This window comes from Rubrobacter tropicus, assembly GCF_011492945.1.
GTDB lineage: Bacteria > Actinomycetota > Rubrobacteria > Rubrobacterales > Rubrobacteraceae > Rubrobacter_D > Rubrobacter_D tropicus.
Map to the genome: position 1 here is coordinate 3,074,547 of NZ_CP045119.1, position 452,962 is coordinate 3,527,508.

The 452,962-nt window shown below is 66.9% G+C and carries 449 protein-coding genes, 2 tRNA genes and 6 pseudogenes (2 of these 457 only partly in view); 198 read left to right on the forward strand and 259 right to left on the reverse strand.

Annotation, left to right across the window (positions count from 1 at the left end):
• The 3 genes from GBA63_RS15495 to GBA63_RS15505 form a co-directional block, all read left to right on the forward strand.
• Positions 1-514, forward strand: the 3' portion of a protein-coding gene (locus tag GBA63_RS15495; RefSeq protein ID WP_166177494.1) for a FumA C-terminus/TtdB family hydratase beta subunit. The gene continues 56 nt to the left of window position 1, outside the view; only the last 514 of its 570 coding nucleotides appear in the window; the start codon falls outside the window, past its left edge; its stop codon occupies positions 512-514.
• A gap of 153 nt (positions 515-667) precedes the next feature.
• Positions 668-1,258 (forward strand): DedA family protein, encoded by a 591-nt coding sequence (locus GBA63_RS15500; protein WP_166177495.1) that lies wholly within the window; start codon positions 668-670, stop codon positions 1,256-1,258.
• A 22-nt stretch (positions 1,259-1,280) separates the two neighbouring features.
• The gene (locus GBA63_RS15505) at positions 1,281-2,171 is read left to right on the forward strand and encodes a YihY/virulence factor BrkB family protein (RefSeq protein WP_166177496.1); all 891 of its coding nucleotides are present in this window, start codon (positions 1,281-1,283) and stop codon (positions 2,169-2,171) included.
• Positions 2,172-2,193: 22 nt separating this feature from the next.
• Here GBA63_RS15505 and GBA63_RS15510 read toward each other — a convergent pair whose 3' ends face one another.
• From GBA63_RS15510 to GBA63_RS15550, 9 genes and pseudogenes are all read right to left on the reverse strand, one after another.
• The gene (locus GBA63_RS15510) at positions 2,194-3,588 is read right to left on the reverse strand and encodes a deoxyribodipyrimidine photo-lyase (protein WP_207956827.1); all 1,395 of its coding nucleotides are present in this window, start codon (positions 3,586-3,588) and stop codon (positions 2,194-2,196) included.
• A 184-nt stretch (positions 3,589-3,772) separates the two neighbouring features.
• Positions 3,773-4,189: a peptide-methionine (R)-S-oxide reductase MsrB gene (gene msrB, locus GBA63_RS15515; RefSeq protein ID WP_166177497.1), complete on the reverse strand. Its 417-nt coding sequence runs from the start codon at positions 4,187-4,189 to the stop codon at positions 3,773-3,775.
• A 150-nt stretch (positions 4,190-4,339) separates the two neighbouring features.
• Positions 4,340-4,795, reverse strand: a complete 456-nt coding sequence (locus GBA63_RS15520) for a DoxX family protein (RefSeq protein ID WP_166177498.1) — start codon at positions 4,793-4,795, stop codon at positions 4,340-4,342.
• Positions 4,796-5,001: 206 nt separating this feature from the next.
• The gene (locus tag GBA63_RS15525; protein ID WP_166177499.1) at positions 5,002-5,532 is read right to left on the reverse strand and encodes a macro domain-containing protein; all 531 of its coding nucleotides are present in this window, start codon (positions 5,530-5,532) and stop codon (positions 5,002-5,004) included.
• On the reverse strand, positions 5,529-6,686 hold the full coding sequence (gene nagA / locus GBA63_RS15530; protein ID WP_166177500.1) for an N-acetylglucosamine-6-phosphate deacetylase: 1,158 nt from the start codon (positions 6,684-6,686) through the stop codon (positions 5,529-5,531). The genes GBA63_RS15525 and nagA overlap by 4 nt, the downstream gene beginning before the upstream one ends.
• Before the next feature lie 141 nt (positions 6,687-6,827).
• Positions 6,828-8,033, reverse strand: a complete 1,206-nt coding sequence (locus GBA63_RS15535; protein ID WP_166177501.1) for an MFS transporter — start codon at positions 8,031-8,033, stop codon at positions 6,828-6,830.
• A gap of 553 nt (positions 8,034-8,586) precedes the next feature.
• Positions 8,587-9,402, reverse strand: a pseudogene (locus tag GBA63_RS24465) (ZIP family metal transporter).
• A gap of 302 nt (positions 9,403-9,704) precedes the next feature.
• Complete coding sequence (locus GBA63_RS15545; RefSeq protein WP_166177502.1) at positions 9,705-10,892, reverse strand: ZIP family metal transporter; 1,188 nt, start codon at positions 10,890-10,892, stop codon at positions 9,705-9,707.
• Between the two features lie 3 nt (positions 10,893-10,895).
• Positions 10,896-11,921, reverse strand: coding sequence for a multicopper oxidase domain-containing protein (locus GBA63_RS15550; protein ID WP_166177503.1), 1,026 nt, complete (start codon positions 11,919-11,921; stop codon positions 10,896-10,898).
• Between the two features lie 129 nt (positions 11,922-12,050).
• Between GBA63_RS15550 and GBA63_RS15555 the strand changes: the two genes are divergently transcribed.
• On the forward strand, positions 12,051-12,746 hold the full coding sequence (locus tag GBA63_RS15555) for a metal-dependent transcriptional regulator (RefSeq protein WP_166177504.1): 696 nt from the start codon (positions 12,051-12,053) through the stop codon (positions 12,744-12,746).
• A gap of 32 nt (positions 12,747-12,778) precedes the next feature.
• Here the strand turns inward: GBA63_RS15555 and GBA63_RS15560 are convergent, their stop codons facing one another.
• The 8 genes from GBA63_RS15560 to GBA63_RS15595 all read right to left on the reverse strand — a co-directional run bounded on the left by GBA63_RS15560 (position 12,779) and on the right by GBA63_RS15595 (position 21,073).
• Positions 12,779-13,579 (reverse strand): SDR family NAD(P)-dependent oxidoreductase, encoded by an 801-nt coding sequence (locus tag GBA63_RS15560; RefSeq protein WP_166177505.1) that lies wholly within the window; start codon positions 13,577-13,579, stop codon positions 12,779-12,781.
• Positions 13,580-13,657: 78 nt separating this feature from the next.
• Positions 13,658-14,023 (reverse strand): winged helix-turn-helix domain-containing protein, encoded by a 366-nt coding sequence (locus tag GBA63_RS15565; RefSeq protein ID WP_166177506.1) that lies wholly within the window; start codon positions 14,021-14,023, stop codon positions 13,658-13,660.
• Positions 14,007-14,597: a hypothetical protein gene (locus GBA63_RS15570; RefSeq protein WP_166177507.1), complete on the reverse strand. Its 591-nt coding sequence runs from the start codon at positions 14,595-14,597 to the stop codon at positions 14,007-14,009. Before GBA63_RS15570 ends, GBA63_RS15565 begins: the two co-directional genes overlap by 17 nt.
• A gap of 140 nt (positions 14,598-14,737) precedes the next feature.
• A complete protein-coding gene (locus GBA63_RS15575; protein ID WP_166177508.1) occupies positions 14,738-15,694 on the reverse strand; it encodes a 2-hydroxyacid dehydrogenase in 957 nt (318 codons plus the stop codon).
• A 128-nt stretch (positions 15,695-15,822) separates the two neighbouring features.
• On the reverse strand, positions 15,823-18,732 hold the full coding sequence (locus GBA63_RS15580) for an aconitate hydratase (protein ID WP_166177509.1): 2,910 nt from the start codon (positions 18,730-18,732) through the stop codon (positions 15,823-15,825).
• A 79-nt stretch (positions 18,733-18,811) separates the two neighbouring features.
• A complete protein-coding gene (gene vapC / locus GBA63_RS15585) occupies positions 18,812-19,216 on the reverse strand; it encodes a type II toxin-antitoxin system VapC family toxin (RefSeq protein WP_323127047.1) in 405 nt (134 codons plus the stop codon).
• On the reverse strand, positions 19,213-19,413 hold the full coding sequence (locus tag GBA63_RS15590) for a type II toxin-antitoxin system VapB family antitoxin (RefSeq protein ID WP_166177510.1): 201 nt from the start codon (positions 19,411-19,413) through the stop codon (positions 19,213-19,215). Before GBA63_RS15590 ends, vapC begins: the two co-directional genes overlap by 4 nt.
• A gap of 61 nt (positions 19,414-19,474) precedes the next feature.
• Positions 19,475-21,073 carry a glycosyltransferase family 117 protein gene (locus tag GBA63_RS15595; RefSeq protein ID WP_166177511.1) on the reverse strand — a complete coding sequence of 533 codons (1,599 nt, stop codon included), beginning with the start codon at positions 21,071-21,073 and terminating at the stop codon, positions 19,475-19,477.
• Between the two features lie 118 nt (positions 21,074-21,191).
• Between GBA63_RS15595 and GBA63_RS15600 the strand changes: the two genes are divergently transcribed.
• The gene (locus GBA63_RS15600) at positions 21,192-21,719 is read left to right on the forward strand and encodes a hypothetical protein (protein ID WP_166177512.1); all 528 of its coding nucleotides are present in this window, start codon (positions 21,192-21,194) and stop codon (positions 21,717-21,719) included.
• A 51-nt stretch (positions 21,720-21,770) separates the two neighbouring features.
• Here GBA63_RS15600 and GBA63_RS15605 read toward each other — a convergent pair whose 3' ends face one another.
• Positions 21,771-22,247 carry a GNAT family N-acetyltransferase gene (locus GBA63_RS15605; RefSeq protein ID WP_166177513.1) on the reverse strand — a complete coding sequence of 159 codons (477 nt, stop codon included), beginning with the start codon at positions 22,245-22,247 and terminating at the stop codon, positions 21,771-21,773.
• A gap of 193 nt (positions 22,248-22,440) precedes the next feature.
• Between GBA63_RS15605 and GBA63_RS15610 the strand changes: the two genes are divergently transcribed.
• Positions 22,441-23,607: a phosphopentomutase gene (locus tag GBA63_RS15610; protein WP_166177514.1), complete on the forward strand. Its 1,167-nt coding sequence runs from the start codon at positions 22,441-22,443 to the stop codon at positions 23,605-23,607.
• A gap of 27 nt (positions 23,608-23,634) precedes the next feature.
• Here the strand turns inward: GBA63_RS15610 and GBA63_RS15615 are convergent, their stop codons facing one another.
• The 3 genes from GBA63_RS15615 to GBA63_RS15625 form a co-directional block, all read right to left on the reverse strand.
• Entirely contained in the window at positions 23,635-24,924 is a 1,290-nt protein-coding gene (locus tag GBA63_RS15615; RefSeq protein ID WP_166177515.1) for a hypothetical protein, read from the reverse strand.
• Positions 24,917-25,510, reverse strand: coding sequence for an RNA polymerase sigma factor (locus tag GBA63_RS15620; RefSeq protein WP_166177516.1), 594 nt, complete (start codon positions 25,508-25,510; stop codon positions 24,917-24,919). Before GBA63_RS15620 ends, GBA63_RS15615 begins: the two co-directional genes overlap by 8 nt.
• Positions 25,511-25,620: 110 nt before the next feature.
• Entirely contained in the window at positions 25,621-26,454 is an 834-nt protein-coding gene (locus GBA63_RS15625) for an endonuclease/exonuclease/phosphatase family protein (protein WP_166177517.1), read from the reverse strand.
• Between the two features lie 164 nt (positions 26,455-26,618).
• Between GBA63_RS15625 and GBA63_RS15630 the strand changes: the two are divergent.
• The 13 genes and pseudogenes from GBA63_RS15630 to GBA63_RS15690 all read left to right on the forward strand — a co-directional run bounded on the left by GBA63_RS15630 (position 26,619) and on the right by GBA63_RS15690 (position 37,966).
• Positions 26,619-27,550, forward strand: a pseudogene (locus GBA63_RS15630) (ATP-dependent 6-phosphofructokinase).
• Between the two features lie 80 nt (positions 27,551-27,630).
• Entirely contained in the window at positions 27,631-28,899 is a 1,269-nt protein-coding gene (locus GBA63_RS15635) for a thymidine phosphorylase (protein WP_166177519.1), read from the forward strand.
• Between the two features lie 91 nt (positions 28,900-28,990).
• On the forward strand, positions 28,991-29,704 hold the full coding sequence (locus GBA63_RS15640; RefSeq protein ID WP_166177520.1) for a DeoD-type purine-nucleoside phosphorylase: 714 nt from the start codon (positions 28,991-28,993) through the stop codon (positions 29,702-29,704).
• Positions 29,705-29,766: 62 nt separating this feature from the next.
• On the forward strand, positions 29,767-31,056 hold the full coding sequence (locus GBA63_RS15645; protein WP_166177521.1) for a nitrogenase component 1: 1,290 nt from the start codon (positions 29,767-29,769) through the stop codon (positions 31,054-31,056).
• A 190-nt stretch (positions 31,057-31,246) separates the two neighbouring features.
• On the forward strand, positions 31,247-32,548 hold the full coding sequence (locus GBA63_RS15650; RefSeq protein WP_166177522.1) for a nitrogenase component 1: 1,302 nt from the start codon (positions 31,247-31,249) through the stop codon (positions 32,546-32,548).
• Between the two features lie 29 nt (positions 32,549-32,577).
• Positions 32,578-32,856, forward strand: coding sequence for a hypothetical protein (locus GBA63_RS15655; RefSeq protein WP_166177524.1), 279 nt, complete (start codon positions 32,578-32,580; stop codon positions 32,854-32,856).
• Positions 32,857-32,863: 7 nt separating this feature from the next.
• On the forward strand, positions 32,864-33,607 hold the full coding sequence (locus GBA63_RS15660; protein WP_166177526.1) for a class I SAM-dependent methyltransferase: 744 nt from the start codon (positions 32,864-32,866) through the stop codon (positions 33,605-33,607).
• A gap of 283 nt (positions 33,608-33,890) precedes the next feature.
• Positions 33,891-35,006 (forward strand): S1C family serine protease, encoded by a 1,116-nt coding sequence (locus GBA63_RS15665; protein WP_166177528.1) that lies wholly within the window; start codon positions 33,891-33,893, stop codon positions 35,004-35,006.
• Positions 35,003-35,254 carry a hypothetical protein gene (locus GBA63_RS15670; RefSeq protein ID WP_166177530.1) on the forward strand — a complete coding sequence of 84 codons (252 nt, stop codon included), beginning with the start codon at positions 35,003-35,005 and terminating at the stop codon, positions 35,252-35,254. Before GBA63_RS15665 ends, GBA63_RS15670 begins: the two co-directional genes overlap by 4 nt.
• A gap of 9 nt (positions 35,255-35,263) precedes the next feature.
• Positions 35,264-36,196, forward strand: coding sequence for a cation diffusion facilitator family transporter (locus tag GBA63_RS15675; RefSeq protein ID WP_166177532.1), 933 nt, complete (start codon positions 35,264-35,266; stop codon positions 36,194-36,196).
• Positions 36,197-36,205: 9 nt separating this feature from the next.
• Positions 36,206-36,598, forward strand: a complete 393-nt coding sequence (locus tag GBA63_RS15680; RefSeq protein WP_166177534.1) for a YkvA family protein — start codon at positions 36,206-36,208, stop codon at positions 36,596-36,598.
• 136 nt (positions 36,599-36,734) lie between these two features.
• Entirely contained in the window at positions 36,735-37,328 is a 594-nt protein-coding gene (locus tag GBA63_RS15685; RefSeq protein WP_166177536.1) for a DUF3105 domain-containing protein, read from the forward strand.
• Positions 37,329-37,330: 2 nt separating this feature from the next.
• Positions 37,331-37,966, forward strand: coding sequence for a DUF305 domain-containing protein (locus tag GBA63_RS15690; RefSeq protein ID WP_166177538.1), 636 nt, complete (start codon positions 37,331-37,333; stop codon positions 37,964-37,966).
• Positions 37,967-38,178: 212 nt separating this feature from the next.
• On the opposite strand, the gene GBA63_RS15695 is transcribed toward GBA63_RS15690, so the two are convergent.
• Both GBA63_RS15695 and GBA63_RS15700 read right to left on the reverse strand, forming a co-directional pair.
• Positions 38,179-38,832, reverse strand: coding sequence for a response regulator (locus GBA63_RS15695; protein ID WP_166177540.1), 654 nt, complete (start codon positions 38,830-38,832; stop codon positions 38,179-38,181).
• Entirely contained in the window at positions 38,829-40,328 is a 1,500-nt protein-coding gene (locus GBA63_RS15700) for an ATP-binding protein (protein ID WP_166177542.1), read from the reverse strand. The genes GBA63_RS15695 and GBA63_RS15700 overlap by 4 nt, the downstream gene beginning before the upstream one ends.
• A gap of 257 nt (positions 40,329-40,585) precedes the next feature.
• Between GBA63_RS15700 and GBA63_RS15705 the strand changes: the two genes are divergently transcribed.
• On the forward strand, positions 40,586-40,894 hold the full coding sequence (locus GBA63_RS15705; protein ID WP_166177544.1) for a hypothetical protein: 309 nt from the start codon (positions 40,586-40,588) through the stop codon (positions 40,892-40,894).
• 276 nt (positions 40,895-41,170) lie between these two features.
• Complete coding sequence (locus GBA63_RS15710) at positions 41,171-41,635, forward strand: RDD family protein (protein ID WP_166177546.1); 465 nt, start codon at positions 41,171-41,173, stop codon at positions 41,633-41,635.
• Between the two features lie 154 nt (positions 41,636-41,789).
• Here the strand turns inward: GBA63_RS15710 and GBA63_RS15715 are convergent, their stop codons facing one another.
• The 3 genes from GBA63_RS15715 to GBA63_RS15725 all read right to left on the reverse strand — a co-directional run bounded on the left by GBA63_RS15715 (position 41,790) and on the right by GBA63_RS15725 (position 46,307).
• Positions 41,790-42,047: a hypothetical protein gene (locus GBA63_RS15715; protein ID WP_166177548.1), complete on the reverse strand. Its 258-nt coding sequence runs from the start codon at positions 42,045-42,047 to the stop codon at positions 41,790-41,792.
• A 473-nt stretch (positions 42,048-42,520) separates the two neighbouring features.
• Positions 42,521-45,589 (reverse strand): ABC transporter permease, encoded by a 3,069-nt coding sequence (locus GBA63_RS15720; protein WP_166177550.1) that lies wholly within the window; start codon positions 45,587-45,589, stop codon positions 42,521-42,523.
• A 1-nt stretch (position 45,590) separates the two neighbouring features.
• The gene (locus GBA63_RS15725; RefSeq protein ID WP_228282137.1) at positions 45,591-46,307 is read right to left on the reverse strand and encodes an ABC transporter ATP-binding protein; all 717 of its coding nucleotides are present in this window, start codon (positions 46,305-46,307) and stop codon (positions 45,591-45,593) included.
• A 238-nt stretch (positions 46,308-46,545) separates the two neighbouring features.
• On the opposite strand from GBA63_RS15725, the gene GBA63_RS15730 reads away from it, so the two are divergent.
• Both GBA63_RS15730 and GBA63_RS15735 read left to right on the forward strand, forming a co-directional pair.
• Complete coding sequence (locus GBA63_RS15730) at positions 46,546-47,343, forward strand: HipA family kinase (RefSeq protein ID WP_166177554.1); 798 nt, start codon at positions 46,546-46,548, stop codon at positions 47,341-47,343.
• Positions 47,336-47,722: a DUF3037 domain-containing protein gene (locus GBA63_RS15735; protein WP_166177556.1), complete on the forward strand. Its 387-nt coding sequence runs from the start codon at positions 47,336-47,338 to the stop codon at positions 47,720-47,722. Before GBA63_RS15730 ends, GBA63_RS15735 begins: the two co-directional genes overlap by 8 nt.
• Positions 47,723-47,732: 10 nt before the next feature.
• Here the strand turns inward: GBA63_RS15735 and GBA63_RS15740 are convergent, their stop codons facing one another.
• The 5 genes from GBA63_RS15740 to GBA63_RS15760 form a co-directional block, all read right to left on the reverse strand.
• Complete coding sequence (locus GBA63_RS15740) at positions 47,733-48,596, reverse strand: alpha/beta fold hydrolase (RefSeq protein ID WP_166177558.1); 864 nt, start codon at positions 48,594-48,596, stop codon at positions 47,733-47,735.
• Positions 48,593-49,171: a GNAT family N-acetyltransferase gene (locus GBA63_RS15745; protein WP_166180262.1), complete on the reverse strand. Its 579-nt coding sequence runs from the start codon at positions 49,169-49,171 to the stop codon at positions 48,593-48,595. Before GBA63_RS15745 ends, GBA63_RS15740 begins: the two co-directional genes overlap by 4 nt.
• 56 nt (positions 49,172-49,227) lie before the next feature.
• Positions 49,228-49,764, reverse strand: coding sequence for a hypothetical protein (locus GBA63_RS15750; protein WP_166177560.1), 537 nt, complete (start codon positions 49,762-49,764; stop codon positions 49,228-49,230).
• Positions 49,761-50,045, reverse strand: coding sequence for a hypothetical protein (locus GBA63_RS15755; RefSeq protein ID WP_166177562.1), 285 nt, complete (start codon positions 50,043-50,045; stop codon positions 49,761-49,763). Before GBA63_RS15755 ends, GBA63_RS15750 begins: the two co-directional genes overlap by 4 nt.
• 195 nt (positions 50,046-50,240) lie before the next feature.
• Positions 50,241-50,738, reverse strand: coding sequence for a DUF4870 domain-containing protein (locus tag GBA63_RS15760; RefSeq protein ID WP_166177564.1), 498 nt, complete (start codon positions 50,736-50,738; stop codon positions 50,241-50,243).
• A gap of 138 nt (positions 50,739-50,876) precedes the next feature.
• Here GBA63_RS15760 and lspA point away from each other — a divergent pair, with 138 nt between their 5' ends.
• Positions 50,877-51,371 carry a signal peptidase II gene (gene lspA / locus GBA63_RS15765; RefSeq protein ID WP_166177566.1) on the forward strand — a complete coding sequence of 165 codons (495 nt, stop codon included), beginning with the start codon at positions 50,877-50,879 and terminating at the stop codon, positions 51,369-51,371.
• Positions 51,372-51,448: 77 nt separating this feature from the next.
• Here lspA and GBA63_RS15770 read toward each other — a convergent pair whose 3' ends face one another.
• Entirely contained in the window at positions 51,449-52,213 is a 765-nt protein-coding gene (locus GBA63_RS15770; RefSeq protein WP_228282598.1) for an aminoglycoside adenylyltransferase domain-containing protein, read from the reverse strand.
• Positions 52,214-52,659: 446 nt separating this feature from the next.
• Here GBA63_RS15770 and GBA63_RS15775 point away from each other — a divergent pair, with 446 nt between their 5' ends.
• A complete protein-coding gene (locus GBA63_RS15775; protein WP_166177570.1) occupies positions 52,660-53,862 on the forward strand; it encodes a low temperature requirement protein A in 1,203 nt (400 codons plus the stop codon).
• A gap of 191 nt (positions 53,863-54,053) precedes the next feature.
• Here the strand turns inward: GBA63_RS15775 and GBA63_RS15780 are convergent, their stop codons facing one another.
• The gene (locus tag GBA63_RS15780) at positions 54,054-54,650 is read right to left on the reverse strand and encodes a hypothetical protein (RefSeq protein ID WP_166177572.1); all 597 of its coding nucleotides are present in this window, start codon (positions 54,648-54,650) and stop codon (positions 54,054-54,056) included.
• A gap of 156 nt (positions 54,651-54,806) precedes the next feature.
• On the opposite strand from GBA63_RS15780, the gene GBA63_RS15785 reads away from it, so the two are divergent.
• A complete protein-coding gene (locus GBA63_RS15785) occupies positions 54,807-54,995 on the forward strand; it encodes a hypothetical protein (RefSeq protein ID WP_166177574.1) in 189 nt (62 codons plus the stop codon).
• A 209-nt stretch (positions 54,996-55,204) separates the two neighbouring features.
• On the opposite strand, the gene GBA63_RS23315 is transcribed toward GBA63_RS15785, so the two are convergent.
• The 4 genes from GBA63_RS23315 to GBA63_RS15805 all read right to left on the reverse strand — a co-directional run bounded on the left by GBA63_RS23315 (position 55,205) and on the right by GBA63_RS15805 (position 58,020).
• Positions 55,205-55,636 (reverse strand): hypothetical protein, encoded by a 432-nt coding sequence (locus GBA63_RS23315; RefSeq protein WP_207956831.1) that lies wholly within the window; start codon positions 55,634-55,636, stop codon positions 55,205-55,207.
• 38 nt (positions 55,637-55,674) lie between these two features.
• Positions 55,675-56,307: a thymidine kinase gene (locus tag GBA63_RS15795; protein WP_266096277.1), complete on the reverse strand. Its 633-nt coding sequence runs from the start codon at positions 56,305-56,307 to the stop codon at positions 55,675-55,677.
• A gap of 6 nt (positions 56,308-56,313) precedes the next feature.
• Positions 56,314-57,033 (reverse strand): TVP38/TMEM64 family protein, encoded by a 720-nt coding sequence (locus GBA63_RS15800; protein WP_207956832.1) that lies wholly within the window; start codon positions 57,031-57,033, stop codon positions 56,314-56,316.
• Between the two features lie 75 nt (positions 57,034-57,108).
• The gene (locus GBA63_RS15805; RefSeq protein WP_166177578.1) at positions 57,109-58,020 is read right to left on the reverse strand and encodes an HpcH/HpaI aldolase/citrate lyase family protein; all 912 of its coding nucleotides are present in this window, start codon (positions 58,018-58,020) and stop codon (positions 57,109-57,111) included.
• A gap of 152 nt (positions 58,021-58,172) precedes the next feature.
• Here GBA63_RS15805 and GBA63_RS15810 point away from each other — a divergent pair, with 152 nt between their 5' ends.
• A complete protein-coding gene (locus GBA63_RS15810) occupies positions 58,173-58,886 on the forward strand; it encodes a VC0807 family protein (RefSeq protein ID WP_166177580.1) in 714 nt (237 codons plus the stop codon).
• Positions 58,887-58,976: 90 nt separating this feature from the next.
• Here the strand turns inward: GBA63_RS15810 and GBA63_RS15815 are convergent, their stop codons facing one another.
• The 5 genes from GBA63_RS15815 to GBA63_RS15835 form a co-directional block, all read right to left on the reverse strand.
• Positions 58,977-60,398 (reverse strand): (Fe-S)-binding protein, encoded by a 1,422-nt coding sequence (locus GBA63_RS15815; RefSeq protein ID WP_207957245.1) that lies wholly within the window; start codon positions 60,396-60,398, stop codon positions 58,977-58,979.
• A gap of 89 nt (positions 60,399-60,487) precedes the next feature.
• Positions 60,488-61,753, reverse strand: a complete 1,266-nt coding sequence (locus tag GBA63_RS15820) for an FAD-binding oxidoreductase (RefSeq protein WP_166177582.1) — start codon at positions 61,751-61,753, stop codon at positions 60,488-60,490.
• Positions 61,753-63,207 (reverse strand): FAD-linked oxidase C-terminal domain-containing protein, encoded by a 1,455-nt coding sequence (locus GBA63_RS15825; RefSeq protein ID WP_166177584.1) that lies wholly within the window; start codon positions 63,205-63,207, stop codon positions 61,753-61,755. Before GBA63_RS15825 ends, GBA63_RS15820 begins: the two co-directional genes overlap by 1 nt.
• A gap of 21 nt (positions 63,208-63,228) precedes the next feature.
• Complete coding sequence (locus tag GBA63_RS15830) at positions 63,229-64,128, reverse strand: 2-hydroxy-3-oxopropionate reductase (RefSeq protein ID WP_166177586.1); 900 nt, start codon at positions 64,126-64,128, stop codon at positions 63,229-63,231.
• A gap of 25 nt (positions 64,129-64,153) precedes the next feature.
• A complete protein-coding gene (locus GBA63_RS15835; protein WP_166177587.1) occupies positions 64,154-64,969 on the reverse strand; it encodes a hydroxypyruvate isomerase family protein in 816 nt (271 codons plus the stop codon).
• 273 nt (positions 64,970-65,242) lie between these two features.
• Between GBA63_RS15835 and GBA63_RS15840 the strand changes: the two genes are divergently transcribed.
• From GBA63_RS15840 to GBA63_RS15855, 4 genes are read left to right on the forward strand one after another with little or no spacing between them, the layout of a single operon-like run.
• Positions 65,243-66,121, forward strand: coding sequence for an FAD binding domain-containing protein (locus tag GBA63_RS15840; protein ID WP_166177589.1), 879 nt, complete (start codon positions 65,243-65,245; stop codon positions 66,119-66,121).
• Positions 66,111-66,578 carry a (2Fe-2S)-binding protein gene (locus tag GBA63_RS15845; protein WP_166177591.1) on the forward strand — a complete coding sequence of 156 codons (468 nt, stop codon included), beginning with the start codon at positions 66,111-66,113 and terminating at the stop codon, positions 66,576-66,578. Before GBA63_RS15840 ends, GBA63_RS15845 begins: the two co-directional genes overlap by 11 nt.
• The gene (pucD, locus tag GBA63_RS15850) at positions 66,575-68,971 is read left to right on the forward strand and encodes a xanthine dehydrogenase subunit D (protein ID WP_166177593.1); all 2,397 of its coding nucleotides are present in this window, start codon (positions 66,575-66,577) and stop codon (positions 68,969-68,971) included. Before GBA63_RS15845 ends, pucD begins: the two co-directional genes overlap by 4 nt.
• A complete protein-coding gene (locus tag GBA63_RS15855) occupies positions 68,971-69,249 on the forward strand; it encodes a hypothetical protein (RefSeq protein ID WP_166177595.1) in 279 nt (92 codons plus the stop codon). Before pucD ends, GBA63_RS15855 begins: the two co-directional genes overlap by 1 nt.
• A 232-nt stretch (positions 69,250-69,481) precedes the next feature.
• On the opposite strand, the gene GBA63_RS15860 is transcribed toward GBA63_RS15855, so the two are convergent.
• Entirely contained in the window at positions 69,482-69,931 is a 450-nt protein-coding gene (locus GBA63_RS15860) for a 2'-5' RNA ligase family protein (RefSeq protein WP_166177597.1), read from the reverse strand.
• Positions 69,932-70,495: 564 nt separating this feature from the next.
• Here GBA63_RS15860 and GBA63_RS15865 point away from each other — a divergent pair.
• The 7 genes from GBA63_RS15865 to GBA63_RS15895 all read left to right on the forward strand — a co-directional run bounded on the left by GBA63_RS15865 (position 70,496) and on the right by GBA63_RS15895 (position 77,596).
• On the forward strand, positions 70,496-71,917 hold the full coding sequence (locus GBA63_RS15865) for an Nramp family divalent metal transporter (protein WP_166177599.1): 1,422 nt from the start codon (positions 70,496-70,498) through the stop codon (positions 71,915-71,917).
• Between the two features lie 31 nt (positions 71,918-71,948).
• Positions 71,949-72,470 (forward strand): 2-oxo-4-hydroxy-4-carboxy-5-ureidoimidazoline decarboxylase, encoded by a 522-nt coding sequence (uraD, locus tag GBA63_RS15870; protein ID WP_166177601.1) that lies wholly within the window; start codon positions 71,949-71,951, stop codon positions 72,468-72,470.
• The gene (gene pucL / locus GBA63_RS15875) at positions 72,467-73,324 is read left to right on the forward strand and encodes a factor-independent urate hydroxylase (protein ID WP_166177603.1); all 858 of its coding nucleotides are present in this window, start codon (positions 72,467-72,469) and stop codon (positions 73,322-73,324) included. Before uraD ends, pucL begins: the two co-directional genes overlap by 4 nt.
• Positions 73,321-73,674, forward strand: coding sequence for a hydroxyisourate hydrolase (gene uraH / locus GBA63_RS15880; protein ID WP_166177605.1), 354 nt, complete (start codon positions 73,321-73,323; stop codon positions 73,672-73,674). Before pucL ends, uraH begins: the two co-directional genes overlap by 4 nt.
• 66 nt (positions 73,675-73,740) lie before the next feature.
• Entirely contained in the window at positions 73,741-74,154 is a 414-nt protein-coding gene (locus GBA63_RS15885) for a DUF3830 family protein (RefSeq protein ID WP_166177607.1), read from the forward strand.
• Between the two features lie 158 nt (positions 74,155-74,312).
• Positions 74,313-75,599 carry a glycerate kinase type-2 family protein gene (locus GBA63_RS15890; RefSeq protein ID WP_166177609.1) on the forward strand — a complete coding sequence of 429 codons (1,287 nt, stop codon included), beginning with the start codon at positions 74,313-74,315 and terminating at the stop codon, positions 75,597-75,599.
• 323 nt (positions 75,600-75,922) lie between these two features.
• Entirely contained in the window at positions 75,923-77,596 is a 1,674-nt protein-coding gene (locus GBA63_RS15895) for an L-lactate permease (protein ID WP_207956833.1), read from the forward strand.
• A 64-nt stretch (positions 77,597-77,660) separates the two neighbouring features.
• Here the strand turns inward: GBA63_RS15895 and GBA63_RS15900 are convergent, their stop codons facing one another.
• From GBA63_RS15900 to GBA63_RS15965, 14 genes are all read right to left on the reverse strand, one after another.
• Positions 77,661-78,458: a potassium channel family protein gene (locus tag GBA63_RS15900; RefSeq protein ID WP_166177613.1), complete on the reverse strand. Its 798-nt coding sequence runs from the start codon at positions 78,456-78,458 to the stop codon at positions 77,661-77,663.
• A gap of 270 nt (positions 78,459-78,728) precedes the next feature.
• On the reverse strand, positions 78,729-79,445 hold the full coding sequence (locus GBA63_RS15905; protein WP_166180268.1) for a hypothetical protein: 717 nt from the start codon (positions 79,443-79,445) through the stop codon (positions 78,729-78,731).
• A gap of 34 nt (positions 79,446-79,479) precedes the next feature.
• Positions 79,480-80,037, reverse strand: a complete 558-nt coding sequence (locus tag GBA63_RS15910) for an HPP family protein (protein ID WP_228282139.1) — start codon at positions 80,035-80,037, stop codon at positions 79,480-79,482.
• Complete coding sequence (locus GBA63_RS15915; RefSeq protein WP_166177617.1) at positions 80,037-80,495, reverse strand: hypothetical protein; 459 nt, start codon at positions 80,493-80,495, stop codon at positions 80,037-80,039. The genes GBA63_RS15910 and GBA63_RS15915 overlap by 1 nt, the downstream gene beginning before the upstream one ends.
• A 1-nt stretch (position 80,496) precedes the next feature.
• Positions 80,497-82,914, reverse strand: a complete 2,418-nt coding sequence (locus tag GBA63_RS15920; RefSeq protein ID WP_166177619.1) for a molybdopterin oxidoreductase family protein — start codon at positions 82,912-82,914, stop codon at positions 80,497-80,499.
• A 324-nt stretch (positions 82,915-83,238) separates the two neighbouring features.
• The gene (locus GBA63_RS15925; RefSeq protein ID WP_166177620.1) at positions 83,239-83,631 is read right to left on the reverse strand and encodes a PAS domain-containing protein; all 393 of its coding nucleotides are present in this window, start codon (positions 83,629-83,631) and stop codon (positions 83,239-83,241) included.
• A 2-nt stretch (positions 83,632-83,633) separates the two neighbouring features.
• On the reverse strand, positions 83,634-83,996 hold the full coding sequence (locus GBA63_RS15930) for a helix-turn-helix transcriptional regulator (RefSeq protein ID WP_166177622.1): 363 nt from the start codon (positions 83,994-83,996) through the stop codon (positions 83,634-83,636).
• A complete protein-coding gene (locus tag GBA63_RS15935; protein WP_166177624.1) occupies positions 83,993-84,166 on the reverse strand; it encodes a hypothetical protein in 174 nt (57 codons plus the stop codon). Before GBA63_RS15935 ends, GBA63_RS15930 begins: the two co-directional genes overlap by 4 nt.
• Positions 84,167-84,591: 425 nt before the next feature.
• A complete protein-coding gene (locus GBA63_RS15940; protein ID WP_166177626.1) occupies positions 84,592-85,782 on the reverse strand; it encodes a zinc-dependent alcohol dehydrogenase in 1,191 nt (396 codons plus the stop codon).
• Positions 85,783-85,904: 122 nt separating this feature from the next.
• Positions 85,905-86,480 carry a type 1 glutamine amidotransferase domain-containing protein gene (locus tag GBA63_RS15945; protein WP_207956835.1) on the reverse strand — a complete coding sequence of 192 codons (576 nt, stop codon included), beginning with the start codon at positions 86,478-86,480 and terminating at the stop codon, positions 85,905-85,907.
• Positions 86,481-86,796: 316 nt separating this feature from the next.
• Entirely contained in the window at positions 86,797-87,243 is a 447-nt protein-coding gene (locus GBA63_RS15950; RefSeq protein WP_166177630.1) for a PPOX class F420-dependent oxidoreductase, read from the reverse strand.
• Between the two features lie 147 nt (positions 87,244-87,390).
• Positions 87,391-88,266, reverse strand: coding sequence for an aldo/keto reductase (locus GBA63_RS15955; protein ID WP_166177632.1), 876 nt, complete (start codon positions 88,264-88,266; stop codon positions 87,391-87,393).
• Between the two features lie 191 nt (positions 88,267-88,457).
• A complete protein-coding gene (locus GBA63_RS15960) occupies positions 88,458-88,694 on the reverse strand; it encodes a PRC-barrel domain-containing protein (protein WP_207956836.1) in 237 nt (78 codons plus the stop codon).
• Between the two features lie 74 nt (positions 88,695-88,768).
• Entirely contained in the window at positions 88,769-89,146 is a 378-nt protein-coding gene (locus tag GBA63_RS15965; RefSeq protein ID WP_166177636.1) for a hypothetical protein, read from the reverse strand.
• A 167-nt stretch (positions 89,147-89,313) separates the two neighbouring features.
• On the opposite strand from GBA63_RS15965, the gene GBA63_RS15970 reads away from it, so the two are divergent.
• A complete protein-coding gene (locus GBA63_RS15970; protein ID WP_166177638.1) occupies positions 89,314-89,604 on the forward strand; it encodes a hypothetical protein in 291 nt (96 codons plus the stop codon).
• A complete protein-coding gene (locus tag GBA63_RS15975; RefSeq protein WP_166177640.1) occupies positions 89,601-90,311 on the forward strand; it encodes a glycosyltransferase in 711 nt (236 codons plus the stop codon). Before GBA63_RS15970 ends, GBA63_RS15975 begins: the two co-directional genes overlap by 4 nt.
• Before the next feature lie 311 nt (positions 90,312-90,622).
• Here GBA63_RS15975 and GBA63_RS15980 read toward each other — a convergent pair whose 3' ends face one another.
• Entirely contained in the window at positions 90,623-91,591 is a 969-nt protein-coding gene (locus tag GBA63_RS15980) for a chemotaxis protein CheB (RefSeq protein WP_166177642.1), read from the reverse strand.
• Positions 91,592-91,785: 194 nt separating this feature from the next.
• On the opposite strand from GBA63_RS15980, the gene GBA63_RS15985 reads away from it, so the two are divergent.
• The 3 genes from GBA63_RS15985 (at position 91,786) to GBA63_RS15995 (ending at position 98,834) form a co-directional block, all read left to right on the forward strand.
• Positions 91,786-94,350: a CheR family methyltransferase gene (locus GBA63_RS15985; RefSeq protein WP_166177644.1), complete on the forward strand. Its 2,565-nt coding sequence runs from the start codon at positions 91,786-91,788 to the stop codon at positions 94,348-94,350.
• 63 nt (positions 94,351-94,413) lie between these two features.
• Positions 94,414-98,160 (forward strand): PAS domain S-box protein, encoded by a 3,747-nt coding sequence (locus GBA63_RS15990; protein ID WP_166177646.1) that lies wholly within the window; start codon positions 94,414-94,416, stop codon positions 98,158-98,160.
• Positions 98,157-98,834, forward strand: coding sequence for a response regulator (locus GBA63_RS15995; RefSeq protein WP_166177648.1), 678 nt, complete (start codon positions 98,157-98,159; stop codon positions 98,832-98,834). Before GBA63_RS15990 ends, GBA63_RS15995 begins: the two co-directional genes overlap by 4 nt.
• Positions 98,835-99,087: 253 nt before the next feature.
• Here the strand turns inward: GBA63_RS15995 and GBA63_RS16000 are convergent, their stop codons facing one another.
• Both GBA63_RS16000 and GBA63_RS16005 read right to left on the reverse strand, forming a co-directional pair.
• Positions 99,088-100,215, reverse strand: a complete 1,128-nt coding sequence (locus GBA63_RS16000; RefSeq protein WP_166177650.1) for an AI-2E family transporter — start codon at positions 100,213-100,215, stop codon at positions 99,088-99,090.
• Between the two features lie 82 nt (positions 100,216-100,297).
• Positions 100,298-101,059 (reverse strand): helix-turn-helix domain-containing protein, encoded by a 762-nt coding sequence (locus tag GBA63_RS16005; protein WP_166177652.1) that lies wholly within the window; start codon positions 101,057-101,059, stop codon positions 100,298-100,300.
• Between the two features lie 200 nt (positions 101,060-101,259).
• Here GBA63_RS16005 and GBA63_RS16010 point away from each other — a divergent pair, with 200 nt between their 5' ends.
• The 14 genes from GBA63_RS16010 to GBA63_RS16075 all read left to right on the forward strand — a co-directional run bounded on the left by GBA63_RS16010 (position 101,260) and on the right by GBA63_RS16075 (position 111,968).
• The gene (locus GBA63_RS16010; RefSeq protein ID WP_166177654.1) at positions 101,260-101,541 is read left to right on the forward strand and encodes a hypothetical protein; all 282 of its coding nucleotides are present in this window, start codon (positions 101,260-101,262) and stop codon (positions 101,539-101,541) included.
• A 277-nt stretch (positions 101,542-101,818) separates the two neighbouring features.
• The gene (locus tag GBA63_RS16015; RefSeq protein WP_166177656.1) at positions 101,819-102,352 is read left to right on the forward strand and encodes a hypothetical protein; all 534 of its coding nucleotides are present in this window, start codon (positions 101,819-101,821) and stop codon (positions 102,350-102,352) included.
• A gap of 9 nt (positions 102,353-102,361) precedes the next feature.
• Complete coding sequence (locus GBA63_RS16020) at positions 102,362-102,760, forward strand: phage holin family protein (RefSeq protein ID WP_166177658.1); 399 nt, start codon at positions 102,362-102,364, stop codon at positions 102,758-102,760.
• Positions 102,736-103,692, forward strand: a complete 957-nt coding sequence (locus tag GBA63_RS16025; RefSeq protein WP_166177660.1) for a DUF3618 domain-containing protein — start codon at positions 102,736-102,738, stop codon at positions 103,690-103,692. The genes GBA63_RS16020 and GBA63_RS16025 overlap by 25 nt, the downstream gene beginning before the upstream one ends.
• A 276-nt stretch (positions 103,693-103,968) precedes the next feature.
• Positions 103,969-104,523, forward strand: coding sequence for a hypothetical protein (locus GBA63_RS16030; RefSeq protein WP_166177662.1), 555 nt, complete (start codon positions 103,969-103,971; stop codon positions 104,521-104,523).
• Between the two features lie 187 nt (positions 104,524-104,710).
• Positions 104,711-105,388, forward strand: coding sequence for an AIM24 family protein (locus GBA63_RS16035; RefSeq protein WP_166177664.1), 678 nt, complete (start codon positions 104,711-104,713; stop codon positions 105,386-105,388).
• 36 nt (positions 105,389-105,424) lie between these two features.
• Positions 105,425-106,348, forward strand: coding sequence for a diacylglycerol/lipid kinase family protein (locus GBA63_RS16040; protein WP_166177666.1), 924 nt, complete (start codon positions 105,425-105,427; stop codon positions 106,346-106,348).
• Between the two features lie 161 nt (positions 106,349-106,509).
• Entirely contained in the window at positions 106,510-107,244 is a 735-nt protein-coding gene (locus GBA63_RS16045) for a Crp/Fnr family transcriptional regulator (protein WP_166177669.1), read from the forward strand.
• A 308-nt stretch (positions 107,245-107,552) separates the two neighbouring features.
• Positions 107,553-107,978, forward strand: coding sequence for a hypothetical protein (locus GBA63_RS16050; RefSeq protein ID WP_166177671.1), 426 nt, complete (start codon positions 107,553-107,555; stop codon positions 107,976-107,978).
• 324 nt (positions 107,979-108,302) lie between these two features.
• Positions 108,303-108,641, forward strand: a complete 339-nt coding sequence (locus GBA63_RS16055; protein ID WP_166177673.1) for a hypothetical protein — start codon at positions 108,303-108,305, stop codon at positions 108,639-108,641.
• 137 nt (positions 108,642-108,778) lie between these two features.
• Positions 108,779-109,513 carry a (Fe-S)-binding protein gene (locus GBA63_RS16060; protein ID WP_166177675.1) on the forward strand — a complete coding sequence of 245 codons (735 nt, stop codon included), beginning with the start codon at positions 108,779-108,781 and terminating at the stop codon, positions 109,511-109,513.
• Entirely contained in the window at positions 109,510-110,964 is a 1,455-nt protein-coding gene (locus tag GBA63_RS16065) for a LutB/LldF family L-lactate oxidation iron-sulfur protein (protein WP_166177677.1), read from the forward strand. The genes GBA63_RS16060 and GBA63_RS16065 overlap by 4 nt, the downstream gene beginning before the upstream one ends.
• Positions 110,964-111,620 carry a LutC/YkgG family protein gene (locus GBA63_RS16070; RefSeq protein ID WP_166177679.1) on the forward strand — a complete coding sequence of 219 codons (657 nt, stop codon included), beginning with the start codon at positions 110,964-110,966 and terminating at the stop codon, positions 111,618-111,620. Before GBA63_RS16065 ends, GBA63_RS16070 begins: the two co-directional genes overlap by 1 nt.
• Before the next feature lie 12 nt (positions 111,621-111,632).
• A complete protein-coding gene (locus GBA63_RS16075) occupies positions 111,633-111,968 on the forward strand; it encodes a DUF1330 domain-containing protein (RefSeq protein WP_166177681.1) in 336 nt (111 codons plus the stop codon).
• Here the strand turns inward: GBA63_RS16075 and GBA63_RS16080 are convergent.
• Positions 111,965-112,564 carry a DoxX family protein gene (locus tag GBA63_RS16080; protein ID WP_166177683.1) on the reverse strand — a complete coding sequence of 200 codons (600 nt, stop codon included), beginning with the start codon at positions 112,562-112,564 and terminating at the stop codon, positions 111,965-111,967. The genes GBA63_RS16075 and GBA63_RS16080 overlap by 4 nt on opposite strands.
• A gap of 136 nt (positions 112,565-112,700) precedes the next feature.
• Between GBA63_RS16080 and gltX the strand changes: the two genes are divergently transcribed.
• Both gltX and GBA63_RS16090 read left to right on the forward strand, forming a co-directional pair.
• Positions 112,701-114,185, forward strand: coding sequence for a glutamate--tRNA ligase (gene gltX / locus GBA63_RS16085; RefSeq protein WP_166177685.1), 1,485 nt, complete (start codon positions 112,701-112,703; stop codon positions 114,183-114,185).
• A gap of 146 nt (positions 114,186-114,331) precedes the next feature.
• Positions 114,332-114,404, forward strand: a tRNA-Glu gene (locus tag GBA63_RS16090).
• A 39-nt stretch (positions 114,405-114,443) separates the two neighbouring features.
• Here the strand turns inward: GBA63_RS16090 and GBA63_RS16095 are convergent.
• Positions 114,444-114,986, reverse strand: a complete 543-nt coding sequence (locus GBA63_RS16095) for a hypothetical protein (RefSeq protein ID WP_166177687.1) — start codon at positions 114,984-114,986, stop codon at positions 114,444-114,446.
• A 55-nt stretch (positions 114,987-115,041) separates the two neighbouring features.
• On the reverse strand, positions 115,042-115,614 hold the full coding sequence (locus GBA63_RS16100) for a hypothetical protein (protein WP_166177689.1): 573 nt from the start codon (positions 115,612-115,614) through the stop codon (positions 115,042-115,044).
• Positions 115,615-115,633: 19 nt separating this feature from the next.
• Between GBA63_RS16100 and GBA63_RS16105 the strand changes: the two genes are divergently transcribed.
• The gene (locus GBA63_RS16105; RefSeq protein WP_166177691.1) at positions 115,634-116,437 is read left to right on the forward strand and encodes a hypothetical protein; all 804 of its coding nucleotides are present in this window, start codon (positions 115,634-115,636) and stop codon (positions 116,435-116,437) included.
• Here the strand turns inward: GBA63_RS16105 and GBA63_RS16110 are convergent.
• On the reverse strand, positions 116,412-116,993 hold the full coding sequence (locus GBA63_RS16110; RefSeq protein WP_166177693.1) for a YIP1 family protein: 582 nt from the start codon (positions 116,991-116,993) through the stop codon (positions 116,412-116,414). The two genes, GBA63_RS16105 and GBA63_RS16110, sit on opposite strands and share 26 nt — an antisense overlap.
• A 91-nt stretch (positions 116,994-117,084) precedes the next feature.
• Here GBA63_RS16110 and GBA63_RS16115 point away from each other — a divergent pair, with 91 nt between their 5' ends.
• The gene (locus tag GBA63_RS16115) at positions 117,085-117,618 is read left to right on the forward strand and encodes a hypothetical protein (RefSeq protein ID WP_166177695.1); all 534 of its coding nucleotides are present in this window, start codon (positions 117,085-117,087) and stop codon (positions 117,616-117,618) included.
• A 160-nt stretch (positions 117,619-117,778) separates the two neighbouring features.
• Here the strand turns inward: GBA63_RS16115 and GBA63_RS16120 are convergent, their stop codons facing one another.
• Complete coding sequence (locus GBA63_RS16120; protein ID WP_228282140.1) at positions 117,779-118,003, reverse strand: NifU family protein; 225 nt, start codon at positions 118,001-118,003, stop codon at positions 117,779-117,781.
• A gap of 113 nt (positions 118,004-118,116) precedes the next feature.
• Here GBA63_RS16120 and GBA63_RS16125 point away from each other — a divergent pair, with 113 nt between their 5' ends.
• Complete coding sequence (locus GBA63_RS16125; RefSeq protein ID WP_166177722.1) at positions 118,117-119,277, forward strand: M24 family metallopeptidase; 1,161 nt, start codon at positions 118,117-118,119, stop codon at positions 119,275-119,277.
• 163 nt (positions 119,278-119,440) lie between these two features.
• A complete protein-coding gene (locus GBA63_RS16130; RefSeq protein ID WP_166177724.1) occupies positions 119,441-119,983 on the forward strand; it encodes a helix-turn-helix domain-containing protein in 543 nt (180 codons plus the stop codon).
• Positions 119,984-120,072: 89 nt separating this feature from the next.
• Here GBA63_RS16130 and GBA63_RS16135 read toward each other — a convergent pair whose 3' ends face one another.
• A complete protein-coding gene (locus GBA63_RS16135; protein ID WP_166177726.1) occupies positions 120,073-121,278 on the reverse strand; it encodes an MFS transporter in 1,206 nt (401 codons plus the stop codon).
• A gap of 213 nt (positions 121,279-121,491) precedes the next feature.
• Positions 121,492-122,109 (reverse strand): nucleoside deaminase, encoded by a 618-nt coding sequence (locus GBA63_RS16140; protein ID WP_166177728.1) that lies wholly within the window; start codon positions 122,107-122,109, stop codon positions 121,492-121,494.
• 120 nt (positions 122,110-122,229) lie between these two features.
• Between GBA63_RS16140 and GBA63_RS16145 the strand changes: the two genes are divergently transcribed.
• On the forward strand, positions 122,230-122,502 hold the full coding sequence (locus GBA63_RS16145) for a cupin domain-containing protein (protein ID WP_407690853.1): 273 nt from the start codon (positions 122,230-122,232) through the stop codon (positions 122,500-122,502).
• Between the two features lie 2 nt (positions 122,503-122,504).
• Complete coding sequence (locus GBA63_RS16150) at positions 122,505-122,867, forward strand: hypothetical protein (RefSeq protein ID WP_166177732.1); 363 nt, start codon at positions 122,505-122,507, stop codon at positions 122,865-122,867.
• Positions 122,868-123,040: 173 nt separating this feature from the next.
• Here GBA63_RS16150 and GBA63_RS16155 read toward each other — a convergent pair whose 3' ends face one another.
• The 4 genes from GBA63_RS16155 to GBA63_RS16170 form a co-directional block, all read right to left on the reverse strand.
• The gene (locus GBA63_RS16155) at positions 123,041-124,945 is read right to left on the reverse strand and encodes a gamma-glutamyltransferase family protein (protein WP_166177734.1); all 1,905 of its coding nucleotides are present in this window, start codon (positions 124,943-124,945) and stop codon (positions 123,041-123,043) included.
• A gap of 57 nt (positions 124,946-125,002) precedes the next feature.
• The gene (msrA, locus tag GBA63_RS16160; protein WP_207956838.1) at positions 125,003-125,566 is read right to left on the reverse strand and encodes a peptide-methionine (S)-S-oxide reductase MsrA; all 564 of its coding nucleotides are present in this window, start codon (positions 125,564-125,566) and stop codon (positions 125,003-125,005) included.
• 260 nt (positions 125,567-125,826) lie between these two features.
• Positions 125,827-126,345 carry a hypothetical protein gene (locus GBA63_RS16165; protein WP_166177738.1) on the reverse strand — a complete coding sequence of 173 codons (519 nt, stop codon included), beginning with the start codon at positions 126,343-126,345 and terminating at the stop codon, positions 125,827-125,829.
• 60 nt (positions 126,346-126,405) lie between these two features.
• On the reverse strand, positions 126,406-126,669 hold the full coding sequence (locus GBA63_RS16170) for a hypothetical protein (protein ID WP_166177740.1): 264 nt from the start codon (positions 126,667-126,669) through the stop codon (positions 126,406-126,408).
• A 169-nt stretch (positions 126,670-126,838) separates the two neighbouring features.
• Between GBA63_RS16170 and GBA63_RS16175 the strand changes: the two genes are divergently transcribed.
• The 4 genes from GBA63_RS16175 (at position 126,839) to GBA63_RS23320 (ending at position 129,450) form a co-directional block, all read left to right on the forward strand.
• Complete coding sequence (locus GBA63_RS16175) at positions 126,839-127,528, forward strand: response regulator transcription factor (RefSeq protein WP_166180270.1); 690 nt, start codon at positions 126,839-126,841, stop codon at positions 127,526-127,528.
• Positions 127,525-128,625 (forward strand): HAMP domain-containing sensor histidine kinase, encoded by a 1,101-nt coding sequence (locus GBA63_RS16180; RefSeq protein ID WP_166177742.1) that lies wholly within the window; start codon positions 127,525-127,527, stop codon positions 128,623-128,625. Before GBA63_RS16175 ends, GBA63_RS16180 begins: the two co-directional genes overlap by 4 nt.
• Before the next feature lie 95 nt (positions 128,626-128,720).
• Entirely contained in the window at positions 128,721-129,071 is a 351-nt protein-coding gene (locus tag GBA63_RS16185) for an SHOCT domain-containing protein (RefSeq protein ID WP_166172278.1), read from the forward strand.
• Between the two features lie 16 nt (positions 129,072-129,087).
• Positions 129,088-129,450 (forward strand): SHOCT domain-containing protein, encoded by a 363-nt coding sequence (locus tag GBA63_RS23320; RefSeq protein WP_207956839.1) that lies wholly within the window; start codon positions 129,088-129,090, stop codon positions 129,448-129,450.
• Between the two features lie 143 nt (positions 129,451-129,593).
• Here GBA63_RS23320 and GBA63_RS16195 read toward each other — a convergent pair whose 3' ends face one another.
• Positions 129,594-130,982 carry a tyrosine phenol-lyase gene (locus GBA63_RS16195; RefSeq protein ID WP_166180272.1) on the reverse strand — a complete coding sequence of 463 codons (1,389 nt, stop codon included), beginning with the start codon at positions 130,980-130,982 and terminating at the stop codon, positions 129,594-129,596.
• 85 nt (positions 130,983-131,067) lie between these two features.
• Here GBA63_RS16195 and GBA63_RS16200 point away from each other — a divergent pair, with 85 nt between their 5' ends.
• Positions 131,068-131,487 carry a PGPGW domain-containing protein gene (locus GBA63_RS16200; RefSeq protein WP_207956841.1) on the forward strand — a complete coding sequence of 140 codons (420 nt, stop codon included), beginning with the start codon at positions 131,068-131,070 and terminating at the stop codon, positions 131,485-131,487.
• 6 nt (positions 131,488-131,493) lie between these two features.
• On the opposite strand, the gene GBA63_RS16205 is transcribed toward GBA63_RS16200, so the two are convergent.
• Entirely contained in the window at positions 131,494-131,871 is a 378-nt protein-coding gene (locus GBA63_RS16205) for a PH domain-containing protein (RefSeq protein ID WP_166177744.1), read from the reverse strand.
• 195 nt (positions 131,872-132,066) lie between these two features.
• Here GBA63_RS16205 and GBA63_RS16210 point away from each other — a divergent pair, with 195 nt between their 5' ends.
• Entirely contained in the window at positions 132,067-133,590 is a 1,524-nt protein-coding gene (locus GBA63_RS16210; RefSeq protein ID WP_166177746.1) for an arylsulfotransferase family protein, read from the forward strand.
• 67 nt (positions 133,591-133,657) lie between these two features.
• Here the strand turns inward: GBA63_RS16210 and GBA63_RS16215 are convergent, their stop codons facing one another.
• A complete protein-coding gene (locus GBA63_RS16215; protein ID WP_166177748.1) occupies positions 133,658-134,029 on the reverse strand; it encodes a DoxX family protein in 372 nt (123 codons plus the stop codon).
• Positions 134,030-134,193: 164 nt separating this feature from the next.
• On the opposite strand from GBA63_RS16215, the gene GBA63_RS16220 reads away from it, so the two are divergent.
• The 3 genes from GBA63_RS16220 (at position 134,194) to GBA63_RS16230 (ending at position 137,620) form a co-directional block, all read left to right on the forward strand.
• Positions 134,194-134,775 (forward strand): YdeI/OmpD-associated family protein, encoded by a 582-nt coding sequence (locus GBA63_RS16220; protein ID WP_166177750.1) that lies wholly within the window; start codon positions 134,194-134,196, stop codon positions 134,773-134,775.
• A 154-nt stretch (positions 134,776-134,929) separates the two neighbouring features.
• Positions 134,930-136,711: a translational GTPase TypA gene (gene typA / locus GBA63_RS16225; protein ID WP_166177752.1), complete on the forward strand. Its 1,782-nt coding sequence runs from the start codon at positions 134,930-134,932 to the stop codon at positions 136,709-136,711.
• Between the two features lie 171 nt (positions 136,712-136,882).
• Positions 136,883-137,620, forward strand: coding sequence for an SDR family oxidoreductase (locus tag GBA63_RS16230; RefSeq protein ID WP_166177754.1), 738 nt, complete (start codon positions 136,883-136,885; stop codon positions 137,618-137,620).
• Positions 137,621-137,856: 236 nt separating this feature from the next.
• Here the strand turns inward: GBA63_RS16230 and GBA63_RS24470 are convergent, their stop codons facing one another.
• From GBA63_RS24470 to GBA63_RS16255, 5 genes are all read right to left on the reverse strand, one after another.
• Positions 137,857-138,075 carry a DUF4926 domain-containing protein gene (locus GBA63_RS24470; RefSeq protein ID WP_166177756.1) on the reverse strand — a complete coding sequence of 73 codons (219 nt, stop codon included), beginning with the start codon at positions 138,073-138,075 and terminating at the stop codon, positions 137,857-137,859.
• A gap of 46 nt (positions 138,076-138,121) precedes the next feature.
• Positions 138,122-138,442, reverse strand: a complete 321-nt coding sequence (locus GBA63_RS16240) for a type II toxin-antitoxin system HicB family antitoxin (protein WP_207956843.1) — start codon at positions 138,440-138,442, stop codon at positions 138,122-138,124.
• Positions 138,443-138,446: 4 nt separating this feature from the next.
• On the reverse strand, positions 138,447-138,713 hold the full coding sequence (locus tag GBA63_RS24475) for a type II toxin-antitoxin system HicA family toxin (protein WP_166177758.1): 267 nt from the start codon (positions 138,711-138,713) through the stop codon (positions 138,447-138,449).
• Between the two features lie 62 nt (positions 138,714-138,775).
• A complete protein-coding gene (locus tag GBA63_RS16250; RefSeq protein WP_166177760.1) occupies positions 138,776-142,339 on the reverse strand; it encodes a PAS domain S-box protein in 3,564 nt (1,187 codons plus the stop codon).
• Between the two features lie 104 nt (positions 142,340-142,443).
• Positions 142,444-143,853 carry a class II fumarate hydratase gene (locus GBA63_RS16255; RefSeq protein WP_166177762.1) on the reverse strand — a complete coding sequence of 470 codons (1,410 nt, stop codon included), beginning with the start codon at positions 143,851-143,853 and terminating at the stop codon, positions 142,444-142,446.
• A gap of 85 nt (positions 143,854-143,938) precedes the next feature.
• Between GBA63_RS16255 and GBA63_RS16260 the strand changes: the two genes are divergently transcribed.
• Genes GBA63_RS16260 through GBA63_RS16270 form a run of 3 tightly spaced genes read left to right on the forward strand, consistent with a single transcriptional unit; the run spans position 143,939 to position 145,747 of the window.
• Entirely contained in the window at positions 143,939-144,523 is a 585-nt protein-coding gene (locus GBA63_RS16260; protein WP_166177764.1) for a DUF1802 family protein, read from the forward strand.
• A gap of 10 nt (positions 144,524-144,533) precedes the next feature.
• Entirely contained in the window at positions 144,534-145,136 is a 603-nt protein-coding gene (locus GBA63_RS16265) for a tetratricopeptide repeat protein (protein WP_166177766.1), read from the forward strand.
• Complete coding sequence (locus tag GBA63_RS16270; protein ID WP_166177768.1) at positions 145,133-145,747, forward strand: tetratricopeptide repeat protein; 615 nt, start codon at positions 145,133-145,135, stop codon at positions 145,745-145,747. The genes GBA63_RS16265 and GBA63_RS16270 overlap by 4 nt, the downstream gene beginning before the upstream one ends.
• Positions 145,748-145,896: 149 nt before the next feature.
• Here GBA63_RS16270 and GBA63_RS16275 read toward each other — a convergent pair whose 3' ends face one another.
• The 3 genes from GBA63_RS16275 to GBA63_RS16285 all read right to left on the reverse strand — a co-directional run bounded on the left by GBA63_RS16275 (position 145,897) and on the right by GBA63_RS16285 (position 148,460).
• A complete protein-coding gene (locus GBA63_RS16275) occupies positions 145,897-146,796 on the reverse strand; it encodes a Rieske (2Fe-2S) protein (protein ID WP_166177770.1) in 900 nt (299 codons plus the stop codon).
• Positions 146,797-146,878: 82 nt separating this feature from the next.
• Positions 146,879-148,036: a glycosyltransferase family 87 protein gene (locus GBA63_RS16280; RefSeq protein WP_166177772.1), complete on the reverse strand. Its 1,158-nt coding sequence runs from the start codon at positions 148,034-148,036 to the stop codon at positions 146,879-146,881.
• A 334-nt stretch (positions 148,037-148,370) separates the two neighbouring features.
• Positions 148,371-148,460: transfer RNA gene (locus GBA63_RS16285), tRNA-Ser, on the reverse strand.
• A gap of 444 nt (positions 148,461-148,904) precedes the next feature.
• On the opposite strand from GBA63_RS16285, the gene GBA63_RS16290 reads away from it, so the two are divergent.
• Positions 148,905-149,858, forward strand: a complete 954-nt coding sequence (locus GBA63_RS16290) for a cation diffusion facilitator family transporter (protein ID WP_166180278.1) — start codon at positions 148,905-148,907, stop codon at positions 149,856-149,858.
• Between the two features lie 33 nt (positions 149,859-149,891).
• Here the strand turns inward: GBA63_RS16290 and GBA63_RS16295 are convergent, their stop codons facing one another.
• From GBA63_RS16295 to arsM, 10 genes are all read right to left on the reverse strand, one after another.
• A complete protein-coding gene (locus GBA63_RS16295; protein ID WP_207956845.1) occupies positions 149,892-152,204 on the reverse strand; it encodes a vitamin B12-dependent ribonucleotide reductase in 2,313 nt (770 codons plus the stop codon).
• A gap of 107 nt (positions 152,205-152,311) precedes the next feature.
• The gene (gene nrdR, locus GBA63_RS16300) at positions 152,312-152,776 is read right to left on the reverse strand and encodes a transcriptional regulator NrdR (protein ID WP_166177776.1); all 465 of its coding nucleotides are present in this window, start codon (positions 152,774-152,776) and stop codon (positions 152,312-152,314) included.
• A 334-nt stretch (positions 152,777-153,110) separates the two neighbouring features.
• Positions 153,111-153,608 (reverse strand): nucleoside deaminase, encoded by a 498-nt coding sequence (locus GBA63_RS16305; protein WP_228282143.1) that lies wholly within the window; start codon positions 153,606-153,608, stop codon positions 153,111-153,113.
• A gap of 84 nt (positions 153,609-153,692) precedes the next feature.
• A complete protein-coding gene (locus GBA63_RS16310; RefSeq protein WP_407690854.1) occupies positions 153,693-154,019 on the reverse strand; it encodes a YnfA family protein in 327 nt (108 codons plus the stop codon).
• 108 nt (positions 154,020-154,127) lie between these two features.
• On the reverse strand, positions 154,128-154,802 hold the full coding sequence (locus tag GBA63_RS16315; protein WP_207956846.1) for an MIP family channel protein: 675 nt from the start codon (positions 154,800-154,802) through the stop codon (positions 154,128-154,130).
• On the reverse strand, positions 154,799-155,155 hold the full coding sequence (locus GBA63_RS16320) for a DF family (seleno)protein (protein WP_166177782.1): 357 nt from the start codon (positions 155,153-155,155) through the stop codon (positions 154,799-154,801). Before GBA63_RS16320 ends, GBA63_RS16315 begins: the two co-directional genes overlap by 4 nt.
• On the reverse strand, positions 155,148-155,711 hold the full coding sequence (locus GBA63_RS16325) for an arsenate reductase ArsC (protein ID WP_166177784.1): 564 nt from the start codon (positions 155,709-155,711) through the stop codon (positions 155,148-155,150). Before GBA63_RS16325 ends, GBA63_RS16320 begins: the two co-directional genes overlap by 8 nt.
• The gene (locus GBA63_RS16330) at positions 155,708-156,151 is read right to left on the reverse strand and encodes an arsenate reductase ArsC (RefSeq protein WP_166177786.1); all 444 of its coding nucleotides are present in this window, start codon (positions 156,149-156,151) and stop codon (positions 155,708-155,710) included. Before GBA63_RS16330 ends, GBA63_RS16325 begins: the two co-directional genes overlap by 4 nt.
• Positions 156,144-156,557 (reverse strand): ArsR/SmtB family transcription factor, encoded by a 414-nt coding sequence (locus GBA63_RS16335; protein ID WP_207956847.1) that lies wholly within the window; start codon positions 156,555-156,557, stop codon positions 156,144-156,146. The genes GBA63_RS16330 and GBA63_RS16335 overlap by 8 nt, the downstream gene beginning before the upstream one ends.
• 3 nt (positions 156,558-156,560) lie before the next feature.
• The gene (arsM, locus tag GBA63_RS16340; protein WP_166177788.1) at positions 156,561-157,400 is read right to left on the reverse strand and encodes an arsenite methyltransferase; all 840 of its coding nucleotides are present in this window, start codon (positions 157,398-157,400) and stop codon (positions 156,561-156,563) included.
• 341 nt (positions 157,401-157,741) lie between these two features.
• Between arsM and GBA63_RS16345 the strand changes: the two genes are divergently transcribed.
• Positions 157,742-158,257, forward strand: coding sequence for a hypothetical protein (locus GBA63_RS16345; protein WP_166177790.1), 516 nt, complete (start codon positions 157,742-157,744; stop codon positions 158,255-158,257).
• A 524-nt stretch (positions 158,258-158,781) separates the two neighbouring features.
• Here the strand turns inward: GBA63_RS16345 and GBA63_RS16350 are convergent.
• Genes GBA63_RS16350 through argC form a run of 5 tightly spaced genes read right to left on the reverse strand, consistent with a single transcriptional unit; the run spans position 158,782 to position 162,701 of the window.
• Positions 158,782-160,008: an argininosuccinate synthase gene (locus GBA63_RS16350; RefSeq protein WP_166177792.1), complete on the reverse strand. Its 1,227-nt coding sequence runs from the start codon at positions 160,006-160,008 to the stop codon at positions 158,782-158,784.
• 23 nt (positions 160,009-160,031) lie between these two features.
• Complete coding sequence (locus tag GBA63_RS16355; protein ID WP_228282144.1) at positions 160,032-160,424, reverse strand: ACT domain-containing protein; 393 nt, start codon at positions 160,422-160,424, stop codon at positions 160,032-160,034.
• Positions 160,421-161,191, reverse strand: a complete 771-nt coding sequence (locus GBA63_RS16360; protein WP_166177794.1) for an MBL fold metallo-hydrolase — start codon at positions 161,189-161,191, stop codon at positions 160,421-160,423. Before GBA63_RS16360 ends, GBA63_RS16355 begins: the two co-directional genes overlap by 4 nt.
• A gap of 9 nt (positions 161,192-161,200) precedes the next feature.
• A complete protein-coding gene (locus tag GBA63_RS16365) occupies positions 161,201-161,680 on the reverse strand; it encodes an arginine repressor (RefSeq protein ID WP_166177796.1) in 480 nt (159 codons plus the stop codon).
• Positions 161,681-161,690: 10 nt separating this feature from the next.
• Positions 161,691-162,701, reverse strand: coding sequence for an N-acetyl-gamma-glutamyl-phosphate reductase (argC, locus tag GBA63_RS16370; RefSeq protein ID WP_166177798.1), 1,011 nt, complete (start codon positions 162,699-162,701; stop codon positions 161,691-161,693).
• A gap of 92 nt (positions 162,702-162,793) precedes the next feature.
• On the opposite strand from argC, the gene argJ reads away from it, so the two are divergent.
• From argJ to argF, 4 genes are read left to right on the forward strand one after another with little or no spacing between them, the layout of a single operon-like run.
• Positions 162,794-164,014 (forward strand): bifunctional glutamate N-acetyltransferase/amino-acid acetyltransferase ArgJ, encoded by a 1,221-nt coding sequence (gene argJ, locus GBA63_RS16375; protein ID WP_166177800.1) that lies wholly within the window; start codon positions 162,794-162,796, stop codon positions 164,012-164,014.
• Positions 164,011-164,787, forward strand: a complete 777-nt coding sequence (gene argB / locus GBA63_RS16380) for an acetylglutamate kinase (RefSeq protein WP_166177802.1) — start codon at positions 164,011-164,013, stop codon at positions 164,785-164,787. Before argJ ends, argB begins: the two co-directional genes overlap by 4 nt.
• Positions 164,775-165,968 (forward strand): aspartate aminotransferase family protein, encoded by a 1,194-nt coding sequence (locus tag GBA63_RS16385; protein ID WP_166177804.1) that lies wholly within the window; start codon positions 164,775-164,777, stop codon positions 165,966-165,968. Before argB ends, GBA63_RS16385 begins: the two co-directional genes overlap by 13 nt.
• A gap of 13 nt (positions 165,969-165,981) precedes the next feature.
• A complete protein-coding gene (argF, locus tag GBA63_RS16390) occupies positions 165,982-166,935 on the forward strand; it encodes an ornithine carbamoyltransferase (protein ID WP_207956848.1) in 954 nt (317 codons plus the stop codon).
• A gap of 54 nt (positions 166,936-166,989) precedes the next feature.
• Here argF and GBA63_RS16395 read toward each other — a convergent pair whose 3' ends face one another.
• The 5 genes from GBA63_RS16395 to GBA63_RS16410 form a co-directional block, all read right to left on the reverse strand.
• Positions 166,990-167,238, reverse strand: a complete 249-nt coding sequence (locus GBA63_RS16395) for a hypothetical protein (RefSeq protein ID WP_166177806.1) — start codon at positions 167,236-167,238, stop codon at positions 166,990-166,992.
• Positions 167,239-167,429: 191 nt separating this feature from the next.
• On the reverse strand, positions 167,430-168,239 hold the full coding sequence (locus GBA63_RS16400) for a fatty acid desaturase (protein ID WP_166177808.1): 810 nt from the start codon (positions 168,237-168,239) through the stop codon (positions 167,430-167,432).
• Between the two features lie 123 nt (positions 168,240-168,362).
• The gene (locus GBA63_RS16405; RefSeq protein ID WP_166177810.1) at positions 168,363-168,566 is read right to left on the reverse strand and encodes a cold-shock protein; all 204 of its coding nucleotides are present in this window, start codon (positions 168,564-168,566) and stop codon (positions 168,363-168,365) included.
• Positions 168,567-168,724: 158 nt separating this feature from the next.
• On the reverse strand, positions 168,725-169,069 hold the full coding sequence (locus GBA63_RS24060; protein WP_207956849.1) for an aminotransferase class V-fold PLP-dependent enzyme: 345 nt from the start codon (positions 169,067-169,069) through the stop codon (positions 168,725-168,727).
• Positions 169,047-169,958, reverse strand: a complete 912-nt coding sequence (locus tag GBA63_RS16410) for an aminotransferase class V-fold PLP-dependent enzyme (RefSeq protein WP_207956850.1) — start codon at positions 169,956-169,958, stop codon at positions 169,047-169,049. Before GBA63_RS16410 ends, GBA63_RS24060 begins: the two co-directional genes overlap by 23 nt.
• Before the next feature lie 213 nt (positions 169,959-170,171).
• Here GBA63_RS16410 and GBA63_RS16415 point away from each other — a divergent pair, with 213 nt between their 5' ends.
• Positions 170,172-171,506, forward strand: a complete 1,335-nt coding sequence (locus GBA63_RS16415) for an NAD-dependent malic enzyme (protein ID WP_166177812.1) — start codon at positions 170,172-170,174, stop codon at positions 171,504-171,506.
• Positions 171,507-171,551: 45 nt separating this feature from the next.
• Here GBA63_RS16415 and menE read toward each other — a convergent pair whose 3' ends face one another.
• The 4 genes from menE to menB all read right to left on the reverse strand — a co-directional run bounded on the left by menE (position 171,552) and on the right by menB (position 176,626).
• Positions 171,552-172,994 (reverse strand): o-succinylbenzoate--CoA ligase, encoded by a 1,443-nt coding sequence (menE, locus tag GBA63_RS16420; protein ID WP_166177814.1) that lies wholly within the window; start codon positions 172,992-172,994, stop codon positions 171,552-171,554.
• A 4-nt stretch (positions 172,995-172,998) separates the two neighbouring features.
• Positions 172,999-174,606, reverse strand: a complete 1,608-nt coding sequence (gene abc-f, locus GBA63_RS16425) for a ribosomal protection-like ABC-F family protein (RefSeq protein WP_166177816.1) — start codon at positions 174,604-174,606, stop codon at positions 172,999-173,001.
• 102 nt (positions 174,607-174,708) lie between these two features.
• Entirely contained in the window at positions 174,709-175,770 is a 1,062-nt protein-coding gene (gene menC / locus GBA63_RS16430) for an o-succinylbenzoate synthase (RefSeq protein WP_166177818.1), read from the reverse strand.
• A gap of 4 nt (positions 175,771-175,774) precedes the next feature.
• Positions 175,775-176,626: a 1,4-dihydroxy-2-naphthoyl-CoA synthase gene (menB, locus tag GBA63_RS16435; RefSeq protein WP_166177820.1), complete on the reverse strand. Its 852-nt coding sequence runs from the start codon at positions 176,624-176,626 to the stop codon at positions 175,775-175,777.
• A gap of 70 nt (positions 176,627-176,696) precedes the next feature.
• Here menB and GBA63_RS16440 point away from each other — a divergent pair, with 70 nt between their 5' ends.
• Positions 176,697-177,134, forward strand: a complete 438-nt coding sequence (locus tag GBA63_RS16440; RefSeq protein ID WP_166177822.1) for a helix-turn-helix domain-containing protein — start codon at positions 176,697-176,699, stop codon at positions 177,132-177,134.
• A gap of 75 nt (positions 177,135-177,209) precedes the next feature.
• Positions 177,210-177,629 (forward strand): VOC family protein, encoded by a 420-nt coding sequence (locus tag GBA63_RS16445; protein WP_166177824.1) that lies wholly within the window; start codon positions 177,210-177,212, stop codon positions 177,627-177,629.
• A 322-nt stretch (positions 177,630-177,951) separates the two neighbouring features.
• Here the strand turns inward: GBA63_RS16445 and menH are convergent, their stop codons facing one another.
• From menH to GBA63_RS16475, 6 genes are all read right to left on the reverse strand, one after another.
• The gene (menH, locus tag GBA63_RS16450) at positions 177,952-178,779 is read right to left on the reverse strand and encodes a 2-succinyl-6-hydroxy-2,4-cyclohexadiene-1-carboxylate synthase (RefSeq protein WP_166177826.1); all 828 of its coding nucleotides are present in this window, start codon (positions 178,777-178,779) and stop codon (positions 177,952-177,954) included.
• Positions 178,748-179,749 carry a GSCFA domain-containing protein gene (locus tag GBA63_RS16455; protein ID WP_166177828.1) on the reverse strand — a complete coding sequence of 334 codons (1,002 nt, stop codon included), beginning with the start codon at positions 179,747-179,749 and terminating at the stop codon, positions 178,748-178,750. The genes menH and GBA63_RS16455 overlap by 32 nt, the downstream gene beginning before the upstream one ends.
• 120 nt (positions 179,750-179,869) lie before the next feature.
• Complete coding sequence (gene menD / locus GBA63_RS16460; RefSeq protein WP_166177830.1) at positions 179,870-181,621, reverse strand: 2-succinyl-5-enolpyruvyl-6-hydroxy-3-cyclohexene-1-carboxylic-acid synthase; 1,752 nt, start codon at positions 181,619-181,621, stop codon at positions 179,870-179,872.
• Positions 181,579-183,009 (reverse strand): isochorismate synthase, encoded by a 1,431-nt coding sequence (locus GBA63_RS16465; protein ID WP_166177832.1) that lies wholly within the window; start codon positions 183,007-183,009, stop codon positions 181,579-181,581. Before GBA63_RS16465 ends, menD begins: the two co-directional genes overlap by 43 nt.
• Positions 183,010-183,103: 94 nt before the next feature.
• A complete protein-coding gene (gene xylB, locus GBA63_RS16470) occupies positions 183,104-184,552 on the reverse strand; it encodes a xylulokinase (protein ID WP_166177834.1) in 1,449 nt (482 codons plus the stop codon).
• Between the two features lie 285 nt (positions 184,553-184,837).
• On the reverse strand, positions 184,838-185,518 hold the full coding sequence (locus tag GBA63_RS16475) for a class E sortase (protein WP_166177836.1): 681 nt from the start codon (positions 185,516-185,518) through the stop codon (positions 184,838-184,840).
• Between the two features lie 358 nt (positions 185,519-185,876).
• Here GBA63_RS16475 and GBA63_RS16480 point away from each other — a divergent pair, with 358 nt between their 5' ends.
• Entirely contained in the window at positions 185,877-186,395 is a 519-nt protein-coding gene (locus tag GBA63_RS16480; RefSeq protein WP_166177838.1) for a hypothetical protein, read from the forward strand.
• 127 nt (positions 186,396-186,522) lie between these two features.
• Here the strand turns inward: GBA63_RS16480 and GBA63_RS16485 are convergent, their stop codons facing one another.
• The 6 genes and pseudogenes from GBA63_RS16485 to GBA63_RS16510 form a co-directional block, all read right to left on the reverse strand.
• Positions 186,523-186,711, reverse strand: coding sequence for a CsbD family protein (locus GBA63_RS16485; protein WP_207956851.1), 189 nt, complete (start codon positions 186,709-186,711; stop codon positions 186,523-186,525).
• Positions 186,712-186,770: 59 nt separating this feature from the next.
• Positions 186,771-189,190, reverse strand: a pseudogene (locus tag GBA63_RS24480) (xanthine dehydrogenase family protein molybdopterin-binding subunit).
• Positions 189,191-189,247: 57 nt separating this feature from the next.
• Entirely contained in the window at positions 189,248-189,484 is a 237-nt protein-coding gene (locus GBA63_RS16495) for an acetyl-CoA carboxylase (RefSeq protein ID WP_166177840.1), read from the reverse strand.
• A 27-nt stretch (positions 189,485-189,511) separates the two neighbouring features.
• Positions 189,512-190,285, reverse strand: coding sequence for a LamB/YcsF family protein (locus tag GBA63_RS16500; RefSeq protein ID WP_166177842.1), 774 nt, complete (start codon positions 190,283-190,285; stop codon positions 189,512-189,514).
• Positions 190,286-190,478: 193 nt separating this feature from the next.
• On the reverse strand, positions 190,479-191,453 hold the full coding sequence (locus GBA63_RS16505) for a 5-oxoprolinase subunit C family protein (protein ID WP_166177844.1): 975 nt from the start codon (positions 191,451-191,453) through the stop codon (positions 190,479-190,481).
• Positions 191,443-192,348 (reverse strand): 5-oxoprolinase subunit B family protein, encoded by a 906-nt coding sequence (locus GBA63_RS16510; protein WP_166177846.1) that lies wholly within the window; start codon positions 192,346-192,348, stop codon positions 191,443-191,445. Before GBA63_RS16510 ends, GBA63_RS16505 begins: the two co-directional genes overlap by 11 nt.
• A gap of 114 nt (positions 192,349-192,462) precedes the next feature.
• On the opposite strand from GBA63_RS16510, the gene GBA63_RS16515 reads away from it, so the two are divergent.
• From GBA63_RS16515 to GBA63_RS16530, 4 genes are all read left to right on the forward strand, one after another.
• The gene (locus GBA63_RS16515; RefSeq protein WP_207956854.1) at positions 192,463-193,005 is read left to right on the forward strand and encodes a biotin transporter BioY; all 543 of its coding nucleotides are present in this window, start codon (positions 192,463-192,465) and stop codon (positions 193,003-193,005) included.
• A gap of 120 nt (positions 193,006-193,125) precedes the next feature.
• Positions 193,126-194,463 carry an acetyl-CoA carboxylase biotin carboxylase subunit gene (gene accC, locus GBA63_RS16520; protein ID WP_166177848.1) on the forward strand — a complete coding sequence of 446 codons (1,338 nt, stop codon included), beginning with the start codon at positions 193,126-193,128 and terminating at the stop codon, positions 194,461-194,463.
• Between the two features lie 76 nt (positions 194,464-194,539).
• Positions 194,540-195,109, forward strand: a complete 570-nt coding sequence (locus GBA63_RS16525) for a Uma2 family endonuclease (protein WP_207956856.1) — start codon at positions 194,540-194,542, stop codon at positions 195,107-195,109.
• 10 nt (positions 195,110-195,119) lie between these two features.
• Positions 195,120-195,629 (forward strand): TspO/MBR family protein, encoded by a 510-nt coding sequence (locus tag GBA63_RS16530; RefSeq protein ID WP_166177852.1) that lies wholly within the window; start codon positions 195,120-195,122, stop codon positions 195,627-195,629.
• Positions 195,630-195,664: 35 nt separating this feature from the next.
• Here GBA63_RS16530 and gabT read toward each other — a convergent pair whose 3' ends face one another.
• From gabT to ald, 8 genes are all read right to left on the reverse strand, one after another.
• Entirely contained in the window at positions 195,665-197,005 is a 1,341-nt protein-coding gene (gabT, locus tag GBA63_RS16535; protein WP_166177854.1) for a 4-aminobutyrate--2-oxoglutarate transaminase, read from the reverse strand.
• A 62-nt stretch (positions 197,006-197,067) separates the two neighbouring features.
• Positions 197,068-198,528, reverse strand: coding sequence for an NAD-dependent succinate-semialdehyde dehydrogenase (locus GBA63_RS16540; protein ID WP_166177856.1), 1,461 nt, complete (start codon positions 198,526-198,528; stop codon positions 197,068-197,070).
• A 39-nt stretch (positions 198,529-198,567) separates the two neighbouring features.
• Positions 198,568-198,795, reverse strand: coding sequence for a hypothetical protein (locus GBA63_RS16545; protein ID WP_166177858.1), 228 nt, complete (start codon positions 198,793-198,795; stop codon positions 198,568-198,570).
• On the reverse strand, positions 198,792-199,307 hold the full coding sequence (gene fae, locus GBA63_RS16550) for a formaldehyde-activating enzyme (RefSeq protein ID WP_166177860.1): 516 nt from the start codon (positions 199,305-199,307) through the stop codon (positions 198,792-198,794). Before fae ends, GBA63_RS16545 begins: the two co-directional genes overlap by 4 nt.
• Positions 199,308-199,352: 45 nt before the next feature.
• On the reverse strand, positions 199,353-200,795 hold the full coding sequence (locus GBA63_RS16555) for a sodium:solute symporter (RefSeq protein WP_166177862.1): 1,443 nt from the start codon (positions 200,793-200,795) through the stop codon (positions 199,353-199,355).
• The gene (gene speB, locus GBA63_RS16560; protein WP_166177864.1) at positions 200,788-201,744 is read right to left on the reverse strand and encodes an agmatinase; all 957 of its coding nucleotides are present in this window, start codon (positions 201,742-201,744) and stop codon (positions 200,788-200,790) included. The genes GBA63_RS16555 and speB overlap by 8 nt, the downstream gene beginning before the upstream one ends.
• Positions 201,745-201,759: 15 nt before the next feature.
• A complete protein-coding gene (locus GBA63_RS16565) occupies positions 201,760-203,217 on the reverse strand; it encodes an amino acid permease (RefSeq protein ID WP_166177866.1) in 1,458 nt (485 codons plus the stop codon).
• Between the two features lie 93 nt (positions 203,218-203,310).
• Positions 203,311-204,441, reverse strand: coding sequence for an alanine dehydrogenase (gene ald, locus GBA63_RS16570; protein WP_166177868.1), 1,131 nt, complete (start codon positions 204,439-204,441; stop codon positions 203,311-203,313).
• 181 nt (positions 204,442-204,622) lie between these two features.
• On the opposite strand from ald, the gene GBA63_RS16575 reads away from it, so the two are divergent.
• Positions 204,623-205,438, forward strand: coding sequence for a MerR family transcriptional regulator (locus GBA63_RS16575; RefSeq protein ID WP_166177870.1), 816 nt, complete (start codon positions 204,623-204,625; stop codon positions 205,436-205,438).
• 235 nt (positions 205,439-205,673) lie between these two features.
• Positions 205,674-207,491 (forward strand): S9 family peptidase, encoded by a 1,818-nt coding sequence (locus tag GBA63_RS16580; protein ID WP_166177872.1) that lies wholly within the window; start codon positions 205,674-205,676, stop codon positions 207,489-207,491.
• A 229-nt stretch (positions 207,492-207,720) separates the two neighbouring features.
• On the opposite strand, the gene GBA63_RS16585 is transcribed toward GBA63_RS16580, so the two are convergent.
• The gene (locus tag GBA63_RS16585; RefSeq protein WP_166177874.1) at positions 207,721-208,260 is read right to left on the reverse strand and encodes a calcium-binding protein; all 540 of its coding nucleotides are present in this window, start codon (positions 208,258-208,260) and stop codon (positions 207,721-207,723) included.
• A 308-nt stretch (positions 208,261-208,568) separates the two neighbouring features.
• Here GBA63_RS16585 and GBA63_RS16590 point away from each other — a divergent pair, with 308 nt between their 5' ends.
• From GBA63_RS16590 to GBA63_RS16675, 18 genes are all read left to right on the forward strand, one after another.
• Positions 208,569-209,933: an aspartate aminotransferase family protein gene (locus GBA63_RS16590; protein WP_166177876.1), complete on the forward strand. Its 1,365-nt coding sequence runs from the start codon at positions 208,569-208,571 to the stop codon at positions 209,931-209,933.
• A 2-nt stretch (positions 209,934-209,935) separates the two neighbouring features.
• The gene (locus GBA63_RS16595; RefSeq protein ID WP_166177878.1) at positions 209,936-211,360 is read left to right on the forward strand and encodes an NAD(P)/FAD-dependent oxidoreductase; all 1,425 of its coding nucleotides are present in this window, start codon (positions 209,936-209,938) and stop codon (positions 211,358-211,360) included.
• A 118-nt stretch (positions 211,361-211,478) separates the two neighbouring features.
• A complete protein-coding gene (locus tag GBA63_RS16600) occupies positions 211,479-212,942 on the forward strand; it encodes a flavin monoamine oxidase family protein (protein ID WP_207956857.1) in 1,464 nt (487 codons plus the stop codon).
• 2 nt (positions 212,943-212,944) lie between these two features.
• Positions 212,945-214,072 carry an ABC transporter ATP-binding protein gene (locus tag GBA63_RS16605; RefSeq protein WP_228282145.1) on the forward strand — a complete coding sequence of 376 codons (1,128 nt, stop codon included), beginning with the start codon at positions 212,945-212,947 and terminating at the stop codon, positions 214,070-214,072.
• 2 nt (positions 214,073-214,074) lie between these two features.
• A complete protein-coding gene (locus GBA63_RS16610) occupies positions 214,075-215,178 on the forward strand; it encodes a polyamine ABC transporter substrate-binding protein (protein WP_166177880.1) in 1,104 nt (367 codons plus the stop codon).
• 1 nt (position 215,179) lies between these two features.
• On the forward strand, positions 215,180-216,046 hold the full coding sequence (locus GBA63_RS16615) for an ABC transporter permease (protein WP_166177882.1): 867 nt from the start codon (positions 215,180-215,182) through the stop codon (positions 216,044-216,046).
• A complete protein-coding gene (locus GBA63_RS16620; protein ID WP_166177884.1) occupies positions 216,047-216,877 on the forward strand; it encodes an ABC transporter permease in 831 nt (276 codons plus the stop codon).
• A 4-nt stretch (positions 216,878-216,881) separates the two neighbouring features.
• Positions 216,882-218,252 carry an aspartate aminotransferase family protein gene (locus GBA63_RS16625; protein ID WP_166177886.1) on the forward strand — a complete coding sequence of 457 codons (1,371 nt, stop codon included), beginning with the start codon at positions 216,882-216,884 and terminating at the stop codon, positions 218,250-218,252.
• Positions 218,236-219,786: an APC family permease gene (locus GBA63_RS16630; protein WP_166177888.1), complete on the forward strand. Its 1,551-nt coding sequence runs from the start codon at positions 218,236-218,238 to the stop codon at positions 219,784-219,786. The genes GBA63_RS16625 and GBA63_RS16630 overlap by 17 nt, the downstream gene beginning before the upstream one ends.
• The gene (locus GBA63_RS16635; RefSeq protein WP_166177890.1) at positions 219,787-220,218 is read left to right on the forward strand and encodes a universal stress protein; all 432 of its coding nucleotides are present in this window, start codon (positions 219,787-219,789) and stop codon (positions 220,216-220,218) included.
• Positions 220,219-220,345: 127 nt separating this feature from the next.
• A complete protein-coding gene (locus GBA63_RS16640; RefSeq protein WP_166177892.1) occupies positions 220,346-221,788 on the forward strand; it encodes an aldehyde dehydrogenase family protein in 1,443 nt (480 codons plus the stop codon).
• Position 221,789: 1 nt separating this feature from the next.
• A complete protein-coding gene (locus GBA63_RS16645) occupies positions 221,790-222,491 on the forward strand; it encodes an MBL fold metallo-hydrolase (RefSeq protein WP_166177894.1) in 702 nt (233 codons plus the stop codon).
• Complete coding sequence (locus GBA63_RS16650) at positions 222,479-223,075, forward strand: GNAT family N-acetyltransferase (protein WP_166177896.1); 597 nt, start codon at positions 222,479-222,481, stop codon at positions 223,073-223,075. The genes GBA63_RS16645 and GBA63_RS16650 overlap by 13 nt, the downstream gene beginning before the upstream one ends.
• Complete coding sequence (locus GBA63_RS16655) at positions 223,068-224,648, forward strand: phytoene desaturase family protein (protein WP_166177898.1); 1,581 nt, start codon at positions 223,068-223,070, stop codon at positions 224,646-224,648. The genes GBA63_RS16650 and GBA63_RS16655 overlap by 8 nt, the downstream gene beginning before the upstream one ends.
• A gap of 50 nt (positions 224,649-224,698) precedes the next feature.
• Positions 224,699-226,141 (forward strand): gamma-aminobutyraldehyde dehydrogenase, encoded by a 1,443-nt coding sequence (locus tag GBA63_RS16660; protein ID WP_166177900.1) that lies wholly within the window; start codon positions 224,699-224,701, stop codon positions 226,139-226,141.
• Between the two features lie 260 nt (positions 226,142-226,401).
• Positions 226,402-227,202 carry a hypothetical protein gene (locus GBA63_RS16665; RefSeq protein ID WP_166177901.1) on the forward strand — a complete coding sequence of 267 codons (801 nt, stop codon included), beginning with the start codon at positions 226,402-226,404 and terminating at the stop codon, positions 227,200-227,202.
• A gap of 215 nt (positions 227,203-227,417) precedes the next feature.
• Positions 227,418-227,897, forward strand: coding sequence for an NUDIX hydrolase (locus tag GBA63_RS16670; protein WP_166177902.1), 480 nt, complete (start codon positions 227,418-227,420; stop codon positions 227,895-227,897).
• 370 nt (positions 227,898-228,267) lie between these two features.
• Entirely contained in the window at positions 228,268-228,816 is a 549-nt protein-coding gene (locus GBA63_RS16675; protein WP_166177903.1) for a dihydrofolate reductase family protein, read from the forward strand.
• Between the two features lie 155 nt (positions 228,817-228,971).
• Here the strand turns inward: GBA63_RS16675 and GBA63_RS16680 are convergent, their stop codons facing one another.
• The 4 genes from GBA63_RS16680 to GBA63_RS16695 all read right to left on the reverse strand — a co-directional run bounded on the left by GBA63_RS16680 (position 228,972) and on the right by GBA63_RS16695 (position 233,819).
• The gene (locus GBA63_RS16680; RefSeq protein WP_166177904.1) at positions 228,972-229,778 is read right to left on the reverse strand and encodes a nitrilase-related carbon-nitrogen hydrolase; all 807 of its coding nucleotides are present in this window, start codon (positions 229,776-229,778) and stop codon (positions 228,972-228,974) included.
• Positions 229,775-230,896, reverse strand: a complete 1,122-nt coding sequence (locus tag GBA63_RS16685; protein WP_228282602.1) for an alcohol dehydrogenase catalytic domain-containing protein — start codon at positions 230,894-230,896, stop codon at positions 229,775-229,777. Before GBA63_RS16685 ends, GBA63_RS16680 begins: the two co-directional genes overlap by 4 nt.
• Positions 230,896-232,350: a purine-cytosine permease family protein gene (locus tag GBA63_RS16690; RefSeq protein ID WP_166177906.1), complete on the reverse strand. Its 1,455-nt coding sequence runs from the start codon at positions 232,348-232,350 to the stop codon at positions 230,896-230,898. The genes GBA63_RS16685 and GBA63_RS16690 overlap by 1 nt, the downstream gene beginning before the upstream one ends.
• A 77-nt stretch (positions 232,351-232,427) precedes the next feature.
• Positions 232,428-233,819, reverse strand: coding sequence for an amidase (locus GBA63_RS16695; protein ID WP_207956858.1), 1,392 nt, complete (start codon positions 233,817-233,819; stop codon positions 232,428-232,430).
• A 165-nt stretch (positions 233,820-233,984) separates the two neighbouring features.
• Here GBA63_RS16695 and GBA63_RS16700 point away from each other — a divergent pair, with 165 nt between their 5' ends.
• A complete protein-coding gene (locus tag GBA63_RS16700; protein WP_166177907.1) occupies positions 233,985-235,166 on the forward strand; it encodes an MFS transporter in 1,182 nt (393 codons plus the stop codon).
• A gap of 201 nt (positions 235,167-235,367) precedes the next feature.
• Here GBA63_RS16700 and GBA63_RS16705 read toward each other — a convergent pair whose 3' ends face one another.
• Positions 235,368-237,518, reverse strand: a complete 2,151-nt coding sequence (locus GBA63_RS16705; RefSeq protein ID WP_166177908.1) for a SpoIIE family protein phosphatase — start codon at positions 237,516-237,518, stop codon at positions 235,368-235,370.
• Between the two features lie 112 nt (positions 237,519-237,630).
• On the opposite strand from GBA63_RS16705, the gene GBA63_RS16710 reads away from it, so the two are divergent.
• Both GBA63_RS16710 and GBA63_RS16715 read left to right on the forward strand, forming a co-directional pair.
• Positions 237,631-238,260 carry a superoxide dismutase gene (locus GBA63_RS16710; RefSeq protein WP_166177909.1) on the forward strand — a complete coding sequence of 210 codons (630 nt, stop codon included), beginning with the start codon at positions 237,631-237,633 and terminating at the stop codon, positions 238,258-238,260.
• A gap of 162 nt (positions 238,261-238,422) precedes the next feature.
• Positions 238,423-239,799, forward strand: a complete 1,377-nt coding sequence (locus GBA63_RS16715; protein WP_166177910.1) for an FAD-dependent oxidoreductase — start codon at positions 238,423-238,425, stop codon at positions 239,797-239,799.
• Positions 239,800-239,900: 101 nt separating this feature from the next.
• Here the strand turns inward: GBA63_RS16715 and pruA are convergent, their stop codons facing one another.
• Positions 239,901-241,460: an L-glutamate gamma-semialdehyde dehydrogenase gene (gene pruA / locus GBA63_RS16720; protein WP_166177911.1), complete on the reverse strand. Its 1,560-nt coding sequence runs from the start codon at positions 241,458-241,460 to the stop codon at positions 239,901-239,903.
• A gap of 8 nt (positions 241,461-241,468) precedes the next feature.
• Positions 241,469-242,401 (reverse strand): proline dehydrogenase family protein, encoded by a 933-nt coding sequence (locus tag GBA63_RS16725; protein WP_207956859.1) that lies wholly within the window; start codon positions 242,399-242,401, stop codon positions 241,469-241,471.
• Between the two features lie 116 nt (positions 242,402-242,517).
• On the opposite strand from GBA63_RS16725, the gene GBA63_RS16730 reads away from it, so the two are divergent.
• The 5 genes from GBA63_RS16730 to GBA63_RS16750 all read left to right on the forward strand — a co-directional run bounded on the left by GBA63_RS16730 (position 242,518) and on the right by GBA63_RS16750 (position 248,503).
• Positions 242,518-244,113, forward strand: a complete 1,596-nt coding sequence (locus GBA63_RS16730) for an aldehyde dehydrogenase family protein (RefSeq protein ID WP_166177912.1) — start codon at positions 242,518-242,520, stop codon at positions 244,111-244,113.
• Positions 244,110-245,255, forward strand: a complete 1,146-nt coding sequence (gene solA, locus GBA63_RS16735) for an N-methyl-L-tryptophan oxidase (protein ID WP_266096325.1) — start codon at positions 244,110-244,112, stop codon at positions 245,253-245,255. The genes GBA63_RS16730 and solA overlap by 4 nt, the downstream gene beginning before the upstream one ends.
• Before the next feature lie 2 nt (positions 245,256-245,257).
• Positions 245,258-246,175: a delta(1)-pyrroline-2-carboxylate reductase family protein gene (locus GBA63_RS16740; protein WP_166177913.1), complete on the forward strand. Its 918-nt coding sequence runs from the start codon at positions 245,258-245,260 to the stop codon at positions 246,173-246,175.
• Between the two features lie 55 nt (positions 246,176-246,230).
• Positions 246,231-248,039 carry a TPM domain-containing protein gene (locus GBA63_RS16745; protein WP_166177914.1) on the forward strand — a complete coding sequence of 603 codons (1,809 nt, stop codon included), beginning with the start codon at positions 246,231-246,233 and terminating at the stop codon, positions 248,037-248,039.
• A gap of 83 nt (positions 248,040-248,122) precedes the next feature.
• Complete coding sequence (locus GBA63_RS16750) at positions 248,123-248,503, forward strand: ArsR/SmtB family transcription factor (protein WP_228282146.1); 381 nt, start codon at positions 248,123-248,125, stop codon at positions 248,501-248,503.
• A 122-nt stretch (positions 248,504-248,625) separates the two neighbouring features.
• Here GBA63_RS16750 and GBA63_RS16755 read toward each other — a convergent pair whose 3' ends face one another.
• Positions 248,626-249,102 (reverse strand): hypothetical protein, encoded by a 477-nt coding sequence (locus GBA63_RS16755; RefSeq protein WP_166177915.1) that lies wholly within the window; start codon positions 249,100-249,102, stop codon positions 248,626-248,628.
• 157 nt (positions 249,103-249,259) lie between these two features.
• Positions 249,260-249,580: a hypothetical protein gene (locus GBA63_RS16760; RefSeq protein WP_166177916.1), complete on the reverse strand. Its 321-nt coding sequence runs from the start codon at positions 249,578-249,580 to the stop codon at positions 249,260-249,262.
• A gap of 178 nt (positions 249,581-249,758) precedes the next feature.
• Between GBA63_RS16760 and GBA63_RS16765 the strand changes: the two genes are divergently transcribed.
• Positions 249,759-250,871, forward strand: coding sequence for a baeRF10 domain-containing protein (locus GBA63_RS16765; protein WP_166177917.1), 1,113 nt, complete (start codon positions 249,759-249,761; stop codon positions 250,869-250,871).
• Between the two features lie 283 nt (positions 250,872-251,154).
• Entirely contained in the window at positions 251,155-251,943 is a 789-nt protein-coding gene (locus GBA63_RS16770) for a sortase (protein WP_166177918.1), read from the forward strand.
• A 158-nt stretch (positions 251,944-252,101) separates the two neighbouring features.
• Here the strand turns inward: GBA63_RS16770 and GBA63_RS16775 are convergent, their stop codons facing one another.
• Positions 252,102-252,614: a SixA phosphatase family protein gene (locus GBA63_RS16775; RefSeq protein WP_166177919.1), complete on the reverse strand. Its 513-nt coding sequence runs from the start codon at positions 252,612-252,614 to the stop codon at positions 252,102-252,104.
• Positions 252,615-252,620: 6 nt separating this feature from the next.
• Positions 252,621-254,390, reverse strand: a complete 1,770-nt coding sequence (locus GBA63_RS16780; protein ID WP_166177920.1) for a CYTH and CHAD domain-containing protein — start codon at positions 254,388-254,390, stop codon at positions 252,621-252,623.
• A gap of 185 nt (positions 254,391-254,575) precedes the next feature.
• Between GBA63_RS16780 and GBA63_RS16785 the strand changes: the two genes are divergently transcribed.
• The 3 genes from GBA63_RS16785 (at position 254,576) to GBA63_RS16795 (ending at position 257,053) form a co-directional block, all read left to right on the forward strand.
• Positions 254,576-255,295 (forward strand): MgtC/SapB family protein, encoded by a 720-nt coding sequence (locus GBA63_RS16785; RefSeq protein WP_207956862.1) that lies wholly within the window; start codon positions 254,576-254,578, stop codon positions 255,293-255,295.
• Positions 255,296-255,680: 385 nt separating this feature from the next.
• Positions 255,681-256,010, forward strand: coding sequence for a cysteine hydrolase family protein (locus tag GBA63_RS23345; protein ID WP_207956863.1), 330 nt, complete (start codon positions 255,681-255,683; stop codon positions 256,008-256,010).
• Complete coding sequence (locus GBA63_RS16795) at positions 256,007-257,053, forward strand: alcohol dehydrogenase family protein (protein WP_166177921.1); 1,047 nt, start codon at positions 256,007-256,009, stop codon at positions 257,051-257,053. Before GBA63_RS23345 ends, GBA63_RS16795 begins: the two co-directional genes overlap by 4 nt.
• A gap of 57 nt (positions 257,054-257,110) precedes the next feature.
• Here the strand turns inward: GBA63_RS16795 and GBA63_RS16800 are convergent, their stop codons facing one another.
• Genes GBA63_RS16800 through GBA63_RS16810 form a run of 3 tightly spaced genes read right to left on the reverse strand, consistent with a single transcriptional unit; the run spans position 257,111 to position 260,580 of the window.
• On the reverse strand, positions 257,111-257,596 hold the full coding sequence (locus GBA63_RS16800) for a TspO/MBR family protein (protein WP_166177922.1): 486 nt from the start codon (positions 257,594-257,596) through the stop codon (positions 257,111-257,113).
• A gap of 27 nt (positions 257,597-257,623) precedes the next feature.
• Entirely contained in the window at positions 257,624-259,699 is a 2,076-nt protein-coding gene (ppk1, locus tag GBA63_RS16805; RefSeq protein ID WP_166177923.1) for a polyphosphate kinase 1, read from the reverse strand.
• A complete protein-coding gene (locus tag GBA63_RS16810) occupies positions 259,696-260,580 on the reverse strand; it encodes a Ppx/GppA phosphatase family protein (protein WP_166177924.1) in 885 nt (294 codons plus the stop codon). Before GBA63_RS16810 ends, ppk1 begins: the two co-directional genes overlap by 4 nt.
• 151 nt (positions 260,581-260,731) lie before the next feature.
• Between GBA63_RS16810 and GBA63_RS16815 the strand changes: the two genes are divergently transcribed.
• Complete coding sequence (locus GBA63_RS16815) at positions 260,732-261,124, forward strand: (2Fe-2S) ferredoxin domain-containing protein (protein WP_166177925.1); 393 nt, start codon at positions 260,732-260,734, stop codon at positions 261,122-261,124.
• Positions 261,125-261,132: 8 nt separating this feature from the next.
• Here GBA63_RS16815 and GBA63_RS16820 read toward each other — a convergent pair whose 3' ends face one another.
• Together GBA63_RS16820 and GBA63_RS16825 are read right to left on the reverse strand one after the other, a co-directional pair.
• Entirely contained in the window at positions 261,133-261,714 is a 582-nt protein-coding gene (locus GBA63_RS16820; protein ID WP_228282147.1) for a sortase, read from the reverse strand.
• 392 nt (positions 261,715-262,106) lie between these two features.
• Entirely contained in the window at positions 262,107-262,769 is a 663-nt protein-coding gene (locus GBA63_RS16825; protein ID WP_166177926.1) for a sortase, read from the reverse strand.
• 146 nt (positions 262,770-262,915) lie between these two features.
• On the opposite strand from GBA63_RS16825, the gene GBA63_RS16830 reads away from it, so the two are divergent.
• The 3 genes from GBA63_RS16830 to GBA63_RS16840 are packed head-to-tail and all read left to right on the forward strand — an operon-like array spanning position 262,916 to position 265,942.
• Positions 262,916-264,223, forward strand: coding sequence for an NAD(P) transhydrogenase subunit alpha (locus tag GBA63_RS16830; protein WP_166177928.1), 1,308 nt, complete (start codon positions 262,916-262,918; stop codon positions 264,221-264,223).
• Positions 264,224-264,532 carry an NAD(P) transhydrogenase subunit alpha gene (locus GBA63_RS16835; protein WP_166177930.1) on the forward strand — a complete coding sequence of 103 codons (309 nt, stop codon included), beginning with the start codon at positions 264,224-264,226 and terminating at the stop codon, positions 264,530-264,532.
• A gap of 3 nt (positions 264,533-264,535) precedes the next feature.
• The gene (locus GBA63_RS16840) at positions 264,536-265,942 is read left to right on the forward strand and encodes an NAD(P)(+) transhydrogenase (Re/Si-specific) subunit beta (RefSeq protein ID WP_166177932.1); all 1,407 of its coding nucleotides are present in this window, start codon (positions 264,536-264,538) and stop codon (positions 265,940-265,942) included.
• A gap of 69 nt (positions 265,943-266,011) precedes the next feature.
• Here GBA63_RS16840 and GBA63_RS16845 read toward each other — a convergent pair whose 3' ends face one another.
• The 4 genes from GBA63_RS16845 to GBA63_RS16860 all read right to left on the reverse strand — a co-directional run bounded on the left by GBA63_RS16845 (position 266,012) and on the right by GBA63_RS16860 (position 270,248).
• Entirely contained in the window at positions 266,012-267,070 is a 1,059-nt protein-coding gene (locus GBA63_RS16845) for a helix-turn-helix domain-containing protein (RefSeq protein WP_166177934.1), read from the reverse strand.
• 119 nt (positions 267,071-267,189) lie between these two features.
• Positions 267,190-268,614 (reverse strand): hypothetical protein, encoded by a 1,425-nt coding sequence (locus GBA63_RS16850; protein WP_166177936.1) that lies wholly within the window; start codon positions 268,612-268,614, stop codon positions 267,190-267,192.
• Between the two features lie 5 nt (positions 268,615-268,619).
• Complete coding sequence (locus tag GBA63_RS16855) at positions 268,620-268,973, reverse strand: cupredoxin domain-containing protein (RefSeq protein ID WP_166177938.1); 354 nt, start codon at positions 268,971-268,973, stop codon at positions 268,620-268,622.
• 366 nt (positions 268,974-269,339) lie between these two features.
• Positions 269,340-270,248: an MBL fold metallo-hydrolase gene (locus GBA63_RS16860; RefSeq protein WP_166177940.1), complete on the reverse strand. Its 909-nt coding sequence runs from the start codon at positions 270,246-270,248 to the stop codon at positions 269,340-269,342.
• A 93-nt stretch (positions 270,249-270,341) separates the two neighbouring features.
• Here GBA63_RS16860 and GBA63_RS16865 point away from each other — a divergent pair, with 93 nt between their 5' ends.
• The 7 genes from GBA63_RS16865 to GBA63_RS16895 all read left to right on the forward strand — a co-directional run bounded on the left by GBA63_RS16865 (position 270,342) and on the right by GBA63_RS16895 (position 276,084).
• Positions 270,342-271,550: a 2,3-bisphosphoglycerate-independent phosphoglycerate mutase gene (locus tag GBA63_RS16865; protein ID WP_207956864.1), complete on the forward strand. Its 1,209-nt coding sequence runs from the start codon at positions 270,342-270,344 to the stop codon at positions 271,548-271,550.
• Positions 271,551-271,775: 225 nt separating this feature from the next.
• On the forward strand, positions 271,776-272,489 hold the full coding sequence (locus GBA63_RS16870) for a uracil-DNA glycosylase (RefSeq protein ID WP_166177942.1): 714 nt from the start codon (positions 271,776-271,778) through the stop codon (positions 272,487-272,489).
• Positions 272,490-272,551: 62 nt separating this feature from the next.
• Complete coding sequence (locus tag GBA63_RS16875) at positions 272,552-272,989, forward strand: hypothetical protein (RefSeq protein WP_166177944.1); 438 nt, start codon at positions 272,552-272,554, stop codon at positions 272,987-272,989.
• A 136-nt stretch (positions 272,990-273,125) separates the two neighbouring features.
• Positions 273,126-273,689 (forward strand): HD domain-containing protein, encoded by a 564-nt coding sequence (locus GBA63_RS16880; protein ID WP_166177946.1) that lies wholly within the window; start codon positions 273,126-273,128, stop codon positions 273,687-273,689.
• Between the two features lie 5 nt (positions 273,690-273,694).
• A complete protein-coding gene (locus GBA63_RS16885) occupies positions 273,695-274,435 on the forward strand; it encodes a CPBP family intramembrane glutamic endopeptidase (RefSeq protein ID WP_166177948.1) in 741 nt (246 codons plus the stop codon).
• Positions 274,436-274,496: 61 nt separating this feature from the next.
• Complete coding sequence (locus tag GBA63_RS16890; protein WP_456115155.1) at positions 274,497-275,552, forward strand: D-alanine--D-alanine ligase family protein; 1,056 nt, start codon at positions 274,497-274,499, stop codon at positions 275,550-275,552.
• Between the two features lie 85 nt (positions 275,553-275,637).
• Positions 275,638-276,084, forward strand: coding sequence for a hypothetical protein (locus tag GBA63_RS16895; protein WP_166177950.1), 447 nt, complete (start codon positions 275,638-275,640; stop codon positions 276,082-276,084).
• Positions 276,085-276,489: 405 nt separating this feature from the next.
• On the opposite strand, the gene GBA63_RS16900 is transcribed toward GBA63_RS16895, so the two are convergent.
• The gene (locus tag GBA63_RS16900; RefSeq protein WP_166177952.1) at positions 276,490-277,122 is read right to left on the reverse strand and encodes a response regulator; all 633 of its coding nucleotides are present in this window, start codon (positions 277,120-277,122) and stop codon (positions 276,490-276,492) included.
• Positions 277,119-278,732 (reverse strand): sensor histidine kinase, encoded by a 1,614-nt coding sequence (locus GBA63_RS16905; protein ID WP_207956866.1) that lies wholly within the window; start codon positions 278,730-278,732, stop codon positions 277,119-277,121. The genes GBA63_RS16900 and GBA63_RS16905 overlap by 4 nt, the downstream gene beginning before the upstream one ends.
• Positions 278,733-278,996: 264 nt before the next feature.
• On the opposite strand from GBA63_RS16905, the gene GBA63_RS16910 reads away from it, so the two are divergent.
• Positions 278,997-280,016: a mechanosensitive ion channel family protein gene (locus GBA63_RS16910; protein WP_166177954.1), complete on the forward strand. Its 1,020-nt coding sequence runs from the start codon at positions 278,997-278,999 to the stop codon at positions 280,014-280,016.
• 155 nt (positions 280,017-280,171) lie between these two features.
• On the opposite strand, the gene GBA63_RS16915 is transcribed toward GBA63_RS16910, so the two are convergent.
• On the reverse strand, positions 280,172-280,807 hold the full coding sequence (locus tag GBA63_RS16915) for an LON peptidase substrate-binding domain-containing protein (protein ID WP_166177956.1): 636 nt from the start codon (positions 280,805-280,807) through the stop codon (positions 280,172-280,174).
• A gap of 73 nt (positions 280,808-280,880) precedes the next feature.
• On the opposite strand from GBA63_RS16915, the gene GBA63_RS16920 reads away from it, so the two are divergent.
• A complete protein-coding gene (locus tag GBA63_RS16920; protein ID WP_166177958.1) occupies positions 280,881-281,663 on the forward strand; it encodes an SDR family NAD(P)-dependent oxidoreductase in 783 nt (260 codons plus the stop codon).
• Positions 281,664-281,830: 167 nt separating this feature from the next.
• Here GBA63_RS16920 and GBA63_RS16925 read toward each other — a convergent pair whose 3' ends face one another.
• The 7 genes from GBA63_RS16925 to GBA63_RS16955 all read right to left on the reverse strand — a co-directional run bounded on the left by GBA63_RS16925 (position 281,831) and on the right by GBA63_RS16955 (position 287,453).
• Positions 281,831-281,983 (reverse strand): hypothetical protein, encoded by a 153-nt coding sequence (locus tag GBA63_RS16925; protein ID WP_166177960.1) that lies wholly within the window; start codon positions 281,981-281,983, stop codon positions 281,831-281,833.
• A complete protein-coding gene (locus GBA63_RS16930; protein ID WP_166177962.1) occupies positions 281,980-283,320 on the reverse strand; it encodes a cytochrome ubiquinol oxidase subunit I in 1,341 nt (446 codons plus the stop codon). The genes GBA63_RS16925 and GBA63_RS16930 overlap by 4 nt, the downstream gene beginning before the upstream one ends.
• 12 nt (positions 283,321-283,332) lie before the next feature.
• Positions 283,333-283,821, reverse strand: coding sequence for a cytochrome b family protein (locus tag GBA63_RS16935; RefSeq protein ID WP_166177964.1), 489 nt, complete (start codon positions 283,819-283,821; stop codon positions 283,333-283,335).
• Between the two features lie 70 nt (positions 283,822-283,891).
• A complete protein-coding gene (locus GBA63_RS16940; RefSeq protein WP_166177966.1) occupies positions 283,892-284,707 on the reverse strand; it encodes a cytochrome b in 816 nt (271 codons plus the stop codon).
• A gap of 18 nt (positions 284,708-284,725) precedes the next feature.
• A complete protein-coding gene (locus tag GBA63_RS16945) occupies positions 284,726-285,457 on the reverse strand; it encodes a QcrA and Rieske domain-containing protein (protein ID WP_207956867.1) in 732 nt (243 codons plus the stop codon).
• Between the two features lie 17 nt (positions 285,458-285,474).
• Positions 285,475-286,803, reverse strand: coding sequence for a cytochrome ubiquinol oxidase subunit I (locus tag GBA63_RS16950; RefSeq protein WP_166177968.1), 1,329 nt, complete (start codon positions 286,801-286,803; stop codon positions 285,475-285,477).
• A gap of 14 nt (positions 286,804-286,817) precedes the next feature.
• The gene (locus GBA63_RS16955; RefSeq protein WP_166177970.1) at positions 286,818-287,453 is read right to left on the reverse strand and encodes a hypothetical protein; all 636 of its coding nucleotides are present in this window, start codon (positions 287,451-287,453) and stop codon (positions 286,818-286,820) included.
• A gap of 189 nt (positions 287,454-287,642) precedes the next feature.
• On the opposite strand from GBA63_RS16955, the gene GBA63_RS16960 reads away from it, so the two are divergent.
• From GBA63_RS16960 to otsB, 11 genes are all read left to right on the forward strand, one after another.
• The gene (locus GBA63_RS16960) at positions 287,643-288,323 is read left to right on the forward strand and encodes a hypothetical protein (RefSeq protein WP_166177972.1); all 681 of its coding nucleotides are present in this window, start codon (positions 287,643-287,645) and stop codon (positions 288,321-288,323) included.
• 311 nt (positions 288,324-288,634) lie between these two features.
• Positions 288,635-290,002, forward strand: coding sequence for an NCS2 family permease (locus GBA63_RS16965; protein ID WP_207956868.1), 1,368 nt, complete (start codon positions 288,635-288,637; stop codon positions 290,000-290,002).
• 151 nt (positions 290,003-290,153) lie between these two features.
• Complete coding sequence (locus GBA63_RS16970; protein ID WP_166180313.1) at positions 290,154-290,414, forward strand: GlsB/YeaQ/YmgE family stress response membrane protein; 261 nt, start codon at positions 290,154-290,156, stop codon at positions 290,412-290,414.
• A 45-nt stretch (positions 290,415-290,459) separates the two neighbouring features.
• A complete protein-coding gene (locus GBA63_RS16975) occupies positions 290,460-290,936 on the forward strand; it encodes an Asp23/Gls24 family envelope stress response protein (RefSeq protein ID WP_166177976.1) in 477 nt (158 codons plus the stop codon).
• 30 nt (positions 290,937-290,966) lie between these two features.
• The gene (locus tag GBA63_RS16980) at positions 290,967-291,269 is read left to right on the forward strand and encodes a hypothetical protein (RefSeq protein WP_228282149.1); all 303 of its coding nucleotides are present in this window, start codon (positions 290,967-290,969) and stop codon (positions 291,267-291,269) included.
• Positions 291,256-291,828: a hypothetical protein gene (locus tag GBA63_RS16985; protein ID WP_166177978.1), complete on the forward strand. Its 573-nt coding sequence runs from the start codon at positions 291,256-291,258 to the stop codon at positions 291,826-291,828. The genes GBA63_RS16980 and GBA63_RS16985 overlap by 14 nt, the downstream gene beginning before the upstream one ends.
• On the forward strand, positions 291,825-292,385 hold the full coding sequence (locus GBA63_RS16990) for a hypothetical protein (protein ID WP_166177980.1): 561 nt from the start codon (positions 291,825-291,827) through the stop codon (positions 292,383-292,385). The genes GBA63_RS16985 and GBA63_RS16990 overlap by 4 nt, the downstream gene beginning before the upstream one ends.
• 17 nt (positions 292,386-292,402) lie before the next feature.
• Entirely contained in the window at positions 292,403-292,603 is a 201-nt protein-coding gene (locus tag GBA63_RS16995; protein WP_166177982.1) for a DUF2273 domain-containing protein, read from the forward strand.
• 71 nt (positions 292,604-292,674) lie between these two features.
• On the forward strand, positions 292,675-293,391 hold the full coding sequence (locus GBA63_RS17000; RefSeq protein ID WP_166177984.1) for a bacteriorhodopsin: 717 nt from the start codon (positions 292,675-292,677) through the stop codon (positions 293,389-293,391).
• Between the two features lie 106 nt (positions 293,392-293,497).
• Positions 293,498-294,343, forward strand: a complete 846-nt coding sequence (locus GBA63_RS17005) for a M15 family metallopeptidase (RefSeq protein ID WP_166177986.1) — start codon at positions 293,498-293,500, stop codon at positions 294,341-294,343.
• A 170-nt stretch (positions 294,344-294,513) separates the two neighbouring features.
• Positions 294,514-295,299: a trehalose-phosphatase gene (otsB, locus tag GBA63_RS17010; protein ID WP_166177988.1), complete on the forward strand. Its 786-nt coding sequence runs from the start codon at positions 294,514-294,516 to the stop codon at positions 295,297-295,299.
• A 20-nt stretch (positions 295,300-295,319) separates the two neighbouring features.
• Here the strand turns inward: otsB and GBA63_RS17015 are convergent, their stop codons facing one another.
• The 9 genes from GBA63_RS17015 to GBA63_RS17055 form a co-directional block, all read right to left on the reverse strand.
• Entirely contained in the window at positions 295,320-295,778 is a 459-nt protein-coding gene (locus tag GBA63_RS17015) for a hypothetical protein (RefSeq protein ID WP_166177990.1), read from the reverse strand.
• Between the two features lie 28 nt (positions 295,779-295,806).
• Positions 295,807-297,330, reverse strand: coding sequence for an alpha,alpha-trehalose-phosphate synthase (UDP-forming) (locus GBA63_RS17020; protein ID WP_166177992.1), 1,524 nt, complete (start codon positions 297,328-297,330; stop codon positions 295,807-295,809).
• A 202-nt stretch (positions 297,331-297,532) separates the two neighbouring features.
• Positions 297,533-298,783 carry a glycosyltransferase gene (locus GBA63_RS17025; RefSeq protein WP_166177994.1) on the reverse strand — a complete coding sequence of 417 codons (1,251 nt, stop codon included), beginning with the start codon at positions 298,781-298,783 and terminating at the stop codon, positions 297,533-297,535.
• A 141-nt stretch (positions 298,784-298,924) separates the two neighbouring features.
• On the reverse strand, positions 298,925-299,365 hold the full coding sequence (locus GBA63_RS17030; protein WP_166177996.1) for an ATP-binding protein: 441 nt from the start codon (positions 299,363-299,365) through the stop codon (positions 298,925-298,927).
• Between the two features lie 142 nt (positions 299,366-299,507).
• The gene (locus GBA63_RS17035) at positions 299,508-300,452 is read right to left on the reverse strand and encodes a slipin family protein (protein ID WP_207956870.1); all 945 of its coding nucleotides are present in this window, start codon (positions 300,450-300,452) and stop codon (positions 299,508-299,510) included.
• A gap of 217 nt (positions 300,453-300,669) precedes the next feature.
• Entirely contained in the window at positions 300,670-302,388 is a 1,719-nt protein-coding gene (locus GBA63_RS17040; RefSeq protein ID WP_166177998.1) for a C40 family peptidase, read from the reverse strand.
• A gap of 258 nt (positions 302,389-302,646) precedes the next feature.
• Positions 302,647-303,063, reverse strand: a complete 417-nt coding sequence (locus GBA63_RS17045) for a hypothetical protein (RefSeq protein ID WP_166178000.1) — start codon at positions 303,061-303,063, stop codon at positions 302,647-302,649.
• 76 nt (positions 303,064-303,139) lie between these two features.
• A complete protein-coding gene (locus tag GBA63_RS17050) occupies positions 303,140-303,649 on the reverse strand; it encodes a CDP-alcohol phosphatidyltransferase family protein (protein WP_166178002.1) in 510 nt (169 codons plus the stop codon).
• A gap of 101 nt (positions 303,650-303,750) precedes the next feature.
• Positions 303,751-304,929, reverse strand: coding sequence for an AI-2E family transporter (locus GBA63_RS17055; protein ID WP_166178004.1), 1,179 nt, complete (start codon positions 304,927-304,929; stop codon positions 303,751-303,753).
• A gap of 293 nt (positions 304,930-305,222) precedes the next feature.
• Here GBA63_RS17055 and GBA63_RS17060 point away from each other — a divergent pair, with 293 nt between their 5' ends.
• Both GBA63_RS17060 and GBA63_RS17065 read left to right on the forward strand, forming a co-directional pair.
• Positions 305,223-305,945: a hypothetical protein gene (locus GBA63_RS17060; RefSeq protein ID WP_166178006.1), complete on the forward strand. Its 723-nt coding sequence runs from the start codon at positions 305,223-305,225 to the stop codon at positions 305,943-305,945.
• Between the two features lie 40 nt (positions 305,946-305,985).
• Positions 305,986-306,624 (forward strand): site-2 protease family protein, encoded by a 639-nt coding sequence (locus GBA63_RS17065; RefSeq protein WP_166178008.1) that lies wholly within the window; start codon positions 305,986-305,988, stop codon positions 306,622-306,624.
• A 450-nt stretch (positions 306,625-307,074) separates the two neighbouring features.
• Here the strand turns inward: GBA63_RS17065 and GBA63_RS17070 are convergent, their stop codons facing one another.
• The 18 genes and pseudogenes from GBA63_RS17070 to GBA63_RS17150 form a co-directional block, all read right to left on the reverse strand.
• Positions 307,075-308,883 (reverse strand): ATP-binding protein, encoded by a 1,809-nt coding sequence (locus GBA63_RS17070; RefSeq protein WP_166178010.1) that lies wholly within the window; start codon positions 308,881-308,883, stop codon positions 307,075-307,077.
• Positions 308,870-309,568: a response regulator transcription factor gene (locus GBA63_RS17075; RefSeq protein WP_166178012.1), complete on the reverse strand. Its 699-nt coding sequence runs from the start codon at positions 309,566-309,568 to the stop codon at positions 308,870-308,872. The genes GBA63_RS17070 and GBA63_RS17075 overlap by 14 nt, the downstream gene beginning before the upstream one ends.
• Before the next feature lie 275 nt (positions 309,569-309,843).
• The gene (locus GBA63_RS17080; protein WP_166178014.1) at positions 309,844-311,475 is read right to left on the reverse strand and encodes a DEDD exonuclease domain-containing protein; all 1,632 of its coding nucleotides are present in this window, start codon (positions 311,473-311,475) and stop codon (positions 309,844-309,846) included.
• Positions 311,476-311,641: 166 nt separating this feature from the next.
• A complete protein-coding gene (locus tag GBA63_RS17085; protein WP_166178016.1) occupies positions 311,642-312,673 on the reverse strand; it encodes a helix-hairpin-helix domain-containing protein in 1,032 nt (343 codons plus the stop codon).
• A gap of 243 nt (positions 312,674-312,916) precedes the next feature.
• Positions 312,917-314,146 (reverse strand): molybdopterin molybdotransferase MoeA, encoded by a 1,230-nt coding sequence (locus GBA63_RS17090; RefSeq protein WP_166178018.1) that lies wholly within the window; start codon positions 314,144-314,146, stop codon positions 312,917-312,919.
• Positions 314,147-314,249: 103 nt separating this feature from the next.
• Positions 314,250-314,651: a RidA family protein gene (locus tag GBA63_RS17095; protein WP_407690855.1), complete on the reverse strand. Its 402-nt coding sequence runs from the start codon at positions 314,649-314,651 to the stop codon at positions 314,250-314,252.
• Positions 314,651-315,475, reverse strand: a complete 825-nt coding sequence (locus GBA63_RS17100) for a cyclase family protein (RefSeq protein ID WP_166178022.1) — start codon at positions 315,473-315,475, stop codon at positions 314,651-314,653. Before GBA63_RS17100 ends, GBA63_RS17095 begins: the two co-directional genes overlap by 1 nt.
• A 117-nt stretch (positions 315,476-315,592) precedes the next feature.
• Positions 315,593-316,843, reverse strand: a complete 1,251-nt coding sequence (locus GBA63_RS17105) for a nickel pincer cofactor-dependent isomerase, group 22 (protein WP_166178024.1) — start codon at positions 316,841-316,843, stop codon at positions 315,593-315,595.
• 1 nt (position 316,844) lies between these two features.
• Positions 316,845-317,843, reverse strand: coding sequence for a 4-hydroxythreonine-4-phosphate dehydrogenase PdxA (pdxA, locus tag GBA63_RS17110; protein WP_207956871.1), 999 nt, complete (start codon positions 317,841-317,843; stop codon positions 316,845-316,847).
• Positions 317,840-318,325, reverse strand: a complete 486-nt coding sequence (locus tag GBA63_RS23740; protein ID WP_228282608.1) for a nucleotide-binding domain containing protein — start codon at positions 318,323-318,325, stop codon at positions 317,840-317,842. The genes pdxA and GBA63_RS23740 overlap by 4 nt, the downstream gene beginning before the upstream one ends.
• Before the next feature lie 75 nt (positions 318,326-318,400).
• A pseudogene (locus GBA63_RS24075) lies at positions 318,401-318,808 on the reverse strand (four-carbon acid sugar kinase family protein); the annotation flags it as partial.
• A 29-nt stretch (positions 318,809-318,837) separates the two neighbouring features.
• A pseudogene (locus GBA63_RS24485) lies at positions 318,838-319,035 on the reverse strand (four-carbon acid sugar kinase family protein); the annotation flags it as partial.
• A gap of 60 nt (positions 319,036-319,095) precedes the next feature.
• Positions 319,096-319,632, reverse strand: coding sequence for a GrpB family protein (locus tag GBA63_RS17125; RefSeq protein WP_166178030.1), 537 nt, complete (start codon positions 319,630-319,632; stop codon positions 319,096-319,098).
• Between the two features lie 13 nt (positions 319,633-319,645).
• A complete protein-coding gene (locus tag GBA63_RS17130) occupies positions 319,646-320,671 on the reverse strand; it encodes an ABC transporter permease (RefSeq protein ID WP_166178032.1) in 1,026 nt (341 codons plus the stop codon).
• Positions 320,672-320,674: 3 nt separating this feature from the next.
• A complete protein-coding gene (locus tag GBA63_RS17135) occupies positions 320,675-322,201 on the reverse strand; it encodes a sugar ABC transporter ATP-binding protein (protein WP_207956872.1) in 1,527 nt (508 codons plus the stop codon).
• A gap of 89 nt (positions 322,202-322,290) precedes the next feature.
• Positions 322,291-323,295, reverse strand: a complete 1,005-nt coding sequence (locus tag GBA63_RS17140) for a sugar ABC transporter substrate-binding protein (RefSeq protein ID WP_166178034.1) — start codon at positions 323,293-323,295, stop codon at positions 322,291-322,293.
• Positions 323,296-323,400: 105 nt separating this feature from the next.
• A complete protein-coding gene (locus GBA63_RS17145; protein ID WP_207956873.1) occupies positions 323,401-324,168 on the reverse strand; it encodes an SDR family NAD(P)-dependent oxidoreductase in 768 nt (255 codons plus the stop codon).
• A gap of 35 nt (positions 324,169-324,203) precedes the next feature.
• The gene (locus GBA63_RS17150; protein WP_166178036.1) at positions 324,204-324,974 is read right to left on the reverse strand and encodes a DeoR/GlpR family DNA-binding transcription regulator; all 771 of its coding nucleotides are present in this window, start codon (positions 324,972-324,974) and stop codon (positions 324,204-324,206) included.
• Between the two features lie 239 nt (positions 324,975-325,213).
• Here GBA63_RS17150 and GBA63_RS17155 point away from each other — a divergent pair, with 239 nt between their 5' ends.
• Positions 325,214-326,809, forward strand: a complete 1,596-nt coding sequence (locus tag GBA63_RS17155; protein ID WP_228282150.1) for an Nramp family divalent metal transporter — start codon at positions 325,214-325,216, stop codon at positions 326,807-326,809.
• A 303-nt stretch (positions 326,810-327,112) separates the two neighbouring features.
• Here the strand turns inward: GBA63_RS17155 and GBA63_RS17160 are convergent, their stop codons facing one another.
• From GBA63_RS17160 to GBA63_RS17170, 3 genes are read right to left on the reverse strand one after another with little or no spacing between them, the layout of a single operon-like run.
• The gene (locus GBA63_RS17160; protein ID WP_166178038.1) at positions 327,113-327,781 is read right to left on the reverse strand and encodes a LutC/YkgG family protein; all 669 of its coding nucleotides are present in this window, start codon (positions 327,779-327,781) and stop codon (positions 327,113-327,115) included.
• 1 nt (position 327,782) lies between these two features.
• Complete coding sequence (locus tag GBA63_RS17165) at positions 327,783-329,252, reverse strand: LutB/LldF family L-lactate oxidation iron-sulfur protein (protein WP_166178040.1); 1,470 nt, start codon at positions 329,250-329,252, stop codon at positions 327,783-327,785.
• A gap of 2 nt (positions 329,253-329,254) precedes the next feature.
• Positions 329,255-329,986 (reverse strand): (Fe-S)-binding protein, encoded by a 732-nt coding sequence (locus tag GBA63_RS17170; RefSeq protein WP_166178042.1) that lies wholly within the window; start codon positions 329,984-329,986, stop codon positions 329,255-329,257.
• Between the two features lie 257 nt (positions 329,987-330,243).
• On the opposite strand from GBA63_RS17170, the gene GBA63_RS17175 reads away from it, so the two are divergent.
• Together GBA63_RS17175 and GBA63_RS17180 are read left to right on the forward strand one after the other, a co-directional pair.
• Positions 330,244-331,521, forward strand: a complete 1,278-nt coding sequence (locus tag GBA63_RS17175) for a nickel pincer cofactor-dependent isomerase, group 22 (protein ID WP_166178044.1) — start codon at positions 330,244-330,246, stop codon at positions 331,519-331,521.
• 265 nt (positions 331,522-331,786) lie between these two features.
• A complete protein-coding gene (locus GBA63_RS17180; protein WP_166178046.1) occupies positions 331,787-332,527 on the forward strand; it encodes a fatty acid desaturase family protein in 741 nt (246 codons plus the stop codon).
• Between the two features lie 148 nt (positions 332,528-332,675).
• On the opposite strand, the gene GBA63_RS17185 is transcribed toward GBA63_RS17180, so the two are convergent.
• The 16 genes from GBA63_RS17185 to GBA63_RS17260 all read right to left on the reverse strand — a co-directional run bounded on the left by GBA63_RS17185 (position 332,676) and on the right by GBA63_RS17260 (position 352,166).
• Positions 332,676-333,701 (reverse strand): sugar ABC transporter substrate-binding protein, encoded by a 1,026-nt coding sequence (locus GBA63_RS17185; protein ID WP_207956874.1) that lies wholly within the window; start codon positions 333,699-333,701, stop codon positions 332,676-332,678.
• A 23-nt stretch (positions 333,702-333,724) separates the two neighbouring features.
• Positions 333,725-334,726, reverse strand: a complete 1,002-nt coding sequence (locus tag GBA63_RS17190) for an ABC transporter permease (protein ID WP_166178048.1) — start codon at positions 334,724-334,726, stop codon at positions 333,725-333,727.
• Complete coding sequence (locus GBA63_RS17195) at positions 334,723-336,225, reverse strand: sugar ABC transporter ATP-binding protein (RefSeq protein WP_166178050.1); 1,503 nt, start codon at positions 336,223-336,225, stop codon at positions 334,723-334,725. The genes GBA63_RS17190 and GBA63_RS17195 overlap by 4 nt, the downstream gene beginning before the upstream one ends.
• A 335-nt stretch (positions 336,226-336,560) precedes the next feature.
• The gene (locus tag GBA63_RS17200) at positions 336,561-338,060 is read right to left on the reverse strand and encodes an FGGY-family carbohydrate kinase (RefSeq protein WP_166178052.1); all 1,500 of its coding nucleotides are present in this window, start codon (positions 338,058-338,060) and stop codon (positions 336,561-336,563) included.
• A complete protein-coding gene (locus GBA63_RS17205) occupies positions 338,057-339,490 on the reverse strand; it encodes an L-fucose/L-arabinose isomerase family protein (RefSeq protein ID WP_166178054.1) in 1,434 nt (477 codons plus the stop codon). Before GBA63_RS17205 ends, GBA63_RS17200 begins: the two co-directional genes overlap by 4 nt.
• A 56-nt stretch (positions 339,491-339,546) precedes the next feature.
• A complete protein-coding gene (locus GBA63_RS17210) occupies positions 339,547-340,629 on the reverse strand; it encodes a glycoside hydrolase family 172 protein (protein WP_166178056.1) in 1,083 nt (360 codons plus the stop codon).
• 17 nt (positions 340,630-340,646) lie between these two features.
• Complete coding sequence (locus GBA63_RS17215) at positions 340,647-341,378, reverse strand: carbohydrate ABC transporter permease (protein ID WP_166180329.1); 732 nt, start codon at positions 341,376-341,378, stop codon at positions 340,647-340,649.
• A gap of 88 nt (positions 341,379-341,466) precedes the next feature.
• Positions 341,467-342,393: a carbohydrate ABC transporter permease gene (locus GBA63_RS17220; RefSeq protein WP_166178057.1), complete on the reverse strand. Its 927-nt coding sequence runs from the start codon at positions 342,391-342,393 to the stop codon at positions 341,467-341,469.
• Positions 342,390-343,769 carry an ABC transporter substrate-binding protein gene (locus tag GBA63_RS17225; RefSeq protein WP_207956876.1) on the reverse strand — a complete coding sequence of 460 codons (1,380 nt, stop codon included), beginning with the start codon at positions 343,767-343,769 and terminating at the stop codon, positions 342,390-342,392. Before GBA63_RS17225 ends, GBA63_RS17220 begins: the two co-directional genes overlap by 4 nt.
• A 57-nt stretch (positions 343,770-343,826) precedes the next feature.
• Entirely contained in the window at positions 343,827-344,852 is a 1,026-nt protein-coding gene (locus GBA63_RS17230; protein WP_228282610.1) for a LacI family DNA-binding transcriptional regulator, read from the reverse strand.
• Positions 344,853-344,937: 85 nt separating this feature from the next.
• Complete coding sequence (locus GBA63_RS17235; RefSeq protein ID WP_166178061.1) at positions 344,938-345,657, reverse strand: FadR/GntR family transcriptional regulator; 720 nt, start codon at positions 345,655-345,657, stop codon at positions 344,938-344,940.
• A 3-nt stretch (positions 345,658-345,660) separates the two neighbouring features.
• Positions 345,661-347,703 carry an alpha-amylase family protein gene (locus tag GBA63_RS17240; RefSeq protein WP_166178063.1) on the reverse strand — a complete coding sequence of 681 codons (2,043 nt, stop codon included), beginning with the start codon at positions 347,701-347,703 and terminating at the stop codon, positions 345,661-345,663.
• Between the two features lie 2 nt (positions 347,704-347,705).
• On the reverse strand, positions 347,706-348,995 hold the full coding sequence (locus GBA63_RS17245; protein ID WP_207956877.1) for an alpha-L-fucosidase: 1,290 nt from the start codon (positions 348,993-348,995) through the stop codon (positions 347,706-347,708).
• Between the two features lie 37 nt (positions 348,996-349,032).
• Positions 349,033-349,905 carry a carbohydrate ABC transporter permease gene (locus tag GBA63_RS17250; RefSeq protein WP_166178065.1) on the reverse strand — a complete coding sequence of 291 codons (873 nt, stop codon included), beginning with the start codon at positions 349,903-349,905 and terminating at the stop codon, positions 349,033-349,035.
• 8 nt (positions 349,906-349,913) lie between these two features.
• Entirely contained in the window at positions 349,914-350,825 is a 912-nt protein-coding gene (locus tag GBA63_RS17255; protein ID WP_166178067.1) for a carbohydrate ABC transporter permease, read from the reverse strand.
• Positions 350,826-350,834: 9 nt separating this feature from the next.
• Positions 350,835-352,166 carry an ABC transporter substrate-binding protein gene (locus GBA63_RS17260; protein WP_166178069.1) on the reverse strand — a complete coding sequence of 444 codons (1,332 nt, stop codon included), beginning with the start codon at positions 352,164-352,166 and terminating at the stop codon, positions 350,835-350,837.
• A gap of 297 nt (positions 352,167-352,463) precedes the next feature.
• On the opposite strand from GBA63_RS17260, the gene GBA63_RS17265 reads away from it, so the two are divergent.
• The 4 genes from GBA63_RS17265 to GBA63_RS17280 all read left to right on the forward strand — a co-directional run bounded on the left by GBA63_RS17265 (position 352,464) and on the right by GBA63_RS17280 (position 356,627).
• Complete coding sequence (locus GBA63_RS17265; RefSeq protein ID WP_166178071.1) at positions 352,464-353,090, forward strand: SGNH/GDSL hydrolase family protein; 627 nt, start codon at positions 352,464-352,466, stop codon at positions 353,088-353,090.
• Positions 353,090-354,256, forward strand: a complete 1,167-nt coding sequence (locus GBA63_RS17270) for an extracellular solute-binding protein (protein WP_166178073.1) — start codon at positions 353,090-353,092, stop codon at positions 354,254-354,256. The genes GBA63_RS17265 and GBA63_RS17270 overlap by 1 nt, the downstream gene beginning before the upstream one ends.
• Before the next feature lie 34 nt (positions 354,257-354,290).
• The gene (locus GBA63_RS17275; protein WP_166178074.1) at positions 354,291-355,616 is read left to right on the forward strand and encodes an L-fuconate dehydratase; all 1,326 of its coding nucleotides are present in this window, start codon (positions 354,291-354,293) and stop codon (positions 355,614-355,616) included.
• 63 nt (positions 355,617-355,679) lie between these two features.
• A complete protein-coding gene (locus GBA63_RS17280) occupies positions 355,680-356,627 on the forward strand; it encodes an aldo/keto reductase (protein WP_166178076.1) in 948 nt (315 codons plus the stop codon).
• Between the two features lie 29 nt (positions 356,628-356,656).
• Here GBA63_RS17280 and GBA63_RS17285 read toward each other — a convergent pair whose 3' ends face one another.
• From GBA63_RS17285 to GBA63_RS17295, 3 genes are all read right to left on the reverse strand, one after another.
• Positions 356,657-357,088 (reverse strand): hypothetical protein, encoded by a 432-nt coding sequence (locus tag GBA63_RS17285; protein ID WP_166178078.1) that lies wholly within the window; start codon positions 357,086-357,088, stop codon positions 356,657-356,659.
• A gap of 193 nt (positions 357,089-357,281) precedes the next feature.
• A complete protein-coding gene (locus tag GBA63_RS17290; RefSeq protein WP_166178079.1) occupies positions 357,282-357,857 on the reverse strand; it encodes a hypothetical protein in 576 nt (191 codons plus the stop codon).
• Between the two features lie 70 nt (positions 357,858-357,927).
• On the reverse strand, positions 357,928-358,683 hold the full coding sequence (locus GBA63_RS17295; protein ID WP_166178081.1) for a 3-oxoacyl-ACP reductase family protein: 756 nt from the start codon (positions 358,681-358,683) through the stop codon (positions 357,928-357,930).
• A 67-nt stretch (positions 358,684-358,750) separates the two neighbouring features.
• Here GBA63_RS17295 and GBA63_RS17300 point away from each other — a divergent pair, with 67 nt between their 5' ends.
• The gene (locus GBA63_RS17300) at positions 358,751-359,236 is read left to right on the forward strand and encodes a hypothetical protein (protein ID WP_166178083.1); all 486 of its coding nucleotides are present in this window, start codon (positions 358,751-358,753) and stop codon (positions 359,234-359,236) included.
• Positions 359,237-359,356: 120 nt separating this feature from the next.
• Here the strand turns inward: GBA63_RS17300 and GBA63_RS17305 are convergent, their stop codons facing one another.
• The 7 genes from GBA63_RS17305 to GBA63_RS17335 form a co-directional block, all read right to left on the reverse strand.
• Positions 359,357-360,253, reverse strand: coding sequence for an NAD(P)-dependent oxidoreductase (locus GBA63_RS17305; protein ID WP_166178085.1), 897 nt, complete (start codon positions 360,251-360,253; stop codon positions 359,357-359,359).
• The gene (locus GBA63_RS17310; protein WP_166178087.1) at positions 360,250-361,680 is read right to left on the reverse strand and encodes a four-carbon acid sugar kinase family protein; all 1,431 of its coding nucleotides are present in this window, start codon (positions 361,678-361,680) and stop codon (positions 360,250-360,252) included. The genes GBA63_RS17305 and GBA63_RS17310 overlap by 4 nt, the downstream gene beginning before the upstream one ends.
• Positions 361,680-363,464 (reverse strand): IlvD/Edd family dehydratase, encoded by a 1,785-nt coding sequence (locus tag GBA63_RS17315; protein WP_207956878.1) that lies wholly within the window; start codon positions 363,462-363,464, stop codon positions 361,680-361,682. The genes GBA63_RS17310 and GBA63_RS17315 overlap by 1 nt, the downstream gene beginning before the upstream one ends.
• A 105-nt stretch (positions 363,465-363,569) precedes the next feature.
• Positions 363,570-364,325, reverse strand: coding sequence for an SDR family oxidoreductase (locus GBA63_RS17320; RefSeq protein ID WP_166178091.1), 756 nt, complete (start codon positions 364,323-364,325; stop codon positions 363,570-363,572).
• The gene (locus tag GBA63_RS17325; protein WP_166178093.1) at positions 364,326-365,354 is read right to left on the reverse strand and encodes an alcohol dehydrogenase catalytic domain-containing protein; all 1,029 of its coding nucleotides are present in this window, start codon (positions 365,352-365,354) and stop codon (positions 364,326-364,328) included.
• Positions 365,355-365,419: 65 nt separating this feature from the next.
• Positions 365,420-366,121, reverse strand: a complete 702-nt coding sequence (locus GBA63_RS17330; protein ID WP_207956879.1) for a cyclase family protein — start codon at positions 366,119-366,121, stop codon at positions 365,420-365,422.
• A 23-nt stretch (positions 366,122-366,144) separates the two neighbouring features.
• Positions 366,145-366,474, reverse strand: a complete 330-nt coding sequence (locus tag GBA63_RS17335) for a cupin domain-containing protein (RefSeq protein WP_166178095.1) — start codon at positions 366,472-366,474, stop codon at positions 366,145-366,147.
• Between the two features lie 98 nt (positions 366,475-366,572).
• Here GBA63_RS17335 and GBA63_RS17340 point away from each other — a divergent pair, with 98 nt between their 5' ends.
• From GBA63_RS17340 to GBA63_RS17355, 4 genes are read left to right on the forward strand one after another with little or no spacing between them, the layout of a single operon-like run.
• On the forward strand, positions 366,573-367,328 hold the full coding sequence (locus GBA63_RS17340) for an SDR family NAD(P)-dependent oxidoreductase (protein WP_166178097.1): 756 nt from the start codon (positions 366,573-366,575) through the stop codon (positions 367,326-367,328).
• Complete coding sequence (locus GBA63_RS17345; RefSeq protein WP_166178099.1) at positions 367,325-367,963, forward strand: class I SAM-dependent methyltransferase; 639 nt, start codon at positions 367,325-367,327, stop codon at positions 367,961-367,963. The genes GBA63_RS17340 and GBA63_RS17345 overlap by 4 nt, the downstream gene beginning before the upstream one ends.
• Complete coding sequence (locus GBA63_RS17350) at positions 367,963-368,460, forward strand: GNAT family N-acetyltransferase (RefSeq protein ID WP_166178101.1); 498 nt, start codon at positions 367,963-367,965, stop codon at positions 368,458-368,460. The genes GBA63_RS17345 and GBA63_RS17350 overlap by 1 nt, the downstream gene beginning before the upstream one ends.
• A 21-nt stretch (positions 368,461-368,481) precedes the next feature.
• The gene (locus GBA63_RS17355; protein WP_166178103.1) at positions 368,482-369,195 is read left to right on the forward strand and encodes an SDR family NAD(P)-dependent oxidoreductase; all 714 of its coding nucleotides are present in this window, start codon (positions 368,482-368,484) and stop codon (positions 369,193-369,195) included.
• Here GBA63_RS17355 and GBA63_RS17360 read toward each other — a convergent pair.
• Positions 369,192-369,938, reverse strand: coding sequence for a type 1 glutamine amidotransferase (locus GBA63_RS17360; protein WP_166178105.1), 747 nt, complete (start codon positions 369,936-369,938; stop codon positions 369,192-369,194). The two genes, GBA63_RS17355 and GBA63_RS17360, sit on opposite strands and share 4 nt — an antisense overlap.
• 174 nt (positions 369,939-370,112) lie before the next feature.
• The gene (locus tag GBA63_RS17365; protein ID WP_166178107.1) at positions 370,113-371,528 is read right to left on the reverse strand and encodes a MurT ligase domain-containing protein; all 1,416 of its coding nucleotides are present in this window, start codon (positions 371,526-371,528) and stop codon (positions 370,113-370,115) included.
• A gap of 117 nt (positions 371,529-371,645) precedes the next feature.
• On the opposite strand from GBA63_RS17365, the gene GBA63_RS17370 reads away from it, so the two are divergent.
• The 3 genes from GBA63_RS17370 (at position 371,646) to GBA63_RS17380 (ending at position 373,471) form a co-directional block, all read left to right on the forward strand.
• Entirely contained in the window at positions 371,646-372,617 is a 972-nt protein-coding gene (locus GBA63_RS17370; RefSeq protein ID WP_166178109.1) for a S1C family serine protease, read from the forward strand.
• A gap of 187 nt (positions 372,618-372,804) precedes the next feature.
• Positions 372,805-373,041 (forward strand): heavy-metal-associated domain-containing protein, encoded by a 237-nt coding sequence (locus GBA63_RS17375; RefSeq protein ID WP_207956880.1) that lies wholly within the window; start codon positions 372,805-372,807, stop codon positions 373,039-373,041.
• The gene (locus GBA63_RS17380) at positions 373,034-373,471 is read left to right on the forward strand and encodes a hypothetical protein (RefSeq protein ID WP_166178112.1); all 438 of its coding nucleotides are present in this window, start codon (positions 373,034-373,036) and stop codon (positions 373,469-373,471) included. The genes GBA63_RS17375 and GBA63_RS17380 overlap by 8 nt, the downstream gene beginning before the upstream one ends.
• Positions 373,472-373,568: 97 nt before the next feature.
• On the opposite strand, the gene GBA63_RS17385 is transcribed toward GBA63_RS17380, so the two are convergent.
• Positions 373,569-374,591: a sodium:calcium antiporter gene (locus tag GBA63_RS17385; protein WP_166178114.1), complete on the reverse strand. Its 1,023-nt coding sequence runs from the start codon at positions 374,589-374,591 to the stop codon at positions 373,569-373,571.
• 75 nt (positions 374,592-374,666) lie between these two features.
• Between GBA63_RS17385 and larB the strand changes: the two genes are divergently transcribed.
• Together larB and thpR are read left to right on the forward strand one after the other, a co-directional pair.
• On the forward strand, positions 374,667-375,440 hold the full coding sequence (gene larB / locus GBA63_RS17390) for a nickel pincer cofactor biosynthesis protein LarB (protein ID WP_166178116.1): 774 nt from the start codon (positions 374,667-374,669) through the stop codon (positions 375,438-375,440).
• Positions 375,441-375,451: 11 nt separating this feature from the next.
• Positions 375,452-375,982 carry an RNA 2',3'-cyclic phosphodiesterase gene (gene thpR / locus GBA63_RS17395; RefSeq protein ID WP_166178118.1) on the forward strand — a complete coding sequence of 177 codons (531 nt, stop codon included), beginning with the start codon at positions 375,452-375,454 and terminating at the stop codon, positions 375,980-375,982.
• Between the two features lie 327 nt (positions 375,983-376,309).
• Here thpR and GBA63_RS17400 read toward each other — a convergent pair whose 3' ends face one another.
• Positions 376,310-376,705: a hypothetical protein gene (locus GBA63_RS17400; protein ID WP_166178120.1), complete on the reverse strand. Its 396-nt coding sequence runs from the start codon at positions 376,703-376,705 to the stop codon at positions 376,310-376,312.
• 378 nt (positions 376,706-377,083) lie between these two features.
• Between GBA63_RS17400 and GBA63_RS17405 the strand changes: the two genes are divergently transcribed.
• From GBA63_RS17405 to GBA63_RS17415, 3 genes are all read left to right on the forward strand, one after another.
• Complete coding sequence (locus GBA63_RS17405; protein ID WP_166178122.1) at positions 377,084-377,980, forward strand: diacylglycerol/lipid kinase family protein; 897 nt, start codon at positions 377,084-377,086, stop codon at positions 377,978-377,980.
• A 4-nt stretch (positions 377,981-377,984) separates the two neighbouring features.
• The gene (locus GBA63_RS17410) at positions 377,985-378,311 is read left to right on the forward strand and encodes an SHOCT domain-containing protein (protein ID WP_166178123.1); all 327 of its coding nucleotides are present in this window, start codon (positions 377,985-377,987) and stop codon (positions 378,309-378,311) included.
• A 90-nt stretch (positions 378,312-378,401) separates the two neighbouring features.
• A complete protein-coding gene (locus GBA63_RS17415; RefSeq protein WP_166178125.1) occupies positions 378,402-379,286 on the forward strand; it encodes an ACP S-malonyltransferase in 885 nt (294 codons plus the stop codon).
• A 227-nt stretch (positions 379,287-379,513) separates the two neighbouring features.
• Here the strand turns inward: GBA63_RS17415 and GBA63_RS17420 are convergent, their stop codons facing one another.
• Complete coding sequence (locus GBA63_RS17420) at positions 379,514-380,632, reverse strand: proton-conducting membrane transporter (protein WP_166178127.1); 1,119 nt, start codon at positions 380,630-380,632, stop codon at positions 379,514-379,516.
• A 136-nt stretch (positions 380,633-380,768) separates the two neighbouring features.
• Between GBA63_RS17420 and GBA63_RS17425 the strand changes: the two genes are divergently transcribed.
• Positions 380,769-380,993 (forward strand): hypothetical protein, encoded by a 225-nt coding sequence (locus GBA63_RS17425; protein ID WP_166178129.1) that lies wholly within the window; start codon positions 380,769-380,771, stop codon positions 380,991-380,993.
• Positions 380,994-381,234: 241 nt separating this feature from the next.
• On the opposite strand, the gene GBA63_RS17430 is transcribed toward GBA63_RS17425, so the two are convergent.
• From GBA63_RS17430 to GBA63_RS17455, 6 genes are all read right to left on the reverse strand, one after another.
• Complete coding sequence (locus GBA63_RS17430; protein WP_166178131.1) at positions 381,235-383,202, reverse strand: polysaccharide biosynthesis protein; 1,968 nt, start codon at positions 383,200-383,202, stop codon at positions 381,235-381,237.
• A gap of 211 nt (positions 383,203-383,413) precedes the next feature.
• A complete protein-coding gene (locus GBA63_RS17435; RefSeq protein ID WP_166178133.1) occupies positions 383,414-384,394 on the reverse strand; it encodes a glycosyltransferase family 4 protein in 981 nt (326 codons plus the stop codon).
• A gap of 12 nt (positions 384,395-384,406) precedes the next feature.
• Complete coding sequence (locus GBA63_RS17440; protein WP_228282151.1) at positions 384,407-384,817, reverse strand: PIN domain-containing protein; 411 nt, start codon at positions 384,815-384,817, stop codon at positions 384,407-384,409.
• A 6-nt stretch (positions 384,818-384,823) separates the two neighbouring features.
• Positions 384,824-385,090: a hypothetical protein gene (locus GBA63_RS17445; RefSeq protein WP_166172281.1), complete on the reverse strand. Its 267-nt coding sequence runs from the start codon at positions 385,088-385,090 to the stop codon at positions 384,824-384,826.
• A 38-nt stretch (positions 385,091-385,128) separates the two neighbouring features.
• Positions 385,129-386,016 (reverse strand): NAD-dependent epimerase/dehydratase family protein, encoded by an 888-nt coding sequence (locus tag GBA63_RS17450; protein ID WP_166178137.1) that lies wholly within the window; start codon positions 386,014-386,016, stop codon positions 385,129-385,131.
• Between the two features lie 10 nt (positions 386,017-386,026).
• Positions 386,027-386,482, reverse strand: a complete 456-nt coding sequence (locus GBA63_RS17455; protein ID WP_166178139.1) for a hypothetical protein — start codon at positions 386,480-386,482, stop codon at positions 386,027-386,029.
• Positions 386,483-386,632: 150 nt separating this feature from the next.
• Here GBA63_RS17455 and GBA63_RS17460 point away from each other — a divergent pair, with 150 nt between their 5' ends.
• Positions 386,633-387,553, forward strand: a complete 921-nt coding sequence (locus GBA63_RS17460) for a hypothetical protein (RefSeq protein WP_166178141.1) — start codon at positions 386,633-386,635, stop codon at positions 387,551-387,553.
• A 320-nt stretch (positions 387,554-387,873) separates the two neighbouring features.
• Here GBA63_RS17460 and GBA63_RS17465 read toward each other — a convergent pair whose 3' ends face one another.
• The 10 genes from GBA63_RS17465 to GBA63_RS17510 form a co-directional block, all read right to left on the reverse strand.
• Positions 387,874-388,467, reverse strand: a complete 594-nt coding sequence (locus GBA63_RS17465; RefSeq protein ID WP_166178143.1) for a hypothetical protein — start codon at positions 388,465-388,467, stop codon at positions 387,874-387,876.
• A gap of 264 nt (positions 388,468-388,731) precedes the next feature.
• Entirely contained in the window at positions 388,732-389,724 is a 993-nt protein-coding gene (locus GBA63_RS17470) for a sulfotransferase (RefSeq protein ID WP_166178145.1), read from the reverse strand.
• 10 nt (positions 389,725-389,734) lie between these two features.
• Positions 389,735-390,724, reverse strand: coding sequence for a sulfotransferase (locus GBA63_RS17475; RefSeq protein ID WP_166178147.1), 990 nt, complete (start codon positions 390,722-390,724; stop codon positions 389,735-389,737).
• Positions 390,725-390,728: 4 nt separating this feature from the next.
• Positions 390,729-391,712 (reverse strand): sulfotransferase, encoded by a 984-nt coding sequence (locus tag GBA63_RS17480; protein WP_166178148.1) that lies wholly within the window; start codon positions 391,710-391,712, stop codon positions 390,729-390,731.
• Positions 391,713-391,747: 35 nt separating this feature from the next.
• Positions 391,748-392,776 carry a glycosyltransferase gene (locus GBA63_RS17485; protein ID WP_166178150.1) on the reverse strand — a complete coding sequence of 343 codons (1,029 nt, stop codon included), beginning with the start codon at positions 392,774-392,776 and terminating at the stop codon, positions 391,748-391,750.
• A complete protein-coding gene (locus tag GBA63_RS17490) occupies positions 392,773-393,930 on the reverse strand; it encodes a glycosyltransferase family 4 protein (protein ID WP_166178152.1) in 1,158 nt (385 codons plus the stop codon). The genes GBA63_RS17485 and GBA63_RS17490 overlap by 4 nt, the downstream gene beginning before the upstream one ends.
• A complete protein-coding gene (locus GBA63_RS17495) occupies positions 393,924-394,952 on the reverse strand; it encodes a class I SAM-dependent methyltransferase (RefSeq protein ID WP_166178154.1) in 1,029 nt (342 codons plus the stop codon). Before GBA63_RS17495 ends, GBA63_RS17490 begins: the two co-directional genes overlap by 7 nt.
• 6 nt (positions 394,953-394,958) lie before the next feature.
• Positions 394,959-395,387 carry a hypothetical protein gene (locus tag GBA63_RS17500; protein ID WP_166178156.1) on the reverse strand — a complete coding sequence of 143 codons (429 nt, stop codon included), beginning with the start codon at positions 395,385-395,387 and terminating at the stop codon, positions 394,959-394,961.
• Positions 395,380-396,186, reverse strand: coding sequence for a hypothetical protein (locus GBA63_RS17505; RefSeq protein WP_166178158.1), 807 nt, complete (start codon positions 396,184-396,186; stop codon positions 395,380-395,382). Before GBA63_RS17505 ends, GBA63_RS17500 begins: the two co-directional genes overlap by 8 nt.
• A 95-nt stretch (positions 396,187-396,281) precedes the next feature.
• Complete coding sequence (locus GBA63_RS17510) at positions 396,282-397,886, reverse strand: glycoside hydrolase family 99-like domain-containing protein (RefSeq protein ID WP_166178160.1); 1,605 nt, start codon at positions 397,884-397,886, stop codon at positions 396,282-396,284.
• 224 nt (positions 397,887-398,110) lie between these two features.
• Between GBA63_RS17510 and GBA63_RS17515 the strand changes: the two genes are divergently transcribed.
• Positions 398,111-398,947 (forward strand): sulfotransferase family protein, encoded by an 837-nt coding sequence (locus GBA63_RS17515; protein WP_166178162.1) that lies wholly within the window; start codon positions 398,111-398,113, stop codon positions 398,945-398,947.
• A 41-nt stretch (positions 398,948-398,988) separates the two neighbouring features.
• Here GBA63_RS17515 and GBA63_RS17520 read toward each other — a convergent pair whose 3' ends face one another.
• Positions 398,989-399,249 (reverse strand): hypothetical protein, encoded by a 261-nt coding sequence (locus GBA63_RS17520; RefSeq protein WP_166178164.1) that lies wholly within the window; start codon positions 399,247-399,249, stop codon positions 398,989-398,991.
• A gap of 301 nt (positions 399,250-399,550) precedes the next feature.
• Between GBA63_RS17520 and GBA63_RS17525 the strand changes: the two genes are divergently transcribed.
• From GBA63_RS17525 to GBA63_RS17535, 3 genes are all read left to right on the forward strand, one after another.
• The gene (locus GBA63_RS17525; RefSeq protein ID WP_228282152.1) at positions 399,551-402,142 is read left to right on the forward strand and encodes a sulfotransferase; all 2,592 of its coding nucleotides are present in this window, start codon (positions 399,551-399,553) and stop codon (positions 402,140-402,142) included.
• Positions 402,143-402,335: 193 nt separating this feature from the next.
• Positions 402,336-403,256, forward strand: coding sequence for a DUF1996 domain-containing protein (locus tag GBA63_RS17530; protein ID WP_166178168.1), 921 nt, complete (start codon positions 402,336-402,338; stop codon positions 403,254-403,256).
• Between the two features lie 230 nt (positions 403,257-403,486).
• Positions 403,487-404,323 carry a class I SAM-dependent methyltransferase gene (locus tag GBA63_RS17535; protein ID WP_166178170.1) on the forward strand — a complete coding sequence of 279 codons (837 nt, stop codon included), beginning with the start codon at positions 403,487-403,489 and terminating at the stop codon, positions 404,321-404,323.
• A gap of 178 nt (positions 404,324-404,501) precedes the next feature.
• Here GBA63_RS17535 and GBA63_RS17540 read toward each other — a convergent pair whose 3' ends face one another.
• The 9 genes from GBA63_RS17540 to GBA63_RS17580 form a co-directional block, all read right to left on the reverse strand.
• Positions 404,502-404,855, reverse strand: a complete 354-nt coding sequence (locus tag GBA63_RS17540) for a DUF5615 family PIN-like protein (RefSeq protein ID WP_166178172.1) — start codon at positions 404,853-404,855, stop codon at positions 404,502-404,504.
• Positions 404,852-405,298 (reverse strand): DUF433 domain-containing protein, encoded by a 447-nt coding sequence (locus GBA63_RS17545; RefSeq protein ID WP_166178174.1) that lies wholly within the window; start codon positions 405,296-405,298, stop codon positions 404,852-404,854. The genes GBA63_RS17540 and GBA63_RS17545 overlap by 4 nt, the downstream gene beginning before the upstream one ends.
• 83 nt (positions 405,299-405,381) lie before the next feature.
• Positions 405,382-407,511, reverse strand: coding sequence for a PQQ-dependent sugar dehydrogenase (locus tag GBA63_RS17550; protein ID WP_166178176.1), 2,130 nt, complete (start codon positions 407,509-407,511; stop codon positions 405,382-405,384).
• Between the two features lie 167 nt (positions 407,512-407,678).
• The gene (locus GBA63_RS17555; RefSeq protein ID WP_166178178.1) at positions 407,679-408,566 is read right to left on the reverse strand and encodes a sulfotransferase family protein; all 888 of its coding nucleotides are present in this window, start codon (positions 408,564-408,566) and stop codon (positions 407,679-407,681) included.
• Between the two features lie 207 nt (positions 408,567-408,773).
• Complete coding sequence (rfbD, locus tag GBA63_RS17560) at positions 408,774-409,613, reverse strand: dTDP-4-dehydrorhamnose reductase (RefSeq protein WP_228282612.1); 840 nt, start codon at positions 409,611-409,613, stop codon at positions 408,774-408,776.
• A 218-nt stretch (positions 409,614-409,831) separates the two neighbouring features.
• The gene (locus GBA63_RS17565) at positions 409,832-410,227 is read right to left on the reverse strand and encodes a calcium-binding protein (RefSeq protein WP_166178182.1); all 396 of its coding nucleotides are present in this window, start codon (positions 410,225-410,227) and stop codon (positions 409,832-409,834) included.
• 209 nt (positions 410,228-410,436) lie between these two features.
• Positions 410,437-411,780: a glycosyltransferase family 4 protein gene (locus GBA63_RS17570; RefSeq protein WP_166178184.1), complete on the reverse strand. Its 1,344-nt coding sequence runs from the start codon at positions 411,778-411,780 to the stop codon at positions 410,437-410,439.
• A gap of 249 nt (positions 411,781-412,029) precedes the next feature.
• Entirely contained in the window at positions 412,030-412,971 is a 942-nt protein-coding gene (locus GBA63_RS17575) for a glycosyltransferase family 2 protein (RefSeq protein WP_166178186.1), read from the reverse strand.
• The gene (locus tag GBA63_RS17580; RefSeq protein ID WP_166178188.1) at positions 412,968-413,969 is read right to left on the reverse strand and encodes a sulfotransferase family protein; all 1,002 of its coding nucleotides are present in this window, start codon (positions 413,967-413,969) and stop codon (positions 412,968-412,970) included. The genes GBA63_RS17575 and GBA63_RS17580 overlap by 4 nt, the downstream gene beginning before the upstream one ends.
• A 248-nt stretch (positions 413,970-414,217) precedes the next feature.
• Here GBA63_RS17580 and GBA63_RS17585 point away from each other — a divergent pair, with 248 nt between their 5' ends.
• The 6 genes from GBA63_RS17585 to GBA63_RS17610 all read left to right on the forward strand — a co-directional run bounded on the left by GBA63_RS17585 (position 414,218) and on the right by GBA63_RS17610 (position 421,210).
• Positions 414,218-415,714, forward strand: coding sequence for an N-acetylmuramoyl-L-alanine amidase (locus tag GBA63_RS17585; RefSeq protein ID WP_228282153.1), 1,497 nt, complete (start codon positions 414,218-414,220; stop codon positions 415,712-415,714).
• A 76-nt stretch (positions 415,715-415,790) separates the two neighbouring features.
• Positions 415,791-416,894 (forward strand): N-acetylmuramoyl-L-alanine amidase, encoded by a 1,104-nt coding sequence (locus tag GBA63_RS17590; protein WP_166178190.1) that lies wholly within the window; start codon positions 415,791-415,793, stop codon positions 416,892-416,894.
• A 290-nt stretch (positions 416,895-417,184) separates the two neighbouring features.
• Entirely contained in the window at positions 417,185-418,030 is an 846-nt protein-coding gene (locus tag GBA63_RS17595; RefSeq protein WP_166178192.1) for an ABC transporter permease, read from the forward strand.
• A complete protein-coding gene (locus GBA63_RS17600; protein ID WP_166178194.1) occupies positions 418,027-419,340 on the forward strand; it encodes an ABC transporter ATP-binding protein in 1,314 nt (437 codons plus the stop codon). The genes GBA63_RS17595 and GBA63_RS17600 overlap by 4 nt, the downstream gene beginning before the upstream one ends.
• Before the next feature lie 5 nt (positions 419,341-419,345).
• Positions 419,346-420,359 carry a glycosyltransferase family 2 protein gene (locus GBA63_RS17605; protein ID WP_166178196.1) on the forward strand — a complete coding sequence of 338 codons (1,014 nt, stop codon included), beginning with the start codon at positions 419,346-419,348 and terminating at the stop codon, positions 420,357-420,359.
• Complete coding sequence (locus tag GBA63_RS17610) at positions 420,356-421,210, forward strand: glycosyltransferase family 2 protein (protein WP_166178198.1); 855 nt, start codon at positions 420,356-420,358, stop codon at positions 421,208-421,210. The genes GBA63_RS17605 and GBA63_RS17610 overlap by 4 nt, the downstream gene beginning before the upstream one ends.
• Positions 421,211-421,356: 146 nt before the next feature.
• Here GBA63_RS17610 and GBA63_RS17615 read toward each other — a convergent pair whose 3' ends face one another.
• The 5 genes from GBA63_RS17615 to rfbB are packed head-to-tail and all read right to left on the reverse strand — an operon-like array spanning position 421,357 to position 425,130.
• Positions 421,357-422,214 carry an alpha/beta fold hydrolase gene (locus tag GBA63_RS17615; RefSeq protein ID WP_166178200.1) on the reverse strand — a complete coding sequence of 286 codons (858 nt, stop codon included), beginning with the start codon at positions 422,212-422,214 and terminating at the stop codon, positions 421,357-421,359.
• A 2-nt stretch (positions 422,215-422,216) separates the two neighbouring features.
• Positions 422,217-422,609: a PPOX class F420-dependent oxidoreductase gene (locus GBA63_RS17620; protein WP_166178202.1), complete on the reverse strand. Its 393-nt coding sequence runs from the start codon at positions 422,607-422,609 to the stop codon at positions 422,217-422,219.
• A 3-nt stretch (positions 422,610-422,612) separates the two neighbouring features.
• Complete coding sequence (gene rfbC, locus GBA63_RS17625) at positions 422,613-423,182, reverse strand: dTDP-4-dehydrorhamnose 3,5-epimerase (RefSeq protein WP_166178204.1); 570 nt, start codon at positions 423,180-423,182, stop codon at positions 422,613-422,615.
• Complete coding sequence (rfbA, locus tag GBA63_RS17630) at positions 423,179-424,060, reverse strand: glucose-1-phosphate thymidylyltransferase RfbA (RefSeq protein WP_166178206.1); 882 nt, start codon at positions 424,058-424,060, stop codon at positions 423,179-423,181. Before rfbA ends, rfbC begins: the two co-directional genes overlap by 4 nt.
• Positions 424,057-425,130, reverse strand: a complete 1,074-nt coding sequence (rfbB, locus tag GBA63_RS17635; protein WP_166178208.1) for a dTDP-glucose 4,6-dehydratase — start codon at positions 425,128-425,130, stop codon at positions 424,057-424,059. Before rfbB ends, rfbA begins: the two co-directional genes overlap by 4 nt.
• 211 nt (positions 425,131-425,341) lie before the next feature.
• Between rfbB and thrC the strand changes: the two genes are divergently transcribed.
• The gene (gene thrC / locus GBA63_RS17640; RefSeq protein WP_228282154.1) at positions 425,342-426,418 is read left to right on the forward strand and encodes a threonine synthase; all 1,077 of its coding nucleotides are present in this window, start codon (positions 425,342-425,344) and stop codon (positions 426,416-426,418) included.
• Positions 426,415-427,347 carry a homoserine kinase gene (thrB, locus tag GBA63_RS17645; RefSeq protein WP_166178210.1) on the forward strand — a complete coding sequence of 311 codons (933 nt, stop codon included), beginning with the start codon at positions 426,415-426,417 and terminating at the stop codon, positions 427,345-427,347. Before thrC ends, thrB begins: the two co-directional genes overlap by 4 nt.
• Before the next feature lie 155 nt (positions 427,348-427,502).
• Here the strand turns inward: thrB and GBA63_RS17650 are convergent, their stop codons facing one another.
• The 3 genes from GBA63_RS17650 to GBA63_RS17660 all read right to left on the reverse strand — a co-directional run bounded on the left by GBA63_RS17650 (position 427,503) and on the right by GBA63_RS17660 (position 429,849).
• Positions 427,503-428,399, reverse strand: a complete 897-nt coding sequence (locus GBA63_RS17650; RefSeq protein ID WP_166178212.1) for an SDR family oxidoreductase — start codon at positions 428,397-428,399, stop codon at positions 427,503-427,505.
• Positions 428,400-428,516: 117 nt separating this feature from the next.
• A complete protein-coding gene (locus GBA63_RS17655) occupies positions 428,517-429,257 on the reverse strand; it encodes an SDR family oxidoreductase (RefSeq protein ID WP_166180341.1) in 741 nt (246 codons plus the stop codon).
• 109 nt (positions 429,258-429,366) lie between these two features.
• Positions 429,367-429,849 carry a winged helix-turn-helix transcriptional regulator gene (locus GBA63_RS17660; RefSeq protein WP_166178214.1) on the reverse strand — a complete coding sequence of 161 codons (483 nt, stop codon included), beginning with the start codon at positions 429,847-429,849 and terminating at the stop codon, positions 429,367-429,369.
• 90 nt (positions 429,850-429,939) lie between these two features.
• On the opposite strand from GBA63_RS17660, the gene GBA63_RS17665 reads away from it, so the two are divergent.
• Complete coding sequence (locus GBA63_RS17665) at positions 429,940-430,647, forward strand: SDR family oxidoreductase (protein ID WP_166178216.1); 708 nt, start codon at positions 429,940-429,942, stop codon at positions 430,645-430,647.
• 123 nt (positions 430,648-430,770) lie between these two features.
• On the opposite strand, the gene GBA63_RS17670 is transcribed toward GBA63_RS17665, so the two are convergent.
• Positions 430,771-431,667 (reverse strand): helix-turn-helix domain-containing protein, encoded by an 897-nt coding sequence (locus GBA63_RS17670; RefSeq protein WP_166178218.1) that lies wholly within the window; start codon positions 431,665-431,667, stop codon positions 430,771-430,773.
• A gap of 551 nt (positions 431,668-432,218) precedes the next feature.
• Between GBA63_RS17670 and GBA63_RS17675 the strand changes: the two genes are divergently transcribed.
• From GBA63_RS17675 to cimA, 9 genes are all read left to right on the forward strand, one after another.
• Complete coding sequence (locus tag GBA63_RS17675) at positions 432,219-432,386, forward strand: hypothetical protein (RefSeq protein ID WP_166178220.1); 168 nt, start codon at positions 432,219-432,221, stop codon at positions 432,384-432,386.
• 74 nt (positions 432,387-432,460) lie between these two features.
• The gene (gene ilvB, locus GBA63_RS17680) at positions 432,461-434,164 is read left to right on the forward strand and encodes a biosynthetic-type acetolactate synthase large subunit (RefSeq protein WP_207956882.1); all 1,704 of its coding nucleotides are present in this window, start codon (positions 432,461-432,463) and stop codon (positions 434,162-434,164) included.
• Positions 434,154-434,774: a hypothetical protein gene (locus GBA63_RS23350; RefSeq protein WP_207956883.1), complete on the forward strand. Its 621-nt coding sequence runs from the start codon at positions 434,154-434,156 to the stop codon at positions 434,772-434,774. The genes ilvB and GBA63_RS23350 overlap by 11 nt, the downstream gene beginning before the upstream one ends.
• A 1-nt stretch (position 434,775) precedes the next feature.
• Entirely contained in the window at positions 434,776-435,798 is a 1,023-nt protein-coding gene (gene ilvC, locus GBA63_RS17690; RefSeq protein WP_166178222.1) for a ketol-acid reductoisomerase, read from the forward strand.
• Positions 435,798-436,754: a branched-chain amino acid transaminase gene (locus tag GBA63_RS17695; protein WP_166178224.1), complete on the forward strand. Its 957-nt coding sequence runs from the start codon at positions 435,798-435,800 to the stop codon at positions 436,752-436,754. Before ilvC ends, GBA63_RS17695 begins: the two co-directional genes overlap by 1 nt.
• Positions 436,755-436,934: 180 nt before the next feature.
• Complete coding sequence (locus GBA63_RS17700; RefSeq protein ID WP_166178226.1) at positions 436,935-438,476, forward strand: 2-isopropylmalate synthase; 1,542 nt, start codon at positions 436,935-436,937, stop codon at positions 438,474-438,476.
• Positions 438,452-439,258, forward strand: a complete 807-nt coding sequence (locus GBA63_RS17705; protein WP_166178228.1) for a hypothetical protein — start codon at positions 438,452-438,454, stop codon at positions 439,256-439,258. Before GBA63_RS17700 ends, GBA63_RS17705 begins: the two co-directional genes overlap by 25 nt.
• 10 nt (positions 439,259-439,268) lie before the next feature.
• On the forward strand, positions 439,269-440,336 hold the full coding sequence (leuB, locus tag GBA63_RS17710; RefSeq protein WP_166178230.1) for a 3-isopropylmalate dehydrogenase: 1,068 nt from the start codon (positions 439,269-439,271) through the stop codon (positions 440,334-440,336).
• Complete coding sequence (cimA, locus tag GBA63_RS17715) at positions 440,333-441,880, forward strand: citramalate synthase (RefSeq protein WP_166178232.1); 1,548 nt, start codon at positions 440,333-440,335, stop codon at positions 441,878-441,880. The genes leuB and cimA overlap by 4 nt, the downstream gene beginning before the upstream one ends.
• 54 nt (positions 441,881-441,934) lie before the next feature.
• Here the strand turns inward: cimA and GBA63_RS17720 are convergent, their stop codons facing one another.
• On the reverse strand, positions 441,935-442,969 hold the full coding sequence (locus GBA63_RS17720) for an LLM class flavin-dependent oxidoreductase (RefSeq protein ID WP_166178234.1): 1,035 nt from the start codon (positions 442,967-442,969) through the stop codon (positions 441,935-441,937).
• Between the two features lie 113 nt (positions 442,970-443,082).
• Here GBA63_RS17720 and GBA63_RS17725 point away from each other — a divergent pair, with 113 nt between their 5' ends.
• A complete protein-coding gene (locus GBA63_RS17725; protein WP_166178236.1) occupies positions 443,083-443,283 on the forward strand; it encodes a hypothetical protein in 201 nt (66 codons plus the stop codon).
• Positions 443,284-443,340: 57 nt separating this feature from the next.
• Here GBA63_RS17725 and GBA63_RS17730 read toward each other — a convergent pair whose 3' ends face one another.
• The 5 genes and pseudogenes from GBA63_RS17730 to GBA63_RS17745 form a co-directional block, all read right to left on the reverse strand.
• Positions 443,341-444,660: an SPFH domain-containing protein gene (locus tag GBA63_RS17730; RefSeq protein WP_207956884.1), complete on the reverse strand. Its 1,320-nt coding sequence runs from the start codon at positions 444,658-444,660 to the stop codon at positions 443,341-443,343.
• On the reverse strand, positions 444,660-446,303 hold the full coding sequence (locus GBA63_RS17735) for an SPFH domain-containing protein (protein ID WP_207956885.1): 1,644 nt from the start codon (positions 446,301-446,303) through the stop codon (positions 444,660-444,662). The genes GBA63_RS17730 and GBA63_RS17735 overlap by 1 nt, the downstream gene beginning before the upstream one ends.
• 99 nt (positions 446,304-446,402) lie before the next feature.
• On the reverse strand, positions 446,403-447,347 hold the full coding sequence (locus GBA63_RS23750) for a PA0069 family radical SAM protein (RefSeq protein ID WP_228282155.1): 945 nt from the start codon (positions 447,345-447,347) through the stop codon (positions 446,403-446,405).
• A 156-nt stretch (positions 447,348-447,503) separates the two neighbouring features.
• Positions 447,504-448,241, reverse strand: a pseudogene (locus tag GBA63_RS24490) (intein-containing Rv2578c family radical SAM protein); the annotation flags it as partial.
• A 273-nt stretch (positions 448,242-448,514) separates the two neighbouring features.
• A complete protein-coding gene (locus GBA63_RS17745) occupies positions 448,515-448,886 on the reverse strand; it encodes an MmcQ/YjbR family DNA-binding protein (protein ID WP_166178240.1) in 372 nt (123 codons plus the stop codon).
• A 253-nt stretch (positions 448,887-449,139) separates the two neighbouring features.
• Between GBA63_RS17745 and GBA63_RS17750 the strand changes: the two genes are divergently transcribed.
• The 3 genes from GBA63_RS17750 to GBA63_RS17760 all read left to right on the forward strand — a co-directional run.
• A complete protein-coding gene (locus tag GBA63_RS17750) occupies positions 449,140-451,425 on the forward strand; it encodes an ABC transporter permease subunit (protein WP_166178242.1) in 2,286 nt (761 codons plus the stop codon).
• Between the two features lie 182 nt (positions 451,426-451,607).
• The gene (trkA, locus tag GBA63_RS17755; protein ID WP_166178244.1) at positions 451,608-452,945 is read left to right on the forward strand and encodes a Trk system potassium transporter TrkA; all 1,338 of its coding nucleotides are present in this window, start codon (positions 451,608-451,610) and stop codon (positions 452,943-452,945) included.
• A protein-coding gene (locus GBA63_RS17760) for a TrkH family potassium uptake protein (protein ID WP_166178246.1) crosses the window boundary here: on the forward strand, positions 452,935-452,962 show its start. It continues 1,412 nt past the right edge of the window; the window shows 28 of its 1,440 coding nt (coding positions 1-28); it begins with the start codon at positions 452,935-452,937; its stop codon lies off the right edge, out of view. The genes trkA and GBA63_RS17760 overlap by 11 nt, the downstream gene beginning before the upstream one ends.

A 452,962-nucleotide genomic window follows, 5' to 3' on the forward strand; every position in this document is an offset into this window, starting at 1 on the left:
CCTCCAGACCGGCGACGTCGTCCTGCTCTCCGGCGTCCTGTTCACGGCCCGCGACGCGGCCCACGCGAGAATAAAAAAAGCCATCGAGAACGACGAACCACTGCCTTTCGACCCCGAAGGCCAGGTCGTCTACTTCACAGGCCCGGCGCCGGCGAGGCCCGGGCACGCGCTCGGACCGGCGGGGCCGACGACGGCCTCCAGGATGGACCCTTACTCCCCGCTCCTGATCGAGCGCGGGCTGAAGGGCATGGTCGGCAAGGGCCTCCGCTCCGAAGCGGTCCTGTCCTCCATGCGGGAGCACGGCTGCCTGTACTTCGGGGCCGTCGAAGGCACGGCGGCGCTCCTGGCAGACCGGGTGAAGGAGGCCGAGGTCGTCGCCTACGAGGACCTGGGGGCCGAGGCGGTCAGGCGGCTCGTGGTGGAAGACTTTCCCGTGGTCGTGGTCAACGACCTGCGCGGTGGGGATCTGTACCGGGAGGGCAGGGAGCGGTGGCGCAGGCGTAGGGCCAGGTAACAGCCGGGGTTTCCGTTAGGCCCCCGGGGAACACCGCGGGCCATAATCGTTCACGGACATGCATCGGATGGTGCATACTGAAGTCGTCCTGCGCGGGAAGTTGGTGGGTAAAGCGAGATGGGCAGTCTGCTCGCCGAACTTGCGAGATGGGTTATGGACGTCGTCCACTCTTTCGGGCACGTCGGCGTGTTCGTGGTGGTCTTGATGGGAAGCCTATACCTGCCCGTTCCGACGGAGTTGACCCTCCCGCTCTTCGGGTTCCTGGTGGGGCAGGGACGTCTCACGTTCGTTCCCGTGGTGCTGACGGCGACGGCGGCCAGGGTGTGCGCCGCGCTGGTCTTCTACTCTTTAGGGCTCCGAATCGGCGAGGCGCGCCTGCGGCGTCTGATCGGGCGGGCCGAGCGGACCAAGCTCGTGTTCGGGTCCGACCTCGACAAGGCGAGCGCGGCCTTCCAGCGCCACGGCGGAGCGGCGATCCTGATCGGCCACCTCATCCCCGGCGTGGGCGCCCTGATCTCGGTGCCCGCCGGCCTGAAGCGCATGCCCGTCCGGTGGCGATTCCTCGCCTTCACCCTGATCGGGTGCACCCTCTGGACCGCGACGCTGGTCGGCCTCGGCTGGACGCTCGGCAAGCGGTGGAGGGTGGTGGAAGTCTACGCCTCTTTCGTCGGGCTGGCGTTGCTGGCCGCCCTCGTCCTCGGGGTCCTGTGGTTTTTGTGGCGGCGGTGGAGGCTGCGGGGATGAGCGGCGACGGGCCGGCGGCCCCGTGGCGGCCGTGAGGGGCTTCCTATCGGATTTGAGGGACATCGTCGGGCCCGGCTTTCTGGCGCGGGTGCTCATCAAGGTGCGGGAGAACGACCTGCTGGGGCTCGCCGGACAGTTGACGTACTTCTTCCTGCTCTCCTTCTTCCCGTTCCTCATCTTCCTGGTGGCGCTCGCCGGGATCGTGCTCGACGACCCCGAGGCGGCGGTGAGGCGCCTGATCGGCGAGTCCGCGGGCTTCCTGCCCCGGGAGGCCGCCGAGCTTATCATCGCCTACCTGGACAGGACCCTGCGCGGCACGGGCTCCGGCGTCCTCGTCTTCGGCATCGTCACGACGCTCTGGATGGGCTCCGCGGCCTCGATCTCCATCACAAAGGCCGCCAATCGCGCCTACGGCCTCGCCGAAACGCGTCCCTTCTGGAAGCTGCGCGGCACCTCCATCCTGCTGGCTTTGGGTTTCACGCTCCTGATGGCGACGCTCTCGCTCGTCGCCTTCGGGGTGGAGACGTTCGTAAGGGCGCTCGGAGGGTCCTCGGGGTCCCTCCTGTCCGTCTGGGGCATCGCGCGCTGGGTAGTCGCCTTCGCGGTCGTAACCACCGCCCTGAGCGTCCTCTACTACCTGGCCCCCGACGCCCGCGTGCCCTTCAAGTGGATCACGCCCGGCGGGTTCGCCGCGACGGTCCTCATGTTCGCCGCGAGCGCGGCGCTTAGCTTCTACGCCTCGAGGCTCGGCAACTACGACCGGATCTACGGCCAACTGGGGGCGGTCATAGTCTTCATGCTCTGGCTCTACGCCATGGGCCTCATGGTGCTCGTCGGCGTCGAAATCAACGCCGTCCTCGCCCGCCGGGCCGAAGAGAAGAAAGGCGTCGAGCTGGTCCACAAAGAAGATTGAAGGAGCGGGGTGGATCGGGGACTTACGCCGGTCCTTCGGCCCGGTCTTGCTCGACCAGGCGCCGCACCTTCTCGACGTACTGGTCCGGCTTCGCTTTGCGCTCCAGGCCCCCACTCGACATGTAGCGGACCTTGCCGTAGACCTCGCGCTCGGTCCAGCCGCGGTCGTGCTGGCCGAAGACCCAGGCAACGTTGGCGAAGGAGTTGGGGTCGCGGCCGTCGAGGAAGTACTTGTTGTTGAGATACAGGGTGGTCCTGTAGGCGTGCTCGGGTGTGTTGGACCACTCCAGGATCTTCTTCCCCCAGTACATGCGCATGTAGTTGTGCATGTACCCCGTGTGGACCATCTCCTTCATGGCCGCGTTCCAGTACTCGTCGTGCGTCTCGGCGTTCTCTAGCTGCTTCGCCGTGTAGCTGTGCTCCCTATTGTCCTTCTTGTGGTTTTCGAGCGTCTCTTTCGCCCAGCCGGGCAGGTTCGCGTACGAGTCGTAGTCGTCGTTGTAGAAGACGAAGTTGAACGTCAGCTCGCGGCGCACGATGAGCTCTTCGAGGAACGAGTCGGTGTTCTTGCCGCCGCTCGCGTTCTTGGCCTCCAACGCCAGCCAGATCGGGGAGATGTGCCCGAAGTGCAGGTACTTGCTCATGTGCGAGACGTAATCGGTCTGGGGCTGGTTGCGGTTGGCGTCGTAGTCGGGGAGGCTCTTCTTCAAGAAGCGGCGGAAGATCTTCTTCGCCTCGGAGTTCCCGCCCCTGTAGAGGTGGCTCAGACGGCTCGCGTCCCGGTCCAGGTCCATCCCGTCCAAAATCCCGTCGATGTCCGACAGGTCGAGCCCGTCCTCTTGCATGTTGGAGGACTGCTTTTGGACCTTCGTGGGGTTCAGTTCCACGAGAAAGTCGTCCAGGTACTCGTGAATCTTGGGCCTCAAGGTCCGCGCGGCGTGCTCCTGCTTGCCCGAGGCCAGCTCGACGGGCACGACCACGTCCGTCTCGACCTGCACGAGGGGGCACCCCGCCTCCCCCGCCGCCCTCTCGCGCCACCTCTTCTGGGGGCGCATGTAGCCGCGGTCGGTGACGATGAGGGAGGCGTTTTCCCCTGCCTCCAGGGCCACTTCGTCGGGAGATCCCTTGCGGACCACGAACTTTATGCCGCGCCTGCCCAACGCCTCTTCCACGTCGGCGAGCCCCTCCAGCATGAAGGCGTAGTGCCTGAGGTTCGCCTCTGGATAGTCGTCGGTCAGGCCGAACACCACGAGCAGGCGCTGGTCCAGGTCGTTGGCCCGCTGCACCGCGTACTCGAGGGCGTGGTTGTGGTCGGCCCGCTGGGAAGACTGCATCCAGTACAGGACGTAATCCCCGTCCCGCGCTGCCTCTTCGTTCAGGTTCTGAATTCGCTCTTCCCGGACCTGACTCGTCGCCAAGGCTGCACCCCCCGATCTCTACCGCTCGTCCCCACGAGGATAGAGAAGACCCCCGAAGCCGACCGGATGAGAAATTACTGTTTGGCAACCCGAGAGACCGGCGCAAAGGACAACGCCCGCCGCGGGAAGCGACGGACGCCCGAGAAGCCGAAAGCTGATAGCTTACGGCTGATAGCCCAAAAAGCTACTTCTGGCCGGTCTCCGGGTCGAAGCGGAGGGCGGCGGAGTTTATGCAGTAGCGCAGGCCCGTCGGCTGCGGCCCGTCCTCGAAGACGTGGCCCTGGTGGGCGCCGCAGGTGGCGCAATGCACCTCGGTCCGGCGCATGAAGAGCATGCGGTCCTCCTCGGTCTCGACGTTGTCCGCGTCCACGGGCTCCCAGAAGCTCGGCCAGCCGGTCCCGGAGTCGTACTTGCTCTCAGAGGAGAAGAGGGGCGTCCCGCACGCGACGCAGCGGTAGATGCCCTCCTCCTTGTTGTCGTTGTACTCCCCACTGAACGGGCGCTCAGTCCCCTTCATGCGGGTGACCCTGTACTGCTCCGAGGTCAGCTCGTCCTGCCACTCTTCTTCGGTCTTTTGGATCTTTTTCGTAGAATCTGTCATGGACAGATTCTAGCACGCTCCGGCCTTCGGCCTCCGCTCGTCAGCGCGGCGCTGCGCGCCTTTCAGCACGCTCCCTGCGGTCGCTCTCAGCTTGTCAGCCAGAAAGCTGAAGTGCTGACAGGCTGAAATGCTGACAGGCTGACTTTTCGCTCACGCCCTGTCCGAAGCGGGCCCGTCTAGGCCGAGGATGCGGTCTATGGAGATGGGTCCGGGGCCCGCGAAGAGGATTACGAGGAAACCGGCGATAAGGGCCAGGTCGAGCTCGTACCCGACGCCGGGCTGGTCGGCCGGCGCGATGAGCCCCACGTCCAGCTTGACCAGCAGGATCGCGACGGTGAGGTTGATCGTCAGGAGCAGGGCGGCCAGGCGGGAGAAGAGCCCGAGGATGAGCAGGATGCCCCCGACGAGCTCCACGAACGTCACGACGTAGGCCATTAGCGTCGGCGCGGGTACGCCGAGTTGCTGGAGGAATGCACCGAAGTTCGCCGGCCCTCCCACGAGCTTCTGGAAGCCGTGGACGGCCATGATGGTGCCCACGATTATTCGCACGACGAGCGGGGCCAAACCCGCGAGCCCCGCGAAGGGCGACAACGCCAGCGTTCTCATCCAGTCCTCCCCTTCAGTAGTGTTCCGGGCACGCCTCCGCGGCTGAACCCCTCTGCCCCTTCTTACGCGAAGGAGGCTGGATCGGATGTTTCGGAGCGGCGGAGCCGGGTAGTTATGTTCGGCAAGCCCGGCGGCCCACAGAGTGAAAAATCTTTGTAATTTCCCCCTCCTAAGCCGTCGGGTTTTTAGCTTTCAGCCGTCAGCTCTCAGCTTCTCGTGGCGAGGGCCCGTTCGTGGGCTTCGAGGTCTTTCTGTCCGAAGAGGACGAAGCGGATCAGGCGCACGTTGCGGAGATCTCCCGCTTCGTCCCGGACGGTACGAAGGGCGACCTCGGCGGCTTCTTCGACGGGGTATCCGAAGATGCCGGTAGAGATGGCGGGAAAGGCGACCGAGGCGGCACCGTTCTCGTCGGCGAGGGCGAGGGAGTTGCGGTAGCAGGCGGCCAGAAGCTCTTCCTCGGGGCGGTCCTGGCCGTAGACGGGGCCCAGAGCGTGGATCACGAACCCGTTCGGCAGGCCGTGACCGCCCGTGATGACGGCCTCGCCGGGGCGTATCGGGCCGAGCGGGCGCGCCTCGGCGGCGAGCCCCGGCCCGGCGGCGCGGTGGATGGCGCCGGCCACGCCTCCCCCGGTCTCCAGGCGGGCGTTGGCCGCGTTGACCACGGCGTCGACGTCGGGCTGCTCCGTTATATCCCCGAGCACGCATTCGACGGTCACGGAACCGAACTTCCGCTTCATGCGCGCGCCCTGGAGTAAGCGAGACGGCCGCCGCGCCAGACGGCCTCGACGGAGAGGTCGGGGGCGAGCACGGTCACGTCTGCGTCGTAGCCGGGGACGAGGCGGCCCTTGCGGCGGCCCTCGCCGAGGAGCCTCGCGGGTGAGGTCGAGGCCATGCGGGCCGCCTCGGGGATCGTGCAGCCTGTGAAGGCGAGGATGTTGCGGAAGGCCTCCTCCATCGTAAGTACGCTGCCGGCTATGGCGCCGCTGCCGAGCTTCGGGACGCCGCCGTTGGAGTAGACGGTGCGGGTAGCGAGGCGGTATTCGCCAGCAGGGGCGCCGGCGGCGGCGATGGCGTCCGTCACCAGGTGGAGCCGGTCGGGGCCCAGCATGCGGAAGGCGAGGCCCACCATCTCCGGGTGGACGTGGTGACCGTCGGCGATGATGCCGCAGGAGACCCTCGGGTGGGCGAAGGCCGCTCCCGGCAGGCCGGGTTCGCGGTGGTGCATCGGGCTCGACGCGTTGAAGAGGTGGGTGACGCCGCCGACCCTCCCGTCGAAAGCGCCGTAGGCAAGTTCGAAGCGGGCGTCCGAATGGCCGGCGGAGACTACCGCCCCGCGCCCGGCGGCCTGGTCGATCAGATCTACCGCCCCCCGAAGTTCGGGGGCGAGCGTGACCATCCGGACGGGCCCGAGGTCGAGCAGCCGGGCGAGCAGGGCCGGGTCGGGCGGCACGACGTGGGCGGCGGCGTGTGCGCCCCTCTTCTGCAGGTTCAAAAACGGTCCTTCGAGGTGAACGCCGAGCACCTCCGCGCCCCCGTCGGAACCGCCCGTGTCCCGCCCGATGGCCGGCAACGCCTCCTCGTAAAGGGCCTCGGGGGAGGAGATCACGGTCGGCAGGTAGGCTGTGGTCCCGGTAGAGAGCAGGGCCCGGGAGAGCTCGGCGAGGCGCGTAGGCTCCGAGGCGACGTCCACGCCGAAGGCCCCGTTCACCTGGAGGTCCACGAAGCCGGGCAGGATCAGGGCGTCCGGGTACTCGTACACCTCGTCGGCGTCTTCGGCGAGGGTCCCCTCCCGGTCCACGTCCGCTACGGCCCCGTCGCCGAAGAGCACGGTGCCCTCGGGCCAGACCTCGTAGTCCGTCACCACCGGCCCCCGCAACGCGACGAGCGTCATCTCTCTCTCCCTTTCATCTCCCCACATCTTCAGTCCCAGCGCCCCGCGAATCAAGTGGAGCCCTCACGGCGCGTCCCGGACGCGCGTCCGGGACGCGCCAGAGAAAGTAGATGCCGCCGACCATGATCAGGGCGAGGGCCCCTATCGAGACCCTGTACGCGACGGCCCTCCCCGAACACGAAGAGCAGGGCCGACGTGAGCGCCGGCCCGAAGACCGCCGAGACTTTTCCGGCGAGCGAGAAGAGCCCGAAGAATTCCCGAGCTTCTCCGGGGCGAGAGCGCCACGAGCATCACGCGCCCCACGGTCCACATCCCGCCGAGCGCAACACCCACCACGGGCCCGGCCAGAAAGAGCATCCAGGCCCCGAGCGCCCCCGCGGCAAGCACGATGGCTACCAACCACAACACAAGCACCACCAGCAGCGTCTTTTTCGGCCCGTTCCTGTCGCACAGGAACCCGAAGACGGCCGAGCCGACCACGGCGAAGACCGTCGAGAAGAGCAAGAGGCGCGTCACCTGCGCGGTGTCCATCCCGAAGACCACCCGCCCGTAGAGCGCCATGTTTGCTATGGCGGTGTTGGCCGCGTCGGTGTAAAGGACGGTCGCGACGATGAACGTGCCCACCCCCGCGTAGGCGCGCAGGTTCCTCAAAGTCCCGACCACGTCCCTGTATGCCGCGCCGATGGAGACCGGCCGCCTGGCCCGCACGGCCGGGTCGGGCACGAGAAAGAAGGCCGGCAGGCTGAACGCGAGGTACAGGAAGGCGGTGGGAAGGAAGGCGTTCGAGTTCGCGCCTCTCCCGGTCTCCAGCCAGCCGCCGAAGACCCCGAGCGCCCGGCTCAGGGCCTCGCCGTTCTCGACGAAGAACGTCAGCACGACGAGGGCGAGGATGGTGCCGACGTACCCCGCCGCCGTCCCGTAGCCGCTGATACGCCCCTCCCCCCTTCCGGCGGAGACCGCGGGCAACAGCGCGTTGTAGAAGACGAGCGCCGACTGGTACGCAACGTCCGCCGCCACGAAGACCGCGATCCCGACGACCACCCCTCCCGCCACGTCCAGCGCCGCCGTAAACGCCACGGCGGCCACGGTCAGCGCGGCGAGGTAAGGCACCCTTCGTTGCCTGAAGTCGGCGACGGCCCCGAGCACCGGCGCCGAAAGGACCACCAGAAGGGCCGATACGGCCGTCGCGGCGTTGACCAGGCCCGCCGCGGAGAGAAAGGCCCCGCTTCCTACCCTCTCCTCAACCCAGAGCGGGAAGAATAGGGTGAGCACGGTGACGGAGAAGATGGTGTTGGCGAAGTCGTAGAGCACCCACGCCCACACCGCGGTTTTGGAGGCTACGAGCATCGGGCTTCAGGTTTCAGGTATCTTCGCACTCCACCTCTCCCCGATGACCGTTCCGCGGTGGCAGTATAGAGGTGTCGGACGCTCCCCGACGCCGCGCCCGTACCGCCGCGACTCGTCCAGGTCCTTGTGCGTGCTTGTTACTCATCGTAAGATCCGCGACTCCGGCCCAAAAGAGATGGCGGCCGGGTCCGGTCTCACCGGGCGGGCTCGGGGCCGGTGGGCGCTACCTGCCTGGTGGCTGGTTGCACTCGCAGCTCGGCGGGGTTCCCGTGGGGCACGTTCGCGGTGAACGCTCTGGGCTCCTTGCCGATCGGTCTGGTCTTCGGCCTCGCCCAGCGCGGCGCCCTCCCCCGCTTCAGCATTTCAGCCTGTCAGCCAGGTCGTCTGTGAGCGATACGTTCTCCGGCAACCCAAACGCTGCGTCACGCGCTGCCCGGTAGGGCCGCGAGCGGCAGGAAGCTGACTGGCTGAGAGCGAGGACTGCGAAGCAGTCCGATGCGTGCTGAAAGCGGAGGCGAAGCCGGAGCGGGCCGACGAGCCGCGAAGCGGCGGGCTATCCCAGCGCGACGTCGAGGGTCATCATGACGGCGAAGCCGACCATCAGGGACATGGCGGCGATGTCGGGGCTGCCGCGTTTGGCCTCGGGGATCAGCTCCTCGGCGACCACGAAGATCATGGCCCCGGCGGCGAAGGCGAGGGCGTAGGGCAAAACGGGCTGGGCCAGGAGCACGACCGAGGCCCCGATAACCGCGGCCACGGGTTCGACCACGCCCGAGAGCTGCCCGTAGAAGAAGCTTTTGCCCCGGCTCATCCCCTCGCGCCTGAGGGGCATGGAGACCGCGGTGCCCTCCGGAAAATTCTGCAGCCCGATGCCGATGGCGAGCGCTATGGCTCCCCCAGGGTGGCGCCCGGCACGCCCTGCGTGAGGCCCAGCCCCACCGCCCGAAGCTCACCCCACGGCCAGCCCCTCCGGGATGTTGTGGAGCGTTATCGCCGAGACGAGCAACACGCTCCGCCGCCAACTGGTGTGAGGACCCTCGGCCTCGGAGATCTTCATCCCAGGATGCAGGTGCGGCAGGGCCTTGTCCAGGAGCCGAAGGAAGACTCCACCGGCGAGGAACCCGATGATCGGCGGCACCCACACGGGCAGGGCCCCCCCCTCGGAGAGGTCTATGGCCGGCGCCAGTAGCGACCAGAAGCTGGCCGCGATCATGACGCCCGCCGCGAACCCGAGCATCGCATCCAACAACTTACGCGGTACTTTCTTCGTCCCGAAAACGAGCGCCGCACCCGCCGCCGTCATCCCCCACGTGAACAGGGTGGCCAGCAACGCCTGCAATACGGGCGGCAGATCCGCGAACACGCCCATCACGGGCCACCCCCCGTCCCGGCGCGACCGGACGGAACGTTCTCGATCCTATGTGTCGAATTGCTGTCGCTGTAATCGGCCGTCATATCCCCCAGGAAGTTGTTTAGTTCCACTTAAAACGAAACTCTACCCGGACTAAACCCGGGTTTCAATATAGCACGGCGCCTTCGGCGCCTCTCAGCACGCTGCGCCCTTCGGGCTACGCTTTCAGCACGCTCCCTCCGGTCGCTCTCAGCCGGTCAGCAAAACTTTTGCTGACCGGCTGAAACGCTGACAGGCTGCGGTTCGCGAAGCGAACCGCATCAGACGCTGACGAGAAGGGCGGTCGCGTACATGATCGCGACGCCCGCCGTGAGCCCGCCGAGGTTGGACGCCGAGAGCGCCGGCTTCCTGGACCTCTCGGAGTCTTTGAGAAGGAGCCGCGAGACTTCGTAGATGACCTGGAGTATGGCGCCGGCGCCGACGGCCAGGAACAGGGCCGCGGCCAGCGGCGAGTAGGCGAAGCCGGCGATCCAAGTCCCGAGGATGGCGGGCCCGCCGCCGAGCAACGCCAGCCCGATAAAGTGCGACAGGGAAGGCCTCTCCTTGAGGATCGGCGCGGCGATCCCGATCCCCTCGGTGATGTTGTGCAGCGTGAAGCCGATGACGAGGAAGGTGCCGAGGGCAACCTCGCCCAGCGCGAAAGCCGCCCCAATAGCCAATCCCTCGCCGAGGTTGTGCAGCCCGATCCCGCCCGCTATCCGGTAGGAGGTCGAGAGCCGGCTGCTCTCCCCGCCCCCGCGGCGGAAGAGCCGGCCGGAGCCGAGGAGCCCGAGAAGGGTGAGTGCCGTTACGGAGAGCACCATCGGGACCCCCGAGAAGAAACCGGGGAGGGTCCCGGCTGTCTCCACGGCGTCGAGCAGGGTGTCGAGCACCAGCCAGAACAGGAGCCCCACGGTAAGCGCGAGCACGAAGTTCATCCCCGACGATCCGAGCCGCCGCAGGAACGGGTACCACAGGAGGCCGAGGGAGACCGGAACGACGCCGACGTAGAAGCCGATCAGCGCGTAGCGCCAGAACGCGTCGCCCGTGAGGCCCGGCGTCAGGACCGCCAGCGGGACCTCCGCCTCGAAGGTGGTGCCGGTGGCGGAGATCATGCCTATCCCGTAGGCCTCGCCTTCGACCCACGTGTACGGGATGGTTATCTCGGCCGAACCGCGCGGCGGCACGGTGTTGCCTGGCGTCATCTCGAAGTCCCACAACGCCTCGTTGACCGTTACCTGCTCTACCGTGACCGGGTCGGGGCCGCCGTTGGTGACGTGGACCACGATCTCGTTCTCCGTCGGCAGGGCGACCCGCGTGGCGGTCAGGTCCTCGACGGGCGGCACGTCCTCGCGCCCGATGCCGGCGCCGTTTAGCGTGATCAGGGCGAGCAGCACGCCGAGGCCCAACAGCGGCAACAACCCGAGCAACACCCAGACCGGCCCGCGCCCTTTGTTTGTCTTCCCCACCGTCTACTCCTCAACCTCGAAGAGGCCCATCCAGCCGAGCTCGGCGAACTCGCTGACGTGGGCGTGGAACATGAACCGTCCGGGGAAGCCGTAGCGGAGTTCCATGATCCCGCGCTCCCCCTGCGCCAACATCTTGGTGTCCGTGAACTCAGACGGCTCCAGCTTCGTGCCCGTCGGATAGTAGTCGAAGAAGTTGGCGTGGGTGTGGAAGCTGTTTATAAAGTCGAACTCGAGCGCGTTGACCACGTAGATCCTGACGAGCTCGTCTTTTTTTATCTTTACGGGATGCTTCTGGTGGTGGAACGCGACGGTGTTGACCGCGTAAACCTCGTTGGCGCCGTCGAAGTTGGTGTCGAAGCCGTTTAGCACCATCACCATCTCGTCTGCCTCGGGACGCCCCTCTTTCGGATCTATGATGAAAGCACCGTACAACCCCTTCTCGATGTGCTTCTTGAGCGGCATGGTGTGGCAGTGGTAGAGGTGGCAGCCAAAGGGCTCGGCGTCGAACTCGTAGACGAACTCCTGCCCGGGGCCGACCATCTCGAACACCCCGTCCATGTTGGCCGGATGGAAGCCGTGGAAGTGGATGGTGTGCGGGTGGGCCCCCCGGTTCTTGAAGACGACCCGCAGGCGGTCCCCCTCCGTGGCCCTGAGCGTCGGCCCCGGAACCTGCCCGTTGTAGGCCCAGGCCGGGTACATCACGCCCGGGGCGACCTCTATATCGACCTCCTCGGCCGAGATCTCCCACTCCCTGACGGTCCTACCGCCCTCGCGGCGCTCCTGGCCGTAGTCGAAGTGGCGCAGGAACTTCATGGGATCGAACCTCGAAAGATCCACGTCCCCCGCCGTCCCGTTGCCGCCGTGGGACATCCCCGTCATTTCCGACCCCATCGCGTGCCCGGAGTGGTCCTGGCCCAGAGCCCGGCCAGCGTGCGCCCCCAGCAACCCGCCAGAGACACCCACAGCCCCCGCGACACCCGCGGCCCTCAGAAAGTCACGCCTCGAAACCGCGCCCTCTACCCTTCTCATCCGCCCTGCCCTCGATCCCAGATCACGCCTGCACAGAATTTTTAGTCTCGTCTAAATTAGCTGTGACTAATAATAAAATACGGGGATTCAAAACGCAAGGCTCGTGCTTTGGGATAGAATCACGTTTCGATGACTTATGGGGCCACCAAAACCTCCGTGCTCTCCGCGTCCGTTGGGGATTACCTCAAGGCCGTGTGGAGCCTTGGGGGTGCGGGGGCGGCTTCCACCAAGGAGATCTCGGTCCATCTTTCGGTTGCGCCGGCGTCTGTGACGAGCATGTTGGGCCGGTTGCAGGAGATGGGGTTGGTCAGGTACGAGCGGTATCGGGGGGCTTCGCTCACGGAGTTGGGGAGGGCCGAGGCGTTGCGGCTCGTCAGGCGGCACCGGCTGATCGAGACTTTTTTGTTGGAGCATCTCGGGTACGACTGGCAGGAGGTACACGAGGAGGCCGAAAGGCTGGAGCACGCCGTCTCGGACGGGTTCACGGAGAGGCTGGCTGAGCTTCTGGGGCATCCGGATCGGGACCCGCACGGCGACCCCATACCGACGCCCGAAGGCGCTTTGGCGGTGGACGATTCGTCCCCGTTGCGGGAGGCTGAGGCCGGGGGGTGGGTCCGCATCTACAAGGTCAGCGACGAGAGCACCGAGGCCCTAGACTACCTCGGGGAGCGCGGCCTCGTCCCCGGGCGTCTCCTGCACATTGAGGAGACGAGAGAGTTGGACGGCGTCGTGACCGTCAGGGACGAGGACGGGGGGACGTACGCCTTGGGAGATTCGCTCGCGCGGTCCGTCTTCATCCGGCGCGAGCCCCGTTTGTCGGCCTGACCTCGCCGCTTCTCACGCGCTGAACCCTGCCTCTACCGCCCGGGAGGCGGTTCCTGCTTACGCCTCCTCAAACCTTCCCACGAACCGTCCGCGAACCAGCCGCCGTCGACCGAAAGAGTGTGGCCGTTGACGAAACCGCTCTGCGCGGGGTCTGCCAGGAACGCGACCGCGCGGGCCACGTCCTCGGGCGTGGCGAAGCGGGCCATGGGGACGCGGCCTTCGATGTCCGCGTCCGTGTAGCCGCCGCCGGCCTGATCCTCATCATCCATCTCCGTCTTTACCCATCCAGGACAGACCGCGTTCACGCGAACGCCCCGCCCGCCCCACTCGGAGGCGAGCGTTCGGGTCAGGCCGATGAGGCCGTGCTTGCTCGCGTTGTACGCCGCCCTGTCCCCCACGCCGAGCAGCCCGGCCACGGATGCGACATTTACGATGCGGCCGGAGCCTCGATCCAGCATCGCCTTTCCGAACTCGCGGCACGTCAGGAACGGGCCGGTCAGGTTCACGGCCAGGGTACGGTTCCAGTCCGCGAGCGTCGTCTCCTCTGCCGGGACGATGGTGCTGATGCCCGCGTTGTTTACCAGGACGTCGACTCGGCCAAACTCGTCCATCGTGGTCTCGACCATCCGCCCGACCGCCGCCTCGTCCGAGACGTCGCCGGGGATGGAGAGGGCATCGGCGCCGGCGAACCGGAGTTCGCTGACCGTTTCGTCCGGCGCGTTCAGGTCGTTGGCGGCAACCCGGTAGCCGCGTTCGGCTAGCTCGGAGCAGATCCTGCGTCCGATGCCGCGGGCTGCTCCGGTTACGACGGCGACCGCTACTCTATGCTCCAATAAACGCTCCTTCTACTTGACGGCCCGAACCTCGATTCGCGAAGGGAAGCAGAGGGCGACACATCCTGCTTCCCTCCTCTATCGTCCTCCGTCCCGCGACCGAAAACCGTCGTCAGGTTTCGGCCCCTCATGCCACACCACCGCGCTTCCGCGCAGCTTCTCCAGCCTGGACCAGTGCTCGTCTATGGCGTTGCGGCCCTTCTTCGTCGCGGTGACGAACGTGTTTGGCGTCTTGCCGACGAACTGTTTGCGGATCTTGACCATCTCCGCGTTCTCCAGCTTGGAGAGGTGGCTAGAGAGGTTCCCCTTCGTCAGCCCGGTCAGGCGTTGCAAGAACAAGAAGTCCGCGCCGTTGGAGGCGGCGAGGGCCGTCATGACGGCAAGGCGGGCGGGCTCGTGGATCAGGCGGTCCAGGCCCGCCAGTTCCTCAAACGGCTCCGGCATCGGCCTCCTCCTTCGGTGCTCTCTTGAAGGTACGGACCAACAGCAGGTGGTCGAGCAAGAGCCCGACCGAGACAGAGAGACCCAGTCCGATTATGAACAGTCCTGGCGCAACGGCTCCAAAGGCGGAGAGCAAGCCCGTAGCCACCGCGAGCGCCGCGATGATGGGCCAGTACGCCGTACTTCCGTGGCGTTTTTCGCGCGGCCAGAACGCGCCGAGCACGTAAGCGGCGCCCACGATTCCTCCGACGGCAAGCACGAGAGATCCATCCAACCACATTTGCACGGAATCCATCGCGAAGACCAGGGCGACGAGCGCGGCCCAGAACACGTAATCCGTCGGACGCACTCGCGACCGCACGCGGCCGAACCTCCGCTCGTATAGACGACCCACTATCGACTCCGCGAAGAAAGCCGGGTAGATCACGACGACCGCCATAGCCATCGCCAGGAGATCTTTGTCGAGTTGGACGAGAAGGCCAAACGCCGTGACGCACAGGGCCAGCGGAAGACGCCGCAACCCCTGCAACCGCTCGTAGTTCTCCGTGACGAACCTGATCCTCCCCAAATCCTCCACCCCACTACCTCCAGCTTAAGTTTGTATTACAAACCTAGTTGCAATATAGACTGGTTGCCGGCACTTGTCAAGGAAGATGCGATAGCTGACGGCATCTCTTGCAGGCGACCCGCAAGAGGTTCGGGAGAGGGGGTGAGCAGTTACTGGTCGACGGGCGTCTTCGGTTTTTCCCCGGAGAGAACGGCGACGACGTTCTCGGCGGCGAGGACGGCCATCCCGTCGCGGGTCTCCCGGGAGCCGCTGCCGATGTGCGGGGCGAGCACGGCGTTTTCGAGTTCGAGTAGCTTCGGGTGGACCTTGGGTTCCTCTTCGTAGACGTCGAGGCCCGCGGCGAAGATGCGGCCTTCGGCGAGGGCGTCGGCCAGGGCTTCTTCGTCCACGACGGGGCCGCGGGAGGTGTTGACGAGTACGGCCGTGGGTTTCATCTTGCCGAGCTCTTCGGCGCCGATCAGGTGCCTGGTCTCGTCGGTCAGGGGGGTGTGGATGGAGACGAAGTCGGCTGTTTGGAGCAGCTCTTCGAGGTCCGTGTAGCGGGCGTCGAGCTCGTTTTCGGCGTCTTCTTTGCGGGAGCGGTTGTGGTAGATGATGTCCATGCCGAAGCCCTTGCCGCGACGGGCGACGGCCTGCCCGATGCGGCCCATGCCTACGATGCCGAGCTTCTTGCCCCACACGTCGACGCCGACGAAGAGCTTCGGCCCCCACCAGTGCCACTCGCCGGCGCGTAGGGTTCGTTCGGACTCGCCGAGGCGGCGGGCCGCGGCGAGGAGGAGCATAAAGGCCGTGTCGGCGGTCGTCTCGTCGAGGACGCCGGGGGTGTTGGTGACGGCTATGCCGCGCTCTTTGGCGGCGGCGACGTCTATGTTGTCGTAGCCGACAGCCATGTTGGCGATGACCTTGAGGCCTTCGCCTGCGGCGTCCATGAACTCGGCGTCGATCTTCTCCGTGACGTTGGAGAGGACACCGGCGACTCCTTCAGCGGCTTCGAGCAGTTCTTCGCGTTCGGGAGGGGCTTCCGAGAGGACGGTCAGGTCGAAACCTTCGAGGGGGCGGAGCCCGGCGGCCGGGATCTCCCGCGTTACGAGAACTTTATCCGGCACAGGCTCTGTCCCTCCCTACTCCTGCAACGGCCTGCGGAAACGTCGCTTCCACGTCACGGCCGTCCAACAACCCCGAAAGCTGAACGCTGATGGCTGAAAGCCGACAGCGCGGTTCGCAAAGCGAACCGCTACTCGTCCTCCTTGAGGAACTGCCGGAGCACGGTGTGCAGGATGCCGCCGTTCCTGAGGTACTCGACCTCTACCGGAGAATCCACGCGGGCCTTGACCTTGAACTCCTTTGTCTCGCCGTCGTCGGAGGTTGCCTTGACGGTCAATTCCTTACCGGGTTCGAGGTCGGCGAGGCCGCCAATGTCGAAGGACTCGTGGCCCGTGAGGCCTATAGAGTCAGCGTTCTCGCCTTCGGCGTACTGGACGGGGAGGACACCCATGCCTATGAGGTTGGAGCGGTGGATGCGCTCGAAGCTCTCGGCTATGACGGCCTTCACGCCGAGCAGGAAGGAGCCCTTGGCGGCCCAGTCGCGCGAGGAGCCCGAGCCGTACTCCTTGCCGGCGAGGACTATCAGGGGGACGCCCTCTTCGGCGTACTGGAGGCTCGCCTCGTAGATCGTGGTCTCCCCGCCGTCGGGCAGGTGGACGGTGTAGCCGCCCTCCTTCTCGACCAGCTGGTTGCGCAGGCGGATGTTGCCGAAGGTGCCCCGCACCATGACCTCGTGGTTGCCGCGGCGGGAACCAAACGAGTTGAAGTTCCGCGGGTCGACGCCCTTCTCTATGAGGTACTTGCCCGCTGGCATCTTGGACGGTATGGCCCCAGCGGGCGAGATGTGGTCGGTCGTAACGGAGTCGCCGACCCGGACGAGCACGCGGGCCCCCTCGATGTCTTCGACGTCCGCGGCGTCTGGGTCGAGGTCCTTGAAGAAGCTAGGCTCCTGGATATACGTCGAGTCGGGGTCCCACTCGTAGAGGTCGCCCTCGGGGACGTCTACCCCGTTCCACTGCTCGTTGCCCGTGTAGACGTCCGCGTACTGCTCGCGGTAGATGCTCGGGTCGAGCGCGTTCTCGATCTCGCGGGCGACCTCCTCCTGCGAGGGCCAGATGTCCTTCAAGTAGACCGGGTTACCGTCGGAGTCCTCCCCGAGCGGGTCCTGCGAGAGGTCTATATCGACCGTCCCGGCCAGGGCGTAGGCGACGACGAGCGGCGGGGATGCCAGGTAGTTTGCCCGAACGTCGGGGTTGATGCGCCCCTCGAAGTTACGGTTGCCCGAGAGGACCGCCGCGACGACGAGGTCGTTCTCCTCGACGGCGGAGGAGATCTCCTCCGCCAGCGGCCCGGAGTTGCCGATGCAGGTGGTGCAGCCGTAACCCACGACGTCGAAGCGGAGCTTCTCCAGGGGATCCAGCAGTCCCGAGGTCTGGAGGTACTCGGTGACCACCTTCGAGCCGGGCGCGAGGCTCGTCTTTACGTGCGGCTGGACCTTGAGGCCCTTCTCGACGGCCTTCTTGGCGAGAAGCCCCGCGCCCATCATGACCGAAGGATTAGAGGTATTGGTGCAGGACGTGATCGCCGCTATGACGGCCGACCCGTGCTTGAGGTACATCTCCTCGCCGTCCACCGTGACGGTGATGGAACCTGAGGGCTCGGCCTCGGGCTCGTCGCCCTCAGGCTCCGCGCCAGAGGTGGGGTCTCCCCCGCCCTCGTTGGTCGCGTCGGCCGACCCGGAGGGCGTGTCGCTGGCCTCCATCGACTCGGTATCGTCGGAGGTGTGGCTCGGGCCGGTTCGTATGTCCGGGTTCGGGGTGTCGCTGGCCGGGAAGGACTCCTCGTCGGCGTGGTTGTACGCGTCGTCCCCATGGCCGTTCGCGGAGCCGTTGACCAGCGCGTGATCGTGGCCGACCATGTCGGCCAAAGCCTGGCGGAACGAGGGCTGCATGTCGTCCAGGGCAACCCGGTCCTGCGGGCGCCGCGGTCCGGCGAGGCTCGCCTCGACCGTTGAAAGGTCGAGCTCCAGCACCTCGGTGAAGCGCGGCTCCGGCGTCTCGTCCGTGCGCCACAGGCCCTGCTCCTTGTGGTAAGCCTCGACGAGCTCGACGAGTTCCTCGTCGCGCCCGGTTCCCCGCAGGTACTTGAGCGTCTCGTCGTCGACCGGGAAGAACGTGCAGGTAGCCCCGAACTCGGGGGACATGTTGGCGATGGTCGCGCGGTCCGGCAAAGAGAGCCTGGAGAGGCCGTCTCCGTAGAACTCGACGAACTTGCCGACGACGCCGTGGGCGCGGAGCATCTGGGTCACGGTGAGGACCAGGTCCGTCGCCGTGACGCCTTCTTGCAAGGCATCCGTCAGCTTGAAGCCTATGACCTCGGGGACGAGCATGTAGTAGGGCTGGCCGAGGGTTACCGCCTCGGCCTCGATGCCGCCGACGCCCCAGCCGAGGACGCCGAGGCCGTTGATCATGGTGGTGTGGCTGTCGGTCCCGACGAGCGTATCGGGCATTGCCACGCCGTCCTTGACGATCACGCCCTTGGCCAGATACTCCAGGTTGACCTGGTGGATGATGCCGGTCGCGGGCGGAACGACGGAGAAGTTGTCGAAGGCCTGCTGGCCCCACTTCAAGAACTCGTAGCGCTCGCGGTTGCGCTCGAACTCGCGCTCGGCGTTGAACTGCAGCGCCGCGGCGTTGCCGAAGGCGTCGACCTGGACCGAGTGGTCTATGACGAGGTCCACGGGGACCAGCGGGTTGATCTTCTTCGGGTCTCCCCCGACGCCCTGCATCGCGCTCCGCATCGCCGCCAGGTCCACGATGGCCGGAACCCCGGTAAAGTCCTGCATCACTACTCGGGCCGGCAGGTAAGCCAGCTCCCCACCGACGGACTCCGGCCAGTTGGCCAGCGCCTCGACGTCCTCGTTCGAGACGAACTTGCCGCCGGCGTTTCTGAGCAGCGACTCGAGCATCACCCGGATCGAGAATGGGAGGGAGAAGACGTCCCCCTCCACCTGCTCGTCCAGCTTCTTCAGGCTGTAGTAGGCGACTTCGCCTGAGCCGGCGTCCAGGCTGCTGCGCGCGCCGTAAGAATCTTCCGCCATGTTATTCGACCCCTTCTCTGGAGGTTCCGCCCTACTTTGGGGTGATTATAGATGATCGGAGGGCGCGGTCCCGGCCCGCTCAGGCGAGGACGAGACCGTCGACGACCTCCGCCATCTTCTCGAAGTCCCGGTCGTCGTGGAGCAGCACCAGGTCGTGCTCGATGGCGACGCGGGCGATGAGGCAGTCTACGGCCGAACGGACGGTCACCCCCGCGCGATGACAGTCGAAGTACATACGCGCGGCTTCCTGGTAGGTCCCGATGGGATACCGGGGATGATAGAAGGTCTGGGAGAACAGGTATTCCGTGAGATAGTCGAACTTCGCCGGAGAGGACGCTCCCTGCAACACTTCTTGAAAGATAACGCCGGTGATCCCGAACGGTCGACCACTCTCAGATATCTCTGCGAAACGCCGCGTGACATCGTTTTCTTTGTCGCGCATGTAGCTTATCCATACCGAGGTATCTACGAGATACAGGGTCAGCGGCCTTCTCGAAGCGCCTTGTAGTCGTAGTCAGGGCGTATCAGGTTCTTCCCCCGCAACTCCCGAATATCCTTGCGCTTGTAGTTGTCTACGAACTCGCGCAAGGCCCGGTCCACCAACTCCCGCTTGGTCTTCGCGTCCGAGTGCCGGAACGCCTCCTCCACCAACTCGTCGTCGAGGACTATGTTCGTGCGCATGTTTATACACCTCCTGATGTGTATTGCGCTTCGCGTCTGGTGGATCGTCAAGCGGAGACGCTCAGCGAGGGACGAGTTCGTAGAGGAACCGGCCACCGCCGGCCGGCTCCGCCTCGAAGCCGGCCGCCCTGAAGCGTTCGTAGTCCACCCTGCCGTGATCGAGGACGTAGACGGACCCGCGAGCTGCTGCCTTTCGCGCCGCCTCGACGCCGGTGGTGTCGTCGGTTTCGTAGCGGTGGGCCGACTGCGCCGCGGTCAGGTCGTCGGGCCAGACGAGGTCGGTGCGGCGGTTCCAGGAGGTGCAAAAAGGATCGACGAGGGTCAGGTCCTGCCGACGTTCCTCGACGAGGACCATGTACCAGAGGGGGCTGCGGTGGTGCAGGATCGTCGCGTTCCGATCCGCGTTCCTGACCACCGCTTCGATGGCACGGCGTCCCTCGTAGGCGCCGCTCCTGTCCGCCCCGCCATAGGCGATCCAGGCGCCCAGTAGGGGCATGGCGAGGACGGCGGCGGAGAGCGCGACCGGCAGGAGCCTGGCGGGAAGGTCCGTCAGGTTCTCGAGCGGGCGAAACAGGAGGCCCAGGCCGGCGGAGGCGCAGACGGCGAGGACGAGGAGGCCGGGGATCAGGAACGCAGAGAAGTCCTCGATGCCGAGCCAGCGGTAGGCGAGACCGTGGAGGAATGAGCCGAAGAAGACCAGTCCGAGGAGGGCCGCCACGGCCCGGTCCCGGAACAAAAAGTACAGCGCCCCGAACACCCCTAGCGCCAGGAAGGCCAGCGGGAACTGGACGAAGACCTCCCGCGAGAAAGAGGCGAGCTTCGCGGCCGGCCCCTCGAGGGCAAGCGCGGAGGGGACGCACTCCCTGCCGGCTTCGGAGGACTCCGCGAGGAAGCTTCCTCCCGTTACCAGCTCGAGGAAGCGGCCCGGGATGGAGGGATCGGCCTCGTTCAGGGGCGCGCCCATGGCGGCCCGTACCGGAAGGTAGACCAGGGGCAACAGGCCGAGCGCGAAAGCACCGAGGCCCCTCGGCAAGGCGCCCCCCCGCAGGAGGACGGTCCTGTCCGCCAGGGCCACGAAGAGGAGGCCGGCCGGGATCAGCATCGCGCTCGAAAGGTGGTGGGTGAGCGAGAGTCCCGCGACGGACGCGGCGGCGAGCAAGACCCGGTCGTCCCGCCGCTCCCGCCACAGCAGCAGCAGGAAGAGGACGAGGGCCACGAAGAGGGCGTTCAGGGTGTAGACCTCGGCGATCACGGCCTGAGACCAGAACGCCCCCGAGAGCCCGAAGGCCAGAGCGCCCGCCGCCGACGCCACGACCCTGCGGCACAGCGCCAGGCACGCCGCGTAGACCGCGGACACCGCGAGTACGCCATACGCGGCCGAAGCGAGGTTGACCCTGTAGGCGACGTCCCCGAAGGGCAGGTAGGTGAAGAGGTGCGTCAGCATCATGTAGGTCGGGTAGCCGGTCGGGTGCCCGACGCCGAGCACCGGAACCGCGGCCTGCAGCATCGGGGAATCCAACGTGTAAGGCGTATCGTAAGGCAGCACCGTGGGCGCGAGCGAGACGACGTAGAAGACGCCCGCGACCAGCGCTACCGCCACACCCCAAACCACGGCCCATCTGGGGGGGATCTTCTCTCTGTCGGCGGAACCCGGTGCCATGGCGGGACCAGCATACTACGCCCGGATTTTCGGAAGGCCCGACCCTGAAAACCCACGCCATCGAAAACAAGCAGCCTCTACTTCAATCCAGCCGAAAGCCGACGGCTATAATCCCCCCGTGGCGAAGCGGGGGTACACGCGGGACACGATCCGGGGCGGGGCGAGCGACTGGGACGTCTCGCGCCCGTTTTCGAGCTACCTCCGCCTCCTATCGACGCTCCTCGTGCACCCGATCCGTTTCTTCGGGCTGCTCCCGAAGGTCCCCGACGTAAGGGCCCCGGCGCTCTTCCTCGCCTTCTCGGGCCTCCCGGCGGCGGTCGTCTGGTTCTTTTTCGCGGGGCTTTACCCGGCGCTCGTCGCGCTCGTCCTGCCGCTGCCGCTCTCCGTCCTGCTCGCCGGTCCGTATCATCTGGCGGCGTCCGGCGGACGATACGGGTTCGGGGTGACCTGGCGGGTGGTGGCCTATCCGCTCGGGTTCGCCCTGCCGTTCCTGGCCGTGCCCCTCGTCAGGTGGGCGGCGGTGGCGTGGGCCGCCGCGCTGCTAATGCCGCTCGGGGTGGTAAAGGCGCAAGAAGTGCCGGTCTGGCGGGCCGTCGTCTGCGCCCTCGTAGTAGCCCTCCTGGCCGTAGCAGCCTACCCGGCCTAGCGCAGCCGGGTTCGCCCGCCTGGCTGAAAGCTGAAAGCTGACTGCTGATAGCTAAGTCTCCGGCGGGTTTTCGGCGTCCCCGACGAACTCCAGGGCGACGACGTCGGCCTCGACAAAGCCCAGGGACTTGTAGAAGTCGCGGGCCGCGACGTTTGCGTTGGTGGCGACGAGCTCTATGATGGAGGCGTCGTTCTCGGCGGCGACCTCTTGCGTCCGCGCCATCAGCAACTTTCCGACGCCGTTCCGGCGATGTCCTTCGGAGACTACCAGCATCGGGACTTCGACGACGGCATCGCCGTGGGCGAGGTCGGGTTTGATCCAGAGGCTAACCACCCCCGCCACCTCGTCTTCGGCCTCAGCGACGAAGACCCGCGCCCGCGGCTCCTCGATGAGCTCCCCGAGTCGCGTCCGAACCGCGCTCTCGTCGGGTATCGCGTCCCCAACGGCCCCGGCGAGCTCGCGGGCCAGGGCGTGGATCTCCGCCGCGTCCTCCTCCGTCGCCTCTCTCAACTCGTACCCGGCTCCCATGCGCCTCCCGACCTCGTCGTGTGGGCGGTTACTTACCCCGCGCAGCCCTGCGGGGAACTGACGCTCCCCGGACCTGTCGAACGCGGCCGCAGCGGGCATACTGGTGGCGAGCGGTTCGCAAGCCGAACCGCGCTAACAGCTTTCGGCCATCAGCGAGGGCGGTCGAGGACCGGCTGGTCTGCAAAGGAGGGACATGGGAAGAAGGGCGATAATCGTCGTTCTGGACGGACTCGGCGCGGGCAACGCGCCGGACGCCGCGGACTTCGGCGACGAGGGCGCGAATACGCTTGCCAACACCGCCAAGGCTGTCGGCGGCCTCGATGCCCCGAACCTGCAGGCCCTCGGCCTCGGCAACGTCGAGCCCATCGAGGGCATACCCCGGGCGCACCGTCCCCGGGCCTCGCACGGGCTCATGGTCGAGCTCTCGGCGGCGAAGGCGACGCTCGCCGGGCACTGGGAGATGATGGGGCTGGTGCTCGACGACCCGCTGCCGACCTACCCCGACGGTTTCCCCGAAGACGTACTCGCCAGGTTCGAGGACGAGACCGGGCGGGGGGTTATAGGGAACAGGCCGGCTTCGGGGACGGAGATCATAGAGGAGTTGGGGGCGGCGCAAGATAAGACGGGAGCCTGGATCCTGTACACCTCGGCCGACTCCGTCTTCCAGGTCGCCGCGAACACGGACATCATCCCCCTCGAAGAACTCTACGATGCCTGCCGGAAGGCCCACAAGATGCTCATAGGCGAGGGAAAGATAATGGTCGAGCGCGTCATCGCCCGCCCTTTCCACGGGAGTTCCGGCTCCTACGAGCGGGAGAACGAGAACCGCCACGACTACGGCATCACCCCGCCGTCCGAGACGTACATGGACCTCATAAAAAACGCGGGCCACGAGGTCGTCGCGGTCGGCAAGATCCGGGACATCTTCGACGGCAAGGGCATCACCGACCACCTGCCCGGCCAGCCCGACGACGATGCGAAAGTGAATGCCATCCTCGAATCCCTCGACCGCATCGAGTCTGGCCTCGTCTTCGCCAACCTCGTAGACTTCGACGCCAAATACGGCCACCGCCGCGACCCGCGAGGCATGGCCGAAAACATAAAGCGCTTCGACGACCGCCTGCCCGGGCTGCTCGACGCGCTAACCGGCGAGGACCTTCTCATCATCACCGCCGACCACGGCAACGACCCCACTTTCAGGGGGACGGACCACACCCGCGAGCGGGTGCCGTTGCTCGTGGTCGGCGCCGGTGAGCCGCGCGACCTCGGGGTTCGGACCGGATTCTCAGATGTCGGGGCTTCCGTGGGCGCGTGGGTTGGGGTGGAGAAGCGCGGGCTTCCGGGAGAGAGCTTCGCGTAATCTGCAAGAAGCCCCGACAAAGATCTTCTAGCGTTCGGGTGCGTCGAACTCGAAGATCCAGGGACCCTCGATCTGCTTTCCATCCTCGTCTTTCGCCTGCAGGGCCTTTTCGGATTGCGGGTACCCGAAGATCTCCGTCACCTTCACCGTCGAGCGTCCCTCCACCGGATCTTCTATCGTGAGCGACCAGCAGTCGCCCTTGAGCGGATCGACCGGTAGGGGCTCTTCGACCTGGAACCCCGTCGGGGCCGTGCTCGGACGCCACCCGTAGTCGTCGTTCGGGGGCTCGAAGCAGACGACCGCCTGCGGCTTGCCGCCAGAGTTCAGCACACGCTCCAGGGTCAACGTAACTCCATTGACGGTCTCCTTCTGGCCGATCTCGATTACGGGGACGGATCGAACGGGTATCTCGAAATCGAACGTCAACGGTCCGATGGGTGGCCTTGGCTCTGACCGATAGCCCTTCTCCGCCTCGGCCATGGAGCTGGGCACCGCCATCTCCTCGAGAAAGACGTCGAAACGGAAGCTGTGTTTGTGCCCGGCGTTCAGCCCTTTCGGAACCTCAAAGACCGCCGTTTGAGCCTTCGGGGCTCTTAGCTCCTTCTGGCCTGCGCCAGGGCTGGCCACCATCGAGACGCCGTCGATAGAACCGAAGTACCTGCCGTCTTGGTCCGTGAGCTCGGAACGGCGGTCCGGCGCCGAGGGAACGTCCTCGTCTTCCTTGCTCACGAAGATAGGCTCTAGCGTGGCGGGGTTGCCGGCGTTGCGCCTGTCTTCTTCGAGGTCGCGCACGCTGAAACCAAGCACGACGAAGTCTGTGTCCGCATAGGCCCATTCCAGGGTGACGCTCGCACCGTCGCGTTTGACGGTTTGATTCACGTTCTCGGCAAGGGAGAGGTTCTCGTCGCCGGGCAACGCCTCCCGGAAGAGTTCGGTACTTACTCCCGTCGCTTGAAGGTCGTTCTCCTGATCCGGGCTTCCACGGCCTGCTTTCTCGGAGCCGGACTCGACGGTTCCTGGCAGTCCCCGCTGGTAGAACTCACTTGCCGGACCGACGGCGGCGTAGACGCCCACACCCAGAATCAACACGGAGACGGCCGCGAGCACCCAGCCGAGCGGCGTGTTCGGCACGAACTGCGGAATAAAGGAACGCCTGCGAGCATCCGCATCGGCCAGCGCCTGGCCTGCCGGCTCCGTAACGAGCCGCTCTCCTGTCACACGCTCCTTGACCGACGGCCACAGGTCCGTCGTGTCAGGAACTCCGGCCTCGGCGCAGCCGCGCAGGGCCTTTTCGAGTCTTTTTCTCTGGTTAGCCACGGTCACCGCCTCCTTCCGTAGCGTCTTTCGATAAGATCGGCTCCTCGCAGAACTGTGGGCGCAGGAGGTTCGAGAGCTTTCGCCTGGCCGCGTGCAGGCGCCACTTGATCGTTCCCGGCGGGGAGTTCTCGCTTCCGGCGATCTCGGCCTCGCTCATGCCGAGGTAGTAGCGCTGGACTATCGCGGCCCGCTGGGCCGGCGGGAGCTTCTCGAGGGCGGTCCAGACCCGTCGGCGCTCCTCGGATTCTTCGAGCAGTCTGTGCGGGCTCGTGCCGGGATCTTCCAGCACGACGTCGGGAGAGCCCCCCTCGTAGCGGACCGTCCTCTCCCGGCGGGAGGCGGCCTTGATGGCGCCGTTGACCACGATCTTTATGAACCACGGGCCGAAGGGGCGGCCCCCGTCGAAACCCTTGATCTTCTCGTACGACTTCACGAAGGCGCTTTGCACCACGTCTTCGGCGAGGGGGCGGTCGCGGCAGATCAGGTACGCCGCCCGCACGGCCCGCACCTGGTGCGCCCTCACGAGGTATTCGAGCCCGCCGGGATCACCATCTTTGAGGCGCTCTATGGCTCTTCGCTCGTCCACTCTCACCTCACCGGTCGGCTTCCGTAGGACCCTCTACCTCTCTTATCCTCCCGGGGACGAAAAGGTTTGGTTGGAGGCTTCGGTTTTTTGGGTATCGGGTTTTGGGGTGGTTATGCTTTCAGGTCGAAGTCGGCGAGGACGGGGTAGTGGTCGCTCGGGTAGAGGCCCGCCTCTTCGTCGGCGTCGCGTGGGATCTGGTGCGAGCGCACGGTTACGCGGTCGTCCGGGTCTTTGACGAGGATCCAATCGATGCGGCCGAAGGGCTTGTCCGTGTCGCTGGGCTTGAAACTAGAGCCCTTGAAGGCGTGGAAGGTGTAGGCATCTTTGCCGTCCTCGTTGCCGGCGGCGAGGAAGGTGTCGGTGAAGCCCTCGCCCATGAAGACCTCGTAGGGGGCGGAGCCCGGCTTGCAGTTGAAGTCTCCCGTGACGATGGTAGGCGGGTGGCCGTGGTTCGCCAGGGTCTCCTGGGTCTGGCCGACTATGAGGCGGTTGCCCTCGACGCGGGCGTGTTCGCTGAGGTGGTCGAGGTGGGTGTTGGCGTGGAGGAAGGCCACGCCCGTATCAAGGCAGCGCAGGACGGCCCAGTTGGCGGAGCGGACCACCTCGTTTCCCCAGCTCGCGGAGGACTCGTCGGGCGTGTCGCTCAGCCAGAAGCCGCCCGAGTCGAGCTCCTCGAACCTCTCGGCGTCGTAGAAGATGGCGGCGAACTCCTCCACCCGGTCCGTGCCGTAGGCTGGGCCCATGATGCGTTCGTAGCCGGACAATTTCTCTTTGTAGACGGCGAGGTTCGGGGCGTGGACTTCCTGGAAGCCGATCACGCCCGGCCCGTACCGCTTTATGGTTTTTACGTTGAGGTCGGAGCGGCCTTCCCAGGCGTTGATCCCATCCCTGTGCGACGCCCCCCTCACGTTGAAGCTCATCACCCTAACGGGGCAACCGGCCAAGATCCCTCCTCTCCGCGTTGCCGCGAATTCTAACCGGAGACGGCCCCCGAAACCTCCCCAGGGGAAGAAACGACCCGCGGGGGGTACATACCCCCCACGGGACCAGGCGAGAGGAGGCGTTTTTGAGAGTCGCGGTTTTAACGAGCGGGGGCGTCGCCCCCGGGATGAACGCGGCGGTGCGGGCGGCGGCGCAGGCGGCGTTCGCGCGGGGCTGGGAGGCCGTGGTGGTCGAGGACGGGTACTACGGGCTCTTGGAGGGGAACTCAGGCCCATCGAACGCGAGGAACTCTGGGGCCTCGTCCAGCAGGGCGGCACGGCCCTCGGCACGGGCCGCTCCTCACAGTTCGAGGAGGAAGAGGAGGGCAAGGAGAAAGCCCTGGGGCGGCTCCGGGAAGCGGGCGTCGGGGGGATGGTCGTGATCGGGGGCGGCGGCAGCCTCTCGGGCGGCCTGGAACTCCACGAACGCGGCCTCCCGACCGTCGGCGTCCCGGCGACCATAGACAACGACATCCCCGGCACGGAGCTCTCCGTCGGCGTGGACACCGCCCTGAACACCGCCGTCACCGTCATAGACCGAATAAAGGACACGGCCACCGCACAACGCCGGGCGATGGTCGTAGAGGTGCTCGGCCGCGACTCCGGCTACCTCGCCGTCATGAGCGCCATAGCCGGCGGCGCCGACGCGACCATGGTCCCCGAGTTCGAGGCGAAGCCCCAGGAACTACTCGACCTGCTCAACGAGTCCTACGAGAAGGGAAAGCCCCGCTTCACGGTGGTGGTGGCGGAGGGCGCCTCGCCGACCGCCGGGGAGTTCTGCGACTTCGTCAACGAGGCGGGCGGCGGCTACCAGGCCGACCTGACGACCCTCGGGCACATCCAGTCCGGCGGCACCCCGACGGCCTTCGACCGCATCCTCGCCGCCCGCCTCGGCGCCGCCGCCGTGGGCGCGTTGGCCGACGACGCATCCGGGGTCATGGTAGGGCTCTCGGGGGATGAGATCCGACGCGTCCCACTCGAAGAGGTGGCCGGCGAGAAACGCAAACTCGACCCGGGGCTGTACCGCCTCGCCGGGGTGCTCTCCGCGTTGCCTGAATAGCTTGTCAGCATCTCAGCCTGTCAGCCGGGCTTGGGTCCGGCCCCGGCTAGAATGGCGGAGAGCTTGGGAAGGAGTGTGTGATGAGCCTGGTGCTCGAAGCTATCGAGACGAAGAAGGCCGGCGGGGAGTTGTCGGATGACGTTATCCGGGGCGTTGTGGCGGGGTACACCGAAGGCTCCGTGCCGGATTACCAGATGTCCGCGTTGTTGATGGCGGTCTTTCTGCGGGGGATGGGCTACGGGGAGACGCTCGCTTTGACCAGGGCCATGGCCGAGTCGGGGGAGGCTTACTCGTTCCCGGATTGCGTGGACAAGCACTCGACGGGCGGGGTCGGGGACAAGATCAGCCTGATCTCCCTCCCCATAGTCGCCGCCTGCGGGGCCCCGGTCGCCAAGCTCTCGGGGCGAGGCCTCGGCACGACGGGCGGTACCATAGACAAGCTGGAATCCATACCCGGTTTCTCGGTGGACCTCTCCGAAACCCGGTTCCGCCGCCAGGTAGAGGAGGTGGGCCTCGCCATCATCGAGGCCGGAGACTTGGCGCCCGCCGACAAGGCCATCTACGCCCTGCGCGACACGACCGGGACCGTGGACTCCCTCCCCCTGATAGGCTCCTCCATCGTCTCGAAAAAAGCGGCCACCGGCGCGGGCCACCTCCTCTACGACGTGAAGCAGGGCTCGGGTGCGTTCATGAAGACCCCGGACGACGCCCGCGAGCTCGCCGGCCTCCTCGTCCGCCTCAGCGAATCCCTCGGCATCCGCGCCTCCGCCGTCGTAACCGGCATGGACACTCCCCTGGGCGGCGCCATCGGCAACGCCCTCGAAGTCCGCGAGAGCGCCGCCTTCCTGCGCGGAGACCCCGTCCCGAAGGACCTCGCCGACGAAGCCCGCTTCGTGGCCGCCAGGCTACTCCAACTCAAAGGGATCGAGAACCCGGAGGCGTCAGTCGAGAAAGCACTCTCTTCGGGCGCCGCCTACGAGAGGTTGGAGCGCTTCGCCCGGGCCCAGGGCGCCGCCCCCAACGCCCTCGAAAACCTCCCAACAGCGCGGACCACCCGGGAAGTCCCCGCCCCCCGCACGGGTTACGTGTCCGGTCTCGCCGCCATAGGCGTGGGCCGAGCCGCGCTGGCCCTTGGCGCCGGCCGCCAGAAGAAGACAGATGAAATAGATCCGGCAGCCGGCGTCGAACTCCTGGCAAAACCGGGCGACCCGATCGAAAAAGGAGCCCCCATAGCCCGCCTCCACGGCGACCGCGAAGCGGAGAGGGCCGAGGGGCTGATCCTCGAAGCGATAGAGATCTCCGACGAGCCCCCGCACCCGGCCCCTGCTATTCTTGAGCACTTCAGCTAGTCAGCACGCCGCCTCCGGCGGCTCTCAGCACTTCGGCCCTTGCTGACAGGCTGAGATGCTGACCAGCTGCGACGACCGAAGGGAGGAGCCCATGAGCCCTGTTCATGTGCGCGCGGAGCCTGGAGATTTTGCCGAGAACGTTCTTCTACCGGGGGACCCGCTTCGGGCGAAGTACGTAGCCGAGAACTTTTTCGAGGGCGCGAGGCAGGTGACGGGCGAGAGGGGGATGCTCGGTTTTACCGGCACCTACAAAGGAAAGCCGGTCTCGGTCCAGACCACGGGCATGGGGTGTCCCAGCGCATCCATAGTGACGGAGGAGTTGATCCAGCTCGGGGCCAGGAACCTGCTCAGGGTCGGGACCTGCGGAGGGTACGACCCGGACCTGCGGCTGGGGGATCTGATAGTGGCCACGTCGGCCACCGCCCAGGACGGGACGGTCTCCTCCATAACCCAGGGGGTCTCCTACGCCCCGGCCGCCCACTTCGACATAGTCCACGCCGCATACCACGCCGCGGAGAACGCCGGCAGGCGCACCTCCGTCGGGCCCATCGTCTCCTCCGACCTCTTCTACGACCCGACGGAGAAGCCCGCCGAGCTCTGGGCAAACCTCGGGGTGCTCGCCGTCGAGATGGAGGCGGCGGCGATCTTCACGCTCGCGGCGATGCGGGGCGTGCGGGCCGGGTGCCTGCTGACGGTGTCTGACACCATAGGCGCCGAGGTGGTCAGGATAAGCGACGAAGAGCTTCGAAACGCCGTGGACAACATGATGGCCCTGGCGCTCGACACACTAAACGCCTTAAACTAGGAACCTTCCCGGAGCGGCACGAGGGGGGCCGGCATCCCGCACCAGAGGTTTAGGGAGAAGAATTGACGATCCTGAACGAATCGGGGATACCGGACGTCTTGCCGCCCCTCCACGCCGTGAACGGCCTGGCGGAGAGGCTTCCGGGTGCCCAGGTGATCGTCGCCGGCACCCGGGCCGAAGCCCACCTGGTTCGCTCCCTCTCCCCCGCTCCTCCTAACGGCCGCGTGGTCTTCGCCGCCCTCGACCCCGAAGACCCGCCCCGCCAGGGCCAGGTCGCTGGCCTGATCGAGGATTCCATCCACCCCGGCACGGGGTTCGTGCTCCTGGTCTGCGGCCGCGCGGCCTCTTACCTCGGCGTGGACGCGGCTTTCGAGGCCCGTCTCGCGTCCCGCAAGCTGGACCTGCCGGTCGAGGCGGTGTACCCGGACGCCCCGTACCCAACGCCGGGAGCCCTCTCGACAGACCTCGAAGACCACGTCCTCGCCGCCCTCGTCGGCCTGTGCCCGAAGCGCAGGACCTCCGAGCTTTTGGAGGCGGCCTCGCCGGCCAAGCGCGGCGGCCTCTTCGGTCTGCGGGGCAGGGCCAGGGAGGAGGCCACGGGGCAGGCCCATCCCGTGGTGCTTCTCGGGGCCGCCCTGTCGCCCGGCTCCGTCGCCGGGCTCGTCGCGGAGCTCGCCAGAAGCGGGGTCGAGGTCTCGGGGGTCGTGCCCGATGCCGAAGGCCTGCCCCCGGTGGGCGAGGGGACGGTCGTCGGGGTGCTCGACCCGAACCTCGCCGTGGCCGCGGGCGCCGCGCGGGACCGCGGCGCCAGGGTGGTCAGGACGCTGCTGCCCATCGGGGTCGACGGGACGGCCAGGTTCTTGCAGGACGTGGCGGCCGAGGCGGGGGCCGGGTCGAGCGAGGTCATGCGGGCGCGGTCGGTGTGGGAGGAGCTGGGGGCCCTTCGCAACCGCGTGAGGGGGAAGAGGATCTTCTTCGCCGGAGACACGGGCTTCGAGGTCCCGCTCGCCCGTTTTCTGGCCGACGCCGGGGCGGTCGTGCTGGAGGTCGGCGCCCCACGGCTCGACCGGAGGTTTCTGGCCGAGGAGCTTCAGGCCCTGGGCTCCGGGGTGGACGTGGTCGTCTCCCCCGACTGGCTGGGCCAGATGAAGCGTATCGAGGAGGCGAGGCCGGACGTCGTGATCGCGAGCCCCGGGCTGCACGCGCCGCTCGTCGCCCGCGGCCACCTGTGCCGCTCCCCGCGGGACTTCGTCGGGGCCGGCCTCCACGGTTACGAAGGCGCACGACGCATCCTGGAGCTCCTGTCGGGCACCTTCGACCGGGCCGAGGCCCTCGACGCCTTGAGCCTGTGAAAGCGGTTTGCGGAAGCATCGAGCCCATCGCGAACAGGTTCTCAGGTTCTCGGGTTCTCGGGGGTGGAGGATCGAGGCTTCCATGGGATTTCGTGAAGCACCCCTCAAAACCTCCATACCTCCATACCTCAGAGCCTTGTGGACACCGAGGTTCGGTCTTTCTCCAAGCCGCTGTGAACGGCGAGGTCCCGTGAGGCTCCTCGGGGGCGTCTACGAGGGACCCGGAAGCCACGGCATCCTGCGGCTGGCGGCGAGCATGAGTGGCGTTCACGCGGTATTGCGGGCAGGTCCGGGCGAGGCGTACTTTCCGGCGCTCTACGCGGATCGGGAGAGGGACGGGCGAACCGCGCCGGTCACGTTGAGCCCCCTGCACGAGGGACGCAGGGAGTCGTACGCGCCGGGGGATCTGGCCCGGGACATCTCCGGCGTCGCGCGGCGGCATCCGGGGGCGGAGGCCATGATCCTGGCCCGCTCGGAGGCCGCCCTGCTCTCCGGGGAGCCCGTCCCGGAGGTCGAGATCCCGGACGCCGGAGGTCGCCCGGTCGCCCAGATCACCTGCTCGTGGCAGACGCCCGGTATGGGCGAGATGGAGGCGGCAGAGCTGGCGCTGGAGGACCTCGTCCGGGCGCACGCCCGCCCGGGGCTGGAGCGCACCCAGCACCCCACGGTCAACCTCTTCGGGCCGCCGGTCTTCGGGCCGGGTGCTGCGGCGGAGTACGACGAGGCCGAGCGGCTCCTGAACGGAGTAGGCGTCGAGGTCAACGCGCGGGTGCCGCTCGGGGCGACGGTCGAGGACCTCCGCCGGCTCCCCCGCGCCTGGGCGAACGTGCTCCTCTACCGGGAAGTCGGCGAGTCCGCGACGCTTTATCTTCAGGACGAGCACGGCGTCGGCAGGGTGACGACGCCCATGATCGGGGCCGCGGGCACGGGCGCGGCGCTCAGAACCGCGGGCGAGCTGTGCGAGCTGGACCCGAAGTTCGTCGAGCGGACGGTCTGGTCCGAGCTCTCCCGGACCTCGAAGCTGCCCTGGTACGCGAGGCTGGAGAGGCCGGAGACCTTCGCGGGCCGCAAGGTGGCCATCTTCGGGGACTTCTCGTACCCTTTGGGTCTCGGCTACGCCCTGGCGCGGGAGGTCGGGCTGGACGTCGTCGCCTGCGGCACCTACCTCACCCACCTGGAGCGGGATTTTCTCTTCCACGCCCAGACCTTCACGGAGGGCGGGTTCGTCGAGGACGACCCCGAAGAGGTAGCCGGCAGGCTAGAGTCGGCCCACCCCGACCTGATCGTCGGCACCGAACTCGAGGCGCAGGCCGCCGACGCCCTGAACGTCCCGTTCCTCCCGCTCTGCTACCCGACCGGCGACCGCCCCTTCGTCGAGAAGCCCCTCATGGGCTACGCGGGCTCAAGCGTCCTGGCCGACAGGCTCGACGAGGCCCTGGGTGGGCCGCACCCCCCACCGAGGGGCAGGCGCCGGAACCGGCGGCGCGCCTGACCCGATACGGGCCGGTATAATCCGGGGCCGTGGGCATCCGAGACTTTATCCAGTACCTGACGGAACATCGGGAGCGGCTCAACGACGGGAGGGAGCTCTCGGAGGCCGAGCGCGAGGAGGTCTTGCGCGAAGCCGAAATCATGGTCGGCATGATGGACGCGGCCCTCAGGGAGCTCGATTCGGTCATTAAGAACCGGCGCGTCAACCTCCCCGAGGAGCACGCCCTCAGGTTCGCCCAGGACGTCTTCCGCCACCTCCGCGAAGAGGAGGAGAGGGTGAAGGCCGAGGTCCGCGAGGCGGGCGTTTGAGCCGCCCGTGACGGGGCTTTACGAGGATCTCGCCGACTGGTGGCCCGTCATCTCGCCGCCTTCCGAGTACGTCGAAGAGGCGGCGCTCTACGTGGGCATGATCCAGAACGCGGCGCGCGAGGCGGGCAGCCCCCCGGTCCGAAGGGTGCTCGAGCTCGGCAGCGGGGGCGGCAACAACGCCTCGCACATGAAGCGCCACTTCGGCATAACCCTCGTCGAGCCGGCGGACGGGATGCGCCGGATCAGCCACGCCCTCAACCCCGAGTGCGAGCACGTAAAGGGCGACATGCGCGCGGTGCGGCTCGGCCGAACTTTCGACGCGGTCTTCGTCCACGACGCGATCATGTACATGACGACCGAGGACGACCTGCGCTCGGCCCTCGCCACCGTGGCGGCCCACCTGGCGCCCGGCGGCGTGGCCCTCGTGGCGCCCGACGTGACGGCCGAGACGTTCTCCGAGACGACCGAGCACGGCGGCGGCGAGGCCGCGGACGGCCGGCGGGCGCGCTACCTGGAGTGGACGCTGCCGCCCGAGCCGGGCGAGAACACCTTCGAAGTACACTACGCGTTCCTCCTGCGCGAACCGGACGGGACCGTAAGCTCGGCGCACGACATACACCACGAAGGTCTGTTCCCACGCGGGACGTGGCTGCGCCTCTTCGGCGAGGTCGGCATGACCGCCTCGCTCGCGCCTCGAACAATCGAAGGTAAAGAGTACGACGCCTTCCTGGCGGTTCGCGAGACACCCTGAAGTTAGAGCCTGTCAGCCGGTCAGCACGCTTCGGGCCTGCGGCCCTCGCTCTCAGCCTGTCAGCTTTCTTCCGCTGGCGGCCAAACCGGGCGGCGCAATTCGCGACGGTACGTGCAAAGCTCGGCGTCACGGGTTCAGAGAACTGGCTGACAGGCTGACTAGCTGAAACCCTGACAAGCTCTCAGCCTCCCGAAACTGACGGGACAGCCGCTTCGTATAGACTCAGAGACGAGCGACGCGCCCGGGCCGGATCCTGCGGGCGCCCATAGGAGGTACGAAAGCCTTGAATCTCAGAAAGAGGACGCCCTATCTTCTCCTGCTCGCGGCGGTCGCGACGACGGTCCTGCTCGTTGGCTGTTCGGAGGATGGTCAGGGGTCGGGCCGGAGCGTCGCGGCGGCCCAGGCCCCCAGGGAGGAGACACCGACGACATCCGGGATACCGGAGGACGAGCCGGTGGCGCAGGTGGCGGCCGCCGTCGGGCCCAGCGTCGTGCAGATCAACGTCGAGGTCTCCCAGCAGACGCCCCTGGGCACGCAGCAGGGCGAGGGGCTGGGGAGCGGTGTGATCTACCGCGAAGACGGCTACATCATCACCAACGACCACGTGGTCAGGGGGGCCTCCGGTATCGAGGTCGCCTTCGCCGACGGCGAGACGGCCCCGGCCGAGCTTGTCGGCGCCGACCCGACGAGCGAGATCGCGGTCCTCAAAGTGAACCGTAACGACCTGCCGGCCGCACCGTTCAAGACGGACGAGCCGCCCATCGTGGGCCAGCTCGCCGTCGCCATCGGCAGCCCGGCCGGCTTCGAGGCGACCGTGACCTCGGGCATCGTAAGCGCCGTCGGGCGCGAGTTCCCGGCCGAGTTGACGGGCGGCGGAAACGCGGCGAGCGCGCTCTCCGACCTGATCCAGACCGACGCCGCCATCTCCCCGGGCAACTCCGGCGGCGCCCTTGTCGACCGCGACGGCAACATCATAGGCATCAACGTCGCCTACCTCCCGCCCGCGGAGAGGGGGGCCGTGAACCTCGGGTTCGCCGTCCCCGCCGACACGGCCGTCTCCGTCGCCGACCAGCTCATAGAGACGGGCGAGGTGACCACCCCGTACCTGGGCGTAGGCACGGCCGACCTCACCCCCGAGATCGCCGAGCGCTTCGACCTCCCCGTGGACTCGGGCGCGCTGGTCCAGACGGTCGAACCGGGCAGCGGCGCCGAGGCGGCCGGGGTGCGCGAGAACGACGTCATCACGGCCCTCGAAGGGACCAGCGTGGCCAGCTACGGCGACCTGTTCGGCGCCCTGCGCGACTACCAGCCGGGAGACACGGTCGGCCTGACCGTCGTCCGTAACGGTAACGAGAGGACCCTGGACGTAACCCTCGGCGAACGCCCGGAGAACCCGTGAGGGGCCCGTGGGCGCGCAGGGCCGCCGAGACCTTCGCCGTCCTCGCCATCGGCGACGCGGTAATAGAACTGGTCTCGCCCAGGGAGCACTCGCTCCTCTGGGAGGCCGGCCCCGAGGGTAGCCGCCGGATCGCCCGCTTTTTCGCCGAGAACCCGAACCTCATGCGCCTTCTCGGCGCGGGCCAACTGGCCTTCGGGCTCTGGCTGGCGCTGCGCCAGTACCGCGAAGGGTGGCCTCCCACCGGGTAAACTACCGGCATGGGCCACGACCACTCCCACGCGGGACACGCGCACTCCCACGGCGCTGGGGCAGGCAAGCGCGCGCTGACGTTCGTCTTCATGTTGACGACGGCGTTCCTGGTACTGGAGGTCGCCGGCGGGTTCCTGACCGGCTCGCTCGCGCTGCTGGCCGACGCCGGGCACATGGCCTCGGACGCCGTCTCCTTGGGGTTGGCGCTCTTCGCCGTCTGGCTCGCGGAGCGGCCGGCGACCCCGAAGAGGAGCTTCGGGTACAAGCGGGCCGAGATCCTGGCGGCCCTCGCCAACGGGGTGACGCTGGTCGCGGTCTCCGTCTGGATCTTCGTGGAGGCCTTCCGGCGCTTGCAGGACCCCGAGCCCATCCTCGGCGGCTGGATGATGGCCGTGGCCGTCGTCGGCCTCGTCGTCAACGTCGCCGGCGCCTTTGTGCTCTCCCGCTCGGGCGGCGAGAGCCTCAACGTCGAGGGCGCTTTGCGCCACGTCCTGGCCGACCTTCTCGGGTCCGTAGGCGTCATCGTCGCGGCCGGTATCATCCTGCTCACCGGCTGGCGCTACGCCGACCCGCTCGTGAGCGCCGTGATCGGGGCCCTGGTTCTGGCGAGCTCCTGGAAGCTTCTCCGGGACTCGACCAACATCCTCCTCGAAGCGACCCCGAAGGGCGTGGACGCGGAACAGGTGGGCCGCAGGATGGCCTCGACCCCGGGCGTGGAAGAGGTCCACGACCTCCACATCTGGACCATAACCTCCGGATTCCCCGCGCTCGCCGCCCACGTGCTCGTCGGACGGGACGAGAACTGCCACGCCCGCCGCCGCGACCTCGAAGCCGTCCTGGCCCGCGACTTCGGCATCGAGCACACCACCCTCCAGGTAGACCACGCCGGCGACCACCACGCCTCCCTCCAGGCCCTCCGCTTCCCGGCCCGGAAGGATTAGCCCCGGGCCGTGGGCCGTTTCGAGCGGCTGAAGCGGTGGGCAAAGAAGCTCAAGGCCGAGCTGTACGCGCTTTATCTGGCTTACAGAGATCCCAGGACGCCCCTCCACGCCAGGATCTTCGCGGCCGTGGTCGTGGCGTACGCGTTCAGCCCTATAGACCTGATCCCGGACCCGATCCCGGTCCTCGGCTACCTGGACGACCTGATCCTGGTCCCCCTGGGCATCGCCCTGGCAGTCCGTATGATCCCACCCGCCGTCCTGACGGAGTGCCGATCAAGAGCCCGCGAAGCCGCGCTCAAGGCGAACCCCAAAAGCACCGCGGCCGCCATCGTCGTCGTGGGAATCTGGCTGCTCCTGGCAGCACTGGCCGTCTACCTCACCGCAAGGTTCGTAGGTCTCTAACGCCCCGGTCAAGAAGTACCAACCACCACGCAGGCGCCACAGGCTGCCGCGAAAGTCAGGGTGCTGGAAGCCGACGGCTGAAAGCTGACGGCTATGCTAACCTCTACCCGCCGGGAAGCTAAAAAGAGGCAGACGATTGGGTAACAAGAGAAGTGGTCAGGTCAGGACGGCGTCCTCCTCGGACGGTTCGAGGAGGACCTACATCATCGTCGGCGCGGTAGTTCTGGCCTTCATCGCCGGGTTCATAGCGCTGGTCGTGATCGACTCGCGCCAGCAGTCGGCGAGCACGCCCCCCGGCGAGGTCGAGACCTACGACGTGGGGCCCGCCAACCAGCACACCGACGGGAACGTGGACTACGACCAGACCCCGCCGACCGGCGGCGAGCACAACCCCGTCTGGCAGAACGAGGGGTTCTACGACGCGCCCGTCAGGGACGAGAACGCGGTGCACACTTTGGAGCACGGGGCGGTCTGGATCACCTACGACCCCAACCTCCCGCAGGACCAGAAGGACCAGATCCGCGAACTCGTCGAGGGCCAGACCTGCATGCTCGCGAGCCCCCACCCCGACCTGCCGGCCCCCGTCGTCGCCTCGGCCTGGGGCAAGCAACTGACCCTGGAGAGCGCCGACAGCCCGGACCTCGAAAGGTTCGTCCGGGCCTACCGCCAGGGCCCGCAGACCCAGGAGCCAGGCGCCACCTGCTCCGGCGGCACCGGCGACACCGTCTAGGGATGCCCTCCAAGAGATCCCAGAACACGGGGCCCCTGCTCTTCGCCCTCGCCGCGGCCGTGGTGCTCCTCGTGGCCCTGTCGCTCTGGCTCTACCTCTCGGGTCAACAGCCGGAAGACGGCTCGGCGGAGGCCGGGTTCGCGAGGGACATGTCCGTGCACCACGCGCAGGCCGTCGAGATGGCCGAGATCGTGCGGGACAAGACCGCGAGCGAAGAGGTGCGGCTCATGGCCGCCGACATGGCTCTCGCGCAGCAAGGTCAGATCGGGCGCATGCAAGGCTGGCTCGACGCCTGGGGCCTCTCCCCCACCGGCACGCAACCCGCGATGTCGTGGATGGGCCACCCGACTGAGGGCAGGATGCCGGGCATGGCCTCGCCCGAAGAGATAGAGCGCCTGCAGAACGCGTCCCCCGAAGAAGCCGACAAGCTCTTTTTCCGGCTCATGATCCCGCACCATCAGGCCGCCGTCCCGATGGCCGAGGCCGCCATGGAGCGGACCGACCGGCCCGAAGTGGACAACCTCGCCGGCGCCATCGTCGCGGCGCAAGAAGGCGAGATAGAGATAATGAAAGACATGCTGAGAGAGCGCGGCGCCAACGCCCCGTTAGGCTCCCACGACGACGGACACTCCCACTGAAGCGATTTGCCTGCGGCAAGTCGCGCTGTCAGCTTTCGGCCATCAGCCCGCTGCGCCCTGACGGGCTACGCTCTCAGCACGCCTCGGGTCTTGCGGCCCTCGCTCTCAGCCCATCAGCAAAAAGCCGAAATGCTGACCGGCTGAAAGCTGACGGCCGAAAGCTGACGGCTGAAAGCTGAGGCGAAGCCGAAGCGGGCTGATCGCTGATTGCTCTAATCGCGGCGCACGACGCCCTGGCGCCAGGCGTAGACGGCGGCCTGGGTACGGTCGACGAGGTGCAGCTTGCCGAGGATGTTCGAGACGTGGCTCTTGACGGTCTTCTCGCTCACGTACAGGCGGCCTGCTATCTGGGCGTTGCTCATGCCGTCGGCTATGAGCTTTAGGACTTCGAGTTCCCTGTCGGAGAGCTCGTGGAAGACGTTGGGCTCGTCGCGGCGGGCGCCGTGGAGCTCGCGCACGACGCGGGCCGCGACGCGCGGATGTAGGATGGTCTCCCCGGCGGCGGCCTTGCGGACGGCGTCCGCGAGCTCTTCCGGTCCTATCTCCTTGAGCACGTAGGAGAGGGCGCCCGCCCTGATGGCCGGGAAGACGTGCTCGTCGTCGTGGTAGCTGGTGAGCATGACGACGTTGGTGCGCGGCGAGGAGGCGGTCAGCCGCCGCGTAGCCTCCACGCCGTCCATGCCGGGCATGATCAGGTCCATCAGGGCGACGTCGGGCGCGTGCTGGGCGGCTAGCTTCACCGCCTCTTCCCCGCCCCCCGCCTCGGCGACGACGGTTATGTCGTCCTGCGTCTCCAGAAACGCCCTCACGCCCTGGCGCACGAGCGCGTGGTCGTCCACCAGCAGGACCGTTATGGGCTCGCTCACGATCTTCTCTCTTTCTTTGATGGGTCCTCGAACGGACAGACAGCCGTTACGCGCGTCCCTTTGCCCGGAGCACTGTCTACGGTGATGCGGCCGCCGAGCTTTACGAGCCGCTCGCGCATGCTCTGGAGGCCGAATCCCCCGCCGGAGCCTTGTGAAGGGTCGAAGCCCCGCCCGTTGTCGGAGACGAGAAGGGTTAGCTCTCTCGCCGTGTAGGAGAGGTCTACCTCCGCCCTCCCGGCTCCGCTGTGGCGGGCGACGTTCGCCAGAGACTCCTGGGCGACGCGGAAGAGGGCCTGCTCCACTTCGAGCGGCGCCTCCCGCTCGCCGCGGACGCGGAACTCCGCCGGGATCTCGGCCCCCTCGGACCAGCGGGTCGCGTAGTCGCGCAGGGCGCCCGTGAGGCCCTTTCCTTCCAGGGCGGCGGGCCGCATCTCGGCTATCAGGATGTTGAGTTCCTTCTGGGCCTGGCGGACCAGGTCGTCGGCCTGGCCGAGGTGGGACTCGGCCGATTCGGTGTCTTTCCGGATTAAGGCCCGGGCGGCGGCTATCTGGAGCGAAGTGGCGAAGACCTGCTGCTTTACGGAGTCGTGCAGATCGCGCGCGAAGCGGTTGCGGGCCTCTAGAGTGGCGAGCTCCCCGCGGGCCTGCAGCAGGTTCTCGAGGTCCGCGGCCATCTGGTTGAGCTCGCGCGAGAGTTGGCCGAGCTCGTCCTTGGAGCGGTCTTTGGCGGTCACGGAGAAGTCGCCGCGGCTCCAGGCTCGCGCGGCGTGGGCGAGCCTGCCTATGCGGCGCGTGATCCCCCACGCCGTAAAGAAGCCGAAGATGAGGCCCAGAAGGCCGGCCGGTATCAGCAGCAGCACGGCCCCGGCGCCCACCGTGATGAGCAACGCCCCGGCGACGCTTGGCATCCTGAACGCGCCGACGAGCACACCGTTCACGCGGCCGTCATCGCCTTCGACGGGGACGGCCATGAGCAGCCTGCCGGAGGGCCGGCGGTCCGACAACGCATCCGAGCTCTCCTCGCCCCGCAGGGCGGCGTTCAGGATCGGCTCCAGCCCCTCAACGCGCCCGGCATCGAAGCGCTCCCCTTCCGGGAACGCCGGAATCGTCGGGTCGGAGACGAGAAGTTTCCCATCCTCGTCAACCACGAACACGACGCCCCGGTCTATGCCGGCGCCGACGTCGGAAGTGCCGTTCTCCAATCGGCTGCCCGCCGGACCCGGCGGTTCCGGCGTCGTCTGGGAGATAAGGTCCAACTCCTCACGCAGGCCCCGGACGTCGGGCGTCTTCCCGTCGAGGTGCGGCTCGAGCCTCGGCGCGAAGTTGTCCCTCGCGATGGTTACGATCGACCTCGGCAACAGCTCGGAGCTCAGGAAGGCCGTGAGGCCGCTGGCGATGAACAACTCTACGGCGAGCAGCGTCACGACGGCGACCAGCGTGTAACTCAACGCCAACTTCCAGCGCAGCCGCCGCAGCGAGAAGATACCCATCTTCATGTTTACCCGCTCTCCATCGTGCGTGAAGTTTAGTCCCGCACGCGACACAGCACATCGGTCCAGAGCCCCAGCCACCGTACGTCCCGGGGACTACGCGCCGCATCGGTCGGGCAGGGATCTTCTTCCAGGCGCCACGTTCCGCCGCCAAGCGCCGTTCCCGAAATCTCCGTACGATCCATCGCGCGATCATACTTTCGGGTCCGGGAATCATCACCCTGGGCGATGCGCACTCGATCCGAAACCGCCACGATGCCCTGGTGGTTCGAAACGATGACAGCCCGGGCCCCGAGACGGACCACCAGGACGCGGGGCCGGGATCGCCCCGCAAGCGGGGCGCCTTCTTCTGGATAGCGCTGGCCTGCTTGCCGGCCACCGTAACCTTCGGGGCGCTGGACGGAGATCTCTTGCACGTCGGGACTTTCTCGGCCCTGGGGCTGTACCTCATCCTTCAGCAGACGGGCTCGCGGGGGCGGTCGGCGGCGTGGAGGTGGGCGCACGACGCCAGCGCAGTGGCCTTCTCGACGTTGGCGCTGCTCCTGTTCCTCAGGAATTTCGGCCTCGTGTGACGGACCGGCAGTAACCGAAGACGCGCTGGCGGTCGTCGGCGCTTACGGCGTCGTGCCCCGGGAGCGGAAACCGGACCTCTTCTGCCAGGTTTCGCCGCGGTCGCACGCCGCGCGATCGTTGACCTGTCTGGCTTGAACCGGGTCCAGTTTCCCGAACCATCCGGGCAGGATGGTTCTTCGGCCGTATTCAGGATCGTCCCAGGGACCGATGACGGTCCCGGCGCGCAGGGGCATCATTTCGGGTGTTGAAGAAGGTTCCCAGGAAAGGGGCAAGTCATGACAGGGGTAACTTATGGTGCATCGGTCCGGCCTGACACGCGGGTGATCGGCCGGAGGGTGCTGGCGACGATAATAGACGTGGTGTTGCTCGGCCTCCTGGCGAGCCTGTTCACCGCGCCGGGCGCCCTGATCGACGGCTGGGGCAACGGGCAGTTCTCTGACGCCGCCTCGGGCGTGCTCTTCTCCTTCGGGGGCCTCGCCGCCCTGCTCGTCTATTTCGCGTACTTCACGATCATGGAGGGCCGCTACGGCCAGACTCTGGGCAAGATGGCCCTCGGCATCAAGGTCATCCGCGAGAGCGACGGCCGGGCGCCGGGAACCCGGGCGGCCGTCCTGCGCACCCTCTTGAGGATCGTGGACGGCATCGGTTCCTACCTCGTCGCCTTCGTGGTCGCCCTGGTCTCGGACAAGAACCAGCGCCTCGGCGACATGGTCGCGAAGACGCTGGTGGTCCGCGCGTAACCCGAGCCGTCAGCCCGCTGCGGCCTGCTCCGCAGGCCTCCGCTCTCAGCGGTCGGCTTCCTGGTTTTGCTGAAAGCTGACCGCTGATGGCTGACGGCTTTGCGGAGGCTTCGAGCCCTCTGCAAACCGCTCTCTAGTAGTTTGCGGGCCGCGGCTAAGCCCGCTCGTCTTCCTCGGCCAGGCGGATCCAGCCGACGACGCTCCAGGGGTAGAAGTAACGCGAGGACTGGCTCTGGTCGTGGTGGCGCGTTACGAGCATCACCACGCCCCGCTCGTTGACGTCCTCCAGGTACACGGGTGCTGCGGCCCGCAGATCGCTCGAAAGGGACTCCGTGGTCTCCAGCATGACCTGCTGCCCGATCCAGGCTTCCGGGATCTTGCCCCCGGATGCGCCGGTTTTCTCTCTGTTCATCACAGCCGACTCCTCTGCTCGCCCTCGTAACCTAACTCGTACCTTACCGCCCTTTCGCGAGCGGCGAACCCCACAAAGACCCATCCCCGCGCCGCCCCACTAGAAACCGGGCTACACCACGAAAGCTCCGCTCGACCTTAGCCACGTCTGCTACAATACCGTTCGTGACGTTGCACCTCGAACAGGAGGTAGGGACCGATGAAGAGGAAAGCAGACTAACCAGCCGCGGACGCCGGCGCTGTGGGACGACCGGGGTCCGTAGCACGGGCCGGTGATCGCCGCCTCCTGACAGGAGCGGCTTCGCCGGCCCGAATACTTTAGGCATCAGGCATCAGGTTTCAGGCTATGGGGAAAAGCTGCTCGTCTGCCGACCAGAGGCCTGCGGGTGAGGCGGATCGACTGTTGCGGCGCAACTAAGGGGGCGACCCCCGATAGAGATCGCCCCGCAAAACCTGAAGCCTGATGCCCGGAACCTACTCCGCGTAGCGGAGTGCCTCCGCAGGATAGACCTTGCTCGCCTGGCGGGCGGGGAGGAAGGTCGTGAGCAGGGAGGCTGCGTAGGCGAGGCCGACGATCACGCCGAGCGTCGTCCACGGCACGGTGTACTGGACGCCCGCGAACTGCTCGGCGAAGGAGTCGACGATGCCGACCGAGAGCGCGGCGCCCAGTGCCACGCCGAGCCCGATGCCGAGCAGGGCCACGAAGGACGACTCGATGAGGAAGGCGAGACGTACCTGGCCGCGCTGGAAGCCGAGGGCCCTGAGCATCCCGATCTGCTGGCGCCTCTCGACCACCGAGCGAGCTGCTATGACACCGAGAGCAGCTATGCCGACGAGGAGACCCAAGCCCATGAAGCCCATCAGCAGGTTGTTGAAGAGTCCCTGGGAGGCGGAACCGTCCCGGATCTCCCTCTCCACCGACACGGCCTGCAGCCCGTTCTCGGCGAACGCTTTTTCGAGGTCCTTCACCACGGCCCCTGCGTCGGCCCCGTCCGCCAGCCGGAACTGGTAGCCCTGGGCCGGCAACGGCGAGCCCGCGAGATCATCGAGGGTGGCCTTCGAGGTCAGCATGCCGGAGGCGAAGAAGGCCGAGTCTTCGAGGACCCCGATCACGCGCAGGTCCCTCGTCCGCCCGGATTGCGAATCCTCGACCGTCACGAAGAGGTCGTCCGGGAGCGTAGCGTCCTCCCCGTAGAAGCCGGAGAGCTCCAGAGATGGCGGCGGACCGGCGAACGTGGTGTCGGAGCGGGTGGGCGCCAGCTCGGCGGAGATGACCGCGGTGTTCTCCTCTTCCCTAAGCGCGGTCCACACCTCTTCGCTGGTGTCGTACTCCTTTGCGGTCGTCTTGAAGTCGTAGCCGACGTTCTCGGTGTAGCCCGCGTCCACGCCCTGCACGAAGAATCCTTCAGGCTCGCGGTCCGTGCCCCTCTGCTTCGCGTCCACGGGCAACCCGGTCTGGGTGCCCACGGCCGTTATGTCTCCCTCGTCGACGCCCTCGGCGTCCTTCAGGGCGTCGTTCATGTTGGCTATGGGGACAGCGTAGCCCGCGTCGGCGCGGATATCGAAGCCGCCGGAGAGGCGGTCGGTGTCCTCGAAGATGGAGCTGAAGGCCGCCGTAATGAAGCTCATGGTGACTATCGTGAAGACCACGAGGGAGAACATGGCAAGGATCATGCCCGTGCGAAAGCGGCTCTGCATCGGGTAGGAGACGGCGGCGCGCAGGACGGGGGGCATGCCCCGGATCCAGCCGAACAGGGCGACGATGGCGCCCAGGAGCAGCTCGGAATTGTAGATCACGACCCAGACGCCGGCCAGGACGATCATCGCCCCCGAGATAAAGAACAGGTCTATCCCCTCGGTCATCCCTTCCGGGGCGAGCGAGACGGGCGCGAGCCAGAGCGCGAGCAGGAGTATCCCGGCGGCGGTGAACGCAACCCGCTCCGGGACCCGCAAGATCCGGGCGACGAGCGCCGCTCCCACCACTACGAGCGAGAGACCCAGCATGTACAGGCCCATCTGCTCGGCCTGGAGCCCCTGGAGGATCAGGAGCGCGCCCGCGACCGGGGTGAAGAGGGCGAGCAGCACCCCCTTGACGCTGCGGCCCTTCCTGTCCGGTTCGGGGATGTCCCGGATCGCGCGGACCACGTTCAGGCGGCTGACGCGCCAGGAGGAGACGAGGACCACGGCGAAGGTCAGGACCATGCCGAGGCAGAAGGCTATGACGACGTTCTGGGGGCTGGTGGCGAATTGGATCTCGAACCCGGAGCCGGCGAAGGCCTCCCCGATGACGCGCACCATCAACCACCCGACCCCGACGCCGAGCAAGCTGCCTATGGCGCTCGCGATCACGGCGTACAGGGCGCCCTCGAAGGCGAACATGCGCATCAGGTGCCCGCGGCGCATCCCGACGGCCCGCGCTATGCCGAGTTCGTGCTTGCGCTCGGCGGCAAGCATCACGAAGATCAGGAATATGAGTAAGACCCCGGCCGCCACGGAGAACTGCCCGAAGAGCAAGAAGACGCTGGTGAACGTCTCGCCGTTGGTGTCGGCATCCTCTATGGCGTCCTTCTTGACGGGCTCAGCCTTGAGGTCGTTCTCCCGCAAGACCGGCCCCAGGGCGTCGACGGTGTCTTTGGTCCCGAGGGCGCCCTCGACGGCCGGTCCGTCGTGGGTAACGAGGACGGAGTTGATGCGCCCCTCCTCCCCGACCCGTTCTTGCAACCTCTGAAGCGGCATCACCATCGAGGACGAGGACGACGGATTGGCGCCTTTCTCGTAGATTCCGGCCACAGTCAACTCCGCGGGCCTGGGGGCGGGCGCCGCGGAGGCCAGGGCGGCGGCCGCGGCCGCGTTCGTCCCGGCGGCCGGTTCGGCCTCGGGGGCCGGGGCGAGGGTCGTTTGGACAACGTCCCCCTTCCCCACGTCGAGGCCGTCTGCGGCGTCGGCGCTAAGGTACACCTCGTTTTTGCCGAGGTCATCTACCCCGAGCGTCTCGCCCGAGCCGGTGGTCAGCCGGTCGAATCCCCGCATGGAGCCCTCCTCGATGCCGAGCACGCTCACGGTCGGCTCGCTGAGGTCGGTGCCCTTGGCGGTGACGGGGACGGTCTCTCTGGCCAAAGGGGCGACGCCGGCGACTCGGTCCTCGCCGGAGAGGCGTTCGCGCGCGTCGTCGGCGACGCCCTGGTCAAAGTAGCTGGCGCGCTCGGCGGTCGTCTCGCCGAAGGGTTGTCCTCCCGAGGAGTCCTGACTTTCGGCCCGAACCTCCACGTCCACCTGGCCCAGGTTTTCGAGGGCCTGGAGGCGTAAAGAGTTGGTCAGGGTGTCGCCGGTGGTGAACGAGGCGGAGAAGAGCATGGTCGCGAGCATCAGGCCGAGGATGACGAGGCCGGTCTGGGCGCGGCGGCGGGGCAGGTTGCGGGCGGCCATCCTGAAGGAGACGCGGTTGCGCAGGGCGCTCAGCACGAGCAGGACGAGGCCGACGCCGAAGACGGCGAGCAGGATCCACATGAGTTGGGTCGTCGGGATGCCGAAGAGTTCTTCCATGCTACTCGCCCTCCCCGCGCGGGCTGCCGTTTTGCTCGTCGCTCGTGATGTTGCCGTCGCGCATAAGGATCGTGCGGTGGGCGCGGGCGGCGACCGCCGCGTCGTGGGTGACGAGGACGAAGGTCTGGCGCTGCTCGCCGTTCAGACGAACCAGGAGGTCCATTATCCCCTTGCTCGTCTCCGAGTCCAGCGCCCCCGTCGGCTCGTCGGCCCATACTATCGCCGGGTTGTTGACGAGGGAGCGGGCGACGGTGACGCGCTGCTGCTGGCCGCCGCTCATCTCGGCCGGCCTTTTGTCTGCCTGATCCGAAAGGCCCACCATCTCCAGGGCGTCGAGCGCCCAGCGGCGGGCCTTCTTGGGCTTCTTGCCGGCGACGAGGAGGGGGAGCTCTATGTTTTCGATGGCGGAGAGGACCGGGATCAGGTTGTAAGACTGGAAGATGAACCCCATCCTCTCGGCCCGAAACCGCGTCCGCCTCTTGTCCGACATCCCCCCGATGGCCTCGCCGTCGATGCGCACGTCGCCGTCCGAGAGCTCGTCGAGGCCCGAGAGCACGTTCAGGAGCGTCGTCTTGCCGCACCCGGACGGCCCCATGATGGCGACCATCTCCCCGCGCCGGATGCCGAGGTCCACGCCCCGGAGCGCCCGCACCCGCAGGCCGCCGGCCTCGTAGACCTTCTGGACACCGGTGGCCTCGATCATCAACTCGTCAACCACGGAACCTCCCGGCTCTTCCGAACTCGCCCTCTTCCCGACAAGCATCCCGGCCTCCCACGTCGCCTATACTCTACGCAAAGACCCTAAGGCGGTTTCCGCACGCCCGCATCGGCCGGAAGGTTGAATCGGTCTAGGCCTCCGGATCTACACCCGTCTCATCCTCGCTACGACGCAACCTTACGGCCTGCCCGAGGGGCAAGGTCAAGCCGGCGTGCCGGCGGTAGAATGGCTGGGTCCGATGCTCCGCACCGTTACCGCCACGCGATACGTCACGCCCCTGCGCGAGGGGGGCTCGCTGCCGGCCATCGTCGAGGCCGACGACCTCGGCACCTACGTCCTCAAGTTCCGGGGCGCGGGGCAGGGACGAAAGGCGCTGATCGCGGAGCTCGTCTCCGGTGAGATCGGGCGCGCTCTGGGCCTTCCGGTGCCGGAGATAGTCCTCGTGAACATACATCCCGACCTTGGCCGGGCGGAGCCAGATCCCGAGATACAGGACCTCCTGCGCGCCAGCCCGGGCCTGAACCTGGCCCTCGACTACCTGCCCGGCTCCCTGGGCTTCGACCCGCTCGTGGAGCCGCCTGGGCCGGATCTCGCCTCCCGCATCCTGTGGTTCGACGCCCTCGTCCAGAACGTGGACCGCACCCCGCGCAACACTAACCTGCTCGTCTGGCACCGCAGGCTCTGGCTGATAGACCACGGCGCCTCCCTGTACTTCCACCACAACTGGCCCGGCCGGGGTGGCCCGTCCCTGGAGGCCGTCAGCCGGCGCCCCTTCGCGGCGGCCCGCGACCACGTCCTCTTGCCCTTCGCCTCGGCACTCGCGGAGGCGGATGCCGCGTTGGCTCCCCGGCTTACGAAAGGGGTTTTGGATGAGGTAGTGGGAAAGATCCCGGACGAGTGGCTCGCCAGGGAGGCCGGCTTCGACGGACCGGACGCGGTGCGCTCGGCCTACGTCTCTTACCTCACCTCACGCCTGCGGGAGCCCCGCGTGTGGGCCCACGCGCTCGAAGAGGCAAGGAGGGAAACCCTTGCCTAGCCCCTTCGAGTACGTCCTCCTGCGCGTGGTTCCCCGGGTGGAACGCGGGGAGTTCATAAACGCGGGCGTGGTCCTCTACTGCCAGGAGAAACGCTTCCTCGACGCCCGCCTCCACCTAGACCCCGAACGCCTGCGCAACCTGGACCCCAACCTCGACCCCGAAGCCGTTCGCGCCCACCTGGAGGCCGCGCGCCGCGTCTGCGCCGGCGGACGGGAGGCCGGGGCCGTCGGGCTCCTGCCTCCCGTCCAGCGCTTCGGGTGGCTCGCCGCGCCCCGCAGCACCGTCGTCCAGCCCTCCCCAGTCCATACCGGCCTCGCCGAAGACCCAAAGGAGGCCCTGGAGCATCTGCTGGAGGTCATGGTCCGCCCGCCCGGATAGCGCGGGCCGGTCAGCCGGGCTTCAGGAAAGCGGCCGCGCGGTCGTTGACGCGGGCGAAAGTCTCATTCGACGGGACGTGGCGGCCCGGCAGAGTCTCGGCCTCCAGGTTCGAGATGATCTCCCTGGCCCGGGGGATCGTCCTCTCGGCGGGGAAGAACAGGTCGTCTTGGGCGGCGAAGAGCAGCGTCGGGCTCCCGTACCCGGAGAGCTCTTCCTTCGTGGCGGCCCGCGGCAACTGCCTGTCGAGTCTTACGTGCCTGTAGACGGCCCCGAGTTGGCGCACGTACGGTTCCTCGGGCTCGGTCAGGATCGGGCACGCGGCCCGGAGCAGCCTCTCCGGGTTGGGGGAGGCGCGGTAGAGGAGCATCGGCAGTGCCACCTGGCGGAGCATCGGCCGGATCGGGCCGGCGGCGACGCCGGCGGGCGAGACGAGGACCGCCCGGTCGATGCGCCCGGGCGCCAGGCCCGCCAACCTCAAGATGAGCCCCGCGCCGTAGGAGATCCCGACGAACGAGGCCAGCCCGAGGCCGAGCCCGTCGAGCACGTCCACCAGCCAGCGGGCGTGCCCGTCGCCCCTGGCGGACGGCCGGGACTGGGCGCTGCGGCCCGGCTGGCCGATGATGTCGGGCGCGTAGAGCCGGTACTCGTTCGCGAGCGGCAGGAACCACGCGAGGCAGAGCGGGTTCAGGAAGTTGCCGCCCTGCAGGACCACCAGGGGCGGCGCATCCTCGGGACCGGCAACGATAACGTGCGTCAGACCGGCGACCGTACCGATCGTCCGCGTCTCGCACCCGGGGCCGAGACGGGCGAGCGCCTCGTCGTAGAGGGACATCAGCTCCGCCTCGCCTTCGGGGCTCCGGTAGATGGACCTCACGCGTTCGAACCGGCGGGACGTTCTTTGACTATCAGGCCCATGGCCACCGTGTCCGCGTAGCTGCCGTCCCCGAACTTTATGTCCCTGGGGTAACGGCCCTCTACGGCGAAACCGTGTGTTTCGTAGAGCCGGACCGCGCCCCCGTTCGTGGAGAAGACGTACAACCCGAGCTTCTCTATCTCGGGGTGACTCCGCGCCCAGGCGACGAGGGCCGCGAGCAACGTTCCGGCCACGCCACGCCGCCTGTGGACCGCGTGTACCCACAAAGAGTCGAGGTCGGCGAAGTGCCTGGTACGCCGGTACGTCTCCGCGGAAGCCCTGACCATGCCGACCACCTCACCCCCCGTCGTCGCGACGAGGCACAGGTTGCCGGCCGCCTCCCGGTCCTCCTCGATGCACTCCCGCTCCCCGGCCTCCGTGAGGTCGAACTCCGAAGGCTCCCTGACAGTGTAGGCCCCCTCTTCCACGACGGAGCGAAGAAGCTCCAGCGTCGCGGGGGCGTCGTCCGCGATGGCCGACCGGATGGTCAGCGAGCCGCCGTCTCGCAGGGTATGGGTCTTCGCCTCGATCTCCAGAGACTTCTACCCGCGGTCCCGTTCGAGAAGCACCATCATGATGACGCCGGCGAGGATCAGGTCCTCCTCCTTTTCGGAGAAGTCTTCGAGCTTTTCGAGCCTGAAGCTGCTCTCGAAGACGGAGCGCTGCTTCGCCACGCGCAGCGCGGGGTGCCGCGCAGGTCCACGATGTAGGCGGGGTTGAAGAACAGGCCGCCCAAGGCGTCCCCGAACGGGATCGCCTCCATGAGCCCGTCGAGCACCTTTACCCAGGGGTTCTCCTCGTGGATGGACCCGATGCCGCTGCCGGATGCGTTCGTAAGAACGTATGTGCTCTTCCAGAGCGAGCGCATCCCCTCCTGGCGGACGGCCCCGATCGGCGTCCCGTCCGAGAGCGCCACGGAGTAGCTGGCGCCGAAGTCCATCATCCTGTCTGCCTTTATGCGGAAGAGGAGCTTTCTCTGGTCGTCGTCCGCGTAGACGCCGATGTCCTCCTTTAACCTGAACTTCTTCTTGCGGACGTAGGCCACGAGCCTCCCGCCGGCGTCGGTGACGCTCACGCGGGTGCCGATGGTGGCTATCTTGAACCTCAGGTCCAGCGGGTAGTTCATCACGCGCCGATCCCCTCCTCCGGGTAACGCCGCTTCTCCCCAGGGGCGCGGCGCAACAACCTTACCACCCCGCTCGTGCGGACGACGTCCTGTCGCCGCAGCTCGCGCAGGAACGCGAGGAGCTCGGGGTCCTCATCCCTCATCGCCTGCAGGATGTGCGCGTCGTAAGATTCGGCGCTCTCGAGCACGTCCAGCAGAAAGTCCGTCAACTCCCCATCCCTGGTCCTCTCCGCGGGACCAGGCTTCGCGTCTTTCCGCGGCCCTTCTCTTCCAGCGTGTAGCATGGTCTTCTCCTTCCCTACCGTTACATGATAACCATACGCACGGAACCGGCGAAAGGCTTCAAAGCATGGGACGGAAGCTAGAGCTTCCGTCCCATGCGCTGTCGGCTTTCAGCCCGCTTCGGCTTCGCCTTCGCTCTCAGCATTCAGCTTTTTGTTTTTGGCTGAGAGCTGACGGCTGATGGCTGATGGCTCTCCCTAACGGTTCTCGATCAGGTCGGCCACTATCGGGTAGCGGTACTCGCCTTCCTTGCTGACCTTGTAGGCGGCGTAGCCCATGTGCGCGAAGGGTACGACGGTTAGGATCAGCATGGCCGGGATCAGCAGGAACCCGACGAGCACGAACGTGAGCCCGATCGTCAACGTCCAGCCGATGCCGAGGATCGCGAGCCACGCCCCCTGGTAAGCGGCCGACTGGAGCGCGTTGAACGCGACCTTCGACGAGCGGTCCTTGTAGACCAGCCACACGATTAGCGCCGCCACCGGTCCCAGGAAGAGCGTGAAGATGTTCAGGAAGGCGCTGAGGTGCGAGAGCACCGACCACGTCTTCTCTTCCTTGGGGCCCAGCACCGCTGTCCCGCTTCCGGGATGGTCCGCGCCACCGGGGACCTCCCCGATAGGCGTCTGCCCGACGGGCTCTTGCTCCGCGGCCCCCGGCTCTCCGGTGACCCCGTAATTCTGTTCCCTTGACTCCATGGCGGTTCCTCTCTGTAGTTTGCCAGCCTGTGCCATTAAGGTACGACCGGCCTCGCCGGCCGGCATCGGCCGCCGGACCGAAAAGCCGTAGGCCGCCGGGCGGAGGTCGGGCGCGGCTGTGCTAGGATCAAAGCCCTCGTGGGAGTCTCGAAGAACAGCGCGGCCGGCCGCACCCGGAGCCTTCTCCCGGCCCTGGCAACCGCCCTCTTGGTCTTCGGGGCGGATCAGGGGATAAAGGCGATCGTCGAAAACTCCATGAGGGTCGGGGAGAGCATCCCGCTCGTACCCGGGTTCCTAAGCCTCACGCACATAAAGAACGACGGCGGCGCCTTCGGCATCCTGGGCGGGAGCCAGCTCTTGCTCCTCGTGGGAAGCGCCGTTGCGGTGGTCGTCGTGCTCTGGATGCTCCTCTCGGGGCCGGGCTCCCGGGCAACCACCTACGGCTGCGGCCTCATCCTGGGCGGCGCCGCAGGCAACCTCCTCGACCGCCTGACCGCCGGCGAGGTCACCGACTACGTCCACTTCTCATTCTGGTACATCTTCAACGCCGCCGACGCCGCGATAACGGTCGGCGTCGGGCTCCTGTTGCTCTCGGCGTTTCGTTCGGAGCCCGGTCGGCGGCCTGCGGATTAGCGCCGGGCGGGTTCGAAACCCGCCCCTACGGGGTTTGTGGGCCGAACAGCCGTTTTGGTCTTCGGTGCGGGCGTGGCTCAGGTGATTCGGCCGATGACGTCGTGTACGAAGCGCACGGTTTCGGAGTGGGTCGGTTCGTCGTCGGTCCCCTCCTCCGGGGCGCCGCTTCGCCAGCTCCAGGCGCGCCGGATCAGGGGCGCACATTGCGGCAGACACTCCTGCGCCCAAGACGCCGCCATCTTCTTCGAGGCCTGCTCTCCGTGCGCGCACGCGTACAGCGCCCTGCACATCGTGACGATGGCGTAGGACCGTGCGCCGGGAGTGCGCATCCCGTGGACCCAATCCGCCCAGTCCCCGCTCTGTTTCCTTACCGCCTCGACGAACTCGGCCTTCGAGGTCGCCGGGATCAGGTCCCCCGGCGGCGGGCCGAAGAGCGCAACGCCGGCCTCCCTGACCATGTGCCAGTTGATCAACCAGTCCCTGCCCGCCTCTTTCAGGTGAAAAGGCTCACCCGGGCTGATGACCGCGATCTCGCTCGTCTCGGTCTTGAACTTCCTGAGCGCCATGACGGACACGTACGCCACCTCGATGCGATTTTCCCAGGCGGGATAGTCCTCGACGATCCGCCCATGCATATCGTCCAACCTGTCGAACGCTTCTCCTTCGACACCGGAGGAGACGACCGCGAGCAGGTCGATGTCGCTTCTCTCCGGTTCGAAGTCTCCGGCAGCAAGCGACCCGTATAGATAAAGGCCAACGAGAGAACCGGTCGACGCCCGCCGAATCTCACCGGCCAGACAGTCCAGCATTTCTTCGGTCCCGGCATCCGGCGCAATCCTCACGCCCAAAGTCTAACCATCCTACATCAAGCTGACAGGCTGAAAGCGAGGGCCGAAGGCCCGACGCGTGCGAGGAGCGCTCTGACTCGACGCCCCGCAGTTGCTGGAACAGAGCGAGGGTTATAGCCTCTGAACCTGAGAGCCGCTTGAGGGACTCGTAGCGCCGCCCTCTCGGATCGAGGCTGGCGTAGGCGTCGTCGATGAGGCAGAACAAGACGGTCATGGCCTCTTCCGTTCGGGTGAATCTGTGAGTACGGTGTTTTTGGGTCATCTAATGCTCCAGATCTCGCCCTGGCCAGGTTACACATATTATTACTCCCGTGGCAAAATATTGGTGCCTGTAAAGGGCTAGATGCGACGTCTGTTTGTGGGGAGATCGGTAGGAAAACTAGGGCATGATCGCGAACCCGAACCAACGGGTCAGCCACTATAGAGACAGGCGGTAGACGGTGCACGATTCCGATCACGAAGGTCTGCTGCGAACCCGGGACGGAGGGGAGCAGCGGGTCACGCCCCTGGAGCTGTTCTTCGATCTGGTCTACGTGTTCGCCATAACGCAGCTCTCCCACCGGCTGCTGGATCACCTGAGCCTGAGAGGCGTGCTGGAGACGTTGATGCTGTTGCTGGTGGTGTGGGGGGTGTGGGTCTACACAGCCTGGTTCACCAACTGGTTCGATCCTAATAGGTTGGCGGTACGCTTGGTGCTAATCGCCGTGATGCTCGCCAGCTTGGTGATGTCGGTTGCGATCCCTGAAGCCTTCGGAGAGCGCGGGCTGATGTTTGCCCTAGCCTACGTGGCGATCCAGGTGGGGCGTACCGCGTTCACGTTCATCGCCCTGAGAAAGTCTTTGGGTAGGTCTCATCCGCTGAGCACGAACTTCCAGCGAGTACTGTCTTGGCTTGTGGCGTCCGGGGTGCTGTGGATCATCGGTGGCCTGCTGGGTACTGAGGCGCGCTACGGGGTGTGGCTGCTCGCCCTGGCTGTGGACTACACCGGCCCCGTGGTCGGTTACTACATACCAGGTTTAGGACGTTCCCGGACTGGAGAGTGGACCATCGAGGGCGGACACTTCGCCGAGCGCTGCCAGTTGTTCCTCATCATCGCCCTTGGGGAGTCTATCCTGGTGACCGGCACCACCTTCGCCGAGATCGAAGCTTCCGCGGTCGCGGTGTTGGCGTTTGTGGTGGCCTTCCTTGGCAGCGTGGCGCTGTGGTGGATCTACTTCGCTCACAGTGCCGAGGCGGCTCGCCAGGTCTTTGCTTCCTCCGAGGACCCGGGCCGGATGGGGCGCTCGGCCTACACCTACTTCCACCTGCCCATGATAGCCGGGGTCATCGCCATCGCCGCCGCCGACGAACTCACCGTTGCGCATCCTGGCGAGCCCGGAACGCTCGCCTCTATCACACTTACTCTCGGAGGAACGGCGCTGTTTCTGGCCGGGCAGGCGTTCTTCAAGTGGGCCGTGTTCGGGCTGTTGCCTTGGTCGCGCGCGGTCGCGATCGCTGCGCTGGCTGGGCTGATGCCCGTGGGCTTCGCGCTACCGACGCTCGCGCTCAGCGGCGCAGCAGTCCTAACCGTGGTAGCCCTTGCGGCGTGGGATGCCCTAGCTTATCAAGGACACGTGAGTTCACTACGACGGTCCACCAAATAAGTACAGGTCGTTCGCTACCATCGAGCGCAGGAGGGATTCCAAAAGCAAAGAGCGAGTTTCCTGCCGTTAGGGTAACCGATATGTCAACGCCTCTACGGCGAGATCTGTGATGCCCCCTTGGTCCGGGCTTCAGATGACCTCCTTTTTATCTCAACCACGCAACACGCATCTAGTGCCCCGGCTATCTCGGCTTACCGGTCCATGAGGCGCCCGTACACGGCCCTGTACTTGCGGATGGCCTGGCGCAGATCCTCCGTGGACTGCTCTTCCGAAGCTTCATCCGAACTCCGGCCCGACCGGGCCACCACGTCGGCCCTCATGCGGCGGGCCTCCCTGTAGTCGTCTGCGACGTCGGGGTGCATGGCGGCGAGGCTCTTCTCGGTCTCCTCGTCGCTTTGGGAGGCGTCGGAGATGAAGCGGCGCTCCTGGAGGATGTCCGATACGGTTCGGTCGGCCATCTCTATGGACCGCTCGGGGTTGTCCACGAAGACCCGCTCGACCTCGTTCCACTGGCCCTCGAAGTGCTCCCGCCGCTCGTCCGAGAGCGGCTCCACGCGCCGCTCCACGCTCCCGCGCCGCCGCCTGAGCTCCCTGTCCGCCTCCTCCTCCGAGCCCCTCTCGCGGGCCGTCCGCTCGTACTCCGAGCCGAACTCCTCGCGGCTGCGCTCTCTTTGCTGCTCCTGCCGCCTCGCCCGGCTGCGCCGCGATATGAAGAAGATGACCAGAAGGACTATCACTATCAGCAGGACTACCGCGCCCGCAACCACCAACAACTCCGTCGTCCCCACGAGCCAGCTCCTTTTCTAGATCCCTGTGCCCTCTTATTCCCTCAAATGAAACGCGCGTAACGTGGCCCGGCGGCCAACATGGTTTCCCATCCGGCCCTCGATGGCATAAACTTTATAGTGGCGGCGACGCCGCCCAGCTAGCGAGAGGAGCGACGCATGACCGAGCGTGACCGGCGTGAAGGCACCGGGGAGACCAGGGACAACGTCAGGGACGACCTGGACGAGGCCTCGAAGGGCCGCCGAAAGGACGCCACCCCCGGCGCCGTCGAGGAAGAAGAGGCCACGGGCGGCGGCGGGGTCAAGGACAACGTCACCGACGACCAGAGAAAGACCCAGAAGGACTGACGCGTTCTGCGTCTGGATTTTAGGGCCGGGCCGCTTCCGCCCGGCCTTCTCTCTGACCTAGCGAGCCTCGCAAAGAGGCTCAACCTCTTTGCGAGGCTGTCAGCTTTCAGCCAAGAGCAAGAAGCTGACGGCTGAGAGCGGAGGCGAAGCCGCAGCGGGCTGATCGCTGACCGCGTGGTCTTCGGAAGCTATAGCTTCCGAAGACCGTGCTAGCGCACCCGTGGCCGGCTGGAGTCCGTGCGGGAGCGGTTGAAGAGGCGGTCGAGAAAGTGGTCGGCCACGTAGGCGCCGGCGGCGCCGCCGAGGACGCCCAGTATTATGTCGAAGATCGTGTCTGGCAGGGCGTTGTAGATGCTGGCCCCCATCAGGGCCAGCAGCATTTCGATTACCTCCCACCCGCCCGCGCCGAGCAGGCCTATGACCGAGCCCGTTACGATGGCGTGGCGGGGCGTGTCGAAGAACTCGTCGTCGCCCCCGTTGCGGTAGATGATCTCCGCGACCACCGCCACGAGCACGAACGGGGTGAGGAAGTGCGCGATCTCGTCGTAGAGCGGTATAGGCTCGAAGATCTTGAACATAAAGCCAGCCCCGTTCAACGCGATGCAGACCAGAATCAACAAAATTACCCATCTACGCGGCATACTCATCCCTTTCCGGTTGCATCGGTCCCCCGTCCGGCCTATACCCCCGGAAGCCCGTACTGAAAAACGCCCTCCGGTACTTCGTGGCAGTGGCGGCAGCGGGCCTCGTAGCTCTCCTCGGCCCCGACGAGGATTATCGGGGCCGAGGCCGGGGCCGGGCGACCGTCTATGAGGCGCTGGGAGCGGGCTGCGTCCCGGCCGCAGCGGGCGCAGATCGCGCGGAGCTTGACGATCTCGTCGGCCTCGGCCAGTAGCTCGGGCATCGGTCCGAAGGGCTCGCCGCGGAAGTCCATGTCGAGGCCGGCCACGATGACGTCGTAGCCGCCGTCGGCGAGCTCCCGGCAGGCCTCGACGATGCCGGCGTCGAAGAACTGGGCCTCCTCGATGGATACGACGTCCGTCGCGGGGTCTACCTTTCCGAGCAGTTCCTCGCTCGATGTGACGGGGGTCGCCTCGTGGGGGATGCCGTTGTGGGACCGGATCTCCTCGTGCTCGGAGCGGGTCTCCAGGGCGTGCTTGAAGACCTGCACCCGGCGGCGGGCGTAGAGGGCGCGGCGGGAGAGCCGGATCAACTCCTCCGTCTTGCCCGAGAACATGGAGCCCGAGATCACGGTCAAGGAGCCGCCCCGGAGCGCCGGGTCCTCTTCTAAGGGTCTGAAAGTCTGCATCATACCCGCCTATTTTACTTGCCCGGAACGCGATTTCCCGGCCGGTTCTCGCCGCCCTGGTCCGCTTGTAGAGGACGAAGGCAAGCACGCCGACGACCACGAGCGCCGACGTGAAGAGGAAGAGCCCACGTACTCGGGCGCCTGACGCCCGAGGTAGGAGTAGAGGAGGGTCTGGGGAAAGATGCCCAAAGCCGTGGCGAGGATGAAGCTTCGGAACCGCATCCGGGTGAGGCCGGCGGCGTAGCTGACGGCGTCGAAGCCGACGCCGGGCAAGAGCCTCCCGACGAAGACCGCGTACAGGCCCCAGCGGGCGAACCAGCGGTCGGCGGACTCGAGGCCCGTTCTGCCCACGAGCACCTCCACGGGCACCCGGCCGAAGGCACGCGAGATGCCGAAGCACACGGCGGCCGCAAGGACGTGGCCAAAGAGGGAGAGCGTCCAGCCCCAGAAGACCCCGAAAGCCAGACCGTTGGCGAAGGTGATGAGAAATGAAGGCACGGGCGCCGCGAGCGCCTGCAGGACCATCAAAAAGCATGAGGCGACCGGCGCCCAGACCCCGAAAGAGACTATGTAGTCCCGCAGGCCCACGATGTCGCCCCGGCCCAGGATGGCGAGCGCCCGGTTGGTCTCGGCCCTGAAGCCCTCCACCAACAAGTACAGCAGCCCGAAGGCCGCCGCGGCGGTCAGCACCAGGCAGAACCGCAGCCACCGGACCGTCCGTCCATCCATCCTCGCAGGTAGCGCCATACCCTGTGATCGTTCCCGCCTGTCCGCCGGTTCATCCCGCGGCACGAGCCGGGCCCTCTACCCCCTCTCCGCACGGGCGAGATCCAACGTGTTCCGGGCCATCCGGATCGAGGCCGCATCCACCATCTGACCGTCCACGCTGACCGCGCCCGAGCCCGCGGCGTCCGCCTCCTCGTAGGCCTCGACCACCTTCTCGGCCCACGCCGTCTCCCGTTCCGTGGGCGAAAAGATCTCGTTGACCACGGGCACCTGTGCCGGGTGGATGCACCACTTCCCGTCGAAGCCGAGGGACCTGGCGACGCGGCACGCCTCCCTGAGCCCCTCCTCGTCGCGGTGGTCGGCAACGGGCCCGTCCACGGCCCTAAGTCCCGCCGCCCGCGCCGCCACGACGATGCGCTGCATGACGTACCCGAAGCGATGCCCGGGATATGCCTCGTCCCACTCGTCCCTGGTCCCAATGCTCGTCTGGGGCATCCCGAGGCTCGCCGCGAAATCCCCGGGGCCGAAATGGAGGGCTCGCAGCCGATCCGTCGAACCGGCTATGGCGTCGATATTCGTCAGGCCCTCCGCGGTCTCTATCTGGGCTTCGAGCTTGATCCCGCCCGGTTCCAGCCCTACTTCGAGCTCTACCCCGTCGAGCAGGACGGCGACGGCATAGAGGTCTTCGGGGCGGTTCACCTTGGGAACCAGGATGGCGCCCAGCGCACCACCCGCCCCTTCGGACACCCCGATCACGTCCCGGTAAAACCACCGCGTATCGAGTGCGTTGACCCTGAACAATGTCGGCCTACCCTGCCAGTCCAATTCCTCCATGGCCCTGACGACGTCCCGACGGGCCTCCGCTTTCCTGGCCGGCGCCACGGCGTCCTCGAGGTCCAGAAAGACGGCGTCGGCGTCCGAGGCGAGCGCCTTCTCGACCATCTTCCGGTTCGAGGCCGGGACCGCCAACAAAGAACGAGCCGCATCCATCTACCGAACCTCCCTTTCTGAAGCGACCGTGGGCCATTCTCGCACACCTCTTCGGCCGGAAATGTCTCCCGTTGTACTTGACAAGGCCTCCTTCGCGTTCTTTTATCGGGTGTGTTGGATACGCGAGACAACCCGAGAGGGAGGGGCCGCGTGTGGGCCGCTCCCTGAAGCTTGGCCTGGACTTTCTGTTCGGGCTCATCATCCCGATCGTCATACTTTCGCGCTTCAGTGATGATCTCGGGAACATAACGGCCTACGTCGTCTCGGCGCTCGTTCCGGTGACGTGGGTGGCGGTCGACCTCTTCTTCATTACGAAGCGGTTCAACTTTATAACGAGCTTTCTGGGCCTGAACGCCGTCGTGCGCGGCGTTTTGGCGTTCTGGTTCGTGGACGGGGCTGCGTACGCGTTCAAGGACTCGGTGCCGAGTTTGTTGTGGGTGGTAGTCTTCGGGGCCTCGCTCCTTTTCGGGCGGCCCCTGATCTCGGCCTTCCTAGAACAGACGTTCGACCCCCGAACCCCGAAACAGGAACGCTCCCTCAAAGACCTCTTCGACGAGGGCCCGGTACGCCGCGCCCTCTGGTTGGGGACGCTGGCAATGGTCCTCATCTCGGTGGTGACGGGCGCGGCCAACTTTCTCTTGAACCTCAGGATCGTCACGGCCGGGTTCGGCACGCAGGCCTTCAACACGCAGGTCGCCGAGTCGAACGCGATCGCCCGCTTCGCCATCGCCATCCCAGAAGCGCTCGCCCTCATGGTCGTCGTGGGCCTCGCCCTGAGGGTGGTCTACGCCCGTCTGCCCGGGGACCCGGGCGAAAAAGACTTCTGGGAGCTGATGGAGCTCCGACCGGCCCGCGAAAAGGATTGAGGAGGCTGCAGGTTTCAGGCATCAGGCTTCAGGTTCTTGCTGAAGCCTGAAAGCGGAGGCCGAAGGCCGGAGCGAACTGAAGCCCGATGCCTATCTACGAAGCAACGTCTCCACGCTCTCGCCCCGGATCGAGGCGTCGAGGACCTCCATCGGGTGGGCCATCGGGAGGCCATCGTGGCCCATCTTTTTGAGGCTGGCCTGGATCTGGAGCATGCAGCCTGGGTTGGAGGTGACGATCATCTCGGCCCCGGTCTTCAGGATGTTGTTCGCCTTGCGTTCTCCTAACTCGGCGGCCGGTTCGGGCTCGACCATGTTGTAGATGCCGGCCGATCCGCAGCAGATCTCGGCCTCCCGGATCTCCTTGACGCTCATGCCAGGGATCTGCTTGAGGGTCTGCCTGGGCTGCTTTCTTATCCCCTGCGCGTGCGCCAGGTGGCAGGCGTCGTGGTAAGCTGCCGTCACCGCGAACGGGCTCCTCTCCGCCACGGCTCCGATCTCCTGTATGAACTCCGAGACGTCCCGCACCTTCTCGGAGAAAGCTTTCGCCCTGGCGGCGTACTCCGGGTCGTCGCGAAGCAGGTGCCCGTACTCTTTCATCGTGGAGCCGCAGCCTGCCGCGTTGACCACTACGTTGTCCAGGTTCAGGCCCTCGAAGGTGTCTATGGTCTTTCGGGCGAAGTTCAGGGACTCTTCTTCGCGTCCGGCGTGCGTCGAGAGGGCGCCGCAGCAGCCCTGGTCCTTGGGGGCGACCACCTCGCAGCCCTCGGCGGCGAGGACGCGGACGGTGGCGGAGTTGACCTGGGAGAAGAAGACCTGCTGCACGCAACCGGTCAGGACCCCGACGCGACGGCGGCGTTCGCCGACGGGCTCGGTCAGTTCGGGGACTTTTTGCTCCTTTTGGAGCTCGGGCATGAGGGCTTCCATGGCGCGCATACGGGCCGGGATCCGGCTCATGACGCCGCTCTTGCGGAGCTTGTCGCCGATGCCGAAGCGCTGGTAGAGGCGCAAGGGTCCCGCGGCGAGGCGGAGGCGTTTCTTGTAGGGGAAGAGCTGGAAGATCATCTCCCGGAAAGCCTTGTCCTCCGGCGCCCGCTCGTAGCGCCGCTCGACCTGCCCACGCGTCGCCTCGATGAGCTTGTCGTACTGGACGCCCGACGGGCACGCCGTCACGCACGCCATGCACCCGAGGCACAGGTCGTAGTGGCGGACGGTCTGGTCGTTCATGGGCTCTTCCGTAAGCCCCTTGTTCATGAGGTAGATGCGCCCGCGGGGAGAGTCCATCTCCTCGCCGAAGAGGACGTAGGTCGGGCAGGTGGGCAGGCAGAAGCCGCAGTGGACGCAGTCGTCTATGAGGTCCTTGTCGGGCGGGTGGTGGGCGTCGAAGGCGGGGAAGCTCACCTTGCCGGTCTCGCGCCGGCCGGCGCCTACGGTCGCCTCGGCGGCAAGCGAGCTCGCATCGCCGATACCCTGGCCGACGTCCTCGGGGCTGCCGGCGCCTATGGCCCCGGCCATCGCCTGGTTGGCGGTCGTGCCCCCGGGATCGCGGCGCTCGGTGGCGTCGGTCGCGGAGTAGCGGTCGTCCCCGCCGTTGCGTTCGGTCACTATAGGCCTCCCACGAACCTGCCGGGGTTCATCGTGTACCCCGGGTCGAACTTCTCTTTTACCCGCCTGAGCAGGCCGCCGTAGTCGCCGGCCGGCCCCCAGACGTCGGCCTTCTGCTTGAGGGAGAGGGGCGCCGAGACGACCACGAGGCTGCCGCCCGAACGGGTCCGGATCTCCCGCACCTCTCCCACGACCTCCACCAAAGCGCCTTCCTCGCCCGAAAGCCCGGCAAACGTGACGCCGGTCCCGGCGTGCCCCGTGAAGCGGGCGGTTACGTCCCGCCGCCCCGCGGCGTCGAGGACGGATTCGAGGACGGCCGCGAGCTCGGCCGGGGGGGCCGTTATCTTGACGAACACCTCGTCGCCGACGGGCGAGGGGTCTAGCGGGCCGAGGTTGTCCGCCTCTTCGTCTTCCAGGGTCCGTACCCCGCCGAACGGTTCGAGCAGGAACCTGGCCCGCTCCTCCTTCGCCCCGATCCCGCCGGGGATGCTCTCGAGCAGGACGGAGACCAGCCTCGTCTCCCCGCCCCAGTGAAGCTCTATCGCCGTCGCCTCGACTTGGGAGTGGACGATGGCCTGGGCCGCGTCCCGGGCGGCCTGCGGAGTCTCCACCTCGACGGCAACCGTGCGGGCCGAGTCGGGGCGCGGGTGGAGGCGGAAGTTGCAGTCGGCGATCACGCCCAGCGTGCCCAAAGACCCTGTAAAGAGCTTGCCGAGGTCGTAGCCGGCCACGTTCTTGACGACCTTGCCGCCCGCCTTGGCGACCGTCCCGTCGGCCAGGACCACCGTCACGCCGATTATGAGGTCGCGCACGGTCCCGTACCTGAAACGCCTGGGCCCGGAAGAGTTGGTGGCGACCACGCCCCCGACCGTCGCGCCCGCCTCGGGCGGGTCGAGGGCGAGCATCTGGTTCGCTTCGGCGAGTTTTTGCTGGAGGGCTTCGAGCTTCACGCCGGCCTGGACGCGCACCACCTGGTCCCCGGGTACGTGCTCTATGATCTCGTCCATCCTGGCCGTGCTCAGGACGATGTCCACAGACCGCGGCGGCGCCCCGAGGCCCGTCTTCGTGCCCCCGCCCCGCGGGCAGACGACGAGGCCGTTGGCGCTCGCCAGCTTCATGACGGCGCTGATCTCATCGACCGAGCCGGGCTCGACGACCAGCGAAGGTGCCGTGCCTTCTATCGCGTCCTCGGCGGTCGCCTCGCGGACGTTGCCCTTGCCGACTATGTTCTGCAGGTCCTCGGTGTACGTCTTCTCTGTCTGCATTAGAAGTTCTCCGCGAGGCCGGCTTTTTGGATCGGGTGCATGTGGAAGGGGCCCGGGCGTTCGCCGCAGAGGCGGGGGGTCGGGAAGATCTTGCCGGGGTTGCAGATCTGGTGCGGGTCGAACGCGCACCGAAGAAGTTGCATGACGTTCATGTCGTCAGAGGTGAACATCTTTGGCATGTACTTCTTCTTGTCCTCCCCGATGCCGTGCTCGCCCGTTAGCGAGCCGCCGTGCTCCAGGCAGGTGAAGACTATGTCGCCCGCCAGGCTCTCCGCCCGCTCGGCCTCGCCCTCGACGTCGTTGTCGTAGAGCACCAGGGGATGGAGGTTGCCGTCGCCGGCGTGGAAGACGTTTGCGACGCGCAGGCCGTACTCCTCGCTGAGGGCCGAGATCTTTTTCAGGACCGTCCCGAGTTCCGTGCGCGGCACGACGCCGTCCTGGACGTAATAATCGTTGGAGATAGAGCCCATGGCCCCGAAGGCGGCCTTGCGTCCCTTCCAGAAGAGCGCCCGCTCCTCGTCGTCCTCCGCCACCCGGATCTCCGAGGCGCTGTTCGCCTCGCAGGTCTCTATCACCTTGTCGAACTGGCTGGCGACCTCGGCCTCGGGCCCGTCGAGCTCCACGATCAGGATCGCGCCGGCCTCGGGGAAACCGGGGGCCACGGTGGTCTCGACGGCTTCTATGGTGAGGGCGTCCATCATCTCTATGGCGGCCGGCACGATGCCGGCGCCGATGATCCCGGAGACCGCGCCGCCCGCCTCTTCCGTGTCCTTGAAGGCCGCGAGCAGCGTCCTGACAGACTCCGGCTTGCGGACGATACGGAGCGTGATCTTGGTTGCTATCCCTAAAGTACCCTCGGACCCGACGAACGCCCCGAGAAGCTCGTAGCCGGGGGCGTCCGGAGCCTTCCCGCCGCCGATGTGGACGACGGAGCCGTCGGCGAGGACGACCTCGGCGCCCGTGACGTGGTTCGTCGTGAAGCCGTACTTGAGACAGTGGACGCCGCCGGAGTTCTCCGCCAGATTGCCGCCTATGGAGGAGACTATCTGGCTCGCCGGGTCGGGCGCGTAGTAGTAGCCGTCGTCCGCGACCTCCTGGCTCACCCAGATGTTTATGACGCCGGGCTCGACGACCACCCTCTGGTTCGGGATGTCCACTTCGAGGATCTTGCGCATCCTGGCCATGACTATGAGGACGCCGGCCTCGACGGGCAGCGCCCCGCCCGAGAGCCCGGTCCCCGAGCCGCGCGCCACGAAGGGTATGCCCTCTTCGTAGCAGAGCCTGACGACGTTCTGTACCTGCTCGGCCGACTCCGGCAGCACGACCAGGTCGGGGATGACGCGGTAGTTCATGAGGCCGTCGCACTCGTAGGTGCGGAGCTGCTCGCGTTCGTGTATGACGCCGTCGGGGCCGAGGATCTCCTGCATCGCCCCGATGAGCCGGCTGCGTTCCATTCCTGCCTCCTCTACGAGGTGCTAGGAGCCCCCGTTCCCTATCTCGTGTCCCGACGAGTCTTCTATGAGGGTCAGGAGCGCCGAGTGGTCCCGGTCGCCCCGCCCCTTCGCCTTCAAAGTTTCGAGCATCTGATCCACCACGGCCGTTACCGGTAGCGCCACCCCGTACTCCCTGCCAGCCGCGAGAGCTATCCCCAGATCCTTGTGGTGCAATTCTATCCTAAAGCCCGGGTCGAAGGAATGCCCGAGCATCTTCTCCCGCTTGGCCTCGATGACCTTGTTCCCGGCCAACCCGCCGCCCAGAACGTCCAGTATCTTCCCCGGCTCCACCCCGGCCTTCGACCCGAGCACGAGCGCCTCGCTGACCGCCTCGATGGTCAGCGCGACGACGATCTGGTTGGCCGCCTTGACGACCTGCCCGGTCCCGCTTCCCCCTACGTGCGTGATGGTCTTGCCCATCGCCTCGAAGAGCGGCCCCGCCCGCTCGAAGTCCTCCTCGCTTCCCCCGACCATGATCGAGAGCGTCCCGTCTATCGCCCCCACATCCCCCCCAGAGACCGGCGCGTCCAGCATAGAGGCGCCCTTCTCCTCGGCCTTCGCCGCAAGACCCTTGGTAACCACCGGCGAGATGGTGCTCATGTCCACGATCAGGGCGCCCTCTCTGACGCCTTCGAGCACGCCGTCGGGCCCAGTCAGGACCTCCTCGACCTGCGGAGAATCCGGGAGCATGGTGATTATTACGTCCGACTGCTCGGCCACCTCGCGCGGGCTGGCGGCGACAATCGCCTTGTCCCCGGCCAGATCTTCCGCCTTCTCACGGGTGCGGTTGTACAGGACGAGGTCGTGCCCGGCCTCGATCAGGTTCCGCGCCATCGGTTTGCCCATGATTCCGAGCCCTACGAAGCCCACTTTTTCGGCCACGGTCCTCCCTCCGTCTCGTCGGCCCCTACAGCTTCAGGTCGGCCGCGGCGCCCCCGGCGCCGCGCAAATCCCGTGGTATCCAACCGAGGCTCTCCCCGGTGGTCTCCGTGGTCGGGTTGTACTCAAGGCCGACGTAACCATCGTAGCCGAGGCTCTCCAGCTCCGCGAGGACGTAAGGATAGTGGATCTCACCCGTCCCGGGCTCCCCGCGGCCCGGAGAGTCCGCTACCTGCACGTGTCCGACGTAATCTAAGTACCGGCGCAGGTTGGCGACGAGGTTCCCCTCCATCCGCTGCATGTGATAGAAGTCGTGCTGTATCTTGACGTTGGGCCGCCCCACGCCCTCCACGAACCTCACCGCCTGTTCCGTCGTGTGGAGCAGGTACGGCCCGTTCTCGAAGGTGTTGACGGCCTCCACCATCACCGTTACGCCGGCCACATCGGCCTCCCCGGCGGCGAACGCGACGTTTTCGCGGGCGAGCGCGAGCTGCTCCTCGCGCCCCGGGTCCGCCTTCTCGTGCCCGGCCAGCACGTTTATCCTCTCGCACCCCAAAGACCGCGCGAGCTCCAGCGCGACCGGCACGTTCTCCCTGAACCGGTCGGTCCGGTCGGGATCGCTGACGAGCCCCCTGTCCCCGCCAGGCATGTCCCCGGCGTCGAAGTTGAACAGCGCCACCGCGAGGCCCGCGTCCTTCACGGCACGCTCGACGTCGCCGAGGTCAGCCTCGTAACCGGGCCACCAGAACTCCACGGCCGAAAACCCGGCCTCCGACGCCAGCCCGAAGCGGTCGAGCAACGGGACCTCCTTGAACAAGATGGACAGGTTCGCGCTGAACCTCACCCTCGCTCCCCTCCTAACTCTCTAGCCTTACCCTCCACGACGCCTCTAGCATAGCCGCACGGGCCGGCTAAAGGAATCGCTTCGCGTCACGACGTTTCGGCCCACATGGAGCCAGGGGTTTCGGGGGTGTTGTTATCCGGCCGCCGGCGATTCTTGACACGTCGCCGCGGGCCCGGGGATACTTCCCGGTTGACCTGACCATAGGCAGCGACGCGGGGTGCCCGGAAGCCGGGGTCTCCCGCACGGCGTCCGGGGATGCGAGCGGAGGTACGGGTGGAGTTCATCCAGCCCACGAGTTGGCGCGAGGCGCTCGAAGCGAAGGCCGCCCTTCCGGGGGCTGTCCCGATCCGGGGTGGCACCGACGTCATGGTCGAGTTGAACTTCGCCCGCAGCCGGCCTCAGGCGATACTCGACCTCTCCCGCGTGGAGGAGCTGGAGGAGTGGGGAATCGAAGACGGGCTCTTACGGGTGGGCGCAGGGGTGAATTACACGCGCATCGTCGAGGAGATCGGGGATCGTCTGCCGGGGCTCGCGATGGCCTCAAGGACGGTGGGTTCGCCCCAGATCCGGAACAGGGGCACCGTCGGCGGCAACCTCGGCACCGCATCCCCCGCGGGCGACGCCCTGCCGCCCCTTTACGCATCGGACGCCGAGGTCGAGGTTGCGTCTATGGACGGAAGCCGACGGGTGCCCGTCGCGGATTTTATCTCCGGCCCGAAACAGAACGCGCTGTCCGACAACGAGTTGATCTCCGCTTTCTACATCGCCAATGCCGACGGCCCGCAGCAGTACTCCAAGATCGGGACGAGGAACGCGATGGTAATTGCCGTCTGCGCCTTCGCCCTGGCCCTCCACCCTGAACAAAGAAAGGTCGGGACGTGCGTAGGCTCCGCCGGCCCTACCCCCATCCGGGTCGAAGGAGCCGAGGATTTCATAGGGGGCGTGCTGGAGGAGGGGGATCTCTGGCAGTCGCGGGGCGCCATCCCGGACGCCGCCCTCCGGCGCTTCGGGGAACTGGTCGCCGGCGCGGCCCGGCCCATAGACGACGTGCGGGGGACGGCGGAGTACCGGCGGCACTCGGCCGGGGTGCTGGCTCGGCGCACGCTCGGGTGGGCGTGGGAGGAGTACCGGGGGGTGAGAGGTGCGGCTTAGGCTCCGGGTCAACGGGGAGGCCAGGGAGGCGGAGGACGTCTGGGAGGGCGAAAGCCTGCTGTACGTGCTACGCGAGCGCCTGGAGCTGCCCGGTTCGAAGAACGCCTGCGAACAGGGCGAATGCGGATCGTGCTCGGTCTACCTGGACGGCTCTCTGGTCTGCTCGTGCCTGGTCCTGGCGGGGCAGGCGGAAGGGCGCGAGGTCGTGACCGTCGAGGGGATATCCGAAGGTGACGGGCTGCATCCCGTGCAGGAGGCGTTCGTCGAGGCGGGGGCGGTTCAGTGCGGGTTTTGCACGCCGGGGTTCGTCGTGGCGACGCACGACCTGTTGCGCCGGGTGCCGGAACCAGGCGACGCGGAGGTCCGGGAGGCGCTGGCCGGGAACCTCTGCCGGTGCACGGGCTACGAGAAGATCCTGGCCGCCGTCCGCCTGGCCGCGCGGAGGATGGCGAAATGAAAGCCGGGGTCGGTACGCCTCTGGCGCCGGTCCGCCCGGTGGCGCCGGTGCAGAGGCCAGGCAAGATCGGCGAGGAGAGCGCGCGCATCGACGGCATCCCGAAGGTCACGGGCGAGTACGAGTACGCCTCCGACCTGTGGATGGACGGGATGCTCCACGGCGCGACGCTCAGGAGCCCGCACCCGCACGCAAAGATCGTCCGGATCGACACCGTGGAGGCGGAGGAGCTGGCCGGCGTCTACGCGGTCCTTACGCACGAGGACGTGCCGGGACGCAAGGTGTACGGGATGGAGATCCCCGACCAGCCCGTTCTGGCTTGGGAGAAGGTCCGCTACCAGGGAGAGCCCGTCGCCGTCGTGGCCGCCGACCACCCCGAGACGGCGAGGCGGGCCCTGGAGAGGATCCGGGTGGATTACGACGTCCTCGCCCCCGTGACGAGCGCCGAAGAGGCGCTGGCCGAGGAAGCGCCGAAGCTCCACCTCTCGGGGAACCTGCTCAGGCGCGTCAAGGTCCTTCACGGCGAACCGGCGGATGCCGCCGCCGACGTGGTCGTTACGGGGGAGTACGAGATCGGGATGCAGGACCAGGCCTTTCTGGGCCCCGAGGCGGGCCTCGCCGTGCCAGACGGACTGGGTGGCGTGGACCTGTATATCTCGACCCAGTGGTTACACATCGACAGGGACCAGGTGGCGGAGTCCCTGGGGCTTGCGCCGGATCGGGTCAGGCTCACCCTCTCCGGCGTGGGCGGCGCCTTCGGCGGCCGCGAAGACCTCTCGATGCAGGTCCACTCCTGCATGCTCGCCCTCGAAACCGGCCGCCCGGTGCGGATGGTCTACAACCGCGAGGAGTCTTTCTACGGCCACGTCCACCGCCACCCGGCCAGGATGCGCTACGAACACGGCGCCACCCGCGACGGGAAACTCCTCTACGTCAAGGCGAACCTTGTCTTCGACGGCGGCGCCTACGCCTCGAGCTCCAACGCCGTCTGCCTCAACGCGGCGACCTTCGCCTGCGGCCCCTACGACGTGCCGCGCGCCGAGATAGAGAGCCTCATGCTCTACACCAACAACCCGCCCTGCGGAGCCATGCGCGGCTTCGGCGCCGTCCAGGCCTGCTTCGCCCACGAGTCCCAGATGGACAAGCTCGCCGAAAAGCTCGGCATGCACCCGCTCGAGTTGCGGCTCAAGAACGCGATCGAGCCGGGGATGCGCTTCCCGTTCGGCCAGGAGGTGCCGCCGCCCGCGCCCGTGCGCGAGATCCTGGAGAAGGTAAAGAACATTCCGATGCCCGCAGAGCAGGACCTCGTTGGCCGCGACCTGCGCGAGCTCCCCGGCGGCGTCTCGAACGTGACGCATGGAGAAGACGTGAAGCGGGGCGTCGGTTACGCGGTCGGCTTCAAGAACATCGGCTTCTCGGCCGGCTTCGACGATTACTCTACGGCCCGGGTCACGCTCTCCGTGGAGGATGGTGAACCACTGGTGCGGGTCCACACGGCGGCGGCAGAGGTCGGGCAGGGGCTCGTTACCTTGCAGGCCCAGATCGCGCGCACCGAGCTCGGCGTCGAACGCGTCGCCGTAGAACCGGCCGACACCAGGGTAGGCTCCGCGGGCTCCACCTCCGCCTCCAGGCAATCCTACGTCACCGGCGCGGCCGTCAAGGGCGCCTGCGAGGCGATCCGCGAACGCCTCTTCGAACGCGTGCGGGAGGAGTTCGGCGGGAACGAAAATCTCACTCTTGACGGCAACGAGGTTCTGTCCAGCGGACGGGTCATAGTCTCTTTGGGCGACCTGATCGGGGCCGAAGAGTTCGAGGAGACCCTGGAGTACCACCACAAAGAGACGCACCCGCTGAACGAGAACGGTCAGGGGGACGCCCACTTGCAGTTCGCTTTCGCGGCCCACAGGGCGGTCGTCGAGGTGGATACGGAGTTGGGTCTCGTGCGGGTCGTGGAGATAGCGACGGCCCAGGACGTCGGGAAGGTTATGAACCCGCAGGCGCTCGAAGGCCAGATCGAGGGCGGCATAGCGCAAGGACTGGGCCTGGCCTTGCTGGAGGAGATCCAGGTAAAAAGGGGCAAGGTCCTGAACGCCTCTTTTACGGACTACCTCCTCCCCACCATCCTGGACATGCCCCCCGTAAAGATGGAGATACTGGAGTTGTCCGACCCCGAGGCCCCCTACGGCCTCAAGGGCGTCGGCGAACCGCCCACGATCTCCTCGACCCCCGCCATCGTCGCCGCCCTCCGCGACGCCACAGGCCGGCCCCTCACGCGCATCCCGGCCAAACCGGAGCAGATCGCCGGCATCACCGACAGGCCCCCGGCCGAACCCCCGCACCCCGGCAGCGCCGGCTACGCCGAGATAGGCCGCCTGGACGAGAGACGGGAGCACTAGTGCCGGGCTACGAGAGGGCCGAGTTGACCGCCGAACTGAAGGTCCTGCCCTCCGGCGAAGACGAAGCTCGGGCGCAGATCGAGGCCGCCAGGACGGCCGCCGGCGAGACGGGCCTGGCCCGCGAAGCCGGGCCGGAGACTATGATACTCGCCGGGGGACGTAAAGAGGTGCTCGCAGCGGCAACACGCGTCGTCGAGGCAGCACTCGATGCCGGGGCCCGCGGCGCCGAGGTAGTGGTGGAGGCCGAAGCGGAAGCCGGAAGGTTCGACCAGGCCTGAACCCTTTGCAACCGTCGTATCTCCTCAAAGTTCGGCCTTCAACGAGAGACACGAAGCTAACCAAACCTAGCCAATAATATGCTGGCGCCAGTGTGCGATCGGCTCCGCAATAAAATCGGCGCCGAACGTCGTGGCGGGTGATTCTTTGTGCCCTTGCTTGCCCTTCGATGCCGTTTCGGACGGCGCGGCTACTCTCGCCCTTTTCCCGCGCCCGCGCGGGGTGCCGGGGCGCTCACCGGGGAGCGAGCGGGAGGCGCCCGAGCACCTCCGCCTCCAGCGACGGATACACCAGCTCCTTCGAGACGATGAACTCCCCGACCTCGACCGTGGCGTCGGCGCTCGTGTCTTCGAGCATCGCAAGGAGCTTCTCCGGATCGGAGAGCGCGCCGCGATAGCGACACAGGGTAGTATGCACCAAATCCGCCTTGTTGCGGGTCTCGGGGGGCAGGCGGAGGCGTTCGCGGATCATGTCGCGGATGCGGTTCACCGGTTCGCTGGGCCGGGCGAGGGCGATCACCGCGGAGTCGGTGGCTACGACGTGTTCGTAGGTGATCCGAAACCCCGCGCGTTGGGCCGCGATACGTCTCAGCTCGGCCATCCACTCCTCCCCGTGGCGCTTCCAGAGTGAGTCTTTGTCCACCCTATAGCTCGCGTGCACGGCCACCAGCCAAGCGAGGCTCACGTGAAGGGTCTTCTCGGGACACACCAGCAGGTTGGGCTCCGCCTGGCAGAGGCTCTGCTGTATTTTCTCGAGTGATGACTTGGTACGGGTATCCAGTTCGATCTGGACGTTGTACCCCCGAGAAGGCCGCGCCCACAGCTCACTGGCTCGCACCTCGTTGCGCGCGACCTTTTCTCGGTGCGCCTCCCGTAGTTCCATGGCTCGCTGCTCGTCCGGGCTATGCAAAAACAACGCTCCCCTCCAACTACGGCTAAAGCGACATCCGGCTCCTCCCGCCGATCGTCTGCCTATGCGGGAAGAATGCCATGCTCGGCGGCCAGACGGAAGCGGAGGACCTCGCCCCTTGATCGTGCCTCGAACCTGCCCACCCGACCGCACGCTGGCGTCACCCTATTTTCGGGCGGGTTCGAGCCAACTGCCGTACGCCGGGGCACTATCACGTCCGCGGGACGAATGGCCGGTGTTGCGGTTTTTTGCATTTTTTTGGCAGATTGTGCTAATGTGGTCTTCGTAGGGGTTTGTACAAGGGGATCGGGGCGCGGGGAGTCCCGGGGGAGGTAGCCTATGGCTGCTGACGAGAGTGGCGTGATGCTGAAGTCCGTGGCGGACGAAGATCCGTACCACCTGACGCCGGATGGAATAAAAGAGCCGCCGAAGGGTTGGGGGCCGAGCCTGCGTTATCTGGGACCGGGGCTAATTCTCAGCGCCTCCATCGTCGGGTCGGGGGAGTTGATCGCGACCACGGCGCTCGGTTCGCAGGCCGGTTTTGCCATCCTCTGGATGGTCATCTTCAGCACGCTCGTCAAGGTAGCCGTGCAGGTGGAGCTCGCCCGGTGGACGATCTCGACCGGCCAGCCCGCGCTTACGGGCTACAACAAGGTGCCGCCGAAGATCGGGCCCATCGGGTGGGTCAACGTCCTCTGGGTGATCATGGCCCTCTCGAAGGTCTTGCAGATAGGCGGCATCGTCGGCGGGGTTGCGATAGCCTTCAGCGTGCTCTTCCCGATAGGCGGGGACCCGCTCGGGTTCACCTCCACGCTCATCTGGACGGTCATCGTTGCCGTCGGCAGCATCGCGATGCTCTACTCGAACAACTACAGCCTCATCGAACGCGGGGCCGTTCTGCTAGTGGTCGCGTTCTCGTTCATAACCATCATCCTCGCCGCGGGGCTGCCCTTCACGCCGTTCGCCTACAGCGCCGGGGACATCCTGGGCGGCCTCGCCTTCGCCATACCAGCGGGAGCCCTGGGCGCCGCGCTCGCCATGTTCGGGATCACGGGCGTTGGGGCCGACGAGATCACCTTCTACACCTACTGGTGCTGCGAGAAGGGGTACGCCCGGTGGGTGGGCCCGAACGACGGCAGCGAGGACTGGGAGCGCCGGGCGAAGGGTTGGATCCGCGTCATGTACAAGGACGCTTTCGTCTCCTGGGTGATCTACACCTCGGGCACGCTGGCCTTCTTCATCATGGGTGCTGCGGTCCTGAACCCCCAGGGCCTCGTCCCGGAGGGCAACGAGATGATCACGACCCTCTCCCGCATCTACACGGACGTCCTCGGCGAGTGGGCGAGCATCCTCTTTCTCGTCGGCGCGATCGCGGTGCTCGGCTCGACCCTCTGGGCCGCGATACCGAGCTGGTCGCGCATGTACACGAACCTGCTCGCGACCGTCGGTGTCCTCGACTGGCAGGACACGCAGACCAGGCTGCGTTGGATCCGCATCTTCACCGTTGCCCTCCCGATAATCTGGGGCGCGGCCTACCTGTTCATCCAGTCGCCGGTGCTGATGGTCCAGATCGGCGGCGTCGCGACGGGGATCTTCCTCCTGGCGGCGGTGGCGGCCGTCTGGTACCTGCGCCGCACCGAGATAGACCCCAGGCTCTACGGTGGCACCCCGTTCAACACGGTCCTGGTAATCAGCAGCATAGCCATCGTCCTGCTCGGCGTATACTCGGCCCTGAGCGTGCTCGGGCTCACCCCGAGCTAGGACGGGGCCGGGAGGCTCGACCGGGAGGAAGATGCCAGGGAAGCTCTCCGTCGGGGAGATCAACCGCATGGACCTGGAAGAGTTCGTCTCCGGGCTCGGGCCCGTCTTCGAACGCTCGCCCTGGGTGGCGGAGGGGGCCTGGGAGAAGCGTCCATTCGAAGACCTCGACGGTCTGCACGGGGCGTTGGTATCCGTGGTCGACGACGCGCCGGAGGATCGGCGCGTCGCCCTGATCCGGGCCCACCCGGATCTCGCCGGGAAGGCCGCGCTCGCCGGCGAGCTGACGAGCGAGTCCGCCAGCGAGCAGGCGTCCGCCAATCTGGACAGGCTCTCGCCCGGGGAGTACGAGAGGTTCCACCGGCTGAACATCGCCTACCGGGAAAAGTTCGACTTCCCCTACGTGGTCTGCGTGCGGGACAACACGAAGGAGACGATCTTCGCCGGCGCGGAGAAGCGCCTGGCGAACACGCGCGAGGAGGAGATCGAAGCCGCGCTGGGTGAGATCTCCAGGATCTCACGCCTCAGGCTGGAAGACCTGGTGGAAAAGCCATGAGCGGGCCAGAAATCGTCCTCGGTCAGAACAACTACGGCAAGTCCGAGATACGCCTCTTCAAGGTGAAGCGGGACACCGACGTCCACGAAGTGTGGGACCTGGACGTCAGGGTCTCGCTCGAAGGGGACTTCGACGCCGCCCACTACGAGGGCGACAACTCCAGGCTCCTCGCGACGGACACGATGCGCAACACGGTCTACGCGCTCGCCAGGGACCACCTCACCGGGAGCATAGAGAAGTTCGGCCGCGCTCTGGTCGACCACTTCCTCGAAGCAGGCCCGACCGTGACGGCTTGCCGCGTCGAGATCACGCAGTTCCGGTGGCGCAGGATCGAGGTAAACGGCCAACCCCACGACCATTCTTTCGTCCGCGAACGCGGCGAGCGAAAGGCGCAAGTGTGGGGCGACATCGGCGGGGAGCGCAGGGTCGAAGCGGGAATCGACGACGTCTACGTCCTCAAGACCACGAACTCGGGCTGGGAGGGCTTCTACCGCGAGCGCTTCACGACCCTGCCGGAAACAAACGACCGCGTTCTCGCCACCGTGGTCACCGCGAAATGGGAGTACGACACCATCGACGCGGACTTCGACCGGGTGTGGAACGGCGTGCTGCGGAGTATCCTCGAGACGCTGACCGACCATTACAGCCCCTCGGTGCAGAACACGCTCTACCGCATGGGGAAGGCGGTATTGGAGGAATTTCCGGAGATAGAGAGGATCTGGTACTCGTTCCCGAACGTCCACCACATCGTCTACGACCTGGACCGCTTCGGGATCGAGAACGACGGTGAGATCCTGCACGCCACCCACGACCCGTACGGCCAGATCGAAGGCTGGGTGGAGCGGCGCGCGTGAGCGGCCTCCTGACGACCCACGTCCTCGACACCGCGAGAGGCATCCCGGCGGCGGACGTGTCCCTGGAACTCTACGCCATGGAAGGCGAGGACCGCAGGCTACTAAAGACGGCAAGAACCAACGCAGACGGCCGGACGAACGGGCCTTTGCTCTCCAGCGAAGAGCTTACGGTCGGGAGCTACGAGCTCGTCTTCGACGTCGGTGGGTACTTCGCCGGTGAGATGGACCTGCCCGACCCGCCGTTCCTGGATCTCATCCCGGTTCGGTTCGGCGTCTCCGACCCAGACGCGCACTACCACGTCCCACTCCTCGTCTCCCCCTGGTCCTACGGCACGTACAGGGGAAGTTGAACCAGAGCAAGCACCGGACTATCGTCCGTTTGATGTGCAGGACACGACCGGAGGAGAGTAAAAACTTTGAGCGACGTAAAGATAACCGCGGGGCCTTACGAGTTTCTGGCGCGGTGGGAGCGGGAGAGGTGTCCGAGGACGGTGGAGGCGTTCGAGAGGTTGTTGCCTTACCGGCAGAAGATCATACACGTGCGTTGGAGCGGGGAGTCGTGTTGGATCCCCCTGGGAGACTACGACCTCGGGGTCCCGTGGGAGGACGCGACGAGCGTGCCGCAGGCGGGGGAGATCCTGTTCTACCCCGGCGGCTACTCGGAGACGGAGATCCTGTTCCCCTATTACGGCACCGTCTTCAGGAGCAAGCTCGGCGAGCTTGCCGCCAACCACCTCATGACGGTCACGCAAGGGCACGAGAACCTGCGCCCTTTGGGCGAACTTTGCCTGTGGGAAGGCGCCCAGGACATCCTCTTCGAGGAGGCGTGAAGTGGAGGCTTCGGGCATCGAGCTTCAGGTTTCAGGAATAGGGGCTGGTCATTAGGAACGGCATTGACTGGTGCGAACCCCTCCACGACTGTGGCCCCGAAGCAGAGACTGTAAGCGGGCTCCCGGCGGCGGCCACCAGCATAGATTAGAGTGGCGGTATGGAGAACGAACTTAGAGAGATCCTGGACGCCGGGCTCGCCGCGGCGGACCCTGGCGACGCCGTTCTGCGCTCGGTGAGCCTGGAAGACGATGCCGTGCTCGCGGGCGGCGAGCGCTTCGAAGCCAGCAGGGTATTCGTCGTGGCGGCCGGCAAGGCGGCCGGGGCGATGGCGCGGGCCGCGGAGGAGCTGTTCGGGGGCCGCATCGAGGCCGGGCTCGTGGTTACCAAGGACGGCCACGACGCCGGGCCGGAGGGTTTCGAGGTCGTCTTCGCCTCCCACCCCGAGCCCGACGAGAGGGGTGTGGAGGCGGCGAGGAAGGTCCAGGAGCTGGCGGAGTCCTTGGAAGAAGGCGACCTGCTCGTCGCCCTGATCTCCGGCGGGGCCTCGGCGCTGCTCGCGGACCCGGCGCCGCCCATCGAGATCGGGGACCTGAAGAAGCTCACGCAGGACCTCCTCAAAAGCGGGGCCGACATAGCGGAGATCAACACCGTCCGCAAGCACGTCTCGGTCCTGAAGGGCGGCGGCCTCGCCCGCCTAGCCGCGCCCGCGAAGACCCTCGCCCTCCTCCTCTCGGACGTCGTCGGAGACGCGCCCTCGTCTATAGCCAGTGGCCCCACCGCACCCGACACCACGACCCTCGATGAGACCCGATCCGTGCTGCGGCGCTACGGCATAGAGCCGCCGCGGAGCATGGCGAAACATCTGGAGCAGGCCGAGGAGACGCCGAAGCCGGGGGATTCCATCTTCGAGGGTGTGACGAACGTCGTGTGCGGCGGCGGCCGGCACGCGGTCGAGGCGGCGGCCGGTAAGGCCCGCGACCTCGGCTACGAACCGCTCGTGCTCTCGACCACCGTGACAGGCGATGCGCGCGCCATCGCCTCGGTCTACGCGGCCGTCGCGCGGGAGGCGCTCGAGAGCGGCAACCCCGCCCCTCCCCCCTGCGCCATCCTCTCCGGCGGCGAGGCGACGGTGGTCGTCCGGGGAGGCGGGACGGGCGGGCCGAACCAGGAGTTCGCCCTCACGCTGGCGATCGAACTAGACGGCGTGGACGGATGGGCGGCCTTCGCGGCCGACACCGACGGCAACGACGGCCCGACCGACGCCGCGGGCGGGATCGTAAGCGGCGGGACGGCCGCGAAGATCCGGGACGCCGGCGTGGACCCCGTCCGGGCGCTGGAAGAGAACGACGCCCGCGCGGCGCTCGAGGCCGGCGGGGCGTTGCTCGTGACGGGCCCGACCGGCACCAACGTAAACGACCTTCGGGTTGCGCTCGTCTCCGGATAGCGCCGGACAGCACCACGGCCGGGGTACCGGGCCGCACCCGCCGGCCGACCTTCCGCGTGTGTCGTTTTGCTATTGGCGCGTTTCGCGCTTGGGACCAGTGTGGTACCCGTGGGGTGTAGAGGTCGAGGACCCGGGCTGCGGGGTGGTCCGCCCGGCGAACCGACGGGGATCTCCTACGCCGAGCACGTGATGGGGCCGCGGTCCACCTTCGTGCTGCGCGGGATTGCGCGGGGACGTCGAAGGTGCCATGCTGCCGGGGTGCCGCGGAAGCCCGGCGGCACGGGAAGTGGCGTTGGGAGAATTCGTCCGGGAGGTATGGGGTCTTGTTCGAGCAGCTTTACGAGCCGGTAGGCAACCTTGCGGTTTCGACCATAATCGCCGCCATACCCATCATCGTGCTGTTCGTGCTTCTGGCTGGCCTGCGGATTGCGGCCCAGTGGGCCGCGCTCATCACCCTGGCGGTCGCGCTCGTCATCGCCGTGTTCGTCTACCAGATGCCATTCGGGTTGGCGATCAACGCTACGCTGCTAGGGATTTGCTTCGGCCTCTTCCCCATCGTCTGGATCGTCATAAACGCCATCTTTATCTACAACGTCATAGTAGACACGGGCCTCTTCAACACGATTCGGGACTCGCTGGCGGGCGTGAGCAACGACCGGCGCATACAGGTGGTCCTTATAGCCTTCGTCTTCGGGGCGCTATTGGAGGCGACGGCCGGTTTCGGGACGCCCGTGGCGATCACGGCCTCCCTCATGGCCGGGCTCGGGTTCGAGGCGCTCTACGCGGCGGCGCTGGCGCTCCTGGCGAACACCGCGCCCGTCGCCTTCGGCGGGTTCGGCATCCCCATAATCACGGGAGCGTCCGTCGCCGGTCTCGACGTCCTGGAGCTCTCGCAGATGGTGGGCCGCCAGACGCCGGTGCTCGCCATCATCATCCCCGGCATGCTCGTAACCGTGATGGCCGGCTTCCGCAGGATGCTGGAGGTCTGGCCGGTCGTCGTGGTAAGCGGGGTGGCCTTCGCGGGCACGCAGTTCGTCGTCTCGAACGTCCTCGGGCCCGAGCTCGCCGACCTGCTGGCGGCCATAGTCACGGTCGTCGCCGTCATAGGGCTGCTCTCGTTCTGGCGCCCCTCTACCGAGTGGCACTTCGAGAACGAGCCGGCCGCTTCTGAGAGGGAGTCCTACGAGACGCCGCCGCTCGGGCGCACGCTCTACGCGTGGTCGCCGTTCATCATCATCGTGGCGCTGTTTTTGATCGTCCAGATCCCACCCATAAAAGCGGCCGTCGGGTCCATCCAGACGTCCATAAACTTTCCGACCGCCGAGGTCAGCGAGACGACCGGGGCACCGACCATCCCCTGGCCAGGGCTCAACGAGCAGATAGAGCAGCAGCCCCCGGTAGTCCCCGAGGCGGCCCCCTACTCCGCCACGTTCTCGACCAACTGGCTGTCCGCGGCGGGCACCATCATCCTCATTGCCGACATCATAGCCCTCGCCTTCTTGAGGGTGAGTCCTGGCAGGGCTTTACGGATCTACGGCCAGTCCCTCAACCAGCTCAAGTGGGCCATACTCACGATAGCCTCGATCCTCGGCCTCGCGTACCTGCTCAACTACTCGGGCATGACCTTCACATTGGGCCTCGCGTTCGCCTCGACGGGCTTCCTGTACGTGTTCTTCGCCTCTTTTATAGGGTGGCTCGGGGTGGCGCTGACCGGCTCTGACACGTCGTCCAACGCGTTGTTCGCGAACCTGCAGAAGGTGACGGCGCAGCAGATCGGGGTGAGCCCCAACCTGACCGTCGGCGCCAACTCCTCGGGTGGTGTGCTCGGGAAGATGATCTCACCCCAGAACCTCGCCGTCGGCACGAGCGCCACGGGCCTTCAGGGCAGGGAGGGAGACCTTCTCCGTCTGGTCCTGAAGTGGTCGATCGGCCTGACCATAGTCATGTCGATCCTGGTCGTCCTGCAGGCGACGGTGCTCAACTTCATGGTCCCGTAGCGGTTCGCCACGCGAACCGCGCTGTCAGCTATCAGCTTTTTTTGCTGATAGCTGACGGCCAGCACTAGCCCTCGCCCGCCCGTTCGAGGATGCGGCGCAGGGTGGCCGTCTCTTCGGCGTCGAGCCGAACGGCCCCGCGCTCGGCGCCCTCGGACGGTTGCCGGGAGTCGACGCCGACCAGGACGGAGGCTATGGAGGCTATAAAGTAGGAGAAGATGCCCACAGCGTAGAGCATGAGCGCGAAGCCGAGGACGCGCCCGCCTGCGGTGACCGGGTAGATCTCGCTCCCCACGGTCGTGACGAGGGCCCCCGACCACCACAGGGCGTCGCCGAAGTCCTCTATGGTGGCAGCCGGCGCCCCGGCCTCGAGCAGGAGGCCGGCCGCCGCGCCGAGCAGGATCACGATAACCGAGACGAGGGCGAGCTGCCCGAGCCTGCGACGCCTCAAGAACGTCAGGGCGCCCCCGGAGCCCCTGCCCCCGAAGACCGCGAGCCTGAAGAGCGGCAGGGCGCGGGCCGCCCTTAGCACGCCCAGCACCTTCAGGAACCTCAAGAACGGGACCAGAAGGACCAAAACGTCGAGCCAGTTGCGCCGCAGGTAGGCGCGCTTGACCGGCGCCAGGGCGAACTTGACCGCGAACTCGACGAGGAACAACCCCCACAGGGACCAGCCGAGGACCGCCAGCCTCCCCCGCCACGGGCCGCCGACCTCTCCGCTCAGCTCGATCACGGCGAGCAGGACCATAAGTACCGAGGCGAGGGCCAGGGGCACGTCCAGGTAGCGGTCCAGCCGCCTCCGCAAATCCTCCCGCAGGCCGGGGTTCTCCCGCAGCCGGCCCGCCTCGACTCTCTTGGCGCCCATCAAGCCCCCTCTTCTCTGGTTCGGAAACTAGAAGCGGTCCACGCAAGGATAAACCCTTCGCGGATCGAGCCGCCGGTCGTGGGCGGGAACCGCAGAGCACGAGGCCTTTGATACCGGGTTGCAGAAGGACCGGGCCGGGAGGTTCGTTAAGCATCGAGGATCGGTCGTCTTGCAAGCCGCCGTAGAAGCCTCCAGGACCTCGAAACCTCCGTAACTCGCAGCCCGTTCGCGATGGGCTCCATCCTTCCGCAAACCGCTGTGGAAGAAGCTTTAGAAAGCCGCCAGTAGGATCGCCGCGTAGAGTCCGGCCCCGAGGACGAAGGCCCAGAACCGGCTCTCGCGCTCCTCGGGCAACTCCTCCTTCAGGACGTTCATCACCACGCCGCCCGCCAGGAAGGCGAACAGGACCGCGATCGCGGCCTCCGAGACCTCGAAGAGGAGCCCCGCGGCCCACCCCGCGAGGACGGCGGCCGCCAGTACCCAGCGTCCGGTCCGGTCGTAGGCGCCCTTGTGGTCCTCGCGCAGCCCGAAATCGTTGACCACGAAATGGACGCCCATCGCGAGAGCGAAGAGGACGAGACTCCAGAGCCCCGGCTGCTCCCGGTGGAGCATCAGGTAGCCGATCAGGAGGTTGTAGAGGGCGAAGGAGGAGACGTGCAGCCAGAACACGCCCGCCCCTGTGGCATCCCCCTTGCCCGCCCGCCGCCTCCTTCCGCGCGACAGCTTCGCGGCCCGTTCGAGCCCGTAGAACGACACGAGCCCCACCATCGCCACGAGGTAGACGTGGTACTCCAGGAAGGAGAAGTTCTCCCCCGCGGCCCGGCGGATGGTCTCCTGTTCCTCGGCGAGATCCGGCAGGAGGTGGACGAAGACGTAGGCCACCGAGACGCCGCCGGCCGCAGAAAGCCAGCCGCTGCGCGGCGAAACCTCCAGGAAGCGCATCCTCCCGGAGAAGAGATGCGCGGCGACGAGGCCGGCCACGAGCATGAGGGAGAGGAGCGGGATCACGCCGGTTCCGCCCTCATTGCTTGACCCCCCATGCCGGTACCGGCACGCCGGCGGCCCGGTTGATGGGCCAGCCGACGGCCGTGAGCACGACGACACCGGCCATGAGCGCCGCCATCTCGGAGGGTGTTTGCAGGAAGCCGAGGCTCACTATGAGCGTGGTGGCACCGGTCGGGGGATGGGAGGCGCTCAGGAGCAGGAGGACCGCCCCGGTAAGGGCCACCGAGAAGGCGCCCGCGCCGATGCGGGCCGGGGTGGCGTCCTCGACCAGGATGCTCGGGTTGTCGAGAAGGCCGAAGAGGCCCAGGGATAGAAAGCCTGCCAGGATCGCCACGGCGTGCCCGATCAGGGCGTTGCGCGGGCTGGAGGTCGCCGCCATCGGCCGCTCGAAAAAGAGCAGCGCGGTCGGGCCCAGGCTCGGGAACAGGAGGGGCTGCTTCGCCAGGTAGGCCGCCAAACCGCTGATCGCGAGCGCCAGACCGCAGGCGAAAAAGGCGTAGATCGCCTCCCCCACCCGGCCCCCGAACCTTTCGACCAGCCGCGCGCGCAGGCCGTGGTGTTCCCCGCCGGGCACTACGGCGCCACGATCAGGGCCTGGGGGGCGGCCTGCTTCATCCTGGTCTCTAGCCATTTGATCTGGGTGGCCGTCTGGCCCTCGCAGGAGTTGACCACCTCCAAAAGCTCCCGGTCCCCGACGCCCTGGGCGGCCTGCCCGATCATGGTCCACGCGATGTCGCAGGCGTTCGCCATCAGGAAGAGGTCGTGGAGGTCCCGGATCAGGCCGATCCCCCCCTCCCTGGTGCCGTCGAAGAACTGGTGGTATAGCCGGTCCGGCTCCGTCGGCCTGTCCTCGCCGTAGCGCTTCACGAAGGGTTCGAGCTTCTCCACGTGGGCCTCGCACTGCGCGGCCAGCGTGTTGCCCGTGTGGAAGATGTCCACCTCCGCGGCGTGGCCCTCGCCGACCTTGCGGAACCCCGCCGCCAGGTTCTGCTCGGACTGGTGCAGGTACCCCAGGTAGTTTGCCAGGTGCACGCTATCTCCCACCCCTCGTCGTCTCGTGAACGCGGCCGTCTCCTGCGGGTTTCGAGGCCGTGTTCGTCGGCGCCGGGGCGGGCGAGCCGTCCGAGTCGGCGACCTTCGTCACCCTCACCGCGCCGGCCTTGAAGAGCGGCTGCTTGGAGACGGGGTCCCACTCGGTTATGGTCAGCTCGTTCGCGGCCCGGGCGTGGCCGTCGGGGGCGTCTCCCCCCTCCTGGTCGAAGTAGCCGTAGTGGAAGGGCGCGAAGACGACGCCGCCCCGGATGTCGCTCACGCGCGCCCTCGCCTCGATCCGGCCGCGCGGGGATTCCACGCGAACGGTGTCCCCCTCGGAGACGCCGAGTTCCCGGGCGTCTTCGGGTGAGACCTCGACCCACGCCTCGGGGGCTGCGTTCTGGAGCTGGGGCGCCCGGGCGGTCTTTGTGCGGGTGTGGAAGTGGAAGATCGTACGCCCCGTGTTGAGCCGGAAGGGGTACTCCCCGCCAGGCTCCTCGTGCGGCGGCGTGTACGCGGCGGCCTTGAGGAAGGCCCTCCCCTCCGGGGCCGTGGCGCGGTGGTCGGCCTCGGAGTTCACGGCGCCCATGAGGAGGTCGTGACCGTAGGTCTCGCAGTCCTCCGTGCGGGTGTTGAAGTCCGCGTCCCCGTAGAGACGCTCGGTGCCGTCGGGGTGCTCCCCGTTGCAGGGCCACTGAATCCCGGAGCCGCCCCTGAGCTTCTCGTAAGTCAGGCCCGTGTAGTCGCAGGGGCGACCTCGCGTGCACTCTTTCCAGGCCTCGAAGGCCTCCTCGGGGTGCTCCCACTTTATGAGGGGGCGCCCGTCCCTGTCGCGGAAGTCCATGCGTTTGGCGTACTCCAGAAAGATGTCGAGGTCGTGCTTCGTCTCTCCGGGCGGCCCGACGGCCGCCTCCGAGAGGTGGACCGTGCGGTCGGTGTTGGTGTAGGTGCCCGTCTTCTCGCCCCAGGTCGCCGCGGGCAGGACCACGTCGGCGAGCTGGGCCGTCTCGGTCAGGAAGATGTCCTGGACGACGACGAAGAGGTCCTCGCTTCCGAGGATGCTTCTGATGCGGCGCAGCTCCGGGAGGGAGACCGCCGGGTTCGTGCAGCTTATCCAGAGGAAGTTTATCGAGCCCTGCTCGGCGTAGCGCCAGATCTGCATCGCGTGCGTCGGCGGGGCCCAGTGCGGGATCTTCATCCCGTCCACGTTCCACAGGTCGGCCAGCTCCTGGACGTGTTCCTTGTTGTCCCAGTTCCTGAACGCGGGCAGGTCCCCGTTGGCCCCCGTCTCGCGGGTGTTCTGGGCGGTGGGCTGGCCGTTGAACTGCAGCACGCCGCAGCCGGGCCTACCCAGCATCCCGCGCAGCAGGTGGATGTTGTTGATCCCGCAGGCCGCGGCCGTCGCCTGGTGGCTCTGGTAGACGCCCTGGAGCGCCGTCGAGAGCAGCCGCCGGGAAGTCCCGAGTATGCGCGCCGCCTCCCGAATCTCCTCTGTTTCGACCCCGCACACCCCCGCCGCCCACTCGGGCGTGCAGCCCGCGACCGTGCTCTTGAGCTCCTCGAAGCCGAAGGTGTGGGCTTCCACGTACTCCCCGTCGTACCAGCCGTTCTTTATGATCTCGTACAGAAAGGCGTTGAGGAGGGCCACGTTGGTGCCGGGTTTGATCGGCAGATGAACGGTGGCCTTCTCGGCGACGGGCGTCGGCCTCGGGTCGACCACTACGAGGTCTGGCGGGTTCGGGCCCTCCAGGCGGTCGAGTACGCGCATCCAGGTGACGGCCTGCGTCTCGGCCATGTTGTGTCCGAAGAGCATGATGGCCTCGGCGTGGTCTATGTCCGCGTAGGAGCCGGGCTGGCCGTCGCTCCCGAAGCTCTCCTTCAGCGCCTGCCCGGCCGTGGCCGTGCACAGCCGCGTGTTGCCGTCCATGTGGGGCGTCCCGAGGCCGGCCTTGCCGATGACGCCCAAAGTGTAGTACTCCTCCAGAAAGAGCTGGCCCGTGGTGTAGAAGCCGAAGGCGAGCGGGCCCTTCTCCTCCAGAAGCCTCTTCGACTCCCCGACGATGCGATCGAAGGCTTCGTCCCAGCTCGCCTCGACGAGCTCGCCGTTCTCGCGAACGAGCGGTCTTTTCAGCCGGTCATCGGAGTTGTTGGCCTGCCAGCCGAAGAGGTCCTTGGGGTCGAGGCGTCCCTTGTTGACGCGGTCCACCGGGCGTCCCCGCACGCCGACGATGCGGCCGTCTTTTACGGCGATGTCCAGGGCGTCGCCGTTGGAGTGGAGGATGGAGGCCGTCTGGACCCAGGCGTCCACGTCCTCCTCGCCCACCCCGTCTTCGAGGAACCGGTCCACCCTCGTCGGCCAGTCTTCGTCCCTTCCGAACGGCGTGCGTTCGCCCCAGGGGTTCGCTATGCGGTCGGTCAAGCCTTGCCTCCTGTGTCGGGATCTCGCGGTTTATCCGTCGCCTTCGTGCCGCGATGCTTCGCGGTTGGGTATACGGTTCCCGTGGGTTCCCGTTTCCGAAACCGGCCAATGATCGGACCGCAGAAGCGCGGATGGGGGCGTCTAAAGCGGTTTGCAAAGAGGTTGGGCCTCTTCGCAGGGCTATCGGCTTTCAGCGGTCGGCTTTCAGCGGTCGGCTTTCAGCAAGGGCAAAAAAGGCTGATAGCCGAGAGCGTAGGCGAAGCCGGAGCGGGCTGACAAGCTGACCGCGCGGATCGCGGTGGCTCAATGCCACCGCGATCCGCTTTAGGATTGCCCGCCCGGGCGGGGCGTTTGCGCGGCGCGGGCGTTGGCCACGACGAGGCCCGTGTCGTCCGGGGCTTCGAGGACGTTCCGAACGGTGAGCTCCACGGTTCTCCATTCGCCCGACCTCTCGCGCAGGCGCGGGTGCGTGGCGAACGAGGCGCCTGGGTCGTCCATTACGTCCGAGATCAGGGCCCGGACGCGGGGAAGGTCGTCTTCGTGGACGAGCCCGAGCACGTCTTTCCAGAACATCTCTTCCGCGGAGTACCCGAGGAATTCGTCGCCCCGGCCGTCAAGCCGGCGCAGGCCACGCGCGGCGAAGACGAAGACGTGGCCGGAGGCAGCAAGGGTTCCGCCGGAGGAACTCTCCAGCAACCCGCCCGCGGTCCCCTCCATCCTCACCCGCACACCCCGCGGGTGGCGGCTCCTTCGTAGGCTTTCAAGAAGGATTCGATCTCCCTCTGGTAAGACCGCATGAAGTCGGCCAAAAACTCGATGTACGCCTTGCCCGGCTCCGTCAGCCCGTACCTCCGGCGCGAGAGCAAGTACCCCAGATGCTCGTGCTCGGAAAAGATTAGCCCTTCCTCCTCCGCCCGCCGCAGGGTCCTGTAGATCTCACCCGGCCGCACGGAGCCGAACCCGAGGTCCGAGACCCTGCCCATCAACTCGTAGCCCCGCAGGTCTTCCCCGCGCATGCAGAGCAGGAGGAAGGGCATGAGCCACTCCCGAACGTCGGCGTCCCGAACGGTCTCTACGGTCACGCCGAAGCCCGTCCGGCGGCCGGGCCTTCTCCGAGGGCGATGCTCGAAAGTGTCATGCCCGTGCTCCTGACCCGGTAAGCGAAGCCGAAAACCAGAACTACCCGCCAGGGGTGATCGTGGTCCGCCACCGGGAATTGCCCCGCCCGAAGTCCCACCGAAACGGCCTCCAACCGTCGATAACGACCTCCTTTATAGCGCCTCGGAACGCCCCCAGATAGACCCGGAGGGACGCCCGTACTCAAAATGGCCCGAAAGGTGTAAGGGTGCCGGGCCTCTGGTGAGGCTGATCCTGCTATTCGGCCGGGATCGGGGTCTCCCGCAGGACTCACAGCGGTTTGCGGAAGGACCGACCCTCGCCAACCACGGGACGCCGAGGCTTTTAGGAGTGCGCCCCGAGGCCGCGGGCGAGCCCCGACCTCCCGCCCCTAAAAACCTGAGAACCCGAGAACCCGGATGCCTGCTCGCGCTAGGCCCGATACCCCCGCAAACCGCCCTCAGACGCCGTGAGAGACTACGGCCTTCATTGGGATCTCCATCCTATAAACGAGGCGCGGGGGAACTACCTTTATCCCCGCGCCTCTCAGCAAGCCTTGCTTTACGGCTGGAGCAGGATCTTGATGGCGCCGTCCTGCTTGTTCTGGAAGGTCTCGTACGCCTGCGGCGCGGCGTCGAGGGGCATCTTGTGGGTGGCGAAGTCCTCGACGCCCAGAGGGTCGGAGGGGTCTACGAGGAGCGGCATGATGGTGTCGGTCCACGCCTTCACGTTGGCCTGGCCCATGCGGATCTGGATCTGCTTGTCGAAGAGCTGCAGCATGTTTATGGGATCGGCAGTCCCGCCGTAGACGCCGCTTATGGAGAGCGTGCCGCCCCGGCGCACGGTCTCGATGCACTGGTTGAGGGCCGTGAGCCGGTCGACCCCGCCCTTCTGCATCGCGGTCTGGGCCGCCGAATCCGGCAGCAGACCCACGAGCGCCTGGGCCATCTTGCCCCCGCCGGACCCGTGCGCCTCCATGCCGACGGCGTCTATGACCGAGTCGGGCCCGCGGCCGTCGGTGATCTCCCGGATCGAGCCCGCTATGTCGTCGTGGTCGCGCAGGTCGAGCACCTCGGCCCCGTACCGCTTCGCCATCTCCAGCCGCTCCGGCACGAGGTCGACGCCTATGACCCTGAACCCCTTGTGCCTGGCGATGCGGGCGCACATCTGTCCGATGGGCCCGAGCCCGAAGATCGCCACGCTGCCACCATCGGGCACACCCGCGTACTCGACGGCCTGCCAGCTCGTGGGCAGGACGTCCGAGAGGTAGACGAAGCGCTCGTCGGACATCCCGGCGCCCTCTTCGGGAACCTTGATGGGGACGAACTGCGCCTGCGGGACGCGCAGAAATTCCGCCTGACCGCCCGGCACCTGCCCGTAGAGCTTGGTGTAGCCGAAGAACTTGGCGCCCGTGCCGTACTCGTGGACCTGCGTGGTCTCGCACTGCGAGTAGAGCCTCTGGTCGCACATGAAGCAGTGGCCGCAAGAGATGTTGAAAGGCAGGACTACCCGGTCGCCGGGGGCTACGTTCGTGATCTCGGGCCCGACCTCCTCGACGATGCCCATGGGCTCGTGGCCGAGGATGTCCCCCTCGTCGATAAAGGGCCCGAGCACGTTGTAGAGGTGCAGGTCAGAGCCGCAGATGTTGGTGGTAGTGATCCTGACTATCGCGTCGTTGGGCTCCTGTATCCTCGGGTCCGGCACGTTGTCCACCCGAACGTCCTGCTTGCCGTGCCAAGTAAGCGCCTTCATCTAGTCAAGCCTCCCTGTTGCCTGTCCGTGCCCCGGCGCACGCGGCGCCGGATGCGTTCATAAAACAAGCTTTCGGCCGCCAACCATAAGCTGACGGCCGAAAGCTGAAAGCCGACCGCTCTCTACGCGCTGCGGGCCTGGTCCGCGTGCTTGCCCTCGCCTATCTCTTCGACGACCTTGGCGCAGAACGCCGGCAAATCGTTGGGGTTGCGGCTCGTGACGAGCCCCTGGTCGGTGACGACCTCCTCGTCCACCCAGTTGCCGCCGGCGTTGCGGATGTCGGTCTGGAGGGTCGGGTAGGAGGTGAGGGTGCGGCCCTTCACCACGTCAGCCTCGACCAGCGTCCAGGGACCGTGGCAGATCACGCCTACCGGCTTGGCCTGCTCGAAGAACCCGCGCACGAACTGGACCACGTTCGCGTCGCCGCGCAGATTGTCCGCGCCCACGGTGCCGCCCGGCACGATCAGGGCGTCGTACTCGTCGGGGGAGACGTCGGTGACGGCCTTGTCGACCGCGAAGGTGTCCCCCATCTCGGTGTCGTTGTTCATGGCCTGGGCCTCGCCCGCCTGAATGCCGACCACCTCGACCGTCGCCCCCTCGGCCTCTACGGCTTCTTTGGGCTGGACGAACTCGACCTGCTCGCTCCCGATGGGCGCTATGAGAATAGCCACCTTGCGTCCCTGCAATTCGTTAGCCACGAACCCTCCTTCTCTTACGCTGCGTGCTTGCTGGGGGATCATCGTCCCCTGCGATTAAGTACCCGCATCCATGCCCACAAAACACGGCCCGTCCCCAAGCTGGTCAGCATTTCAGCTCGTCAGCACTTCGGCTTTTTGCTGACAGGCTGGCAAGCTGGGGCGCAAGCCGGCCTAACCGTAGCTGCCGCTCCGTGTCTCGCCGTCGAAGACCACAGCGTAGTCGTCCCGGCCGTGCCGGTCCTCTGTGGGGTTCGTCAGGCTGTCGCAGGCGCCTGCGGCGTGGCGCTGCTGGGCCGGGTGGGTACGTTTTCCGGGGTCACCAGGAGGAGGAGGCGCCTTCGTCGGCCCCGGGGCCGACCGCGGTCTGCCTGTCTGGGACGATCCAGAGCGTCACCCGCTCGGTCTTTATGTCGTCGGGGTCGTAGTCCTGGCCGTTGTACTTCTGGGAGAGCTGATCTATGTGGGCCCTGGCCTCGGGCCCCGTCACCGACTCCACGACCCGACCCCGCACTTCGGCGTATCGGTAGGGGTCCTCCTCGTCGCGGATCGTGAGCGTTAGCCTCGGGTCGCGCCGAACGTTCTTGTACTTCTGGCGGTGGACCTCGGTGTTGACGAAGAGACGCTCCCCGTCGGTGTGGACCCAGATGATGTGGTTCTGCAGGTTGCCGTCGGGCATGGTGGTGCTGATCGCCGCGTAGTTGGCCCCCCGCGCCAACTCAACCGTCGTCGGGTGCAACTCGGGACCGTCCTGTGTGGCCGCCACTCGATCCTCCTCTCGTTATCCATCCCCCACCGTTACCCGAAAGGAGCCTTTCGAAAAGTCAGCGCAGTGGAGAACGGCCCGAAATATGCGGGCGGGCGACATCCGGACTCCGCACCCGGCCGCCGCCCACATTCCCTGAAGCCTCCCCTATCCCGAGACCTTCGAAAGCTCCGCGTACTCGTCGTCCGTGAGCCCGATGGAGGCCGCGGCGACGTTCTCTTCGAGGTGGCCCACCGAGGAGGTGCCCGGGATCGGGAGCATCACCGGCGAGCGGCGGAGCAACCAGGCGAGCGCGATCTGCCCCGGGGTGGCGTCGTGGTTGGAGGCGATCTCGTCCACGGGGCCACCCGGCCGCGAGAGGGAACCCGAGGCGAGCGGGAACCAGGGAATAAAGGCGATCCCGTCAGCCTCGCACGCTTCGAGCACCGCTTCGGAACCCCGATCCGTGAGGTTGTAGCGGTTCTGCACGGAAGAGATCGGGAGGACCTCCTGCGCCCGCCGCAAGTCGTCGACGCCGATCTCCGACAGCCCGACGTGGCGAACCTTGCCCTCGTCTCTGAGGTCGGACATCGTGCCGAGCGACTCCTCAGCCGGCACGTCTGGATCTACGCGGTGGAGCTGGTAGAGGTCTATCGTCTCCAGCCTGAGCCGCCTGAGGCTGCCCTCGATTGCCTCCCTGATGTGCTCGGGGCGGCCGTTCGGCCTCCAGTCGCCGGGGCCGGGACGCACGAGGCCCGCCTTCGTGGCGATGACCATGTCCTCCGGGTAGGGCGCGAGCGTCTCGCCGATAAGGCGCTCGGAGACGTCGGGGCCGTAGGAGTCTGCGGTGTCTATGAGGTTGATGCCGAGCTCCACACAGCGCCGGAGGACGGCCTTCGCCTCCTCGGGGTCCTCTGGCTCGCCCCAGATGCCTTCGCCCGTGATCCTCATCGCCCCGTAGCCGAGACGGTTCACTTCGAGGTCTCCGCCGAGGGCGAAGGTGCCGGCGTCGGCCGCGTTTTGCGTCGTATCCCGTTCGGTCATGTTAGGCCTCCTGTTTGCTCTCGGTCGGCGCAACGGTGGTCCACCGGGAATCCCGGTTGGGCTCCGGCGCTTGTTCTACTCTCTCGGATCTGGCTCCGGTCCAGGCAAGAGTGGACGGACGCCCCCGCAAGGGCGTCCCTGCTCATCCGCTTACCCGGATGGACCCCTGGCGTAAACGGGCTCCGGACCCCTCAGCGCAGGGTGAGGCTGCGGCGCTCGTGGTCGACGGCGACCTCCAGGACGGGGATCAGGACGAGCCTCTGACCGAAGATGCCCACCCTCACCCTGACGTACTGCGGGTCGCCGTTCCCGTTGCCGAACACTCTGTCTACACGCCCGACCTCCTGTCCGAGGGGGTCGAGTAGCCCGTAGTCCTTGCAGTATTCCAACCCCACGGACCGGTCACCGCCGAGCTTCGTCCCCGCCATCGGCTCCTTCTCCAAAATCACCTCTCAAAAAATCGTACTGTCCTCGGGAATCCCCGGCCGGGTCCTATGGTTCCCTACGAGGCCGCGGCGGCCCGAAACCCGATAGCGCCGTCCCGGTAGGAAGCCAGGAAACGCACGAAACGCGACCGGCTCATGGTCGTGGACGTCGGCGCGGGGCCGGCGTCGAGCTCCTGCAACGGGTCCAGGGCCACGGAATCGAAACCGGACCACCGGCCCAACAGGAGCGTCCGCAGCCGCTCGGCCGGGAGCCGCCGTACCCGTAGCCCGTCCCCGCCGCTGAGGCCCAGGTAGAGGAGCGCCTCCTCTTGGAAGCCGAAGACCGGCAACGTCTCGCCGGTGCCGGCCGCCCCGATGGTCGGCGGCGCAGCCGGATCGTCCCGTTCCTCGCAGACCACCCAGAACTCGTGGACACCCCCGGATCTCGAAACCATCGCTTCCTCCTTCGACGAACCGGGAGACCCTGCGCGCTCCCGGACTCGTATTCTTGTACTTGTCATCCCCGAAACCCTGCATCGTTCGGGCCATTTTCCGCGCGGCAGGGCGGCTCTTGTGCCGTGGATCACCGTCCGTGGCCCTCGATCCGGGGTATCTGTTGCATATGGATCACGCCCACAGACGAACGGAGCGGGCGAAAGACCGCGGCCCGGACGGGACGGCGCCGGCCTTCGCCGCGTTCGTCCTCCGGCATGCCGGGTGCGGCCGGGGCGCGTCCGAATCCAGGCTGGACGGCGACACGCTGGCGTGCTGGTGCCCGCCGTGCGGGGAATTGATGGTCTTCGCCCCGGAGGGTCGCGAGGACGGAGAAGGGCGGAAGAAGATCGTTCCTTCCGGCCGTGCCGACCAGGGTTTCGGCGACGCGAGGCCGGCGCAGCGGAGGAAGGCGCGGTGAGCACGGTCAGCGTGGTGATACCGGCTTTGAACGAGGAGCGTCTCCTGGGCGGCCTCCTCTCCGACCTCGCCGCCCAGACGAGGCCGCCGGACGAGGTGATCGTCGTCGACGCGGGCTCCGGGGACGGCACGGTCTCCGTGGCCAAACGCTTCCCGTTCGTCGAGGTTCTGCACAGCTCGCCCCCCGTGGCCGTCGGCAGGAACGCGGGTGGCCGGCGGGCAGGCGGGGGCGTCTTGGTCTTCCTCGACGCCGACGCCAGGCTTTCGCAGGGGTTCCTGGAGCGTTTCCTCGCGGCCTTCGAGGGCCGCGGGTACGACATAGCCTGTCCGCAATACTATCCGCACGACTCGACGTGGGCGGTGGAGAGATTCCACGACCTCTTCAACCTCACGACGCGGGCCTTCCAGAAGATCCTTCCGTCCGGGGCGGGGACGTGCATCGCCGTGCGGGGCCCGCTCTTCCGCGAGGGTTCCGGGTTCGATCCGGCCTACAAGTTCGACGACATAGAGCTGATCCGGCGCCTCGCCAGGGGACGGCACTTCGGCATAATAGAGGAGACGGTCTTCTTATCCGACCGCCGCTACAGGGAGGGTGGCGTCGTCCGCACGATGGCCCAGTACTCTTTCATGGCCCTCGTCTTCGCCCTCGGCCGCTTCGAGTGGGCTGACGCCGTAGACTACGAGATCGGCCGCCACGATCAGCCGTAAGGCCGAATTTGGACTTCGGGTCTTGAGGCCGTAGCCGAGGCCGGCCAACGGCGCGAAGAAGCGCCGATCTCCCGGAAGGCATCGGGCGGCGAACGCCGGCTACCGGCCAGCCCCTAAAGCGGTTTGCAAAGAGGTTGGGCCTCTTCGCGGGGCTATCAGCTTTCAGCCGTCAGCTTTCAGCAAAACCAAAAAGCTGACCGCTGAGAGCGGAGGCGAAGCCGGAGCGCGCTGATCGCTGACGGCGCGGATCGTGGAGGCGATGCCTCCACGATCCGCTTTAGGATCTGAAACGGAACCCCGATGCCCACAGCCTAGCCCTCCGTCATCACGCGCCGGATCTTGGTCGCCTGTTCCCGCGACTTTCGGGCCCGGGCTTGGAAGCGTTCGGAGGCGCGGGGTTGGCCACCGCTTTGGGCGCGGGCGGCGAGTTTTTCGGCCATCTCCGCGGCCTCTTCGAGGGCGTTGAGGGCGGCGTAGAGGGCCTCCTCCAGCGCCCCGTTCTTGCCTTCGAGCACGGCCTCGGCGGTGTAGGCATGGCCGACCCGGCAGCGGAAGCGAGTAAGGGGGCCGTCCTCGATGCCGTAGAGCGGGCCCGAGCACTCCGGGCAGGTGAAGCCGGAGAGTTTCCCGGGGTGGCGCCCGCCCTCGATGACCGAGGGCTCCAGGCCGGAGATCTTCGCCTCCAGCACCAGGTCTTCGGGCGCGGTATAGGCCCCGACCTTTTCGGCCGGCCCGCGGACGAGGCGGGCCAGCAGGGGCGCCATCTCACCGACCGGCGCGCAGTAGTCGACGTCGACGTGGCGCAGGGCGCTCTCGGGCATCGGCCGGAAGAGGGCGTCGTCCGGGTCCTGCACGACCGCGACGCCGCCCATGCGCTTTATCGCCACGAGCCCCGCCGTCCCGTCGTCGTCGGCGCCCGTGAGCACGACGCCGACCGCCCGCGGGCCGTACGCGAGCGCCGCCGTCCGAAAGAGCGGGTCGACGGCGGGCCGGTGGCCGTTCTCTTTCGGCCCGCGCGCGAGGCGCACGCGCCCGTCCTCGACGAGCAGGTGGAGCCCCGGCGGCGCGACGTAGACGCGGCCCCCCTCCAACCGGTCGCCGTCCTCGGGGTGGAAGGCCTCGAGCGGCCCCGCCCGGCCCAGGATGCGCGGCAGCGCGCTCGGCGCCTCTTGCGGGAAGTGGAGCACGACGAGCACCGCCGCGGGCAGGTCGGCGGGCAGGCCCCCGACCAGCGTCGAGAGCGCCTCGACCCCGCCGGACGATGCGCCTATTGTTATCACGTCGTGTCCCGCCAGAACCTCCCTCCGCGACGCGGAGTATAGTAAGTCTACGCCCGCGCGGGGGACCGTGGGCCTGTCGAGGAGTGTAGAATACACCAAATTATGTAGACGCCAGGCTTGTCGGCCAGCGTACCATGCATAAAATTGTGCAACCAGCGTGACCGGATCGGGCGTCCGATAGGGAGGGAGAGATCTTGGCGGAGGCCCAAAGAAACCCGAACCTCGTCGTCGTCGGCTCGTCGGCCGGCGGGATAGAGGCGCTCTCGACGCTGGTCTCCACCCTTCCCGAGGGTTTCACCTCGCCGGTCGTAATAGCCCAGCACCTGGACCCCGCCCGCGAGAGCCGGCTGCGGGAGATCCTCGCCCGCAGGAGCAGCCTGCCCGTGCGTACCGTGGTCGACCACGACCACCTGGAGGCGGGGGTGGTTTACGTGATCCCCTCGGACCGTCACGTCAACGTAACGCCGTCCGAGATAGACCTGCGGGTGGACACCAAGGGGCGGCCCAAGCCCTCGGTTGACATGCTCATGAGCAGTGCCGCCGAGGTCTTCGGAGAGGGCCTCGTCGCCGTGGTCCTGACCGGGATGGGCTCGGACGGGGCCGAGGGGGCAAGGGCCGTCCGCCAGGCCGGGGGAACGGTGGTCGTCCAGGACCCCGAGACCGCCGAGTTCGGCGCGATGCCGGGCTCCCTCGCACCCAACACCGTGGACATCGTCGCGGACCTCGAACGGATCGGCCCGATCCTGGGCGAGCTTCTCGCGGGCGTTCCCGTACGCGAAGAGCGGGTGCGCGAGGAAGAAGAACAATCCTTGCAGGACTTTCTCGAAGGGCTCAAGGAGCGCCACGGCGTGGACTTCACGAGCTACAAGACCTCGACCATCCTGCGGCGCCTCAAGCGGCGCATGGTCGCCACACACACGGGGACCATAGAAGACTACGCCTCCTACCTCGACGACCACCCCGAGGAGCTCCCGCAGCTCGTCAACACGCTCCTCATAAAGGTTACTCAGTTCTTCCGCGATCCCGAGCTCTTCGCACACCTGCGCGAGAAGGTGCTCCCCGCGCTCATAGAGGAGGCCGGGAGAGAGAACCGGCAGCTCAGGGTCTGGTCCGCCGGCTGCGCCACGGGCGAGGAGGCCTACACTCTAGCCATCATCCTGTCGGAGCTGCTCGGCCCGGAGGCCGCGCTCGCGGACGTGCGCATCTTCGCGACGGACATCGACGGGGCGGCCGTGGACTTCGCCCGCCGCGGGGTCTACCCGGCCGGCGCCCTCTCGGGGCTCAGCGAGGAACAGAAGGTGCGCTACTTTCTGGAAGAAGACGGGCGCTACGAGGTAAAGAAGCCGGTGCGCGGCATGATCGTCTTCGGCGAGCACGACCTGGCGCGCCGCTCGCCCTTCCCGCGCATAGACCTCGTGGTGAGCCGCAACGTCCTGATCTACTTCACCACCGAGCTGCAGCGGCGGGCCCTGGAGCTTTTCGCCTACTCTTTGCGCGACGGGGGCTGCCTGGTCCTCGGCAAGGCCGAGACGACCTCGCCCCTCTCCGAGTTCTTCGCGGCCCAGCAGGACCGCCCGCATAAGGTCTACCGCCGCAGGGGCAAACGCTTCCTGATGCCGAGCACGACCCCCACGCCGCCGCCGCGCTCCCGGCTCTCGCGCGCGGCGACGGCCGGCGGGTTCTCGGCCGATCTCAGGAACGCGGAGCCCAAAGTCCGCACCTCGGACGGGGGCCTCATAAACCGCCTGCCGGTCGGCGTGGTGGTGGTAGACCGGCGCTACGACATCCGGGACCTCAACGCCGCCGCCCGCGACCTCCTCTCCGTCCGAGGGCCCGCCATCGGGGAGGACCTGCTTCACGCCGTCCACGGGATGCCCTACGCCGAGGTGCGGGGCGCCATAGACTCGGCTTTCAGGGACGGCGTCTCTATCACGGGGGAGTTCTCCGTGGAGGACGCGACCTCGGGCGAGCCCCGCTACCTCCAGCTCGCCTGCCACCCCCACCGCGGCAAGGACAACAAGGGCCTCGCCGAGACCGTCGCCATAGTCGTCAACGACGTCACGGACATCGGACGGGAGCGGCGCGAGCTCGACGAGAGGCTTAAAAAGGCGGAGGCCGAGAGGTCGCGCCTGGAAGCACAGAACGGCCGCCTGATCGAATTCAACCGCAGGCTGGAGGAGGCGAACGGCGAGCTGACGAACCTCAACGACGAGATGCAGGCCTCCTACGAGGACACCCTGCTCGCCGCCGAGGAGGCCCAGGCCGCCACCGAGGAGGTCGAGACCCTCAACGAGGAGTTGCAGGCGACCAACGAGGAGCTTGAGACCCTCAACGAGGAGCTCCAGGCGACCATCGAGGAGCTGAACACGACCAACGACGACCTCCAGGCCCGCACGGCCGAGCTGCAGGACCTCGCCCGCGTGCGCGAGGAGGAGCGGCGTTCCTCCGAGGCGTCGCGCCGGCGCCTGGAGGCCATCCTCTCGGCGATGAGCGACGCGGTGCTCGCCGTGGGCTCCGGGCAGAAGGTCCTCTTCAGCAACGACGTCTTCACCAGGACCTTCGGCGACGGCCAGCCGGGCGACCCCGACGGGGGCCGCAAGCTGGGTTTCGCGGTGCCGCTGACCGAGAGCGGGGGGAAGATGCCGACCGAGGAGATGCCCCAGAGGCGGGCCGCGCAGCGAGTCGTTCGACATGCGCTTCGCCGTGGCGGAGGAAGGCGGCCCGCTGCGACACTTCGAGGTCAGGGGCAGGCCCCTTGACGGCGGCGACGGCGGCGGGGTGCTCCTGATCCGGGAAGCCCGGCAGGATTCGGAGTCGCCGCGGTGAGGTTCCGTCACGCGACGGGTGGCCTGCCGCGCGACCACCGGGACGTGGAGATAGAGCGCCTCAGGGCCCAGCTAGCCGAGGCGCGTACCCGGGAGGTCAGGGTCAGGGCCGAGGAGCGGGAGCGCTTCTCCCAGCTCTCGGCCGCCAGCAGGCGCTTCGCCCACTCCATGCGCTCCAGGATGGACGAGAAGCAGCGCCAGCAGCGCCGCCTGGACGCCCAGTACGCCGTCAGCCGCGTTTTGGAGGAGGCGGGCGACCTCGTCGAGGCCGGGCCCGGGATCTTCCGGGCCCTCGGGGCGGGCCTCGGGTGGGACGCGGGCGTGCTCTGGATCATCGAGAGCGGCGCCCTGCGCTGCGCCGGGATTTGGCGGCCGGGCGAGGTACCAGGCGGCTTCGAGGAGGCGTGCGGGGAATCGCGCCTCCGGCTCGGGGACGGCCTGCCGGGTCGCGTCTGGCGGCGGGAGGAGGCCTGCTGGGTCGAGGACGTGCTCGAAGACGAGGGCTACCCCATCAGGGAGGCGGCGGCCGAAGCGGACCTCAGGTGCGCCCTGGGGTTCCCGATCCAGGACGGCGGGCGCCTCGCGGGCGTCTTCGAGCTGCTAAAGAAGGATACCTCGCCCGTCGACGAGGACCTGCTGCGGGTGACCTACCTCGCTGGGCACCAGATCGGCCAGTTCGTCGAGCGCCGGAGGGCCGAGGAGGAGCGCGACCTGGCCCTCTCCCGCGAGCGGGAGGCCCGCCAGAGGATCGGCGGCATCTTGGAGAGCATCAACGACGCGTTCTTCGCCCTGGACCACGAGCTCAGGTTCACCTACCTCAACGACCGGGCCGAGGCGTTCTTCGGCAAACCCCGCCGCGAGCTGCTGGGACGCGACGCGTCCGGGGTGTTGCCCGAGGGCGAAGGCTCAGGGTCCTACGAGGGCATCGCGGAGGCCCTGCGCACGGGCGAGCCCGCCGGTTTCGAGGTTCTCACGCCGGTCACGGGGGCCTGGATCTCCGCGCGCGTCTACCCGAACTCCGACGGGGTCTCGGTCTTTTTCGAGGACATCAGCGAACGCAAGCGGTCGGAGGAGAAGCTGCGCGAGAGCGAGGAGCGATTCCGTCTCATGGCCGACGCCGTCCCGCAGATCGTCTGGCTGACCGACCCCGACGGGCGGGTCGAGTTCTACAACCGCCAATTCACCGCCTACACCGGCGTGCCCTACGAACCCGCGACCGCGGCGGAAGTCGTCGCGGACCACGTCCACCCCGACGACGTGGCCGCAACGCTCGAGGCATTCGGGGAGGTGCTGCGGACGGGCGGGACCTTGCTCGTCGAGCACCGCATCCGCTCAAAGGAGGGCGATTACCGCTGGTTCCTCGTGCGGGCCGAGCCGTACCATGACCCGCGGACCGGGGAGATCATACGCTGGTTCGGCGCCTCGGTGGACATCCACGACCGCAAGGTCGCCGAGGCCGCGCTCAGGAGCAACGAGGAGCGGTGGCGCGCGCTCGTGGACAAGGGCTCGGACGTCATCACCATAAGCGACGGCGACGGGACCGTCCGGTTCGCGACCCCCTCGATCGAGACCGTCTGCGGACACACGGTCGAGGAGTTCGTCGGCTCGAACCCGTTCGAGCTCGGCCGCATCCACCCGGACGACCTGGAACGGTGCAAGGAGGCCATGAGGGGGCTGGCAGACAACCCCGGCCGCAGCGTCGCCATCGAGCACCGCTACCTCCACAAGACGAAGGGGTGGCGCTGGCTTGAGGGGACGTTCACCGGGCTCTTCCACGACCCGGCCATCGGCGGCCTCGTGGCGAACTTCCGCGACGTCACGGAGCGCAAGGAGGCCGAGGAGGCGCTGCGCGAGAGCGAGGAGAAGTACCGCACCCTCTTCGGCTCGATAGATGAGGGCTTTATCGTCGTCGAGTTGGCCTTCGACGCGAAGGGAAGGCCTGCCGATTACCGCGTCCTGGAGACCAACGAGGCCTTCGAGCGGCAGACCGGTCTCGTCGACGCGGCGGGCAAGACCGCGCTCCGGCTCGCCCCGAACCTCGAGCTTTCGTGGATCGGCACCTACGGCGAGGTCGCGCTGACGGGCGAGCCGGTGCGCTTCGAGAGCTACGCCAAATCGCTCGACCGCTGGTGGAGCGTCTACGCCTCGCGCGTCGGCGGGGACGGCAGCAGCACGGTCTCCGTCGTTTTCGACGACATCACCGAACGCAAACGCCGTGAGGCGCACGCCGCCTTCCTGGCAGAAGTGCAGGACGCGTTCGCCCTCCCCTCGTCAGCCGACGAGATCATGCAGGCCGTCGGCGCGAAGGTCGGAGCTTACCTGAACGTAACCACCTGCAACTTCCTCGACGTCGACGAAGGGCGGGGAGAGCTGACGGTCAGCCACAGCTGGGAAAAGACGGACGTATCGGGCCTGATTCGGACGTTTCGCACGGAGGATTTCTTGACCGAGGAATTCGGACGGGCGAGTCGCGCCGGGGAGACGACCGTCGTGCGCGACACGCAGACGGACCCGCGCACCGACGCCCGCGCCTACGCCGAGCTCGACCTCGGCGCGTTCGTCGGCGTTCCTTTTCACCGCGATGGCGAATGGAGGTTCTTCCTCTCCGTCACCGACTCCCGGCCACGCGACTGGCGCGAAGACGAAGTCGAACTCTTTCGAGAGCTCTCGAACCGCGTCTTTCCGCGCCTCGAACGGGCCCGCGCGGAGGAGGCCCTGAAGGAGAACGACGATTGGCTCAGGCTCGCCCAGAGGTACGCCGGGTCGGGGACGTGGGAGTGGGAGTTGCGCACGGGCGAGATCCGCTGGTCGGGCGAGCACCGCGAGCTCTTCGGCTTCGACCCCTCTGACGAGCCCGTGGACCGCGAGGACTGGTGGGCCGCCGTCCACCCGGAGGACTTGCCCCGCATCGAGGAGGCCGGGCGGCGGTGCCTGGAGGAGGACGAGGAGTGGCCCGAGATCGACTACCGCATCTTCCGCAACGGGGAGATCCGCTGGATCGCCGCCAGGGGCCAGACCGAGAGGGACGAGGAGGGCAGGGCGGTCCGTATCCTCGGGATCTCCGTGGACGCCACGGGGCGCAAGGAGGCCGAGGAGGAGCGCGACCGGCTGCTGGCCCGGCAGTGGGTGGCGACCGCCGAGACCGCCGAGAGGGAGCGCATCAGCCGCGAGCTCCACGACCGCGTAGCCCACTCGATGGGCGTCGCCCACCAGAGCCTCCAGCTCCACGACGTCCTCGCACAGAAGAACGCAGACAGGGCCAGGGCCAAACTGGACCTCGCGAAGGAGATGACCAAGGCGTCGCTAGAGTCGACTAGGAACCTCTCCGCCGAGCTCAGGCGCCTGGACGCCGAGGATGGCCTGGAGGCCGAGCTCAGGTACCTCCTTGACGTCGCCGTGCCGCCAGGCATCCGGGCCGGCATCCGCGTGGAGGGCAACGAGGCGGACGTCCCCGGGCACGTCCGCGGCCAGCTCTTCCTGGTGCTGCGCGAGGCGGTTCGTAACGCCGTGGCACACTCGGGCTGCCATTCGCTCTCCGTCGGGCTCGACATAGGACCGAAAAAGGTGGTGGGAAGCGTGCAGGACGATGGGCGTGGCTTCGATACGACGGACGGCAACGGGGGCGTGGGCCTGCGGTCCATGAGGGAGCGGACCGCGCTGCTCGACGGCGGCTTCGAGCTTGACTGCCGGCCCGGAATGGGGACGCGGGTCGAGGTCTCCATCCCGCTGGCATGGGGGCAATGATGGAGAACGGGACCATAAAGATCCTGCTCGTGGACGACCACACGATGTTCCGCCAGGGGCTCAAGGAGATGCTCTCCACCGACGAGAAGATGCGGATCGTCGGGGAGGCCTCCGACGGGTCGGAGGCCGTCGCTCTGGCGGACGAAGAGGGGCCCGACGTGGTCATCCTCGACGTCGAGATGCCCGGCATAAGCGCGGCCGAGACGATGGAGGGCCTGCTCGGGCTCTCCCCCGCCCCGAAGGTGCTCATCGTCTCCATGTACGACAGCCCGCGCCTGGTGCGCGACCTGCTCGGGCGCGGCGCGAGCGGCTACCTCGTCAAAAGCGCCTCCATGGAAGAGCTCCTGACAGCCGTGCGCCGGGCCGCCGACGGCCCCCAAGGCCGGCGGGAGGAGAACGTGATCCTGGCCGTCCCCCGCGCCGTCCTGGAGAGGGTGAAGGGCGGCGACGAAGAGGGGCTCTCGGGCAGGGAGCAGGAGATACTCCTCCTCGCCGCCCGCGGCCTCTCCAACCGCCTAATAGCCGCCTCGCTCCACATCTCGGAAGCAACCGTCAAACGCCACCTCGCCAACGTCTACGAGAAGATGGGCGTAGGCTCCCGTGGCGAAGCCTCCCAGAAGGCCATGCGGGAGGGTTGGATCACCGCGGGCGACCTGACCCGCAACGACGGCTGAAAAGCTCGTCACAGCGGCTTTCACACCTTCTTGGCCACGGGACAGGCACGGCGGTCGTCCGTGGGGTAAAGACGCTTGTGGGTGTAAGGTTTAGAGGTATCAGGGGACCTATTACGCGGCGTGTAGCCCGGCACCACGACCGCGGTCGGCCCCACCCAAAGAGAACCGTGTCCGCGGCAACCTAAAGCGGATCGCCCCGCAAAGAGGCCCAACCTCTTTGCAAACCGCTTTAAAAGCCCCGGGCCGAAGCGAGCTACCGGAGGTGCCTCAGGGCCTTGCCGACAAAGTCAGGCAGTTTCCGGGACTTCGGCACGTGGGCCGGCGGGTTGGGGTCGGTGCCCATCCCGTCCATGCGGCTCACCCAGAGCTCGCGCACGAGCACCTGCACGACGGCCACCAGCGGGACGGCCAAAAAGACACCCACGATGCCAAAGAGCGTGCCCATCGTGAGGATGGCGAAGACGACGAGGGCCGGGTGGAGATCCACGGCCCGGCTCATCAGAATCGGCTGCAGGATGTTGCCCTCGATCTGCTGGATGATGATGAAGGCCAGGATCACGTACACGGCATCGAACGGGTCTCCCGAAACGAGCGCCAGGAGTAGGGGCAACACCACGGAGATCGTGGCGCCCACGTAGGGCACGAAGGAGACCAGGCCGCTAAAGATGCCCAGAAGTAGGGCGAACGGCACGTCTATGATCCAGAGCGAGACGGCCCAGAACACGGCGATAAAGCTCATGGCGGCGAGCTGGCCGATGAACCACCGCTGGACCGTGTGGTACAGCTCGTGCAGGATCTCCCGGGTCCTCTGCCGCCACCCGGCGGGGAAGAGCGAGACGAAGCCGGAGACCCACGGCTCGGGCCGGATGACGAGGTAGACGGTAGCGATGAGAACCACCAACCCCAGCGAGACGGCCGTGGCGACGGTCAGCCCCACGCCGGCCGCCGTCGAGACCGCGCTCCCGGTGAGCGCCTGGCGCCCGATCTCGGGCAGGCTCCCCCCGTCGAGGCTGATCCTGGCGCCCAGGCCGAAGAAGCCCTGCACCCTGTTGAACAGGGCCAAGGTCTCCTCCAGAAGCACCGGGAAGTCTTCCGCGAGCTCCCTGGACTGCTCCTCGACGACGGGGACGACCGCCAGGCCAAAGAGCCACACCGCCCCGGCCAGCGTCGCGATAACGGCCAGCATCCCCCAGGCCCGCGGCAGGCCCCGCCGGTGGAGGTAGTTGACCGGGGCGCTGAGTATGATGGATAGGAGTATCGTCAGCAAAAAGGCGAGCACGACCCCGGTGATCCGGTAAAAGAAGTACCCCCCCAGGAGCAGCGCGAAGACGAGCATGATGCCCCCGTATACCGTCCTCCCCGAAGAGGCGGGTCGCTCCATCTCGCTAATCCTCCAGACAACCCGATGGCGCCACCGGGGTCCCTACAGTATCTCCGATCCGGCCCCGGCCCACACCGCCGCCCTAGAGGGCCGGCATCGGTGTGACGCGACTGAGGGAGAGCCCGGACTCGTAGGCCAGTATGGTCCCGGAGTGCTTGGACTGCGCCCGCCTGAGCGCCACCGACGACCACCCTTCGACGGCCTCTTCGAGCGCGGCCGTCTTGACGACGAGCTGCTTGGCGTCGACGAGGCCGGCGAGCCTCTCCTGCTGCTCCAGCGCCGTCTCCAGCCCGACCTGCTTGACCCAGTCGAACGAGGCCCACACCGTCCGTCCCTCCCCCACGCCCTCCTCGATGAGCCGGCCGAGCTGGTCCTCTCGTCCTCCCAGGGGGTTCTCTTCCGGCCTCATGAGGAGCCGTCGCTCACGCTGCAGGCGCCCGGCTTCCAGACCGTTCTCCTCGAACCGGGCGATCAACTCCTCCGCCGGGCTGTCCTCCCCGCCATGAAACTTCACCAGCAGCCCGTCCCGGGCCTCGCCGACCCGGAAGAACGCGGCGTCCAGACGGTGCAGAAGTTCGAGGTTCTGGGCGATGGCGAGCACGTTGTCGGGAACCCGCAAAAAGGAGCCCAACTGCCCGACGAGCGTGGTCGGACGCTCCTTCTCCCTGAGAAAGTCATCCAGAGCATCCCGCCGCACGCGCCAGTGCTTGCCGACCTTCAGGCACGGCAGCCTCCCCTCCCGACACCAGCGCCAGATCGTGCTCTCCTTTACCCCGAGAACCCCCGCCACCTCTTCCGCGCCCAGTAACTCGATTCCCCGCCCGCTCTCCTGAGATACCGCCAATTCTCAAATCCTTCCCCGACACCCGACCACGCGCCCATTGTGCCCTACGACACCCTCCGCGGCGTGATCGTTACACCTTTAGATGCATTTTTACCGTATTTTGGTCTTGTTTAGTTGACTATACCTTAGTTTGACGTATGTTGATGTACGTAAAGGCAACGATTCGCCGCGGAGTGGCCGGGGCGACAGAGAGGAGAAGCATGACCGAGCAGCATGCGGCACCCAGGGTTCACACGCGTGAGCGGGACGGGGATCTGAGGGGTGCGGACACCCGGAAGGGCACGGAGACCAAGCCGTCCTTCAAGACCACCGAGTTGATCGTGTACGTGCTGGCGGTTGCCGGCGTGCTGATCGCCTCCGCGATCGTCGACAACAGCTTCGGCGCGGACCCGGCGTGGCGGTACGTCACGTACCTGACGGTCGGCTACATGATCAGCCGCGGCCTGGCGAAGGCCGGCTCCAGGTACCCCCAGGACGACTAAAGTTCGGGCGGCGATCTTGGAATCGGGCGGGGCCGGGGTATCTGATCCCGGCCCCGCCCTTTCTCGGCCGCCGGGGGCGAACGACGGGCTGCGGAAAGGGAGGCGAGTTTAGATGATACGGGTTCCTGGTGGGTGCCTGTTCTGGGTGCTGATCAGCATCGTCCTGAGCGTGGGCCTGACGGTCCTCGCGAACCTCGTCTTGGTCCTGTTTTGAACCGGGGGGCGTTAACGAGGTGTTTGTTGGTGGCAGTGGGTAGCGACTGAGAGGAGAAAGACCGTGGAGAGTAGCGAGACCGCGCAGAAGGCGAAGCAGCAGGGGCAGCAGTTGACCCGGCAGGCCCGGCAGCAGGCCGGGGAGCTTGCGACCCGGGGCGGCGAGCAGGTCAAGTCCCAGCTCGCGAGCCAGAAGCACGAGGCTTCGCAGAGGCTGACGCCCATACAGGTGGCGCTCAGGGAGACCGCCCAGCAGCTGCGCAAGCAGGGCCAGGCGCCGGTCGCCCAGTACGCGGACAAGGCCTCGGATCAGGTCGAGCGGGTCTCCGGCTACCTCCGGGAGACCGAGGTCGACGAGATGGTCGACGAGGCGCGCGGTTTCGCGCGCAGCAGGCCGGCCCTCTTTCTCGGCGGCGCCCTGGCGCTCGGTTTTCTCGGCGCCCGCTTCCTGAAGAGCTCCTCCCAGGAGGCCTCCAACGGCCAGCCGGTCGCGGCGCTCCCCCCCGCCGAGGCCGCCCCCCCGACGGCGAGGCGCACCCCGACGGCCGGCGGGTCCGTGGACGGGGCGGACCGTCCCGTGTCCCCCCGGGGAATCTAGGAGGCTTCGGTGCAGGGTAGGAACGGTAGGGACGACCGCACGCTCGGGGAGCTCTTCTCCGAGCTGGCGCGGGAGACCTCCACGCTCGTCCGCCAGGAGGTGAACCTCGCCAAGACCGAGATGGGTCAGAAGGCCTCGCGGGTCGGCAAGGACGTGGGCTTTCTGGCGGCCGGGGGCGTCTTGGCCTACGCGGGGCTGCTGGCGATCCTCGCCGGGTTGATCGTGCTGCTCGGACAGGTCATCCCCATGTGGCTCTCGGCCCTCCTGGTCGGGCTCGTGGTGGCGGCCGTCGGCTACTTCCTGATCAAGAAGGGTCTGGACGCCCTCAAGAGGGAAGACCTGGCACCGCGGCAGACGATAGAGACGCTAAAGGAGGACCAGCAATGGATCAAAGACCAGGCGAAGTAGTGCGGCGGGACCCTCTCGGGGGCGGCACCCCGGGGTTCGACCCGGCCACCGACGCCTTCGATCCCGACGCGGTGAGAGACCCAGCGCTCGGCGGGGCGGACGTAGATCGGGTCGAAGTGGATCAAGTCGAGGTGGACCGGGTCGAGGTGACCAAGGTCGAGATCGAGCGCACCAGGGCCGACATGAGCGAGACGGTGGACGCCATCCAGGAGAGGCTCTCCCCGCAGAACCTCAAGGAGCAGGCGAAGGACAAGGTTAAGGAGGCAACCGTGGGTAGAGCCAGGGAAGCAAGGTCCGGCGTGGTCGAGACCGTCAGGGCCAACCCGCTGCCGGCGGCGCTGACGGGCATCGGCCTCGGCTGGCTACTGATGAGCGCGCGCCGGCAGAGCCCGCAGCCGCGCTACCGGGACGACGTCTACCGTTACCGTACCCCCACCAACGAGTACGCCCGCGAGGTCGACGAGTACCCGCTTCATGAGGGCGAAGCGGCGGACGGCTCCTCGGCGGGCGAGTCCCTCGGGCGCGCCAGGGACAAGGTCGGGGAGACCGCCACCCAGGCCCAGGACAAGGCGCAGGACGTCGCCGGTCGTGCCCAGGACAAGGCGGGGGATCTCGGCAGCCGGGCGCGAGACGGGGCGAGCCGGCTGGGCAGCCAGGCCAGGCAGCAGGCCGGGCGGGCAGGCGGAGGGTTCCAGCGGATGCTCAACGAGAACCCCCTGACCGTCGGCGCGCTTGCCGTCGGCGCCGGCGCGGCGATAGGGCTCGCCATTCCCGAGACCTCCAAAGAGCACGAGGTCATGGGCGAGGCCCGCGACACCGTCGTGGAAAAAGCCCAGGAGAAGGCCCAGGAGGCCCAGCAGAGGGTCCAGCGGGTCGCAGAGGAGGCCCAGGGCGCGGCCCAACAAGAGGCCGAGAACCAGGGTCTGAAGTAGAACGAACCCCAGGATAGCGAGCGGGCGCGGCCGGTTTCGGCCGCGCCCGCTCTTCTTTAGAGGGGAGGGCGGATGATACGTTGGGGAAGGGGCAACCGCGGCGGCTGTTGCGTGGTGATACCCATAGGTTGCCTCACGTCGGTGGGGCTGGTGCTGCTGTTCGCGGGTCTTGCCGTCGCAAGGATGCTGTAGAGGCGTCGGACCGGGGCGGGAAGTTCCCGCCTTCTCCGAAACGGGTACGAGGTTCCATGAAGTGAGCCAACGAGAGGAGCGCGAATGACCGAAAGAGGCATAGACAGGATGGAGCAGGCGCCGGAAGAGGCCAGGCAGCAGTGGCTCGGCATGCTGCAAACGCTCGCCGAGCAGATCCAACGCCAGCAGCAGACCTCGCAGCAGATGACCCAGGAGATGATGGAGACCTACATGCAACTCCTGCAAACCCCGGGCTCCTACCTCTCCGGCCAGGCCGAGCAGCAGCAACAGACCCTCCAGCAGACGGCCCAGCAGTGGATGGAGCAGGCCCAGCAGCAACGGCAGACCTTCCAGCAGCAGGCCCAGCAACAGCAGCAGGCCTTCCAGCAGATGACCCAGGAGGTGATGAGCACCTACGCGCAGCTCTTCAACATCCCCCTCTCCTACGCCCAGAAGGGCCTGCGGGACACGGGGTTCCCGATCCAAAACTACGACGACCTGAACGCGGACGATATCATCAGGCGTACCTCCGGCCTCTCCGCCGAAGAGCTTCGGGTGGTCCGCGACTACGAGGAGCGCAACAAGAACCGCGAGACGGTGCTGGAGCAGCTCGACCGCAGGATAAGGTCGGGTTCCTAACCGGCCGGTCCCGCAGGGGACCCGAAGAAGGTGACCACGCGCGAAGGGAGCCGGCGCGGGGATCGCGATCCCCGCGCCGGCTCCCGCGGTCCGGGCCGTCTTACGGATGGCGTAAAAGAGCGACCTTCGGGTACGTGCCCGTTGGCCGGGCCCTCGAAGGGCACGACTACCGATTGAGAGGCGACCCATGGACGAGACGAACCTGAACCAGTTCAAAGAGGTGACCCCCAGCGGCACCTTCACCCTGCAGAACTCGTCGCTGCTCAAGGTCCGGCTGGACGGGAACTCCGTGCAGGCGAAGCTGGGCTCGATGGTCGCCTACCAGGGCGGGGTGCGCTTCGACCACAAGGGCGGGGGCCTCGGTCGGTTCTTCAAGAAGGCCCTCACAGGTGAAGGCGTCGACCTGATGGTCGCCGGGGGGACCGGGGACCTCTTTCTGGCGCACAACGCCCGCAAGATCATGATCCTCGAGCTCGAAGGCGAGACGATGACGGTCAACGGGGACAATATCCTCGCGTTCGAGGAGGGCGTGGACTGGGACACCGTCCCGCTGGCGGGGGCCGGGAGGCTCGCCGGCGGGGCGTTCAACGTGGTGCTGCAAGGCACCGGCAAGGTGGCCGTCACGGCCCAGGGAGATCCGGTCCTGCTCGACACGAGCACCCCCACCTCCGCGGACCCCGACTCGGCCATAGCGTGGAGCGGCGGGGTGCACACCCGCGTCAAGAGCGACGTCTCCTTCAACACCTTCCTCGGGCGCGACTCGGGAGAGACGTTCCAGATCGCCTTCGAGGGCCCTGGCTGGGTCCTGATACAGCCCTCCGAAGGCCCCACGGTGCCCCCGCACACCCACGCCAGGCAGGGCTGACCCGTCGCTTCGCCGGAGGGCCGCGCCGGAGCAGAGATGAAAAAAACACGCGACACCACCACGGCGGCCGTCATCATCGGAAACCCCAACTCGGGTAGCGCGGGCGACGAGGGCTATCTCGAGGGTTTCGCCGACACCCTGCGCGCCGGCGGCCTCACGGTCGAGGTGCTGAACACGGAGCGCCCGGACCACGCCACCGAGCTCGCCGCCGCGGCCGGCGACCGACTCGTGATCGCCGCCGCGGCCGGCGACCGACTCGTGATCGCCGCCGGGGGCGACGGGACGGTGAACGAGGTCCTGAACGGCCTCTCGGCGGGCGCCACTTTGGGCATCCTGCCGCTCGGCACGGCGAACGTGCTCGCGCGGGAGCTCGGGCTGCCGCTGGAGCCGCAGGGGGCCTGCGAGAGGATCCTGACCGGCTCGGCCTCCCGGATGGACGTCGGGGTGGCGACGGACGACGACGGGGCCGAGCGACGCTTCGCCTGCATGGCCGGCATCGGCTTCGACGCCGACGTCGTGCGCGAGGTGGGCCCGCGCCTGAAACGCTACCTCAGGTCGCTCGCCTTCCCGCTCGTCGCGCTGAAGGTGTTCTTCCGGGGCGACAGGCCCCAACTGCACATCAAGGACGGCGACACCACCCACGTGGTCCAGTACGCCGTCGTCGCCAACGGCCAGTACTACGGGGGAGACTTCGAAACGGCGGAGGACGCCTCGCTGAGGAGCGGGGAACTCCAGGTCGTCCTCGTCGAGAAGGTGGGGCACCTGATGCGCCCCGACGTCCTGGCCCACGTACTGGCCAAGAAGCCCCTGGACCGCACCATGAAGTCGTTCGCCTCGGGCCGGGTCGTGGCCGAGTCCCCCTCCGGTGGACGGGTCCCGGTGCAGATAGACGGCGAAGTCTGGGGCCGCCTGCCCATGTCCTTCCGGATCGAACCGGCCGCCGTGGCCGTGATCCGTTAGAGCAGTCGCCCCGGCGAAGAGCGCCCAGCTTGGACGACGCTGGACACATCAAGACACATAAGTTACTAATATACGGTACACTACGAGCACGCTAGACACGCTTGCACGCACGGTTGCACGCACGGGTCGATTCCCTTCCCCGGCACGGGGAGGCGCTCGGGTTGCGTTTCTGCAGAAGGAGAGAGACGGCGAAGATGGCGATGTCGCAGGAAGAGCAGGTACGTCTGCTCTCGATGGTGGACATCCTCGAGCCGCTTTCGCCCGAAGAGTTGGAAGAGTTGGCCCGACGAGCACCGGACACATACCTCGACGAGGGAGAGATCCTCTACACCCCCCAGGAGACGGGCGAGAAGCTGTTCATACTCAAGAAGGGCAGGGTGCAAGTCTACGAGATGAACCCCGAAGGGTCGGAGATCACGCTCTCCGTGGTGGAGAGCGGGGCCGTGTTCGGGGAGATGACCCTGACCGGCCAGAGCTTCCGGGGGGTGTACGTCAGGGCGCTCGCGCCCTCGTACGTGTGTTCGCTCGGGTTGCCGGACTTCGAGGGCCTGGTGATGAGGAACCCGCAGGTAGGCCTGAGGCTCGTGAGGGTGCTCGCCGGGAGGCTGCGCCAGTCCGAGCTTCGCATGGCGGACCTAGTCCACAAAGAAGTCCCCGCCCGCCTCGCCACCCTGATCCTGACGCTCGTGGAGAGCGAGGGGCTGGTAAGCGGCGAGAGCTACAGGATAGCCACCCGCTACACCCACGAGCAGCTCGGCACCATGATCGGGGCGAAGCGCGTGGCGGTGAGCCGGGCCTTCTCCCACCTCAAGGAAGCCAGGGCCGTCGAGTTCAAGAACCGCTACATCCACATCACCGACATGGAAAAGCTCCGGGAGGTCTCCACGGCCGGCTAGAGGGCCGCTAGCTCCACCCTCTGGCCTCGCGCAAGACGGGACGCCTGCCCGCCGGCGGGGGCTCACCCGGGCGAAAACTACCGAACTCGCCAACGTAAGTGTGTTTTGTATCACAGGATACGGCGATCTCGTCCCCCCTATATATTGTGGTGGCGGGTGAAAAGTGACGCCCATCAAGAGATGGGCTGGGAAGGGGAAACTCAACCTTCGGGTCGGCGCTTTGCCGTGCCGGGCCCCTGCCACGGCGGGGCCCGACCCGGGGGTGGTTCCCGGCGGAAAGCATGCAAACTCGGGAGTCTGGAGGTCCGGTGATCCGCAACGAGGCAAGACGCGACCCCTACAGAACGCTCGTGGAGGCGGCCATCAAGGTCCAGGAACGGAACGTGAGGGTCACCGTGGACATGCTCGACATGCTAACCGGTCAGGCCGGGGCGACCCGCGCCTTCCTGGAGCACTTGAGGGAGCAACAGGAGGCCTTCTGGGCGCTGGCCGAGGGATCGTTCAAGACCTGCCTGGGCCTCCCCCACGACGGGGCCCCGGAAGGAGAAGCCCCCTCCACCGGCCACCGTGATTCGGGGTTGCCCGTGGAGGACTTCGACCGTCTCGGCGTCGAGGAGCTGGGCCGCAAGCTGGAGGGGCTCTGCGCGCGGGACGTCGAGAGGCTCAAAGACCACGAGAGGCGCACGGGGAACCGCCGCGCCGTGATGGAGCGCCTGGACCGCGCGCTCGTCTAGGGACCGCGGGACGCTTAAGAAAGGAGAGGCAGGGATGCGTTCGGATGAGGCCGTGGTGGGCAAGAAGGTGCGGGTACTTCCTCAACACCGGCGGGAACAGTTTCGGGGGCATCGGGCACGATCCGTCAAAGGTACGGCGCCCCGGATTACCTGGCCCTGGACGTGGAGTTCGGGGACGGGAGATCCGTGCTCTTCTGGCACTACGAACTCGAGGAGATGAATGACGCGTCGACCCTCGACCGCCGCTAGCGGCAGGGTCTCGGCCAGGGGAGGGGGTCCCGAACGCGGGCCCGCGTCTCCGACAAGCGAGGAGAGGTTCGTATCGTGTACTGGTTGATAGTGGCGCGGGAAGGCTTCCGCATGCGCGTGTGCACCGTCCGGGGCGAGGACGCTATGCCGGTCTTCAGCCGGGAGGGAGATGCCGCCTCGTTTCTGCGGGTCGCGGGCCTGGAGGACGGTTGGTGGGCCAGGGAGACCAGCCTCGGCGAGCTCGTCTCCCTGCTTCTGGGTCCCTACGCGGGCGTCTCGAGGATCTTGCTCGACCCCCCAGCCGGGGACGCCGGACCGCCGGAAGGCGCCGCGGGCGTGGAGCGTAGGGCTTTCGTGGATCACCTGATGCGGGACTCCCGGGCCGGTGCGGCGGAGGTGGGCGCGGGCCGCTAACCGGGTGCTCCGTCGGGCGGTTCGGGCGATGAGGCCCGGGGCGGCGGCATAGGCTATCATTCGGCCGAAACCGAGAGGCGAGGAGGCCGTTTGACCCGCACCCGTAGGCACGCCGTTACCGCCCGGGGCCCGCGAACGTGCGCGTAGCCCTCTTTATAACCTGCTTCAACGACACGCTCTTTCCAGAGACGGGCAGGGCCACCGTCGGGGTGCTGGAGCGGCTCGGTCACGAGGTCGAGTTCCCCATGGAGCAGACCTGTTGCGGGCAGATGCACTTCAACACCGGGTACCAGAGGGAGGCTATTCCGCTGGTCCGTCGCTTCGTCGAGGTCTTCGAGCCCTACGACGCCGTCGTCGCCCCCTCGGGCTCGTGCGTGGGCATGGTCCGCGACCTCTACCCGATGGCCGCCGACCTCGCCGAAGACGCCGACCTGGCGCGCCGGGTAGCCGACCTCGCCCCCAGGGTGTTCGAGCTCTCCGAGTTCCTCGTAAAGAAGACGGGCGTCACGGACGTCGGGGCCTACTACCCGCACCGGGTCACCTACCATCCGACCTGCCACTCCCTGCGGATGCTCAAGGTCGGGGATGCGCCGCTGGAGTTGTTGAGGAACGTGCGGGGAATGGAGCTCGTCGAGCTCGGCGAGGCGGAACAGTGCTGCGGGTTCGGGGGGACGTTCGCGGTAAAGAACGCCGAGACCTCGGCGGCCATGCTCGGGGACAAGATCCGGCGCGTCCTGGATACGGAGTCCGAGGTCTGCACCGCCGGGGACAACTCCTGCCTCATGCACATCGGCGGCGGCCTCAGGCGCCTGCAGGCGGGGATAAACACGGTCCACCTGGCCGAGATACTCGCTTCCACGGAGGAGAGATGACCATCAAACCGCCAGACGCCTTCTCCCCCGGCGAGACCCCGACCTTCGAGGCCTCGGCGAAGACGAGCCTCGCCGACTCCCAGCTACGCCGCAACCTCGGCAAGGCGACCCAGACCATCCGCCGCAAGAGGGCGGCGGTCGTCGAGGAGATGCCCGACTGGGAGGAGCTGCGCGAGGCGGGCCGCGCCCTCAAGGAGCGCACCCTGCGCCACCTCGACGCGTACCTCCTGCAGCTGGAGGAGTCGGTGACGAAAGCGGGCGGCGTCGTCCACTGGGCGCGCGACGCCGACGAGGCGAACCGTATTATCTCCGGCATAGTCAGGGAGAAAGGCGCGAACGAGGTCGTAAAGGTCAAGTCGATAGCCACCGACGAGACCAAGCTCAACGAGCACCTGGAGTCGGAGGGCATCCACGCGTTCGAGACGGACCTCGCGGAGCTCATCATCCAGCTCGCCGGGGAGACCTCGTCCCACATACTGGTGCCGGCGATCCACAAGAACCGGGCGGAGATCCGGGAGCTGTTCCTGCGCGAACTCGACGTCGAAGAACTCTCAGACGAGCCGAAAGACCTCGCGAACGCGGCCCGCCTCTACCTGCGCAAGAAGTTCCTGAACGCGAAGGTCGGCATCTCGGGGGCCAATTTCGCCGTCGCGGAGACGGGCACCGTCGCCGTCGTCGAGTCCGAGGGCAACGGCAGGATGTGTACGACGCTGCCGCCGGTCCTGGTCACCCTGATGGGGGTCGAGAAGATCGTACCCGCGTGGCGGGACTTCGAGGTCTTCATGCAGCTCCTCCCCCGCTCCTCGACGGCCGAACGGATGAACCCCTACACCTCGTTCTGGACCGGGGTATCCGAGGGGGACGGCCCCGAAGAGTTCCACCTGGTCTTGCTCGACAACGGGCGGACCGACGTCTTGGCGGACGAGATCGGGCGCCAGACCCTCAACTGCATCCGGTGCTCGGCGTGCCTGAACGTCTGCCCCGTCTACGAGCGGACCGGCGGCCACGCCTACAACTCCGTCTACCCCGGTCCTATCGGGGCGATCCTGACGCCCCAGCTCGTCGGGATCGGCAAGCCGGGGTCTGACTCCCTGCCCTACGCGTCCTCGTTGTGCGGGGCCTGCTACCAGGTGTGCCCCGTCAAGATCAACATCCCCGAGGTCCTCATCCACCTGCGTGGCAGGGTGGTCCGCCACAAGCAGGACAGGGGCGGCCTGCGCGAGAGGCTCGATCCGGAGAACGCGGCGATGCGGGCGATGGCGAAGGCCTTCTCGGACCCCGAGCTCTACGAGAACGCCCAGAGGCTCGCCAGGGTGGGACAGTGGCCGCTCGTCCGCGGCGGCAAGATCGGCAGCCTCCCGGGGCGTCTCGCCGGCTGGACGAAGGTGCGCGACCTGAAGCCCGTCCCGAAGCAATCCTTCCGGGAGTGGTGGAAGGAGGAGCGGGGCTAGTGGCGAGCGCGAAAGAGACGATCCTGTGGCGCGTCCGACGCGCCACCCGCGACGTGCCGGAAGACGAGAGGCCCGAAGACGTCGCGGTCGCACGCGGCTACCGCAAGGAGGGGGAAGACGCGCGGGCCGAGGTCGTCGACCGCTTCGCCGCCCACGTCGCCGAGTACGAGGCGACCGTTCACCGGGTGGCGGAGGACGACCTGCCGGGCGTCGTGGAGAAGATCCTGGCCGGCCGCGGCATACAGCGGCTAGTCGTCCCCCCGAAACTGCCGCAGTCCTGGGTGCCCGATGGCGTCGAGGTCTTGCGGGACGCGGCCAGGCCTCGCCTCACCAACGAGGAGCTAGACGGCGCGGACGGCGTGCTGACCGGCTGCGCGCTAGGTATCGCCCAGACGGGCACCATCGCGCTCGACGCCGGGCCGGGGCAGGGCCGCCGGGCGCTCACCCTGCTGCCGGACTACCACCTGTGCGTGGTGCGCGAGGAGCAGGTGGTGGACCTCGTGCCCGAGGCGTTCGCGAAGCTGGAAGAGGCCGTCGGGGTCGAAGGCAGGGCCGTCACCTTCATCTCCGGTCCCTCCGCGACCTCGGACATCGAGTTGAACCGCGTAGAGGGCGTGCACGGGCCGCGGGTGCTAGAGGTCCTGATCGTCGGATGAGAGAAGGATAACGTGAGCTTTTACGCCCTCAACCTGTTCGACCTGGCGGACAACGACTCGTACCTGCGATACTCGCGCCGCTCGCCCGCGGCGGTCGCGAAGCACGACGGGCGCGTGGTCGCCCTGGGGCTGCTGGACGAGGCGCTCGAGAAGGAGCCCGACGTCGAGCCGCGGAGCGCCATGATCCTGGTCGAGTGGGCCTCGCGCGAGTCGTTTCGCTCTTTTCTGGAGGACCCGGAGCTCGCCGACCTACACCCGCTGCGCGAAGACGGGACGCGCAACTACCTGTGGTGGACCTACGAGAGCCTCGACGACCTCAGGCCGTTGTTCGCGGCCGGGGACCGTTAGGGACGTTTTTTCGGGGGCGGGTTTGAGACCCGCCCCCGACGGGCGGGGGCGGAAGAGGCCGGGTTGTTTTTGGTTTGTTCCTTCTCCTGGGACTCGGTTTGCCTGGCGCCTTCTATACCTTCCGGGTGGGCCGTGAGGCCGCCGCCGCGGACGGTGGCGCCTATTATTAGGCCGGCGCTGACGAGGACTATGTTCTTGATGATGTACTGGCCTTCGAGGGTGGGGGCGTAGGGGAAGGCGGTGAAGACCTCGCCGGGGAAGAGGAAGAGCGGGGAGGCCGCGCCGACCATCTGGAAGGCGAGGAGGAGCAGGGTGAGGCGCATGAGCCGGCCGGAGATCAGGCCGAGCCCGATGGCGCATTCGAGCGTCGCGAGCAACACCAGGCTGACGCTTCCGGGCAGGAGGCCGAGGGTGAGCACGTCTATGGTGTCGACGGCCAGCGTCTGGGCGGGGCTGAGGCCGGGGAAGAACTTGAGCAGGCCGAACCAGAGGAAGACTACGCCCAGAGCGACGCGCAGGATGACGACGCCGTGGCGGGCCATCCAGTGCGTGATCCCGACGTCCACCGACTCTAGCGGGCCAGGCAACGTTCTCATCGCGCAAACCTCCGTAAGGGCTCGACCGCTGGCACAAGTATCGTACGCGCCGGCGGACCCGTCGGATGACGGTTTCGCACCATTGCGTCGGCTTTGTGAGCTTTCTAACGCCCGGCTCGCGTGGTAGTTTAAGTTCATGGAGAATAACGAGATCCGGGTCCGGTACGCGCCGAGCCCGACGGGGATGCTGCACGTCGGCGGGGTCAGGACCGCCCTCTTCAACTGGCTCTTCGCCCGCAAGAACGGCGGCACGTTCGTCCTGCGGATAGAAGACACCGACCTGGCCCGCTCGACCGAAGCGTCCGTGGACCAGCTGGAGCGCTCCCTGCGTTGGATCGGCCTGGACTGGGACGAGGGCCCGGGCATCGGCGGCCCGCATCCCCCGTACCGCCAGACCGAACGCTTCGACCTCTACCGCGAGGCGGCCAAAAAGCTGCTCGACTCGGGCGCGGCCTACTACGACTTCGCCACCTCAGAAGAGCTGGCCGAGATGCGGGAGCGGGCCAGGGCCGAGAAGCGTCAGCCGATCTACACCGGCGGCGAGTACAGGGAGATGGACCCCGCCGAAGCGAGGAAGAAGATCGAAGCAGGGGAGCCCTACACCGTTCGGTTCAAGACCCCGCGCGAGGGGCAGACCGTCGTCGAGGACATGATCCGGGGCCCCGTCACGTTCGAGAACTCGAACCTCGAAGACTTCGTCCTCATGAAGTCCACGGATACCCCGACCTACAACTTCGCGGCGGCGGTCGATGACGCGGAGATGAGGATCAGCCACGTCATCCGGGGCGACGACCACCTCTCCAACACGCCGCGCCAGATTCTGATCCTCGAAGCCCTCGGCAACACCCTGCCCGGCTTCGCCCACGTCCCGATGGTCCTCGGCCCGGACAAGAAGAAACTGTCCAAGCGCCACGGCTCGGCCCACGTCGAGGAGTTCGCGGCCCAGGGCTACCTGCCGGACGCCCTCTTCAACTACCTGGCCCTGCTCGGCGCCGGCTACGCGGCGGACGAGGAGATCTTCTCCCGCGACGAACTGGCTGAACGCTTCCGCGTAGACCGCGTGAGCGGCAACCCGGCGGTCTTCGACGAGAACAAGCTCCGCTCCATAAACGCCGTCTACATCCGCCGCATGAGCCCGTCCGACCTCGCGGACATGGCGACCCCAATGCTCGTCGAGTCCGGTGCAGCGACGCAAGAAGAGCTGGAAGCGGACAGGCCGCGCCTGGAGAACATAATGGACCTCCTCAAGGAGCGCATCGCCCTCACCACCGACATCCCCGACGCCGTCGGCTACTTCTACGGCGGGACCCTCGACTACGACGAGGCCGAGTTCGAGAAGCAGTTCGGCAAGGACTTCGTCCGCGAGAACTTCCCCGAGCTCGCCGAACGCCTCAAGGCGCTGCCGGAGTGGACCGAGGAGTCCATAGAAGAAGCCGTGCGCGGCCTCGCCGCGGAGAAGGAGAAGGGCGCGCGGCACCTCATCCACCCCCTGCGCTTCGCCACGACCGGCCGCACCGTGAGCGCCGGCCTCTTCGAGACGATGCTGCTGCTCGGCCGCGAGCGCAGCCTGGCGCGGATCGAAGACGCCGCGCAGAAGATGCAGCGGCTCTCGGTGGGCTAGTCAGCGTCTCAGCCTGTCAGCACTTCAGCTTTTTCTCTTGCTGACAGGCTGAGAGCCGCCGCGGGCGGCGTGCTGACCGGCTGACCGGCCGAAACCGCTTTGACGTAGCCCCTCTCTTCCGATAAACTCTGCCGGCTTCTAAGCACGGCCCCATCGTCTAGAGGCCAAGGACATCGCCCTCTCACGGCGAAAACCCGGGTTCGAATCCCGGTGGGGTCACTCTTTCCGGTTCGCGTTCGGGCGGGCCTTCTGCGTACCTTATCGGTTTTTGACCCACCGTTGGGATCGGGGGAATTCCAGGATCGTCACCACGCGGGCATCTGTTTGCGAAGGGTACGACGTCGCGACGTCGTACCCCGTGTAATCGGCGCTGACTTTGGTTCCCTTCTGGAGATCGGCACCGGACGCCCTCGCTCTTTGGGTGTTTTGTTTTTCCCGGAAGATGTCGGTCTTTCCCGTGATATCGAAGTACATCTTTTCGCAGCCGGGCTCGAGCGGTCCCCTGTCTCCTCCGCAGTCTGCGTCGGGATCTTCTTCGACAAGTATCCAACTACCCGGGCTATTTGGCACCTGGAAAGAACCCTCGCCTCGCTCCGTTATGACGCCGGTCAAGATTTGCCGGGCGTCCTGCTTGACCGTGGGTTCTTGTAGCATGGCACTGCTCTGCTCCGTCGTGCCCTTCGGCCTGTCGTCGTTGGCTCCTCGCGCCCGCGTGTTTTGACCATCTCGGACGCAGGCAGACGTCGCGACGAATATGAGCATTAGCATCGCCAGGCCAACCTTCGAGGTTTTGGGGATCAAGTCACTCATCCTGGTGTAGGGTACGCTGGAGATTCGGAGTAGATTCCTGTCAGCTTCATGCCAAAAACAGAAACGCAAAGGCGGCCCCCACAGCCGTCCCCGCGAGCGTCTGCGACGGGGTATGCGCGGTGAGCTTGAGGCGGGACCAGACCACGAGCGGTAGCGCGAACAGGAAAAGCAACCCCAGAGGACCGAGCAGGAGAAGCCCCGCAACGGCCGCGTGGCCGGCGACGGCGCAGTGGGCGCTTGCCTTCCAGACGAGGGTGATGGCGGCGACGGCGGCGCTGGCGAGGCCCATCGAGAGGGTCAGGAGGAAGAGGTCGCGCGGGGCGTCGAGTAGCGCGAGCGCGACCAGGAGCGCCACAAACGCCGAGAGCAGGACCAGCGCGGGTATCAGGCGTTCGGCCCTGGCCGAGATCCAGAAGTCCCCGACCCGCCTGCGGCGGCGCATCAGGAACACGTACCCGGCGACGACGGCCGCCGCGAGGAGTTCGAGCGCCACGTAGAGGACAGCTCTTCCGGTTCCGGCCTCGGCTAAGGCCACGAGGGCGTAGAGCGCGGTGAAGATGAAGAAGGGGTTGAGGAGGTTGGTGGCGGCCCGGGCTAGGGTGGGGGTGTGTTTATCCATGGTGGGTAGAATAGGGCGCGTGCAACGCCCGCGCACACCCGAGGTTCCGGACGAGGAGACGATCGCGCTGTGGTACGAGATCGGCCGCGCGCACTCGGAGGCCGGGGGCGGCGGGCGTCTGGCCTGGAAGCTCGGGCTTACGGTGGTCTGCGTGGTGGCGGCGCTGGTGCTGCTGTCCGCGCCGGTCTTCGGGACGGCGTGGGCCGGGCCTTTCGCCCCCGTGGTGCCGATCGTGGTCGGGGCGTCGATCGGCGGCGGGGCGTTCGCGTGGAAGCGGTTGCGGCTGCGGGGGAGGATCGAGGCGCCCCGGCGGTTGCTGGCCGAGAAGGGGCTGGACGCCTCGCGCCCGGCGCGGGACGGTCTTGGCGCGTACTACGACGCGCAACTCGTGCTGCTGAGGTGCGAGTACGAGTTTCTGCTGGGCCGCGGCGCGGCCAAGTCCGCGCGGCTCTTCGAGGAGTCGTTCGGGTTCGCGCCGGAGGACGCGTTCGAGGCCGGGCCGTTGAGCGTGTTGCCAGACACGGAAGAGATGAGAAAGCTCAGAGAGGGGTGGGAGACCAGGATCTCCTCCCGCGTCCGACGCGGCGCGCAGCCGCCGGTCCTGGGCCTGCGGGAGGACGCGGCGTATCGCGTCTTTCCGCGGGAGATGACCGTGCCGGCGGAGTTGGCGACGCGGCGGGCGTACCTGGAGATCTCGAACAAGCTGCTCGTGGAGCGTTACGGGAGGGAACCCGGCGCCGTGCCGGAACCGTTGCGGCGCAGGGCGGGGCGGGACCTGCGGGAGTACGGGGCGCTGGTCAGGAAGTCAGGGCGACGGCCGTGACCCAGACGAGCGCGCTCCCGACAGGCACGAAACCGACTAGCGCCGCGATGACGGCCGTAAGAAAAGAAGCCTCGTAGACCTCCTTGATGGCGATGCCCATAAGGACCAGCAGCGCGTAAGGCACGGCTATGGAGCCCAGGATCGGGACCCACGCCAGCGCGAAGGCCGCGTAGGAATAGGCCAGGAGCCTGTACACTTGCGAGAACTCGGCGACCTTGCCGACGAACGTCCTGATCGAGAGCAGGTAGACCCCGGCCGCGACTCCCACGCCGGCCGGGGAGAGCAGCGCGAAGAGGAGCCCCTCGACGACCGCGGCCCTGAGGTCGCTGGCGCTTATCCCCCCGGAGACCGCGTTGGAGACGAGGGCGACCGCCGCGGCGAGAACGGCGAAGACGGAGCCGACGAGCAGCGTGAACAGGACGGGTTCCTTCAGGGGCCCATCGGCCCGGAAGTTCGAGAAAAAGACCCTGGGAGAGAAGAGGACGGCCCGAACCGTCGCGAGGGCGCTGGCGACGGGACGGTTTAGGCTGAACTCCGGGGCTTTGGAATTCTGCATGGGTCGAAGTATACCTTCCGGCGGGGAAATTCTTGCCAAACCGCCGCCCGAAAACTAGACTAGGGTTCTTCGCAACAGCGGTGGCGGAAAGATGAGGCGAGGGATGTTCAAGCTCGGGGTGGCGGTGGTCCTTGTGGTCGAGGTCGTTGGTTTTTTGCTGCTCACGCTGGTAACCCCGGCGGTTCCGGCCTGGGTACTCGTTCTCCTCCTCCCTTTGACCGTCGGCATCGCGCTCGTCGTTCGCCGCGAACTAGACAGCCCGGCCCACAGGCTCAGGCGCCTCTCGCCCGAGGCGATCACGGGCCACAGGCCCCGCCGCCCGGCCGCGGAGTCTCCCGAAACCCTCTCCCGCTCCATCGCCGAGCGGGCGGGCGAGATCCGGCGCGCCCTCACCGAGCTCCCCGCCGACGAGACCCGCGTCGAGATGTGCGCCCTCGGCTACCGCGCCTGCGCCAACGACATGATCACGCTGACCCACCTCATCAATGAAGCCCTCCCGAACGCCCCCCTCCTCCGCCGCCTCAAGCTCCGCCGCGCCCGCAAGAGGGCCATAGACGCCCTCGCCGAAGCCCGCGAAGCGATACCGTCCGAAGCGCTAAGGGCATCGCGACAGGAACAGCAGTAGAGCTGTCAGCCATCAGCCTTCAGCTATCAGCCTTTTAAGACCCTAGGCGCTGCGCTACGCGATCCAGGATATGCGGGAACCGCTTCGGCTCGACTGGGCTAAGCCCGGCATGTCCCTGCTGAAAGCTGACAGCCAAAAGCTGACAGCTGAGAGCTACCAGCTAAACCGCTACTATTTCGCGGACTTCCGGCACTTCGCGCCGGATCAGGCTCTCTATGGCGTAGGCGAAGTCTAGTTGGGAGAGGGGGCAGCCTTTGCAGGCGCCTAGCATCTGGATGCTGACGGTGCCGGTCTTCTCGTCGCAGGCGACTATACGGGCGTCTCCGCCGTCGGCTTTCAGGGCGGGGCGCACTTTGTCCAGGGCTTCCTGGATCCGGCTCCGCATGTCGCGCTTTTCCTGCATCCCGCGAAGATTATATACGAGCGATCCGACGTGTCTGTGACGGGCGGTAGTAGAATGTAGCGCCTTGCAGGGTTTGTCTTTACGGGAGGAAGAGCATGACGGACGATGGACGGAACCTGCTCGTGATCGGGGCGCCCGAGCACGACGCTTACGCCTACCACCTCTCCGGGTTCATGGCGCCGGATGACGTGATCTGCCTCCGCATAGACGGCGAGACGCACCTCGCGGTCTCCTCCCTGGAGTACGGCCGCGCGAAGAAGGCCGCCCCCGTGGACGAACTGCTCTCCTACGAGGAACTGGAGATCCCCAAACTGGCCCGCGAGCTGAAGAGCGGCTCGAAAGCCTACGCCCGGGCGATCCGGAACCTCCTGGAGAGGCTCGGCGCCCCCGACCCGACCCTGCACGTCCCCCCCACCATGGCCGTCGTCTACGCCGACGCCCTTCGCGAGAGCGGCCTCACGCTCGTCCCGGACGGCAAGCTCTTCGACGGCCTGCGCCGCGCCAAGTCGCCGGAGGAGGTGGACCACGTCGAGAAGGCCCAGAGGGCGGTCGAGGAGACCTGCGAACACGCCGTCGGCATCCTGAGGGATGCGGAGGTTGGCGAAGACGGCGTGCTTCTCTGGCGCGGCGAGGCCCTGACGAGCGAGACTCTACGCTCCGAGATAAACGTGGAGCTTCTGCGCCGCAACTGCCTCGGCGACGGCACGATAGCCGCAGGCGGCTCACAGGCCGCAGACCCACACGAGAGGGGCAGCGGCCCCTTGAAGGCCGGCGAGGCGATCATCCTGGACATCTTCCCGATGGACCTTTCGAGCCGCTACTACGCCGACATGACCCGCACCTTCGTCAAGGGCGAGCCGGGCGCGGAACTCCGAAAGATGTACGAAGCCGTCCTGGAGAGCCAGGAGGCCGCCCTCGCCATGATCGGGCCGGGCGTCGACGGCAAGGACGTCCACGAGAAGGTGTCCGAAATCTTGCACGACGCCGGCTACAAGACGCAGGTCCACGACCGCGAAGAAGGCAAACCGCTCACCGAGGGCTTCTTCCACGGCACGGGGCACGGCGTCGGCCTGGAGATCCACGAAGCCCCCCGCCTCGGCGTAACCGGACAGAAGCTCATCCCGGGCGACATAGTCTCCGTAGAACCAGGCCTCTACTACCCCGAGGTCGGCGGCGTCCGCATCGAAGACCTCGTCCTCGTCACCGAGGACGGCAGCCGCAACCTGACCCGCTTCCCGAAACAGTTTGTTGTTTAGGTTTTAGGCTTCAGATTCGAAACGGACACTTGTCCTTGTGGAGCATTCGGAGCCTGTTTTGGAGCCGGGTGTGGCCCCGAATCGGTAGGTTCTTTCGGGGAGGGGACGTCGGGGGAGCGTCTTGCTGGGCGAATGCCTGGGGGAGTACGGACCCGGGGTTCTTGTGTCCAGCGAGGAGCCGAAGGCTTGTGAGCCGTCGTCACGCTCCACTCGGAGGGTTGGAGCGCGAAGGCCAGCCGGCTACCTGAGGGCACACAAATCCACGGTACACCGTGCCCTAAAGCGGTGGGCGGAAGAAGGGCCGGAAGGGCTCGAAGACAGGCGCCCGGCTCGGCCCCCCGGGGTGCGCAAGGTGACCCTGCGGGTAATGGAGGCGGTGAGGCGACTGCAGCAGAACCCCGATCTCGGCGAGTTCCGCGTACACGCCGCCCTGGCGCAGATAGGCATACAACTGAGTCCGAAGACCTGCGGGCGCATCCTTGCCCTGAACCGCGAGCTCTACGACCTGGAGAAGCCGAAGGGTCCGGCCAAGGAGAAGAAGGAGATGCCCTTCGTCGCGCGCCTTGCCCCGAACGCGGGACCTCGCCTCCTACCTCAGCGTGCTCTACGCCGCGGTGGAGCGCTACGGCTCGCCCGAGGCGCTGGTGACCGACGGCGGCGGTATCTTCCGGCAGGCGCTGTTCGCATACACGAGGCCTGGGGTTAGCTTCTCGGCCTACCTGTTCTCAGAACTTCGCGGTGCCCGGATAGGGGCCGAGGCAGTACCGCACGCGGGCGGTCCTTCGGACGGCGTCCCTAGGTTTCCGCGGGCCTGGTCCGCCCCGCGATGATCGCCAGCGCGACGGCCGCCAGGAGCATGGGCGCCACGATGGCGAACGCGGGACCTATGCCGACCCGGTCGGCCAGCGCCCCCAGCGCGAACGGGGCGAGGAAGACCGCGCCGCCACCGCCGAGCGAGAGCCTGGCCGCGGCGGCGTCGGCGTTGCCGGGGGCCGCGGCCAGGGCCGCCGAGACCCCGAGCGGGTAGATGCTGCCGATACCGAGTCCGGTAATGAATAGTCCGGCCAGGGCGGGGGTGGTCCCCCCGGAGAGCCAGAACACGGGGAAGCCCACGAGGGCCACGCAGAGGGTCGCGACCAGGAGCGTCGTCGGGGGGACGGCGCGCGCCAGCCGGCTGCCCAGGAGGCGCCCGACGAGCATGGCGACCAAGAACAGGGTGAGGGCCGCCGCCGCCCCGGGGCGGGTGAGGCCGGCGCTGTCGTCGAGGAAGTCCGCCCCCCAGTACCCGACGCACCACTCGGAGGCCACGCCCAAAGAGACGAGGGCCCAAAAAGCCCAGTAGCGGGACGATAACGTCCGCGACCCGGCCCCCGAGGCGGCGCCCTTCTCGACGACGGTGGCGCGCTCGGGGCGTGCCCGTGACCGGGAGAAGGAGAGGGCCGCCAAGAGGATTAGCGCCACCACGGGGGCCCCTAGCGCGGCGCGCCAGCCGAGGCCCGCCGCCGCGAACGCCCCGACGAGCAGAGGGGCGGAGATGGCGCAGGCGCTGGCCGCGACGTTGGATTCGGAGAGGGCGACCGCGGACCACTCGCCGTGCCTGTCGGAGAGCAGCGCCTCGGAAGCGACGAGCAGCAGGGCGCCGCAGAGGCCCATGACGAACGTGGCGGGGACGGTGGCCCAGGCGCCGGGGCTCAGGACGAGCAGCAGGGTGCCCAAGGCTATGCCGGCAGCCCCGCCCCAGAGCCCGGTCCACCTGCCCCAACGTTGCAGCAGCCGGTCGCCTAGGACCCCGACGAGCAAGCCGCCCAGCGCGAAGGCGCTGAAGTGCAGGCCCGCGGCGGCGTATCCCAGGTCCTGCTCCTCCCGGAGGAAGGGCATGATCGGTCCGAGTACGGTCTCCGTGAAGGCGAAGTAGCCCACCAGCCCGTAGGTCGTCCAGGTGATCGGGTCGCGGACGAAGCCGCCCTGCATACGCTCATTGGCCTTCGGCTCCTCGCGCACTTACCCCCTTCATCGGCCGGACCGGCGCGAGCATAGCACGCACCCCGGAGGGCGTCCACGCCACTAGTTTAGCGGCATCCCCTGAGGATCTCCGGCGGACCCAGCCGCGCTACTCAGCCAAGTGCGGGTAGGGGCCGGCCGAGGCCCGCGCGAAGGCCTCCTCGAACTCTCTGGCCTTGCCGGGCACGACGTCCGGCAGGGCGACTTCGAGGATCATCGCGGGTCTTCGCGCTCGCCCTGGCGGGAGTTGTAGACCTCGCCTCCCAGTTCGGCGTACTCTTGAAGGACCGAGACCGCTTCCCCGCGCAAGACGTCTCGCCGGACGGAGATGCCGCGGTCTTCAAGGGAGCCCGCCCACGCGGACATCTTGGCGCCCTCGTCGAAGCCGACGGCGCGGGCGTCCTCGTCGCGGGCGCCGCAGACGAGTCCCCTCACGCCCGACCAGGGGGTCGCCCCGAGGCACATCGCGCAGGGCTCGGTCGTGGCGACCAGCTCGTAGGCGGGCAGGCTCTCGGCGCCTAGATCGAAGGTTCCGACGACCTTCTGGGCGACCATGATCGCCACCATCTCCGCGTGGAAGACCGAGCATCCGGAGCCGACGACGAGGTTCACGCCCGGCGCGAGCAGCCGCCCGGTCTCCCTCTCGAAGACGGCGGCCCCGAACGGCCCCCCGGTCCCGTTGCGCACGTTCGACCGCGAGAGCTCTACCGCGAAGCGCATCCTGTCCTCGATCGACGCAAAGGTGGGGTTTGTGTCCGAGACGAGCTCATCCACCCAGCCGGGGAGACGAAGGGTTACGTCGGGAAACCTGCTGTCGCCGGTCCTCTCCATGAGACGCGCATGATAGCAAGCCCCCGGAGGGATGCTAGAGTGAGAGAGAACCGAGAGACGGAAGGAGCGGGTTTGGAGAGCAGACGGATCGTGGATCACATCTCCTTCTCGGAGGAGAAGATGCGGAAGAACGCCCTCTTCGACTCTCCCCACCTCTTCTACGACGCCTACTGCCTCCTGCCGGGCCAGGCCCAGAAGGTCCACTCCCACGACGGCTCGGACAAGGTCTACTTCGTCATGAGGGGCACGGGGCGCTTCACCGTCGGCGACGAGGAGGAAGACCTCACCGAAGGCAACGCCGTCATCGCCCGCGCCGGCACCCCCCACGGCGTCCGAAACGACTCGGAAGACCAGTTGATACTCCTCGTCACGATGGCCCCGAGGCCGACTTAGGGATGCCTGCCAGGGAAGCACCGCAGCCGCCCTACGTGCTCCTCTTCGAGGAGGCGGCCCCCGGCCTCGAGCCACTCCTCATCTCCATAGACGACCGCCCCTCGCTGCCCCTGTTCGACTCCGCGTTAAAGGCTCAGGCCTTCCTCGACTCCACGGACTTCGGCCCCGACTGGAGACCCGTGGAAGTCTCGGGGGCCGGCCTGCTCGTCGCGCTGGAGACCGTCAGGGACAGGGCAGCTTACGTCGCCCTGAGCCCGCCGCCCGCAGGTGTTGGCGGCATGAAGGTCGAGATGGGGCGTTTGGAAGAACTTATAGAAGCGCTCCAGACGGGCCGGGACGAGACGGATCTGTTCGGACTGAATTAGAGCTGTCAGCTACCGGCTATCAGCCGTCAGCTTTCGAGTCCTCCGATGGCAGACGGCGAGGTTTTTCAGGGTGGCCTCCGGGAATCTGGTGTCCCCGTAACCCGCGTCAACGAGTGTCGACACGCTCCGACTTACGTCCTCTGCCGCGCCAATCAGGCTGACAGCTGACAGCTTTACAACCCGGTCGCGGCCCCTTCGCCGCGCGGGTCAGCGCCGCCCGTGAACCTTTCGGGCTTGCCTTGTGCATCGTACTCGATGGTGAGGCCGTGGGCGTTGCCGAAGCCGAGTTCGTCCACGTAGACGTCGTGGCCGAGGGCTTCCAGATCGCCCTGGACGGCGGCCGGTATCCCCGGCTCGACGCCGAGCAGGTCGGGGATGACGAAGCTGAAACGGGGGGCCGAGATGGCCTCCTGGACGTCCATGTCGAAGGCTTCCATGTTCGTGATCATCTGCGTCGTGGTCTGCGGGATGGTGCGCCCGCCCGGCGTGCCGAGGGCGATGACGGGCCTGCCGTCGCGCAGGACTATCGTCGGGCAGAGGGCGTAGAGGGTCTGGCGGCCGGGATAGACGTCGAAGACGTTGCCCTGGGGCTCGAAGCGGCTCCAGGCGAGCTGGTCGTTGAGCCACAGCCCCGTTCCTTCGGGCATGAGCTTGCTCCCGAAGACGTTGCCTAAAGTCTGGGTCGAGGAGACCACGTTGCCCTCCCCGTCGGCGACGACGAAGTGGGTCGTGTGCCCGACGCTCGCCTGGGCGCTGGCCGAGGCCGAAGAGCCGTCGGCCGTCGGGACGTAGCCGGTCGGGGAGCAGCTCGTGGCCGAGTCGAAGGTCACGGGCGGCTCGTAGGGGGCGACGCCGGAGAAGTCCACGGTGGCGGCCTGCCGGGCGAGGTAGCCCTCCGACAGTAACCTGTCGAGCGGCGGGTCGTCGGCGTAGCGGCTGGTCTGGGAGAAGGCGCCCTTGGAGATCTCGGTGAGCGCGTGGACGTAGGGGGAAGTGTTCTGGCCGAGGGAGACGGGGTCGAGCTCTTCCATCGTCCCGAGACGGACGAGGGAGCCCCACGCGGTCGCCGGCGGGCCGGCCGTGACCACCCTGTCGCCCCGGTAGTCCGCGCCTATGGTCTCCCGCCACCGGGCCCTGTTCTCCCTCAAATCTTCTTGGGTCAGAGAGCTGCCGTTCTCCCGCGCTTCGGCGACCATCGCGCGTCCCAACTCGCCGCCGTAGACGGCGCCGGCGCCGTTCTTTGCTATGGTCCTCATGGAGCCTGCCAGGTCGTCCTGGACCAGGCGGTCGCCGGTCTGCAAGGGGGCGCCGTCTCTGCCGTAGATCTCCTGCGCGTACGCGGGGAAAGCGGGGTACTCCGAGCCGATCCAACCCGCCGTCTCCCCCCCGATGACGAACCCGTCCTCGGCGTAGCCGATGGCAGGCTCGAAGAGCCTGGACCACTCCTCCTCCCCGTACTCCTCCCACATCAGCTCCCACGCGTTGAGGTTGCCCGGCGTGGAGACGACCGGCCCGCCGCAGCGGTTCTCCTGGTAACCCGGCGCCGGCGGTCGGAACATGGAGGGGTCCAGAGACTCGGGCGTCCTGCTTCCCGTCTCCAGGAAGCGGGTCTCCCCCTTCTCGGCATCGTAGACGACCGTGGCGCCGTACCCGCCGACGCCGCTCATCATCGGCTCGACGACGTTGAGGGCGGCGCCGACGGCGACGGCCGCGTCGAAGGCGTTGCCGCCGCCTTCCAGGACCTCGACGCCAGCCCGCGCGGCCAGCGGGTGCGCCGCGCTCACCATCCCGTTCGTCCCGACTGCGGCCCGCGTCGCCGTGCTCGTCGTCGCCGGCCCATCCCGCAACTCCGGCCCCGGAGGCCGCTTCCTGGCCTCATCCTCCTTCGCGGCGTCGCTACCGCCCGCGGCCGTAGTCTCGCCGGCGCTTTCTTCGACCGTGGACTCCTCCGTGACCGTCCCACCGGCGGTCGCCGGCCCTCGGCCCGCTTCCTCGCCGGAACGGTCTTGCTCCGGCGAGGGTTGGGTCCCACAGGAACAGAGAACGAAAACGAACAGCGCGAAGAGGAGCCTCTTCACCCCCGCCGCGCCCTGCTCAACTATCCCCTGAAACCGGATACCTGAAGCCTGAAACCTCTAGGCCTTCAGCCTTTCGAGGTGCTCCCGGCGGAACTTCGCGACCTTCGGGGCGATGATGACCTGGCAGTAGGGCTGGTAGCCGTTGCTGGCGAAATAGTTCTGGTGGTAGTCCTCGGCCACGTAGAACTCCTCGAACGGCACGACCTCGGTCACGATGGGATCTTCCCAGATCCCCTGCGCCCCGAGTTCGGAGATGACGGCCTCGGCGGCCTCCCGCTGCTCCTCGTCGTGGTAGAAGACCGCGGAACGGTACTGCGTCCCGACGTCGGCGCCCTGACGGTTCAGCGTCGTCGGGTCGTGGGTGGCGAAGAAGACCTCCAGGATCTCCCGGTAGGAGATCACCTCCGGGTCGAACGTGACCTGCACGACCTCGGCGTGCCCCGTCGTCTCGCTGCACACCTGCCGGTAAGTCGGGTTCGGGACGTGCCCGCCCGAATACCCGGACTCGACCTTCTCGACGCCCCGCACCTCGAGGTACACGGCCTCCGTACACCAGAAGCACCCGCCCCCGAGCGTCGCAATCTCCGTGCGCCCCGCGCCACCGTTGGATTCCGCCATCATTCCTCTTTCCGTATACTTCCTGCGATTCCGGTATACCGCATCCGGGGCCAGGGTGCAGAGGAAGCCTCCACAACCCGACCCAACCGCACGCCAAAAGCCGAAAGCTGAAGGCTTATAGCTGAAAGCGCGGCTCGCGAACCGCTAATCGTCCGTTTCGCCCTCGAAGACGCAGAATGCGACGCCGAGGGAGTCGTGGGCGGCCGCGATAGCCCAAACCGTTCGATAAAGCCGCGAGGTCCGGAGCGGAGTCTAGCTTCGAGTTAGTGCCCGGCGTCTCGCGGGGAGTTGGAAGGGCGGGTCGTTTCGGGGGACGGGAGGCCGCGTGGTTTGGCCGGCCCATCCTCGGCGTTCGCGAGGTCCTTCGGCCCGACCTCGCGCCGGTCGGCGAAGCGCAGGGCGTAGGTAAGGTGCCCCTCCCTGGCGCGGACTTCGACGTGGCCGCCGGCGGCCAGCTTCGTCAGCATCTTCTCCGCCTCCGCGACGCTCAAGGTCGTCTCCAAAGCGGCGCGGGCGGCGGTGATCTCCTCGTTGCGCTCCAGCGCGCGGAGCAGCTCTTTCTCCCCGCCATCCCGGGCCGGGCGTACCTCCGGCGCGCCTTGCGGCCTCCCGCCGCGCGGCGTGAGGAAGAACAGCACGAAAAACAGCGGGATCAGAGGGACGAACGGGAAATACGGGCCGGCCGACGCAAGCGCCAGGAATCCCGCAAGGATCAGGACCGGCGCGAACCCCAGCGGGAACCTCCCAGGCGGACGCCGGAAATGGACAGCCCTACGCCCCACCGGTTTCATACCATACATTCCGTACACTCTAACGCCTCCGTCCCGCTCTACTGGCCCCTCCTAGAGAAGAACGGGCGGCTCTTCCCCGCGGCGGGGGGCGTGGCCCATGGCTCCCCGGGGCGGCCCGGCGCATCCTCGCGCCGACGGGCCCCAGGCACCCTCGAACCGGCGCTTCATTCCCGACATCCTGCCGAGGGCGAACGCCGCCAGCAACGCGAGCGCGAGGAAAGGCGGCGGAACGGGCGAATTGTAGAGTCGCCCGTGCATCCGGGGTCCGCCTCGACCGTACCCTGCGTGCCGGTGGCCCATCGTTCCCTTCCTCACGGCTGGCTCCTCTCCGTTCCGTGGACGTTGTTTGATCCAACAAACTCACCCTAAGAGGCTTCGGTTCGAGCCGTCTCAAGCCGGGCTCAAGGTTCCGTCATGGGCGTCAAGATAGGGTCAAGCGGGGCGATGCGGGGTCGGGGAGCGGTTAGACTTGTCCTGGAGAACCATGACGATCCGGGCGCTCATAGTCGAGGACGAGCAGAACCTTGTGGGGCTCTTGCGCCTGCACCTCGAGAGGGAGGGCTTCGAGGTGCACGAGGCCCTCGACGGCCGGGCGGCGCTCGAGGTCGCCCGCCGGGTGGCCCCCGACGTGGTAGTCCTCGACTGGATGCTCCCCGGCCTCGGCGGCATGGAGGTGCTGCGGGAGCTCAGGGGCTCCTCAGACGCCTACGTCATAATGCTCACCGCGCGGAGCGACGAGGTGGACAGGGTGGTGGGCCTCTCTACCGGCGCCGACGATTACCTTACAAAGCCCTTCTCCCCGGCGGAGCTCGTCGCCCGCATCCGGGCGATGCTCCGCAGGCCGCGCGGCGGCGCGACCGGGCAACAGGACGCCCCTTTGGGGTTCGGCGCGCTGACGGTGGACACGGCGCGGCGCGAAGCGAGGCTCGACGGCGAAGCGGTGGCCCTCACGGCGATGGAGTTCGACCTGCTCGCGACGCTGGCCTCGGAGCCCGGAATCGTGTTCGGCCGGGACCGGCTCCTGGAGAAACTCTGGGGCGGGAGCTACTTCGGCAGCGACCACGTCATCGACGTCCACGTAGCCAACGTGCGCAAAAAGCTCGGGGACGACCCGCAAGACCCCCGCTACGTCCAGACCGTGCGCGGCGTCGGCTACAGGTTCCGTGCCCCGTGAGACGGTCCAGGCGGGGCGGGGGCCTCGGCGCGAGGCTCTTCGTCTCGCACTTCCTGGTCGCCGCGGTGGTGGCGCTGACGGTGCTCACGGCCGTCCTGCTGGTGGCGCCGCTCTTCCTCGGAGACGTGACGGGCGGGGCGGGCAGGAGCCCGGGCCAGGCGCTCCTGCTCTCCCTGCTCGTTGCCGGCCTCGCCGCCGGTGCGACGGCCGCGGCGGCGAGCCTGCTCGTCTCGCGCAGGATCGTGGACTCCTTGCGCTACGTGCTCGACGCCACCCGCCGCGTTGCGGCCGGTAGCTACGGGGAGCGCGTGCCGGCCGGGGACGCGGACGACGAGATCTCCGAGCTCTCAGAAGGCTTCAACGCCATGGCGCGGGCGCTCGAAGAGGCCGAGAGGCGGCGGGTCGAGGTGATCTCCGACGTCTCCCACGAGCTCCGCACCCCCCTCTCCACCCTCCGGGGCTACCTAGAAAGCCTCATGGGCGGGACCGTCGAGCCATCGGAGAAGACCTTCTCCCTGCTGTACGCGGAGACCATGCGCATGGAGCGCCTCGTCAGGGACCTCCGCCAGCTCTCCCGCGCGGAGGCGGGCCAGCTCGCCCTGGACATAGCCCCCGTCTCCCCGGGGGAGGTGGCGGATCGGGCGTCGGGGAGGATGCGCCCGCTGTTCGACGAGAAGGGCGTCGAGTTGGGCACCAGGAAAATCGGGGAGCCCCCGCCCGTCCTGGCCGACGCCGACAGGGTGATACAGGTTCTGACGAACCTTCTGGACAACGCCCTGAGGCACACGCCTCCGGGGGGACGGGTCACGGTCGAGGTCGGGACCGGGGCAGGCGTAATCGAGTTCGGGGTGGCGGATACCGGAGAGGGCATACCGGCCGAGCACCTGCCCCGCGTCTTCGAGCGGTTCTACCGGGCAGACAGGTCGCGCTCGCGGGAGGGCGGCGGCTCCGGTGTGGGCCTGTCCATCTCGAGGGCGCTGGTCGGCGCGATGGGTGGTGAGATCCGGGCCGAGAGCCCCGGAGCCGGGCGCGGGGCGACCTTCCGCTTCACGCTGCCCGCGGCGGGCCGGGGTCGGGGGAGCTTGACCGGATCTTGACGCCCGTTACGGGATCTTGACCCGGCCAAGAGAACGGGGCCGGGGGCCCGCCGTAAGCTGAAGCCACCGAACCCGAAAAGGAGGCGACGAGAGAGATGGAGACCATCGCGCAGGCGTTCTTGCACGGTCCGCCCGGGGGCTTTGACGGGCCCGGCCCGTTCATCTTCCCCTTCATATTCCTGTTCTGGATCCTGATCCTGGGCTCCCTTGCCTGGGCCGCGTTCCGCCTGGTCCCGCGGTGGCGCGAGGGTGGCGGCGGCTGGACCGGTGGCCGCAGGGACCCGGCGGAGGAGATCCTGCGCGAGCGTTTCGCCAGGGGCGAGACGAGCGCAGAGGAGTACGTGCGGGCCATGAGGACCCTCCGCGGGGACGGGCCGGCCGACTACGAAGACTACGTGCGCGAGGCCGAGGAGAGGCCCGACCCGAACCGCGAGCCCGGTACGTAGGTAAGATCCAACCGCCATGCAAACCCTGACAGAAACCCTGAGCGCGGGCCTCCTCCTGGTCCAGTCCGGTCGCGACTGGGGCGGAGGCCCCCCCTGGGCCGACGGAGACCACGGGATGTCCTGGGGACCGTGGGTGCTGTTTCCATTCCTCTTCTGGGTCGGGCTGCTGGCGCTCGTCGCCTGGATCGTAACGCGCCTCTTCCCGAGCCGGCGCGGCGGAACCGGGCCCGCGAGCAGGGACCCGGCCGAGGAGATCCTGCGCGAACGCCTCGCCCGCGGCGAGATCACCACAGACGAATACCTGAGATCCCTGCAGATACTCCGCGGCGAAATACCAAACAACCTCGGCAGCCCGGACGAAGATCAAGAGACGAAGTAAAGGCCCGGCTGACCGTCCGGAACGATCTCTCCGGAGATCAGCCGTCAGCTATCAGCTTTCAGCAAGAGCAAGAAAGCCGACCGCTGAGAGCGGAGGCCGAAGCGGGCCGACAGCTAACAGCGCGGTTCGCTCCGCGAACCGCTTCACAGCCTCTCGAAGCGGGCCTGGAAGAAGCGGAGGTGCTTGGGCTCGTGGACCATCCGGAGGCCGCGGACGTTCTCTCTGTTGTTCCAGACTTCGAGGACGGACTCGACGGTTACGTCGCAGTGGGCCTGGGTGTAGACGCGGCGGGGGAAGGTGAGGCGGACGAGCTCCAGGCTCGGGTAGTTGTGCTCGCCGGTCTCCCTGTTACGGCCGGCGGAGACGACGCCGCGCTCCATCGCCCGGACCCCCGAGTCGAGGTAGAGCTCGGCGGCCAGGGTTTGGGCCGGGAAGTGGTCCTGGGGCATCTCGGGGAAGAAGCCTTTCGCGTCGAGGAAGACGGCGTGGCCCCCTACCGGACGGACTATCGGGATGCCGGCCTCGGCGAGCTTCTCGCCCACGTACTCGACCTGTCCTATGCGGGAGTGGAGGTAGTCCTCGTCGACCATCTCCACTATCCCGCGGGCCATCGCCTCCAGGTCGCGGCCGGCGAGGCCGCCGTAGGTGTGGAGGCCCTCGTAGACGACCACTAGGGCGCGGGCCTCCTCGAAGAGCTCCTCGTCAAAGGTTGCGAGAAAGCCGCCGATGTTGGTGAGGAGGTCCTTCTTCGCGCTCACGGTCGCCGCGTCTGATAGGGAGCAGGTCTCGTGCAGGATCTCCGCGACGGTCCTGCCCTCGTGGCCGGCCTCCCGATGCTTGACGAAGTACGCGTTCTCGACCGCGCGCGTCGCGTCCAGGACTACCTTTATACCGTGCGACCTCGTCAACTCCCGCACGGCGCGGAGGTTCTCGAGCGAGATCGGCTGCCCCCCCGCCATGTTTACCGTCGCCGCGACGCTGACGTAGGGGACCTTCTCGGCCCCGACCTCTTCGATGAGCGACCCCAGCTTGCCGAGGTCCACGTTCCCCTTGAACGGGTGCTCGCTCTTCGGGTCGTGGGCCTCGTCGATGATGACGTCGACGAAGGTGCCGCCGGCGCGTTCCTGGTGCTCGCGGGTGGTCGTGAAGTACATGTTGTTGGGGACGTGGTCGCCCGGCTCTATCCAGACCTGGGAGAGGATGTGCTCCGCCCCGCGCCCCTGGTGGGTCGGGACGAGGTAGGGGTAGCCGTAGTATTCGGCCACGGCCCTCTCCAGGTTGTAGAAGTTCACCGAGCCGGCGTAGGCCTCGTCGCCCAGCATCATGCCGGCCCACTGGTCCTGGCTCATGGCGTTCGTGCCCGAGTCCGTCAGCAGGTCTATGTAGACGTCCTCGGAGCGCAGGAGGAACGTGTTGAAGCCGGCCTCTTCGATGGCGCGTCTTCGCTCTTCACGAGTCGTCGTTTTCAGGGGTTCCACTACCTTGATCTTGTACGGCTCGGCCCACGAACGACGGCCGTTCTTCGCCACGATGGCTCCTCTCCGCCCCGGACAATGGATCAACGCAACCTACCCCGGCCGGCGGTCAGGGGCAAGCCGTGTTGCCAAACGGGACGAAATGGGCAAAGATCTACCCATGATCAAGAGCCTCAAAGGCCACTGGGAAGAGTTCAAGGAGAGCAAGCCGGGCGAGCGCTTCAAGGACCGCTACCACCGCCGGCAGCAAGAACCGGGCCACATCGTCAAGAGGGTGGTGCTGGTGATCTTCGGCGCCATCCTGGCGGTCGGCAGCCTCGTTACCGCCCCGTTGCCCGGCCCCGGCTTCGCTACCGTCTTTCTCGGGCTTGCGATCCTGGCCGGCGAGCTCCTCCCCGCGGCCCGCCTCCTCGACTGGTCGGAGGTCCGCCTCAGGCTTCTCTGGCAGTTCGTCACGGACGTCTGGCGGACGAGCCTCTTCGGCAAGATCTCCCTCGTCGTGATCGCCGCGATCCTCGCCTCCGGCTTTGCCTACTTCGTCTACCTGCTGCTGTTCGCCTAACCCCGATCAGTCCAGCACGTAACCGGCGAGGACGCTCTGGACGTCGTAGATGTTCAGCTGCTTGTTGAAGCGCTTCTGGATGGGCATCGGGCTGCCCGAGATCCAGACCTTCAGCTCCGCGTCCAGGTCGAAGTGCCCGGCGGTCTCGACGCTGAAGTGGGTGATGCTCCTGTAGGGCAGCGAATGGTACTCGACCTTGCTGCCGGTAAGACCCTGCCTGTCCACGAGTATCAGGCGCTTGTTCGTGAAGACGAAGAGGTCCCGGATCAACTGGTAAGCCTTCTCGATCCGCTCGCCCGCGGCAAGCACCCGCGCAAAATCCCCTTCTATCTTCGCCGGATCTACCTCCGACGCGTTCCCCATCAACCCGTCCAACAACCCCATATACCCTCCCGTCGACCGTTCTCTTACGCGATCCTACGCCGGCGACCGGGGCGCGGGCTACGCTTCTCCCTCACCCCGCGTTAACTTTGCATTAAATGCTTTAGAACTCGTCGCGGCGTTGGTATCTTTGCAGAAGTAGACGCACCACGCACGAGACCTGACGGAGTGAAGGACGTGGACAGAGAGCGGGGTAGGGTGGGCGCTGAGGTCACGCGGCGGACCTTTCTGCGGGCTGCGGGCGCGGGGGCGGCCTGGGTCGCGCTGGTCGGTACGCTCGGCTGCGAGCCGGGTGAGCGGGAGGAGCGGGCCGGCGCCTCGCCCCTGAAGCCTGGGGAGTCTTCCGTTCGCGGCCTGCAGCCCGCGCGTTCTGGGCCGGCACACGTCTTCCGCTCGCGCCCCGACCTCGACCCGCCGGCCGTGACGGTAGGCACGCCCGCAAACGGCACCGCTCCGGGGTACGTCTTCGTAGCGCCGAAGAAGGGGCCGGGGCGGGACGGGCCCATGATCCTGGACAACAACGGCGACCCCGTGTGGTTCCGTCCCATGCGGGAAGAGCAGGACGCCATGGACTGCAAGGTTCAGGAGTACAGGGGCGCGCCCGTGCTGACCTGGTGGGAGGGCGTCCACCTCGGGTACGGGCAGGGGGAGTACGTGATCTGCGACGCGGGGTACCGCGAGCTCGCCCGCGTCCGCGCCGGCAACGACCTCGACGGGGACCACCACGAGTTTCTCATCACCAAGAACGACACGGCCCTAATCACCATCTACGCCGAGGTGCCTTACGACCTCTCCCCCCTCGGCGGCCCCGAGGGTGGCACGGTCGCCGAAGGCGTGATCCAGGAGCTGGACATCGAGACCGGCGAGGTCCTCTTCGAGTGGCGCAGCCTGGAGCACGTCCCCGTAGAGGAGACCCACGGCGATCTGCCGGACGACCCGGCCAACGCCTTCGACTACTTCCACATAAACTCCATAGACGTGGACGAAGACGACAACCTGCTCGTCTCGGCCCGCAGGACGTTCACCGTGTACAAGATCGACCGCAAGACGGGCGAGGTGATCTGGCGCCTCGGCGGCAAGAAGAGCGACTTCGAGATGGGCGACGGCACTAAAACCCTCTACCAGCACGACGCCCGCCGCCAGCCCGACGGCACCATCACCCTCTTCGACAACGGCGGCATGTACGTGAGCGAGGAGTCGAGGGTAGTGGGTATTCGGACGGACGAGGGCGATATGACGGCCACCGTTGCCAGGGAGTACACCCACCCTGACGGCGTCCTCTCCCTCACCCAGGGCAACGCGCAGAGGCTCCCGAACGGCAACGTGTTCGTCGGCTGGGGCAGCGAGCCCGTCTTCTCAGAGTTCGACGAGGACGGCGGGCTCCTTTTCAGCGCCAGCCTCCCGGCGGAGGTCGAGTCCTACCGCGCCTTCCGCCACCCCTGGACCGGCCGTCCCGACACCCTCCCCGACCTGATAGCCACCCCCGCCCACGACGGCGGCGTAACGCTCCACGCGAGCTGGAACGGCGCCACCGAGGTCAAGACCTGGGAAGTCCTCGCTGGCCCGGCCACGGACGAGCTCGAACCCGTGGGTTCAGTTCCCCGCACCGGCTTCGAGACCGCCATCGCCCTCCGCACGGGCGACGCACTCGTCGCCGTTCGCGCCCTGGACGGCTCGGGGCAGGCGCTCGGCACGTCGAGGGCCATAAACATCCGGGGCTAGGGTTAAGACATAGCAGCCGGCGCCTGTGCCGTAGGAAAGACGTGCCGCGGGTGGGTCCTTCGGGGTCTCAGTCTCGGGAACGGGAGACGGTGCGGACCCACGCTACGAGCGCCAGTTGCAGCGGGAGGCGCAGCCACAGGAGCGCCGTCCACCACGAGGGTTTGCCCGCGGCGCGGGCGTCCAACAGCATCTGCACGTTGGCTGGGAGGACCGAGATCAGCAACAGGATCAGGCCGATCCCGGCCGCGGTACGGGTGCGCTTCGGAAAGAGTCCCAGCCCGCCCAGAACCTCGCAGGCACCGCTCAGGTAGACGAGTTCGCGGTGGAGCGGCAGGTATGGCGGCATGATCTTCTCGTAAGCCGCGGGGGCCGCGTAGTGCAGCAGCCCGGCCACGACGAAGACCAGCCCCGTCGAAGCGCGCGAAAACGACGAGCCCACGTTCGTATGTCCCTTCTGGATTGCCGTCCGGCCAGCACGTAAGACTACCCCAGACGCACCGCGCCGCGGTGGACGCGCCAGGCGGCACAGGTGCTACTTGGGACGGGGCGCGCGCTCCCGTAGACTTACCGCATCTTTCGGCACCGGCTCTCGGAGGGAGTTTTTTGGCCGCCAAACCGGAACTTCCGATCATCCCCTTCGCATCGCGGGAAGCCTGGGAGACCTGGCTCGACGGGCAGCACGCCGTCTCGGAAGGGCTGTGGCTCAAGATCGCCAGGAAGGGCTCCGGCATCGAGACGGTCACCTTCGCGGAGGCGCTCGACGTGGCCCTGTGCTACGGCTGGATCGACAGCCAGAGAAGCGGCTTCGACGGGCAGTACTTCTTGCAGCGTTTCACCCCCCGCAAACCGAGGAGCAAGTGGTCGAAGGTGAACCGCGGCAAGGTCGCGAAGCTCATCGAGGCGGGCAGGATGAAGCCGGCCGGCCTGCGGGAGGTCGAGCGGGCCAGGGCAGACGGCCGGTGGGACGCCGCGTACGAGCCGCAGAGCACCATGACGGTGCCCGACGACCTGAGGCTGGAGCTGGAGAAGAGCGAGGAGGCCCGCGAGTTCTTCGAGACGCTCAACAGCGCCAACAGGTACGCGATCCTGCACAGAATCCAGGACGCCAAGAAGCCCGAGACCAGGGCGAGGCGCATCGCCAAGTTCGTGGCGATGCTGGCGGAGCGAAAGAAACTCTATCCCTGAAGCCGCAACCCCGGCACGGGTCGGGTAGTCGTCTGCGCCTTATGCGGTAGAATCACGGCCTGAAGGCCCGCGCCGCGCGGCCTTTTTTGTTGCTCGAACCCCCCAGACGCGCTTCGGAGAGCCGTGTGCCTGGAGGACTTTGTCAGGAGAACGCGTGGACTACCGCAACATCGCCATCATCTCGCACGTCGACCACGGCAAGACCACGCTCGTCGACGCCTTGCTGCGCCAGACGCTGGAGCTCGGGCATGGGCAGGAGATCGCCGAGCGCGCCATGGACTCGAACGTGCTGGAGAAGGAACGCGGCATCACCATCCTGGCCAAGAACACGGCCGTGGAGTACGGGGGCGTCAAGATCAACATAGTCGACACCCCCGGCCACACAGACTTTGGCGGCGAGGTCGAGCGCGTCCTCGGCATGGTAGACGGATGTTTGTTGCTGGTGGACGCGGCCGAAGGCCCCATGCCCCAGACCCGCTTCGTCCTGCGCAAGGCGATAGAGCTCGGCCTCAAGCCCATAGTCGTCATAAACAAGATAGACCGTCAGGACGCCCGCCCGGAAGAGGTAGTCGACCTCACCTTCGACCTGATGGCCGACCTCGGCGCCTCCGACGAGCAGCTCGACTTCCCGATCCTCTACGCTGTGGCTCGGGAGGGCAAGGCGTTCAAGGACATGGACGCCCCCCGCGACGACATGCAGGAGCTCTTCGAGACCGTGCTCGGGGAGATACCGGCGCCCGGCACGGACCTCGAGGCGCCGTTCCAGATGCTCGTCACGAACCTGGACTACTCGGACTACCTCGGCCGCATCGTGATCGGCCGCGTCCAGCGCGGCGAGGTCCGAAAGGGCGAGTTCGTCAACCTCGTCCACAAGGACGGCACGCGGACGAAGACCCGCGTCGTCCAGCCCTTCACCCACCTCGGCCTGCAGCGCATCGAGTCCGAGAGGGTCGGCGCCGGGGACATAGTTGCGCTCTCCGGCATCGAGGACGCGCAGATAGGCGAGACCGTCGCCGACCTCGCGGACCCGGAGGCGCTCCCGATCATCACGGTGGACGAGCCGACCGTCAGCATGACCTTCGGCCCGAACACCTCCCCCTTCGCGGGCAAGGAGGGCCGCTACGTAACCAGCCGCCACCTCCGCGACCGCCTGATGCGCGAGGTCCAGACCAACGTTTCCTTGCGCGTCGAAGAACTCAGCCCCGAGGAGTTCGAGGTCTCCGGGCGCGGCGAGCTCCACCTCTCCATCCTGCTCGAGACCATGCGCCGCGAGGGCTACGAGGTCCAGGTCGGCTCGCCCCGGGTCATAGTGCGCGAGATAGAGGGCAAGAAGCACGAGCCGTTCGAACACCTGGTCCTCGACGTGCCCGAGCGGTTCTCCTCGACCATCATCGGAACGCTCTCCGGCCGCAAGGGCCAGCTCGTCGACGTGGAGCCGCAGGGTTCCCGCACCCGCATAGAGTTCAAGATACCGGCGAGGGCCCTCTTCGGCTTCCGAACCCAGTTCCTCTCCATGACGCAAGGAGAGGGCATCATGAGCCACGTTTTCGACGGCTACGCCCCGTGGGCCGGCGACCTCAAGACCCGCACCAACGGCAGCATGGTCGCGATAGAGGCCGGCACGGCCTACGCCTACTCCATCTGGAAGCTCCAGGAGCGCGGCGTCTTCTTCATCCAGCCCGCCACGGACGTCTACGTAGGCATGGTAGTCGGCTCTTACAGCCGCGAGAACGACCTCAACGTCAACGTCTGCAAGAACAAGAAGCTGACCAACGTCCGCTCCGCCGGCGCCGACGACGCCCTCAACCTGACACCTGTCCGCAAGCTGACGCTAGAGGACGCTCTAGAGTACATCGGTGAGGACGAGCTCGTGGAGATCACGCCGGAGTCCATCCGCCTGCGCAAAAAGGTCCTCGAGCCCGGGATGCGCAAGTAGCCCCGACCCGCCCGACGGGGTTGGCGGATCCGGTGAACCAGTCCTTATCCGACCCCGTTTCGGCGATGGTCGGGGTGGGTACGCTTGCAGCCGCCGACGGAGCGCACCCGAGTTTCGTCAGCGGATTTCAGAAGGACAGTTGTACGCTTCGTATCAGAAAGGTTTCAGGATATGACCGGAATAGAGGACAAAGTAGTAGTCATAACGGGTGGCAGCAGCGGTCTCGGCGAGGCGACCGCGAAGCTGCTCGCGGAGCGTGGGGCGAAGGTGATGCTCGGTGCTCGGCGCGAGAAGAACCTGGAGAGGATCGTCTCGGAGATAAAGGACGGCGGCGGCGCGGCGGCCTACAGGGTCACGGACGTGACGAGCCGGGATCAGGTCGAGAACCTGGTCGCGGGCGCGGTCGAGGAGTTCGGCCGGGTCGACGTTCTGGTCAACAACGCCGGACTGATGCCGCTCTCGCCGCTCGACGCCCTCAAAGTCGACGAGTGGGACCAGATGGTTGACGTGAACATCAAGGGCGTCCTGTACGGCATCGCGGCAGCGCTCCCCAGGATGAGGGAACAGCACGACGGCCAGATCATCAACCTCTCCTCGGTGGCAGGGCACGTCGTGTTCGAGAACTCCGCCGTCTACAGCGGCACCAAGTACGCCGTGTGGGCCATCTCCGAGGGGCTCAGGAAAGAGGCCGGGGATGAGATACGGGTAACCACCATCTCGCCCGGCGCGGTGCAGAGCGAGCTTACGGACAAGATCACCCACGAAGAGTCGGCACAGAACGCCAGCGCGTTCGACGAGATAGCCATAGACGCCGACGCCGTCGCCCGCGCCATAGCCTACGCCATGGAGCAGCCGAAGGACGTGGACACCAACGAGATCGTCCTTCGACCCACCGCCCAGCCCCTGTAGCCCGAACTACCCTGTCGGCCTCCGGGTCATCTTTCATACGGCACCGTGAGCCTGGAGGCCATCGGGAAGTGACGCCGGTTGAAGGTTACGAGGTCAGCGCCGTTCTCCTCCAAGGTCGCCGGTGCTGTTCGGTTAGATAGATGTGCATCCGCTCCATGACACCCCCGATGTATACGGGCGACGTGTAACGCGATTTGAGGTCGGGGATCAGAATCTCCGGCGTAGAGAGTGGGCGGCTAGCCTGCCTGCACCGGTTCGTAGTGAAGTACGAGAAGCCGGCTCTCGCTCAGGGCGAGCGAAGCGTAAGAACGACCTTCGTCGTCGGAGAACTCGACCTCGAAAACGTCTGGAGCCAGGGCTTCGAAGACCGTGCCGACCTGCCATCGGTAGAGGCCGCGTTCGGGAAGATCTTCAATGAGGGTTACTACGTCTAAAACGTTTGCCGCGTCGCTCATCCTTCTGAATTTGTTTGATGGATCGCAGCCCCCGCGATTCGATACCTTACCCGGCCTGCTCGAGCCTCTCCGAGATCCACTGGTTCAGGCTCTTGCCCTCCTGCCGGGCGCGCGTGTACGCCTGGCGGTGAAGCTGCGGCGACACTCGGAGCATCAACCGTCCGGAGAAAGGCCTGTCGGGCTCTTCACCGCGCTCCTCGCAGAACTCCAGGTAATCGTCAACGGAATCCCGAAAAGCTTCCTCCAGTTCCTCGACGCTAGTACCCTGAAAAGTGACGACGTCTCGTAGGTCGACCACCTCACCGTGGAAAAGACCCGCCTCATCGTCGAACTCGACCTGCCCCGTGTAACCTTTGTATTGCAGCATTTCTCTACTCTCCCGGCTCATAGCCAGCTTCTACCAGGAACCTCCGTACCGACATGAGCGCACCCTTGTCGGTCTCCTTCTGCGGGTGCGGACGATGGAAGACTGCCCGAATCCCTCCCAGGTACACACGCACCCGCGAACCTCGTCCCTCGCTGACCTCGGCTCCCAACGCCCTAAACAGCCTTTCTACATCTGCCCAGGCTACGTTCGGGCGCACCGGAACCTCGAAGACGGCCTGGAGCGTCTTGTGGTGTTTACTACTGAGGTTCATAGTATCACTTTACGACACTATAATCGAGCAGGTCAACCGACCTGCTGGAGCAAGCAGCCGAATCAATCCGCTGACAGCTCGATGTCGAGCAGGAGCCGTACGCGCTCGAACTCCCTCTCCAGCAGAGCGAGCAGGTCCGGGGCGCGCGTGAGGTCGCCGGAGTCGCCTAGCCTTTCGAGTTGGAGGCAGAGTGAACCCATGCGGCCCGCTCCGACGGAGCGGCAGGTGCCGTTGAGGGCGTGCGCGGTCTGCCAGAAGGCTTGGGGCTCTCCCCGCTCGGCGGTGGCGTGCAGGGCGGCGAGGTAGGACGGCGCCTCGTTCAGGAAGGTCCCGACGAGCCTGGCCACGATCTCGCCCCCGCCTTCCTGCTGGATCAGGCGCAGGCTCTCCAGCACGGTGCGGTCCAGCGAGCCGCCCGAGTCCGCGTCGGCGTCCGGGGCTCGACCGGGGACTTCGCGTGGACCCGGCGTCCGGGCTACCCAGCGTTTGAGCACCCTGTCGAGCTCTTCGGGCCTGATGGGCTTCGAGAGGTGGTCGTCCATGCCGGCCTCGATGGCCTTCTCGCGGTCGCCCTGCAGGGCGTGGGCGGTCATGGCTATTATCGGGATGCGGCGTTCCCCGGCCTCGCGCTTGCGGATCTCGCGGGTCGCCTCGTAGCCGTCCATCTTCGGCATCTGAACGTCCATGAGCACGGCAGCGTAGGGACCCTTGGAGAAGACCGCCTCGACAGCCTCCTCCCCGTCGGAGACAACGCTCGCGCCGTAGCCCCGCCTCTTCAGCAACTCCACGGCGACCAACTGGTTCGTCAGCGTGTCCTCGGCGACGAGGACGTTGGCAGCGGACCGGTCGGCTTCCGTCGCCCCGGCATCCTGTCCGGCCGGCGGCGACGGGTCCGCGGGCGCGGGAACGGACGGTATCGGGGTCGTCGCCGCGCCAGGCCTCTCGGTCAGGGGCAGGGTGAAGGAAAAGGTGCTGCCCGCGCCGGGTTCGCTCTCCACGTCCATCTCGCCGCCCATCATGCCGACGAGCTGGGCGCTGATCGCCAGCCCCAGGCCCGTGCCGCCGTAGCGCCGCGTCGTCGAGGCGTCGGCCTGGGAGAAGGGCCGGAACAGCCGCGCTCGCTGCTCGTCGGTGATCCCTATCCCGGTGTCGGCCACTTCGAAGCGAACCGTGGCCGCGTCTCCCCGCCCCTCCGCGCGCCCGACCCGCAGGGAGACGCGGCCATTCTCCGTAAACTTGACGGCGTTGGAGAGCAGATTGGTCAGGACCTGCCTGATACGGAACGGGTCGCCGCCAACGCGGGCGGGCACGTCGCTTGCGACAGAGCTCGTGAGTTCGAGCCCCTTCTCCCTGGCCCGTTCGTCGAACACCGCGACCGTCTCCCCCACGAGCGCCGGCAGGTCGAAGTCCACGGTCTCCACGCGGACCTTGCCGGCCTCTATCTTCGAGAAGTCCAGGATGTCGTCGAGCAGGGCGAGCAGCACGTCGCCGGAGGAGCGCGCAATCTCGACGTACCTGCGCTGCTGGGGCGACAGCTCCGTGCCGAGGAGCAGCTCGGTCATGCCTATGACGCCGTTCATGGGGGTGCGTATCTCGTGGGACATGTTCGCCAGGAACTCGCTCTTGGCCTTGTTGGCCGCGTCGGCCTCCTCTTTGGCCCGGCGCAACTCCTCCTCGAACCGCCTTCGCCCGGTGACGTCGTGGACGGTGCCGAGCATCCGAGAGGGCTCGCCCTCCTCGTCCCTTACGACCTCGCCCCGGCGGTGCACCCAGCGCACCGTCCCGTCCGGCCAGACCACCCGATGCTCCAGGTCGTAGGGCTCGTTGTCGCGGAGCGCCCCGGTCACGGCCCGCCTCACCGTCGCCCTGTCGTCGGGGTGGACCGCTTCTATCATCCTCTCGAAGCTCGGCACGAACGCGCCTGGCTCGAAGCCGTAGATCCTGAAGACCTCGTCCGACCACGAGGTCACGCCGGCCTTTATGTCCCAGTCCCAGCTGCCCAGTTGCGCCACGCGCTGCGCCTCGGCCAGGACGGCCTCGCTCCGCCTCAGGGCCTCCTCGGCTCGCTTGCGCTCGGTGATGTCGACCATGAACCCCTGCCAGTAGCGGGCCCCGGTCGCCTCGTCCTCGAAAAGGACCGCCTCGTTGCGCACCCAGACCGTCCGGCCATCCCGGTGCAGCACGCGGTACTCCGTCGCGAAGACCTCCCCGGGCTCGCCGACCTGCCCGCCCGTCTCCTCTTCTTCGGACCGCATCGGCCCGCGGTCCTCGGGGTGGACCATGCGCCACCTCAGGTCCGGGTCCCCGCACTCCTCTGGCGTGTAACCCGTGAGACGCTCTATCTGGGGGCTCATGTACATCGCCGAATCGGGGCTGCCGATCTCCTGTATGTAGGTGACGGCCGGCATCCGCTCCACGAGCGAGCGGTACCGCTCCTCGGCCTCCCTTATCCTCTGCTCCGAACGTTTTCGTTCCGTGATGTCGCGGGCGACGTAGAGGACCCGGTCGGCGCTGATGGGTGAGACCGTGCCGGCGAACCAGACCTCCCGGCCCCCGATCTCCAGGGTGTACTCCGTGTTTACCGGCCTCCCCTCCTCCAGCGCCCGCCGGATGTGCCCCAGAAACGCGTCGGCCAGATCCTCATCGAAGACCTCCCGAATCGAACGGCCGATCAGGTCCTCGGAGGGCTTGTAGAGCAGCGATGGGTTGGTCGGGGCGATCCTGAGGTAGCGCCCCTCGGCGTCGAGCACCATGATGAGATCGCTCATCGCCGCGAAGAGCGCCCGCAGCTCGGCCTCGGAGGCTCTCAGGGTCTCCTCCGATCGCCGGCGCTCGGTGACGTCCATCATGGAGCCGACGACCCTTACCGGCTCTCCCCCGGCCCCGCGCACGACGTACCCCCGGTCCACGACGGTCGCGTAGGCGCCGTCGGCGCGCCTGAAGCGGTACTCGTCAGACCAGGTCTCCCCCGTGCCCCCGAGAACCTCCTCGATGCCGGACACGACCCGACCCCTGTCTTCGGGGTGAATGTGGTCCTCCCACCACGCGCCGTCGGTCACGATCCCGACGGGGTAGCCGAACATCTTCTCGACGGCCCCGTTCCAGGTCTGCCGGTCGGCCGGGAGATCTGAGTCCCAGATCGCCTCGTTGGTGGCCCGGGCGACCAGCCGGTAGCGCTCCTCGCTCTCGCGCAGCGCCTCCTCGGTGTGCTCGCGGTCGGTGGCGTCCCGCACGATGGCGAGCACGAAGCGGCCCTCCGCCGCCCCGCTCGTGACCTCCATGGGGCTCAGGGTCAACTCGACCCTGATCTCCTCGCCGCCCTTTCGCACGGCGGGCAACGCGAGAACCGCGTTCGAGTCCACGTATCGCCCGTGGCCCGTATCGCGGTACCCCGCCATGCCGGCCCGGTGGAGCTCCTTGAGCCGGCCGGGGACGAGCTCCTCGACGCTCATCCCGAGGGCCTCGGCGGCCGAGTAGCCGAAGATCTCCCGCGCGGCCGGGTTCCAGAGGACCACCCCGCCGGTGTCGGCGTCCGCGACGATCACGGCGTCGCGGACGCTCTCGAAGAGGCGCCCCATCCCGAGATCACGCGGCGTCAGCAAGTCTTTTCCGTCCGAACGGGCCACGATCCTTCGCTCCCCGACGCTGGTTCCCGCGCCAATTGTGCCACCAGGGGAGTTTACGGCATCTTGGGCCGGGAGGGTATCTCGGGGTACGGCCCTCCGGGGCGCTACGCCTCCGTCATCTTCCGCGCGTCCAGAAGGTCGTCGAGCTGCTCTTCGGAGAGGTCGGTCCTCTCGCGGGCGACCTCGCGGATGGTCTTGCCCGTCTTGTAGGCCTCCTTGGAGAGGTCGGCGGCCTTGTCGTAGCCGATCTCGGGCGCGAGGGCCGTTGCGAGCATGAGGCCCTGCTCGACGAGCGCGGGACCCCGGTCCGTGGCCCGAAGGCCCACGACTAGCTGGTCCGTAAAGTTGTCCGCGGTGCTCGCCAGCAGCTCTATGGACTGGAGGAGGTTGTGGGCTATGACGGGGAGCATGACGTTCAGCTCGAAGTTGCCGCTGGCGCCGGCGAGGGCTACGGTGGCGTCGTTGCCGACCACCTGGGCGCTTACCATCGCCGCGCTCTCGGCTATGACGGGGTTGACCTTGCCCGGCATGATGGAGGATCCGGGCTGTACCTCGGGGAGGGCTATCTCGGCGAGGTTGGCCCGTGGACCCGCACCCAGGAAGCGGACGTCGTTGGCTATTTTCAAGAGGCTCACGGCCACGGTCTTCAGGGCGCCGCTGGCGAAGACGGCGGCGTCCATGGCGCTCTGGGCCTGGAAGTGGTTCTCGGTCTCCCGGATCTCGACGCCGAAGCGGTCGCTCAGGCGCTGGCATACCCGGCCAGCGAAATCGGGGTGGGTGTTCACGCCGGTCCCGACGGCGGTGCCGCCCAAAGCCACTTCGGCGAGGTCTTCGCGGGCTTTTTCTATCCTCCGGATGCCGCGGTCGATCTGGCCCGCGTAGCCGAGAAACTCCTGGCCGAGACGTATCGGGGTGGCGTCCTGGAGGTGCGTCCTGCCGGTCTTGACCACGCCGTCGAACTCGACGGCCTTGTCGCCCAAAGCGCCGCGCAGTTTGTGGAGCGCGGGCAGGAGGTCGCGCTCGATAGAGACGAGGGCCGCGAGGTGGATGGCCGTCGGGATGACGTCGTTTGAGGACTGGCCCCGGTTGACGTGGTCGTTGGGGTGGACCGGGTCCTTGGAGCCGAGCTCCCCGCCCAGAGTCTGAACGGCCCGGTTGGAGATCACCTCGTTGGCGTTCATGTTGGTCGAGGTGCCGGAACCGGTCTGGAATACGTCGAGCACGAAGTCCTTGTCGAGGGTTCCTTCGACTACCTCTTGGGCAGCGGCGACTATGGCGTTCTTGAGGTTCTCGTCGAGGCCGCCGAGCTCGTGGTTGACGTTGGCGGCTTCGAGCTTGATGGCGCCGAGGGCCTCGATGAACCGCCTCGGGAAGCGGATGCCGCTTATGGGGAAGTTGTCCAGGGCCCTCCGGGTCTGGGCGCCGAAGAGGGCGTCGCGGGGGACCTCCACCTCGCCCATCGAGTCGCGTTCTACGCGGTGCGGGGTGTCGTGCGAACTCTCTTGCCTGCTCATGTGAGTCCTCCTGTCGAAGCCGGTACGCTCGCGTCATATAATCTCTGTGTAACTTTGCCGGTCGCATTATACGAGAGGTGGTCTTTTGGATTCTCTACGGTACGCGCTGAAGGAGTGGGCTGTAACCGTCGAGGCGCTGGAACGGGGAGCCACGGCCCTCGTGGTCCGAAAGGGCGGCATCCGGGAGAAGGCCTTCGCCGTGCCGAAGACCCGCTTCTTGCTGCTGCCCGGCTACGAGCACCAGCGGCCGGAACTCGTGAAGCCGGAGTACAGGCACGTACTCGACGAGATACCGGACCTCACGGACGACGGGCCTTTACGCTTCTCGTCGTTCGCCGAGGTCCATGGGGCGTACGAGATCTCCGAGGCCGAAGACCTCGAAAGGCTCAACGGGCAGCACATGTGGACGCACGAGTACGCCGAGAGCCGCTTCAAGTGGCGCCCGAAGAAACCGCTGACGGTGCTGGTCCTGAGGACATACGTGCTGCCCGAGACCGTGGAGTTGCCTTTCCGCGAGGGCTACGGCGGGTGCAAGTCCTGGATCGAGCTCGAAGATTCCGTCTCTATCGGAGGGGCGCGTCCGGCGCTTTCGGACGAGGATTTTGATGGCCTGACCTCGCAGGCGCTCGGGGTTTTGCGGGGGCTCGAGCCGGCCCCGGTGGGTTCGTAGGGAGTCGGTTTTGGGTTCCGCCGCCGTCCCGGTCGTTCTGATCTTCTTGATAGTCGTCTTTAGCGGCGTGACGATCTACTCGGCCAACAGGGATCTGGCCAGGGCGAAGGCGTGGGGCGACCTCGCGCGGCGGTTCCTGCCCTTCGTCGTGCTGGCGTTCATGGCCATGAGCCTCTACTTCGTGCGGGCCTTCGCGGAAGGCTCGGTGGTGTTCGTGTGGATGGTCGTCTTCGGCATCCTGATAGTCGCCTCCAGCCTCTTCTCGGTCCCGGCCCTGGAGCGCCGCGCCAACGGCGTCTTCCGCCGCGGCGACTACGCCCTGGCGGCCGAGCTCTACGGGAAGCTGGTGGAGGAGAGGCCGCTCGCCCGCAACCACGCCTTCTGGGGCGCGGCCCTCGGCGCCTCGGAGCGGTTCGACGAGTCGATCAACGCCTCCACGAAGGCCGTGGACATCGACCCCGAGTACGGCCTCGCCTACTACAACCGCGCCCTCGTCCTGCGCCGCATGGGCAAGAAGGGCCGGGCCGTCAAGGATTTAAACAGGGCGCTCGAGGTCGACATGCCGCGGCGGTTCCGGTCGGCGGCGAAGAAGATACTCCAGGAGCTTCAATGAGGCTCCTCTACCCGACGCTCGGCGCCCTCGCGATACTCGCGGTCTTTACCGCCCTGATCTGGCGCCAGAACCGCGACCTTTTGCGCATCGGCGCCTACAGGGAGTTCTTCCTGCGCATGATCCCACCCCTCTCGACCGGCGTCTTCGTCGCGGGCCTCCCCTTCGTGATGGACCTCGCCACGGTCGAAAATTACCTGCCCGTACTCCTCGTCTACCTCGGCGGCGCCGCCGTCCTCACGGCCCTGATGACCCGCGCCGTAACCCCGGAAGAACGCCGCGCCGGGACCGCCTTTCGCAACGGCGACTACGAGCAGGCGGCCCGCCTCTACGACGACCTGACGGGCCGCCGCCCCCTCCCCCGCTACTACTCGGCCCTGGCCGCAAGCCTCGACGCCTCGGGCAACCCGGAGGCCGCCCTCGAAGCCGCCGACCAGGCCATAAAGCAAGACCCCAAACTGGGCATCGCCTACTACAACCGCGCCTCCGCCCTCGCCGCCACGGGCGAGCGGGCAAAGGCCCGCGGCGACCTGCAGAGGGTCTTCCAGGTGGACTCTGGCCGCGCCTTGAGACGGGCCGCTGGGGAGGCGATGGAGAGCCTGGAGAAAGGCTAACGCCTTTCTCCGCTGTCAGCTTTCAGCGGTCAGCAAGAACGTTGGTGACGGACCCGACGCGGGAAAGACACCAGTTCGCGCCGCCTCTCGCGTATCGGTCATCGTCAGCGCACAGACGTCTCGGAAACCGGCAGGCTGAGAGCTGACAGCTATTCCACCTTCTCCTGCACGTTCTCCTCCACCGCCTTCACCTCGATCTTGCCCTCCCTCACCCTGGTCTCGTAGCCGGATTGGGGGAAGACGGCGGGGCCGTCTATTACCTTGCCGTTGCACAGGTCGAAGCGGGACTTGTGCCGGGGGCAGACCACGGTGTCGCCCTCGCGGTCGCCCTGTTCGAGCGGGCCGGAGAAGTGGTTGCAGGTGGCGGCTATGGCGCAAACCCTCCCGTCTTTTTCGGAGCGGCTCAGGAGCACGCCCACGCCGTCGACCTCGATGCGTCGCATCTCGTCGGTGCCGAGTTCGGACTCGTCGAGGACGGGGGTGTAGTCGTCGGGACCCGTGGCTTCGAAGGTGTTGCGGTTGACGCGGAGGCCGTATTTGTAGGAGAGCTCGCCGCCGAGGTGGGCGCCCATGCCGTTGAGGGAGTAGCCGGCGAGGAAGGCGAGCCTGCCGGCGTTGCGGCGGCCGGCGGCGCGCAGCACGAGGGAGGAGGTGCTGAGGGTGAGGCCGACGGCGTTGAGAAGGGCGTGGGCCATGCCCATCCTGCGCGAGCCGCCCGAGGTGTAGCGCCAGTCGGAGAAGCCGACGGCGGCGGCGGCGAAACCGCCGGCGACGCCGAGGGCGAGCGAGGCGTCGGCCGCGTTGCGCATGGCCTGCTTCCCGCTGACGATGTCTAGCCCGTCGAAGACGAGCGCCGCCGTCCACGAGCCTATGGGCACGTCGGTCAGCACCGGGTGAAGCGGCACCTCCATCCATACGCCGTCCAGCACGTTGCGCGCCGTCGTGCCCCCGGCGGCCACGAGGTCCTGAACCCTGGGCTGGACGGCATCGGAGGCCCTGTCCAGGAAGGGCATCGCCTCGACTATGATCTCGCCTATGGTCTTCTCCACGCTCCTCCGCCTCTCTTCCGGTGGCCTGTGTCCCCCGCGGGAGGGATTATGCCCCGCCGACGTCCATCCTAAGTGTTCGACGTCACGCCTTGGCGGCCCCGGGGTCCACGTTCGCCGGCCCCACGGCGAAGAAGAAGACGGCCCAGTGCGCCAGCAGCACGTAAAGGTAGAGGGTGAGCGCGAAGGTAGCCGGGATCGTGCGCTCGTCGTTCCAGAGGAGGACCCACTGGGCCGGGATCGCCTGGAGCGCGAGCAGGAGAAGCGCGGGCGCCCCACGCCCCCTGGCGAGCAGGAGCAGAATCCCCGGTCCGAGCAGCACCAGGTAGTTGTGCCAGGCGATGGGCGACACGAGGAGAGAGGCCGCCACCAGCGCCCAGAGCCCGGCCTCCCCCCCGTCCCGGACCCTCACGGCCGTCAGGACCAGAACCCCGATCCCCAGCGCGTAACCCACGTAGACCATCCAAGGCAACGTGAAGAGGTTCTGGCCGTAGGGATGCTCCGTAAAGAACCGGGCCATCGCCGCGGGGATCGAGGCGTTGTCCCAGTAGGGGTTGGCCGACCCCTCGCTGAGTATCCCGACGTAGCGCAGCGTCGCGGACGGCCCCGCCACCACGAAGCCGAGGAGCGACGCCGCGAGTCCCGAGACGCAGGCCGCCGAGAACGAGTCCCACCGCCGCCGCACGAGCGGCCAGAGCAGGACAGGCGCCAGGGACGGCTTCAGGGCTACGACCAAACCGAGGGCGACTCCGGAGAGCCGCTGGTCGTCCCTGCGGTCCGAGATCCAGGCGGCGACCAGACCGAGCGTCAGCACCGGGTACACCTGACCGAGCGCCAGCGTCGAGAGCAAGGGGGACGAAAGGAGCAACAAGCCGGACCCGACGACCGCCCACGCGGACCGCAGCCTTAGCTCCTCCGCCGTCCACGCGAGGTACCCGATCACGCCGAGCACGGATAACAAAACGAAGAGCCGGTAAGCGTCTAAAGCCTCCAAAAGCCCGAGGGGCGAGATGAGCACGGTCCAAACCGGCGGGTTCAGGTTGACGAGCCGCGCCCCCGCGTCATAAATATCCCCCCCACCGAGCAACGCCCGCGCCGACCGCCAGAAAGAATCGAAGTCCACGTGCACGTTCATGGACTCGGTCGAGATCCTGTCCAGAACCCCACCCAGAAACCACACGTCCATCCACAAGGCCCCCGCAAACACCCAGAACGCCACCGTATAGAGCACAGCGTCCCGCAAGCCGCCCCGCACCTCTAACCGACCTGTAGATAGAACAGACTCACAGCCAGACATGATACGCGCTTGGAGCCCGTCAGCACGCTCCGCCCTACGGGCTCCGCTTTCGGCACGCCTCGGCCTGCTGCGCAGTCCTCGCTTTCAGCGGTCAGCTTTCGGCCTCCCGAAGTCCTACCTGGCAACGCCTTGCGCAACGGTTCGAATGCAGTGTGGCGCATGTACACAGACGACCTGCTGACGGGCTGAAAGTCCCCGGTAGGGGACGTGCTGAGAAGGCGCGGTAGCGCCGGCTGACAAGCCCACGAAGCGAGCGTGCCGCCGGCCGCTACGCGGCCAGCGGAGAGGGGGGGATTCGAACCCCCGATGCCGGGGTTACCGACATAACGGTTTTCGAGACCGCCGCATTCAACCGCTCTGCCACCTCTCCGCGAGGGAGTTTATCTATCGAGCTGGGTCCCTTCAACCATCCTGGGTGCCGTCTTTTTTGATCGAACCCCGTTGGACTTCTGGTTCAAGGTTACCATGGCCGGCCCGCCGGCGACCGCACTCCCCTCTCGCTATAACCCTGCGGCCTCTTCTCCATAGTCAAATAGCCCGCAAATCAGCGTGTTTTCGTCATACTATCTGGTGGTGCCTCGGATACTTTTGGATGGTTCGGCACTCCCGTGCTCTAACCGTATGGTTTAGGGTTGTATGCTGGGTCACGGTGCCGACACGGGTTAGGGTGGGTTGGGAGGAGCGTTTGTGGCTGGTATTTGTGGTAGGTATTTGGGCTCTTTGAGTTGTATGGGGCGTCGTGGGGGGCGGGGCTCGCGGTGACGTTGGCGGTGAGGTTTTTGGTGGTTTCTCTGGGAGAAGGCTTTTGACGGGGATCGTTGGAGGCGGGCGGTCCGCCCGGTTCTACGCGGTGCTGTCCATCGTGGCGGCGGTGGTCACGATCGGGCTCAAATTCGGGGCTTACCTGTTGACCGGGTCCGTCGGGTTGTTTTCGGACGCGGCCGAGTCGGTGGTGAACCTGGTGGCGGCTTTGACGGCGTTATGGGCATTGACGCTCGCGGCCAGGCCGCCGGACGAGGAGCACGCGTTCGGGCACAACAAGGCCGAGTACTTTTCGAGCGGGCTGGAGAGCGCGCTCGTCCTGATCGCGGCGGCTTTGATCGCCGCAACCGCGATACCGAGGTTGTTCGAGCCGCGGCCGCTCGAGAACGTCGGGGTTGGGCTCGCCGTCACGCTCGTCGCGTCGGCGATCAACGGCGGCGTCGCCCTCGTCCTCCTGCGCGCCGGAGGCCGGCTGCGCTCCATAACCCTGGAAGCCGACGCCAGGCACCTGTTGACGGACGTGTGGACCTCAGTTGGTGTGGTGCTCGGCGTCGTGCTCGTGGGGCTCACGGGCTGGCTCGTCCTCGACCCCCTCATAGCCCTGCTCGTCGCGGCCAACATCGTCTGGACCGGCGTCAGGCTCCTGCGGGATACGGGGCAAGGGTTGTTGGACAGGGCTTTGCCCGGAGAGGATCAGGCCAAGATCCAGAAAGTCCTGGCCCGTTACGAGGAGAGGGGCATCCGGTTCCACGCCGTCCGCACCCGCGCGGCGGGACAGCGCCGCTTCGTCTCCATGCACGTGCTCGTGCCCGGCGGGTGGACCGTAAAGCGGGGCCACGACCTCGCCGAAGAGCTGGAAGCCGGCATCGCCCGCGACCTCCCCCAGAGCACCTTCTTCATCCACGTCGAGCCGGCCGAAGATCCCGCCTCCTTCGCGGACCAGGCCCTCGACCGCGAACGTTCGGACGGGGAGACCGGGACGACGGAAGAGGGGCGGACCGGGTAGGTCCGCCCCTCTCAGGCCGCTTGAGCCGGTCTTCTAGCTACACTTCGAGTAGCCGCAGGAGTGGCAGACTACACAGCCCTCCTGGCGGGTCAGGCCGCTGGCGCAGTCGGGGCAGGCGCCGATGATCGGGAGCTCCCGGGTGTCCGGCAGGCTGTCCTCGATCAGGTAGTGCTCGCTCATCGCCTTCGCAACACCGTCGGGGACCGACAGGGTGGCGGCGGGCCCCACGCCGGCCGGGTGGCCGTCCTGGATGCCGCGGAGCTGGTGGACCAGCTCGGCGGGCGTCGCGCCGTGGGTCATGGCCAGCGAGATCATACGCCCCAACGCGTCAGAGAAGGCCGCAGCCGTGCCGCCGGGCTTGCCAAGGATCACGAAGCACTCCCTTGGGCCGAACTCGTCGTCGTTCATGGTGACGTAGAGCGGGCCGTGGCCGGTCTGGATCTTCTTGGTGACCCCCGTGAGCGTCCGCGGCCTGCCGTTCCGGGCCTCGGCCAGCGAGTTGAACCGCGGCCCGTTGTCCTGCGCCGCGACGGGCGGCGTGACGGAGGGCGCGGTCGGCGCCTCGGGGGAGGCCGGCGTCATGGTCGGCTTCTCGCCGGCGCTGGTCTTGCCGGTCGAGAGGACCTGGGCGTCGCGGGAGCCGTCACGGTAGACGGCGATGCCCTTGCAGTTGGTGGCGAAGGCCTGCATGTAGGCGGCCTCGACGTCCTCGACCGAAGCGTCGTTCGGCAGGTTGATGGTCTTGGAGATGCCCATAGAAGTGTACTTCTGGAACGCCGCCTGCATCTTGACGTGCCACTCGCTGCTTATGTCGTGCGAGGTGACCCACACGCTCCTGAGGTCGGCCGGAACCTCCTCGACGTCGCGCACGGAGCCGTGCTCGGCGACCTTCTTCATGAGGTCCTCGGAGTAGAAGCCGCGCTCCTTGGCGATCTTCACGAACTCGGGGTTGACGTCGGGCATCTCCATGTCGGCCTGGCGGCGCATGAAGGCGACGGCGAAGAGCGGCTCGATGCCGCCGGAGCAGCCGGCGATCATGGAGATGGTGCCCGTGGGGGCTATGGTGGTGACGGTCGCGTTGCGGACCCTGTCGCCGCGCATCTCGTGGCGCGAACCCTCGAAGTTCGGCATCACGCCGCGCTCCTCGGCGAGGTTGCGGCTCTCCTCCCACGCCTCGTCGTCCACGAACTTCATAACCTTCTCGGCGAAGGCGAGGCCCTCGTTCGAGTCGTAGGTGATGCCGAGCTTTATGAGGAGGTCGGCGAAGCCCATCACGCCGAGGCCTATCCTGCGGTTGCCGCGGCTCATCTTGTCTATCTCGGGCAGCGGGTAGTTGTTCTGCTCGATCACGTTGTCCAGGAAACGGATCGCGGTGTGGATCGTCTCGCGCAGGTCGTCCCAGTCGACGTCCCCGGTCTCTTCCCTGTAGAACTTCTCCAGGTTGATCGAGCCGAGGTTGCACGAGTCGTAAGGCGGCAGGTGCGCCTCGGAGCACGGGTTGGTGCTCTCTATCGGGAACTGCGGCGTCGGGTTGTCGCCGTTGATCTTGTCTATAAAGACGACGCCGGGTTCGCCGTTGAGCCAGGCGCCCTCGACGATCTTGCGGAACAGATCCTTCGCCCTGACGGTCTTTATGACCTCGCCGTCTCTGGGGTTCTTGAGCTCGAAGTCACGGTCGGCCTCGACGGCCTCCATGAACTCGTCGGTGATCGCGACCGAGATGTTGAAGTTGTTGATCTGGTCGTTCTCGCGCTTGCACTCGATGAACTCCTCGACGTCGGGGTGGTCGACCCTGAGGATGCCCATGTTCGCCCCGCGACGCGTTCCGCCCTGCTTGATCTTGTCCGTCGAGGCGTCGTAGATGGCCATGAACGAGACGGGCCCGCTGGAGACGCCCATCGTGCTCTGCACCAGATCATTCTTCGGACGCAGGCGGCTGAAGCCGAAGCCGGTGCCCCCACCGGACTTGTGGATGATGGCCTGGTGCTTGAGGGTGTCGTAGATGCCGTCTATGGAGTCCTCGACGGGCAGCACGAAGCAGGCGGAGAGCTGCTGCAGCTCGCGCCCGGCGTTCATGAGGGTCGGCGAGTTCGGCATGAACTTCCTGCTCAGCATGATCTGGAGGAAACGCTCCCTGGACTCCTCGTAGAGCGCTTTAGCCTCCTCGCCCTCGTTGAACCGGAACTCGCCCTCGGCGATGTTCCCCGCGACGCGCAGGAACATGTCGATGGGTTCCTCTATAGCCTCACCGCGCTCGTTCTTTTTGAGATAGCGCTTCTTGAGAACGGCGACCGCGTTCTCGGTGAGATCTATGTCTGCCGCCAACCTGTTACGGTTTACCTCCATACTCATCCTCCCGATTCTACCGCTTGCTCTTCTTATTCCATCACCGGATTTGCCCGGCGGACCGCTCCAAAACGGCCCGCCGCAATGTCTCCCCTACTTGCCCGCTTCTACCTGCCGATCCCGGCCCCTGCCAGGCGCACGAGCTCCGTGCGGAACTGGTCGACGTCGGTGTACTGCCGGTAGACGGAGGCGAAGCGCAGGTAGGCTACCATGTCCAGCCGGCGCAGCCTGACGAGCACCATGTCCCCGAGCCGCCGCGACGTCACCTCGTGCCGGCGCCTCTCCCTCAGCTCGGCCTCGATCTCGTCGACTATCAACTCGACCTGCTCGTCCGTGACCTGCTGCTTGGCACACGCCTTCAAGAGGCCGCCCATCAACTTGTCCCGATCAAACGGCTCCTTGACCCCGTCCCTCTTTATGACCATGAGCCTCAAGGGCTCCCTGCGCTCGTACGTCGTGAACCTCTTCTCGCACGAAAGACACTCGCGCCTCCGACGCACGGCATCCTTCGTCTCGGAAAGCCGCGAATCTATTACCTTCGTATCCTCAAAATCGCAGTACGGACACTGCATCTCACGACCCCCGTCTTTCCAACACCACATCTGGTAGGCCAAAAACCTAGCACACCACATTTTCCAAAAGCAATAGGGGCTAAATAAACCTGAACTTTAAGTTAACTGAACCGTAAACGCCCGACTCCCCTTTGTTAAGCGGAATAAACACGACGCCCCGGCCTCGCAAGATTTTTCAAAGATTTTTTCAGTCGGCGACGAAAAGGGCGAATATCCCGCAAATCACGCACCTTGACGTTCAGGTGAAGTCGACAGGCTCCAGCGACGCTTGAGCCTACGATTACTACACCGAAAACACTCTACTTGAACTTGAGGTAGATCATGTATCGGGGGGTTAGTCCGTTGGATCCGGCTGTTTCGTGGCCCCGGGGGGCCTTTTTCGGCGGTTCTTGAAGAAGGTTCTCAGGAGGTCGGCGGCTTCCTCCCCGAGGAGGCCTGTCTGGACGGCGAAGGTGTGGTTGAGGCGGGTGTCTGATGGGATGTCGTGCAGGGTACCGGCGTAGCCGGCCTTCGGGTCGGGGGTCGCGTAGACGAGGCGGTCCAGGCGCGAGGCGTGGGCGGCGCCGGCGCACATGGGGCAGGGTTCGAGGGTCGCGTAGAGGGTGCAGCCCGAGAGGCGCCAGCCGCCGAGGGTCTTCGCGGCGCGGCGGATGGCGAGGAGTTCGGCGTGGGCCGTGGGGTCGCCCGTGGCCTCGCGTTCGTTGGCCGCGACGGCGAGGACTTCCTCGCCCCTCGCGACCACGGCGCCGACGGGCACCTCCCCCATCTCGGCCGCGTTCTCGGCGGCGAGCAAGGCCCGGCGCATCATCAAGAGGTCGGTCTCTTCGTGCATGGATTCAGATCTCTCCGGCACGGGCCGATCATAGCAGCCGGCAAGGTCCGATCCGGGGGATCGTGATTCTGTTGGCTGCGGGATCTAACCTCTGGTGGGAAGGATCATCACCAGGACGCCGGTAATGCAGATCGTCGCCCCGAGCAGGTCGTAGCGATCTGGCCTGAACCCATCGACGAAGACCCCCCAGGCGAGGGCCAGGGCTATGAAGACGCCTCCGTAAGCCGCGTAGACCCGCCCGAACTCGGGAATGGGTTGAAGGGCGGCGACAACGCCGTAGAGCGCGAGTACGACGGCGCCGCCCAGCGCCCACGCGACGGGCTTGTGCTCGCGCATCCAACCCCACACCAGGTATCCGCCGCCGATCTCGCACAGCCCGGCCAGGACAAACAGAGTGCCTATGACGAGCAGCTTCGACATCCTCGGGCTCCTCTCCGCGCCACCAGACGGTCATAACCAGCCGAGCTTACATACTCGTGGGCCGGAAGATACCAAAAAGGCCTTCTTCCTCTCGCGTCTTCAGCCTCGCTGTACGCGCCCGGGCTCCGGGGGTCTCGCGGCGCGGACGTGGTGGTAGATCAGGGCCCCGAGGGCGGCGCCGGCCACCGGGCCCAGCCAGTAGGCCCAGTGTGAGGTCCAGGTACCGCCGACGAGGGCCGGTCCGAAGGAACGGGCCGGGTTCATGGAGGCGCCGGCGATGGGGCCGGCGAAGGTGGCGGCGAGGGCCACGTAGCCCCCTATGGCTATGGCGGCGGCCTGTCCGACGGCCCGGACGTCGGTGGCGACGGCGGAGACGACGAACATAAGGAAGAGCGTGAGCAACAGCTCCAGCAGGGCGGCCTGCCACGCAGAGCCGGACGGAACGGTGGCACCGAGGTTCGCGACGTCGCCGAAGAGAACGAGATGGGCGGCGCTGGCGGCGCAGGCCCCGAGGAGCTGGGAGACCACGTAGGCCGGCACGAGCGACCACGGAAAATGGCGCGTCAGCGCGAAGGCCACGGTTACGGCCGGGTTGATGTGGGCGCCGGAGAGGTGGCCTATGGCGTAGATCGCGGCCATCACCGCGAGGCCGAAGGAGAGCCCGATGCCCAGAGAACCGACTCCCCCGCCCGAGACCTCGTCTATTATGACGGCCCCGGGCCCGGCGAAGACCAGCAAAAACGTGCCGACGAACTCGGCGGCCAGACGCCTCAATTCGTCGGGGACTCCTTGCCGGCCGGCAAGGCCAGGCGCAGGGCCTCCCGGAGCATCGGGGTTGTGGGCGAACCTTCGAGGCCCCCCGGCGTCGCGTACACGCGGCATCGCAGGCCCCACTCCTCCGGCCCGGGGGCGCCGCCGGCGGGGAACGCGTCCTCGCCGTTGAACCGGATCGTGGGGCTGCCGGGGAACCGCAGCCTCCTCGCCTCCTCGCCGGTGTTCACGGCCACGAGGTCGACGGCGGCCTCGATGCCCTCCTCGGCGAGCGCCTGGCGCAGGGCCTCCCCGGCGGGTCCGAGCGAAGGGCAACCGTCGAAGTAGAGCAACTCTATCCTGGTTTCCTCAGGCACGGCGGAAAGGGTCGTGTTCCCGGCCCCCTGCGAAGTCTCCGGCGGGTGCCGCTTCACGCCCGCTGGCGGCCCCGAGCCGTTCCCGGCGCTCGCGCTCCCGCTCCTCGCGCAACCTCTCCAGCTCCGCCTCGGGATGGTCCAGCCATCCCCTCATCCTCAGCTCTATCTGGTCGCGCACCGCCCGGAACCTCTCCAGCATCGAGTCGTAGGGGAGGTCCTCGTCGCGGCGGGGGTCATCGAAGATCCACGAGAAGGTGGTGCCAACGCCGGGGAAGGTCTTCGGGCAACGCTCCTCGGCGCGGGCGCACACGATGATGAGGTAGTTGAAGTACTCCTTGCCCATGTAGGCCGAGAGGCCCTTGGGCCGCTGGTCGGAGATGTCTATGCCGACCTCCCGCATCGCCTCGACGGCGCACGGATGAACCTCGTCGCTGGCTTCGAGGCCCGCGCTCATGGCCTCGAAGCGACCCCCGGCCAGGTGCCTCAGAAACCCCTCCGCCATCTGGCTGCGCGCGGAGTTCTGGGTGCACAAGAACAGCACCTTCTGCTTCCTCACGGGTATCCTCCTCTACCGCTTACCAGTTCCGCTTCGATGAGCCTTCCGAGACGGTCCCTCACCGACCGGAACACCGCCAGACGTTCGCCGTCCGCCCCGCCGGCCGCCGAGGGGTCCGGCAGCGACCAGTGCAGGCGCTGCTTCGCCCCGGGGAAGACCGGGCAGGTCTCGTTGGCGTCGTCGCAGACCGTCACCACGTAGTCGAAGGGCTCGCCGAGGTAGCGGTCCAGGGTCTCGGACTCCTGGGCGGAGATGTCGATGCCGATCTCACGCATCGCCTCTATCGCCTCCGGCCTGACGCGGGTCGCCTCCGTACCGGCGCTGAAAGACTCGAAGCGCTCTGCCGCCAGTCCCCTGAGCAGCCCTTCGGCCATCTGGGAACGGGCGGAGTTGTGGGTGCAGAGGAAGAGCACCCGGGTCCTCTCTCTGGCGTCAGCCATCTCCGGACTCCGTATCGAGCCCCAGGTGGCCGGCCGTCTCGGCGAGCAGGACCCGGGTGGTGTCCCGCTTCAGCGAGTAGAAGCTCCACCTTCCGCGCTTCTCCTCCGTGACCAGGCCGGCGTCCTTGAGCTTGCGGAGGTGGTAGGAGACCTTCGACTGGCCCATCCCGAAGTACGCCTCGAACTCGCAGACGCAGATCCCGGCGTCCTGGTCTTCGGCCGGGACGCCGCACTCGGGCAGGCTGCAGCAACCCCGCCCCCCGGACATCATGCCGAGCATCTCTACCCGTATGGGGTCGGAGAGCGCCCGCCCCAGCGACACGAGCCGCTCCACCCGCGCTTCGTCACGAACGTCCTCCGGGGCGTGACCGTTCTCCGAAACCACGCCCAGGCTCCGTCCCTGCACCGCCTACCCCGCCTCCGCCGGCTTGCGGGCCCGGACGAACGCGCTCGCGGCCGGGACCTCGCGGAACGCGGCGCGCTTCTCGTCCGTATCAAGACCCTCTATCGTCTCGGGCTCGTAGACGTTGACGACCTCCACGGAGACGTCCTCGAACCCGGCTTCTGCCAGCAAGCCTTCGTACTCCCCCTTCTCGAGCGCACCGACCACGCACCCGGTCCAGAGGCCCACCGTCTCGAGCACCTCTTCGGGGAGATGACCCTTGTCGCCCAGAAAGACCACGTCCGAAACGGCGAAGCGTCCGCCGGGCTTCAGCACCCTGAACGCCTCGGCGATGACGCGCGGTTTGTCCGTGGAGAGGTTGACCACGCAGTTGCTTATGACGACGTCAACGTACCCGTCGGGCAGCGGAACGGTCTCGATCTCACCTTTCAGAAACTCCGCGTTCCCGACCCCGGCCTCGGCCTGATTCGCACGCGCCAACTCCAGCATCTCGTCGGTCATGTCCAGCCCGTAGGCCTTCCCGCCCGGGGCGACCCGGCGCGCGGAGAGCAACACGTCGATTCCACCCCCGCTACCCAGATCGAGGACCACCTCCCCGGGGGAGAGGTCCGCCAACGCCACGGGATTCCCGCAACCCAGAGAAGCCTCCGCCGCGAGGACCGGCAACTCTTCCCTCTCCGCCTCCGAGTAACTCTTCCCCGAGAGATCCGAGACCCGAACCGCCACATCCTCCCCGGAACCGCACCCGCAAGAAGACCCGCAGCACGAACCCTCGTTTCCACCCCCGGCGGCCACGGCGAGCCCGGCATACCTCTCCCTGACACGCTCCCTCAAATCGTCCGCCACGGCGCCACCACCTTTCACATCAAAAAATATTGATGTAATCCTAAATCGTTCGTACCCATTCTGTCAAGGGAACCTCGTAGATCTCTTGCGAGGGGTACGACTAGGATACAAACCCCGTAAAACCGGCGTGCCGCGGGGTCAGCAGGACCAATTCAGTACCGCGCCGTCCCTCGTGCTCGTCGGTGCCCGTCGCTCGGTAAACGTTTCGCAACGGTTGGGTTAAGGACATGGTTTCGCCCTAGCGCGTCAGCCGGCGAGGACATACTATCCGGGCCGATGCGATCCGGAATCAGCAAGAAAGGTGTCAAGCTGGGGAGTCTGCCCAGACGGACGGATGCGGGGTGAGCTGGGCGCGGCGACTCTTTCTTGCCTGCGGCCTGCTAGTCGTTGCGGGCGTCGTCCTGACCCTACCCAAAGTGCTTCTCGCCTACCACAGCACCTCGTACGTTATGGGCTGGGCCAATGACCCACCCGGCGACCCCGAGCGGGTGTTATTCGGCAGGGAAGGGCCGGACGAGATGCGCGGCGGGCCCGCGGACGACCTCCTCGCGTCGGAGGGACCTTGGGGACAGTACCCGGAGGACTACAGACCAGACCGCCTGAACGGGGGTGGGGGCGACGACTTCCTCGACGCGGTGAGCTGGCCCTACCCCTCGGTGGACGTGCTCGATTGCGGACCCGGCGACGACGCAGTGGTGGCAGACCCGCAGGACGACGTAGACGGCGACTGCGAGACGGTTACGCGGGTGGACCTGGGCCTGATCCCCTCGATAGGGGATCCCCTACCGGAGTTCCCCCCAGAGGTCGGGATGCGCGAATACGGCCCGAATCCGTATTCTGGAAAGTCGCCGGACTGAGTCCTTTCATGGTTTTACCGGCTTCCGGTCCCTGTGAAGAAGCGTCCCTTACGGAGGCCGCTCATCGGAACATGAACCCCAAGCCTCCTTGTAGGGAAACAGCGTTTGCTGCAGCACCCCCGACGGTCGCGGCCTCCTCGCAGCGTATTCCTCGAGCGCGAAGAGTCAGGGCCGAAGGGTGGCGTTCTGCCAGCAGGCCGAGGTAGGTGATGTGGGTGTTGCCCAATCGTGTTCGACTTCCGGCAACCACTTCTATTTGGCTAAAAGCCGTGTTCGATCTTCCAGATCCGACCGAACCGCCTGGCCGCGCGGGAACGATTCGGCACACCCCGTAGACGTCGTCGGAGCGTGCCCCACGGGTCTAGCCCCCGGAGGGCCTACATCAGTTTTGTTTTGACCTGTAGTTCAGGTTCAGAATGTATCTGAACTACAGGTGCAGTTTTTCCGTAGGTGTCTGCTGTTGCAAACTTGTGGCGAATACGCTGCAAAACGGCCGGTTTTGTCGGAGTCTTTATACCTCGACTTTAGTGTTTGGCGGAGATGGCGCTTTGCTCCGCGCCGCCGTTTACGCCGGCCCACTGGCGGGCCGGGAGGCCCCAGAGGGCTATGAAGCCTGCTGCTGCGGCCTCGTCGAAGGTGCTGTTTGGGTCGTAGGTTGCGAGGTCCTTGCTGTAGAGGGCGTTTGGGGCCGTGCGGCCGACCACAGTGCTCGAACCCTTGTAGAGCTTGAGGCGGACGGTGCCGGTTACGGTCTTCTGGGTCTCGGAGACGAAGGCGTCGAGGGCGGATTTGAGGGGGGTGAACCAGAGGCCGTCGTAGGTGAGTTCGGCGTAGCGTTGTTCGATGGTCGCCTTGAAGCGGAGGACGTCTTTGGTGAGGGTCAGGGTCTCGAGTTCCTGGTGGGCCTGGATTACCGTGAGGGCCGCGGGGGCTTCGTAGATCTCCCGGCTCTTGATGCCGACGAGGCGGTCCTCGACCATGTCGATGCGGCCGACGCCGTGCGAGCCCGCGGTCGTGTTGAGGGCTTCGATCAGATCCACCAGCGGCAACTCCTGGCCGTCCAGGGTGGTCGGAAGGCCTTCTTCGAACCCGATCTCGACGTAGCCAGCCTCGTCGGGCGCGTTCTCGGGCTCGGCGGTCAGTTCGAAGACGTCGGAGGTCGGCTCGTGGTCCGGGTCCTCGAGGGGACCGGCCTCGATGGAGCGCCCCCAGAGGTTCTGGTCCACGCTGTAAGGCGACTCTTTGGACGTCGGGACGGGGATGCCGTGCTCCTCGGCGTAGGCCATCTCCTCCGGGCGGCTCATGTTCCAGTCGCGCACGGGGGCGACGACGGTGAGGTCCGGGGCGACGGATGCGGTCGTGACGTCGAACCGGACCTGATCGTTCCCCTTCCCCGTCGATCCGTGAGCGATGTGGGTCGCGCCCACCTCCCTCGCGGCCTCGACGAGCTTCTTCGCAATGAGCGGGCGCCCGAGCGCCGTAAACAGAGGGTACTTGCCCCCGTAGAGGGCGTTCGCTTTTATCGCGGGGGCGACGTACTCCTCGACGAACTCGGCCTTCGCGTCGCGCACGAAGGCGTCGGCGGCGCCTATCTTGAGCGCCTTGGCCCGCACGTCGTCCGCAGGCTCCCCCTGCCCGAGGTCCAGGTAGAGCGCGTACGGAATGGCCCCCTGCTGCTCCAGCCACTTCACGCAGACCGAGGTGTCCAACCCGCCCGAGTAGGCGAGAACTACCTTCTTGTTTTCGAGCATCGTTCCTCCAGAGATGTCGGGGTTCACAGAACCTCGTGGGACCGTTCGCGCAGCGCGGCGACGGCCAGTTCCAGTCGTTCTTCCTTTACCAGCACGTAGTCCGTGTCGAACGTCGAGACGGCGAAGACGGCGACGCCGGCTTCCGCGAGCGGCGCCGTTACCGAGGCCAGGACGCCGACCTCCGAGAACTCGAACGGCCCCTCCAGCTTCAAAGCGCGCCACCCCCGCTCGCACCGGACGTCTCCGGGAACGGAGGCCTCCGGGCACGCTATCGAGAGCTCGTCCGTGGTGCGCGTTACGGAGCAGAAGCCGCCGGACGTTACCCAGGCGGGGATCTCCGAGTCGGGGGCGAGCCGGCAGACTCCCGTTCGCCCGTCGAGGACGGAGAGGCGCAGTCCCCCGCGAGCGGCGTTCACGACGGCGTTTCGAGGATCTCGCCGTCGACGGGGATCTCCACCCGTCCGGCGAGCCCCTGCCGGTCGAGCTCCTCGGCCAGTTCGCGGCGGGTTAGCAGGCAGTGGTTTATGGCCTCCATGTGGACGGCGATCACGCGCGATTCGGGCGCCGCCCGGCAGACCTTCGCCACGTCTTCGGCGGTCATCGTGATCGGGTCGCCCTCCAGGAACCGGGCGGCCCCGGCGTTCACGACGATCACGTCGGGTCGATGGGCGTTCAGCGCCTCCTCGACCTCGTCGCACCAGATCGTATCGCCGGCGACGTAGAGGCTTGGGGATCCCTCCGCCCGAATCACGAAGCCCGATACGGGGGCCATCCGCGCCCCGATCTCCCCCGTCCCGTGACGGCCACCGGTCCGCGCGAAACGCAGACCGTTCCATTCGAACTCGGAGACCACTGGCGAGACGCCCACGAAACCCGCCCCGGAGATCTTGTCCTCGTCCTCCGGCTGGCAGAGGACCGGCGCGTCTTTTGGAACCAGCTCCTGCGCCCGCCCGTCCCAGTGGTCGTTGTGGGTGTGCGTCACGAGGACGGCGTCCGTGCTCCCGAGAAGGTCGGACAACTCCCCGTCCCCGAGCGGCAGCTCGACGAGGGGATTGGGCCTCTCGTTGGGCGTGTTCGGGACGGCGGGCGCGGTCCCGGCGCGGCCCAGCATCGGGTCGACCAGTACGCGCCCGGCGCCCGTTTCGAGCACGAACGTGGCGTGCCTGATGAAGTGGATCCTCACGGCCCCGCGCTACTCGACGTTTCCGGCGGGACGGGTCTTCGCGCGGCAGACGTCGGCTATGAGGCTCGCCACCTCCTCTGCCGCTTCGTCGTCGGAGGAGATGGCGAGCACGGTGTCCTGGCCGGCTATGGTGCCCAGGATCTTGAGCCCCTTGACCCTGTCCAGGACGCTGGAGACGGCGCCGGCGGTGCCGTCTCTGGTGTGGATCACGACCTGGTTCCGGGCCGGGACAATACCGAGCACGAAGCTCGGGAGCACCTCTATCCCGGCCGAACCTGGGTCGTGCGGGAGCGCCAGGTAGCGATTCCCGACCTTGAGCACCCCGAGCTCCGCGAGGTCCCGGCTCACGGTGGCCTGCGCCACCTCGACCCCCTCGTCGGCAAGCGCCTCGGCCACACCCTGCTGGGTGCCGAGATCCCGCTCAGAGATGAGGCGCAGGATCAGATCCTGCCTCGTGGTCTTGTCCACCGGTGCGCGCGTCGCGCCCATACTCTTCCTCCTACTTGAGATGCTCGAGGCCCAGATCTTCTGGATACCCGAGCGCCAGGTTCATGTTCTGGACCGCCGCCCCGGATGCCCCCTTGAGCAGGTTGTCCACGGCCGAGAAGAGCAGCAGCTTCCCCGCCCGCCGGTCCACCGCGGCCGAGAGCCTGCACCTGTTCGTGTTCGCCACGTGGGAGACGTGCGGGTACTCTTCCCTCGCCTCCACGAAAGACCACCCCTCGTAGTCATCCGCGTACCAACCGAGAACCTCTCCAGCGTCCGGCACATCGTCGAGGTCGACGACTATGGTTTCGAGCTCGCCGCGACTAATAGGAATTAGGTGCGGCACGAACGTGACCGCCGGGCTCTCCCCCACCCTGCGCAACATCGTCTCGATCTCCGGCGTGTGCCGGTGCAGCGGCGCCCCGTACGCGTTCGCGCTCTCGTTGGCGCTCACGAAATGCGTCTTGACGCTTGGCCTCGCCCCGGCCCCGCTCACCCCGGAGAGCGCGTTGATCGTGACGGACTTTATCCCCCCGCCAACCCGCTTCACCACCGGCGCGAGCGCCAGGACGGCCGCCGTCGGGTAGCATCCCGGGTTCGCGATGATCCGGCCCTCAGCGGCCCCGAAGACCTCGGGCAGCCCGTAATGGGCCTCCCCCAACAACCCCGGCGCGGGATGCACCCCGTACCACTCCTCGTACATGCCGACCTCGGGCAACCTGAAATCGGCCGAGAGGTCGACCACGAGCCCGACCCCGGCCTCCAACAACGCAGCCACGGTCTCAGCGCTCTCCCCGTGCCCGTAGGCCACGAAAGCCACGTCGAGACCGGAAGCCTCGATCTCCTCCGGCCCCACGAAAGAACCCTTGGACGAGATCTGCGGAAACACCTCGCCGATGGCACGCCCCGCGTACCCCCGCGAAGCAACCTCCAACCCCCCGACCTTCGGGTGCCCGCCAAGAAGCCGCACCAACTCGGCCCCCGCGTACCCGCCGCCTCCGTAAATACCGACCTTCAAGCCCATGGCGGTATTAGAGCACCCGCCGGATATTTATTCAAGTTTCTGTATATTTCCATTGACGACCCCACGCACGGGTGCGACAATACGGCCCAATCATGAATAAAGATTCAACAATCGGAATAACGACTCGCCCTGGTGGGGCGGCGGCGCCTGAGGGTTTCGTTGCGGGTGGGGTCGCGTGCGGGGTGCGGGGTGCGGGGGTGTTGGATCTGGGCCTGCTCTTCTCGGAACGTCCTTGCGCCGCGGCGGCTGTCTTTACGCGCAACGAGTTCAAGGGGGCGCCGCTAGCTGTGACGCGCGAGGCGGTCGCCGCCGGCGGCCTGCGGGCCGTGGTCGTCAACAGCGGCAACGCCAACGCGGCCACCGGCAAGAAGGGCGTGGAGGACGCTTACGAGATGCAGGGGACTGCGGCCGAGGCTTTGGGGGTCGAGGCCGGACGGGTGGCGGTCGCCTCCACCGGTGTGATCGGGGAACACCTGCCGATGGACAACGTCCGGGCCGGGATAGAAGCTGCCGCTGGAAAGCTTTCCAGGGACGGAACAGCTTTCGCAGAGGCCATCCTGACGACCGACACGCGCACCAAAGAGGCGGTGGTGGAGGTCGAGGTCGGAGGCCGGGCCGTAACCGTCGGGGGGACGGCCAAGGGGAGCGGCATGATCCACCCGAACATGGGCACGATGCTCGCCTTCCTCACCACCGACGCAGCCGTGGAGCCCGAATGCCTGCGGGAGACGCTTGCCCGGGCGACGGACCGCACCTTCAACCGCGTCACCGTGGACGGCGACACCTCCCCGAGCGACACGGCCCTGCTCCTCGCAAACGGCGCCGCCGGGAACGAGCCGCTAAAGGTCGAATCCCCAGATTATCCGGCTTTTGCGGGGGCGGTCGAATCCGTCGCGCGGGAGCTCTCCAAGGAGATAGCGCGCGACGGCGAGGGAGCGACGCGGCTCGTCGAGGTGGTCGTCGAGGGGGCGGCCGATGAGGAGACCGCCGCTGCGCTCGCGAAGAGCGTCGTCGGAAGCAGTCTCGTCAAGGCCGCCGTCTTCGGCGAGGACGCCAACTGGGGCAGGGTGCTGACGGCTATGGGCTACGCCGGCGTCCCTTTCGACCCGGACGGCCTGGAGCTCTGGTTCGGCCCCGTCAAGGTCTTCGAAGGAGCGCCCGTCCCGCACGAGGTCGCCGAGGCGAACGCGGCGCTCAGCAGCGGGGAGGTCAGGATCTCGGCCCGGTTGGACGCCGGCACCGCGTCTGCGACCGCGTGGGGCTGCGACCTGAGCTACGAGTACGTCAGGATCAACGGGACCTACCGCTCGTGAGCGCGAAGGCCCCCATCGTCGTGAAGGTCGGCGGCGGCGCCTTGAAAGGCGGCGCCCTGGAGGACCTGCCTTCCATTCTGGCCGGCGGAACGCCCGTCGTCCTCGTCCACGGCGGCGGCCCGCAGCTCACCCGGATGCTCGACTCTTTAGGCATCGAGAGCACCTTCCACGAGGGCCTGCGGGTAACGGACGCGGCGACGCTGGAGGTCGCCGAGATGGTCTTCGCCGGGGGCGTCAACAAGGCCCTCGTGCGGGGGCTCGGCGGGATCGGCGTCCCCGCCGCCGGCATCTCCGGCACCGACGGGCCGACGATCCTGGTGGAGCCCGTACCGGAGCTCGGCCGGGTCGGGGAAGTCTCGTCCGTCGAGCCGGCGCTCATCGAGGCGCTCTGGAGCGGCGGTTTCGTGCCCGTCGTGGCGCCTTTGGGCCTCGGTCCGGAGGGCGCGTACAACGTGAACGCGGATTCCGCGGCGGCGGCCCTGGCCGTTGGTCTTGGGGCTGGGCACCTGTTCCTGCTCACCGACGTCGACGGCCTGCTGAAAGACGGCGAGGCCGTGGCCTCGCTCGGCCCCGAGGAGTCCGAGGACTTCGTCGAGAGCGGGCTCGCGGCCGGGGGGATGGTCCCCAAGTTGCGGGCGGCGGCGCTGGCGGCGCGCGGCGGGGTCCGGGCAAGGGTGTTGAACGGAAACAAGAAGGGCGTTCTGTCCGGGGCTCTCTCCGGCGAGGACGTGGGTACGCTCGTATACGAAGGAGGGGCGGCATGCAGGCAGTAATGGAGACTTACAAACGGTTGGGGATCTCACCGACGGGCGGGCGCGGGAGCTGGCTCTTCGACGACGAAGGCAACCGCTACCTGGACTTTATAGGGGGGATAGCCACCAACTCGCTGGGCCACGGGCATCCGGCCCTGGTCGGCGCGATAAAAGACCAGGCGGACAGGCTCATCCACTGCTCCAACCTGTACGAGATCCCGATCCAGGCCGAAGCCGCAGCACAGCTCACGCAAGCCACGGACTTCGACAGGGTCTTTTTCTGCAACTCCGGCACAGAGAGCGTGGAGGCGGCCATCAAGCTGGCCCGCAAGCACGCCCACGACCACCACGGCCCCGAGAAGCACGAGGTCCTGACCTTCTCGAAGTCCTTCCACGGCCGCACCTACGGCGCCCTCTCCGCCACGGCCCAACCCTCCCTGAAGGCCGCCTTCGGCCCCATGCTCCCCGGCATGGTCCACGCCCCCTACGGCGACCTCGAAGCCGCAGAAAAGCTCTCCGGCCCCCAGACCGCCGCGATACTCGTGGAGCCCATCCAGGGTGAGGGCGGCGTGAACGTCGCGCCTGAAGGCTTCCTGCAAGGCCTGCGCGACCTCTGCGACCGACTCGACGCGGTTCTCATCTTCGACGAGGTGCAGACGGGCGCGGGGCGCACCGGGCACCTGTACGCCTACCAGGGTGTTGGCCTCGTTCCCGACGTCCTGACGAGCGCGAAGGGTCTCGGCGGCGGTTTTCCAGTTGGCGCGGTGCTGGCAAAGGAAGAGTTCGCAGCGTTGGGTCCAGGCAACCACGGCTCGACCTTCGGGGGCAACCCGCTGGCGATGGCCGCGATCAAGGCCGTGCTCGGGGTCGTGAACGACGAGGATTTTCTCGCGGAGGTCCGGTTCAAGGGGCGAATCCTCAAGAACGCGCTCGAAACCCTGGCCGACAGGGTGCCCGGGGCCGAGGTCCGCGGGGAGGGGCTCCTGATCGGTTTCGATTTTGGTGACCCCGACCTCGCGCGGTCCGTCTTCGAGCACTGTCTCGAGGAGGGTGTGCTGGTGAACCTGGTGGGGGGTACGACCATTCGGATGGCGCCGCCGCTCACCGTTACCAGGACGGAGGTTCGGGCCATGCTCGACACCTTTCGAGGCGGCGTGCGGGCCGCGATGAGCGCGGCCGTTCCCGAAGCCGCTGTGGCGTAAGAGGATCGTGGCCGTGATCCCGCAGATAGACGACGTCCCGCCGAAACCCTCCCCCCTCTCCGGGCGCGACTGCCTGACGCTCGAGGAGTTCGCGCCGGAGGAAGTGGTCTCGATACTCGACGAGGCAGACAAGATCAAGGGCCTCCAGAAGGCCCGCATCCCCTACCGCCCCCTGCGCGGCAGGACGCTCGCGATGGTCTTCCAGAAGCCCTCGAACAGGACCCGCGTCTCGTTCGAGGTCGGGATGTACCAGCTCGGCGGCCACGCGCTCTCGCTCTCCCCTCAAGAGATACAGATGGGCAAGCGCGAGACCCCTTCCGACACCGGACGCGTCCTCGCCCGCTACATCGACGCCATCATGGTCCGCACCTTCGACCACGAGGAGCTAGAAGAGTTGGCGGGTGCCGCCGACGTCCCCGTCATAAACGGCCTCTCCGACGCCCACCACCCCTGCCAGGCCCTCGCCGACCTCCTGACCGTGCGCGAGGAGTTCGGGACTTTGGAGGGCGTGAAGATCGCCTACGTCGGCGACGGCAACAACGTGGCCCACTCCCTCGCCATAGCCTGCGCCCTCACCGGCGCCGATCTCGCCATAGCCCACCCCGAGGGCCACGGCCCGGATGAAAAGGTGGTTGAAACCGCCGAAAAGCTCGGCGCCGCCCCGGCCATCACCGAAGACCCCCGGGAAGCCGCCTCGGGCGCCAGGGTCGTCTACACGGACGTCTGGGCCAGCATGGGCCAGGAGGCCGAGGCCGAGGGGCGCAAGAAAGAGTTCGGCCCGTTCCAGGTAAACGAGGAGTTGATGGGCCTGGCGGCCGGAGACGCCGTTTTCCTGCACTGCCTGCCGGCCCACCGCGGCGAGGAGGTGACGGCGGGCGTCATAGACGGTCCGCGCAGCCGCGTCTTCGACCAGGCCGAGAACCGGTTGCACGCGCAGAAGGCGTTGCTCTACCTGTTGTTGGGCTGAAATCGCCTCATCCGTAGGGGCCGTTCGCAAACGGTCCCGCCGCGAACCGTTCTACTAAGAAGCCGTCGTGTAGGAATGGACCTTTAGCTCCGGCTTGACCTCGACGACGACCCAGCCCCTCGGCTGTCCGGTCGAGTAGGTGACCGTCACGAAGGCGAAGACGGTGTTTCGGAGGTAGGTGAGACGCTGGATCACGCCTTCGTCCCCCTCCCGGACGCCGAGCTCAGGGACCCCCTCGGGAATAGCGATGCGGTCGTACTCCCGGTGCAGGAGCGGCGCCCTCTTCACGGTAGATACTTCCATCGGGCCTCCTCGGTTCAGATCTCGGGTACTGGCCGCACTATAATCGCCGACCCCGCCCCGGATCTTTGGCCCAATGGAGAGAGTTTCGGGTGTTTGAAGCTATCAGCTTTCAGCAGTCAGCCATCAGCTAGAACAAAAAGCTGATGGCTGATAGCGAGGCCGAAGGCCGAGCGGGCTGATGGCTGATAGCCCTACTCCTGCACCGTCTTGTTGCCGAGCGGGCTGACGGTCGTCCGCGGGATGCGGCGGCGGTGGTCGTCCCAGCCCTCGTCCACTTTGGTGAGCACCTCGGCGAGGCGGAGCTTCTCGAGGAGACGGATCACGGGCCACGCGGGATCGAACTCGTCCTTGAACGCCGCGAGCTTGGCCGAGGCCGGCCGGGCGTGGTGGTTGTTGTGCAGTCCCTCCCCGAACGTGATGAGCGCCAGAAGCTTCAGGTTCGTCGCGTCGTTCTCGAAGCTCTTGTAACCGAAGGTGTGGCCCGCGCCGTTGATTGCGGCGTTCAGGAGCAGGTAGACGACGGCGAGGGTCGCCAGCGCGACGAGGCCGGGGCCGATGCCCCACCCGGGGCCGAAGACGCCGAAGAGGACGACGAGAATTACGCCGGTCAGGGAGAAGCCCAGAGTGCCGCGGCGCAAGAGCGCCTTATCGAGCTTGTCGAAGGGGAGATCGGCGGCGTACTTCTCTAAGGTGTCGCCGTCGTTCGCCTCGCGGCGGTAGTAGTAGACGTTGCCGATCATTATCTGCCAGTAGCCCTCGATGTGGGGGCTGTGCGGGTCGCCCTCGACGTCGCTGAAGTTGTGGTGCTTGCGGTGGACCGCCACCCACTCGCGCGGGGAGATGCTGGTGAGCATCCAGGTCCCGAAGCGCATCGCCATCGTAAGCGCCGGGTGGAGCCGGATGGACCTGTGCGAGAGAACGCGGTGCAGATAGACCGTCGTGATAAGCGTGGCCAACTGACTCAGCGCCAGCCCTACGAGCACGGCAACCAGGTATTCCACTTGATCCCTCCTCCAAACGAGTACCGAAGCCCCCGTTCGGAGCGGTCTCGTGGTTTTCTTGTGGTACGACGAAGGCCGGGGGGTTAACCCCGGCCCTGCGCTTATCCGATGAGTTACCGGATGTTAGGCGGGAGTGACGTTCTCCGCCTGCATTCCCTTGCGTCCCTGGGTCGCCTCGTAGGTAACCTTGGCGCCTTCGTCGAGGGTCTTGAAGCCCTCACCGGAGATGCCGGTATGATGCACGAAGAGGTCCTCACCCCCGTCGTCCGGGGAGATAAAGCCGTAGCCCTTCTCGTCGCTGAACCACTTCACTGTTCCTTGGGCCATATTCAGGCGCCCACCTTTCGTGTTTATGGGTCCCCACCAAACAAAAATGCCACCCTCAATGTATCCCGGGGTGGCGCTCCGTCGAATGTAAACCCACCTTGCTCTTACGTTACGCCCAGCAGTATACCAGAATCCCCCGGGTTGTCGTCAAGGCCCGGCTACGCGGTCCCCTCGACGAGGTCCCGGACCGCCCGCACGAACCCCTCTACCTCCTCGATGGTGTTGTACGGGGCGAGCCCGGCCCGCACGAAACCGCCGCCCTCTTTTATGCCCAGCATCTCCGCGACCGTGGACGCGTAGAAGTCCCCGGCGGCAATGAAGAAGCCGCGGTCCGCCGCGTGCCGGCAGGCCTCCAGCGGCGGGCGGCCCTCTAGCCGGAACGCCACGGTCGGGGTCTTACGGACGCCGTCGGGGGCGGCGTAGAGTTTTACGCCCGGGATCTCCCGCAGCGCCGCCCGGAACCTATCCGCCAGCCACGTCTCATGCTCCTCGACTGTCCGCATCGCCTCCAAAAACCTCTCCCGCGGGGTTTCTCCCCGCCGAGCGACGAGATGAAGTCCAGGGCCCCTTCACGCCGGCTATGCCCTCGTGGTTCTGGGTGCCGGTCTCGAGCTTGTCGGGGATGTGGGAGGGCGCGGGGTCCAGCTTGTGGACCTCCATGGCCTCGAAGAGCTCGCGCCTGATGGCCGTGACGCCCACGTGCGGGCCGAAGAACTTGTAGGCCGAGCAGGTAATGACGTCGGCCCCCAGAGCGTCCCTGTCTATCGGGATGTGCGGGGCCGCGTGGACGGCGTCGACGGCGACGACGGCGCCGACCTCCCTGGCCCGCTCCGCTATCGCGGCCACGTCGTTCACAGTGCCGACGGCGTTCGAGGCCAGGCCCACGGCGACGAGCTTCGTTTTGGACGTGATCTTCTCTTCTATATCGCTGAGGTCGAGGGTCAGAGTCTCGGGGTTCACGGGAATCCAACGCGCCCTGGCCCCTTTTTCCTCGGCGGCGATGAGCCAGGGGTCGACGTTGGCTCGGTGGTCGAGCTCGGTGACGACGATCTCGGAGTTCCCGTCCCAGTTCCGGGAGAGGGCGCGCGAGATGGCGAGGGTAAGGGTGGTCATGTTGGCCCCGAAGGCGACCTCGTCCGGCTCCGCGCCGAGGAAGGCCGCGCAGGCGTGCCTGGTCTCGGCGAGGATCTCCTCCGTCTCCGTGCTCGTCGGGAAGACGCCGTGGAGGTTCGCGCCGCCGCGCTCCATGTAGCGGGTCATCGCCTCGATGGAAGGCCTCGCCACCTGGGAGCCGCCGGGGCCGTCGAAGTAGACGACGGGCCTGCCGGCGTGCAGGCGCGAGAGCGCCGGGAACTCGGCGCGGACGGCCCGTACGTCGAACGTCTGCTGCATGCGGGTCCTCCCCTCTGAGGCGTGACCGGGCGAGTTTACATCAGGCGTGGAAACATCGGGGCTGCTAACGTGTTTCCGGAGGCCAGGAGAGGAGGAAACGTTGCGCGGAAAGATCACAGACAGCCCGGGGCCTCTCGTCGAGGCCTTGATCCAGTAGAGATGCCCGTCGGATAGAATCCCCGTCGGGGAGTCAGGGACAGAAGGGGGTTCGTCTTGCCGCTAGATTACACGTACCGCGTCCGCCAACCGCACCGCACGGGGCAGCTCGCGGCGGTCGCGGGGGCCATAGCGGAGGGCGGGGGCCTGATCGGAGACGTCACGACCATCAACGTCGGTCGGGAGTCTTCGATACGCGAGATCACGCTCGCCGTCGAGGACCACGACCAGGCCGAACGCGTGGTCGAGCTCCTGAACAAACTCGAAGGAGTCGAGGTCCTCTGGTCGCGAGATCGGGCGCTGCTCCGCCACGAAGGCGGCAAGCTGGTCATCTCTTCGACCAGGCCCGTCCGCACGGTCCAGGACATGCGCGACGTCTACACCCCGGGCGTGGCCCGGGCCTGCGTGGCCATCTCCGATGACCCTTCGCTCGCGGGAGAGTTGACCATGATCGGGCGCAGCGTCGCCATCTGCACCAACGGGACGAGGGTGCTCGGGCTCGGAGACATCGGCCCCGTCCCCTCGATGCCGGTGATGGAGGGCAAGGCCGTCTTCTACCACCAGCTCGCCAACGTCTCGGCCATGCCGATCCTGGTAGACACCAAAGACGTCGACGAGTTCGTGGAGACCGTGGTCCGCATAGCGCCGACCTTCGGCGGCATCCACCTGGAGGACATCTCGGCCCCCGAATGCTTCGAGATAGAGCGGCGCCTTATCGAAGCACTGTCGAAGCCGGTGATGCACGACGACGTTCACGGGACGGCGGTCGTTACGCTCGCGGCGGCGCTCGTCGCCTGCCGGCACGCCGGGCTTACCCTGGAGGAAGAAGTCGTCGGCCAGATCGGGCTCGGGGCGGCGGGCTACGGGATAGCGGCGCTCATGGCCGACGCCGGCGCCAAGCGCGTGGTCGCCTCGGACCCGAACCCGCTCTCCCACGAGAGGGCCCGCCAGAAGGGCATAGAGATAGCGGACCTCGAGACCGTCATGGAGGAGGCCGACGTCGTGGTCGCCACGACGGGCGTGCCCGGCCTCATCGACCCGTCCCTGGTCCGCGAGGGTCAGGTAATCCTGGCCCTCACCAACCCGTACCCCGAGATCGAACCGGAGGCCGCGATACGGGCGGGCGCCGCCTTCGCCGCCGACGGGACGAGCGTGAACAACGTCCTCGGATACCCCGGCATCTTCCGGGGCGCGCTTCTCTCGGGGGCCGAGGAGATCACACTCCAGATGAAGCTCGCCGCGGCCGAAGCCCTGGCCGATCTGACCCAGGAATCGGAACTCGTCCCCGACGCCCTCGACCCCAAGGTCCACGAGCGCGTCTCCACGGCCGTCCGGGACGCCGCCGTGGAGAGCGGTGCCGCCCGTATGGACCGCGCACCCATGGGCCTGTAGCGTTTGGCGGGGTTTCCGTTTTGCGGGCGGGTTTGGAACCCGCCCTTACGGGTTTGTTGGGGGCGATACGGGGTTGAGCGTTTCGGCGCGGCGACGCAGGGCGGGGCGGTCGGGTTTCATGCCGCCGGTTCCCTCCCAGTCGTGGAACGCGACCGGGATCTTGAACCGGGGCAGGGTCTTCCCCAGTTCCGGGGCCAGGTCCCCCGCCTCTCCGTTCGTCCTCACGAAGGCGACGGGCCTGGCCCCGAATTCTCCGTCGGGCACGGGCACCACTACGGCTTCTTCGACGCCCTCGATGCGGCACAGGGCTTCTTCGACCTCCTCGGGCTGGACGTTCTCGCCGCCCGAGACGAAGAGGTTGTCCCGACGGCCCGCCACCCGGAGGTACCCTTCCGCGTCCAACTCGCCGAGATCGCCCGTGTGGAACCAGCCCTCCCCGTCTAGCGGCAGGTCCGGCCTGCCGTCCCGGACGTAGCCGGAGAAGAGAGTCTCGCCCCTTACCAGGATCTCTCCGTCTTCTGAGACTCGCACCTCACGATGCGCCAAAACGCGCCCGGCGGTGTAGAGCCGCTTCAGGGGCGCCCCGGGCGGCGTAGCCGTGACCTGGGAGGCCATCTCGGTGAGGCCGTAGCTGGTGTGTACGGGAATGGATAGTTCGGAGGCACCGTCAACGAGGGTTGGATCTATGGGCCCCCCACCCATCAGGACGGCCTCGAGGCCGGAGAGATCGGCGTCCTCGCGCAGCAGCCGCAGGAGCTGGGTGGAGACCAGGGAGACGTGGGTAACACGGAGGTCTGGTATAGACCCGCCGATAGTAGCCTCCGGTCCGGGCAGCGCGACCGCCGCCCCCGCGAGGAGGCAGCGAAAGATTATGGAGAGCCCGCCGACGTGGTAGGGCGGCAGCGAGTGCAGCCACCGGTCTCCCGGCCGGAGCCGGATGTTATCGTTCGAGCCGAGGGCGCTGTAGTAGTGGTTGCCGAACGTGTGCAGCGCCGCCTTCGGAATTCCGGTGCTGCCGGAAGTGAAGACTATGGTCGCCGGCCGGGCGAGCGAAACATCCAGAGGCCCCGGCGGTCCTTCATACCCCGCGCCATCGGCCAGGAGCACATCCGGGTCGACCACGGGTATCTCGTCGGTTGCGCCGCGGAGGTCCTCGTCGGCGGAGACCAGTACCGAGCACCCGGCCTCCTCCAGTAGCGGCGCAACCGCGGCGGCCGGTAGGCGGGTGCTCACCGGGCAGGCCACCAGGCCCGCGCGCATCAGGGCCAGCAGAAGAACCAAGTAGTCCAGGCTCTTCGGCAAGTAGAGGGCGACCCGACCGCCGGGCTGGATACCGAGATCCCCCATACCCCGCTCGGACGCGGAGACGCGCCGGTCGAGCTCTCCGTAGGAGATGGCCCACCCGGGTCCAACGACGGCTTCGGCGTCCGGGGAGGCGAGGGCCGCCGACCTGAGCGGGCAGGGAACGCGCGTCGGGTCTCCGGTCATGGACCTATGTTATCCCGAGCCGCAGGGTCTTCGTTGCGAGCGCGTCCACGAAGTGCCGGTCGTGGGAGACGAAGAGGACGCCGCCGGGGAAGCCTTCGAGCGCGCCGAGGAGCACGTCCTGGGTCTCTATGTCCAGGTGATTGGTCGGCTCGTCGAGCACGAGCAGGTCGTTGTCCCCGAGCACGAGACGGGTGAGCAGCACCTTCGCCCGCTCGCCGGAGCTCAACCTGGACGCCGGCTTGCTTACGGTCTCCCTCCTGACCCCCATCCTGCCCAGGACGGTGCGGGCGAGCGTCTCGTCCCCGGTCCCGCGCAGGATCTCCAGCGCCGTAACGTCCCGCGCCGGCAGCCGGTGGTCCTGGTCGAAGTACCCGACCCGCGCGGTCGGTGAGACGCCCGCCCCACCGGAGAGCGGTTGGACCTCACCCAGCACGGTGCGCAGGAGGGCGGTCTTACCGGAGCCGTTCGGGCCGGTCACCGCCAGCCTCTCGCCGGCGGAGAGGTCGAAGGAGATCCCGGCGGCCAGCGGCCTCTCCGGCGAGTACCCGATCGTGAGGTCCTCGGCCCGGATCAGGCCCCGGCCCCGGGACGGCCCGAAACCTATCTTGATCTCATCCCCCTCGAAAGGTTTCTCGGCCCTGGCGTTCTCCGCGGCCTCCTCCATGCGCCTGCGGGCCACGAGCGAGCGCTTCATGACCTTCGCGGCCCTGTGGCTTACGAAACCCTTGTCGGCCGCGCCGCGCTTCGCCCTCTCCCCGGCCTCGGACCAGGCCCTGTAATCCTGCGCCTGACGCCGGAGCTTCCTCTCCTGCTTGCGGCTTTTTTCGTACCGTCGCCACCCCTCTTCTTCGGCCCGCTCGACCTGCCCCCGGAAAGCCGTGTAGTCTCCCGTGTACAGGGAGAGGTTCGCCCTGTCGAGGTGGGCGACCTTCTCCGAGACCGCGTCGAGGAACCGGCGGTCGTGGGAGGCGACCATGTAGGCCACCTTCGAGTTCTTTAGATGCCCCTCCAGCCACTCGCGGGCCGGGACGTCGAGGTGGTTGGTCGGCTCGTCGAAAAGGACCAGGTCGTGCTCCTCCAGCAATATCCGCGCCAGCGCGAGCCGCATCCGCTGCCCCGCCGAGAGCCCGGATACTTCGCGGTCCCAGAGGGATTCCGGCAGCCCGAGTCCCGTCAGAGTAGCCTCCGTTCTCGCCCTGAACGAGTAGCCGCCCGAGTCCTCGAAGCGTCGCTGGGCCTCGCCAAGCTCTTCCATCAAGACCGATGCGTGGCCTTCCCGACCCAGCTTTACAGCGATTTCTTCGAGGCGTTTTTCGAGCCGGATCAGGCCCGCGAACGGCTCCAGCGCGGCCTCCATACAGGTAAGCTCGTGCCCGCTCGCCGAATCGGAAAGATCCTGCTCCAGATGCCCGATCCGAACGCCCCCAGCCCGAGATACGGCACCCGCGTCGGGATTCAGACGCCCGGTGAGTATCTTAAAGAGGCTCGTCTTTCCCGCGCCGTTCGGCCCGACGAGCGAGATCCTGTCCCCCGGATAAACGGTGAAGGAGACGTCTTGCAAGACTTTTTTGTCGGGGAAGGAGAGTGAGACGTTCGTGAGTTGCGCGAGCACGATGAGATCCTTTGCGGTTCGGAGGGGTAAAAAAGACCCTGTTGCAAAGGAAGCTCGCTACATGGGCCTCAGTATACCCGAACATCCCGCGCGGGCGCATCGCTAGCCCGGAACGGGTACCACCTTTCTAAGGTCCACCCTCCGCGCGGCCGCCACGGCGCGTCGGACGTCCACGACAGGAGCGGGGAGGTCGAGGGGGACCACGATCACGTCCTCCGCCAGCCTGCGGTACGTGTCCAGCCCGACCGGCTCGCCCCCGATCGCGGCCGCCAACGCGACGAGCGCCCCCGTCCCCACCCCGCTCTCGTAAGACGAGCTGACGACGGCCTTCATACCCAGAGCCTCAGCCTCTTCCGCGAAACGCAAGCAACGGGAGATCCCGCCGAGCAACATAGGCTTGAGCACGACGGCCCGCGCATACCCGTGGTCGCCCAGATCCTCCGGCCCCATCCCAACCAGCGTCTCGTCGAGCGCCACGGGCAACCCCCAAATCCCCGCCAACTCTCCCAACCGCCCCTGCTCCGCCAGCGGCTCCTCCACGTACTCGATCCGCACCCCGGACACTCCCAGGCCGAACTCCACCGCCTCCCCGAAACCCCACGCCCGGTTGGCGTCGAGCCGCAACGACACCCCGTCCCCGAGCGCCTCCGCGACCTCCAGCACCATCCGTACATTACCAGCCACACCCCGGCCCCCGACCTTCAGTTTCACGGCCCGATACCCTTCCGCCCGCATCCTATCCGCCTCTTCCACCAGTTCCGCCGACGTACCGGATATAAGTCCGCTTACAGACACCACTTCCCTAGAAGGGTCCTTCATTGGCTCTGGCGAGTCCGTGCCGGATAAACTCGCGGACAGGTTCCAGGTGGCTGTTTCCAGTCCGAAGCGGACTGAAGGGGCGCGGTTCGCGTGGTCGAGCCAGTCCCCGGGAAGCTTTCCGCCCGGCGCCCAGGACGCAAAGTCGTACAACTGTCCGATTACGGTTTCGAGTGGTTCGGGGCTAAATCCGGGTAGGGGTGACGTCTCGCCCCAGCCCACCGAGCCGTCTTCCGCGGCGAGTCGGACCAGGATACCGTCGCGGTTTATGAGCGTCGATCTCTTGAGGGCTACGGGCTCTGAGAACGGGAGCGCGTAGCGGAAGAGGTCGAGCGAGGCGGGTTTCACCGCTCTACGGGCGGCGGGGGAATTGGGAGAAGTCCGGGCTGCGCTTCTCCTTGAAGGCGTCGCGGCCCTCCCTCGCCTCCTCGCTGCCGTAGAAGAGGAGGTTGGCGTCGTGGGCGAGTTGCTGGATGCCGGCGAAGCCGTCCTCGTGGGCATGGAAGCTCGCCTTCAAGAGGCGCAGGGCGAAGGGGGAGCGCTCGAGCATCTCCCGGCACCAGGTTACCGTCTCCGTTTCGAGCTCGGCGAGGGGTACCACCTTGTTGACGAGGCCCATCTCGTAAGCTTCGTCTGAAGAGTACATCCGGCAGAGGAACCAGATCTCCTTGGCGCGTTTGGGGCCCACGAGCTGGGTGAGGACGGAGGCGCCGAAACCGCCGTCAAAGGAGCCGACCCTGGGTCCCACCTGGCCGAACTTCGCGTTGTCCGCGGCGATGGTGAGGTCGCAGACTACGTGCAGGACGTGCCCTCCGCCCACCGCGTAGCCTGCGACCATGGCGACCACGGGCTTGGGGCAGCGACGGATCTGGACGTGCAAATCCGTGACGTGGAAGCGCCCCACGGACGCCCCGCCCGGCGTGCGTTGCGGGGCGTCGGGGGAATCCAGGTATCCGGCGTCTCCGCGGACCTTCTGGTCCCCGCCCGAGCAGAACGCGTCGGGCCCCTCCCCGGTCAGGATGATGACGCCGGTCTCGTGGTCCTCGCGGGCGTCCTCCAGGGCGCGCATCATCTCGATCACCGTCAACGGGCGGAAGGCGTTGCGCACCTCGGGGCGGTTTATGGTGATCTTGGCGATCCCCTCCGCCTTCTCGTACTTTATGTCCTCGAACTCTCCGGCTATTTCCCAGGCTATGTTTTTCATGGGGAGGATTATACGGTCTGGAAGAGGTCGTACTGCCGATCGATCCGGGTCTTTGATCGTGAATCAACCGTTGTATCTTTCTCTTGACGTGCATCCCCAGACACAGCAAAGCCTCGCCGACGCCAGGGAGTTCATGCGGCACGCGTACACGGGACCCGTCAAGCTGCCGGACGTCTCTGCTATGGCGAACATGTCTCCCTACCACTTCCTGCGCGTCCACAAGGAGATTTACGGGGAGACGCCGCACGAGTTCCTGACCCGCCTGCGGATAGGACGGGCGAAGAGCTTGTTGGCCGGGGGCGGGCACAACGTTACGGAGGTGTGCTTCGAGGTCGGGTTCTCCAGCCTGGGGAGTTTTAGCGCGCTGTTTCGGGAGCGCGTGGGTGTATCCCCTTCGGAGTACCGGCGTCACGTCCGGTCGGGGATCGTGGTGCCGCGCGAGATCCGGCCGCTCTTCGTCCCTACGTGCTTTTTCTCGATGCTCCGCGGCTTCCCCGGGGACGGATAACCGCAATTTTCGAGAAGCGGGGCGGGTGTGGCGGGCGCTATGCTTGCCGCGGGTCCACAATCTGGAAGGAGAGCCATGATCCAACGCCAGAGCCACTCCACGGTGTACGTGACAGACCAGCGGGAGGCCCTCGAATTCTACCGGGACAAGCTCGGTTTCGAGGTCCGCACCGACGTCTCCATGGACGACGAGGGGACCTTCCGCTGGCTAACCGTGAGCCCCAAGGGGCAGCCCGACCTCGAGATCGTCCTGATGCCCATAGCCCAGGCTCCCGCGCTCGACGCCGAGAAGGCGGAGCAGATGGAGGACCTCGTGCGGAGCGGCGCCCTCGGGATCGGCGTCTTCGAGACCGACGACATCCACGGCGACCACGAGCGGCTGAGCAGGCAGGGCGTGGAGTTCGTATCGCCGCCGAGGGAACAATTCTACGGCATCGAGGCCATCGTAAAGGACAACTCGGGAAACTTCTTCAGCCTCACGCAGAGAAAACAGTAAGCAGAGTATTGCCGGGTGCCCGGCTAGAGCGGTCAGCTATTAGCGGTCAGCCTTCAGCCAAGGACAAAGAGCCGGGAGTGCGGGCCGCCGGGCCGAAGCGGCCTGATCGCCGACCGCGCGGTCTTCGGGAGCAACGAGCTTCCGAAGACCGTTCTAGAGCGGTTTGCATAGAGGTTTCGACCTCTTTGCGAAGCTGTCAGCCTTTAGCCATCGGCTTTCAGTTAAGAGCAAAAAAGCTGAAAGCCGACAGCGGAGGCGAAGCCGGAGCGGGCCGATAGCCGACGGCGCGGGTTGCGGTGGCTCAATGCCACCGCAACCCGCTCTAGGAGGTGGTGAGGAAATCCTCCAGCAAGGAGAGATACGTTTCGGTGGCCTCGGCGTGGACGTTGTGCCCCACGCCGGGCACCACGGCGGTACGCATCCCCGGATAGAGGGCCTTCATGCGGTGTGAGATCCCGACGAACTTCTCGTCGAGCTCTCCGGAGACGGCGAGCACCGGGACTCGCAGGCTTGGGAGCTCTTCCCAAAGCGCCGGCTGGCTGCCGGTTCCCATGCCCCGCAACGACTTCGCAAGCTCGTTTGGATCGTTCTCCCTTCTCCTCTCCAGCGTGCGCCGCAGCAACTCCCCGTCCCGCGCGAGCGGTGCGAAGAGGGGTTGGCTGTACCAGTCGCGCAAGAACTCTCCGAACTCGCCGCCTTCCAGGCGGACGGCCTTCATCTCGTCGGCGGCCCGGCGGGCGGCGCGCTCGACCGCGTCGTCGAGACCCGGGGAGGCCGATTCCAGGAAGAGGCCGGCGCAGCGATCCGGGTGGCGCAGCGCCAGGTAGAGGGCGAGCCGGCCGCCCATCGAGTAACCGACCAGGGTCGCGCGCCGGACGCGGGCTTCGTCCAGGAGATCCAGGACCCCAAGGGCCGCGCCTTCCATCGTGTAGCGGCTTGGCGGGAGTCCTGTCGAGGCCCCATGACCCGGCAGGTCCACGGCGACGCAAAAGAAGCGCCCGTCGAGCTTCGACACCGTCCGGCGCCAGTCGTCGGCGCGGCCCATAAAGCCGTGCAAAAAGAGCACGGCCGGGTCCGCCGGGTCCCCGGACGTGCCGTGGTTCAGGCCGGCTGCGGCCTCAGGCGCCGCTTCGCGCGACGTTCGCGTCATCCGGAGCGTGCCCGTTTGTCCCGGAGTCCGACACCAGGTTCGGGAAGTACGCGTCGAGCATGTGGCCGGTGACGCGCCTCACGACGGCGTCGCGGACGTGGATGTTGTCCGGGTTGAACGCGCCCAGCCCGCCGCTGCTGACCATCTCGTAGCTCGGGAAGTAGTCGACCTGCGGGTACTTCTGCGACAGCTCCTCGGCGCAGACCCTGAGGACCGACTTCGAGAAACTGTTGGCGACCACCACGTCCCCGCCGCTGAAAGTCGTCCCGAGCGGCACCGGCGAGACGGTCAGCAACACCCGCTCGACGCCGGCCTCGACCAACCCGCCGAAGGCCCGGTCCAGAAGCGGCAGCGCGTCCGACACGCCGAGCCTGTGAAAAGAATAGCGGTCGGGCTGACTCCTCAGGTCTTGCCTGGTCGGCATCCGGTTCAGGAAGAGCTCTATCTCCTCGTCGAACCAGGCCTCGACCAGGCCCAGGGTGATGATCACCAGGTCCGAGGAGACGAGGCTCTCGTAGATGCCCCTTATCTCCGAGCGGCGCTCGACGGCCCGCTCGAAGGTGACGGGGGAGCCGCCGGGCAGCAGCAGGTCTATGAAGCCGTCCCTGGTCTTTACGATGGTCTCTTCGGGTTCGTCCTCGGATCCTACGGCGGAGAGTATGCGCTGCGAGATAGTGCCGGGGTTGTACTCGTTGAGCAGCCCGTTCGGCCTGAACTCCCACTCGGACTCGGGGACCGAGAAGGCGCTCGTGGGCAACTCTATGCCGTCGTGGTCGGCGAGGGCCAGTTCGATGTTGCGCGCAAAGCAAGAGCCGATGGTAAAGACCCTCGCGGGCGCGTTCAGCAAGAACTTCGGCTTCAATGACGGGAACAAGAGATCGCCGACGAACCGCGGGTCTTCCTCGTTCGGGAACCTCTTGTTGGCGTTGCTCCGCGTAACTTTCAACGCCTCTAACGCATCGAGCTTCATCGTCCCTTGGCTCCTCACGTAACCGACTAAACGACCTTACGGGCGGCTCAACACGAACAGTATAGTACCTTTCCCCAACATCTAAACCCGTGCTCCAACCGTCGAGACGGCCTCGAAACCTCAGCCCTCCCGGATCGCGGCCGACACTTCCCGGAGAAGCTCTTGATGCGTGGTCACGTTTCCCGCGCGGTCCGTCCGGACCTCGATCAAGGCCGGCCCGTCACCGGACAGGGACGCCAGGTACGCCGTCAGGAACTCCTCCGCCGTCTGTGGTCGCGCATAATCGAGGCCGAACATCGCGGCCGCGCTCTCGAACCCTACTCCCTGGGGCGTGCCGAAGTACGGTTCGAAGAAGTCCCGGTGCCGGGAGACGGGTAGGAACGAGAAGATCCCACCCCCGTCGTTGTTGAGGACCACCACCGTTACGGGAAGGCCACGCAACATGGCGAGGGAGTTGAGGTCGTGCAGGAGCGCCAGGTCTCCCATGAGCAGGGTCACGGGTCCGCCCGAGCCCCGCGCGAAACCGGCTGCGGTGGCGACGGTGCCGTCTATGCCGCTTGCTCCCCGGTTCGCGGCGACCGGCACGCCAACGCCTTCCGCGGCGGCGTAGGCGTCGAGGTCCCTGATCGGCATGCTGCTCGCCACGACGAGACCGTGCCCTTCGGGTACCTCCTTAGAGACTAGCCGGGCCACGAGCGGCTCGTCGAGCCCGCGTCCCCCCGCGAACGACCGGTCCAGCGCCGCGCCCGCCCGGTTCGAGGCCGCGCGCCAGCCTTCGGCCCAGGAGGGATCAGCAAAAGACGGGGCATCGTCAGCCGCCCGAACGAGCGCGGCGCAGAAGCCCACGACGTCTGACTCGACGCTGTGGGTGACCCCGTGGCCGGGGTCCAGCCTGAAAGGGTTCTCCCTTACCACCACGTAAGGGTCGGGACGGACACGCGCGACGAACCCTTCCAGGCGCTTGCTCAGGGCCCGGCCGCCGACGTGCAGCACGGCCTCTGGCGCGTGGCCTCCGGCGAAGGCCTCGTCGGCGAGCAGCGCGTCGTAGAAAGCGACGTTCCCGAGACCTCCGCCGAGCCGGACCTGCGAACCGACGTCGGGTAGGAGCGGCCATCCCAGGGCGAGGGCGAGCTTCTCCACGGCCTCGCCCTGTTCGCGCGAGGCCAGCCTGCCGGCGACGACGAGGCCCCGCTCGACCGGCCGCAACTCGTGCCAGAGGGCCCGGATCTCCGCCCCGTCCACGGCCGGCTTCGTCGCGGCGTAGCGGGTGTAGGGTCCGTCTTTCTCGCGCCAGCGGTCGGGCCCGGAAGGAAGTTCGTCATCTTCCTCCGGGTCCGGGATGAGGGGTTCGCGAAACATGAGGTTCAGGTGGACGGGGCCGCTCGGGGCGCGGAGGGCGCGGTATGCCGCCTGGTCCACGGTGGTCAGGACCGAGGCGGGGTCGACGTCGAGGCTCGGGGCCGGCAGGTCGAAGCGCCAGCGGACGAAGTCGCCGAAGATGTCGGGCTGGTCTATGGTCTGGTTTGCGCCGGTCTGGCGCAGTTCTGGGGGACGGTCGGCCGTCAGCAGGATCATGGGCACGCCGTCTGTGGCCGCCTCGACGACGGCGGGGAGGCCGTTTGCGACCGCTGTGCCCGAGGTCGTGATCCAGGCAGCGGGAAGCCCCGTGGCCCGCGCGTACCCGAGCGCCGCGAACGCCGTGCCCCGCTCGTCGAAGTGAACGAGGCTCTCTGCTTTCTTGTTGGCGGCCAGCGCCGCGACCAGGGGGGTCGAGCGGGAACCTGGGGCGACGCAGAAGAGGCCGACGCCGCAGCGGAGGAGTTCTTCTACTACCAGGTGCGCCCAGAGGCGGTTAGCGCGCGGGGTTTCCAAGGCCGAACGCCCCGGTGAAGTCTTCGATCTTCTGCTCTATCTCGGCCCATTCCTCTTCGGGCTTGGACCCCGCGACGATGCCCGCCCCGAGAACAGCGCGAGCCGGCGCCCCTGACGAGCCCGCTCCTTATGCCGACGGCGAACTCGGCCGCGTCGGACCCGACCCACCCGACGGGGCCGGCCCACCAGCCCCGGTCGAAGGGCTCGAGCGCCCGGATGTCTTCCAGTGCCCCCCTGTTCGGGTACCCCCCGACGGCCGGCGTCGGGTGCAGCGCGCCGAGCACCTCGGCGTCCATCACGCCCTCGCGCAAACGCGCGCGCACCCTGGAGACGAGGTGGCGCCGGCTGGCGAGCTTCATCTCCGAGACGTCCTCCTCGACCTCCAGATCCTCGCACAGCGGCCCGAGCGCCTCGCCTATCCCGATTCGGACGAACCCGTGCTCCGCGCGGTCTTTCTCGCTGCCGAGCAGCTCGTCGCGCAGGATCTCGTCGTCGTCCGAAGACGCGCCGCGCGGGCGGGTCCCGGCGACGGCCTCGCTCGTGAGGAAACGCCCCTCCCGCTTGTAGAGCCGCTCCGGCGACGCCCCGACGAACGCCGTCCCCGGGACGGGCTCGACGTAGAAGTGGAAGCACCCCGGCGTGGCGTCCCTGAGCTTTCGGAGCAGGGAAATCCCGTCCAGGTCCTCCGCGAAGCCGAGCCCGGCCCTCCGCGCGAGCACGACCTTTCCGAGCCGCCCCTCGGAGAAGGCAGAGAGGGCGTACCGGACGTTATTTTCCCAGCCTCGGCGGTCGGGGGTATCTTCACGGTCGAGCGGTTCCGGAAGGGGTTCGTCGTCGCCCTCGGACGGGATCCACATGCCTTCGATCTGCGCCAGTATCTCTTCCTGGCGTTCCCTGTCGCGCGGCAGGACCAGGTTGCACGAGAGCGTGGTCCCCGACGTCTGGACGCGCAGCTCGAACCGGGGCAGGGCGAAACGGTACGCGCCGAAAGGCTCCCACCCCTCCTCCGCCCCACGCGCAGGATCGAAGCGTCCCCCGCCATAGTAACGGACCTCCGGATCGCCGGCGGCGCGAAGACGCTTGCCAAGCACCTCGACGTCCTCGGGCCCGTCGCCCGTCTGCAGATCGGCGGTGCCGGCGGCGGCGTTCTCAGCCCCGCCTTCCCTTCCGGACCAGTAGAACCTCGGGTGCGACCGTTGCCCGCGCAACCACGCGAGGGCGTCCGCCGGCCCGGCGTTTACCGAGATACGCGTTACCCGATCTTCCTCCGAGTACTCCGGCGAGGCGGAGAGGGTCCGGCTCACCTTCTCGGCGAGCAGCCAGCGGACCCGGGCGGAGGCGTCGGGCTTCCCTGCGCCCCGAATGCGTCCTCTGCGCTCACTGCTCAACAAGTCTTGCGCCTCCCGGTCATCTCGCTGGCTAGTGTAGCAAGGAGTATCTAGCAGCGGAGCGGCTTCGCTTACAATCCCCTCGATCAGTCGTTCAAACGGGGTAGAGCTCCCGGTAGCGCCCGTAGGCCTCCTCGTACGCGGATTTCTGTGCACCGGGCTGCACGGTTTCGCCGGGGTCCGGGGCGAGAGAGAGCATATCCTCCCACTTCTCGAAGACCCCAGAGGCGAGGCCGGCCAGGAGCGCCGCGCCGCGGGCCGAGGCGACGGGCGCCACGCTCCCGGACAACAGCCGCAGGGGCCGGCCGAGAACGTCGGCGAGGAGTTGGCGCCACTGTTCGCCCCGGTCCCCCCCCGACCCGCCGCCGGCGAGTCGTAGCTCCGGCGCGGGGGTTCCGGCTTCCACTAGGGCCTCCAATCCCTCGCGCAGCGCGAAGGCGACGCCTTCGAGGGCAGCGCGCAGGAGGTGGCCGCGGGTGTGGTCGAGGCCGAGGCCCGTCCACGCGCCCCTGGCGGCCGGATCGAACCGGGGCGTCCTCTCCCCGCTCAGGTAGGGCAGGAAAGTGACGCCTTTTGCGCCGGGTGGGACAGAGAAGGCTTCCTCATAGACCTCCTTCCAGGTAGCGCCAAGCACCTTTCTGGCCCATTCCAGGGCGAGGCCGGAGTTCTGGATGGCCGCCATCGAGTACCAGAGGCCGGGGGCGGCGGCCCGGTAGAGATGGGTACGTTCGCGAGGGTCCGGCACTGGTTCCGCCTTCGGGGAGAAGATCTGGGCCCCCGTGCCGACGGTTAGCTGCACGGGGCCCGGACGCGAGAGCCCGACCCCAAGCATCGCGGCGGCCGTGTCGGCCGCCCCGGCCGCGACCGGCAGGCCGGCCCGCAAACCGAGGGCCTCCGCCGCGTCCCGGGCGAGCGCCCCTGCTGCCCCTCCCGAAGGGACCAACGGGGCTAGCAGGTCGGCCCTCAGCCCGAGTGTTTCGACCACGGAACAGGCCCAATCATCTGAGAGGAGATCGTAGAGCAAGGTCGCCGAGGCGTCGGAGGGTTCGGCCGCGGCCTCGCCCGTGAGCCGCAGCCTTAGCCAATCCTTCGGCTGGAGCGCCCAGCTGGCCGCCCCGTAGGCCTCTGGCTCGTGGCGGCGCAGCCAGAGCAGGCTGGGGCCCGCCATCCCAACTGCCGGCGGGTTGGCGAGCCCGCGCCTGAGCCTTTCGTCCAGGTCGCGGTACGCGGCCAGCTCTTCGCCGGAGCGTGTGTCGGCCCAGAGGACGGCGGGCCGCAGGGGGAGGCCATCGCCGTCCGACAGGACGACGCCGTGCATCTGGCCGGAGAGCCCGATCGCGGCGACCTCGTCGCCCCGCCCGCCGACGGCGCTCCTCGCGGCCCCGACCACCGCGTCCCACCAGTCCCCCGGCGCGGACTCGGCCCATCCCGAGCGGGTCGCGTTGACGGGATAGGGGGCCGATGACTCCCCACAAACGGAGCCGTCTTCGGCGAGAAGCAGGGCCTTGACCGAGCCCGTGCCGAGATCCAGGCCCAGCAGCATCCGCTAGGCCGACCGCCGGCCGGGTCGATGCTCCGTTTCCCCGACGACGGGCCTCAGAACTTTCGTCTTACCGCCAGACCACCCGCCCATCCGGGCCCGTACCCCAAGGGCGGCGTCTTCGCGGTGCGGTCGCCATAAGCCCAAGCTACGCTCCTCTCCTCGACTCCCCGAATAGTAGGGCAAATCGGGGCTCTGGCGCTGCGTCGAGAGCGATCTTGCGCGAGAGAAGCGAAAGGACCGGGGCGAACCCCGGTCCTTGTCGGTGCTGCGGTCTTATCGCTTCTGTCAGGTCTTGATGTCTTTGAGCTCGGCCTGGTAGATCACGCGGTCGGTGTAGTCCGGCAGGGTGCAGGTCTGGAGCGTGAGGATGTTCTTGCCCTCGATGCGCTTGAGCACGGAGAGGTCGGTCGGCTCCACGATCTTCTTGTTGAAGACCTCGTAGGTGTACTGCCTGCCCTCGGAGTCCTCGAGGTAGACCTCGTCGCCGTTGGCCAGATCCTCCAGGTCGTAGAAGGCCAGGTCGCTGTTGGTGCCGGGGAAGCCGATGCGGTGGCCGGCGATGTATATGTTTGCCTCCTCCTGCCACGGGAAGCCCGTGTAAGGGAGACGGACGGCGGCGTAGTCGCGGAACAGGGCCTCTTCGGTGCCCTTGCCGGTCGGGATCTCGTCGTTCTTGATCTCGGCCATCTTGGGGACCGTAAGCCTGAGGGTCTTGTCCTTGGCCGGCTCAAGCTTGTTGCCGCCCTGCTCGGCCTTCTTGTCGGTCCCCGCCTTGGGCGCGACCTGCCGGTCCTTGGCCTCCTCGGTCATCTTCTTGTCTTCGGGCTGCTTCTGCGCCTGCTCTTTGGGCTGCTCCTTCTGGGAGTTCCCCGAAGACTGGTCGGACTGCCCCGCAGAGGAGCAGGCGGCCAACGAAGCCGACACCACCAGGGCCGCAAGGATCAAACCCAACTTCTTGAAACGCATCTCATCCCCTCTCGCTGTCTCAACCGAACACCGCACAGAGTAGAGTACGGACTAGAGATTACAACGCGGTAACGTTCGGACAAACAAACCGTTACAACCACGCCGACCCGGGCCGAAACCCTTCCTTTGGGCCGCGAACCCGTTTTTGCGGCAGTTATCTTAAGACGGCCCACCCCCTATGTAAAGCTCACCCCCAGAACCACCCCATCTCGTCCCTCCCCGCCCGAGGCACTCCAGACCTGGCCCCGGATTCTCCTCACGATTGTCTTGCCTTCCAGAACCTGCCCGTGCCTTGACACGTCGGAATATATGTGTAAACTGCACATACATGAACGTTAACTCTAACAGGAGGACAGTTTTGGAGACCATGGAGCGGACGGGCAAGACGGCGGAGCGGCTCGCGAAGACGGGCGCCGACACGTACAAGCTGGTCGTCGACCACTTCGCGGCGCAGCAGGAGCGGAACGTGCGTTTCGCGCAGGACACGCTCGATGGTGTGGCGCGCGAGGTTCGTCACCAGGCCGAGAGCAACCGGTCGCTGACGCAGGAGCTTGTGGAGCGGGCCGAGCAGCAGCGCGACGCCTACCAGACGCTAGTCGGGCAGAGCGTGGACGCGTACATGGACCTTCTCTACGCGCCGCTCTCCTACTACAAGCAGGGCCTGCGGGTCGTCGAGGGTGAGATCAAGGAGATCGAGCGCAGCATAACGTTCCCGATCTCGGGCTACGATGAGCTGAACGTCGGCGAGATCGCCAAGCACATCGACCGCCTCTCCGCCGCCCAGATCCGCGAGGTCCGCGAGTACGAGAAGCGCAACAAGAACCGCGAGACCCTGATCGAGCAGTTCGACCGCAAGCTGAAGGCCGTCTCCGCGTAGAGAGGCTTCAGGCAACAGGCTTCAGCCGTCAGGTAAAGGCTGATTACAGAGAGGGCCGGGGATAACTCCCCGGCCCTCTCGCCTTTCCATCCAGTTTTCCTGAGACCTAATACCTGAAGCCTGCTGCCTACTTGAGTAGGTCTTTCAAATGCCCCTTCTTCTCTTTTGCCGTGCCTTTGCGCTGGTCCGAGCGGCCTTCGGCCTTCTTGTCCTTGTTGCCGGTGAGGGCGCCTGCGGCCTCCTTCATGCGGCCCTTGGCCTTGTCCATGGCGCCTTCGTTCCGGTCGTCCTGGCCGGTGTTCTTCCGTCTTCCCACGGGGCTCTCCTTTCGCGTAACGCTTGCTACTACCAACTCTTACCTCGCGGATGCGGGGGTTAAACTTCCCCGGCCTGGGCCGGCCTGCCCGAGAGGTCGGCGTCGCGGGAGCCGGGGTCTTTATCCTTTGCGTCCTGGATCGCCTGCCAGACCTTCCACGGGGAGGCCGGCATGTCTATATGGGTGACGCCGAGGTGGCTTACGGCGTCGATCACGGCGTTTATCACGGCGGGCTGGGCCGCTATCGCGCCCGATTCGCCGATGCCCTTGACGCCCATCGGGTTCGTCGGCGAGGGGGTCTCGGTGCGGTCCAGGATCATGTTCGGTATCTCCGGCGCCCCCGGGACCAGGTAGTCGACCATCGTCCCCGTCACGAGGTTGCCCTCGTCGTCGTAGACGGCCTCCTCGTAGAGGGCCTGCGCTATGCCCTGGGCGATGCCGCCGTGGAGCTGCCCGTCCACTATGGCCGGGTTTACGACGGGGCCGCAGTCGTCGACGGCCACGTACTTCGGGATGGTGACCATGCCCGTCTCGGTGTCCACCTCGACGGCGCAGACGTGGGTGCCGTAGGGCCAGGTGAAGTTCGGCGGGTCGAAGACGTGGCTCTCGCTCAGGACCGGCTCCATGCCCTCGGGCAGGTTGTCCGCGAGGTAAGCGGCTGCGGCGACGTCCTGGATCGTGACGTTCGTGCCGGGAGAGCCGGCGACGGAGAAGCGCCCGCCCTCGAACTCCATGTCTCCCTCTGCCGCCTCCAGCATGTGCGCCGCGATCTTCTTCGCCTTGTCGACGACCTTGCCGCAGGCGAGGCTCAAGGCAACCCCGCCGACGGCGAGGCTCCTGGAGCCGTAGGTGTCCCGGCCGTAGGGGGCCACCGCCGTATCGCCGTGAAGGACTTCGACGTCGTCCACGTCCACGCCGAAAGCGTCGGCGGCGATCTGGGACCACGAGGTTACGTGGCCCTGGCCGTGGGGGGAGGTGCCCGTGACCACTTCTACCTTGCCGCTGGCGAACATGCGCACGGAGGCCGACTCCCAGCCGCCGCTCTGCAGTCTGACGCCGGCGGCCACCTTGGAGGGCGAGAGGCCGCCGCTCTCGGTGAAGTTGCCGATGCCGATGCCCAGCTGTTTTACGTCCCCGGCCTCGCGGCGGCGGCGTTGCTCGGCGCGCAGGTCGTCGTACTCGGCGAGGTCCAGGGCCTTTCTCATGCACTCTTCGTAATTTCCGGAGTCGTACATGACGCCGGCCGGGGTGGTCGTCGGTTCGTCGAACGGGGGATCAGGTTCTTGATGCGGAGCTCGGCCGGGTCCATGTCCAGCTCGCGCGCCAGATCGTCCATGATCCGCTCGTGGGCGTACGCCGCCTCCGAACGCCCGGCCCCCCGGTACGCGTCGGTCGGCGTCAGGTTCGTGAAGACGCCGGTGCATTCGAAGGAGTAGGCGTCGAAGGCGTAGAGGCCGGGGTAGGTAAAGGAGCCGAAGATGGCGATTCCGGGCGTCAAGAGCTGCAGGTACGCGCCCATGTCCGCGAGCAGGTTGACCTTCATGCCAAGGATCTTGCCGTCCCGCCTCGCGGCGAGCTGGATGTGCTGGACCTGGCCGCGGCCGTGGGTGCTCGCGAGGTGGTTCTCGGAGCGGTCCTCGACCCACTTGATCGGGGTCTCCAGTTTGCGGGCGAGGGCCAGCGCGAGCGCCTCCTCGGCGTAGACGTTCAGCTTGCCGCCGAAGCCGCCGCCCACGTCGGGGGCGACGACGCGCAGCTTCGTGTCGGAGACGCCGCAAACGAGGGCGAGGATGTCCTTGACGAAGTGCGGGACCTGGGTCGAGGTGTACATGGTCAGGTCGCCGGTCGCGGGTTCGGGGTTCACGACCACGGCGCGGGGCTCGATGGCGGACGGGATCAGGCGCTGCTGCACGTACCGACCGCTCACGACCACGTCCGCCTCTTCGAAGGCCTTGTCTATGTCCCCGGTCCCGAGCGGCCACGTGTAGCACTTGTTCGTGCCGAGCCCCTCGTGCACGAGAGGCGCCCCCTCCTCCAGGGCCGCCTCCACATCGACCACCGCGGGCAGGACCTCGTAATCCACCTCTATAAACTCCAGCGCGTCCTGCGCCTTGTAGCGGTCGGTCGCCACGACGGCGGCCACGCCGTCGCCCGCGTGGTTGACCTCGCCCCGGGCGAGGGGCCAGTGGTCCGGGATCTTGATGTCTTCGGTCACGGGCCAGCCGGTCGGAATGCCGATGGCCCACTCCCCCGCCAGGTCTTCCCCGGTAAAGACGGCGACGACGCCCGGCTGCTCCCTGGCGGCCGAGACGTCTATCGAGAGCACCTTCGCGTGGGCGTGGGGGCTGCGCAGGAGCGCCAGGTGAAGCATCCCGGGCAGGTGGATCTCGTCCGTAAAGTTGGTGTGCCCCGTCAGGAGCGCCGGGTCCTCCTTGCGCAGCACGCTGTTCCCCATGTACCGCCGGGCCGTCTCCGTCATGCCGCGCCTCCTGTCGTGTCGCGCTCCCCGCCGAATGCCTCTATCTTGCGGCCCGGATCACTCTATCTCCAGGAGATCCTGGCCCGCGTCCACGGCGTCCTCGTTGTCGACGAGGAACTTCGAGACGGTCCCTTCCTCCTCGGCCTTGACCTCGTGGAAGGACTTCATCACCTCGATCAGGCCGACGACGTCCCCCGCCGAGACGGAGCCGCCCTCCTCGACGTAGAAGTCGCTGTCGGGGTCCGGGCGCCGGTAGAAGGTGCCGGGCATCTGCGCTTTCACGGTCTTCGCCAAATCTCGTTCCTCCCGCTAGTAGTCCTGCTACGAAACCTTCGCTTCCGACCTTCCGATGGGCCGCACCTCGACCTCGTTCTCTTCCAGCTCACGCACTATGGTCTCGGCCAGCCTCACGACCCCGGGCGTGTCGCTGTGTACGCACACCGAGTCGCACTTGACCTCCACCTCTCCACCGCTCTCGGTCGTAACCCTCCCCTCTTTCACGGCCCGGACCACCCGCCGGGCCATCTCCTCCGGGTCGAGCTCGCCGGCGAGCTTGCGGGTAAAGACGATCTGGCCCTCGTCGTTGTAGGCCCGGTCGGCGAAGAACTCGGCCGCCACAGGCTGCCCCATCTCCCCGGCGAGTCTGTAGGTTACGGAAGACTCCATGCAGAAGAGGACGAGGCCGGGGTCTACCTGTTGTACAGCTTCAATGATCGCGCGCGAGAGGGCCTCGTCGCGGGCCGCCACCATGTACAGGGCCCCGTGCGGCTTGACGTGCTGGACCTCCATCCCGTAGAGGCGGGCGAACTCGCGCAGGGCTCCGAGCTGGTAGAGCAGTTCGTCCCGGATCTCCTCGGGCGGGGCCTGGATCTCCCTCCTCCCAAACCCGACCAGATCCCGATACCCGCTATGCACCCCTACCGCGACTCCATGCTCCTTCGCCAGCGCAACGGTCTTCCGCATAACGTGCGGGTCCCCAGCGTGAAATCCCCCCGCCACGTTCGCCGACGAAATAAACCGCATCAACTCCTCATCGGCCCCAAAACTGTAAGGCCCGAAGCTCTCCCCCATGTCGCAATTAAAGTCGATGTGCAAGGTGCCTCCCTTCGGTCGACTGCTATCAGCCGTCAGCTTTTAGCGTTCAGCTTTTTTGCCGTTTGAGATTCGCTTTGAACTGGTCCACGAGAGCCCGCTACCTCAGCAAGGTTCTCGTAAGTGGATCGTGTTGCGGCCGTTAGTGAACCGTATTCCCTGGCTGATAGCTGACTGCTGATAGCTGAAAGCGGGCTCACGATAGTGAGCCCTTTATCTCCGCTAGCTTCCGCCGTCGTTCCTCTCGGGCGTTTAATGCTTCGTCCAGTTCGATGGAGCGGAAGCGGGTCTTGTCGTTTGTCTTTGACTGGGCGAGGCGGTCGCGGTCGGCGCTTATTACGGTGCCGATGGTGGCGTAGCCCCCGCCGGTCACGGCGTCGTTCATGAGGACTATGGGCTCGACGCCGCCCGGGACCTGGATGGAGCCTATCGGATAGCCGAAGTCGACGACGTTGGCCGGGTCGCTGCCCGCGCCCGCCGGTTGCTCTCGCTCGACGAAACCGAGCTCGCCTCCCCTGTAACGGTAACCGACCCGGTCGGCGTCAGGGGTAACCGTCCACTCCACGTTCAGGAACGTCTCTAGGCTCTCTTCCGTGAGGCGGTAGCTGGCGAGGCCGATGATCACCCGCAACTCGGTCTCTTTCGTGTAGGTTGGGATGTGGTCGTCGTCTACGCGTTTGCCGACCTGGGCTTCGCCGTTTTGGGCTTCGCCGAGCTCGAGTTCATCGCCCTCCTGGAGTGCGCGGCCGTCGAGTCCTCCCAGCCCGATCAGGGTGTACGTCGAGCGGCTGTGCATGAAGACGGGGGCGTCTATGCCCCCGGCGACCGCCAGATACGAACGGGCGCCGTTCTTGAGGTAGTCGAATGACAGGACGTCACCCTCCCTGACCTGCAACGCCTCCCAGGTCGGGGCCTCCTCGCCGTTTATCTTGGGCGGCATCTCTGCGCCGGTTACGGCCACGACGGCGTCCCCGGTGAACTCGAGTTCGGGCCCGAAGTACGTTATCTCGAGGCCCGCGGCGCCGTCCTCGTTGCCGACGAGGTAGTTGCCGACCTGGTAGGAGAAGACGTCCATCGCCCCGCTCGGCGGCATCCCGATGGCGTACTCGCCGAAGCGGCCGGTGTCCTGGACCGTCGTCAGGAGCCCGGGGCTCTTTACCCTAATCGCCATAGAGCACCCCCAGGATCTCCTCGTTGTACGCGTGCGGGTCCTCTAGCGCCCGGTCGGCGTGGAAGGTGAAGTCCTTCTTCCTGTACTCGAACGAACCGTCCTCCACCCTGGACCGGATCTCGTCGAACTCCTCCCTGTCCACCCCACGGTAGTTCCATATATCTCCGGGCCTCGGAAAGACTATCGAGTCCTGGAAATCCTTCAACCTCTGCTTCACGTCCAGGACCGGGGCCGGGGCGAGGCCGTAGAGCTGGTAGCCGCCGGCGCCCTGGACGGAGTAGACGACGGCGAAACCTCCGCCGAAGCCGAAGGCCCGCTCCGGGGTGAAGGTGCGGGGCCTGACGTACTTGGGGACCTCTACCTGTTCCTCGGGCGGGACCAGTTGGTAACACCACGGGAGGCCGGGCACGAACCCGATCATGGTGACGAGCCACGGCGAGCCGAGCAGCGCCGCGATGAAGTCGTCCTTGTTGTCGTAGCCGTTTATTCGCGCGGAGTACTCGAGGTCCGTCGCGTCAGGATCCTGGTGGCGGTCCCGGAAGCGCATGAGGGCCTCGTGGGTCCACGGGTCCTCCATCATTACCGGCACGTCCACGACGCGGGTCGGAAGCTCGAAGCCCTTCACGTCGCCGACCTCGTCGTCGATCTCCCTCAACCGCGAGATGAGCTTGTCCGGGTGGAGCACGTCGGGGTCTACGCGGACCATGTAGGAGGCGTTGGAGGGGCAGATGTCCATTATGCCCTCCATCCTCTCTTCCTGGAGCCTGTTCGTTATCGCCATGGCCCTGAAGTTCACCTTGAGGCTCATGGCTTCGGCGAGCTCCACGAAGACGAACTCGTCCCCGCCGTAGCTGTAGCGCGCCTGCGGAAGCCCGGTCTCGACGTTAGCGCTCATGCAGTGGCACCCCTTTTTCCCTGGTAAGAGTGCCCGCATAGTACCTACGCCAGATTTTTGGGTCAACGAATGCTAAAAGGTTATCGAAAAGACGAAAGCAAAAAGGAGACAGACTTGAACGTAGCCGTGATGACCCGGGTGGCGTTAATGGCCGCTTTCACCGCCGTGGCGGCCCAGATCACGATCCCGCTGGAGCCCGTCCCGTTTACCCTGCAGGTTCTGGCCGTCGTTCTGACGGGCCTCTTGCTGGGTCCGCGCTACGGGGCGTTGGCCATGGGGGTCTACCTCCTCGTCGGGGCGGTAGGCGTCCCGGTCTTCGCGGGCTTCAGGGGCGGGCTCGGCGTCCTGTTCGGCGACACGGGAGGTTACCTGCTCGCCTACCCGCTGGCCGCCGCCCTCGCGGGTATGGCCGCGGGCGCCGTCACGAACGCGCCCCGGCGTCGGGCGCTCGTCGCGGGGTTCCTGTGGGGCGGCCTGGCGCTCGTCGCGATCTACGCGCTCGGGGCCACGTGGCTCGCCGTCCTCGCCGGCCTCTCGCCGGGTGCGGCCCTGGCCGCGGGCGTCCTGCCCTTCGTGGTCTTTGATCTGATCAAAGTAGGTTTGGCTACCCTCGTCGCCGTCGCCGTCGCACCCGCCATCGCCGCCTCACGGGCTTAAAGAGGAGGTTTCGGGCATCAGGTTTCAGGTTTTAGGGATGCTTTTGTGGCCTGAGGTCTGCGGGCGCGAGGTCTACGGCGCGGCTAGTATGACGGCCAGATCCAGAGGAGGGTGAACCGTATGTTCGAGAAGGTGCTGGTCGCCAACCGGGGGGAGATCGCGCTTCGCGTAGTCCGCGCGTGCCAGGAGCTCGGCGTCCCCGCTGTCGCCGTTTACTCCGACGCCGACGAGTCGGCCCTCCACGTCCGCCACGCCGACGAGTCGGTCAACATAGGCCCCCCTGCGGCGGGCAAGAGCTACCTGAACGCGGGGGGGATCATCGAGGCCGCGAAAGAGGCCGGCGCCGACGCGGTTCATCCCGGCTACGGCTTTCTCGCCGAGAACGCCGCCTTCGCGAAGGCGGTAACGGACGCCGGCTTGAAGTTTATAGGCCCTTCGGCGGAGGCCATCGAGAAGCTCGGGGACAAGTCCGCCGCCAGAAGGCTGGCGCGGGAGGCCGACGTGCCGGTCGTGCCTGGCTCGGAGAACGTCTCTTCGGCGGATGAGGCGGTCGATACGGCGGAGGAGATAGGGTACCCCGTCATGATCAAGGCGGCTGCGGGCGGCGGGGGACGCGGCATCCGGGTGGCGGAGAACGAGGAGGAGCTGCGCGAATCGGTGCAGGCGGCCAAACGCGAGGCCCAGTCCGCCTTCGGGGACGGGACGCTCTACCTGGAGAAGTTCCTCGCCGGCCCGCGCCACGTCGAGGTGCAGGTAATGGCCGACGAGCGGGGCAACGCCATCCACCTCTACGAACGCGAGTGCTCGATGCAGCGCCGCCGCCAGAAGGTGCTCGAAGAGTCGCCCTCGCCCGGCATAAGCCGGGAGGTCCGGGAGAAGATGTGCGAGGCGGCCGTCCGGTTGGCCCGGGAGGCGGACTACGCCAACGCCGGGACCGTCGAGTTCCTTGTCGAGGGGGACGATTTCTACTTCATCGAGATGAACACTCGCATACAGGTGGAGCACCCGGTAACGGAGATGCTCACGGGTGTGGACCTCGTGAAAGAGCAGATCCTGGCGGCGTCTGGCGAACCCCTGAGCCTGAAACAGGAGGACGTCCCCTTCGTCGGCCACTCGATAGAGTTCCGCATCAACGCCGAGGACCCCGAGAACGACTTCATGCCCTCCCCCGGCGAGGTAACGTTCCTCGACGTGCCGGGCGGCCCCGGCGTCAGGGTAGACTCGGCGATGTACCAGGGCTACAAGATACCGCCGTTCTACGACTCGATGGTGGGCAAGCTCATAGTCTGGGCGTTGACGCGGGACGAGGCCATAAGCCGCGCCCGCCGCGCCCTGCGCGAGTACCGGCTCGAAGGCATCAAGACAACCATTTCACTCCACCTGCGGCTGCTGGAAGATAAGGCTTTCCGCTCGGGCGACTACCACACGGGGTATCTGGAAGAGTTGTTGGACGAGTAAAGTATAGCCTTCAGGGTCTCGTCCGATGGTCCGAGTATACTTTCGTGAGGTTGATCGAACCATCGGAGGGCTTTCCGTGCAGACAGAGACGCGCGAGGCCACCAGACGACGCTTCACCGTCCACGAGTACCACCGGATGGCCGAGGCCGGGATACTCCACGAGGACGACCGGGTCGAGCTCATCGATGGGGAGATCGTCGAGATGAGCCGGATCGACAGTCGGCACGCCCTCTGCGTGAGCCTGCTAAACCGCCTGCTGGTACGGGGCGTTGGGGACCGGGCGATCGTCAGCCCGCAGAATCCCGTGCGGCTCGACGAACGCCACGAGCCGCAGCCTGATCTCACGGTGATTCGGGATCGCGCCTACGGGCGTTCGCTACCGACGCCGGGGGACACTCTGCTCCTGATCGAAGTCTCGGATACCATCCTCTCCTACGACCGGAACGTCAAACTACCGATCTACGCCCGGGCCGGCATTCCGGAAGTCTGGATCGTGGACGTCAACGGCCAGAAGGTAGAGCGTCATACCGGTCCCTCCGGCGCCTCATACAGACACACCGAGCTGGCGCGGAAAGGAGAGACGCTCGCATCCACTACCCTCCCCGATCTGACGCTTCGTGCAGACGACGTTCTCGGCCGAACGTAAGGAGAGGACCTTGCAAAGCAGCATCCGCCAGAACACCGGCCCTGCCCGATCTGCGCTCGTCCTGCTTGCTTTCGTCGTCGTCTGCTTCGCCGCGGCCGGCCTCGGCTCCCTCGCGACAGCCTCCCAGGTGGCGCCCGGCGGCTGGTACGACACCCTGGATAAACCGTTCTTTACCCCGCCGAGCTGGCTATTCGGGCCGGTCTGGACCGTCCTCTACCTCGCGATGGCAGTCTCGGGATGGCTCGCGTGGCGGGAGAGGGGCTTTTCCGGGGCGAGAGCGGCTATGGCGCTATTCTTCGCGCAACTCGCGCTAAATACTCTATGGTCCCTCGTCTTTTTCGGCCTGGAGGCGCCGGGCCTCGGGCTGGTCGAGATAGTGGTTCTGTGGACCGCGATCCTACTAACGATCTGGGCGTTCCGGCCGATCAGCCGCCCCGCGGCCCTGCTCCTCGTCCCCTACCTCGCCTGGGTAACCTTCGCCACGTTTTTGAACGCGGGGATCTGGTTCTTGAACCCGTAGGGGCGCCTCGCGAAGCGCCCCCACGGTTGCCGATCTTACGCCACAGAGTCTACAGCGCGGCCCAGGATCGCGAGTCCCTCTTCTAGCTCGTCGTCGGCTATGTTGAGGGGCATGAGGGTGCGGATGCAGTTGCCGTACTGGCCCGCAGTGAGGAGGAGCAAGCCTTCCTGCAAAGCGGCCTGCACTATTTTGGCGTTGCGCTCCTTGTCCGGGGTCTTCGTCTGGGCGTCGGTGACGAACTCCATGGCGGCCATCGGGCCGAGGCCACGAACGTCGCCCACGAAATCGGGGTGCCTGGCCTGGATCTCACGCATGGCGGACATGACTTTGTCCCCGAGGGCGTTCGCCTTGCCCAGGAGGTCTTCTTCCTCGAAGGTGTCGAGGACGGCCAGGGCGGCGGCGCACGCGATCGGGTTGCCGCCGTAGGTGGTGCCGAGACCGCCGGCGTGGACGGAGTCCATGATCTCGGCCTTCCCGGTAACGCCCGCTATGGGCAACCCGCCGCCCATGCTCTTGGCCGTGGTCATGATGTCGGGCTCGACCCCAGAGTGCTCTACCGCGAACATCTTGCCCGTCCGCCCGAAGCCCGTCTGGACCTCGTCCACGATCATCACGATGCCGTGCTCGTCGCACAGCTCTCGCAATTGCCTGAGGTAGAAGTCCGGGAACGGTATGAACCCGCCCTCGCCGCTCACCGGCTCGACTATGATCGCCGCCACGCTGCTGGGATGCACGGTGCTCACGAAGGCCTTCTCTATGGCTCCGAAGCAGTCGCCCTGGCAACCCCCGGAACAGTCTTTTCCTGACGGACACCTGTACGCATAAGGCGAAGGGACCCGGTAAACCTCCGGGACGAAGGGGCCGAAGCCCTTCTTGTACGGGTCGGTCTTGCCGGTGAGGGTCATGGCGAGCATGGTACGGCCGTGGAAGGAGTTCTCGAAGGCGATGACCGCCTGGCGGCCGGTGTAGTAGCGTGCGATCTTGACGGCGTTCTCCACGGCCTCGGCCCCGGAGTTGACGAAGAAAGACCGCTTCTCGGAACTCCCCGGAACGAGCGCGTTCAGCCTCTCGGCGAGCTCTATGTACTCCTCGTACTCCGTGACGTAGAAGCAGGTGTGCGTCAACTGCTCGGCCTTCTCCTTGACCGCGTCGACCACCCGCGAGCTCGCGTGCCCGATGTTCATGACGCCGATGCCGCCGCCGAAGTCTATGAACGTGTTGCCGTCGACGTCGGTCAGCAAAGCGCCCTTCGCCTCCTGGGCGAACATCGGGGTAGCTATGCCAACGCCCGAGGTCACGGCCTTGTGCCGCCGCTCCATCAACGCCCGGCTCTTCGGCCCCGGTATCTCCGTCTTGATCCTCGCGGAATCGAGCATCCTCGCCACCTCTTCCTGTCGGCCTCTCTTTTTCCAGTATACCCGTAAGGGCGGATCCGGACCTACGTCGCGGTGATGCCCCCGAGGGAGACGTACTTGGTGTCCAGGTACTCCTCGATACCCTGGTGTCCGCCCTCGCGTCCGACGCCGCTCTCCTTCAGCCCGCCGAACGGGGCCTGGGCCGTCGAAGGCATCCCGTCGTTAGCCCCGATGATCCCGTACTCCAGGTTCTCCGCGAGCCGGAAGACACGGCCCACGTCGCGGGTGAAGTAGTAGGCGGCGAGGCCGTAGACCGTGTCGTTGGCCCGCCGAACTACCTCGTCTTCCGTATCGAAAGGCATGATCGCGGCGACGGGCCCGAACGTCTCCTCCTTTGCGACGAGCATCGAGTCGTCGGCGCCCGTCAGGACCGTCGGGGGGTAGAAGTTGCCGTTGGCCGAACCGTTCGTCCTCTCACCGCCGAGGGCGACCGTGGCGCCCTTCGCCACGGCGTCGGCGACGTGGCGCTCGACCTTGTCGATGGCCTTCGGCTCGATGAGCGGCCCCACCTCGACGCCATCTTCCATCCCGTCCCCGACCTTCATCGCTGCCATCTTCTCGGTGAGTTTCTTCGAGAACTCGTCAAGGATGCCGCGCTGGACGAAGACGCGGTTGGCGCAGACGCACGTCTGGCCCATGTTGCGCATCTTCGAGACCAGGGCGCCCTCGACGGCCGCGTCCACGTCGGCGTCGTCGAAGACTATGAACGGGGCGTGGCCGCCAAGTTCCAGGGAGAGGCGTTTCATCGTGTCTGTCGACTGCTTCATCAGGAGCTTGCCGACATCGGTCGAGCCGGTAAAAGAGAGCTTGCGGACGCGCCGGTCTTCCATGATCGGTGCGGTGATGGCGGCGGGGTCCATGCCGGCGACCACCGAGAGGACGCCCGCGGGGAGGCCGGCCTCCTCGAAGATCTTCGCCATCTCGAGCGCCGAGAGCGGCGTGAGCTCGGAGGGCTTTATGACCATCGTGCAGCCGGCGGCCAAAGCGGGGCCGAGCTTGCGCGTGATCATGGCGGCCGGGAAGTTCCACGGCGTGATCGCGGCCGTCACCCCCACCGGGCGCTTGATGACCATGATCCTCTTGTCCGGGAAGCTCGCCGGGACCGTGTCGCCGTAGACGCGTCGGGCCTCCTCGGCGAACCACTCGATAAACGAGGCGGCGTAGACGATCTCGCCGCGCGATTCGGCGATCGGTTTGCCCTGCTCCAGGGTCATCACGGTGGCGAGGTGCTCTTTCCTCTCGTGCATCAAGTCCGCGGCCCGGCGCATGATCCTGGCGCGTTTCTGGGCCGTGGTCGCCGCCCACTCCTTCTGGACGGCAGCGGCGTCTATGGCCCTCTGCATCTCCTCCCGGCCGGCATCCGGCAGCGTCGCCAGCGTCTCGCCGTTGGCGGGGTTGGTCACGCCGAAGGTGTTGCCCGAGGCGGCGCCGTCCACCCACTCGCCGCCGACAAAGAGTTGCTCGACCAGTCCAGGCAGGATCACTTGGTTCCTCCATCGGTATTGGACGCTGACAACGACATTCTACGCCGGATACGGGGCCCGCTGAAGAACCGCGTCCTGCACGGTCTCCTCGACCTGGGCAAACGACGGCATGCGCGGCGTGTTCGAGATCACGGGGTCCTTCAAGCAGTCCCGGACGGTCCCGGCGAGCATCCCACCGTCCGCCGTTACGTCCGACGGCACGTTTCTTATCACCCGGACGATTGGGTTCTTTAACGCCTCGACGGCCGCCACGCCCGTGATCTTCACCCGGGACCCCCGAAGAACGGGTTCGATGGGGAGCCCGCCAGCGCGAGAACGTCCTCGACCGAGGGCGTTCCCCTGATGGCCGCCTGAATGGCCTCCTTTACAGAGCGCCGGTTGTTCTCGAAGACGGCCCCCTCGTCGTTCGCCTCCGGGTTGACGTAGACGGCCGCGATGCAGAGGAGTTCGCGCGCCTCCTCTGCGGGCACGATGCCGTCCACGATGGCGTCGGCGACCCCGCCGGCGATCCCGGCCTGCGCCGCGCCGAACGTCAGGTTGACGTGGAGGTCTCCCCCCATCGTCGCCTTGTTGACGAACAGCGTGAACGGCAGCACGGGCACCCCCGGGCGAACCACCGCCACGAACGGGGTGTGGCCCATCCGGGGCGTAGCCAGGGCCGTGGTCCAGGCCGTCTCGACCGCACCGCCCTTGCGGCCGATAACGACGTTGACGTGCGCGGCGTTGACACCCTCCCCGACGAAAGACTCCCCGATCAAACTCCCGTCCGCGAACCGCACGATGACCCATCCTCTCTCTGCCCACAAAACGTCCGGCCGTCTCTTTTACGCGCGCCGGCTCCCGGCGCCCTCCCCGCCTATCCGGCGCTCCCAGGCCGACATGGTCTCCGAAGAAGCCCTCGGCGTGAGGAGGCTTACGACGACGAAAAAGAAGAGGCTGGTCAGTATCCCCACATATATGGGCGCGTTGGCTTCGAGCCCGAGAAGCATCATCAGCACCACGACCACGGCCCCGCTGATCGCCATTGAGGTCAGCGCCCCGGCCCCGGTAGCCCGCCGCCAGAACAACGCGCCGATGATGGGCACGAACAGGGCTCCGACGAGCAGGTTGTAGGCGACCGTCAGCGCGCCCACGACGTCGCTAACGAGCACCGAGATGACGAGAACCACGACCCCGACGAGCAACGTCGCCAGCCGGCTCGCGTTGTACTCCCCGGCCCCGGCGTGGTCCTCGCGCCGAAAGAGGCCGGCGTAGACGTCGTTGGCGAGGATGGTGGACGAAGCCAGAAGTCCCGCGCTGGCGGTGGACATCACGGCGGCCAGGGCCGCGGCGAGCACCAGGCCAAGGACGCCGGCCGGCAGGACCTCGCCGGCGACTCGGGCGAAGGCGTTGTCCGAGTTGGGGAGGTCCGGGATCAGGACGCGGGCGGCCGTCCCGATCAGGGCCCCCGCGAGGCCGTACAGCAGGCAATAGAGCCCGGCCACGACGCCGCCCCACCGGGCGACCGAGGGGCCACGGGCCGTGAAGACCCGCTGCCAGATGTCCTGCCCGATCATGAGCCCGAAAAAGAACAGCAAAAAGTACGTGAAGATCGTCTGCCCGCCGATGGAGAAAGGGTCGAAGTAAGAGCCGGGCAATTCACCGCCCATCCCGGAGAAGCCGCCGGCCCTGGTAATGCTAAGGGGCAGCAGGATCAGGAATATCCCCACCGTCATCACGCAAAACTGCAGGAAGTCCGTCAGGGTAATCGACCACATGCCACCCAGAGCCGAGTAGGCGACGACCACGCCGCCGGCGATCAGGATGGCGAGCGTCGGCGGCAGACCGAGGACGACGTCGAAGACCGAGCCGACGGCGATGGTGGACGTAACCGCGATCATGAGCGCGTAGGCCGCCACGATGATCGCGGATATAAGCCGCGACGAGGCGCCGTAGCGAATGCCGAGCATCTCCGAGACGGTGTAGACGCCGAGCCGGCTCAGGCGGGTCGAGAGCAGGATGCCCAAAGCTATGATCCCGAGCCCGATCATGAAGACCAGCCACATCCCCGAAACGCCGAACTCGTACCCCAACGACACGCTCCCGATGGTGGACGCCCCCCCGAGCACCACCGCGCTCAGAGTCCCGATGTAGAGCGCCGGCCCGAGCCTCCTCCCTGCGACCAGATAATCTTCCGTGCTGCCCGCCCGCCTCAGCCCCCAGTACCCCGCCCCGAGCATGGCGGCGAAGTAGAGGCCGAGAACCAGGTAGTCGAGGGCGTCACCCATCCCGGTTTTTCTTCTGGAGGGCGATCAACGCCAGAAAATCGTGGGCCACGTTGGCCGCCACGAGCGCCGTTACCTGACCGGGGCCGTCGTAGGCCGGGCAGACCTCGACCACGTCGCAGCCGACGATGTTTATTCCGACCAGCCCCCGCACGAACTCCTGCGCCTCCCGGCTCGTGTAGCCCCCGATCTCCGGCGTCCCGGTGCCCGGGGCGTAGGCGGGGTCGACGAAGTCGATGTCGAAAGAGACGTAGGCCTTCGCGTCGCCGACGCGTTCCTTTATCCGCTCTATTACGGCCGGTATTCCGAGATCGCGCACCTCGTCCGTAGGTACCAGGTCGAAGCCCATCTCCTTCGCGTCGTCCCAGTCGCGCTCGTCGTAGATGGAACCGCGCATACCGACCTGGATCGAACGCGAGGGGTCGAGTATCCCTTCTTCGACCGCCCGCCTGAAAGGTGTTCCGTGAGTGTACTCCTGGCCGAAGTAGGCGTCCCAGGTATCCGGGTGAGAGTCGAATTGGACCAGGGCCAGAGGTCCGTGGACGGCCGCGGCGGCGCGGAGCTCGGGCAGCGCTATGGAGTGGTCGCCGCCGAGGACTATGGGGACGACGCCGGCGCGGTGGATGGGTTCGAGTCCTTCGGCGATCGTCTCGTAGCTCTCCCGGATAAAGCCCGGCACGACGGGCACGTCGCCGTAGTCGATCACGGAGAGGTAATCGAAGATGGTGACGCCGAGGCCGGAGTTGTGGCGTCGCAGGAGGTGGGAGACGCTCCTGATCGCCTCCGGTCCGAAGCGGGCGCCGACGCGGAAGGTGGCTCCGGTGTCGAAGGGGGCGCCGACTATGGCGGCGTCGGCGTTGTCGAGGTCGCGGTTGTTGGGCAGCCGCATGAAGGTGCGGACGTCCGAGAAGCGCGGGGTCGCGAACGAGTCGGCTGGTTCGTACCGGGTCAAGCGGGGTTCTCCTGTCTAGTTGTTGCGGGCGGCCTCACCGTGGGCGGTCGTCTCCTCGCTAATCACCGCTGCGGGGTCCCGCTGCGGCGGGCCGAAGGCGCGACGCAGGAGGTAGGCGACCATGATCACCCCGAGGCTTATGAGGCTCGCGATGATCTGGGGCCGCAGCCCCTCTATAAAAAACATGGCGCCGAGCACCAGGACGATGCCGAAGATCGAGAGGTACGTCAGCCACGGGTAGAACCACATCTTTATCTGCAACGCCTCCGGGTTGTCCCGCTCCAGGCGACGGCGCATCACGAGCTGGGAGATGGCTATGAGGAGGTAGACGAAGAGCGCTATGGCCCCCGAGGCGTTGATGAGCCAGGTAAAGACCTCCTCCGGGAAAAAATAGAAGATGCCGACCGAGACGTAGGCGAAGATCGTCCCGGCCAGGATCGCCCAGATCGGGACGCCCCGACGGGTCGTCTTGGTCAGGAAGCCCGGGGCGTCGTTGTGGCGGGTGAGGGCGAAGAGCATCCGGCTCGTGGTGTAGAGGCTCGAGTTCAGCACGGAGAGCACGGCCGTCAGCACGACGAGGTTCATGAAGAGCGGCGCGTAGGGTATCCCGATCTCGCCGAACGCCAGGGTGAAGGGGCTCTTGAGCACGTCGTCCGTAAAGCCGGTGTCCCATGGGACGATGCACGCGACGAAGAAGACGGAGATGACGTAGAAGATAAGCACCCGGTAGATGACCGCGTTCGTCGCCCGGGCCACGTTCCTGCCCGGCTCGTCGGACTCCGCGGCGGCGATGGTCACGATCTCGGCCCCCACGAAGGCGAAGATGACGGTCGCCACCCCGCTGAACATCGCCAGCGGCCCGTTCGGGAAGAACCCGCCTTCGTCGTAGAGGTTCGAGACCCCGACGCCCCCGCCGGGCCAGAGCCCGATCACGAACAAGGCGGCGAGCCCGATGAAGATCAGGATCGCCACGACCTTTATCCCCGCAAACCAGAACTCGAACTCCCCGTAAGACCCCACCGAGTAGAGGTTGGTCGCCGTGAGCAACAACACGAGGATGAAGGCCATCACCCAGGGCGGTATCCCGGGGATGTACTGGCCCAGGATACCGGCGGCCACGACGGCTTCGAACCCCACGACGATGGCCCAGAAATACCAGTAGAGCCAACCTATGGCGAACCCGGCCCAGTTTCCCAAAGCTATCCTGCTGTAGTCGGAGAAGGAGCCCACGGAGGGCCGGGCGACGGCCATCTCCCCGAGCATCCGCATGATTAGGATGAGCAGGGTCCCGGTCAGAAGGTACGTGAGGATGGTCGCCGGGCCCGCCTGGTTGAGGATCGGGCCGGTGCCGACGAAGAGGCCGGCGCCGATGATCCCGCCGAGCGAGATCATGGTCATGTGCCGCCGCTTTAAGCCTGCCTGAAGCTTGCCCTGCCCCTCTTGGGTCCTCTCGCCCGCGGTCGCCTCGGCCATGCTTCCCCTTTCGTCGGCGCTGGTTCCCCAAGGGCGCAGCTTACATGCTACGCCCTTTCCCGCACAACCCGGGCCGGGGAAACGCGCGGCGGCCTAACGCGCCCCGCTGAGGAACTTCTGGGGGTCCGTGTAGGGCAGGCCGTGGGCCTCGGCGACCGGCCCGTGCACGAGCTCCCCATTAAGCGTCGAGAGGCCCTTCGCCAGGTTCGGGTCGGCCGAGGAGGCCCCCTCGACGCCCTCGTCCGCGATCTTGATGAGGTAAGGCAGGGTCACGCTCGTCAAGGCCAGCGTCGACGTCCTCGCCACCGCCCCCGGGATGTTCGCCACGCAGTAGTGGACGACGCCCTCCTCGACGTAGGTCGGCTCCGAGTGCGTCGTCGGCCGGCTCGTCTCGAAGCAGCCGCCCTGGTCGATGGCGATGTCCGCCACCACCGAGCCGGGCCTCATGCTCGCTATCATCTCCCGGCTCACCAGCTTGGGAGCCTTCGCCCCCGCCACGAGCACCGCCCCTATGACCACGTCGGACTCCTCGACGTAGGAGGCGGTCCTGGCCCGGTTCGGTATCACGAGGTCCACCCGACCCTCGAAGATGTCCGATAGGTAGGCGAGCCTCTTGGGGTTGATGTCGAGCACCCTCACTATCGCCCGCATCCCGAGCGCTATCTTCGCCGCCTCGGTCCCCGAGATGCCCCCGCCGATGATGGTAACCTTCGCGGCCGGCGTCCCGGGCACGCCCCCGAGCAGCAGCCCGGCCCCGCCGTTCGGGCTCTCCAGGTGGTGCGCCGCCGCCTGCACGGCCATTCTGCCCGCCACCTCGCTCATCGGCGTCAGGAGCGGCAGGCTCCCGTCGGGCAGCTCCACGGTCTCGTAGGCGATGGAGTCGATCTTCCTCTCCATCAAGAACTCCGTGAGCCCCTTGTCCGCCGCGAGGTGCAGGTAGGTGAAGAGCTGCTGGCCCTCCCGGAAGCGGTCGTACTCCTCCGGGACGGGCTCCTTGACCTTCACTATGAGGTCGGCCGCCTCGAAGACCTCCCCGGGCCCGTCGACCAGCCGCGCCCCCGCCGCCGCGTACTCCTCGTCCGCGAAACCGGCCCCGCCACCGGCCCCGGACTGCACCACGACCTCGTGGCCGTGGTGGACCAGCTCCGCGACCCCGTCCGGCTGCATGGAGACGCGCCCCTCCATGTCCTTGATCTCCTTGGGTACCCCGACCACTGTCGCCATTCCGCTTCCCTTCCCTCGAAGAACGCGTAGTCTTCCTACCTTATAACAACGTTACTATAAACGTGCAAGGTTGCTGTGAGAAAGGTCTATTTTCCGGCCTCTTCGGGCCGGGATGATTTGCTTTTTCGTGCGGTGATTACAATAATCATTCATGGATATCGGCACCTTGATGGGAGGCGGGTTGGCGGCGAGCGGTAGTTCGGTTGGGTTCTCCATAGGCGAGGTCTCGCAGGCCGTGGGGCTTGCGCCGCAGACCTTGAGGTTGTGGGAGAGGGAGCGCCTGGTCAGGCCCCGCAGGACGGACCGGGGGTACCGGGTGTACACGGAGCCCGACGTGAGCCGGCTGCGGGAGATCAAGCACCTGAGGAAGGTCGAGGGGCTGAACTTCGCCGCCATCCGCAAGCAGATGGGCGCGGCCGAAAACACCGGGGCTTCGGGCGACCGTCCGGCGGCCGAACCTTCCGAGGCCCCGGGCGAGCGGCTGCGGCGGTTGCGCGTCAAGGCGCACAAGACGCTCAAGGAGGTCTCCGAGGCGACCGGGCTCTCCATCTCTTTTATCTCCGCGCTGGAGCGCGGGGGCTCGGGCGCGTCGGTGGCGTCGCTGAGGAGCCTCGCTGGGGCTTACGGGGTGACGATGCGGGAGCTCTTCGGGGCAGACCTCGAGGCGGCGGAGCCGCTCGTCCGGCGCTCGGACCGCCCCGTCATGCAGTGGGACAACGGCGTGCGCTTCGAGGAGATGGCGTCCGGGGAGAAGACGATGGACCCCTCTTACCTGCGGGTGCCGGCCGGGGCCGGCAGCGAAGGCTTCTACTCGCACACGGGGGAGGAGTTCATCTACGTGGTCTCGGGCCACCTCCACGTGGAGCTCAAGGACCAGGGCACCTTCCGGATGTCGCCCGGCGACACCCTCTACTTCCCCTCAACCACCCCCCATCGCTGGTGGGCCGAAGAGGGGCCGGTAGAAGCGGTCTACGTCAACACGCCGCCGACTTTCTAGCGATCCGCTGCGCGGACCGCGCTGTCAGCTTTCAGCCGTCAGCCGTCGGCTTTTTTGTGGTTGTGGCCGGATGCTGGAGGCATGGGCGAGACGCTTCGGGGGAATGCTGGAGAGCGTGGGTGCCCGTTTTGCCAACGCTTTCGGTGTTCGACAATCGTGGCAAGAGCCGATAGCTGGGAGAGTGGGCGAAGCCGGAGCGGGCTGAAAGCTGATAGCTAATTCCCCTGGAGGGTTTATGGGTGATGACCGTTTCCTGGCCGCGTTGCTCTCCGTGCCGGTGCTGTCGGGGCCGGAGGTGTCTCCTGACGGGAGGTGGGTAGTTTGGAGTTGGTCGCGGGTTGGGCCTGCGGCTGACGTCTTTGCGGCGCCGACGGACGGGTCTTCGCCGCCGGTTCGTCTTACCGAGACTTCGGAGGGCGACACGGTGGTGGCCTCGTGGACGCCGGAGGGGGAGGCGGTCCTCGTTACGCAGGACACGGATGGGGACGAGCGGGAGCGGCTGTACCGGGTGAGGCTCGCGGAGCCCGGGGTGATGGAGCCGCTGACCGGTCCCAGCCCAAACTACTACCTGCACGGCGGGCAGTTGCACCCGAACGGGCGCTGGCTCGTCTACTCGGCGAACCTCGACGCCCAGAGCGGGGAGGAGACCGAGGCGGATCGGCTCTACCGGCACGACCTCGAGAGCGGGGAGCTCCTGGCGCTCGCCCGGCCCGAGAGGGGCAGCATTCCGTGGCCCGAGCTGAACCGTCAGGGGACCCACGTGCTCTACTCGCGCAACGAGCTCGACCCGGCGGGGCAGCAGGTGTGGTTGGTGGATATCGAGGGGCGGGAGGACCATGAGATCCTGAACTTCGGGGCCCGGGCGAAGGTCTCGGCCTCGTGGTTCCCCGATGGGCGCCGCGTCCTCTTCGTCGCCGAGGCCGGGTCTTACCGGCGGGTCGGCGTCTGGGAGATGGAGGGCGGCGTGCTGTGGCTGCTCGACGACCCGGGGCGCAACGTCGAGGACGCCTTCGCCCCCCCGAACGGGGGGCCCGTGGTCGTAATCGAGGTCGAGGGAGCCGGCATCAGGGCGTCTCTTCTGGACCCCGAGACGGGCGAAGAGTTCGCGCCGCCAGAGGTTCGGGGCAACCTGGTGCCGCTGGCGCGGGCCGGCGGCGGCTGGGTGTGCAAGCGCTACGACGCCCGTCATCCCGTGGATGTGATCCGCTACGATCCGGAGGGCGGCTCGACTACCAGCCTTACAGGTTTAAAGGATCGGACTTCCCTCGACACGGACCGGCTCGCCGCGGCGGAAGACTTCAGGTGGCGGTCGGCGGACGGGCTGGAGGTCCAGGGGTGGCTGTACCGGGCTCCGGCCGATGTCGTCGGGACGGTAATCCTCGTCCACGGCGGCCCGACCAGCCACGCCGAAGACCGGTTCAACGCCGAGGTCCAGTACCTCGTATCTCGCGGCTTCCACGTCATGACGCCCAACTACCGCGGGAGCACCGGGTTCGGGCTCCCGTTTCAGGACTCGATCAAGGAGGATGGCTGGGGCGGGCGGGAGCAGGAGGACATCCGGCGGGGCATAGAGGCGCTCATCGAGGCCGGCGTCGCCCGAGCGGGCCGCGTCGGCATCACGGGCACCTCCTACGGCGGGTACTCGGCGTGGTGGGCGATCACGCACTTCCCGACCGACCTCGTCGCGGCCGCGGCCCCCATCTGCGGCATGACCGACCTCACCGTCGACTACCACGCCACCCGCCCCGACCTCCGCCCCTACAGCGAGGAGATGATGGGCGGCACCCCGGAAGAGGTCCCGGATCTCTACCACGAACGCTCCCCCATAAACTTCGTGAAAGACATCTGGGGCAGACTCCTCATAGTCCAGGGCATGCAAGACCCGAACGTCACCCCGGATAACGTGGACGTCGTGGTCAAGGCCCTCGGCCGCGAGGGCATCCACTACGAACTGCTCACCTTCGAGGATGAGGGCCACGGTATAGCCCGCCCCTGGAACCTGAAAGTTCTCTACCCGCGACTGGCAGACTTCTTCGAAGCAGCCTTTGGCTGAAGCTGTCAGCCGTCAGCTTTCAGCCAGTCGTGTTGGGCGCTGGTCTGCCCCTTCTTGTCCCTCGAGGCGCACGTGACCAATTCGTCCCTAAACTAGACGTATCTCTCTTCACTGAGAAGCTGACCGCCGAGAGCGGAGGCGAAGCCGGAGCGCGCTGACTGCTGACCAGCTAAAAGGGCCGGCGCCCCGAAGGACGCCGGCCCGGGATGGGGAGGGTTTTCGCTCTGGCTTAGCGGCGCACCCTCTCGCAGTCGTTGGCGACCTTGTCGCCCCTGTCGGCCTGGACGGTGTCGCGGCCCGCGCCGCAGGAGATCACGTCCCTGGCGTCGTCGCCGTTGGCGGCCAGGATGGTGTCGTTGCCAGCGCCCCCGCTGATGGTGTCGACGGACTTGTCGAAGCCCATCTCGCCGGCGCCGTCGAAGAGGTAGTCGGCGCCGCCTCCGCCGTTGATCTTGTCGGCGCCGAGTCCGCCGAGGATGTAGTCGTCGCCCGCGTTGCCGGAGAGGGTGTCGCGGCCGGTGTCGCCGTTGTCGCCGCCGCCCTTCGGGGCCGAGCCGCGGATGTCGTCGTCGCCGGCGCCGCCGGTGACGGTGTCGTTGCCGAAGCCGCCGTTGAGCCAGGAGTCGTTGCCGCCGAGGCCGTTTATAGTGTCGTTGCCCGCGCCGCCCGTGAGCCTGTCCACGCCCCCGGTGCCGTCGACCGTGGCCGCGAACGCAGCACCCGCCGAAAGGGTAACCATCATCGCCACCGCCGCCAGAACCTTACCCATCCGCCCCATCCCGCTCTCCCTTCGTCCTCGCCCCCGGCCTCCCCGGTTGCTGTATTTGGAACTCTAAGGGCGCCGCGTAACGCCCCGGCGACAACCGGGTAACGCTTCGGTCACGCCTGGATAACACTTCGGTAACAACCACGCTGGCCGCCGGGATAAGACCTCCCCAGACAAAACCCTCCCCCCGTCCAAAGGACTACCCCTCCCCTATATACTTCCCCTGTCACCCGTCTTGATCGGCTTACAGTAACCATGTAGTATTCGTGAAGGACAAGGAGTTGGCCGCATCAGGCCTCAGGAGGTATCGCATGGACGTGATGAGGGGTCTCGGGGAGCATGGCGATAGCACGCCGCTCGCGGGCGTGGAGAACCTTATGTTGCACTTCACGCCGTACGCGGAAGACTGGTCCAAGCTGCCGGTCATCGTCTCGGGCGAGGGCTCTTACGTCACCGACGACAAGGGTCACAGCTACATAGACGGGCTCGCGGGCCTGTTCACGACGCAGGTTGGGCACGGAAGGTCCGAGCTCGCCGAGGTCGCCTCCGCGCAGATGAAAGAGCTCGGGTTCTTCCCGAACTGGAGCTTCCAGCACCCGAGGAGCCTGGAGCTCGCGGCCAAGATCGCCGAGATAGCGCCGGGGTATCTGAACAGCACGTTCTTCGTGAGTTCGGGCTCCGAGGCGGTGGAGACGGTCATCAAGCTGGCGCGGCAGTACCACAAGGCCAACGGGGAGCCTGGGCGCTACAAGATCATCTCCCGCGACGTCGCCTACCACGGCACGACGATGGGCGCGTTGTCCGTGACGGGGTTGCCCGGCTTCAAGGCGCCGTTCGAGCCGCTGCCTAGCGGCTTTTTCCACGTGAAGAACACCCAGCAGGACCCGGAGGGTGCGGCAGATGCCATAGAGCAGATGATCGAGGCCGAGGGGCCTGACCAGATCGCGGCCGTCATCCTGGAGCCCGTGCAGAACGCGGGCGGGTGCCTCGTTCCGCCGCCGGACTACTGGAAGAGGGTGCGCGAGATCTGCGACCGCCACGGCGTCTTGCTCGTCTCGGACGCCGTGATCTGCGCCTTCGGACGGCTCGGGGAGTGGTTCGGCATCGAGCGCTTCGACGTGGTCCCGGACATGACGAGCTTCGCCAAGGGCGTGACATCGGGCTACCTGCCGATGGGCGGGGTGGTCGTCAACGACAAGATAGCCCACACCTTGAAGGACAACGCGCCGATGTTCGCGCACGGCTCGACGTTCGGGGGGCACCCGGTCTCCTCGGCGGTGGCGCTCGAGAACATAAAGATCATGGAGCGCGAGAACCTGCTGCAGAACGTCCACGACCTCGAGGGGCACTTCGGGGACGAGCTCAGGCGGATGGCGTCCGACCATCCGGTCGTCAAGGAGATCAGGGGCATGGGCTTCTTCTGGGCGGTCGAGGTCGACCCCGTGAGGGCAGACGGGACGCCGCTCGCGGGCGACGAGTACCAGAAGTACTTCAAGGGCGTCGTTTCGAGGAAGCTTTTGGAGGGTGGCCTCATCTGCCGCTTCGACGACAAGGACGATCCCGTCATCCAGTTCTCCCCGGCGCTCACCTCCGACCGCGAGATCCTCAGCCGCATAGCCGAGATCACGGACGGGGCCCTCACGGAGCTCGAAAAAGAACTCGGCTACCGGGGCTGAACTTGACCCGCACCGTCGGCCAGCGGAAGGCCGCAAACTCCAAGAGCAGGGACTACCGCTCCTTCAGCTTCTGGTTGGAGACGGCGGGCGAGGAGCTCGTCCCGAGGCCGCCTCTCGCGGGTCCCGCCGAGGCCGACGTGGCGATCCTGGGCGCCGGCTTCACGGGGCTGTGGACCGCCTACTACCTCCTCAAACGGGAGCCTTCGTTACGCGTGATCGTCCTCGAGGCGGAGACAGCAGGCTTCGGGGCGTCTGGCCGTAACGGCGCCTGGTGCAACGCGGCCTTCCCGGTCACCCCGGGCGAACTCGCCCGGCGCTTCGGCGAGGAGGCCGCGCGCAACCTGCTGCTGGAGATGCGCGGCTCGGTGGAGGAGACGGGGAGGGTCTCCGAGGCCGAGGGGATCGACGCCCAGTACTTCCCGGGCGGGCAGCTCAGGGTGGCCAGGGGCCCGGCCCAGGTGCCCGGGATAGAGGCTTCCTACGAGTCGTTGCGGGCCATCGGCCTGGAGGACGGCCTGCGGCTGCTCGACAAAGAAGAGACGGCGCGGCGCGTCAGGATCACGGGCGCAGAGGGCGCGCTGTTCAGCCCGCACTGCGCGACCATACACCCGGCGAGGCTCGCTCGCGGGCTCGCCAGGGCCGTCGAGCGCCTCGGCGGTGAGATCTTCGAGGGTACCCCCGTTACTGACTTCGAGACGGGCTCCAGCCCGAGGCTCGTGACGGACGCGGGCGACGTGCGGGCGCGGACGGTCGTGCTCGCGGGAGAGGCCTACCTGGCGCGGCTGCGCAAGCTCAAACGTCAGGTGCTGCCGATCTACTCCCTCATCGTGCTGACCGAGCCCCTGTCCGAAGAACAGTGGGCCACGATCGGCTGGGAGGGCCGCGAGTGCGTCGCCTCCAACCGCTACACGGTCGACTACCTCTCGCGCACCGCGGACGGGCGCATACTCTTCGGGGGCCGCGGGGCGCCGTACCACTACGGCTCTCGGATAGAGGACGAGTACGACCTTCACGAACCGACCCACGAGATGCTCCGCCGCACGGCGCGCGAGTGGTTCCCCGTCCTCGAAACCGCGCGGTTCACCCACTCCTGGGGCGGGCCGCTCGCCATGCCGCGCGACTGGATGCCGACGATGTCCTACGACCCGGCCGAAGGTGTTGCGACCGCCCGCGGCTATACCGGGCAGGGGGTCGCGACCGCCAACCTCTCGGGCCGGACGCTCGCGGACCTGATCCTGGCCCGCGACACGAACGTAACCCGTCTGCCGACCGTCAACCACCGTCCGCGTCCCTGGGAGCCCGAGCCGCTGCGCTGGCTCGGCGCCCGCTACGTGCAGCGCGGCCTGATGCGGGCGGACGACCGGGCCGAACGGACGGGCGAACCCCCGACGGGCAAGACCCTGGCGGAACGACTCGGCAAGCACTGAAAGCCCGGGGCTTCCCGAAGGCGGCCAAGACAGGAGGAGACGGGGTGAAGAGAGGAAAGATCAGGAGACCATCCGAGGCGGATCGCAACTTCCCCCGCCGCATCGTAGAGGCGGCCGGGTGACGAACGATCGGACGCGAAGCAGCGGGACGGCCGACGCGGTGGTGGTCGGCGCGGGGCTCGCCGGGCTCGTGGCGGCGCGGGAGCTCGGGGCCGCTGGCGCGGAGGTGATCGTGGTCGAGGCTCAGGACAGGGTCGGCGGCAGGACGTGGACCCGCCGCGTCGGCGGGGTACCCGTGGAGATGGGCGGGCAGTGGATCGGCCCCGCGCAGCCATACGTGAACGCCCTCGCCCGAGAGCTCGGCGTCGAGACCTTCCCCACGGAGGTTCCCGGACGGACCGTCTTCTACGAGGGCGGGAGCCGCTCGGAATACGAAGAGGACGAAGCGGTTCCCTTCCGGGAGCCGGATGCCGCTTCGGAGGTTCGGGAAGCCTTCGAAGCACTGGATGGGCTCGCGAAGGAGGTCCCGGCCGGGGCGCCGTGGACCGCGGGGCGGGCGGCCGAGTGGGACGGGCAGACGCTCGAGACGTGGAAGCTCCGGCACGCGCGAAGCAGGGGCGCCCGGTTCTACATAGACCTGGCGGTGCAATCGTTGTACGCCTGCGAGCCGCGCGACATCTCGCTCCTCGGCGTGCTCTCGGACGTCGCAGCCTCCGGCGGCTCCGGCGGGCTCTTCGAGATAGAGGCATCGGCGGAGGAGTCCAGGTTCGTGGGCGGGGCGCAGGAGCTGTCCGTCAGGGTGGCGGAGGGTCTGGAGGGGCGGGTCGTGCTCTCATCTCCGGTGCGCCGGATCTCGCAGGAACACGACGGGGTGCTCGTCGAGTCAGACGCCGTCTCCATCAGGGCGGGGGCCGTGGTCGTCGCGGTGCCGCCGGTCTTGCGTGGGCGAATCGAGTACGAGCCGGCGCTGCCGGCCGCGCAAGACGGGCTCTCACAGCGGATGCCGATGGGGGCCGTGATCAAGTGCCACGCCGTCTACGACGTTCCCTTCTGGCGCGGGATGGGCCTCAGCGGCCGGGCCGAGGGCGACACCGGCCCTTGCAGGGTCACCTGCGACAACACGACCCCGGGCGAGGACGCGGGCGTCCTGACCGGCTTTATCCTCGGCGCGGACGCCCGGCTTTGGGGGCAAGAGTCCGCCGACGAGCGCGAAGCCGCGGTCCTGGAGTGCTTCGCCCGGTACTTCGGGGAAGAGGCCCTCCACCCGCGGGGTTACGCGGAGTGCGACTGGGGGGCCGAGGTCCACGCGCGCGGCGGGTACGCGGGCGTTCCGGTGCCGGGTTTCTTTCTGGACCACGGTTTCGCGCTGCAGGAGCCCGTGGGGCGCGTACACTGGGCCGGCACGGAGACGGCTTCTGAGTGGAACGGCTACATGGAAGGCGCCGTCGGGTCGGGCCTGCGAGCGGCGCGGGAGGTGCTATCCGTGCTGACCGGCGCGGGTTTTGGTCAAGGAGATCTACCGGGCAAAGTGGACCGTTCGAGGGGTAGGCCCCGCGCAGGGGCCACGGGGACAGGAGGATAAGCGTGGAAGACAGGCAGACGAGGGAACGCCCGCCGGGGACGAGCCGCCCGGAGGCCGCCAGGGGCGTCGCCGTGCGGCTGGCGGGCGTGACCAAGAGGTTCGGGGAGTTCGTGGCGGTGGACGACCTGAACCTGGACATCTACGAGGGGGAGTTCTTCTCGCTGCTCGGTCCCTCCGGGTGCGGCAAGACGACGACGCTGCGCATGGTCGCCGGCTTCGAGGAGCCTACCCGCGGCGAGATCGAGGTGGCCGGAGAGCAGGTCCAGGGCGTCCCGCCGTACCGGCGCCCCGTCAACACCGTCTTCCAGTCCTACGCCATCTTCCCCCACCTCAACGTCTTCGACAACGTCGCCTTCGGCCTGAGAAGGGCGAAAGTGCCAAAGGACGAGGTGGCGAGCCGGGTCGCCGACGCGTGCGAGATGGTGCAGCTCGCCGGCTTCGAGAAGCGCAAGCCGGGCATGCTCTCGGGCGGCCAGCAGCAGCGGGTCGCGCTCGCCAGGGCCCTCGTCAACCGGCCCAGGGTGCTGCTTTTGGACGAACCATTGGGAGCGCTGGACCTCAAGCTCAGGAAGGAGATGCAGCTGGAGCTCAAGAGCCTGCAGGAGGAGGTCGGGATCACCTTCGTCTACGTCACCCACGACCAGGAAGAGGCGCTCACGATGAGCGACAGGATCGCGGTGATGAACGAGGGCAAGGTGCAGCAGCTCGCGGATCCCACGACCCTCTACGAGACCCCGGCCAACCGCTTCGTCGCAGGGTTCATCGGGCAGACGAACGTGTTCTCTGGGACGGTCGACGGGATGGACGGGGAGAGGGCGACGCTCATGACGCGGGAGGGTCTCAAGATCGAGGCGGTCGTCAGGGGGGAGGGTGCGCCGGCGGGCGGCGAGGTGCACGCGGCGGTAAGGCCGGAGAAGGTCAGGTTCGGGGACTCGGGGGACAACGTGTGCGCGGCAGAGGTGCGCCAGATCGTCTACCTCGGCGCGAGCACGCAGTACATCGTGGAGCTGGAGGGTGGCGGAAAGCTGGTACTCCACCAGCAGAACGCCCACGACGCCTCCGGCCCATCGGAGGGGGACGCGGTCTCGGTCGCGTGGGACGCGCCGAACTGCCTGATACTTGGAGGTTGATGATGACGAAGAGGATCTCGCGGGGAAGGTTCCTGAGGGCGGTGGGCGCGGCCGGCGTCGCCGGCTCCGCGCTCTCCGTGCTGGCCTGCCAGCCGAACACGAGCGCCGGGAGCGGCGGCGGAAGCGGAGGCGGCCCGGAGGAGAAGAAGCTCAACTTCTACAACTGGGCCGACTACGTCGCGGAGAGCACCGTGCCGGACTTCGAGAAGCAGACCGGCATACAGGTCACGCAGGACTTCTTCTCGTCCAACGAGGACTTGCTGGCGAAGCTTCAGGCTGGCGGGACCGGCTACGACGTCATCGTGCCGAGCGACTACATGGTCGCCATCATGATCAAGTCCGGCGTCATCCAGAAGCTGGACATGTCCCAGATCCCCAACTTCAAGAACGTCGGCAAGGAGTACGAGGGCCTCTCCTACGACCCGAAGAACGAGTACAGCGTCCCCTACCAGTGGGGCACCACGGGCATCCTCTACAACAAAAAGGAGATGGGCCAACTCCCCGAGTCCTGGGACCCCATGTGGGACGAGGAGTTCTCGGGCAAGATCTCCATGCTAAACGACACCCGCGAGACGATGGGCGCGTCCCTCTACAGGCTCGGCCTCTCCGTGAACTCCAGGGACACAGGAGAACTCCAGAGGGCCGCGGACGAGCTCAAAAAGCAGAAGCCGCTGCTACGCGGGTACTTCGACTCGACGGAGGCCCGCCCGCTCGTCCAGAACGGCGACCTTTTGGCCGGTCACGTCTTTAGCGGCGACGCCTTCCTCGCGCTCTCGGAGAACGAAGACCTCGACTACATCGTCCCGAAGCCCGCCGCCACCCGCTGGACGGACAACATGTGCATCCCCAACGGCGCCCAGCACCCCCAGAACGCGCACAAGCTCATCAACTACATCCTCGGCGCGAAGACCGGGGCGGAGCTCTCCAACTACACCTACTACAACACCCCGAACGCCGCAGCCCTGCCCATGATCGACGACGCCCTCAAGGACCTACCCGGCTACGTCCTGCCCGACGGCGTCTTCGACAGGCTGCAGGTCATAGAGGACCCGGGCGAGGCCACGCGCGAGTACGAGCGCCTGTTCACCGAAGTGAAGAGCTCCTGAGATGAGGGAGCGCGCGGCGAAGGGCTGGTCCCTGGGGCTCGCGGCGCTGCTCGCGCCCGTGACCCTCTGGCTCGGGCTCTTCTTCATGGTGCCGCTGCTGTTTATAGTGGTGTACTCGTTCGGGTCGAGCCCGATCTACGGCGGGATCACTTTGGGCTTCAACCCGGGCAACTACCTCAAGGTCTTCGAGCCCACGTACCTGGAGATAATCGTCCGTTCGTTCGGCATAGCGGCGCTCACGACGCTCCTGTGCTTCGTGCTCGGCTACCCGCTGGCGTACTTCATAGTCTTCAAGGGGAGGCGGTGGAGGAACGCCCTGATCCTGCTCGTCATGGTCCCGTTCTGGACGAGCCTCCTGATCCGGGCCTACGCCTGGGTCGTGATCCTCGGCGGCAACGGCATCGCCAACAAGACCCTTCAGTTCCTGGGGCTGACGAACGAGCCGCTGAACCTGATCTTCACGCCCGAGGCCGTCCTGATGGGCATGACCTACTCGTACCTGCCGTTCATGATCCTGCCCCTCTACGCCGCCCTCGAAAAGTTCGACGTCAGGCTCAAAGAGGCCGGCAAGGACCTCGGCGCGACCCGGTGGCAGACGTTCTTGCGGGTGACGTTCCCGCTCAGTTTGCCCGGCGTCATAGCAGGGAGTATCCTCGTCTTTATACCCTCGGCCGGGGAATTCGTCATCCCGGACCTGCTCGGCGGCTCTCGGACGTTGATGACGGGGAACCTGATCCAGAACCAGTTCCTCCAGGCCCGCGACTGGGCCTTCGGAAGCGCCCTCTCGGTGATGCTCGGCGTCCTCCTGCTCGGCGCGATCATGTTCTACATCCGCAAAGTCGGCACGGATAAACTGGAGGGGGTCTAGATGGCCGCGACGACGAAGGGCTCCGGCAAGGGGATCTTCTCGGGGCTTCCGGACTGGGGCCTGCTCCTCGGCACCGTGTTCGTCTACCTGTTCCTCTACGCGCCGATAGCGGTCCTGATCTTCTTCTCGTTCAACTCGACGCGGAGCACCCAGGTATGGACGGGCTTCTCCTTCGAGTGGTACGGCCAACTCCTGAGCGACCCGACGATCCTGCAGGCGTTCAGGACCTCGCTGACGGTGGGCGTCACGGCGACGCTCATCGCGACCGTGATAGGGACGCTGACGGCGCTCGCGCTCTCGCGCAACCGGTTCAGGGGCCAGACGGTCGCCGACTCGGCGATCTACATGGCGACCGTGATGCCGGAGATCGTCGTCGGGGTGAGCCTGCTCGTCTTCTTCGTCGCCGTGTTCATCCCCATGGGGGTCCAGCTCGGAATCACGACGATCGTGATAGCCCACGTCGCGTTCACTATCTCGTTCGTGACGATAGTGGTGCGGGCCCGCCTCTCCGGGATGGACCGCTCGGTGGAGGAGGCGGCCCAGGACCTCGGGGCGAGCCCGGTGCAGACGTTCTTCCGGGTAACGCTGCCGCTGATCCTGCCCGGCGTGATGGCGGGGGCCCTGCTCGCGTTCACGCTCTCGTTCGACGACTTCGTGATCACGTTCTTCGTGAGCGGGGTCGGGTCGAGCACGCTGCCGTTGAAGATCTACTCCATGATCAAGTTCGGCGTGAGCCCGGTTATCAACGCCCTCTCCACGGTCGTCCTGGTCGCCACGATGCTCCTTATCTTCGGCGGCAGCCGCCTGCTCGCCCGCAAGGAAGGTTCGTAAGGGTATGATCGAGAAGGGCCGTACCGGGGACATCCCGCGCGGGCGCGTGAGGGACCTTTTGGAGCGCGAGCGCGGGTCCTTCGAACGCCTACACCCCGGCTCGCGCGAGCTCTACGAGCGGTCTGGCACCTCGCTCTTTGGCGGCGTGCCGATGAGCTGGATGATGAAGTGGTCGGGCGGCTTCCCGGTCTTCGCCGAAAAGGCAGAGGGCTCCACCGTGATCGATGTGGACGGCAACGAGTACGCGGACTTCTGCCTCGGGGACACGGGCGCGATGACCGGCCACGCCCCGCCGGCCGTCGCCGAGACGGTGGGCGGCCAGGCCGCGCGCGCGATCACGACGATGATGCCCTCCCCCGACGCACCCATCGTGGGCGAGGCCCTCTCCGAACGGTTCGGGCTGCCGCTCTGGCAGGTGACGCTCTCGGCCACCGACGCGAACCGGTTCGCGATCCGGATGGCGCGCGAGATCACGGGCCGCCCCCGGATCCTGGTCTTTAACTGGTGCTACCACGGCACCGTGGACGAGACTTTCGCCGTCCTCCACGAAGGGCGCGTCGTCGCCCGTCCCGGCAACGTGGGCCCGCCGGTTGAACTCGAACGCACGACCCGCGTGGTCGAGTTCAACGACCCTGAGGCGCTGGAGGAAGCCCTCTCCCACGAGGACGTGGCGTGCGTGCTCGCCGAGCCCGCGATGACGAACATAGGGATAGTGCCCCCGGCCCCCGGCTTCCACGAGACCCTGAGGGACCTCACGCGCCGGCACGGGACCCTGCTCGTCATCGACGAGACGCACACGATCTCCACGGGCTACGGCGGCTACACCCGCGAACACGGCCTGACCCCGGACATCCTGACGGTCGGCAAGACTATCGGCGGCGGCGTCCCCGCCGGGGCCTTCGGCCTTACCCGCGAAGTGGCCGGGCGGGCCCTCGCCCGGAAAGACGCCGACTACGTGGACGTCGGCGGCGTGGGCGGCACCCTCGCGGGCAACGCCCTCTCCGTGGCCGCGATGCGCACCGCCCTGACGCAGGTGCTGACCGAGGACGCCTACCGACACACGGTCCCCCTGGCCGGGCGCTTCGAGGAGGGAGTGCGGGAAGCCATCGCCCGCGCCGGCGCCCCCTGGAACGTGGTGAGGCTCGGCTGCCGGGTGGAGTACGGCTTCTCCCCCGATCCGCCCCGAAACGGAAGCGAGGCCGCCGCCTCCCACGACGACGACCTGGAGACGCTCCTGCACCTCTACGCGCTCAACCGCGGGGTCCTTATAACCCCGTTCCACAACATGGCGCTAATGGCGCCCACGACCACGGAGGCGCAGGTGGACCGGCACACGGAGATCTTCTCGGAGGCCCTGGATGAGCTCTACGCGTAGGGAAGAAGCCCCGAGCCCGGAGGTCTCCGAGCACGGGCTCAAGAGCGACGCCATAGGCTTCAGGGACGCGCTCATCATCGGCATCGCCTCGACGGCGCCGGCCTACTCGCTGGCGGCGGTCATAGGGCTCGTGGTGGTGACCGTCGGCGTGCAGGCCCCGGCGGTCCTCTTCGCGTCGTTCGTGCCGATGTTCTTCGTGGCGACCGCCTTCTACTACATGAACCGCGCCGACCAGGACTGCGGCACCACGTTCTCCTGGGTGACCCGGGCGATGGGCCCGTGGCCCGGCTGGATCGGGGGGTGGGCGATCTGCGTGACCGGCATCCTGGTCGTGGGCTCCCTGGCGGACGTGGCGGCCCGGTACACCTACCTGTTCCTGGGCCTCGACGGCGCCGCGGGCTCGAAGGTGGCGATCACGCTCTTCGCCGTCGTCATCATCGTCGCGATGACGGCCGTCTGCGTCGTGGGCACGGAGCTCTCTGCCCGCATCCAGGACGTCATGATCATCGCCCAGGTCGGCGCGCTCCTGCTCTTCGCGGTCGTGGCGCTGGCGAGGGTCTTCGGGGGCACCGCCCCGGAGGAGTCGCTCGCGCCGAGGGCCTCCTGGTTCTCGCCCTTCGCCGTGCCCGACGCGAGCGCCCTGATCGGGGGGCTCCTGATCGGGGTCTTTATCTACTGGGGCTGGGAGAGCTCGGTGAACCTCACCGAGGAGACGGAAAACAGCGAGAGCGCGCCGGGGCTGGCGGCGGTCGCCAGCACGGTGATCCTGCTCGTCACCTACCTCTCGGTGACGACCGCGGTGGTCGCCTTCGCCGGCGTGGGCACGGCCAGGGAGTTCGCCGACGACGACGCTATCCTGAGCACGGTCGCGACCGGCGTCCTGGGGAGCCCCTGGGACGGCCTGGTCGTCCTGGCGGTCCTGACGTCGGCGCTGGCCTCGACCCAGACGACGATCCTGCCCGCCTCGCGCACGGTCCTCTCGATGGCCCGCGCCGGCGCGATGCCGGCCTCCCTCGGCAGGACGCACCCGCGCTTTTTGACGCCGCACATCTCGACCATCGTCGTGGGCACCTTAGCCATCGTCTGGTACGTGCCGCTGAACTTCGTCTCGGAGAACTTCCTCTTCGACACGCTCTCGGCGCTCTCCCTGATGATAGCCTTCTACTACGCCCTCACGGGCTTCGCCTGCGCCATCTACTATCGCCACGAACTCCTCAAGAGCGCGAAGAACTTCCTGTTTATCGGGGTGGCGCCCGTGCTCGGCTCCCTGATGCTGGCCTACCTGTTTTTCAGGTCGATGGTGGACCTCGCCAACCCCGGCGCCTCCTACACCGGCGGCTCGGTCTTCGGCCTCGGGGTGCCCCTCGTCATAGGACTCGGCTTCCTCCTGCTGGGGGCGATCTTCATGGTGCTCTGGCGGCTCGGCGGGCACGAACGCTTCTTCGGGCGCCGCCCGGAGGTGGCGCACCCGGGGGCCACGGAGGGCCCGCTCGCGCAGCGCGAGACCGTCGGCGCCCCGCCGGAGGGGGACTAGATGGGAGACGTGGTCCTCGGCTACGACGGCTCGCGCTCCACCCGGATGGCGCTTGACGTGGCGATCGAGCAGGCGCGGGCCTTCGGCGACCGTCTCGTGGTCGTCTTCGCCGACGAGCCACCGGGCCGCTCCGCGGGCGAGGAGTTCCGCGAACACCGCCGCGCCCTGGATGAGATCGGGGAGCAAGCCCTCGCGGACGCCGCGGAGAGGGCGAAGGCCTCTGGTGTCGAGGCGGAGACCCTGCTGGTCCCCGAGCGGCCGGCCGTCGCCCTTGAGGCCACGGCCCGCAGCCACGCCACGCGCCTGATCGTGGTCGGCACCTACGGCGAAGGCCCGTTCAAGAGCGCCATCCTCGGCTCGACCCCGCACAAGCTCCTGCACTTCTCTGAAGTCCCGGTGCTCTGCGTCCCCTCTACCGGCGAGAACCCTTGATGGTCTCCAGGCCCATTCGCCCCACGGACAGGGACGCCCGGCCAATACAAAGGCCCGACCCGTTCACCCCGCGACGCGGCGGGCCTCACGACGTTCTTTGTTGTCTACGAGAGGTAAGGGAGAACACATGACGCAGAACGGGCGATTGTCCATCGTCAACCCCGCGACGGAGGAGGGCATAGAGGAGATCCCGACGACCGGCCGCGAGGAGCTGGACGACGCTGCCGAGAGGGCGAGGCGGGGTTTCGAGGAGTGGCGCGGTTTCGCCGGGCTCGACAGGGCCGAGGTCTTTCATGAGATCTCGGCCAGGATGCGCGGCCACGCGGACGAGCTTGCCGGGATCATGACCCGCGAGGGCGGTAAGCCCTTTATAGAGAACCGGGACGAGGTGACGTGGACGGCGGCGTGCTTCGACTACTACGGGGAGATCGCGCGAGATTCGATCGGCTACCTGCCCGCCCCCATCGAACCCCAACAACTCGCGATGGTCATGAAGGAGCCCGTCGGCACCGTCGCCTGCATCGTCCCCTGGAACTACCCGCTGCTGCTCGCGGCCTGGAAGGTCGCGCCCGCGCTCGCCGCCGGCAACGCGGTTATCCTGAAACCATCGGAGGAGACGCCGCTCGGGACCAGGCGCATGATGGAGCTCATGGAAGGGCTGCCCGAAGGCCTCTTCCAGGCGGTCTACGGGGCCGGGGACGTGGGCGAGGCGCTCGTGCGGCACCCCGGCGTCGACATGGTCGCCTTCACGGGGAGCCAGGAGACGGGGCGAAAGGTCGGCGTGACGGCCGCCGAGCGTCTGATGCGGGCGAACCTGGAGCTCGGGGGCAAGGACCCCTTCATAGTCTGCGACGACGTGGACGTGGAGGTTGCCGCCCAGGGCGCCGTGTGGGCCGCATGCCTGAACGCCGGGCAGGTCTGCACCTCGTCGGAGCGCTTCTACGTGGACAAGAAGGTCGCGGACGACTTCGTCGAGGCGTCAAAGAGCTTCGTCGAGTCGCTCAACATCGGCGACCCGATGGACCAACGTACAGACGTGGGGCCCATGATCAACGCGAAGGGACGGCAGAAGGTCGAAGACCACGTGGGCCAGGCGCTGGACCGCGGCGCGAAGCTCGTCACCGGGGGAGAACGCTTCGGAGACAGGGGTTTCTTCTACAAACCGACCGTGCTGACCGGCGTCGAGCCGTCGATGAGGGTGATGAGCGAGGAGACCTTCGGGCCGGTCGTGCCGGTCGTCGAGGTCGATTCTCTGGACCAAGCGATAGAGCTCGCGAACTCCGTTCCTTTCGGGCTCGGGGCGAACGTTTACACGAAGGACTTCGAGAAGATGCTCCGGTGCGCGAGAGGAATCCGGGCCGGGACCGTCTGGATCAACGACCCCCTCACGGACAACGACGCGGCCCCCTTCGGCGGCTACGGCGGCAGCGGGATCGGCAGGGAGCTGGGCCGGGAAGGCCTCGAAGCGTTCCAGGAGTCCAAGCACGTCCACATCGACCCCAGGGTCGAGAAGAAGGAGTGGTGGTATCCGTATGGCAAGGGCGAAGAGCCGGGACGGAGGGTGATGTAACGTGTCGCAGATACCGGAGAACCTGGCGCCCGGCGTCTACCGGGTGGACGCCATAAGGTTGAAGAACGCCATCAACGTGCTGCTGCTCGAGAACGACGACGGCTGGACGCTGGTGGACACGGGCCTCGCGGGCAGCGTCGGGCGGATAAAGGAAGCTCTCGCCGCGCTCGGCGCCGGGCCGGAAGACCTCAAGCGCATCTTTATAACCCACCAGCACGACGACCACACCGGGGGCCTGAAGGGGCTTCTGGAGTGGGCGCCGGACGCCGAGGTCGGGGCGACGCCGCACGAGGCCGACGTGATCTCCGCCCGACGCGGCCTGGACCCGCCGAGCAACGCGTTCTTCCGCCGCATGTCCTCCGGCGCGCAGCCGCCCGGGGTGCCCGTCGGAAAAGTCTTGCGGGAGGGCGATCTCGTCTCGGGCTTCCGCCTGATCTCCACACCCGGGCACACGCTCGGGCACGTCTCGCTCCTCAGAGACGGGGACGGGCTCCTGTTCACGGCCGACGCCTTCGGGTGCCTGCCGCGGAAGATACGCGTCGGTGTCCGCAAGGCGTTCTGCGCGGACCCCTCGCTCGCGAAACGCTCGGCGGACAAGTTGCTGAACGAGCGATTTTCAACCGTTGTCATGGCCCACGGACCCGTCTTGAGGGCTGACGCCCGGGCGAAGCTGCAGCGGGCGGTCGAGCGTTGCCGGTATTAGCCGAGACGGGCGAGGGTCCGGGCAAAGCGGGCGGGATGGGACCACGCGAAGTCTCTTTCAGGAGGCTGCGGTCTTCTGATCTGGATCTCCTGCACCGCTGGCTCAACGCTCCCCACGTCCTCCGGTGGTGGTACGACGAGGGAACCTCTTACCGGGAGATCGAGGAACGGTACCTGCCCCGTATCGAGGGCCGGGAAACGGTGAAGCCGTTCGCGATCCTGCACCAAGACAACCCGATCGGCTACATCCAGTCCTACCCCATCTCAGACGGGGGCGACGAACAGTACGCTGCCCTGGTAGACGTAGAGGCCTCGGCTGGCGTCGACCTCTTCATCGGAGATCCGAGGTACGTTCACCGGGGCCTGGGACAGTACATCGTCCGCGCATTCCTCTCCGAACACGTCTTCTCGAACCCCGGTGTAGAGGTTTGCGCAATCGGGCCAGAACCGAAAAACAAGGCCGCGATCCGGGCCTACGAGAAGGCCGGCTTCCGGTTCTTCAAGACCGTCCAGATCCCCGGAAAACCGGAGACCGAGTACCTGATGACGCTAACCAGGAAAGAGTTCGAGGGACATTTTGACTGATCGGACAAATGTCCGCTACGACGCCATCGTTGTCGGCTCGGGTCACAACGGGCTTATTGCCGCGGCGTACCTGGCGAGGGCGGGCAAGAAGGTATTGGTTCTGGAGCGGCGGGGGGTCATCGGCGGGGCTACCGTGACGGAGGAGCCGTGGCCGGGGTACAGGATCTCGACCTGCTCCTACGTCTGCAACCTGTTGTTGCCGGAGGTGATCCGGGACCTCGGCCTCGTCCGCCACGGCTACGACGTCCGTCCGCTCGATCCCCAGTACTTCATCCCCTTCCCGGACGGCGGGCACCTGATCTCATACCTGGACGGCGGGAAGACGGCGGGACAGATAGCGAAGTTCTCAAAGAAAGACGTCGCGGCGTACGGCGCGTACTGGTCGATGTGGGACCGGATCATCGCCAGGATGCGCCCGCTTTTGGACCTTCCCGCCCCTACGCGGCAAAACTTAGAGCGGGCCTTCGATGGGCGCGACGGCGAAGAGGACTGGCGGACGCTCACGAAGAAGAGCGTGGCGGAGGTCCTGGACGAGTATTTCGAGTCCGAGGAGCTAAAAGCGGTGCTCTGCGTGGGCGGCGTCATCGGGACGAACGCGGGCCCCCGCACCCCCGGCACGGCCTACGTCAAGTACCACCACATCCTCGGCGGGGTCGGCGGCCACCAGGGTGCCTGGGGCTACGTCCGCGGCGGCATGGGCGCCGTCTCGCAGGCGATAGCCTCGTCGGCGCGGGAGGCCGGGGCCGAGATCCTCACGAACGCCGAGGTGGCCGAGATAGACATCCGGGAAGGCGTCGCGAGGGGCGTGCACTTGCGGGACGGCCGCTCCTTTGGGGCCCGCGTCGTCCTCTCGGGCGCCGACCCGCACCGGACCTACCTCGGCATGGTCGGCGAGAAGCACCTGCCGGAAGACCTCGTCGAGGGCGTCAAAGAGATGCGCGTCGAGGGATCGGTGGTGAAGGTGTTGCTGGCGCTCGGGGAGTTGCCCGATTTCTCTGCGCTCCCGGGAAAGGAGGCCGGGCCGCAGCACACGGGCGGCATCGTAATAAACCCATCCGTAGACTCGTTGCAGGAGGCGTGGGAAGAATCCGAACGGGGCGAGCCGTCCGCCCGGCCCTTCATAGACGGGTACATACAGAGCGCGACCGAAGACGGCCTCGCGCCGCCCGGCAAGCACACGATGAGCCTGTTCTGCCAGTACGCGCCGTACCGGCTCGCGAGAGGAACCTGGGAGGGGCGCCGGGAGGAGATCGGCCAGAACATCATCCGGACGCTCGCGGAGTACGCGCCGAACGTTCCGGACGCCGTGGAGGGAATGGAAGTGCTCGGGCCGCCGGACATAGAGGCCAGGATCGGGATAACGGGCGGGAACATCTTCCACGGCGAGATCCTGCCTGACAGCATGTTCGCCGACCGCCCCGTCCCGGGCTACGGCGGCTACCGCACCCCAATAGAGAACCTATACCTCTGCGGCGCCGGCACCTGGCCCGGCGGCGCCGTCTTCGGAGCCCCCGGCCGCAACTGCGCGAGAGAGGTGCTCGGGGCCGCCAGGGCCAGCCCACAACAAATCTGACAGGCTGAAATGCTGACCAACTGACAAGCTGCCGACCATAGGGAGGCCAAATGCAGACGCAGACGAAAAACATAAGGAACTTCGTGAACGGGGAGCACGTGGACCCGGCCGACGGCCGGTTCTACGACGTCGTGAACCCCGCGACGGGCGAGGTCTTCGCCCAGGCGCCGGCCTCGGGCAAGGAGGACGTGGACCGGGCCTACAAAGCGGCGGAGAGAGCGTTCGAGGGGTGGCGGGACGCGACGCCGGCCACCAGGCAATTGGCCTTGTTCAGGATCGCCGACGCTCTGGAGGAGCGGGCCGAGGAGATCGTGCGGGCCGAGTCCGAGAACACGGGCAAGCCCATAGGCCTGACGATGGAAGAAGAGATACCGATGGCGGTGGACCAGATCCGGTTCTTCGCCGGCGCCGCCCGCGTCCTGGAAGGCAAATCCGCCGGGGAGTACCTCGAAGGCCACACTTCCTTTATCCGGCGCGAACCCGTGGGCGTGTGCGGCCAGGTGACCCCCTGGAACTACCCGATGATGATGGCGGTCTGGAAGTTCGCCCCCGCCATCGCCGCCGGCAACGCCATCGTCCTCAAGCCATCTGACACCACCCCCGTCTCGACGGTGATGCTCGCGGAGATCGCCTCGGAGTTCCTCCCCGCGGGCGTCTTCAACGTCGTCTGCGGCGACAGGGACACGGGCCGCGCCGTGGTCGAGCACCCCATCCCCCAGATGGTCTCCATCACGGGCTCCGTCCGGGCCGGGATGCAGGTAGCGGAGGCCGCAGCAAAGGACCTCAAGCGCACCCACCTCGAGCTCGGCGGCAAGGCCCCGGTCGTCGTCTTCGACGACGCGGACATCGAGGCCGCTGCCGAGGCCATAGCCCTAGGCGGCTATTTCAATGCCGGCCAGGACTGCACCGCGGCAACCCGTGTCCTCGCCGCCCCCGGTGCCTACGACGACTTCGTGGCCGCCCTCACCGAGCAGGCCAAGAACACCAAGACCGGCCGTCCCGACGACGAGGACGTACTCTACGGTCCCCTCAACAACCCCACCCAGTTAGAACACGTCTCGGGAATGGTCGAGAGGCTCCCGGGCCACGCCGAGGTGACCGCGGGCGGAGAGCGGGCCGGTAATGGCTCCGGGTACTTCTACTCGCCGACCGTCGTCTCGGGTCTCAGGCAGGACGACGAGGCTTCGCAGAACGAGATCTTCGGCCCCGTCATCACCGTCCAGCCTTTCTCCGACGAGGACGAGGCGGTCCGTTGGGCCAACGGCGTCCGCTACGGTTTGGCCTCCAGCGTCTTTACCAGGGACCACGGCAGGGCGATGCGGGTCAGCAAGAGGCTCGACTTCGGGTGCGTCTGGATCAACACGCACATCCCCATCGTGGCCGAGATGCCCCACGGCGGCTTCAAGCACTCCGGCCACGGCAAGGACCTCTCGATGTACGGCCTCGAAGACTACACCCGCATAAAGCACGTGATGACGAACCTCGAAGCCTGAAGCCATTAGCTGTCAGCTTTTTGGGTTTGGCCGGTGGCTAACCGTAGGCTGTGAACCGCTCTGCGCACTACTGTAAGGCGACTCGCTGGATTCGATACTCCAGCGAGTCGCGCCGTCGGCGGTCGGCTTTTGGCCCTGGCTGGAAGCTGATGGCTGACAGCTGACCGCTATACCGCTTGCCATGGGGCACCGCCCGCTGTTATAAGTGGGGTAGACGAGGTGCCCGATAGCAAGGGCATCGTTCCAAGGAGGCAAGGGGTATGACCGAGACGCTTCTCTTGTTTGCCGGCGCTTCGCTTCTGGGCGTCGGCGTCGCCACCCTCCTGGTCGCTATACAAACCTTACGTACCGCCCGCAGGTACGTGGACCTGGCCGAGGAACGGCTGGAACACCTGCGCGAGGGACAGGACCGCCTCCTGGCCCATCTCGAAGAACAGCGGCGGGTTCGGTATGAGGCGCAAGAAGAGGCCGAGCCGGACGTCCGTACGTACCAGGGAGCCGGGTTGAGCATCGAGCGGACCAAACAAGAGCTGCTGGGGCGGAGGGCCGCCGAGCGCGGACCGGAGGCCCCCGGCCGTACGGAAGCGAAGCCTCCCGAGGAGCCCCGGAAGGCCGAAAAGCCCAGAAGACCGGCGGGCCTGCCCGAGACCCGGTCGTCCGGGAGTGCCGGGTCTCCCGCCGCACCCCCGGTCCGCGCCGTGCGGCATCCCCACCCGGACGACGACGTGCCGCCTGGCAGCACGCTCGCGGGCCAGGTGCGGGCGTCGGGCGGATCCCCGGTCCAGATGTTCCGCGTCTTTTACGACAGGTACCTGGACAACTACGAGGGTTACGTGAAACTGGCAGGGAGGATCCACGACACCAGGACGGCCGAGGAGAAGATCGCCGGCTCCAGGGCCGAGCGCGACTGGAAAGAGCGGCTGCGCCGGGTAAACGACGGCATAGAGAGAACGACCGAGAGGCTCGACATCCTGGAGCATTCCAACCCCGAGCTCGTCTCCGACGACCGCGTCTCCCGCCGGGCCGGCATCGCCCGCAGCCACTCGCGGCTCACGAAGTAGCTTTCAGCAAATACAGACTGCTGCGAGAATGAGGAAGCGGCGATCCTCTCGCTCGGCCTGACCCGAAATGCAACGGACCCGGCCTTGCCGAGTGTCTTCAGATCGACCCGTCGGCCGGACCGGTGGGGTCGCCAGCGAAGACACGCCCGCCGGCCTCGCCCGCTTCCAGCTCTCCGAGGGGCCGGGTCCGCGCCTTTGGGTACATTAGAGACGTCGTGACAGACGAGATCCCAACCCTCCGCCGCGCCTCACGCGTCGTCTTGCTCGACGAGTCCGACCGGGTGCTGCTCGTGAGGTTCGAGTACGGTGGACGTAAGTGGTGGGCCACGCCGGGCGGCGGCCTCGAGGGCGAAGAGACCCACGAAGACGCGGCGAGGAGGGAGATTGAGGAGGAGACGGGGCTGCGCCTCGAGATTCTCGGGCCCCGGGTGTGGAACCGCGAGCACGTCTTCCGCTTTGAGGGACGCCTCTACCGCCAGCGGGAGCACTACTTCGTCGCCGTTGTCCCTGCCTTCGCACCGCAGCCAGGGGCGTTGGGAGCGGCGGAGTCCATAGCCTTCCGTGATCTGCGTTGGTGGACGATGGAGGATCTAGAAGCCGGCACAGAAGAGTTCGCGCCGGCCGAGCTACCAGCGCTAGTGAGGCGGCTGGTCGAGCACGGACCCCCCGAGCGACCCATCGAGGTAGGCATCTAGTCCCGCCGCAACCGCCCGAACCGCCGACGCAGACCGGGGCCGCTGATACTACTCCGGGGATCTCGTACGCCAGGATAGCTACCGGGTATTGCCCCGCTGAAGGTTCTGCAGGCCAGGCGTTCTCCCCCCAATAGGCCTTATTGAGACGTTACTGCGAACAGCCCACGCACCGATCAGCCAGCCCCTCGTGCGCTGGCCGAGAATCTCGGCGGCGATCGCCAAGACCTCCAAAACGGGCTTGATACGTGGGCGGACGCCCCGCAATATTCAACATAACAGTTGAACAACTATCGGCTTGAATAAGCCGGCCGATTGACGACTTCGCTGAGATGGCGAGGTCCACGCGGCAACATCGACGCGGAGGTAAAAAGTGGGAGCAATACACGTGCACGAGTTCATGAGCCTCGACGGCGTGATCGACGCGCCGACGTGGACGTTCGACTACGGCTTCGACCCGCAGATGGGAGATGCCATCGGCGCGGTCACGGAACGCTGCCGGGGCATCTTGCTCGGGCGCACGACCTACGAGATGTTCGAGCCGGCGTGGTCGACGCGGACTGTGGAGGACGATCCGGGGGCGCCGTTCTTCAACGACACCACCAAGTACATCGTCTCCTCGACGCTCACGACGGCGACGTGGAGGAACTCGGAGATCATCGGGCCGTACGACCGCGACGCCATCCGCAGGCTGAAGGACGAAGTCGACGGCGACATCTACACCAGCGGCAGCGGCACGCTGGTCCGGGCGATGCTCGCGGACGGCCTGGTCGACGGGCTGCACCTGTTCGTCTACCCGCTCACCCGCGGGTCCGGTCCGCGGCTCTTCCCCGAGGAAGCCGCGCCCGGCAACCTGTCGCTCGCTGCCTGCGAGTCGTACGGGAACGGTGTGGTCTACCTGGCCTACCGACCGCAAGCGTGAGGCCGCCGCGTCAGGAAGCGCCGGTGCGGCCCCGGGTCTTGCACCTCCAAGATCAAGCCGGACCCGGCTGGGCCGGATGATAGCCTCAGCGCGGCGGCGCTCTGCGATCTGGTGAAGATGTTGGGGCCTTAAGAACCGGGCCCGGGGTACTGCGGTTACTCTCCCGTTCGTCCGGCCGTCCTTACCGAGAGCTGCGGGCGGCGTTGTTCGAGGTAGTTCGGTCTCAGGTGCTCCGGTTTCCCTTCGTCCCTGGCGGAGAGGTCGAGGGAGACTTCGACCTCTCCCTCCGACGGGCCGGCTTGCGCCAGGCGCTCCCCGTCGGCGGAGACGGCCATCGTGCCGCCGGCGAAGGTGAAGACCTCTCCGGGGCCAACCTGGTTGACGTAGAGGTGGGTCAACCCGTTCTCCAGGGCGCGGGCTGTGGCGAACACGTCGTGGTCGCGGCCGAAGGGGTCCATGTTCGCCGAGATCGTAACGAGCAAGTCGGCCCCGGCCAGGGCGAGCGAGCGGGCCACCTCCGGGAACTCGACGTCGAAGCAGATGAGCAAGCCGGTCTTGATCCCATCGAGCTCGACCATCATCAGCTCGTCTCCGGCGACGAAGGCGCCGCGCTCGTCTCCGAAAAGGTGGGTCTTGCGGTACGAACCCACGACCCTACCCGTTCGATCCACGCAGACGGCCGAGTTGGCTACCCCGCCGGAAACGCGCTCCGGAACGCCGAAGATCACGGCCGCGCCGTTCTCCCGCGCCAGCCGCGCCACCTCCCCCACCTCGGGGCCGTCGAGGTCGAGCGACAGGCCGTCGACCCCGCGCGTCGTGTAGCCGCTCAGGAAGAGCTCGGGGAAGACGACGAGATCCGCCCCGGCGTGACGGGAGAGGACACCTCTGGCCTTCTCGACGTTCCCCTCCACGTCGCGCAGCTTCGGGGTGGGCTGCGCGAGGACCGCGTCGAGCCTCGTCACGAACCGTTCCCGTGCCGGATGATCGTCCTCAGGCCGACGGTGCGGCGGAGGTCGTCGAGCGCCCCGTCCACCTCGTCGAGCGTCGCGGTACGTCCGACGAGACGGTCGAGCGGGAGGCGGCCGGAGGCGTAGAGCCGCGCCAGCTTCGGGAAGTCTACCGACGGTACGCTGCTGCCGTAGTTGCAGCCGAGCACGCGCTTTCCGCCGTCGGCCAGGTCGAACGGGTCGAGCGGGACGGTAACGCCCTCGGCCGGCATGCCCACGATCACGGCCTGTCCGCCGCGGCAAACGAGCGAGGTCAGCATCCCCATGGTAGCGGCCCGCCCGATGGCCTCGAAGGCGTGGTCCGCGCCTTCGCCGGTGATGGACCGGATGTGGTCCTCGAGGTCTGGGTCATCACCCCCGAGCGCGTGCGTGGCGCCGAGCTCCCGCGCCAGCGCGAGGCGTTCTTCGGAGAGGTCGACGGCGACTATCGGGTCCGCGCCGGCGAGCCCGAGGCCGAGGAGAACAGCCTGCCCGACGCCCCCGCACCCGATCACGACGGCCGAGTCCCCGGTCCGGACCCGCGCCGTGTTGACCACGGCCCCGACGCCGGTCGTGACGGAGCACCCGATCAGGGCCGCCACCGGGAAAGGGACCCCATCGGGTATCTTTACGGCCGCCGACTCAGGGACCACCGTCGCCTCGGCGAAGGTGCCAAGCCCCAGGAAGGCCGGCACGGGCTCTCCGTCGGGAGCCTCGAAGCTCGTCGTACCATCCGGCAGGGTGTTCTCCAGGGCCTTCGTGTTCTGGCAGAGCCAGGCCCGGCCCCCGGCGCAGTTCCGGCACCTCCGGCAGGGCGCGAACCACGAGAGCACGACTCCGTCCCCGACACGGACGTCCTTCACGCCCGGCCCCACCTCTTCCACGGTCCCAGCCCCTTCGTGGCCCAGCACGAGCGGCCCTCGCGCCGTCCAGTCCCCGTCCGCGACGTGTAGGTCCGATCCGCAAACGCCGCTGGCGCGCAGCCTGACCCGGACGAGGTCGTCGCGTATTTCGGCGAGGCGCAACTCCCTGGCCGCGAGCGCCTCGCCGGGGGCTTCGAAGACCCTCGCCCTGACGGTCTGGGCCGGCCCCATCAAACGGAGGGGGCCCCTGTGGGATCTCCTTCGAGCTTCTGCTCGCTGGCGCGGACCTCGGCGCCCTCGGCTTCGACGTCAAGGGATCTGCTGAGGACATAGTAAGTGGCGCCTGAGACGATGAGGCCGACGAGCCACGCTATATCGATCCCCTGAAGGACGTTGCCAAGTGGCGCGGTCCAGATGCCGGGCAAGACCCAGAAGGGAATGCTGGCGGCGAGGCCGACGAGGAAGGCGGTGATGCCGCGCCACGCCCAGGTCCCGTAGAGGCCGCCTGGGACGAAGAGCTCGGTGATGGCGTAGCGGCCGTGCCTGACGAAAAAGTAGTCTATGAGGTTGACGGCGGTCCACGGCGAGAGCAGGTAGAGCATCATTATGAGCGCCGCGAAGAGCACGTCCACGGCCCCGGCCGAGATGCTCAAGGAGACCGCGACCCAGAGCACCGCGAGCGCGAGGATGGTAATAACCCGCAGCCGCCGCGTCGGCTCCACCTTCTTTACGGCGTCTATGGCGGTGACGGTCGTCAGCATAGCGCCGTAGGCGTTTATGCCCATCGTCGCCACGAGCGCCGCCACGGAAGAGAGAGCCAGCACCACCCCGAGGCCCGTGAACACGGCGTCCCCGGCGTCGCGCAACGAGACCAGCGCGTCGGTCGCCTCCAGGCGCGTGGCGAGCCAGGCACCCAGAGATATGAGCCACACGGCGGACCCCGAAGCCCCGAAGAAGACGGCGGCGATGATGGCGCGCGGGCGCGTGTAACGCGGCAAATACCGCGAGTAGTCCGAGACGTAGGGCGCGTAGGTGATGTTGTACGAGGCGCTCGCCGTGAACTGGGCCATGAAGGCGATCCAGGTAAAAGCTCCAGGCGACGAACCGTTCCCACCCGCCCCGCCCAGGAAAATGGCAACCGTCAGGACCACGTAGAGCGGCAACGAGATGTAGAAGAGCACCCGGAACAGCGTGTGCAGGTAGTCGTGGCCGTAGATGGCGAACAGCGCCGCGATCACCGCTATCGCCACGATGACGACCGTCCCGTTCCAGCCGAAAAGCCCGCCCAGACCGGCGGAGATCAAAACCGAATCGACCACGTTGAACGCAACGAAAGTGAAGAACGTCGCCACAAGCGGCAGCAAGACCCCCCTGTAGCCGAACTGCCCCCTGGACTGGATCATCTGCGGCAACCCGAGCTGCGCCCCCTGGATGGCGTGGAACGCCATGAACAGCGTCCCGAACAGAATACCCAAGGTCCCGGCGAGGATCGACCACCCCAGAGAGAGCCCGAGCCCGGGGCCTATGAACCCTATCGTGATCGTGAAGAACTGGAAGTTACCCAGAAACCAGAAAGGTCCCTGGTGCCAGACCTTGCCGTGCCGCTCGTCCTCCGGCACGTAGTCGATCGAGCGGCGCTCTATCTGCCGCCCCAACCCCTCGCGCCCCTCTGCGCTGGCCGCCATCCCCGCCTTCTTTCACCCGTGGACTCAATTTCCAGCCACCCTTCATCGTTCCAGTCTAAAGAGACGACGAACGCCGGTCAATGGGCGGGACCGCGGGCCCCTTCGTAAGCGTGTCCGAAGCGGTAGAGCGTCGCCTCGTCGAAGGAGCGTCCGATGATCTGGAGTCCGACGGGGAGGCCCGAGGCCGTCGTCCCGCACGGCACGGAGAGGCTCGGGAGGCCGTTCATGTTGGTAGGGCCGGTCAGGCGGGTGAGGGCCGAGTAGACCGCTTCTTGGTGGCCTTCTATGGAGATCTGCCTCTGCCCGATCTCGGTGGCCGGAACCGGGACGCTCGGGGCGAGGATGGCGTCCACCTCCCCGAGCACCTCCTCGAACTCGCGCCTCGACCGGAGCTTTCTCTGCTGGGCGTTCGCGTACCTGTGGGCCCGGAGATCTTCGCCCTTCAGCAGCCGCTCCAGTCCGTGGTCGTCGAACTTCTCGGGTTCGGTCTTCAGGCGTTCCTCGTGGACGGCGTAGGCCTCGGCGGCGAGGGTCAGGCGCTGGGCGCGTAGCGTCTCCCACAGGTTTGGGATCTCGATCTCCCTGACCTCGGCCCCGAGCGAGCGGAAGACCTCGACGGCTTCCCGGACCCGCGCTTCGACCTCCGTATCGACGTGCTCGAAGTAGAAATCGGTCGGGACGCCCACGACCGTTCCACGGATGCTGTGGGCCAGATGCCGGGCGAAGTCTTCTCCGGGAAGGTTCACGGAGTACGGGTCTTCCGGGTCGTACCCGGCGAGGGCGGAGAGCATGAGGGCATTGTCTTCGACGGTTCGGGTCAGGGGCCCGACGTGGTCCATGGTCGGGGCGAGGGGAAAGACGCCGCTCTTGCCCACGCGCCCGAAGGTCGGCTTCATGCCGACGACGCCGCAGAGGGCCGCCGGGATGCGGACGGAGCCGCCGGTGTCGGATCCGATGGCGCCGTAGCAGAGGCCCGTGGCGACGGCGGCCCCGGAGCCGCCGGAGGAGCCGCCGGTGATCCTACCTGGGTCGTGCGGGTTGAGCGTGGGTCCGAAGAGAGACCTGTCGCCCGTCGGCCCGTAGGCGAACTCGTGGGTGTTCGTCTTCCCGAGCAACACGGCGCCGGCCTCCCCGAGCCTCCGGGCGACCTCGGCGTCGTTGTCCGGGACGAAGTTTTTGAAGAAGGCCGAGGCCATGGTGGTACGAACGCCCGCCGTGTGGACGAGGTCCTTGATGGCGACCGGCACGCCGTGAAGGGGTCCGCGGTACTCTCCGGCCCCGATCTCCGCCTCGGCCCGCGCCGCGTCCTCCATCGCCCGCCCCGCCGCTACCGTAATGAAGGCGTTTGTCTCGTCGTCCTCGATCCGCCCGAGCAACGCCTCCGTCACCCCGACCGGCGACAGAACGCGCGTCCGTAAAGCGTGAGACAGCTCCGAAAGTGAATACGGAAGTTCCATATCCTGCGCCAAGTTCCTTCTCCTTCCCCACCAAAGACAGGCGGAGTATCTCACAGTCGAAAACCCATCCGAACACGAACACCCGATACCTGAAACCTGATGCCCGAAGCCTGTTTCCGCTATCATCGGCTGGTGTTTCTTCGTGCCGCAAAGGCGTTCCGGGGTTTCGATCGTCGGGTGTGGCTCCTGCTCTTCGCTATGGTCGCGTTCAGGTTCGGGCACGGGCTGTACTTCCCGTTCAGCTCGATCTACTTCCACAACGTCCTCGGCATCCCGCTCTCCCTGGTCGGCGTGGGCCTCGCCGTCTTCGCCGCTTCCAGCGTCGTCTCGGGCCTCGTCGCCGGCCCCCTCACGGACCGCTACGGGCGCAAACCGACGATGCTCGTCGCCCTCTGCGGGAGCTCCGCGAGCTTCTTCGGCTTCGCCCTGATCGACGGTTTCGCCGGATACCTCGCCGTCTCGGCGGCCCACGGGCTGCTCGGCTGGTCCATGTTCGAGGCCTCCCGCAATGCCATGGTCGCCGACGTCACCCAACCGGGGGCGCGCTCCCGCGCCTACGGCCTCGTCAGGGTCGGCGGCAACGTCGGATGGGCCGCGGGGCCCATGGTGGCGGGTTTGGTCTCCGCCGCGGCGGCCGGCTCCGCGGGCGTCTACCCGAAGCTCTTCGTCGGCACCTCCGTCCTGACGGCGCTCGTCGCCCTCGCCCTCGCCCTGACCGTCAGGGAGTCGCTCCCTTCGCGGCGGGAGGCCGGAACCGGGAAGAGGGGCAAACGCGGCCTGCGGGAGGCCTTCACGGACGGGCCATTCGTCCTTCTCCTCGGCGTTGGGGTGCTGCTCTACTACGTCTTTACGCAGGACTGGCAGGCCCTGCCCATCTACGCCAAGAACTTCGTGGGCGCGACGGACGGGCAGATAGGGTTCTTCCTCGGGGCCAACGGTCTCATGGTCATCCTGTTCCAGCTCCCCGTCTCCTACCTCATAGACCGCGGCTCGAAAGTGATGGCGCTCCTCGCCGGAGCAACCCTCTTCGCCCTCTCGTCCGCCACGCTCCTCCTGACCGAGTCTTTCGTTGGCATCGTAATCGCCTTCGTCCTCTTCTTCACCCTGGCCGAGATGGTCCTGGAGGTGGCAGGCGCGGCGCTGGCGGCCGAGATCGCCCCCGTACACCTGCGGGGAACCTACCTCGCCCTCTTCGGGGCCTGCTTCGGCGCCGCCTGCGGCGTCAGCCCCATCGTCGGCGGCGCGCTCCTGCAGGCCGAACTGCCGGACGTGATCTGGACGATCCAGCTGGTAGCCGCCCTCATAGCCGTGTCCGGCCTGCTGGTGCTGGCAGCGCTACGTAGAGAGCTTGTCAGCTAGTCAGCATTTCAGCCCGTCAGCAAGTCGTCCGTGCGCGTCAGGCCTTCCGTACTCGAACCGCTTCGAAATACGCGACCGGGTAGGGCTACGGGCGGCAAAAAGCTGACGGGCTGAGAGCGAGGGCCGAAGGCCCGAAGCGTGCCGAGAGCGGAGCCCTTAGGGCGGAGCGTGCCGAGAGCGGAGCCCTTAGGGCGGAGCGTGCTAGTCCTCCGCCACGCGGAGGACTAACAGCGCGAGGTCGTCTCTGGGATGACCTTCCTGGAATTCGAGGACGGCGTTCTTGAGGGTGCGGGCCACGTCTTCGGCGTGTTGGCCCGCGCTGGCGGCGAGGATCTGGTGTAGCCGGTCTTCCCCGAAGAAGCCGCCGTCGGGGGAGCGGGCCTCGGTGACGCCGTCGGTGTAGAAGACGAGCGTCTCCCCGGGCATCAGGCGCATGTGGGTGTCTTTTAGCTCCGCGTCGGGGAAGACGCCGAGGGCGCGGCCCGGGCAGCTCACCTCCTCGACGGATCCGTCGGTGCGCACGACGAGGGGCGGCGGGTGTCCGGCGCGGGAGAGGTCCAACCCGACACCCTGGGCGCCGTCCAGGGGTTCCAGGCGGGCGCAGGCGGCCGTGCAGAAGCGGTCCTCGGGGAGCTGGCGGAGCATGGCTTCGTTAAGGGCGGAGAGGAGTTCCGAGGGCCGGTCGTCGGTCATGGTTACGGCGCGGATGGTGTAGCGGGCCAGGGCCGTGACCGCCGCCGCCTCGGCGCCCTTGCCGCGCACGTCGCCTATGGTGCAGATCCAGCCGTCCTCTATGGTGTTTATGACGTCGTAGAAGTCCCCGCCGACCTCGTTAGCCTCGCCCGCGGGCAGGTACTCGGCGCCCAGCTCGACGCCCGGTATCTCGGGCAGGACGGGCGGCAAAAGGCTCCTCTGGAGGGTGTGCGCGATCTCGCTGCGGTCCCTGTACAGGCGGGCGTTGTCAACCGCCAGCGCGCACCGGTAGGAGAGGTTCTCGGCGAGCAGGAGGTCCTCGTCGTCGTAGCGGCGTCCGGGGCCGGAGGAGACGAGGGTCATGGCGCCAAGGGTCCGGCCGCGGGCCAGAAGCGGCACGCTCATCAAGGAACGGGGCTCCAGGGCGCGGAGCAGCTCGCGGTGCTCGCCCCCGAGCTCCCGCTCGTAGAAGACGCGCCCCGGAAGCTCGGGGACGAGGACCGACCTCCCGGTCCTCAACACCTCGGCCGTGCTGCCGGGGTCGTCCTCCCCGAAGGAGCGGTGCCCCCGCAGGCGGACCAGGAGGTCCTCTTTCTCGGGGTCGGCGTGGGAGGAGGCGAGCTGGTGGACGGCGCCGTTCTCCTCGACGATGTCGAGCAGGCACCAGTCCGCGAGGTCCGGGACCATCAGGCTCGTTACCCGCCGGAGCGTCTCCTCGTAGTCCAGGGATGCCGAAAGGGCAGGTCCCGCGGCGGCGAGCAGGGCCAGGCGCTTGCGGGCCGCGACGGCCTCGGCCCTGGCGAGCTGCTCCCGGACGAGCAGGAGGTCGCGCTCCTCCTCCACCCTCTTGCGCTCGCTTATGTCCTCGACCACGGAGATAAAGTACCGGGGCTCGCCCGATGCCTCGCGCACGAGCGAGACCGTCAGGTTCACCCAGACGGGCGAGCCGTCCTTCCTGACGTACCGCTTCTCCATCGAGTAGACCTGCCTCTCGCCCCGGAGCATGGCCCGCGCGTGTTCGAGGTCCTTCCCGAGGTCGTCCGGGTGGGTGATGTCCCCGAAGGTCTTTTCGAGCAGCTCCTCCTCGGTGTAGCCGACGATCTCGCAGAGGCGCCGGTTGACCCGCAGCCACCGGCCTTCGGTCGAGATCTGGGCCGCCCCGACGGCGGCGTGCTCGAAGGTCGCCCTGAAGCGCTCCTCGCTCTCGCGCAGGACCTCCTCGATCCTGCGCCGGTCGGTGATGTCGTTTTGGACCCCGACGAAGTTGGTGAGGCGCCCCTTTTCATCGTGGACCGGCGAGACGTACAGCTCGTTCCAGAAGAGAGCGCCGCTCTTGCGGTAGTTCCTCAAGACCACCCGGCATTCCCGCTCTTCCCGCAGGGCCGCCCTCAGCTCGTCGAGCGCGGGCTGGTCGTGCTCGCCGTTCTGCAGGAAGCGACAGTTGCGGCCCATTACCTCGTCCGCCGGGTAGCCGGAGATCCTCTCGAAGGCCGGGTTGACGTAGACGATGGGGTTGTCGGGGACTTTCGGGTCCGTGATGACGATCCCGTTCGAGCTAGCCGCCACGGCCCGGTCGAGCAGGCGCCGCATCTCCTCCGGGGCCGAGAGCCCCGGAACGTCGCGCCCGGCCGGTGAGAACGAGGAGTCCAAGAACCGCATTCTACAGCCCTCCCCGATCTCCCACCGCCTCCCGTACACGTTAAAACCCGCCTATTCCGGGGTATGCTAGAGTCTGCAACGGGAATAAGGCTACGAGAGGAGAAGGACGAAGATGGCATACGAGCTGCCGCAGCTCCCCTACGGCTACGACGCCCTGGAGCCGACCATAGACGAACAGACCATGCACCTGCACCACGAAAAACACCACAACACCTACGTGACGAACCTAAACGCCGCTTTGGAGAAGCACCCGGAGGCGGACCCCGGCAACATCGAGGAGCTCATCGCCAACCTCGACTCCGTGCCGGACGACATCCGCACGGCGGTAAGGAACAACGGCGGCGGCCACTCCAACCACTCGATGTTCTGGCAGATCATGGGCCCGAGCGGTCAGGGCGGCGGGAGCCCCTCGGGGGACCTCGCCCAGGCCATAGATTCCTCGTTCGGCTCTTTTGACCAGTTCAAGGAGCAGTTCGGGGCGGCAGCGGCCCCCGGCGCCCTGTTCGGCTCGGGCTGGGCGTGGCTGATCTCGGACCCCGGCGGCTCCCTCTCCATAGAGACGACCCCGAATCAGGACTCGCCGCTGATGGAGGGTAAGACGCCCGTGATGGGGCTGGACGTGTGGGAGCACGCCTACTACCTGAAGTACCAGAACCGCCGCCCCGAGTACATAGGCGCCTTCTGGGACGTCGTCAACTGGGACGAGGTCGGGCGTCGCTACGACGCCGCCCGGAACGCCTAGCCGAAACAGCCGCGCAGCAATGGAGCCCCGGGGAACACCCTCCGGGGCTTTCGCGTGCCTGGAGGGCTTTCGGCCGGGGAAACGTGCGAACAAACCCACCTTCGGGGGGCCATCCGTTAGAGTAGGTCGGAAGAGAGGGCGAAGCGGGGAGGATCCCAACTTATGCGGCTGGTGGTAGTGGGCGGGGTTGCGGCGGGAACGAAAGCGGCGTCACGGGCGCGGCGGGTAGACCCTGAGGTGGAGATCACGGTCTACCAGGAAGAACCCGAGCCTTCCATCAGCGAGTGCGGCCTCCCCTACCTCCTCTCGGGCATGGTGGAAAGCCGCGACCGGCTCGTGGCCCGAACCCCGGAGAAGTTCGCGGAGCAGGGCATCGAGATGAAGGTGCGCCACAGGGTCGAGAAGGTACTCCCCGACACCAGGAAGCTTTTCGTGCGCGACCTCGCGACCGGCGGGACCTTCGAGGACTCGTACGACCGTCTCGTTATCGCCACCGGTGCCAGCGCCGTCATGCCCCCCATTCCCGGCGCCGACCTCGACGGAATCTTCGAGTTCCGTTTCCTGACGGACGCCGACGAGGTGATGCGCCACACGAAGGAGCGCCGGCCCGCGAAAGCGGTAATCGTTGGCGGCGGGTACATCGGGCTTGAGGTGGCCGAGAACCTGTGCCGCATCGGGATGGAGGTGGCCCTGATCGAGGGCGAAGACAGGGTCGCCCTCGCATACGGCCCCGAGGTCTCAGAGAGGGTGGAGGCGGAACTCGAAAGAAACGGCGTGGACATCTTTACCGGCGAGAGGGTCGAGGCGTTCGTCGGCGACGGGCGGGTTCGGGCCGTAAAGTTCGGCGAAGGGCAGGTCGAGGCGGACCTCGTAATCCTGGGCGTCGGCGTGAAGCCCTCCGTGGAACTGGCCCGGGAGGCGGGGGCGGAGATCGGGGCCACCGGCGCCATTCGGGTGGACAAAGGTATGAAGACGAACCTCCCCGACGTGTGGGCCGCGGGCGACTGCGTCGAGACCACCAACCTGGTAAGCGGCGAGCCGTCGTGGGTCCCGCTCGGCGACACGGCCAACCAGATGGGCCGCGTCGCCGGCACCAACGCCGCCACCGGCGAAGACACTTTGGAGTTCCCCGGCGTCCTCGGCACCGGCATCTTCCAGGTCTACGACCTCGGCGTCGGCAAGACGGGCCTCTCCGAAAAAGACGCGGAAGCCGCGGGCTACGAGACCGTCAGCGCCGGCGTCGAGGCCCGCGACCGGGCGGGCTACTACCCGGGCGCCGAGAAGGTCTTTCTCAAGCTCATAGCCGACGCCGGGACGGGCCGCATCCTCGGGGCCGAGGCCGCGGGCTCCGGCGCCGACAAGCTAACCGACATCTGCGCGACGGCCATCTGGGGCGGCCTCTCCTACCCCGACCTCGTCAACATAGATCTCGCCTACTCCCCCCCCTTCGGCCCCGCCCTGAGCCCCGTCATCCAGGCCGCCACCATCCTCTCCGGAAAGTTCGACCGCGCCCGCGAAGGCGTCAGGGCTTCGGAGTAGGCTACAGGCGTCAGGGCGCTTCGGGCCTTCGGCCCTAGCTCTCATGCATCAGGCCTTGTCGTCGACGCCCGGACCCGAATACCACACCTGAAGCCTAGATTTCAGAACCTCTCCACGACGGTCCTCGCGAGCATGTGCAGCGGCAGGTAGTCGGGGCCGCCGGCCTTCGAGTCGGTGCCGCTCATTCCGAAGCCGCCGAAGGGCTGGACGCCGACCAAAGCGCCGGTTATTCCGCGGTTGAAGTAGACGTTGCCGGCCTTGAACTCCCGGCGGGCGCGTTCTAGGTGGTCGCGGTTTTTGGAGTAGACGCCGCCCGTGAGGCCGTAGGGGGAGTCGTTGGCGAGCCTTAGGGCGTCGTCGAAGTCGCGGGCCTTTATGACGGAGAGGACGGGGCCGAAGATCTCCTCCCGCGCAACTTTAGCGTCGGGCTCGACGGCGAAGATGGTCGGGCTGACGAAGTAGCCGTTCTTCGGGTCCCCAGGGTCCTCGCCGAGCACCCTGTCACCCTCCTGCTTGCCGGCGTCGACGTAGCCCGAGACCTTCTCGAACTGGGGCTCGCTTATGACGGGGCCGACGTTGACGGTCGCGCCGTCTTCTTCTGCGGGAAGTCCTATCTTGAGCGCCCGCGCGTTTTCGAGGACCTTGCCGAGCACCTCGTCGTAGACGTCGGCGTGGAGGATGGCCCGGGATGCCGCGGAGCACTTCTGGCCCGAGTAGCCGTAGGCGCTCTTGACGATGTCGGCCGCGGCGGAGTCGAGGTCGGCGGAGTCGTCTATGACCATCGCGTCCTTGCCGCCCATCTCGGCTATGACCCGCTTGACCCAGCGCTGGTTCTCTATCTGTCTGGCGGCCAGCTCGTTTATCCTCAAGCCCGTCTTCATCGAGCCGGTAAAGGAGATGAAACGCGTACGGGCGTCGCCGACGAGGTAGTCCCCGATGTCCGAGCCGTAGCCGGGAAGGAAGTTCAGGACGCCCTCGGGGAGGCCCGCCTCCTCGAAGATCTCCGCCACCACGGCGCCGATCACGCTCGTGAACTCGGACGGCTTCATGACGATGGTGTTGCCGGTGACGATGGCCGCGCTCGACATCCCGGTAAGTATCGCGGTCGGGAAGTTCCAGGGCGCTATGATGACGCCGACGCCCATCGGCTGGTAGGAGTAGCGGCTCTCCTCGCCCGGTATCGCGTAGATCTCGACGCCGTCCTTGAGGCGGAGCATCTCGCGGGCGTAGTACTCCAGGAAGTCTATGCCCTCCGCGACCTGGGCGTCGGCCTCGTTCCAGGGCTTGCCGCCCTCGAAGACCTCCCAGGCCAGAAGCTCGAACCGGCGGCGCTTCATGATCGCCGCGGCCCTGAGCAGTATCCTGGCCCGCGACTCGGGCGTCGTCCTGCTCCAGTGCTCGAAGGCGCCCGTCGCCACGTCGAGGGCCATGTCGGCCTCGCGCTCCGTGGCGGCCGCGGTGCGGCCCACGATCTGGGAGGGGTCGGCCGGGTTGACGGAGACGATCTCACCGTCCGTCTCGATGGGCTTGCCGCCTATGATGGCCGGGTGGCTCTTGCCGAGTCTGCCCCCCACGTCTTTCAAGGCGGCGCGCATCTTGGCGACGTTCGCCTCGTCCGACCAGTCCAGGTACTCTTCGTTCTTGTAGGGTATGAGGCCCATCGATGCTCCTATCTCTTTACCTTGCCGGTTATGCTCCCGATCACGTCTTTCGCGACGTAGCCGGCTATCTTCGGGTTCTCCTTCAGGCGACGCGTCGAGTACTCGTACCAGTCCTCCCCGTAGGGCACGTAGACGCGCAGCTTGTGCCCGGCGTCGACCAGTATGCTCCTCAGCTCCTCGTCCACACCGAGCAGCATCTGAAACTCGTAGCGGTCGGCCGGGACTTCGAGCTGGTGGATGAGCCTGAGGGCGTGCCAGATCAGGAACTCGTCGTGCGTGGCTATCCCGACGTACACGCCGCCCTTGAGCAACTCGTCCAACAGAAAGATGTAGTTCTGCCTGACGGTGGCGAAGTCCTTGTACGCTATGGACCGGGGCTCGTCGTAGATGCCCTTGCACAACCTCACGGAGAACCCGGCGTCTATGACGTTCTGCACGTCGTCCAGGCTGCGGCGCATGTACGCCTGCAGGACGGCGCCGGTGTTGCCGTGGCGCCTATACAGGTCGTGGACGATGCCTAAAGTCGCGTCCGTGTAAGGGGAATCTTCCATGTCCACCCGCACGAAGCGGCCCCTCGCGTCCGCGTATTCGACTATCTCCTCCGCGTTGGCCCTGCACAACTCCTCGTTCAGGGTGAGGCCGAGGCCCGTGAGCTTTATGGAGATGCCGCTTTTCAGGTCGTGCTCGTCGATGGTGTCGACCACCTTTTTGTAATCCTTGAGCTTCCGGGCGGCGTCGGCCTTGCTCTCGGTGCTCTCGCCGAGGAGGTCTATGGTGGCGACGCAGCCTTCGCGGTTCAGGTCGCGAACCGTCTTCACGGCCTCGTCCAGCGTGTCTCCGGCTATGTAGCGGCCGGAGATCCTCTTGACGATGGGCCGCGGTATCACCGGCACCGAGTTTGCTATGGCCCTGTCCACTATCCCCATGTTCTCAAACCCCACAAAACGTCCGACGTCCGGTCCGTGATCCTTACCCGGATTCTACTTCAACGAGCCCCCTTGGACTTTGGTGTAGGATGGCTCTGGAACAGGGGATCACGAACGCCCGGAGGTAACTCATGCGCACCACCGACGCCCGCGGGGAGGCCGCCTCCACCGCGCAGACCATCGCCTCCGTAGTCGGGGGACGCACCCTCGAAGACGCGCCCGGCGGCAGAACGGAATCGGTAAACCCGGCCCACAAGGACGAGACCGTCGCCGAGGTGCTCCTCGGCGACGCCGGCACGTTCGTCCAAGCCTGCCGGGCGGCGCGGGAGGCGCAGGGGGATTGGGCCGCCGTACCCGCCCCGATCCGGGCCCAGGTCGTAAAGAAGATAGGCCGCATCGTCGAGAGCAACAAGGAGGCCCTAGCCCGTCTCGTGACCCGCGAGATAGGCAAACCCTATACGGAAGCCCTCGGGGAGGTGCAGGAGATAATAGACACCTGCGACTTCTTTACGGGAGAAGGCAGACGTCTTTACGGTCAGACCGTGCCCTCCGAGATGCCGGACAAACAGCTCTTCACCTTCAGGGTGCCGGTCGGGGTCGCGGCGATCATCACGGCGGGGAACTTCCCCGTTGCCGTTCCGTCCTGGTACCTGATCCCGGCCCTCACCTGCGGCAACGCCGTCGTCTGGAAACCGGCCGAGTACTCCCCGGCCGTCGGCGACGCCCTCGCGAAACTCTTCCAGGCGGGCGGCCTGCCCGACGGCGTCCTGAACGTCGTCCAGTGCGAAGGCCCGGCGGCCTTCGAGGGCCTGGAGAACGCCCTGGATGAAGGCCTCGTGGACAAGGTTGGTTTCACGGGCTCTTCCGCGGTGGGGGGCAAGATCGGGGAGCTCTGCGGCAGGCACCTCCAGTCCCCCTGCCTGGAGCTCGGCGGCAAGAACCCCCTCGTCGTCATGCCGGACGCGGACCTAGATCTGGCCGTCGAGGGTGCCCTCTTCTCCGGCTTCGGCACGGCTGGCCAGCGCTGCACCTCCCTCGGCACGGCCATCGTCCACGAGTCCGTCCACGACGAGTTCCTCTCGCGGCTCACGGAGAGGATCGAGGGCGCGAAGGTCGGCGACCCGACGGACGACGCCGTCCTCTACGGCCCGATGCTCAGCGAGCGTTTCATGGACCGCTTCGTCGATTCCCTGGGCATGATCGAAGCCCACCACACCGCCCACGGCTCGACCGGGACGGGCCGCATCACGAACGACAACCCGCGCGAGAACTTCGTGGGCGACCCCGAGGCCGGCTTCTTCTGCCACCCGACGCTTGTCAGCGGCGTAAAGAAGGGGGACGACCTCTTCAACACCGAGACCTTCGGCCCGCTCGTCGGCGTGGCGTCGTTCTCAAGCTTCGAGGAGGCGGTCGATCTCAGCAACGCCCACGGCTACGGGTTGTCCGCGGCGATCTACACCCGCGACGCGACGAACGCCCTGCGTTTTCGCGAGGGCAACCGGGCCGGGATGCTCTCCGTGAACAACTCGACTAGCGGCGCCGAGGCCCACCTGCCCTTCGGGGGCAACGGCAAGAGCGGAAACGGCAGCCGGCTCTCCGGCATCTGGGTGATAGACCAGTTCACCCGCTGGCAGTCCATGAACTGGGACTACGCGGGCAGGCTCCAGAAGGCCCAGATGGACGTCGCCGACCTCCCCGCCGACCTCGACTTTACGCTGCCGGAATAGGAAGTCGTGTACGACGTCATAGTCGCGGGTCTCGGCGGTATGGGAAGCTCCGCCGCCTACCACCTGGCGGGCCGGGGCAAGAAGGTACTCGGGCTGGAGCGGTACGCCCCGGCGCACGACAGGGGCTCCAGTCACGGCGAATCGCGCATCATCCGCCAGGCGTACTTCGAGGGGCGGAGTACGTGCCGCTCCTGATGCGGGCCTACGAGTTGTGGGAAGAGTTGGAAGCGGAGACGGGTGAGGATCTCTTGACGCTCTGCGGGGGTCTCTTTATCGGCGCCGAAGACGGCGAACTCGTCGCCGGCAGCGCTGCCAGCGCCGACGAACACGGGCTCCCCTACGAGATGCTGAGCGCCCCGGACCTCAAACGCCGGTTCCCGGTCTTCGATCCGGCACCCGGAACCGTCGCCCTCTTCGAGAAACGGGCGGGCTTCGTGCGGCCCGAAGCCACGGTAAAGGCGCACCTCGGCCGGGCCTCCGCCCTCGGCGCGGACCTCCGGTTCGGGGAGCCGGTCGTCTCCTGGGAGGCGACGGGCTCGGGCGTAAGGGTGCGGACGGAGAACGGTCTCTACGAGGCGGAGCGGCTGGTCGTATCGGCCGGGGCGTGGGCCGGGGAGATCCTGTCGGAGCTTGGGCTTCCGCTGGAGGTGACCCGCCAGATCCTGTTCTGGTTCAGGCCCCCGGAAGGCACGGCTGCCTTCGCGCCTGACCGTCTCCCCATCTGGATCTTCGAGCCACCCGACGGCAACATGTTCTACAGCTTCCCGGCCGTCGACGGCGCCGATACCGTCAAAGCCGCCTTCTTCCGGGCCGACGGGACCCCGGCCGACCCTTACACCATCGATCGCGAGGTACACGAAGACGAGGTGGACTTTATCCGCCGCTACCTCGGCCGTCACGTTCCTTCTCTGAACGGCGAACTCGTCAGCGCCAGGACCTGCATGTACACGAACACGCCGGACCAGCACTTCGTGATCTCGACGCACCCGGAACACCCGCAGGTCGCCGTCGCAGCCGGGTTCTCCGGGCACGGCTACAAGTTCTGCAGCGTGGTCGGCGAGATCCTCGCGGACCTCTCCACCTCGGGCGAGACCGGCCACCCGATAGGTCTCTTCTCCCCGTCGCGCTTCGTAAGGAGCTAGCGGTGGAGGTCCTGACCGCGAGGGAGACGGCAGCCCGCCTCCCCTACGCGGCCCTCGCCGACGCCATCCGGGAGGTGGCCCTGGCCCGCTCCTCCGGCTCCGTCCAGGCCCCGCCCCGGATCGCGCTGCCCCTCCGGGCGAAGCCGGGCGCCGTCCTGCTCGTCATGCCCGCCTCGGACGCGGAGATCGCCATCACCAAGCTCGTCACCGTCCACCCCGACAACGCGGGCCACAACCTCCCGACCATCCAGGGCGAGGTCGTCGTGATGGAGGCGGAGACCGGTACGCGGCTCGGTCTTCTGGACGGCGCCACCGTAACCGCCCGCCGGACCGCCGCCCTCTCGCTGCTCGCCGCCCGCGAGCTCGCCCCGCGGCCCGACGCTCCGCTCCTGATCGTGGGCGCCGGGGCCCAGGCCCGCTCGCACCTCGAAGCGTTCGCCGAAGGTCTCGGCGTCTCGAAGGTCTTCCTGACCTCTCGCACGCGGGAGAGGGCGGAAGCTCTCGCCGCGCGAGCGCGCGAGCTGGGCGTGGAAGCCGCGGTGGCGGAGAGCCCGGAAGAGGCGCTGTCCGAGGTCGGCCTGATCGTCACGGCCACGACGAGCCGGGAGCCCGTGCTGCCCGAAGGCGTGCGAGACGGCACGTTCGTCGCGGCGGTAGGTTCGTTCGAGCCCGAAGCTGCGGAGTTGCCGCCCGGTTTGATCTCCGGTTCCACCGTTGTCGTGGACACCATCGAGGGGGCGAAGGAGGAGGCGGGAGACCTGATCCGGGCCGAGCAGGCCGGCGCCTTCAGTTGGTCCGACGCGACCTCCCTCGAAGACGCCCTCCGCGACGAGGCACGCCCGACCGGCACGGTCGTCTTCGAGAGCGTGGGCCACGCGCTCTGGGACCTGGCCGCCGCCCGCGCGGCCTTCGCCCGGTAAGGGGTCCGCCCCACAACGCATCGCCGATCACCCGCCCGGGTATAATCCGCCTGGCTTGATCCAGGCGCTACCAAGAACGGCGACGTACCTCTGCTCCCTCGCGGCGGTTCTCGCATTCCTGGCGTTTCCCGCCCTCGCCGCGGCCCAGAACGCGGACACGATCTTCGACGACGCGGGCGAGCTCAGCGACGCCGAGGAACGGCAGGTTCAGCAGGCCTTCGACGCCGCCGGGGAAGAGTCCGGGCAGCCGCTCTACGCCTTCCTGGCGCCGGAGACGGGCGTGGCCGCGAACGACGGCGCGGCCCAACGGGAACTCCTGACCCAGGAGGCCCGTGACGAGAACCTCCCGCAGGACGCGGGAGTCGTTTTCGTCGCCCCGGACGACGGATGGGTCCAATCGGGGAACCTGGACGGGGTCTCCGAGCAGGAGGTCTACGAGGCCATGATCCCGGACTTCCGGGATGGGGATTTCGCGGCGGGCCTCGTCGCCGGCGCCGGGGAGATACGGGGCGAGCCCGTGGCCGCGGGGGACGGTTCCGCCGCGGCCGGCGGCCTGCCGGGCGGCGGTCTGCTCCTCTTCCTCGTGGCGGCGGTAGGGGCGTTCCTGCTTTTCAGGAACCGGCGCGCCAACAGGCGGCGCGCCGAAGAGGAGCGCCGGGCCGCGGAGGAGGAGTTCGCCGGGCTCACCACGCGGCTGGACGAGTTCGACGGGAAGGAGAGGCTCGTCTCGGGCTACCTGGAGGCGCAGCGTCCGCTGCTCGACCAGCGGACGGAAGCTTGGGTGGAGCAGAAGATCTCTGACGCCAGGACCGCCGGCTTCGCCAGGGAGTTCAACGACGCCGCCCCCATCCTGACCTCGAACCCCGCCGCGGCCAGCCGCAAGATGGAGAACGGCCGCGTCCTCCTGGAAGGCGCCCTGCAAGACCTCGCCGAGGCCGAGAAGACCATGGACGACTACAGGGCCGCCGACGAGGCCCTGGACGGCAAGCTCCGCGCGGCGAAGGAGGAGATACGGGCCGCCGAAGCGGCCGAGCAGGCCGCCCGCTCCGAAGGCGTGGCCGCCGAACGTCTCGACCTCAACCCGGAATTCGACCGTCTGGCGCGGGAGGCCGCCGACCGGGCCGCCCGCCGGGAGGAGTTCGACCCTCGCGAGAACTTGGCCGCGGTGGAGGCGCTAACGCGGCGGGCCCGCGACCGCAGGAGGGCCCTGCGCGAAGAGGCCGCCGCCCGCGAGGCCCTCCCCGACGAACGCCACGCCGCGGAGGGCGCGCTCGTCCGGGCCGGGGAGACGCTCAAGGCCTACGAGCGATCCCACCAGAGGGCGCTGGACGGGTTCGGCCCGGCCGCGCTCGAGGATGTTCCGAGCCCGGATGAACTCTCGTCGGGCCTGCTCCACGCCGAGGGCTGCATGGACCGCGCGGACCGCGCGGCCTCCGCCGGCCGCTTCGCCGAGGCCCGTTCCCTGCTCCGGGAGGCCACGGGCCTCGCCCGGAACGTCATGGACACGCCGGGCCGGCTCAAGGCGGCCGTGGCCGCGGCCGACCGCAAAAAGCGCGAGGGCGAGGAGAAGCTGAACGAGCTCGAAGCCCGCCTGGCGCAGGCCAAGGCAAACGAGCACCTCATGGACCCTTACCAGCGCCAGAGGCTCAGGGACTACGAGTACCAGCTGGGCAACGCCCGCTACGGCTTCTTCGGGGGGGATTGGCTCACCGCGCTCCTGCTCTTCGAAGCTCTGGATAACGACTACATGTACATGGGAGACCCCTCGATGTACTCCGGCGACGGCTTCGGCGACGACTGGGGCGGAGGAGACTTCGGCGGTGGCGACTTCGGAGGAGGAGATTTTGGAGGCGGGGATTTCTAGGCCCTTGTTCCGCTAACCCAATGTGAAAGCGTGTACACTTGGCAGGAGGGGGACGAATCTGCAAGACGTGAAAGGAGCTGGCATTGCGGGAGAACGTCGTCGGATACGAGCCCCTATCGAGCATCGCGGTCGGGCGTGAGAGCGAGGAGATGTGCCTGCTGGCCCGTCTCTTCAACGGCTTCTCCAACTCGACCCGGCTCTCCATCTTGCTGCTCCTCGTGCAGCGGGGCGAGATGAAAGTAGGGGAACTCGTAGAAGAGCTCGAAGCCCCGCAACCCCGCGTCTCCGACCACCTCCGCTGCCTCTCGGGGTGCGGGTACGTGCAGGTCAGGCGCGAGGGCCGCAACGCCTACTACTCCGTCTCCGACGAACGCATCCTGACGATCCTCGGCCTCGGCGAAGAACTACTCCGCGACAACCGCGAGTGCCTGGAAGCCTGCGACACCATAAAGAAGGATTTTTAGGGCTGTCAGCTCTCAGCCCGCTGCGGCTTCGCCTCCGCTCTCAGCCATCAGCCCTTTGCTTTTGCTGAAAGCCGATGGCTGAGAGAGTTCTGCGGATCGCCCCATACTTTCTTCGGAACCTCTCATGCATTACTCGTCCTCGGAGGGCGCGAGAACTTCCAGTAGACGAGCGCCAGCAGGATCACCAGCCCCACGGCCACCGCGCCGAACCGGATCTGCTCGTCTTCTGTCATGAACGCCCGGATCAAACCGTAGAACAGCGTGAAGACCGCCCCGAGGGTCGCCCCTTCGCCGATCACGGGCATACCGCTGATCCAGACTAGCCCCGTCACCAGCAACAGCACCGCCACTCCGATCGAGATGGAGGCGACAACCAGGTTGTAGTTCGAGAAATCTTCCCGATAAGCCTTCTCGTCGGCCCGAAACTCTTCCATCTTCCGCTGCTCCTCCGGCGTGCGCTCCTGACCGGGCCCCTGCTCCATCCCGGAAGGGTAAGCCGGGTACCGCGGCTCCTGGTAGAACGCCGAGATCCCAAACCCCACGAAAGCAACCACCAGCAACGCTATGGCCAGCGCGTACAACGGCTTCAACGGCGACATACGACCTCCTCAAACGGCTAACGCATCCCCCACGACCCTCCTCCTCGGAAGTCCGACCTCCTTTCCGCTAGACTTACGTTGTAAATTTACAACGTAAGTCTAGCGCTTGCGTGGGACGGTTGTCAAGAGGTGCGGGGGTATTTGCGGGGGTGCGGGGCTATTCGGGGTTGGTTTCGGTCCTCTGGCGGGCGGTTTTGAGCTTCCGTTTCCAGCGCTCGCCCCAGCGGGCCTGGGCGGCGAGGGCGACGCGGTTGTGGGGGAGTTCGCCGGAGGTCAGGGATTCGTCGTAGCCGTTCAGGTATCCGAGTCTGGCATCGCGGAGGGCGTAGGGTGAGATCCAGGCCGGCAGGTCGAGCCCGCGCCACAGCTCGACCATCTCCGCCGCCGACCTGAAGCCGGCTTCGCGCGCGTCTTCGGAGCCCAGCCCTTCTCCCGCCTTGCGGCAGGCTTCCCGCAGTTCGTCTGGGGTGAAACCCACTTTCGGGGCGTGACGGGCCAGGGCTTCGGGGAGCCGGTACGGGGGATGGGACAGGGGATCTCCTCGGTAGCTTGCGAAAAGGCTAACACGGGTGGGAGGGGTAGGTGTTTACCGAAAGAGGACCGCGGGAACCTTGGGGTTTCGTCACACGCACTAATACGGATCAGGGGTATCTCACATGGCGCAGGCGCGAGATTTGAGGCAGGCGATAGATTCGATGGCGGGCCGCGACGGGCCCATGCTTTCGGCTTACGTGAGCGTGAACGCCGCCATCCCGGAGAACCAGGAGCGGGCCTACCTGGTGCGCCTCAGGGACGCCATGAACGACGAGGGCGTCCCTGAAAGTCTGCAGGATCGGGTCCGCGAGAGCCTTGAAGGGGAGACCCATCCCGGGGCCAGGACGCTCGCCGTCTTCGCGGACGAGGGCGGGCTCTTCGAGGTCTACCGGCTGCAGGTGGACCTGCCGGAGTCGAGCCGCTGGGGCGACCCGTACGTGGCGCCGCTAACCCTCGTGCTCGACGAGTACGAGGCCTACGGGGCGGTCGTACTGGACGCGGAGCGGTTCAGGTACTTCGTCGTCTCGCCGCTGGCGGACGCCGAAGGCGGCGAGCAGGTCAAGGGCAACGGTTTCAGGGAGTTGGACGTGGATCCCAGCGAGCCGTACCCCAGGGGCGGGATGGACCAGGAGCCGACCAGCCGCCGGACGGAGGCGAACGTCCACAAGTTCTACAACCAGCTCGGCGAGCTGACGCGGGACCTTACCCTCCGCGAGGGGGTGAAGCGCCTGATCCTGGCCGGCCCGAAAGAGAGGACCGCTGAGTTCCGCAACCTGCTGCCCAACGAGGTCAAGGACCGCGTCGTCGCCGAGGAACATTTGGACCTGAGCGCTTCGGAAGGAGAGATCCTGGACCGCCTGGAGGAGATCCGGGAGCGGGCCGAGCACGAGCGCGCGGGCGAGCTTCTGGCGGAGATCCGGGAATCCGGCGTGCGCGGTCCCGGGGAGACCATAAAAGCCCTCCAGGAAGAGAACCGCGTCTACCACCTCGCGGTCCTGTGGGACCTCGACGGCGAGGTGCGCTGGTCTGACGCGGACGGCCTCGCCATAATGGACGTTACGCGGGAGAAGAGCCCCTACTCCGGCGAGCCGACCCGCGTGCGGCCTCTCACCGACGTTCTTGTCGAGCTCGCGGCTGCCCGCGGCGCCCGCCTGGACTTCATGCGCGGCGAGAACGAGAACACCGACACTTTGCGCGACGAGTTCGGCGGCATAGCGGGCCTCACCCGCTTTTAGAGCGGAATGCGGGGGCATCGCCCCTGCATTCCGCGCGGTCAGCGATCAGCCCGCTCCGGCTCCGCCTGCGCTGTCAGCTATCAGCTTTTCTGCTCTTGCTGAGAGCTGACTGCTGATGGCTGACAGCTTCACTCTCCCGCATGTTTCGTTTTTGTTAAGAGTATTGCGAAATATGGGTTGGGGTGTTAGCTTTATTGTGTCATCTGCCGTGTCTCGGCGGTGACATCAGGGTCGTAAAAACACTATTCTTGGTTCCCGCACGGGGAAGAAGCAAGGAGGAGCGATGAGGGGAAGGTTCGGCTGGATCGGGGCCGGGGTGTTGTTGCTCGGCATCGTGGCGATCCTGGCGGTCGGGTTCACGGCCCTTGGGGGTACGGACCTGCTGGCGGGGGCGGGCGCCGACAAGACGGAGCGGGCCAAGGAGCCCACCGGCGCGAAGAAAGACCCTCCAAAAGCCGCCCAGGAACCCGAGAAGGAGCAAGCCAAGAAAGAGGAACCCAAAGAAGAAGAGTCGAAGAAAGACGAGCCGGACGAGGAGCTGAACAACAAGGAGCAGGCGAAGGCCGCGGAGAAAGAGCCTACGCCGACGGAGGCGTCCGCCGAGGCCTCCGCTTCGGCGGCCGCTTCGGCGCCCGCCGACACCACCATGACGCTCGAAGTCCCGGCGATAGGCCTCTCCGTCCCCGTCTACGAGGGTACGGGCGAGGCTTCGCTCTCGGCCGGGACCGGCCACCTTTCGGGGACCGGGTACCCCTGGATCCCGGGCTCCAACACCTACGTCGCCGGGCACCGCATCGGCTATCCCGGCACCGCCAGCGACTACGTTTTCTGGGACCTTCCCTCGCTCGTCGAAGGCGACGAGGTCTACCTTACCGACGCCAACGGCAAGACCTACACCTACGCGGTAAGCGAGATCCTGGAAGTACCGATCACGGACCTCTCGGTTACCGCCCCCGTCGCCGGCAGGGACGTCGTGAGCCTTCAGACGTGCATCGAAAACTACGGCGATTACTGGACCCCCGGACCCAACTGGTACGTCCGCTACGTGGTCCGCGCTGACAAGGTGGCGTAGCTGTTAGCTTTCAGCGGTCAGCCTTCAGCTTTTTCTGCTGGGGGGCTGGCCGCTTCCGTTTCGGGTCTTCCGGCGTATCGAATCTGCCCAGCTGACGGCTGAAAGCGGAGGCCGAAGGCCCAAGCGGGCTGATAGCTGATGGCAGAAGCGATTCGCTTTCAGCGAATCGCTTCTGCCATCGCGCGCAGCATCTTCGGGGTGGCGAGCCAGCGTAGTTGACCGGTGCCTGGTGACAGCGCGCCGTCGAAGCGGACGCACACTACGCCGCCTTTCTTTATGGTGATCTCGGCGCCGTTCGCCTCGCCGGTGAGCAAGTACGAGGCGAGCTCGTGCAGGCCGGGCCGGTGCCCGACCAACGCAACGGTCCCAGCCGCTTCGTAAGCTTCGAGGACCCGCGCGGCCCTATCCGGCGGCAACGTCGGTTCGAGCGAAGCCCAGGCCTTCGGCGCGGGCCAGCCTTCCAGCTCGGCCAGGACCTCGGCCGTCCGCCACGCCCGCTCGAAGGGGCTGCTGAGGAGCGCGTCGACCCGGGGCGCGAGTTGGACGAGACCTGGGAGAGAGTGCCGAAAGGCTTCCTCTCCCTCGGGTGTCAGGGGACGGAGCGAATCGTCGGGCCAGCGCTCCGGGTCGCGCCCGTGGGCGGATGCGTGGCGTACCAGGTAGACATCCACGCGAGGCTAGCGGACGGTCTTTTTCGAGCCCTTCGCCTTCTGCGGGCTCTTCCTGGCGTCCTTCATGACCTTCTCGAAGTCCTTCCAGGTCTTGCCCCTGGCGAGGGCGCGAAACGGCTTCGACCGGAGCACTTCGGAGCGTATCCTGGCGGCTTCCCTGAGGTAGCGCTCGGAGTAGACGCCCATCGTGAAGGCCGCGCCCCGCGGGACGCGGGGACCGTTCGTCGTGGTGCCGAGTTCTCGCAGGGTGCCGGCGGCGACGACGGCGTCCTGGTGATCGCCGAGGTCGTCCTGCAGCGTCTTTAGGGGTTCGATCAGGTCTTCCGTCCCCTTGCCGTATACCTCGGAGACGAACTCAAGCGCGTAGCGGAGCCGCTTGCCTTTCTTGCGAAGGTCGTGGAAGCTCTCGGTAGGTGACGACTCTTCCAGACGCCCGGCGGCCTTGCTCCACTTGCGGTAGCGGGCGGAGATCAGGGCCGGCGCCGCCGATGTGACGGGCTCGCCCTCGGGGCTGTGGCCGTTGCCCTGCGCGAGCTCCCGCTCCGCGCCCGGGCCACGACGCAGCATCTCGCCGAAGGACGCCTCCAGGCGCTCGTAGCGCGCCGAGTCGAGCACTTCGAGCATGAGCGCGCGGGCCTCGGTCCGCCGCTTCTTCATGACGTCGAGGATCTTGCCGAGGAACTCGGAGCTCTCCTCGTCGGCCTCGTTCTTCCAGGCCTCCAGGCGGCCGATCTGGACGTCCAAGTCCCTGACGTCGCCCAAAGAGCCCGCCACCCAGCGGAGCTCCTCGCGGAACCACTTCGCCCTCTCGGGCAGCGCCCCCTCGAACACCTTCATGGCGGCCCGCATCCGGCGCGTCGCCACGCGCATGTCGTGGAGCGCTTCCGGGTCTTCGCCGATCCTGGTGCCGGGCTCGTGGGACCGCATCTTGGCGAACTGCCTCCGCAGCACGGCGAACGCGACCTCGCCCAAAGTCATGGTCGGTTCTATCTCCGTGGGCCCCGCCTCGGTCTCGGAGCGCGGGCTGAGGCCCGTGGCGTAGAGGCCGGTCTCGAACTTGGAGATCGAGGCGGGCTTCAGTTCCAGGGCATACTGCATCTCGTCGACGAAGCCCCGCAGGTCGGGCGTCGGGGCGGTCCCGGCACCGGCCTCGACCTCGACGCGGCAGATTCGGGCCGACTCCCGGCCCTCGCCGATCGGAATTTCGGAAGAGTCGAGCACGACCTCGCCGATGCGGACCCGGTTTGCCGACGAGCCGTTCTCCGGCTCGCCCGTATCGTCCTCCAGCAGGAGCGCGAACTTCTGGCGGCTGGTGCGGACCTCGAACATCAGCCGCGTGTCCTGGCCTCCGAGAAGGGAGCGGATGCGCTCCCCGACAGGACCGGGGGCCTTGCCCAGAGTGGCGGGCTTATCGTCGCCAAGGGGCTCCGTGATCTCGCGCCGCTTTCTGACGTTGCCCTCCGCGGGCGAGAGGGACTTCATGGTAGCCTCGGCGTTGCTCCCCACCTTGCGGACGCGCAGGGCGTACCCGGCCCGGTAGAAACGCCAGTCCTCCGCGTCGTAGTAGGCGTCGGTGATCTTCTCCTCCGACTCGGGCTCGACCACGAGGCCGGACCCGGACGAGTGCTGCCGCAGCCAGGCCTCGACGGGTTCGAGCTCCACCGCGTCGAACTGCCACTCCACCTCGTGATGGTCGACCGGAGACCTCCCTCTGGAAGACCGTCCTCCCGACTTGGTGGTCCCGGCCGATCTCCGCCTGCTCCTCTGCTGCGCCACTCGTCCTCGCTTTCTTCCGGTCGCCCCTGCCGGCGAGCATTCTAACATGCACGACATATAGCAATCGCGCTCACCACATGCACAACCCGTGGTGTATCCGGGTTTGAAAGCGGCGCTGCCGGCCCTTATATTTCGGTCGAGATCCCGCGCCGAAGTAGCGCGGGCGGTCCTTGCCGGGGTGGTGCGTGGAAAACCTGACGATCTCGTACGCGGAGATAGTGGTCCGGCTGCTCGCGACGGCGGTGCTGTGCGGGTTGATCGGGCTGGAGCGCGAGACGCGAGACCAGTCCGCGGGGTTCAGGACGCACATCCTTCTCGGCCTCGGGGCCGCGCTCTTCACGCTCGTCTCGGCCTACGGTTTCCCCGATTTCACGGGGGCGGCGCTGGAGAGCGGCGGTCGGGGCGTACAGTTCGACCCGACCAGGATAGCCGCCCAGGTCGTCACCGGCGTCGGATTTCTCGGGGCCGGCGCGATCATCCGCCAGGGTATCGACGTGCGGGGCCTCACCACCGCGGCGAGCCTCTGGACGGCCGCCGCCATCGGCCTGGCCTCTGGCGCGGGCTACTACTTCGGCGCGGCGGCCACGACGGCCGTGGTACTCGTGGCCCTGTACCTGCTGCGCGGGGTCAGGGTCTACGTGGTCTCGCGCTTCCGCACCGCCTTCGCCGTCCTGAACGTCCACTTCACCGACGCGGGCGCCGAGATTTCCGGCGTGACGAACATCCTAGAAAGCAACGACGTCAGGATCCGCAGCACGGACGCGGAGATAGAGGATGGCAGGGCAAGCTACGAGCTCCAATTACGCGTCCCCCCGGGCCGGAGCATGCACGAGATGCTGGCCGAGGTCTCCGCCCTCCCGAGCGTAAAGCGCGCGGAGATCACGGGATTGCAGGAGGTCGAATGAGTCCCGGCTCCCGTCCGACGCTCAAGGATCGAGGTTGCGGCCCACGTCACAGCCGCGGCGGCCCCGCGACGCGCGTCCTTCCCGTAGGGCTTCGCGTCAAGGTATTGCGGCCCCTCGACCCGCGCCTACTCCACCTGCCCGTCGCGGTATCCGGCGAGCAGCGCCACCGGAGCCGCGACGGTCTGTGCTTCAATGGGAGAATGATGGACCCCGGGACAGCTTTGCTGGTCGTCGACGCGCAAAGGAGATTCTACGACCCCGGCTGGAGCCCGCGGAACAACCCGGCGGCTGAAGTGCTCGCCGCACGGCGGGGGGCCTGCCTGCCGATCTTCCACGCGAGGCACCTCTCTGCGGGGCCCGGATCGTCCCTCGGCCCGGGGAGCCCGTGGTAGAGAAGCGGGTGAACGGCTGCTTCGTCGGTACCGCCCTCGAAGGGCGCCTGCGGGCCGCAAGGATGACAGGGGCGCTCGAGATCTGCGGCGTGACGACCGGCCACCGCGTCTCGGCAACCGCCAGGATGGCCGCCAACACAAGCTTCGCCGCCGTCTCCGACGCCCGCGCCACCTTCGACCGCGAGGGACCGGACGGTAGGGCGTTCCTTGCCGGGGAGGCGCACGAGGTCTCGCTGGCGAGCCTGCACGGGGCGTTCGCCGAGGCGGTTTCGTCTGGCCCGTTGCCCTCCGAGCCGGAGGCGGGAAACGGGGCCCGCCGGTGAAGGCGGTCCTGCTCACCGGCCACGGGGGTCCCGAGAAGCTCGAGTACCGGGAGGACGTCCCCGCGCCCGAACCCGCCGCCGGCGAGGTCCTCATCGAGGTCGGCGCCGCCGGCGTAAACAACACGGACCTCTGGACCAGGGAGGGCGCATACGGGGCGGCGGACGACCCCGAGGCGACGGGCGGCTGGCGGCGCGGGGAGGCGATGGGTTTCCCGCGGATACAGGGCATGGACGTGGCGGGCCGGATCGTCGCGGTCGGCGACGGGGTCGCGGGAACACGGGTCGGCGAACGCGTCCTGGTCGATCCGACCTTGTACGCCGGGGAGGGGAACGGCCTTATCGGCGCCGGGTTTATCGGCAGCGAGCGGGACGGCGGCTTCGCCGAGTACGTCGCGGTCCCCGCGGGGAACGCCCACCCCGTCGGCAGCGCCTTGGGCGACGAGGAGCTCGCCACGTTCCCAACGGCCTACGTCACCGCCCAGCGGATGCTCAAGCGGGCGAGGCTCAAGAGCGGCGAGACCGTCCTCGTGACCGGAGCCTCCGGCGGCGTCGGCTCGGCGCTGGTGCAGCTCGCGAAGGCGCGCGGCGCGTACGTCGTCGCCGTGGCGGGCCCGGGCAAGGAGGAGCGCGTCCGCGAGATCGGCGCCGACGCGGTGCTCGCACGCGGCACCCCCGACCTGCCCGCCGCCGCGTCGGAAGCCTCGGGCGGCCGCCCGATCGACGCGGTGGCCGACGTGGTGGGGGGAGACTCCTTTGCGGGTTTACTCAACGCCTTGAGGCCCGAGGGCCGCTACGTGGTAGCCGGAGCCATCGCCGGCCCTTCCGTGGGCCTCGACCTGAGGACCGTCTACCTCAACCACCTGGAGATCATCGGCTCGACCATGGGCACGCGCGAGGACTTCGCCGACGTCGTGCGGCACGTGACCGACGGCCGGGTGAGGCCGCTACTGGCCGGCGTCTACCCGCTCCGCGACCTCGGGCGGGCCCAGGAAGACTTCGGACGGAAGAGCTTCTTCGGCAAGCTAGTGGTTGTGCCGCGCTGAAACGAAAATCTGCCGAACGGCATTAGTGGCAACCCGGATGCCGGGTGAGGGTGGGGATCAGGGCCCGGGGTTGAGGCGCCGGATCGCGTAGAAAAGCGGAACGTCGTATGCCAGCACGTAGATCGTGTAGGCCAGGTGGACCCACGCCGCGACCGGCTCGTAGACGAAAAGCGCAATCTGGAGCACGAGGAGCGGCCCAAGGAACCCGATTATCCCCAAGTACCCGACGAGGGTGCTCCGGTACTCGAAGAAGGCGTAGTTCCACAGGGCGTTCAGCAACATGACGACGACGAGCGCCGTCAACGCTACCGCCCTGTCCCCCGCGGAGGGGACCGCCGTCAGCACCCGGTAGGCCACGAACCCGTCGATCACGTAGACGATGAGGCCGACCAGGATGGAGGCCCACAGCGGGATCTGCCACCGGGGCTTCCTCAAACGCGGATACCAGGTCTTCGGCCCGTCCCCCGTCAGGAACCCTTCGAGTACCGCGACCGCCGCACAGAGCCCGACGGCGACCCCGAGGGGCGCCCAGTCCGGCGTCATCCTCTCGACCGCCCCACCACTCTCTCCCTAAAAGCCCTCCGTGAGGAGTAGGGCCTGGCTGTCCAGCGGCTCTTCTCCTTCCGCGGGGTGGCGGCGCTCGAAGACGCCGTCGGTCTTGAGGTTCCAGCCGTTGGCGGTGTCGGCGAGTTGGAGGTCCAGGAGGCGCCGGACCTTCTCGCGGTGGCGTTTCTCGCGCAGGGGGAAGGCCGTCTCGACGCGCCGGTCGAGGTTGCGCTGCATCAGGTCGGCGCTGCCGAGGTAGATCCTCTCGTCATCCCCGTCGCCGAAGGCGAAGATGCGGGCGTGCTCCAAAAAGCGCCCGACGAGAGAGACGACCCGGATGTTCTCGCTGACGCCCTCCACGCCGGGCCTCAGGCAGCAGATGCTGCGCACGATCAGGTCGATCCTCACCCCTGCCTGCGAGGCCTCGTAGAGCAAAGCTATTATCCTGGGGTCCGTCAGCGAGTTAGTCTTGCACGTGATCCGGGCCGGCTCGCCGTTCTTGGCCTTCTCGGTCTGCTCCTCTATCCCTCGCATGATGCGGTCGCGCAAGGTTACCGGGGCGACGAGCAACTCCTGGTACTCCTCGTGCTCGGAGTAGCCGGTCAGGTAGTTGAAGAGGTCCGAGCCGTCTTCCGCCAGCTTCTGGTCGTCCGTGAAGTAGGAGAAGTCCGTGTACACGCGGGAAGTGCCGGGGTTGTAGTTGCCCGTGCCGAGGTGGAGGTAACGCCTCAGGCCGTGGCCCTCGCGGCGGACGACCAGGCAGATCTTGGCGTGCGTCTTGAGGCCCACTATGCCGTAGGCGACGTGGACCCCCCGGGCTTCCAACTGCCGCGCCCAGGTTATGTTCGGCTCCTCGTCGAAGCGTGCCTTTAGCTCCACGAGCACGGCCACCTGGGTCTGCTCGTCGCGGGCCTCGGAGAGCGCTTCTACTATGGGCGAGTTCGACCCTACCCTGTAGAGGGTCTGCTTTATGGCGAGCACCTCGGGGTCGTTGGCCGCGGCCCGGACGAAGTCGACGACCGGTGAGAACGAGTCGTACGGATGGTAGAGCAGGATGTCCCCGTTGCGGGTCGCCTGGGTGATGGACCGGGCGTTCCGGATCTCCGGCGGCACCCGCGGCGCGATGGGCGGGTAGAGGAGGTCCGGGCGATCCAGGTGCGTGAGCTCCTGGAGGTCCGCGAGCCCTATCGGGTGGGGGGCCGCAAAGACCGAGTTCTCGTCGAGGTTGAGGTTGCCGGCGAGCCACTCCACGAGGTCGTCGGGCATCTCGTCGGAGACCACGAGCCTCACCCCCTGGCCGAACCAGCGGCCCTCGAGCTCGTCCTCTATAGCCTGGAGGAGGTCCGAAGCTTCGTCCTCCTCTATGACGAAGTCCGCGTTGCGCGTCACCTGGAAGACGTAGCTCGCCGTGACCTCCTTGCCGGGGAAGAGCTCGTCCAGGTTGGCCGCGATGACCTCCTCGACCCGCACGAAGCGTATCTCGGGGCGCGTGCCGGGCTCGGGCTCCCCGTCCTGCAGCCGCACGAAGCGGTCTATGGTCGTCGGCATCTTTACCCGCGCCATCACCCTCCGGCCCTCGTCCTCTATTACGACGAGCAGGTTCAGGGATAGGTTGGAGATGTGGGGGAAAGGGTGGGCCGGGTCTATCGCCAGCGGCGTCAGGATCGGCAGGATGTCCCGGACGAACCTCTCCCGCAGCTGCCGCTTCTCGGCGGCGCGGATCTTCTTGTGGGGGACTATCTTTATGCCCTCACTCTCCAGGGCGGGGATGATCTCCTTGTTCAGGATGCTGCGCCGCTCCTCGAAGAACTCCTCGGTGCTCTCCTTTATGCGGGATATCTGCTCTTCGGGCGTCATGCCGTCGGGGACGGGGTTCGGTAGTTCCGAGGCTACCTGCTGCTGGAGCCCTGCTACCCGGATCATGAAGAACTCGTCCAGGTTGGTCTCGGAGATCGAGACGAACCTTACCCTCTCCAGAAGCGGGTGACGCCCGTCCCTGGCCTGCTCGAGCACCCTGTCGTTGAAGCCGAGCCACGACAACTCGCGGTTGATGTAGAGCGACGGGTCCGAGAGGCTGGGCCTGTGCGCGACGTCCGTCATACCTGTCCCCCCTCTGCCAGCGCGAGAAGCGTGCCCTCCCTGATGCCCCCCCGCGCCACGGTCAACTCCTCCTTACCGAATACTTCGAGCACCGTGGCGAGCGTCGTGATCGCCGCCGGCAAGACCCGCGCCCGCTCCGGCGTGAGCCCGTGCTCCCTGGCGAGCACCCCGGAAGGCCACTTCCTGATCTCCTCCGACAGCCGCCACAGGCGCCCGGCGGTGAGGTCGTCCTGCGTGATCTTGACCATCGCCCGCGCCGACCCGCCGACCGCCACCACGGGCGCATCCCCGATGTCCCACGCGGGCAGCAGCCCGGCCACGTGTTCCCCGAGCGCCCCGAGTTCCCCGTCCGTCGGAGGGTTCGTCCGCACGAAGCGCTCCGTGGTGCGGTTGGTGCCGAGGGGCAGGGAGACGCGCTCCTCCACCACGCCCGACGCCTCGCCGAAGATCAACTGCGCGGACCCGCCCCCGAGGTCGACGACGAGCACCTTCCCCTCCCGGCGCCCCCCGAGCGCCGAGAGGGCGCCCCGGAAACCGAGTTCGGCCTCCTTCTTGCCCGAGATGAGGCGCATCTTCAACCCCGTCGTCTCCCGCACCCTTTCGACCAGCTCCGGGCCGTTCTCGGCGTCGCGGACCGCGCTGGTCGCGAGCACCTCGGGCGACGGCGCGCCGTTCAGGGCGGCGATCCGGGCGAAGAAGTTTATGGCCTCGGCAGCGAGCAGGAGCCTCTCCTGCTCCAGACGACCCGTCTTCTCCACGCCGGCACCCAGCCTGGCGGAGAACTTCTCCCCCGTGACGGGCAAAACCTCTCCGCCGTCCACCTCCCCGACCAGGAGGTGTATCGTGTTCGATCCCACGTCTACGACCGAATACCGACTCAAATCATTGCCCCCAATCGCGCGGCGTGAATGCTCATACCGACCATGATACCGTTCCCCGATCCGGGGTGATATATTCGCCCCGCTAACGAGAATTTCTCGCTCTTGATGGGGTACGCGTACGCCGCGAACCGGCGTTGGAACCGGAGAGATCATGGCAAAGAAGGGCAAAAAATCAGCCGGCAAGGCCGCGAAGAACGGCGCGCTCGCCACGCTGGCGAAACCCGACGCGAAGGTCCGCGACTACGACGCCCACGTGCTCGTCTGCAAGGGCGGCGACTGCAAAAAGCGCGGCTCGAAAGACGTGAAAAAGGCGCTCAAGGACGAGCTGCGCGCCGCCGGGATGAACCGCGACGTCCGCCTCGATTCCGTCGAATGCCTCGGCCTCTGCAAGCACGGCCCGAACGCCATCGTCTACCCCTCGGGGACGTGGTACCTCGGCCTGATCGAAGCCGACGCCCCCGAGATAGTCGAGAGCCACCTCAAGAACGGCGAGCCGGTCGAGCACCTCGCCGCGGAACTGCGTCCGCGGAAGAAGAGGCGGTAAGAGCCCTCCTACACCACGCTCGTCAGCTCGGCCTGGACTATCAGGCGCTGCGAGTAGTCCGGAAGCGTACAAGTCTGGAGGCTGACGACGCTCCTGCCGGGGACCGGCTGGGTGACGGAGTAGGCGTCGGGGTTGACCACGAACTTCTCGAAGACCTCGTAGTTGTAGCGCGTCCCGTTCGCGTCGGTAAGCATGACCTTGTCGCCGGCCTCCAGCCTGTTCAGGTCGTTGAAGACGAGAAAGCTGGCGGTGCCGGGGAAGCCCATGCGGTGGCCAGCGATGTAGACGTTGGCGCCGTCCTGCCAGGGGAAGCCCGTGCTGTCCACGTGGAGCGTGCCGTCGTGGAGGGCGGCCTCGTCGTTGGCGGGGCCGGTGTAGACGGGCACGTCGTCGACGCGACGCATCTCGGGGACCGTAAGGCTCAGGTCGCCGCTCTTCGGCGGCTCCTTGCCGAAGATGGCCGCAGTGGCGAGCGGGTCACCCATCAGGAACGAATACCCGATAAGCGCAAGCCCCGAGAAGACCATGAGCACGGCGAGCAGGTAGCCGAAGACCCTGCCAACGCTCCTCTTGCCCCGGTAAGTTCTCACCCTTCTAAGCCTCCTGTGCGAGCGGTCAAACGGAGCATACTCTAAGAAAGTAACACCACGGTTACAAGTCAGCAACGCTTTTGCTCCTCCCTGCGGTCGTCGCAGCACGCTCCGGCTCCGCCTCCGCTTGTCAGCCCGGCGCTTCGCGCCTCTCAGCACGTTCCCTTCGGAGGCTTTCAGCCAGTCGTCTTCATCCGGCCTTTCGCTGCGGAAGCCGCAACCTTTCGGCTTCCGCGGCCCGGCTTCGCCCTGCGCGGCCAGAGAGCTGATAGCTGAAAGCGAGGGCCTGCTAAGGCCCGACGCGTGCCGAGAGTGGAGCCCATAGGGCGGAACGTGCTGACAAGCGAAGCCCGAAGGGCGCAGCGGGCGCGACGACCGCAGGGAGGAGCCCGCTACTTCAGCTCTCCCTGAACGACTAGGCGCCTGGAGTAGTCAGGGAGGGTGCAAGTCTGTAGGCTTACTACGCTCTTGCCCTTGATAGGGCGCAGGACGCGGACGGCGCTCGGGTCGACGACGAACTTGTCGAAGACTTTGTAGGTGTAGCGTTCGCCGCCGGCGTCGGTGAGGATGATCTCATCCCCCTCCTGCAGCCTGTCCAGGTCCCAGAAGACGAGGTTGCTCTTGGTCCCCGGGTAACCGACCCTGTGGCCGGCGATGTAGACGTTGGCGCCTCTCTGCCAGGGGAACCCCGTGCCCTTCACGTGGGCGGTGCCGTCGTGCATGGCGTCCTCGTACTCGGGCTTCGCGGCGTCGTAGACGGGTACGTCATCGACCCGGTCCAGCTTCGGGACGGTCAACTTGAGGGTCTTCTCCTTCGGGGCGTCCACCCTGGGGCCGCGGACCTTCTCGACTATCCTCTCGGGGAGGCTCCTGGCGAACCTGTCCTGCACCTCTTCGGTGACTTTGTCGGAGACTTTCTCGGGGGTGTTGGCCGAGGCCGGCCCTCCCCCGCCAAAGAGCGAGTACAAGAGGAGCCCGAGCCCGACGAAGAGCACACCGGCCGCGGCGACCGCCGTCATCACCTTCCCGGTCAGCCGACCCTTTACCTTCTTCATCGCTTTCGACCCCCTTTCCGGTCTCGGTCTGGATCTATGGTTAAAAATTACTTCTTTCGGGTTACAAATCGGTAACAGAAGGGAGATTTGTTGGTAACGATGCGGCAGCGGGCACGGAAGCCGCGTCGTCGCTATAATGCCTCTTCGTGAGGATCGGGGTACCGAAAGAAGTCCTTGAGGGGGAGCGGCGGGTCGGGCTGGTGCCCGAGACCGTCGCCAGGCTCGTCAAGGAGGGTTTCGAGGTCGTAGTCGAGTCGGGGGCTGGCCGCGACTACAACCTGGACGAGAACTACGAAGAGGCCGGGGCGAAGGTCGTGGGCGAGGCGCCCGAGGTCTACGGCGGCTCCGACCTTATCGTCAAGGTCGCCTCTCCCACCGAAGAAGAAGTCGGGATGATGGAGAAGGGCCAGATCCTGCTCTGCTTCCTGAACGGCCCGGGCAACCCCGAACTGGTCCGGAAGCTGGCCGAAGCGGGCGTAACGGTCTTCTCGAACGAGGCGATCCCCCGCACGAGCGTGGCCCAGAGCATGGACGCCCTCTCCTCGATGGGCTCCATCGCGGGCTACAAAACGGCCCTCATAGCAGCCGACTCCTTGGGGAAGTACGTCCCGATGCTCTCGACCGCCGCGGGCACGACCAAGGCGGCCAAGGTGCTCGTCTTCGGCGTCGCGGTCGCGGGGTTGCAGGCGATCGCGATCATGAACCGCCTGGGGGCGGAGGTCTTCGCCTACGACATCAGGCCCGAGACGAAAGAGCAGGCCCAGTCTTTGGGCGCCTCGTTTATAGACTCCGACGACGAGGGCGAGGAAGAAGAGCCCGAGGACGAGTTCGTCGAGTACGAGCCGACGGGGTTCAACAAGTTCATGACCGCGCTCGGCTTCTACTCCTTCGCGGAGCCTCCGCGCGACCGGTACGTCGTCGAGGGCGAAGAGGAGCCCGAGGAGGACGAGGAAAAAGATGAAGGCTGGTCCAACGAGAAGCTCGAGCGGGACCAGGAGCTTTTGCGGGAGAGGATCAAGGAGATGGACATCGTCCTGACCACGGCGCTCGTGCCCGGCAGGAAGGCGCCGACGCTCGTGGACAAGGCGATGGTCGAGAGCCTGAAGCCGGGGAGCGTGATCGTCGACCTCGCGGCCGAGGCCGGGGGCAACTGCGAGCTCACGGAGGCGGGAGAGACCGTCGAGCACCAGCAGGTAAAGATAATAGGCCCGGTCAACCTGCCGAGCACCATGCCCATTCATGCGAGCCAGCTCCTCTCGCGCAACATGCACAACCTCATAGGCCACGTCACAGAAGACAGGGCAGAAGACAAGAAGGAGCACGATCTTCACCCGAACCTCGACTTCGAGGACGAGATCATAGCCACCACCTGCATCGCCCACGACGGCGAGATCCGCCAGGAGGCGACCCGCGAGGCGCTGCAGGAAGACTCAAAAGAGAGCGAGGCCGGGTAGATGCAGGAGCTACTGGCGCAGCTCGCCATCCTCATCATCGCGGCGTTCCTCGGGTTCGAGCTGATCTCGCGCGTGCCCAACCTGTTGCACACGCCACTCATGAGCGCCACCAACGCCATCCACGGGGTGATCCTGGTCGGCGGCATGATCACGCTCGCCTCCGAAGGCTCCTTCGCCATAAAGGTCGTCGGCTTCGTGGCCGTCTTCTTCGGGGCGATGAACGTGGTCGGCGGTTTCTGGGTGACGAACCGGATGCTCGGCATGTTCCGTCCCCCCCGCCCCAGGGTCAAGAAGAGAAGAGAGGGCTAAACCTTGCAGGTCGCCACGTTCCTGGCCTACCTCGCGGCGGCCGCGCTGTTCATCGTCGGCATCCGCCGTTTGCGCAAGCCGGAGACAGCTCGCTCCGGCAACACCATAGCCGCCGTCGGGATGACGGTGGCGCTCGTCGCCACGCTCTTCGTCATCCGGTTCGAGAGCCTGCTCCTGATTGGGGCCGCCGTGATACTCGGCGCGGTCGTCGGCGCCGTCTCGGCCCAGAGGGTCCAGATGACGGCTATGCCCCAGATGGTCGCCGCCTACAACGGCGTCGGCGGCGGGGCCGCGGCGCTCATTGCGCTCTCCGAGTTCTACCACCTGCAGGTCGAGGGCGAGATGAGCCTGGTCGCCGCTCTCACGGTACCTTTGACCATCCTTATAGGCTCGGTCAGCTTCATGGGCAGCGTCGTGGCTTTCCTGAAGCTCCAGGAGCTCGCCTTCACGGGCGCCGTCTCCTTCCCGCTTCAGCAGGTGGTCAACGCCTTGCTCTTCGTCGGCGTCCTCGTCCTCGGGGCGAACGCCATCACGGGCGGGGCGATACTCCCGTTCCTCTCGCCCGTCGCCTCCGTGGTCGCCGTGCTCGCGGCTTCGGCCGTGCTCGGGGTGCTGCTCGTCATCCCGATAGGCGGGGCGGACATGCCGATAGTGATCTCGCTCTTGAACGCCTTCACGGGCCTGGCGGCGGCGGCCTCGGGGTTCGTGCTGGAGAACTACATCCTCATCATCGGCGGCACGATAGTCGGCGCCTCGGGCACCATCCTCACGCGCCTGATGTCGAGCGCGCTGGGACGCCCTCTGGGCAAGATCATATTCGCCGGCATCGCCGCCGCAGGCTCTAGCAAGGGCGAGGACCAGGAGGACCGCGAGGTCAACGACGTGGGCGCCGGCGAGGTCGGCGAGTACCTCTCCGACGAGGCGGAGAAGATAATCATAGTCCCGGGCTACGGCCTGGCCGTGGCCCAGGCCCAAGGGCCCATGCGCGAGCTGATGGAGACGCTCGAAGCCGAGGGAAAGACCGTCCTCTTCGGCATCCACCCCGTCGCGGGCCGGATGCCCGGCCACATGAACGTCCTGCTTACCGAGGCCGGCGTCCCGTACGAGAAGCTCTATGACCTCGAGGACATAAACCCGGAGCTCGAAGACGCCGACGCCGCCATCATCGTCGGCGCGAACGATGTCGTGAACCCGGCGGCCAACGACGAGGAGCAGGACAGCCCCATAAGCGGCATGCCGATCCTAAACGTCGAGGCCGCGGAACGGGTAATCTTCATCAAGCGCTCCTTGAGCCCCGGTTTCGCCGGCGTGGACAACCCGCTCTTCTACGACACGGACAAGACGATGATGCTCTTCTCCGACGCCAAGCAGGGCCTCCAGGAAGTCGTCGAGGCCGTCAAGGGTTCCTGACACCCGTCAGCGATAGCTATCGGAGAGAGTCCGCCGTGCTCTGAACGTCGCCCTCCACCCGATGGGCGACTACCGGCCGAGGCCCGCGTCCTCGAAGGCCTGGTCTATCTTTCTGTCTATGGTGACGGAGATCCGGCCTCGTTCATCCCCGCCCGCGGGGGCGGGCGCGGGCGCCCTTGCTCCTCTGTCTCCCGGTAGGGATGGTGCGTTTGCGACGCTTCCCGGGGCGGTGGCCGGCGGGGCGGAGGCCGTATCCGGGTCGTCTTCGAGCGGGGCGGGCGACGATGCTCCGTGGTTCACCGGGGCGTGGGAGGCAGAGGGGCCATCCGGTTTCGCCGTCGCCGAAGCCGAGGAGGGGGCTGTCGCCGAAGCCGAAGAAGGGGCCGTCGGGGGAGACGGCGACATGGGGACGAACTTCGCGTCCCCGAAGAGGGAGGTTGCCCGGGAGGCTTCCCGGCCCTTACCGTCCTCTCCGTCTTTCGACGCTTCGGGCTCGTCCTCTCTGTTTTCTTTCCCGACACGTTCGCCGCCTTTGTTTCCCACGTCTCCGTCGTCTTTCGCGGCCGGCGCGTCGTTCGCGCGCGGGGGCTGCGGGCCGGCGCCGTCCTCCACGTTCGCGGCGAGGGCTATCTCGGATGGGGTTTCGGGGGTCGAGGGTTCGTCTAGCTGGGAGATGGGCGAATCGTCACCCCGGGCGAGCGCGGTAACGATGGTCATCACGGCGAGGATGGAGATCAGGAGCACGCCCATGCCGAGAAACAACTGGTCGAAACCGACGGCCGTTGCCGGGACCGCCTCGTATTCGTCGTCTTCGTCGCCCAACCCTTCGAGGGCCGCGAGCTGGGCGGGGAGGTCAGGCCCGGCCGGCTGTACGAGGCTACCCTTGAGCCGTCCTGAGAGGGCGGCCCCGTCCAGGCCGAGGAAGTCGGCGTAGGTCTTGAGGGAGCCGAGGACGTAGACGGCGGGCAGCACGTCGAAGTTTTCCCGCTCGAAGGCCTGGAGGTACCTGGCCCGGATCTTGGTCCTCTGCTCGACCTGTTGGAGGGTTAGGCCCTTCTCCTCCCTGGCTTCTTGCAGGCCGCGGCCTATCCCCGGCTCGGGTCGCGGGCTTCCGTGTTCGTCGTTCATGACCGCCCATGCCTGTAGAGTGCCGTGCCCGCAGGCGAACCCGCGCCCCCGTCCAGATCGTTACGACCGCATCATAACCCGAAGTCCGCCGCCAAACACCCCGAACCGCGAAATATTTCTTACTCGACGATGGGTTGGGCCAGGATCCAGAGGCCAAAGACAGTGTAAAGGACCATGAGCGAGAGCATCGGCAGTTGGCCCACCACGCTGTGCCGCGGGGCGAGGCGAGTCGTTACCCGGTGCGCCAGCCACACGGCGACCACGTGCCCGGCCACGATAAGCCCGGCCTGCGCGTACCAGACGGCCCCTGCCCCGATCAACCCGTACCCCGGCCTGAGTGCCGCGGTCCCTAAGAGGTCCCACCCCCACCCGAACGGGTCCGAAACGCCGGCGACCGTCTTCTGCGCCCCGACCAGCAGAAAAGTACCGTAGTGGGCGACCTGGTAGGCGACGGCTATGGGCACAACCGAGAGCACGTAACCGGCGGCCGCCCCGCGGAAGCAACCACGTTCACCGCCGAAAACCCGGCAGAGCCACACGCAACCCAGGTAGACGCCGAGGAACGCCGCCCAGGTCAGTAGCAGGCCCGTCGTCTGGGTTAAGGGCGTCGTCCTCACGACCTCGACCCAGATCGGGGTCTCTAGCAGGCCGTCGTAGGTAACGCCGGCGAGCACCAGCACCACGAAAGGCACGCCACCGGGCGGCGCCCGTTCCGCCAGCCCGAGCCCTACCCCAAAGGGCCTCAAGTTCAACTCCCGGTCCCCCATCGCCGCCCGCGCGAAGCACGGGCACGAACCCGCGCAACCAAAGGCGCCGCCAGTGCGACCCCGCCCGTTCTTCACGCGCGCCTCCATTGGCGCGAACCCGCCGAGAAGGCCGAAGAACACGGAGAACGCCTCGCCGCGGCGAAGCCAGGTTTCCCCGCCGAAAGAGGCCATGCCGTAGAAAGTGACCAGCGAGTACAGGAGCGCGGCGAGGGCCACGTTACGGGGCAATCCGGGATCGGCGAAGACGTTCTCGAACCAGATGAAAGCGAGATAGAACGCGACCGCGGGCCACACGCCCAGGGATTCCGGATAAACCCACCCGAGCCACAGTCCGTCCCCGCGGCCCAGCCTGCGGGCCTTGCCGTCGACCCACCCGAAGAGTATCTTCCACGGGTTCACTACAGGCCAGAGGTTACCCACGAAAGCCACGAAAAGAGAGAACCCGACCCACCACACGGCCCAGACGAAGACCGGCGCTACATTCTCGCCGCCCTGAACCCCGAAGAGACCGGCCGCCACCACGAGCCCGAAGACCGCGACAGAAGTCAGCCGCAGGGCCCGCACCACCAGCCGCGAGCCCAAAAGCCCCCGCAGGACCGGGACGCGGAGCAAGTCCAGGCGCGGGTATTCGCCGGCGGGACGACCACGCTTGCCGGAAAGCAAGGCAAGCGGGAGAAAAGAGAGCAAGACCGCGGCGGCGGCCCCGTAGAGGTAGAGCCAGAGCGGCAGGGGCAAGTCGTAGCCCTGCCCGAAGCCGTGGGCCAAAACAGGCCGCACGGCCCCTACCGAGGCCCCACCACGAGGGTGCCGACCTCCCTCCCGGAGCGGTGGTTCTCGATCCCAAACCTCCCCGTAAGCCCGGCCTTGAAAGCGACGACGGCCCCACCCCCCGGCCCGGCATCCAGCTCGACACCGTGCCCGTGAATATGCAGCTCAACGGGCTCGTCGGCCCCCACCTCGAGCGTCACCCGGTCCCCCTCCCCCACGCGCAACTCGCGAGGAACCATCCCCCCGTCCTCCACGAAGACCTCGAACGTCCGCTCCCGGGACCCGGCGGCACGAGGATCCGGCCGCAACACCAAAAAGAGCCCGACCAACACGACCACCACGGCGAAAGCCACAAGGAGCCTGACCATCTCCCTCCGTTCCGAACGGGTTCGGCCCCCTATCTTCGGTAGGCCCCCGCCAAAGCTGTAGGTGCTCCCTTCGGTCGCGCACGCTCCGGCTTCGCCTACGCTTGTCAGCACGCCCGCTTCGCGGGCTTTCAGCACGCTTCGGCCTGCTCCGCAGTCCTCGCTTTCAGCACGCCTCCTTCGGAGGCTCTCAGCTAGAGTCGTCCCAGAGCGCTGCCTCTCGCAACATCCGAACTGTGCCGCCAGGCGCTCCCCGGTAACGCCCCGCACGGCTGAAAGCTGACAAGCTGAGAGCGAGGGGCCGCGGAGGCGAAGCCGGAGCAGAGCCGATGCGTGCTGAAAGCGGAGGCCCTAGCCGGAGCGGGCTGACTAGCTCTCTTTGCGGCGTTTCTCCACGTACCTGAGGATCCCGGCGGTCAGCATCTCGTAATTGCCCGCGAGGTCGTAGCGTTCGGACTCTTCGGGGTCGGCGCCTTCGGCGAGCATCTCGGCGTCGCCCTTGGTCCTGAGCTCCTCGGAGATCTCCTCCGGCGATGCGCCCTCGTCTACCTGATCTTCGACGAAGAGCAGCCAGTCCTGGAGGCGCTGTTCGAGCTCCGAGAGGTGACGGTCCACGTCGTCGTAGCTTCCGAAGTGGGTGGGGTGGAGGGTGCGGGGATCCATGGTACGGATCTTCTCTATGCTCCGTACCCACGCCTCGACGTCGATCTCGGGCGGCGGCGTCGGCGGCCTTACGTACGACTGCCCCGGCAAACGGATACCAGCGACGTCACCCGCAAAGAGCGACCCGGAATCCGGCTCGAGGTAGGCGAGGTGGTGGTAGGCGTGCCCCGGCGTGTCGTGGGCGACGAGTAACCCGCCCGCGGTCTCGACCTCGTCCCCGTCGCCGAGCACGACGAGGCGCTCCTCAGGCACGGGGTGGGCGTCGCCCCAGAGCTCTTCCATCCTGTCGCCGTAGATGCGGGTCGCGCTCTTGAGAAGCTTCGACGGGTCGGCCAGGTGCGGGTAGCCGAGCTCGTGGACGTAGAAGGTGGCGTTGGGCAGGATCTTTGCGAGGTGGCCGGAGGCTCCCGCGTGGTCGAGGTGGATGTGCGTCAGGAAGACTTCTTGCACGTCCTCCGGGGAGACGCCGTTCGTCTTCAGGCCGGTCTGCAGGTGATCCAGGCACGTGGTCGGGCCCGTCTCGATTATGGCGGCCGAGCCGTCGCCGATCAGGAGGAAGGAGGCTATCACCTGCTCTGTCCCGAGGAAGTTCAGGTCTACCGTCTCTATCTTCATGCGCGCCCCTCCCGAGTTCTATACGTCCGGAGATTATACGCAGGTGCTTTGTTAGACTTCCGGCTCCGGAAGCAGAGCGAAAGGACACCCGTTTTGGACCTGAACCTCATGCGCGAGCTGTCGGTGAAGACGGACTCCAAGATCGTGCTCCTCGTGGTGGACGGCCTCGGCGGACTCCCGCTGGAGCCGGGCGGCCGGACGGAACTCGAGGAAGCCAGCACCCCCAACCTCGACGCCCTCGCGGCCCGCTCGGACCTCGGCCTCTCACGGCCCGTCGCCGCGGGCGTGAGTCCCGGCAGCGGCCCCGGACACCTCGGTCTCTTCGGCTACGATCCCTTGCGTTTTCAGGTCGGTCGCGGCGTCCTCTCGGCGCTCGGCGTCGGTTTCGACCTCCAGAACAGCGACCTCGCCGCCCGAATAAACTTCGCGACCCTCGATGACTCCGGCAAGATCTCCGACCGCCGCGCCGGCCGCATCCCGTCCGAGAAGGGCGAGGAACTCGTGGCGCTCTTGAACGAGAACCTGAAGATAGACGGCGTCGAGGTCTTTATCACCCACGAGAAGGAGTACCGCGCGGTCGCCGTCTTCCGCGCCGAAGGCCTCTCGGGCGAGCTCTCCGACACAGACCCGCAGAGGGTCGGCCTCGAACCGCTCCCCGTCAAGCCGCAGGACGATTCTCCGGAGACCAGAAAGAGCGCGCAGCTCGCCAACGCTTTCGTCGAAGAGGCGAACGAGATCCTGGCCGACCAGCACCCGGCGAACACGGTCCTCCTGCGCGGCTTCGGGATGCACCCGGCCCTCCCCTCCTTCGAGGAGGCCTACAAGCTCGACGCCGCCGCCATAGCCAGCTACCCGATGTACAAGGGCCTCGCCCGCCTCGCCGGTATGCAACTCCTGCAGGAGGGCGCCGGCATCGCCGGCGAGTTCGAGACGTTGAAGGAGAACTGGCACGCCCACGACTTCTTCTTCCTCCACGTCAAGCCGACCGACGCGGCCGGCGAGGACGGCGACTTCGCCCGCAAGGCTTCTGTCATAGAAGAGGTGGACGCCCAGATACCGGGCCTGCTCGACCTCGCCCCCGACGCTATCGCCATCACCGGCGACCACGCCACCCCGGCGAAGATGAAGAGCCACTCCTGGCACGGGGTCCCCATCCTCGTCAACTCGCCCTACACCCTGCCGACGACGGACCGTTTCGGCGAACGCCCGTGCGCCGGGGGCTCGCTCGGCGTCTTCCCGGCCGAGGAGATCATGGGCTACCTCATGGGCCACGCCCTGAAGCTCAACCGCTTCGGAGCTTAGGGCTTTCAGCGGTCGGCTTTCAGCTACCGGCTTTCATACCGGCCCCGCGTACCATGCGGTGCCCGGTCATATCGCGCTAGTTGATCCCGAACCGGTCCTCCACAATCGGGGTAAGACGGTCGCCCTCAGCGCGGGCCTGCGCGAGCACGAGCCCTCGAGTCCGTACGGGCTGTGTTTGAAGAACGGTCCGAGAGCCGCCAGCAACAAGCTGAAAGCCGACCGCTGATGGCTGAAAGCGGCGGCGCGAGCCGCCTTGAACTCGCTACGCTGGAGCGCGAAGTCACTTCCTGCCGCGCCTGCCCGCGGTTGGTCGAGTGGCGGGAGAGGGTCGCGCGGGAGAAGCGGGCGGCTTACAGGGACTGGGAGTACTGGGGGCGGCCGGTGCCGGGGTTCGGGGACCCAGGGGCGCGGGTGGTCGTTTTCGGGCTCGCTCCGGCGGCGCACGGGGCGAACAGGACGGGGCGGTTCTTTACGGGGGACCGGTCGGGCGATTTCTTGTTCGCGGGGCTCCACAGGACGGGCTTTTCGGACAAGGCCGTCTCGCGGACGATAGAGGATAACGTCCGCCTATCTGGGCTCTGGATCTCGGCCGCCGTCCGGTGCGCGCCGCCGCAGAACAAACCGACCCCCACGGAGCGCGACGCCTGCCTCCCCTACGCGGCGCGCGAGATAGAGATCCTGCAGGCAAACGTCGTCGTCTGCCTCGGCGCTTTCGCGTGGGACGCGGCCCTGCGCCTCCGCAACGTCAGGCCGAAGCCGAAGTTCGGCCACGGCGCGGAGGCCCGGGCCGGCGACCTGACCCTCGTCGGCTGCTACCATCCATCCCAGCAGAACACCTTCACCGGCGTCCTCACCCCTCCCATGCTCGACGCCGTCCTCCTCAGGGCGCGGGATCTCGCCGGCCTGAACAGGCCGGAAGCGGGCCACCCCGTCAGATAAAATAGACCCCCGTGGAGACCTCCGAGACCTCAAAGGGCTTCTCAACAGCGCGCGCCGCGGCGGTGCTACTCACGGTCCTTCTGCTCGCGGCCTGCTCGGGTGAAACCGGGCAGAATGGTGGAGCTCCCAAAGAACCCCGGTCCACGGCCGCCACCCCCACAACCATTCTTCAGGAGACGACGGCCGAGGAGCCGCCAAAGATAACGCTCGGTGAGGAGCCGGGCGGTAGCCCCCAGGTCGTCTTGCGCCTGGAGGGCGGCCCCAAGACGACGTTCTCGGGCCTCTGCTCGGTCGGTGGCCGGCAGAGCGTCCTGGGCGGGCGGGTTCCAAAACGCTTCACCTTCGACCCCGGAAGCCGGGAACTCTCCTGCCGCATCCAGAAACGCGACGACAACCGCGGCGCCCTCAAGATAGTCCTCGTCGCCGGCGACACCACCCGCTCCGTCCAACAGACGAACTCGCCCGGCGGGACCATAAACGTGACGTACCGTGATGGATAGGTTTCAGGCTACAGGCATCGGGCTTCAGGAAGACCCGGTCCGGTATCTACGAGCGGGGAAACGTATCCTGACTTCGCGCTGAGGCATTTGGTGGGTAAGGTAGGTAAGCTGAAACCTGCCAACCGGAGGGAGGCCAATGAACAGAGAAGAAGCTTACGATCTGATGTGCGAGTGGACGGAGGGCGATTCGCTGCGCAAGCACATGCTCGCGGTCGAGTCTGCGATGCGGGCTTACGCGAAGAAGTTCGGGGAGGACGAAGAGAAGTGGGGTGTTACGGGCCTCCTGCACGACATGGACTACGAGAAGCATCCCACCCCGGCCGAGCACCCGCTGGTCGGGGTCGCCGAGCTTCAGAGGAGGGGCTACCCCGAGGACGTGCTCCACGCCATAAGGGGACACGCCGACTACCTCGACACGCCGCGCGACACCCCCATGTCGAAGACGCTCTACGCCGTAGACGAGCTCTCGGGCTTTATAGTCGCGTGCGCGCTCATGCGGCCGGAGCGGCTCGAGAACATGAAGGCCAAGAGCGTACGCAAGAAGATGAAGCAAAAAAGCTTCGCGGCGGCCGTCAACAGGGACGACATCGTGCGCGGGGCCGAGGACCTGGGCGTCGACCTCAACGAGCACATAGAGTTCGTGGCAGAGGCTCTGCAGGAGCGGGCCGACATTCTGGGGCTGGAGCCACAGGAGCCTTAGAACACGTGCCGACCTCGCCCGCTTCGCCCGGGTCCCGTAACCCGGAGCGTACGGCCTCGTTCTGGCGCAGACGCGTCTCGGGGACCGATGTCGTGGTCGCCTTCGGGGTCTACTTCTTGCTCACGCTCTCAGGCGTCGCCGCGCTGGAGGGTCTTGGCCACCCCCTACTCTCCGTAACCGGGGTGCTGCTCTCCCTCGGTCTCAGCGTCTTCGCGGCCTACTCGGGTGTCGGGTTAGCGTTGGCGCTAGGGGAGACGGCCTTCAAGCCGGCCTCCCTTGAGCTCGTGCGCCCCTCCCGGGGATGGTTGTTGATCGGGGCAGGTACGGGGCTGTTGGCCTTCGTGAGCTTCTGGGTCCTCGCGCTGTACGTCAGCAGCGCGGGCTCCCTTCCCCCGCCCCAACGGGGGCTCTTGGACGCCGCGGGCCAGGGGACGGCCCCTCAGTTCGCGCTGCTGGTCGTGCTCGGGGGCCTGCTCGCCCCCTTCGGAGAAGAGTTGCTGTTCAGGGGGATGCTCTATACCTTTCTCAGGCGCTGGGGCCCGGTCCTGGCGTTGGCGGTAAGCTCCCTGATTTTCGGCTTGCTCCACGGCGCGGACCTCGTTTTCCTGATCCACGCCGCGCTTATGGGTACCCTACTGGCACTCCTTTACGAACGCAGCGGCTCCCTATGGCCCGGGGTCATGGCGCATGGCCTGCACAACTCGCTGCTCTTCGGCCTGGTGCGTCTGCTTAACTGGCCGGCGTGACAAGGTCCGTGCAACTCTCTGCTACGATGGACGAACCGTTAGAGAGAGCAGGGGAGGCGTATTGGCTCGGGTGATGGTCGTCTTCGGGGGGCGCAGCGGGGAGCACGAGGTCTCCCTGGCGTCGGCCCGCGCCATAACGGCGGCGTTGCGGAAGGGGGGGCGCCACGAGGTCGTGCCCGTCGGAATAACGCGCTCGGGGCGTTGGGTACACTCGGGCGATCCCATGCGCGAGCTCGAATCGAACCACGAGCTTCTCCCCGACGGCTCGACCCTGGAAATCTCCGGGCCACCCGCAAAGGCCGGGGAGAAGCTCCCGGCAAACCTCGGTTCCGTCGACGTGGTCTTTCCCGTGCTGCACGGACCCTACGGCGAGGACGGGACAATCCAGGGCATGCTGGAGCTCGCCGGCGTCCCCTACGTCGGCAGCGGGGTGCTCGGCAGCGCCGTGGGGATGGATAAGATCACCATGAAAAAAGTCTTCGCCCACCACGGCCTCCCCCAGGTCGATTGGGTGGGCCTGACCCGCAGGGAATGGAAAAACGAGCCCGAAGCGCAGGTACGGAAGATCGAAGCCGCTCTGGGCTACCCGTGCTTCGTCAAGCCGGCCAACCTCGGCTCCAGCGTCGGCATCGGCAAGGCCGAAGACGCCGAGGAGCTTCGGACCGCCCTCGAAGCGGCGGCCGGGTTCGACCGGCGCATCATCGTGGAGAAGGGCGTGGACGCCAGGGAGATAGAGGTCTCCGTTTTGGGCAACGAAGCGCCCGACGTCTCCGTTCCGGGGGAGATCTTCCTCCAGGCAGACGGCTTCTACGACTACGAGGCCAAGTACGTGGAGGGCGGCATGGAGCTCGGCGTCCCGGCCAAGATACCGGCCGAAACCGCCGACGAAGTCCGCCGTGTGGCCCGCACCGCGTTCGAGGCCGTCGACGCGGCCGGCATGGCGCGGGTCGACTTTTTTCTCGAAAGGGGCACCGACAGGCTGCTCCTCAACGAGATCAACACCATCCCCGGCTTCACCCCGACCAGCGTCTACGCCGAGCTCTGGGCCGCCAGCGGCCTCCCCTACGAAGACCTCCTCGAACGCCTCATAGCCCTCGCCCTCGAACGCCACGGGTAGCGTCGTCCGTATAGGGACGCTATAGTTCCCGCAAGACGGCTTCACACCACCAGAGAACCGGCGCTGCCAGACGAGGGAGGAAGCATTGCGAGGACTGAAGTTGCTGTTGGTGTCGCTAACAATGCTTTTCGTCTTCTGCGCCCCAACCTTCGCGCAGAGCGTCCCCGCGGCGTCACAGTATGATCCCGGGAGCTGCGTCCCGGAAGCCGGGGTGGCGTGTGCGCAGAGCATCGAAGACGGCGTTCGGGACATCGCCGGCAACACCGAACAGGGAACCGACGCCGTCAACGACGCCATGAACGACGCCGCAGAAGCCTCAGCCTCCCCCGAGGCCGTCCCCCCGGCCGAAACCGATGGGTCTCCCGATAGCGCGTCGTCATCGGGCACGACGGGAGGCGACGCGGCCGGGGATGGGGATCTGGCCTCGATCGCGGAGCTGCCGGAGACGGGCGGCGTTTCACCGACTTTGGCCGGCCCTGGTCTGTTGCTCGTGGCGGGAGGACTGCTGGTACTCGGGGTTCGAAGAAGATGAACGTGTTCCGTCTATGGGCGCTGACGACGCTTCTTCTCGTTCTCGCGGCGACGGCCCCGGCATCGGCGCAGGGTCCCCCAACTCTCAGTACGTCGATTGCAGTACACGGGAGATCGTAGAAGGCTGCGTTGCCCAGTCCGTGGCCGATGGGGCCGAGGAGATCGGGGACAACGCCGGCCAGGGGACCGGCGCCTTGAGCGACGCGTTGGCGGCGCCTGCCTCCGCGTCCGCCGCTTCTACCGGATCTCGTGAAGCCGGGCCAGCCGGAGCCCCGGACGAGGTACCGGCGAGGACAAAGGTGCTCCCCGAGACGGGCGGCATCCCCCCTATGGCTTGTTCGCGGGCGTCTGTCTGTTGGCGGGCGGCCTTTTAGTGGCCCGGCTTGCCCTCCAGAGCAGGTAGCTCTTACAACCGCAATATGCCGCGTTGCATCGCGGCGGCCACGGCCGAGGCGCGGTCGGCGGCGCCCAGCTTTTCGTAGACGTGCAGCAGGTGGGACTTCACGGTCGCCTCGCTGATCCAGAGCGTCCGCGCTATCTCCTTGTTCCCCTTTCCCCGCGCCACGTGCTCCAACACCTCGAGCTCCCTGCCGCTCAGACCCTCTTCGGAGGGCCACCGTACCCGCTCCATCAGGTGCGCCGCGACGTCCGGCGCGAGGAGGGGCTTGCCCTCGGCCGCGGCCCGGATGGCGCCGTAGAGCTCCTCGCGCGGCGCGTCCTTCAGGACGTATCCGGTGGCCCCAGCCTCCACGGCCCGCAGGATATCTGCCCCTGAATCGGAGGTGGTGAGCACGAGGACTCGGGTCTCGGGATGTTCCTTGCGGATGCGGGAGGTGGCCGCCACGCCGCCCGTTCCTGGCATCCTGAGGTCCATCAAGACGATGTCCGGGTTCAGCCGGCCGGTGAGGTCGACGGCCTCCTCGCCGTTCACGGCCTCGCCGACCACCTCGAAGTCCGGCTGCCCTTCGAGCATCCCCCTGATCCCGGTCCGCACCACCGGGTGGTCGTCCACGATGAGCACGCCAACCTTTTTGGTCACGACGTCTCCTCCAGCATCTCCACGGTCCGGGACTTTCCGTCGCCCGTCAGTCGCAACTCTACCGCGAGGGTCGTGCCAGCGCCGGGCTCGCTCTCGACGAGCAGCGAACCGCCGGCCCCCTCGACCCTCTCCCGCATGGCCCCGAGCCCGAAGCCGCCGTTCATGTCACCGGCCACGGTCGGGCCGTCCGGCTCGAAGCCCACGCCGTCGTCCATCACGTCGAGCGTAACCCTGTCCCCCATGTAGGAGAGGGTAAGCACAGCCCGACCCGCGCTCGCGTGTTTCCCGACGTTGGTGAGGGCTTCCTGGGCCGTCCGCAGCAACGTGACCTCGACCTCCGTCGGGAGCGGAACGGCATCGCCCGTCACGGCGACGTCGGCCCTGGTGCGGTTCGACTCGGACCAGCGGGAGACGAGCCGCGAGAGGGCTTCCGGCAGGGGGAACCCCTCCAGGGCCTCCGGCCTGAGCGCCCACACTATGCGCCTGGCCTCGGCGAGCCCCTCGCGCGCCGTGGTCCGCGCCTCGTCCAGGTGGAACGCGGCGGGCTCCGTGGGGTCTTCGAGGGCGCCCTCCATAGCCTCGAGGTTCATCACGATGCTCGCGAAGCCCTGGATGAGGGTGTCGTGGATCTCGCGCGCCAGCCGCTTGCGCTCCCCGATCATGCCGGTACGCCGCGCCTCCTCGATGAGCCGCAGGTTCTCGACCGTCAGCGCGGCCTGGGCCCCCACGGTGAGGTAGGAGCGCACCTTCTTTCGGTCGAAGAAACTCCGCCTCCCCGGCGAAGCGACGATCATCAACCCGTCCGGACCGCCCGAGGCGCCAAACGGCACGAGGAGCGCCGAGCGGATACCGGAGCCCTGCCAGGCCCGGCGCTCCGCTTCAGGCAGGTCTTCTTCACGGACGACGCCGTGCGAGTCGCGCCGCAAGTCCGCGAGCGCGGGGACCCTCCCGGCATCCAGCCGTGACCCTGCCGGCCAGGCCGCCGCTCCGGTCGGCGCGTGGGAGCCGATCAGATCCATCTCGAAGGCCCCTTCGTCCCCGGGCGACATCCTCCAGAGGGTAACCCGCTCCCCCGGCCCCGCCAGGTGCTCGCCTATGACAACGGCGACGTCCCGTGGGCCGTTCGCGGCGTGTAGGGCGCGGCTGGCACGGTAGAGCGCCTCCTGCCTCTGCATGGCGCCCCGGCTGAGCGCGACGCCGAGCCAGCCGCCGGCGAGCCCGAGGAGCGGGTAGACGACGAGCTCCCGCGCTACGAACGGCCCGAAAGCCCGGCCTATGAGCTGGATGCCGACCGCCGAGCCGAGCCCGAGGAGGGCCCCCTGCGACGCGTTCGCCGCGCCCGAGGCCCGCGTCAGCAGTCCCGACGCCCCCGCGGTCAAGAGCAAGAACAAGGCCGGCAGTCCCCACGAGGCCATAAAGCCCGCGAAACGGTCGAGCTCGCGTCCGAGAACCTCCTCGCTGACCTCGCCCCCTGAGGCCAAAGAGAGCCCGGCCGCATACAGGTTGACCAGCAAGTAGAGCGACGCGAACGCCGACAGCGCGACGGCGGCGGCCAGCGCGAACACCAGCCGCCACCTCACGCCGAGGAGTTGTGCCCCTATCCCAAGCAAGATGGCAGCATTCTAGATCATCCCCACCCAGCGGAGAAACGCCCCGGCGACACAATCATCCCTCCGGTGCGCACCTATCATCCTTCCGGTCGATGCGGGAACTACTCCCCGACGGCGAGTTCCGTTGAGGAATATCGAGCGCGCAAGGCACGTGCAGAGGCGAGGAGGATGATGTCGTTCGCGACCACGCTAGCCCTGATGCTGGCGGAAAAAAGAATCGAACAACGCCTGACCGGCTTGAAGCCGAAGCCCAACGGTACTTAAATGCGCGGGATGTTCTTCGCGCTCATACAGGAAGAGACGACGGGCGACCTGGCGGACGCCGCCGAAGACGCCACCAGGGACTCCAGATCCATCTTCAACGGGATCGGGGAGTTCCTGGGGAGCACTTACGATTACGTCGTCGGCCCGAACTTCATAGGCGACATCATCGCCTCGGCGCTCGTGGTGTTCCTCGGCCTCGTCTTCTACCGGATCCTGACCCGCGGGGTGCCCAAGGTGCTCAGGTGGCGGCGCCGGCGCCGGGATTTTCTCGACGCCGAGGCCGTCGCGCGCATCAAGCGCCAGGACACCGCGATCACCCTCACCCGCAACGCCCTGCGGTACGTGATCTTCTCCATAGTCGTCCTGGTCGTGATCAGCATCTTCATCAAGAACCCGCTCCCAGGCGTCGCCGGGGCCACGATCCTCGCCGCCGTCCTTGGTTTCGGGGCGCAGAGCTTCCTGCGGGACGTTATCGCCGGCTTCTCCATCGTCTTCGAGGGCCAGTACAGCGTCGGGGACTTCGTGGAGATCAGCCCCCCGCAAGGCGTGGCCGGCATCGTGGAAGAGCTCGGCCTTCGCATGACGAAGGTCCGCTCCCTCTCCGGCGAAGTGAGCTACATCCCAAACGGCGCGATCCTGGGCGTCACAAATTACATCTCGGGCCGCCAACGCTTTAACGTCGAGGTTCAAGTCTCTGATGCCGAAGCCGCCGAGAACGTCCTAAAGTCCCTCGACGAAGCGGCGGAACTGTACCTCAACCCGCCGCGCCTCGCGGAGCGGAGCGAGACGGATGATGGCCGCGTCCGACTGCGCATCGTCGCGGGGGTCCTCCCCTCGATGGCCTGGCTCGTCGAAGAACACCTCGTCGAACGCATAAAGGCGGCGGCCGGCGAAGAGTCGCTCGCCGCCGAACCCCTCGTCTACAAGGTAGACCAGGCGAACCTGCGTAGGGTCAGGGACCTGCTGCCGCAAGAAGCGGAACGAAACCTGCCGCACGAGGCCGAAAAGAAGCTGAAGTAGAGGTTTCGGGTTACAGGTGTCAGGCTTCAGGGAACCGCACTGCTCCTGGCGGAGAAGCCGTGCCGCCACAACGACCATGTCGCACGCCCCTATTCGGAGTCACGCCCTCCGCGCCCACGTACCAAACCGCAGGCCTGATGCCTGTAACCTAAAGCCTAAGTGCCCGGTTTCCAGTCGTCGCGGAGGTGGCCGTTCGTCTGGGCTTTTTCGCGGGCCTGGCGTTCCCTTTCGAGGCGTTCGGCGGCGGAGGTAAGTAGCTCTTTTACCTTCTCCAGGCGGGCTTTTTCAGAGGTTAGTTCCAGGATCTGCTGGCGGGTTTCGGCTTCGAACTCGACGCGGCCGGCTATGGCGAAGGAGAGGTTCTTGTAGGGGGGCTCTATCTCTATGCCGACGGAGCCTTCCGTCGCCGCCTCGACCACGCGTTCGAGGAGGGCTATGCACTCCTCGGCCAACGCCTGGACGTCGGGTTCCTCGGGTTCCTCTTCGAAGTATTCGATCTCGCCCACGTAGTACGGTTTACCCGTCAGCACGTTGTTCAGTTTGAAGCGGCGGGAGCCTTCTACCAGGATCAGCATCCGCCCGTCGTCGTAGCGCTCGACGAGCTCGACTATCTTGGCCGTGCAACCCACCTTCCTGGTCCCCGACTCGTCGGCGAAGACCATCCCGAACTCGCTCTCCTGCTGGAGGCACTCGTCGACCATCTGCTTGTAGCGCTCCTCGAAGATGTGCAGCGGCAAAGGCGCCCCCGGCATCAGCACCACGTTGAGCGGGAAAAGCGGTATATCGGACAAGGTCGCGCTCCTTACGTTGGCTGCACGGATTCTATCTCAACGCCGGACCCGCGTGCCGGGTATAGTGTTACGCGTGGAAGGCAGACCACACGCGGGCCGGGTCGCCCTGATCACCGGCGGAGGACGAGGCATCGGCGCGGCCACCGCACGCCTGCTCGCCCGCGAGGGCGCCGCCGTCGCCGTGGCCGCCCGAACGGAGGAGGAGATATCCTCCGTGGCCCGCGAGATAGAGGCCGGCGGCAACACGGCCATCCCCGTACTCCTGGACGTCACGGACGAGGACTCGGTCTCCGCCGCCTTCGAGAAGGCCCGCGCCGGACTCGGACCCGTGGACATCTTGATAAACAACGCGGGCACGCCGGGAGTCCCGCTCCCCGTCGCCCGGACGGAACTTTCCGACTGGCGCCGGGTCTTCGACGCGAACGTCACCGGCGCCTTTCTCTGCGCCAGGGAGGCGATGCCACACATGGTCTCCGGCGACTGGGGACGCATCGTCAACGTCTCTAGCGCCGCCGCCCGCCACCCGATGGCCGGCATGGCCGCTTACGGGGCCTCCAAAGCGGCCCTCGACCAGCTAACCCGCGTCCTCGCCCTCGAAGGCGAACCGCACAACGTCGCCGTAACCGGCGTCTACCCGGGCGTGGTCGATACCAGGATGCAGGAAAAATCCCGCGCCTTCCCGCCCGACCTCATCGGCAAACAGCTCTACCGCATGTTCCAGGGCTACAGCGACTTCGGAATGCTCCGCGCTCCCGAAGAACCCGCCGAGCTCATAAGCTACCTCTGCACGTCGGAGGCCGCCCGCCTGAACGGGCACATCATACGCCTGGAGCAACTCGAAGCGCTGAAGGAGTAGGCTTCAGGTTACAGGCATCAGGTAAGTCGTCTGTAGACTAACCCGGGTTCGTCGTACGCCAGCGCTTTGGCAACGCTTCTCTCGCTTCGGCTGTTGTAGAAAGCGGGAGGGCCGCGGTTCGCGCCGCGGCCCTCCTGTTAGCCGAAACCTGTAGCCTGAGACCTACACTACTCGTCCTTGCTGATCCAGTACGTAAAACCGAGAAAGCCCAAAAAGAACGTCATTACCAGCAGGAACCCGGCGAAGAACCGGAAGACGCCGAGGCCCGTCGGGTTCCCGGTGCTTCCTTCCTGGAAGAGGAGCAACGCGAGGTCGATCATTCGGCCGCCTCCATGAGTGGTTCGGTCGGACATCCTTCGCTGACGATCTTCTGGTCGAGCGTCACGCAGTCGTTGATGAGGTAGCCCGGGTTGTTGTCTACCCGGCGGGCGGTCTCGCGGGTGTAGCCCATCGTTACCATCGTAAAGACCACGAAGACCGAGCACGCCATCAGCGCGTACTGGCTCCACCGGCTGGCCCTGCCCCAGTGGAACCCCGTCGCCGTCGCCCTGAGGTAGAGGGCTATGACGAAGAAGCCGACGAGCATCAGCCCGATCAGACCTATGTACTTCCACGGGTACATGCTGCCCAGCGGTATGCTCGTGGAGTCGCCGCCCGCGAACGTCAGCCCGATCTGGGAGATCAGGTCCGCGTCCGCCGGGATGACGTTCAGTATCGTGAAGAGCGCCGTGAAACCGAGGCCGCCGACCGCGAGCTTGCGCATCGTCTCCATCGGCTTGACCGTAAAGCGCAGCTTGTGGACGAAGTACGCGGTCGAGGCGATGCTCAGGACCGCGATCCAGAGGACCAGCAGGTTGAAGACCCAGGCCTTGTCGCCGAGCATGATCGTGTTGAACGACTCGGGCGCGCTCTCGCGGATACCTTTCAGGTAGCCGTAGCCTATGACCGGCTGCATGATCAGGAACCCGAAGCCCCAGATCAGGCCGAAGTGCCCCATCCAGTCGTAGTACTCCCGCTCGCTCTCCCTGGTGGTCCTCAGGTAGCGCCAGGCACCCCAGCCCGCAATCAGGAACCCTGCGTAGGAGAAGTTCCCTACGAAGCGGTGCATGTTGAGCGGCACCATGGTCTGGTTGAGGAAGGAGCGGGCCACGAGCTCGGACTGGGAGGTGACCTCGGCGGGGGTGAGCATGAAGGAGGCGACGGCGTCGATCATGGTCATCGCCATCAGGCCGAAGAAGCCGGCTATGAAGCCGAAAACTACGTGCAGGCTCTTCCGGTAGGCGAGCTTGTCCCAGACGTTGTACCAGGCGTAGACGATGATGATCTGGCCGAGGAACATGAACGCCTCGACGAGGAAGACCCAGAAGAAGATGTTCTGAAGGATAGAGAAGAAGACCGGGAACAGCGTAACGAGCGCGAGCACGAACGTGATCGCGAGCGCCGCCCCGGAGGCGAAGAGCAGTACCACGAAGCGCGCCAGGTTACGGGCGAAGCGCTCGTAGTTGGCCTGCTTGGTCACCATCCCGAGGTACTCGCTCGTCGCCGCGATGAGGACGGCCCCGATGATGAAGGCCGCGAAGAGGATGTGCGTCTGGACGAGAACGGCGATAACGACGTTCTTGCCGATTATTGGAACGTCGAGGTTACCTATGGGCATCCTCTACTCCTTCTAGGCCGTCGGGAAGTTCATGATCCGGCTGACGGCCATCAGCATGTTCAGGACCACGATCACGACCACGAGAATACCGATGATGGTCGCGAAGGGCCTGCTGATGGCGCTGTAGTGCTGCGGGCTCCTGTCGAGCCACGGCACGGCGAAGAGCAACACTATGAAGATAGTCGGCACGACCACGGCCCCGAAGGCGACCAGGGCGTAGCCGGGGAAGAACATGAGCATCTGCTCGTAGAAGAAGAAGAACCACTCGGGCCGCGGCACGTAGTCTACCGTCGCCGTGTCGGCCGGCTCGGTGAGCGGGGCCGGCGCGGCGTAGGAAAGGATGGCGCAGGCGATCAAAAGAAACGTGAAGACGTAGGTGTCCTTGAGGACCTGCCCGGGGAAGAAGCCCATCGTCTCGTCCGGACGATCGAAGACGTTCTCCTCGGTGATTACCTCTTCCTCTACCGGCTTGTCCTTGCCGGTCGCCGGAACGTATACCATGACCTTACCTCTCTCCTAGTCGACCAGCCGCACTATAACAGCGCCGCACATCGCTCCTCGGTAAATGCTCTTACTCGCGCCTGCCGTTGCCGCGGCCATTGCCCCGGCCATCGTACTCGTCTTCTTCCTCGTCGAGCTCGTAGTCCGCGTATTCTTCCAGCCGCTGCCGTTCGTGCAGCTTCGCCAACCGCTCGGAGTACTCGAACTCGCTGCCGAACACGCCGTGGCGCCTGAGCAGGTACAGGTGAAGGCCTATGAACGGCGCAATCGCCGCGGGCAGCAACCACACGTGCAACGCGAAGAACCGGGAGAGCGTGGCGGGCCCCGCCACGTCGCCCCCGAGCAGGAAGTTGACCACGTACCCTCCCACGAACGGGGAGTAGGACCCGATCTTCATGCCCACGACGCTCGCCCAGAAGCCGTCCTGGTCCCACCGCAAGAGGTAGCCCGTGAAGGCGAGGCCTATGACCAGAAGAAGCAGGATGACGCCGACGACCCAGTTCAGCTCGCGGGGCGCCTTGTAGCCGCCGGCGAAGAAGACCTGGGCCATGTGCAGGCCGATCATGGCGAGCAGGAAGTTGGCCGACCAGTAGTGCAGGCCGCGGATGAGCTGGCCGAAGTAGGCCTCGTTCATTATGTAGTTGACCGAGTTCCACGCGTGGTCGGTCGAGGGAACGTAGTAGAAGAGCAGGAGAATGCCCGTCAAAAACTGCACGGTGATGAGCAGCAACACCGCGCTGCCCAAAGTGTAGATCCAGGCGCCCCGCTTCGGGACCGGCTCGTAGAGCGCGTGTTCCATTATCGTGACGATCCCGGTGCGGTGCTCCATCCAGTCCACTATGAACTTGGAGGCTTCTTCGGTCTGGGACCTTATCCTGCCGATCATGCTCTAAGGTCTCCCTCTCTAGACCACATAAGGTTGCTGGGTGCTGATACCGGGGATACCGGGTTGGATGTCGTACCCGTGCTTTATGTACAGGGTACCGTCTTCCCGGATCTCCGCCTGTGTGTAGCTGTACATTCCCCGCGGCGGCGGTCCCCCGACGTACCCGCCGTTGATGTCGTAGAGCCCCCCGTGGCACGGGCACAAGAACTCGTGCTTGTCCGGGAACCACCTGACCGGGCAGCCCAGGTGGGCGCAGGAGTTCGACAGGATGTTGAGCTTACCCAGGATCTCCTGCCGCTCGGACTCGGTGAACCCGGAAGTTTTCTGGTCCAGGATCGCCGGCTTCTCCGGCTCGCCCAGGATGTCCCCGCCCGAGCCCTGGGTGCCCTGGGTCTTTATGGGCGCCTTCCAGGAGAGCCAGACCGCGTGCCTGGTCGTGAACTCGGCCTGGGACTTCTGGGACTCCGGGAACTTCTCCTGGATCTCCTTATCGCTGTAGACCTGCTCGATCGGGAACTCGACCTCGAAGACGTCGGGGGTTCCCGGCTTGAGACTCTTCAGATCCTCGACGGAGGCGACGCGCTGCCAGCCCGGGTCGACGTCCGTCTGGCCGAGCACGTTCGTCTTTATGACCGGGCTCAGGACGAATGCGACCGGCGGCAGCGTGAGGATCGCCCCCGAGATCGCGCCGAGCACCCCGAAGCCGAGGAAGTCGCCGCGGGTGATGGGATCTTTCTGTAACTCCGCCAAAGCTGTCCCCTTCTAACCTACTGCCCGAACCCCGTGGGCGGTGGGCTCGGTTCCACGGTGTATCCTGGCTGATTATAAACGGTGAACGGCACCCTGGAATTGGATTTCATCAGCCCCATGTTCATCGCGAGCACCGCCGCGAGCACCCCCGCCGCCATCAGCACCACCCTGTAACTCCCGCCCGGGCTGCCGTACCGGAAGCGCAACCTGCCGCGCAGGTAGGTGACGAAGGCAGCCAGCGTGGCGAGCAGCATGACGAGCAGCATGATGTAGCGCATGTAGAGGAACGGGAAATCGGCCAGCGGCGAGACGGCGTAGAGCCCCGTGACCGCGGCCAGCAGGGCGAAGAACCTTATCGGAACGCGCCCGGCGTGGTCGGGATGCCGCTCCGACCCGAAGTACATGGCGAGGTTGCCCAGCACGAAGAGGACCACGACGAAGATCAGGTTCATCACCAGCAGGTTCGAGCTGCCCCCTTCGGTGAGCCGCTCGTAGGCCCCGCCGGCGGCCGGGCCGGACCCGCCGGGCGCCGACATCTTCAGCGAGTACATCATCGCGAACCCGACCACCGGCTGCAGGAGGAGGAACCCGACGCCCCAGGTGAGGCCGACGGAGGAGGTCCAGTCGTAGAAGGCCTTGTCCTCGGCTGTCTTTGACCGGATGTACATGAAGGAGGCCCAGGCCGCAAGGGCGAAGGCGGGCCAGGAGAGGTTGGCGAAGGTCCTGTGGAGGACCATCTCCGTGAACATCGGGTTGAAGATCCCCTGCACCGCCGCCCCGAAGCTGGCGATGTTCTGCCCGATGGCCGGCGCGCCGGGGCCTCCCGTGGTCATGAAGGTGTCGATACCGGTCATGATGACCATCCAGATCCAGATGAAAAAGCCCATCGTGAAACCGAGGGCGATGTGCCGCTTCTTGTTGAGGACGCTGTAGCGGTCCCACTTGTAGTAGTAGGAGTACATCCCCCACAGCGCGAGCCCCATCGAGAGCATCGCCAGGGCTATAAAGTAGAAGAAGTGCGTGAAGAGCGAGGTGGTCACCGGCGGGTAGAGCCCGACGAGCAACACGACGAAGAGGACGGCGAACGTCGCGCCGGTCGAGAAGGTGAGCACGTTGAACCGGGCCATCGAGTGGGCCAGGCGGTCCATCCTCGGGCTGCCGGTGCGGGCGCCCCAGGCCTGCAGGACGGGTGCGGCAAGCGCGAAGCCCACGAAGATCTCCGCGAAGAACATGTGGATGAGCATGGACGCGCCCGTGATGAAGCGGGCGCCGCCGACCTGCTCGAAGCCGTCGGTGACGTTCAACTGGGCCAGGAAGTGCAGGCCCGACAGACTTATTGCACCCACGCTCTAAGCTCCTTCTAGGCTCCGCCGGATTTGTCGAGAACTGACTCCCCCACCCGCGGCCCCCCGGCCCGGCGTAGGAGCGCCTGGTGGACCGCCCGCGGCTCCAGCCGCCGGTCCACTATGTAGTACATGGCGCCGTTGCGTTGCAGGGCCTCGCGCACAGGGCGCAGGAGGCGCCGCTCGCGGGTCGAGGCGAAGACGAGGACCTTACCCATCTCGAAGGCCTGGTTCCAGGTGCCGGCCTCCTCCTGCGGTGCCTGCATCTCCATCAAGATCGGGTCCACCCCGACCCTGCTCATCGAGCCGGCGACGAGGATGGCGGCGAGCGAGACGAAGACCATGAGGGTCGGTATGCCTATGGCGGGCGTCGTTATGGCGAAGAAGGTCCCGATGACCACGAAAGACACGGCGAAGCCGAGCGGAACCTCGAGCCCCCGCTTGTCCCCCGGCACGACTATGTAGCGCGTGCCCTCCGGGAAGGGCTCCGGCTCGGACGAGTCCTGACGCTTGAGCACGACGGTCAGGTCGTCCCGATCCACGCCGAGGTCCCTGATCTCCGTGACCGCCTGATTCAATTCCGTGCCGTCGTCTATGACCCCGACGACGGTGTACCAGGGAGCCTGCTCCTGCGCCTCCCGCCTTTCCGTCAAAACGCTACCTCCAGCTACCCCCGAAGAGGGACGTAAGACCGTACCCTTCAAATCGGGCAACAGCATAACATCGTCGCGGCTCCCCATACTAGGGGACCCTGCGTGCCCCGCGGGAATCTCTTTCACACTTCGGCGCCCGGTGTGAAGCGTTACCCATCGTCCCCGGCGCCCTGGGTTAAACTGCTTCTCGTGGATACGCGCGACACCGAACGGCTCTCCGGCCCAGACGGGCGAGGCACGGAGCACTACGAGGACCGCGGCCTCGGCCCCTGGCTGCGGCGCAACCCCTCGCTGCTGCTGCGCCTGTTCATAGTCATGGTCTTCTCCTTCGCGGCCTCGACCGTGGCCTCCAACTTCTCCTACGGCCTCGAAGGGGCGCCCACCGTCCTGAGCGTCGAGGAGTTGAACCGGGGCGAGCTGCCGGCCGGCACGGAACTCGGCGATTACGTCGAAGTGCGCGGCACGGCCGACGTCGGGGACGGGGAGGCGATGACCGGGACCGCGGATTCCGAGATAGCCATCTCTTCCCGCTACAGCACCAGCTACTTCTACTTTGGGCTGCAGGAGACCGGGGACAACCTCCTCATCCAGACCACCGAAGGCCTGCCGCGGGGCCTCGCGAACCCGAAGGAGCGCGTCTGGAGCGGCAAGCTGGAGACCGTGGGCACCGTCATCTTCCACGACACGACCCAGGAGGGCCTAAAACGCGCGGGCCTCACCACCGACAACAGCGTCCCGGTCATAAACACGGGCGAGACGCCCCAGTACCTGCGCAAGATCTTCCCCGCCTACTCGGCGATCATAGCCCTCTGGCTCCTCTCCGTCGCCTGGCTCGTCTGGAAGCGCAACAAGCCGTTTCTGGGGCTCTAGCCTCCGGCTAGAGCCCGCACGCTGCGCCCTTCGGGCTCCGCTTTCAGCCTGTCAGCCGGTCGTCTGTGTGCGGTACGCCTCCCGGTGCTCGAACCGCTGCTCTATGCGTGGCCCGGTCGGGATTTGCGCGGCAAGAAGCTGACAGCTGAAAGCGAGGACCGCGGAGCAGGCCGAAGCGTGCCGAAAGCGGAGGCATAAGCCGGAGCGTGGTGCTGAAAGCCCGCGAAGCGGGCGTGCTACTACGCTAGACACCTTTCCTTGGCCTGTCTATATTGCGCCTACGGACCGGGCGGCAGATGGGAGACAGATTCTTGGGCGCGTTTTTCAGGTTTTCCGAGCGGGGGACGAACTTTCGGACGGAGGTGATCGCGGGTCTCACCACGTTCATGACGATGGCCTACATCATCTTCGTCAACCCGGCGATTCTCGGTACGGAGGGTACGGAGCTTCCCGTCGCCGGGGTCTTTTTCGCGACCTGCGTGGCCGCGGCGGTGGCGTGCATCGCGATGGGGCTCGTGGCGAACTACCCGCTGGCGCTCGCCTCGGGGCTCGGGCTGAACGCGATCGTCGCCTTTACCCTGATCCTGGGCCTCGGCCTCTCCTGGCAGGAGGCGATGGCGGTCGTGGTCGTCGAGGGCGTGCTCGTGACGCTGCTAGTGATAACCAACCTGCGGGAGGCGGTGTTGAACGCGATACCGAACTCGCTGAAGTTCGCGATCGCGGTCGGCATCGGGCTGTTTATAGCGTTTATAGGGCTGAAGAACGGCGGGCTCGTGGTGCAGGACCCGGCGACCTACTTGAAGCTGGGGAACCTGACGCAGGGGCCCGTGCTTCTCGCGGCCTTCGGGCTCATCGTGACGCTCGCGCTCGTGGCGCGGGGGCTCCGGGGTGGGATCCTTATCGGCATCCTCGTCACCGGGGCGGTCGGCATGGTCTTCGGGATCGTGCCCCTGCCCGACGGGATAGTCGACTTCCGCTTCGACACCTCGACCATAGGGGGCGGGGTGCTCGCGGTGCCCCAGGTGCTGCAGATCTCCCTGATACCGGTGATCTTCGCGCTCTTCATGACGGACTTCTTCGACACGATGGGGACCATGATCGCGGTCGGCCAGGAGGGCGACCTGCTCGACGAAGAGGGCAGGGTCCCCGAGGCCAAACGCGTCCTGCTCGTCGACTCGCTGGCGGCCACCCTGGGGGGCGCCACGGGCGCCAGCTCCGTGACCAGCTATATAGAGAGCGGGTCGGGCGTGGCCGAGGGCGGACGGACCGGCCTGACGAGCGTCATCGTTGGTCTGCTCTTCCTGCTTGCATTGCCCTTCGCGCCCCTGATCTCGGTCTTCGGAGGCTCCGTGCCGGTTCCGGGGCCGGAAGAGGGGCAGCAGATCTTCGTCTCCCCCGTCACGGCGCCCGCCCTGATAGTCGTGGGCTTCCTGATGATGACGGCCGTCCGGCTGATACCGTGGGACCGTTACGACGAGGCGATCCCGGCCTTCCTGACCATCCTGACGCTGCCGCTCACCTTCAACATCTCTTACGGGATCGGCTTCGGCTTCATCTCGTACGTTTTGATCAAGCTGGCCCAGGGCAGGCCCCGCGACGTACACCCTCTTCTCTACGTGGCCGCCCTGCTCTTCGCCCTCGCGTTCATCTGGCCCTCGCTGCAATCGCTCCTCTCCTGAGAAGTTCCCCGTAGTACCCCCGAAAGGGTTTATATCGGCCCTTTCGGGGGTACTACGGGGCTGGATGTGACCCTAGACCCGGCATCTGTTGTATATTGCCGACCGAGACGCCGGATCGAGAACGCGGTTCATGAGGGGGAGGTGAAGGCGCATAGGTATCTTGGCGTTGATAGTGGTGGGGCTCATAGCGGGTGTGCTGGCCAAGTGGATCATGCCGGGCCCAGACCCCGGCGGCATCATCGTTACCATCTTGATCGGCATCGCCGGTGCCTTCGTCGGCGGTTTCATCGTACAAAGCTTGTTCGGCGGGCCGAGGCTCACCGAGATAGGCGTAAGCTCGATCCTGATCTCAACCCTGGGCGCGGTAGTGTTGCTCGCCGTTTACCGGCTAATAACGCGCCGGGCCGTGTAGCGAAGACCAGACGGACGAATTCATGAACCATCGAAAGGAGAAAGCATGACAGAGCAGAGCAACACCGGTTCCGGCAGCGGGCCGCTTCAGACGGAGCGCGGGAACACCACCATCGCGGACAGCGTGGTCTCCAAGATCTCGGGCATCGCGGCGCAGGAGGTCGACGGTATTCGGATGGGTAGCGGCGCCTCGCAGACGGCGAGCAACCTGCTCGGCTCGATCACCGGCGGCGGTGGCGGAAGCCAGACCCAGGGCGTCTCCGTGGAGGTCGGCCAGGAAGAGGCGGCCATAGACCTGACGCTTACCGCCGAGTACGGCAAGTCCATCCCCCAGCTGGCCGAAGCGGTGCGGCGCAACGTCTCCAACCGGGTCGAGAGCCTGGTCGGGTTGCGGGTGACCGAGGTCAACGTGACGGTCCAGAACATCTTCTTCCCGCAGCAGGAAGAGGAGCAGGAGCGTCAGCGCCAGATCGAGCAGCAGCAGCGCGAACAGCAGCAGCAGGAACAGCAAAGGGTCCAGTAAGCGACCGGCCCAAGAGGAGCCTGGCAGATCTTGGCGACAGACATACAGCTTGCGAGGGCCGCCTCCGTGGCGGCCCTCGCCACAGAAGGGGTCCACGCGATGGGCCGCGGACGCTTCGTGGAGGCCGCAACCTACGAGGGCGCCGAGAAGGTCTCGGGCGTGGTGGTCGATCCCGAGAAGGTCGAGATCCACGTCGTGGTCCGCTGGCCACTTCCGAAGCCCATACCCGAGATAGCCGGCAGCATCAGGGAGCGCGTAGCTCCGGAGGCCGCCGGGCGAAGGACCATCATCATGGTCGACGACCTGGAGGTGGGCGCAGATGAGAATCTTTAACCGGATAGTGATGATCCTCCTTCTCGCGGGCCTCTTCGTCCTCGGCGTCTACGCCGTGGTCTACGCCTTCGACCTGTTCGGCAAGAGCCTGTCCGCCCTCCTCGACCCGATCAAGGCCGCCGGCAGCGGCGCCCAAAACTTCATGAGCGGTGTCGAATCCGGGGGTCTCTCCCCGCTGGCCATAGTGGTGCTGGTCCTGATCGCGCTGCTCGGCCTGATCCTGCTCATCTTCGAGCTGAAGCCCCCCGCCCCGAGGCGCGTCCGGATGGACAAGGGCACGTTCCTCACCCGCAGCGTGGTGCAGGAAGAGGTCTCGAAGGCCGCCGAGCAGTCCCCCGACGTGCTCGGCCACTCGGTGAAGGCCAGGGCGAAGCGGCGTCCCGGCGCCCAGGTGGACCTCGAAGCGAGGGTGCGCCGCGGCGAGGACACGGGCGCCATACAGAGAAACCTGCGCCGCCTGATCCAAGAGCGCCTCGGTGAGCGGGGCATCCCGGTGAGCAAGTTGAACGTGAAGACGGTCGAGGCCGACCCGCGACAGACAAAGACGAGGGTACAATGAACGCTTTCAACCGCTTCATCCTGCTGATAGTGGCCCTGTTGCTGATCGCGGTCCCGGTCGTGTTGCTCCTCGCGGCGTTCGGGGTGATACCGGCCGACGTCCTCGCCAGGTACACCGGCTACGACGCGGCGCTGCAGGCGCTCTCCGGCCTATCGGCTTCGGTCTTCACGGCGGCCGTGCGGGCGATCGTCGCGATAGCGGGGGCGCTTCTGGCGCTCGTGGCGCTGCTCCTCTTGCTTCGCGAGCTCACCTTCGGGGCCCGGGTCGCCAGAAGCTCCGTCATGGACGACACCCCCGGCAAGGAGACCGTCATCACGGCGGGGGCCGTAAAGACCCTGGCGGACGGCGCGGCGCGGGAGGCCGGCGCGCGGGACCCCTCCACCTCCCTCTCCTCCGACGACGGCGCCTACAACGTCCACTCCAAGATAAAGGTTCCCGAATCGGGCAACTTCACCGAGGTGGCGACGCGCACCAGGGAGAACGTCCGCAGGGTGCTGGACGGGCAGGGCGTCAACGTAAAAGACGTGGAAGTCACCGTACAAGGAACCGCTTCTTAGTGAAAGGAAGGTAGGAGATGGCCACCTGGACCAATAAACAGTGGGGCGCCGTGATCGGGGCGCTCGTCCTGTTCTCGATGTTCCTGATCGGGTTCGAAGAGACCCTGGTAGTAGTGCTTTTCGGCGTCATAGGCTACTTTGTCGGCAAATACCTCGACGGGGAGATAGACCCCGAGGATCTCCGCGCCAGGGCGCAGGGCCGCCGCAGCGGTATGTAAATTCACTTCGCGTAGCCGCTGCTTCTCTGTAGACTGCCTACAGACGTTCCCTGGGATAGGAGAATAAACAGATGCAGACCCTCTGGCTGACGCTAGGCACCCTGAGCTTTATCGCGGCGACGGTATTCTTCATCTTCCTGATGACCCGGGCGCCGGCGGGGAGCCGGCATTTCTTCATCATCACGGCGGTCATTACGGGGGTCGCGGCCTTCTTCTACCTGACGATGACCACGGGCGCGACCGCGTCGAACGTCGAGGGCCGCATCTTCTACTGGGGCCGTTACATCGACTGGGTGATCACGACGCCCCTGCTGCTGCTCGACCTGGCGCTCCTGGCGCTGCCCAACTGGCGCCGCAACATCCAGCTGATAGCCGGCCTGATCGCGCTCGACGTCTTCATGATCCTGACCGGCCTCCTGGCGGGCCAGAGCACCTCCGATTTCGGCGCGGGCTTCTGGTTCATAGTCAGCACGGCGGCGATGATCGTCCTCCTTTACCTCGTCTACACGCAACTGTTCGCAGCGGCCCAGAACCGGCCGGGCAGCGTGCAGGGCATCTTCCGTACCCTGGCGCTACTGACCATCGTTCTGTGGTCCCTCTACCCCATCGTGTGGCTGCTCGGGACCGAGGGCTTCGCCGTGGCGAGCTCGACCGTCGAGGTCTTTATGTTCCTGATCCTGGACATCCTCGCCAAGATCGGCTTCGGCTTCTTGCTCCTGACCAACCGCGAGGCGCTCGGCCAGGCGGGCGGAGGTGGCGTCGCGGCGCAGCCGAGCAGGGTCCGCTAGGGCAGAGACGGCACCACGCCGGCGGGGTCTTTCGGGACCCCGCTTTTTTGTGTCCGCCGCGGCGAACCCTCTGGACACCCCGGGAGATCTGCGCTAGGTTTGCGGGGTGGTGCGGAGAGGGAACGCCAAGGGGATGCGCCTCGCGGAGAAGGCGGGGAGGCTCCGCCGTCGCGCTGAGTGGTTGACCGCGGCGCTGGTCCTGCTCTCGGTGCCGGCCCTCTTTCTCTCGCTCTACCTGATGAACCCTGTCGCCATCCGGCACGTCGTCCGGCCGGCCACGGGTGAGATCTCGGCCCCACGAACTCCCCAAACCGCCGAGAGACCCCGGAGCGAAACCGTCGAGGCGGCAAGCGAGAGAACGCCCGTCGCGGGGTGCGACGATCCGAGGGTTCTGGTGGACCGGACGCACGGGCTGCCCGCGAGTTACGAGCCAACCGACCTGGTCTCTTTGCGGGACCGCGGGGTCCCGACGCTCGGGAGCAACACCATGCTCCGGCGCGAGGCGGCGGACAACCTCGAACGCCTGGTGGCATCCGCCGCGGCCGCCGGCGAGGAACTGGTAGTAACCTCGGCCTACAGGTCTTACGAGGACCAGCGCTTCTCCCACGAGAGGTTGGCCAGCATCTACGGGGCCGAAGCCGACAGGATGAGCGCCACGCCGGGGCACAGCCAGCACCAGCTCGGGACCGCCGTGGACTTCACGAACGCCGCCGTAGGCTACGAGGTGCAGCAGAGTTTCGGGAGCACCACCGCCTCCGGCTGGCTAACGCTCCACGCCCACGAACACGGCTTCGTGCTCGCGTATCCCCCCGGCGAGGAGGCCCAGACGGGATACGAATGGGAACCCTGGCACTACCGCTACGTCGGCACGGACAACGCGCGGCGCGTCAGGGAGAGCGGGCTCACCCTGCAAGCGTTCCTGCTGCGGGAAGGCGTCCCTCCGCACTGCTAGGCGGTCGCGGGGGCTTTAAGCCCCCGCGACCGCGCTTTCAGCTATCAGCCCGCTGCGGCCTTCGGCCTCCGCTCTCAGCGGTCAGCTCTTGCTGAAAGCTGACCGCTGAAAGCTGACAGCTAAAGGCTCCAAGCCTGGACCGGGCGGGCGGCGGCGGGTATGCTGCGGGCATGGATAATGACGCGGCATATAAGCGGCTCGAAGCCTGGAGAGAGGACGCGGGCTCCGTCGCCGTCCTCACGGACATAGACGGCGTCCTCGCGCCCATCGTACCGACCCCCAACATGTCCGAGGTGTCGGAGGAGCTGCGTGGGATCTTGCGTGAGCTGGGCGAAAAGTATCTGCTGGTGGCTGGCATCAGCGGCCGGAAGACGGAGGACGCCCGAGACCTGATCGGGCTGGACGAGGTCGTGTACTTCGGCAACCACGGGTTCGAGATCCTGCGCGACGGCGAGGTAGAGGTGGTGCCCGAGGCCCTCCCTTTCTACGAGAGGGTCCAGGAGCTCGAAAGCCGCGCGAAGGAGGAGCTCGAACCCCAGGGCGCCTTTATAGAGGAGAAAGGGATAACGGCGAGCATCCACTACCGCAACGCCCCGCCCGAGGTCGGCGAGCGTTCCGTCGAGTTCGTGAAGGCCGAAGGAGATCGGCTCGGGCTCAGGATCACGGTAGGCCGCGGCGTCGTCGAGGCCCGCCCCCCCATCCGGGCCGACAAGGGCACCGCCGTCCGAACCCTCGTCGAAGAGTACAGGCCCAGAAAAGCGATGTTCATAGGAGACGACACGACGGACCTCGACGCCTTCCGGGAGCTCGAGAAGCTGCGGGAAGAGGGTCTGCTGGACGAGATCCTACGCATAGGCGTGGAGAGCGACGAAGGCCCGCCGGAGATCGTCACCGAGGCGGACCTCGTAATAGACGGCGCGGAGAATGTCCCGGATGTGTTCCGGAGGCTCTTGTAGAGGCGTCCGGCAGCGCATCTCTACGCCCGGGATTCCACCTGCGCCGTAGTCTCGTTCCCGAACCTCCCCAACGACCAGGCCAGAGGAAACGCCAGAAACACGCCTTCCACCGCACCCAGTATCCCGCCGGCCACAGCCGGGAAGGCAATGGTGAACAACACTTCCATCAACCCTGCCGGCATCGGCTGCTGATCGTCGAGCAAAATGATCGAGTTGTACAGAAAAACGCCCAATAGCGCCCCGCCAACACATACCGCCAACACCATAAGCCCATAGCGGGCGAAGAAGTCCCCCCGAAGCCCGCAATGCGCGAATAGAAGAAGCGAGCCTGACACCAGGAGCCCTGCAAGAACAGCCGAGAACGTGTGGGCGACGAACAGCAGATTAAGGTCGAACCACCAGACGAAGGGACCGCCCCACGGACTGGAGCCAGACGCGTTGTACGGTAGCGCGTTGGCCAGCCCGACTGTTATCGCCACGGCCAGCCAGGAAAGCTCTCACCGCACCTTATCCGCCCTTCTCCCGGAACGCCTCGATGTCCTTCACCTGCGCCTCCACCCAATCCTCGATGGTGTTGGACAGCACCGTCTCCCGCAGCGCCCCGGCCCGGCGGTGGCGCTCGTCTTCCGGCATGGTCAGTGCCTCGTGGATGGCGTCGGCCTGTTCGTCGAGGTCGTAGGGGTTGACGGTGAGGGCGCTGTCGCCGAGCTCCTCGTGGGCGCCGGCGTACTCGGAGAGGATCAGGACCCCGTCCTTCTCGTTTACGACGGCCGCCTCCTTGGCGACGAGGTTCATGCCGTCGCGCACGGCGTTGACGAGCAGGGCGTCGTAGTTCTTGTAGGCCGCGACGGATCGGGGAAAGTTGTCCTGCATGAACAGCTCGATGGGCCGCCAGGAACCGGTGCCGTGTCTCTCGTTTACCTCCTCGACGGTCCTGCCGACTGCCTCCATGTACGCCGCGTACTCGGGGATGTCCCCCCGGGAAGGCTGGAGTTGGGCCAGGAAAGTGACGTCCTCCTTCATCTCCGGGTGGCGCTCCAGCATCCGGCCGTAGGCCTCGAAACCGCGGACCACGTTCTTGGAGAGGTCGGTCCGGTCCACGCGCAGCAGGAGCTTACCCGGCAGGCCCTTGACGAATTCCTCCTGCTCCAGCACGGCCTCGCTCCCGGCGAGCTCCTCGAACTCGGCCGGGTCTATGGAGATGGGGTAGGCCCGCACCCACACCTCGCGCCCCGCGTACCGCACCGTCCCGTTATCGAGATCCACCTCGGCTCCGAGGACCCTGGCCGCGGTCTCCATGAAGTTGCGGGCGTAGGCTCGGGTGTGGAAGGCCACGACGTCGGCGGAGAGGAGGCTCTCGAGGATCCCCTCCCTCATGTAGTTCGGCAGGATGCCCCACCCGTCCGGCTCGGGCCAGGGGATGTGGACGAAGAGGGAGACGAAGGCGTCTTCGGCCCGGTCGCCCAGTTCCCCGCGCAAGAAGAGCGGCGTCATGTAGAGCTGGTAGTCGTGGAGCAGGATCGTGGCCGAGGGAGCGTCCCCGACAGTGTCGGCGGCGGCACGCGCGAAGTTGCGGTTGACGGCCAGGTAGCCGTTCTCCCACGCCTCCCGCGTATCGTCGCCGAGGCGGGGAGAATACGGCAGGTTGTAGAGGCCGTGCTGGACGAACCAGAGGAGCGGGTTGGCGAGCGTGTTGTACATCAGGTCGTAGGCCGCCCCGTCGTGCTCGACGAGCCTGACGCGCAAATCCTCGACCTCGTACGGCGCGGGCTCTCTGGCGACCTCGGCGTCTTCCTCGCTCTGGGCGGAGGCGATCCAGACCGCCCCCTCGCTGCGCCGCAGCACCGCGTTGAGCGCCGTCACGAGGCCTCCAGCCCCCCGCGAATGCTGCCGCTCTCCGTCCTCGTCGCGGGAGAAAGTAACGGGACCCCGATTCGAAACGACGACCGTAGGCCCCCGATCACCCTGCGTCACTCTGCTCCTCCCTTCTGGCGATTCGCTACGCGAATCGCGCTGTTGGCTTTCAGCCATCAGCTTTTAGCTTTTTGACTAGAAGCCGTCGTCGCTGACTCCCGCATAGCGCGTGTCAGGGATCCTCCGACGAGCACGGAGTATTCCTACGCGAAACCATCATACAATCACGAGAAGGAAAAGCTGACGGCTGAAAGCTGATGGCTGAAAGCTGATGGCTGAAAGCTGATGGCTGACAGCGCGGTCCGCCCACGGCGGACCGCTACGCGCCGATGAGTTTGGCGTACAGGGCCAGGTTGTCGCGGAGCTGGCGCGGCATCAGGAAGTTCTCCCTTACGTGCTCCTTGCCCCGCCGGCCTATGCTGCGGGCGAACTCGTCGTCCTTGAGGAGCTTGATGCACGCCTCGGCGGCCTCGGGGATGGTGTCGACCAGGATGCCGCCGCCGGCGGCGACCTGCATCGGGATACCGCCGACCCTGCTCGCCACCATGGGCCTCGCCTTCCAGAGCGCCTCGGCGACCACGAGGCCGAAGCCCTCGCGGATGGACTTCTGGATCACGACGTCCGCTATTGACTGGAAGGCGTTCACCTCTATCGCGCCGACGTTGGTGAGGTTGGAGAACAGGAAGATGTCCTTGTCACCGTCGGCGTAGTTGACGGTCCTGTTCCAGTAGTCCCATCCCTCCGGGTCGTCGTGGGCCATCGAGCCTATGAGGACGAGCTGTATCTCGGGCACCTCTTCCTTGACGGCCCTGTAGACGTCTATGACCCCGAGAGGGTCCTTCCACGGGTCGAACCGGGAGACCTGCGTGAGGAAAGGCCGCTCCGGATCGACCCCGAACTGGCTCACTATGTAGCGGGAGTCGTCGGCCGAGAGGGCCATATTCTTGGGGCTGAGCGGGTCGATGGCGGGCGGGATGAGGGTGAGGCCCGGGAGGCTCACGTCGGGCGGGGTGTACTCGGCCATCGTGTAGATCTGGGCGTCGTAGTCGGTTATGTGCGGCAGCAGGTAGTCGAGGACCTGCCGGTTCGGGGTCGAAGTGTCTATGTGGCAGCGCCAGATCCACTTGGTCTCGGGCGCGTAGCCGTCGGCGAAGTGCTTGAGCAGGGCCGGCTGCGGGTCGTGGACGAGCACGACGTCCCACTCCTCGCCGCTCTCCACGAGCGCCGCCGCCGACTGGCGGTTGTACTCCTCGTAGATGGCCTTCCCCTCGACGGTGAAGTCGTAGTCGGCGCCCTGCAGCGCGTTGTGGAAGCCCTTGGTGACGTTGAAGAACGCCTCGGCCCCGAACATGATGTCCCACTCGGTCTCGATGCCCACGTCGCGCATCAGCGGGACGAGGGTGTACAGGATCTCCGCCACCCCGCCGCCGAAACTCGTGGCGCTGACGTGCAGCACGCGCGCTCCATCCAGCCGCTTACCGAGCTCCACGACCTCGTCGTAGAGCTCCCTGCGGATGATGCTGCGGTAATCTGCGAGCGATTTGTTGCCGGGGTTTACGCGTTGCAGCACGGCTAGTCCTCTGTTCCCTGGTAGCGTCTCTGTGTATACGGGTCTTGCAGTCTGGCGGATAACTGTATACGAAAGAACGCCGAGAATTCAACCGGTCAGGGCCGTGGGACCGGCAAAGGGCTCCCGCGCACCTTTACGGGGCTACCGGCTATCGGGCTCGCTGGCGCGGCGGACCATCCTCATCCTGGTGCCGTCGCCCTTGGAATCGAGGACCAACTCGTCCACGAGGTTGCGGATCACGGTGAGGCCGAATCCGCCCTGGTCGTCCGGTTCGCCCGTAAGCTCGGCGACGTTGAACCCGCCGCCGGCGTCGGTCACCGTGACCTCCACGGCCCGCGAGAGCACGCGGTACTCCACCTCGTAACTCTCCACGGCGGCGTGCCGGATCACGTTCGTCACCGCCTCCGTCACGGCGAGCTTCAGGTCGTAGATATCCTCAGGTTCGAACCCCGCCAGCCTGCCAACCTGCCCGGCCACGAGCCGGGCGAGCATCACGTACTCCGCGCTGCTCGGCAGCACCAGCGAGACCGGGTCCATACCCCCGAGTTCTTCTTTTCTGGTTTCGGCGATCTCGCGCTCCATCGGACCTCACGGTCTTCCAGACCCCCCGCACACGCGCACGGAACGGTTCGCCGGAAGCGTCTCTCTGCAACTCCGATACGAGTCTTACCCAGATGTATACGACGCTAACCTGTAACGTACCGGTGGTCCCGTTCCTGGTTCTTTAAGGGAGCCGTTCTTCCGGCACGGACTCCCCCGGGCCATCGTCGGACGAACCGCCCGGGGCGGCCTCGCCCACGGCCTCCTCGTAGAACCGCTCGGCTTCCCGCTCATCCTCCGCGCGCCTCTTGCGCCGGGCCTGGAGGGCCTCGTGGTCCTCCGAGCCGTTCGAGGACTGCATGAACGGCCTGATCAGATCGACGGGAACGGGCAGGACGATGGTGGAGTTCTGCTCGCTGGCGATCTCGCCCATCGTCTGGAAGAGCCTCAGCTGGAGGGCGGCCGGGGTGTCTAGCCGGTCGGCGGCCTGCGCCAGGCGGGCGGAGGCCTGGTACTCGCCCTCGGCGGCGATGATCTTGGCGCGGCGCTCCCGCTCGCTCTCGGCCTGCCTCGCCATCGCCCGCTGCATCTGCTGCGGGATCTCGACGTCCTTGACCTCGACGACGCTGACCTTGACGCCCCAGGGGTCCGTCTGCTCGTCGATGATGGTCTGCAACTCGTTGTTTATCTCGTCCCGGTTGGTCAGGAGGTCGTCCAGGTCCTTCTGCCCCAGCACGCTGCGCAAAGTGGTCTGGCTGATCTGGCTGGTGGCGAGCACGTGGTTCTCGACCTCGACGACGCTCTTGTTGGGGTCGGTCACCCGGAAGTAGACGACGGCGTTGACGCGGGCCGGGACGTTATCGCGGGTGATGACGTCCTGGGGCGGCACGTCCATCGTGACGATCCTCAAGTCTATCTTGACCATGTTGTCTATGAACGGCAGCAAGATAAAGAGCCCCGGCCCCTTCGGCCCGCCCTGCACGCGCCCGAGGCGGAAGATCACGCCCCGCTCGTACTCCTTGACCACCTTGATCGCGCTGATAAGCACCGAGGCAACGAAGATGACCACGATGGCCACCGCTATGAACCCGATGCCCACCGGCACAGCCTGCAATAGCGCGAAACCCATCAGAAACCGCTCCTCTCCGAAGCCCACGAATCGAGAGTCATGTTACCACCGGAATAGCTGTCGGCTGTCAGCATTCAGCTATCAGCCAAGAACCTCCAGGCCATCGTCCCCGCGACGCCGCTTCTCCTTCCAGCCGCCCGACCTCCTCGCACACGAAGAGGGGCCCCGGTTTCCCGGGACCCCTCCGCGATGCGAATGTTTTTAGCTGAAAGCTACCCTACAGCAGCCTGCGGGCGCCCGCGTAGCCGGGTATGGAGCTTATGGGCGTGCCCTGCGTGACGTTGCCCGTGTAGGTGGAGGCGTGGATGGCGGTGCCGTCGCCCATCGCGATGCCGACGTGGGTGATGTACCCGCTGCCGTCCTCGCTCCAGAAGAGGAGGTCGCCCGCCATGGGCGCCCCGGAGACCGGGGTACCGTAGCCCATCTGCCCGCCGGGGGAGTCGGGGAGCGCGATACCGAACGCGCTGTAGACGGTCATCGTGAAGCACGAGCAGTCCATCATCTCGTAAGGGACGCAGCTCTCCGTCCCGCCGAGCACGTACGGCGTGCCCAGGTACTGCTGGCCCTCGGCTATAACCGAGGTCCCGGAACCGCTGGCGCCACCGCCACCGACGGGCGCCGCGGAAGCGCTCGCGGAAGCGTCCTCCTGCGGGGGCCTGCCACCCGTGGTCTCCTCCTGCGCGGCGGCGCTCGCCGATGCGCTGGCCTCGGCCTGCTCGGCGGCTTCCTGGGCTGCCTGCTCCTCCTCGGCGGCCGCGGCGGAAGCGGAAGCCTCGGCGGCGGCTTCGGCGGCTGCCTGCCTCTCCGCCTGGCGTTCCGCACGACGCTGGGCGGCGAGCCTGGCGGCCTCGCGCTCGTCGGCGGCCTGCTGGGCCGCCGCGCGTTCGGCGGCCGCGCGCTGGGCGGCGAGCTCGGCCTCGCGCTCGGCGGCCTCCCTGGCGGCCTGCCTCTCCGCTGCGCGCTGGGCGGCGAGCTCCGCTTCACGCTCCGCGGCGGCCTTGGCGTCCTGGCGGGCCTCCCTGGCGGCGGCCTTCTCGGCCGCTGCCTGCTCGGCGGCGGCCTGCTCGGCGGCTTCCTGGGCTGCCTGCCTCTCCGCGGCCCGCTTCTCGGCGAGGCGCTCGGCGCGCCTGGCGGCGGCCTCGGCTGCGGCTGCCCGGTCGGCGGCGGCCTGTTCGTCCTGAAGGTCCGGCTGCTCTACGGGGACCTGCTTGATCTGCGTGACCTGAACCTCGGGGATGGGGGCCGGGGCCGGTTCCGGCTCGTCGGGCTTCGGTGCCGGGGCGGGGGTCTCCTGGGCCTTGAACGCCTCGGCGGCCGCGAGCGCGGCCTCGGCCTGACGGTCCTGCTTGTCCTGGATGGCCTCCCGCAGGTCGGCGTTCAGGGAACCGAGGTATTCCTCGGCCTCCTTCTCCGCCTCTTCGGCCCGCTCTTTCTGGGCGATGGCCTTGTCCACCGCGTCCACCCGCTGCGTGCGCTGCTTTTCGAGGTCGTTCTTGCGCGCGGCCAACTCGTCCTTGGCCTTCTCGACGGCCTCCACCTTGGCCCGCTCCTCGCCGAGGAGCCTGACCCAGAGATCGAGGCGGGTCGCGAACTCCGAGAAGTCGTCCACGCCGACGAGTACGTCCATGAACGCCACGTTGCCGCTCTTGTACACCTGCGAGGCGCGCTCCTCGAGCTCGGCCTGGGCCTCGGCGAGCCGCTTCCTGGCGGCGTCGAGGTCCTCCGTGGCCTGGGCGATCTGGCCGTTGAGCTGGTTCATCTCGTACAGGGCGTTGTTGTAGGCCGCCTGCGCCGCGCTCGTCTCCATCCGGATGTCCATCAGGCGGTCCTGCGCGGCGGCCACCTCGGCCTCCTTGGCCCTGACGCCGCCCTCCTGCGCCACCCCGGCCGAAATGCCCGTCACGAAGACGAGCGCAACGACAAATCCTATAGACATGATCAAGCTCGCCCGTCGCGGCATAGGCCCAGGCTCCTTCCAGTAGCTTCTATTCGCACTGCAAGGGGACCTATTGCGAGGATCCCCCCTCCTAAGCGAGGCACTCTAGGGATGGCCAAACGTCCCCGCAATACGACGGTCGTTACTATCTACCCCGCCCTTTTTCCGAAAGCGGCTTAAATAAAGGAGAAAGGCTGTTGTGCCCACGCAACCAAATTTTAACGAATCTTAATATTTGTAACGCTGGCGAAAGTTTGGTTACGGGGCGAGGCTTTTGAGCGCGAGAAAGCGGCGCCAGAAGCGGCGTTTGCTCTCGTCGTGGTCGAGGGCCGGGGTGAGGGGTGGGAGGAGGAGGCCTGTGGCGCCCCTCGTCCAGGCGAAGGGGACCCCTTCTTCGGCTTCGGAGAAGGGGTTTCGGGCGAGCGGGTGGTCGGTGTCGTCGATGTCGCGGGCCGCGCCGGGGCCTATGGCCGCGAGGAGTTGGGGGTCGGCGGCGAGCAGCTCTTCTTTCAGGAGGCCCGTGGATGCATAAGTGACGTAGGCGTCGGGGAGGCTTACGGCGGTGAGGCTCGCCGCGAGGGCTTCGAGGACGCGGGGGCCGACCGGCTGTTCCAGGACGAGGACCACGCCGCCCGTGGGGTCGCCGAGGGGGGCCGGGTGACCGGCCTTCTTCATGCGTTTCGCGAGGGAGGAGATCTCGTACGCCGTCTTGCGCCGATAGTCTTCGGCGGCGCTCTGCCCCGCGGGGGGTTTACCTCCGGGTGGCACGGCGGACGTGGAAGACGCGTTGGGCGGTGGTGATCAGGGCGCCGGCGGCGACGAGTGCTACGCCGGGCGTCAGGAGGCCGAAGATGGAGAAGACAGAGAGGATCACGACCCTCCCGGCCCGCTCCAGCAGGCCGACCTCGCACGGCACGTTCAGGCCCTCGGCGCGGGCCCTGGCGTAGGAGGTGAGAAGCGAGAAGGTCATGGCGAGGCCGGCGAGCAGGGCTTCGACCGGTCTTGCGGCGCTGGCGTAGAAGAAGATCACGCCGACGAACACGGCAGATTCGGAGAGCCGGTCGAGGGTCGAGTCCAGGAAGGCCCCGAAGGAGCTCATCCGGTTAGACTCTCGGGCGACGGCGCCATCGAGGGCGTCGAAGAGCCCGCCCAGAAGCATGACGGCGCCCGCGACGCGGGTGTGCCCGAGCCCGAAGAGGACGGCCGCGCCCAGCGCGAACGCCCAGCCTATGACGGTAAGCGTGTCCGGCCTCACCCGCATCGTGGAGAGCAGCCTGACCAGGGGCCCCAGGACGAAGAGCAGGGCGCCTCTAGAGGTTTCCCTGAAGGAGAAGGGTTCGCCGGGTTCGCGGTGCGGGAAAGTCAGGTCTGGCCATCCTCTCGTTCCTCTTCCCGGCGGGTGCGGCCGAGGCCCGCGGCTTCGGGGAGCGATTCGGCCTCCGTCCTCGGCGGCTCCTCCGGCTGCAGCGGCGGCCTCGACCAGCGCTCGAAGGCGAGGGTGTTGCGAAGGTAGCGGATCGTGGCCGCGATAATGGCGACTATGGGTACGGCGAAGATCGCGCCGATTATCCCGTAAAGAGCCGTGCCGGCCAGCGTCCCGAACAAGACCCAGAGCGGGTGGACCCCCGTCGAGCCGCCCTGAATCCTCGGAACCAGGATATTTCCCTCGATCTGCTGGGCCACCAGAAAGAGGCCCGCGACGATCAGCGCGTCGGTAAACCCGCCGAAGAAGAGCGCTATCAGGACCCCCGGAATCGCCCCCAGAAAGGCGCCGAGGACGGGAATGATCTCCGTGGCCGCCACCCAGGCCCCGACCAGGAGCGCGTACTCGCGGACGGTGAAGAACATGATAGCCCACCCCAGGACGCCCATGATGGCGCAGAGAAAGAGTTGTCCCCTGAGGTACTGGATCAGGGTCTTCTCGACGGCGTGGAAGAGTTCGAGGCTCTGGTCGCGTATCGTCCCGGGTATCGTGCGGAGCAGGGCGCGCGTGATCTTCTCCCGCTCGAGCAGCAGGTAGATGGAAACCAGGACCATCAGCAGCAGGTTGAAGATCGCCCCGAAGACCCCGAACACCCCGCCTATAACGCCCGTCGCCACGTTGGCGACCTGGCCCGCGGACGGCGCGTTGCTGCGGAGCAGTTGCAGGATGCGGTCCTGGTCCAGGTCCGTCACGTACTGGCCCACGAAGGGCAGGTTCTGGGCCTGTTGCGTCAGGGCGTCCGCCTGGCCCGCGATCTGCTGCGGATTGCTCACTATCTCCCGTATCTGCCCGACCGCCGGCACGATGATGACGAGCAGCGTCGCGGACACTACGAGGAAGAGGACCAGGAACAACCCGACGACGGCCACGACCCTTGGCACCCGGCGCCTTTCGAGGAACCGGACTATGGGGTTCAGGGCGTAGGCGAGAACGGCAGCCGCAAGGAAAGTGAGGAGAACGCCGCTGATCTGCTGCACCAGGGAGAAAAGGAGCAGCACCAGCACCGCGAGCGCGATGTATTGAAGGTACGTCGAGACTACCAGCTTCTTTGCGGGCACCCCGGCCTCCGTTCGCGTCTAGTGTTCTCCCCTGGCCGCACCAAATATACCCGACCCGGAACCACATCAACGAGGATAGGGGTTACGACGAAGTTGCAAAAGAGTTACGAAAAGGTTTTACAGTTACCTGGCTCCTCTGTATAATCCCCGCCCAGATGAGAGGGGGACACGCTCAACAGGCCCAACATGTTGGGGAACGGCGCCAGGCCGCGCCGCGCCCCGGACGTGTCCGGACACGCCCCGCGCAGAGGCGCCCCGAGCCCGACCGCAACGCCGTCGGGCGGCTCACCGAGTTGCGCGAGTCCAGGAAGGCCGGGCGCGACGCGGGCGTCTACCGCCGTCGCCGCCTCGCCGCTGTCGCGCTCCTGGTCATCGGCGCCCTGGCGCTGGTCTTCGCCGTCCTGGTTCAGACGCAGGCCTCGGGTGCCACGGAACGGGTGGTCCCCATAGACCCGAACAACGCAGGCCCCGACACGGTCCTGGCCGAGGTCGCCGGCGTAGGCATCTCGACGCCCGTGCGACCGGCGAGCCTGACGGGCCTCGGCTACCACCCCGAGGGGGGCAGCCTGGTCGCCCTGGCCCCGCGCGGCGAGAACCTCTCCAGGAACGCCCTGCTCGGCCTCGTATCGAGCGGGGAGACGCCAGAGGACATCAACTACAACGTCATGGACGACGCGGGGAGGGAAGGGCCGAGGACCGGCGCCCTCGACGTCGGCGCGGTCGCCGGTACCACGGCCTACGCCCCGGTGACGGGCTCCGTCACGTCCATCAGGCCCGACCCGACCGTGGAGGGCGCGAACGTCGTCGAGATAAAGCCCGACGCGAACCCGGACGTCCGGGTGAACGTCGCCCTCGTGCAGAGCAACGGCGGCGCGGGCGTCAACGACCACGTGGTCGCGGGCATGACCCGCCTCGGCACCGTGGCCGACTCGGCGAAGGTTCTGGACCCCCAGCTCTCCGCCTACACCACGGACGCGGGCAACCACGTAACCGTCACCGTCTCCAGGGTGGGCTAGCCGAACTCCGCACCGCGCCGGGCGTGTATCATAAAAGCCCATGTTCCTATATCTCTTCCAGAGCAACCCGTCAGCCGCCGTCGCGTTCCTTCTCGGGCTCGTGATCGGCATAACCGTCCACGAGGCCGCCCACGCCACTTCCGCGTACCTGCTCGGGGACGACACCGCCTACCGAGACGGCAGGGTGACGCTCAACCCCGCCTCCCACCTCGACGTGCTCGGCAGCCTGATGCTGCTCATGGCCGGCTTCGGGTGGGGCAAGCCAACACCCGTGATGCCGTCCAAGTTGCGGGGCGGGGTGTTCGGCCCCGTCGCGGTCGCGCTCGCGGGCCCCGTCTCGAACCTCCTGATCGTGGCCGTGTGCGGCGTCCTGTTCCTCCTGCCAGCCTTCCAGGGCGGCTACCTGGCTATCATCGTGCTGATGGTCGCATCCACCAACGCCCTACTCTTCGTCTTCAACCTCATCCCCATCCCCCCGCTCGACGGCTCGAAGATCCTCTTCCCGTTCCTCCCCCGCGCCCTGAACGGTTTCGTCGACTTCATGAACCAGTACGGACCGATGATCCTGTTCGGCCTGATCATAGTGGCAATCGTTATTCCAAGGTTCTCCATCTTCAACGTCCTGCTCTCCCCCATCCGCCCGCTCCTCCAACTGTTCGGCATGCCGTCGATTTTCTGAATGTAAGGCATCGGGTTTCAGGCCACAAAAGAGGGGCGACGCGGTCCGTAGGGAGGGGGGAGAATCTACGGACTTTGCATCGCCCCAATCAGTATTCTACATCCGAAAATGCAAAAGCGTGAGTTCAACCTCAGGTTTAATCTAAAATGGCTTCATACGCCCATCTTTCCGTCTCCCTGACCATGAGAGCGGCTTTCATACACTTTGAGCCGCCTGTTTGACGGAAAGATGATCGGCAAGGCAAAGTTACCCGGAGAGATAAGGCATTGAGGTTCTGTAGGCCATTAGGGGTGGAGGGTCGGGGCTTTCTCCCGGCTTCGTGACCCACCCCTAAAAACCTCGATACCTCAAAACCTTACGAACATCGAGGGCCAATCCTCATGCAAATCGCCGTAGGCCCGGGTTTTCAGGCAATTGCTGAAGCCCGATACCTGAAACCTGAAGCCCATATTAGTTCGGGCTCTGGGGGGTCTCCGTCAGGGGAAGGACGACGGAGAAGGTGCTGCCCGTTTCGGGCCGGCTCTCGACCCTTATCGTGCCGCCGAGGTGGTCCGTGATCTCGCGGGCGAGGGCAAGGCCGAGGCCCGTGCCGTCGGCGCGGGAGGAGCCTTCGGCCCGGTAGAAGCGGTCGAAGATGTGCGGGATCTCCGTCTCGGGGATGCCGCACCCGCGGTCCGTAACGCCGACGACGGCGTGCCCGTTCTCCCTGGAGAGCTCCAGGCGTACGGGAGACCCGTCTTCGGAGTACTTGATGGCGTTGTCGACCAGGATGGTGAGCGTCCTGTGAAGCTGGTTCGGGTCGGCCTCGACGGGAGGAACGTCCTCCTCGACCTTGATGTCGATGGGGCGCCCCGTGAACCCGAACTCGCGGCGCAGGTCGTGGAGCAATTCTTCGAGGTGCACCTCCTCGGATCGGAAGGTGACGGCGTTGGCGTCCAGGCGGGAGAGGTCGAGCAGGGTCTGGGCCAGGCCTTTGAGGCGCTCGGTCTGGCCGCGCATCTCGTTCAAAAACTTGGTCCGGTACTCCTCGTCCTCCTCGTCTTCGAGCATCTCCAGGTAGCCGGAGAGGGCGGCGATCGGGGTCTTGAGCTCGTGCGAGGCGTTGGCTATAAAGTCGGCCTTGGCCCGCTGGACCCGGCGCTCGTCGGTGACGTCCCGCAGGATGGCGAGGGCGCCGTCCTCCAGGGGGGCGGCCCGGATCTCTATGACGCGGTCCCCGGCCTCGGCCTCCGGCTCGGTAACGGGCCCGGAGTAGCGGGTCTTGGCGAGGACCTCCTGCAGTCGGACGTGGAACTCGTGCGGGGTCGATTCGAGAAGCTCCTTGGCCCGGGGGTTGGTGAAGACGGGCTCGAGATCCCTGTCCACGCCGACGACCGCGTCGGTCATGCCGTTCAGGATGGCGTTACCGCGTTCCTTCTCCTGCTCGATCTGGCCGAAAGCGTCCTTCATGGAGGCCGCCATCGCGTTGAACGACGAGGCCAGGGAGCCGAGTTCGTCCCCGACGTGGGTGTTTATGCGCTCGTCGAAGTTGCCGTAAGCCAGACTCTCGGCCGCGACGTTCAGGCGGTCCACCCGGCGCGAGATCAGGACCGCCGCGAAGTACCCCGCGAAACCCGCGATAAGGAGCGCGAGGCCGCCGGCGAGAAGGGCCAGTCCCTCTATGTTGTTGAGCGTGGCCTCGGCGTTCTCTATATCGCTGCCGGTGTAGTACCGATTGAAGACGATGGCGGTGTTCGGTATCTCGCGGCCCTCGTCGTCCCTCACGTCCTGGATCGGGACGGCGTAGGTGGCCTGCAACTGCCCCTCGTGCCGGCCGGCAGGCGCCGGCAATGTGTTCCACTTCGACTCTCCGGTCTTGACAGCGATCTTTGCGACCCCCGGGATCCAGTCCAGTTCGCTGTCGCCCTTGAGCCGCACGCCCTCCTGCGCCTGCACTATCCCCCACTGGAGGTTCCTGGTCTCCGCAAAGTCCTCCATATCCTGTAGGGTCGGCGAGGGATCGCGCCGTAGCTGCGTATTCCATTGCTCGGCAACCTGGCGGAAGGCGGCGTCGCTTGCCCGGCCGAGTGACTCTTCCAGGATGGGACGCACGATGCCGTAGGCGGCCACGGCGGAGACGGCCGTGACGAGCACGAAGAGTACGGTGAGCCAGACCCGGATGCTCAGGCGCGGCCTGAGTCCCTCTATCGTCTTCAGGGAGGGCAGCTTCGGGCTCTGGGGCCGGGGCTTTCGGTCGGGCTTCTTCCTAGCGGAAAACATATCCGACACCACGCGCGGTGTGGATAAACTCGGGGTTGCGGGGGTCGCGTTCGATCTTCTCGCGCAGGTGCCTGATGTGGACGTCCACGGTCCGCTCGTCGCGAAACTCGTCGCCCCAGACCCGCCGCAAAAGCGCGCTGCGCGAGAAGACCCGGCCGGGGCTGGAGGCGAGGGTCACCAACAATTCGAACTCCGTGTAGGTAAGGTCCACCTCCGTCCCGTCCACGGAGACCCGCCGGCTCGGCAGGTTGATGCGGAGTCTGTCGTAGGTGAGCTCGTCGGGACGCTGGCCCGCGGGGACGGCCGCGCGGCGCATGATCGCACGCACCCGCGCAACCAGCTCCCTGACGGCGAACGGTTTTGTTACGTAGTCGTCGGCGCCGAGTTCCAGGCCCACCACCCGGTCTATCTCGTCGTCCTTGGCCGTCAGCATGATGACCGGCACCTCGCTCTGCGCCCGGATGCGGCGGATGACCTCGGTGCCGTCGAGCTTGGGGAGCATGATGTCGAGCACTATGAGGTGCGGTTCGTAGCTCTTGAAAGCTTCCAGGGCGGCCTCGCCGTCGCCGGCTACCTGGATCTGGAACCCCTCCCGCTCCAGCGCGTGCGTGAGCATCTTCTGGAGCGACGGCTCGTCGTCTACCAGAAGTATCTTGCGCGTAACGCCCTGTAAGTCCTGAACCATCGCCCGTTACAACTTTCTCGACGCTGACCGGGTGCCGCCGTGCGGCTGCCCGGATTTTAGCATGATAAGCGTGTTTTGAGGCATCAGGTTTCAGGCATCAGGCTTCAGTGACGGCCGACACCCGGCGTCGCAGAACAGGCTCTCCTGTTGACACACACGCTTCCCACAAAAGCTACTATCGAGCCCCGAACCTCAAACAACGGCATCCGTCCCGGCCCTCAAAACCTGAAAGCCTCCGAGGGAGGCGACCTGAAACCCGAAGCCTGAAAGCACTTTCAAGCCAACGGGACCTCGGGCTCCCCTACGGCCTCCTCGACCCTTTCGGCCGCTTTTACGAGATCCCCCGCCTCCCCCAGCCGCACGGCCTCGACCACCCCGGAGCGTCGTCTGAGGTACGCCGCCACGATCCTGGCCTCGTTGGAGCCGTTCTTGCCGGCCGGCGGCAGGTCCTCCCGCCTCTGAAGCGCCTCCTCCGCGAACGTCGTAAGACCGGCCGCGTCCCCGGCCTCGAAACCGCGGTGCGTAATCAGGCGTCCCTCCGACAAGACAAAGACTTCTATAACGCCCGGCTCCGTCGAGGGGGCGACGACGGCCTGGGCACCCTCCCCGCTCACGACCGACCGCGCGAGACGAACCCGCTCTATGCCGGCGATCAGGTCCCGCAGGCGCGCCGCGGCCTCGAACTCGAGCGCCCGCGCCAGGCGTTTGCGCTCCAGGACCAGGGCGTGGAGGTGCTCCTCGCCGCCCTCGCCCCGCAAGAGCGCCACGATCTCGTCCACGACCTCCCGGCGGTACTCCTCCTCGCCCATCCCGGCGCACGGGGCGCAGCGGCCCATCTGGCCGTAGAAGCACGCCTCCCCATCCCCCGGGCAGCGCTTGAGGGGGAAGACCCTGCCGAGGGCCTCGATGCAGGTGTCGAGGACGCCCGCGCTCCTGTACGGCCCGAGGTGGACCACGCCGTCCTCCGGCGCGTTCTCCGTCACCCTGACCGGCATCGGGTACGGCTCGTTGGTGTCGAGCCTTATGAACCAGCTCGCCTTGTCGTCGCGGCCGACGGAGTTGTAGCGGGGCAGGAGGCGTTTGATCTCCCGCGCCTCCAGTATTAGCGCGTGCAGCTCGCTCTCGGTCTCCTTGACCTGAACCTCGGCGACCTCCTCGACGAGCCGGCCCACCTTGCGCCTCCCGTCCCCCCCGTTGAAGTACGTCCGTACCCGCGCCCTCAGATCCTTCGCCTTGCCCACGTAGAGAACTCCGCCGTTCTTGTCCACGAAGTAGTAGACGCCGGGCGTGTTCGGGACGTGCTCGGCGAGGTGCTGCTTCTGCGGCTTGATGCGCCCCTTGCCGCCCCGGATCGTGCCGGCCTCCCCGACGCTCCTCACCCCGGCGGAGCGCAGGAGCTTCAGAAGCCTCTGAAAGACCTCGGTAGTCGCCGATGCGTCGGCCAGCGCCCTGTGGTTCGGCGCCTGGCGCACCCCGAAGTGCGAGACGAGTGCGCTCAGACGGTAGCGCCTCAGGCCCGGAACCAGGCAACGCGCGAGCTTCAAGGTGTCGAGGACGGGGTTGGGCAATGGCACCCCGCCGCGGGCCGCGGCGACGAAGCCGCAGTCGAACTGGACGTTGTGGCCGACCACGACGGAGCCCTCTACGAACTCCTCGAAGCGGGGCATCACCTCGGAGACGGGAGGGGCGCCTGAGACCATGCGGTCCGTTATGCCGGTCAGGCGGACGACGAACGGGTCTATCTTACGCCCGGGGTTAACGAGGGTCGAGAACTCCTCGACCACCTGGCCGCGGACGAGCTTGAGGGCCCCGATCTCCGTGATACCGCCGCCTTTTCCGGCGGAGGCTCCCGTGGTCTCGACGTCGAAGACCACGTACGGAGCATCTTCGAGCGCGAGCGCCGCCACGTCAGCGGTCTTCAGGACATCGTCCTCCCAGGCGAACCTGGGGTCGTCCCCGACGACCCTCTCGACGATCGCCCTGGCATCCCCGTTGGCGTCCGGCAGGGAGAGAAAACCGGCGCAGACCTCCTCGGGGCCGACCGGCTCGCGGTCCTTTACGAAGCCGTAGAGGCTAATGGACGCGGACCTCCGTCCTGGGGGCCTCCTCCTTCGCCGCCGTAGCGATGGTGAGGGCCTGGGCCTCGGTAATGCCCGGTATGGAGACGAGGTTCTCGTAGGTGTACTCGTCGTCGAGGAGGCCGCTGGCGAGGACCCTGGCGCGGGTCTTCATCCCGACGCCAGGCATCTTGGTGGTGTGAAAGAGCTTGCCGCGCTGGATGCGCAAGGCGTCGACCCCGGCGAGCTTTTCGCCGTCTATCAGGACACGCTTGAGGGTGTCCGCGAAGAGCTCGATCTGCTCGGGGTAGAAGACGCTCCGGCCCATGAGGGAAGGCGTCATCGGGAGCGGGTGCAAGAGGTTGGCGTTCCTGACCGTGGTGTGGCCCGGCGGCTCGTTCGGGCCGAGCGGGTCGGGGTCCCCGAGCCTCCTTGCCTTCTCGGCGTGCTCCCAGACCTGCTCTTCGAGATCCCTGTCCAGGTCGAGCTCGGTCTGGACAGGGGCGCCGCGGAAGCGGTCGTTTCGGTTGGCCGCGTGGAGAAAGCGGCGCCCGTTAGTCTCGTTGTCGTGGAACTCGATAACGGCCCGCGCCCGCTTCTCGCCCATGCCGGGCACCCGCGCCAGGTTCTTGAAGTCCCTCTCGTCGAGCAGGCCACGCAGGTCGTCCGGGTCTATCGCCTCGGCCGCCTTCGCCGCGGCCCGCTTGTCCACGCCGCGGACCAGCTCCAGCATCCCCTGGACCGATCCCGGGCAGACGCCGCGCCTGAGGTGGTTGATCTTGCGCACCGCCGTAAACGCGTTGTGGTGCTCCCAGTGCCACACGTACTCCCTGACCCGCTCGACCGCCGCCGCGTCCTCGGGCACGAACTCGATCGTAACCGCGTTCCCGACGTAGCGCCCGTTGGCCCCCGGCATGTGCTCCGCCGGATACATGACCTGCACCTTGACCGACGGCGAGTAGAAGGAGAAGTTCACCGGAACCCCCGGCGCAACCTCCTTCAGCAACCGCCTGCGGAACACGTTGTCTTCGAAATCCGAGTCAAACATAGGGACCGTATTCTACCATCGGCCATCCGTTTCCCGACCCGGAACTGGCCTTCAAGCTGGGCTTCAGGTTGCAGGTTTCGAGATAGGCCTCAGGCATCAGGTCTCGGGCATCAGGGGTGCGACACGACGCGTTGGCCCGTAAGGCGCGAGGGCGGTGAGGATCGGGCGGTGTCGTCGCGGCGAAACAACCCCTTACGCCGCGGAGACGTGCTTGCTGAAGCCTGTAGCCTGAGACCTGAAGCCTCAAAGCAGTTTCTCTTCGCGCAAGACTATCGCCTCGACTGGCTCGCCGGCGCTGACGCCCTCGGATTCCGGGCCGATCAGGGCCAGGGCGTCGGCCTTCGTCAGGGAGCTTACGAGGCCCGAGCCCTGGGCGCCGACCGACCGGGCCAGCCAGCCTCTCTCCGTTCTCTCCAGGGAGACCCTCATCGCGTGCATCCGGCCGAACTTGTTTACGACGTCTTCCTCGAAGTACACGGGGACGCGCGGCCTCCCCTTGTCCTCGCGGCCCATCATGCCCATCAGGGCGGGGCGGACGAAGAGGTCGAAGCAGACCATCGCGGAGACGGGGTTGCCGGGGAGGCCGAAGAAGCGGGTCTCGTCGCGTTTGCCGTAGAAGAGGGGCTTGCCCGGCTTGAACTTCACGCCCCAGAAGACCTGCTCGACGCCGAGGTCTAGCAGGGTGCTCTTGACGAGGTCCTTCTCCCCCACGGAGACGCCACCGCTCGTCACGACGACGTCGGCCGTCTCCAGGGCCTCTTCTATGGCGGCGCGCAGCGTCCCGGCGTCGTCCGAGGCCGCGTAGAGGCGGCGGGCGCCGGCGCCGGCCTCGCGGGCCTGGGCGACGATGGCGTAGGAGTTGGAGTCGAAGATCTCGCCCGGGGCGAGGTCGCGGGTCCCTGGCTCCACGAGCTCCGTCCCCGTCGAGAGGACGACCACCCTCGGCCTGCGGAAGACGGGCAGGGTTCCGTAGCCTTGCGTGGCGGCAAGCGCGATCTCTGGCGCCCCGATCTCGGTCCCCGCCCGCAGGATCGTGTCCCCCTTTTGGGTGTCCTGGCCCGCCTCGCGGATGTTCTGCCCGGGGGACGCGCCCTTCTTCAACTCGAAGCTCTCGCCCCAGCCCGAGGTGTTCTCGACCATCACCGTCGCGTCGGCGCCTTCGGGGATGACGCCGCCGGTGAAGATCTTGATGGCTTCGCCTTCTCCGACGCTCTTCTCCGCCGGACGCCCGGCCGGCGCCTCGTCGACCACCCGAAACGTCCGTCCAGCCTCAGCGTCCGCGCTCCTCACGGCGTAACCGTCCACGGCGCTATTATCGAACGGCGGCGAATCTACTGTAGCCCGCAGGTCCTCGGCGAGCGCGAGGCCCAAGGCCTCTCCCAGCGGCGTCTCTTCTACCGGCAATCGGTGGGTGTTGTCGAGCACCAGCCTCTCGGCGTCGGGGTACTCCATAAGCTTCTCGAAAAGTTGCACGCCTACCTCTTCCCTGCCGTTTCAAGTCTTCCCCGCGGATACGCTACCACACCCTGCGAAGTTGCCGAACCGGCTGGCCCTGAAATTCGAAACGCGCACGGCCCTATCCCTCCGTGGCGTCCAGCCTCTCTGCCACGGCCTCGATCTCCACGAGCTGTCCCTCGTAACCGAGCAGCGAGACGCCCAGAAGCGTGCTCGCCGCGGCGGCCAAGTCCGACTCCTGCACCACCCGCCACACCTCGGCCAGGTCCGACCTGTCCTCCGAGACCACGTAGACGGTCGTCTTTAGAACGTCGTCTCCCGTGGCGCCCGCCGCTTCGAGCGCCCGCGCGAGGTTGGCGAGGACCTGCCTGGTCTGGGCGGCGTAGTCGCCGGGTCCGACGGGGCGTCCTTCTTCGTCGAGCGGGACGGCCCCGGCGGTAAAGACGAGCCTCCCGCCGGTTGCCACGGCCACGTGGGAGTAGCCGGGGGTTGGGGCGAGACCGGGGGCGTTGAAGCGTTCGATCACGGCCCTTCCGGCAGCAACGCCACGGCCCTTCCGGGACCTCCGGATGAGCCCGCTATCTTGACGGGCAGGAAGACGAAGTACGCCCCGCGCACCGGCAACTCGGAGAGGTTGGTGAGCAACTCCACGTAGCGCATCCCGCGCCCGAGTCCCTCCTGATGAACCGGAACTCCGTCGTGGGCGCTGCCTATGCTCGGCGCGTCGATGCCCATGGTCTTTACGCCCTTCTCGTGCAGGTAGACGGCGGTCTCGGGGGACGGCGCCGGCCAGCCGGGGGACTTCTGCGTCACCAACGAGCCGCTCAGGTACTTCTCGCCCTCCCCGCCCTCGACGTAGTACCGGTCCCAGTCCGTCCTGAACAGGACGACCTCCCCCTCGACGAGCGCGCCGCGCTCGTCCTCGAAGGCGCGAACGTGGTCCGGCTCGATAAACGGGCTGATGCCCGGCTCTCCCTGCCCGGAGAGAAAGCTCACGTCGACGACGACGGCGGGGCCCATCAGGTCTTCCAGCGGAACCTTGTCGCCGGTCTGGGCGCCGAGGTCGCTTGCCAGCGGCAGGCCGGAGTCCGGGGGAGGTATGAAGTGGGTTGGGGCGTCGAAGTGGGTGCCGCAGTGCTCGTCTATGACGAAGAAGTTGGTCTGGTAGGGGGCCGAGCTTCGGGTCTTCCCGGTCGGGCCTTCCACCTCGGCGAACCAGTTCCAGTTGTGGTGGGCGAAGGTCATGTGTCCCGGCCAGGTTCCCGGAAGCCTCTCGGAGACGGTCACCGAAAGGTCGACGACCTTCACGGCGGCGAGCGCGGCGAGGTCCGTTTTGTCGAGGTCCATTCTGTCCTCCTTCGTAGAGGTTTCAGGTTTCAGGTCGCCTGCTTCGCAGGCTCTCAGGCTTCGGGGCGCGAGGTCGGGACCCCGACCCGCCAACCACCCCTGATGCCTGGAGCCTGTTCAGAACTTCTCCAGCCGGCCCTCGGCGTCGAAGCGCAACTCCTCCGGCTCCGAGACCACCTCCGCGTCCGAGTTTGCTAGCGCCTCCTCCACCAGGTTTTCGGAGACGTACAGGTGCTCCAGGTGGAGGGTGTTGGGGATGCGGACGAAGCGGGTCTCCCCGGGCGGGACGCCCCAGTTGCAGCGGACGGCGGTTTCCAGGGCTTCCCTATCGTCGGAGAGAACCATCGGGACCTTGGCGCGTTCGACGAAGGTGCTGGTGACGACGTTCGCGTTCATGGCGTTGCGGTCGATCTGGCCGGCCAGGCGTTCGGTGGTCAAATCGGCGAGGCCCACGCCGAGGGCGTTGCCGTGCGACTCCTCGCTGACGTCGCCAACTATCAGGTACTTCACGTTCGGGCTCTCGGGCTCCTCGACGCCGAGGATGCGGAAGCGGCCGATCACGTTCGTGTCCATCCCCGTCCCCGAGTAGTTCTTGCCCAAGGCGTCGACGTAGAGGACGTCTATGTCGGAGATGGGAAGGACCGGCATCATCTCCATGTACCCGCGCAAAAGCTCGCGCTCGCGGTTGGGGATCTCGCGCGTCGGGATCGCCTCGATGGTCGCGGGCTCGTCGTAGGCGTTCTCCACGATGCCGAGCCCGAAGAGAACGTGCCCGGAGTCGAGCACCTCCTCCCCCACTTCGACCATGAAGTCCCTTATGCCCTCGACGCCGTAGCCGTGCAACGCGAGGGCCTGGGCGTGCTTGCCGAGCCCGATGGAGGCCATCTTCAAGAGGCCGCTTTCGACCTCGGCGCGGAAGTCGGTGTGGGCTTTTATCCTGTTGACGACGACCACGCCGTCGGCCTCAGAGGCGATCCTGTCCATAAAGACCGGGATGCCGCGGTCGGTCTCCCCGATCTCGACGGTCTCCATCGAGGACCGGATCGGCGCGCCGCAAGCCTCCTCCGTAACGCCCAGGGAGGCCAGGATCTCGACCTGCCCCTCGGCCGTGGCCCCGCCGTGGCTCCCCATGGCCGGCACTATGAACGGCTCGGCTCCCATCTCCTTCAGCCCGTCCATCACGGCCCGCAGGACCTCGTCGATCCTGGCGATGCCGCGGCTCCCCGCCGTGACGGCCACGCTCATCCCCGGCCTGACGGCGGAGGCTATGTCTTCGCGCCTCAACTGATCGCGCACCGTGCCCTCTACATCCTCCACGCGGGGACGGGGGAAGGTCTGGCGGATCTTTACCACCTTCGGGAAGTCCAAGCTAACTCCTCTCCTCGGCGCCGGCCAGCCGACGGGCGAGGTCCAGGGCGGCCTCCAGGCTCGCGTGGTCGGCCTTGCCGGTGCCGGCGATGTCGAAGGCCGTGCCGTGGTCGACGCTGGTGCGGAAGAACGGCAGGCCGACGGTCACGTTGACGCCCGTGTCGAAGCCCATGAGCTTTATCGGGATGTGGCCCTGGTCGTGGTACTGGACGACGACCACGTCGAAGTGCCCCTGCCTGGCGCGCATCATCACCGTGTCGGGCGCCCACGGGCCGCTGGCGTCGATACCCTCATTCAGGGCCGCCTTCACGGCGGGCCTGATCTTTTCGAGATCCTCCTTGCCGAAGAGCCCGTTCTCCCCGGCGTGGGGGTTGAGGCCGGCGACGGCGACGCGGGGGCTCTCCACGCCGAGCTTCCTCATGGACTGGTGGGCGAGACGTATGACGGCGAGCTCGCGCTCGGGCTGGGCGCGCTCGATCGCCTCTTTCAGGGAGACGTGCGTGCTCACGTGGATCACCTTCAGCTCGTCGGTGACGAGCATCATGGCGTAGTCCTGGGTGCCCGTCAGGTCGGCCAGGATCTCGGTGTGTCCCGGGTACCCGTGGCCCGCGAGGTGCATGGCCTCCTTGTTCAGGGGGGCGGTGGCTATGGCGGCCACGCGCCCGGCGCTCGCGAGCTCCGTCGCCCTCTCGACGTACCGGAACGCCGCGTCGCCGGCCTTCGCGTCCAGCTCGCCGAAGGGCTGGTCCTCCGGGAGTTCGCCGACCTGCAGCACGTCGGCCGTGCCCGGTTCGAAGGCGGCTTCCTCGGGCTCACGGACCTCGTTGATCTTCAAGGACAGCCCCAGAAGTTCCGCGGCGCGGCGCAGCATCCCGACGTCGCCGACTATGAGGGCGTGGTTTCTCTCGTGGAAGCCCGGGTCTGCGAACGTCTTTGCGATTATCTCCGGGCCGATCCCGGCCGGGTCCCCCATAGTTACGGCTACGAGCGGCGGCGTCACGTTCTCTGTTCTCCCTTCAAAAGCGATTCCACGGCCCCGACGAGCGTGTCCGGGCTGCCGAAACCGCCGGCCTTTGTAACGACAGTGTATGGCCTCGGGCCGATCAGGGTCCCGACCGGCACCCCGGCCTCGACCTCCCCGGCGAGCCGGATGCCCGAAGCCCCGAGCCTTCTCGAGACCGCGACGGCCGTCGAACCCCCGGTCAACACCAGCGCGTCGAACAGCCCCTCTTCGGCGAGCGCGGCGGCGGCCCCGGCCAACGCCTTCATTACCCGCCCCCTCGCCCTCGACGAGGCCCTGCCCGAAGAATGGACGGCCACGCACACCCCGCCCGAGAACGTCTCCCGCGCGGCATCCACCACCTCCCCGACCGTGCCGGCCGAGCCGGGACCGACGGGGACGGCCACCTCCCCGTACTCCCCGACGAGCCTGTCGAGCTGCCCCCGCGACGCGCGGTTCAGTGAGCCGACGACCACCAGCACGGATCGCGCCTTGGGGAACGACGCCTTCGCCCCCGCGGGCCGCGGGCCCGGGTAGACGGCCGCGAGCGCCTGCGCGAGACCCGCCGAGCCCGCCCACAGTACCCGCCCCGGGTCGGACACGGCCCTGACCAGCGCCTCGAGGTCAGCGTCGCGCCCCGCGTCGGCGACGGTCCACTCGTAAGCCTCAAGGGCCCGGCTCACGTTTGCGGGGTCTTGGAGGTCTTCCACGCTTAGAGTGCCGACGGACGGCGACCACTCGCCCAGAAGCGTCGGGACGTGTCCTTCCCGGACGGGGGTGCGGGGGTCGTTTCTCATCTCCGTCTCGTGGACGGGGACGCCGTTGACGAGTTGGACGCCGCCCGAGGTCGTGCGCCCGGCGGCGGGAAAGGCGGGGGCGACGACGGCGCGACGGCGTCGGGTGGATTCGAGGGCGGCCGAGAGTTCCGCGGCCACCGAACCGCGCAGGGTGGAGTCGAACTTCTTGTAGACGAGGCGGGCGGGCGGGCGTCCCTCCCCGCCTCCGTGACGTACCGGGCGGCGAGGCCGGGGCGCAGCGTGCGGGAGTCCGTGTCGAAGACGACGGCGTCCAGATCTTCGTCAGGCATCCTGGCCCCCCGGAAGACGACTGCCGTCCGGTAGCCGGCGCGGGCGAACTGGACGCCGGAATCGGCCGCGCCCGTCAAGTCGTCGGCGATTATAGTGGTCAGCACGCTACGGCTTCGCCTCCGCTCTCGGCACGTTTCGGGCCTGCGGCCCTCGCTTTCGGCATTTCAGCTTGTCCCTTTCGGGGCGCGGTTCCAGGAGAGGGCTTCGCTTTCGGTTAGTTTTATGAACGCGTCTTTGCCGACCATGTAGGATTCCATGTCCGCGGGGAACTTTTCGGCCAGATCCTTTTTGAGGTTTCCGTAGGCCAGGGCGGTCTGGGTATGCTCTCTCAGGTAGTCCCTGAAGGCCAGGTGGCGCTCTACTTCGGGGGTGCCGGCCTCGAATACGTGAACGTTGTGGGTGCGAGCAGGTCCGCGATTTTTCGTGAAGAAGCGCCTTCCGGGGATGCCGTATTCTCCCCACGCCTCATAGCCTTTTTCGATCATTGCCCCGTCAAAATCGTCCACGCTCCCGATCTTTCGAACCTCGACAAGGACGTCTATGGTCGGTTTTGCGGCGAGGCCGGGGACCGAGGTGCTGCCGATGTGGTGTATGGCGAGTGCCTCGTCGCCGAGGACGGAGCGTAGCGCGGCGGCTTCGGCCTCGAACGCTTCGCCCCAGGCGGGATCGTGGAATACGACCTTTACTTTTCGGTGTATCACGGGGTGTTCTCCGTCAACCAGCCCTGCCTTCCCGGCGGCGGTTCAGGGCGTCTACGAGGACGGCGAGGAAGATCACGACGCCCTGGACGAACTGGACCCAGAAGGGCGGCACGTTGAGCAGGGTGAGGCCGTTGTTGAGCGTGCCGATGAGCAGGACGCCGACCAGCGTGCCCCCATGCTCCCGCGCCCCCGAAGAGCGAAGTCCCCCGATGACGACCGCCGCTATGACCTGGAGCTCCAGCCCCTCGGCCGCTGACGGGAGCGCGGAGTTCAGCCGGCTCGTGAGGACGACGGCGGAGAGGCCCGCGCAGAGGCCCGAGATGGCGTAGACGAGGAACGAGACCCGGCGCACGGGGATGCCGGCCAGGCGCGCGGCCTCCTTGTTGCCGCCGATCGCGTAGACCTGGTGGCCGAAGACCGTCTGGGTGAGGACGAAGTAGCCGATCGCGAAGACGGCGAGCGTCAGCCACACGAGCAGGCTGATGCCCAGGATCTCCGCCTGCCCGACGAAGGTGAAGCTCGCCGGAAAGCCGAAGACGGTCTGGCCGCTGCTCACGGCGAGGGTGAGGCCGCGGCCCATCGAGAGGACCGCGAGGGTCACTATAAACGGGGTGATGCCGAAGTACGTGGTGGAGAAGCCGTTGAAGGCCCCGATCAAGAGCCCCGCGCCCAGGGCAACGAGTATTCCGACGAAACCGGGGACCCCGCCCTGCATGGAGATCGCGGCCAGCATCCCCGTCAACGCGACTATCGACCCGACGGAGAGGTCTATGCCCGCCGTGATAATAACGAACGTCATGCCGACGGCGGCGATGCCGATGACCGCGGACTGCACGACTATCTGGGTGAAGTTGTCGAACTCGAGAAAGTTGGGGGCGACGATGGCGAGGACCACGCACAGGAGCAGCCAGGCGGCCAGTATCGGGCCGGTGCCGGTCAGGAAGCGGGCCAGGATTCCCCTCACGCCCCGCTTTCCGGAACCCTCCTGCGGGGCCTGTTCTTTGCCGGGCTCCGTCCCGCCGGCGCGTTCTTCTGCCACGACCTATCCTTCCTCCTCTTCCGGTTTCGCGCCGTTGCCCTCGGACCCCGAGGTTGCGTACTCCAGGATCTTCTCCTGGCTCGCCTCCGAGCCGGAGATCTCGCCCACCACCCTCCCCGCGCGCATCACCACTATGCGGTCGGCCATCCCGAGAAGCTCAGGGAACTCCGAGCTGACCATGACCACCGCTCCGCCGCCGGCGGCGATACCCAGCATGTGCTCGTAGATCTCGCTCTTCGCCCCAACGTCTATCCCCCGCGTCGGCTCGTCGAGCAACACGACGGACGGCTCGGTCGCCATCGCCCGAGCCAGCACCACCTTCTGCTGGTTGCCGCCGGAGAGCTGCCCGGCCTCCTGTTTCAGAGACGAAGCCCTCACCCCGAAACGTTCCCTCAACCTCTGCCCGAAGGAGCGGTAGCGGCTTCCGTCCACGAAGCCGGCGCGGCTGATGCGGTCGAGGACGCTTAGGATCATGTTCTCGTTGATGGTCGCGGAATGTACGAGCCCCTCCGTCCCCCTGTCCTCCGGCACGTACACGATACCGGCGTCCAGGCCTTCCGAGACGGTGCGCACCTTCCGCGCCTGTCCTTTGACCAGGATCTCGCCCCCGGTCGCCGGCGTGACGCCGGCTATGGTCTTGAGCGTCTCGGTGCGGCCAGCGCCGACTACGCCCGCGAGGCCGAGGATCTCCCCCCGCCTCACGCTGAACGAGACGTCCCGCACCCGCGGCTCCAGGCTGAGGTTCTTTACTTCGAGGGCCACCTCCCCGAGCTCCCGCTCGCGGGTCGGAAAGAGGGAGTCGAGGCGCTTGTTGACCATCGCCTGCACGAGCGACTCGGTGGTCCACCCCTTTATGGGACGGGAACCGACGACCGCGCCGTCGCGCATCACGGTCGCGGCGTCGCAGATCTCGAAGACCTCCTCCAGGTGGTGGCTTATGTAGATGACGGAGATGCCTTCTTTGCGAAGGTCGCGCACCACGTCGAAGAGGACCTGTATCTCGGAGCTCTGCAGGGCGCTGGTCGGCTCGTCCATGACCAGTACGCGGGCGTCGCGGTGAAGCGCCTTCGCCACCTCGACGAGCTGGCGCACCCCGAGCCTGAGCGACCGGACTGGGGCCCCCGTGCTCAGGTTTTCGAGCCCGACCCTGGCGAGCAGGCGCCGCGCCCGCGCCCGCGCCTCGCGGCGGTCGAGCAGCGGGCCGCGGGCCGGCATGTCCCCCAGAAAGAGGTTCTCGGCGACGCTCATCTCCGGGACGAGGCTCAACTCCTGGTAGATCACGGCGACCCCGGCGGCCAGGGCGTCGGCCGGGCTGCCGGCCTCCAGCGGCCTCCCGCCCACCACTATGCGCCCCTCGTCGGGCCGGTAGGCCCCGGCCAGCACCTTTATGAGGGTAGACTTGCCGGCCCCGTTCTCCCCGACGATACCCATGACCTGCCCGCGCTCGACCCGCAGGTCCACCCCCTTGAGCGCGTGCACGCCCGGGAACCTCTTGTCTATCCCCTCCATCACAAGCGCGGTCTCTGTCACGAGTCTCCCTGAGTAGAGGCTTCAGGTGTCAGGTGACAGGCATCAGCAAAAACCTCGAAAGCTGATGCCTGTAGCCTGAAGCCTGTCACCTACTTGACCTGGTTGCTCCAGATGCCGTATTCCTTCACTTCCTGGCTGTCTATGTTCTCTTTGTCGATAACTATAGTCGGGTAGAAGTACTCCTTGGGGGGTGTCTTGTCCTGGTTTATCTGCTGGTCTATAAAGTCCATGGCGGTGCGGGCCATCTCGACGGGGTTCTGGCTCACGGTGGCGGTTTGCTTGTCGTTACGGATGGCGTCGAGGGCCTGGGCGGTGCCGTCGATGCCGACGACGTAGATGTGCTCGTCGCTGCTCGGGGGCTCGTAGCGGTTGGCCGAGTCTATGGCGCGAATAGCGCCGACCGTGTTGTCGTCGTTGGCGCCGAAGATCGCGTCGACCTTGGGGTTGGCCTGGAGGATGTTGGTGGTTACGTTCAGGGCCTTCTCCTGGTCGAAGTCCGCGGGCTGGTTCGCCACGATCTCGATGTCCGGGTACTGCTTCATGACCTGCTGGAAGCCGGTCTCCCTGTCCGCCGCGGCGGTGGTGCCGACGAGGCCCTGCAGGTCGACCACGTTGCCCCTCGGCTCGCCGTAACGCTCCCGCAAGAGGTCGACTATATAGTTCGCGCCCTTCTTGCCCGCTTCCACGTTGTTCGTCTCGACGACGCTGGCGAGCTCGCCGCCCTCGGCGCCGCGGTCGAGGGTGTAGACGGGGATGTCGGCGTTGTTGGCGGCCTGGACCGCGGGGACTATGCCGTTGGCGTCTATCGGGACGAGGACGAGGGCGTCGACGTCCTGGGTTATGAGGTCCTGGGTCTGGTTGAATTGGGCACCGGCGTCGCCGTTGGCGTTCGTCTCCTTGAGCTGGAAGCCGTGCTCCTTCGCGCCGTCTTTGACGCCCTTCTGCAGGCCGACGAAGAACGCGTTGTTGAGCGTCGGGCCCGCGTAGCCGACCGTGATGTCGCCACCTCCGCCCCCGCCGCCGCTGCCGCCGCAGGCCGTAACCACCAGCGCCAGCGCGGAGACCAGAACGACCCGAACCAAAGAACCTCTCACCGTTACTCCTCCTAATCTCTCTCCCGGGACCGTTCGGGTCCCGCGCTTCAAATCCTCGTCCAGAGTTCTCTTCAAGGCTCCTTCTCCCGCTTCGGGCTCGAAGCCTTACCGGGCAAGGTATCCTCCGTCCACGGGCAGGATCGCGCCGGTCACGAACGAGGCCTCGTCCGAGGCCAAAAACAGGATCGCGTTCGCCACCTCCGATGGCTCCCCGAGCCGCCCGATGGGGTGCGCCTCCTTCATGGGCGCCACGTAGTCTTCTGGGAGGTCCCTGACCGCCTCCGTCGCTATGGTGCCCGGCGCCACGGCGTTCACGCGGATGCCGCGGGCCGCCCACTCGACGGCGAGGTGCTTGGTGATCCCGGTCGCCACGAACTTCGCGGGGCCGTAAGTCGACTGCTCCGCCTGCCCGGCCATCCCGCTTATGGACGAGAGGCAGATTATGGAGCCGCCCGGGTCCTCCTGATTCAGCATGGCCTCTACGGCGAACTTGCAGGTCAAGAACATCCCCCGCCCGTCCACGGCCATTACGTGGTCCCAATCCTCCGGCGTCGCGTCCACTATGTTGTTGAGCGGGATCACCCCGGCGTTCGCCACGAGCACGTCGACCCGCCCGAACGATTCGACCGCCGCGCCGATGATCTTCTTCGCGTCTTCCACGGAGGAGACGTCACCGACGACCGATACCACCTCTGCGCCCTCGCCGGAGAGTCGGCCTTCCAGGTCCTCGAGCCCGGCCTCGTCCACGTCGTTTACGACGAGCCTTGCCCCTTCGCGGGCGAAGAGCTCGGCGGTGGCCCGCCCGATGCCCTTGGCGGCCCCCGTCACGACGGCGGACTTCCCTTCGAGCCTGTTCAAACCCGTCTCTGCCACGCCTTCCTCCTGTCGCTACGCATTGTGGGACTTCTTCATGCCAGATGCACCCGCACCCCGCAGGCGCCGGCGGCCTCGAGGGCCTCGGGCGGGGCGGCGGTGTCGGTTACGAGGTCGTCCAGCCGGTTCATGCGGGCCACCTCGAAGAAGGACGGCGGACGGAACTTGCTGTGGTCGGCGAGCAGGACGACGCGGTGGGCCGCCCGCATCATGGCCCGCTTTGCCTCCACGACGTCGAGGCTCGACTCGCTAAGGACGTCGCCCGTTACCGCGTGGATGCCGACCAGAGCCACGTCCACGTGCAGGCCGTTCAGGAACGTCTGGGTGTACGAGCCGAGCAGGGTAAAGGAACCGTCCCGGATCTCCCCCCCCGGCACCACGACGGTCACGCCCGGCGCCTCGGCAAGCACGGAGGCGACCCCCACGTCGTTCGTGACCGCGGCGACCCCGAGGTTCCGCCGTCCCAGCGCCTCCGCCGCGGCGAGCACCGTCGAGGAGGAGTCGAAGACGACGCTCTGCCCCGCCTCGAGCAGCGTCGCCGCGTAGTCCCCGATCCTCTTCTTCTCCCCCGGGTTGTGCAAGCGCCGGTCCTCGAACCGGTGCTCGAAGGCCGTGCCCTCGACCGTGACGGCGCCGCCGTGAGACCGGCGCACCGCCCCCTCCCGGTCCAACTCGTCAAGATCGCGGCGCACCGTCGAGCCCGAGACGCCGAGGGCGTCCGAGATCTCCGCGATCGAAGCCGAACCCCGCCGCCCCAACAACGCCCGGATCTCAGCGCGCCGCTGCGCGGGTATCTTGCGCTCCAACGTCCTCCCTATCCACCCTTCTTGCTACAATCCCCGTTTTGAGACCGGGCAGCTTACCACGAAACTCCGGATACGGTCAAAGGTTGCCAAAACTTCCCAACCAAATTATGCATCCCCCTTTCGCCCGGGGGCGATTACCGCTACGATGTGCATGACTCTCAAGGAGGAGTCGGGGAAAAGGTGTTTTGTCTATTGGGCGGATATCGGCCCGCGCGGCCAGTGGGGAAAGGGAGGAGAGCGTGGACACAGGCAGAGGCTCGGGCCCGGAGGACGGGCCGCGGAGGGTCGGGGACGTACGCGAAGAGCGAGAAGGCACTAGTACGCAGGGGAGAACCGGGGAAGACGGTCAACTAACGAATCGTGACGCCGGAAGGGAAGCGGGGGGGGTTGCTGCGGCGGACGCCCAGGAAGGTTGGAACATCCCATCCGGGGTACTGCCGCCGATAGGGTCCAGGGACCTGCCGGAGCCGGTGCCGCTCGGCAAGCTGTTCGGCGCCAGCGTGGTTATCCTCGCCACGGCGCTCGGGTCCGGCGAGTTCATAATCTGGCCCTACATCACCACGCAGATAGGGATAGCGTTCCTGTGGCTCGCGCTGATCGGGTTCTTCGTGCAGTTCGTCATGAACATGGAGATCGAGCGCTACACGCTGGCCACCGGCGAGACGGCGGTCACCGGTTTTACCCGAATGTGGAAACCCTGGGGGATATTCTTCGTGTTGGGGGCCGTGTTGCCCAACGCCTTCCCAGGCTGGGCGACGGGCGGGGCCACGTTGTTCACCTACCTCTTCGGCTTCGGAAGCATCCCCGTAATCGCCACCATAGTCCTCATCTCCACGGCGCTCGCGCTGACCCTATCGCCGGTCGTCTACCAGGCCCTGGAGAAGATCCAGATGGTGCTCGTCGGCATCATCATGCTCTTCCTGATCGTCGGCGTATTCGCCGCCACCGAGCTGGGTGCCTGGACCAGCGTCGTCACGCAGGCTCCCGGCAGCGTCCCGGGGGTGCCGGGGGCCATCGCGGCGCTCGGGGCCGCGACGTTCCTGGGCGCCATAGCCTTCGCCGGGGCCGGCGGGGCCAACAACCTGACCCAGAGCAACTACATCAGGGACAAGGGTCTCGGGATGGGCGGGCTCATGCCGAAGGTCGTCTCCCCGATCACGGGCGAGGAGCAGGCGGCCCCGTCGCTCGGGTACACCTTCCCGGTGAACGAGGAGAACATGCGCCGCTGGCGCGGTTGGTGGAAAGTGGCCAACCGGGAGCACTTCATCACCTTCTTCTGCATCGGCGCCTTTACGCTCCTCATGCTCTCCGTGCTCGTCTGGTCGGCTGTGGGCCAGAGGGGTATCGGGGAAGACCTCGAGTTCATCAACACCGAGGCCCAGATCCTCGGCGACCAGATAGGCGGCTGGTTCAGGTCCTTCTTCCTCTTCGCCGGCATGGTAGTCCTCTTCTCGACCAGCATAGGCATCATGGACTACGTCAGCAGGCTAAGCGCCTCCGAGCTGAAAGTCAGCTTCTTCCCCAACAGCCAGGCCATAACCGAGAGCCGGATCTACTTCTTGTTCGCGTGGGTCATCGCCATCGGCGGGTCGCTGATCCTCTTGGCCGGCCTGGAAGCGCCGCTGGTGTTGCTGATCATCTCCGCGTCGGGCGGCGGGGTCGTGATGGCCTTCTACCTTGGGCTTCTCATCCGGCTCAACACCAGGGCCCTGCCAGAAGCCATCAGGCTCAGGGGCTGGCGCCTGTGGGTCATGTGGCCGACCTGGCTCATCTTCGTCGCCCTCTCGATCTACCTGGTGTACTTCCAGATCGTGTCCAACTTCTTCGGGGGTTAGAAGGCGCTGTCGATAAAAGACGCTAACGGGGAAGCGCGGCCGGGGTGAAACGGCTCTGGCTGCGCTTCCTCGCGTTTACCGTGATCTTCTGCGTCCTGATGACGCTAGCCTTCCTGATCGGGATTCTCGACTAGAGCAGTTCGCAGAAGTATCGAGCCTACCGCGAGCAGGCATTCGGGTTTTAGGGGTGGAGGGTCGAAGCCTGCACGCGGCCTCGGGGCGCACCCCTGAGAGCCTCGGTGCCCCGTGGGCGGCGAGGGTCGGTCCTTCCGCAAACCGCTGTAGGTAGGGACGCGAGGCCCTCTATCCCACCAGGATCACGTGCACGTCGCCCGGGCCGTGCATCCCGACGAAGAGCGACATCTCTATGTCTCCCGACCGGCTCGGCCCCGTGTGGAAGCAGACGTTGGCCGGTAGCGGTCCCCCTGAGTATTTTTCTATGGCTTCGGGAACGGTGCGCAGGATCTGGTCTACCCTCACGACCGCCACGTAGGTGGGCGGCAGGAGCGTCACCGACCGGCCCATCCCGGGGCCGCCTTCGAGGACGAGCGTCCCGGTCTCGGCGACCGCCCAGGCGGCCGTGGAGAGCCCGACGTCCGCTTTGCCGGCCACCTCGCGGAAGTCTTCGAGGTCCCGCCAGACAGCGACGCCCACACCGGCTCGTCCGAGCGGTTCGTCCACGCCTAGAGCTTCGAGCTCTTCGACGTCCCAGCGGACCAGGAGGTTCGCCCCTCTTTCGCGCACCACGGAGAGGACGTGATCCCTGGCTTCGTCCACGCTCGCGACGCGCACCCCGTGCCCCCCGAGGGCTTCGAGCTCTTCGAGGAACCGGGCGGGTGGGTCCTCTACCTGCGGGCTGTGGCGCGGTTCGTCTTTGGGGGTCCAGGCGACGTCCGGGGCGTTGGTCGGCTTGTAGCGGCCCCGCTGGGTGCGGTGGCGAACCTTCTGGAGAAACTCGGCGCGGTCGGCCACTCTAGATGCCTTCTTTCCAGAGCTGGCTGAAAGGTTTGGGGGCGAGCTTTGGGAGGTCGCGGCTGTTCGTCCAGGCGCCGAGGGGGCCCGGCAAGGTCTTTGGGGCGCCGGCCTTCGCGAGGGGTCTCTGGGCCAGGCGTCCGGCTTTGCCCGAGATCCTGTACAGGGCGGGGTTCTTCATTGTGTTCTCGAAGCCCTTGAAGGCGAGGCCCTGGGCCCTGCCCGTTATACCCTCCTGCACCTGCTTGTTGCGGAGCTTGAGCAGAAGGTCGTGCAGCGGGATGCCGACGGGGCAGGCCTCCCAGCACGCGCCGCAGAGGCTGGAGGCGTGCGGGAGATCCTTCGCCTCCTTGCCACCTTTCAGAAGCGGGGTTATGACGGCGCCGATCGGTCCCGAATACGTCGAGCCGTAGGCGTGGCCGCCGGTCTGGCGGTAGACGGGGCAGACGTTCAGGCAGGCGCCGCACCGGATGCAGTAGAGGGCTTCCTCGAAGGGGGTGCCGAGCAGCTCCGAGCGGCCGTTGTCCATCAGGATCAGGTGAAACTCCTCCGCCCCGTCGAGCTCGCCCGGAGCCCGCGGGCCGGTGACGAAGTTCGTGTAGACGGTGAGCTTCTGGCCCGTGCCGCTCCTCGCCAGCAGCCGGACGAACACCGACAAATCCTCGAAGCGCGGGACGAGCTTCTCTATGCCCATCACGACGACGTGAACCGGCGGGACGCTGGTGACGAGCCTGCCGTTGCCCTCGTTCGTTACGGTGGCGATGGTTCCCGTCTGCGCGACCCCGAAGTTGGCGCCGGTGATGCCGATGTCGGCGGCCAGGAACTTCTCGCGCAGGCGCCTCCTCGCGAAGGAGCCCAAAGCCTCGACGTCGGGGGGGAGCCTCTCGCCGGCCGTCTCGGAGAGGACCTCCGTTATCCGGCGGCGGTTCATGTGGAGGATGGGGCCGACGATGTGGGAGGGCGTGTCGCCCGCCAGCTGGGCGATCCACTCGCCGAGGTCCGTCTCCACGATCTCGAGGTCGAGGTCGGCGTAGTCCTCCTCCAACCTCCGGTTGAGCTCGATCTCCTCGGTCGCCATGCTCTTTGACTTGGTGATTACCTTGGCGCCGCGCCGCCGTGCCAGGTCGCCTATGTACCGGACCACGTCCTCCCCGGTCTCGGCGAAGAAGACGTTGCCCCCGCGCCCCTCGACGGCGTCGGCCATCTGGCCGAGGTGGCGGTCGAGGTTCGCCATCGTCTCCTGCTTTATGCGGTAGGCCCGCTCCCGCAGCTCGGGGGCCTCCGGCAGGGCGTTCAGGACGGCGTTGCGCCCCGCCACGGACTTGTTCGTGAACAGCTCGACGGAGTCGTGGAGTTCTTCGTCCCTCACGGCGCGCCGGGCCCTGTCGTTGAAGCCCTCCACCGGGCTCGTGAGGCCCTCCGGGCGCCTGTCCTCGGTCTCGCGCCGGTTGGCCGGCTTCTTCGTCTCCAAGACTATCCCCCGTTTCCGTCGAGCACCTGGGCGAGGTGCAGCACGCGGGTGTCGCGGCCCTTGCGGGCCAGGCGTCCCTTGAGGTGCATCAGGCAACTGGAGTCGCAGGAGATCAGGGTATCCGCCCCGCTCTCCACGAGCGCCTTTATCTTTTCGTCGGCCATCGCCACGGAGACGTCGGGCATCTTCACCGAGAAGGTCCCCCCGAACCCGCAACAGAGCTCCTCGTTGCGCCAGTCCAAAAGCTCCAGGTTCTCTACGTTCTTCAACAACTCTTGCGGCTCTTCGAGCACCCCGAGCTCCCGCCGCTGGTGGCATCCCGTGTGGAAGACCGCGCGGCCCTCGAGCTTCGCCCCGAAATCTGTTACGCCGAGCACGTTGACCAGGAAGTCCGAGAACTCCCTGACGCGCGGGGCCAGCTCCTCGGCGCGGTCGCGCTCGTCGGGGAGGTTCTCGTAGATAAACGGGTAGTAGTGGCTGACCATCGTGGCGCAGGAGCCCGAGGGGCAGACCACGTGGTCCCACTCCTCCCCTTCAAAGACGTCCATGAAGTGGCGCCCGACGGACCTGGCCTCGTCGAAGAAGCCCGAGTTGAAGGCCGGCTGGCCGCAGCAGGTCTGCCCTTGCGGGTAGACGACCTCGACGCCGAGCTTGCGGAGCACGCGCACCACGCTCACGCCCACCTCGGGGTTGACAAGGTCCACGTAGCACGGAACGAATAGCGCGACCCTCAAAGACCCTCCCACCTTTCCACCGCAAGACTTCCCGGGCCAGTATAGCAACGCAGAATGGCCGTCAGCATTCAGCTATCAGCCGTCAACCAAACCGATTCTTGTCGGGGGCCGATTGTTTTAGAATGGTCCCGGGAAGGTGGGCGGTTCGAGGGAAGACGTTTACGACCGTGGGCGCGGAGAGACTCTGTCTTCGGCATCCGGCGCTTCCGGAGAGCCCGGCCCTCCAGCCGCCAGGAGACGAGCCCGGAGGTCAGAGCGTGCAGACAGAGAGGCCGGTTTACGAGGAGATCGAGGAGCTTCTGCGGGGCGTCGAGCAGCCGCGGTTCGCCCTCATCGAGCAGTCGGTGGATTCCCCCGCTGCCCTGTCGGACGTTCGGGGGGCCGTCAGGGAGGCCCTGAAGGGCGTCGAGGTGCCCTCCGGCTCGGTCGCCGTTGGGGTCGGGAGCCGGGGTGTTGGCGGCATCGCGGAGGTCGTGGCGGCGCTCGTGGGGGTCCTGAAGGAGCGGGGGGCCGAGCCTTTCGTCGTGCCGGCGATGGGGAGCCACGGGGCGTCCACGGCCGAGGGGCAGGCGGACGTGTTGAGGCACCTGGGCGTCAGCGAGGAGACCGCCGGGTGCCCCGTCCGGGCGACCATGGAGTCCGTGAAGATCGGGGAGACGCCTGCGGGCGTCGAGGTCTTTATGGACAAGAACGCTTACGAGGCCGATTCCGTGATCGTGGTCAACAGGATCAAGCCGCACACCGCGTTCCGCGGGGCGGTGGAGAGCGGACCGACGAAGATGCTCGCGATCGGTCTCGGCAAACAGCGGGGCGCCCACTCCATTCACTCGGCCGGCTGGCACGCCATCCACGAGACCATCCCCCAGGCCGCCAGGGTCGCCGTCGAGACGGGCAAGGTCGCCTTCGGCCTCGCCGTCCTAGAGAACGCCGACGAAGAGCCGTACAGGGTGGCCGCCATCCCGGCCGATAACCTGGAAGAGGCCGAGGCGCCGCTGCTCGAAGAGGCGAAAAAGAAGCTCCTCAGGCTCCCCTTCGAAGACCTCGACGTGCTGATAGTCGACGAGATCGGGAAGAACATAAGCGGCGACGGCGCGGACCCGAACGTGACCGGACGCTACCCCACCACCGCCGCTTCGGGGGGACCGAGGATAGAGCGCGTGGTCTTTCTCGGCCTCACGGAGGAGACGGGCGGCAACGCCAACGGCCTCGGGGCCGCGGACGTCGTGACGGAGCGGCTGGCGGGCGCTATGGACCGCCCGTCCACCTACATGAACGCCCTCACCTCGACGACGCCCGTGCCCGTCAAGATCCCGATGGTCATGCCGAACGAGAGGATGGCCCTCGCCGCCGCCCTCACCATGTGCGCCGGCGTCTCCCCGGCGGGGGCCCGGATCGTTCGCGTCCAGAACACCCTCAAGCTCCGCCGCATGTGGGTCTCGGAAGCCCTGCTCGAAGAGGTGGAGAGAGACGAGAGGCTGCGGGTTGTCCAAGGGCCGCAGGAGATGCGCTTCGACGAGGGCGGCACGTCGGCCTGAAATGGCGCCCAACAGGACCGAAACCATCCGCGGCTTGATCCAAAACCGGCCTAGACCGTATTAAAGGGAGAAGATTAAAGCGGTTTGCGAAGAGGCCCAGCCTCTTCGCGGGGCTATCAGCTATCAGCCTTCGGCTTTCAGCGAGAGCAAAAAGGCTGATGGCTGAGAGCGGAGGCGAAGCCGCAGCGGGCTGACAAGCTGACCGCGCGGATCGCGGTGGCCCGATGCCACCGCGATCCGCTTTAGAACATAGAGGAGGGCAAGCATGATCCAGGAACATCGGGCCGCGAAACGAGAATCCGAACCGCGCAGCAGCCGGGCGCACTGGCTGCTGGAGCTCGCCGGTATCGCGGCGTTCTCCGTGTTGGCGATCCTGCTCGGGGCCGAGGTCTACCTCGGGGCGGGGGGCTTCGGCCACGCGTGGCTCCTGCCGGCCGTGGCCGTCCTGGCCTACCTGGCGGCCGATCTGGCCTCCGGCTTCGTCCACTTTCTGGCCGACAACTTCGGCTCCGAAGAGACCCCGATCCTCGGCCCGAACTTTATAGGCCCCTTTCGAGACCACCACGTGGACCCCGAGGGGATAACGCGCAACGACTTCGTCGACAACAACGGGAACAACTGCCTGGCGAGCGTCCCGTTCATGCTCCTCGTCTGGCTCTTCGTCCCCGTCGCCACGACGGCCTGGGGCTACTTCTTCGGCGCGTTCTTCCTAATGGTCTGTCTGGCCGTCTTCCTGACGAACCAGTTCCACCAGTGGGCGCACATGGACGCGCCCCCGGGCTGGGTCGCCAGGCTCCAGGGTTGGGGCCTGGTCCTCTCCAAAGAGCACCACGACGTCCACCACGAGAGCCCCTACGACACCTACTACTGCATCACCGTAGGCGTCTGGAACCCGCTTTTGGACCGGCTGCGGTTCTTCGAGCGGGCCGAACGCCTCATCCGGCGCACGATACCGGGCACCGACCCCCTCCTCCGCTCAGAGCGTGACGGCAGCCTGAATGGGTAGCTATCAGCGGTCAGCTTTCAGCCTCTCCTCGTGTAGAGAAGCATTCTGCTGGCGCCCGAAACGGTGTCCCCGCCAAAAACCGGCGGGGACGTTTTTGCTCCGAAAGCTCGCCTCGTGCAGTCCCAAGCTGATAGCCGAAAGCTGACGGCTATTCGCTAACCTCCGGCTTGTTCGAGCAGCTCGGGTCGAGGACGGCCTTTACGTCCGGGTCATCGAGGTTGTCCTGGGTGACGAGGGTCGATCCGGTGTCTATGTCCTCCAGTTGGGCGTCGCTGCGGATCGCGTCTACGGCCGCGTTGACGCCGTCGTAGCCCATGCGGAAGGGGTTCTGGGCGACCAGCGCGCTCACTACGCCTTCTTCTACGGCCTTGACCTCGTCCGGGGCGGTGTCCCAGCCGACGATGGTTATGTCGCCCTCCTTGCCGGCCCTGCGGACGGCCTCGGCGGCCCCCAACACGCCAGGCTCGTTTGCGGCGTAGATGGCGTCGAGGTTCGGGTTGGCCGTCAGGATATTCTCGGTCACTTCCAGGGCGACGTTCTGGTCGCTCTCACTGGACTGCTCGGCGACGAGCTCGACGTCCGGGTTCTTTTCGAGGACGTTCTTGAAGCCTTCGGTGCGGGTGTCGTTCGTGGCGGTGCCTGGCTGGAACGGGATAAACGCGACCTCGCCCTTGCCGCCCATCTCCTCGACCAGGTACTCCGTGGCCTCCTCGGCGGCGGCGACGTTGTCCGTGGCGACCACCGGGACCTGCTTCGGTTGCGGGTCGGTGCCGGAGTCTATGTTCACGACGGTGACGCCCTGGTCGAGGGCGTTCTGGGAGACGTCGGCGAGGACCTTGGCGTCCGTGGCGGCGTAGACCATGCCGTCGACGCCCTGGGTCGCGAAGTTCGTCAGCAGGTCGACCTGGCCGCTGACGTTCGTCTCGGCCGTGACGCCGTCCCACTGGATCCTGACCTCCGAGCCCCCGGCCTCTTTCGCCGCGCACTGGGCGCCGATACGGACCTGCTCCCAGAAGTCGAAGCCGACCGCCTTCGGGACGACCGCGATCCGCAACGGCCCCTCCTGGCCGCCCCCGCCGTCCCCGCCGCCCGAATCCCTCACCTGGGCGCCGCACGCGGCCAGGGTCAGGGCGAGGACCCCGGCGATCAGCACCAAAGAAATTCGTCCACCCATGTTTGCTCCTCCTTGTCGTTGCATTATTCGGAAGCCGACGCCATCTTGCGGCGGCGGTACTGGTCCCAGAAGACCGCGGCCCAGATGATGACGCCGATAATCACCTGCTGGTAGAAGGTGTTCACGTTCAGTAGGACCGCGCCGTTCCGGATCAGGGCTATGAGGAAGGCCCCGATCAGGGTGCCTACGACCGTCCCCTGCCCCCCGAAGAGGCTCGCCCCGCCGATAACGGCCGCGGCGATCACGTCGAGCTCCAGGCCGATCCCGTAGTTCGGCTGCCCGGAGGCCACGCGCGAGGCGGCGATCATGCCCCCGAAACCCGCCAGGGCACCGGAGATCACGTACACCGAAGTGAGGTACCGCCGGATCGGGATGCCGGAGAGCCTGGCCGCCTCCAGGTTGGACCCCATCGCGTACGCGTAGCGCCCGAGCTTGGTCCGCGAGAGCACCACGTACCCGGCTATCGCCACGGCTATGATGATGATCACGGGTATCGGCACACCCCCGGCGACGACCCCCTGCCCCAACAAACGAAAAGAGTCGGGCAGCCCGAAGACCGATTGCGCGTCGGTTGCGATGTAGACGACGCCCCGCGCCACGGAGAGCATCCCGAGCGTCGCTATGAACGGGTTGAGGCCGGCGACCGAGACGAGCAGTCCGTTCGTGAGGCCGCAGGCGGCCCCGACGAGCGTCCCACCGAGCGTGGCGAGCGGCATCGGCAGGCCGACCGAGGACATCAGGAGGGCGCCCATGACGCCGGCCAGGGCCGCCACGGACCCGACGGAGAGGTCTATGCCGGCCGTGATGATCACCAACGTCATCCCGACGGCGATCACGGCGACGACCGCTGTCTGGGAGCCGATGTTGAAGAGGTTGTCCGCGGTAAGGAAGTCCGGCGAGGCGAAGGACAGGAAGACGAAGACTACTATGAGGGCGCCGGCCGCCGCGAGTTGCGAGACGAAGTCCGAGAGCCTGTCGCGCAGGGCGCTCCCGCGGGTGGTTCCGTTTGCCGTCCCTTCTGTCATGCGGCCTCCTCCGTGCCGGTGGCGAGCGCGATGATGCGCTCCTCCGAGAACTCTTCGCGCGTGATCACGCCCGCAACCTCCCCCTCCCGCATCACCAGGATGCGGTCGCACATGTTCAACAACTCCGGCAGGTAGGAGGAGATAAGCACGATGCCCCGCCCCTCCTCGGCCAGATCTCCTATAAGGCCGAACATCTCGGCTTTCGCACCCACGTCTATCCCCCGCGCCGGCTCGTCGAAGAAGAGGACCTTCGCCCGCGTCTCAAGCCACCGCGCCACGACTACCTTCTGCTGGTTGCCGCCTGAGAGCACCTGCACCCTGCGGCGGATGGAGGGCGTGCGGATGTTGAGCTCGTCCCTCCTCCTGCGCGCGGTCCGGGCCTCCTCTTTGAGGTTGATGAGGCCCCTGGTCATGGGCAGGTTGGCGAGCGTGATGTTCTGGTCTACCCCGAGCTGGAGCGCCAGTCCCTCGCCCTTGCGGTCCTCCGTCACGTAGCCGATGCCCGAGCCTATCGCGTCCTGCGGCCTCCTTATCTTGAGCGCGCGTCCTTCGAGTTCCACCGCGCCGCCGTCCGTCCTGTCGGCGCCGAAGACGGCGCGGGCGAGCTCCGTGCGGCCCGCCCCAACGAGGCCGGCGAAGCCCAGGATCTCCCCCGCCCGCACCTCGAAGGAGCAATTTTTCAGTTTCTCGCCCCGGGTTATGCCGGAGACGCGCAGCAGGACGTCCCCTATCTCAACCTCCGGTTTCGGGTAGAGGTTGGAGATCTCCCTTCCGACCATGAGGCGCACGAGCTTGTCCTCGTCGAGCTCCGAGATGGGCAAGGTATCCACTATCTTTCCGTCGCGCATCACGGTAACGCGGTCCGCTATGCGGAAGATCTCGTCCAGCCGGTGCGAGATGTAGAGGATGGCGATGCCCTCGTCGGTGAGGGCTTTTATGATCCCGAAGAGCTCTTCGATCTCCTTCTCGGCCAGGGTCGCTGTCGGCTCGTCCATGATGACGACCTTCGCGTCGATGGCGAGGGCCTTGGCGATCTCGACCCGCTGCATCTCGGCCACGGTCAGCCCGGCGACGAGCCTGCCGGGACCGACGTTCAACCCCACCCGCCGCAGCAGGCCCCTCGCCTCCTCCATCTCCTTTCCCCGGTTGACGAACCCGACCCGGCCCGGCTCGCGACCAAGATACAGGTTCTCGGCCACCGAAAGGTCCGGCGCGAGCGCGAACTCCTGGTAGACCATGGCAACCCCCAGGTGCTGGGCGTGTCCCGGCCCGTGGAACTCGACGGCCTCCCCGGAGATCTCGACCGTCCCGCCGCTCGGCCTCTCGACCTGCGAGAGAAGCTTCATCAGGGTAGATTTTCCCGCCCCATTCTCCCCGGCCACGACGTGCACCTCGCCCGGCACGATGTCCAGGTCGACCCCGTCGACCGCAAGCACGCCGGGGAACTCCTTGGAGACGCCCCGCAGCCGGACGACGGGGGCCCTAGTCTTAGTCTCCATCGTCTCTCCTAAGCTTCATCACCGTTACCCCCTCACACCCACACGATAGATCCGGCATCGCATTTCTTCGGTAGGCCCGGAGAGGTCTGGATGTCCTCCGGACAGATCCAGACAATCTGCGCCCATTGCTCTGGCGCATCGCTGGGATCTTCCCGAGTCTCGGGCGGTCCCACGGCGTCCTCGCGACGTCCGAAGAGGCACCCCGGACGGTTGGGGGCGCGGAACGTGATGACCACGGAACTTTCCTCCGATCCGGGTTTTTCGAACTACCGCCTTCGAGAAACGTCCACCTCAACCACTCAACCACCCTGCTTTCGTACTCGGCCCGCTCCGGTTCAGACGACGACATCTCCGCCCCCTTTTTGCAGCCCGGACAGCCGGTGCATCTGCTCAAGGGTCGCCGGGTAGAGCTCCCGGTAGACGCCGTAGAGTTCGTCGTAGAGCTCGCGGTTCGCCTCGTCTGGCTCGACGGTGTCGACTATGCGGCTCCAGTCGGTGTCGGGGCCTGCGAGTTCGACGGCGCGGGCGGCTAGCAGGGCGTCGCCGTAGGCGGCGCCGATGGTCTGCTCGGGGAGGTCCTGCGGGCGGCCGGTCACGTCCGAGACTATCCGTGTCCAGAGGCCGCCCTTGGTGCCGCCGCCGACCGCAACCAGCCTGTCGCCGCCGGCCCCGGCCTCGCGCATGGACTCGAAGTTGTGGCGGACGCCGTAGGCGGTGGCTTCGAGCATGGCGCGGTAGAGGTGGCCGCGTCCGTGGCCCACGGTGAGGCCCGAGACGAGGCCGCGGGCCTTCGGGTCGAAGAGGGGCGTCCGCTCTCCTGCGAAGTACGGCAGGACGACCAGGGCGTCCGAGCCGGGCGGGACGGCGGCCGCCTCTTCGGTGAGCTTTTCGTAAGGGACGCCGCCGGAGATCTCCCGCAGCCAGCCCGTAAGAGCCCCAGAGGTGGCCATGCCGGCGGCGAGGTTGTGGGTCCCCGGCAACACGCCCGTCGTCCCCCAGAGGCCGGGGTGGTGGAGCGCCTCCTCGAGGACCTCGATCATGAACATGGTGGTGCCGTACATGAGCATCAGGTCGCCCGGCTTCTGGACGCCCACGCTGGCCCCCTCGCTCCAGGCGTCTATCGTGCCCGCCGCGACGGGCGTCCCGGCGGGAATGCCGGTCATCCCGGATGCTTCCGGCGTCACCTCTCCGACCACTTCCGCGGGCCAGAGCAGCCGGGGCAGCGGTAGTCCAGGGGCCACCTCCTCGGCGCGGTCCCTGATCCAGCCGAACTCCTGCACGTCGTAGAGGGGGTCGCACTGGCTCGCCGAGTGGTGGTCGAGCACGTACTCCCCGGTCAGCCGCCAGGAGATGAACGAGTTCGCCATAAAGAACTTGCGCGTCTTCTCCCACACCCCGGGCTCGTTGCGCCTGAGCCAGAGAAGCTTGGGGCCGACGGCCTGGGTCGTGCAGACGGATCCGCAGCGCTGGAGCAGCTCCTCGCGGCCGTAGCGGTCGTTGAGCTCTTCGATCTCCTTCTCAGCCCGCGAGTCGATCCCGTACAGGATCGCCGGCCGAAGCGGCTCTCCTCCTTCGTCGGCGGGCAACAGGCAGGCCCCGATGCCGCTGGTGCAGACGGCCGAGATCCCGTCGTCCGCCTTCTCCAACAACTCGCGGCACACGGAGACGAAGTCCTTCCACCAGACCTCTTCCGCGTCGTGCTCGGCCCACCCCGGATTCGGCAGGGAGAGCCCGTGCTGTCTTTCGGCGGTGGCGAGGACCTCGCCGTCGGCCCTGGCGAGGACCCCCTTGGTGCTCGAGGTCCCGACGTCGACGCCGAGCAGGAGCCCGCTCATCGCGCCCCCCCGTTACCGGCAGGGCCGAAACCGTCGTAATCCACGTCCAGGAGCTTGCAGACTATCTTCAACTCTTCTACGCGATCCCCCGGTATCGCGTGTATGTGGTTCGAGCCGTAGCGGGAGAGGATCTCCTCGGCCGGCGCGTCCATGCGGGCGAAGGCGTGGGGCCACTCGTAGGTCGACTGGCGCATGAGTCCCTCGTTGGTCTCGTCGTCGTAGCGCTCGAAGGCGCCGCGCATGACGTGCATCCGGTAGCGGCCGTCCAGGCGGGTCAGCCGGGCGAAGGTGAAGTCGCCGGGCGCCGCGAGGTGGTGCACGGACGCGCCGCCGGCCGGGAAGAAGAAGACCTCGGGGTGGAGGTGCACGTGGCGCAGGTTCTCGGCAGCGTCGTCGCTGCGGGCGGCGAACCAGGTGGCGTGCTGGCCCGAGTTGCAGAGGTCCCAGATCCCGCGGTCCGCGTGGTAGTGGCGCACGTCTGCGAAGAGCACGGGCGTTCCGCTTATCTTCTTGAGGATCTGCATGGTGAGCGCCGCGTCCATGTCCGCCTCGGTGGAGCAGACGTGCGGCTCCTTCGGCCCGTCCCAGTCGTAGGGATCGTTCAAGAAGGCCTCGGTGACGTCCATCGTGGCGAAGTGGTTGGTGAGCTCGGGCTGGGCCTTTATGCCGGAGAAGTCCAGGTTCCACTCCTCGATCAACTCGCGCATGGCGTAGTAGGAGCGGATCTGGCGCTCCAGCTTCTCGGGCGTGAGCCGGTCGCCGTCGTAGTGGACGCCGGCGGCGTGCGTTTCGAGCCACTCGCGCGCGGCCGTCACCTTGCTTCCATCCGCGTTCTCCGAACGCCTCACCAGCTCCCACTGGTCGATCTCCTCGACGTCCACCCCGAACTTCTCCATCCACTGGTCCGGGTTGGAGACGGCGGTGTACATGCCCATAGGACGGCCGCCTATGCGTCCGAAAGTGCTGCCCCGCAACGACCGGATCGCCGACGCCGCCCTGGCGTGGGCTTCTACCTTTCCCAGCACCAGGGGGTCGGAGATATCTCCGAAGGCGCGCCCGTACGTGCGCCCGATCTGGTCGAGCCCCCCTGCCGCGGCCAACATCCCGACCATCCCCGGCTGCTCCGGGTTTATGTTCGAGAACAAGAGCAGTGGCCCCGGCGTCTCGTTCGCGGCCAGCATGGAGAAGTGCGGAAAGGCCCATACCGGGATGTTGAAGATCGTCAAGTCGGGCCTCGCGTCCGCCACGCGTCGGGACTCCGAGACGGCGAGGCGGTTCGTCCACACCACCTCCCGGGCCCGCACGACCTCGTGCCCGGCGGCCTCCAGCGCGGCGGCCAGATCCCCCTCAACGCCCCTGGCGAACTTCTCGATGTCCCGGTGGACCGACTCCCTGCCGTCTGACATCGTCAGGATGCCTACTCGCGCCAACTCTTCCCCGCTTTCCCTAGACCCGCTCGCATCGTTTCACAAGTACCAACCAGCCGCTACCCTTGCCTGGGCACGCGCTCTTCTACGGACGGTATCGAGAACGGCTTGTGCGGCTCGGCCTGGTACCAGTAGGCGACCGAGGAGACGTCGTCGCTGCGCTTGTTGGCGTGGCCGTGCTCGATGGTGACGCTGACGGATCTCTCGAAGGTCACGGGGTCTTCGACGTGGAAGCGGTACAGGCTCACGTGGCCGCTCCAGTTGTCCCCGCCGCCCAGGGTGATGCCATGGTACGGGGCCGAGTATCCCTGCTGCGGGCACCAGGCGGTGTTGAAGTAGTCTTCGGTGCCGGTGCCGTGCAGGGAGGGCGGCCACTCCTCGCCGTCTATAAAGATCATGTCGTCCCCCTCCCCGTACCAGTTCCACTGACCGGTCTCGCGGAGGTTGCGGACGTTCAGCACGCACCCGACGTAGTGCCCCTTCCCCTCGGCTTCGAGGATCGTGTAGTTACCCTCGCCGCCGACGTTCTCGCCGCCGAAGAGGAATTCCTCGTTGGTCTGGTCCGTCTCATCGACCCCGTCTGTGGGGTTCTCCCTTCGCCACTGCGCGTGGAAGCGCCCCAGGCCCTCTTCGAGCTCGTCGAACTCCTCGTAATCTATGTAGTAGTAGAAGAGGACTTCCTCGTGCTCCATCTCGCTCGTTACCTCGATGCGTGCCCCGCGGGCGAAGGGCATGTGGAAAAAGGAATTGAAGGACTTGCCGTCCTCGGGGCTCATTTGCAGCGGCGCCGAGACGAAGTTTCTGGTGCGGGCGTGGCCAACGCCGAAGAAGTCACCGACGGGGACGAGCACGCTCGGTTCCTCCTCGCCGTCCCAGTACATCTTGAGCACCAGCCTGCGCAAAAAGTCGGGCTCAGGGGCGGCCGGGGTTCGGCCCATGCTCGCGTTCGCGATCGTCACCCAGATGTGGTTGATCGAGCCCGCTCCCCCAATCTCGGCGAGCGTCGCCGTGGCCCCGGGCTCGACGTGCAGGCGGTCGTCGTTACCGCCGGATCGGTCCCAACTCGACGCGCGTTTGCGGCGGCTGTTTCGCAGGCGAGGCAGGTCGCGCAGGCTGCTGCCGAAGTCTCCGTAACCGGACAAGTCGTCCCCTTTCTCGATTACTTGAAGCCCGAGGTCTTTATGGACTCGACCAGTTGGCGCTGGAAGACGAAGAAGAGCGCCATCGTCGGTATGGCGGCCACGGTGGCCGCGGCCATGATGTAGTTCCAGGCACCAGCGTACTGGGTCTGGAAGCTGGATATGGCCACCTGGATCATCCAGAGGTCCTGATTCTGGGTGATGGTGAGCGGCCAGAGAAAGCTGTTCCAGTTCGCCAGGAAGAAGAAAACCGCGAGCGCCGCCAGTATGGGCCGGCTCAGGGGCAGTATGACGTGCCAGTAGACGCCCCAGTAGCCGCACCCGTCCACGAACGCGGCGTCTTCGAGTTCCTGGGGCATCCCGAGGTAGAACTGACGGAGGAGGAAGATCCCGAAAGCGTTGAAGATGGCCGGCACGATCAGGCCGACGTAGCTGTCGAGCATCCCAAGCTCCCTGACCAGGATGAAGAGCGGCACCAGGATGATGGGCAGCGCCACCAAAAGGGTCGAGAAGATGGCGAAAAACAGCACGTCCCGACCCGGGAACCGGAGCCGCGCGAGCGCGTAGGCCGCCATCGAGTGGAACCACAGCGCCGCCACCGTCACCGTCGTTGCCACGAAGAGGCTGTTGAGCATGTAGCGCAGGAACGGAACCTCGGTAAAGACGTAGCGGAAGTTGTCCAGGGTGGGGGCGGACGGGATGAGGTTCACGCTGTTTACCTCGTCCGGGCCTTTGAACGCGCTGGAGATCATCCAGAAGAGCGGGAAGACCGTAAGCAGGGCGAGCACCGCCGCGAGCGAGAAGAGCGCCGCCCTCGTAGGGCGCAGTATGGAGGAGCCGCTACTCGGTTTCAAAGCGCCCCCCCTTGGTGAGGACGAACATCAGGGCCGTGGCGGCCAGAAGCAGCAGAACCAGAAACGAGGACATGGCCGCCGCGTAGCCGTAGTCGTTGAACTGGAACGCCTGCTGGTAGATGTAGAAGATGCCCAGCGAGGTAGAGTTGGCCGGGCCGCCCTTGGTCATCACGTAGATCAGGTCGAAGGCCTGCAGCCCCGCCACGCCGGTTATCGTCGAGACCAGCAACACGAAGAAGCTCGTCGGCTTCAGGAGGGGCCAGGTGATGTGCCTGAAGAGCTGCCAGCTTCTAGCCCCGTCTATCTTGGCCGCGTCGTAGTACTCCCGCGGTATCTCCTGCAGACCCGCCAGGAAGATGATCATGTAGTACCCCATAAAGAACCAGATGCTCACGAGCACCACGGTCGCCAGCGCGAACTGCGGGTCCCCGAGCCACGAGCGGCCCCCGATCCCGACCGCCTCCAACACCTGGTTGACGACCCCGACCCCGTCCGTGAGCATGAACTGCCACACGAGCCCCACGACGACGAGGCTCACGACGTGCGGCAAAAAGAACATGCTGCGAAAGAACCCGACGAACGGGATCTTTTGCTGTACGAGCAACGCGAGCCCCAGGCTGACCACGAAGACCCCCACGACGAACCCCACAACGTAGGTTACCGTCACCTTGAGGCTGTCCAAGAACAGCGGGTCGACGAACATTTTCTTGTAGTTGTCCAGCCCGGCGAACGCTATCCCGCCGAAGCCGGTCACCTCGAAGAACCCGAGGCCCAGAGCGAGCACCATGGGCACCCCGAGAAAGACGAGCAAACCCAGGGCGTCCGGGGCCACGAAGAGCGCGGCGGCGAGCCACTCGCGATGTCTACGGTTGAGGCCCCGCCTGTAGTGGGTTTCGGAAGCCCCCGCGCTCATACGATGCGCGCCCCGTCGTAGGTCTGGAGGAACGTGTCGATCTTCTCGGCGGCGGCGTCGGCCTGGCCCTGGGCGCTCTGACCGTCGAGCTGAACGGCCTGGATGGCGTCGGAGACGGCCTTGTAGACCTCGGGCGTGTAGCGCGGCTCGCCCCGTCCGCCCGGGAACGCCTCCTCGCGGAAGAACTTCATCGGCCCCTCGTCGAAGGCGCCCTGCTGCTCGGCCTGCCGCTGCACGGACTTGCGGGGCGCCACGGTGCTATCCGCGCCCGCGATCCAATCGACCCCCCGCCCGATGGAGGACTCGCTCATCGAGGCGAGCGCCCAGGCGCAGAACCTGCCCGCCTCCTCGGGGTTCTGCCCCTTGGAGTTGGCGACGAACGCCCAGCCGCCGAGGTCGGTGGTGTACTCCCCGCCAGGCGGCAGCGGGAGCTTGAAGGTGCCGTACTCGAAGTCGGGGGCGTTGGCCTCCAGCGCGGCCACGGCCCAGATGCCGCAGTTCTGGATCGCGGCGTGCCCCTGCGCGAGGTTGGCGACGATGTCGTTGGCGCCCGTGCCCAAAGCCTTGCGCGGCGCCACCCCACTCTCTATGGCGTCCTGCCAGAACTGGAGCGCCTGCACGGCGCCCTTGGAGTCGAAGGCGCTCTCGTTGCCCGAAGGGGCCACGGCGTCGCCGCCACCCTGCCACATGAACGGGTACCAGGTGAAGTTCTGGTAGTAGCCGGGGTTGGTGTCGAAGAGCAGGCCGAAGGTGTTGCCTTTCTTGAGCCTGCCGGCGACGTCCAATAACTGGTCCCAGGTCTCGGGTATGTCCGCTTCGGAGAGGCCGGCGTCCTCGAAGGCCTTGACGCTGTAGTACATCGCCATCGGCTCGACCTCCATGGGGATGCCGAAGATCTTGCCTTCTACCTCGCGGGTCGCCATGACGTTGGGGTAAAGGTCGTTTCTGGCCTCGTCTTCTATGTACGGCGTGAGGTCCTGAAGTACACCACCGTTGTAATAGCGGAGGAAATCCCCCGGGCTGATTATGAAGAGGTCCGGCCCCTCGTTCGAGGAGAAAGCCGTCTGCAGCTTTGACCCGTTGAGGTACTCCGTGACGGGAATGTACTGCAACTCTATCTTCGTGTCGTGGCCCTGGTTCCAGCCCTTGACGGCGTCCTCGAACCACTTGCCCTGCGCCTCGACCTCGCCCCCCGGCCCGTAGAACTGCCAGAACTTGAGCGCGCCCGAGCCCGAGCCGCCCCCGCATCCGGAGAGCACCGTCAACCCGGGCCCCGTCACGGCCGCCGCGAACGCGAACGCAGCGCCCCTCGCCAGGAACCGCCGCCGGCTTATGCCCCCGGTCTCTTCCCTGCCCAGCTTCTCGATGCCCTTCATTTTCCCTTTCCCTTCCGCGCGCCCGTCCCCACGGATCGCACTCTAGTCACCCCTGCTCTACTCCAACATCCGTCCCACACGTTCCTGTTCTTTCAAAGGAGCGGTGGACCCCCTAACTACCAGCCACGGCTCCAGCAAGACCTTCTTGCTCTCGTTGCCGGGTCCGTCCTCGATCCTGTCCAGCAGCATCTTTGCCGCCCGCACCCCCATCTCGTAGGTCGGCTGCGCGAGGGTCGTGAGCGGCGGGCCGGTCAGCGGCGCCCACTCCGGATCGTCGAAACCAACTACCGAGACGTCACCCGGCACGCCGAGGCCCATCTCGTTTATGGCGAGCAGGGCGCCCAGCGTCATCTGGTTGTTGGCGGTGACCAGCGCCGTCGGGGGCGAAGAGAGGCTCAAGAGCTCCCTGGCGCCCTCCCGACCACTGGAAGTTCGGAAGTCACCGAAACGGACCAGGGAGGCCTCCATCCCAACCCCGAGGTCGACGAGCGCGTCGCGAAGGCCCAGGTGCCGCTCGTACCCGGAGGCCTTGTCCAGAGGACCGGAGATCATGCCTATCCTCCGATGCCCCAGCCCCACTAGGTGCTCCGCGATGAGGCGCATCCCGGCGCGGTTGTCCACGCTGACGACGTCCGCATCGACCCCCTCGACGTCGCGGTCCACGAAGACGAACGGCACGCCCTCGGCCCGCAGGCGCCCGACGTGGTCCTCCCGGCGCGCCGAGGGCGCGACCATCAGACCGTCCACCCGCTTCTTGACCAGCTCCGAGACGTACTCGTCCTCCCGCACGGGATCTTCGTCGGTGTTGCAGAGAAAGAGGTGGTAACCCCGGCTGAGGGCCACGTCCTCCACCCCCCGCACGACGGACGTAAAGAAAGAGTTCTGGATGTCCGAGATCAGCAACCCCATCGTGAAGGTCCGCCGCGTCTTGAGCCCCTTGGCCAGCAGGTTCGGCCTGTACGAAAGCTCCTCGACCGCCGCCAGCACCTCCCCCCGGGTCTCCTCCGAAACTTTCCGCGTCCCGTTCAAGACGTGGGACACCGTGCTCACGGACACCCGCGCCCGCTCCGCCACGTCTTTCATGGTCTTCACCCTCACCCCCGATCCGCAATCGTTTGCGCAATCGTTTGTACGGTAATGGATGCGTGGATTCGAGTCAAGAAGGGTGTTAGTGGTCCGAGCCGTTGACGCCGATGGTCGGGGGGCCGTCCTGCGCTTCGGGCAGGCGGCGGAACCAGGCCTCGACTTCGGCGATGTGCATTGTGGCGGCGGCGCGGGCGAGCTCTGAGTCCCTGTTGGCTATAGCGTCGTAGATAGCGTGGTGGGAGACTTTCGTGCGTTGTATAGCGTCTTCTTCGGCAAGGCCGCGCCAGATACGGGCGCGCATGGTCCGGCCGTAGAGGTTCTGAAGGAACGCGGCCAGGGCCGCATTGCCGGTGGCGGTGGAGATCTCACCGTGAAACTCGTCGTCGGACTCGACCAGTTCTTCGACGCTTTCGGCAGCGTCCATGCGGCGCAGGGAATCGCGCAGGCGCGAGAGACCCTCGGGGGTCATACGGGCCGTGGCGAGGGCCGTGGCCGCGGGTTCGATCAGGCGCCGCACCTCGAAGAGCTCGACGAGGGCGCGGTTGCGCATGAAGTCCACGGCAAGGCTCATGGTCTCCAGGAGCTGGTGCGGCTCCAGGCTCGTCACGTAGGTTCCGTCACCCTGGCGCGTCTTGAGGACGCCGGCCATGATCAGGGCCCGCACGGCCTCCCGCAGCGAACTGCGCGAGAGGCCGAGCCGGGTCGCGAGCTCCGTCTCCTTGGGCAGCTTCTCTCCCGGACGGACCTGGCCCGAGAGGATCATCTGCTTTATTCCGTTTATCGCCTCATCGGTGACGGCCAAGCTCTACTCCAGAACTATGACTGCGTGCGCCCCAACCGGAGGCGGTTCGATCCGAACGTATTCGCCCTCGACGGCGAAGCCCAGCTTCTCCCCCTCGGGAGCAAGGTATACCCGCTCGATGGATTCCCCACCCGTAAAGACTTCGACGCCAAGGCCCGAAGTCTCCCAGGACTGGTCCACGTGCTGTATCGGCTGCGTGGTGCGTCTCGGATGGTAGGCGACGAGATGCAAGATCTTCCGTCCCGAACGTCCCTCTTCCGCCGCCTGCTCGTGCAACGTCGCCTCGACCCACCCCGGCCCCGAGAGCTTGAGTAGCGGTTGCGGCAGGAAGCCCCTGAGCGCGTTCAATGCCATCTCCCTGTAGGCCCAGTAGTCGTGGTCGCGGTACGCCCCGAAGAGCGGGGCGGCGAGGTACAAGATGCTCTCGTTCTCGACCACGAGCGGAGAGTTCAGGGACTCGCCGACCGGGGCCTGGGCGTGGCTCGTGAAGTGCTCCCAGGTCCTGTCGAAGAGAGCCCGACGCAGGTCCCCACGTGCGGTCGCACCTTCGAGGCGGCGGACTACGTGCGCCCTGTTGTAGAAGACGTAGTCGTAGTCGGGCGCCAGCTCCGTGTGGCCGGCGAGGGCGTCGTCCGGGCGCAGGTAGCTCGGGACCGTGGGCGCGGGCCCCTCGTAGGCGACGGGCACGCCGTCGAGGGCGAACTCTCCACTCTCGGTATCGAGGGCCGCCGTACCGCTTAGGACGATCTTCCCGCCCGCGGAGATGAAACCCTCCAGCTTCTCGCGGAGATCGTCATCCACCGTAAGGCCGTCGGGGAGGACGAGCGCCTTGTATGCGTCAAACGAATCGGCGGTCGGGTCCGTGATGTCGAACTGGATGGCGGCCTCGAGGAAGAGTTGGGCCGCGCCGTCCACGTCGGCCACGTGGGCGTTCATCGGTATGCTGCCGAGCAGCGAGGGCTCGTGGCCCGAGAGGATCGCGACCTCGGCGGTGGGCTTCGCGCCGCGCAGGAACGGCTCCAGCTTCTCGACGCGGCCGAAGGAGTGTTCGAGCAGGCGGTAGACGGCGGGGTCGAGGGTGCCCCCCGGGTGGAGCTGGTCGCCTACGGAGACCTCGCCCCCGGCGGCGACGATGGTGCCGCACTCGTAGTCGAGCTGGTCGCGGGTCTTGAGGCCGCCGAAGTCCGCCCAGGCCTTGTGGAAGCGGCCCGTCATGCCGAGGAAATTCACCCCGTAAGTGCGGGCCTGGCGGGCGACTACCGGGTAGTGGAGGTAGCCCCACAGCCCGGACGAGGTCGGGAGGCTCTCTATCTCGAAATGGGTCTGGTGCGGGAGCGTCTCGGCCATGCGGGGGTTGACGGTGCCGTTGTAGAAGATGGTGGCGTCCGGGACCTTCGCGCGAACGGCGCCGCTCATACGCCCGAGGAAGTCTCTCAACTTCTCCTCGGCGAACCGGAGCACGGCCGGCTCGTCATCGAGGTACACGCCGGCCTCGCGCATCCGTGCCTGGCCCCAGGGAGAGTAGTTCGGGAGGGGAAAGCAGATATCGAAAAAGAAGCCGTCAACCGCGTCGCCGTAACGCGCGCAGATCTCCTCCGTCTGCGCGATGAGGTAGTCTCCGTAGCCGGATGAGACGTCGAGGGTGCTCCAGCCCCAACCGCCCGTCAGGGGGGATTCGTTGGAGAGTGGAGGGCGGATCATAAGCCCGCCGTCCTTGCGGGCGACGATCCAGCCGGGGTTCTTCTCGCCGGCGAGGTCGTCCCACATGACGCTCACGTAGATCGGGGCCCGTATCCCGGCGCCATGCAACGCCTCTATCTGCTGGCCCATCAAGTCCCCCACGACGAGGTTCGGGTGCGCGGTCCCGACCTCCGTCGGATAGTACGAGAAGCCGTGGTGGCACTTGGCGAAGACCGTCATCGAGTCCACGCGGCCCATCTTCGCCGTCCTGGCGAACGCCTCGGGGTCGAATGAGGCGCCGACGTCCTTGCAGTCGGCGGAGGTGTGAAAGTCCAGGTGGACCTGCCTGTAGCGGCGCTCGCTCACGATCACCCTTTCAAGAATAGCTCGACGACGGGAACCTCGACCATCGGCTTCTGCACGGGGAGTTCCAGGGTGAGGGTCCCGGATGGCAGGCCGCCCATCGTCGTGTTCTGGGCCCTCTGGTCCGGATCGACGACCAGCATCTTCACCTCCGACGCGTCACCCAGTAGCTGGGCGTACTCGACGCGGCCCGCGAGTCCTTCGAGGTGGACGTGTTTAAATGGCCACCCGAAGAGGTGCAGGTAGAGGCGGTCGCCGTTCTGGGTGTAACGGCAATCGGGCGGCGGGATGAAGTCGCTCGCGGTGCAGCCGCGCACCGAGCGCCCGTGCAGACGCATCCACTCTCCCATGCCCCGTAACCTCTCGACGGCCTGCGGGTCGAACTCGCCGCGGCCTGTCGGCCCGACGTTCAGGAGCAGGTTCCCGCCCTTGGAGACCGTGTCGACGAGCATCCTGACGAGCATGCTCGTCGGCTTCCAGTCCAGGTTGTCCCTGTCGTAGCCCCAGGAGCCGTCGAGTGTCTGGCAGGCTTCCCAGAGGGCTGGTTCCCCGTCGACCTCGGGCCAGGCCACGGGCTGGTACTGCTCGGGGGTCTTGAGGTCGCCTCCTATCTCCAACCGGTCGTTGACGATGATTCCCGGCTGGAGCTCCCTTACCATCGCCAGGAGTTCCTCGGAGCCCCAGTCGTCCTTTCCCTTGCCGCCCCACACCCGATCCGGATAGGAGAAGTCGAACCACATAACGTCTATCTTCCCGAAGCGGGTGAGCAGCTCGCGGGTCTGGCCGTGCAGGTACTCGCGGTAGCGGGCGACGTCGCGATGCCTGTTCGCCTCGATGTACTCTTCGTCGTCGCGCCTCGAGTGCAACCCGTCCACGGGGAACTCGGGGTGGTGCCAGTCTATGAGGGAGTGGTAGAAGCCGACCTTCAGGCCTTCCGCGCGAAACGCCTCGACCATCGGGGCTATGAGGTCCTCGCCCCACGGGGTGTTCGTGACCTTGTAGTCGGTGAGGTCCGAGTCCCACAGGCAGAAGCCGTCGTGGTGCTTGGTGGTTATGACGAAGTACTTCATCCCGGCCTTCTTCGCCTCCCTGGCCCACTCCTTCGGGTCGTAGAGGTCGGGATAGAAGTGGTCGAAGTACCTCTGGTAGTCCTCGTCCGTGATCCTCTCGCGCTGCTTCACCCACTCGTGGCGGGCGGCCAGGGAGTAGATGCCCCAGTGGATAAAGAGGCCGAAGCGGTCGCGGGTGAACCATCCGGTGTCGGCGGTCGTGGGTCTTTGCATCTCTTGCGTCATGCTCCCCCTTGTCTGTGGTGCCGTCTGTTTGTGTCGCCTACCGGCCGCCGAAGCCGGACATGGTTATGCCCCGGACGAACCAGCGCTGGGCGAGCAGGTAGACGATCACGGTCGGTATGGTGGCTATCGCGGCGGCTGCCATGAGAAGGTTCCAGTCGGTGCCGTACTGCCCCTGAAAGTTCCGCAGGCCCACGACGATAGGGACGGTCGCGTCGGAGTTCGAGACGACAAGCGGCCAGAGCAGGTTGTTCCAGTGAAAGAGGAAAGCAAAGACCGCCAGCGTCGCCATCGCCGGCCCCGAGAGCGGGAGGATTATCCGCCAGAAGCACCCGAAGCGGGTGGCGCCGTCGATGCGGGCCGCGTCCTCGAGCTCGCGCGGGATGGTCAGGAAGAACTGTCGCAAGAGGAAGACCCCGAACGCCGTAAACGCCTGCGGGATAATGAGGCCCTGGTAGGTGTCGACCCAGCCGAGCTCCTTTATCAGGATGAACTGCGGTATGACGGTGACTTGAGGCGGGATCATCAACGTCCCCAAATACAGCAAGAACAGCAGGTCGCGGCCCCGGAACTTCAGCCGGGCGAAGGCGTAGGCCGCAAGCGCCGAGGTAACCGTCTGGAGGATGGTGATCCCACCGACCATAACCATGCTGTTCATCAGGTACCGGCCGAAGGGCGCGAAGTTCCACGCCGCCACGAAGTTCTCCGGGTGCCACTCCCTCGGCCACCACGTCGGCGGGTTGGCCGCCACCTCCGGGGCCGATTTGAAGGCCGTGAGGACCATCCACACTATCGGGACGAGCGTCAAAAACGCCATCGCGCACAGGGTTGCGTAGATGAGTATGGGCCAGTAGTTGCGGGTCACCGACGAAGGAGACCGCCCGCCCTTGAAGACCGTGTCTAGCAGGTTCATCCCTCCCCCTAATCGTAGGTGACCCAGCGGCGCTGGAAGATGAACTGGACGACGGTGAAGACGAAGATCGCCGCGAAGAGGACCAGGGCAACCGCCGCCGCGTAGCCCATGTCGAAGGACTGGAAGCCCTTCTGGTAGATGTAGAGCACGAGCGTCGTCGTCGACGTGCCGGGGCCTCCTCCCGTCATGACCAGGGCCTGATCGAAGACCTGGAACGAGGAGATAACCGAGATGACCACCACGAAGAAGGTAGTCGGAGAGAGGAGCGGGATCGTGACGTGCAAGAAGCGCCTCCACGACGTCGCCCCATCCACCTTGGCGGCGTCGTAGAGGTGTTCGGGGATGCCCTGGAGCCCGGCGAGGAAGAGGACCATGTTGTAGCCGAACCCCTTCCAGACGCTCATGATGATCAAGCCCGGCATCGCCCAGGTGCTGCTGGTCAACCAGGCCGGGCCCTCCAGGCCGACGATCCCGAGTGCGGAGTTGATCAGGCCGACGTCGGGCAGGTAGATCCACTTCCACACCAGCGAGAGCGCCACGGTGACGGTCACGTACGGCAGGAGAAAGATGGACCGGAACGCCACGACCCCGCGCAAGGCCTGGTTTACGAGCATCGCGGTCGCGAGCCCGAGAACCACGGAGAGCGGCACGCTCACGAGCGTGAAGTACACGGTGTTGAAGAGCGCTGCCCGAAAGACCTCGTCCTCGGTGAAGATCTCGCGGAAGTTCTCTAGCCCCGCGAAGCTCGCCCCCAGCAGCAAGTCGTAGTCGTAGAAGGCGAGGGCGAACGCGGCCCCGACCGGTATGGCCGTGAAGATGAGAAAGCCGATGAGGTTCGGCAACAGGAAGAGCCCCGCCGCCAACCCCTCGCGGTCGCGGCTGGACTTGACGCCGCCTCTCCTCCCGGTGTTGCCCGCCACGCGGTCCCCCTACCTGTCCAGGATCTCCTGGTGCTCCTGCAGCAGCTTGTCGAACTGCGGTTTGACCTTGTCGATGGTCTCCTGAACGCTCTGCTTTCCGAGAAAGACCGGGTTGAAGTCCCGCGTGAGCATGACCGTAGTCTCTTGCCAGGTCGTCGTCGTCTCGAAGGCCCTGGCCTCCCCGATCTCACCATTGAGGATGGCCTCCACGAGGTCCTCGTTGGGCGGCGGAGCTTCCGGGTTCTCGAAGGCCGGCACCGCTGACTCGCGGGCCGGATACCCACGACCGGCCTTCGCCGTCTTCTTGAGCGATGCGGTGCTGGTGAGCGTCTTCAAGGCTTCCCAGGCCGCCTCGGGGTTCTCGGTGTTGTTGGAGATGCCAAACCCGGAGCCCGCAGCCCAGGTCACGCTGCCGGCCGGGCCACTCGGGATGGGCGCGATACCCCACTCGAAGTCGGAGTTGGCGCCGATGTTGACGAACTGCCAGGGCCCGTCCACGTGCATGCCGATGTTGCCGCCGTAGAATTCCTCGACCCCGAAGTTCGGGTTCGCAAGGTCGGTGATGGGGGCGGCGATCTTATCCTCCGTGAACATGCTGACCACGAACTCGATAGCCTCTATGGACTCCGCCGAGTCGAGCGTACACTCCGTCTGACCGGCGTTCATGTAGTCTCCGCCGCCGGACCACAGCCAGGGTACGGTGGAGTCGAAGATCGGCTGCATGACGAAACCGTAGCGGTCCCCGCCCGTCAACTCCGTGGCAGCCTGGCGGAACTCATCCCAACTCATCGGCTCCGTGGGCGACGGCGTAGGCACGCCCGCCTCGTCGAAGAGGGTCTTGTTGTAATAGAGCATGATCGGACCTATGTCATAGCCGAAGGCGTAGATCTCCCCATCCGAGGAGAGCCCGTCCCTTATGGGCTTGAAGAAGTCCTCGACGTCGAAACCGGGGTCATCGTCTATGAAAGGCTGCAGGGGTTGCAGGGCGCTCCTGGCCGCGAAACCGGGCATCCTGAGGCTCTGCATGGCGACCACGTCGGCCTCGTTCTCGCTGGCGAGCTGCGTGGAAAGCTTGTTCCAGTAGTCCTCGAACGTCGTCGTCTCGAGCTTTAGTGTGATCTCCGGGTTGGCCCGGTTGACGTCTTTCGCGAGGTCTTTCCATACCGCCGTCTCTTCAGGCGCCGCCGACCACATGGACCACCTGAGATCCCCGGAAGCTTCCCCGCCCCCACCGCAGGCCGCGGCCCCGAGCAGACTCATACCCGCCAGGCCAGCCCCGCCCACCCGCAGAAAATCCCGGCGGTTCATCTTTCTGCCACCAAACCGACGTCCCGCAATCATCCCAGGTCTCCCTTCTCCCTATCTCTCCGACCTTACGGCGACGATGCCCGGAACGCCCCACGCGCCCATGCCGTCACCCCTTTCACCCTGTAACGAACATTACCGAAAGTTCTAACCCTCGTCAAGAAATTAGTATGATCTTTCAAGGTCTATAGAGCACGGAAGGCCCATAATGCCGCGTGTCAGGGCTTAAACATCCGTCCTTTGCGTACAGCGGGTGGCACGTCCGCCGTTTGACTCGGCCATCGGATACGGCCAACATTGGTCCTTGAGGTATCGGAGAGAGGGAGGGAACGGATGAGAACGATACTCTGCTACGGGGACTCGAACACGTGGGGATCCGACCCGGAGACGGGGGAGCGGTTCTCGGAGGAGGTGCGCTGGCCCGGGGTGCTGGCGCGGGAGTTGGGGGACGGCTTCCGCGTCGTGGAGGAGGGGCTGTCCGGCAGGACGACGGTGCGGGACGACCCCATCGAGGGCGTCCACAAGAACGGCAGGACGTACTTGCGGGCGTGCCTCGAGTCCCATAAACCAATAGACCTCGTGACCGTCATGCTCGGGACCAACGATCTGAAGGAACGTTTCGGGGCCTCCGCGTCGGACATAGCGCAGGGGGCGGCGTCGCTCGCGGAGGAGATCCTGCGCAGCGGTTGCGGTCCCGGCGGCGGCGCTCCGGTGGTCCTCCTGATGGCGCCTCCCCCGGTCGGAAAGCTGACGGACATGGCCGAAATGTTCGAGGGGTCCCGGGAGAAGTCCGCGCGTTTCGCCGGGCACTACCGGCGCTTCGCGGAGCAATACGGATGCGAGTTCCTGGACGCTGGGGCCGTGATCTCCTCCAGCGACATCGACGGCATCCACCTGGAAGCGGAAGAGCACCGCAAGCTGGGGGAGGCCGTCGCCGCGCGCGTCGAGGAGATTCTCTGATGAGCGAGAACCTGAGGGTCCTGCTCGTCGGCGGCCCGATGTACGACCCGCTCTACGGGCGACTTTCGGAATTCGAGGAGGAGCACGGGGTGAACGTCGAGGTCGTCGTCGCCCCCACGCACCCCGACCTCAACGAGAGAATAGAGAGGGAGTACCGGTCGGGCGAAGCCGGGTACGACCTGATCTCCACGCACACCAAGTACGCCCCGAGCCAGAAGCAATGGCTCACCCCGCTCGACGACGACCTGTCGTCCTCGGAGCTGGAGCCCTTCAGCGAACGCCCCCTGGAGTTGGCACGCATAGACGGCGCGCTCTACAGCGTCCCGCGCAACCTGGACGTAAAGCTCCTTCTCTACCGCACCGACCTCATGGAAGACCAGCCTTCCTCCTGGGAGGACCTGCGCGAGACGACCGCGCGTCTGCGGTCCGAGAACCTCTACGGGTTCGTTTTCCCGGGCAAGGAGTCGGGGCTCTTCGGACACTTCTTCGAGCTTCACGCGATGGCGGGCGGTGAGATGTTCGGGGAAGAAGGACCGCCCGCGCCGCGCATGGACGACGAGGCCGGTCGCTGGGCGCTCGGGCTGCTAAAAGACCTCTACGAGAACGCAGCCCCGAGGGAGACCCCCGACTGGCATTACGACGAGGTCGCCGCCTGTTTCAGGGAGGGCAAAGCAGCTATGTCCACAGACTGGCCCGGCGGCTTCTACACGTACGTCGATCCGGACAGCAGCGAGGTCGCCGGACGCTTCGACGTGGCGCTCTACCCGGAGGGGAGCGCCGGCCGGCGCGTCTACTCCAGCTCCCACTCCTTCGCCATCCCGACGAGCGTCCGCGACCGCGCGGCGGCCATCGAGCTGTTGCGCTTTTTGACCTCGCGAGAATCGCAGGCTTATGAGGCGCGGCTCGGGACGTTGCCGGCGCGGGCCGACGCGCTGGAAGATGCACGCTCTCAGGCCGGTCCCGGGTCGTTGGAAGAGCGGAGGTGGGATCTCCTGGAGAGGGCCCAGGAATCGGCCCTGATCCCACCCAAGCACCCGAACTACCCGGCGGTGGAGGACGCCATCTGGGAGGGGATACGGGAAGTATTCACCAAGAACAAGAGCGTGGAAGACGCCCTGATGGAGACGGAAGCCGCGGCGGGGCGCGCGGCGGGCGGGGGACGATGATGGGCCCGAGGCGAGAGAAGGAGAGTGGGAGAGGATGAGCCGGATCACCATAACCGAAGTCGTGGCCCGAGACGTCCGTTTCCCAACCTCCCACAACCTCGACGGCTCTGACGCCATGAACCCCGACCCTGACTACTCGGCCGCCTACGCCATCCTCAAGACGGATACGGGCCTCGAAGGGCACGGCCTCACCTTTACCATCGGACGCGGTAACGAGCTGTGCGTCGCCGCCATAGAAGCACTCGCCCCCCTTCTCGTCGGCCGGACTCTGGAGTCGTTTACGGAGGACATGGGCGCCTTCTGGAGCCACGTCACGGGCGACAGCCAGCTTCGGTGGGTAGGCCCCGAGAAGGGCGTCATCCACCTCGCCACGGCGGCGGTGGTGAACGCCGTGTGGGACCTCTACGCCAAGAGCGAGTGTAAGCCCCTCTGGAAGCTCCTCGTGGACATGAGCCCGGAGGAGTTGGTCCGCTGCGTCCCGTTCCGCTACATAACGGACGCCATCACCCCCGAGGAGGCGCTGGAGATCCTGCGCGAGAACGAGGGGACGAAAGCCGAGCGCGAAGCGGAGATGCTGAGGGACGGTTTTCCCGCCTACACGACGAGCGCGGGCTGGCTCGGCTACCCCGACGAGAAGCTCAGGAGGTTATGCCGCGGGGCGGTAGAAGCGGGTTGGGAGCACGTCAAGATCAAGGTCGGCGTGGATATCGAGGACGACGCGCGCCGAGCCCGGATCGTGCGCGAGGAGATCGGCCCGAACCGGAAGCTCATGCTCGATGCGAACCAGGTCTGGGAGGTGGACGAAGCCATAGAGAACATGGAACGCCTCGCGGAGTTCGACCCGTGGTGGATCGAGGAGCCCACGAGCCCGGACGACGTGCTGGGCCACGCCGCCGTAGCCCGCGCCGTCTCCCCAGTCGGTGTCGCGACCGGCGAGCACTGCCAGAACCGCGTCCTCTTCAAGCAACTCTTCCAGGCGAACGCCATAAGCTTCTGCCAGATAGACGCCTGCCGCCTCGGCGGCGTCAACGAGGTCCTCGCCGTGCTCCTGATGGCGAAGAAGTTCGGGGTCCCGGTCTGCCCGCACGCGGGCGGCGTCGGCCTGTGCGAGTACGTGCAGCACCTGTCGATCTTCGATTACGTGGCCGTCGGCGCCTCGTTGGAGAACCGCGTCCTGGAGTACGTCGACCACCTGCACGAACACTTCCTTGACCCCGTAGAGATAAAGAAAGGCAGCTACGTGCCACCCAAAAAACCGGGCTACAGCATAGAGATGAAGGCGGAATCGCTCGAAGAGTACGAGTTTCCGACCGGCGCGGCGTGGTCGGCGAGGTTGGGGGCGCAGGGGACAACCCCCTAGTCTCCTTACTATGACGGCATACCAGGGCACGCGCAGACCATCAGACACGAGGAGGGAGGCCGAATGACGAACGACGCGGCGAGGGGTGCGGCATCGAGGAAGCCCCTGGGAAGCACGGGCCTCTCGGTCTCCCCGCTGTGCATCGGGTGCGCCCCTTTAGGAGACATGCCGGAGACTTTCGAGTACGGGGTTGACGAAGACCGCGCTTTCAGGACGCTCGAAGCGGTCTTCGAGAGCCCCATCAACTTTCTCGACACCGCCGCCTCCTACGGCGACGGCGAGAGCGAGCGCCGCATCGGCGAGGTGCTCGGGAGGATGGGCGGTCTGCCAGAAGGCGTGGTGCTCGCCACCAAGGCCGACCGCGATCTTCGGACGGGCGAGTTCTCGGGGGATCAGATGCGCCGCTCCGTCGAACGCAGCCTGAACCTTCTGGGCCTCGACCGCCTGCAGCTCTGCTACTTGCACGACCCCGAGCACGAGAGCTTCGAGCACATAATGGCGCCGGGCGGCGCGGCGGAGGTTCTACAAGACCTCAAAGACGAGGGCGTCATCGAGCATCTCGGGGTGGCGGGCGGGCCTATAGAACTCGAGATCCGGTACGTCCGGACCGGCCTTTTCGAAGCCGTCATCACCCACAACCGCTACACCCTTCTCGACCGCAGCGCCGAACCCTTGCTCGACGTCGCGGCCGAAAGGGGCGTAGCACTCCTGAACGCGGCCCCCTACGGCAGCGGCATCCTCGCCAAGGGCCCCGACGCCTACTCCCGCTACGCGTACCGGGAAGCCTCCGGAGATATGGTCGAGAGGGTGCGGACAATGCAGAGAGTCTGTGAGGAGTTCGACGTGCCCCTCGCGGCGGCCGCCCTCCAGTTCTCGACGCGCGACCCCCGCGTCGCCTCGACCATCGTGGGCATCAGCCGTCCCGAGAGGGTGAAACAGACGATGGACCTCGCCGCGCGCGAGATACCAAACGAACTGTGGAGGGAGCTGGACGCCCCCTCCCACAGCTGAGTCGTCCGGTGAAGCCTCTCTCCGGCGGCTTATTGGACGATGATCCGCGAGCAACCCGCCACCGCTTCGGCGCGGGCGTCCACGAAGCACTTGTCCCTGCCCTTGCCGCCGAAGATCCTGTCTCGGGTGTCGCCGTCGTCGACGTAGATCAGGTCGAAGCCAGAGGTGCCCCTTATTACGTCCCTGTCGTTGCCGTAGGCGTTGGCCCTCACCTGGTCGTCGCCGCCCCTGAGGATGATCCTGTCCTGCTTGCCGTTGCCGATCCGCTCGAAGACGAGATCGTCGTTGCCCGTCGCTATGCAGGGAACTCCCGTGCATTGGATCCTCTGGTTGCCCGCCTTGATGACTGAAACGCCGTCCTCTTTCGTCGTCCCTGCCGACCCGTCCTGGGCGAACACGGCCCCCGCCCCAAGCGCCATCAGCGCCGCCACCAGAGCCGACACCACAACTATCCTGCGCATCCATTCCTCCTCGCTTCGAGACCACTGGCACCCCGCACGATACCCACGGCGCCCGGCCGGCGTATCACACAAATGGACCAGATTCGTCGAGGAGCAGCATCCCGGAGCACGACGTCTGCACCTTTCTCTCAGGCCGGGAAGCCGGCGCAGGCGGCCCGTCCACTATTCATGCGAACCTGTCGTGACGCGCGTATCAGGGGCGCTGTCGGGCGAGGAACGTGCCGAGCGCCAGCAGCGCGGCACAGGCGGCGGGCACCCAGAAGAGGAGGCTTAGCGTCGGCCCCCCCGTCTCTGGCAGTCCCGTGGACGGAGGGCCGAACATGTTGCGCGCGGTCTCCACGCTGGCCTGCCTCGTCGCGCTGCACAGGCCCGTCTGGAGCATGCCGCCTCCGCCCTCTCCCGCGCCCCCCGCGAAGACCAGGTACGTCTCGCCGCGTTCGAAATCCAGGCCGCAGCTCGCCCCGGGGCCCTGTCCGTGAACGACCACGGGGTCGTCCGCCACCCCTTTCCAAGCCCCCTTCACGTCGAAGGTAACGGGGGCCAGGTAAGGCATCATCAGGGTCGTGGTCCCCTCCCGCTCCATCGGAAGCTCTCCGATCTTCACCACCTCGCCCGCAAACACGGCGTCGGAGCTCCGAAACGCTTCTTCCGTGCTCTCCGACAGCGCGCAGGAGCAGGCGTACGCGGGCCTCGCGCCGAGCGCGGTGAGCGGGAGGACCATTGCGAGGGCCAGGAGCAGAGAACCGGCCCGCATCACCGTCGGTATCACGTTGGGCCTCGCCTTCTGTACGGGTTCGCCTACCCTTTGTACAAAGGTTCGGGACGATCGGTTCCCGCCGTCAGTTCATCAACTGGCCGCCGTTGACCTCTATGATCTCGCCGACCAGGTAGTTCGCCGCCGGAGAAGCGAGGAACGCCACGACCGAGGCCGTCTCTTCTGGCGTCCCTTCGCGGCCTATGGGGATGGCGTTCTTGAAGTTCTCCCGCACCTCGGGGGGCGTGAAGCGGTCGTGGAACGGCGTGGTTATGATGCCTGGCGCCACGCCGTTCACGAGGATGTTCTCGCCCACGAGCTCCTTCGCCATCGCGCGGGTGAGCGTGCTGACGCCGCCCTTGGCGGTGGCGTAGGCGACGGAGCCGGGCCCGCCCCCGTTGCGGGCCGCCACGGAGGTCATGTTGATGATGCGGCCGGCGCCCCCGCGCTTCATCATCGGCAGGACGGCCCTGGAGCAGAGGTAGACGCTCTTGAGGTTGACGTTCATCACCCGGTCCCACAGGTCCTCGGTCATCTCGGAGAGGCCCCTGCGCTCTATGAGGGAGCCGGCGTTGTTGACGAGCACATCGAGCCTGCCGTAACGGTCCTCTATCTCCCCGACCATGCGGTCCACCTCGCCGGAGTTCGACACGTCGCCGCCGACTACCAGAGCCTCGCCGCCCGAGGACGAGATGCCACCGGCGACCTCTCTCGCCTCGTCCTCGCTGCTGTTGTAGTGGACGACCACCCTGCGGCCCTGCCCCGCGAGCGCCTCGGCGACGGCGCGCCCTATACCCGTGCTGCTGCCCGTAACCCAGGCCACCTCTTCAGAAAACTCCATGAGTCGTTACCTCCCTGTAATCTCCTGCCTGTAGTATGGACGATCCGGCAACAGAGGAGGAAGCGCGGTGGACTTCGTGGATCTCCAACGGCGAAAGCAAGACCACGCCAGAGCCCGCCGCAAGCCGGAAGCCTCTCAGCGAAGCGTTACACGCGGCCCATTGCTTATGCTCGGGACAGGCTTCGTCTTGGGCTCGTCCGTCTCTTACTTCTACTCCAACTTGCTCTACACGCCCGGCGTCTCCGCCCTGATGCTGCTGGCGGCCACGCTCGCGCTCGCGTGCTATTTCGGCTGGTTGCTGCTAGGGAGGCGTCCCGGACGAACCGGGCCGAAGATCGGCAGCGAGAAGCAACTCCTGCTGGCGATCCTGGACAGAGAAGGCGGCATCACGCCCGTCGAGGCGGCGCTCGAGACCTCGCTCACGGTAGACGAGGCCGAGGACATCATGACCCGCCTCGCCGATCGCGGCCACCTGATGGTCGAGGGCAGAGACGGCGCCCTCTTCTACACCCTCCCCGGAAGGCGCCCGGCCTCGGAAACCGGAACCCCCTGAAGCGGGTTGCGGAGGCAAATGCCCCCGCAGCTTTCAGCGGTCGGCTTTTTGCCCTTGCTGAAAGCTGACCGCTGAAGGCTGACAGCTTCGCACAGAGGTAGAACCTCTGTGCAAACAGCTCTAGGACGTCGGCTTCCCGGGTCCCATACCTTCCTCGAAGACGCGCAGGATACCCGAGTCGTCTTCACCCCCGAACCCGAGCGAGGAGCCGGTCTCGTAGAGCTCGTGCGCCGCGTCGGAGAGGGGCGTGGCGAAGCCGCGTTCCGCAGCCGCCTCCCGGACGAGGCCCATGTCCTTGACGAAGATGTCCAGGGCGCTTCTGGGCGGCAGGAACTCGCGGTCGAGCATCCGGCGGCCGCGATCCTCCAGCATGAAAGAGCCTGCCGCGCCGTGGCGGATCGTTTCGTGAACGGATCTCGGGTCGAGCCCGAGCGCCTCCGCGTACGCGAGCGCCTCCCCCGCCGCGGCGATGTGGACGCCGCACAGCAACTGGTTGACGAGCTTGACGGACTGGCCGTCCCCGGCCGCGGGTCCGCAGTGGACCACCGTCGAGCCCATCGCCCCGAGGACCGGTCGGAGCGTGCCGAACAGCTCCTCCGGTCCGCCGGCCATGATCAGCAAGTCCCCCCTCTCGGCCCGAGCCACGCCCCCGCTGACCGGCGCATCCAATAGCCGCAGTCCCTGCTCGGACAGGCGCCCGTCCAGGTGCCTGATGGGCTCGGGCCCGACGGTGCTCATGACAACCACGGCCGCGTCCGGGGCCAGCGCCCCGGCCGCGCCGTTCTCGCCGAAGAGGGCCTCTTCGGTCTGGTCCGCGTTCACCACCATGAGGACGATGGCTTCCGCGTTCTCCGCTGCCTCGGCGGGCGAACCGGCGCCCGTCGCCCCCGCGTCCGTTAGCGGCCGCGTGTTCGCCTCGCGCACGTCGAAGACGCCGAGGCCAAAGCCGGCGCGGAGTAGGCTCTTCGCCATCGGGGCGCCCATGGCGCCGAGGCCTACGAAGGCAAGGTTCTTCATCTGGTCCCCCTCAGGATCTCTATTACCCTCGCCAGCGAGTCTGGGCCGCCGACGTTGCCCGCGAAGATGACGTAGGGCAGGCCCGGAAAAGCGCTCTCCTCCGGCAGGATCCAGACCGAGACTATCCCTGGCAGCACCTGGCCCGCCACCTCGGCCCGCCGCACGCCGAGGCCCCTGGTGCCCACGTCGCTCGACGTGATGCCGCCCTTCGCCACCACGAACGCCAGCGGCAGATCCCTGTCGACCCTCTGCATGACCTCGACGAGCGCGTCCGAGACGGCCCGACCGACCTCGAACCCGGTCCGCCCCCCACCGCCGCCGACGACCTCCCGGCTCGTGTAGACGACGACCTCTGACGCGGCCAGTCCCGCGTTCACCTCCGCGGCCACCCGCCGAAGCTCACCCTCGCGCTCCCCGCTCTCCAGCAGCCGCGGCACGGAGAGCTCGACGCCGAGCACGCCCTCGAGGCCCAGCGCCTCGGCCAACTGCCGCGTAGTCAACTCTACGTGCGACCCGACGAGCACGAGGCCGTGCCCCCTGTGCGGGCGCCGCCGGTACAGTTCCTCCCGGCTCAACGGCCCCTTCTCCGTGATGCCGCCGCGCACCCTCACGAAAGACGGCCCCGTGCGGTAGACGAACCTCCTGCCCGTCTCCTCCGCGTCGAGCAGGCCCAGGACGAAGACCTCCAGGTCGGTCTGGGACGCCGCGTTCACGACGACGGGCCGGCCGCCACCCGCGCCGCGCAGGATCCCGGAGACGCGCTCCGGCCCTCCTTCCCGGATCTCCGAAAGGCCGACGCTGACCACTTCGGAAGCCGGGAACCGGCCGGCCGTCTTCTCCTCGACCCAGTCGCGCAGGTCCGAGGACGAGTAACCGAAGCTTGCGTCCCGGGCGAACTCCGTCTCCCCGGCGGGGACCAGGCGTTCTTCCTGCAGCACCCAGTGGGTGTCGTCGGCGGTCAGGCGCCCGGCCTCCAGGTAACAGGGGCAGAGGATCACGCCGTCCGCCTCCCCCCCGCTACCCTCCAGTATCGCGTCCGTCTCGGCCGGGAAGTGGCCCCGCAAGGTAGAGTCGCCCCGGCTGGTCACGACGAAGTCGCTCCCGGCTTGTTTCGCCGCGGCGGCGAGGTTCGAGGCGACCTCGCGGTTCAGCGCGGCGGCTTCTTCTTCCGGGAGGCTGCGGGAGTTGGTGAGCACGTAGAACGTGGGCGAGGGCTGCTCCAGCGCCCAGCGAAGGTCGTCTACGGTCCACGTGGTGAGGACGGGGACGCCGTGGACCGTCTGGGTGCCGGTCGGGTCGTCGTCGAGGACGGCGATCTTGCGCCCGCCGGCGGCCACGCGGTCTCTTATCTTCTCCAGCGCATCCGGCACGGGCGACTCCGGCGGCAGCGAGGCCAGGTACTCGCGCGCGTCAACTGGGCCCGTCATCAGTGGTTGTGGCGCGGTATCTTGGAGGCCGCGCCCCTGTATTTCAGGGCGATCTCCATGACCCCGCCGCCGTCGAGCTGGCCGACGTGGTTGCGGTACAACTCCTGCCAGGGCGTCTGGCTCGGGGGGATCGGCGGTACGCCGTCCTCCCGCCTGCGGCGTTCGATCTCCTCTTCGTCCACCAGCGCGTCGCAGCGACCCTTATTGAGGTCTATGCGGATCGTGTCCCCCGTCCGGAGCCAGGAGAGGCCGCCGCCCACCGCGCTCTCTGGAGCGGCGTGCAGGATCGAGGGGCTGTCCGAGGTGCCGGACTGCCGTCCGTCGCCCAAAGTCGGCAGGGTGTTTATGCCCATCTTGATGAGCCTGTCGGGGGGCTGCATGTTGACGACCTCGGCCGAACCGGGCCACCCGATGGGACCTGCGCCCCGAATGACGAGGATTGTCTTCTCGTCGATCTCCAGCTCCGGGTCGTTGATGCGGTGGTGATAGTCGTCCGATCCGTCGAAGACGACCGCCCTACCCTCGAAGACGTTCTCGCGGCCGGGCTCGCTCAGGTAACGGGCCCGGAACTCGTCCGAGATCACGCTTGTCTTGATGATCGCGAAGTCGAAGAGGTTGCCCGAGAATACCCTGAAACCGGCGTGCTCCTGCAGGGGCTTGTCGTGGGCCGAGATCATCTCCCTGTCCCTGCTCTCGCAACCCGCGACGTTCTCGGCCAGCGTACGCCCGGTAACGGTGAGCGCTCCGCCGTCGATGCGGCCGGCCTCCAGAAGCTCGTGAACGACGGCGGGCACGCCCCCGGCCCTGTGGAACCGCTCGCCGAGGTACTTTCCGGCCGGCTGCATGTTGACGAGCAGCGGCGCGTCGAAGCCGCGCTCCCAGTCCTCCGGCACCAGCTTCGTCCCGGCGTGGCGGGCCATCGCCGTGATGTGCGGCTGGGCGTTCGTCGAGCCGCCGATCGCGGTGACGGCGACTATGGCGTTCAGAAAGGCCTGATGAGTCAGGATCTTGGACGGCCTGAGGTCCTCGTGAACCATCTCGACGGCGCGCCGCCCCGTCTCGTAGGCCATCTGGCCCCGCTCCCGGTAGGGCGCCGGTATCGCCGCGCACCCGGGCAACGACATCCCTAGCACCTCGGCCACGGCGTTCATCGTGGAGGCCGTGCCCATGGTGTTGCAGTGCCCGATAGAGGGCGCCGAGGCGAGCGCCGTCTCGTAGAACTCTTCCTCGTCTATCTCGCCCGCGGCCAGGCGGCGCCGGCTCTTCCAGATCGCCATCCCCGACCCGACCAACTCGCCCTCGAACCAGCCGTCGAGCATGGGCCCGCCGGAGAGCACGATGGACGGAATATCCACCGTGGAGGCGGCCATGAGCGCCGCCGGCGTCGTCTTGTCGCAGCCGGTCGTTAGCACCACGCCGTCTATGGGATGCCCGTACAGCGTCTCGACGAGCCCCAGATAGGACAAATTGCGGTCGAGCGCCGCGGTAGGCCTGCGGCAGTTCTCGAAGGTCGGATGGACCGGGAACTCCATCGGTATCCCGCCCGCGTCCCTGATGCCCTCCCTGACCCTTGCCGCGAGATCCAGGTGGTGCCTGTTGCACGGCACGATGTCGCTGCCGGTCTGGGAGATGCCTATGACGGGCCTGCCGGAACGCAACTCCTCGGGCGTGAGCCCGTAGTTCATGAACCGCTCCAGGTACAGGGCGGTCTGGTCGATCCTGGCAGGGTCATCGAACCACTCCCGTGACCGCAACCGCCGCCCCAACCGGCCATTATCTGCCATCACACCCCCCATCCGAGACCGCGCAGGCTTTCATATTTGACCGGACAATCGTCCGGTCTGGCTTGATCCTTCGTGCAGGATCTCTGGTTCCCTTTATCTCCATAGTCATTCCTCGCTCCGCACGGGCGGCGTCGCGGTCGAGCTCTTCCCGAGCGCTTGAAGCTGCGTCGGGACCATCGTCAACTCCGGCACGTAGGCCCGCTCCGGCAACGTCGCCAGGAAGAGACAGGCCTGCGCCACGTCGTCCGGCTTGAGGCTGGCGTCCCTGACCTCCCTCGGCGGCGGTTCCGGACGATTATCCAGTATTGGGGTGTCTACTATGCCGGGCAGGACGGCGGTGAACCGGACGCCGTTCTGGTGTTCCTCGAAGCCTGCGGCGTGGGCTAGTTGGGTCATGCCGGCCTTGGAGGCCTGGTAGGCCGGGCCGGAGGCATCGGGCCAGGAGCCGGAGACGCTGCTTATGAGGACGACGAGGCCGTGGGAGGCGCGCAGGTAGGGCAGGGCGGCGCGGACGGCGTAGAAGGCGCCGGAGAGGTTTACGGAGATCATGGCGTCCCAGCTCTCTCCACTGAGCTGTTCCAGGCGCCGCTCCGGGAAGTTCATCCCCGCAGCGACCACGAGCACGTCTATGCCGTCCTTCTCGCCGATCCCTTCCAGCGTCCGGCGGACGGACTTCTCGTCGGAGATGTCCAGTTCGTGGGCGGTTACGGGGCGGCCTTCGGCGCCCTCCTGTATAGCGGACTTTCGGCGGGCGGCCGCGTGGACCGTGGCGCCGGAGTCGGCGAGAAGGTTTGTGGTGGCCAGACCGATGCCGCTGCTGGCCCCGATGACGACCGCCGTCTTGCCCGTGAGCGCGGGCATCTAGGCCCCCGATCCCGCAAGAAAGACCTTTATCTGCGCGGACGGACCCTTGACGAGGTCCGCGAAGGCGCCCGGCCCTTCTTCCAGCGGCAGTACGGGCGGCAACTCCCCGATACCCGCCCTGCCCTCCACCAGCCACTCCAGCGCCTGCTCGAAATCTTCGGCGGTATAGGCGTAGGAGCCCTGAAGGTCGATCTGGCCGCGCACGACGCCGTGAAAACCGAGCGTCGTGTCGTCGTCGTGCAGCCCGATAAACACCGCCCGTCCGCCCGGCCGTAGAAGTTCGAGCGCCATCCGGCGCGTTACCTCGGCCCCGACGGCGTCTACGACCAGGTCGACGCCGAGCCCTTCGGTTGGACCGTCCAGCGCATCCCGGGCCTCTTCGCCGGAGGCATGAACCGCTTTCGCCCCGAGAAATAGCGCCTGCTCGCGTCGGGCCTCGTGGGGTTCGACGGCGTGGACTTCGGGCGTGCCGTCGAGGACGGCGGCTTGAAGGCACATGAGGCCGATGGTGCCGGCCCCGATCACGACCGCGCGCTCGACCGGGTGGCCGCCCGCGGTCCCGAGCCGGGCCGCGTGGACCCCGTTCGCCAGCGGCTCGGCCAGAGCCCCCGTGCGGGCCTCGACGCCCTCCGGTAGCGGGTAGACGTTGGCGGCCGGCGCCAGCGTGTACTCGGCGAAGCCGCCGGGCGAGTGGATGCCGACGAGCGTGCGGTTCGGGCAGAGGTTCGTCAGCCCGGCCCGGCAGAGTTTGCAGGTCCCGTCCGAGGAGAGCGGGTTCACCGCCACCGTCCGGCCGAGCAGGCCTTCGTCGACCCCCTCCCCGACCTCCGTGACGGCGCCGGCGAACTCGTGGCCCATCACGAGGGGCGGGGTGCGGTTGCCCATGCGGCCGAGGTAGCCTTCGATCTCCGAGCCGCAGATGCCCGTGGCCGTTGGCCGGACGACCACCATCCCGGGCGCCACCTCCGGCGCCGCCACCTCCTCCACGGACATCTCCTCCGGCCCGTGCCACACGATACCCTTCATGGTCACACCTCTCCGTTGCGAACTTCCCTGACGATCATTCTACGCCTGTCTCGAACGCGCGGGGATCAGCGCGGCACCAGCGCGACCGCCCGCACCGGGGAGCCCGACCCGTCCTTGATCTTCAACGGAAAAGCCATAAAGAACGCGAACGGCGGCAACCTGACGAGGTTCTTCAGGTTCTCGACCACGTAGACCTCGTTGCCGAGCAGCGCGTGGTGCGCCAGGTTCTCCGGCGAGCCGGCCGCATCCACCGCCATCGTGTCGCACCCGACGAGGGCGACGCCTTTTCCGACCAGGTACTCCGCGGCTTCGCCCGAGAGGCCGGGCCAATCCTCCAGGAAGCGTCTTCCCTCCCTTCCCGTAGCCCAGCGTTCGTCCCAGCCGTAGCGGATCAGGACGCGGTCTCCCCGCTCGATAGTCCCGTGTTCCCGCTCCCACGCTTCTACGTGATCCACGCCGAGGAGATCCCCCGCCCCGAAGCCCGTGGCTTCTATGGTCGCGGCGCGGCCCGCGAGACGCTCTAGCGGGATCTCGTCCGTGCCGTAGTGGGCCCGTCCCTGAGGTATGAAGTGCAGGGGGGCATCCATGTGGGTGCCCGTGTGCTCGCTGATGGTCAGGCCGTGGTGCGTCGCCACGTCGCCGAGTTCCTGCGATTCGTAGAGGGTCCTGCCGAAGCGGGTGTGGGTGGGCCAGGCCGGGATGCCCTCCTCCAGGGTGTGGGAGAGGTCTATCCACTCGTGGCCTTCGAACGGGGAAGAAGGGGTCACGCCAATCCTCCTGAACCAGAGGATTACTTCGCCCGGTAGCGGTCAGGGTCCTGAAAGACGTCTATGACCGAGGAGCCGGCCTCCAGGCGGGCCGAGTGCTCGGCGCCCGCGGGTATGTCGTAGGTCTCGCCTGGCGCGTAGGTGCTCTCTTCGCCGTCGATGGTGAGGTGGAGGGTTCCGGCGACGACCACGCCCCACTGGGCGCCGTGGGAGTGCGGGGGCACCTCGAACTCCTCCTCGGCGTGGAAGAAGACCGTCTGGCCGTGGGGGCCGGCTATCATGCGTCCTTCTAGGCCCGTAAAGGGCGTGTCGACCTGGGGCAACGCCCGGATCCAATCCGCGTAATGGTTCATCCGCGCTCCTCTCCCGAAAGGTAACGTCGTTTGCGCCGCCGGCGCGGGCCTCATTATACTGGCCGCTCTGAACATCTAGGAACGCGACCGGGGGTGCCATGCAACGTCTCGAAGGCAAGAGGTCGATAGTCACGGGTGCTGCCAACGGCATCGGCCGCGCCATCGCCCTGCGCCTCGCGTCTGAGGGCGCCCGCGTCCTGATCGCCGACCTCGACGAAGACGCCGCGGGCAAGGTCGCCGCGCAGGCGAGAGGCGAAGCCCTCGTCCAGAAGACCGACGTGACGGCAGCCTCGGACGTGGAGGCGCTCGTGGGGCGGGCCGTCTCCGAGTGGGGCGGCCTCGACGTGATGGTCAACAACGCGGGCGTCGGCGTTGCAGGGACGGCGCTTACGACCACGGAAGAAGAGTACGGGTTCGTAATGGACGTCTGCGTGCGGGGGACCTTTCTCGGGATGAAGTACGCGATCCCGGCGTTGAGGGACTCGGGCGGGGGGTCTGTCATCAACATGTCCTCGGTCGCGGCGCTCGTCGGGATACCCGACAGGGCCGTCTACTCGGCGGCCAAGGGGGCGATCCTCGCCATGACCCGGGCTTCCGCCATCGACCACGTGGGCGAAGGCGTCAGGGTCAACTGCATTGCGCCGGGGACGGTCGACACGCCCTGGGTCGCGCGCATAACGAGCGGCTACGACGACCCCGAGGAGGCCAGGGCGAACATGCAGGCCCGACAGCCCCACGGCCGGTTCGTTACCCCGGAGGAGATCGCCGCGATGGCGGCCTACCTGGCCGCGGACGAGTCGGCCTCCGTCGTTGGGGCGTGCATGATCGTGGACGGCGGCGTCACCGCCAGGTGACAGGCGAACACAAAAAGCTTGTCGAGTCCGGCTACGACCGCGTGGCCGAACGATACCTCGCCACCAAAGACGCGGACGACCCGCTCGCCATCCCGGCCCTCGAAGAGATGGCCCGTGGGCTCCCATCTGGTGCTACCGTGCTCGACCTCGGCTGCGGGGCCGGCGTTCCGGCTACACGCTGGCTCGCCGAAAGGGGATTCGCTGTCACGGGCGTGGACATCTCCGGGAAGCAGCTGGATCTCGCCCGGAAGCTGGTCCCCGATGCGACCTTCCTCAAGTCCGACATGACGGAGCTTGCCTTCGACCAGAACGCCTTCGACGCGGTAGTCGCCTTCCACTCCATCATCCACGTGCCGCGGGAAGAACACCAGGCGTTGCTCGGAAAGATCCAAGACTGGCTCAGGCCCGGCGGCCTCTTCCTGGCTACCCTCGCAATGGCCGACTACGAAGGCGAGGACGCCGACTGGGAGGGCTGGGGCGCGGCCATGCGCTGGAGCCACCACGACGCAGGGACCAACAAGAAGATGCTGCGCGAAGCCGGGTTCCATGTCCTTTGCGCCGAGCCGCGCACCGGCGGGGGCACCGGTGGCGCGGAGGAGACCTGGCTTTGGGTCCTCGCCAGCAAGGGTTCCTGATGGAGATCCGGGACGCCACGGCGGGGGACCTGCCGGCCATCGTCGAGATCTACAACTCCACGATACCCTCCCGCATCGTCTCGGCCGACACCGAGCCGATCTCCGTCGAAGACCGCGTGGCGTGGTTCCGCGCGCACGACCCGTCCCGGCGTCCGCTCTGGGTGATGGAGGATGAGGGTGAGATCGTCGGCTGGTTGAGCCTGGGCGACTTCTACGACGGCCGTCCCGCCTACCACGCAACAGCCGAAGTCGGCATCTACGTGGCCCAGAAACGCCGGGGCGAGGGGCTGGGCCGGCGGTTGGTCGAGGAAGCCCTGAGCCGGGCCCCCGGCCTCGGCATAAAGACCCTGACGGCCGGCATCTTCGCCCACAACGAGGCCAGCGTCGCGCTCTTCGAGGGCTTCGGCTTCGAGGCGTGGGCCCGCTTCCCGCGCGTCGCCGATCTCGACGGGATCGAGAGGGACCTCCTCGTGCTCGGCCTCAGGGTAGATGATTGATCCGGACGAAAGGAGCCGCGCGTGAACGGTAAGACGGCAGCAATACTCGGGGTGGGGCCGGGTCTCGGGTCGGCCGTAGCCCGCCGCTTCGCCGGAGAAGGCTTCTCCGTCGCGCTCATGGCCCGCCGTGAAGAGAGCGTGTCGGGCATCCGGCAGGAGATAGAAGAAGGCGGAGGAAAGGCCCGCCCCATCCCCACGGACGCCACGGACCCGGCCTCCGTCGCCGCGGCATTCGGCGAAGTACGCAACAGCCTCGGCGATCCCGAGGTCTTCGTCTACAACGCCGGCGCCTTCCAGATGGGCGGCATCCTGGACGTCTCGCCAGAGAAGTTCGACGAGTGCTTCAAGGCAAACTGCGCCGGCGCCTTCTACGCGGCCCAACAAGTCTTGCCCGCCATGGTCGAAGCCGGCCGCGGCACGGTCCTGCTCACCGGCGCGACCGCCGCGCTGCGAGGATCGGCGCGGTTCTCCGCCCTCGCGGTCGGCAAGTTCGGTTTGAGGGCCCTGGCGCAGAGCATGGCCCGCGAGTTCGGGCCGCAGGGCGTTCACGTGGCGCACGTCGTCATAGACGGCCAGATCGACACGCCGAGGGTCCGCGAGATGTCCCCGGGCCGAGAGGACCACACCATGCTCTCCCCCGACGCCATCGCCGAGACCTACTGGCTTCTCCACGAGCAGGACCCGACGGCCTGGACGCTCGAGATGGACCTGCGTCCCGCGGTGGAGGGCTTCTAGCGCCTTCCGGCCAACCTACCCGCCATCGAAGCGAAAGCGTTCCCTTCCGCCGAATCTTCGAGCGGCTCCAACTCGACGGTGTCGTCTTCGCGGCGCAGGGCGGTCAGGATGAGCTGATCCGTGAGCCAGGGGTTCTTCGGCAGCAGAGATCCGTGGAGGTAGGTGCCGTAGGCGTTCAGACGCCTCGCGCCCTCGGTTCCGTCCCTGCCGTTGTTGCCGAAGCCGGCGACTACCGTGCCGAGCGGTTCGCAGTCGCCCAGATAGGTCCGGCCGCCGTGGTTCTCGAAGCCGACGACCCGGCGTACGTCTCCCGTCTCGGGGGCCGGGACCTCGACCAGCACGTTCCCGATCAGGCGCGCCTCGTCGGGCTTGCGCGGCTCGGTGTGGAGGTCGAAGATCCCGACGCCGGGCAACTTCTCACCCTCTGGCGTCTCGTAATGGTGCCCCATCAGCTGGTACCCGCCGCAGACGCCGAGCACTACACCCCCGTCCTCGACGACCGCCCGCAGATCTTCACCCTTGGACCCCGAGAGGTCATCGGCCAGAAGCGCCTGCTCCCGATCCTGCCCCCCGCCGAAGAGGAAGATATCGCAGCCGGTTGGCCTGACCCTCTCGCCGAGCCCCACGTCGACGACCTCGACCCCGATACCCCGCCACTCGCACCGTTTCTTGATGGAGATTACGTTCCCCCGGTCACCGTAGAGGTTCATCATGTCGGCGTAGAGGTGGTGGATGGTGAGCATTGGCCTCCCTTCGGTCGGCGCTGTCAGCCGTCAGCTTTCAGCTTCTCTCAGACGCCCTTTGAGCGTCTCGGATACGCTGGCCGCTAGCCCCGCCTATTCCCGGGTCCGGCCGAATCGTACCAGGATGCGAAAAGCGACGTTCTTGCTGACAGCTGAAAGCTGAGAGCTGACGGCTCATCTGTCCTCCCAGAACGGATGCGTGTAGCCCATGTCGCTCAAGGCCTTGCGGATCTCCAGCATCGCCGTGTAGGTCGGCAGGACGTAGAGCGTCTCGCCCGGCGGGGTGGATTGCAGGGCCATTTTTATGGCTTCTTCGCGGTCTGGAACAACCTCGCCCACGGGGAGTTCGGCGTATTTGAGGCGGACGGCCATGTCGCCGGCGCGGATGCCGCTGACGGTGAAGGGGGCGGCGTCGGCCTTGCCCGCGGCGCGGGCTTCCGCGAGCATCTCGAAGTCCACGTCCCAGAGCCACGAGACGTCGCGGCCGTCGGCGTCGTTGTCGTTTATGGCTATCAGGACGTTTTTGGCTTCGGCGCCGGTTACGAAGGTGCGCAGGATCTCGTTGAACCCGACGGGGTTCTTTATGAGGAGCAAGAACGCCTCCCTGTCACCGGCCTCGATCCTCTCGACCCGCCCGAAAGCCCCCCCGAACTCCCCGATGCCCCGGACGATGTCTTCGAGACCCACGCCGGCCTCGCCCGCGACGGCCGCGGCGGCGAGCGCGTTGTAGACGTTGTAGAGGCCCGGAAGCGATATCTTCGCCTCCCTCTCGCCCTTCGGCGTCGTTAGGAGGAACGAGGAGCCGCGCGCGCCTTCGGGGCGTACCCGGCTCGCCCGGTAGTCGAGGGGCGGTCGGGAGAAGTCCCCGGTCGGGCAGCCGTAGACGCCGACGTGGCCCATGTAGACGGCGGCGTAGTCCAAAGGCGTGCCGCAGATCGGGCAGTCCTTGGAGTCTGCGACGTGCTGCAGACGGCCCGTGTCGAGGTCCGGCTCGTCCACGCCGTAGAAGACGGGGCCGCCCGTCGAGCGTCCGAGGCTCGCGACGAGGGGGTCGTCGGCGTTGAGGACGACTGCGCCGCCGCGGGGCAGGTCGGCGAAGGCCGAGGCGATCACCTTGCCCGTGTAGGCGAGCTCGCCGTAGCGGTCGAGCTGGTCGCGAAAGAGGTTCAGGACGGCCAGGATCTTGAGCTCCGCCTCGGCCGCCACCCTTGGGATGCTCGCCTCGTCCACCTCGAAGAGCCCCATCCCGGAGGAGGGCTTGCCGGAGAGGGACGAATCCGAGACGAGCGCGGCCGTCACGCCGGTGACGAGGTTAGCACCCGTCGAGTTGTTCACGGCCCGGACGCCGGCGGTCTGCAGGATCTTCCCGATCATGCGCGTGGTGGTCGTCTTGCCGTTGGTACCCGTAACGGCGACCGACCCGAGCGTGAGCCGCTTCGAGAGCTTCTTCAACACCTTCGGGTCGACGCGCCTGGCAACGACGCCCGGGATCGTGGATCCCCCACCCCGTTTCAGGGTGCGGCTCGCGAGCTGCGCCGCCCTGGCGGCTCCTATGGAGGCGAGCAGGCGGAGGTCGGGGACAAAGCTCATGGCGCGCATTATATTCCCTGCGCGGCGCGACTTGTCGGCCGCACCCGATGCCTGAGGCTCTTCACCCACCCGTTCGTCCGGGTGGCGGTCGTTTTGGGTTGCGGTAGAAATTGTCGTATGGAGATCTTCGAGAACCTTTCGGCGAGTTCGAAGCTCGGGAACGCAGAGCTGGACGCGTATTCGCGGGCGGTTCGGGGCGTGACGGAGACGCTCGAGCCCGCCGTGATCTCGCTCGGCCTGCAGGATGGCCGCGGCGGCGGGAGCGGCGTGGTCCTCGGCACGGACGGAACCACGGCCACGGCCGTCACGAACAGCCACGTCGTGCGCGGCCTGGGCAGGGCCGGCGGGGGGCGGGGCAACGAGGGCGAGCTGCGGGTCACTTTCTCGGACGGGACTTCCGTCCCCGCGGAGGTGCTCGGCGACGACCCGCCGAGCGACCTCGGGGTGGTCCGCTTTACGCCCGAGAACGAGCCGGCGGTCGCCGCGCTCGGCGAGGCGGAGAACCTAGTCGTCGGGCAGCTCGTGGTCGCCATAGGGAGCCCTCTCGGTTTCCAGAGCACCGTGACGGCCGGGGTGGTAAGCGCGCTCGGGCGTTCGATCCGGGGCCAGGAAGGGCGCCCCATCGAGAACGTCATCCAGACCGACGCGGCCATCAACCCTGGCAACTCCGGCGGGCCTCTGGCCGACACCTCTGGCCGGGTGGTGGGCATAAACACCGCGATAATAGGAGGCGCCCAGGGAATAGGCTTTGCCGTGCCCGTCTCGGGCGCGTTCCGCCGCGTGGTCTTCTCCCTCGTCACCGAAGGCCGCGTGCGCCGCGCCCGCCTCGGCGTCGTGGTCGCGACCCAGCCCTCGCGCGGCGGCGTCGGCGGAGGAGCGGGCGTCCGCGAAGTCCCCCCGAACGGCCCCGCCCGCAGGGCCGGCGTCCGACCGGGAGACGTGATAGTCGCCCTCGGCAACAGGCCCGTCCGCTCCAACAGCGACCTCCTCGCCCTCCTGGACGAATCCGCCATAGACCGCGACATGGAGTTGAAGGTCCTTAGAAGGGGCAAGGAAGTAACGCTCACCGTACGCCCCCGCGAACAGTGATAGAGCTATCAGCTATCGGCTTTCAGCAAAACCGTGGTAGACGAAGCCTGGGGATGACAACGGGCCGACCATAACTCAAACTTAGTCCGCAGGACGGTGGCGAGAACGCCTGGCGGTTTCGCCGTACCGAGGATAAGCTGACCGCTGAAAGCCGATAGCTGACAGCGGCCGACCGAAGGGAGGCCCAATGCCGGACGTTACATTTACAGTGACAGATATCTCTGATGCTGAGGACGCGACCAAGCTCGAGCGGGCGCTCGCCAGGCTCGACGGGGTGAGGCTCGCGAACGTGGACTCGGAGAAGGGGTTGGTTGCCGTCTCTTACGACGAAGGAGGGGTGGGTCTCGAGAAGATCGAGACGACCATGAGGGAGGCGGGCCACGAGGTCGAGCCGTCCCCCGGCGCGGACCCGGACGTTGACTGACCCGACGCCCGGGTCCTCCGTCTCGGTCGAGGAGGCGGCTCGCTTTCTGGGGGTCCGGGAGGAGGAGGTTGCGGATCTCGCGGACGGTGACGGAAGGGTCCCCCTGGAGGGCCTCCGTAGCAGGGCCGGGTCCGCCGCCATCGCGCTTGAGCTGGCGCGAGCCAGGGAAGAGGCCGGCAGGCTATCCGGACAACTAAAGGAAGTTCGCGCCTCGAACGCGAGGCTTCAAAGGGAGTTGAAGGAGTCCGTCTCCGAGCGGCGGCGCCTCACGGACGAGGTACTCGAGCTCAGGGCCGCGGCCGAGGAGCGGCTGATGCTTATGGAGCGCATCGAACAGATGGCCCGAATCGAACAGGACCTCAACGAGAGCTCATCGGAACTGGAACGCCTCAGGAACAGGAGGCTCCTGGGCCGGCTCCTGAACCGTTAGAGCGGACGGCAAAGAGCTGTCAGCCGTCAGCCTTCAGCTCTCAGCAAGAGCAAAAAGCTGACGGCTGGGAGCGGAGGCATGGCCTCCGCATACCGCTTTACGAGCCGATAACCACGACCGTGGCCGCGATCAGGAACGCGGCGTAGAGGGAGCCCGCGCCGAGCAGGTAGAAGCCGCGCAGCGGGCCTTTACGCAGCAGGAACCCGATAAACACCACGCCGGAGATCAGGGCGAATACGGCGGACAGGGCGCCCAGGAAACCGAGGTCCCACGGGGTGAACAGTATGCCAACGGAGACCGGGATGGTGCTCTGGAACACCATCGCGCCCGTTATGTTGCCGAGGGCCAGAGTGTCCTTGTTGTTCCTGAGCCAGATGACGGAGTTGAACTTCTCCGGCAGCTCCGTCGCGAGCGGCGCCAGCACCAGGGCTATCAGGCCTGCGGGGATGCCTATGGCGGTGGAGATATGCCCCACGGCATCGACGAAGAAGTGGGCGCCGAAGCCCATCACCACGACCGTGCCCACCAGTTGCGTGGCGACGGCCCACGTCGGCGCCGCCGAGCGGAAAGGCCACAGGGTGAGGCTGTCCGGTGGGTCCCCCTCCGTGGCGTCGCCGCCCCTTCTCAAGGTCTGTATAACGTAGAGCGCGTAGGCGACGAGCAACAGGATCGCCAGCAAGATCTTGAGTACCAGGGGCAGCTGGATGACGCCGGCCCCCGTGGCCAGGGTGAAGCAGACGAGAAAGAACGCCATATCGGGGATGGTGACCTGCCGGTTGACTACGAGCTCGCTTCCCGAGCCCCTCCGGTTCTTGTAGAGGATGGCGGAGAGGCCGACGATAAAGAGGGCGAGCGTGGCGAGCAAGAAAGGCGCGCCCAGGATCGCGCCGATGCCTATCTCCCCGGCTGCGGCCCCACCCGAGCCCACGATCACGGCCCCCAGGATGGCGACTATCGGGATCATGGTCTCCGGCAACGCCGTTCCGACGGCCGCCAGGAGGCTGCCAACGGCCCCGTGCCCCATGTTCAGGCGGTCGCCCATGATCTCGACTGCGTTGGTAAACAAGACCGCCGCGCCGAGTATGGCCGCCAGGGAGAGCATCAACTCGATTATCGACATAGACCCTTCTTCCGATCTCACGAAACCATGACGTGTTAGATTCTCTGGCCCGTACTATACCCGGATCGGGAGGACATGAACGACCTGGATGCAATACTGGCCGCCGTCGAACGCGGCGAACTCTCCCCAAAGAGGGCCGCCGGACGGCTGCGCGAGGGTGAAGTCCGCTACGTCGAGGACTTCGCGGCCCTCGACCTCGGCCGAGCCGCCCGCAAGGGCGTCCCCGAGGTCGTCTACGCCCGCGGCAAGAGCCCGGAGCAGGCCGCCGGGATCTGCGCCGCCCTCCTCGAATCGGCGGAGCGCGTCATCCTGAGCGCCCCGGAACCTGACCACGAAGCCGCCGTCCGCGCAGCCCTCCCCGAAACGCCGATCCGCCGCGCCGGCCGATCCCTGATCCTCGGCAAGGGAGAACCTCCCCGGACCGGAGGGCGCCTCGGCGCCCTGAGCGCGGGCACCTCCGACCTTCCAGTCCTGGACGAGGCCCTGGCCGTCGCCCGCGAGATGGGCGTCGAGACGCTGGCGTTCAACGACGTGGGAGTGGCCGGCATCCACCGCCTGGCGGAACCCCTGCACCGACTACGAGACTTCGACCCTGACTGCCTCATAGTGGCCGCCGGCATGGAGGGCGCGCTGCCGAGCGTGGTCTCCGGCCTCGTCTCCGTCCCGGTTATAGGCCTACCGACCTCGACGGGCTACGGCCTCGGCGGCGACGGGACGGCCGCGATCCTGGGCATGCTCCAGACCTGCTCTCCCGGCCTCTCGGTAGTAAACGTGGACAACGGCGTCGGCGCCGGCGCGACCGCGGCCCTGATCGCCAACCGCGCCGCCTCCGCACGCAAACTGGCCTAGAGAGGGACTCCGTGCGCGTCTTCGTAGCCGTCTTCCCTCCCCCGGAGGTTCAGCAAGCGCTGATCGAAGCCGCCCGTCTCACCCCCACGAACGCCTTCCGCCTCACGGCCCCCGAACGCGTCCACCTCACCCTGAAGTTCCTCGGCGACGTCCCACCGGACTCCCTACCCCGGATTACCGCCACCCTGGAACCCATCCGCCGCGACCACGAACCGTTCGACGTGCTCACCTCGAGCTTCGGCGTCTTCCCTTCCCCGCGACGCGCCAGAGTCCTATGGGCCGGTCTCGGCGAAGGAAAGGAACAAATGCGCTCCCTGGCCCAAACCGTGGAAACCCTCCTAGAACCCGAAGGTTTCCAACCAGAGAAAAAGTCCTTCATGCCCCACATAACCCTGGGCCGCGCCCGCCGTCCAACCCCATTCGACCCCACGGGCGCCAACCTCCCCGAACTACGATTCACCGTGTCCGCCATCGACCTGGTCCAAAGCAAACACAGCCCCAAAGGCGTCGCATACTCGACGCTAACGCGGTACGAGTTGTAGGTGTATCAGCCGGTCAGCATCTCAGCCGGTCAGCACTTCAGCTTTTCTGGCCGACAGGCTTCTGGCTGAGAGCGAGGCTTGAGGAGCAGGCCGAAGCGTGCTGAGAGCGTAGGCGAAGCCGGAGCGGGCTGAAAGGCGCGAAGCGCCGCGCTAGAACGCCGAGATCAGGGGCCCGACGGACATGATTATGAACAGCAGGATCAGGATCATGACGACCACGGCTATGAAGTTGCTTCCGCTCATCGGCTCGGGCTTTCTGATGGTTGTGTACGGCTTCTCATCGGCGGGCCAATTCTAGCGGCTCCGCGGCGCCCCTGCAGGCGTCCCTCAACCGAAGGCCCTGAACTCGTTGGCGTAGAAGACCCGCCGCTCCGGCGCCGGCTCCCCTTCCCCGAGAAGCTTCTCCCGAAAGCCGTGGAACTCCTCGACCTTCTCGGCGATCAGCCGGACTATCGGGTCGGGGTCGGAGCGCAACTCCAGGATGGTTTCGAGCGCCGCCGCCACGTTTACCTGCTCCACGCTCCCGGCCTGCCTGGGCTCCTTGTAGAAGATCCTGCACCCGTAAGACGCGGCCCCGGTATCGTGGACCACCAGGATCATCTCCGGCCTCATCGTCGCCACCCTGGGCACGTTCTCTAGCTCGTACATCACCCTCCGTCGCCGGTAGACTTCCCGTTGCGCCTCTTCGCGCGCTATCCTGCCGAACCCGTCACCCTCATCCATAGAGTAAGCTTCGTCCCTGGCCTTTTCCGCTTCGTGAACCCAACGCGAGATGCCTTCGCCATCCAGGCCCTCACCGCAAACCGGGCACCGGTACGATCCGCCCGCCGCGGGACCCAACCCTTCGAGATGCAGGCAATTTTTGGTCCCTTCCACCATGTAGAGGGGTATTGTACTCCTTTCCTCACCCCACGCGACTCTTACCCGTCTTAACAGGATACTCTGTACCTTTACCTCAGCTTTACTCAGGGTCCGGTACGCGCCTTACGGTTGGGGGTCGGGAAGTTGCCCCGCCGGGCGCGAGAACTCTGCAGCGCGCGGCGCGGTCTCGGATCGGTCGGGAGGGCTTGGGGGTCTCGGTTCTGGTATTTTTCGCGTGTGATGTTTGGGGAGAGTGAGGCGCATCTGGTGCTCAACCCGGCCGCCGGCAAGGGGAGGTCGGGGGGTGGGCGGGAGCTCATCTCCCGCGCCTTGGAAGGGCGCGGCGTTCGGCCCGTCTGGCACGTCACGGAGAAGACCGGGGACGCATACGACATCGTGCGCGGGTTGCCCGAAGGGGCGGTCGCGGTCGCGGTCGGCGGGGACGGGACCGTGCACGAGGTGGCGGCGGCCTGCGCCGGGACGGGGCGGGTCATGGGCGTGCTCCCCCTCGGGACCGGCAACGACTACGTGAAGGCGCTCGGCGTCAGCGGCGACCTGAGGCGGGCGCTGGGGGTGCTCGTAGACGGGGAGATCCGAGTCGTGGACGCGGGGGAGGTAAACGGGGTCCCGTTCAACAACGGGCTCGGCGTCGGGTTCGATGCCGAGGTCGCCGAAGGGGTGACGAAAGCGCCCTCCTACCTGCCCGGCGCGGGCAGGTACGTGTGGTCGGTGGCGCGTCTCTTCTGGGGGTTCGAGTGCCACGAAGCGACGCTGCGGCTCGGCGGCGAGAGCGTGGTCGAGGCGAAGACCATACTCGTGGCGGTCGCGCTCGGCACCACCTACGGCTCGATGTTCCGGCTCGCGCCCGAGGCGGTGCTCGACGACGGCCTCTTCGACGTCGTGTGGTCGGAGGAAGTTAGCCGTCCCGAGGTGCTCGGGCTCATCCCTTCGGCGCTGTGGGGCACGCTCACGGACCGAAAAAAGGTCCACTTCGCCCGGGCGGCCGAAGTCGAGGTGGAGATGACGGAGGCCGTGCCGGCCCACGTGGACGGCGAGATGCTCTCCCCCACCCGGGAGTTCCGGGCGCGGGTCCTGCCAGGGGCGCTGCGCGTTATCGGGCCAGGACGAGGAGTGTAAACCGATGAGAAAGATCGGGGAAATCGTGCCGGAACTCGGTTCAAGAAAGGCCCTTCTGCTGGCCGCCGCCTTCGCGGTGGTCGTGGTCATCCTCTCCATGTCCGGGGCCGCTGTCGGCGCGCTGTTCTTCTACGTGCTGTACGTCGCGGCGGTACTCGCAGCGCTTTACCTGGTAGTAAGGTGGGCCGTTGCGGCCGGCATTCGGGACGCTGGAGGAAGGGGCCTCGCAGGCGCGCGGACGGCGCGGGAGATCCTGGACGAGCGGTACGCGCGCGGTGAGATCGGGCCCGAGGATTACGGGAGGGCGCGCCGGGACCTCGAAACTCCCTAGATGCCGGTCCGTATCATCGTCAAGGCACTATTAAAACAATCGTTCCTGTGGTAAAACGCCTCTCTGCGCCGTATGGCTCAGAATGTGCAGTTGAGCAGGGCGTCGGAGTGGTTCGGAGAGAAGATGAGAGCGTTCGTGTTTCCGGGACAGGGTGGCGGGGTCGTGGAGCCGGCGGCGGAGTTGCTGCCGGCGATCCGGCGCGTCGTCGGGGATAGCATCCCGGATCAGGTAAAGATGTTCGCCCGCGCGGCGTGGGACGCCGACGAGAGCCGCACCCTCGATGTAAAGCCGGACGTGGTGGCGGGGCATTCGCTCGGGGAGTACGGCGCCGCCTACGCCGCCGGCTGCTTCGACCTCGAGACGGGCCTGTGGCTCGTGGCCCAAAGAGACCGCTTCCTGGCCGAGGCAGCCGAAGAATGCCCCGGCGGGATGGTCGCCATCCTCAAGGCCGACCCGGCCGAGGTCGAGGAGGCGCTGGGCGACGCGGGGGGCCCCGTAGTCGCCAACTACAACTCCCCGCGCCAGACGGTCGTCTCGGGACTACGGGGCGCACTAGGCGATGCCGTCTCGCGGGTCAGGGGGCGCAAGATCCCGCTAAACGTCTCCTTCGCCGCCCATTCCCCATACGTCGCCGCGGCCGGCGAGAAGATGCGCGGCGTCCTGGACGCCGCCGAGTTCTACGTTCCCCGAGTCCCGATAGTAAGCGCCGCCGACGGCTCCATCCTGACGACCGCGGAATCGGTAAGGGAAGCCTTGAAAGGCCAGATGGTTGCCCCCGTCCGCTGGGTCAAGGTGGTCGAGACCCTCGCGAAGATGCGGGTGGAAGAGTGGGTCGAGCTCGGCGGCGGCGGCGTCCTGACCCGCATGCTCAAAGACTTCGAGCTCCCTTCGCTCAAGGGCATCACGTTCGAAGATCTGCGCGCCCGGCTCCCCCAGCAGGCGCAGAACCTCCTCCCGCGCAAAGAGGGCGAATAGCTCTCAGCGGTCAGCTTTCAGCTTTTGGGTTCGGTGCGGCGCCCGGGTCTATGGCGTGAACCGTGGTATATCCCGGCTTTCGTTACTTCGTCCGCGGGTCTTCGTGTAGGCGGCTTTAGATTCCTCCCTGCGGAGGTCTAACGGCCCGAAGGCGCGGAAAGGGCCGGGGTGAGAACCCCGGCCCAAAAAGCTGACCGCTGAAAGCTTACGGCGGAGGTAGCCGCAGGCTATCGTGCCGCTTCCGCCTCCGTCTCGGCCGCCGCCTCTTCCTGCGGTATCGCGCCGCCGGAGATCTGGATTATGTCGTCCTTGATGGAGGTGATGGTCCCGTCCATGCCGCTCCAGACGCCGATGGAGAAGCCGTCCTCGACGGGCTCGCCTACCTTCTGGCCGAAGGAGACCTCGTCGCCCTCCGAGACGAGCGGGGTGGCGGGCTTGAGGAACCGGCCGCCGAGCGGGAGGCTCACGCCGCTCACCTTGCCGACCAGCGAGATCACGCCCTCTTCGGGGAGCTTGGTCTTTATGTCGGCGTACTCCTTGGAAGCGACGCCCTTGGGGATTATGAGGAAGCCGTTGGTGGTGCGGCGCACGTAGGCGTCGCCCTCCCCGAGGGACTCTATGCCCATCTCGTTGAGGTAGGGACCGCCGTCGATGACGGAGACGTTGCCGGCCTCCGCCTCGACGTCCATGCCGGCGAGCTTGATGAGCTCGGTGGCAGACGAGCCGAGCGGCGTCTCGAAGAGCTTGAGCGGGAGGTCGGGGCCGAAGACGTTGACGAACTTGGTGGTGACCGGTCTGCCCAGGAAGAAAGCGTTGTAGATGTTGAGCAGGGTCTCCGAGTTCTGGACTATGTGGCCGGCGTCGAGCGGGAGGCCGGGGCGCTTGGAGCCGTCGGGCATCTCGACCCGGCGCGGCACCCACTTGCCCTTGTCCTCGTTGAAGATGTTCTTGATGAGCGTCTTCTCCTCGCCCATCGAGTACTTGTCGGGCACCAGGCTCACGGAGTAGAGGCCGTTGGCGTTCTCCTTGTAGCGGGAGAACCACTCCTCGTCCTTGAAGTGGACGCCCATGATGACCTGCTCGATGCCGAAGATGTCCTTCATCGCGTCGAAGAGCTCCAGGAACTCGTCGTAGTACTCGCGGTGGATCATCTTGTCGCCCCAGTAGCCCGGCTCGGACTCGGTGCAGTTGACGATCAAGTTCGGCTGCGGGTTCCTCCACTTGAAGTACGTCGGAAACCCACCCCCACCGGCCCCCACGATGCCGGCCTGCCGCATCAACTCGACGGCCTCTTCCCTGCTCAGCGCCTTTACCTCGTCGAGCGTGCGCCTCTTCAACTCAGCCAAAACTCTTCTCCTCCGAACGCCGTTTACGCTAGATGCTTTTTGTTACAATTTCCACCTAACTATGGCAGATAGTATAACCATTGCGCCTTTATGTTGCTAGTTCGGACGACCACACTCTGATAGACTCAATCTACTTATGAAGCTCTCCAGGCTCACGTCGAACCTCCTTCTCGCGTGCGGCGTCATCACGCTCTTCTCCTGGACCACGCGGGCCTATACCTGGTACGTCAACGACCTCCAGTCCGACCCGTACCTGGCCTGGCTGCATTTCCCGATAATAGGCATCTTTTTGCTGATCGGCGTCTATCTGGCTTACCTGGGCATAAGAGGCCGCAGGGCAACCCGCCAGCAGAAAAGCTAGTCAGCACGCTACGCCCTACGGGCTCCGCTTTCAGCACGCGTCGGCCTGCTCCGCAGTCCTCGCTCTCAGCCCGTCAGCTTCTTGCTGCGTAAGGCCAGACCGGGCCGCGCATGACGAAGCGGTTCGGGTGTCGGGAGGCGTAACGTGTACAGACGACTCGCTGAAAGCTGATAGCTGAAAGCAGCCGTCAGGCTGCGTGCTGAAAGCGTAGGCGAAGCCGGAGCATGCTGCTGGCAAGCCGTTAAGCTTGCCAGCCTCTGGGCGGGTAGTTGAGGTTGATCTCGTGAGTCTCGGGGCCGTTGGTGGTGTAGTTCGGGACGGCGCGGTGGAGGAGGGCCAGGGATTCCCCGGCCTCCTGGTTGCGGGCGTGGGAGATCATGGGGTCGAGGAGTTCGGAGAGGTCTGAGCCGTCGGGGGGGGTCATGTTCTCGGAGGTGAGGCGGAAGACCATCTGGTGGGCGGTCTCCGTCCTCTGTTCGTCCTCCTCGGAGAGTTCTTCTTTGAGCTTCTCGCCGGGGCGGAGGCCCACGAACTTTATCTTTATGTTCGGGGCGCCCATTATCTCGATCATCTTGCGGGCCAGATCCGTGATGGCGACGGGGCGGCCCATCTCGAGGACGTAGGTGCCGTAGCCCTCGGCCATGGCGCCGGCCTGCAGGATCAGGGATACGGCCTCCGGGATGGTCATGAAGTACCGGATCATGTCGGGGTGGGTCACCGTTACGGGGCCGCCCGCCTCTATCTGCTGGCGGAAGGTCGGCACGACCGATCCCCGGCTGCCGAGCACGTTGCCGAAGCGCACCGAGGCGTAGACCGTCTCGGGGTACTCGGCGGCGAGGTTCTTCACGATCATCTCGGCGAGGCGCTTGGTCGCGCCCATGACGTTTACGGGGTGAACGGCCTTGTCCGTCGAGACGTTTACGAACTTGCTCGCCCCGTAGGCCCCGGCGGCGCGGGCCACGTTGAGGGTGCCGAAGACGTTGTTGGTGATGCACTCTGCCGCCTGAAGCTCCATCATCGGGACGTGCTTGTAGGCGGCGGCGTGGAACACGAGCTGCGGACGGAACTTCTCGAAGACGAAGCTCACCCGCTCGGGGTTCGTGACGTCGCCGACGGAGGTCTCGGCGTCGTAGAAGTCTTCCCGCCGCAGCTCCGAGTTCAGGTAGTAGAGGCCGCTCTCGTCGCGGTCCAGCAGGACCAGTTGGGCCGGTCCGAGGCGTGAGATCTGGCGACTGAGCTCGCTGCCGATGGAGCCGGCGGCGCCCGTCACGAGCACGCGCTTGCCGTTGACGTAGCTGGAGAGGGCGTCGAGGTCTATGTCCACGGGCTCGCGCCCGAGGAGGTCCTCGATCTGGAGCTCCCGCAGCTTGATGGTCCCCTCGGAGAGGAACTCGCCGAGGTCCGGCATCACCTTCACGGTGACCGAGGCGCGGGTGGAGGTGCGCCAGATCCAATCCATCTGCTCCCGGCTAGCGTGCGGCATGGCTATGATCACCTGGTCCACGCCGTGCTGGGAGATGACCTCCTCGAGGTCCTCGACGACCCCGAGCACGGAAGCCCCCTCTATCTGCCTCCCCACCTCGGCCCTGGCCTCGCTGACGAAGCCGACCACCTGCGTCTCGGCCGCCGAAGTGCGCCATATGTGCCCCGCGAGCGCCACCCCGGGCTCCCCGGTCCCTACGACCACGACCCGCGTCCTGCGCCCGACCTCGCGCAGGGACAACTCGTAGAAGACCCGCGGGTAGAGCCGGACCGCCACGAGCTGCACGTAGGCGAGGACGGACCCGACCAACGGCACCGAGATCGGGACGGGGTTCTTGGGCATGATCCCGAACCCGTCAGGCCCCACGCAGAATACCGCCAGAAAGAGACCTCCGGCCGCTATGGCCGTCGCGCTCAATACCTGAACGCCCTGGTAGATGCCCGTGTACCTGAGGATGCTCCTGTAGACCCCGCTCTCGTTCAGGAGCAACACGAAAGCAAGCGCCGAAAACAACGCGAACGGCCAGAAGTAGGGCCAGAACTCGTCGCTGTCAGGGGTCCCGGAGACGCGAACTATGAGCACGACGGCGAACGACTCGACGACTATGAAAGCATCCACCAGCATCGCCGCCCCACGCCGGAACGCGGGCGGAGACCCGTGGAAGGCACGCTGCAGCCGGTCCACCGACGCCAGAAGCCGCTCCCCCATACTCCTCATAAGCCACATAGAGTTGCATTCTAACTTTTATTGAGCCGGATGGCTAGATTTCAGGTTTCAGGCTACGGGCATCAGGCATCAGGTTTCTCGCGCTCTCCGTTGCCCGGTGGTTTTCTTCGCTCGCTGCAGCGATCCTCTTTTCGGACGGTGTCGTTAGCCGTTGACGGCTCCCGAACCGAACCGCTTTCCCTGACACCTGAAACCTGATGCCTGAAACCTCCTAAACCACCTTCGGCAACGCCGCGAGTGCGACGCAGAGAGCCGCCGCGACGCCGAAGCCGAGGAGAATCCCGAGGCCTCCTCCCGCCACCAGGAACGCGGCGAGGCCGGCGACGGCGCTCGCCGCGTAGTACAGGTTGCTCGTGCGGCGGTGGAGGTCGGCGGTCGGGGTTATGCGCTGGTAGATGTGCTCGCGGTGGGCGAGGAAGATGCTCTTGCCGGCCCCGCTTCTGAGACGCCGGAAGAGGGTGAAGGCGGTGTCGAAGAGGTAGGGCACAAAGACCAGAGCGCCGGCCGCGAAGCCCAGAGGCGTCCAGGCCCCGCCGGGTGTGACGGGGGCGTAGAGGGCGACGGCGGCCAGGGAGAAGCCGAGCAAGTACGCGCCCGAGTCGCCTATAAACATCGAGGCGGGGCTGATGTTCCAGACCAGGAAGCCTGCCGTCGCCCCGATCAGGGCCGGCAAGAACGCGCCGGAGTCTCCCGCCAGCGGGATCAGGAAGAAGGCGTTGACGATCGCGACGCCACCCGTGAAGCCGTCTATGCCGTCCATGAAGTTGAAGGCGTTTGTGAGGGCCACGATCCAGAAGACCCCAACCAGCGCCACTACGGGCCACAGCACGACCGGCGCTCCGGAGAGTACCGGAGGCGGGTAGAAGAGGATAAGGCCCGCGGCGGCGAGTGCCTGGGCCGCCGCCTTCGTCTTGAAGTGGAGGTTCGAGAGGTCGTCGGCGAGGCCGACGGCCCAGATCAAGGCCGCCGCCAACAGCAGCGGCCACGCCCCTCCAGGACGCAAAACCGCGACCCCGACAACCGTTCCGGCGAAGATGGCGACCCCGCCGAGCCGCGGCGTCGGCACCTCGTGGGAGGAACGGATGTTCGGCACGTCGAGCAGGCTCCTCCCGACGGCGAACTTGACCAGCAGCGGCACGAGCGCGCCGGCCACCAGAAACGCCAGCCCCCCGGCAACGACCGGACCGGTCAACACTGAAATCCTCTACAGAAACGGGTTCTCGACAAGCATCCCCTCGATGATCTGGCCGTGCTGCATGTCCTCCGTCAGGAGCCGGTCGGCGCCGGACTTCAACGCGGCCTCGACGATCAGGGCGTCCCAAAAGGAAAGGGACATCTCTCCGGTGCGGCGCACGGCCTTGAGCACCATGTCGGCGTCTTCCTGAAGAGGGGAGAACTTGGCGAAGTACTCGACTGCTTCTCTCGCCGTCTCATACGAGACCGGGGTGCGTAACTTTCTCGAAGCAAAGAAGAATTCACGCAAGACTTGAACCGAGATAGCGCCATCGCCATCGGCCAAATGCTCTTGCACCAGGCCACGAGAGACCTCTTGCTTCGCTGGCTCGTCTGCGTCCACCAAGTATACGAGAACATTTGTGTCGAAGAACGAGGGCATGGCTCTCTACAGTGGCCCCTCGGGCCGGTTCCTCATAATCGGCCGGTCGTACAACTCTTCCCTTTTGGGCAAGCCCTTGCCACCGCTGCCCGCTTTCGAATTCTTCGAAAGTTCCAGGAGTTTCCGACCCGCCTCGCGCCTCTCCCTCCGTACGCCCGAATACTCTTCCAAATAGCCCCGCAACAGCGCGTTCACCGAGGTGCCCTCTTCCAGAGCCCGGATACGCGCCCTCTTTACCGTCTCCTCGTCTACCGTGATCGTCAGGTTCGCCATGCCCGCTCCTTCTCGTGCCGCACAGCATCAGTGTAGCACTAGGCCGTCTTCGGTTTGATGAGGCCGACCTCGCGCAGGCGCGCGACTTCCAGCTCTATGCCTTCGCGGAAGGGGCGTGGCGCGTAGCCGAGGTCCTTTTGCGCTTCGTCGTAGGTGTAGGCCTTATCCTCGCGGAGGCGCAGGACCTGCTCGCTTTTGATGGGGAGCGGGAGGCGGAGGGTTTCGGCGAGAAGCAAGGCCCGGCGGATGGGCTCCAGCGGCAGACGGACGAGGCGGGTTCGCTTACCGAGTGCTTGGGCGGCCGTCTTTACCAGGTCTTTGTAGGCCAGCGGTTCGTCGCCGGGCAGGTCGTAGGAGTGCCCGACGGCGGTGGGGCGGACGAGGGCCTCGTAGACGCCGCGGGCGCAGTCCTCGTGGTAGACGGGCTGCCAGAGGTTCGTGCCGGGTCCGAAGATCGGGAAGACCGGGGAGCGATCCAGAAAGCGCAGGAGGCGGTGGACGTTCTTGTCACGTTCGGAGCCGTAGATCATGGCAGGTCGGGCTATCGTCCAGTCGAGCCCGCTCGCTTCCACGACTCCCTCCATCCTCTTCTTCGGGCCGGAGCGGAACTCGTAGGCCGAGTGGGCGCTCGTGCTGCCCACCACCACGACCCTAGAGACACCGGCCTTTCGGGCCGCCTCGACGACGGATGGAGCGTATTCGATGCCGGCGACGTGCAGGAGGGCGTCGGCGCCGGCGAGGGCGCGGCCGAGGTCTCCGGCGTTGCCGGCGTCCCCGCGGGAGATCTCTATCGGGTGGGCGTCCAGGCGGTGGGCGTTCTGGCTTCCCTCCCTGACCAGGCAGCGCGGTTCGTGTCCTTCAGAGATCAGTAGGTCAAGCAGCGCGCCGCCGAGCAGGCCGGTGGCGCCGGTCAGCAGGACCTTCATCCGGCCGGCGCTAGTTGGATGGCTCCTCTTCGCCCGAGGGCTGTTCCCCGGAGTTTTGTTCCTCGGCCTTGAAGAGCTGGACGGAGATGGCGCGGTTCACGTCGTTCTTCACCACGTACTCGACCTGGGCCTGCTGGCCCTTCGCGATGTCGCCCATCTCGGCTTTTTCGCTGCCGAGCGTGATCTCGGCGTTCTTCCTCACGTTGAGGGTGAGCTTCTCGGCGTCCTCGGCCTCCCGGCTCGGCATGACTACCATCCTGCGCTTGTCGGGTTTTACGGAGACCACGTTACCCACGCCTATCTTGGTCTCCCGCGCTTCTTTCTTGGACTGTTTCTGCTCTTCGCCGCCGCCGTCCTGCGAACCGCCGCCCTGGGCGTTGTCCGCCTGGCCCCCGCCACCGCCGCAGCCGGCCAGCAAGACTATAAGGGCGAAGAAGGGCACGATGAGCCTCAACCTGGAAAGCATAGGATCTCCTTGTAGGACATACGCGTTACGGGGCCAACCTATCAGAAGAGGCCCGGCGTTTCCAACCCGCGGGCCGCTGGACGCTTTCCGGCCCGTTCTTGGTTATCATGGTTGCTTAACGGTAAGACCGGCAAGAGCACTGGAGGCATTATGGGATCGGTCCGGCGGCGGGTCGCGTCGAAGTTGGGAGAGTTGCGGGAGAAGGTCGAGGGCGCCACGAGCACCAACGAGTACAACGTCGTGCTCACGGGCCCGGGGCGCAGCGGCACCACACTCACGTGCCACCTGCTGAACAAGCTTCCGAACACCATAGCCCTCGCCGAACCCCTCCCCCCCAACAGGTTCGAGCAGCAGATGCCGGACTACGACGCCGTCTGCGACGAGCTGGAGAAGGTCTACCGGCGGATGCGCCGCAAGGCCCTCAAGCAGGGCGTCGTGCGCAGCAAGCACGTCGGCGGCATCGTCCCCGACAACACCAAGGGCCAGGTCGACGGCGTCCGCAAGCGCATCGCGGTCAAGGGCGACATACCCGTGGGCAAGGACCTCGACAAGGACTTCCTGCTCGCCATAAAGCAGCCCGGGATGTTCACCGCCCTGCTCCCGGGCCTCGCGAAGCGGTTCCCGTGCTACGCCATCGTGCGCAACCCGCTCGCGATCATCGCCTCCTCTGGAAGCATCCAGTCGAGAAAGAAGGGCAAGAACCCCTCGGCCAAGATGCGCTACGACGCCGAGTACCGCCGCCAGGTGGAGGAGGGCAAGCAGGCAGGCGCGGACAAGATGGCCCAGCGCCTGAAAAGGATGCACTACAACTTCGAGCGCTACGAGCAGTCCCTCCCCCGCGAGAACATCATCCGCTACGAGGACATCTGCGCCACGGGCGGCAAGGCCCTCCAGGTCATAACCCCCGCCGCCGCCCTACTCGACGAGCCGCTGGAGAACAAGAACGCCAATCCGCTCTACGACCGGGAGAGGATCCTCCGCGTCGGCGAACGCCTGCTCGAGAGCGAGGGCGCGTACTGGAACTTCTACGAGAAACGAGACGTCGAGGAGATCCTGGACAACTTCAGGTAGCGCGGCGTTTCGCGCCTTTCGCGCGTAGCGGTACCACTCCGGGAGGCTCGATGTTTCCGCAAACCGCTGCAGGGGCGGGAGTGTGAGAGGAGGGGCTAGACGTTCCGGACCCTGAAGCGGATTGCAGTGGCTCAATGCCACTGCAATCCGCGCCGTCGGCTATCGGCCCGCTCCGGCTTCGCCTCCACTTTCAGCCATCAGCCTGTTGCCCTTGCTGAGAGCTGAACGCTGAAAGCTGATAGCCCTCCAAAGAGGCCCAACCTCTTTGCAAACCGCTCTAGCTCCTCCTCGTCGAGATACACCGACTTTTACAGGCGATCCTACGGCAATGGCGCGAAGTAGTTGTAGTTCGAGGCTTCGAGGAACCGGAAGTACGGGCCTGGCCTGGTAAACACCCGCTCGCAATCTCTCGTGAGGTCCTTGGCGTCCACCAGCACCCCGTCGAAACCGCTGCCGCAGTCGATGATGTCTTTTGCGGCGGGCACGTTGGACGCTTCGCCGGCATCGTCTCCGGCCCCGGCGGCCACGGCGTCTACGTCGGCGGCCCTTTCACCGAACGCCGGGCCCGCGAACATGTAGTCCCGTCCCCCTCCGCCCGACAAGGCGTCGCCGCCCTTTCCGCCGCCGACGAAGTCGCCGCCGGGGCCGCCAGAGAGGGACCTATCGCCGGCTTGGGGACCGAACTCGTTGCCGCCGAGCACCGCGTCCCTGCCCTGCCCACCGGATAAGGCGTCGGTGCCCCTGAGCCCCAGCAGGACGTCGTTGCCCCCGTTGCCCGACAAGGCGTCGCTGCCTTTGGTTCCTCTCAGGGTGTCGTTGCCGGGCCCGCCGGAGCGGGCGACCGCCAGTGCCACCCCACCGGCCACGACTAATGCCACAGCCATAAGCATCAACAAAAGGACAAGCCGTCGCATCCTCCGCTCCTTTCCTGGGGACGAGCCAGGTACCCGCCTTTTCATGTAGCAACACCATCATGCCCCGCGACCAGACCTGGCACATCACCCAAATGGACCATTTGCCGCAGGCTTTGCCGACTTCGGAGAACCGGTATCCAAAGAAAACCCCCGCCACACGAAAGACCGGTCTCTCCCGCAGGTCCTGGGCGCACGGTTTTCCCGGAACGGTACCGTGACCCCTGTCAGCACGCCCCGGGCCGACAAGCTGGCGAAGCCAGCGTGCTACAACGCCAGCGTGCCGCTCTGGAGGATCGCGCCTCCGCCGGAGCCGGCCCACTCTTCCCACAGGGACGATTCCCACAGGGGGTACGGTATCGTCGGCTCGGGGGGCGGGTCGGACGCCAGGCGGGTGGCGCAGTAGAGCCAGAAGGAGGCGTAGCCCCCGAAGCGTTCGGCGAGGCGCGAGGTCTCTTCGCCGTAGGAGGAGGCGAGGTAGGACATCGGGGCGGTCGGAACGCGTCCTACGGAGCGGGTGTGGACCTTGCGGGTGAGGCCGGGGGGCTCGAAAGTGGGGTCGACGCCGAGAAAATCGTAGACGCGGCGGAGGAGTTCTTCCGGGAAGAAGTGGACGTCCTCCAGGAAGCCCACGAAGATGCGGTCCTCGGGGTAGTACGCACCCCAGTTCTCGAGCGCGCGCAGGTAGTCTGTCCTGGAGCGGGAGCCCTCGCGTTCGAAGAGGCGGCGCAGCCTCTCCGTGCCCGCCGCGTCGGCGGCGCTCTCGCCGGCCTTGTCGAAGCGCATGGCGGCCTGGGACCAGGCGCGTTCGATGGGGTTGCGCAGCATCAGGATTATCTTCGCCTCGGGCGCCAGGGAGTGGACGTGGGCGACGGCGTCGGGGTCGAGGGTTGAGTACGCGGGCGTGATCTCACCGGCCGTCTTTCCCCGGCCCGGCTCGAAGAGCGAGGCGTACCACCCGTCGTCCGGCCTGCCCGCGTAGTACTTGAGGTCCCAGAGAGCGTCCTGTCTGGAGAAGTTCTTGAGGTGCCGCCCCGTTCTCCGGCGGACCTGCCTCCTCCACCGGCGGTCCCTGTCGCGTTTGCCCGAGACGTTCTGGAAGAGCCTGGCGGCGGGGTTCCCGGGGTCGTTCATCTTCTCGTCGAAGTAGTGGACCTCCTTGACGGGCGGCATCCAGACCTCGGGGTGCATCTGGAGGTTGCGGCTGAGCCACGTCGTGCCCGCCTTCTGCGCCCCTATCCCGATAAAGTGCGGGTACAAGACGCCCCCCTCAGGAAGACGCGGCGCGGACGCTGGAGAGGGGGCCGCTCTGGGGCGAGAGGTCCTTCGCCCCATCCCAACTCTCCCAGAGGTAGGACTCGTACAGGGGGTAAGCCAGCCTGTCTTCGGTTGGCGGGTCCTCGATCAGGCGCTCCGCGCAGTAAAGCCAGAACGACGCGTAGCCCCCGAAGCGGGCGCTCAGGCGCTTGAGGTTCTCGTGGTAAGAGCCCGCCAGGTAGGCGGCGAACTTCGCCGGCATCGTGTCCTGGAAACCGGAGTGGATCTTGCGCTTCATCACCCGATGCTCGGCCGCGGAATCCACGCCGAGAAAGTCGTGGAGGCGGTGAAGCAACTCTTCCGGGAAGAAGTGGATGTCTTCGAGGAAGCCGACGAAGATCCGGTCCTCGGGGTAGTACGCGCCCCAGTTCTGGAGCGTGCGCAGGTAGTTGGTCATCAGGCGCGTGCGGCCGCGGTCGAAGCGTTTGTAGACCTTCTCCTCCTTCAGCGACTCCCAGGAGCGGCCCTTGATCCTGAGCCCCATGTCCATCGCCGACCAGGGCCTCTCCAGCGGGCTGCGCATCATGAAGACTATCTTCGCGTGCGGCATGAGGCGGTGGGCGTGGGCCACGCTCTCCTGGTCCAGGATCGAGTAGTCGGGGTGGTCTCGCCCGTGACCCTGCCCCTCCCGCTCGAAGAGCGAGGCGTACCAGGCGTCGTCGGGCCTGCCGAAGAAGTACTTGAGGTCCCAGAGGAGGTCCTGCGGGTCGATCTTTCCGGGCGACTGCTTGAACCTGGACTTCGCCTGGCGGCGCCAGCGCCGGTCGGCAGGCCCGTCCCCGCGCAGACGCTGGAGAAGGCCGCCTTCGAGCCGCGCCTTCTCGTCGAAGTAGTGGAGCTCCTTTTCGGGCGGCATCCAGACCTCGGGGTGGGTCTGGAGGTTGCGCTGCAGCCAGGTCGTGCCGGCCTTCTGCGCCCCTATGATCAGGAAATCCGGGTACAAAGGGCTAACCCGCCACCCGCACGGAGTGGAGCGGGCCGCTCCTGGCCTGCCTGGCCCCATCCCACCCGTCCCACAGGTACGACTCGAAGAGCGGGTAGGTGATCGTCTTCTCCCCGGGCGGGTCCTCGATCAGGCGCTCCGCGCAGTAAAGCCAGAACGAGGCGTAGCCCCCGAAGCGTTCGGCGAGGCGCGAGATCTCGGCGTGGTAATTCCTCGCCAGGTGGACGGCGACGCTCGTCGGCATCGTCGCCTCGCTCCTGGTGTGGATCTTCTTCCCCGTCAACCGCTGGTCGAAGTGCGGGTCGACCCCGAGAAAGTCGTAGAGCCTGCCAAGAAGCTCCTCCGGGAAGAAGCTGACGTCTTCCAGGAAGCCCACGAAGATCTGGTCCTCCGGGTAGTACGAGCCCCAGTTCTCAAGCGTCCTCATGTAGTTGGAGAGCTTGTATGAGCTGTCGCGCTCTATCTTGCGCAGCAGGCCCGACTCCGAGGCGCTCGCGGCCGAGCCCTTCTCGACCTTGTCGAAGCTCATCACCGTCTGGGACCAGACGCGCTCTATGGGGTTGCGCATGAAGAAGATGAGCTTCGTGTTGGGCATTAGGTCGTGGACGTGGGCGACCTTCTCCTTTTTCAGGACGGAGTAGGCCGGCGTGATCTCACCCGAGACCTTCGCCTTCTTCGGCTCGAAGACCTGCGAGTACCAGCGGTCGTCGTAGGGGCGCATGTAGTAGCGAAGGTTCCAGCGCAGTTCCTGGAGAGACGGGTTCTTGATGAGCTGCAGCGGGATCTGCTTTACCTGCCGGCGCCACTGGTCGTCGTTTCTGGTCTTGCCGAAGAGACGGCTGACGGCGTTGGAGCCGTCGTTCATCTTGCGGTCGAAGTAGTGGACTTCTTTTCTCGGCATGTGAATCTGGGGGTGTACCTGGAGGTTGCGGTGCAGCCAGGTCGTGCCAGCCTTCTGCGCGCCTATTCCTATGAAGTCCGGGTACATCTCTCCTCCTGCGCTCTTCCGGTTCTTCGGTAGCGCTAAAGGCTACCACGCGACGCCCCGGCGTTCCGCTGCAGCCGCCCTTCGAGTTTCTCCATGAACCCGCCGAAACGGTCCCGCTCGTACTCCAACGTGTGCCTGCCCACGGCCTCGTACCCGCCGCGCCTGAGCGCCTCTATCTCCCCGGCCCCGTAGCCCCTCAACGCCCGCAGGGCCGCGGCGTAGTCCCCGGCGTTCTCGAACCGGGCCGGCAGGCAGTTCTCGCCGAACCGGCAGTAGGCCCGGTTGCCCCCGGCGTCAGAGGTGATCACGACCGCGCCCGCCGCCATCGCCTCCAGCCCGGGCATGTAGAAGCCCTCCTCGACGAGCGGCGTCGCCAGAAAGACGTCTGACCACTGGTAGAGCTTCTTGAGCTCCTTCCAGCCGACGGGGTTCCTTATGGCCCTGAACCTGAAGCCGGAGCCCCGCTCCCGGAACATAGCCGCGACCCGGTCGCCCACGTCGGACTTCCAGGTCGTATAGCCGACCTTTATCGGCCCCTTGAAGCCTCCCAAACGCTCCCTGGCGAAGAAGGCCGAGTCGTTGCCGAGCATTATGGTCTCCGTCATGGAGGACTCGTTGAGGTAGGGCTTGCAGGCTTCGAGCACCACGTCGTTGGTCATGATGCGAGCCATCGGCCGGGAGAGGAGGCGGACGGCGTAGCCCCGCTCGAAGGTCGGGTTGGCCCAGCGGACGTTCTGGACGATAGAGATGACCTGCTCGTGGCTGGCGCCGCGCCCGATCCTCGGCTCCAGGATGGGGTAGTGGCTCGGCCAGGAGAGAAAGGCGAAGTCGTCTGGCCCTACGCCCGCCTGCTCCAGGGCTACGAACCGGATGCCGTTCTCGGGCGTGAGGTGGCTGAAGCGTGAGATCTCGAAGACCGGCAACCCGGCCTTGTACTTCTCGGGGCACGCGATCACGGGCTCGTACCCGAAGGCGAGCGCGTGGTTGACGTAGTCGAAGATCTTGACGACCCCGCCAACGGGCCTGAAGGTCGGCGTCATGAAGTACATCCGCCGCCCGCTCACCAGGACCTCACGATCTCCACGAGCGGACGAACCGCGACCGCAGGGTCCAGTAGCTCAACGGCAAGCCTCCTGGCGTTCGCCCGCTTCTCCCGCACCGCTCCGGGGTCGTCGAGGATGCCCCGGATGGTCGCCTCCACGGCCTCAGAATCTTCCGGGTCGACGAGCCAGCCGGCGTCGTAGGCGGAGATCATGGGCGAAACTTCCGTGAAGGGCGGGTGTATGACGGGAACCCCGGCCGCCAGAGAAACCACCGAACGCGTTACCATCGCGTACTCCCGCTCCAGGTTGTGCTTGAAGAGGTCTATGGAGACGTCGACGGTCGAGAGAAAGTCCCGAAACGCGGAAAAGCTCATCGTCGGGTGCGTGGTTACGGAAGGGTGAGCCGCGAGCCTATCGAGGTCGCCGGTCGACTCGTGGGTGCGCCCCACGCCCCCGCCCCAGTGCCAGGGCGTGAGCAGGTCGAGGCTCATCTCCGGCCGGTCGAGCTGCCGCTCCAACCCGGACACCCACCCGCCGAGCCTGCTCCACTGCTGCAGGTAGCCGGCCACCGCGAACTTTACGTTCCCGTTCGCGGGGCGCTCCGTCTCGGTGAACGAGGGCGGGACACACATGTTGACGACCTCGACGGGGAGCTGGCGGACGTCGCGGTCGGCCTGGAGCATCCAGCCGAGAAAGTAGGGGACCTTCTTTTTGCCGTTCACTATGAAGGCGTCGGCGAGCTCTATGGCCCGGATCTTGCGCCGCCTGAGCCGCGCGAGCTCGTCTTTGGGATACCCCTCGCCGTGCTGGTACAGGGCTTCCAGCATCTTGGGCGCGAAGAAGTCGAGCACGTAGTGGACGCCTTCCATGGGCCGCAGGTGCTCGACCTGGTTGCTGTTTATGATGACGGCGGTGATCGGCCTGTTCGCCTCCAGGTAGCGCGAGAGCCAGCGCGCCCCCAGGACCTCGACGCCCGGTACCGACGGGTGGGGGACGCTCCTCCCGAAGCGCCACCACTGGCGGTCCGTGAAGCCGCGCGTCACGAGGGTCTTGGTCTTGATGCCGTTGGCCCGCAGGCCCTCGGCCAGCCCGAAAGCCCGAAGGCCTGGCGCCGCCACGGGCATCCCGAGCCCCGGGACGACGTCGTTGGAGATCACGACGGCCCTGTCTACCACCGCCCCGGCACCCCAAGCCTGGAGAGCGCCAGCACCCCGCCCCTGACCGTGTCCTCACCCGGATACCGCAAGGACTCGACGTGCTCGAGCACGACCTGCCCCGCCGTCGCCCCCATCAGGAGGTCCACGAAGGCGTTCACCGAAACGACGTACGGCGCGGACCCGTCGCCGCCGACGAAGTCCTCCAAAAACAGGAGCCGCCCGCCGGGGCGGGTCACGCGCCACATCTCGGAGGTCAGGGCCCGCTTCTCTTCAGCAGGATAATCCCCGAGGGTATCCACGCAGAACGTAAGGTCGAAGCCCTCGTCGGGGTGCGGAATGGAGAGTTCCGGCCCGAGCTTCCGGAAGCCGCCCTCCGGGAAGTTTTGGGCGGCCCGGGCCAGGGCCCGTTCGTCCTCGTCGACGCCGGAGAAACGGGTGGTCGCGGGGTCGAAGCCTGTGGCCCAGCGGCCGTCCCCGACGCCGACCTGCAGGACGTCCATGGGCACCTCGCCGGCTTCGAGGCCGCGCGCGGCGGCGAACCGGGGCAGGAGCGCCGACTCCCTGGTCCGGTGGGCGGCCTTCTCCCACCTCTCGCCGCCCGCCATCCCGGCCAAGACATCGGAGATCAGGCCCCCCGGGTCCTCCCCGGCGGCGACGCGCTGTCCTTCGGCCCAACCGTACCGGCGGCGCAGGGCCTGCCAGGTGTCCGTGTCGGGCGTCGCGATCCCGTCGAAGAAGCCGAGGCCGCCAAAGACCGTCTCGCCGAAGACGGCAGAGAGGAACTTCGCGTCGCGGCCTGCGGGTAGGGCGAGGACGAGCGGGACGTCTCGCGCCTCCCCGACGAGGGCCTCGAAGGGGAAAGAGAGAAGGTCCCAGACGATTACGACGGAGGCCCCGTCTGCGGCGTCGGCCAGGGGCCCGGGGAGGACGGCCCAGTCGTCCAGGAGCAGGCAATCATCCGGGAGCGCCTTTCGCGGGACGCCGTCCGCGAAGCGGCCGGCATAGAAGACCGGGTGGCTGGTGGAGGTCTTCGCGTCCACGGGCGGTTAGAGGTACCGCTGTTCCAGGGTGCGGAACTCCCTCTTGAGGCGGAAGGCCCGGCCGAGCGGCGGCCGGCCCATGCGCTTGAGGAGCAGGACGAGGTCGCGCTCGGCCCCTTCGAGGTACTCAAGCCGCCTCGGGGAGCCGGGGTCCTGGGGGGTCGGCGTGAGGAGGTAGCGCTCCTCGAGCGTCTTGAAGTTGGCGTTGAGCCTGAAGACCCGACCGGCCCGGCTTCCGGACATGCGTCTCAGGAGCAGGACGAGGTCGCGCTCGGCCTCCTCCAGGCGGGAGAGCCGCTGCAGGGAGGTCGAGGAGCCCTGGCCGCCGGAGAGGCCGAGGTGGGCGCGCAGGAAGCGCACCTCGAACTCGAGGAGCTCGTTCTCCATGCGCAGCCTGTCTATATCGGTCGGCGTGTAGAAGTCGTTCTCAGGCAAACGCCGGCTCCTTCTGCGGGACGTTACCGGCGTCTCTGGCGCCGAGGTCTTCCAGGGCGTTCCAGGTCTCGTCGACGCGCGGGATCAGGCGCCGGTCCGAGACGGGCTGCCGCCTCGTCCGCCGGGAAGAGACGCTCGGGTCGTAGACTTCGGCCGTCGGGACGTCCGCGAGGCCGAGGTCCCACCGCTCGTTCACGGCCCGGACCAGCGGGAAGCCCTCGCGTATCGCGTCGAGGGAGACCGTCAGGGTGTCGTCCGGGTGGGCGCGGGCGAAGGTTACGAGGGCCTCGTTGTGGGCGAGCCACATGCGAAGCGCCAGGTCGGGCTCCTCGAAGAAGCGGCGGTGGACGTAGCGGTTGCCCCGGTTCAGGAAGAGATCAGAGGAGTGACGCCTGCCGAGCGAGTAGGTGCATTCGGAGAAGTGCCGGTAGACGAGAAGTACCTTCATATCCGGCACCACGTACTTCCACGGCATCATGAACATGCACATCCTGGGGTCCTTGAGGCCCCAGAGGGCGTGTTCGGCGTCGCGCCGCTCCACCATCCGGCGCATCGTGGCCCAGCGCTCCTCCCCGACCACGGGCAGGAGCGGGCGGTCCACGAGCCACGTGAGGCCGTTGTCCGCGAGGATCTCTTGGTGGAGCTCGACCGCCTCGCGGTCCTCGAAGTGGCCGTAGGGGTTGGACGGGAGCGCCTCCAGCAGTTCGTAGCCCAGGAAGAGGCCCGCGCGGTGCAGGATCTGGGCCGTCGCCGAAGTGCCGCTGCGGTGGAAGCCGGCGATCACGAGCCGCTCAGCCACGGTTGGTCTCTCTGTGCCTCGTCTCCATCGCCCGCCATATTAGCACCACGACACGCCGTTTCCCGCCAACCACGGGGCCACCGGAGTTCGGGCCTCTACCGCCGGCCGGCGTCCGGCTTTTCCTGGCCGTCGGCCTCGGCGGGGGCGTCGAGTTGCTTGCGGAGCCTGCCGCTCACCTCGACGAGGTGCTCCTCCACGCCCGGTCCGCGGGACCTTCCGAGGAGGCGTTGCGGGGCCTCGAAGACGATGCTGCCGAGCCGCCACCTCTTGGAGTTGAGCAGGATCCGAACCCCCTCGACCATCTCGCGGGACCAGCGGGCCAGCGCGTCTTTCTCCCTGGTAACGACCCTGCTCTGGCGGCGAAGCTTCAGGTTCTCCTCGCGGAGCTCCGCGACCTGGTCCTCGGCTCTCTGGAGAAGCGGCGAGTACTCCTCCTGGCGCAGGCGCTCCGTGTAGCGCTTCTGGAGCAGCGTGTATTTGTCCAGGAGAATCTTGTAGCGGTCCTCGGCCGAGGCGGGCTCGGGCGCCCCGCCCTCCTTCCCGCTGCCCGGCACCGGCACCCTGGCGCCCGCTGCCACGAGCGCCCGGCGGTTCGCCTCGAGGTAGGCGCGGCCGTGGCGGAAGTCGGGTTCGAGGTAGGCGCCCTCGGCCCACTCGTTCCAGGCGTTGACGAAGACCAGCTGCTCTTCCGGGGGGTTGGCGGCGTTCTTCTCGACGACGGCCCGGAGCCACCGCTCGTAGAGCTCCGGCGTCGAGTCGTGGACGATGCGCGCGCCGGTGGACTTGAACCTGGCGGTGTTGTCCCACTGGGGGACCACGCACGGGTAGCGTTTGAAGGGCGGGGCCGGGCGGGCGAGGTGCTTCTCTATGAGCTCCTCGTAATTGTAGATCCTGTTGTCCTGAAACCTCTCGGCCCGCCCTTCGACGGGCTCGACGCCTATGTTCTCGAGCCCGTGCGGCCAAAACTCGACGGCGGCGTCGCAGCCGAAGGTCGCCGGGTCCTCGAAATCGCTGAACGACTCGACCTTGCAGATGTAGGGCTCGGCCACCCCCGCCTTGCTCGCCTCCTCCCGCCACAACTCGAAGGTCCGCTTCGGGTCGGGCAGGCCGCGGACGCGGTAGATCAGGAACAGGGGACGGCCGTTTACCTTTATGTACCGCTCATCCTTGAAAGCCTCGAGAAGCCAGCGGATGTGCTCCCTGTCGTCCTCCTCGCTGTAGTCCTGGGGCACTATGCGCCCCCTCTCCGAGGAGTCGCGCTTCCAGGTCCAGGTGTGGTTGGCCCAGCAGATGCAGAAGGGGAAATCCGGCTGGCCCGTCTTCAAGACCTCCTCGAACGGGCGCTCCAGAAGCTCCCTGCCCTCGAACCAGTAGTGGTAGTACACGAAGCCCCCGATGCCGTGCTCGCGGGCGAGGTCGGCCTGGGCCTGGCGCACCTCGGGCAGCCTCAGGTCGTAGAAGCCGAGGTCGGCCGGGAGGCGGGGCTGGTAGTGGCCCGGGAAGCGGGGCGTGGCCCTGGCGACCGTGGACCACTCCGTAAACCCCTCGCCCCAGGAAGCGTTGTTCTCCGGGATGGGGTGGAACTGGGGCAGGTAGAAGGCGAGCAGCCGCGGCGAGGGCCCGTCTCCGGCGCCGTCCTCCGACGACCGCTCCGGCGAGGCCAGGCTGCCGCCGTTCGGGGACCGCTCCGACGAGACCATGTTCCGCTCCTCTCTGCTTGTTGCCGCCATCGTTTCGTCAGGTTTCAGGGTGGCTCCGGTCAGGAAGCCCGTTCGGGCACGACATTCTAGCAAGAGCGGGCGCAAGTCTCAGCGGGAGCGCGGGGTTTCGGCCCCGAACGTTACTGCTATAATTTCTCGCCGGTTGATCCTGGATTGATACGAAAGGCTTCGGCCATGTTTCACGGACAAAGATCAGACCTCCGGTGAACGGGAAGGGTCGAGACATACCCGTCTGCATCACCGGCATGCACCGGTCGGGCACGTCGTCCGCGGCCCAGCTCCTGTACCGCTGCGGCGTGTACCTCGGGGACGAGAGCGAGCTCTTCGCCGCGGGGCCGGCCAACCCGGACGGCTACTGGGAGAACAGCCGGTTCGTCTCGATCAACAACCGCGTCTTCGAGGCCCACAGGGGCGGCTGGGACCTCCCCCCCCACCTCGAAGAGGGTTGGCAGGACTCCGAGAAGATGGCGCCCATAAAGGCGGAGGCCAAGGAGCTCGTCAGGCGGTTCGAGGGCAGCGGGGTCTGGGGCTGGAAAGACCCGCGCAGCAGCCTTACGATGCCGCTCTGGCTGGATCTGCTCCCGGAAATGAAGGTCGTCATTTCCCTTAGAAACCCTCTGGAGGTCGCCCTCTCGCTCCGCAAGCGGGGCAATTCCTCGCTCGCCTTCGGTCTGAAATTGTGGACGGAATACAGCCAGCGGCTGCTCGCCGCGTTGCCGGCCGACCGATACATAGTCACCCATTACGGGGCGTACTTCTACCGGCCGCAGGACGAGTTGCGGCGCGTCCTCGACTTTCTGGGCGTTCATGCCTCGGGCCAACTCATCGCCCACGCCCGCTCGACCTCCCTCAAGGGGCTGCGCCACCACAGCGTCGCGACCGACGAGCTGCGGGATCTCGAAGTCGCCCCGCCGGAGATGTACGACCTTTACGTGCGGATGTGCCGCGAGGCCGACTTCGACCCCGACAACCCGGCCCCCGTTACCGGGAGCGTCCTCTCCGGGGAACTCTCGGAGAAGAAAGGGAGCCCGTCCGCGTAAGCCGTCCGAGGCCGGGACGTAGTCCATCCCCGAGCTCCGGCTCAGTCAGCCGAAGTTTCGCCCCCGTCTTCTCCACGGGTTCGGCCGGGTTGCGCGTCGCCCCTCTGTAGTTGAGCGACCCGCTTCTCCAGGCGCTTCCGGGCGGCGAGCAACTGGTCGTTGCGCCTCTGTAGCTGGTCGTTGCGCTTTTTCAGCCAGGCGAGGTCCCGTCTGGACTGCTCCCGCAGCTCTTCCAGCTCACTTCGGGGATGCAAGCCGAACGCTTTCAACGCCCGCGCGATGCGGATCTTGATCGCTGACATACCCATCCTCCGCAACGTAGATCGGCCACCGCCCCAGCGCACGACGCCGTGGTCTCTCCGCCAGAGAAAATTCAGGATAAGAAAGTCGTCACATCGTGTCAAACCAACGGAGGAGTGGTGGGATCGCACGGACCCCCGATATTTGACCCGGCAGATCCCGCTCCCTAGACTCCCACCGCACGCGTTCGCGTCCGGGCAACCATCGTGGCGTGATAGCATCAAACGGGGAGCGTGCAAGAGATTCGCCCGGCTCGGGCAGCGGGAGACCGCGTCGGCCCTCATACAACAGGGAGAACGTCGCTTGCGGGTAATCGCGATACTCGCCGCTTACAACGAGGAACGGTTCATAGCCCCGTGCCTGGATCACTTCGCCGCGCAGGGCGTCGAGACGTACCTTTTGGACAACGAATCCACGGACCGGACGGTCGAGATCGCCGAGCGGTACCTGGGGCGGGGTCTGATCGGTATCGAGTCGTTTCCCCGCGAGGGTGTCTTCGACCTGACCGCGCAACTCGGGCGAAAAGAGGAGCTGGCCCTCGAGCTGGGAGCCGACTGGTTTATCCACGCGGACCCTGACGAGGTGAGGCTGCCGCCGAGGTCCGACAAGACCCTGGCCGAGGCGCTCGCCGGGGTGGACGGGCTCGGCTACGACGCCGTGAACTTCGTGGAGTACGCGTTCGTCCCAACCAAGGAAGAGCCGAACCACGATCACCCCGAGTACCAGCGGACCATGAGGCACTACTACCCTTTCCTGCCGAGGTTCCCGCACCGGCTCAACGCCTGGAAGCGGCAACCCGAGAGGGTGGACCTGTCCTCGTCGGGCGGACACAGGGTGGAGTTCCCGGGGTTGCGCGCGTACCCGGAGCCGTTCAAGATGCGCCATTACCCGTTCCTGAGCGCCGAACACTTCGTCGAGAAGTACGCCGGCAAAGATTACGACGCCGCGGAACTGCGAACCGGAAAGCACGGCTGGCGCGCTCGCGTGGACGCGCGAAAGATTCAACTTCCGTCACAGTCCGAGTTGAGCGTGTACGCCTCCGACGACGCGCTGGACCTCTCCAACCCGAGAACGCAACACGTCGGTGAGGACTGGACCGCGCCGCGTAAGGGCCTCCCCGTGATCGTTGGAGGATGCCACCGCTCCGGCACCTCGCTCGTACGCAGGATGCTCGACGCCCACTCCCGCATCCACTGCGGCCCTGAGGTCAAGTTTTTCAGGGACTTTTTTGGCGACTACGCGGAAGACCCGCTCCGGCACATACGCTTCGCGACCACGGCCCGCCACATGTTACCGGAGCAGGACTTGCTCGAAGAGTTCGGGGGAGCCTTCGTGCGCTCTCAGGAGAGGGCCGCCTCCCGGGCGGGCAAGCCGCGCTGGGCGGACAAGAACCCTGAGAACGTCCTTTACCTGAGACAGTGGACCCACCTCCTCGGAAGACGGTGGGTCTTCGTGCACGTGGTCCGAAACCCTCTCGACACGCTGGCCTCGATCAAGGAGGCCCGCTTCCCGCTCACCATACCGCCGGACCTGGAATCCCGCATAGAGCTCTACAAGCGCTACACGCGGGTCGGGGCCAAGTTCGGCGACCGTCACCCCGCGTACTACTACCGGATCGTCTACGAGCGGCTGGTCGAGGACCCGGAAGGCGTGCTCGCCGACCTCATGGACTGGCTGGAAGAGGATTTCGAGCCCGCGCAGCTCGCCTTCAACAGCGCGGAACGCGAAAGAGGGTTGGAAGACCCGAAAATCCGGCAGACCACCGCGGCCCACACGGACAGCGTCGGACGCTGGAGAAAGGTGCTCACGCAGGAGGAGGCCGTCCAGATCGCCCGCGAGTGCGCCCCACTGTGGCACAGGGTCTCCGGCGAGAGGCTGGCCGACCCGTCGGGCAACGGATCTCGCCCCCCGAAAACCATGCTGCCGCGCCGCATCGCGTCCCGGCTGAGATCGAAGCTCTACTCTTGGAAGGACCGGAGCAGAATCGGCGAACCGGGTGAAGAGGGCCGCGCTCCGACACCCTTCATCGTGGGCGCCGGCCGCTCGGGGACGACGCTGCTGCGGCTGATGCTCGACGCCCACCCCGACCTCGCCATACCGCCCGAGACACACTTCATCCCGGAGGTGTCGCGGGCGTGCGGAAAAGCCCTGGATAACTCCGGCGACCCGCGCCGGGTCTTTCTCGAAACGGTAACTGCGCACCGCAGGTGGGAGGATTTCAAGCTGGAGAAGCGCCTGCTGGCGGAGAGGATCGCCGCGATAGAGCCCTTCGACCTGGGCCAGGCGCTGCGCGCTTTCTACGGGCTTTACGCGCAGAGGTTCGGCAAGCCGCGCTGGGGCGACAAGACGCCGCCCTACGTGCGGAACATGGGGCTGGTGGGCGGTCTGCTCCCGGAAGCCCGGTTTCTGCACGTGATCCGTGACGGCCGGGACGTTGCGCTCTCGAGCATGGGCCTGTGGTTCGGACCGGGGTCCGTAGAGGAAGCCGCCAGGCGCTGGCAGTCCGCCATCCGGGAGTCGCGGCGGCAAGCGGAAGACCTGCCCCACTACCTCGAAGTCCACTACGAGGACCTGGTGACGGACACGGAGGCCACGCTCAAGGGCGTCTGCGACTTCGTGGACCTCCCCTGGAACCCCATCATGCTCGAATACCACGAGACGGCCCAAAAGCGCATGGACGAGATGCGCCGGGACGTAACCCTGCCGGATGGGGAGACCGTCGTCAGCGGCGAGCAACGCACGGGCATCCACGCCCTGACCAACCGCCCCCCCCAGTCGGACCGCATCGGCCGCTGGAAGACCGGGATGGCCGAAGGGGACCGGGAAACGTTCGAAGGCATCGCGGGAGAGACGCTGAAAGACCTGGGCTACGAGAGCGGGTTCCGGAAGCAATGAGCTTCCGAAACCCACGCCGTCAGCGGTCAGCCCGCTTGGCCTTCGGCCATCGCTTTCAGCTGTCAGCTTTTTGTCTTTGGCTGAAAGCTGACAGCTGATAGCTTTGCAAGGATCTCCGGGAGGAGCGGAGACCGGAGACCGCCTGGGCCGTCGCTATTTGACCCGGAAGATCCCGCTACCCTAGACTTCCTTCATGCGCGTTTGGTCGAGCCGGTTAGTTGGGGAAGGGTGGACGGCCCTCGTCCGGGCGGCGGGCGTCCTCGTCTTGGCCCTGGCGCTCATCGTCGCGGTTACCGGCAGGCTCGACGCGGAGGACCGGCCCGCTCCGAAGCAGCCGGGGGCGCAGTTCGCCACCGGGTGCAAGTTCGGCCACACGGCCTCCGCGGACCCGATCACGGACGATTCCCACCCCCACCTGCACGACTTTTTCGGCAACGCATCGACCTCCGGAAGCTCCACCTACGACTCCCTGCGCAAGGCCAAAACGGGGTGCTTCCACCAGGCCGACAGGTCGGCCTACTGGGTCCCCGCCGTAAGGTGGGACGGGGAGCGCCTCACACCCTCCAGGGCGAGCATCTACTACAGGACCGCCGGCAAGGACCACGAGCGGGTGCGGGCCGTGCCCCCGGCCCTGAAGATGATCGCCGGCGGCCTCCAGGAGAGGAACCACGTCCTCTGGTCCTGCGGGCGCAAGGACAAGACGAAGTCGCAGGCCCCTCCTCGCAGGTGCGAGAGCGGGGTGCTCGCCGCCACGGTTTACTTCCCGGACTGCTGGGACGGACGGAACCTCGACAGCGCCGACCACAGGTACCACGTGGAGTACGCGGATACGACCGACGGCGGGCGCGGTTGCCCCGGCTCCCACCCCGTTCCCCTCCCCAGCGTGGACGCCACCTTCTTCTACGAGCTGCCCGCGGGCGACCCGTCGGGCCGGGTGCTCGTCTCGGCCGGCCACGGCTTCTGGGAAGAGCCCGCCAACTACCACGCAGACCTCTTCAACGCCTGGGACCAGGAGAGCCTCACCAGGCTCGTACGGGAGTGCATCAACGGCACGAAACCAACCGAACCGCTGCCCGACCAGTGCCGCAACCCGGCGCCGCGACGAGGGGAATAGGTCCGGCAAACCAGGCCCAAACAGTGTCGGTTTGCGTAGCTGGGCCACGCGGGGAGTAGAGATCTATACGTTTCGACGTGAAGAAGTGGCCGCCTCGACGAGGCGTAACTTTCGGAGTTCATCTACTTCGGACCGGGTGTGGCGCGTAGAGCGTCCTCGCCTCACGATTCGGTGCCGCTTGCTATTATTGGTCGCGTGCACGGTCGCGAGCGGTAAACGGAGGGCGCGGGTTGAGGGACAGCGAGATCGTAGAGAAAATAGAGAGTTTCCCGAGGTGGCACTACCGCTTCGACCTCGGCGGGCACAAGACGCCCATCTACGACAGCAAGGTTGCGGTGCGCCACCGCAACCGCGCCCTTCACTTTTTCGACCCGATAGTCGAGTTGTTCGGCGGCTCACTCAAGGGCAAGCGCGTGCTGGACCTCGGCTGCAACGCCGGGTGGTGGTCTTTGCGCGCTATCAACGCGGGCGCGGATTACGTGCTCGGCGTGGACGGCAGACGGATGCACGTGGAACAGTCGGAGTTCGTCTTCGATGTCAAGAGCGTCGACAAGGACCGCTACGACTTTGTCGAAGCCAACCTCTTCGACCTGGATTTCCGAAAGTTCGGCGAGTTCGACATAGTCCTGTGCCTCGGACTCCTGTACCACATCTCGAAGCCCGTCGACCTAATGGAGCGCATAAACCCCGTGAGCACGGATCTGCTCGTGGTGGACACCGCGATCTCACCCGCCAAGCGCTCCATCTTCGAGGTGCGCCGGGACAGCCTGGAAGAGGCGCGCGACGCCGTGGACTACGAGTTCGTCCTGGTGCCGAGCGCGCGGGCCGTCCACGACCTGGCCTCCCAATTCGGCTACAGAACGATTACGCTCAAGCCAGATTTCCGCAACCTCAAAGGTTCACCCGACTACCGGGGCGCAAACGATTATCGTAAGGGCCTGCGCCGGGCCTTCCTCTGCTCCAAAAAGACCGACCTCTCCGGCCTGTCGGCCGAGATCGAGCCGCTGCCCGAGGCGCCGCGGAGCTTCCTGCGGGAGGCCTGGCGCAACGAGTCGTTCGGCAACTAGTAGAAGCCCTCCAACTCGCCTCACCGCCGCCGGAACGTCGCCGTATACTTCCCGTAGTCGACCGGGACGACGATGGCGTGGCCCGCGGCGCGGCCGTCCGACCAGGAGCGGAAGACGTAGCCCTGGCCGTCCTTCTGCCGGTTCGCTTGCGTGGATGCCGGGTGGGGTCCAGGTTGAGCTACAGGAAGTCCAGGGTGTAGGGACCGAAGCTCTCGGGGCGGTTTGCGTTCTTGTCCACCCAGCGTTTCAGGGCGTGTGCGATTCTCCCGGGCCGGTTGTTGGGTAGCTTGCGGCCGACTACGAGCACCCCGCGGTGGCTTTCGCCGGCCCTGTAGAACTCCAGTGTGAGCGCGCGAAAGTCGTCGCGGTTGCGGGTGACGAACACCATCTCTTCTCTGGCCGAGAAGCGCAACTGTTCCCTGTCGGTGAGGCCGAGCCGTCCGAGTTCGTGCACGCTGGCGGCGTCGATGTCCAGGCCGCGTGAGATCTCCGCCGCCTTCGGCGGAAGGTCTTCGTCGAAGAGAAACCTCAAGAACTTTCGCGACGCCCGGCTTCATTGCCCCGGTCTGGCCGCATGAATGGGTGCTCTCGCCACAGACTCTCCGGCGTCCAACGCTCTTCCTTTTCGAGGCGGGCGTCTATCTCTTCCGGGTAGATCTCGTAGTAGCCGAGGGCGGACGAGAGCTGGACCCCGGTGAGCCACGGATAACAGGCCTTCAACTCCTCGAAATCTTCGCCGACCTCGCGGTACTGCCCGACGATCTCCCACACGTCGACGCCGGTGCCCGCCACCACAGCCCGCCGGCCCGTCGCGCCGTCCATGAACACTATTCCCGGCACCCGGCGCATCCGCAAGGCCTCGCGCAAGAGGGAGACCGCAACCTCCGTAAAACCAGCGCCCTGCAACCTCATCTCGCGCTCGATCTCCGCCTCCAACGCCCCCGGAAGCCGTATCCCTCGCGCCTTCGTAGCCACCTTCTCACCTTTCGTTCACGATGTTCACAGAATATAACACGCACGAGCATCGGGCGGCGACGTGTTCGGGGTCCGGCCCTTCGTTACCGGCGTTGGAAGGTGGCGGTGTACTTTTTGTAGTCGACGGGGGTGACGATGGTGTGCTGTGCGGCGCGGCCGTCCGACCAGGAGCGGAAGACGTAGCGCTGGCCGTCCTTCTGCTGGTTCGGGGCGGAGACTGTTAGTCGATCGCCCTCCCACGCGAGGAAGGTCCTCGGGGCGACGAACGACCGGCCGTTGACGGCGAGGCGCAGGTCCGTCGGGTTGGAGGCGAGCGTGATGCCGGTGGTCCTCGGCTGGAGCCTGCGGGTTACGGTCTTGGTGAGGCCCCGCGAGTCCGTGGCCGTAAGCCGGACCTCCAGGTAGTTGCCCTCGGGGTTGGTCGCCGTCAGGTCCTCCGGTTCGGGGCCGGTGACCGACAGGGTCTGCCCCGTGCCCGACTTGTACGGGTGGAAGTGTTGGCCGGAATGCCAGCGGCGGACCTCCCAGGTCAGGGTGGGGGCGGCCGGGTCCTCGGCGTCTGTGGCGGAGCCCTGGAGCGTGATCTGCTGCCCAACCCGGAAGCGCATCCCCTCCGCCGGGTTCTCTATGACCGGCCGGGGCGGCGTGTCGCCGGGAAAGACCTCGACGGTCGCCGTGTGGGAGAGGCCCTTGTCGTCCGTGGCGCGCAGCGCGGCGGTCTTCTTGCCGGCCGTGGGATAAGTGTGGGACGGCGCCGGGCCCGTGGCGTCGGCCTGGAAGTTCTGGCCGTCGTAGTCGAAGTCCCACTCGTAGGTCAGGGGGTCGCCGTCGGGGTCGCGGCTTTCGGAGCCGTCGAAGGCTATGGTGAGGTCGCCCGGGGATTCGGCGTGGGGAGGGTTGGCCGCGGCCCTGGCGTTCGGGGCGACGTTGCCCGAGGTGTAGGTGATGCGCCGGATCTCACCTCCCGGGTTCTCGCCGGCGTAGGTGGTGTAGTAGAGGTCCCTGCCGGATGGCCCGAAGGTCATGGCGACGGGGCCTCCCTGGCCGAGGCCGGTCGCGAACGCCTCCTTGGCGTACCCGCCGGCGGCCTTCGGGGTGAGCTTGAAGATCCTGCCGCACACGTAGTCGCCGAAGAGGTACGCGTCGTCGTAGGACTCTGGCCAGGGCCCGGCGTTTGGAACGAAGGCCGCGCCCGTCACGGAGGAGCAGCCGCTCCCGTGGCTGTATTCGTGGATGGGCGGCGTGAAGGGTGCGGCGCCGCAGGCCACGGAGCCCGCGCGGTCGGGGTTGTCGTGGCGTCCCTCGCAGAGGTTCCAGGCGTAATCCGCGCCCTTCCGGCCTGCGTCGATCTCCTCCCACGCGTTCTGGCCCACGTCGTTTATGTTGAAGCGGGTGCCGGCGGCGTCCGGGTCGAAGGCCATCCTGAAGGGGTTCCTCAAGCCCCTGGCGAAGGTCTCCTTGCAGACGTTGCCCGGGGCCGTGCGCCCGTTGGCGGAGGGCACGCCGCAGCGGGCGCCGTTGGAGGCGTTCGCGTATGGGTTGTCGGCGGGTATCGTGCCGTCGCGGGTTACGCGCAGGATCTTGCCGAGCAGAACGTGCCGGTCGCGCGAGGCGTCGTTCGCCCCGGCCCGGTCGTGGGGAAACCTGTAGTCGCGTCCCCCGTCGCCCACGCTGACGTAGAGGAGGCCGTCCTTGCCGAAGTGCAGGTCTCCCCCGTTGTGGTTGCCGTTGGGGGAGGGGATGTTGTCCACGAGGATCTTGTCCATCGTGGCGTCGCCGGCCTCGGGAAGCCTGTAGCGCGCCACCCGGTTCACCGGGTTCTTCGGGTTGCCCGGCTGCATCGCGGGACAGACGCCGAACTTCTTGAAGGTGTAGTAAATGTAGATGAAGCGGTTGGACTCGAAGTCCGGGTCGACGGCGACGCCGAGCAGGCCCTGCTCGGAGTTGGCGCAGGTCCTGGCCTGGAGGTCGAGCACGCCGCGCTTGCCCCCCGTCGCCGGGTCGTACGTCTGCAGGAGGCCGGGCTGCGTGGCGACGAGCATCCGCCCGTCCGGCAGAAACGCCATCGAAGTCGGCTGCTGGACGTCCGTAACCAGACGGTCCTCGAAACCGGGCGGCACGGTGGCCGCCCGCGTGGGCTCCGCGCCGAAAGACAGCGCCACCCCGGCAACCGCAAGGGCCGAGATCACCGCAGCCAGCGCCGCTTTTTTCACCTTGAATCCTCCTGGTCTCAAACTGCTTCGGCGCAGACGGGCAGCCCGGCACGAACCACACTATGCACGAAGTATACGGAGCGCCCCCCGGTCCCGGACGTGTCCGCTCTTACCGGGAGGTATCAGGCCTCAGGTTGCAGGTTTCAGGGAGGGGTTGGTAGGCGCTGCTATTGGCTGTTGTTCTTTTCCGTGTAGCCTAGTCGCTGGAGCAGGGGCCCCGCCTCCCGCTCGAAGATGCGCCGGTCGCTTCCGGTGAAGGCCTCTTTCCAGTCTCCCGCCACGCCCTTTCTGAAGAAGGAGGAGGGGTCCTCCTCCCCGCGGCTCCTGCCCCGGGAGAGCTTCTCGAAGCTGGCGGCGTTCACGCAGTGGCCGGCTCCTCCCTCGTCCGCGCCCAGAAAACGCAAAAGACGCGCCATCTCGGCCTCCGGTCGAATCAGGAGATCCTCGTAGCGGACTTCGGCGTAGCAGTCCCCGAACAGCTTTGGGCCGTCTTCGACGGTCCTGCCCACCCTGGCGTTCCAGTCGGCGGCGAGCTTTCGGAGGCGGTCATCCTCGAAGACGCCCTCGCCCGAACCACGCTCCCCTGGTTTCCTGCCGAAGTTGCGGGCGTGGTGGGCGGCGGAGACGGCCGTGTCCCGGCCGTCGCGGATGATGTGAATTAAGCGGGCTTCGGGGTAGACGTGTGAGATCTCCTCGACCGTCTCGGGGGTGAGCAGGGGGGACTTGTCCCCGACGAGCCTTTTTCCGGTCTTGGCGAGCTCCCCCTGGAGAAAGTAGTCGACGGCCATGCGGGCGAGGTTGTCCAGGTGCTCTCGCGGATCGTCGTTGCGGCTCCAGACGGAGCGCTCGATCCAGAGCCTCAGGTACTCGGCCTCGCGCACGGCGTAGAGCAGCGAACTCGGGGGCCGCATGGCGTCCGACTTGACGAGGCTCTTCTGCCGCCAGGCCGCGCCGAAGAACCTGCCCTCCCCCCTGCACAGGATCTCCGGGTGCGCGTCCAGCATCCGCATGAGCCACGTCGTCCCGGACTTCTGGTAGCCAACCACGAAGAACACGGGCGTCTCGACCGGGGCGCCGGCCCCCTCGCCCGGGTTCGGGCGAGCACCTTTCTCAGGGCGGAGATCTCGGCGTTCTTGGCCGCGATGGAGCGCCTCTCCCCCCGGCCGCTCCTTGAGCGGGCGGCGTTCAACCCGCGTTCGACGAGCGCCTTCGCGGCCCGCAGCCCGTTCGAGATCCCTGCCCGGGGGCCGCTCAAACCGGCCCTATCCGCGGGCCGCGCCGGCCGCGGCCTCCCGCTCCAGGTAGTCGGCCAGAGCCTCCTGCCAGGGACGGAGGGTCGGGCCGCCGAGGGCGGAGAGGACCCCGTTCGCCGGGCGGGCCGCCGGCAGCGGGTACTCGGAGCCCGGGATGGGGACCAGCTCCGTCTCGACGCCGGAGAGGCGGAAGATCTCGCGCGTGAACTCGTACCACGAGCAGGAGCCTGCGTTGGTGAGGTGGTAGAGGCCGTACCCCTCTTCTTCTATTATCCCGGCGATACCCTCGGCGAGGTCGCGCGCGTATGTCGGGGAGACGAACTCGTCGTCTTTTACCTTGAGCACGTCGCGTTCTCCGGCCACCCTGAGCATGGTCCGCACGAAGTTGTGGCCTTGGCCGTAGACCCCGGCCGTCCTGACGACGGTCCAGCGGTTGGTAAGCCGCATCACGTACTCCTCGCCGGCGAGCTTGGTTCTGCCGTAGGCGCTGATCGGGCGCGCCGCGTCGAACGGCTCGTAGGGCCGCTCCTGTCCGCCGTCGAAGACGTAGTTGGTGCTCACGTGCAGAAGCGAGGCCCCCCGCTTCTCGCAGGCCCGCGCCAGGTTGCGCGGCCCGAGGGCGTTGACGGCGTAGGCCGCCTCCGTCTCCTCCTCGCAGAGGTCCACGTTCGTGAAGGCCGCCGCGTTGACCACGACCCCGGGCTCGTGCTCCCCGACGGCCCCGTCCACGGCCCGGGCGTCCGCTATGTCGAGGTCCCGGCGGGAGAGGGCTACTACCTCGTGCCCGCGCCCGGGCAACAGCTCCGCGAGATCCAGGCCAAGCTGCCCGCCGCTCCCCGTCACGAGCACCTTCAAGGTGCCCCCCGTCCGTCGTGGTTCTTCCTTCTCGACTCCAAGCTCCGTAAGCCCCCAGAACCCTTAGCCTGCAGGGACCCGGACACTCTACCAAAGCCCCAGTACGACGTCGGCCGCAAACCAAAAAGAGGGCCGGGGGAGTTGCCCCGGCCCTCCTCGAAACGCCCCATCAGCCCCGGCTGATAGCTGAAAGCTGACGACTGAAAGCTAGACTACTTCAGCGGTGCGGCCTTGGTGACCTCGCAATCGCCGGCGAGGGCGTCCTGCGGGTTGGCCTTCACCACGTCGCGGCCGGAGCCGCAGCGGACCACGTCGCGACGGTCGTCGCCCTGCACCTCGATGTAGTCGTCGCCGCGCCCGGCGTTCACCGTGTCGGCCCCGACGCCGGCGTAGACGTCGTCGTCGCCGCGGTTGGCGATGAGGCGGTCGTTGCCGCCGCCGCCGAAGAGATTGTCGTCGCCGGCGAGGGCGTCGATCCTGTCCGCGTTCTTGGTGCCGATGATCGTGTTCGGCCCGTCGGTGCCCCTGAAGTTGGCGGCGAGGGCAACGCCGGCCGTCATCACCAGGAGCGCGGCGACCATTACGGCCACCATAGTCACTTTCCGCATTCTCTTCCTCCTTGTCGCGGGCCTTCGGGCCCACGATCTCCACCCCTACCGGGCTCCGCGGCCCGACCGACCGTCACCGTGTTTTGGCGACGACTTCTCCCCTCCGCGCACGTTCAGACCCGGGTCACCACCCCCTTGAGACGACTACTCCACCCCGCAGAGCCAGAACTATAACCCGCTGGAATACGCTTTTGAATAGTCAATCGGTACTATTTTTCGCCCGCGAGGTCGGCGTAGACCTCCTCCAGCTCCCCGGCGTACTCGCCGACGGTCTTTACGGGCCCGATGCCGGCCTTGAGCCTCTCCAGGAGGCCCGGCTCGTCGACGAGCCGCCGCAACTGCCGCGCGAGGTCCCCGACGTCGTCGAGCCGGAAGAGCAGCCCGTTGTCTTCGTGCCGGACGAACTCGGAGATCCCGCCAAGGTCGGTGGCGACGACGGGCGCCCCGGCGGCGAGTGCCTCGAAGACGACGCCCGGCCCGTTCTCGTACCAGCGGGACGGCACGACGAGCACGTCCGTCCCGGCGAGCACCCGCCCAAGCTCCCCACCCGGGAAGAGTCCCGGCAGGCTTATCCTCCGGTCGCCGCCCGCGAGCCGGCGCAGTTCTTCCACGTATCTCTCGTAGCCCTCCCCGCCGCCGTGGACCGCGAGCGTGGCGTCGAGCTCGCGGGGCAGCATCCCGAAGGCCTTGATGAGCAGGTCGGGACCCTTGTGCGGCGCCAGCGTCCCCACGAACCCGACCCGCAGCGTCGGCGACGGGCGCCGGCGGGCGCGGGCCTCTCGCAGCCGGCCGGCGTCGATCCCGTACGGCGAGACCAGGGTCTTCCCGCCCGCCCCGACGCCGTTGCGCGAGAGGAGGTCCCTCGTAAGACTGGTGTAGGCGAGGAAGCGGTCCACCCCTTCCATCTCCTCCCGGATGCGGGCCGGTCGCTCCCGCACGTCGGCCACCTGCCGCAGAGCCCCGGAGGAGCGGGCGAGGGGCGTGCGGGAGAGAAAGCCCGCGGCCCGAACCGCCGCGCCGGACAGGTTGGCCCTCTCGCTGATGCGCGGGTCCGGGTTGCGGGACGCGATGCACCGGACGCAGTGGTGGGTCTCGGGGCCCTCGCACATTGCGCCGTCATGGCGGCGCAGGTCCACGACGGGGCAGACCGTCCAGAAATCCGCGGCCGTGAAGACCACTGGCAGGCCGAGCTGCTTGAAGGCCGGCACCACGCTCGCGGAGAGCCCCTGCAGGTGCATGGCGTGGACGACGTCGGGCCCGACCTCCAGCGCGTACTCCCGCGTCAGGGCCGCCATCTCGCCGTTCTCGTAGTTGAGGCGGTAAGGGCGCGAGGGGCCCTCCTCCGGCCGTCCAACCCTCCGGACCGGGACGCCTTCGTACTCGTAGTCCTCGGTCTCGTGGGGCCGGATGCCGCCCGGGAGGCTCCGCTTCGCGGCGAGGACGAAAGGCTCGTGGCCCCTGGCCTTCAGCTCCTTCGCCAGCCCGAGCGTCACGAGCTCGACGCCGGCGCGGCTCTCGGGGAAGAACTGGTGGGCGGCGAAGAGAATCCTCATGGGCGTCGATCAGTCTAACGTATGGAAGATCGCAATCCCCGTACCGAAGGGTCGAACGTTCCGGTCACAGCGGTTCGAGGAAGGATGGGGCCCGTTGCGAGTGGGCCACGAGTTGCGGAGGTTCTTAGGCTTTTAGGGGCGGAGGGTCGGGGCTCCCTCGGGGTTTCGTGACGCGCCCCTCAAGACCTCGGTGCCTCAATACCTCAAAACCTCACCAACACCAAGGTTCGGTCCTTATGCGACCCGCTATCAGACGCCCTTGCCGAGGAACGCGTTCAGGCGGGCCGGCAACCCGTCGCGCCTCGCCGCCAGGTACAGGCCCAGCTGGGACGGGACGGCGTACCCGACGGCGAGGGGCAGGGCCCACCATCCAGACCCCTCGTCCAGCAGGAGGAGGCGGCGGGTGAGATGGGCGGAGGCGAGTAGGGTGTTTTTGAGGAGAACGAGGAGGCTCGGGACGGGGGCGAGGTCGAAGAGGTCGAGCAGGAGCAGGCCCTCCGCGTAGTGGCGGCGCAGGTTGTAGAGGGGACCGCGTTCGTGGGAGTGGACGACGGCCGAGCGGGGCTCGTAGACGAGCTTATGGCCCGACTCGACGGCCCTCTTGCCCCAGCGTAGATCCTCCCCGAAGCCGGTCTGTCCGAAGGGGATCTCCTCCCATACCTCGCGGCGCAAGCAGGAGCTGACGTTGTCGAAGAGGGCGAGCGCGCGGCGTTCGGGCGGCGCCAACGTCTCGTACGTTCCCCCGGCCGACTGCACCCGGCGGGCGGGGCCCGCGGTCGGGGCGTTCTCGACGAGGACGCGGGCAAGCGGGCCGCTGTCGGGGCGCGGTACCTGGCGCCCGTAGACCCCGGCGACGGAAGGATCCGCTTCGAGGTCCTCGACCATCGAGGCGAGCCAGAGGTTGTCGAGCGGCACGGCGTCCTGCACCAGCAGGGCTACGAAGTCCCCCTTCGAGAGGGAGACCCCGAGGTCGCGGGCGGCGCCGTGGTCGAAAGTGGAGGACGCCGTGCGATGCACATGGGCGCCCGACCGTCCCGCCATCTCTACCGTCCCGTCCGTCGAGCCGGAATCGAGGACGAGGACCTCGAAGTCGAAGGCCGTTCTCTGGGAGAAGACGGCGCGCAGGGTATCTTCGAAGGCGGGTCCGGCGTTGAGGGTGAGGAGGACGACGGAGGCCTTTGGCCGGTTCAACTCCCGGTACTCTTCCCTTCGGCGTAGAACCTCTCTATAACGGGTGCGGCCATCTCCCCGACGAGGGCGGCCTGATCCGGGGTGAGGTCCTCGCGCCAGCCGCCGGGCGTGCCCTTCCTGTAGAACTTGCCGGCGCCCTTCTCCTCCTTCGGCACGTTCTCCCAGGCGTGCTTCGCGACGACGCGGTCGAGATCCGCGCCACCGGCCGGGATGCCAAGGTCGGAGTAGACGCGGCGCATCGTGGCGGGGGTGTCGGCGACGAGGTCCTCGTAGCGGACCAGCGTCTTCTTGCCCGTGTGGGCTTCGAAGGCGCGGAGGGCGGCGCCGACGCCCTGCATGTAGGTGCGGGTTCTCAGGCGGACGAAGGCCTCCGGCTTGCGGTCGGCGAGCGCCCGGCGGCCGACGGCGCCACGGCCGAAGCGCTCTCGGTGCCAGCCGCCCTCGCCGGCCGCGTCCAACATCGAGGCCACGACGTCCCTGGGGTCCCGGATCAGCACCACCATCCGGCTCTCCGGCAGCGCCTCCATCAGGATGGGCGCACCCACGGAGCCGTTCGGCTCCTTCACGACCAGGTACTCGTCAGGCTTCAGCTTCGGGTTCGAGTAGCCGGCGCCGTCGAGCACGAAGTTCCTGACCGAGTGGGTCCATCCTTTTCGTATCGGGTCGCCCATCACGTAGTCGGCGGAGCGGAGGTTCTCCTTGGGAGCGCGAGAGTAGAAGTCCCCGAACAGAGCGCCCACCATCGGCTCCTCCCAGACTTTATGCTTCGGCATTTCGCCCATCATGCGCCGCAGCCACGTGCTGCCGCTGCGCCCCGAGCCGAAGATCCAGACGACGTTGGCAGGGTTCACGCCGCCCGCGCGCCCTTCCGCGAGCCTGACCCGGCGGCGCCTGCCGGAGAACCTGCGCCGGAGCTCGACGAGCGTCCGGCTCTTTTTCGCCGCTGGGCGCAGGAGGTCGCCGAGCATTCGGGCCCGGTTCCTGAGGGCTTCAAGCACCGCGAGGCCGGTACTCGGGGGCGTGGTCTTCGTACCTCGGATACAGGATCAAAAAGGGTCCTCCGCCGCGCGAAGCCGCGCGGTCATGGCCGGGTGAGTGTTCAAGGTCCGGAAAAAGTATGCCCAAACACTTAAGTTTTGCCAAGTTGTCGGCGATAATGTCTTCCAGCACAACCTTATTTTCTCTTGGAGGGGGAAAGTTGAAGAACAGAGCGGCGGTCTTATTGACCCTATGTATAGCGCTAGCTATGGGGATCGTGGGGTCCGGCGCCCAGGCCCAGGAAGCCGAGAAGCCCTCCCTCGCCGAAGAATTCTCGCGGGCGTCGGACGAGTACGGCGTCCCGCAGGAGCTGTTGCGGGCGATGGGCTACGTCAACACCCTCTGGGAGATGCCGCCGCCCGACGCGAGCCCCTACGAGCCCGGAGACCTCCACGGCCGCGGCGCCTACGGCCTGATGCAGCTCCAGCAGAACCCGTCCAAAGACACGCTCGGCAGGGCCGCGCAACTGACGGGCCTCACGGAAGAGGAGCTCAAGAACGACCGCGCCGCGAACGTCAGCGGCGGCGCCGCGGTCCTCGCGGATATCGCCGGCGAGGACAAGCCCTCGGACCTCGACGGGTGGTTCGACGCCGTCGCGGAATACGGTGGCACGCCCCTGTACGCCGAGCAGGTCTACGAGACCCTGAAGAGCGGGGCGTCGGGCATCACGTCGGACGGCGAGAAACTGGAGTTGACCCCGCGGGAGGGGGTCGAGACGAAGTCCGGGGCCGTAAGCAAGGCGGCGGGGCAGTACGGCGGCTCCACCTGGTACGGGGCCCACCCGAACAACTACTACGAGGGCCGGACTTACAGGAGAGAGACCTACGACATAGACAAGATCGTCATCCACGTGACCCAGGGTTCGTGGTCGGGTTCCCTCAGCTGGTTCCAGGACTCTCGTGCCGGATCTTCGGCCCACTACACCGTTCGTTCTTCTGACGGCAAGATCGGCCAATCGGTCCGGGAGGGGGACACCGCCTACCACGCCGGCCACTGGTACACCAACCTGCAGAGCATCGGCATAGAGCACGAAGGCTACGTCAGCGCGCCGAACAGGTGGTTCACGGACGCCATGTACCGCTCGTCGGCGAGGTTGTCCGCCTACCTCGCGAAAAAGTACAGGATACCCATAGACCGCAACCACATCATCGGCCACGGTCAGGTCCCCGGGTGCCCCGGCACGGGGGGCGGCGTCTCCTGCCACACCGACCCGGGCTCCGGCTGGAACTGGGACAAATACATGAGCCTGGTAAGGAGCTACGCCGGCGCGGGAGGCGGGGGAGCCCCCAGCCCCTACACGCAGACGGTGGACAACGCCTCGCCGCGGTTCGAAGCGTCGAGCCGTTGGATAGCGAGCACCTTCCGCCAGGCCCAGAGCTACGGCACAAACCACAGGGTCCTGAGGACGCCGCTCTCGTTCGACGACAACGCGAAGTTCAAGCTCCGGGCACCGGCCAGAGACAAGTACTCCGTCTACGCCCGCTGGCCGGCCGACGCCGGCTACAACTACCGGACGACCTTTCTGGTCAGGGGCCTGAACGGCTGGAACAAGGTGGTCCGCACCCAGAGGGCCAACGGCGGCAAGTGGGTGTCTTTGGGCGACTACACCTTCCCGGCCGGCGACTCCTACAAGGTGCAGGTCTCGAGCAGGAGCCCCGTTAACGGCTACATAGTCGCCGACGCGGTCAAGATCGTCCGCAGGTAGCAACGCGCCTTGCGAACCCGGCCGCGGTCGGGTTAAGGTGTCCCCGAACTCGGAAGCAAGACCGTGAGGGGGCAAGATGCGTTCCGAGGACATCCACCGCGGGCTCGACCGCCGGCGGTTCCTGAAGATCGGTGGCGCGGGCCTCGCCGGCGCCGTACTGCTCGGCACGACCGGGGGCCGGAGCCTGGCCCGGGCGGGGCGGTCGCTCGGCGCCGAGTTCGAGGCCGCGTCGAGGCGCCACGGGGTCCCGAAAGACCTGCTGCTGGCGATGGGCTATGCGAACACGTTCTGGGAGATGCCGCCGCCCGCGACCACGGACTACGAGCCCGGAGACCTGCACGGCTTCGGGGCCTACGGCGTCATGGGGCTCTACCAGAACCCGTCCAAAGACACGCTCGGCAGGGCCGCGCAACTGACGGGCCTCACGGAAGAGGAGCTCAAGAACGACCGCGCCGCGAACGTCAGCGGTGGGGCCGCGGTCCTCGCGGACCTGCAGGGAAAGATCAGGCCGGATGAGTCGGAAGCCTGGCAGGAGGCGGTCGCAGAGTACGGCGGCATAGACCTGTACGCCAGGACCGTCTACGAGACCTTGCGCGAAGGCGTTACGGCGACCATCTCGACCGGGGAGACGCTGAAGCTCCCGGCCGACCAAAGCGTCGCGGCGCCGAGGACCGTCAGCACCAAGGCGGCCCGCCGCGACTACCCTTACGCCTACTGGCGCGGCGCCTACGGGGGCAACTACACCAACGCCTACAGGGAGAAGTCATACCCCATAAACCGGCTGGTGGTTCACGTGGTGCAGGGCTCCGCGGCGGCGGCCATAAACTGGTTCCAGGACCCGAGGGCCAACGTCTCGGCCCACTACGTGGTCGGCAGGAGGGGCGGGGTGGTCCAGTGCGTGCGGCACTCGGACGTAGCCTGGCACGCGGGCAACTGGTACTACAACACGAGATCCATCGGCATCGAACACGAGGGCTGGGCCGGCAGGCGCCAGACGTGGACGGACCGCATGTACAGGGCGTCGGCCAGGCTCGCGGCTTACTGCTGCAGGAGGCACAAGATCCCCGTGGACCGAAGGCACATCCTCGAACACAGGTGGGTCCCGGGCACCGACCACTACTGTCCCGGACGCTACTTCGACTACGAGAGGTACCTGCGCCTGATCCGCCGATACAAATAAGCACGCTCGCTTCGCGAACTTGTCAGCCCGCTCCGGCCTACGGCCTCCGCTCTCGGCGCGCATCGGGCCTGCGGCCCTCGCTCTCAGCCTGTCAGTTCTCCGCCTTATGAAGCCCGACCGGGCCGCGCGGGGCGCGGCGGTCCGGGTGCCGGGAGGCGTAACATGTACAGATGACTTGCTGACGAGGCGCGAAGCGCCGGGCTGACAAGCCGCCCGAAGGGCGGAGCGTGCTGGAATTCCCGGGCCGAGGGCTTACACTACCGGGTGGCGTTGGCGAAGCAGGGGAACATTTGACCACCTACACCTCCGGAGAGAGAAAGAGCATCGCGGGCGGGTTCTTCGACGGGCTCGCGACGTTCTGGCGCAAGCGGTGGTTGCTCCGGTACTTTATCCAGCGGCAGGTTACCCGCAGCTACAAGCGGTCTTACCTTGGGATCTCGTGGATACTATTGAGCCCGCTGGTCTGGGTCTTCTTTCTCACGCTCATCTTCTCTGATGCCGTCGGGATCAGGGTAAGGATCGTCGATGACCACCCGAACCTAAACTTCGGGCTCTACCTGTACTGCGGCCTCTTGCCGTTCCTCGCCTTCTCGGAGGCGATGAACAAGGGCATGAACAGCATCAGGAGCAGCTCCGGGCTGGTGCAGAAGGTCATCTTTCCGCTCGAGTTGTTGCCCTTCACGAACGCCATGGCGTCCATGGTCGACAAGTTCTTCGGGGCGGGGGCGCTCGTTATAGCGGTGGTCTTGTCTGGGATGAGCCTTCACTGGACGGCCCTGCTGCTGCCCGCCGTGATCGCGCTGCAGGTGCTCTTTATCCTGGGGCTCACGTATTTTATGTCCGTCTTCGGCACCTACCTGCCGGACCTGGGTGAGATCATGCGGCCCGTGATCCGGGGCATGTTCTTCCTAACGCCCATCATCTGGACGCCGGACAGGCTGCCGGAGTCGATCCGATGGGTCGTCGACTACAACCCGCTGGCGTACCTGGTGAACGCCTACAGGGAGATCTTGCTGTTCGGCAACCCGCCGGGCGGGCTCGCGACCCTCTACTTCACGTTGTTCTCCGTGGCGCTCTTCGTCGCGGGGTTCGCGTTTTTCAACCGGGTCAAGTGGGGGTTCGCGGACAGGCTATGAGCTCGGTCGTCTCCCTACAAGGCGTTGGTAAGCGATACAAGGTCTCCTCCAGCCGCTCCTCCTGGTTCAAGGACATCTTCCGCCCGGGCAAGACCAGCACCCACGAGTTCTGGGCCGTCGAGGACATAGACCTCGAGATAGAGCGGGGCGCCACTTTGGGCATCCTGGGGCGCAACGGGGCCGGCAAGAGCACGCTGCTGCGCATGATCTCCGGCGTCTCGCAGCCGACCACGGGCACGGTCGAGGTGAGGGGCAGGCTCGCGGCGATCTTCTCGACGGGGGCCGGCTTCAACCCGGAGTTCACGGGCCGCGAGAACGTGATGCTGAACGGCCTGATCCTTGGCATAGAACGCGACGAGATGCTCGCCCGCATGGGCGATATAGAGGCCTTTGCCGACATCGGCGAGTTCATGGACCAGCCCATAAAGACTTACTCAAGCGGGATGCGCTCCCGTCTGGGCTTCGCCGTCGCGGTGAACGTCGAGGCCGAGGTGCTGGTTTTGGACGAGGCCCTCTCCGCGGGTGATGCGGCCTTCAAGAAAAAGGCGCTGCAGCGGATGTACGACCTGCGCGACTCGGGGACGACGGTCCTCTTCGTCTCCCACAGCCTCGGCATGGTGCAGAGGTTCTGCACCGAGGCGATCCTGCTCCACAAGGGCCACCTCGTCACCTCAGGCGAACCCGAAGAGGTGGTGAACAGCTACCGCGAGCTGCTGGAGAACTCCGAAGACGGCAAGAAGGCCCGCCAGGACGAGAAGGAGCGGCAACTGGAGTACGCCGTGGACCACGAGGACGAGGACGACACGCCTTTCAGGAACGGTCCGCCGGCCCCGGCGGCCGGGGGAAAGGTTCCCACCGGCGAGGCGACGGTCCTCGGGGCGGAGATCCTGGACGGGGACGGCAACCCCGCCCGCGCGGTCGCCTCGGGCTCGGAGGTCACGGTAAGGGTGCGCCTCCAGTACGGGCGGGATGAGGAGAAGAGTTCCGCGGTCGTCACCGTGCGCAACGCGGCCGGCCTCCCCGTCTTCTCGACGACCACGGGGGACGGGGGGGCCACCCTGGGGCCGCGCTCGCTGGGCGAACGCGCCTCGGTAGACTTCGCCTTCGGGGTCCCTTTGCGTCCGGGGACCTACACCCTCGACACGGCCGTCCTCTCCCCCAGGGACGGCGGAACGTGCCTGAGCCGGGCCGAGGCCGCGGCCACCCTGGAAGTCGTCCCGCCAGAAGACGGGCATCCGGTTCGGGGCCTGGTGGACCTTCCTGCCGAGGTCAGGGTCCTCGACCCGGCCGAACGGGAAGCCCCCGGCTGAGGGCGGTGCCCCCCCGCGTCACGGTGGTCGTCCCAAACTGGAACACCAAAGAGTTCCTGGGCCCTTGCCTGCGCTCCCTCCGGGGCCAGACGTTCCGGGACTTCGAGACGGTGGTGGTCGACGGCGCCTCCACAGACGGGTCCGTGGAGTTCGTGGGCGAGAATTTCCCAGAAGCCCGGACCATCGCCCTGCGAGAGAACCGGGGTTTCTCCGGCGCGGTCAACGCCGGGATAGAGGCGTCGGAGGCGGAGTTCGTGGTGCTCCTCAACAACGACACGGAGCAAGACCCGGGCTGGCTCGGCACCCTCGTGCGGGCCGCGGAACGTCACCCCGCGGCCGGCCTCTTCGCCAGCAAGCTCGTGGATTTCCGGGATCGGAACCGGCTCGACGGGGCCGGGGACGCGCTCAGGCGGAGCGGGCTCCCGTACAGGCTCGGGCACGGGGAGGTCGACCGCGGACAGTTCGAGGTCGAGGAGTTCGTCTTCGGGGCGTGCGCTGCGGCGGCCCTCTACAGGCGTTCGGTCTTCGACGAGGTCGGGCTCTTCGACGAGGATTTCTTCGCCTACTGCGAGGACGGGGACGTGAGCTTCCGCGCCCAGCTCGCGGGCCACCGTTGCCTCTACGCGCCTGGCGCGGTCGTCTACCACGTCGGCGGCGCCTCAACCGGCGGCAAGCGGAGCGCCACGGCCACCCGCCTCGGCACCCGCAACGGCCTGCTCCTGCTCGTCAAGAACCTGCCGGCTCCGCTCGCGTGGCGCTTCCTTCCCTCTATAGTGCTCGGCCAGATCTCACGCCTCCTCGTCGTCTCCCTCTCCCCCGGCGGGCTCAGGGCCCACCTCGAAGGGCTCGCCGGCGCCTGGCGCCTCCTGCCGAAGATGAGGGAGAAGCGGCGGAAGATACAGAACACGCGCCGCGTCTCAGACGCCTACCTGCGGGAGCTTCTGGTCCGGTCCTCCCGCCGGGCGGCGGAGAGCCGGCGGCGCCGGATCAAAGACTCCCTGCAAGCCGGGATCCGGTGAAGTTCTCCGTCGTCATCGTCAACTACCACTCCTGGCCGCTCACGCTCGCGTGCGTGGCCTCGCTGCGGGCGACCGGCCGGGAAGACGTCGAGATCCTCATCGTAGACAACGACGCCGAAACGGTGCCCGACCTCCCCCCCGGCGTCAATCTCGCCCGAAGCGGCGAGAACCTGGGCCTTACGAGGGCCTGGAACCGTGCGATCCCGCAGACCACCGGAGAGTTCGTGGTCCTACTGAACCCCGATACCCTCGTGGAGGAAGACTTTTTCGGGCAGATGGAGGCGTTTTTCGAGGGCGAGCCTTCGGCCGGGGTGGCGGGACCGCGCATACTCGACGCGGACGGGGAGTTACAGCTCTCCGCGCGGCGGGAGATCTCGCTTCTAAGCGGCCTCCTCGGCCGCACCTCCCTCCTCACCCGCCTCTTCCCGAAGAGCCCGCTGGTAAAGAACCAGTTCCCGGCGCTGGAGGAGCTGGCCGATCCCACAAAGGTAGACTGGGTCTCGGGGGCGTGCATGGCCGTGAGGCGCGAGACGCTAAGGGATATTTCCCCCCTGGACGAGCGGTTCTTCCTGTACTTCGAGGACGCGGACCTCTGCCGCCGCGCCCGCGAGGCCGGATGGCCCGTCTTCTACCTGCCCGACGTCGAGGTGCTGCACCAGACCGGCGGCAGCAGCCGCAGCAAACCGAAGGCCATCTGGCTTCTCCACAAGAGCGCCTTCCTCTACCACCGCAAGCACGGCCCCCACGGCCCCATGAGCCTATACAGCGCCGTCATCCTCGCGGGCCTAGCCGCCCGCGCCCTGGCGAAGCTCCTCACCTCGGCAGCAGGACGCGTCCTGGAGAAAACGTAGGAACAAGTCGGGTCCGCTCTTGAACCGGCTTCAGCCATCAGCCTTCAGCTAGTGCAAAAAGCTGATGGCTGAAAGCGGAGGCGAAGCCGCAGCGGTCCGATAGCTGACCGCGCGGTTCGAAGAGGCAAAAGCCTCTGCACACCGCTTCAGCAGAAGAACGCCCGGGCTTCCGCCAACGTCTCCTCCGGCACCTCTTCGGGGATGTAGTGGCCGGAGTCGACGGACCTGCCGCGCACGTCGCCGGCCCAGCCGCGCCAGACTTCGAGAACGTCGTACCACTCTTCCAGGTTGCCCTTGCTCCCCCAGAGGGCGAGCACCGGGCAGGTTATGCGCCTGCCGGCCTCCCGGTCTTCGGCGTCGTGCTCGAAATCTATGGTGGCCGCGGCGCGGTAGTCCTCGCAGATGGCGTGGATGGTCTCGGGGTCGCGCAGGCAGCGGACGTATTCGTCCATCGCCTCGGGGGCCAAGGTCTCGCTGCCGCCCCTGAAGAGGGACTTCTCCGGGTTGGCCGCCAGCAGGCGCTCGGGCAGGTCGTAGGGCTGGGCGAGAAAGAACCAGTGCCAGTAGCCAAGGCCGAAGGACATGCCGGCGCGCGAGAAAGCCTCCCACGTCGGGACGATGTCGAGGACGGCGAGCTTCGTCACGGTTTCCGGGTGGTCCAGGGCCATGCGGTAGCCCACGCGGCCTCCGCGGTCGTGGCCGCAGACGGCGAAGCGCTCGAACCCGAAGTGGCGCATCACGGAGATCTGATCTTCCGCCATCACCCGCTTGGAGTACGGGAAATGGTCCTCGTCCGTCTCGGGTTTGGAGGAGTCGCCGTAGCCGCGCAGGTCCGTGGCGACCACCGTGAAGTCTTCGGCAAGGCGCGGGGCGACGAGGTGCCACATCGCGTGCGTCTGGGGGTTGCCGTGCAGGAGCAGGAGCGGGGGGCCGGACCCGGCCTTGAGGGCCGGGATCTCCACCCCTCCCACATCGACCCTCTCGCTCTCGAAACCCTCGAACAAGACTACTCCTTCTCCACCGGCGGGCTGAGCTCCAGGAAGACCAGATCCTCCGCGGAGCCGATCAGCCCCTCGACGAACTCGAAGACGCGGTACTGCCAGCCGTACTTGCTCCGCAGAGCCCGGTCGGCCGGGCCGCCCTTTTGCTCGTCCGTCAGGCTGGCGACGGCCCGCACGTCGCGGCCCTTCGGGCGTCCCCTGAAGTCGCTCGGGGCGAGCGCCACCTCGGGGTTGTTTCGGATGCGTTTGGCCTTGCCGGTGTTGCGCCCCGTGGTCACGTAGAGGTTATCTCCGACCCTGGCGAACCAGACGGGCGTGGGGACGGCCTCGCCGCTCTTTCGGAAGGTGCTCAGGCGCACGTAGCGGGCGCCTTCGAGGGCGTCGAAGGGGTTCGCCACGGGCTAGTCCGCCCGGTAGACGGGAAGTGAGCCTTCCGGCATCCCGGCGAGCGGCGGGGCGGCGGCGTCCTTGCCCGAGAGGGTCGGGGCCTCGATGGGCCACTCGATACCTATCTCCGGGTCGTTCCAGAGGATCGAACCGTCGTGCTCGGGTGCGTAGTAGTCCGTGCATTTGTACGAGAACAGCGCGTCCTCGCCCGTGACCACGAAGCCGTGGGCGAAGTCCGGCGGGACCCAGAACTGGCGCTTGTTCTCGGCCGAGAGGGTTACCCCCGTCCAGCGGCCGAAGGTCGGGGAGCCGGTCCTGATGTCCACGGCGACGTCGAAGACCTCGCCCCGCAAGACCGAGACCAGCTTGCCCTGGGGTTGCGGGTTCTGGAAGTGGAGGCCGCGCAGGACGCCGTGGGCCGAGAAAGAGAGGTTGTCCTGGACGAAGCCCAGCTCCGCTGCCGGGATGCCGAGGTCCTCGTAGCGGCGGCCGTTCCAGGTCTCCATGAAAAAGCCCCGGTCGTCGCCGAAGACTCTGGGCTCCAGGATCAGGACGCCGGGAAGGTCCGTCTCCAGCACGTTCACGTTACGGGTCCCCCGTCTTCGAGGAGTTCCAGGAGGTACTGGCCGTAGTCGTTCTTCATCATCGGGGCGGCGAGAGATTCCAACTGCCCGGCGTCGATGTAACCCTTGCGGTAGGAGATCTCCTCGGGGCAGCCGATCTTGAGCCCCTGGCGCTGCTCGATGGTCTCTATAAAGTTGCCCGCCTGCTGCAACGACTCGTGCGTGCCGGCGTCGAGCCAGGCCATGCCGCGGCCCATGATCTCGACCCTTAGCTCATCGCGCTTCAGGTAATCCACGTTGACGTCCGTGATCTCGATCTCCCCCCGCGCCGACGGCTCCAGGTTCTCGGCCACGTCCAACACCCTGTTGTCGTAGAAGTAGAGCCCCGTCACCGCGTAGTGCGACCGCGGCTTCTCTGGCTTCTCCTCTATGGAGAGGACTCTTCCTCCGCCGTCGAACTCGACGACGCCGTACCGCTCGGGGTCCCTGACGTAGTAGCCGAAGACGGTGGCGCCGGCCCCGCCGCCGGACGCGCGCTCGAGCTGGTCGACGAACCCCTCGCCGTAGAAGATGTTGTCCCCGAGCACCAGGGACACGTCGTCGCCTCCGACGAACTTCCGCCCCACGACGAAGGCGTCGGCCAGCCCTCTAGGCTCCGGCTGGACGGCGTACTCGAAGCTTATGCCCCATTGGGAGCCGTCGCCGAGCAGGTCCCGAAAGCGGGGCAAATCGTGCGGGGTGGAGATGACGAGGATCTCGCGGATGCCGGAGAGCATCAGGGTGGTGAGGGGGTAGTAGATCATGGGCTTGTCGTAGACGGGCAGGAGCTGCTTGCTGACGGCGTGGGTCAGCGGGTAGAGCCGCGTCCCCGACCCCCCCGCCAGCACTATCCCCTTCAAGACCGCCCCCCGCCGAGCCCGAGCCGCTCCTGCCTGTAGCCGCGGGAGAGGACGCCCTCGCACCACTCCCGGTTCTCCAGGTACCAGCGCACCGTCTTCTCCATCCCGCTCTCGAAAGTCTCTTCGGGCGTCCATCCTAGCTCGCGCTCGATCTTGCCCGCGTCTATGGCGTAACGCCTGTCGTGCCCCGGCCTGTCCTCGACGAAGGTGATGAGAGATGCGTGCGGCGCGTGCGGGGAGTCCGGCACGAGCTCGTCGAGCAGGGCGCAGACCGTCTCGACGACCTCCAGGTTCGTCCGTTCGTTGTGCCCGCCGACGTTGTAGACCTCGCCCGGAACTCCCCCCTCCAACACCCGCTCGATGGCCCGGCAGTGGTCCACCACGTAGAGCCAGTCGCGAACCTGTCGGCCGTCGCCGTAGACCGGGAGCGGGCCGCCGCGAAGGGCGGTCAGGATCATGAGCGGTATAAGCTTCTCCGGGAAGTGGTAGGACCCATAGTTGTTGGAGCAGTTGGTCGTGAGCACCGGCAGCCCGTAGGTGTGATGGTACGCCCGCACGAGGTGGTCCGAGGCCGCCTTCGAGGCCGAGTAAGGCGAGTTCGGCCTGTAAGGGCTCTCTTCGGTGAAGTATCCGGTGGCTCCGAGCGTCCCGTACACCTCGTCCGTCGAGACGTGCAAGAACCGGAAAGCGTCGCGCTCCGCGCCCTCGAGCGTCCGCCAGTGGTCGAGAACCGCATCCAGCAGCCCTTGCGTCTCGACCACGTTCGTCTGCACGAAGACGGCCGGACCGTCGATGGAGCGGTCCACGTGCGACTCCGCGGCGAAGTTCACCACCGCCGCCGGCCGGTGCTCCGCCAGCAGCCCCCCGACAAGCTCCCTGTCCCCGATCCTCCCCTCCACGAACGCGTAGTCGGGGTCGTCCGAGACGGACGCGAGCGTCTCGGGGTTGCCCGCGTAGGTCAGGGCGTCCAGGTTGACGACCCTGAACCGCCCAACCGTCTCAAGGACGAAGTTCCCCCCGATAAACCCGGCGCCGCCGGTGACGAGGACGGTGCGTTTGTGGTCTTCCAAAATTCTTCCTTTCAGCTTGTCAGCATTTCAGCTCGTCAGCACTTCAGCTTCTTGCTGACTAGCTGACCGGCTGACAAGCTGACTGGCTACCTCCACAATCTACTAGACGCGGCGCACCGTCGCCACGCTTCTCGAAAGCTGGCGGGGCGGCATGATGCTCCTTCGGCCGGTAGAGTACGATACGTTCTCTTTACGAAAGGCGGCATCTTCTATGGACGTTGGGACGCGGGTTATGAGGCAGGGCGTTATACGGCGGTTTCGCGGGTGGTTGCCGGAGGTTCCGGACCACGCCGTGACGACCATCGGCGAGGGGGACACGCCCCTGATCGAGGCTCCTACGCTCTCCGAGCGGATCGGCGCCAAGCTCTTCTTGAAGTTCGAGGGGATGAACCCGACGGCGTCCTTCAAGGACAGGGGGATGACGGTCGCGATGAGCCGGGCCGTCGCGTCCGGGAGCCGGGCCTGCGTCTGCGCCTCCACCGGCAACACGGCGGCGTCCGCCGCGGCCTACGCCGCGCGTGCCGGGATAAAGTGCTTCGTGGTGGTGCCGGCGGGCAAGATCGCCCTGGGCAAGGCGGTGCAAGTGCTGGCGCACGGGGCCGAGATCGTCCAGATAGAGGGCAACTTCGACGCCGCCTTGCGGATCTCACAACAGATCGCCGGCGATAGGGGCGACGTAACCCTCGTAAACTCCGTGAACCCGGACCGCATCCAGGGCCAAAAGACTGGCGCTTTCGAGGTCTGCGAGGTGCTCGGCTCTCCGCCCGACGCCCTCGCCCTGCCGGTCGGCAACGCCGGCAACATCACCTCCTACTGGAAGGGGTTTTCGGAGTGGCGCGATGCCGGGTATTCGGGCTTGGCGCCCCGGATGCTCGGCTTCCAGGCCGAGGGGGCGTCGCCGCTGGTGGCGGGGCACGACTTCGAGAACCCGGAGACGGTGGCGAGCGCGATCAGGATCGGGGCCCCGGCCAGCAAGGAGGGAGCGCTCGCCGCCGCGCGCGAGTCGGGCGGTGCCATAGAGAGCGTGACGGACGACGAGATCCTGGCGGCCCAGGGCCTGCTCGCGAGGGAGGAGGGCGTCTTCTGCGAGCCGGCCAGCGCCGCCGGCCTGGCCGGGCTCCTCAAGCTGGCCGGGGAAGGGCGCGGTCCGGAAGGCACAGTCGTCAGCGTGCTGACCGGGCACGGGCTCAAGGACCCCGACGTCATCCTGGACAGGGTCGAGTTGCCGGAGCCGGTGGCGGCGACGTTCGAGGCCGTGGCCGGACGAATGGAGAGGCTCGTTCCGTGATCTCCGTCCGCGTCCCGGCCACCTCGGCGAACCTGGGGCCTGGCTACGACGCGGTCGGGCTGGCGCTCTCCTTGAGCACCCGTATATCCCTGGACCGGGCGCAGCATCCCGAGGTGGAAGTGTCGGGGACGGGGGCCGAGCTGGTCCCGCTCGGTCCGGATCATCCCGCATACAGGGCGGCCCGGTTCGTGGCCGAGATCGTCGGCGAGGGGGAGATCTCTTTCCACCTGATCCAGGAGAACGACATCCCGCCCATCCGCGGGCTCGGCGGGAGTGCTGCGGCGCTCGTTGGCGGAGCGGTGGCGGCGAACGAGCTTTTCGGGGGACAGATCGCGGCCCCCGACCTCCTCAACATCGTCTGCGAGCTGGACGGCCACCCGGACAACGCCGCCCCCGCCCTTCTCGGCGGCCTCGTCATAGGTACCCTGACCCCGACCGGCGTGAGCGCCGTCCGCCTGGAACCCAAGGACCTCGGGGTGGCCGTAGCCGTCCCGGACTTCGCCGTTTCGACCACCGCGGCGAGGCGGGCCCTGCCCGAGAACGTCACCCACCGCGACGCCGCCTTCAACGTGGGCCGCTCCGGCCTCCTCCTCGGCGCCCTCGCGACCGGCGAGTACGACCTTTTGCGCGTCGCCATGCAGGACCGCCTCCACCAGCCCTACCGCGCCCACCTGGTGCCGGGCCTGGAAGAGGTAATAGAAGCGGCGCTCGGATCCGGCGCCCACGGCGCCTGCCTCTCGGGATCCGGCCCCACCGTGCTCGCCTTCGCCCCGCCGGAGAGCGCCCCCGCCGTCGCCGCCGCGATGAAGAAGACCTTCGAGGCCGGGGGGGTCGAGGCGCGGTCCTGGGCGCTGGACGTCGACCTCATGGGCGCCAGGGTCGAGCCGCCCGGCGAGGTTTCAGTCCCGTCTCCCGTTCCCGTTCTCTGATCCGAGATCCCGGTATTTCTCCGTCGAAGGATCTCGTCTGCAAGGGAGTAGCGTGGGATTTCCGACGCCACCGACCGGCTCCCGCCGGAGTGCGTCCATGCCCGAAAAAACTTCTGGAGATGGGGCCGGGACACTTGCCCCATCCCCCACGGCGGTTACCCTCGCGCGGCCGGGTGCAGAAGGTCTTCCAGGCCGATGCGGGTGAGGAACTCGGCGCGGATGCGGTCGGCGACCACGCTCACCACCTCGGAGCCGTCGTCGGCCGGGTCTATGTGGCTGCGGAAGGGCCGCGCCCCGTCCGGCAGGGCGACGACGCGCGAGATCTCGTCCGAGACCTGGCTCGCGCTGGCGTCTTCGGGCGCCTGCTCGGCGAGCCTCCCGGCCACCGACTCGAGCATCCCGCCGTAGAGCGCCTCGTACTCCGCCGCCCTCTCCGCGTCGGCCGGCCGGCCGGCGTTGACGAAGTGCTCCGTCCCGCTGGTGAACGAGCCCGGAACCACGATGGTCGTCTCGATGCCGAAGCGGGCGAGCTCGGCGGCGTAGCTCACCGCGAGGGCGTCCATCGCCGACTTGGCAGCGAAGTACGGGGCGAGGTAGGGCGGGGTGCCGCCCCTCGTGCTCGTGCTCCCGACCCACAGGACCAGGCCACCTCCCTGCTCTCTCAGGTGGGGCAGGGCGGCGCGGTTAAGGCGCTGGGTCGAGAGGACGTTCGTGTCGTAGACGCGCGCCATCTCCTCCGGCGTGAACGCCTCGGTCGGCCCGTTGACCATGTGGCCGGCGTTGTGGATGACCACGTCCAGCCGGCCCGCCTCGTCGATGATCTTCGCAACGCCGGCGTCGACGGAGTCCTGCGAGGACACGTCTAGCTCGACGCTACGCAGGTCCACGCCGTGCTCTTCGGCATACTTCCTGGCCTCCTCGACCCGCCCCGCGTTGCGGCCGGCCGTCTCGCGGATGCCGGCGTAGACGGTGTGACCATCGTCGGCGAGGGCGCGGGCGCTGAGCGCCCCGAACCCGCTGCCGGCTCCGCTGATCACTATTACCTTTCTCATGAAGTCCTCCCTTGCTCTTCAAATCTCGCAGGACGAGAGTTCCGAAGCGATTTGAAGAGGCACCGCCTCTTCAAACCACGCCGTCAGCCTCTTTGCCCTTGCTGACAGCTGATAGCTCTAAACAATGCCCCCGTTGGCGTAGACGACCTGGCCGTTGACCCAGCGGGCGGGACCGGCGAGGAACGCGACCGCTTCTGCGACGTCGTCCGGCGTGCCGAGGCGCTCCAGCGGGGCCATCTTGGATAGGTGGCCGATGGTCTCCTCGTCCTTGCCGTCGAGGAACAGGGGGGTCGCGGTCGGGCCGGGGGCTACGGCGTTGACGGTGATGTCGCGGCCCCGGAGCTCGCGGGCGAGGATCAGGCCTACCGCGTCGACGGCCCCCTTGGTGGCGGCGTAGGGCGCGTAGGTTGGCATCGCCAGCTTCACTACCGACGAGGAGAAGTTGACGATGGCACCGCCCTCGCGCACCCGTCGGGCGGCCAGTTGGTCGACCACGAAGGTGCCGCGGATGTTGGTGCGGATCATGCCGTCGAGGTCGTCGAGGTCAAAGTCGGTCAGAGGGCCGAGGACCATCCGGCCCGCGGTATGCACGACGACGTCTACCCCGCCGAAGCCCTGCTCGACGGCGTCGAACGCTTCGGCCATGGCCCGCTCGTCCGCCACGTCGCCGCCGACGGTCATCGCCCGGCCGCCGGCGGAGGCGATCCCCCCTACGACCTCGTCGGCCCCGGCCTCGTTGCCGGCGTAATGCACGGCGACGGCCATGCCGTCCCTGGCGAGCCGCTCCGAGACGACGCGGCCGATGCCGCCGGATCCTCCCGTAACCAATGCGACGCGGTTGGTTGCAGTGTCCACGATGTTTCCGTCCTTTCGTTGGTGACCGGATTACGCTTGGGAGTATCCGGTCCGAAGGACGCCGTGCCGCTCAAGAACCTGCCGCCTTTGAGCAGATTCTTGCTCTCTGAGGCTACCGGACGGGGTGGGACGCCGTGCGTTCCAGGCGCACCTCGTCCTGCGGCACGGCCGTGCCGTCAGCGCTCACGAAGCTCGCGTGTACCGTACTACCCTCGCCCGTAACGAACGCGACGGTGGGCGGGTAAGCGGAGGGAACGTACTCGTCCCCCCACTGCTGCATGGCGGCGAGGACGAGGCCGAGCCGCCTCCCCGACTCGGTCAGATGGTACGACTCGCGGGCCCGCTGTCCCGGCTCCCGGTAGCCGCGTTTCTCCATGACGCCGGCCTCGACCAGCGTGCGGAGCCTGTCCGCCAGTACGTCGGAGGCGATCCCGAGGGCCGAACGGAACTCGGCGTAGCGCGTGGTCCCGACGAGCGCCTCCCGCAGTATGAAGAACGCCCAGCGCTCACCCACGATATCCAAAGTGTTCGCGAGGGAACAGGGGTCCGAACCCCGATAGTCTCCCCGCACATCATCGTTCTCAACTCGCGCCATCGTGCCCCGAGTATAGCTCGCTTGACATATCCAATCCAGCCGTTAAGCTAAGTTGGTAATTACAACTCAGGCTCGATCGGAGGCACATCGGTGAAGATCTCTGGTTCCGTCGCCCTGGTTACGGGCGCCGGCCGCGGCATCGGGAAGCATTTTGCGGCGCAGCTTCTGGAGAGGGGTGCGAGCAAGGTCTACGCGACCGCGCGTGATCCCGAGAAGGTTGATGTCCCCGGGGTGGAGGTGCTCAGGCTCGACATCACCGACCCGGATTCCGTCGCCGAGGCCGCGGCCCGGGCATCGGACGTGACGCTCCTCGTCAACAACGCCGGGGTCTCCAACTTCCGAAACTTTTTGGGCGGTGACCCCGGTGGCGCCCGGCAGGAGATGGAGACCAACTACTACGGGACGTTGAACATGGTGCGGGCTTTCGCCCCGGTTCTCGGGGCGAACGGGGGAGGCGCGATCCTTAACGTCCTCTCGGTCCTGTCGTGGCTCTCTTTCGACGGGTCCAACACCTACGCCGCCGCGAAGGCCGCGGAGTGGAGCCTCACCAACGGCGTGCGGCTCGAACTCGCCGGCCAGGGGACGCTCGTGACGGGCCTCGTCCTCGCGAGCACCGACACCGACATGATGGCCGGCATAGACGTCGAGAAAAACGACCCCGCCGACGTGGTGCGCGCCGCCCTCGACGGCATCGAGGCGGGTAAGCTGGAGGTCATCGCAGATGATCAGAGCGCCCAGGTCAAGGCCGCTATGGCCGCCGACCCCGCCATGCTCTACTCGCGGGTTGTCTCCGGCTAGCCCCTACGCAAAGGCAACGTCAGGGCGAAGGGGGCTTCGGACCGACGCCCCCTTCGCTTCCCTCGGGTGCCCGTCCGCGTCCACGACCCCGAGAGCGCTGCCCGCCGCTCCGTGGGTGGCTGGTCATCCGCGCAGCGAAGATGGGGCGACGCCGAAGTGGCGCCTGACGTGGTGGGCGAGGTGGCTCTGGTGGGTAAAGCCGACCGCGCTCGCCACGTCGCCCACGGGGAGGTCGGTCTTCGAGAGCAGTTCCCTGGCCCGTCTTACCCTGCGTTGGATCACGTACTGGTGCGGCGAGAGACCCGTCGAGCGCTTGAACTGCCTGGAAAAGTGGTACTGGCTCAGGTTCGCCACCCCGGCCATCTCGGAGAGCCCGAGGTCCATGGAGAGGTTTTCGTTCACGAAGTCGGTCACGCGCCGGAGCGCGCTCCTGGGCAGCCCTCCCTTCCGGTCCGGCGCGGCCTGCGGGGAGGCGCCGTGGTTGCGTAGCAGGTGCGTCGCGAGCGCGGTGGCCAAAGAGTCGCCGTAGACCCTGCCGCCGGTTCCCCCTGATTCCATCTCGGCGAGCATCGCGAGGCCTATGTGCTTGACCGCGTCGTCTTGCTGATCGAGGCTCGGACGGAGCTCGATCGCGTCGGCGTTGAGCCCGTTCTCCTCGGCCACGTGGCCGAGAAAAGCGGGCGCCAGGCGCATCACGAGCAGGTCCACGTCTTTGTCGAAGCGCCAGCCGACCGGCTGCCCGGAAGCCTTCACCGTGACGTCGCCTTCCGAGGTGGGTCCCTCGTAGATCCCGTCGTCCGACCACCTCACCGAGCTTACGGGCTGCCCCAGGTACAGGGAGGTCGTGTTCTCGGTGAGGGGTGGAAAGTGGTGCTCGGCCGGCGCGTGCCTGAACCGCTCCGCGATCAGGCCATTCCAGCCAAGCGGCCTGCTGGAGAGGATCGGGGGGTCGGGGTTGCCTTCCATCCGCGTCGACACCTGGGTGGTGCCCTCTCTGTATGCCTGGATCGTGTCTGTCATGCCACGACTTTCGAATCGAAGAGGTCTTTTTCGCATTCTACCTCTCGACGTCTATCTGAAAAACCGGCGGCCCCGCAGCGTGGCACGGGTCCTCCGACGGCGCGACTTCGAGATGCGGTCGTCGGACCGCGGGTTGTGGGAGTCCCGGCCCGGCCGCGCCGACGGCACAGAGCCCAGGCGTCTCGCCGGGGTGCGGATCCAGCCGCTGGTAGCCGCGTCGCGGCTGGGAGAGGGGGTGGTCCCGGGTGTTCATACTATCGGACCATAGAAAACCGTCCTTTCGACCGATTCGCGGCGCGCCGGCGCCCGCTAATCTTGCGTGGTGGCCGGGACGTTCGACTCCCCCCTCCATCGTCCCGGTCATTCCGAGGCATCAGGCATCGGGTTACAGGTCGCCTCCTTCGGAGGCTTTCAGGGGCACGAGGTCGGAATCCACGCCGCCAAGCGACCCTGACGCCTGAAACCTGTAGCCCGAAGCCTTCGTCGCTTGACATCCCCCCACCGTTATGTAACGCTTCAGGCTGCTTGTGCGAACGAGTGAGCGAGGACAGTTGACGGAAGTCTGCAAAAAGGCGGTAAAGAAGGTCTCGGGCTTGATGCTCAAGATCTCGCGCCTGCTCGCCCCACCGATCCACCCACGAGTACCCACGGGCGTCGTCCTACCCTCCCAGCGACTAATTACGCGGGCGGGCCGGGGCGTCGCGCTCCAGTCCGCCTAGAGCCGGCGGGACCTGCTCCCGCTTCAGGCCGAGGCCTTTAGCACCACAACGCTTTTTATCGGGACAGGAGAATCGTGGAGAACACCGCTTTTAACATCGAATACAAGCCGCGCACGGGCAGCGAAGCCATGTGCGAGGCCCTGCTGGACGAAGGCGTCGAATACCTCTTCGGCTACCCCGGCGGGGCGATCATGCCGTTCTACGACGCCCTCCCGGACTACCCGCTAAAACACGTCCTCACCCGCCACGAGCAGGCTGCCGCCCACGCCGCGGACGGTTACGCCAGGGCGACCAACCGCGTCGGCGTGGTGGTGGCGACGAGCGGGCCGGGCGCCACGAACCTGGTTACGGGCCTGGCGACGGCGCAGATGGACTCGGTGCCGCTCGTCGCGATCACGGGCCAGGTCGGCCGTCCGGCGCTGGGCAAGGACTCGTTCCAGGAGACGAACGTGATGGGCATGACGCTGCCCTTCACGAAGCATTCTTTCCTGGTCGAGGACCCGGACGAGCTCTACCCGACGATGCGCCGGGCCTTCGAGATCGCGCGCAGCGGAAGGCCGGGCCCCGTCCTCGTGGACGTGCCGAAGGACGTGCAATTCGCCGCCTGCAACGACAACGGCTACAGGAGGCTCCGCGAGGCCCCCGTGCCGGTCGAGTCGCCGGCGATGGAGCGGGCCGCGATGCTGCTCAGGAACGCGAGGCGCCCGCTCATCCTGGCCGGCCACGGCGTGACACTCGCGGGCGCCGAGAAGGAGCTCAGGCTTCTGGCCGAGAGAACCGGCATCCCGGTCGTGACGACCCTGCTCGGCATAAGCGCCTTCCCCGACGACCACCCGCTGTACCTGGGCTGGCCGGGGATGCACGGCCAGGCGAGCGTCAACCGGGCCATAGACCGCTCCGACCTCCTCTTCGCCGTCGGGATGCGGTTCGACGACAGGATCACGGGCGCCGTGAGCAAGTTCGCCCCGAACGCCAAGATCATCCACGTCGACGTCGACCCCTCCGAGCTCGGCAAGGTCGTGAAGCCGACCATCGGCATCGCCGAGGACGCGAAGGCCGCGATGCGCTCGGTGCTCGGCCACCTCGAAGACATCTCGGACGGCGAGGGCTGCTCCGCCTGGCGCGACGAGCTGGCGAAGAGCCAGGAGCCGGAGAAAAAGCGCGAGGAATCGGCGCGGGAGGAGTACGGCCCGATCCAGGTGATGGAGGCCATAAAGAAGGTAGCCGGCCCGGAGATGCGCCTCGTCACCGACGTCGGCCAGCACCAGATGTGGGCCGCCCAGTTCTTCGAGTTCACCAAGCACAACAGCCACATCACCAGCGGCGGCCTCGGCACGATGGGCTTCTCGCTCCCGGCGGCGATGGGCGTGGCGTTCGCCTACCCGGACGAGCCGGTCTGGGTCGTCGCCGGCGACGGCGGTTTCCAGATGAATATCCAGGAGCTGGCCACGATCCGGGACTTCGGCCTGAACATAAAGGTCGCCGTCCTGAACAACGGCTACCTCGGCATGGTCCGCCAGTGGCAGCAGTTCTTCCACAACCGCCGCTACTCGGAGACGCCGATCACGGGCCCCGACTACGAGCAGTTGACAGCGGCCTACGGCCTCGCCGGGCGCACGGTGCGCGAGGACGACGACGTGGAGGGCGCGGTTCGGTGGGCCGAGGAGCAGGACGGGTGCGTGATCCTGGACTTCCACATCGACCCGGAGAAGAACGTCTACCCCATGATCCCCTCGGGCATGAGCGTCAACGAGATGATCGAGGAAGATGGCGCCTGAGGCGACGGGCGTGGCCCAGAGCACCGTCAGGGTCGGCCTGGCCCCCGGCATCCTCGCCCTCAACCGCTTCACGATGACCCTCCAGAACAAGCGGATGCCCGCCACGGAGATAAGGGTGGACGCCGACGCGAAGGGAACGAGCATCGAGATCGGTCTCGACTGCCCGGAGGAGAGCGCCCGCCGTTACGCGGTGCTGCTGGAGAACATGGAGGACGTGCGGGAGCTCCACTTCGCCGGTGCCGCGCCGGAAAACCGGGCGGGCTCGTCCATAGACTACGACGGCAGGCGATTCCGGTCGGTCGAGAACTCCGGGACGGGCGAGGTCGGGCCCGAGACGGTCTTCGACTACAGCCAGGACGGTAACGTCGTCAGCGCGACCTACGAGGGCGGGGACGTCCGTTTCGGGACGCTGGTGGCCACCGTGGACGAAGACGGAAACCTCGACGCCAGGTACGGGCACGTGAATGCTTCGGGCGAACTCATGACGGGCGAGTGCCGTTCCACGCCGGAGGTCTTGGCCGACGGGCGGATCAGGTTGCACGAAGAGTGGCGGTGGACTTCGGGGGACGGATCTTCCGGCCGGTCCGTCGTCGAAGAGATAGGAGACTGACATGGCGCGCGTATACCGCGAAGGCGACATAGGCAACGAGATCACGCAGAGAAAGGTCGCGATCCTCGGCTACGGCAGCCAGGGCCACGCCCACGCCCTCAACCTGAAGGACTCGGGCTGCGACGTCACCGTCGGCCTCTACGAGGGCTCCAAGAGCTGGCCCAAAGCGGAGCAGGACGGCCTACAGGTAATGACCATCGCGGACGCGGCGCGACACGCCGACGTGGTGATGATGCTCCTCCCCGACGAGCGTCAACCTGCGGTCTTCGAGGCAGAGGTAAGGGAGAACCTCTCCGAGGGCGACCTGATGCTCTTCGCCCACGGCTTCAACATCCACTTCAACCAGATAGTGGTTCCCCCCGAAGTGGACCTCGGCCTCGTCGCCCCGAAGGGTCCTGGCCACGTCCTCAGGCGCCTCTACGTAGAAGGCAAGGGCATGCCCTCCCTCTTCGCCGTCCAGAACGACGCGAGCGGCGGGGCGCGGGACGTGGTCCTCTCCTACGCCCGCGGCATCGGGAGCGGCAGGGCCGGCATCATCGAGACCACTTTCGCCGAGGAGACGGAGACGGACCTCTTCGGGGAGCAGGCGGTGCTCTGCGGCGGCCTTTCGGCGCTGCTCACGGCCGGGTTCGAGACGCTCGTCGAGGCCGGGTACCAGCCCGAGCTCGCGTACTACGAGTGCGTAAACGAGCTGAAGCTCATAGTGGACCTCATCTACGAGGGCGGGCTGGCCGGGATGCGGTACTCGATCTCGAACACAGCCGAGTACGGCGACTACACCGCGGGCCCCAAGATAGTGGACGACGCGGTAAAGGAGAGGATGCGCGGCATCCTGACGGACATACAGACCGGCAAGTGGGCAAAGGAGTGGGTGCTCGAAAACCAGGCGGGCGGTTCCAGCTTCCTCGCCATGCGCCGCCGCCAGGCCGAGATGCAGGTCGAGAAGGTCGGGCAAGAGCTGCGGGCTCTCGCGGCCGAGGGTGCTGAGGCCCCCGCCGCGAGCCCGACGGGAGGTACTAACTGATGGGAAACAAGGCGTTCGCCGCGAACGACGCGGAGTGGTGCTACCACGGCGGGGAGCTACAGAAGTTGGGCGACGTGCGCCTCTCCCCCGCGACCCACGCCCTGAACTACGGGACGGGCGTCTTCGAGGGCATCCGGGCCTACTGGAACGAGGAGCGCGGGACCCTGCAGGTCCTCAAGCTGCGCGAGCACTACGAGCGGTTCGAAAAGAGCAGCCGCCTGCTGCGGATCGATCTCCCCTTGGGCATCGACGAGATGTGCGACATAACTCTGGAGATACTAAAGCGCAACGCTCCGCGCGAGGACACCTACATCCGGCCGCTCGCGTACAAGGCTGCCGAGTCGGTCGGGGTGAACCTCAAGGGCGAGTCCGAGCTCTCGATCTTCACGGTCCCGATGGGCAACTACGTCGAGCTTTCGGGCCTGCGCTGTTGCGTCTCCTCGTGGCGCCGGACGCCGGACACGGCCATCCCGGCCAGGGCCAAATGCACCGGCTCCTACGTCAACACGGCGCTCGCGGTGGACGCGGCGCACCGGGCGGGGTACGACGACGCGATCTTCCTGACCCAGCAGGGCTTCGTCTCCGAGGCGAGCGCCGCGAACATCTTCCTCGTGCGCAAAGGGCGGCTCATCACGCCGCCCGTCACGGCGGACATCCTGGAGGGCATCACCCGCGACGCGGTGATGGAACTCGCCGAGAGGGAGCTCGGGATGCCGACCGAGCAGCGCGACGTCGGACGCACCGAGCTCTACGCCGCCGACGAGGTCTTTCTGACCGGCACCGGGTTTCAGATAGCGCCCGTGATCGAGGTGGACGACCGGCCCGTCGGCACCGGCACCATCGGCCCGGTCGCCGAACGCCTGCAGGAGCAGTACTTCAAGGCCGCGCGCGGCGAGCTGACCGAGTACGCGGACTGGACCGTGGCGGTGGAAGTTGCGGAGGGGGCGCGGCGGTGAGATACTGCCGCCCCACATGAAGGAAGTCTTCTCCATCTTGCGTCTCCCTCTCGTCATCCTACGACTAACCGGGGTGGCCGCCGGGCGAATTACCAGCCCCGGTCTCTAACCGGCTGCCCCCGGCCACCAGTCTCCCAGCGCCAGAGTATCTCAACGTAGTTTCGTAGGAGGAACAGAGTTATGCGTCGAGTAGAGATCTTCGACACGACCCTTCGCGACGGCGAACAATCGCCAGGAATTTCCCTTTCAGTAGAGGAAAAAGTAGAGGTGGCCCGCCAGCTCGCCCGCCTGAAGGTCGACGTCATAGAGGCTGGCTTCCCTATTACCTCCGAGGGAGACTTCGAGTCGGTCTCCAGGATCGCCGCCGAGGTGAAGGGGCCCCGCATCGCGGGCCTCGCCCGCATCCACGAGGCGGACATCCGTCGGGCCTGGGAGGCGGTCCAGTGGTCGGACAGGCCCCGCATCCACACCTTCGTCGGCACGAGCGACCTGCACATAGAACACCAGATGCGCTCGAACCGCGAGGACATCCTGAAGCGGGCCGGCGAGGCGGTGGCGTTCGCCAAGGGCCTCTGCCCGAACGTCGAGTTCTCCCCGATGGACGCCACCAGGACGGACATAGGTTTTCTCTCCGAAGTTGTCGCCGCGGCGGTCGAGGCCGGGGCCGACGTCGTCAACATCGCCGACACCGTCGGCTACACGACGCCCGTCGAGTTCGCCGCGTTCTTGAAGGAGCTTCAAGAGCGGGTTCCGGGGCTGAAGGATCGGACGCTCTCGGTCCATTGCCACGACGACCTCGGGATGGCCGTGGCAAACTCGCTCGCCGGGGTCGAGGTCGGGGCCGGGCAGGTCGAGGTGGCGGTAAACGGGATCGGGGAGCGCGCGGGGAACGCCTCGCTCGAAGAGGTGGTGATGGCGCTCGCGACGCGCGGGGACTTCTACGGGGTAGAGGTCGGCGTGGAGACCAGGCAGCTCGCGAACACGTCGCGCATGGTCTCGAACATGACGGGCTACGAGGTCCCGCCGAACAAGGCCGTCGTCGGCAGGAACGCCTTCCTGCACGAGTCGGGGATACACCAGGACGGCGTGCTCAAGGACCGGCGGACGTTCGAGATCATGACGAAAGAAGACATAGGCCTCGAAGGCACGAACATCTTCCTCGGCAAGCATTCCGGCCGCCACGCCCTCAAGGACGCCCTCGAAGAGCTCGGCTACGTGGTCGAGGGGGAGATCCTCAAGCGGGCCTTCGTCCGGTTCAAGGAGATAGCCGACCACAAGAAGACCGTCACGGCCGCCGACCTCGAAGCGATAGCCGCCGACGAGGTGGGCTCCTTCGAGGGCAAGTTCGTCCTCGACTCCTTCCGGGTGGTCGCCGCGACAGGCCGCCAGAGCCGGGCCGCCGTGACCATCTCCCACGCCGAACACGGCACGTTCGAGGCCGAGGCCGAGGGCGAGGGCCCCGTGGACGCCGTCTTCCGCGCCGTGGACGCCGCCACCAACATAAAGGGCAGGCTCACGGACTTCCGCATCGACGCCGTCACGGGCGGCAAGGACGCCCTCGGCGAGGTCCGGGTCTCCGTCGAGTTCGAGGGCAACGAGTACGCCGGGCGCGGCCTCTCCCAGGACGTCGTCGAGGCCGCGGCCCGCGCCTACGTGCGGGCGGCGAACGTGTACTCCGCCGGGCGGGTGAAGTCCCCGTGGGAAGCCCCGGTAGCGCCGTAGCGGAGCCCCGCCGAACCGTCTCCGGGCCTCTCCCCGGCTACCGTTGCCTGGACGGCCCCGTTCCCACGTTCCACGCCCCGCGGCTTGCGGGGGAGGCGCGGGAGGTTCGAGGGTATCTGTCGCAGGGGTCCGGCGCCCTGGCCGGAATCCTGGGAGCCGAAGCGCCGGATGGTCCGCATACGCCCGGCGGGGGCGTCTCCCCCGTGCGGGCGTTTCTCGTCGCGGACGAGGATTGGCACGGGGCGCCGCGCGAGAACGCGCATCCTTACCCTCCGGGGCTCCCGTATTTCACCAGATCAGTCGACCCTCCGGCGCTCGTGCTGCCGGAGCGACTGTCCGCGGTCTTCCGGCCCAGGACGGGGGCGCTCCTGCCGCTCACGGTCTGGCACGAGCTGGCGCACGCCACCCTGCTGGACCGCGAGGTCGTAAGAGCGCCCCTGTGGTTGGGCGAGCTCGTGCCGCAGGCGGTCTCGGCGGCGGTCGCCGGCAGGGTGGGGCTGCCGCTCGGGGAGCACCTCGGCCGGGTAGACCCGGCCCCCGGGTTCACGGTTCGGACCTTCAGGGGGCCGGCGGGCGCGGAAGAACAGATGAAGTTCCAGAACCTGCTGCTCCTCTTCGGGACGGCGGCGCTTCGGGACTTCGGGGAAGGGTTTATCGGACGTATTTTCCGGGCGTTGTGGGACGAGAAAGACGTTGTTGGGGAGGCCAGGGCGGAAGGGCTGCTCGCCCGTTCGCTGGGTCCGGGCGGACAGGAATGGCTCCGGTCGAGGCCGGAGTTCTAGGAGGATTATTATGCGCGACTCTTTCGACATACTCTTGCTACCGGGCGACGGCATAGGCCCCGAGGTGGTCGGGGCCGCGCGCGGGGTAATGGACCTCGCGGCCGAGCACTTCGGCGTGAAGTTACGTTACGAGGAGCGCAAGATCGGGGGTGAGGCCATCCGCGACGAAGGCGGTCCCGTCTCCGACGAGACGCTCGAAGCCGCCAGAGCCTCCGACTCCGTCCTGCTCGGCGCGGTCGGCCACCCCGACTTCGACGACGCGCCGGTGCGTCCCGAAGCGGGCCTTCTGAAGCTCAGGAAGCATCTCGGGGCGTTCGCGAACCTGCGGCCCGTCGCGGCGGTTCCGGCGTTGCTCGACGCCTCGCCGCTCAAGAAGGAGGTTGTGTCCGGGGTCGACGTCCTGATCGTGCGCGAGCTTACGGGCGGCGCGTACTTCGGCGAGAAGGAGGAGGGCGACGAACGGGCGAGCGACCTCTCCGTCTACACCAAAGAGGAGATAGACCGGGTGGCCCGCGTCGCCTTCGACGCCGCCAAGCGCAGGAAGCGCCGGGTAACGAGCGTGGACAAGGCGAACGTGATGGCGACCGGCCGCCTGTGGCGCAAGGTGGTTACGGAGGTCTCCAAGGACTACCCGGACGTCGAGCTGGACCACGTGCTCGTGGACGCGGCGGCGATGCATCTCGTGCGGGAGCCCGGGCGGTTCGACGTGATGCTCACCGAGAACCTCTTCGGGGACATACTCTCCGACGAGGCGGCGATGCTCCCCGGTTCGATGGGGATGCTCCCTAGCGCTTCTCTAGGGGAGCCCGGCTCGCCCGGCATCTTCGAGCCCGTCCACGGCTCCGCGCCGGATATCGCGGGGCAGGGCAAGGCGAACCCGTACGCCGCGATCTTATCTGCGGCCATGATGTTCCGCCACACTTTGGGCCGGCCCGACGTGGCGGAGGCCATAGAGCAGGGAGTCTCGGTGGCGCTGGAGGCCCACTTCTTGACGGCCGACCTCGGCGGCAGCAAGACCACGGAGCAAGTAGCGGAGGCCGTTGGACGCTGGATCGGGGCCGGGGAGGGCGTGGCATGAGCGTCAGGCTTTTCGACACCACCCTTCGGGACGGCACGCAGCGCGAGGGCGTCAGTTTGACGACCGAGGACAAGATCCGGATAGCCAAAGAGCTTGACACCCTCGGCGTCCACTACATCGAGGCGGGCTTCCCCGCCTCCAACCCCAAGGACCTGGAGTTCTTCGAGAACTTCGACGCGTCCGAGCTTGAGAACGCGAGGCTCGTCGCCTTCACCCGCGCCCGGCGCCCGAACGGCCGGGCCGACGAAGACCCCGCCGTGACGCTCCTCCCCTCCCTCACAGCCCCCGTCGCCTGCATCGTCGCCAAGAGCTGGAAGCTGCACGTGGAGAAGGTCCTCAGGACCACGCCGGAGGAGAACATGGAGTCCGTGAGGGATACCGTCTCCTACCTGGCGAGCGCCGGAAAAGAGGTCCTCTTCGACGCCGAGCACTACTTCGACGGCTTCAGGGACGACCCCGACCACGCGCTCGCGGTGCTGCGGGCGGCGGCCGAATCCGGCGCGACGACGCTCGTCCTGTGCGACACGAACGGCGGCACGCTCCCGACGGAGCTAAAGGCGGTAGTACAAAGGACCGTGCGCGAGTTTCCCGACGTCGAGGTCGGCATCCACACCCACAACGACGCCGGGTGCGGGGTGGCGAACGCGCTCGCGGCCGTCGAGGCCGGGGCCACGCACGTCCAGGGGACCGTAAACGGCGTCGGGGAGCGGACCGGCAACTGCGACCTCGTCACGACCATCGCCAACCTGCAGCTAAAGATGGGCCTGAAGGTCGTGGATGAGGAGGGCTTGAAGAAGCTGACGGGGGTCTCGAACTACGTCTCCGAGCTCATGAACCTGACGCCGGACACGCACAGGCCCTACGTCGGGAGGAGCGCCTTCGCCCACAAAGGCGGGTTGCACGTGGACGGTATCAGCAAGGACCCATCGACCTACGAGCACGTGGCGCCCGAGGTCGTGGGCAACGTCAGGCGCACGCCGGTCGGGGAGCTCTCGGGCAAGAACTCCATCAAGGCAAAGGCGGCGGAGCTCGGCATAGACGCCGGCGACGCAGCCCAGATCCTCTCCGCCATAAAGAGGCGCGAGTATGAGGGCTACCACTACGAGGCCGCCGACGCCTCCCTCGCCCTCCTTATCGGACGCACGGCCGGCGAGGCCACCCCACTCTTCGAGCTAGAGACGTTCAGGATAATCTCCGAGAAAAGGGCAGACGGCCGCACGACCACGGAGGCGACCGTAAAGCTCTTCGTTCGGGGCCAGAGGGTCATCTCGACCGCGGAGGGCAACGGCCCCGTCAACGCTTTGGACAAGGCGCTAAGAGAAGCGATCGGCCCGCACTACCCGGAGCTCAAGGAGATCCACCTCTCCAACTACAAGGTCCGCATCCTAGACGAGCACCGGGCGACGGCGGCAACGACCCGCGTCCTCATAGACTCCACGGACGGCAAGCGCGTCTGGGGCGCCGTCGGGGTGGGCGAAAACATCATCGAGGCGAGCTGGCAGGCCCTCGTCGACGGCCTCGAGTACGGGGTGAACTCCGGCTAGCGACCTTCCGCTGGCAAGTCGCGAGAGCCGATTCCCTCCGGTCTCGTGTCCGGGCTAGCTTCCCTGCCGGGCTGAAGACGCGCCTGCGGGCGAGATCTCGAAGGCTTCGGCGAGGAGCTCGTAGGAGCGCAGGCGTTCGGAGGGGTCGTGGACGTTGGTGGTGACCATGATCTCGTCCGCCCCCGTGCGCCCGGCTAGCTCCTCGATCCGCGCCCTGACGCTCCGGGGGTCGCCGACGATCTGCATGGAGCTGTAGGTTTCGGCGAGCCGGCGCTCCGCGGGGGTGTAGGGGTAATCGACGGCCTCTTCGGGGCTGGGAAGCGGCCCCGGACGCCCGCTCCGCATCCGGACCCAGGCGAGTTCCATGGACGAGGCGAGCTCCCGCGCCCGCCCGCCGGTCTCGGCGCAGACGACGGCGACGGCGAGGATGGCCGAGGCCCGCTCGAACGTGGGTGAGGGCTCGAAGCCCTCGTTGTAGGCGCGCATGGCGGGGGCCGGGTCCGTGGGGCTGAAGTGCGCGGCGAAGGCGTAGCCGAGGCCCATCTCCCCGGCCGCCCTGGCGGAGTAGCCGCTGGAGCCGAGGAGCCAGATCGGGGGCAGCTCCACGTCGTCGGGCATCGCCGCGACGGACCGGAACGGGTGCCCTTCGGGAAACTCGTCGCCAGCGTAGGCCAAAAGCTCGGCGAACTGCTGGGGGAAATCGTCGCCCCCGGCCTGCGAGCGTCTCAGAGCGGCCGCTGTCGTGGGATCGGTGCCGGGCGCGCGTCCGATGCCGAGGTCGATGCGACCGGGGTGGAGGGCCTCCAGGACCCTGAAAGTCTCGACGACCTGGAGCGGGGCGTGGTTGGGGAGCATTATGCCCCCCGCCCCGACCCTCAAGTTCTCCGTGACGCTGGCGACGTGCCCGATCATTACCTCCGGCGCGGAGCTGGCGATCATGGCGAGGTTGTGGTGCTCGGCGAGCCAGTACCTCCTGTAGCCGAGCCCGTCTACCAGCCGCGCCAGATCCAACGTGTCGCGCAGCGCCCGCGAACTGCTCGAACCCGCGCTGACCGGCGAGACGTCCAGGACGGAGAGCCCCAGGTCCATGTGGCCTCCCTTGTGAAGAGTAGGTTGATGCCGCACGCTATTGTATACGCAATATCGTAGGGTTCCCGGGATATGGCTCACCTGCTCCGCGCCCGGGGAACCTCTACCCCGCGTTGTCGGAGGCGACCCGTGAGGCGATCCTGACCGCGGTGACCACGGACGCAGCATCCGATACGGCGACCGGCCACGACCGGGTCTCAAGCCGCGCCGTTGCCCTGAAGGTCGTCCTTTTCGAAGCGCCCGCCGGGTTCACGCCCCTGGAGAGCGCCCTGCTCTCGGAGTGGCTCGACAGGCTCGGTCGTCACCGCGGCTGATCCCCCGCCAGAGACGCTGGGTCGGGCCGTACGACCGTTCCTCTCCCGTTCGGGACTTTAGCCTTCGCCGTCGATGAGGTCCATGGCCGTCTTGCGGACGGTATCTCCGGCACCGTTCGACGCGCCGCCGTTGCGGGTTAGTTGCGGGATCATCTGGGCCAGGATGAGGGTAGAGAGCGCGGACTGCTCGCCCCCCTCACCCCGCACCAGCACGGGGCGCGGGGCGTGCTGCATGAGCCTCTCTCCGACTTCGATGCGGCGCCGGGCGAGCTCGTAGCGGACGACCGCGCGGTTGTCCCTGTGCGCCTGGCCCAGGTGGCGGAGGGCCGTCGCCTCGTTCTCGGCCTCGGTCAAGGCCGCCCTGCCCCTCGTCTCTATCTCGAGGCGCACGCGCTGGGCCTCGGTCTCTTTCTCCTCCAGCATGCGGGCCACGTCCTGGCGGGCGCGGTTGCGGGCCTCCTTTACCTCGATTAGGCGGGCGTCGCGGTCTTTTTTGGAGCGCTCTATCTCCATCAGGAGCGTGTCTATGCGCTGTTTGCGGGTAAGCTCCCACTCGCGTTCGTAGGCGGCGAGTTCCTTGGCTACGCGCTCGCGGGTGGCGAGGTGGGTCTGGTACTGGTCGGGGAGTTGGACGTCGGGGATGTTGGCCCCGAGGATGCGCACGCCGTAGCTGGCGAGCTGGCGGTTCAGGTACTCCTGCATGTCCCCCACGTCCGAGCCGCGCAGGTCGTACGCCTTCTCGGTGCTGACCTGGCGGCTCCTTTGCCGGATCGCGTCCTGCACGGCGCTGCTCAAGACGAGGTCGAAGTTGGAAGCGCCTATCGTCCTGACGAAAGCGAGCGGGTCGACTATGCGGAACTTGAGGAAGAACTCGATCGCCTTGAGCGGCACGTTCTCGCGCGTCGGGCAGACGGCGACGGGGGCGAGGTAAGGGATCTCGGTGGCCGTGTCGACGACGAACTCGACCTTGTCCCACGGCCTCCAGAGGTAGTGGCGGCCCGGCGGGAGCGTCCCCTCTATCCTGCCGTAGCGCGAGAGGACGCCCGTCGTCCCCTGCTCTATCTCGACGATGGCCCCGCGCCAGAGCCAGAGGAGGGCGAGCGCCAGGAAGAAGAGGGCGACGAGGCCGGCGAGGACAGCGACCGCGACGCTGCCGGAGAAGAGGCCGAAGCCCATTACGTAGATGGCGACGCCGAGAAGGAAGAGCCAGCCGTAGCGGCGGCGGTCCTTGAGGATGACGACGGGCACGATCTGGCCCCCCTCCCCACCCCGCAGGAACTGCCGCACCCCGGACCAGCCGGAGACCACTTCCTTTATCCGGGAGAACTCCTGCGCGTTCGCGACCGCCCTGGCCTGCGCCCCCATCGACTCGGCCATCAGGCCTCCTCCCCGTTCGTGCCGGGTTGCTCGTCGTGGCCGAGGCGCTCGACGCGCTCCTTGACGGCCTCGTCCGTCACGGACTGCCGGATCTCCTCGACCCTGTCTTCTGTCGCGGCCTCGGCCACCGGGCGTTCGGGCGGTCCCGCTTCCGGCCGGGCGCCCTGGCCGCCCGAGAGGCGCTCTATCTCACGGGCGCGGTCGCGGATGCGGGCCTGAATCTCCTCCATCCGATTTCGGATAGCCTGCATGTCCCCGGGCGTGAAGAGCGGCTCGTCGCCGGTCCCGATCATGCGGCGCGAGATCTCCAGAAAGTCCACGGCCTCCTCACCGTCTTTTCCGATCTGGACCACCTGCGGCAGGCTGTCGGCCACCCCGGCGAGCTTCTCGAGCACGTCCTGCTGGAAACGGTACTCGAGTATCTCCGGCGCTTCGGCGCTACTCACGGCCCTGATGTCCAAAGCCTGGGCCTCCAGCAGGGAGGCGTTTGCGTTTGCCGTGCTCTCGACCTCGACCATCCGCTCGCGGGCGCTGGCGTTGGCCCGGTTCGTCTCGCGCTCGCGGGCCGTGTCGATCTGGGCCTGGTAGGTCGCGATCTCGGCGCTTATGGCAGAGCGCGTCTCGCGCAGGGACGCGAGTTCCCCCCGCAGCTCACCCTCGTCCTGCTCCTTGCGCAGCCTGAGCTCGTACTCGTAGGTGTAGGCCTCCTTCGCCACGCGGACCATCTCGGGGGCCGCGAGGTCCATCCTGTACTCCTGGCTGGAGGGCTCGGCGTGCGTGATGTTCGCGTTGGTGAAGCGTATGGCCGGGAGGAACTGCTCGTTGAGGGAGTCCAGGAACTTCTGGGTGCTCTCGCCGACGAGGTCGTAGATGTCCTCGGCTCGCTGCTCGTAGATCAGGGCGCGCGTGACCTCGCTTATGGCGTTCTCCAGCTTGTCCGAGAACCCCTTGACCCCGCCCACGGTGAAGATGAACTCCGCGGGCTCCTCGATCCTGAACTGCAAGAAGAGATCCACGCTCGCGTTGACCCGGCTCGACGTCGGCGCCTGGCGAATGGGCGCGTTGTACGGGTACTCCCTGGTCGTGTTGACGATGTAGCTCACCTGCTTCCACGGGTTGAACAGGAGCTTCCGTCCGGCCCCGACGACCTCTTCGAGCTTGCCGAAGCGGGTTATTACGGCCCGGCAGCCGTCGGGGACCATGACGACGCTCTGGCGCCACCAGGTAAAGGCGGCCAGCCCGATCAGGAGCAGCCAGAGGTGCGGCCCGAAGAGCGCGAGCCCCAAAGCGCCGACGCCCGGCACCTGGCTCAACGCCACCGTGACAACGACCCCGAGAAAGACGAACACGGCGAGCATCCCTATCGGCATCAAACGCCAGAACAGGGACTGGCGGTTCGGGATGACGACGGGGGAGATCGCGTTTATGAACCTCCCCGACCCGTCCACGGTAGGGAAGCTCCTGTTGACGATCTCGGCCGCCTCCGAGAGCGCGGCGCTCTGCTGCTCTATCCTGGTCCCGGTCGTCCCCCCACGCTCCCGCGCCGAGAGGAAGTCCCTGGCGTCTATCCTGAACTGCTCGGCCCCGTCATCCTCGTCGAAGCCTTCTACCGCGTCGCGCACCCTCTCGCCAAGCCTCGCCACAAGAATCCTCCCACCCTATCGGACGGCCACGAACCTTCTCGCGGACCATGTTTGCACGGCCACGCCCACCACACAACTCGGACCGGAGTCCGCTTCTCTTTAGTCGAACAGACCGGGTTGCGCCCCACCATCTTTACGGAACGAGGCGGTGGATAGTTTCGGGAACCGCCCGCGCTCGATCCCTGCCCGCCGGCAAGCCACGCCAAAGAGCCGCGACACGTGCTCCGCGTAGACTCCCCCACCCTCCATGCGCGACCCGAACTCGGGATCGTTGAGTTTCCCGCCCCGCATCGAGCGGACGCGGCCCAGCACCTTCTCCTTGCGGTCGGGGAAGTGACGCCTCAGCCAGTCCTCGAAGATCGGGGCGACGGCCCCCGGAAGGCGCACGGGGACGTAGCCGGCGAAGGTCGCGCCGGCCTCCGCGGCGGCGGAGAGGAGGTTCGGGAGCTCGTGGTCGTTGAGGCCGGGTATCACGGGCGCCGTCATCACGCCGACCGGGATGCCCGCTTCCGCGAGCTTCCTTATAGCGGCCAGCCGCCGCACCGGCCTCGAAGTCCGCGGCTCCATGATCCTGCGCAGTTCGTCGTCCAGGGTGGTCAGCGAGACGGCAACGGCGGCTGCGTCGTGGCGGGCTAGCTCCGAGAGCAAGTCTATATCCCTGGTTACGAGGTGGTTCTTGGTGACCACGACCACCGGGTTTCGGAAATCGGCGAGGACTTCGAGGCAGCCGCGGGTGATCCCGAGCTTCTTCTCGACCGGCTGGTAGCAGTCAGTAACGCCGCTCATCGAGAGCACCTTCGGCTCCCACCGCGCCGAAGAGAGTCGCTTGCGGAGCAAGGCGGGCGCCTCCTCCTTCACGAGCACCTTGCTCTCGAAGTCCAGCCCAGCCGAGAGACCAAGATACTCGTGCGTGGGACGGGCGTAGCAATTGTGGCTGACCACGCCGTCAGCGATAAAGTCTCCGGTGCCCGTGGTGATGTCGAAGAGCTTCCTGACGCCCAGCGGTTCGACGGACACTACGCGCAAATTCGCGTTGCTCTTCAAAGCGATTCCTTCTATATCCCGCTTACGCGAGATGGCGGGGTCCATGGTATGGAAGAAGCGCAAATGTTCTTTCAAACCGCCGCGGATTCTAATCACCTTGATGGGTCGTGCCTGTCTCTTGCCAGCAATTTCGATCTCCAGATCAAAACCGAAACGCTCCAGGCAATGCACGGCACGATCAACGATTTCCGTATCGGTGTTGTGGATACGCAGCGTGTTGTTTCCGTAACTACCTTCCGCGTCGAAGATGCCTGCCAGGAATCCTTTGCACCAGGAATCGGAGGGTAAGTACGACCAGGCTATGATCCCGCGTATGCGTTCCACGTTCCCACGGGTGCCGGTACGGATCGCCCGCATCGATTTCCTGCCAGCGATAGCTTCTTGAAAGGCGTAGCTCTGCGTCGTTATCTTGAAATCCAGTAGATACTTCGTTGTCTTATCTAGAGCTTCTTTATCGGTGAGCGCAAGCCGAAACCGGTACTGTTTGCCTTGAGTTCCCCAAGGACGTTCGTACAAGTGCGTCGCAAGATGTCCGTCTCCTCGTATCATTCCGCAAAGATAGCCTTGCTTGTAGTCTTGATCTTCCTGCGGTGGCGCCGCGAACGCCCCTGTACCTATCAGTTTGTCGTTCGTCGTCAGGTACGGTCTCTGCCCGTGTCCTTGCATAGTTCCAACGACAAACTTCCAACCTCGCTCTGTCAGGAACCGATGGTCACCGCTTGAGATGAGGCTTGTTCCGTCTCCCAAAGTCACGCGGTACGCTGGCCTACGTACGCTCCATTGATCCAGAACGTGCGTCTTTGTGTAGCGACGATACCGGCCACGTCTAGCTGTCCCATATATCTCGTCTCCGACGCATAGATTCTTGAGACGCCGAGCAGTCCCGTCCGCCATGAGAATCGGTGTGTCGCCACCCAGGCAATAACTGCACCCATGACTACATCCCCTGTACGGGTTGATGCTTGCGTCGAAGCCGATGTCGGGGCTGTTGTTCGTGGCGATTATGGAACGGGAGTGGTCGCGCAGGTAGACGGTCTCGGGGCGGGGCTCGTCTTGTGTCTCGGCCGGGTCCGGCTCTATGGCTATCTTCTCGAAGCGGTTTTTCGGGTTGGCTGCGGCCCCGCGGCCGACGATGCTCGGGGGGATCCCGTTCCCTTCGTTCAACGGTTATCTGACGCCTCTCAGGGCTTCTCTGTCGGATTTATTGAGGCTTTCGACGACTATGTCGTAGGAGGCGTCGATGAGTTCCGTCGCCTCGTCCTCGGGGACAGTTCCGTCGCAGGCGAGGGTGCTCCAGTAGCGTTTGTCGAAGTAGCGGGCGGGCCGGACGGACGGGTACTGGCCGCGAAGGAGGCCGGTTAGTTCCGGGTCGGCCTTGAACGTCACCTTCGCGGGCGACTCCTCGGCGTGCAGGACGACGAAGATCTTGCCCCGGACCTTGAAGACCAGGTGCTCCTCGCCGAACGGGAAGCCCGACGTGACGCCCGGCTTCTGTCCGCAGTGGTCTCTCAGGTATTCCGGAGAGGGCCGTTCGTTCAAGAGAGGCTCGCTTTCGTTGGTTGCACCTCCTCCGGGGTAAGTCTAATCACGCGGTGTGGTTCTCCAAGGGGCCGTTTTTCGGATGCAGGGCGCCGGAAAGCGGTAGGATATTAGGCTTGAGTTGGAACGAACCCGGAGATCTCGGCCAGGGGCCGCGGGGAGGTTCGGTGAGGATGGAGCCGTACGCACAGAGCATCGCTCGCGCCTGGACTCTATGTACGCCTGCCTCCGGTTCTTACCGGGGGCATTCGCTGTGAGGCGGGCCGTCGGGCCGGCGTTGTTCTCGACGTTCGTGGCGCTCTTCGCGGTCGTGAGCCTGCTGCCCGTGGCGTGGGTCTTCAAGACGAACGCGGTGGGCAGGATCGTAAGCCCGGGCGAGATCTTCGCCCCCCCGCCCGAGGTCTTCCCGGACGGCTTCTCGCTGCTGCCGTACGTCTCCATCCTCTACGACCTGGACTTCTTGAGGCCTCTGGCGAACGGGATCATAACGACGGCGACGACGGCTGTGGTTTGCTTCTTGATCGGCTCGATGGCGGCCTACGCCATAGCCCGGCGCGGTTTCCGGCCGGGAAACACGGCCCTGACGCTGGTGCTCGCGATGGGCCTTCTGCCCCCGCTCGCGGCCGTGGCGCCGCCGCTGGTCAGGTCGGCGGTACTCGAGGTGTCGCACAGCCGCCTGGCGATGCTCGTTCCCGACCTCGTCGTCGCGCTGCCGCTCGCCATCTGGTTTCTGGTGTCGTACTTCAGGGAGCTTCCGGCGGAGCTCGGGGAGGCGGCGAAGACAGACGGGACCGGGCCCGGGACCTTCTGGCGCATCATGCTGCCGATCGCCACCCCGGGCGTGCTTACGACGGCCGTCCTCACGTTCGTCTTCGCCTGGAACCAGTACCTCTTCGCCAGAAACCCGGCCATCGAGGAGAGGCTTCGGCCCGTCGCGGCCGTCCTGCCCGAGCTTCCGAACGACCTCCTGCCGGCCCTCTCCGTCGTCGTCACCCTGCCGCTCGTGGCCCTCGTCCTGGGCTACCAGCGCCTCGTGGTCACGGGCTCCCCGGCCGTGGTGGAAGGGGACCCGGGGGCCAGCACGAAAGACCCGGCGAAGGTGCGCGCGCGACGGGTCGCGCCGGGTGTCGCGACCGCCGTCCTGTTGCTCGCCCAGAGTTGGGCGCTGTTGCTCTTTTTGCGCCACGGGTGGGACGCGCTCGCCTTCCAGTATCCGCTCAACTACGGGGAGGGACCCCTGCTCGACCAGGCCGTGAGGCTCGCTGGCCTCGGGAACATCTATCCGGGGGATCTCGGGGATGCGCCGTACACGATCTCGAACTATCCCCCTTTCTACCTGCTCGTCCAGGCGCCGTTCGTGTGGCTCTTCGGGCCGGAGTTCTGGTACGGGCGCCTGATCTCACTCGCAAGCGTCGGCGCAACGGCCCTCTTCGTGGCCTTTACGCTCTACACGCTCACGAAGGACCGCATAGCGGCCCTCGCCGCGGGCCTGACCTTCCCGGCGATCCCGTACGTCCTCCGCTGGTCCGCTCTCGGCCGGGTGGACCTTCTCGGCCTCGCCCTCTCCTGGGCCGGCCTCTTCGCCGTCGTGCGCTGGCCGGATAGGCGCCGGACGATGGTGCTGGCGGCCCTCCTGTTCGTGGCTGCCGTCTCGACCCGCCAGACCTACGTGCTCGCGGCCCCGCTGACGGCATTCGTGTGGCTCGCGGTCCAGGGCAAGCGCCGCCGGGCGCTGGAGCTGGCCGGCGTCTCCTGCGGCGTCGGGCTCTTCACCTTTCTCTCCCTGAACCTCGCCACCGACGGCGGCTTCTTTCTCCACACGGTAACGGCCAACATAAACGACTTCCGGTGGGAGCGGGTGAGCTTCAACGCCCTGGGCGCGCTGCTCGCGTGCCCGCTGCTCTTGCTCGGCGGGCTCGCGGTGGCGTGGAAGGCCCCGCGGGATAGGGCGTGGTGGCTCGTTATGCCCTACCTGGCGCTCAGCTTCCCGTCGGCCCTGCTCGTCGGCAAGGTGGGCTCGGACGTCAACTACCTGCTCGAGCTCTCCGCCGCGCTCTGCCTGGCGACCGGCGCCCTCATAGCCTGGCAGCGAGAGCGCCCGCGCCTGAGGGCCCTGCTCATCTCGCTGCTCGCCGTGCAGGTGCTCGCCCTCGCCCAGTCCTCGCTCGTCCCCTCGGGACTGCAGGACTACGTGGTGGATCAGGAACAGGAAGTCGCGCAACTCTCCAGGATCGTGGCCGAGGCCGACGGGCCGGTCCTGACGGACGAGTACATGGGCCTTCTGCCCCTCAACGGCAAACGCATCCACCTTCAACCCTTCGAGATGACCCAGCTCTCCCGGGACGGCTCCTGGAACCAGGACCGCGCCGTAGAGTCCGTCCGCAAGGAAAAATACTCGGTCATCATGATGTGGGAGCCGCCCTTCGCCAAAGACATAAAGCAGGACCGCTGGACGGAGGAGATGCTCGGCGCGGTCGAAGCCAGCTACGAGCCCGAAGAGAGGCTCGCGGACATGGTGGTGTACCGACCCAGGCATTAGGCATCAGGTTTCGGGTTTTTCTGAGGCGTGGACGGGGTTCATGTCCGCGCCGTAGTCTGAAACGCAGGGTTACCCCGGACGGTAGGGGCGGTTCGCGAACCGTCCTAACGACTTTTTGGCCGGCGACGCGACTACGCGCGCGCCGGTAGACTGGGGCCCGTTACCGGAGAGGAGGCGAGGCGGTGCGGGTCGTGATCGTTGGCGGCGGCGAGGTAGGGTTCAACGCGGCGAGGATGCTCTCAGGCGAGGGCCACAGGGTGGTGGTCATAGACCAGGACGAGGCCCACGTCGAGCGGATGTCCGAGCAACTCGACGCCCTCGTGATGCAGGGCAACGGGGCGAGCCCGAAGACGTTGCGGGAGGCGGAGACAGACAAGTCCGACCTCCTCATAGCCGTCACGAGCTCGGACGAGTCGAACATCATCGCGTGTCTGGCGGCCAGGGCGCAGGGCGTGGCGCGCACCGTCGCCCGCATCAACAACCCCGACTACTACGACCCCGAGGAGACCTTCGCCGGAAAGACCCTCGGGATAGACTTCGTCATACACACCGAGCAGATGGCGGCGGAGGAGATCTTCGAGGCCCTCATGGCCCCCGGCGCCGTGGACGTGGAGACCTTCGCCGAAAAGACCATCCAGGTGGCCGAGGTGGTCCTCAAGGAAGGCTCCCCGGCCGTTGACAGGGCGGTCAGGGACGTGAGGCTTCCGCGGCGGAGCCTAGTGGTCGGGGTGGTGCGGGGCGGGGAGCCGCTCGTGCCGACGGGGAAGACCGTGCTCAGGAGGGGGGATCACGTGTTCCTGATCGGGGAGCGGCGGCGCAGCATCCCCGCGGCCGTCGCGGCCGTCGCCACGGACACGGAGCCTGTCAAAGAAGTCATGATCCTGGGCGGCCACCGCATCGGCCTGATACTGGCCCAGATCCTGGAGCGCGCCGGCATCTCCGTGAAGGTCGTCGAGCGCGACGAGGCCCGCGCCCGCCACGTCGCCTCCCAGCTGAAGAGGGGCCTGGTACTGCGCGACGAGGGCGTCTCACGAGACTTCCTGCTCGCCGAGGGCGTGGACACGACGGACGCCTTCGTGGCCGTGACCGAGGACGACCGGGCGAACCTTTTGGCGGCCATGAACGCGCGAACGCTCGGCGCCCGGTTGACGGTCGCCGGGATAAGCCGCTCGGAGTTCTCCCCGCTCTCGGAGGCGCTCGGGGTGGACGTCGCCGTCTCGCCGCGGCTGCTGGCGGCCGGGGCGATCCTGCGGTTCGTCAGGCGGGGTGAGATCGCGGCGGTCACCCTGCTCGAGAGCGGGGCCCAGATCATAGACCTCGGCGTGCCGGCGGGCTGCCGCGTCGTCGACCGCCCGCTCTCGGAGGTCGCCTTCCCGAAAGGCGCCATCGTCGGGGCGGTCTTGAGGGACGGCGCGGTGCTCATCCCGGGCGGGGGGGACGCGCTGCGGGCGGGGGACGAGGCCGTGGTCTTCACCGTCGGGTCGGCGGTCGAAGAGGTGGAGGCGCTCTTTGCACCCTAGGGTGATCGCAAACGCCC

Excerpts from the sequence above, each read along its gene's own strand:
- GBA63_RS16880 (WP_166177946.1), top strand. The coding sequence starts at position 273,126 with ATGAACAGAGAAGAAGCTTACGATCTGATGTGCGAGTGGACGGAGGGC.
- menE (WP_166177814.1), bottom strand. The coding sequence starts at position 172,994 with ATGACCGGAGACCCGACGCGCGTTCCCTGCCCGCTCAGGTCGGCGGCC.
- GBA63_RS16730 (WP_166177912.1), top strand. The coding sequence starts at position 242,518 with ATGCGCACCACCGACGCCCGCGGGGAGGCCGCCTCCACCGCGCAGACC.
- GBA63_RS16115 (WP_166177695.1), top strand. The coding sequence starts at position 117,085 with ATGAGGCGAGGGATGTTCAAGCTCGGGGTGGCGGTGGTCCTTGTGGTC.
- GBA63_RS17190 (WP_166178048.1), bottom strand. The coding sequence starts at position 334,726 with ATGACAGAAGGGACGGCAAACGGAACCACCCGCGGGAGCGCCCTGCGC.
- GBA63_RS15730 (WP_166177554.1), top strand. The coding sequence starts at position 46,546 with ATGCTCCGCACCGTTACCGCCACGCGATACGTCACGCCCCTGCGCGAG.
- GBA63_RS17285 (WP_166178078.1), bottom strand. The coding sequence starts at position 357,088 with ATGCGCAGGATAGTTGTGGTGTCGGCTCTGGTGGCGGCGCTGATGGCG.
- GBA63_RS17220 (WP_166178057.1), bottom strand. The coding sequence starts at position 342,393 with ATGAGCGCGGGGGCTTCCGAAACCCACTACAGGCGGGGCCTCAACCGT.
- cimA (WP_166178232.1), top strand. The coding sequence starts at position 440,333 with ATGAGCGTCAGGCTTTTCGACACCACCCTTCGGGACGGCACGCAGCGC.
- GBA63_RS15500 (WP_166177495.1), top strand. The coding sequence starts at position 668 with ATGGACGTCGTCCACTCTTTCGGGCACGTCGGCGTGTTCGTGGTGGTC.
- GBA63_RS17730 (WP_207956884.1), bottom strand. The coding sequence starts at position 444,660 with ATGGCCGAGTCGATGGGGGCGCAGGCCAGGGCGGTCGCGAACGCGCAG.
- GBA63_RS17590 (WP_166178190.1), top strand. The coding sequence starts at position 415,791 with ATGCGTTCCGAGGACATCCACCGCGGGCTCGACCGCCGGCGGTTCCTG.
- GBA63_RS15815 (WP_207957245.1), bottom strand. The coding sequence starts at position 60,398 with ATGGCCGGGGCCATAGGCGCCGGCAGCCCCGAGGACGTCGGCCAGGGT.
- GBA63_RS15605 (WP_166177513.1), bottom strand. The coding sequence starts at position 22,247 with ATGGGAGCCGGGTACGAGTTGAGAGAGGCGACGGAGGAGGACGCGGCG.
- GBA63_RS16405 (WP_166177810.1), bottom strand. The coding sequence starts at position 168,566 with ATGGCCCAAGGAACAGTGAAGTGGTTCAGCGACGAGAAGGGCTACGGC.
- GBA63_RS17410 (WP_166178123.1), top strand. The coding sequence starts at position 377,985 with ATGAGAAAGATCGGGGAAATCGTGCCGGAACTCGGTTCAAGAAAGGCC.
- GBA63_RS16295 (WP_207956845.1), bottom strand. The coding sequence starts at position 152,204 with ATGGAGGTAAACCGTAACAGGTTGGCGGCAGACATAGATCTCACCGAG.
- larB (WP_166178116.1), top strand. The coding sequence starts at position 374,667 with ATGAACGACCTGGATGCAATACTGGCCGCCGTCGAACGCGGCGAACTC.
- GBA63_RS17050 (WP_166178002.1), bottom strand. The coding sequence starts at position 303,649 with ATGCGGGTGAGGCCGGACACGCTTACCGTCATAGGCTGGGCGTTCGCG.
- GBA63_RS17310 (WP_166178087.1), bottom strand. The coding sequence starts at position 361,680 with ATGACGGGCCCAGTTGACGCGCGCGAGTACCTGGCCTCGCTGCCGCCG.
- GBA63_RS17530 (WP_166178168.1), top strand. The coding sequence starts at position 402,336 with ATGCGCGTTTGGTCGAGCCGGTTAGTTGGGGAAGGGTGGACGGCCCTC.
- GBA63_RS15565 (WP_166177506.1), bottom strand. The coding sequence starts at position 14,023 with ATGCCGGAGCCGTTTGAGGAACTGGCGGGCCTGGACCGCCTGATCCAC.
- GBA63_RS17520 (WP_166178164.1), bottom strand. The coding sequence starts at position 399,249 with ATGTCAGCGATCAAGATCCGCATCGCGCGGGCGTTGAAAGCGTTCGGC.
- GBA63_RS16185 (WP_166172278.1), top strand. The coding sequence starts at position 128,721 with ATGGAGACCATCGCGCAGGCGTTCTTGCACGGTCCGCCCGGGGGCTTT.
- GBA63_RS16685 (WP_228282602.1), bottom strand. The coding sequence starts at position 230,896 with ATGGGGCCGGCCCAGACCGTCAGGGCGAGGGTCTTCGAAGCCCCCGGC.
- GBA63_RS17660 (WP_166178214.1), bottom strand. The coding sequence starts at position 429,849 with ATGGCGCGAGTTGAGAACGATGATGTGCGGGGAGACTATCGGGGTTCG.
- GBA63_RS15555 (WP_166177504.1), top strand. The coding sequence starts at position 12,051 with ATGACTTATGGGGCCACCAAAACCTCCGTGCTCTCCGCGTCCGTTGGG.
- xylB (WP_166177834.1), bottom strand. The coding sequence starts at position 184,552 with ATGCTGCTGGGCCTGGATCTCGGCACGGGCTCGGTCAAGGCCCTGCTT.
- GBA63_RS17035 (WP_207956870.1), bottom strand. The coding sequence starts at position 300,452 with ATGGGTTTCGCGCTATTGCAGGCTGTGCCGGTGGGCATCGGGTTCATA.
- GBA63_RS16080 (WP_166177683.1), bottom strand. The coding sequence starts at position 112,564 with ATGAGAACGTTGCCTGGCCCGCTAGAGTCGGTGGACGTCGGGATCACG.
- GBA63_RS17265 (WP_166178071.1), top strand. The coding sequence starts at position 352,464 with ATGAGAACGATACTCTGCTACGGGGACTCGAACACGTGGGGATCCGAC.
- GBA63_RS15760 (WP_166177564.1), bottom strand. The coding sequence starts at position 50,738 with ATGGAGTCAAGGGAACAGAATTACGGGGTCACCGGAGAGCCGGGGGCC.
- GBA63_RS16985 (WP_166177978.1), top strand. The coding sequence starts at position 291,256 with ATGAGAATCTTTAACCGGATAGTGATGATCCTCCTTCTCGCGGGCCTC.
- GBA63_RS15795 (WP_266096277.1), bottom strand. The coding sequence starts at position 56,307 with ATGATGCAGACTTTCAGACCCTTAGAAGAGGACCCGGCGCTCCGGGGC.
- GBA63_RS24470 (WP_166177756.1), bottom strand. The coding sequence starts at position 138,075 with ATGAGCGACGCGGCAAACGTTTTAGACGTAGTAACCCTCATTGAAGAT.
- GBA63_RS17045 (WP_166178000.1), bottom strand. The coding sequence starts at position 303,063 with ATGAAGAAGGCCGGTCACCCGGCCCCCCTCGGCGACCCCACGGGCGGC.
- GBA63_RS15805 (WP_166177578.1), bottom strand. The coding sequence starts at position 58,020 with ATGGATGCGGCTCGTTCTTTGTTGGCGGTCCCGGCCTCGAACCGGAAG.
- GBA63_RS16910 (WP_166177954.1), top strand. The coding sequence starts at position 278,997 with ATGCGCGGGATGTTCTTCGCGCTCATACAGGAAGAGACGACGGGCGAC.
- GBA63_RS17030 (WP_166177996.1), bottom strand. The coding sequence starts at position 299,365 with ATGGAGCGCGAGATCGCCGAAACCAGAAAAGAAGAACTCGGGGGTATG.
- GBA63_RS16630 (WP_166177888.1), top strand. The coding sequence starts at position 218,236 with ATGAGCTCTACGCGTAGGGAAGAAGCCCCGAGCCCGGAGGTCTCCGAG.
- GBA63_RS16030 (WP_166177662.1), top strand. The coding sequence starts at position 103,969 with ATGACCGAAAGAGGCATAGACAGGATGGAGCAGGCGCCGGAAGAGGCC.
- GBA63_RS16205 (WP_166177744.1), bottom strand. The coding sequence starts at position 131,871 with ATGGGGTTGTTGGACGGGTTGATGGGGAACGCGTCGGAGGTAGATCCG.
- GBA63_RS17225 (WP_207956876.1), bottom strand. The coding sequence starts at position 343,769 with ATGAAGGGCATCGAGAAGCTGGGCAGGGAAGAGACCGGGGGCATAAGC.
- GBA63_RS16150 (WP_166177732.1), top strand. The coding sequence starts at position 122,505 with ATGCCTGCCAGGGAAGCACCGCAGCCGCCCTACGTGCTCCTCTTCGAG.
- GBA63_RS17650 (WP_166178212.1), bottom strand. The coding sequence starts at position 428,399 with ATGAGAAAGGTAATAGTGATCAGCGGAGCCGGCAGCGGGTTCGGGGCG.
- GBA63_RS17085 (WP_166178016.1), bottom strand. The coding sequence starts at position 312,673 with ATGTTTGACTCGGATTTCGAAGACAACGTGTTCCGCAGGCGGTTGCTG.
- GBA63_RS16445 (WP_166177824.1), top strand. The coding sequence starts at position 177,210 with ATGATCCAACGCCAGAGCCACTCCACGGTGTACGTGACAGACCAGCGG.
- GBA63_RS17360 (WP_166178105.1), bottom strand. The coding sequence starts at position 369,938 with ATGCTCACCATCCACCACCTCTACGCCGACATGATGAACCTCTACGGT.
- GBA63_RS16995 (WP_166177982.1), top strand. The coding sequence starts at position 292,403 with ATGGCCACCTGGACCAATAAACAGTGGGGCGCCGTGATCGGGGCGCTC.
- GBA63_RS15535 (WP_166177501.1), bottom strand. The coding sequence starts at position 8,033 with ATGCTCGTAGCCTCCAAAACCGCGGTGTGGGCGTGGGTGCTCTACGAC.
- thrC (WP_228282154.1), top strand. The coding sequence starts at position 425,342 with ATGGACGTTGGGACGCGGGTTATGAGGCAGGGCGTTATACGGCGGTTT.
- GBA63_RS15865 (WP_166177599.1), top strand. The coding sequence starts at position 70,496 with ATGGCTGCTGACGAGAGTGGCGTGATGCTGAAGTCCGTGGCGGACGAA.
- GBA63_RS15905 (WP_166180268.1), bottom strand. The coding sequence starts at position 79,445 with ATGCTCGTGGCCGGCCTCGTCGCCGCGCATCTCTTCTCCGGGAGGATG.
- GBA63_RS17320 (WP_166178091.1), bottom strand. The coding sequence starts at position 364,325 with ATGCCCGCGCTCACGGGCAAGACGGCGGTCGTCATCGGGGCCAGCAGC.
- GBA63_RS16710 (WP_166177909.1), top strand. The coding sequence starts at position 237,631 with ATGGCATACGAGCTGCCGCAGCTCCCCTACGGCTACGACGCCCTGGAG.
- GBA63_RS17075 (WP_166178012.1), bottom strand. The coding sequence starts at position 309,568 with ATGGTTCAGGACTTACAGGGCGTTACGCGCAAGATACTTCTGGTAGAC.
- GBA63_RS16140 (WP_166177728.1), bottom strand. The coding sequence starts at position 122,109 with ATGGAGAGGACCGGCGACAGCAGGTTTCCCGACGTAACCCTTCGTCTC.
- GBA63_RS16590 (WP_166177876.1), top strand. The coding sequence starts at position 208,569 with ATGGACGTGATGAGGGGTCTCGGGGAGCATGGCGATAGCACGCCGCTC.
- argJ (WP_166177800.1), top strand. The coding sequence starts at position 162,794 with ATGAATAAAGATTCAACAATCGGAATAACGACTCGCCCTGGTGGGGCG.
- GBA63_RS16175 (WP_166180270.1), top strand. The coding sequence starts at position 126,839 with ATGACGATCCGGGCGCTCATAGTCGAGGACGAGCAGAACCTTGTGGGG.
- GBA63_RS16585 (WP_166177874.1), bottom strand. The coding sequence starts at position 208,260 with ATGGGTAAGGTTCTGGCGGCGGTGGCGATGATGGTTACCCTTTCGGCG.
- GBA63_RS17215 (WP_166180329.1), bottom strand. The coding sequence starts at position 341,378 with ATGATCTCCAGCGCGTTCAAAGGCCCGGACGAGGTAAACAGCGTGAAC.
- GBA63_RS16660 (WP_166177900.1), top strand. The coding sequence starts at position 224,699 with ATGCAGACGCAGACGAAAAACATAAGGAACTTCGTGAACGGGGAGCAC.
- GBA63_RS15640 (WP_166177520.1), top strand. The coding sequence starts at position 28,991 with ATGAGCCCTGTTCATGTGCGCGCGGAGCCTGGAGATTTTGCCGAGAAC.
- GBA63_RS16110 (WP_166177693.1), bottom strand. The coding sequence starts at position 116,993 with ATGCAGAATTCCAAAGCCCCGGAGTTCAGCCTAAACCGTCCCGTCGCC.
- GBA63_RS24475 (WP_166177758.1), bottom strand. The coding sequence starts at position 138,713 with ATGAACCTCAGTAGTAAACACCACAAGACGCTCCAGGCCGTCTTCGAG.
- GBA63_RS16765 (WP_166177917.1), top strand. The coding sequence starts at position 249,759 with ATGGCGCAGGCGCGAGATTTGAGGCAGGCGATAGATTCGATGGCGGGC.
- GBA63_RS15785 (WP_166177574.1), top strand. The coding sequence starts at position 54,807 with ATGACCGAGCGTGACCGGCGTGAAGGCACCGGGGAGACCAGGGACAAC.
- GBA63_RS16305 (WP_228282143.1), bottom strand. The coding sequence starts at position 153,608 with ATGCACGAAGAGACCGACCTCTTGATGATGCGCCGGGCCTTGCTCGCC.
- GBA63_RS16855 (WP_166177938.1), bottom strand. The coding sequence starts at position 268,973 with ATGGTCAGGCTCCTTGTGGCTTTCGCCGTGGTGGTCGTGTTGGTCGGG.
- GBA63_RS17230 (WP_228282610.1), bottom strand. The coding sequence starts at position 344,852 with ATGAAAGACGTGGCGGAGCGGGCGCGGGTGTCCGTGAGCACGGTGTCC.
- GBA63_RS17450 (WP_166178137.1), bottom strand. The coding sequence starts at position 386,016 with ATGAAGGTCCTGCTGACCGGCGCCACCGGCCTGCTCGGCGGCGCGCTG.
- GBA63_RS16770 (WP_166177918.1), top strand. The coding sequence starts at position 251,155 with ATGAGGGGAAGGTTCGGCTGGATCGGGGCCGGGGTGTTGTTGCTCGGC.
- GBA63_RS15610 (WP_166177514.1), top strand. The coding sequence starts at position 22,441 with ATGGGAAGAAGGGCGATAATCGTCGTTCTGGACGGACTCGGCGCGGGC.
- GBA63_RS17385 (WP_166178114.1), bottom strand. The coding sequence starts at position 374,591 with ATGTCGATAATCGAGTTGATGCTCTCCCTGGCGGCCATACTCGGCGCG.
- GBA63_RS17445 (WP_166172281.1), bottom strand. The coding sequence starts at position 385,090 with ATGGCGAACCTGACGATCACGGTAGACGAGGAGACGGTAAAGAGGGCG.
- msrA (WP_207956838.1), bottom strand. The coding sequence starts at position 125,566 with ATGATGGCGGAATCCAACGGTGGCGCGGGGCGCACGGAGATTGCGACG.
- GBA63_RS15900 (WP_166177613.1), bottom strand. The coding sequence starts at position 78,458 with ATGGGCGCCAAGAGAGTCGAGGCGGGCCGGCTGCGGGAGAACCCCGGC.
- GBA63_RS17670 (WP_166178218.1), bottom strand. The coding sequence starts at position 431,667 with ATGACAGACACGATCCAGGCATACAGAGAGGGCACCACCCAGGTGTCG.
- GBA63_RS15755 (WP_166177562.1), bottom strand. The coding sequence starts at position 50,045 with ATGCTACACGCTGGAAGAGAAGGGCCGCGGAAAGACGCGAAGCCTGGT.
- GBA63_RS16665 (WP_166177901.1), top strand. The coding sequence starts at position 226,402 with ATGACCGAGACGCTTCTCTTGTTTGCCGGCGCTTCGCTTCTGGGCGTC.
- gltX (WP_166177685.1), top strand. The coding sequence starts at position 112,701 with ATGGAGAATAACGAGATCCGGGTCCGGTACGCGCCGAGCCCGACGGGG.
- GBA63_RS15580 (WP_166177509.1), bottom strand. The coding sequence starts at position 18,732 with ATGGCGGAAGATTCTTACGGCGCGCGCAGCAGCCTGGACGCCGGCTCA.
- GBA63_RS16815 (WP_166177925.1), top strand. The coding sequence starts at position 260,732 with ATGGCAAAGAAGGGCAAAAAATCAGCCGGCAAGGCCGCGAAGAACGGC.
- gabT (WP_166177854.1), bottom strand. The coding sequence starts at position 197,005 with ATGCTCGATTCCGCGAGGATCAAGACGGAGATACCGGGGCCGAAGAGC.
- GBA63_RS17440 (WP_228282151.1), bottom strand. The coding sequence starts at position 384,817 with ATGCCCTCGTTCTTCGACACAAATGTTCTCGTATACTTGGTGGACGCA.
- GBA63_RS16410 (WP_207956850.1), bottom strand. The coding sequence starts at position 169,958 with ATGCAGCAGACGTTCGACGTACGGGCCGTCCGCGCCGAGTTCCCGGCG.
- GBA63_RS17305 (WP_166178085.1), bottom strand. The coding sequence starts at position 360,253 with ATGAAGAACCTTGCCTTCGTAGGCCTCGGCGCCATGGGCGCCCCGATG.
- GBA63_RS16565 (WP_166177866.1), bottom strand. The coding sequence starts at position 203,217 with ATGGCCGAGGCGACCGCGGGCGAGAGGACCCAAGAGGGGCAGGGCAAG.
- GBA63_RS17565 (WP_166178182.1), bottom strand. The coding sequence starts at position 410,227 with ATGCGGAAAGTGACTATGGTGGCCGTAATGGTCGCCGCGCTCCTGGTG.
- GBA63_RS16065 (WP_166177677.1), top strand. The coding sequence starts at position 109,510 with ATGACCATCAAACCGCCAGACGCCTTCTCCCCCGGCGAGACCCCGACC.
- GBA63_RS16125 (WP_166177722.1), top strand. The coding sequence starts at position 118,117 with ATGACGGACGATGGACGGAACCTGCTCGTGATCGGGGCGCCCGAGCAC.
- msrB (WP_166177497.1), bottom strand. The coding sequence starts at position 4,189 with ATGACAGATTCTACGAAAAAGATCCAAAAGACCGAAGAAGAGTGGCAG.
- GBA63_RS17020 (WP_166177992.1), bottom strand. The coding sequence starts at position 297,330 with ATGGCTGAAAGCCAACAGCGCGATTCGCGTAGCGAATCGCCAGAAGGG.
- GBA63_RS16475 (WP_166177836.1), bottom strand. The coding sequence starts at position 185,518 with ATGCGTTTCAAGAAGTTGGGTTTGATCCTTGCGGCCCTGGTGGTGTCG.
- GBA63_RS16505 (WP_166177844.1), bottom strand. The coding sequence starts at position 191,453 with ATGGCGATTAGGGTAAAGAGCCCCGGGCTCCTGACGACGGTCCAGGAC.
- GBA63_RS17695 (WP_166178224.1), top strand. The coding sequence starts at position 435,798 with ATGGGAAACAAGGCGTTCGCCGCGAACGACGCGGAGTGGTGCTACCAC.
- GBA63_RS16625 (WP_166177886.1), top strand. The coding sequence starts at position 216,882 with ATGATCGAGAAGGGCCGTACCGGGGACATCCCGCGCGGGCGCGTGAGG.
- nrdR (WP_166177776.1), bottom strand. The coding sequence starts at position 152,776 with ATGCAGTGTCCGTACTGCGATTTTGAGGATACGAAGGTAATAGATTCG.
- GBA63_RS17335 (WP_166178095.1), bottom strand. The coding sequence starts at position 366,474 with ATGAACCATTACGCGGATTGGATCCGGGCGTTGCCCCAGGTCGACACG.
- GBA63_RS16935 (WP_166177964.1), bottom strand. The coding sequence starts at position 283,821 with ATGGTATACGTTCCGGCGACCGGCAAGGACAAGCCGGTAGAGGAAGAG.
- GBA63_RS16940 (WP_166177966.1), bottom strand. The coding sequence starts at position 284,707 with ATGATCGGCAGGATAAGGTCCCAGACCGAAGAAGCCTCCAAGTTCATA.
- GBA63_RS23350 (WP_207956883.1), top strand. The coding sequence starts at position 434,154 with ATGGCGCCTGAGGCGACGGGCGTGGCCCAGAGCACCGTCAGGGTCGGC.
- GBA63_RS16690 (WP_166177906.1), bottom strand. The coding sequence starts at position 232,350 with ATGGCGGCCAGCGCAGAGGGGCGCGAGGGGTTGGGGCGGCAGATAGAG.
- ilvC (WP_166178222.1), top strand. The coding sequence starts at position 434,776 with ATGGCGCGCGTATACCGCGAAGGCGACATAGGCAACGAGATCACGCAG.
- leuB (WP_166178230.1), top strand. The coding sequence starts at position 439,269 with ATGCGCGACTCTTTCGACATACTCTTGCTACCGGGCGACGGCATAGGC.
- GBA63_RS16835 (WP_166177930.1), top strand. The coding sequence starts at position 264,224 with ATGCAGGAGCTACTGGCGCAGCTCGCCATCCTCATCATCGCGGCGTTC.
- GBA63_RS17720 (WP_166178234.1), bottom strand. The coding sequence starts at position 442,969 with ATGGACCTGGGGCTCTCCGTCCTGGACGTCTCGCCGGTCAGCGCGGGT.
- GBA63_RS17350 (WP_166178101.1), top strand. The coding sequence starts at position 367,963 with ATGGAGATCCGGGACGCCACGGCGGGGGACCTGCCGGCCATCGTCGAG.
- otsB (WP_166177988.1), top strand. The coding sequence starts at position 294,514 with ATGGATAATGACGCGGCATATAAGCGGCTCGAAGCCTGGAGAGAGGAC.
- GBA63_RS17065 (WP_166178008.1), top strand. The coding sequence starts at position 305,986 with ATGTTCCTATATCTCTTCCAGAGCAACCCGTCAGCCGCCGTCGCGTTC.
- GBA63_RS15825 (WP_166177584.1), bottom strand. The coding sequence starts at position 63,207 with ATGGAACGCAGCCGGCTCATCGGGGCGATGCAGGAGATCCTCGGCCCC.
- GBA63_RS16620 (WP_166177884.1), top strand. The coding sequence starts at position 216,047 with ATGGCCGCGACGACGAAGGGCTCCGGCAAGGGGATCTTCTCGGGGCTT.
- uraD (WP_166177601.1), top strand. The coding sequence starts at position 71,949 with ATGCCAGGGAAGCTCTCCGTCGGGGAGATCAACCGCATGGACCTGGAA.
- GBA63_RS15595 (WP_166177511.1), bottom strand. The coding sequence starts at position 21,073 with ATGGCACCGGGTTCCGCCGACAGAGAGAAGATCCCCCCCAGATGGGCC.
- GBA63_RS17430 (WP_166178131.1), bottom strand. The coding sequence starts at position 383,202 with ATGTGGCTTATGAGGAGTATGGGGGAGCGGCTTCTGGCGTCGGTGGAC.
- GBA63_RS17280 (WP_166178076.1), top strand. The coding sequence starts at position 355,680 with ATGACGAACGACGCGGCGAGGGGTGCGGCATCGAGGAAGCCCCTGGGA.
- GBA63_RS15525 (WP_166177499.1), bottom strand. The coding sequence starts at position 5,532 with ATGAAGCGGAAGTTCGGTTCCGTGACCGTCGAATGCGTGCTCGGGGAT.
- GBA63_RS16100 (WP_166177689.1), bottom strand. The coding sequence starts at position 115,614 with ATGGATAAACACACCCCCACCCTAGCCCGGGCCGCCACCAACCTCCTC.
- GBA63_RS15710 (WP_166177546.1), top strand. The coding sequence starts at position 41,171 with ATGACAGGGGTAACTTATGGTGCATCGGTCCGGCCTGACACGCGGGTG.
- GBA63_RS15690 (WP_166177538.1), top strand. The coding sequence starts at position 37,331 with ATGCCCTCCAAGAGATCCCAGAACACGGGGCCCCTGCTCTTCGCCCTC.
- GBA63_RS16845 (WP_166177934.1), bottom strand. The coding sequence starts at position 267,070 with ATGAACGACGAACACGGAAGCCCGCGACCCGAGCCGGGGATAGGCCGC.
- GBA63_RS16145 (WP_407690853.1), top strand. The coding sequence starts at position 122,230 with ATGCGGAAGAACGCCCTCTTCGACTCTCCCCACCTCTTCTACGACGCC.
- GBA63_RS17405 (WP_166178122.1), top strand. The coding sequence starts at position 377,084 with ATGTTTGGGGAGAGTGAGGCGCATCTGGTGCTCAACCCGGCCGCCGGC.
- GBA63_RS16510 (WP_166177846.1), bottom strand. The coding sequence starts at position 192,348 with ATGAGCGCTAACGTCGAGACCGGGCTTCCGCAGGCGCGCTACAGCTAC.
- GBA63_RS17275 (WP_166178074.1), top strand. The coding sequence starts at position 354,291 with ATGAGCCGGATCACCATAACCGAAGTCGTGGCCCGAGACGTCCGTTTC.
- GBA63_RS17365 (WP_166178107.1), bottom strand. The coding sequence starts at position 371,528 with ATGAGCTTTGTCCCCGACCTCCGCCTGCTCGCCTCCATAGGAGCCGCC.
- pucD (WP_166177593.1), top strand. The coding sequence starts at position 66,575 with ATGAAAGCCGGGGTCGGTACGCCTCTGGCGCCGGTCCGCCCGGTGGCG.
- GBA63_RS17600 (WP_166178194.1), top strand. The coding sequence starts at position 418,027 with ATGAGCTCGGTCGTCTCCCTACAAGGCGTTGGTAAGCGATACAAGGTC.
- GBA63_RS17180 (WP_166178046.1), top strand. The coding sequence starts at position 331,787 with ATGATCCAGGAACATCGGGCCGCGAAACGAGAATCCGAACCGCGCAGC.
- GBA63_RS16925 (WP_166177960.1), bottom strand. The coding sequence starts at position 281,983 with ATGATCGACCTCGCGTTGCTCCTCTTCCAGGAAGGAAGCACCGGGAAC.
- GBA63_RS17070 (WP_166178010.1), bottom strand. The coding sequence starts at position 308,883 with ATGTTTTCCGCTAGGAAGAAGCCCGACCGAAAGCCCCGGCCCCAGAGC.
- ppk1 (WP_166177923.1), bottom strand. The coding sequence starts at position 259,699 with ATGACGGACGTCGCGCACAGGCCCAGCCTCTCGGACCCGTCGCTCTAC.
- accC (WP_166177848.1), top strand. The coding sequence starts at position 193,126 with ATGTTCGAGAAGGTGCTGGTCGCCAACCGGGGGGAGATCGCGCTTCGC.
- GBA63_RS15955 (WP_166177632.1), bottom strand. The coding sequence starts at position 88,266 with ATGACCGAACGGGATACGACGCAAAACGCGGCCGACGCCGGCACCTTC.
- GBA63_RS17370 (WP_166178109.1), top strand. The coding sequence starts at position 371,646 with ATGGAGATCTTCGAGAACCTTTCGGCGAGTTCGAAGCTCGGGAACGCA.
- GBA63_RS15635 (WP_166177519.1), top strand. The coding sequence starts at position 27,631 with ATGAGCCTGGTGCTCGAAGCTATCGAGACGAAGAAGGCCGGCGGGGAG.
- argC (WP_166177798.1), bottom strand. The coding sequence starts at position 162,701 with ATGGGCTTGAAGGTCGGTATTTACGGAGGCGGCGGGTACGCGGGGGCC.
- GBA63_RS23320 (WP_207956839.1), top strand. The coding sequence starts at position 129,088 with ATGCAAACCCTGACAGAAACCCTGAGCGCGGGCCTCCTCCTGGTCCAG.
- GBA63_RS17585 (WP_228282153.1), top strand. The coding sequence starts at position 414,218 with ATGGGGATCGTGGGGTCCGGCGCCCAGGCCCAGGAAGCCGAGAAGCCC.
- GBA63_RS15890 (WP_166177609.1), top strand. The coding sequence starts at position 74,313 with ATGGAGAACGAACTTAGAGAGATCCTGGACGCCGGGCTCGCCGCGGCG.
- nagA (WP_166177500.1), bottom strand. The coding sequence starts at position 6,686 with ATGACGCTCGTCGCGTTGCGGGGGCCGGTGGTGACGGACTACGAGGTC.
- GBA63_RS17480 (WP_166178148.1), bottom strand. The coding sequence starts at position 391,712 with ATGTACCCGGACTTCATAGGAATAGGCGCGCAGAAGGCTGGCACGACC.
- GBA63_RS16990 (WP_166177980.1), top strand. The coding sequence starts at position 291,825 with ATGAACGCTTTCAACCGCTTCATCCTGCTGATAGTGGCCCTGTTGCTG.
- GBA63_RS16270 (WP_166177768.1), top strand. The coding sequence starts at position 145,133 with ATGAGGCTCCTCTACCCGACGCTCGGCGCCCTCGCGATACTCGCGGTC.
- GBA63_RS16615 (WP_166177882.1), top strand. The coding sequence starts at position 215,180 with ATGAGGGAGCGCGCGGCGAAGGGCTGGTCCCTGGGGCTCGCGGCGCTG.
- GBA63_RS16705 (WP_166177908.1), bottom strand. The coding sequence starts at position 237,518 with ATGCGGTTCTTGGACTCCTCGTTCTCACCGGCCGGGCGCGACGTTCCG.
- GBA63_RS16975 (WP_166177976.1), top strand. The coding sequence starts at position 290,460 with ATGACAGAGCAGAGCAACACCGGTTCCGGCAGCGGGCCGCTTCAGACG.
- GBA63_RS16230 (WP_166177754.1), top strand. The coding sequence starts at position 136,883 with ATGACCGGAATAGAGGACAAAGTAGTAGTCATAACGGGTGGCAGCAGC.
- GBA63_RS17700 (WP_166178226.1), top strand. The coding sequence starts at position 436,935 with ATGCGTCGAGTAGAGATCTTCGACACGACCCTTCGCGACGGCGAACAA.
- GBA63_RS15720 (WP_166177550.1), bottom strand. The coding sequence starts at position 45,589 with ATGGAAGAACTCTTCGGCATCCCGACGACCCAACTCATGTGGATCCTG.
- GBA63_RS15550 (WP_166177503.1), bottom strand. The coding sequence starts at position 11,921 with ATGAGAAGGGTAGAGGGCGCGGTTTCGAGGCGTGACTTTCTGAGGGCC.
- pruA (WP_166177911.1), bottom strand. The coding sequence starts at position 241,460 with ATGGGCCTCATACCCTACAAGAACGAAGAGTACCTGGACTGGTCGGAC.
- GBA63_RS15995 (WP_166177648.1), top strand. The coding sequence starts at position 98,157 with ATGATGGAGAACGGGACCATAAAGATCCTGCTCGTGGACGACCACACG.
- GBA63_RS16870 (WP_166177942.1), top strand. The coding sequence starts at position 271,776 with ATGGCTGAAAGCGGCGGCGCGAGCCGCCTTGAACTCGCTACGCTGGAG.
- GBA63_RS17250 (WP_166178065.1), bottom strand. The coding sequence starts at position 349,905 with ATGAACCTGCTAGACACGGTCTTCAAGGGCGGGCGGTCTCCTTCGTCG.
- GBA63_RS17295 (WP_166178081.1), bottom strand. The coding sequence starts at position 358,683 with ATGGAGTTTTCTGAAGAGGTGGCCTGGGTTACGGGCAGCAGCACGGGT.
- GBA63_RS24060 (WP_207956849.1), bottom strand. The coding sequence starts at position 169,069 with ATGCGGACAGTCGAGGAGCATGAGACGTGGCTGGCGGATAGGTTCCGG.
- GBA63_RS17270 (WP_166178073.1), top strand. The coding sequence starts at position 353,090 with ATGAGCGAGAACCTGAGGGTCCTGCTCGTCGGCGGCCCGATGTACGAC.
- GBA63_RS16825 (WP_166177926.1), bottom strand. The coding sequence starts at position 262,769 with ATGAAGAAGGTAAAGGGTCGGCTGACCGGGAAGGTGATGACGGCGGTC.
- GBA63_RS17400 (WP_166178120.1), bottom strand. The coding sequence starts at position 376,705 with ATGGATGAGGGTGACGGGTTCGGCAGGATAGCGCGCGAAGAGGCGCAA.
- GBA63_RS16640 (WP_166177892.1), top strand. The coding sequence starts at position 220,346 with ATGACGCAGAACGGGCGATTGTCCATCGTCAACCCCGCGACGGAGGAG.
- GBA63_RS17510 (WP_166178160.1), bottom strand. The coding sequence starts at position 397,886 with ATGGTCTCGTCGGAGCGGTCCCCGAACGGCGGCAGCCTGGCCTCGCCG.
- GBA63_RS15700 (WP_166177542.1), bottom strand. The coding sequence starts at position 40,328 with ATGAAGATGGGTATCTTCTCGCTGCGGCGGCTGCGCTGGAAGTTGGCG.
- GBA63_RS15940 (WP_166177626.1), bottom strand. The coding sequence starts at position 85,782 with ATGAAGGCGCTTACTTGGCACGGCAAGCAGGACGTTCGGGTGGACAAC.
- GBA63_RS17100 (WP_166178022.1), bottom strand. The coding sequence starts at position 315,475 with ATGGACCTCGACAAAACGGACCTCGCCGCGCTCGCCGCCGTGAAGGTC.
- GBA63_RS17460 (WP_166178141.1), top strand. The coding sequence starts at position 386,633 with ATGGGATCGGTCCGGCGGCGGGTCGCGTCGAAGTTGGGAGAGTTGCGG.
- GBA63_RS17315 (WP_207956878.1), bottom strand. The coding sequence starts at position 363,464 with ATGGCAGATAATGGCCGGTTGGGGCGGCGGTTGCGGTCACGGGAGTGG.
- GBA63_RS15820 (WP_166177582.1), bottom strand. The coding sequence starts at position 61,753 with ATGCAGACAGAGAAGACGTACACCGAGGACCTGCAGAACATAGTCGGC.
- GBA63_RS16860 (WP_166177940.1), bottom strand. The coding sequence starts at position 270,248 with ATGAAGATAGAGACGGTAGACCTGAACTTCCTCGGGACAGAGCAGGTG.
- GBA63_RS15590 (WP_166177510.1), bottom strand. The coding sequence starts at position 19,413 with ATGCGCACGAACATAGTCCTCGACGACGAGTTGGTGGAGGAGGCGTTC.
- GBA63_RS17570 (WP_166178184.1), bottom strand. The coding sequence starts at position 411,780 with ATGAGGATTCTCTTCGCCGCCCACCAGTTCTTCCCCGAGAGCCGCGCC.
- GBA63_RS17185 (WP_207956874.1), bottom strand. The coding sequence starts at position 333,701 with ATGGGTGGACGAATTTCTTTGGTGCTGATCGCCGGGGTCCTCGCCCTG.
- GBA63_RS17325 (WP_166178093.1), bottom strand. The coding sequence starts at position 365,354 with ATGAAGGGTATCGTGTGGCACGGGCCGGAGGAGATGTCCGTGGAGGAG.
- GBA63_RS17195 (WP_166178050.1), bottom strand. The coding sequence starts at position 336,225 with ATGGAGACTAAGACTAGGGCCCCCGTCGTCCGGCTGCGGGGCGTCTCC.
- menH (WP_166177826.1), bottom strand. The coding sequence starts at position 178,779 with ATGACGCGAACGTCGCGCGAAGCGGCGCCTGAGGCCGCAGCCGGCCTG.
- GBA63_RS16930 (WP_166177962.1), bottom strand. The coding sequence starts at position 283,320 with ATGCCCATAGGTAACCTCGACGTTCCAATAATCGGCAAGAACGTCGTT.
- GBA63_RS16350 (WP_166177792.1), bottom strand. The coding sequence starts at position 160,008 with ATGCTCGAAAACAAGAAGGTAGTTCTCGCCTACTCGGGCGGGTTGGAC.
- GBA63_RS15965 (WP_166177636.1), bottom strand. The coding sequence starts at position 89,146 with ATGGTTTCGAGATCCGGGGGTGTCCACGAGTTCTGGGTGGTCTGCGAG.
- GBA63_RS17245 (WP_207956877.1), bottom strand. The coding sequence starts at position 348,995 with ATGACGCAAGAGATGCAAAGACCCACGACCGCCGACACCGGATGGTTC.
- GBA63_RS17375 (WP_207956880.1), top strand. The coding sequence starts at position 372,805 with ATGCCGGACGTTACATTTACAGTGACAGATATCTCTGATGCTGAGGAC.
- GBA63_RS16120 (WP_228282140.1), bottom strand. The coding sequence starts at position 118,003 with ATGCGGAGCCGGATCCAGGAAGCCCTGGACAAAGTGCGCCCCGCCCTG.
- GBA63_RS16800 (WP_166177922.1), bottom strand. The coding sequence starts at position 257,596 with ATGACGCCGGACTGGGCGCCCCTCGGGGTCGCCGTCGGGCTCTGTGCG.
- GBA63_RS16555 (WP_166177862.1), bottom strand. The coding sequence starts at position 200,795 with ATGGGTGACGCCCTCGACTACCTGGTTCTCGGCCTCTACTTCGCCGCC.
- GBA63_RS16000 (WP_166177650.1), bottom strand. The coding sequence starts at position 100,215 with ATGGAGCGACCCGCCTCTTCGGGGAGGACGGTATACGGGGGCATCATG.
- GBA63_RS16395 (WP_166177806.1), bottom strand. The coding sequence starts at position 167,238 with ATGGAAGTATCTACCGTGAAGAGGGCGCCGCTCCTGCACCGGGAGTAC.
- GBA63_RS16330 (WP_166177786.1), bottom strand. The coding sequence starts at position 156,151 with ATGGCTGACGCCAGAGAGAGGACCCGGGTGCTCTTCCTCTGCACCCAC.
- GBA63_RS17425 (WP_166178129.1), top strand. The coding sequence starts at position 380,769 with ATGAAGCTCTCCAGGCTCACGTCGAACCTCCTTCTCGCGTGCGGCGTC.
- GBA63_RS16255 (WP_166177762.1), bottom strand. The coding sequence starts at position 143,853 with ATGAGCAGGCAAGAGAGTTCGCACGACACCCCGCACCGCGTAGAACGC.
- GBA63_RS17260 (WP_166178069.1), bottom strand. The coding sequence starts at position 352,166 with ATGATTGCGGGACGTCGGTTTGGTGGCAGAAAGATGAACCGCCGGGAT.
- GBA63_RS16200 (WP_207956841.1), top strand. The coding sequence starts at position 131,068 with ATGGGCAAAGATCTACCCATGATCAAGAGCCTCAAAGGCCACTGGGAA.
- menB (WP_166177820.1), bottom strand. The coding sequence starts at position 176,626 with ATGAAAAACATAGCCTGGGAAATAGCCGGAGAGTTCGAGGACATAAAG.
- GBA63_RS16240 (WP_207956843.1), bottom strand. The coding sequence starts at position 138,442 with ATGCTGCAATACAAAGGTTACACGGGGCAGGTCGAGTTCGACGATGAG.
- GBA63_RS16010 (WP_166177654.1), top strand. The coding sequence starts at position 101,260 with ATGACCGAGCAGCATGCGGCACCCAGGGTTCACACGCGTGAGCGGGAC.
- GBA63_RS16040 (WP_166177666.1), top strand. The coding sequence starts at position 105,425 with ATGAAAAAAACACGCGACACCACCACGGCGGCCGTCATCATCGGAAAC.
- GBA63_RS15925 (WP_166177620.1), bottom strand. The coding sequence starts at position 83,631 with ATGGAGGGGACCGCGGGCGGGTTGCTGGAGAGTTCCTCCGGCGGAACC.
- GBA63_RS16580 (WP_166177872.1), top strand. The coding sequence starts at position 205,674 with ATGGGTGATGACCGTTTCCTGGCCGCGTTGCTCTCCGTGCCGGTGCTG.
- GBA63_RS16755 (WP_166177915.1), bottom strand. The coding sequence starts at position 249,102 with ATGTCGCCGTTGAAGCCGTTGTACGCGCTGGCCATAGCGTTGCTGGTG.
- GBA63_RS17000 (WP_166177984.1), top strand. The coding sequence starts at position 292,675 with ATGCAGACCCTCTGGCTGACGCTAGGCACCCTGAGCTTTATCGCGGCG.
- GBA63_RS15960 (WP_207956836.1), bottom strand. The coding sequence starts at position 88,694 with ATGGCGGGGACGAAGCTCGGCGGTGACCGGTCCGTGGGGTTGGAATAC.
- GBA63_RS15675 (WP_166177532.1), top strand. The coding sequence starts at position 35,264 with ATGGGCCACGACCACTCCCACGCGGGACACGCGCACTCCCACGGCGCT.
- GBA63_RS17455 (WP_166178139.1), bottom strand. The coding sequence starts at position 386,482 with ATGCTTTCCAGGTTGAGGCTCATCGTGCCCTTCTTCGCCCTTATAGTC.
- GBA63_RS16455 (WP_166177828.1), bottom strand. The coding sequence starts at position 179,749 with ATGAAGCTCGATGCGTTAGAGGCGTTGAAAGTTACGCGGAGCAACGCC.
- GBA63_RS16035 (WP_166177664.1), top strand. The coding sequence starts at position 104,711 with ATGGACGAGACGAACCTGAACCAGTTCAAAGAGGTGACCCCCAGCGGC.
- GBA63_RS15800 (WP_207956832.1), bottom strand. The coding sequence starts at position 57,033 with ATGGATGGACGGACGGTCCGGTGGCTGCGGTTCTGCCTGGTGCTGACC.
- GBA63_RS16635 (WP_166177890.1), top strand. The coding sequence starts at position 219,787 with ATGGGAGACGTGGTCCTCGGCTACGACGGCTCGCGCTCCACCCGGATG.
- GBA63_RS17465 (WP_166178143.1), bottom strand. The coding sequence starts at position 388,467 with ATGCGACGGCTTGTCCTTTTGTTGATGCTTATGGCTGTGGCATTAGTC.
- GBA63_RS16610 (WP_166177880.1), top strand. The coding sequence starts at position 214,075 with ATGACGAAGAGGATCTCGCGGGGAAGGTTCCTGAGGGCGGTGGGCGCG.
- GBA63_RS17200 (WP_166178052.1), bottom strand. The coding sequence starts at position 338,060 with ATGAGCGGGCTCCTGCTCGGCGTCGACGTCGGGACCTCGAGCACCAAG.
- GBA63_RS15520 (WP_166177498.1), bottom strand. The coding sequence starts at position 4,795 with ATGAGAACGCTGGCGTTGTCGCCCTTCGCGGGGCTCGCGGGTTTGGCC.
- GBA63_RS17340 (WP_166178097.1), top strand. The coding sequence starts at position 366,573 with ATGCAACGTCTCGAAGGCAAGAGGTCGATAGTCACGGGTGCTGCCAAC.
- GBA63_RS17040 (WP_166177998.1), bottom strand. The coding sequence starts at position 302,388 with ATGTCTATAGGATTTGTCGTTGCGCTCGTCTTCGTGACGGGCATTTCG.
- GBA63_RS16715 (WP_166177910.1), top strand. The coding sequence starts at position 238,423 with ATGCGGCTGGTGGTAGTGGGCGGGGTTGCGGCGGGAACGAAAGCGGCG.
- GBA63_RS15715 (WP_166177548.1), bottom strand. The coding sequence starts at position 42,047 with ATGAACAGAGAGAAAACCGGCGCATCCGGGGGCAAGATCCCGGAAGCC.
- ald (WP_166177868.1), bottom strand. The coding sequence starts at position 204,441 with ATGGCGACAGTGGTCGGGGTACCCAAGGAGATCAAGGACATGGAGGGG.
- GBA63_RS23315 (WP_207956831.1), bottom strand. The coding sequence starts at position 55,636 with ATGCCGCGTAGATGGGTAATTTTGTTGATTCTGGTCTGCATCGCGTTG.
- GBA63_RS16385 (WP_166177804.1), top strand. The coding sequence starts at position 164,775 with ATGCAGGCAGTAATGGAGACTTACAAACGGTTGGGGATCTCACCGACG.
- GBA63_RS16365 (WP_166177796.1), bottom strand. The coding sequence starts at position 161,680 with ATGGGCGCGACGCGCGCACCGGTGGACAAGACCACGAGGCAGGATCTG.
- pucL (WP_166177603.1), top strand. The coding sequence starts at position 72,467 with ATGAGCGGGCCAGAAATCGTCCTCGGTCAGAACAACTACGGCAAGTCC.
- GBA63_RS15970 (WP_166177638.1), top strand. The coding sequence starts at position 89,314 with ATGGATCACGCCCACAGACGAACGGAGCGGGCGAAAGACCGCGGCCCG.
- GBA63_RS16025 (WP_166177660.1), top strand. The coding sequence starts at position 102,736 with ATGGATCAAAGACCAGGCGAAGTAGTGCGGCGGGACCCTCTCGGGGGC.